Source organism: Methylocystis sp. JR02, assembly GCF_030063565.1.
Lineage (GTDB): Bacteria > Pseudomonadota > Alphaproteobacteria > Rhizobiales > Beijerinckiaceae > Methylocystis > Methylocystis iwaonis.
Genome location: NZ_JASIRC010000001.1, coordinates 626270 through 1075385, shown reverse-complemented (window position 1 = coordinate 1075385; position 449116 = coordinate 626270). Strand labels below are relative to the sequence as shown.

Annotated in this window: 437 protein-coding genes, 7 tRNA genes, 2 pseudogenes and 1 riboswitch (2 of these 447 cut by a window edge); of the genes and pseudogenes, 223 read left to right on the top strand and 223 right to left on the bottom strand. The window is 64.0% G+C overall.

Annotated features, from left to right (window positions below; genetic code table 11):
• Together proC and QNA11_RS05075 are read left to right on the top strand one after the other, a co-directional pair.
• Positions 1-236, top strand: the end of a protein-coding gene (gene proC, locus QNA11_RS05080; protein ID WP_283482191.1) for a pyrroline-5-carboxylate reductase. It extends 592 nt beyond the left edge of the window; 236 of the gene's 828 nt are visible here — the last part of the coding sequence; its start codon lies off the left edge, out of view; the stop codon is at positions 234-236.
• Between the two features lie 72 nt (positions 237-308).
• Positions 309-977 (top strand): helix-turn-helix domain-containing protein, encoded by a 669-nt coding sequence (locus QNA11_RS05075; RefSeq protein ID WP_202071711.1) that lies wholly within the window; start codon positions 309-311, stop codon positions 975-977.
• Here the strand turns inward: QNA11_RS05075 and QNA11_RS05070 are convergent.
• From QNA11_RS05070 to QNA11_RS05060, 3 genes are read right to left on the bottom strand one after another with little or no spacing between them, the layout of a single operon-like run.
• Complete coding sequence (locus tag QNA11_RS05070) at positions 974-2344, bottom strand: ATP-binding protein (RefSeq protein WP_283482190.1); 1371 nt, start codon at positions 2342-2344, stop codon at positions 974-976. The two genes, QNA11_RS05075 and QNA11_RS05070, sit on opposite strands and share 4 nt — an antisense overlap.
• Positions 2345-2352: 8 nt before the next feature.
• On the bottom strand, positions 2353-3129 hold the full coding sequence (locus tag QNA11_RS05065; protein WP_283482189.1) for a response regulator: 777 nt from the start codon (positions 3127-3129) through the stop codon (positions 2353-2355).
• A 6-nt stretch (positions 3130-3135) separates the two neighbouring features.
• Positions 3136-3699 carry a MarR family winged helix-turn-helix transcriptional regulator gene (locus tag QNA11_RS05060; RefSeq protein ID WP_502867517.1) on the bottom strand — a complete coding sequence of 188 codons (564 nt, stop codon included), beginning with the start codon at positions 3697-3699 and terminating at the stop codon, positions 3136-3138.
• A 202-nt stretch (positions 3700-3901) separates the two neighbouring features.
• Between QNA11_RS05060 and QNA11_RS05055 the strand changes: the two genes are divergently transcribed.
• A complete protein-coding gene (locus QNA11_RS05055) occupies positions 3902-4777 on the top strand; it encodes a branched-chain amino acid aminotransferase (RefSeq protein ID WP_202071716.1) in 876 nt (291 codons plus the stop codon).
• 102 nt (positions 4778-4879) lie between these two features.
• On the opposite strand, the gene QNA11_RS05050 is transcribed toward QNA11_RS05055, so the two are convergent.
• From QNA11_RS05050 to QNA11_RS05035, 4 genes are all read right to left on the bottom strand, one after another.
• The gene (locus QNA11_RS05050) at positions 4880-5359 is read right to left on the bottom strand and encodes a hypothetical protein (protein ID WP_202071717.1); all 480 of its coding nucleotides are present in this window, start codon (positions 5357-5359) and stop codon (positions 4880-4882) included.
• A gap of 47 nt (positions 5360-5406) precedes the next feature.
• Positions 5407-6003 (bottom strand): hypothetical protein, encoded by a 597-nt coding sequence (locus QNA11_RS05045; protein WP_283482188.1) that lies wholly within the window; start codon positions 6001-6003, stop codon positions 5407-5409.
• A gap of 148 nt (positions 6004-6151) precedes the next feature.
• Positions 6152-7609, bottom strand: a complete 1458-nt coding sequence (locus tag QNA11_RS05040) for an aspartate aminotransferase family protein (RefSeq protein ID WP_502867516.1) — start codon at positions 7607-7609, stop codon at positions 6152-6154.
• Complete coding sequence (locus QNA11_RS05035) at positions 7606-7746, bottom strand: hypothetical protein (RefSeq protein ID WP_281927609.1); 141 nt, start codon at positions 7744-7746, stop codon at positions 7606-7608. Before QNA11_RS05035 ends, QNA11_RS05040 begins: the two co-directional genes overlap by 4 nt.
• Before the next feature lie 299 nt (positions 7747-8045).
• On the opposite strand from QNA11_RS05035, the gene QNA11_RS05030 reads away from it, so the two are divergent.
• The 8 genes from QNA11_RS05030 (at position 8046) to QNA11_RS04995 (ending at position 11506) form a co-directional block, all read left to right on the top strand.
• A complete protein-coding gene (locus QNA11_RS05030) occupies positions 8046-8624 on the top strand; it encodes a cold-shock protein (protein ID WP_202071720.1) in 579 nt (192 codons plus the stop codon).
• A 59-nt stretch (positions 8625-8683) separates the two neighbouring features.
• Entirely contained in the window at positions 8684-9172 is a 489-nt protein-coding gene (locus tag QNA11_RS05025; protein ID WP_283482187.1) for a DUF192 domain-containing protein, read from the top strand.
• A 79-nt stretch (positions 9173-9251) separates the two neighbouring features.
• Positions 9252-9328: transfer RNA gene (locus QNA11_RS05020), tRNA-Pro, on the top strand.
• Positions 9329-9540: 212 nt separating this feature from the next.
• Complete coding sequence (locus QNA11_RS05015) at positions 9541-9852, top strand: ETC complex I subunit (protein ID WP_202071722.1); 312 nt, start codon at positions 9541-9543, stop codon at positions 9850-9852.
• Between the two features lie 13 nt (positions 9853-9865).
• Positions 9866-9942 (top strand) — tRNA-Arg (locus QNA11_RS05010).
• 98 nt (positions 9943-10040) lie between these two features.
• Positions 10041-10117: transfer RNA gene (locus QNA11_RS05005), tRNA-Arg, on the top strand.
• Between the two features lie 34 nt (positions 10118-10151).
• The gene (locus QNA11_RS05000; protein WP_281927613.1) at positions 10152-10892 is read left to right on the top strand and encodes a DUF2865 domain-containing protein; all 741 of its coding nucleotides are present in this window, start codon (positions 10152-10154) and stop codon (positions 10890-10892) included.
• A 140-nt stretch (positions 10893-11032) separates the two neighbouring features.
• Complete coding sequence (locus tag QNA11_RS04995) at positions 11033-11506, top strand: NUDIX hydrolase (protein ID WP_283482186.1); 474 nt, start codon at positions 11033-11035, stop codon at positions 11504-11506.
• A 97-nt stretch (positions 11507-11603) separates the two neighbouring features.
• Here QNA11_RS04995 and metC read toward each other — a convergent pair whose 3' ends face one another.
• Positions 11604-12794 (bottom strand): cystathionine beta-lyase, encoded by a 1191-nt coding sequence (metC, locus tag QNA11_RS04990; RefSeq protein ID WP_283484162.1) that lies wholly within the window; start codon positions 12792-12794, stop codon positions 11604-11606.
• Positions 12795-12878: 84 nt separating this feature from the next.
• Between metC and QNA11_RS04985 the strand changes: the two genes are divergently transcribed.
• Both QNA11_RS04985 and QNA11_RS04980 read left to right on the top strand, forming a co-directional pair.
• The gene (locus tag QNA11_RS04985) at positions 12879-13931 is read left to right on the top strand and encodes a transporter substrate-binding domain-containing protein (protein ID WP_283482185.1); all 1053 of its coding nucleotides are present in this window, start codon (positions 12879-12881) and stop codon (positions 13929-13931) included.
• Positions 13912-14871, top strand: a complete 960-nt coding sequence (locus tag QNA11_RS04980) for a DUF817 domain-containing protein (RefSeq protein WP_283482184.1) — start codon at positions 13912-13914, stop codon at positions 14869-14871. Before QNA11_RS04985 ends, QNA11_RS04980 begins: the two co-directional genes overlap by 20 nt.
• On the opposite strand, the gene QNA11_RS04975 is transcribed toward QNA11_RS04980, so the two are convergent.
• Entirely contained in the window at positions 14863-15390 is a 528-nt protein-coding gene (locus QNA11_RS04975) for a DUF2478 domain-containing protein (RefSeq protein WP_283482183.1), read from the bottom strand. The genes QNA11_RS04980 and QNA11_RS04975 overlap by 9 nt on opposite strands.
• Positions 15391-15624: 234 nt before the next feature.
• On the opposite strand from QNA11_RS04975, the gene QNA11_RS04970 reads away from it, so the two are divergent.
• Entirely contained in the window at positions 15625-16320 is a 696-nt protein-coding gene (locus QNA11_RS04970) for a VWA domain-containing protein (RefSeq protein WP_283484161.1), read from the top strand.
• A gap of 3 nt (positions 16321-16323) precedes the next feature.
• Positions 16324-17031 carry a DnaJ domain-containing protein gene (locus tag QNA11_RS04965; protein WP_283482182.1) on the top strand — a complete coding sequence of 236 codons (708 nt, stop codon included), beginning with the start codon at positions 16324-16326 and terminating at the stop codon, positions 17029-17031.
• Between the two features lie 63 nt (positions 17032-17094).
• Here the strand turns inward: QNA11_RS04965 and QNA11_RS04960 are convergent, their stop codons facing one another.
• Complete coding sequence (locus QNA11_RS04960) at positions 17095-18825, bottom strand: serine hydrolase (RefSeq protein WP_283482181.1); 1731 nt, start codon at positions 18823-18825, stop codon at positions 17095-17097.
• Positions 18826-19079: 254 nt separating this feature from the next.
• Between QNA11_RS04960 and QNA11_RS04955 the strand changes: the two genes are divergently transcribed.
• The 6 genes from QNA11_RS04955 (at position 19080) to QNA11_RS04930 (ending at position 27006) form a co-directional block, all read left to right on the top strand.
• Positions 19080-19436 (top strand): phasin family protein, encoded by a 357-nt coding sequence (locus QNA11_RS04955; RefSeq protein ID WP_502867515.1) that lies wholly within the window; start codon positions 19080-19082, stop codon positions 19434-19436.
• Positions 19437-19833: 397 nt separating this feature from the next.
• Positions 19834-23295: a DNA polymerase III subunit alpha gene (gene dnaE, locus QNA11_RS04950; RefSeq protein WP_283482180.1), complete on the top strand. Its 3462-nt coding sequence runs from the start codon at positions 19834-19836 to the stop codon at positions 23293-23295.
• A 399-nt stretch (positions 23296-23694) separates the two neighbouring features.
• Positions 23695-24024 carry a hypothetical protein gene (locus QNA11_RS04945; protein WP_283482179.1) on the top strand — a complete coding sequence of 110 codons (330 nt, stop codon included), beginning with the start codon at positions 23695-23697 and terminating at the stop codon, positions 24022-24024.
• Positions 24025-24046: 22 nt separating this feature from the next.
• Positions 24047-25021 (top strand): lipoyl synthase, encoded by a 975-nt coding sequence (gene lipA, locus QNA11_RS04940; protein ID WP_502867514.1) that lies wholly within the window; start codon positions 24047-24049, stop codon positions 25019-25021.
• A gap of 444 nt (positions 25022-25465) precedes the next feature.
• Positions 25466-26689 (top strand): cation:proton antiporter, encoded by a 1224-nt coding sequence (locus tag QNA11_RS04935; RefSeq protein ID WP_283482178.1) that lies wholly within the window; start codon positions 25466-25468, stop codon positions 26687-26689.
• Positions 26689-27006 carry a calcium:cation antiporter family protein gene (locus QNA11_RS04930; RefSeq protein WP_283482177.1) on the top strand — a complete coding sequence of 106 codons (318 nt, stop codon included), beginning with the start codon at positions 26689-26691 and terminating at the stop codon, positions 27004-27006. Before QNA11_RS04935 ends, QNA11_RS04930 begins: the two co-directional genes overlap by 1 nt.
• A 55-nt stretch (positions 27007-27061) precedes the next feature.
• Here QNA11_RS04930 and QNA11_RS04925 read toward each other — a convergent pair whose 3' ends face one another.
• Positions 27062-27556: a hypothetical protein gene (locus QNA11_RS04925; protein WP_283482176.1), complete on the bottom strand. Its 495-nt coding sequence runs from the start codon at positions 27554-27556 to the stop codon at positions 27062-27064.
• A gap of 109 nt (positions 27557-27665) precedes the next feature.
• Here QNA11_RS04925 and QNA11_RS04920 point away from each other — a divergent pair, with 109 nt between their 5' ends.
• Complete coding sequence (locus tag QNA11_RS04920) at positions 27666-28136, top strand: type II toxin-antitoxin system RatA family toxin (protein ID WP_202071735.1); 471 nt, start codon at positions 27666-27668, stop codon at positions 28134-28136.
• Between the two features lie 3 nt (positions 28137-28139).
• Here QNA11_RS04920 and QNA11_RS04915 read toward each other — a convergent pair whose 3' ends face one another.
• From QNA11_RS04915 to QNA11_RS04895, 4 genes and pseudogenes are all read right to left on the bottom strand, one after another.
• Positions 28140-28634 (bottom strand): CinA family protein, encoded by a 495-nt coding sequence (locus QNA11_RS04915; RefSeq protein WP_283482175.1) that lies wholly within the window; start codon positions 28632-28634, stop codon positions 28140-28142.
• A 3-nt stretch (positions 28635-28637) separates the two neighbouring features.
• Positions 28638-29060, bottom strand: a complete 423-nt coding sequence (arfB, locus tag QNA11_RS04910; protein ID WP_283482174.1) for an alternative ribosome rescue aminoacyl-tRNA hydrolase ArfB — start codon at positions 29058-29060, stop codon at positions 28638-28640.
• Positions 29061-29381: 321 nt separating this feature from the next.
• Positions 29382-30447: pseudogene (locus QNA11_RS20720) on the bottom strand (acyltransferase family protein).
• Positions 30448-30944: 497 nt separating this feature from the next.
• Entirely contained in the window at positions 30945-32189 is a 1245-nt protein-coding gene (locus tag QNA11_RS04895; RefSeq protein ID WP_283482173.1) for a bifunctional 2-C-methyl-D-erythritol 4-phosphate cytidylyltransferase/2-C-methyl-D-erythritol 2,4-cyclodiphosphate synthase, read from the bottom strand.
• Positions 32190-32383: 194 nt separating this feature from the next.
• On the opposite strand from QNA11_RS04895, the gene dusB reads away from it, so the two are divergent.
• The 3 genes from dusB to ntrC are packed head-to-tail and all read left to right on the top strand — an operon-like array spanning position 32384 to position 36004.
• Positions 32384-33334, top strand: coding sequence for a tRNA dihydrouridine synthase DusB (gene dusB, locus QNA11_RS04890; protein WP_283482172.1), 951 nt, complete (start codon positions 32384-32386; stop codon positions 33332-33334).
• On the top strand, positions 33331-34503 hold the full coding sequence (locus tag QNA11_RS04885; protein ID WP_283482171.1) for a two-component system sensor histidine kinase NtrB: 1173 nt from the start codon (positions 33331-33333) through the stop codon (positions 34501-34503). Before dusB ends, QNA11_RS04885 begins: the two co-directional genes overlap by 4 nt.
• A gap of 28 nt (positions 34504-34531) precedes the next feature.
• Positions 34532-36004, top strand: a complete 1473-nt coding sequence (ntrC, locus tag QNA11_RS04880; RefSeq protein WP_283482170.1) for a nitrogen regulation protein NR(I) — start codon at positions 34532-34534, stop codon at positions 36002-36004.
• A gap of 302 nt (positions 36005-36306) precedes the next feature.
• Here ntrC and QNA11_RS04875 read toward each other — a convergent pair whose 3' ends face one another.
• On the bottom strand, positions 36307-37323 hold the full coding sequence (locus QNA11_RS04875; protein ID WP_283482169.1) for a helix-turn-helix domain-containing protein: 1017 nt from the start codon (positions 37321-37323) through the stop codon (positions 36307-36309).
• 138 nt (positions 37324-37461) lie between these two features.
• Between QNA11_RS04875 and QNA11_RS04870 the strand changes: the two genes are divergently transcribed.
• Together QNA11_RS04870 and QNA11_RS04865 are read left to right on the top strand one after the other, a co-directional pair.
• Positions 37462-38493, top strand: coding sequence for a DUF3047 domain-containing protein (locus QNA11_RS04870; protein WP_283482168.1), 1032 nt, complete (start codon positions 37462-37464; stop codon positions 38491-38493).
• Positions 38471-38683: a DUF3047 domain-containing protein gene (locus QNA11_RS04865; RefSeq protein ID WP_283482167.1), complete on the top strand. Its 213-nt coding sequence runs from the start codon at positions 38471-38473 to the stop codon at positions 38681-38683. The genes QNA11_RS04870 and QNA11_RS04865 overlap by 23 nt, the downstream gene beginning before the upstream one ends.
• Before the next feature lie 118 nt (positions 38684-38801).
• Here the strand turns inward: QNA11_RS04865 and QNA11_RS04860 are convergent, their stop codons facing one another.
• Positions 38802-39287 carry a GNAT family N-acetyltransferase gene (locus QNA11_RS04860; protein WP_283482166.1) on the bottom strand — a complete coding sequence of 162 codons (486 nt, stop codon included), beginning with the start codon at positions 39285-39287 and terminating at the stop codon, positions 38802-38804.
• Between the two features lie 348 nt (positions 39288-39635).
• Complete coding sequence (locus tag QNA11_RS04855; protein ID WP_283482165.1) at positions 39636-41060, bottom strand: ApeA N-terminal domain 1-containing protein; 1425 nt, start codon at positions 41058-41060, stop codon at positions 39636-39638.
• A gap of 383 nt (positions 41061-41443) precedes the next feature.
• Between QNA11_RS04855 and QNA11_RS04850 the strand changes: the two genes are divergently transcribed.
• From QNA11_RS04850 to QNA11_RS04830, 5 genes are all read left to right on the top strand, one after another.
• Positions 41444-43702, top strand: a complete 2259-nt coding sequence (locus QNA11_RS04850; protein ID WP_283482164.1) for a sensor histidine kinase NtrY-like — start codon at positions 41444-41446, stop codon at positions 43700-43702.
• Positions 43702-45066, top strand: coding sequence for a nitrogen assimilation response regulator NtrX (gene ntrX / locus QNA11_RS04845; RefSeq protein ID WP_202071748.1), 1365 nt, complete (start codon positions 43702-43704; stop codon positions 45064-45066). Before QNA11_RS04850 ends, ntrX begins: the two co-directional genes overlap by 1 nt.
• 624 nt (positions 45067-45690) lie before the next feature.
• The gene (gene hfq / locus QNA11_RS04840; protein ID WP_202071749.1) at positions 45691-45951 is read left to right on the top strand and encodes an RNA chaperone Hfq; all 261 of its coding nucleotides are present in this window, start codon (positions 45691-45693) and stop codon (positions 45949-45951) included.
• 5 nt (positions 45952-45956) lie between these two features.
• On the top strand, positions 45957-47297 hold the full coding sequence (gene hflX / locus QNA11_RS04835) for a GTPase HflX (protein ID WP_283482163.1): 1341 nt from the start codon (positions 45957-45959) through the stop codon (positions 47295-47297).
• A 12-nt stretch (positions 47298-47309) separates the two neighbouring features.
• A complete protein-coding gene (locus QNA11_RS04830; protein ID WP_283482162.1) occupies positions 47310-47630 on the top strand; it encodes a DMT family transporter in 321 nt (106 codons plus the stop codon).
• 154 nt (positions 47631-47784) lie between these two features.
• On the opposite strand, the gene QNA11_RS04825 is transcribed toward QNA11_RS04830, so the two are convergent.
• The 14 genes from QNA11_RS04825 to QNA11_RS04760 form a co-directional block, all read right to left on the bottom strand.
• Positions 47785-48339 (bottom strand): cytochrome b, encoded by a 555-nt coding sequence (locus tag QNA11_RS04825; RefSeq protein WP_283482161.1) that lies wholly within the window; start codon positions 48337-48339, stop codon positions 47785-47787.
• 57 nt (positions 48340-48396) lie between these two features.
• A complete protein-coding gene (mazG, locus tag QNA11_RS04820; protein WP_283482160.1) occupies positions 48397-49236 on the bottom strand; it encodes a nucleoside triphosphate pyrophosphohydrolase in 840 nt (279 codons plus the stop codon).
• 80 nt (positions 49237-49316) lie between these two features.
• Complete coding sequence (locus QNA11_RS04815; protein WP_202071754.1) at positions 49317-49988, bottom strand: cold-shock protein; 672 nt, start codon at positions 49986-49988, stop codon at positions 49317-49319.
• A 603-nt stretch (positions 49989-50591) separates the two neighbouring features.
• On the bottom strand, positions 50592-51539 hold the full coding sequence (locus QNA11_RS04810; protein ID WP_283482159.1) for an alpha/beta fold hydrolase: 948 nt from the start codon (positions 51537-51539) through the stop codon (positions 50592-50594).
• 49 nt (positions 51540-51588) lie between these two features.
• On the bottom strand, positions 51589-52383 hold the full coding sequence (locus tag QNA11_RS04805; RefSeq protein WP_202071757.1) for an MBL fold metallo-hydrolase: 795 nt from the start codon (positions 52381-52383) through the stop codon (positions 51589-51591).
• Entirely contained in the window at positions 52380-53171 is a 792-nt protein-coding gene (locus QNA11_RS04800) for a TatD family hydrolase (protein ID WP_283482158.1), read from the bottom strand. The genes QNA11_RS04805 and QNA11_RS04800 overlap by 4 nt, the downstream gene beginning before the upstream one ends.
• Before the next feature lie 420 nt (positions 53172-53591).
• Positions 53592-53876, bottom strand: coding sequence for a type II toxin-antitoxin system RelE/ParE family toxin (locus QNA11_RS04795; protein WP_255537169.1), 285 nt, complete (start codon positions 53874-53876; stop codon positions 53592-53594).
• Positions 53873-54100, bottom strand: a complete 228-nt coding sequence (locus QNA11_RS04790) for a hypothetical protein (RefSeq protein WP_283482157.1) — start codon at positions 54098-54100, stop codon at positions 53873-53875. Before QNA11_RS04790 ends, QNA11_RS04795 begins: the two co-directional genes overlap by 4 nt.
• A 56-nt stretch (positions 54101-54156) precedes the next feature.
• Positions 54157-54645, bottom strand: a complete 489-nt coding sequence (locus QNA11_RS04785) for a hypothetical protein (RefSeq protein WP_283482156.1) — start codon at positions 54643-54645, stop codon at positions 54157-54159.
• Positions 54642-55448: a class I SAM-dependent methyltransferase gene (locus QNA11_RS04780; protein ID WP_283482155.1), complete on the bottom strand. Its 807-nt coding sequence runs from the start codon at positions 55446-55448 to the stop codon at positions 54642-54644. Before QNA11_RS04780 ends, QNA11_RS04785 begins: the two co-directional genes overlap by 4 nt.
• The gene (locus QNA11_RS04775; RefSeq protein ID WP_283482154.1) at positions 55379-55912 is read right to left on the bottom strand and encodes a PIN domain-containing protein; all 534 of its coding nucleotides are present in this window, start codon (positions 55910-55912) and stop codon (positions 55379-55381) included. The genes QNA11_RS04780 and QNA11_RS04775 overlap by 70 nt, the downstream gene beginning before the upstream one ends.
• Positions 55909-56151, bottom strand: coding sequence for a type II toxin-antitoxin system VapB family antitoxin (locus tag QNA11_RS04770; protein ID WP_202071762.1), 243 nt, complete (start codon positions 56149-56151; stop codon positions 55909-55911). The genes QNA11_RS04775 and QNA11_RS04770 overlap by 4 nt, the downstream gene beginning before the upstream one ends.
• A 41-nt stretch (positions 56152-56192) precedes the next feature.
• The gene (gene metG, locus QNA11_RS04765; protein ID WP_283482153.1) at positions 56193-57749 is read right to left on the bottom strand and encodes a methionine--tRNA ligase; all 1557 of its coding nucleotides are present in this window, start codon (positions 57747-57749) and stop codon (positions 56193-56195) included.
• Positions 57750-57800: 51 nt separating this feature from the next.
• Positions 57801-58247, bottom strand: a complete 447-nt coding sequence (locus QNA11_RS04760) for a hypothetical protein (protein WP_283482152.1) — start codon at positions 58245-58247, stop codon at positions 57801-57803.
• A gap of 122 nt (positions 58248-58369) precedes the next feature.
• Here QNA11_RS04760 and QNA11_RS04755 point away from each other — a divergent pair, with 122 nt between their 5' ends.
• On the top strand, positions 58370-58609 hold the full coding sequence (locus tag QNA11_RS04755; RefSeq protein WP_202071765.1) for a hypothetical protein: 240 nt from the start codon (positions 58370-58372) through the stop codon (positions 58607-58609).
• A gap of 23 nt (positions 58610-58632) precedes the next feature.
• Here QNA11_RS04755 and QNA11_RS04750 read toward each other — a convergent pair whose 3' ends face one another.
• A complete protein-coding gene (locus QNA11_RS04750; protein ID WP_283482151.1) occupies positions 58633-59835 on the bottom strand; it encodes an MFS transporter in 1203 nt (400 codons plus the stop codon).
• 204 nt (positions 59836-60039) lie between these two features.
• Between QNA11_RS04750 and QNA11_RS04745 the strand changes: the two genes are divergently transcribed.
• The 4 genes from QNA11_RS04745 (at position 60040) to QNA11_RS04730 (ending at position 64706) form a co-directional block, all read left to right on the top strand.
• A complete protein-coding gene (locus tag QNA11_RS04745; protein WP_283482150.1) occupies positions 60040-61128 on the top strand; it encodes a linear amide C-N hydrolase in 1089 nt (362 codons plus the stop codon).
• A gap of 1019 nt (positions 61129-62147) precedes the next feature.
• Positions 62148-63074 (top strand): hydroxymethylbilane synthase, encoded by a 927-nt coding sequence (gene hemC, locus QNA11_RS04740; RefSeq protein WP_283482149.1) that lies wholly within the window; start codon positions 62148-62150, stop codon positions 63072-63074.
• Positions 63071-63775, top strand: coding sequence for a uroporphyrinogen-III synthase (locus QNA11_RS04735; protein WP_283482148.1), 705 nt, complete (start codon positions 63071-63073; stop codon positions 63773-63775). The genes hemC and QNA11_RS04735 overlap by 4 nt, the downstream gene beginning before the upstream one ends.
• Before the next feature lie 148 nt (positions 63776-63923).
• The gene (locus QNA11_RS04730) at positions 63924-64706 is read left to right on the top strand and encodes a tetratricopeptide repeat protein (protein WP_202071770.1); all 783 of its coding nucleotides are present in this window, start codon (positions 63924-63926) and stop codon (positions 64704-64706) included.
• A 601-nt stretch (positions 64707-65307) separates the two neighbouring features.
• Here the strand turns inward: QNA11_RS04730 and cysG are convergent.
• From cysG to QNA11_RS04710, 4 genes are all read right to left on the bottom strand, one after another.
• The gene (gene cysG / locus QNA11_RS04725) at positions 65308-66717 is read right to left on the bottom strand and encodes a siroheme synthase CysG (RefSeq protein WP_283482147.1); all 1410 of its coding nucleotides are present in this window, start codon (positions 66715-66717) and stop codon (positions 65308-65310) included.
• 529 nt (positions 66718-67246) lie between these two features.
• Positions 67247-69634, bottom strand: a complete 2388-nt coding sequence (locus tag QNA11_RS04720) for a TonB-dependent receptor (protein WP_283482146.1) — start codon at positions 69632-69634, stop codon at positions 67247-67249.
• 279 nt (positions 69635-69913) lie between these two features.
• Positions 69914-70309 (bottom strand): cytochrome c-554, encoded by a 396-nt coding sequence (locus QNA11_RS04715; protein WP_202071773.1) that lies wholly within the window; start codon positions 70307-70309, stop codon positions 69914-69916.
• A 326-nt stretch (positions 70310-70635) separates the two neighbouring features.
• Entirely contained in the window at positions 70636-71265 is a 630-nt protein-coding gene (locus QNA11_RS04710) for an alpha-ketoglutarate-dependent dioxygenase AlkB family protein (RefSeq protein ID WP_283482145.1), read from the bottom strand.
• Positions 71266-71685: 420 nt separating this feature from the next.
• Here QNA11_RS04710 and QNA11_RS04705 point away from each other — a divergent pair, with 420 nt between their 5' ends.
• Both QNA11_RS04705 and QNA11_RS04700 read left to right on the top strand, forming a co-directional pair.
• A complete protein-coding gene (locus QNA11_RS04705) occupies positions 71686-72399 on the top strand; it encodes a hypothetical protein (RefSeq protein WP_283482144.1) in 714 nt (237 codons plus the stop codon).
• A gap of 48 nt (positions 72400-72447) precedes the next feature.
• Positions 72448-72777 (top strand): hypothetical protein, encoded by a 330-nt coding sequence (locus tag QNA11_RS04700; protein WP_283482143.1) that lies wholly within the window; start codon positions 72448-72450, stop codon positions 72775-72777.
• Positions 72778-73192: 415 nt separating this feature from the next.
• On the opposite strand, the gene QNA11_RS04695 is transcribed toward QNA11_RS04700, so the two are convergent.
• From QNA11_RS04695 to mog, 3 genes are all read right to left on the bottom strand, one after another.
• Complete coding sequence (locus QNA11_RS04695; RefSeq protein ID WP_202071777.1) at positions 73193-73822, bottom strand: 2,3-bisphosphoglycerate-dependent phosphoglycerate mutase; 630 nt, start codon at positions 73820-73822, stop codon at positions 73193-73195.
• 16 nt (positions 73823-73838) lie between these two features.
• Positions 73839-74654 (bottom strand): 4-hydroxy-tetrahydrodipicolinate reductase, encoded by an 816-nt coding sequence (gene dapB / locus QNA11_RS04690; RefSeq protein ID WP_283482142.1) that lies wholly within the window; start codon positions 74652-74654, stop codon positions 73839-73841.
• A gap of 149 nt (positions 74655-74803) precedes the next feature.
• Entirely contained in the window at positions 74804-75346 is a 543-nt protein-coding gene (gene mog / locus QNA11_RS04685) for a molybdopterin adenylyltransferase (RefSeq protein WP_283482141.1), read from the bottom strand.
• Between the two features lie 345 nt (positions 75347-75691).
• Between mog and QNA11_RS20600 the strand changes: the two genes are divergently transcribed.
• On the top strand, positions 75692-76192 hold the full coding sequence (locus QNA11_RS20600; protein WP_349362179.1) for a septal ring lytic transglycosylase RlpA family protein: 501 nt from the start codon (positions 75692-75694) through the stop codon (positions 76190-76192).
• Positions 76193-76378: 186 nt separating this feature from the next.
• Here the strand turns inward: QNA11_RS20600 and QNA11_RS20715 are convergent, their stop codons facing one another.
• Both QNA11_RS20715 and QNA11_RS04675 read right to left on the bottom strand, forming a co-directional pair.
• Entirely contained in the window at positions 76379-76696 is a 318-nt protein-coding gene (locus tag QNA11_RS20715) for an AAA family ATPase (protein WP_502867513.1), read from the bottom strand.
• A 318-nt stretch (positions 76697-77014) separates the two neighbouring features.
• A complete protein-coding gene (locus QNA11_RS04675; RefSeq protein WP_283482140.1) occupies positions 77015-78976 on the bottom strand; it encodes a putative bifunctional diguanylate cyclase/phosphodiesterase in 1962 nt (653 codons plus the stop codon).
• A gap of 301 nt (positions 78977-79277) precedes the next feature.
• Between QNA11_RS04675 and QNA11_RS04670 the strand changes: the two genes are divergently transcribed.
• Entirely contained in the window at positions 79278-80993 is a 1716-nt protein-coding gene (locus QNA11_RS04670; protein WP_283482139.1) for a fibronectin type III domain-containing protein, read from the top strand.
• 198 nt (positions 80994-81191) lie between these two features.
• Here QNA11_RS04670 and QNA11_RS04665 read toward each other — a convergent pair whose 3' ends face one another.
• Together QNA11_RS04665 and thiC are read right to left on the bottom strand one after the other, a co-directional pair.
• Positions 81192-82226, bottom strand: a complete 1035-nt coding sequence (locus tag QNA11_RS04665; protein ID WP_283482138.1) for a 3'-5' exonuclease — start codon at positions 82224-82226, stop codon at positions 81192-81194.
• A gap of 308 nt (positions 82227-82534) precedes the next feature.
• Positions 82535-84361: a phosphomethylpyrimidine synthase ThiC gene (gene thiC, locus QNA11_RS04660; protein WP_283482137.1), complete on the bottom strand. Its 1827-nt coding sequence runs from the start codon at positions 84359-84361 to the stop codon at positions 82535-82537.
• Between the two features lie 86 nt (positions 84362-84447).
• A riboswitch (TPP riboswitch) is annotated at positions 84448-84541 on the bottom strand.
• Positions 84542-84749: 208 nt separating this feature from the next.
• Between thiC and QNA11_RS04655 the strand changes: the two genes are divergently transcribed.
• From QNA11_RS04655 to QNA11_RS04635, 5 genes are all read left to right on the top strand, one after another.
• Positions 84750-85085 (top strand): hypothetical protein, encoded by a 336-nt coding sequence (locus QNA11_RS04655; RefSeq protein ID WP_283482136.1) that lies wholly within the window; start codon positions 84750-84752, stop codon positions 85083-85085.
• A gap of 847 nt (positions 85086-85932) precedes the next feature.
• Entirely contained in the window at positions 85933-88410 is a 2478-nt protein-coding gene (locus tag QNA11_RS04650; RefSeq protein ID WP_283482135.1) for a cation-translocating P-type ATPase, read from the top strand.
• Positions 88411-88657: 247 nt separating this feature from the next.
• The gene (dsrE2, locus tag QNA11_RS04645) at positions 88658-89158 is read left to right on the top strand and encodes a sulfur carrier protein DsrE2 (RefSeq protein ID WP_283482134.1); all 501 of its coding nucleotides are present in this window, start codon (positions 88658-88660) and stop codon (positions 89156-89158) included.
• A 9-nt stretch (positions 89159-89167) separates the two neighbouring features.
• Positions 89168-89395, top strand: coding sequence for a sulfurtransferase TusA family protein (locus QNA11_RS04640; protein WP_283482133.1), 228 nt, complete (start codon positions 89168-89170; stop codon positions 89393-89395).
• Between the two features lie 152 nt (positions 89396-89547).
• On the top strand, positions 89548-90882 hold the full coding sequence (locus QNA11_RS04635) for an OmpP1/FadL family transporter (RefSeq protein WP_283482132.1): 1335 nt from the start codon (positions 89548-89550) through the stop codon (positions 90880-90882).
• Positions 90883-91194: 312 nt separating this feature from the next.
• Here QNA11_RS04635 and QNA11_RS04630 read toward each other — a convergent pair whose 3' ends face one another.
• The 3 genes from QNA11_RS04630 to QNA11_RS04620 all read right to left on the bottom strand — a co-directional run bounded on the left by QNA11_RS04630 (position 91195) and on the right by QNA11_RS04620 (position 93543).
• Positions 91195-92313, bottom strand: a complete 1119-nt coding sequence (locus QNA11_RS04630) for an Mrp/NBP35 family ATP-binding protein (RefSeq protein WP_283482131.1) — start codon at positions 92311-92313, stop codon at positions 91195-91197.
• 76 nt (positions 92314-92389) lie between these two features.
• The gene (locus tag QNA11_RS04625) at positions 92390-92602 is read right to left on the bottom strand and encodes a GDCCVxC domain-containing (seleno)protein (RefSeq protein WP_283482130.1); all 213 of its coding nucleotides are present in this window, start codon (positions 92600-92602) and stop codon (positions 92390-92392) included.
• Entirely contained in the window at positions 92599-93543 is a 945-nt protein-coding gene (locus tag QNA11_RS04620; RefSeq protein WP_283482129.1) for a 2-oxo acid dehydrogenase subunit E2, read from the bottom strand. The genes QNA11_RS04625 and QNA11_RS04620 overlap by 4 nt, the downstream gene beginning before the upstream one ends.
• Positions 93544-93557: 14 nt before the next feature.
• Between QNA11_RS04620 and QNA11_RS20710 the strand changes: the two are divergent.
• A pseudogene (locus QNA11_RS20710) lies at positions 93558-94074 on the top strand (DUF29 domain-containing protein).
• A gap of 64 nt (positions 94075-94138) precedes the next feature.
• Here QNA11_RS20710 and QNA11_RS04605 read toward each other — a convergent pair.
• The 3 genes from QNA11_RS04605 to QNA11_RS04595 all read right to left on the bottom strand — a co-directional run bounded on the left by QNA11_RS04605 (position 94139) and on the right by QNA11_RS04595 (position 97637).
• Positions 94139-95563 (bottom strand): pyruvate dehydrogenase complex E1 component subunit beta, encoded by a 1425-nt coding sequence (locus QNA11_RS04605; RefSeq protein WP_283482126.1) that lies wholly within the window; start codon positions 95561-95563, stop codon positions 94139-94141.
• A 146-nt stretch (positions 95564-95709) separates the two neighbouring features.
• Positions 95710-96717 (bottom strand): pyruvate dehydrogenase (acetyl-transferring) E1 component subunit alpha, encoded by a 1008-nt coding sequence (pdhA, locus tag QNA11_RS04600; RefSeq protein ID WP_283482125.1) that lies wholly within the window; start codon positions 96715-96717, stop codon positions 95710-95712.
• Between the two features lie 143 nt (positions 96718-96860).
• Complete coding sequence (locus QNA11_RS04595; protein ID WP_283482124.1) at positions 96861-97637, bottom strand: DUF1499 domain-containing protein; 777 nt, start codon at positions 97635-97637, stop codon at positions 96861-96863.
• Between the two features lie 189 nt (positions 97638-97826).
• Here QNA11_RS04595 and QNA11_RS04590 point away from each other — a divergent pair, with 189 nt between their 5' ends.
• On the top strand, positions 97827-98018 hold the full coding sequence (locus QNA11_RS04590) for a hypothetical protein (RefSeq protein ID WP_283482123.1): 192 nt from the start codon (positions 97827-97829) through the stop codon (positions 98016-98018).
• Positions 98019-98168: 150 nt separating this feature from the next.
• On the opposite strand, the gene tuf is transcribed toward QNA11_RS04590, so the two are convergent.
• Entirely contained in the window at positions 98169-99359 is a 1191-nt protein-coding gene (gene tuf, locus QNA11_RS04585; protein WP_202071278.1) for an elongation factor Tu, read from the bottom strand.
• 523 nt (positions 99360-99882) lie between these two features.
• Here tuf and QNA11_RS04580 point away from each other — a divergent pair.
• Positions 99883-101028, top strand: a complete 1146-nt coding sequence (locus QNA11_RS04580) for a DUF3611 family protein (RefSeq protein WP_283484159.1) — start codon at positions 99883-99885, stop codon at positions 101026-101028.
• Between the two features lie 66 nt (positions 101029-101094).
• Entirely contained in the window at positions 101095-101322 is a 228-nt protein-coding gene (locus QNA11_RS04575; RefSeq protein WP_283482122.1) for a hypothetical protein, read from the top strand.
• 152 nt (positions 101323-101474) lie between these two features.
• Here QNA11_RS04575 and QNA11_RS04570 read toward each other — a convergent pair whose 3' ends face one another.
• From QNA11_RS04570 to QNA11_RS04500, 15 genes are all read right to left on the bottom strand, one after another.
• Complete coding sequence (locus tag QNA11_RS04570; RefSeq protein WP_283482121.1) at positions 101475-101735, bottom strand: hypothetical protein; 261 nt, start codon at positions 101733-101735, stop codon at positions 101475-101477.
• 84 nt (positions 101736-101819) lie between these two features.
• On the bottom strand, positions 101820-104555 hold the full coding sequence (gene gyrA, locus QNA11_RS04565) for a DNA gyrase subunit A (protein WP_283482120.1): 2736 nt from the start codon (positions 104553-104555) through the stop codon (positions 101820-101822).
• Positions 104556-104983: 428 nt separating this feature from the next.
• Positions 104984-107290, bottom strand: a complete 2307-nt coding sequence (locus tag QNA11_RS04560) for a DUF2167 domain-containing protein (RefSeq protein WP_283482119.1) — start codon at positions 107288-107290, stop codon at positions 104984-104986.
• A 128-nt stretch (positions 107291-107418) separates the two neighbouring features.
• Entirely contained in the window at positions 107419-107787 is a 369-nt protein-coding gene (locus tag QNA11_RS04555; protein ID WP_202071802.1) for a HesB/IscA family protein, read from the bottom strand.
• 10 nt (positions 107788-107797) lie between these two features.
• Positions 107798-108220, bottom strand: coding sequence for a VOC family protein (locus tag QNA11_RS04550; protein WP_202071803.1), 423 nt, complete (start codon positions 108218-108220; stop codon positions 107798-107800).
• A gap of 31 nt (positions 108221-108251) precedes the next feature.
• Positions 108252-108638 (bottom strand): SUF system Fe-S cluster assembly protein, encoded by a 387-nt coding sequence (locus tag QNA11_RS04545; protein WP_202071804.1) that lies wholly within the window; start codon positions 108636-108638, stop codon positions 108252-108254.
• 16 nt (positions 108639-108654) lie between these two features.
• Positions 108655-109896: a cysteine desulfurase gene (locus QNA11_RS04540; RefSeq protein WP_283482118.1), complete on the bottom strand. Its 1242-nt coding sequence runs from the start codon at positions 109894-109896 to the stop codon at positions 108655-108657.
• Positions 109893-111182: a Fe-S cluster assembly protein SufD gene (gene sufD, locus QNA11_RS04535; protein ID WP_283482117.1), complete on the bottom strand. Its 1290-nt coding sequence runs from the start codon at positions 111180-111182 to the stop codon at positions 109893-109895. Before sufD ends, QNA11_RS04540 begins: the two co-directional genes overlap by 4 nt.
• Before the next feature lie 3 nt (positions 111183-111185).
• Positions 111186-111938: a Fe-S cluster assembly ATPase SufC gene (gene sufC, locus QNA11_RS04530; protein ID WP_283482116.1), complete on the bottom strand. Its 753-nt coding sequence runs from the start codon at positions 111936-111938 to the stop codon at positions 111186-111188.
• Positions 111939-111978: 40 nt separating this feature from the next.
• Entirely contained in the window at positions 111979-112263 is a 285-nt protein-coding gene (locus tag QNA11_RS04525) for a type II toxin-antitoxin system RelE/ParE family toxin (RefSeq protein ID WP_283482115.1), read from the bottom strand.
• 6 nt (positions 112264-112269) lie between these two features.
• Positions 112270-112533, bottom strand: a complete 264-nt coding sequence (locus tag QNA11_RS04520; protein ID WP_283482114.1) for a ribbon-helix-helix domain-containing protein — start codon at positions 112531-112533, stop codon at positions 112270-112272.
• A complete protein-coding gene (locus QNA11_RS04515) occupies positions 112530-112811 on the bottom strand; it encodes a cytoplasmic protein (protein ID WP_283482113.1) in 282 nt (93 codons plus the stop codon). Before QNA11_RS04515 ends, QNA11_RS04520 begins: the two co-directional genes overlap by 4 nt.
• Positions 112808-114277, bottom strand: coding sequence for a Fe-S cluster assembly protein SufB (gene sufB, locus QNA11_RS04510; protein WP_283482112.1), 1470 nt, complete (start codon positions 114275-114277; stop codon positions 112808-112810). The genes QNA11_RS04515 and sufB overlap by 4 nt, the downstream gene beginning before the upstream one ends.
• Before the next feature lie 62 nt (positions 114278-114339).
• The gene (locus QNA11_RS04505; RefSeq protein WP_283482111.1) at positions 114340-115500 is read right to left on the bottom strand and encodes a cysteine desulfurase family protein; all 1161 of its coding nucleotides are present in this window, start codon (positions 115498-115500) and stop codon (positions 114340-114342) included.
• 101 nt (positions 115501-115601) lie between these two features.
• A complete protein-coding gene (locus QNA11_RS04500; RefSeq protein WP_283482110.1) occupies positions 115602-116669 on the bottom strand; it encodes a hypothetical protein in 1068 nt (355 codons plus the stop codon).
• 156 nt (positions 116670-116825) lie between these two features.
• On the opposite strand from QNA11_RS04500, the gene QNA11_RS04495 reads away from it, so the two are divergent.
• Positions 116826-117500, top strand: a complete 675-nt coding sequence (locus QNA11_RS04495; protein ID WP_202071811.1) for an alpha/beta hydrolase — start codon at positions 116826-116828, stop codon at positions 117498-117500.
• Between the two features lie 91 nt (positions 117501-117591).
• Here the strand turns inward: QNA11_RS04495 and QNA11_RS04490 are convergent, their stop codons facing one another.
• Entirely contained in the window at positions 117592-118194 is a 603-nt protein-coding gene (locus QNA11_RS04490) for a redoxin family protein (protein ID WP_283482109.1), read from the bottom strand.
• 300 nt (positions 118195-118494) lie between these two features.
• Positions 118495-119607, bottom strand: a complete 1113-nt coding sequence (locus QNA11_RS04485) for an anhydro-N-acetylmuramic acid kinase (RefSeq protein ID WP_283482108.1) — start codon at positions 119605-119607, stop codon at positions 118495-118497.
• A 296-nt stretch (positions 119608-119903) separates the two neighbouring features.
• On the opposite strand from QNA11_RS04485, the gene QNA11_RS04480 reads away from it, so the two are divergent.
• Entirely contained in the window at positions 119904-121136 is a 1233-nt protein-coding gene (locus QNA11_RS04480) for a S41 family peptidase (RefSeq protein WP_283482107.1), read from the top strand.
• A 68-nt stretch (positions 121137-121204) separates the two neighbouring features.
• On the opposite strand, the gene QNA11_RS04475 is transcribed toward QNA11_RS04480, so the two are convergent.
• From QNA11_RS04475 to QNA11_RS04455, 5 genes are all read right to left on the bottom strand, one after another.
• Entirely contained in the window at positions 121205-121420 is a 216-nt protein-coding gene (locus QNA11_RS04475) for a hypothetical protein (protein WP_283482106.1), read from the bottom strand.
• Between the two features lie 167 nt (positions 121421-121587).
• Complete coding sequence (locus tag QNA11_RS04470) at positions 121588-123666, bottom strand: hypothetical protein (protein ID WP_283482105.1); 2079 nt, start codon at positions 123664-123666, stop codon at positions 121588-121590.
• A 139-nt stretch (positions 123667-123805) separates the two neighbouring features.
• Positions 123806-126595 carry a DUF4159 domain-containing protein gene (locus QNA11_RS04465; protein WP_283482104.1) on the bottom strand — a complete coding sequence of 930 codons (2790 nt, stop codon included), beginning with the start codon at positions 126593-126595 and terminating at the stop codon, positions 123806-123808.
• A complete protein-coding gene (locus QNA11_RS04460; protein ID WP_283482103.1) occupies positions 126595-127515 on the bottom strand; it encodes a DUF58 domain-containing protein in 921 nt (306 codons plus the stop codon). Before QNA11_RS04460 ends, QNA11_RS04465 begins: the two co-directional genes overlap by 1 nt.
• A gap of 124 nt (positions 127516-127639) precedes the next feature.
• A complete protein-coding gene (locus QNA11_RS04455; protein WP_202071819.1) occupies positions 127640-128638 on the bottom strand; it encodes an AAA family ATPase in 999 nt (332 codons plus the stop codon).
• Between the two features lie 278 nt (positions 128639-128916).
• On the opposite strand from QNA11_RS04455, the gene QNA11_RS04450 reads away from it, so the two are divergent.
• The 3 genes from QNA11_RS04450 to QNA11_RS04440 all read left to right on the top strand — a co-directional run bounded on the left by QNA11_RS04450 (position 128917) and on the right by QNA11_RS04440 (position 130936).
• Positions 128917-129261, top strand: a complete 345-nt coding sequence (locus QNA11_RS04450) for a hypothetical protein (RefSeq protein WP_283482102.1) — start codon at positions 128917-128919, stop codon at positions 129259-129261.
• A 170-nt stretch (positions 129262-129431) separates the two neighbouring features.
• Positions 129432-129689: a DUF6111 family protein gene (locus QNA11_RS04445; RefSeq protein ID WP_202071821.1), complete on the top strand. Its 258-nt coding sequence runs from the start codon at positions 129432-129434 to the stop codon at positions 129687-129689.
• Positions 129686-130936, top strand: coding sequence for a CCA tRNA nucleotidyltransferase (locus QNA11_RS04440; RefSeq protein WP_283482101.1), 1251 nt, complete (start codon positions 129686-129688; stop codon positions 130934-130936). Before QNA11_RS04445 ends, QNA11_RS04440 begins: the two co-directional genes overlap by 4 nt.
• A 204-nt stretch (positions 130937-131140) precedes the next feature.
• On the opposite strand, the gene QNA11_RS04435 is transcribed toward QNA11_RS04440, so the two are convergent.
• From QNA11_RS04435 to recJ, 5 genes are all read right to left on the bottom strand, one after another.
• Positions 131141-132217 (bottom strand): DNA polymerase III subunit delta', encoded by a 1077-nt coding sequence (locus QNA11_RS04435; protein ID WP_283482100.1) that lies wholly within the window; start codon positions 132215-132217, stop codon positions 131141-131143.
• The gene (tmk, locus tag QNA11_RS04430) at positions 132214-132885 is read right to left on the bottom strand and encodes a dTMP kinase (RefSeq protein ID WP_202071824.1); all 672 of its coding nucleotides are present in this window, start codon (positions 132883-132885) and stop codon (positions 132214-132216) included. Before tmk ends, QNA11_RS04435 begins: the two co-directional genes overlap by 4 nt.
• Positions 132882-134057 carry a D-alanyl-D-alanine carboxypeptidase family protein gene (locus tag QNA11_RS04425; protein WP_283484158.1) on the bottom strand — a complete coding sequence of 392 codons (1176 nt, stop codon included), beginning with the start codon at positions 134055-134057 and terminating at the stop codon, positions 132882-132884. Before QNA11_RS04425 ends, tmk begins: the two co-directional genes overlap by 4 nt.
• Positions 134058-134171: 114 nt before the next feature.
• A complete protein-coding gene (locus QNA11_RS04420) occupies positions 134172-135245 on the bottom strand; it encodes a septal ring lytic transglycosylase RlpA family protein (RefSeq protein WP_283482099.1) in 1074 nt (357 codons plus the stop codon).
• 294 nt (positions 135246-135539) lie between these two features.
• Complete coding sequence (gene recJ / locus QNA11_RS04415) at positions 135540-137333, bottom strand: single-stranded-DNA-specific exonuclease RecJ (RefSeq protein WP_283482098.1); 1794 nt, start codon at positions 137331-137333, stop codon at positions 135540-135542.
• 365 nt (positions 137334-137698) lie between these two features.
• Here recJ and QNA11_RS04410 point away from each other — a divergent pair, with 365 nt between their 5' ends.
• From QNA11_RS04410 to QNA11_RS04395, 4 genes are all read left to right on the top strand, one after another.
• Positions 137699-139177, top strand: coding sequence for a methyl-accepting chemotaxis protein (locus QNA11_RS04410; protein WP_283482097.1), 1479 nt, complete (start codon positions 137699-137701; stop codon positions 139175-139177).
• 107 nt (positions 139178-139284) lie between these two features.
• Positions 139285-140166 (top strand): aldose 1-epimerase family protein, encoded by an 882-nt coding sequence (locus tag QNA11_RS04405; protein WP_283482096.1) that lies wholly within the window; start codon positions 139285-139287, stop codon positions 140164-140166.
• 36 nt (positions 140167-140202) lie between these two features.
• On the top strand, positions 140203-141234 hold the full coding sequence (locus QNA11_RS04400; protein ID WP_283482095.1) for a cysteine synthase A: 1032 nt from the start codon (positions 140203-140205) through the stop codon (positions 141232-141234).
• A 97-nt stretch (positions 141235-141331) separates the two neighbouring features.
• The gene (locus QNA11_RS04395; RefSeq protein WP_283482094.1) at positions 141332-141946 is read left to right on the top strand and encodes a LysE family translocator; all 615 of its coding nucleotides are present in this window, start codon (positions 141332-141334) and stop codon (positions 141944-141946) included.
• Between the two features lie 217 nt (positions 141947-142163).
• On the opposite strand, the gene QNA11_RS04390 is transcribed toward QNA11_RS04395, so the two are convergent.
• Together QNA11_RS04390 and mobA are read right to left on the bottom strand one after the other, a co-directional pair.
• Positions 142164-144491 carry a TonB-dependent receptor gene (locus QNA11_RS04390; protein ID WP_283482093.1) on the bottom strand — a complete coding sequence of 776 codons (2328 nt, stop codon included), beginning with the start codon at positions 144489-144491 and terminating at the stop codon, positions 142164-142166.
• Between the two features lie 432 nt (positions 144492-144923).
• Positions 144924-145541: a molybdenum cofactor guanylyltransferase MobA gene (gene mobA / locus QNA11_RS04385; RefSeq protein WP_283482092.1), complete on the bottom strand. Its 618-nt coding sequence runs from the start codon at positions 145539-145541 to the stop codon at positions 144924-144926.
• A 68-nt stretch (positions 145542-145609) separates the two neighbouring features.
• Here mobA and QNA11_RS04380 point away from each other — a divergent pair, with 68 nt between their 5' ends.
• The 5 genes from QNA11_RS04380 to sciP all read left to right on the top strand — a co-directional run bounded on the left by QNA11_RS04380 (position 145610) and on the right by sciP (position 148231).
• Positions 145610-145813: a YgaP family membrane protein gene (locus tag QNA11_RS04380; RefSeq protein WP_283482091.1), complete on the top strand. Its 204-nt coding sequence runs from the start codon at positions 145610-145612 to the stop codon at positions 145811-145813.
• 4 nt (positions 145814-145817) lie between these two features.
• Positions 145818-146354, top strand: a complete 537-nt coding sequence (locus tag QNA11_RS04375; protein WP_281927770.1) for an RNA polymerase sigma factor — start codon at positions 145818-145820, stop codon at positions 146352-146354.
• 16 nt (positions 146355-146370) lie between these two features.
• Positions 146371-146748 carry a thioredoxin family protein gene (locus tag QNA11_RS04370; RefSeq protein WP_370568492.1) on the top strand — a complete coding sequence of 126 codons (378 nt, stop codon included), beginning with the start codon at positions 146371-146373 and terminating at the stop codon, positions 146746-146748.
• Between the two features lies 1 nt (position 146749).
• Positions 146750-147475 carry a cytochrome c biogenesis CcdA family protein gene (locus QNA11_RS04365; protein WP_202071835.1) on the top strand — a complete coding sequence of 242 codons (726 nt, stop codon included), beginning with the start codon at positions 146750-146752 and terminating at the stop codon, positions 147473-147475.
• A 480-nt stretch (positions 147476-147955) separates the two neighbouring features.
• On the top strand, positions 147956-148231 hold the full coding sequence (gene sciP / locus QNA11_RS04360) for a CtrA inhibitor SciP (RefSeq protein ID WP_036281596.1): 276 nt from the start codon (positions 147956-147958) through the stop codon (positions 148229-148231).
• 167 nt (positions 148232-148398) lie between these two features.
• Here sciP and QNA11_RS04355 read toward each other — a convergent pair whose 3' ends face one another.
• Positions 148399-149391 (bottom strand): putative bifunctional lysylphosphatidylglycerol flippase/synthetase, encoded by a 993-nt coding sequence (locus QNA11_RS04355; protein ID WP_283482090.1) that lies wholly within the window; start codon positions 149389-149391, stop codon positions 148399-148401.
• A gap of 152 nt (positions 149392-149543) precedes the next feature.
• On the opposite strand from QNA11_RS04355, the gene QNA11_RS04350 reads away from it, so the two are divergent.
• Positions 149544-150110: a Yip1 family protein gene (locus tag QNA11_RS04350; RefSeq protein ID WP_283482089.1), complete on the top strand. Its 567-nt coding sequence runs from the start codon at positions 149544-149546 to the stop codon at positions 150108-150110.
• Here the strand turns inward: QNA11_RS04350 and QNA11_RS04345 are convergent.
• The 7 genes from QNA11_RS04345 to QNA11_RS04315 form a co-directional block, all read right to left on the bottom strand.
• Positions 150107-152155 (bottom strand): hybrid sensor histidine kinase/response regulator, encoded by a 2049-nt coding sequence (locus QNA11_RS04345; protein WP_283482088.1) that lies wholly within the window; start codon positions 152153-152155, stop codon positions 150107-150109. The two genes, QNA11_RS04350 and QNA11_RS04345, sit on opposite strands and share 4 nt — an antisense overlap.
• Before the next feature lie 178 nt (positions 152156-152333).
• Positions 152334-152792, bottom strand: coding sequence for a molybdenum cofactor biosynthesis protein MoaE (locus tag QNA11_RS04340; protein ID WP_502867554.1), 459 nt, complete (start codon positions 152790-152792; stop codon positions 152334-152336).
• Between the two features lie 11 nt (positions 152793-152803).
• Entirely contained in the window at positions 152804-153055 is a 252-nt protein-coding gene (gene moaD / locus QNA11_RS04335) for a molybdopterin converting factor subunit 1 (protein ID WP_202071839.1), read from the bottom strand.
• Positions 153052-153660 (bottom strand): CDP-diacylglycerol--glycerol-3-phosphate 3-phosphatidyltransferase, encoded by a 609-nt coding sequence (gene pgsA / locus QNA11_RS04330; protein ID WP_283482086.1) that lies wholly within the window; start codon positions 153658-153660, stop codon positions 153052-153054. The genes moaD and pgsA overlap by 4 nt, the downstream gene beginning before the upstream one ends.
• A 101-nt stretch (positions 153661-153761) precedes the next feature.
• The gene (locus tag QNA11_RS04325; RefSeq protein ID WP_283482085.1) at positions 153762-154151 is read right to left on the bottom strand and encodes a DoxX family protein; all 390 of its coding nucleotides are present in this window, start codon (positions 154149-154151) and stop codon (positions 153762-153764) included.
• A 7-nt stretch (positions 154152-154158) separates the two neighbouring features.
• Positions 154159-154755 carry a malonic semialdehyde reductase gene (locus QNA11_RS04320; RefSeq protein WP_283482084.1) on the bottom strand — a complete coding sequence of 199 codons (597 nt, stop codon included), beginning with the start codon at positions 154753-154755 and terminating at the stop codon, positions 154159-154161.
• Positions 154756-154820: 65 nt separating this feature from the next.
• On the bottom strand, positions 154821-155576 hold the full coding sequence (locus QNA11_RS04315) for a tetratricopeptide repeat protein (RefSeq protein WP_283482083.1): 756 nt from the start codon (positions 155574-155576) through the stop codon (positions 154821-154823).
• Positions 155577-155820: 244 nt separating this feature from the next.
• Here QNA11_RS04315 and QNA11_RS04310 point away from each other — a divergent pair, with 244 nt between their 5' ends.
• The 4 genes from QNA11_RS04310 to QNA11_RS04295 all read left to right on the top strand — a co-directional run bounded on the left by QNA11_RS04310 (position 155821) and on the right by QNA11_RS04295 (position 162610).
• Positions 155821-156081 carry an acyl carrier protein gene (locus tag QNA11_RS04310; protein WP_202072031.1) on the top strand — a complete coding sequence of 87 codons (261 nt, stop codon included), beginning with the start codon at positions 155821-155823 and terminating at the stop codon, positions 156079-156081.
• Between the two features lie 330 nt (positions 156082-156411).
• Positions 156412-158250, top strand: a complete 1839-nt coding sequence (gene ilvD, locus QNA11_RS04305; RefSeq protein WP_283482082.1) for a dihydroxy-acid dehydratase — start codon at positions 156412-156414, stop codon at positions 158248-158250.
• 119 nt (positions 158251-158369) lie between these two features.
• Positions 158370-160271 (top strand): CHASE3 domain-containing protein, encoded by a 1902-nt coding sequence (locus QNA11_RS04300; protein ID WP_283482081.1) that lies wholly within the window; start codon positions 158370-158372, stop codon positions 160269-160271.
• A gap of 524 nt (positions 160272-160795) precedes the next feature.
• Entirely contained in the window at positions 160796-162610 is a 1815-nt protein-coding gene (locus QNA11_RS04295; RefSeq protein WP_283482080.1) for a methyl-accepting chemotaxis protein, read from the top strand.
• Here the strand turns inward: QNA11_RS04295 and QNA11_RS04290 are convergent.
• The 9 genes from QNA11_RS04290 to QNA11_RS04250 all read right to left on the bottom strand — a co-directional run bounded on the left by QNA11_RS04290 (position 162582) and on the right by QNA11_RS04250 (position 169529).
• The gene (locus tag QNA11_RS04290; protein WP_283482079.1) at positions 162582-163571 is read right to left on the bottom strand and encodes an NAD(P)H-dependent glycerol-3-phosphate dehydrogenase; all 990 of its coding nucleotides are present in this window, start codon (positions 163569-163571) and stop codon (positions 162582-162584) included. The genes QNA11_RS04295 and QNA11_RS04290 overlap by 29 nt on opposite strands.
• Positions 163572-163686: 115 nt before the next feature.
• The gene (locus QNA11_RS04285) at positions 163687-163947 is read right to left on the bottom strand and encodes a hypothetical protein (RefSeq protein WP_202071848.1); all 261 of its coding nucleotides are present in this window, start codon (positions 163945-163947) and stop codon (positions 163687-163689) included.
• Positions 163948-164093: 146 nt separating this feature from the next.
• Positions 164094-164426 carry a hypothetical protein gene (locus QNA11_RS04280; protein WP_202071849.1) on the bottom strand — a complete coding sequence of 111 codons (333 nt, stop codon included), beginning with the start codon at positions 164424-164426 and terminating at the stop codon, positions 164094-164096.
• 502 nt (positions 164427-164928) lie between these two features.
• The gene (locus QNA11_RS04275; protein WP_202071850.1) at positions 164929-165255 is read right to left on the bottom strand and encodes a hypothetical protein; all 327 of its coding nucleotides are present in this window, start codon (positions 165253-165255) and stop codon (positions 164929-164931) included.
• 194 nt (positions 165256-165449) lie between these two features.
• A complete protein-coding gene (locus QNA11_RS04270) occupies positions 165450-165989 on the bottom strand; it encodes a phospholipase D-like domain-containing protein (RefSeq protein WP_283482078.1) in 540 nt (179 codons plus the stop codon).
• A gap of 4 nt (positions 165990-165993) precedes the next feature.
• On the bottom strand, positions 165994-167055 hold the full coding sequence (tsaD, locus tag QNA11_RS04265) for a tRNA (adenosine(37)-N6)-threonylcarbamoyltransferase complex transferase subunit TsaD (protein WP_283482077.1): 1062 nt from the start codon (positions 167053-167055) through the stop codon (positions 165994-165996).
• Positions 167056-167270: 215 nt separating this feature from the next.
• Complete coding sequence (locus QNA11_RS04260) at positions 167271-168044, bottom strand: SDR family oxidoreductase (protein ID WP_283482076.1); 774 nt, start codon at positions 168042-168044, stop codon at positions 167271-167273.
• A 111-nt stretch (positions 168045-168155) separates the two neighbouring features.
• Entirely contained in the window at positions 168156-168857 is a 702-nt protein-coding gene (locus tag QNA11_RS04255) for a TetR/AcrR family transcriptional regulator (protein WP_283482075.1), read from the bottom strand.
• A gap of 9 nt (positions 168858-168866) precedes the next feature.
• The gene (locus tag QNA11_RS04250) at positions 168867-169529 is read right to left on the bottom strand and encodes a hypothetical protein (RefSeq protein ID WP_283482074.1); all 663 of its coding nucleotides are present in this window, start codon (positions 169527-169529) and stop codon (positions 168867-168869) included.
• Positions 169530-169721: 192 nt separating this feature from the next.
• Between QNA11_RS04250 and QNA11_RS04245 the strand changes: the two genes are divergently transcribed.
• Positions 169722-170327, top strand: a complete 606-nt coding sequence (locus tag QNA11_RS04245; protein WP_283482073.1) for a CPBP family intramembrane glutamic endopeptidase — start codon at positions 169722-169724, stop codon at positions 170325-170327.
• Here QNA11_RS04245 and QNA11_RS04240 read toward each other — a convergent pair.
• Both QNA11_RS04240 and QNA11_RS04235 read right to left on the bottom strand, forming a co-directional pair.
• Complete coding sequence (locus tag QNA11_RS04240; protein ID WP_283482072.1) at positions 170280-170972, bottom strand: ceramidase domain-containing protein; 693 nt, start codon at positions 170970-170972, stop codon at positions 170280-170282. The genes QNA11_RS04245 and QNA11_RS04240 overlap by 48 nt on opposite strands.
• 102 nt (positions 170973-171074) lie before the next feature.
• Positions 171075-171455 carry a DUF2267 domain-containing protein gene (locus tag QNA11_RS04235; protein ID WP_283482071.1) on the bottom strand — a complete coding sequence of 127 codons (381 nt, stop codon included), beginning with the start codon at positions 171453-171455 and terminating at the stop codon, positions 171075-171077.
• A gap of 126 nt (positions 171456-171581) precedes the next feature.
• On the opposite strand from QNA11_RS04235, the gene QNA11_RS04230 reads away from it, so the two are divergent.
• Positions 171582-172565, top strand: coding sequence for a DUF4424 family protein (locus tag QNA11_RS04230; RefSeq protein ID WP_283482070.1), 984 nt, complete (start codon positions 171582-171584; stop codon positions 172563-172565).
• A gap of 31 nt (positions 172566-172596) precedes the next feature.
• Here QNA11_RS04230 and QNA11_RS04225 read toward each other — a convergent pair whose 3' ends face one another.
• Positions 172597-173049 carry a hypothetical protein gene (locus QNA11_RS04225; protein WP_283482069.1) on the bottom strand — a complete coding sequence of 151 codons (453 nt, stop codon included), beginning with the start codon at positions 173047-173049 and terminating at the stop codon, positions 172597-172599.
• Between the two features lie 280 nt (positions 173050-173329).
• Entirely contained in the window at positions 173330-174562 is a 1233-nt protein-coding gene (locus QNA11_RS04220) for an aspartate kinase (protein WP_202071861.1), read from the bottom strand.
• Positions 174563-174942: 380 nt separating this feature from the next.
• On the opposite strand from QNA11_RS04220, the gene ubiG reads away from it, so the two are divergent.
• The 5 genes from ubiG (at position 174943) to QNA11_RS04195 (ending at position 180351) form a co-directional block, all read left to right on the top strand.
• Positions 174943-175716, top strand: coding sequence for a bifunctional 2-polyprenyl-6-hydroxyphenol methylase/3-demethylubiquinol 3-O-methyltransferase UbiG (ubiG, locus tag QNA11_RS04215; RefSeq protein ID WP_283482068.1), 774 nt, complete (start codon positions 174943-174945; stop codon positions 175714-175716).
• Between the two features lie 50 nt (positions 175717-175766).
• On the top strand, positions 175767-176474 hold the full coding sequence (locus QNA11_RS04210; protein WP_283482067.1) for an invasion associated locus B family protein: 708 nt from the start codon (positions 175767-175769) through the stop codon (positions 176472-176474).
• Between the two features lie 336 nt (positions 176475-176810).
• Entirely contained in the window at positions 176811-177734 is a 924-nt protein-coding gene (ppk2, locus tag QNA11_RS04205; protein WP_202071863.1) for a polyphosphate kinase 2, read from the top strand.
• 151 nt (positions 177735-177885) lie between these two features.
• Positions 177886-179931, top strand: a complete 2046-nt coding sequence (locus QNA11_RS04200) for a M3 family metallopeptidase (RefSeq protein ID WP_283482066.1) — start codon at positions 177886-177888, stop codon at positions 179929-179931.
• A gap of 219 nt (positions 179932-180150) precedes the next feature.
• On the top strand, positions 180151-180351 hold the full coding sequence (locus tag QNA11_RS04195; RefSeq protein ID WP_202071865.1) for a hypothetical protein: 201 nt from the start codon (positions 180151-180153) through the stop codon (positions 180349-180351).
• 8 nt (positions 180352-180359) lie between these two features.
• On the opposite strand, the gene QNA11_RS04190 is transcribed toward QNA11_RS04195, so the two are convergent.
• Both QNA11_RS04190 and QNA11_RS04185 read right to left on the bottom strand, forming a co-directional pair.
• Positions 180360-180974 (bottom strand): PilZ domain-containing protein, encoded by a 615-nt coding sequence (locus QNA11_RS04190; RefSeq protein ID WP_202071866.1) that lies wholly within the window; start codon positions 180972-180974, stop codon positions 180360-180362.
• Positions 180975-181045: 71 nt separating this feature from the next.
• The gene (locus QNA11_RS04185) at positions 181046-181651 is read right to left on the bottom strand and encodes a PAS domain-containing protein (RefSeq protein ID WP_283482065.1); all 606 of its coding nucleotides are present in this window, start codon (positions 181649-181651) and stop codon (positions 181046-181048) included.
• Between the two features lie 384 nt (positions 181652-182035).
• On the opposite strand from QNA11_RS04185, the gene QNA11_RS04180 reads away from it, so the two are divergent.
• Together QNA11_RS04180 and QNA11_RS04175 are read left to right on the top strand one after the other, a co-directional pair.
• Positions 182036-182872, top strand: a complete 837-nt coding sequence (locus QNA11_RS04180; RefSeq protein ID WP_283482064.1) for a rhomboid family intramembrane serine protease — start codon at positions 182036-182038, stop codon at positions 182870-182872.
• Positions 182873-182957: 85 nt separating this feature from the next.
• A complete protein-coding gene (locus QNA11_RS04175; RefSeq protein ID WP_202071868.1) occupies positions 182958-183389 on the top strand; it encodes a CBS domain-containing protein in 432 nt (143 codons plus the stop codon).
• 309 nt (positions 183390-183698) lie between these two features.
• Here the strand turns inward: QNA11_RS04175 and QNA11_RS04170 are convergent, their stop codons facing one another.
• The 6 genes from QNA11_RS04170 to folE form a co-directional block, all read right to left on the bottom strand.
• Entirely contained in the window at positions 183699-184751 is a 1053-nt protein-coding gene (locus QNA11_RS04170; RefSeq protein WP_283482063.1) for a patatin-like phospholipase family protein, read from the bottom strand.
• 193 nt (positions 184752-184944) lie between these two features.
• Positions 184945-185280: a DUF2190 family protein gene (locus QNA11_RS04165; protein WP_283482062.1), complete on the bottom strand. Its 336-nt coding sequence runs from the start codon at positions 185278-185280 to the stop codon at positions 184945-184947.
• A gap of 37 nt (positions 185281-185317) precedes the next feature.
• A complete protein-coding gene (locus tag QNA11_RS04160; protein ID WP_283482061.1) occupies positions 185318-186106 on the bottom strand; it encodes a manganese efflux pump in 789 nt (262 codons plus the stop codon).
• A gap of 52 nt (positions 186107-186158) precedes the next feature.
• Positions 186159-186665, bottom strand: a complete 507-nt coding sequence (locus QNA11_RS04155; protein ID WP_283482060.1) for a hypothetical protein — start codon at positions 186663-186665, stop codon at positions 186159-186161.
• A 4-nt stretch (positions 186666-186669) separates the two neighbouring features.
• Positions 186670-187059: a phosphoribosyl-AMP cyclohydrolase gene (gene hisI, locus QNA11_RS04150; protein ID WP_283482059.1), complete on the bottom strand. Its 390-nt coding sequence runs from the start codon at positions 187057-187059 to the stop codon at positions 186670-186672.
• Positions 187059-187778 (bottom strand): GTP cyclohydrolase I FolE, encoded by a 720-nt coding sequence (gene folE, locus QNA11_RS04145; RefSeq protein WP_202071873.1) that lies wholly within the window; start codon positions 187776-187778, stop codon positions 187059-187061. Before folE ends, hisI begins: the two co-directional genes overlap by 1 nt.
• Positions 187779-188034: 256 nt before the next feature.
• Here folE and QNA11_RS04140 point away from each other — a divergent pair, with 256 nt between their 5' ends.
• From QNA11_RS04140 to ruvA, 5 genes are all read left to right on the top strand, one after another.
• Entirely contained in the window at positions 188035-188469 is a 435-nt protein-coding gene (locus QNA11_RS04140; protein WP_283484157.1) for an iron-sulfur cluster assembly scaffold protein, read from the top strand.
• Positions 188470-188754: 285 nt separating this feature from the next.
• Complete coding sequence (locus QNA11_RS04135; RefSeq protein ID WP_281927840.1) at positions 188755-188994, top strand: hypothetical protein; 240 nt, start codon at positions 188755-188757, stop codon at positions 188992-188994.
• Between the two features lie 62 nt (positions 188995-189056).
• Positions 189057-189566 carry a crossover junction endodeoxyribonuclease RuvC gene (ruvC, locus tag QNA11_RS04130; protein ID WP_281927842.1) on the top strand — a complete coding sequence of 170 codons (510 nt, stop codon included), beginning with the start codon at positions 189057-189059 and terminating at the stop codon, positions 189564-189566.
• Positions 189563-189940 carry a hypothetical protein gene (locus QNA11_RS04125; RefSeq protein WP_283482058.1) on the top strand — a complete coding sequence of 126 codons (378 nt, stop codon included), beginning with the start codon at positions 189563-189565 and terminating at the stop codon, positions 189938-189940. Before ruvC ends, QNA11_RS04125 begins: the two co-directional genes overlap by 4 nt.
• Positions 189941-189950: 10 nt before the next feature.
• Complete coding sequence (ruvA, locus tag QNA11_RS04120; protein WP_283482057.1) at positions 189951-190571, top strand: Holliday junction branch migration protein RuvA; 621 nt, start codon at positions 189951-189953, stop codon at positions 190569-190571.
• A 171-nt stretch (positions 190572-190742) separates the two neighbouring features.
• Here ruvA and QNA11_RS04115 read toward each other — a convergent pair whose 3' ends face one another.
• On the bottom strand, positions 190743-191177 hold the full coding sequence (locus tag QNA11_RS04115) for a hypothetical protein (RefSeq protein WP_283482056.1): 435 nt from the start codon (positions 191175-191177) through the stop codon (positions 190743-190745).
• A 107-nt stretch (positions 191178-191284) separates the two neighbouring features.
• Entirely contained in the window at positions 191285-191869 is a 585-nt protein-coding gene (locus QNA11_RS04110) for a Uma2 family endonuclease (protein WP_283482055.1), read from the bottom strand.
• 60 nt (positions 191870-191929) lie between these two features.
• On the opposite strand from QNA11_RS04110, the gene ruvB reads away from it, so the two are divergent.
• Entirely contained in the window at positions 191930-192970 is a 1041-nt protein-coding gene (gene ruvB, locus QNA11_RS04105; RefSeq protein ID WP_246744746.1) for a Holliday junction branch migration DNA helicase RuvB, read from the top strand.
• 286 nt (positions 192971-193256) lie between these two features.
• On the opposite strand, the gene QNA11_RS04100 is transcribed toward ruvB, so the two are convergent.
• Positions 193257-193823 (bottom strand): glyoxalase superfamily protein, encoded by a 567-nt coding sequence (locus QNA11_RS04100; protein WP_283484156.1) that lies wholly within the window; start codon positions 193821-193823, stop codon positions 193257-193259.
• A gap of 740 nt (positions 193824-194563) precedes the next feature.
• On the opposite strand from QNA11_RS04100, the gene QNA11_RS04095 reads away from it, so the two are divergent.
• From QNA11_RS04095 to ybgC, 5 genes are all read left to right on the top strand, one after another.
• On the top strand, positions 194564-194869 hold the full coding sequence (locus tag QNA11_RS04095) for a hypothetical protein (protein WP_281927853.1): 306 nt from the start codon (positions 194564-194566) through the stop codon (positions 194867-194869).
• A 264-nt stretch (positions 194870-195133) separates the two neighbouring features.
• The gene (locus QNA11_RS04090) at positions 195134-196642 is read left to right on the top strand and encodes a PepSY domain-containing protein (protein ID WP_283482054.1); all 1509 of its coding nucleotides are present in this window, start codon (positions 195134-195136) and stop codon (positions 196640-196642) included.
• A 75-nt stretch (positions 196643-196717) separates the two neighbouring features.
• Positions 196718-196939: a hypothetical protein gene (locus QNA11_RS04085; protein ID WP_281927856.1), complete on the top strand. Its 222-nt coding sequence runs from the start codon at positions 196718-196720 to the stop codon at positions 196937-196939.
• Positions 196936-197226 carry a type II toxin-antitoxin system RelE/ParE family toxin gene (locus tag QNA11_RS04080; RefSeq protein WP_281927857.1) on the top strand — a complete coding sequence of 97 codons (291 nt, stop codon included), beginning with the start codon at positions 196936-196938 and terminating at the stop codon, positions 197224-197226. Before QNA11_RS04085 ends, QNA11_RS04080 begins: the two co-directional genes overlap by 4 nt.
• Entirely contained in the window at positions 197223-197636 is a 414-nt protein-coding gene (gene ybgC / locus QNA11_RS04075) for a tol-pal system-associated acyl-CoA thioesterase (RefSeq protein WP_283482053.1), read from the top strand. The genes QNA11_RS04080 and ybgC overlap by 4 nt, the downstream gene beginning before the upstream one ends.
• A 223-nt stretch (positions 197637-197859) precedes the next feature.
• Here the strand turns inward: ybgC and QNA11_RS04070 are convergent, their stop codons facing one another.
• Positions 197860-198837 carry a PstS family phosphate ABC transporter substrate-binding protein gene (locus tag QNA11_RS04070; protein ID WP_281927861.1) on the bottom strand — a complete coding sequence of 326 codons (978 nt, stop codon included), beginning with the start codon at positions 198835-198837 and terminating at the stop codon, positions 197860-197862.
• Between the two features lie 256 nt (positions 198838-199093).
• On the opposite strand from QNA11_RS04070, the gene tolQ reads away from it, so the two are divergent.
• From tolQ to ung, 5 genes are all read left to right on the top strand, one after another.
• Positions 199094-199834, top strand: coding sequence for a protein TolQ (gene tolQ / locus QNA11_RS04065; RefSeq protein WP_202071886.1), 741 nt, complete (start codon positions 199094-199096; stop codon positions 199832-199834).
• 3 nt (positions 199835-199837) lie between these two features.
• Entirely contained in the window at positions 199838-200287 is a 450-nt protein-coding gene (locus QNA11_RS04060; protein WP_202071887.1) for an ExbD/TolR family protein, read from the top strand.
• A 7-nt stretch (positions 200288-200294) separates the two neighbouring features.
• Positions 200295-201491, top strand: a complete 1197-nt coding sequence (gene tolA, locus QNA11_RS04055) for a cell envelope integrity protein TolA (protein ID WP_283482052.1) — start codon at positions 200295-200297, stop codon at positions 201489-201491.
• Between the two features lie 174 nt (positions 201492-201665).
• Positions 201666-202967: a Tol-Pal system beta propeller repeat protein TolB gene (gene tolB / locus QNA11_RS04050; protein ID WP_202071889.1), complete on the top strand. Its 1302-nt coding sequence runs from the start codon at positions 201666-201668 to the stop codon at positions 202965-202967.
• 124 nt (positions 202968-203091) lie between these two features.
• Positions 203092-203760, top strand: a complete 669-nt coding sequence (gene ung / locus QNA11_RS04045) for a uracil-DNA glycosylase (protein ID WP_283482051.1) — start codon at positions 203092-203094, stop codon at positions 203758-203760.
• Between the two features lie 220 nt (positions 203761-203980).
• Here the strand turns inward: ung and QNA11_RS04040 are convergent, their stop codons facing one another.
• Both QNA11_RS04040 and QNA11_RS04035 read right to left on the bottom strand, forming a co-directional pair.
• Complete coding sequence (locus QNA11_RS04040; protein ID WP_283482050.1) at positions 203981-204622, bottom strand: glutathione S-transferase family protein; 642 nt, start codon at positions 204620-204622, stop codon at positions 203981-203983.
• Between the two features lie 11 nt (positions 204623-204633).
• Positions 204634-205743: a calcium:cation antiporter gene (locus QNA11_RS04035; protein WP_283482049.1), complete on the bottom strand. Its 1110-nt coding sequence runs from the start codon at positions 205741-205743 to the stop codon at positions 204634-204636.
• A gap of 1204 nt (positions 205744-206947) precedes the next feature.
• Between QNA11_RS04035 and uvrC the strand changes: the two genes are divergently transcribed.
• On the top strand, positions 206948-208933 hold the full coding sequence (gene uvrC / locus QNA11_RS04030) for an excinuclease ABC subunit UvrC (protein WP_283482048.1): 1986 nt from the start codon (positions 206948-206950) through the stop codon (positions 208931-208933).
• Between the two features lie 323 nt (positions 208934-209256).
• A complete protein-coding gene (locus QNA11_RS04025; RefSeq protein WP_283482047.1) occupies positions 209257-210627 on the top strand; it encodes a multicopper oxidase domain-containing protein in 1371 nt (456 codons plus the stop codon).
• Positions 210628-210799: 172 nt separating this feature from the next.
• On the opposite strand, the gene QNA11_RS04020 is transcribed toward QNA11_RS04025, so the two are convergent.
• Complete coding sequence (locus QNA11_RS04020; protein ID WP_283482046.1) at positions 210800-211564, bottom strand: class I SAM-dependent methyltransferase; 765 nt, start codon at positions 211562-211564, stop codon at positions 210800-210802.
• 86 nt (positions 211565-211650) lie between these two features.
• On the opposite strand from QNA11_RS04020, the gene QNA11_RS04015 reads away from it, so the two are divergent.
• The 7 genes from QNA11_RS04015 (at position 211651) to QNA11_RS03985 (ending at position 218821) form a co-directional block, all read left to right on the top strand.
• Positions 211651-212418 (top strand): helix-turn-helix transcriptional regulator, encoded by a 768-nt coding sequence (locus QNA11_RS04015; RefSeq protein WP_283482045.1) that lies wholly within the window; start codon positions 211651-211653, stop codon positions 212416-212418.
• Between the two features lie 92 nt (positions 212419-212510).
• Positions 212511-213968, top strand: coding sequence for a PAS domain S-box protein (locus QNA11_RS04010; RefSeq protein WP_283482044.1), 1458 nt, complete (start codon positions 212511-212513; stop codon positions 213966-213968).
• Between the two features lie 3 nt (positions 213969-213971).
• On the top strand, positions 213972-214346 hold the full coding sequence (locus tag QNA11_RS04005; protein ID WP_202071897.1) for a response regulator: 375 nt from the start codon (positions 213972-213974) through the stop codon (positions 214344-214346).
• A 246-nt stretch (positions 214347-214592) separates the two neighbouring features.
• Positions 214593-215471: a YihY/virulence factor BrkB family protein gene (locus tag QNA11_RS04000; protein ID WP_246744748.1), complete on the top strand. Its 879-nt coding sequence runs from the start codon at positions 214593-214595 to the stop codon at positions 215469-215471.
• An 84-nt stretch (positions 215472-215555) separates the two neighbouring features.
• A complete protein-coding gene (locus tag QNA11_RS03995) occupies positions 215556-218102 on the top strand; it encodes a DNA translocase FtsK (RefSeq protein WP_283482043.1) in 2547 nt (848 codons plus the stop codon).
• Positions 218103-218162: 60 nt separating this feature from the next.
• Positions 218163-218402 (top strand): hypothetical protein, encoded by a 240-nt coding sequence (locus QNA11_RS03990; RefSeq protein ID WP_202071901.1) that lies wholly within the window; start codon positions 218163-218165, stop codon positions 218400-218402.
• Positions 218399-218821 (top strand): PIN domain-containing protein, encoded by a 423-nt coding sequence (locus tag QNA11_RS03985; protein WP_283482042.1) that lies wholly within the window; start codon positions 218399-218401, stop codon positions 218819-218821. Before QNA11_RS03990 ends, QNA11_RS03985 begins: the two co-directional genes overlap by 4 nt.
• A gap of 16 nt (positions 218822-218837) precedes the next feature.
• Here QNA11_RS03985 and QNA11_RS03980 read toward each other — a convergent pair whose 3' ends face one another.
• Entirely contained in the window at positions 218838-219443 is a 606-nt protein-coding gene (locus QNA11_RS03980; protein WP_283482041.1) for a nucleoside deaminase, read from the bottom strand.
• A gap of 82 nt (positions 219444-219525) precedes the next feature.
• Positions 219526-219975 (bottom strand): SRPBCC family protein, encoded by a 450-nt coding sequence (locus QNA11_RS03975; protein WP_283482040.1) that lies wholly within the window; start codon positions 219973-219975, stop codon positions 219526-219528.
• A gap of 155 nt (positions 219976-220130) precedes the next feature.
• Between QNA11_RS03975 and QNA11_RS03970 the strand changes: the two genes are divergently transcribed.
• Both QNA11_RS03970 and QNA11_RS03965 read left to right on the top strand, forming a co-directional pair.
• Complete coding sequence (locus QNA11_RS03970; protein WP_283482039.1) at positions 220131-220664, top strand: TetR/AcrR family transcriptional regulator; 534 nt, start codon at positions 220131-220133, stop codon at positions 220662-220664.
• Positions 220665-220857: 193 nt separating this feature from the next.
• The gene (locus tag QNA11_RS03965) at positions 220858-221655 is read left to right on the top strand and encodes an outer-membrane lipoprotein carrier protein LolA (RefSeq protein WP_202071906.1); all 798 of its coding nucleotides are present in this window, start codon (positions 220858-220860) and stop codon (positions 221653-221655) included.
• Here the strand turns inward: QNA11_RS03965 and QNA11_RS03960 are convergent.
• The 10 genes from QNA11_RS03960 to QNA11_RS03915 all read right to left on the bottom strand — a co-directional run bounded on the left by QNA11_RS03960 (position 221577) and on the right by QNA11_RS03915 (position 230761).
• Positions 221577-222995 (bottom strand): HEPN domain-containing protein, encoded by a 1419-nt coding sequence (locus tag QNA11_RS03960; protein WP_283482038.1) that lies wholly within the window; start codon positions 222993-222995, stop codon positions 221577-221579. The genes QNA11_RS03965 and QNA11_RS03960 overlap by 79 nt on opposite strands.
• Before the next feature lie 15 nt (positions 222996-223010).
• Positions 223011-224045, bottom strand: coding sequence for an aspartate-semialdehyde dehydrogenase (locus tag QNA11_RS03955; protein ID WP_202071907.1), 1035 nt, complete (start codon positions 224043-224045; stop codon positions 223011-223013).
• Between the two features lie 141 nt (positions 224046-224186).
• Entirely contained in the window at positions 224187-224570 is a 384-nt protein-coding gene (locus QNA11_RS03950; protein ID WP_283482037.1) for a hypothetical protein, read from the bottom strand.
• 174 nt (positions 224571-224744) lie between these two features.
• Entirely contained in the window at positions 224745-225524 is a 780-nt protein-coding gene (locus QNA11_RS03945; protein ID WP_283482036.1) for a succinate dehydrogenase iron-sulfur subunit, read from the bottom strand.
• An 18-nt stretch (positions 225525-225542) separates the two neighbouring features.
• A complete protein-coding gene (locus QNA11_RS03940; RefSeq protein ID WP_283482035.1) occupies positions 225543-226397 on the bottom strand; it encodes a type II toxin-antitoxin system VapC family toxin in 855 nt (284 codons plus the stop codon).
• A complete protein-coding gene (locus QNA11_RS03935; protein WP_283482034.1) occupies positions 226394-226624 on the bottom strand; it encodes a hypothetical protein in 231 nt (76 codons plus the stop codon). The genes QNA11_RS03940 and QNA11_RS03935 overlap by 4 nt, the downstream gene beginning before the upstream one ends.
• A 27-nt stretch (positions 226625-226651) precedes the next feature.
• The gene (gene sdhA / locus QNA11_RS03930) at positions 226652-228484 is read right to left on the bottom strand and encodes a succinate dehydrogenase flavoprotein subunit (protein ID WP_283482033.1); all 1833 of its coding nucleotides are present in this window, start codon (positions 228482-228484) and stop codon (positions 226652-226654) included.
• Positions 228485-228536: 52 nt separating this feature from the next.
• The gene (gene sdhD, locus QNA11_RS03925) at positions 228537-228932 is read right to left on the bottom strand and encodes a succinate dehydrogenase, hydrophobic membrane anchor protein (RefSeq protein ID WP_283482032.1); all 396 of its coding nucleotides are present in this window, start codon (positions 228930-228932) and stop codon (positions 228537-228539) included.
• 12 nt (positions 228933-228944) lie between these two features.
• Positions 228945-229352 (bottom strand): succinate dehydrogenase, cytochrome b556 subunit, encoded by a 408-nt coding sequence (gene sdhC, locus QNA11_RS03920; RefSeq protein ID WP_202071914.1) that lies wholly within the window; start codon positions 229350-229352, stop codon positions 228945-228947.
• A gap of 197 nt (positions 229353-229549) precedes the next feature.
• Entirely contained in the window at positions 229550-230761 is a 1212-nt protein-coding gene (locus tag QNA11_RS03915) for an MFS transporter (RefSeq protein ID WP_283482031.1), read from the bottom strand.
• Between the two features lie 218 nt (positions 230762-230979).
• On the opposite strand from QNA11_RS03915, the gene QNA11_RS03910 reads away from it, so the two are divergent.
• The 3 genes from QNA11_RS03910 (at position 230980) to QNA11_RS03900 (ending at position 233336) form a co-directional block, all read left to right on the top strand.
• Positions 230980-231633, top strand: a complete 654-nt coding sequence (locus QNA11_RS03910; protein ID WP_281927905.1) for a tetratricopeptide repeat protein — start codon at positions 230980-230982, stop codon at positions 231631-231633.
• 138 nt (positions 231634-231771) lie between these two features.
• Positions 231772-232917 carry an alanine racemase gene (gene alr / locus QNA11_RS03905; RefSeq protein ID WP_283482030.1) on the top strand — a complete coding sequence of 382 codons (1146 nt, stop codon included), beginning with the start codon at positions 231772-231774 and terminating at the stop codon, positions 232915-232917.
• A gap of 68 nt (positions 232918-232985) precedes the next feature.
• Positions 232986-233336 (top strand): hypothetical protein, encoded by a 351-nt coding sequence (locus QNA11_RS03900; RefSeq protein ID WP_283482029.1) that lies wholly within the window; start codon positions 232986-232988, stop codon positions 233334-233336.
• A gap of 7 nt (positions 233337-233343) precedes the next feature.
• Here QNA11_RS03900 and QNA11_RS03895 read toward each other — a convergent pair whose 3' ends face one another.
• The 3 genes from QNA11_RS03895 to uvrB form a co-directional block, all read right to left on the bottom strand.
• Positions 233344-233982: a Maf-like protein gene (locus QNA11_RS03895; protein ID WP_283482028.1), complete on the bottom strand. Its 639-nt coding sequence runs from the start codon at positions 233980-233982 to the stop codon at positions 233344-233346.
• Positions 233983-234007: 25 nt separating this feature from the next.
• Positions 234008-234226, bottom strand: coding sequence for a translation initiation factor IF-1 (gene infA / locus QNA11_RS03890; RefSeq protein ID WP_016920926.1), 219 nt, complete (start codon positions 234224-234226; stop codon positions 234008-234010).
• A 358-nt stretch (positions 234227-234584) separates the two neighbouring features.
• Positions 234585-237158, bottom strand: coding sequence for an excinuclease ABC subunit UvrB (gene uvrB / locus QNA11_RS03885; protein ID WP_283482027.1), 2574 nt, complete (start codon positions 237156-237158; stop codon positions 234585-234587).
• 142 nt (positions 237159-237300) lie between these two features.
• On the opposite strand from uvrB, the gene QNA11_RS03880 reads away from it, so the two are divergent.
• From QNA11_RS03880 to QNA11_RS03870, 3 genes are all read left to right on the top strand, one after another.
• Positions 237301-237495: a type II toxin-antitoxin system VapB family antitoxin gene (locus QNA11_RS03880; protein WP_281927911.1), complete on the top strand. Its 195-nt coding sequence runs from the start codon at positions 237301-237303 to the stop codon at positions 237493-237495.
• Positions 237492-237887, top strand: coding sequence for a type II toxin-antitoxin system VapC family toxin (gene vapC / locus QNA11_RS03875; RefSeq protein ID WP_283482026.1), 396 nt, complete (start codon positions 237492-237494; stop codon positions 237885-237887). Before QNA11_RS03880 ends, vapC begins: the two co-directional genes overlap by 4 nt.
• 108 nt (positions 237888-237995) lie before the next feature.
• Positions 237996-238283 carry a hypothetical protein gene (locus QNA11_RS03870; RefSeq protein WP_283482025.1) on the top strand — a complete coding sequence of 96 codons (288 nt, stop codon included), beginning with the start codon at positions 237996-237998 and terminating at the stop codon, positions 238281-238283.
• Positions 238284-238608: 325 nt separating this feature from the next.
• Here the strand turns inward: QNA11_RS03870 and QNA11_RS03865 are convergent, their stop codons facing one another.
• Positions 238609-240498, bottom strand: a complete 1890-nt coding sequence (locus QNA11_RS03865) for an ABCB family ABC transporter ATP-binding protein/permease (RefSeq protein ID WP_283482024.1) — start codon at positions 240496-240498, stop codon at positions 238609-238611.
• A 126-nt stretch (positions 240499-240624) separates the two neighbouring features.
• Between QNA11_RS03865 and QNA11_RS03860 the strand changes: the two genes are divergently transcribed.
• The 4 genes from QNA11_RS03860 to QNA11_RS03845 all read left to right on the top strand — a co-directional run bounded on the left by QNA11_RS03860 (position 240625) and on the right by QNA11_RS03845 (position 243821).
• Positions 240625-241221, top strand: coding sequence for an LOG family protein (locus QNA11_RS03860; RefSeq protein ID WP_202071925.1), 597 nt, complete (start codon positions 240625-240627; stop codon positions 241219-241221).
• A 300-nt stretch (positions 241222-241521) separates the two neighbouring features.
• Positions 241522-242949, top strand: coding sequence for a protein adenylyltransferase SelO (locus QNA11_RS03855; protein ID WP_283482023.1), 1428 nt, complete (start codon positions 241522-241524; stop codon positions 242947-242949).
• 83 nt (positions 242950-243032) lie between these two features.
• Positions 243033-243251 (top strand): YdcH family protein, encoded by a 219-nt coding sequence (locus QNA11_RS03850; RefSeq protein WP_202071927.1) that lies wholly within the window; start codon positions 243033-243035, stop codon positions 243249-243251.
• A gap of 357 nt (positions 243252-243608) precedes the next feature.
• A complete protein-coding gene (locus QNA11_RS03845; protein ID WP_202071928.1) occupies positions 243609-243821 on the top strand; it encodes a hypothetical protein in 213 nt (70 codons plus the stop codon).
• A 67-nt stretch (positions 243822-243888) separates the two neighbouring features.
• Here the strand turns inward: QNA11_RS03845 and QNA11_RS03840 are convergent, their stop codons facing one another.
• From QNA11_RS03840 to QNA11_RS03830, 3 genes are all read right to left on the bottom strand, one after another.
• Positions 243889-244776 (bottom strand): RNA polymerase factor sigma-32, encoded by an 888-nt coding sequence (locus QNA11_RS03840; RefSeq protein ID WP_202071929.1) that lies wholly within the window; start codon positions 244774-244776, stop codon positions 243889-243891.
• A gap of 119 nt (positions 244777-244895) precedes the next feature.
• Positions 244896-246365, bottom strand: coding sequence for a M48 family metalloprotease (locus QNA11_RS03835; RefSeq protein WP_283482022.1), 1470 nt, complete (start codon positions 246363-246365; stop codon positions 244896-244898).
• Positions 246349-247218 (bottom strand): thermonuclease family protein, encoded by an 870-nt coding sequence (locus tag QNA11_RS03830; RefSeq protein ID WP_283482021.1) that lies wholly within the window; start codon positions 247216-247218, stop codon positions 246349-246351. Before QNA11_RS03830 ends, QNA11_RS03835 begins: the two co-directional genes overlap by 17 nt.
• 142 nt (positions 247219-247360) lie before the next feature.
• On the opposite strand from QNA11_RS03830, the gene ybgF reads away from it, so the two are divergent.
• From ybgF to ftsH, 3 genes are all read left to right on the top strand, one after another.
• Positions 247361-248377 carry a tol-pal system protein YbgF gene (gene ybgF, locus QNA11_RS03825; RefSeq protein WP_283482020.1) on the top strand — a complete coding sequence of 339 codons (1017 nt, stop codon included), beginning with the start codon at positions 247361-247363 and terminating at the stop codon, positions 248375-248377.
• 13 nt (positions 248378-248390) lie between these two features.
• On the top strand, positions 248391-249374 hold the full coding sequence (gene tilS, locus QNA11_RS03820) for a tRNA lysidine(34) synthetase TilS (protein WP_283482019.1): 984 nt from the start codon (positions 248391-248393) through the stop codon (positions 249372-249374).
• 142 nt (positions 249375-249516) lie between these two features.
• Positions 249517-251436 (top strand): ATP-dependent zinc metalloprotease FtsH, encoded by a 1920-nt coding sequence (gene ftsH / locus QNA11_RS03815; RefSeq protein WP_283482018.1) that lies wholly within the window; start codon positions 249517-249519, stop codon positions 251434-251436.
• Positions 251437-251951: 515 nt separating this feature from the next.
• Here the strand turns inward: ftsH and QNA11_RS03810 are convergent.
• Positions 251952-252227, bottom strand: coding sequence for a PilZ domain-containing protein (locus QNA11_RS03810; RefSeq protein ID WP_283482017.1), 276 nt, complete (start codon positions 252225-252227; stop codon positions 251952-251954).
• Between the two features lie 155 nt (positions 252228-252382).
• On the bottom strand, positions 252383-252733 hold the full coding sequence (arsC, locus tag QNA11_RS03805) for an arsenate reductase (glutaredoxin) (RefSeq protein WP_281927932.1): 351 nt from the start codon (positions 252731-252733) through the stop codon (positions 252383-252385).
• Positions 252734-252888: 155 nt separating this feature from the next.
• Between arsC and glmM the strand changes: the two genes are divergently transcribed.
• The 4 genes from glmM to xseA all read left to right on the top strand — a co-directional run bounded on the left by glmM (position 252889) and on the right by xseA (position 257579).
• On the top strand, positions 252889-254235 hold the full coding sequence (glmM, locus tag QNA11_RS03800) for a phosphoglucosamine mutase (RefSeq protein ID WP_202071935.1): 1347 nt from the start codon (positions 252889-252891) through the stop codon (positions 254233-254235).
• Between the two features lie 205 nt (positions 254236-254440).
• Positions 254441-255313 carry an outer membrane protein gene (locus QNA11_RS03795; RefSeq protein WP_283482016.1) on the top strand — a complete coding sequence of 291 codons (873 nt, stop codon included), beginning with the start codon at positions 254441-254443 and terminating at the stop codon, positions 255311-255313.
• Between the two features lie 206 nt (positions 255314-255519).
• Complete coding sequence (locus tag QNA11_RS03790; RefSeq protein WP_283482015.1) at positions 255520-255966, top strand: REP-associated tyrosine transposase; 447 nt, start codon at positions 255520-255522, stop codon at positions 255964-255966.
• 71 nt (positions 255967-256037) lie between these two features.
• Positions 256038-257579 carry an exodeoxyribonuclease VII large subunit gene (gene xseA, locus QNA11_RS03785; RefSeq protein ID WP_502867511.1) on the top strand — a complete coding sequence of 514 codons (1542 nt, stop codon included), beginning with the start codon at positions 256038-256040 and terminating at the stop codon, positions 257577-257579.
• A 269-nt stretch (positions 257580-257848) separates the two neighbouring features.
• On the opposite strand, the gene QNA11_RS03780 is transcribed toward xseA, so the two are convergent.
• Positions 257849-258298, bottom strand: coding sequence for a hypothetical protein (locus QNA11_RS03780; RefSeq protein ID WP_202071939.1), 450 nt, complete (start codon positions 258296-258298; stop codon positions 257849-257851).
• 329 nt (positions 258299-258627) lie between these two features.
• Here QNA11_RS03780 and pal point away from each other — a divergent pair, with 329 nt between their 5' ends.
• The 3 genes from pal (at position 258628) to QNA11_RS03765 (ending at position 259832) form a co-directional block, all read left to right on the top strand.
• The gene (gene pal, locus QNA11_RS03775; protein ID WP_281927938.1) at positions 258628-259158 is read left to right on the top strand and encodes a peptidoglycan-associated lipoprotein Pal; all 531 of its coding nucleotides are present in this window, start codon (positions 258628-258630) and stop codon (positions 259156-259158) included.
• A gap of 72 nt (positions 259159-259230) precedes the next feature.
• A tRNA-Trp gene (locus QNA11_RS03770) sits at positions 259231-259306 on the top strand.
• 256 nt (positions 259307-259562) lie between these two features.
• Positions 259563-259832, top strand: a complete 270-nt coding sequence (locus QNA11_RS03765; RefSeq protein ID WP_202071941.1) for a hypothetical protein — start codon at positions 259563-259565, stop codon at positions 259830-259832.
• 35 nt (positions 259833-259867) lie between these two features.
• Here the strand turns inward: QNA11_RS03765 and QNA11_RS03760 are convergent, their stop codons facing one another.
• The gene (locus tag QNA11_RS03760; RefSeq protein WP_283482013.1) at positions 259868-260785 is read right to left on the bottom strand and encodes a phytanoyl-CoA dioxygenase family protein; all 918 of its coding nucleotides are present in this window, start codon (positions 260783-260785) and stop codon (positions 259868-259870) included.
• 165 nt (positions 260786-260950) lie between these two features.
• On the opposite strand from QNA11_RS03760, the gene QNA11_RS03755 reads away from it, so the two are divergent.
• The 4 genes from QNA11_RS03755 (at position 260951) to QNA11_RS03740 (ending at position 264535) form a co-directional block, all read left to right on the top strand.
• The gene (locus QNA11_RS03755; protein ID WP_283482012.1) at positions 260951-261235 is read left to right on the top strand and encodes a hypothetical protein; all 285 of its coding nucleotides are present in this window, start codon (positions 260951-260953) and stop codon (positions 261233-261235) included.
• A 385-nt stretch (positions 261236-261620) separates the two neighbouring features.
• The gene (proB, locus tag QNA11_RS03750; RefSeq protein ID WP_202071943.1) at positions 261621-262751 is read left to right on the top strand and encodes a glutamate 5-kinase; all 1131 of its coding nucleotides are present in this window, start codon (positions 261621-261623) and stop codon (positions 262749-262751) included.
• 302 nt (positions 262752-263053) lie between these two features.
• On the top strand, positions 263054-263806 hold the full coding sequence (locus tag QNA11_RS03745; protein ID WP_283482011.1) for a DUF2076 domain-containing protein: 753 nt from the start codon (positions 263054-263056) through the stop codon (positions 263804-263806).
• A 375-nt stretch (positions 263807-264181) separates the two neighbouring features.
• Positions 264182-264535 carry a hypothetical protein gene (locus tag QNA11_RS03740; protein ID WP_202071945.1) on the top strand — a complete coding sequence of 118 codons (354 nt, stop codon included), beginning with the start codon at positions 264182-264184 and terminating at the stop codon, positions 264533-264535.
• Between the two features lie 7 nt (positions 264536-264542).
• On the opposite strand, the gene QNA11_RS03735 is transcribed toward QNA11_RS03740, so the two are convergent.
• Entirely contained in the window at positions 264543-265991 is a 1449-nt protein-coding gene (locus QNA11_RS03735; protein WP_283482010.1) for an NAD-dependent succinate-semialdehyde dehydrogenase, read from the bottom strand.
• 296 nt (positions 265992-266287) lie between these two features.
• On the opposite strand from QNA11_RS03735, the gene QNA11_RS03730 reads away from it, so the two are divergent.
• Both QNA11_RS03730 and QNA11_RS03725 read left to right on the top strand, forming a co-directional pair.
• Positions 266288-267397 carry a glycosyltransferase family 4 protein gene (locus tag QNA11_RS03730; RefSeq protein ID WP_283482009.1) on the top strand — a complete coding sequence of 370 codons (1110 nt, stop codon included), beginning with the start codon at positions 266288-266290 and terminating at the stop codon, positions 267395-267397.
• Entirely contained in the window at positions 267394-268920 is a 1527-nt protein-coding gene (locus QNA11_RS03725) for a glucosamine inositolphosphorylceramide transferase family protein (protein ID WP_283482008.1), read from the top strand. Before QNA11_RS03730 ends, QNA11_RS03725 begins: the two co-directional genes overlap by 4 nt.
• 311 nt (positions 268921-269231) lie before the next feature.
• Here the strand turns inward: QNA11_RS03725 and QNA11_RS03720 are convergent, their stop codons facing one another.
• On the bottom strand, positions 269232-270581 hold the full coding sequence (locus QNA11_RS03720; protein WP_283482007.1) for a lipopolysaccharide biosynthesis protein: 1350 nt from the start codon (positions 270579-270581) through the stop codon (positions 269232-269234).
• Positions 270582-270793: 212 nt separating this feature from the next.
• Between QNA11_RS03720 and QNA11_RS03715 the strand changes: the two genes are divergently transcribed.
• Positions 270794-272353 carry a hypothetical protein gene (locus tag QNA11_RS03715; RefSeq protein WP_283482006.1) on the top strand — a complete coding sequence of 520 codons (1560 nt, stop codon included), beginning with the start codon at positions 270794-270796 and terminating at the stop codon, positions 272351-272353.
• On the opposite strand, the gene QNA11_RS03710 is transcribed toward QNA11_RS03715, so the two are convergent.
• On the bottom strand, positions 272248-273435 hold the full coding sequence (locus QNA11_RS03710) for a glycoside hydrolase family 5 protein (RefSeq protein ID WP_283482005.1): 1188 nt from the start codon (positions 273433-273435) through the stop codon (positions 272248-272250). The two genes, QNA11_RS03715 and QNA11_RS03710, sit on opposite strands and share 106 nt — an antisense overlap.
• Positions 273436-273508: 73 nt before the next feature.
• Between QNA11_RS03710 and QNA11_RS03705 the strand changes: the two genes are divergently transcribed.
• From QNA11_RS03705 to QNA11_RS03670, 8 genes are all read left to right on the top strand, one after another.
• Positions 273509-275641, top strand: coding sequence for a GumC family protein (locus tag QNA11_RS03705; RefSeq protein WP_283482004.1), 2133 nt, complete (start codon positions 273509-273511; stop codon positions 275639-275641).
• A gap of 152 nt (positions 275642-275793) precedes the next feature.
• Positions 275794-277737: an extracellular solute-binding protein gene (locus QNA11_RS03700; RefSeq protein ID WP_283482003.1), complete on the top strand. Its 1944-nt coding sequence runs from the start codon at positions 275794-275796 to the stop codon at positions 277735-277737.
• Between the two features lie 432 nt (positions 277738-278169).
• Positions 278170-279282, top strand: coding sequence for a microcin C ABC transporter permease YejB (locus QNA11_RS03695; RefSeq protein ID WP_283482002.1), 1113 nt, complete (start codon positions 278170-278172; stop codon positions 279280-279282).
• A gap of 4 nt (positions 279283-279286) precedes the next feature.
• Positions 279287-280450, top strand: a complete 1164-nt coding sequence (locus tag QNA11_RS03690) for an ABC transporter permease (protein ID WP_283482001.1) — start codon at positions 279287-279289, stop codon at positions 280448-280450.
• A gap of 32 nt (positions 280451-280482) precedes the next feature.
• The gene (locus tag QNA11_RS03685) at positions 280483-280731 is read left to right on the top strand and encodes a hypothetical protein (RefSeq protein WP_283482000.1); all 249 of its coding nucleotides are present in this window, start codon (positions 280483-280485) and stop codon (positions 280729-280731) included.
• The gene (locus QNA11_RS03680; protein ID WP_283481999.1) at positions 280728-281174 is read left to right on the top strand and encodes a type II toxin-antitoxin system VapC family toxin; all 447 of its coding nucleotides are present in this window, start codon (positions 280728-280730) and stop codon (positions 281172-281174) included. The genes QNA11_RS03685 and QNA11_RS03680 overlap by 4 nt, the downstream gene beginning before the upstream one ends.
• A complete protein-coding gene (locus tag QNA11_RS03675) occupies positions 281171-282796 on the top strand; it encodes an ABC transporter ATP-binding protein (protein WP_283481998.1) in 1626 nt (541 codons plus the stop codon). The genes QNA11_RS03680 and QNA11_RS03675 overlap by 4 nt, the downstream gene beginning before the upstream one ends.
• 90 nt (positions 282797-282886) lie before the next feature.
• Positions 282887-283693 carry a phosphorylase family protein gene (locus QNA11_RS03670; protein ID WP_202071959.1) on the top strand — a complete coding sequence of 269 codons (807 nt, stop codon included), beginning with the start codon at positions 282887-282889 and terminating at the stop codon, positions 283691-283693.
• A gap of 168 nt (positions 283694-283861) precedes the next feature.
• On the opposite strand, the gene QNA11_RS03665 is transcribed toward QNA11_RS03670, so the two are convergent.
• From QNA11_RS03665 to QNA11_RS03655, 3 genes are read right to left on the bottom strand one after another with little or no spacing between them, the layout of a single operon-like run.
• Positions 283862-284320 carry a MaoC family dehydratase gene (locus QNA11_RS03665; RefSeq protein WP_283481997.1) on the bottom strand — a complete coding sequence of 153 codons (459 nt, stop codon included), beginning with the start codon at positions 284318-284320 and terminating at the stop codon, positions 283862-283864.
• A gap of 7 nt (positions 284321-284327) precedes the next feature.
• Positions 284328-285179, bottom strand: a complete 852-nt coding sequence (locus tag QNA11_RS03660; protein WP_283481996.1) for a C40 family peptidase — start codon at positions 285177-285179, stop codon at positions 284328-284330.
• Entirely contained in the window at positions 285176-286564 is a 1389-nt protein-coding gene (locus QNA11_RS03655; protein WP_283484155.1) for a leucyl aminopeptidase family protein, read from the bottom strand. The genes QNA11_RS03660 and QNA11_RS03655 overlap by 4 nt, the downstream gene beginning before the upstream one ends.
• Before the next feature lie 99 nt (positions 286565-286663).
• On the opposite strand from QNA11_RS03655, the gene QNA11_RS03650 reads away from it, so the two are divergent.
• Entirely contained in the window at positions 286664-287500 is an 837-nt protein-coding gene (locus tag QNA11_RS03650) for a tetratricopeptide repeat protein (protein WP_283481995.1), read from the top strand.
• A gap of 275 nt (positions 287501-287775) precedes the next feature.
• On the opposite strand, the gene QNA11_RS03645 is transcribed toward QNA11_RS03650, so the two are convergent.
• Positions 287776-288714 carry an outer membrane protein gene (locus QNA11_RS03645; protein ID WP_202071962.1) on the bottom strand — a complete coding sequence of 313 codons (939 nt, stop codon included), beginning with the start codon at positions 288712-288714 and terminating at the stop codon, positions 287776-287778.
• Between the two features lie 422 nt (positions 288715-289136).
• On the opposite strand from QNA11_RS03645, the gene QNA11_RS03640 reads away from it, so the two are divergent.
• Positions 289137-289226 (top strand) — tRNA-Ser (locus QNA11_RS03640).
• 45 nt (positions 289227-289271) lie between these two features.
• Here the strand turns inward: QNA11_RS03640 and QNA11_RS03635 are convergent.
• Positions 289272-290108: an SDR family oxidoreductase gene (locus QNA11_RS03635; RefSeq protein ID WP_283481994.1), complete on the bottom strand. Its 837-nt coding sequence runs from the start codon at positions 290106-290108 to the stop codon at positions 289272-289274.
• Between the two features lie 135 nt (positions 290109-290243).
• On the opposite strand from QNA11_RS03635, the gene QNA11_RS03630 reads away from it, so the two are divergent.
• Positions 290244-290621 (top strand): winged helix-turn-helix transcriptional regulator, encoded by a 378-nt coding sequence (locus tag QNA11_RS03630; protein ID WP_413661875.1) that lies wholly within the window; start codon positions 290244-290246, stop codon positions 290619-290621.
• A gap of 44 nt (positions 290622-290665) precedes the next feature.
• Here the strand turns inward: QNA11_RS03630 and QNA11_RS03625 are convergent, their stop codons facing one another.
• On the bottom strand, positions 290666-291061 hold the full coding sequence (locus tag QNA11_RS03625) for an ester cyclase (protein ID WP_283481993.1): 396 nt from the start codon (positions 291059-291061) through the stop codon (positions 290666-290668).
• A 79-nt stretch (positions 291062-291140) separates the two neighbouring features.
• Between QNA11_RS03625 and QNA11_RS03620 the strand changes: the two genes are divergently transcribed.
• Positions 291141-291584: a MarR family winged helix-turn-helix transcriptional regulator gene (locus QNA11_RS03620; RefSeq protein ID WP_283481992.1), complete on the top strand. Its 444-nt coding sequence runs from the start codon at positions 291141-291143 to the stop codon at positions 291582-291584.
• A gap of 152 nt (positions 291585-291736) precedes the next feature.
• Here the strand turns inward: QNA11_RS03620 and QNA11_RS03615 are convergent, their stop codons facing one another.
• Positions 291737-292120, bottom strand: coding sequence for a YidH family protein (locus QNA11_RS03615; protein ID WP_281927985.1), 384 nt, complete (start codon positions 292118-292120; stop codon positions 291737-291739).
• A 132-nt stretch (positions 292121-292252) separates the two neighbouring features.
• Here QNA11_RS03615 and hflK point away from each other — a divergent pair, with 132 nt between their 5' ends.
• The 3 genes from hflK to QNA11_RS03600 are packed head-to-tail and all read left to right on the top strand — an operon-like array spanning position 292253 to position 295844.
• Positions 292253-293395, top strand: a complete 1143-nt coding sequence (hflK, locus tag QNA11_RS03610; protein WP_283481991.1) for an FtsH protease activity modulator HflK — start codon at positions 292253-292255, stop codon at positions 293393-293395.
• Positions 293392-294303 (top strand): protease modulator HflC, encoded by a 912-nt coding sequence (hflC, locus tag QNA11_RS03605; RefSeq protein WP_202071968.1) that lies wholly within the window; start codon positions 293392-293394, stop codon positions 294301-294303. Before hflK ends, hflC begins: the two co-directional genes overlap by 4 nt.
• A gap of 59 nt (positions 294304-294362) precedes the next feature.
• On the top strand, positions 294363-295844 hold the full coding sequence (locus tag QNA11_RS03600) for a DegQ family serine endoprotease (protein WP_283481990.1): 1482 nt from the start codon (positions 294363-294365) through the stop codon (positions 295842-295844).
• 147 nt (positions 295845-295991) lie between these two features.
• Here the strand turns inward: QNA11_RS03600 and serB are convergent, their stop codons facing one another.
• Complete coding sequence (gene serB, locus QNA11_RS03595) at positions 295992-296918, bottom strand: phosphoserine phosphatase SerB (RefSeq protein ID WP_283481989.1); 927 nt, start codon at positions 296916-296918, stop codon at positions 295992-295994.
• 249 nt (positions 296919-297167) lie between these two features.
• On the opposite strand from serB, the gene miaA reads away from it, so the two are divergent.
• A complete protein-coding gene (gene miaA / locus QNA11_RS03590) occupies positions 297168-298082 on the top strand; it encodes a tRNA (adenosine(37)-N6)-dimethylallyltransferase MiaA (RefSeq protein WP_283481988.1) in 915 nt (304 codons plus the stop codon).
• Here miaA and QNA11_RS03585 read toward each other — a convergent pair.
• On the bottom strand, positions 298019-298900 hold the full coding sequence (locus tag QNA11_RS03585) for an RMD1 family protein (RefSeq protein ID WP_283481987.1): 882 nt from the start codon (positions 298898-298900) through the stop codon (positions 298019-298021). The two genes, miaA and QNA11_RS03585, sit on opposite strands and share 64 nt — an antisense overlap.
• Before the next feature lie 145 nt (positions 298901-299045).
• Between QNA11_RS03585 and fdxA the strand changes: the two genes are divergently transcribed.
• Positions 299046-299384 carry a ferredoxin FdxA gene (fdxA, locus tag QNA11_RS03580; RefSeq protein ID WP_202071973.1) on the top strand — a complete coding sequence of 113 codons (339 nt, stop codon included), beginning with the start codon at positions 299046-299048 and terminating at the stop codon, positions 299382-299384.
• Positions 299385-299873: 489 nt separating this feature from the next.
• On the opposite strand, the gene QNA11_RS03575 is transcribed toward fdxA, so the two are convergent.
• The gene (locus QNA11_RS03575) at positions 299874-300464 is read right to left on the bottom strand and encodes a hypothetical protein (RefSeq protein WP_283481986.1); all 591 of its coding nucleotides are present in this window, start codon (positions 300462-300464) and stop codon (positions 299874-299876) included.
• Positions 300465-300555: 91 nt separating this feature from the next.
• Here QNA11_RS03575 and QNA11_RS03570 point away from each other — a divergent pair, with 91 nt between their 5' ends.
• Positions 300556-301236: a CarD family transcriptional regulator gene (locus tag QNA11_RS03570; RefSeq protein ID WP_283481985.1), complete on the top strand. Its 681-nt coding sequence runs from the start codon at positions 300556-300558 to the stop codon at positions 301234-301236.
• Positions 301237-301628: 392 nt separating this feature from the next.
• Here the strand turns inward: QNA11_RS03570 and QNA11_RS03565 are convergent, their stop codons facing one another.
• Complete coding sequence (locus tag QNA11_RS03565) at positions 301629-302414, bottom strand: ABC transporter permease (protein WP_283481984.1); 786 nt, start codon at positions 302412-302414, stop codon at positions 301629-301631.
• Between the two features lie 269 nt (positions 302415-302683).
• On the opposite strand from QNA11_RS03565, the gene purE reads away from it, so the two are divergent.
• The 3 genes from purE (at position 302684) to QNA11_RS03550 (ending at position 304893) form a co-directional block, all read left to right on the top strand.
• Positions 302684-303148 carry a 5-(carboxyamino)imidazole ribonucleotide mutase gene (gene purE, locus QNA11_RS03560; RefSeq protein ID WP_202072045.1) on the top strand — a complete coding sequence of 155 codons (465 nt, stop codon included), beginning with the start codon at positions 302684-302686 and terminating at the stop codon, positions 303146-303148.
• Between the two features lie 2 nt (positions 303149-303150).
• On the top strand, positions 303151-304224 hold the full coding sequence (locus QNA11_RS03555) for a 5-(carboxyamino)imidazole ribonucleotide synthase (protein WP_283484153.1): 1074 nt from the start codon (positions 303151-303153) through the stop codon (positions 304222-304224).
• 210 nt (positions 304225-304434) lie between these two features.
• Positions 304435-304893, top strand: a complete 459-nt coding sequence (locus QNA11_RS03550; protein WP_283481983.1) for a Ros/MucR family transcriptional regulator — start codon at positions 304435-304437, stop codon at positions 304891-304893.
• Positions 304894-305337: 444 nt separating this feature from the next.
• Here the strand turns inward: QNA11_RS03550 and QNA11_RS03545 are convergent, their stop codons facing one another.
• The 4 genes from QNA11_RS03545 to QNA11_RS03530 all read right to left on the bottom strand — a co-directional run bounded on the left by QNA11_RS03545 (position 305338) and on the right by QNA11_RS03530 (position 310280).
• Positions 305338-307347, bottom strand: a complete 2010-nt coding sequence (locus tag QNA11_RS03545; RefSeq protein ID WP_283481982.1) for an acetyl-CoA carboxylase biotin carboxylase subunit — start codon at positions 307345-307347, stop codon at positions 305338-305340.
• 157 nt (positions 307348-307504) lie between these two features.
• Positions 307505-308140, bottom strand: a complete 636-nt coding sequence (clpP, locus tag QNA11_RS03540; protein ID WP_202071979.1) for an ATP-dependent Clp endopeptidase proteolytic subunit ClpP — start codon at positions 308138-308140, stop codon at positions 307505-307507.
• Positions 308141-308772: 632 nt separating this feature from the next.
• Positions 308773-310119, bottom strand: a complete 1347-nt coding sequence (tig, locus tag QNA11_RS03535) for a trigger factor (RefSeq protein ID WP_283481981.1) — start codon at positions 310117-310119, stop codon at positions 308773-308775.
• A 76-nt stretch (positions 310120-310195) separates the two neighbouring features.
• A tRNA-Leu gene (locus QNA11_RS03530) sits at positions 310196-310280 on the bottom strand.
• A gap of 177 nt (positions 310281-310457) precedes the next feature.
• Between QNA11_RS03530 and QNA11_RS03525 the strand changes: the two genes are divergently transcribed.
• The 4 genes from QNA11_RS03525 to QNA11_RS03510 all read left to right on the top strand — a co-directional run bounded on the left by QNA11_RS03525 (position 310458) and on the right by QNA11_RS03510 (position 315995).
• Positions 310458-311087, top strand: coding sequence for an MliC family protein (locus QNA11_RS03525; protein WP_283481980.1), 630 nt, complete (start codon positions 310458-310460; stop codon positions 311085-311087).
• Positions 311088-311135: 48 nt separating this feature from the next.
• Positions 311136-312476: a multicopper oxidase family protein gene (locus QNA11_RS03520; RefSeq protein WP_283481979.1), complete on the top strand. Its 1341-nt coding sequence runs from the start codon at positions 311136-311138 to the stop codon at positions 312474-312476.
• 274 nt (positions 312477-312750) lie between these two features.
• Positions 312751-313680: a crotonase/enoyl-CoA hydratase family protein gene (locus tag QNA11_RS03515; RefSeq protein ID WP_281928009.1), complete on the top strand. Its 930-nt coding sequence runs from the start codon at positions 312751-312753 to the stop codon at positions 313678-313680.
• Positions 313681-313697: 17 nt separating this feature from the next.
• Complete coding sequence (locus tag QNA11_RS03510; RefSeq protein WP_202071984.1) at positions 313698-315995, top strand: putative bifunctional diguanylate cyclase/phosphodiesterase; 2298 nt, start codon at positions 313698-313700, stop codon at positions 315993-315995.
• 268 nt (positions 315996-316263) lie between these two features.
• Here the strand turns inward: QNA11_RS03510 and QNA11_RS03505 are convergent, their stop codons facing one another.
• On the bottom strand, positions 316264-316950 hold the full coding sequence (locus QNA11_RS03505) for a Clp protease/crotonase-like domain-containing protein (RefSeq protein WP_283481978.1): 687 nt from the start codon (positions 316948-316950) through the stop codon (positions 316264-316266).
• Between the two features lie 362 nt (positions 316951-317312).
• On the opposite strand from QNA11_RS03505, the gene QNA11_RS03500 reads away from it, so the two are divergent.
• The gene (locus tag QNA11_RS03500; RefSeq protein ID WP_202071986.1) at positions 317313-317882 is read left to right on the top strand and encodes a hypothetical protein; all 570 of its coding nucleotides are present in this window, start codon (positions 317313-317315) and stop codon (positions 317880-317882) included.
• Positions 317883-318220: 338 nt separating this feature from the next.
• Here QNA11_RS03500 and QNA11_RS03495 read toward each other — a convergent pair whose 3' ends face one another.
• The 3 genes from QNA11_RS03495 to proS all read right to left on the bottom strand — a co-directional run bounded on the left by QNA11_RS03495 (position 318221) and on the right by proS (position 321645).
• Positions 318221-318904 (bottom strand): ABC transporter ATP-binding protein, encoded by a 684-nt coding sequence (locus tag QNA11_RS03495; protein ID WP_202071987.1) that lies wholly within the window; start codon positions 318902-318904, stop codon positions 318221-318223.
• A gap of 17 nt (positions 318905-318921) precedes the next feature.
• Entirely contained in the window at positions 318922-320223 is a 1302-nt protein-coding gene (locus tag QNA11_RS03490; protein WP_283481977.1) for a lipoprotein-releasing ABC transporter permease subunit, read from the bottom strand.
• A 78-nt stretch (positions 320224-320301) separates the two neighbouring features.
• Complete coding sequence (gene proS / locus QNA11_RS03485) at positions 320302-321645, bottom strand: proline--tRNA ligase (protein ID WP_283481976.1); 1344 nt, start codon at positions 321643-321645, stop codon at positions 320302-320304.
• Between the two features lie 154 nt (positions 321646-321799).
• Here proS and QNA11_RS03480 point away from each other — a divergent pair, with 154 nt between their 5' ends.
• Both QNA11_RS03480 and QNA11_RS03475 read left to right on the top strand, forming a co-directional pair.
• Entirely contained in the window at positions 321800-322096 is a 297-nt protein-coding gene (locus QNA11_RS03480) for a GNAT family N-acetyltransferase (RefSeq protein ID WP_283481975.1), read from the top strand.
• 131 nt (positions 322097-322227) lie between these two features.
• Positions 322228-322596 carry an endonuclease domain-containing protein gene (locus QNA11_RS03475; protein ID WP_283481974.1) on the top strand — a complete coding sequence of 123 codons (369 nt, stop codon included), beginning with the start codon at positions 322228-322230 and terminating at the stop codon, positions 322594-322596.
• A gap of 122 nt (positions 322597-322718) precedes the next feature.
• On the opposite strand, the gene QNA11_RS03470 is transcribed toward QNA11_RS03475, so the two are convergent.
• Complete coding sequence (locus QNA11_RS03470; protein ID WP_283481973.1) at positions 322719-324569, bottom strand: ABC-F family ATP-binding cassette domain-containing protein; 1851 nt, start codon at positions 324567-324569, stop codon at positions 322719-322721.
• A 154-nt stretch (positions 324570-324723) separates the two neighbouring features.
• On the opposite strand from QNA11_RS03470, the gene QNA11_RS03465 reads away from it, so the two are divergent.
• Entirely contained in the window at positions 324724-324846 is a 123-nt protein-coding gene (locus QNA11_RS03465) for a hypothetical protein (protein WP_255537207.1), read from the top strand.
• 105 nt (positions 324847-324951) lie between these two features.
• Positions 324952-325027: transfer RNA gene (locus QNA11_RS03460), tRNA-Glu, on the top strand.
• Positions 325028-325088: 61 nt separating this feature from the next.
• Here QNA11_RS03460 and QNA11_RS03455 read toward each other — a convergent pair.
• The 3 genes from QNA11_RS03455 to QNA11_RS03445 all read right to left on the bottom strand — a co-directional run bounded on the left by QNA11_RS03455 (position 325089) and on the right by QNA11_RS03445 (position 326175).
• Complete coding sequence (locus QNA11_RS03455; RefSeq protein ID WP_283481972.1) at positions 325089-325586, bottom strand: GNAT family N-acetyltransferase; 498 nt, start codon at positions 325584-325586, stop codon at positions 325089-325091.
• Positions 325559-325894: a type II toxin-antitoxin system TacA family antitoxin gene (locus QNA11_RS03450; protein ID WP_370568497.1), complete on the bottom strand. Its 336-nt coding sequence runs from the start codon at positions 325892-325894 to the stop codon at positions 325559-325561. The genes QNA11_RS03455 and QNA11_RS03450 overlap by 28 nt, the downstream gene beginning before the upstream one ends.
• Before the next feature lie 89 nt (positions 325895-325983).
• Positions 325984-326175 carry a hypothetical protein gene (locus QNA11_RS03445; RefSeq protein ID WP_283481971.1) on the bottom strand — a complete coding sequence of 64 codons (192 nt, stop codon included), beginning with the start codon at positions 326173-326175 and terminating at the stop codon, positions 325984-325986.
• A 414-nt stretch (positions 326176-326589) separates the two neighbouring features.
• Between QNA11_RS03445 and QNA11_RS03440 the strand changes: the two genes are divergently transcribed.
• The 3 genes from QNA11_RS03440 to QNA11_RS03430 all read left to right on the top strand — a co-directional run bounded on the left by QNA11_RS03440 (position 326590) and on the right by QNA11_RS03430 (position 328495).
• Positions 326590-326967 carry a hypothetical protein gene (locus tag QNA11_RS03440; RefSeq protein WP_283481970.1) on the top strand — a complete coding sequence of 126 codons (378 nt, stop codon included), beginning with the start codon at positions 326590-326592 and terminating at the stop codon, positions 326965-326967.
• A gap of 89 nt (positions 326968-327056) precedes the next feature.
• Positions 327057-327536 (top strand): type II secretion system major pseudopilin GspG, encoded by a 480-nt coding sequence (gene gspG, locus QNA11_RS03435; RefSeq protein ID WP_202071996.1) that lies wholly within the window; start codon positions 327057-327059, stop codon positions 327534-327536.
• A complete protein-coding gene (locus QNA11_RS03430; protein ID WP_283481969.1) occupies positions 327533-328495 on the top strand; it encodes a type II secretion system minor pseudopilin in 963 nt (320 codons plus the stop codon). Before gspG ends, QNA11_RS03430 begins: the two co-directional genes overlap by 4 nt.
• Here QNA11_RS03430 and gspD read toward each other — a convergent pair whose 3' ends face one another.
• Complete coding sequence (gene gspD / locus QNA11_RS03425; protein WP_283481968.1) at positions 328496-330907, bottom strand: type II secretion system secretin GspD; 2412 nt, start codon at positions 330905-330907, stop codon at positions 328496-328498. It lies immediately after the preceding gene.
• A gap of 270 nt (positions 330908-331177) precedes the next feature.
• Between gspD and QNA11_RS03420 the strand changes: the two genes are divergently transcribed.
• The gene (locus QNA11_RS03420; RefSeq protein ID WP_283481967.1) at positions 331178-331831 is read left to right on the top strand and encodes a prepilin peptidase; all 654 of its coding nucleotides are present in this window, start codon (positions 331178-331180) and stop codon (positions 331829-331831) included.
• Between the two features lie 8 nt (positions 331832-331839).
• On the opposite strand, the gene QNA11_RS03415 is transcribed toward QNA11_RS03420, so the two are convergent.
• From QNA11_RS03415 to QNA11_RS03395, 5 genes are read right to left on the bottom strand one after another with little or no spacing between them, the layout of a single operon-like run.
• The gene (locus tag QNA11_RS03415; protein ID WP_283481966.1) at positions 331840-332493 is read right to left on the bottom strand and encodes a prepilin-type N-terminal cleavage/methylation domain-containing protein; all 654 of its coding nucleotides are present in this window, start codon (positions 332491-332493) and stop codon (positions 331840-331842) included.
• On the bottom strand, positions 332490-332909 hold the full coding sequence (locus QNA11_RS03410; RefSeq protein ID WP_281928032.1) for a type II secretion system protein: 420 nt from the start codon (positions 332907-332909) through the stop codon (positions 332490-332492). The genes QNA11_RS03415 and QNA11_RS03410 overlap by 4 nt, the downstream gene beginning before the upstream one ends.
• The gene (locus QNA11_RS03405) at positions 332894-333358 is read right to left on the bottom strand and encodes a GspH/FimT family pseudopilin (protein ID WP_283481965.1); all 465 of its coding nucleotides are present in this window, start codon (positions 333356-333358) and stop codon (positions 332894-332896) included. Before QNA11_RS03405 ends, QNA11_RS03410 begins: the two co-directional genes overlap by 16 nt.
• Complete coding sequence (locus tag QNA11_RS03400) at positions 333355-334575, bottom strand: type II secretion system F family protein (protein WP_283481964.1); 1221 nt, start codon at positions 334573-334575, stop codon at positions 333355-333357. Before QNA11_RS03400 ends, QNA11_RS03405 begins: the two co-directional genes overlap by 4 nt.
• A 5-nt stretch (positions 334576-334580) precedes the next feature.
• The gene (locus tag QNA11_RS03395) at positions 334581-336332 is read right to left on the bottom strand and encodes a GspE/PulE family protein (RefSeq protein WP_283481963.1); all 1752 of its coding nucleotides are present in this window, start codon (positions 336330-336332) and stop codon (positions 334581-334583) included.
• 154 nt (positions 336333-336486) lie between these two features.
• On the opposite strand from QNA11_RS03395, the gene QNA11_RS03390 reads away from it, so the two are divergent.
• From QNA11_RS03390 to QNA11_RS03370, 5 genes are all read left to right on the top strand, one after another.
• Positions 336487-337191, top strand: coding sequence for a DUF1190 domain-containing protein (locus QNA11_RS03390; protein ID WP_283481962.1), 705 nt, complete (start codon positions 336487-336489; stop codon positions 337189-337191).
• A gap of 78 nt (positions 337192-337269) precedes the next feature.
• A complete protein-coding gene (locus QNA11_RS03385) occupies positions 337270-338397 on the top strand; it encodes a PilN domain-containing protein (RefSeq protein ID WP_283481961.1) in 1128 nt (375 codons plus the stop codon).
• Complete coding sequence (gene gspM, locus QNA11_RS03380) at positions 338394-338981, top strand: type II secretion system protein GspM (RefSeq protein WP_283481960.1); 588 nt, start codon at positions 338394-338396, stop codon at positions 338979-338981. The genes QNA11_RS03385 and gspM overlap by 4 nt, the downstream gene beginning before the upstream one ends.
• On the top strand, positions 338978-339598 hold the full coding sequence (locus QNA11_RS03375; protein WP_283481959.1) for a hypothetical protein: 621 nt from the start codon (positions 338978-338980) through the stop codon (positions 339596-339598). The genes gspM and QNA11_RS03375 overlap by 4 nt, the downstream gene beginning before the upstream one ends.
• Before the next feature lie 140 nt (positions 339599-339738).
• Complete coding sequence (locus QNA11_RS03370) at positions 339739-340467, top strand: putative bifunctional diguanylate cyclase/phosphodiesterase (protein ID WP_283481958.1); 729 nt, start codon at positions 339739-339741, stop codon at positions 340465-340467.
• A 97-nt stretch (positions 340468-340564) separates the two neighbouring features.
• Here QNA11_RS03370 and QNA11_RS03365 read toward each other — a convergent pair whose 3' ends face one another.
• The gene (locus QNA11_RS03365; RefSeq protein ID WP_202072008.1) at positions 340565-340987 is read right to left on the bottom strand and encodes a metallopeptidase family protein; all 423 of its coding nucleotides are present in this window, start codon (positions 340985-340987) and stop codon (positions 340565-340567) included.
• Positions 340988-341136: 149 nt separating this feature from the next.
• On the opposite strand from QNA11_RS03365, the gene QNA11_RS03360 reads away from it, so the two are divergent.
• Positions 341137-341886 carry a GGDEF domain-containing protein gene (locus tag QNA11_RS03360; protein ID WP_283481957.1) on the top strand — a complete coding sequence of 250 codons (750 nt, stop codon included), beginning with the start codon at positions 341137-341139 and terminating at the stop codon, positions 341884-341886.
• Positions 341887-342029: 143 nt separating this feature from the next.
• On the opposite strand, the gene leuC is transcribed toward QNA11_RS03360, so the two are convergent.
• Positions 342030-343445, bottom strand: coding sequence for a 3-isopropylmalate dehydratase large subunit (leuC, locus tag QNA11_RS03355; RefSeq protein WP_283481956.1), 1416 nt, complete (start codon positions 343443-343445; stop codon positions 342030-342032).
• 293 nt (positions 343446-343738) lie between these two features.
• Here leuC and QNA11_RS03350 point away from each other — a divergent pair, with 293 nt between their 5' ends.
• A complete protein-coding gene (locus QNA11_RS03350) occupies positions 343739-344725 on the top strand; it encodes a small ribosomal subunit Rsm22 family protein (protein WP_283481955.1) in 987 nt (328 codons plus the stop codon).
• Positions 344725-345132, top strand: coding sequence for a VOC family protein (locus QNA11_RS03345; RefSeq protein ID WP_281928049.1), 408 nt, complete (start codon positions 344725-344727; stop codon positions 345130-345132). The genes QNA11_RS03350 and QNA11_RS03345 overlap by 1 nt, the downstream gene beginning before the upstream one ends.
• Positions 345133-345378: 246 nt before the next feature.
• Here the strand turns inward: QNA11_RS03345 and rplS are convergent, their stop codons facing one another.
• Positions 345379-345762 carry a 50S ribosomal protein L19 gene (gene rplS, locus QNA11_RS03340; protein WP_202073344.1) on the bottom strand — a complete coding sequence of 128 codons (384 nt, stop codon included), beginning with the start codon at positions 345760-345762 and terminating at the stop codon, positions 345379-345381.
• A 236-nt stretch (positions 345763-345998) separates the two neighbouring features.
• Here rplS and QNA11_RS03335 point away from each other — a divergent pair, with 236 nt between their 5' ends.
• Positions 345999-346376 carry a hypothetical protein gene (locus QNA11_RS03335; protein ID WP_246744905.1) on the top strand — a complete coding sequence of 126 codons (378 nt, stop codon included), beginning with the start codon at positions 345999-346001 and terminating at the stop codon, positions 346374-346376.
• 339 nt (positions 346377-346715) lie between these two features.
• On the opposite strand, the gene QNA11_RS03330 is transcribed toward QNA11_RS03335, so the two are convergent.
• Positions 346716-346934 carry a dodecin gene (locus QNA11_RS03330; RefSeq protein ID WP_202073345.1) on the bottom strand — a complete coding sequence of 73 codons (219 nt, stop codon included), beginning with the start codon at positions 346932-346934 and terminating at the stop codon, positions 346716-346718.
• Positions 346935-347014: 80 nt separating this feature from the next.
• The gene (gene nifA, locus QNA11_RS03325) at positions 347015-348745 is read right to left on the bottom strand and encodes a nif-specific transcriptional activator NifA (protein ID WP_281928053.1); all 1731 of its coding nucleotides are present in this window, start codon (positions 348743-348745) and stop codon (positions 347015-347017) included.
• A gap of 511 nt (positions 348746-349256) precedes the next feature.
• Here nifA and nifB point away from each other — a divergent pair.
• From nifB to QNA11_RS03255, 14 genes are all read left to right on the top strand, one after another.
• Positions 349257-350759, top strand: a complete 1503-nt coding sequence (gene nifB, locus QNA11_RS03320; protein ID WP_246744915.1) for a nitrogenase cofactor biosynthesis protein NifB — start codon at positions 349257-349259, stop codon at positions 350757-350759.
• Positions 350760-350872: 113 nt separating this feature from the next.
• Entirely contained in the window at positions 350873-351097 is a 225-nt protein-coding gene (locus QNA11_RS03315; protein WP_281928054.1) for a 4Fe-4S dicluster domain-containing protein, read from the top strand.
• Positions 351097-351441, top strand: coding sequence for a HesB/IscA family protein (locus QNA11_RS03310; RefSeq protein ID WP_202073348.1), 345 nt, complete (start codon positions 351097-351099; stop codon positions 351439-351441). The genes QNA11_RS03315 and QNA11_RS03310 overlap by 1 nt, the downstream gene beginning before the upstream one ends.
• 9 nt (positions 351442-351450) lie before the next feature.
• The gene (locus tag QNA11_RS03305; RefSeq protein WP_283481954.1) at positions 351451-351984 is read left to right on the top strand and encodes a hypothetical protein; all 534 of its coding nucleotides are present in this window, start codon (positions 351451-351453) and stop codon (positions 351982-351984) included.
• Positions 351974-352774, top strand: a complete 801-nt coding sequence (locus QNA11_RS03300) for a 4Fe4S-binding leucine-rich repeat protein (RefSeq protein WP_283481953.1) — start codon at positions 351974-351976, stop codon at positions 352772-352774. The genes QNA11_RS03305 and QNA11_RS03300 overlap by 11 nt, the downstream gene beginning before the upstream one ends.
• Positions 352771-353064, top strand: a complete 294-nt coding sequence (locus QNA11_RS03295) for a nitrogen fixation protein NifZ (protein WP_202073351.1) — start codon at positions 352771-352773, stop codon at positions 353062-353064. Before QNA11_RS03300 ends, QNA11_RS03295 begins: the two co-directional genes overlap by 4 nt.
• Positions 353061-353288 (top strand): nitrogen fixation protein NifZ, encoded by a 228-nt coding sequence (locus QNA11_RS03290; protein WP_202073352.1) that lies wholly within the window; start codon positions 353061-353063, stop codon positions 353286-353288. The genes QNA11_RS03295 and QNA11_RS03290 overlap by 4 nt, the downstream gene beginning before the upstream one ends.
• Positions 353289-353336: 48 nt before the next feature.
• Positions 353337-353549 carry a putative nitrogen fixation protein NifT gene (gene nifT / locus QNA11_RS03285; protein WP_281928057.1) on the top strand — a complete coding sequence of 71 codons (213 nt, stop codon included), beginning with the start codon at positions 353337-353339 and terminating at the stop codon, positions 353547-353549.
• A 1-nt stretch (position 353550) separates the two neighbouring features.
• Positions 353551-353823 (top strand): DUF6129 family protein, encoded by a 273-nt coding sequence (locus QNA11_RS03280; protein WP_202073353.1) that lies wholly within the window; start codon positions 353551-353553, stop codon positions 353821-353823.
• The gene (locus QNA11_RS03275) at positions 353820-354971 is read left to right on the top strand and encodes a DegT/DnrJ/EryC1/StrS family aminotransferase (RefSeq protein ID WP_283481952.1); all 1152 of its coding nucleotides are present in this window, start codon (positions 353820-353822) and stop codon (positions 354969-354971) included. Before QNA11_RS03280 ends, QNA11_RS03275 begins: the two co-directional genes overlap by 4 nt.
• 39 nt (positions 354972-355010) lie before the next feature.
• Positions 355011-355316, top strand: a complete 306-nt coding sequence (locus QNA11_RS03270) for a 2Fe-2S iron-sulfur cluster-binding protein (RefSeq protein ID WP_281928059.1) — start codon at positions 355011-355013, stop codon at positions 355314-355316.
• A gap of 19 nt (positions 355317-355335) precedes the next feature.
• Positions 355336-355548, top strand: coding sequence for a hypothetical protein (locus tag QNA11_RS03265; protein WP_165049023.1), 213 nt, complete (start codon positions 355336-355338; stop codon positions 355546-355548).
• Positions 355549-355585: 37 nt separating this feature from the next.
• Positions 355586-356470 (top strand): SIR2 family NAD-dependent protein deacylase, encoded by an 885-nt coding sequence (locus QNA11_RS03260; protein ID WP_283481951.1) that lies wholly within the window; start codon positions 355586-355588, stop codon positions 356468-356470.
• A gap of 14 nt (positions 356471-356484) precedes the next feature.
• On the top strand, positions 356485-356817 hold the full coding sequence (locus QNA11_RS03255) for a (2Fe-2S) ferredoxin domain-containing protein (protein ID WP_281928063.1): 333 nt from the start codon (positions 356485-356487) through the stop codon (positions 356815-356817).
• A 417-nt stretch (positions 356818-357234) separates the two neighbouring features.
• Here QNA11_RS03255 and QNA11_RS03250 read toward each other — a convergent pair whose 3' ends face one another.
• Entirely contained in the window at positions 357235-357654 is a 420-nt protein-coding gene (locus QNA11_RS03250; RefSeq protein ID WP_283481950.1) for a group III truncated hemoglobin, read from the bottom strand.
• Between the two features lie 17 nt (positions 357655-357671).
• Positions 357672-358109 carry a response regulator gene (locus tag QNA11_RS03245; protein WP_202073358.1) on the bottom strand — a complete coding sequence of 146 codons (438 nt, stop codon included), beginning with the start codon at positions 358107-358109 and terminating at the stop codon, positions 357672-357674.
• Between the two features lie 359 nt (positions 358110-358468).
• Between QNA11_RS03245 and nifH the strand changes: the two genes are divergently transcribed.
• The 21 genes from nifH (at position 358469) to QNA11_RS03140 (ending at position 377019) form a co-directional block, all read left to right on the top strand.
• Positions 358469-359350: a nitrogenase iron protein gene (nifH, locus tag QNA11_RS03240; protein ID WP_202073359.1), complete on the top strand. Its 882-nt coding sequence runs from the start codon at positions 358469-358471 to the stop codon at positions 359348-359350.
• 63 nt (positions 359351-359413) lie between these two features.
• Complete coding sequence (nifD, locus tag QNA11_RS03235) at positions 359414-360880, top strand: nitrogenase molybdenum-iron protein alpha chain (RefSeq protein WP_202073360.1); 1467 nt, start codon at positions 359414-359416, stop codon at positions 360878-360880.
• Between the two features lie 71 nt (positions 360881-360951).
• Entirely contained in the window at positions 360952-362511 is a 1560-nt protein-coding gene (gene nifK / locus QNA11_RS03230; RefSeq protein WP_202073361.1) for a nitrogenase molybdenum-iron protein subunit beta, read from the top strand.
• A gap of 247 nt (positions 362512-362758) precedes the next feature.
• The gene (gene nifE, locus QNA11_RS03225; RefSeq protein ID WP_283481949.1) at positions 362759-364426 is read left to right on the top strand and encodes a nitrogenase iron-molybdenum cofactor biosynthesis protein NifE; all 1668 of its coding nucleotides are present in this window, start codon (positions 362759-362761) and stop codon (positions 364424-364426) included.
• Between the two features lie 9 nt (positions 364427-364435).
• On the top strand, positions 364436-365827 hold the full coding sequence (gene nifN, locus QNA11_RS03220) for a nitrogenase iron-molybdenum cofactor biosynthesis protein NifN (RefSeq protein WP_283481948.1): 1392 nt from the start codon (positions 364436-364438) through the stop codon (positions 365825-365827).
• A gap of 16 nt (positions 365828-365843) precedes the next feature.
• Complete coding sequence (nifX, locus tag QNA11_RS03215) at positions 365844-366254, top strand: nitrogen fixation protein NifX (protein WP_202073364.1); 411 nt, start codon at positions 365844-365846, stop codon at positions 366252-366254.
• Positions 366247-366717 (top strand): NifX-associated nitrogen fixation protein, encoded by a 471-nt coding sequence (locus QNA11_RS03210; RefSeq protein WP_202073365.1) that lies wholly within the window; start codon positions 366247-366249, stop codon positions 366715-366717. Before nifX ends, QNA11_RS03210 begins: the two co-directional genes overlap by 8 nt.
• 15 nt (positions 366718-366732) lie before the next feature.
• Positions 366733-366933: a CCE_0567 family metalloprotein gene (locus tag QNA11_RS03205; RefSeq protein ID WP_202073366.1), complete on the top strand. Its 201-nt coding sequence runs from the start codon at positions 366733-366735 to the stop codon at positions 366931-366933.
• Positions 366934-367251 carry a ferredoxin III, nif-specific gene (gene fdxB, locus QNA11_RS03200; RefSeq protein ID WP_202073367.1) on the top strand — a complete coding sequence of 106 codons (318 nt, stop codon included), beginning with the start codon at positions 366934-366936 and terminating at the stop codon, positions 367249-367251.
• 3 nt (positions 367252-367254) lie between these two features.
• Positions 367255-367914 carry a nitrogen fixation protein NifQ gene (locus tag QNA11_RS03195; protein ID WP_283481947.1) on the top strand — a complete coding sequence of 220 codons (660 nt, stop codon included), beginning with the start codon at positions 367255-367257 and terminating at the stop codon, positions 367912-367914.
• Positions 367915-368087: 173 nt separating this feature from the next.
• The gene (locus tag QNA11_RS03190; protein WP_202073369.1) at positions 368088-368408 is read left to right on the top strand and encodes a HesB/IscA family protein; all 321 of its coding nucleotides are present in this window, start codon (positions 368088-368090) and stop codon (positions 368406-368408) included.
• A gap of 56 nt (positions 368409-368464) precedes the next feature.
• Positions 368465-369460 carry a Fe-S cluster assembly protein NifU gene (nifU, locus tag QNA11_RS03185; RefSeq protein ID WP_283481946.1) on the top strand — a complete coding sequence of 332 codons (996 nt, stop codon included), beginning with the start codon at positions 368465-368467 and terminating at the stop codon, positions 369458-369460.
• Positions 369461-369471: 11 nt separating this feature from the next.
• Positions 369472-370674, top strand: coding sequence for a cysteine desulfurase NifS (gene nifS / locus QNA11_RS03180; RefSeq protein WP_202073371.1), 1203 nt, complete (start codon positions 369472-369474; stop codon positions 370672-370674).
• 9 nt (positions 370675-370683) lie between these two features.
• Positions 370684-371823, top strand: a complete 1140-nt coding sequence (gene nifV / locus QNA11_RS03175; RefSeq protein ID WP_283481945.1) for a homocitrate synthase — start codon at positions 370684-370686, stop codon at positions 371821-371823.
• Positions 371820-372563 (top strand): serine O-acetyltransferase, encoded by a 744-nt coding sequence (cysE, locus tag QNA11_RS03170; RefSeq protein WP_281928078.1) that lies wholly within the window; start codon positions 371820-371822, stop codon positions 372561-372563. The genes nifV and cysE overlap by 4 nt, the downstream gene beginning before the upstream one ends.
• Positions 372560-372895 (top strand): nitrogenase stabilizing/protective protein NifW, encoded by a 336-nt coding sequence (nifW, locus tag QNA11_RS03165; RefSeq protein WP_202073374.1) that lies wholly within the window; start codon positions 372560-372562, stop codon positions 372893-372895. Before cysE ends, nifW begins: the two co-directional genes overlap by 4 nt.
• Positions 372896-372910: 15 nt before the next feature.
• Positions 372911-373762, top strand: coding sequence for an electron transfer flavoprotein subunit beta/FixA family protein (locus tag QNA11_RS03160; RefSeq protein WP_283481943.1), 852 nt, complete (start codon positions 372911-372913; stop codon positions 373760-373762).
• A 72-nt stretch (positions 373763-373834) separates the two neighbouring features.
• Positions 373835-374929 carry an electron transfer flavoprotein subunit alpha/FixB family protein gene (locus tag QNA11_RS03155; RefSeq protein WP_283481942.1) on the top strand — a complete coding sequence of 365 codons (1095 nt, stop codon included), beginning with the start codon at positions 373835-373837 and terminating at the stop codon, positions 374927-374929.
• 55 nt (positions 374930-374984) lie between these two features.
• On the top strand, positions 374985-376292 hold the full coding sequence (locus tag QNA11_RS03150) for an FAD-dependent oxidoreductase (protein ID WP_283481941.1): 1308 nt from the start codon (positions 374985-374987) through the stop codon (positions 376290-376292).
• Positions 376293-376354: 62 nt separating this feature from the next.
• On the top strand, positions 376355-376645 hold the full coding sequence (locus QNA11_RS03145) for a ferredoxin family protein (protein ID WP_165049071.1): 291 nt from the start codon (positions 376355-376357) through the stop codon (positions 376643-376645).
• A gap of 38 nt (positions 376646-376683) precedes the next feature.
• Positions 376684-377019, top strand: coding sequence for a 2Fe-2S iron-sulfur cluster-binding protein (locus QNA11_RS03140; RefSeq protein ID WP_283481940.1), 336 nt, complete (start codon positions 376684-376686; stop codon positions 377017-377019).
• A 339-nt stretch (positions 377020-377358) separates the two neighbouring features.
• Here the strand turns inward: QNA11_RS03140 and QNA11_RS03135 are convergent, their stop codons facing one another.
• From QNA11_RS03135 to gltX, 3 genes are all read right to left on the bottom strand, one after another.
• Positions 377359-378840: a YcjX family GTP-binding protein gene (locus QNA11_RS03135; protein ID WP_283484152.1), complete on the bottom strand. Its 1482-nt coding sequence runs from the start codon at positions 378838-378840 to the stop codon at positions 377359-377361.
• 143 nt (positions 378841-378983) lie between these two features.
• Positions 378984-380270, bottom strand: a complete 1287-nt coding sequence (locus tag QNA11_RS03130) for a citrate synthase (protein ID WP_283481939.1) — start codon at positions 380268-380270, stop codon at positions 378984-378986.
• 266 nt (positions 380271-380536) lie between these two features.
• Entirely contained in the window at positions 380537-381955 is a 1419-nt protein-coding gene (gene gltX / locus QNA11_RS03125) for a glutamate--tRNA ligase (RefSeq protein ID WP_283481938.1), read from the bottom strand.
• Between the two features lie 391 nt (positions 381956-382346).
• On the opposite strand from gltX, the gene QNA11_RS03120 reads away from it, so the two are divergent.
• The gene (locus tag QNA11_RS03120; protein ID WP_283481937.1) at positions 382347-383657 is read left to right on the top strand and encodes a leucine-rich repeat-containing protein kinase family protein; all 1311 of its coding nucleotides are present in this window, start codon (positions 382347-382349) and stop codon (positions 383655-383657) included.
• A 163-nt stretch (positions 383658-383820) separates the two neighbouring features.
• Here the strand turns inward: QNA11_RS03120 and QNA11_RS03115 are convergent, their stop codons facing one another.
• The 3 genes from QNA11_RS03115 to QNA11_RS03105 all read right to left on the bottom strand — a co-directional run bounded on the left by QNA11_RS03115 (position 383821) and on the right by QNA11_RS03105 (position 389014).
• A complete protein-coding gene (locus tag QNA11_RS03115; RefSeq protein ID WP_283481936.1) occupies positions 383821-384945 on the bottom strand; it encodes an outer membrane protein in 1125 nt (374 codons plus the stop codon).
• A gap of 227 nt (positions 384946-385172) precedes the next feature.
• The gene (locus tag QNA11_RS03110; protein WP_283481935.1) at positions 385173-387878 is read right to left on the bottom strand and encodes a DUF3772 domain-containing protein; all 2706 of its coding nucleotides are present in this window, start codon (positions 387876-387878) and stop codon (positions 385173-385175) included.
• Between the two features lie 62 nt (positions 387879-387940).
• Entirely contained in the window at positions 387941-389014 is a 1074-nt protein-coding gene (locus QNA11_RS03105) for a lysine-2,3-aminomutase-like protein (RefSeq protein WP_283481934.1), read from the bottom strand.
• A gap of 190 nt (positions 389015-389204) precedes the next feature.
• Between QNA11_RS03105 and QNA11_RS03100 the strand changes: the two genes are divergently transcribed.
• On the top strand, positions 389205-390785 hold the full coding sequence (locus QNA11_RS03100; RefSeq protein ID WP_283481933.1) for a Y4lR C-terminal helical domain-containing protein: 1581 nt from the start codon (positions 389205-389207) through the stop codon (positions 390783-390785).
• Positions 390786-391036: 251 nt separating this feature from the next.
• Here the strand turns inward: QNA11_RS03100 and epmA are convergent, their stop codons facing one another.
• Complete coding sequence (gene epmA, locus QNA11_RS03095) at positions 391037-392077, bottom strand: EF-P lysine aminoacylase EpmA (protein ID WP_283481932.1); 1041 nt, start codon at positions 392075-392077, stop codon at positions 391037-391039.
• 143 nt (positions 392078-392220) lie between these two features.
• On the opposite strand from epmA, the gene efp reads away from it, so the two are divergent.
• On the top strand, positions 392221-392790 hold the full coding sequence (efp, locus tag QNA11_RS03090) for an elongation factor P (protein ID WP_202073551.1): 570 nt from the start codon (positions 392221-392223) through the stop codon (positions 392788-392790).
• A gap of 128 nt (positions 392791-392918) precedes the next feature.
• Here efp and QNA11_RS03085 read toward each other — a convergent pair whose 3' ends face one another.
• The 4 genes from QNA11_RS03085 to QNA11_RS03070 all read right to left on the bottom strand — a co-directional run bounded on the left by QNA11_RS03085 (position 392919) and on the right by QNA11_RS03070 (position 396085).
• Positions 392919-393236 carry a hypothetical protein gene (locus QNA11_RS03085; RefSeq protein WP_283481931.1) on the bottom strand — a complete coding sequence of 106 codons (318 nt, stop codon included), beginning with the start codon at positions 393234-393236 and terminating at the stop codon, positions 392919-392921.
• 120 nt (positions 393237-393356) lie between these two features.
• Positions 393357-393776 (bottom strand): very short patch repair endonuclease, encoded by a 420-nt coding sequence (locus QNA11_RS03080; RefSeq protein WP_283481930.1) that lies wholly within the window; start codon positions 393774-393776, stop codon positions 393357-393359.
• Positions 393777-393987: 211 nt separating this feature from the next.
• Entirely contained in the window at positions 393988-395229 is a 1242-nt protein-coding gene (locus QNA11_RS03075) for a DNA cytosine methyltransferase (RefSeq protein WP_283481929.1), read from the bottom strand.
• A 28-nt stretch (positions 395230-395257) separates the two neighbouring features.
• Positions 395258-396085: a carbohydrate kinase family protein gene (locus QNA11_RS03070; RefSeq protein ID WP_283481928.1), complete on the bottom strand. Its 828-nt coding sequence runs from the start codon at positions 396083-396085 to the stop codon at positions 395258-395260.
• Positions 396086-396272: 187 nt separating this feature from the next.
• Here QNA11_RS03070 and QNA11_RS03065 point away from each other — a divergent pair, with 187 nt between their 5' ends.
• A complete protein-coding gene (locus QNA11_RS03065; protein WP_283481927.1) occupies positions 396273-397370 on the top strand; it encodes a metallophosphoesterase family protein in 1098 nt (365 codons plus the stop codon).
• A 105-nt stretch (positions 397371-397475) separates the two neighbouring features.
• On the opposite strand, the gene QNA11_RS03060 is transcribed toward QNA11_RS03065, so the two are convergent.
• From QNA11_RS03060 to QNA11_RS02970, 19 genes are all read right to left on the bottom strand, one after another.
• A complete protein-coding gene (locus tag QNA11_RS03060; protein ID WP_283481926.1) occupies positions 397476-399149 on the bottom strand; it encodes a ribonuclease J in 1674 nt (557 codons plus the stop codon).
• On the bottom strand, positions 399146-399919 hold the full coding sequence (locus QNA11_RS03055) for a biotin--[acetyl-CoA-carboxylase] ligase (protein WP_283481925.1): 774 nt from the start codon (positions 399917-399919) through the stop codon (positions 399146-399148). The genes QNA11_RS03060 and QNA11_RS03055 overlap by 4 nt, the downstream gene beginning before the upstream one ends.
• 12 nt (positions 399920-399931) lie before the next feature.
• A complete protein-coding gene (nuoN, locus tag QNA11_RS03050) occupies positions 399932-401368 on the bottom strand; it encodes an NADH-quinone oxidoreductase subunit NuoN (RefSeq protein ID WP_283481924.1) in 1437 nt (478 codons plus the stop codon).
• 12 nt (positions 401369-401380) lie between these two features.
• Positions 401381-402889, bottom strand: coding sequence for an NADH-quinone oxidoreductase subunit M (locus QNA11_RS03045; RefSeq protein ID WP_283481923.1), 1509 nt, complete (start codon positions 402887-402889; stop codon positions 401381-401383).
• A complete protein-coding gene (gene nuoL, locus QNA11_RS03040; protein ID WP_283481922.1) occupies positions 402889-404952 on the bottom strand; it encodes an NADH-quinone oxidoreductase subunit L in 2064 nt (687 codons plus the stop codon). Before nuoL ends, QNA11_RS03045 begins: the two co-directional genes overlap by 1 nt.
• A 9-nt stretch (positions 404953-404961) precedes the next feature.
• Complete coding sequence (gene nuoK, locus QNA11_RS03035; protein WP_036287502.1) at positions 404962-405270, bottom strand: NADH-quinone oxidoreductase subunit NuoK; 309 nt, start codon at positions 405268-405270, stop codon at positions 404962-404964.
• A gap of 12 nt (positions 405271-405282) precedes the next feature.
• Positions 405283-405885 carry an NADH-quinone oxidoreductase subunit J gene (locus QNA11_RS03030; RefSeq protein ID WP_283481921.1) on the bottom strand — a complete coding sequence of 201 codons (603 nt, stop codon included), beginning with the start codon at positions 405883-405885 and terminating at the stop codon, positions 405283-405285.
• A gap of 48 nt (positions 405886-405933) precedes the next feature.
• Complete coding sequence (gene nuoI, locus QNA11_RS03025; RefSeq protein ID WP_165049116.1) at positions 405934-406422, bottom strand: NADH-quinone oxidoreductase subunit NuoI; 489 nt, start codon at positions 406420-406422, stop codon at positions 405934-405936.
• 3 nt (positions 406423-406425) lie between these two features.
• Positions 406426-407460 (bottom strand): NADH-quinone oxidoreductase subunit NuoH, encoded by a 1035-nt coding sequence (gene nuoH, locus QNA11_RS03020; RefSeq protein ID WP_202073553.1) that lies wholly within the window; start codon positions 407458-407460, stop codon positions 406426-406428.
• A 22-nt stretch (positions 407461-407482) separates the two neighbouring features.
• Positions 407483-409540 carry an NADH-quinone oxidoreductase subunit NuoG gene (nuoG, locus tag QNA11_RS03015; protein ID WP_283481920.1) on the bottom strand — a complete coding sequence of 686 codons (2058 nt, stop codon included), beginning with the start codon at positions 409538-409540 and terminating at the stop codon, positions 407483-407485.
• A 37-nt stretch (positions 409541-409577) separates the two neighbouring features.
• Complete coding sequence (nuoF, locus tag QNA11_RS03010) at positions 409578-410882, bottom strand: NADH-quinone oxidoreductase subunit NuoF (protein WP_202073400.1); 1305 nt, start codon at positions 410880-410882, stop codon at positions 409578-409580.
• Between the two features lie 9 nt (positions 410883-410891).
• Positions 410892-411146, bottom strand: a complete 255-nt coding sequence (locus QNA11_RS03005) for a hypothetical protein (protein ID WP_202073401.1) — start codon at positions 411144-411146, stop codon at positions 410892-410894.
• Between the two features lie 11 nt (positions 411147-411157).
• A complete protein-coding gene (gene nuoE / locus QNA11_RS03000) occupies positions 411158-411766 on the bottom strand; it encodes an NADH-quinone oxidoreductase subunit NuoE (protein WP_283481919.1) in 609 nt (202 codons plus the stop codon).
• Complete coding sequence (locus QNA11_RS02995; RefSeq protein ID WP_202073403.1) at positions 411766-412986, bottom strand: NADH-quinone oxidoreductase subunit D; 1221 nt, start codon at positions 412984-412986, stop codon at positions 411766-411768. Before QNA11_RS02995 ends, nuoE begins: the two co-directional genes overlap by 1 nt.
• An 11-nt stretch (positions 412987-412997) precedes the next feature.
• A complete protein-coding gene (locus tag QNA11_RS02990) occupies positions 412998-413600 on the bottom strand; it encodes an NADH-quinone oxidoreductase subunit C (protein ID WP_202073404.1) in 603 nt (200 codons plus the stop codon).
• A gap of 146 nt (positions 413601-413746) precedes the next feature.
• Positions 413747-414334 (bottom strand): NuoB/complex I 20 kDa subunit family protein, encoded by a 588-nt coding sequence (locus QNA11_RS02985; protein WP_165049128.1) that lies wholly within the window; start codon positions 414332-414334, stop codon positions 413747-413749.
• On the bottom strand, positions 414325-414690 hold the full coding sequence (locus QNA11_RS02980) for an NADH-quinone oxidoreductase subunit A (protein WP_202073406.1): 366 nt from the start codon (positions 414688-414690) through the stop codon (positions 414325-414327). Before QNA11_RS02980 ends, QNA11_RS02985 begins: the two co-directional genes overlap by 10 nt.
• A 174-nt stretch (positions 414691-414864) precedes the next feature.
• The gene (locus QNA11_RS02975; RefSeq protein ID WP_283481918.1) at positions 414865-415698 is read right to left on the bottom strand and encodes an ATP12 family chaperone protein; all 834 of its coding nucleotides are present in this window, start codon (positions 415696-415698) and stop codon (positions 414865-414867) included.
• A gap of 181 nt (positions 415699-415879) precedes the next feature.
• The gene (locus QNA11_RS02970) at positions 415880-416938 is read right to left on the bottom strand and encodes an RluA family pseudouridine synthase (RefSeq protein ID WP_283481917.1); all 1059 of its coding nucleotides are present in this window, start codon (positions 416936-416938) and stop codon (positions 415880-415882) included.
• 237 nt (positions 416939-417175) lie between these two features.
• Here QNA11_RS02970 and QNA11_RS02965 point away from each other — a divergent pair, with 237 nt between their 5' ends.
• From QNA11_RS02965 to QNA11_RS02955, 3 genes are all read left to right on the top strand, one after another.
• Positions 417176-418546, top strand: a complete 1371-nt coding sequence (locus QNA11_RS02965; protein WP_283481916.1) for a GGDEF domain-containing protein — start codon at positions 417176-417178, stop codon at positions 418544-418546.
• 79 nt (positions 418547-418625) lie between these two features.
• Positions 418626-419282: a pyridoxamine 5'-phosphate oxidase family protein gene (locus tag QNA11_RS02960; RefSeq protein ID WP_283481915.1), complete on the top strand. Its 657-nt coding sequence runs from the start codon at positions 418626-418628 to the stop codon at positions 419280-419282.
• A 275-nt stretch (positions 419283-419557) separates the two neighbouring features.
• Positions 419558-421333 (top strand): sodium:solute symporter, encoded by a 1776-nt coding sequence (locus tag QNA11_RS02955; RefSeq protein ID WP_283481914.1) that lies wholly within the window; start codon positions 419558-419560, stop codon positions 421331-421333.
• Here QNA11_RS02955 and QNA11_RS02950 read toward each other — a convergent pair whose 3' ends face one another.
• Entirely contained in the window at positions 421334-421978 is a 645-nt protein-coding gene (locus tag QNA11_RS02950; RefSeq protein ID WP_283481913.1) for a hypothetical protein, read from the bottom strand.
• A gap of 183 nt (positions 421979-422161) precedes the next feature.
• Between QNA11_RS02950 and rpsO the strand changes: the two genes are divergently transcribed.
• The 4 genes from rpsO to QNA11_RS02930 all read left to right on the top strand — a co-directional run bounded on the left by rpsO (position 422162) and on the right by QNA11_RS02930 (position 426733).
• A complete protein-coding gene (gene rpsO, locus QNA11_RS02945) occupies positions 422162-422431 on the top strand; it encodes a 30S ribosomal protein S15 (RefSeq protein WP_202073412.1) in 270 nt (89 codons plus the stop codon).
• Positions 422432-422677: 246 nt separating this feature from the next.
• Complete coding sequence (pnp, locus tag QNA11_RS02940; RefSeq protein WP_283481912.1) at positions 422678-424831, top strand: polyribonucleotide nucleotidyltransferase; 2154 nt, start codon at positions 422678-422680, stop codon at positions 424829-424831.
• Positions 424832-424900: 69 nt separating this feature from the next.
• Complete coding sequence (locus QNA11_RS02935; protein WP_283481911.1) at positions 424901-425464, top strand: hypothetical protein; 564 nt, start codon at positions 424901-424903, stop codon at positions 425462-425464.
• A gap of 195 nt (positions 425465-425659) precedes the next feature.
• Positions 425660-426733 (top strand): AI-2E family transporter, encoded by a 1074-nt coding sequence (locus tag QNA11_RS02930; protein WP_283481910.1) that lies wholly within the window; start codon positions 425660-425662, stop codon positions 426731-426733.
• Between the two features lie 262 nt (positions 426734-426995).
• Here QNA11_RS02930 and addA read toward each other — a convergent pair whose 3' ends face one another.
• The 9 genes from addA to QNA11_RS02885 all read right to left on the bottom strand — a co-directional run bounded on the left by addA (position 426996) and on the right by QNA11_RS02885 (position 443613).
• A complete protein-coding gene (addA, locus tag QNA11_RS02925; protein ID WP_283481909.1) occupies positions 426996-430433 on the bottom strand; it encodes a double-strand break repair helicase AddA in 3438 nt (1145 codons plus the stop codon).
• The gene (addB, locus tag QNA11_RS02920) at positions 430430-433531 is read right to left on the bottom strand and encodes a double-strand break repair protein AddB (RefSeq protein ID WP_283481908.1); all 3102 of its coding nucleotides are present in this window, start codon (positions 433529-433531) and stop codon (positions 430430-430432) included. The genes addA and addB overlap by 4 nt, the downstream gene beginning before the upstream one ends.
• Positions 433532-433533: 2 nt before the next feature.
• A complete protein-coding gene (locus tag QNA11_RS02915) occupies positions 433534-434226 on the bottom strand; it encodes a nucleotidyltransferase family protein (protein WP_283484151.1) in 693 nt (230 codons plus the stop codon).
• A 25-nt stretch (positions 434227-434251) separates the two neighbouring features.
• Entirely contained in the window at positions 434252-435790 is a 1539-nt protein-coding gene (gene tsaE / locus QNA11_RS02910; protein ID WP_283481907.1) for a tRNA (adenosine(37)-N6)-threonylcarbamoyltransferase complex ATPase subunit type 1 TsaE, read from the bottom strand.
• A complete protein-coding gene (locus QNA11_RS02905; RefSeq protein ID WP_283481906.1) occupies positions 435787-438303 on the bottom strand; it encodes a PAS domain-containing sensor histidine kinase in 2517 nt (838 codons plus the stop codon). Before QNA11_RS02905 ends, tsaE begins: the two co-directional genes overlap by 4 nt.
• A 384-nt stretch (positions 438304-438687) precedes the next feature.
• Entirely contained in the window at positions 438688-440094 is a 1407-nt protein-coding gene (gene ahcY, locus QNA11_RS02900; RefSeq protein WP_283481905.1) for an adenosylhomocysteinase, read from the bottom strand.
• A gap of 112 nt (positions 440095-440206) precedes the next feature.
• Positions 440207-440422, bottom strand: coding sequence for a hypothetical protein (locus tag QNA11_RS02895; protein ID WP_281928138.1), 216 nt, complete (start codon positions 440420-440422; stop codon positions 440207-440209).
• 96 nt (positions 440423-440518) lie between these two features.
• Positions 440519-441490 carry a DUF4118 domain-containing protein gene (locus tag QNA11_RS02890; protein ID WP_246744906.1) on the bottom strand — a complete coding sequence of 324 codons (972 nt, stop codon included), beginning with the start codon at positions 441488-441490 and terminating at the stop codon, positions 440519-440521.
• 224 nt (positions 441491-441714) lie between these two features.
• The gene (locus QNA11_RS02885) at positions 441715-443613 is read right to left on the bottom strand and encodes a methyl-accepting chemotaxis protein (protein ID WP_283481904.1); all 1899 of its coding nucleotides are present in this window, start codon (positions 443611-443613) and stop codon (positions 441715-441717) included.
• A 291-nt stretch (positions 443614-443904) separates the two neighbouring features.
• Between QNA11_RS02885 and QNA11_RS02880 the strand changes: the two genes are divergently transcribed.
• Both QNA11_RS02880 and QNA11_RS02875 read left to right on the top strand, forming a co-directional pair.
• Positions 443905-444405, top strand: a complete 501-nt coding sequence (locus QNA11_RS02880) for a tellurite resistance TerB family protein (protein ID WP_202073423.1) — start codon at positions 443905-443907, stop codon at positions 444403-444405.
• 6 nt (positions 444406-444411) lie between these two features.
• On the top strand, positions 444412-445215 hold the full coding sequence (locus QNA11_RS02875) for an SDR family NAD(P)-dependent oxidoreductase (protein ID WP_283481903.1): 804 nt from the start codon (positions 444412-444414) through the stop codon (positions 445213-445215).
• A gap of 27 nt (positions 445216-445242) precedes the next feature.
• Here QNA11_RS02875 and QNA11_RS02870 read toward each other — a convergent pair whose 3' ends face one another.
• The 5 genes from QNA11_RS02870 to QNA11_RS02850 all read right to left on the bottom strand — a co-directional run.
• Positions 445243-446598: a transposase gene (locus tag QNA11_RS02870; RefSeq protein WP_283481505.1), complete on the bottom strand. Its 1356-nt coding sequence runs from the start codon at positions 446596-446598 to the stop codon at positions 445243-445245.
• A gap of 244 nt (positions 446599-446842) precedes the next feature.
• Positions 446843-447031, bottom strand: coding sequence for a 50S ribosomal protein L32 (gene rpmF / locus QNA11_RS02865; protein ID WP_016919986.1), 189 nt, complete (start codon positions 447029-447031; stop codon positions 446843-446845).
• Positions 447032-447396: 365 nt separating this feature from the next.
• Complete coding sequence (locus QNA11_RS02860) at positions 447397-448443, bottom strand: glycoside hydrolase family 25 protein (RefSeq protein WP_283481902.1); 1047 nt, start codon at positions 448441-448443, stop codon at positions 447397-447399.
• Positions 448444-448575: 132 nt separating this feature from the next.
• Positions 448576-449094, bottom strand: coding sequence for a GNAT family N-acetyltransferase (locus tag QNA11_RS02855; protein ID WP_283481901.1), 519 nt, complete (start codon positions 449092-449094; stop codon positions 448576-448578).
• Positions 449091-449116: the end of a type II toxin-antitoxin system TacA family antitoxin gene (locus QNA11_RS02850; protein WP_283481900.1), read on the bottom strand. 250 nt of this gene lie beyond the right edge of the window; the window shows 26 of its 276 coding nt (coding positions 251-276); its start codon lies off the right edge, out of view; its stop codon occupies positions 449091-449093. The genes QNA11_RS02855 and QNA11_RS02850 overlap by 4 nt, the downstream gene beginning before the upstream one ends.

Sequence of the window (449116 nt, the reverse complement as noted above, 5' to 3'; positions counted from 1 at the left end):
CGGGCCTGCCGGCGGATCTCGCCGCCCGACTCGCCCGCGCCACCATAGAAGGCTCCGGCGAGCTCCTGCATCGGCAGGCGGATGTTTCCGCCGAGACCTTGCGGCAGCGCGTCACCTCGCCGGGCGGCACAACGGCCGCGGCGCTCTCCGTGCTGATGGCCGAGGAGGGCCTCGCGCCCTTGATGTCTCGCGCGGTCACGGCGGCGAAAAAGCGCGCCGGCGAGCTGTCCGGCTGAGCAATCCCGCTTGCCACTCGGCGGCGGAGCAATAAATTACGCCGCAAGACAATAGACAATCGGAGAACGAAGATGAGCGTCCGAAACAGGGTGATCGACGCCGCTTTGAGGCTGGCGGCGCGCCGCGACTTCGGCGACGTCAGCCTCACCGATATCGCCCATGAGGCAGGCATTTCGCTCGCGGATCTGCGCGATCAGTTCCCCTCGAAGGGAGCGATCATCGGCGGCTTCAACCGGCGGATCGACCGCGACGTGCTGGAGGCCGTCTCGGCCCAGGATTCACACGATCCGGCGCGCGATCGGCTTTACGAGGTGCTGCGCAAGCGGCTGGAGGTGCTGGAGCCCCATCGCGATGCGCTCGCCAGCATCTTCCGCTGGTCGACGCGCGACCCGCTGACCGGCGCCGCGCTCAATCGCGAAACCCTCAATTCCATGCGCTTCATGCTGGAGGCGGCCGACATCGATTGCGACGGCCCGGTCGGCTCGTTGAAGCTGCAAGGTCTGGCGATGGCCTGGGGCAGGGTGCTCGACGCCTGGTTCCAGGACGGGTTCTCCTTCGCGCTGGAGACGCTCGATCGCGAGATCGCCCGCGGCGAACGCTATGTCGAGCATGTCGAGGACGTCGCCCGCTTCGCGCGGCCCTTCGCCGATATGGCGAATCGGCTCTTCGAATTCGGCGGCGGAATGCGCCGTCGCCGCCATGGCCACGCGGAAGACGAATATCCGCACCATTCGGCCTAAATCGGCAGCGTCACCGTCGCCCGCAGCCCGCCCAGCGGACTGCGGTCGAGGGTGATGTCGCCGCCATGCGAGCGCGCAATGTCGCGCGCGATCGCCAGCCCAAGTCCCGAATTGCCGCTGTCCTGATTGCGCGATTCATCGAGCCTGTAGAAGGGGCGGAAGGCGTCTTCGCGCCGCTCGACCGGAATTCCCGGCCCGTCGTCGTCGATATGGACGATCATCGACTCGCCGTCATTTACAAGAGAAAACGCCAACGCCTTGCCGTAGCGCTGGGCGTTGCCGACGAGATTAGCGAGCAGACGCTTGATCGCGGCCGGTCGCGCGACGACGATCGGGTCGCCTTCGACGTGTAGCGTGGCCGCCTCGCCGCGCCGCTCCGTGTCCGCCTTCAGTTCTTCGAGAATGGCCTTGATATCCGTCGGCGTGGATGTCTCGCCGCCGTCGCCGCGCGCGAAGGCGAGATAGGCCTCGACCATGCGCTCCATCTCATCGACGTCCTTGCGCATCTCGCTCGTTTCGTTCGCCTCGCCCATCAAGGCGAGCGAGAGCTTGAATCGCGTGATGATGGTGCGCAAATCGTGCGAGACGCCGTTGAGCATGGTGGTTCGCTGCTCGATCGCGCGTTCGACACGGCGCTTCATCTCCACAAAGGCCGCTCCGGCCTGGCGAACCTCGCGCGCGCCGCGCGGGCTGAATTGCACGTCGCGACCCTTGCCGAACTCCTCCGCCGCATGCGCCAGCCGCAGGATGGGACGGATCTGATTGCGCAGGAACGACGTGGCGATCGCGAGGATGATGACCGACGCAATCGCCATCCACATAAAGAAAATATAGGAGTTCGACGCATAGGCGTGGGTGCGGAAGACGAGCATCCGCAGGGTCGCGTCATTCATGGCGACACGGATTTCCAAGCGATCGCTGGAAAAGCCGGTGTTGATCCAATAGGGCTGCAGCAGCTTGCGCGACAATTCGATCGACAGCGCTTTGTCGAGCAAGGAGAAGATCGGCTTTTTGGCGAGCGGTTCGGGCAGCGGCTCCTTAGGCAGGAGAGAGAGCTCCACGTTCAGGTCGAGCGCCGCGATGCGCCGAAGCTGACTATGGGCGGCGTCGTCGGGGAACGTCTGATAGACGTCGACGATTGTCGCCACTTGCCGCGCCACTGCGCCGGAGAGGCGGTAGGTCATGACCTCCCAATGCCGCTCCATATAGACATAGGCCACAGCCGACTGCAGCAGCACGACGGGGAGGATGACGATCAGCAGCGCGCGCGCGTAAAGGCCCTTCGGCATGCGCGCATGAAGCCAGTCCGCGAAACGGCGCCATGCCTGACGCGGCGCGGAAAGAACATCGGCAATCACGACGGACATGGGCGCCTCTAACTCTGCATTTTCCGCGCGCGCGGCGCGTCGACGACAAGCCGGTATCCCTGGCCGCGCACGGTTTGTAAATAACGCGGCGCACCGGGATCGAGCTCGATCTTGCGGCGCAAGCGGGCGATCTCGACGTCGACCGACCGCTCCGCAGCTTTGGGCTCCGACTCGCGACTGGCGAGAGTCTGGCGCGAAACGATGGCGCCGGCATGTTCGACCAGAATCTGCAGCATGTCCCGTTCGCGGGTCGTGAGCCGCACCGCCTCGCCGGCCTGCGTGGCAAGCTCGGCGCGCGCAGGATCATAGGCGAAGGGGCCGAAGCGCACGAGGGGGTCGACGCTCTCGGGCCGGCGCGCGCGTCGCAAAATGCTGGCGATGCGCAGGGACAATTCGCGCGGATCGAAGGGCTTGGCGAGATAGTCGTCGACGCCCGCCTCGAGTCCCTCGACGCGATTTCGTGTCTCGTGCAGCGCCGTGAGCATGAGGATCGGAGCCGATCGCAAGGGCTCGGGCCCCTCGCGCAGCCGCGCGGCGAATTGCGTCCCACTTTCGCCGGGCATCATGCAGTCGAGCACAATGAGATCGAAGGCGAAGTCTACCAGGAGCGCGCTCGCTTCGCGCGCGTCGGCGGCGGCGCTGACGAAATAGCCTTCGCGCATCAGATAGCGTGTCAGAAGCGCGCGGATTCGGCGATCGTCGTCCACGACGAGAATATGTGCGCCCTTCGCGCCGGCGCTTGGATTTTGCGAGGAGGCCGCGCGCAGCGGCGGCGAGGCGCGCATGGGCGCTCACCGTCCCTCGCGGCCGAGGTCCGGCCGGCCCAGAAGCGCGCGCACCCTCTCGCGTTCGTCCTTGTCGATCATGGCGAAAAGGAACTCCGCCGCAGCCTCGCGCGCCGGGGACGCCAGCTCCTCCATGACGCGGCGGAAGCGCTCCGATTGCAGCGCCGCCAGCTCGCGGGCAAGCTGCGCGCCGCGCGGCGTGGGGTAAAGCAGCCGCTGCCGCCGGTCGACGGCGCCGGCGCGCGCTTCCACGAAACCGGCGTCGAGGAGCTGCTTCAGAACGCGATTGAGGCTCTGCTTGGTGATTTTCAAAATATCGAGCAGCGCGGCGATGGTGAGCCCGGGCCGCCGGCTGACGAAATGCAGCACGCGATGATGCGCCCGCCCGAACCCATAGTTCTCCAACAGGCGGTCGGCGTCGCCGACAAAGTCGCGATAAGCAAAGAAGAAAAGCTCCACCAGATCGAGCGCCTCGGCGTCTTCTTCCAGACGGCGCGCCGGCCGGGCGCCGCCAGGCGGGACAAGGGCGTTGGCCGTTGGGGCGATCTTTCGCTCGAGAAGCTCGCTCAAGACGCGTTTCCTCGCCTGCCTTGTTGATTGGACCGCGAGCCTTCAGGCTCGCATCTCGGATCAGAGCGAGCCTGAAGGCTCGCGGTCCTCTCGAATTTACGTCAGCTATATTGACATATTTCTGGCCGATGGCTAGTGGTTCCGTCGCGCGCCCATGCGGCCAGCCGGGCCTTTGTCAAGGCGCCATTTCCCGGAGCTTGCCATGATTGTTCCGCCCTTCGATCAGCGCGACGGATTCATTTGGTATAACGGCGCGCTTGTCCCGTGGCGCGACGCGAAGCTGCATGTTCTCTCACACGGCCTCCATTACGGCTCTTGCGTCTTCGAGGGAGAACGCGCCTATAGCGGCAAAATCTTCAAGTCGGTCGAGCACTCCGAGCGCTTCAAGAATTCGGCGCAAATTCTCGACTTCGAGATTCCTTACAGCGTCGAAGAGCTGGTCGCGGCCAAAGACGCGACGCTGAAGGCGAATAATTTCACCGACTGTTATGTTCGCCCTGTCGCCTGGCGCGGCAGCGAGATGATGGCGGTCGCCGCGCAGAACTCGACTATCCATGTCGCCATTGCGATGTGGGATTGGCCGAGCATGTTCGACATCGCCACAAAGATGAAGGGCATCAAGCTCGACATCGCCGAATATTGCCGCCCGGACCCGCGCACGGCGCCGTCCTTGGCGAAGGCCGCCGGCCTCTACATGATCTGCACCATTTCGAAGCACCGCGCCGAGCGGCGCGGCTACGCCGATGCGCTGATGCTCGACTGGCAGGGCAGGGTGGCCGAATGCACCGGCGCCAATGTCTTCTTCGTGAAGGACGGCGCGCTGCATACGCCGATCGCCGACTGCTTCCTGGACGGCATTACGCGGCGCACGGTCATCGACCTCGCCAAGCGCCGCGGAATCGAGATCATCGAGCGCCGCATCATGCCGGAAGAGATGGCGTCGTTCGACGAATGCTTTATCTGCGGCACGGGCGCGGAAGTCACCCCGGTCTCCGAGATCGGCGGAAAATACAGCTTCACGCCGGGCGCCGTCTCGCGGGCGATGGTCGAGGACTACAATAAAGAGATCCACGCCTGAGTATTCGGACCGCGCGCCTTCAGGCGCGCAATAAAAAAGCGAGCCTGAAGGCTCGCGGTCTTAAGAATGTCGCGGCGGCCTTTTGGGCCGCCGCTTTGCTTTTTAGTAAATCGTTTCGCAGTGGCAGCGCTTGCGCACCACCCGGTACTGCGTGACCGGCCGATAGGAGACCGTATTGTACGTGCGGTAAGTCGTCACCGGCACGTAATGCGTGCGGACATAAGGCCGATAGACCGTCCGCGGCACGACATAGGCGCGCTCATAGGTCCGGCCGTAGGAATAGCCGGCGTTCCGATAGACGTCGGCGGCGCTGTAGGCTGCGCGACGATAGGCGCCGCCGCCATAGCCGCCGGCCGGATATTGGTAGCCGCCCTGATAATAGCCCTGGTCATAACCGACCGCGCCATCGTAACCGCCTTGGTAGCCGCCATTGTAACCGCTATAGGCGTAGCTCGGCCCCGGCGCATAGGCGCCGCCGAAGAAGGGCGTCGCAAAGTCCTGTGCGACGGCGTTGCTCGCGGCGAGACCGCCCGCGGCTGCGCCGGCCAGAGCAAGCGACCGGACAATCGAAATAAAACGCATGTTACTCACCCCCTGATACGACGCGCCATTCGCGTCATTGAAACTCATTACTCCGCTGCATGGCGAGCAGCTTTTCGGGCGCCGCGCGGATTGTTGTCCGGCAGGTAAAAGATGTGCTGAGAAGGACGGTAAACCGAATAGGGCGCATAGCCCGTCGGACCGTAGGTCGGCTCGCTGTAGTCCCCCGGCGGGCGGATCGAATAGAGGCGGCTATAGCCGTCGTCGCCATAGAAGACGCCGCCGCCGCCGTAAAAGCCGCCATCGCGCCGGCGGTAGTCGTTGTAGGTGTAATTGAAGACGTTGGCCGAGGGGCCGGGAACGATCGCGACGCCATCGCCGCCATAACCGCCGCCGTAGCCGCCGCCGAAATAGCCGAAGGGCCCTTTGGTGAAGCCGCGCCAATTGCCGCCGTTCCAGCCGGCCGCGCCCGTATTGCCCTGGCCGGGCGCATAGGCGTTCGCGCCATAGCCCGGCAGAGGACCGGGGCCGCCACGATGGCCGCCGAAACCGCCGGCGCCGAAACCGCCATGTCCGGCGCCAGAGCCCCCGCCGCCGAAGCCGCCAGCCTGGGCAAGCGGCGCGCCGGGGAGCAGCATGAGCGCTCCCGCAAGGGCGGCGGCCCGAAATCCTGAAATGAAACGCATGACAGGCGCCCTTTCGTGTCGGATCGGAGCGGTTGCGGGCTTTTGCGCCGCAACTGTCCGAAATTGGCGCGCCTCGGCGGCGCGCCTTCCACTCAGGGCAAATAGCGTTCCGGCCGCGAAGGTAAGCTCCCTGCGCGGCCGGCGAGGATCAGCGGCCGATGCCCGCCTTGATCGCGTGGCCGGCAAGCGTCTTGCCGAGCGACCAGACGGCGGAAGGCGCGTCATGGGCGTCCGCAATCACCGCGTCGAAGGCGCTTTCGATCCAGTCGCAATCGGCGTCGGTCAGCGTCAGCGGCGGCAGCAATTTGATCGTGTGGTTGCCGTGGCCGGCGACCTGCGTCAGCACCTTGTGGTCGCGGAACAGCGGGATGGAGATGAGCTGGCAGAAGAGGCCGGAGTTGACGGTCTCGAGCAGGTTCCACGCCGCTTTCAGCTTGAGGGATTTCGGTGGGCCGAATTCGACGCCGATCATCAGTCCTTTGCCGCGCGCGTCGCAGACGAGCTCATAGCCTTCCGCCATCTTGCGGAACGATGCGAGCAGGCGCTCGCCTTTCGCCGCGGCGTTTTCGACAATGCGCTCGTTCTTGATCACATCGAGCGTCGCGACGCCCGCCGCCATGGCGAGGTCGTTCTTGCTGAACGTCGAGCCATGCACGACGGCGCGGTCCATGCGATCGAAAACCTTGTCGAAGACCCATTTGCGCGTGAGCACGGCGCCGACCGGCACATGGCCGCCCGAAAGCGCCTTGGCGACGACGACCATGTCGGGCTCCACCCCCGCATAATGGTCGATCGCAAAGAATTTGCCGGTGCGGCCGATGCCGGTCTGTATTTCATCGGCGACGAACAGCGTTCCATATTTACGGCAAAGCGCCTGCGCGCCGATGAGGTAATCGTCGGCGGGAATGTTGACGCCCTTGCCCTGGATCGGCTCGACGAAGAACGCCGCGACATCGCGTCCGGCCAGCGCCTGCTCCAGCGCGGCGAGATCGTCGAAGGGGATTTCCCGCGCATTCGGCAACAGCGGTCCGAAGCCCTTCTTGAATATCTCGTCGCCATTCATCGACAACGAGCCGTAGGTCAGACCGTGGAAGGAATGCGCACAGTGGAGAATTCCAGGACGCCCCGTGGCGGCGCGCGCGAATTTGATGGCGGCTTCGATCGACTCCGCGCCCGAGTTGGCGAAGAAGACTTTCTCGAGATAAGGCGCGCGCTCGATGAGTTTCTCGGCGAGTATGCCGGCGAGCGTCGACACGTCGAGCTGGACGAGATTGGCGAACTCGCCGTCGATGACGCTGACGAGGGCGTCGCGCACGGCCGGATGGTTGCGGCCGATTGCAAACACGCCCCAGCCGCTCAGAAGATCGATATAGCGGTCGCCTTTGCGGTCCCACAGATAGGGACCGAGGCCGCGCGTGAAGCCGACGTCGTAGCCGATCGTCTTGAGCACCCGCACCCACATTTCATTGAGATACTTGGAGTGCAGCGAGAAGCGTTCGTCTTCGCGCGCGGCGACCATCGCCGCGAGATCATAAGGGGAGGCGTCGCGCGCGTGTGCGCCTTGCGCAGCAGAAACGCCCGAATGCGCAGTCGAAAGATCGGTCATGCGGCGGCTCCAAGATGGGTGAAGGGGGCGGGGATCGCCTTGTTCGACAAGTCCGCGCAGCTTTCGATTGCGCGCGACGGCGGATTTGTCAAATCCTCGTAAACGCGGCCGCCGGCGCGGGCGCGGCGGGGGCGCATGGCGACGCCTCGAAGCTGCTGCGCTGCAGCGGCCGGCTAGGACATCTACAGCAAAGAAGAAAATCAAATCAAATCGAATTGCGCGCGCCCGGCATTGAGCGCTGGCAAAGATCAAACAATTGCCCTCTTCGCGTGTATCCACAAGGTTTTGCGCTCTCGGTCAAATTCTTTGGTTGGACGCCACGTCGTCAATGCTATCTTTACCTCAGTGATTCATTTGGCACGCAGCGATTCGAGATTTTTATAGCTCGCAGACTGCGCCGGTCGAATGCTCTGGATCAGCACGGGGAGTTGGTCGCTTGGGAGCGAAGGTGACTTTTGCAGACGAGTTGGGCGCTGCGCCCGCCGCCGAGGGCGAAGAGGCTCTCGATCTTATCGAAGTTGCCGGGCGCATCAAATGGTTCGACGTCGCCAAGGGCTATGGCTTCGTTGTGCCGGACGACGGTTCGCCCGATATTCTTTTACACGTGACCATTCTGCGCCGCAGCGGCCATCAGACCGCTTTCGAGGGCGCGCGCGTGGTCTGCGAGGCGCAAAGACGCACGAAGGGCCTACAGGTCTTCCGCGTGATTGCGATGGACGAAACCACGGCCGTGCATCCGGCTCAGTCCCCCGCCGCCCGCACACATGTCCAGATCAAGGCCACGAGCGGTTATGAAATCGCCATCGTGAAGTGGTTCAACCGCGTGAAGGGATTCGGCTTCCTCACCCGCGGCGAAGGCACGGAGGACATTTTCCTCCATATGGAGACGGTGCGACGCTTCGGCATGACCGAACTCAAGCCCGGCGACAGCGTGCTGGTGCGTTACGGCGACGGCCCGAAGGGGCTGATGGCCGCCGAGGTGCGCCCGCTCGAAGCCAAGAATCCCTCCCACTGAAAAGCGGCGCATCGGCCGATAACCCCTCAGCCGAGCGCCCTGTCGATCGGAGTGCGCATATGGCGCGTGGATCTGCCGTGGTGAGATGTTTTGCTGTCCTGCCCATCTTCCGAGCGTTCTTTCCCGTAATCATCCTCTGCCTGGCGATGGTGGGCGCAAGAGCGGAGGCCGCGCTGGAGCGGCTGGAAATTATCACCGAGAGCGGCGCGCATGAATTTCAGGTCGAACTCGCCGACAAGCCGAGCGAGCGCTCCAAGGGCCTGATGTATCGCAAATCCATGCCCCAGAATCAGGGCATGCTTTTCGACTTCCATGTCGAAGGGCCGGTCATGATGTGGATGAAGAACACTTATATTCCGCTGGACATGATCTTCCTGTCGCGGCAGGGGGTGGTGACGCGGGTCGCGGCGAATACCGTTCCCATGTCGGAAGAGGTCATCTCATCGGACGGCCCCGCTTATGCCGTGATCGAGCTCAACGCCGGCGTCGCCGACAAGATCGGCCTGAAAGCCGGCGACCAGATTCGGCATCGGGCCTTCAAACGCTAACGGGCTTTCGACGCGCGACCCCCGCCTTGTGGGGGAGGGCGCCGCGTGATAGCGAAGGGAAGGCTTTTCGTCGGTTCGTCGGGGTATAGCGCAGCCTGGTAGCGCGGAAGTTTTGGGTACTTCAGGTCGCAGGTTCGAATCCTGCTGCCCCGACCAGCATTCAGCCTGGACCGCGAGCCTTCCGGCTCGCAGGATCAAAGCGCGAGCCGGAAGGCTCGCGGTCCTGGCCAAAAGGTCGCATAACTGAAAAGTTCGGGTTGCAAATTGTCTTCGGCCGATTACGAAGGAAGCGACGGCTTGCGCCTGAAACGCGGCAATTGAGACGAGGGCGGCGCCCGCCGCCGCTCCAAATGAAGCAAGAGGTTGAGATGACGGCTCGCATCTATCGCCAATCGCCGAGCGTGACGCAGTCGGGACCGGGCTCCGCCAAGCCCTGGCGTCTGGTTTTCGACCCCGAGCTGCCGCGCTCGATCGAGCCGCTCATGGGCTGGACCAGCTCCGCCGACATGAAGCAGCAAATTCGCCTGCGTTTCGAGACCAAGGAAGAAGCGATCGCTTACGCCGAGCGCGAGGGAATTCCCTATCGGGTAGAAGAGCCCAAGCCCGAGACGGCCTCGCGCCGCACCGTGACCTATTCGGATAATTTCAGAACCAATCGTATTGGTTTGTGGACGCATTGACCTCGAATTCCAAGGCCCCGTAGCTCAGCCGGATAGAGCAACTGCCTTCTAAGCAGTAGGTCGCAGGTTCGAATCCTGCCGGGGTCGCCAGATTCGACATATTTATGTAGCAGGTTGCCTGTCCAAGGGCGGCTTGACCTATTCAGAAAACCGTTTCGCCGCCGGCGGAGCGGCAAGCTTACACTGATGGCTCCGTAGCTCAGCCGGATAGAGCAACTGCCTTCGAAGCAGTGGGTCGCAGGTTCGAATCCTGCCGGGGTCGCCAATGTGGGCGCGACAAGGGAACGGGAACGGCGCAGATGCGGCTCCATCGACCAATTTTCGCTGTCTTCGCGGCGCTTCTCGCCACCGGGCTCTCCAGCCAGGCCGAGGCGGGGCTGCTGGATTTCCTTTTCGGCTCCGATCCCGAGCCCGTGCAGATGGCGCCGCAGCGCGCCCCGGATTCCGCGCGGCGGCGCGCCAAGGTGCAGGGCGACTTGCGTTTCGGCCAACCGAAGGAAGGGAGCGGCTTCGCGTCGACAAACGCCGGCGGTTTTTGCGTGCGCACCTGCGACGGTTATTTTTTCCCGCTGATCAAATCGACCCGCGCGTCGCGCCAGCAATCCTGCGAGCTCGCCTGCCCGTCGGCTCAGGTGGAGATATATGACGGCGGTTCGATCGAGACGGCGCGCAACTCCAAGGGCCAGCGCTATTCGGCCCTGCCTGCCGCCTTCGCTTTCCGGGACAAGGCGAACAGCAGTTGCGTCTGCAACGATCCGAGCACCTCGCAAGCGTTTTTCGAAAAGACCGCCCGGGAAGATCCGACCTTGCAGAGCGGCGACATATTGGTGGAGGAGACCGGCGCCTTCGTCTATCGCAGCGATAAGTTCGTACCGCTGCGCAACGCTTCTTTCATGTCCTCGGCCGTGCGCGATCGGCTGCGCGCCATGCTGCGGCGAACCGCCAGCATGAAAGCGGCCCCCGCCCAGGCCGAGACCAGTGGGCCGACCGGCGAGATCAGCTTCGGGAAGGACGACAGGACCGGCAGCACGACGCGGTAAATCAGCAAGACGGGCGTGTGTTCAATTCGCCGACGACAGCGTTTGTCCAAGACCGGAGAACAGGAAAACGGTATAGATCAGTCTTCGCCCTGGGCCAGCAGGGCTGGCCAGCCGCCTGCCCAACTAGAACGAAGCCCCGCATGAAGGCCCCGAAGAAATCATCCGCCGATAAGGCGAAGAAAAAGCCTCCCGGAGCGCCGCGCATGCAATATGGCGCGTTGCCTTGGCGTGTCGACGCAAAGAAGGGCGTCGAAATATTGCTTGCGACGTCGCGCGACACCAGGCGATGGATCATCCCCAAGGGCTGGCCGATGAAGGGGCGCAAGCCGCATATCGTCGCCGCCATCGAGGCGCAGCAGGAGGCCGGCCTGCACGGCAAGATCGAGAAGACCAAGCTCGGCGAATACCACTATCCGAAGCGGCTCAAGTCAGGCTCCGCCGTCGAATGCCTCGTCGAGGTGTTCCCGCTGCGAGTCGAATCGCAGCGCAAGAAATGGCCGGAAAAGTCTGAGCGCGCGACCTATTGGTTTCCTTACGCCCTCGCGGCCGAGCAGGTGGACGAACCGGAGCTGCGGGAGATCATACTGGCATTCGGAAAGTCGATCGTTTTTTGATGACTGACGCTAACGTCATTGCGAGGAGCGAAGCGACGAAGCAATCCAGGACAGCCGCCGCGGCCCTGGATTGCTTCGCTTCGCTCGCAATGACGGGCTACGAATTCAGGGCGGTCAATCGCACGAAGCCCGCGTCGAGATCCTCCTTGAGATCGGCGACATCCTCGAGCCCGATCGAAAAGCGCAGCGCTGGCCCTTCGACTTGCCATTTGGTCGCCGTGCGGTACGACGCGCAGTCGAAGGGCAGCACGAGGCTCTCAAAGCCGCCCCAGGAGTAGCCGATCCCGAAAAGCTCCAGCCCGTCGACGAAGGCTGCGACGGCCGCCTCGGACGCGGGCTTCAATATGATCGAGAAGACGCCCGAGGAGCCGGAAAAATCCCTTTTCCAGATGTCGTGGCCGGGATGGTCGGGCAAGGCGGGATGCAGCACCCGCGAAACCTCCGGCCGCGCCGCCAGCCAATTGGCGATGTCGAGCGCGGCGCGCTCCTGTTCGCGTAGACGCAGCGCCATGGTGCGCAGGCCGCGCAGCGCGAGCGCGGCGTCGTCGGGCCCGGAGCCGATCGCGAAGAGATTGAAGGTGTGGCGCAGCCGCTTGGCCCATTTTGCATTGGCCGAGACGAGGCCGAGCAGCAGGTCGGAGTGACCGGAGAGATATTTGGTGCCTGCTTCGATCGCGAGATCGCAGCCGCGTTCGTGTGGCGGAAAGTAAAGCGGCGTCGCCCAAGTATTATCGAGGATGACGCAGACGCCCTTTTCATGCGCCGCGGCGGCGATCGCCGGCACGTCCTGAATGTCCATGCTCTGCGATCCCGGTGATTCCAGCAGGATCGCCGTCGTCTCGGGCCGGATCAGCGCCGCTATGTCCGCGCCGATTGCAGGATCATAATATTCCGTCGTCACGCCGAATCGCGCCAGGAAGCCGTCGCAAAAGAAGCGCGTCGGCGCATAGGCGGAATCGGTCACCAGAAGATGCGCGCCCGCTTTGGTAGCGGTGAGCAGCGCCAGAGCGATCGCGGCGAGCCCCGAGGGGACCAGAACCGTGTCTTCGGCGCCGGCGATCTCGCTCCAGGCCTTTTCCAAAGCGCGCGTCGTCGGCGTGCCCTTCGTGCCATAGGTGTAGGGCTGGCTCGGGGCGCCCAGCTCCGCGACATTCGGGAAAAGCACGGTGGAGCCGCGATAGATCGGCGGATTGACGAAGCCGAAATGCTCGAAGGGTTCTCTCCCGGCTTGCGTCACAACCGTGGCAATACGCTTTTTTTGCCGCTTTTCGTGTTTATCGCTCTTCATCATGGTCCCTGGCTTGCCGAGCGCCCGCTTGCGCCTGCCTGGGTCGAACGTAATATAGCGACCGTCCAAATCCGAGCCTCTTACATGATCGCACGACGCTTGTTTTTCGCCGTCGCCACAGCGATCGTGCTTGCCGGCTTTTTGCCCATTCTGTCGGGGCAGGGCGCTTGGGCGCAGACCGAGGCCGGGCCGACGCTCGCGGGCGTCGTCAAACGCGGCTATCTCGCCTGCGGCGTCGTCGAGTCGCCGGGGTTTGCGCAGCCCTCGGGCGAGAACGGCGAGTGGCGCGGCTTCGACGTCGACTTTTGCCGCGCCGTCGCCGCCGCCATTTTCGACGATCCCACGAAAGTCCGTTTCCTCGGCCTCGGCGCAAAGGAGCGCGTTCCGTCGCTGCAAGCCGGCTGGGTCGATCTGCTGGCCAGCGCCGCGCCTTGGACGCAAACCCGCGACGGCGGCCAGCGGGTGATTTACGCGGGCGTCTCGCTTTATGACGGCCAGTCTTTTCTCGTGCGCCGCCAACGCAGTTTCGCCTCGGCGCAGGATCTCGCCGAGGTCGCCGTCTGCGTGCAGCAGGGCACGTCCTATGAATTGGAGCTCGCGGATTTTTTCCACAAACGCAAAACGTCCTATCAACCCAAGCTCTTTGCCACATTCGAGGAGGCTGCCGCGGGCTATGACAAGAGCGAGTGCGACGCGCTGACGGCGGACGCCGCGACGCTCTACGGGGCGCGAACGAAGCTGGCGGCGCCAGTGGAGCACGACGTCCTGCCCGATCTCCTCACCAAGGCGCCGCGCGGGCCCGTGGTGCGGCAGGGCGACGACCAATGGCTTTCCATCGTGCGATGGACGCTCTTCCTGATGATCGACGCGGAGGAGCAGCGGATTTCCAACGCGAATGTCGACGCCGCTCTGAAGTCCGAGGAGCCGCGCATCCGCCACCTCCTTGGCGTCGAAGGCGACCGCGGCGTCGGTCTCGCGCTGCCGGGCGACTGGCCTTATCGAATCATCAAGCATGTTGGCAATTACGCCGATGTGTTCGAGCGCAACCTCGGGCAGTCCTCGCCGCTCAATATGGAGCGTCGCTTGAACGCTTTGTGGAATAAGGGCGGGCTACTTTATGCCCCGGCAGTCAGATGAACGTGGATTGAGGGAAAAAAGCGCGGCGGAGCTTTGGCCGCCGCTCGCGCGCTTTGTCGAAGAAGAGGCGCGCCTCGGGCGATGGGCCTCGCAAAAGCCGGCGCGACGTTTTGTCTATGAGTTCGTCCGCTTTGGAATCAAACAAGCGTGGGCCTGCCTCTTCGGCGGCCTGATGGTCGCTCTCGTATTGGCGACGCGCTTCTTCTATCCCGCCCATGCGGCCCTTGCGCGTTATGATTTCCTGTTCCTCGCCGCGCTTGGCGTACAAGCGGCGCTGATCCTTCTGCGTTTCGAATCGCTCGAGGAAGCCGGCGTAATCTTTCTTTTCCATCTCGTCGGCACGGCGATGGAAATCTTCAAGACGGCGCATGGCTCATGGGTCTATCCGGAAGCCGCCTTCTTTCGCATCGGCGGCGTGCCGCTCTTTACCGGCTTCATGTACGCCTGTGTCGGCAGCTATATGATGCGCGCCTGGGCGCTCTTCGATTTTCGCTTTCACAAACATCCGCCGCTATGGCAGGTCGGCGCGCTCGCCCTGGCGATCTACCTTAACTTCTTCACGCATCACTATGTCGCCGACATGCGCCTCCTTCTGTTCGCCGCGAGCGGCGCGATTTTCTGGCCGACGACCATCTATTACCGCATCCACCATGGCTGGCGGACGATGCCGCTGCTGCTTGCGGCCTTCCTTGCGGCTTGCTTTATATGGCTCGCGGAAAATATCGCGACTTACAGCCATGTCTGGCTTTATCCGGATCAACTTGCGGCCTGGAAGCCGGTCGGCCTCGGCAAGCTCGGATCGTGGTTTTTGCTTCAGATTGTCAGCTATGCGCTGGTGGCGATCGCCTGCCGGCCCAAAGAGCCGGATGACGCGCCCATCGAGGAATCACGGACGCGCCATGCTGACAGGCTGACGTTCCGCTCGCGCGCCTCAGGCTGAAACCCGCGCGCGCGACCACCATTCGAGCAGCGCCTCGCGCGTCGGCGAAACATCCTCCGCGAGCGGCCCCGCGAAGCGGCGCCATTCCTCGCGGAAATGCGGCGACACTGCCGCGATCACGGGAACATGCGCGGCCATGGCGGCCCGGAAGGCGTCGCAAAGCCCGCCGCGTTCGGCTTCCTGCTTGGAGAATTTGCTGACGACGATGAGACCAGCGCCCGCGCGCGCCGCATGCTCGACGGACGCGCAGGCCATGGCGAGTCCGCTTGTGTCGAGGTTGCAGGCGACGGAGCCCGGCCCAAGGTCCTGCGAGATCACAAATTCCGCCTCCGAGGCGATATCGCGCAGGAAAATCCGCGAGCGGCCTGCCGAGTCGGCGCCGCGCATCTGCGTGACGCCCGCAACCCGCACGCCGCTTTCTGCAAGCTCGAGCGCAAAGCGGCGCATGAGCGCCTGAACATTCTCGCTGTCCTCAGCCGGCAAAGCGGCGATGGGCGTAGCAGGCGTTTCACGCTCCATAACGCCCTCCGCGCAGATGTCCTGGACCGCGAGCCTTCAGGCTCGCCCCTTGCAAGCGAGCCTGAAGGCTCGCGGTCCGATGATGCGCTTGCATATTGCCCCTCTCGCGCTTGCGTTCCGCGCCATCCGGCGTAGCTTCCAACTCTCGCTCGGGCCACTTGCTTTGTAGGCCGCTGGCACGATTTTATATATCGTTACGAACAAGCGACGTGAACAAAAGTGGGCGACGATCAGATGAAGGCGCCGGCGCCGCGCCCCGCACGTAATGGCGATGTCGACGCCTTTCTCGAAAAGGCGCGCGGGGTCGCCGAGCGGCGCGCGCGGGGGCGGCTGATTTTCGCCCTGGACGCCACAATGAGCCGCCAGCCGACATGGGATTTGGCGCAATCCATACAGGGCGAGATGTTCCGCACGACCGCCGCGCAGGGCGGGCTCGACGTTCAGCTTGTCTATTTCCGGGGTTTCCGCGAATGCCGCGCCTCCGGCTTCGTCTCGCAGGGCGAGGGGCTCGGCGCGCTGATGTCGCGGATTTCCTGTCAGGCCGGCCACACGCAAATCGGCCGCGTGTTGAGCCACGCCCTCGACGAGACGCGATCCGAGCGCGTGGGCGCGCTCGTCTATATCGGCGACGCGATGGAGGAGAAGATCGACCATCTGGCGGCTGCCGCTGGTCAGATGGGGCTTCTCGGGCTCAAGACTTTCATGTTCCAGGAGGGCCAGGACGCGAAAACGCGGACTGCTTTCCAGGAGATTGCGCGCCTCTCCGGCGGCGCATACGCCGCCTTCGATCTTTCGGCGCCGCGCCGTCTCGCGGAACTGTTTGGCGCCGCCGCTGCTTATGCCGTTGGCGGATTGCCGGAACTGGAAAAACGCGCGGGCGAAGGCGAGGGGGCTGCGCGTCTGCTCCTGTCGCAGATGGGGTCACGATAAGCCATGCCGGTCTTGATGGGATTTTTCGCGCTCGCGCTCACGCTCTTCGCGCTCAAGGCCTATACGAAGGCGTCGCCGGCCATTCTGGCGCGCATGATCAGGCGCGGGGGCGGATTTCTGCTGATGGCGCTCGGCGGCCTGCTGCTGGCGCGCGGGCGGATCGATTTCGGCCTCGCGCTCGGCGCGGCCGGCCTGTGGATCATGGGGCGCTCGGAGCGCACCGGATTGCGCAACGCCGGAGCGGGGGGCGCCGGAGTCTCCCGCGTGCGCTCGGCGATGATCGAGATGGAGCTCGACCATGCGACCGGCGCCATTCGGGGCATGATCCTCGCCGGCAGGAACGAGGGGAAGCGTCTCGACGCCCTGACCCGGCCGGCGCTTCTCGACCTCTACAATATGTGCCTGCGCGACGATCCCGACGGGGCGCGGCTACTTGAAGCGTATCTGGACCGCCGCTTTGCCGGATGGCGTGCGGCAAGCGATCCGAACCGCGACTCTGGGGGCGGCGAGACGCGCGCGCGCCGCGCGGGCACGATTACGGAGGATGAAGCCTACGAAATCCTCGGCCTGAAAAAGGGCGCGGCCGCCGCTGATATTGCGCGGGCTCATCGCGATCTGATGAAAAAGCTTCATCCAGATCTTGGCGGGACGACGGATCTGGCCGCCCGCGTGAATGAAGCTAAGGATGTCCTGATGCGGCGCCATCACTGAGGCGCGACGGGAGCCCTCGAGGCGGTCCCAGGTGGCGGACATGGCGGGGGCGTCTCTTCTTTTTTAGTTCTTGGTGGTGAAGCAGGCGAAGCCGGCGCGTTTCAGCGCCTTGCAGGCCGATTGGGCGCTATCTTCCTCGAGGCCGGCGAAGCGGGCGCGATAGAGGGTCTCGTTGCCCTTTTGCACCTTCTCCGTGAAGGATCTGGCGGTGGCGGGGAAGCCCTGAAGCTGGCTGCGGGCGCGCGAGAGCAGCTCATTGGCCTTGGCTGGATCCTCGGCGGCGCCGATCTGGATCATCCAGCCGGGCTTCGTCGGCCGCGCGGCGTCGGCCTTCGCCACATTGGTGGTCGAGCGAATGGCGGCGGGCGTTGTCGTGGCGACGGTGATGCCTTTGGTCGGCCGGCCGGAGGTCGAGCCGTCGGCGATGGGGGAGGAGGCGCTCTTCTTCTCGGCCGTCTTTCCGCGTCCCTTCTTCTCCGTGACGGCGGGCTCCTCGGCGACGCGCTTCTGCACGCCAGAGACAAAGGCCGGGCGCACTTGCGGGGCGGCGTCGGCCTGCGGCGCGCGCTCGACCTTCTCTTTCAGGACGGGAGCCGTTGCACGTCGCGGGATGGAGCCCACGGCCGTTTCGGAGTCGATCGCCGGCTCTTCCGCGGCGTAGGAGCTCCGTTCCGGCTGACGCTCGGCGACCGGCTCTGAGAAGGCAGGCACACGCTCGATCGCGGCGATGGCGGTCGGGGCGGCCGCAACTTCTTCGGCGGCGTTGTCTTCCGTTATGGCAGCGGCCGTGCGCGTGGAAGCGCCGCCGCCGATATATTGCTCGATGAGCTGCGCCATGATGCGATCGCGTGCGCCGGCGGTTGTTCCGCCCATCACGACGGCGACGATATGATGGCTGTGCCGACGGACCGAGGTCAGCAGGTTGAAGCCGGACGCGCGCGTATAGCCGGTCTTGATGCCGTCCATTCCCTCGACCCGGTCGAGGAGATGATTGTGATTGCGGTGCAGGGCGCCGTTGTAGGCGAAGCTGTGCGTCGAGAAATACCGGTAATAGCGCGGGAAACGGTCCTGTATCGCGCGGCCGAGGATCGCAAGGTCATAGGCCGTGGTGATCTGGCGCGGGTTCGGCAGGCCCGAGGCGTTCTCATAATGCGTGTTGCGCATGCCGAGCGCACGGGCCTTGCGCGTCATTATCTGCGCAAATCTGGCTTCGTCGCCGCCGATGTTCTCGGCGATGGCGCATGCGATGTCGTTCGCCGATTTCGTGACGACCGCCTTGATGGCGTTTTCGACGCTGATCGTCTCGCCAGGCTGCAGACCGAGCTTCGAGGGCGCCTGGGCCGCCGCATGGCCCGAAATCATGAGCGGCGAGTCGAGCCGGAGCTGGCCCTTCTCGAGCTGCTCGAACAGGAGATAAAGCGTCATCACCTTGGTGACGGAGGCCGGGTGACGCAGCTCGTGCTCATTGCGGGCGTAAATGGTTCTCCCGCTGTTGCCGTCCACGACGATGGCGGCGAAGCCATGATGCTCGCCGACCATCTCGCCGCCGCCGCCTTCGCTCGCGGTCGCCGCGTAGAAGCGATGACTGCGCGCATGACGTGCATAACGGGCGCCTCTGTGATGCGCGAAGGCATGATGGAAAACGTGCCGGCTATGGAAGGCGTGATGGCGATGGCCATGCCTGCGCGCTTCCGCCGGGATCGCCGTGATGGCGACAAACGCCATGACGACCGCGAAAATAGCTGCCAGGGAACGGGGTTGCGCCAGACGTTCTAGCTGACTGGTTTTCGACATTTGCCCTACGCCTCTTACGGAACTGGCGCTTGCGCGAGGCGACAACCGTGGATTGGCGTCGCATAAACGCTACAGTTATCAAGGGTAAGAGAACGCGGTTACTCGGGAGTTAAGCGAAAACAGGATTTTCTATGGCAATTTTGCAATGCAACATTTTAATTGACGCGTATTTGTGCAGCGCATATATCTATGCTGTCAGCAGGGCGCGTGGGTCGCGCCGCCAGGGGGCGGCGGCTGGCTGGTCGCGCCACATTATGAGGACGAAGCCAATGGTGGCCAATTTCGAAAGCGTACAGCAGCTCGGAAAAGAGCACTTCGAAGCCGTCTCCGCCGCCGCGGCGGCCGTCACGAAGGGCTGGCAGAACATCGCCGCCGAGACGACGGACTATTCCAAAAAGTCTTTCGAGAAGAGCCGTTTGCTCGCGGAAAAGCTCGTCACGGTGAAGAAGATCGACGAAGCCTTCGCGCTGCAGTCGGACTACGCCAAGAGCGCCTATGAGGATTTTGTCGCCGAGGCGACCAAGCTCGGCGAGTTGTACACCGCGATCGCCAAGGAAGCCTTCAAGCCGATCGAAACGGCCACGAAGAATTTCACGACGGCCGCCGAGTAAGACGCCGTTTCGCGGCCCCCTTTCGTCCGGGGCGGAGTATCAGACGCCCGGCGGGGAGCTTCCCCGGCCGGGCGTTGGTCGTTCGGGGGGAAGCTGGACCGCGCGCCTTCAGGCGCGCGCCCAGTTTGTTGGCGAAGTGGCGGTGACGCCCCTCGTGCTTCGAGACGCCTGCTTCGCAGGCTCCTCAGCATGAGGAGCTTCTGCAATTTGGTCAAACACTTAGGCCTCATCCTGAGGAGCGAGCGTAGCTCGCATCTCGAAGGACGAGGCCGCCTCGGAGGTTTGTCAACAAACGGCGCGCGCCTTCAAAGCGCGCCTGAAGGCGCGCGGTCCAGGCCACTGTGGACGGCCGCAAACATTGGTTTCAGGGCGCCTTCCCAAGCGCTAGAGTCCGGCCATGAGCGCCACTTCCGCCGGCTTCGTCCATCTCCATCTCCACACCGCCTTTTCGCTGCGCGAGGGCGCGCTCACGATCGGCAAGCTGATCGACTTCGCGGTGCGCGACGAGCAGCCGGCGCTCGCCGTCACCGACACCAACAACCTCTTCGCCGCGCTGGAATTCTCCGAAAAAGCGGCCAAGGCGGGCATTCAGCCGATTGCCGGCGTGCAGCTACGCGTCGATTTCGCCGACGCCAAGACGAGCGGCCCCTTGGGGCGGAACGAGGCGCTGGCCAATATCGTGCTCCTCGCCAAGACCGAAGCCGGCTATCTCAATCTCATGCGCGTCGCCTCGCGCGCCTATCTCGACACGGAGGAGGGGGATGAGCCGCATGTCTCGCTTGCGGCCCTCGCCGAGGACGCCGCCGAGCTGATCGCCCTGACCGGCGGGCCGGACGGACCGCTCGACCGCATGTTCGCCGCCGGCCGGCCGGAGTTTGCGCGCACGCGGCTCGACACTCTGCAGGAGCTTTTCCAGGACAGGCTCTATCTCGAAATCCAGCGGCACAAGCTTCAATCTGAAACAGAGGTCGAACCCCAACTCCTCGACCTCGCTTATCGCCGGGGCGTGCCGCTGGTCGCCACCAACGAGCCTTACTTTGCATCACGCGGCGATTTCGAGGCGCATGACGCGCTGCTCTGTATCGCCGAAGGCACGGTGACGAGCGTCGCCGAGCGGCGCCGCGTCACCCCCGAGCATTACTTCAAGACGCGCGCCGAAATGCTCGCGCTCTTCGCCGACCTGCCGGAGGCGACCGCCAATACGATCGAGATCGCCCGCCGGACGGCCTATAGGCCCAAGACCCGCAAGCCGATCATGCCGCGCTTCCTGCGCGACGCGCCCGACGACCGGCCGCTCACCGAGGTCGAAGCCGAGGAGCTGCGCCGCCAGGCGATCGAAGGGCTGGAAGCGCGGCTCGCCGCCCACGGACCGGCGCCGGGCCATGAGCGGGAGGAATATTTCAACCGCCTCGACTTCGAGCTCGGCACCATCGAGAAAATGGGCTTTCCCGGCTATTTTCTGATCGTCTCCGACTTCATCAAATACGCCAAGTCGCAGGGCATTCCTGTCGGGCCGGGCCGCGGCTCCGGCGCGGGCTCGCTTGTCGCTTATGCGCTGACCATCACCGACCTCGATCCGCTCCGCTTTGGCCTCTTCTTCGAGCGCTTCCTGAACCCCGAGCGCGTCTCGATGCCGGACTTCGACATCGACTTCTGCCAGACGCGGCGCGGCGAGGTGATCGACTATGTCCGCGATCGCTATGGCGCGGACCGGGTGGCGCAGATCATCACTTTCGGCTCCTTCCTGGCGCGCGGCGTTTTGCGCAGCGTCGGCCGCGTGCTGGAAATGCCGCTGGGGCAGGTCGACAAGCTTGCCAAGCTCGTGCCGCAGAACCCGGCCAAGCCCGTGAGCCTCGCCGAGGCGCTCGCCGGGGAGCAGAAGCTGCGCGAGGCGGTCGACGAGGACGAGCGCGTGGCCCGGCTCTTCAAGATCGCCAGCGCGCTCGAAGGGCTCTATTCCAACGCCTCGACCCATGCCGCCGGCGTCGTGATCGGCGACCGGCCGCTGCATGAGGTCGCGCCGCTCTACCGCGACCCGAAGTCCGACATGCCGGCGACCCAGTTCAATATGAAATGGGTCGAGCCTGCGGGTCTCATCAAATTCGACTTCCTCGGCCTCAAGACGCTGACCGTGCTCGCCATGGCGAGCCGGCTGGCGCGCCGCCGCGACCCCGATTTCGACCTCGCCAAAGTGCCGCTCGACGACACGGACACTTACGCCATGCTCGGCCGCGGCGAGACCGTGGGCGTGTTCCAGTTGGAAAGCGCGGGCATGCGCAAGGCCCTCGTCGAGATGCACGCCGACCGTTTCGAGGACATCATCGCCCTCGTCGCGCTCTACCGGCCGGGCCCGATGGCCAATATCCCGACCTATTGCGCCGTCAAGCTCGGCGACGAGGAGGCGAACTACTACCACCCCAAGATCGAGCCGATCCTGAAGGAGACCTTCGGCGTCATCATCTATCAGGAACAGGTGATGCAGATCGCCCAGGCGCTTTCCGGCTATACGCTCGGCGAAGCCGACATGCTGCGCCGCGCCATGGGCAAGAAGATCAAGGCGGAAATGGACGCCCAGCGCGAGCGCTTCGTGAAGGGCGCCGTCGAGCGGGAATTGGCGCCGGAACTCGCCAATATGATCTTCGACCTGCTGGCGAAATTCGCCGACTATGGGTTCAACAAGTCGCACGCCGCCGCCTATGCGCTGATCGCCTATCAGACGGCCTGGTTCAAGGCGCATTATCCGGCCGAGTTCCTTGCCGCCTCCATGACCTTCGATAAAAGCCAGACCGACAAGCTGGCTGAATTTCGCGATGAGGCGCGCCGGCTCGGCATTGCCGTGGAGCCGCCCTCGATCAAGCGCTCGGGCGTTGATTTCGACGTCGCGACCGCTCCCGACGGCAAGCAGGTGATCCGCTACGCGCTCTCGGCGATCAAAGGGGTGGGCGAGGGGCAGGCGGACTCGATCGTACGCTCGCGGGGCGAGCGGCCCTTCAAGAGCCTTTCCGACGTCGCCCGGCGGCTCAACCCGCGCGAGGTCAATAAGAAGGTGCTCGAGAATCTCGCTGCTTGCGGGACTTTCGACGAGCTGGAGCCGAACCGCGCGCGCGCTTTCGCGGCCATCGAAAGCGTGCTTGCCACCGCCAACCGCCACGCCGAGGACCGCAAGGCGGGCCAGAACGCGCTGTTCGGCGAGGCCGAGGCGGACGACCTGGTCCTGCCCAAGGTCCAGCCCTGGCCGGCGGGCGAGACGCTGCGGCGGGAGTATGAGGCGGCCGGCTTTTTCCTCTCCGGCCACCCGCTCGACGCCTATGCCGGCCTCCTACCCAAATTGAGGGTAACGAACTGGGTCAAATTCTCGGCGGCTGTGAAGCGCGGCGCCGAAGCCGACCGCCTCGCGGCAGTGGTTTTGGACCGCGCCGAGCGGCGCACCAAGTCCGGCTCGAAGATGGGCATCGTCCAATTGTCGGACCCGACTGGCCAGTATGAGGCCATTCTTTTTCAGGAGGCGCTGAACCAATATCGCGACGCGCTGGAGAAGGGCGCCGCCGTCTTGGTGCAGCTCACGGCGAGCGTCGATGGCGACGATGTGCGCGCCAGAATTGTCTCGGTCACGCCTCTGGCCGCCGCCGCGGCCCGCGCGCAGAAGGGCTTGCGGATCGTCGTCAGCGACCAAAGTCCGCTCGATAGGATTAAAGGCAGGCTTTCTGGCAGGGGAGAAGGCGAAGTGTCGCTGCTCGTCAAACGCGACGTTGCGCCCGAAGAGGTCGAAATTCGCCTGCCGGGCTCTTACCCCGTCAATGCCGACGTAGCGAGCGCGCTGCGGGACATCCCTGGGGTTTTGGAGGTCGAGTATCTGTAGAGGATTAGTTCATGTTTTAGTGTAAGATGAGCATGCAACATATTGTTTTGAAATACCATAATGAATGATCTTGAAGTTGAAATGTAAGTCCCTTGATGTGCGTCGGGAGGTGGAGACGATCGCCCGTCATTGCGAGCGAAGCGAAGCAATCCAGGGCCGCCGTGGCTGCTCTGGATTGCTTCGTCGCTTCGCTCCTCGCAACGACGAGACTAGTGTCAAACAAGAGCGCAAACGCTTTGCCCGCGCCCTCGCGAAAACGGCCTCTCCATAAACTTACGAACTTTTTCCTAGCCAAATTTTTTCATCTTCAACTGGAACATTCACGTCCTTTCGACGTTGATCTCTTGGCCGCAGGAGCGCCAGGCCACAGGGCTTGGCGGCGAGCCTTCGGGGTTGGCTATGTCGGCGATGTTCGACGAAGCGTTCAGCGCTTCCGCCCTTTTCCCTTGCGTTCAATTTGTCTCTTTCCTGGCGATCGGCGCCATGGTCGGCTGGCTGCTCGCGCGGCCCCGGAGGCGAGCGGGCTGGTCCAGCTCGCTCTCCATGATTGGCGTCTGTGGGGCGTGGATGGGGGCGGAATTCGCCCACCTGTTCAGGCAGGCTGAACATGGCAGCGCCGACGAGCTGGCGGCCGCCGCCATCGGGGCGTTGTGGCTCGCCTATGCCTGGCGCCGGCTCCATCCAGTTGAGGCTGGCGACGACATTGCTATTCACCAGTCCCATGCGTAGATAAGGGCGCAGGAGGCGCCCTGTGCCCACCATCGATTTGCTCAACGACGACCCTCGGCCCAACAGCGAGGCGCGGGAGCCGGCGGCTCTGCGCCACCCCGAAAAGGCCGCGCGGCCGGATCAGCCGGTCCTCAGAAAGCCGCCATGGATCCGGGTGAAGGCGCCTGGGTCCGCCGCCTGGGGCGAGACGAGCGCGCTATTGAAGGGCTCCGGCCTCGCGACCGTCTGCCAGGAGGCCGCCTGTCCCAATATCGGCGAGTGCTGGGAGAAAAAGCACGCCACTTTCATGATCATGGGCGAGGTCTGCACCCGCGCCTGCGCCTTCTGCAACGTCGCGACCGGCTTGCCAGCGCCGCTCGACCCGAGCGAGCCGGGCAGGGTGGCGGAGGCGACCAAAGCCCTGGGGCTCTCCCATATCGTCGTCACCTCGGTCGACCGTGACGATCTTCCCGACGGCGGCGCCGAGCACTTCGCCCGCACCATAGAAGCGATCCGTCAGGTCTGTCCGGGGACGACGATCGAGGTTCTGACGCCCGATTTTCTGCGCAAGGAGGCGGCGCTCGAGCGGGTTGTGGCGGCTGGCCCGGATGTGTTCAACCATAATCTCGAGACCGTGCCGTCGCTCTATGTCACGGTGCGGCCGGGCGCCCGCTACTTCCATTCCCTGCGTCTGCTCCAGCGCGTCAAGGAGCTCGACCCGAAGCTGTTCACCAAATCCGGCCTGATGCTGGGCCTCGGCGAAACCCGCAACGAGGTGATGCAGGTCATGGACGACATGCGAAGCGCCAATGTCGACTTTTTGACGCTTGGCCAATATCTCCAGCCGACCCGCAAGCATCATCCCATCGATCGCTTCGTTACCCCCGAGGAGTTCGACGCCTATAAAGCGATCGCGCTCGCCAAGGGCTTCGCCTATGTCGCCGCCTCGCCGCTGACCCGCTCGTCCCATCATGCGGGGGAGGATTTCGAAAGGCTGCGCAAGGCGTCTTCGCGTTAGCATTCCGCGGCCAAATCTGCAGTCCCGCCGCGCCCAGCCGCCTTCACTTTCTGAAGTTACCGTTTCCGTTCGAATAGAGCGCATGGGGACGCGTCATTCCCGGCGGGCTGAAAGCCGGACGGGGAATCCAGAGCCACAAGAGCGCTGGTTTTGCTCAGAGCCGTCATTGCGAGCGAAGCGAAGCAATCCAGGGCTCTTCGTCGGCTCCGCCTCCTCGCAATGACGGCGGTCCGATCGCTCGTTTTACGAGCGTCGGGAATGACCGCGAACCGATCAAGCCCATCTCGTGTGGTTGGAGCGCTCCACGAATGTCCGAAAACGCTGGACATTTCTCGGGAGACGGTGTGCCTATGATCGAGCTGCGCACACAACGATCCCGCCGCGCAAGCTCCCTGCCTTTCGCGTTATTCCCAGCAACGTAATTCATGTGAGAGAAGAGTTGAGATGGATGAGAGCATAGGACAGGTCGTCCTGTTGTTGGCCGTGGCGATGATCGTCGCGATCGGGGCGCGCCAAATCAAGCTACCCTATACTGTCGGTTTGGTTGTCGTCGGGGCGGCGCTGACGCTCTCACACACAGATTTTGGGCCGCATCTCACCCACGACTTGATCTACGACCTGATTTTGCCGCCGCTTCTCTTCGAGGCGGCCCTCAGCATTCCGTGGCGTGAACTTCGGCGCGACGGCCCGCCGATCCTGGCGCTTTCGACATTGGGAACGGCAGCAGCCGCCGCCGCCGTGGCCACCGGAATGACATGGCTGCTCGGGTGGCCGCTCGCGTCGGCGCTCGTCTATGGCTCCCTGATCGCCGCAACCGACCCCGTGGCGATCATCGCCATGTTCAAGGACAACAAAATTCATGGGCGGATGCGGCTGCTCGTCGAAGCGGAAAGCCTGATGAACGACGGGGCGGCGGCGGTCCTTTTTGCCGTGACGCTCGGATGGGCGCTGGCGGGAGGCGGCGAGCAGCTCGGCCTGGAGACGCTCGGCACGCTCGCGCGCATCGTCCTTGGGGGGATCGGCGTCGGGGCGGCGTGCGGCGCCGCCGCCATCGTTCTGGCCGGAAGAGCATCCGAGCACCTTGTCGAAGCCGCGCTGACCACGATTGCCGCTTTCAGCTCCTTTCTGCTCGCCGAGCATCTGCACGTCTCCGGCGTGCTCGCGACCGTGACAGCGGGGCTGATGATGGGGAACCTCGGGCTTCTGAGCGCCGAGGATAAGAGCTATCTCACCCGGAAAGGCCGGGAGTTTGTCGTCTCCTTTTGGGAATACGCGGCCTTTGTCGCCAATTCGGTCGTGTTTCTGCTGATCGGGATCGACGTCGCCGGCGCGCCTTTTGAGTCCTATGGCCCTAAACTCATTGCCGGGGCCATTCTCATTGGGCTGATCGGCCGCGCCTTGACTGTTTACCCGATCAGCTCGGCGTTCCTGCGCTCCCGCTGGGCGGTGACGTTCCCCGAGCAGCATATTCTTTGGTGGGGCGGTCTGCGGGGCGCACTGGGGCTCGCCCTCGCGCTTTCGCTGCCGCCAACCCTGCCGATGCGCGACGAGATCATGGTGGCCACATTCGCCGTGGTTGGCTTTTCCATCGTGATCCAGGGGCTCACGATGCCCTTGCTGCTACGGCGGCTCGGGTTTCTGGAGGAAGCAAATGGGGGCCATCACTGATGATGGAAGTCTGGGGCAAGTTCGTCGTTTGCGTCTCCCTGATTGCCGTCGCCGGGCCCTCACTCAGCCGATATGGAGACGTCATCGCCCAAAAGACGGGCTTGTCGCGGGGATGGATCGGCTTGTTGCTCCTGGCGACGGCGACCTCTCTTCCCGAGCTTTTCACGGGCGTGAGCGCGGTCGGGCAAATCATCCGGGAGACATATACCGCGTCTCCCTTGTTCGACGTGGTCTTCGTCGCCGTGAGCCTGAAGGGGCTTCACGCCGTTGCGGCGCTTATCGATCGTCGAAAGGCGGCGCAGTTCGCCGTGGCCTAGCGCGCTTTCATGCGAGTGACGCGATTCAACTCTGTCAACTCTTGCGGAACGCGCTCTAGGCGCCGAGCGCCGAAGCGATCTCGGCCAGCGTCGCGCGCTCGCTGGCGCTGACTTGCTCGCCCCCGAAACCGAGAAATCCGCCCTCGGCGCTGGCTTCAGCGACAAGTCGCGCAATATGGCTGAGCCAGTTCTTGAATGGCCGCGCCTCCAACGGCGTCGTGGCGTCGAGGATTTTGGCCGTGCTGCGCAGCTCCTCCAAGGCGCGGATCTTGATGTCGTCGAGCGCGGCGCCCTGGATGATCTTCCTGACCCCTTCGCGGGCGGAGGTGCGGCCTTCGGGGGTGAAAAGATCGTCCACCACGGATTGGATCAATTCATCCGCGCCGCCGTCCGTCTTTGCGGCGGAGAGGGCCTCGGCGCTGGCCATGCCTTCCTTCAGCGCGCCGATGAAGCCGTTCGGGTCGGCGGCGCTGATGGCGAAACCGGCCAGGAGAGGCGCCTGAATGATCCTGTCCCACTGCTCGGCCGTGAAGCTGGATTTGTTCGCCATGGATCCCCCCTGTGACAGGGAATAAGCTAGACCCTTTCCGTCGACCGTGCGAGAGGCGCTTGGTCGCGGCGTTCCAAACGGCGGGGAAATGGCTTAAAAGCCCAGCCTCATGAAAAGCTTTCGCACCCGCCGCCATGTGTCGCACAGCGCCGCCGATATGTTCGCGCTCGTCTGCGACGTCGACTCCTATCCGCAGTTCGTGCCGCTCTGCGAGGGGCTGAAGGTGCGTAAGCGTGCAGAGATCGCGCCCGGGGTCGTCGAGCTCGTCGCTGAAATGCAGGTTGGCTTCAAGGCTGTCTGCGAGCGCTACACGAGCCGGGTGACCTGCGATTCCAACAAGCTGGAGGTGAGGGTCACCTATATCGACGGCCCTTTCCGCAAGCTCGACAATCGCTGGTCCTTCCGCGACGAGGCGCCCGGGCCCGACGGGCGCCCGCGCTCCACCGTGGAATTTTTCATCGCCTATGAGTTCAAGAGCATGGCGCTTGGGCTGCTGATGGGCGCGATGTTCGACAAGGCTTTCCAGAAATATGCCGACGCTTTCGTGAGCCGGGCGGATGCGGTTTACCGGCGCAAATAGCCGCTAATCGCCGAGCGCCGCGATCAGGAGGTCGAGCGCCTGATCGACCGCCGCCTGACGGATATCGCGCCGGGGGAGGGGGCCGAAGCGCCGCTCTAAGGCCACGACCTCGCCGCCGCGCTTCGCGCAGGCGAAATGCACGAGGCCGACCGGCTTTTGTGGCGTGCCGCCGCCGGGCCCTGCGACGCCGGTAATGGCGACGGCGACGTCGGCGAGCGAATGCTCGAGCGCGCCCTGCGCCATGGCTTGCGCCGTCTCGGCGCTGACGGCGCCATAGGCGTCGATGACGGCCGCGCAGACGCCGAGCATGTCGATCTTGGCGGCGTTGGAATAAGTGACAAAACCGCGATCAAAGACGTCCGACGCGCCGGGGATGTCGGTTAGCGCCGCCGAAACCAGCCCGCCGGTGCAGGATTCCGCCGTAGCGACGCGAAAACCACGCGTTTTAGCTTTTACGATAAGCGTAATAGCTTTTACGTTAGCTGTATTTTCTTCCATCGCTCAATCCTGCGCTGGTTTCGCCCGCATCGCCTTCACATCGCCGCGCAGCTTCTTGCCTTCGAGCCGCCGCATCTTCGAGCCCAGCGTCGGCTTGGTCTTGCGCCTTGGCGGCGGGGGCGGCGCCGCGGCCTCGCGAATGAGGTCGATCAGCCGTTCCAGCGCATCGGCGCGGTTGCGCTCCTGCGTGCGATGGCGTTGCGCCTCGATGATGATTTCGCCCTCTTTGGTGAGCCTGGAGCCGGCGAGCCGCGCCAGCCGCAGTTTTACGCCGTCCGGAAGGTTCGGCGACCGCCAAATGTCGAAGCGAAGCCGCACGGCGCTCTCGACCTTCTGGACATTTTGCCCGCCGGGGCCGGACGCGCGCAGAAACTCCAGCGAAATCTCGGAGTCGTCCAAAGAAATGAAAGGGGTGACGCGGATCATCGGCGCGGCCTCGACACGCCGGGCTCGTTCCGGCCTCTCTTAACGCGACGGCGTTCGGCAATTGTCAAGGCGCGCGGCGACGGAGGGCAACCGCGTCATGCCCGCGCTTGTCGCGGGCATCCACGCCGGGACATTACGACACGCGGGGAGAAGAAGCGCGTTATTCCGGCTCATGCTCTCAGCTTTCCACGTTGGCGCGGCGTCATGGCCGCGACAAGCGCGGCCATGACGCCGCAACACGTCTGTTCGTTAACCCGAATTCGGAGCCCTGGCGACAGAGGGACGCACGCATGCGGCTCACAAGCATGCGGGTGAACGCACCTACTGCCGACGCGCCGCCGACAAGGCTTGCTGGCCGGTGTGAGCCGGCAGGCGTGCGGCGCCCGTTCTGAAAAAAAGTGGACGTTCGAACAGAAATTCGAACGGAGTCGCCAAGGTTGCTGTTCTAACAAATATATGAACATGGACTGCGAAGGCTGTGACAATCAGCGCGATCACGCCCCCATCCACAATGAGGCCCGTCTTTAAAAGCGCGATGCGCGTCGCCGCCATCGGCAGGAAGAAGGCGAGATAGACGACCATCGAGCGCGCGCCCAGCCAAGCCAATGAGGGCAGCACATGGGCCTCCGCCAGCAACGCGGAGAAGGCGACGACCGCCGCCGCGCCGGCGAAGCCGAGAAGAAGCGAGACTGCGGGGAGGCCCGAATAGCCGCACCGCACGGCAAGTTCGTTTGTCACGCCCCAAAGGATGAGGGCTGGAATTGTCCGTCGCAGATTCGCGCGCGCCGCTTCGGCGAAAGCGAAAATTCGCGGCGCAAAATGATAGCCTGCATAAAAGTAGACGTAGCGTGCCGCGAATTCGTCGATCACGGTCGAATGCGTGGCGATATGCGCCATCTGAAGCGCGCTGGCGGCGGCCAGCACAGCCCAGGGCGGGGCGCAGGAGCTTGGTGGTCACGAAGAAGATCGGCAGCAGATAGATGAACCACAGCGTGCCGAAGGGTTCGACCATTGCGAAAGCAAGACCGCCCAAGATCGACAAGGGATCGCCGCCCGCGAGCAGCAGCTTTGGCGCGCCCTGGATCAGCGTCCACAGGACGAAGAAATAGGCGAAGTGCAGCACCTTGCGATCGAGAAAGTCGGGCCAGGGCTTCTCGATCGTGCGCGCGAGAAAGAGGCCCGCGACCAGAAAGAAATCCGGCATGCGGAACGGCCGCGCCCAGTCGATAAAGCCATGAAGCCAGCTCTGCTGGCCGAGCGCCTCCTCGACGCCCAGTGTCGAATGCATCATCACGACGAGAATGATGCACCAACCCTTGGCGTAATCGACCCAATCGACGCGCATGGCGGGCAAGGCGGAGTGAGCGGCTTTGGCGCTTGCGCGCATGAAAAAATGCCCCCCATCGAAAGATGCGCGGTTTTTCTTCAAAGTGGCCCGAAACATTCATGCGCGCGCCGCGCTGAAATGTCCGCATTTTCTCAAAAACATGGTGAATATCACCCGGTCGCCGGCGCGTTGAGATGTACCGGCCGGGGAAGCGTCCGTCACTCTGATACGAGGTGCATTTGATTGGTTCGCTATCGTTCCCAATGCTCGCAAAATGAGCGATCGGAATTACCGCCGTCATTGCGAGGAGGCGGAGCCGACGAAGCAATCCAGCGCCGCATCGCTGCCCTGGATTGCTTCGCTTCGCTCGCAATGACGGGCTCTGGGCGCAAAACAAGCGCTCTTGTGGCTCTGGATTCCCGGTCGGGCTTTCAGCCCGCCGGGAATGACACGCCCCCGTGCGCGCTATTCAAACGGAAACGCTATGACTGGTTTCGTCGGCCGGAGAATTACGACAGTTGCGCCGGGCAGCGCGAAGGCGCCGGTGCAATGTCCCCTTACTCCGGCAGCCGCACCGTCGCGATCGCCAATGCCGCAATCCCCTCGCGGCGCCCGGTAAAGCCGAGCTTTTCGCTCGTCGTCGCTTTGATCGCCACCCGGCCGATGTCGAGGCCCATGATCTCGGCAAGACTCGCTCGGATGGCGTCGCGATGCGGGCCGACCTTGGGCGCCTCGCAGACCACCGTCGCGTCGATATGGGCAATCATGCCGCCGCGCGCGCGCACGAGCATGCAGGCGTGTTCGAGGAAGATTGTCGAGGCCGCGCCCTTCCACTGGGGATCGGAGGGCGGGAAATGCGCGCCGATGTCGCCTTCGGCGATGGCGCCCAGAACCGCGTCGGTAATCGCGTGCATCAGCACGTCGGCGTCGGAATGGCCGGCGAGGGAATGGCTGTGGGGGATCGACACGCCGCCGAGCCAGACCTGATCGCCCTCGGCGAAGGCATGGACGTCATAGCCCTGTCCTGTTCTAATGTCTGTTAAAACATTGGCCGTTCTAACGTCTGTTAAATTACCTGATCCGGAAGCGGCGGACGGGGCTTTGATCTGATCCATGGCGCGTGCGAAATCCTCTGGCGTCGTGAGCTTGAAATTGGCGAGATCGCCCGGAAAGACATGCACGGCGTGGCCGGCGGCTTCCGCGATCATGGCGTCGTCGGTGTATTCACGATCGGCCGCGGCGGCCGCGCGGTGCGCCGCCAGAATGAGCGGGAAGCGAAAAGACTGCGGCGTCTGCACGGCGCGCAGCCTCGCCCGGTCAGGCGTGGCGACCACAAAGCCCGCGGCGTCGATCTCCTTCACCGTGTCATTGAGCGGGACGCCCGGGACGGCGGCGCCATGGGCCCGCGCCGCCGCGATGGCGCGGGCGATGAGCGCCGGATCGGCGAAGGGCCGGGCGGCGTCGTGGATCAGCACAATCTGCGGCGCGCTCTCTCGGGCGACGGCTTCGAGCCCGTTGCGGACGCTCTCCTGCCGTGTGGCGCCGCCGAGCGCGGGCTCCGAGACGGCGGCGCGCGCCGCGTCGCTCAATTCGGCGACGCTTTGCGCATAAAGCGCACGGTCGTCCGGGTGGATGACAACCTTCAGGCGCGCGCCCGGCGCGCTGGCGCCCATCGCCTCCAGCGTGCGCGCGAGCACGGTCTTGCCAGCGAGCCGACGATACTGCTTGGGCAAGCCTTCGCCGGCGCGCGAACCGCGTCCCCCGGCGACGACGAGGATAGAGATTTCCGTTCCATCAACCATGCCGCTCCTGTGTCGCTTTTCATGCATCGCGTCAAATGTGCGAGAATGCGGCGAAATGCTATGTTGCAACTGCGAAGCTAGCTGCTTATGGTATAGGCAAGATGACTGCTGCTGAAAAATCGGGCTTTGAACCCGAGCGCGAGGCGCTGCGAATCGGGCCCGTCCGCCTTTCCGGGCGCGCTTTTCTAGCGCCTATGGCAGGCGTCACCGATCCGGCCATGCGCCGCATTGCCGAACGCTATGGCGCCAGCGCGACCGTGAGCGAGATGATCACGGCGGCGGGCGTCGCCCGGGGCGACCGCGAGACCACGCTGCGGCTCGCATCTTCCAGCAATACAAATACGGCGCCGCGCGTGATCCAGATCGCGGCGCGCGACCCGCAGGAAATCGCCGTCGCCGCGCGCCATGCCGAAGAAGCGGGCGCCGATTGGGTCGACGTCAATATGGGCTGCCCCTGCAAACGGGTGACCGGCGGTCTCGCCGGCGCGGCGCTGATGCGCGACCTCGACCAGGCCTCGGCCCTTATCGCGGCGGCGCGCGCGGCTATCCGCGTTCCGCTGAGCGTGAAGATGCGGCTCGGCTGGGACGACGCTTCGCGCAATGCGCCCGAGCTCGCGCGCCGCGCCGAGCAGGAGGGCGCCGCGCTGATCACCGTCCACGGACGCACGCGCCAGCAATTCTACAAAGGCCGCGCGGATTGGGCGGCGATTGCTCCGGTCAAGCAAGCCGTTTCGATCCCGGTTATCGCCAATGGCGATTGCGGCTCGGTCGACGACGCTGCGGAAATGCTGAGATTGTCGGGCGCCGATGCGGTCATGGTCGGCCGCGCCGCGCAGGGGCGACCCTGGCTCGTTGGCGATATTGCGCATTATCTTGGCGCCGGGCGGCGTCGCGCCGAGCCATCGCTTGCTGAGCGCAGCGCGCTCGCGCGCGAGCATCTCGATGGGCTTCTCACGCAAATGGGCGCGGAGGCGGGCCTGCGCCATGCGCGTAAACATCTCGCCGCTTATGTAGACGAGACTTTCGGCGCCGCTTGCGTCGAGGTCGCGGCGCTGCGCCACGCGCTCGTCACCACCGCTTGCGCGTCGGAGGCCTTCAGGCTGATCGACGCCATTTTTACAGAGGGACAAGAGGTCGCCGCATGAGCCTTTCGGATCGCCCCAGACGCGACGACCCCCGGCGCGGCGAGTTTACCCCGCTCAAGATCATCGACGAGCGCGGCCGTAGCTGCGTGCTCGAGGCGCTGCCGAGCGTCATTCTCACCGTCTCGCGCGAGGGGGTGATCGAGGACGCCAACGCCGCGGCCGAAAGCTTCTTCGAGCTGGGCAAGCCTTTGCTCATCGGCCAAAAGCTCGAGCGGCTGCTGCCCTTCGGTTCGCCGCTCATCACCCTCGTCCAGCATGTTCAGGACCGCGGCGCGGCGATCAACGAATATAAGGTCGATCTGGGCCGGCCGGGGCAGGAGGGCGACCGCCGCGTGGATGTCCATTGCGCGCCGCTTCCGGAGCAGGACGGGCTGGTTCTGGTTGTGCTGCAAGAACGAACAATTGCTGATAAAATAGACAGGCAACTCAGCCATCGCGGCGCCGTGCGCTCAGTTTCCGGGCTCGCGTCGATGCTGGCCCATGAAATCAAAAATCCTTTGTCCGGAATTCGCGGCGCCGCACAATTGCTGGAGAGCGGCCTGTCGGACCAGGATCGAGCGCTGACTCGGCTGATCTGCGAGGAGACCGACCGCATTGTGCGGCTGGTCGATCGCATGGAGGTTTTCTCCGACGCTCGGCCGTTGAAGCGCGAGCGCGTCAATATTCACTCGGTGCTCGATCACGTGAAGCAGGTGGCGCAGAGCGGCTTCGCCCGGCGCATCAGATTTGTCGAGAATTACGACCCGTCGCTGCCGCCGGTCTACGCCAATCGCGACCAGCTCGTGCAGGCCTTTCTCAATCTCGTGAAGAACGCCGCCGAGGCGATCGGGCTCGACGCGGTCGACGGCGAGATCGAACTTTCAACGGCGTTTCGGCCGGGTGTCAGCTTGCGCGCAATGGGCGCCCGCAGCCCCGTCGGCCTGCCGCTCGAATTCTGTGTGCGCGACAATGGCCCCGGCGTGCCCGACGACATCGCCGCGCATCTCTTCGACCCCTTTGTCACCACGAAGTCTTCCGGGACTGGCCTGGGTCTTGCTTTGGTGGCCAAAATCGTCAACGACCACGGCGGCGTTATTGAATGCGAATCCCTTCCCCGACGTACGACCTTCCGAATTCTGATGCCCATGTATCGCGCCAAAACGGAGAAGAGAGAGGCGACCCGTTCATGACGCTTCGCCAGCGGGGGAGACTGGTCTGATGACGAGAGGCGAAATTCTTGTCGCCGACGACGACGCCGCGATCCGCACTGTCGTCGCCCAGGCGCTCTCGCGCGCCGGTTACGAGGTGCGCACCACCGGCACGGCGGCGACCTTATGGCGCTGGGTGCAATCGGGCGAGGGCGATCTCGTTGTCACCGACGTGGTGATGCCGGACGAAAACGCTTTCGAGCTTCTGCCCCGCATCAAGAAGCTGCGGCCGGAACTGCCCATCATCGTGATGAGCGCGCAAAACACTTTCATGACGGCGATCCGCGCGTCTGAGCGGGGCGCCTATGATTATCTGCCGAAGCCCTTCGATCTGAAGGAGCTCGTCGGCATCGTCGGCCGCGCCATGGCCGAGCCGCGCAAGGGCGGCGAGGAGGCCGCGCCGGAAGAAATGGAGGGCATGCCGCTCGTCGGACGCTCTCCGGCGATGCAGGAGATCTATCGCTCGCTCGCGCGGCTGATGCAGACCGATCTGACCGTCATGATCAACGGCGAGTCCGGCACGGGCAAGGAGCTGGTCGCGCGCGCGCTGCATGATTACGGCAAGCGCAAGAAGGGTCCCTTCGTCGCGGTGAATATGGCGGCCATTCCGCGCGACTTGATCGAGAGCGAGCTGTTCGGCCATGAGAAGGGCGCCTTCACCGGCGCCAACCAGCGCTCGGCCGGCCGTTTCGAGCAGGCCGAGGGCGGCACGCTCTTTCTCGACGAAATCGGCGACATGCCGATGGAGGCGCAGACTCGTTTACTGCGCGTGCTGCAGCAGGGCGAATATACGACAGTCGGCGGCCGCACGCCGATCAAGACGAATGTCCGCATCATCGCCGCGACCAACAAGGATTTGCGCGGTCTGATCCAGCAGGGTCTCTTCCGCGAGGACCTATATTTCCGTCTCAACGTCGTGCCGCTGCGCCTGCCGCCGCTGCGCGAGCGCACCGAGGATATTCCTGATCTCGTCCACCACTTCTTCAAAGTGGCGGCGAGCGAAGGTCTGCCGCAGAAATATATCGAGCAGGCGGCGCTCGACCGGATGAAGAGATACCGCTGGCCCGGCAATATCCGCGAGCTGGAAAATCTCATCCGCCGCCTCGCCGCGCTGCATCCGCAGGAAGTGATCTCCGACCCGCTCGTCGAAGCGGAGCTGGACCACGAGTTGCGGCAAGCGACTGTGGATAAACAGTCTTTGCCCGGCGCCGCGCCGACGAAGGAGCTGGAGAACGGCCAGACGCTGTCGACCTCCGTCGAACAGCACCTCGCCAAGCTCTTTCGCGATTACGGCGACGGATTGCCGCCGCCCGGCCTTTATCACCGCGTCATCCGCGAGATCGAAATCCCGTTGATCTCGGCGGCGCTGGCGGCGACGCGCGGCAATCAGATCAAGGCGGCGGAGCTTCTGGGGTTGAACCGGAACACGCTGCGGAAGAAGGTGAATGATCTGGATATTCGGCTAATGCGATCGCCGAGGTGAGGGGCAAGAAGAGCACCGAGGCGGCGCTCGATTTTCGCACGTTACGACGGGACGATACAGATCAGCGCGATCGGTTCCATGTCTTTCCCGACGCTCGCGTAGCGAGCGATCGGGAATCCAGAGCCGAACCAGCGCTATTGCGGCTCTGGATTCCCGGTCGGGCTTTCAGCCCGCCGGGAATGACAAGGCCCCATGCGAGCTGTCCAAACGGAATGAGCGAGCCTGCTTTCGGAGAAGACGCGCTTCTACGCACAGGGCGCGATGAGTCGCTTAGTTTTAAGTTTCTCCTTGTTTGCCTGCCTTTATCCGCCAGATTTCGCCAATTTCCGCCATCGGCCGGGCGCTACGCCGCTCCAACTTTCGAAGGCGCGACTGAAATGCGCGGGGTCGCGGTAGCCGAGCATCATGGCGATCTCGGTGATCGACAGGTCGGGCTGGCACAGAAAGCTTATCGCCCGTCGCTGCCGCGTGTTTTTCAGAAGATCTGAGAAACTCAATCCGTGTTCCGCGAGGCGGCGTTGCAGCGTTCGTTTCGATAAGCCCATCCGACGAACGATGCGCGAAAGGTCAGGACGACCGTCGAGAAGCTCCAGATCAATCAGGGCCCCGACGTTGCCGGGCAGGTCGTCTGGAGCCGGTATGTCGAAAATGCGCGCGAGTTCGTCGGCGTCGAGGCCTCGATCCGCGCTGAGATGCGGGTTGACCGCCATGAGCAGCCGGTGATCGAAAACGATCGTTCCGGGCGCGTCGCGGATCATCGTATCGACGCCCATTTGCGCGTCGATGGAACGCCGCGCCGTTACGGGCAGGCCGCCGACCATGATTGGGCTCGGCAACCACCCCGCGCCGGCAAAATGGCGGATCATGACAATCATGTACCACAGCGCGAGCATCTCATTTTGAGGCCTTCCGTCTGTGGCGGGGTCGGCCAATTCATAGGACCAGTGGACCTCGTCGCCATATCGTCGGACGGCAAGCCGCGTCGCACTCTGCATCATATGCGGCAGACTTGTTCCCGAGCGGTGGATCGCTTCGAATAAGGTGGGCGCCTGTGTGACCCATTTGCCGTAGACCCCAAGGCCCGCGATCGAGGTTTGGCGACCAAGGCGGGCGGCGAAAGCCTCATCGCGCAGCTCACGAGACGCGGTCGCAAGCAGCCGAAAATGGTCGCGCAGCGGCAGAAGGGTGTCGGGCGACTCCAACAAACGGATGGGAAGCTCGGCGCGCTGAAAGACCCGCTCGATCGAGCCGCCGTTCTCCATGACGACGCCGGCGATCGGCCCGAGCGTGCTCGCGCGCGTATATCCGGTCCGTCGCATCGATTGCCCTCACGCGCCGTAACAAGCTTGATTTTGGCATGCACTGGCATGCCGATTTTCGGCGCGAGCATAACATTCGGCTTCCCGATCACGAACGCCTGACCGCAGAGCGCTTGCGCGTGATCAAGGAGGAAGCGTATGTGCCTTTATTGTCTCAATCTTTCCTATGGCGCCAACGCGCCCGGCGCTTTTTCGCGGCGCGACCTATTGTGGCGCGCCGCGGCGCTCGGCGTGGCCTTGCCCGTCACGGCCGCCTCGAACGCCATCTTCGCCTCTGAGCAGAGTGGCCTGGCGCCAGTGGATTTCAAAAAGGGCGTCGAAGACCTTATCGCCCGGGCGCAGTCGCCCGAGCTTGCGGGTTATCGACTCTTCCAAATCAAAGGTCCCGATCTGCCTTGGATCGATCTTGGCCTCGAGGCTGTCAAAGGTCAGCAGATCACCTTTCTCGTCACCGGGCGCTGGTGGCTGTCTCGGCAACACGACCTCTGGTTTCGTCCCGGTCTCGGGTTCCACGCCCGCACGCGCGGCAAACGGCCGATCTACAGCCCGGGCGCCGACACGGGCGCCATGACCGCTTTGCACGACGGTCCTATCGAGGTGGCTCGCCTGGCTTCGCTGCACGCCGATGAGGACGGCCGCCTAACCATTCCAGAAGACGTCTACGCCAAGGACGACCTGACAATTACCGGCGTCGCGCTGCTGTGGCGCGGAGAGGCCGCCGCGGGTCTTGCGAGTCTCGCGGCCCATGGGGACGTCGACAGTCTCTTGGCGGCGGAGCTGGCGCGCCTGCGGCATAACCGCAGGCTGCCGGAAGGCTGGTCCAATCTCTTCTTGTTCGGCGGCGGCGAGGAGAGCTTCATTCGGGACGGGAACGGCGAGATCGTCTGTGAGAGCGCGGGAAGCGCGTCGATTATCGAGCGGCCGTTGTCGCTTCCTCTCGCGTCGCGTCCAAAGCTCGGCTGGCGCTGGAAGATCGACCAACTGCCGTCCGCCGTCCCGGAGGATCAGGCTCCCGTTCACGACTATCTCTCGATTGGCGTGAAATTCGAGGATGGGCAGGACCTCACCTATATCTGGAGCGCCGCGCTGCCGACCGGCAAGGTCTTCCGCTGCCCGCTTCCCGGGTTGGAATGCGGTCGAGACCCACATGATCGTCGACTCGGGCGATAAGGGCCTCGGATCGTGGCAGGAGAGGGAGCGGGACGTCGCTTCCGACTACGCCGCCCATATCGGCGGGTCGGCGAAGGCGATCAGCCATATCTGGCTGTTGGCGATCACGCCTTTCCAGCGCCGCCGGGGCGCGTGCCGTTACGCCGACATCAGGGTCGAGACGGCTGACGGTGTGGCGCACACACTTTAGAAGCGGGGGTGTACAGGTTCGGGTCCGCTAGGGTAGCGAGCGGACCATCGAGCCTGGCTGCTTCGCGCCAAAACGGGTCTTGCGGAATCGTTCGATAACGATCGAGATGCGACTTTGTTTAACCAAGCGCCGCAAAGGCCGGTGCGTAATGGATTATGCCAGTCGCAACGGGCAAGGGCCTATCGAATGACAGAGCCATGAGGTGCGGCCCCGCATAGGGAGATGTGAAGCCACGCGCGAGGGCTGTGTCAAACCCAAACCTTTGATACAGGTCCGGATCGCCCAGCACGAAAATGCCCTGCCATCCTTCCTTTTCAGCCTCCTTCAAGGCTGAACGGACTAACGAACCGCCAATCCCTTTCCGCTGTCGATCAGGGGCGACGGCAAGCGGCGCAAGACCTAGCGCACGGAACGGGGCGTCCATTTTTGACAACATGACGTGTCCCACGACGATCCCGGATTCGACAGCGACCATTGAGATAACGGCGTCGCCATCCGACCGGAGCTGCTCGACCAACCGTGCTTCGGCGGGCGTGGGAAAAGCAGCTTCTACAATCTTTCGAATTTCAGGAACGTCAGCAGGCTCTTCGCAACGAATTATCATCTCATCATCTCTGTTTTCGAGCCGCTGCCTTGCAGCGATTACTAAGTGCAAAAGATAGGCTTGAAATTCCGGTATCGTCTCGGCCCGTTTGGCGGCCTCAGCGAATGGCCGCTTTGGGCCAAGCGCTGTCGCCGCCGATCGGAGAGCGGCGCTGGTTTGTCAGAAGACGCAGAGCAACCTGTGACGGGCGTCCCCAGGGCACCCGCACCCAGAGCGTTACGCATCTGCGACAGTCTCGCCTGCGGCCTATAACGGCCCAATGATCTATATCGGCGGGCCGGCGAAAGCGATCAGCCATATCTGGCTGTTGGCGATCAAGCCCTTCCTGCGCCGCCGGGGCGCGTGGCGCTAAGCCGACGGCTGACGGCGTGGCGTATCCGGGATAAACGTCCCATAGCGATGCGCTTGCGACAAGAATGCGGCTCTGATCTGATCCCCGGTGAAGCCGAGCACCTTCAGAACATGGTAGCGACCCAATGCCGCGAGGTAGTGAAGATGGATAACCATTTCCTGTAAAACGTCGCTGGACACTTCCAGTCCCCGTCCGTGGGGAAGAAAATTCCGTAAATCTCGGATACGCTTAAGGTCTGGATTTCCCCTGAACCCATCTTCGTTCCAAATCTTATGCAAGCGTTCGAGACGTTTAAGAAGAGAATATCCATTGGATGCTGTCCCGCTTATTCGTCTGAATAAGTTAATGTCCGCACTTGAGCCGTGTTTTTCGATCAGCGCATTCAGACGCTTCATATCCTGCTCAAAATTTTCATCCGCTCCCGATCCGAATGTGCGACGGTCAAAGTCTTCTAGGCAGCCAAGAATCTCACCGTATCCTTGAGTGATCGAGAGATCGTAGTCTTCAGCGCTCTGAATTTGGTTGGCGAGGAAGATGAGTTCGTTACTGCCTCCCGAGACGTGGTTTAGCAGCGCCTCCAACGGAACAGGGGACCGTTTCTCGAACGTCAAACGACGGCATGGGTCTGGTGGAGCGTCTCGGCGCTTCTTTCTGGGGATAGGTTGATACCAGTACTCGGCGACGACCTCGTGTTCCTCGCCATTCCACAGTCGCTTATGCGTTGTAGGGAGATAATAGATAGGCGCCTGCACCCGTGCGCCGATCAGAAATTCGAACAGAACGGAAACCCGCCCCGCTACACGAGTAACCGCGTCGAAATTGACCGGCTTGGGAAATTGCAGCTCGAGCAGGGTGTATTCCTCCAGCGTCGTGGCCTCGCCGCTGGGAACGCGGGTCGCGCTGGTAACCTTCGCCTGCGTTCCATCTGCCAAGGTGAAAGTGCGCTGCTGCGGCGGCTGAACATCGACAGAAAGGGAGGGGAGACCAGCGTCCTCGGGCCGCGACCAGTCTGGGTTGACAAGGCAAGGATTTACCCAAGCATGAAATGCCGGGTCTTCGACCGCGAGCCCCGTGAAGATGGGGGCGCTGATGTCCTCTAAGAAGACATTCCGTAGGAGGGCGTTAGCGACGAACCGCTGGGACTCCCGCATTACTGGGGTATCCATGCCGATGCTTAATCTACGGGTTCTCTGAACCCACGGCTGGATGAGTGTCGCCGGCCGCTGATAGTCCAGCCATCCTGTCAAGGTCTGGCTGCTGACGCGAAAGCCATCCTGGTTCTCGCGGCTCCCTGAAAACCGAATCGTATCGAGATATATTCCCTCATCCAAATCGAAGGTCAGGCGTCCGGGCAGGTGATCGGCTTCGTCGCTATGGTTCGGACGAACGGCGAACCATTCCTCGAAACTCTCAAGCCTCATCGGAATCTCTCATTCCGGTTCGAGGGTAACGGTTTAAGAGCGCATCGCTCACGCGGTCGGTTTCGGCGCAGATCGTGGGTGGCGCGTATTTCTCATGCCAGCCTTGTTGTCCTGGCCGACGTTGAGCCGAACGCGCTCGATTAACACCAAGCATGCGGCGGCTTTCCTAAACATCGCTACTCCGGAGCCAACCGACCGCTTCCGGCCGCATCCTCAACGTACCAACTACCCTAAGCTAGTAGTCAAGCGCGGTCGACGCCGATCGGAGAGCGGCGCTGGTTTGTCAGAAGTCGCAGAGCAACCCGTTACGGGCGTCCCCGGCGCGCCCCCACCCAAAGCGCTACGCATTTGCGACAGTCTCGCCCCCGGCCTATAACCGCCCAATGATCCAAACAGGCGAGCAAGCACTTTCCGACAGCGGCAAAAGCGCGGGCGGCCGCGCCTGGTTCGGGCCGGCGGTCGTCGTCGGCGCCGTGAGCTGTGCGCTCGCCACCTTCCTCGTCACGGCCGAGTTCGGCGTTATCTCGCCGACCGACAATCGGCTCATCCCGCTTTTCATCGCCAATGTGTTCTTCGTCGGCGTCCTTCTGGCCATGGTGGTCGCCAAGGCGATGCGGCTGTATCGCGTCTGGCGGCGCGGCGAGGCGGCGGCGCGGCTTCATGTCCGCATCGTTGGCTTCTTCTCGGTTATCGCGCTCATTCCCGCAGTGCTCCTCGCCGTCGCCGGGTCGCTGACGCTGGAGCGGGCGCTGAACCCCGCCTTCATGAATGGCGTGAAGGTCTTTGTGCACAACACCGCCCAGGCCGCCGAAGCCTTTCAATCGAGCCAGTGCCAGGCGTTGCTTCAGGAGGCGCAGCTCACCGCCTCCGACCTCGACCGGGCGCGCGTGCTCTTCATCACCGACCGAAATTATTTCCACCAGATTTTCGACTCGCGCGCCAAATTCCTCGGTTTTTCCGTCGCAGCCCTGGTGTCCTCTAACGGTCAGGTTATCGACCGGGTGGATGTGAGCCAGAACGCTTCGGCGATCGTCATCGCGCCCCCGCAGTCGGAATTCGACAATGCGCGCAAGGGCGAGCCGCTCTGCCTGATGATCGACGACGGCAAGAGCTTCGTTGCGCTCAGGGCGCTGCACGCCTTCGAGAACACCTTTCTTTACGTCACCCGCCCGATCGACCCCTTCGCCGTCGACTTCCCCAAGCAGGCGGAGAAGCTGATCAGCAATTACGACGCTTTCGACGCCTATCGCGTGGCCGTGCAGCGCGCTTTCGTGCTCATGTACGCTCTGCTGACCATGATCATGCTGCTGTCCTCGGTGTGGTTCGGCCTCGATTTCGCCGACCGGCTGGTGAGCCCGATCCGCACGCTTATCGCCGCGACTGATCAGGTTTCGGGCGGAAATCTCCAGGTGCAGGTGCAGGTCGATCGCGCCCATGGCGAGCTGGCGCGTCTCGGCGACGTCTTCAACAATATGACGACCGAGCTGAACCTTCAGCAGAGTCGGCTACTCGAGGCCAACCGGATCAACGACGAGCGGCGCGAATTCACCGAGGCCGTGCTCGCCGGCGTGCCGGCGGCGGTCATGGGCGTCGACGCGGACGGGATCGTGACCGTCCTCAACCGGTCTGCCGAGGAATTGTCGCTCAACGACGCCAAGGGACAGGCGACGGTCGGCGCCAACATCGCCGAGGTCATGCCCGAGATCGCGCCGCTTCTCACCGACGCGCTCGAGCTTTTCCCGCGCGCGGTGCAAAGTCAGGTCACGATGAAGCGCGGGACGGCCGAGCGGACCCTCAATATCCGCGTGACGTCGGCGCGCCGCGCCGAGGAAGGCGCGCCGAGCTTCGTCGTCACGCTCGACGACATTACCGACCTCGTCTCGGCCCAGCGCACCTCCGCCTGGGCCGATGTCGCGCGCCGCATCGCCCATGAAATCAAAAATCCGCTGACGCCGATCCAGCTCTCCGCCGAGCGCCTCAAGCGCAAATATGGCAAGCTGATTCAGGTGGACCGCGACGTCTTCGATCAATGTATCGACACGATTGTGCGGCAGGTAGACGACATCAAGCGCATGGTGGACGAGTTCTCCTCCTTCGCGCGCATGCCCAAAGCGCGGCCGGCGCGCGACGACATCAGCGAATGCGCCCGGCAGGTCGCCTTCCTGATGCGAGTCGGCAATTCCGACGTCGACATTGTCGAAACCCAGCTAGGGGGGCCTGTCTATGCGCAATTCGATCGGCGGCTCCTCTCGCAGGCGCTGACGAATATTGTGAAGAACGCCATAGAGGGGATCGCCGCCCGCGCGCCGCAGGACGCGGCCGAGAAGGGCAGGGTCGAAATCCGCCTGTCTGTGCGCGAGCGCATGGCGGAGATCGACGTCATCGACAATGGAAAGGGCTTCCCGGCGATCAACCGGCAACGGCTGCTCGAGCCTTACATGACGACGCGGTCGGACGGCACGGGGCTCGGTCTGCCCATTGTCGCCAAAATCATAGAAGATCACGGCGGCCGACTAGAGCTTCTCGACGCTCCCGTCGGGCGCGGGGCCTGCGTGCGGCTCGTCCTGCCGCTGGCGGACGTCGACAAGGACAACACAAACCAGCCGGAAACGGTAAACTCCTCTGAAACGAGCGGGGCCTAATGGCAAGCGACATTCTGATTGTCGATGATGAGGAAGACATCCGCGAGCTCGTCGCTGGCATTCTGAGCGACGAGGGCCATGGGACGCGCACGGCCAAGGACGCCGATGAGGCGCTGGCGGCGATCGCCGCGCGCCGGCCGCATCTCGTCTTCCTGGATATCTGGCTGCAGGGCTCGCGGCTCGACGGGCTGCAGGTGCTGGAACAGATCCAAAAGCAGCACAAGGGCCTGCCGGTGGTCATGATTTCCGGCCACGGCAATATCGAGACGGCCGTCAGCGCGATCAAGATCGGCGCCTATGACTTCATCGAGAAGCCCTTCAAGGCGGATCGTCTGGTTCTGGTCGCCGAGCGCGCGCTGGAGGCTTACCAGCTCAGGCGCGAAATCTCGGCGCTGCGCCAGAGGGCAGGGGCCTTCGACCGGATCGTCGGCTCGTCGCCGCCGGCGCATCAGCTTCAGCAGCTCATCGCGCGGGTCGCGCCTGTGAATTCTCGCGTGCTGATCATGGGCGCGCCGGGCGCCGGCAAGGAGCTCGCCGCCCGTTGCATCCATGAGGCGTCCCAGCGCGCGGATGGGCCTTTCGTGGTCATCAGCTCGGCGACCATCACGCCGGAGAATATGGAGATCGAGCTTTTCGGCCGCGAAGGGCCGGACGGCGAGCGCAAGATCGGCGCGTTGGAGGAGGCCCATGGCGGCACGCTCTTCCTCGACGAGATCGCCGACATGCCCAAGGACACCCAGGCGAAGATCCTGCGGGTGCTCGTCGACCAGACCTTCCAGCGCGTCGGCGGGTCGACCAAGGTCCAGGTGGACGTTCGCGTGATCTCGTCTTCGGCCCGCGATCTCGCCTCCGCGATCGAGGAAGGGACGCTGCGCGAGGATCTCTTCCATCGACTTGCGGTTGTGCCGGTCCGCGTGCCGTCGCTGGCCGAGCGCCGGGAGGATATTCCTGCCCTCATCGAATATTTCATGGAGAGCCTGTCGCTCGCGGCGGGCTTGCCGCGGCGCAAAATCGCCGAGGACGCCCTTGCCGTGCTCCAACTGCACGACTGGCCAGGGAACATCCGGCAACTCAAAAATAATGTTGAACGGCTGATGATCCTGACCGCCGGCGAGCCCGGCGCGGTGATCACCGCGGACATGCTGCCCGCCGATGTCGGGGAGCTGGTGCCGGCCACGCCCGCCGGAGTGAGGGGCGAAAAGCTGATGAGCCTCCCGCTGCGAGAGGCGCGCGAAGTGTTCGAACGGGAATATCTGGTGGCGCAGTTGAACCGCTTCTCCGGCAATATTTCGCGCACCGCGGAGTTCATCGGAATGGAGAGGTCGGCCCTCCACAGGAAGTTGAAGTCGCTCTCAATTGAGTAGTTATTTTAGGTAATTATGACTTAATGTTCATGCTTTACTTTAGGATTATCTGCGGCTTCCGAAGCGGGCTGGCCGACGGCCCGCATTCGATGGCTCTGACTGGGGGCCATTCCCGACGCTCGCCGTTTGGACACGCAGGGACTCTCCGCCTTCATTGCGAGGAGGCGGAGCCGACGAAGCAATCCAGGGCCGCATCGCCGCCCTGGATTGCTTCGCTTCGCTCGCAATGACGGGCTCAGTAAAACGAGCGCTCTTGTGGACGGTTGCGCTGCACAATTGCGCGTCCCTTAATTGCCCCGACGCGGCCCGAGCGCCCCTCTCGTCATTCGGGCCCTCGGTAACGCGGTCGGGTGGCGGACAGGGGGGGCTGCTTCGAGTTCATCCAGACCAAGCGAATGCTACACGCTTTGGTTGCGCAAACGCTTCGAAAGCCTTTACTGAAGCAGTCGCCCAAGCGCTAGCGTGGCCGATAGCGGTGGCTAACTTCGGCTCCATTCGACTTCCGCCTTGCGCGAAAACTTTCGAGGGGTTCTAATGGCGGCGCGGCGACCGAACTAAAAATCATAAACCGCGGGGGGCGGCGTCATACCGCTCGGCTCAACAAGATAAAGAACAGGACAGCCGATGTCGTCGGAGCGTTCGCAAAATCTACAGGATACATTTCTGAATTTCGTCCGAAAAAACAAGGTTCCGCTCACTATCTACCTCGTCAACGGCGTCAAGCTTCAGGGTATTGTCACCTGGTTCGACAATTTCTGCCTCCTGCTGCGTCGTGATGGCCACTCGCAATTGGTCTACAAGCACGCCATATCGACGATTATGCCCGGGCATCCGATCCAGATGTTCGAACCGGCGGAAGACGAGGGCGTGGAGAAGCAAAGATAAGCGGATTGATCGGCGAAGTATCAGTTGAAGAACGCGCGCTCGGTGAGGACCGTACGCGCGCGGTCGTCGTCGGGCCCTATCTCTCGCGCGGTCCGGCGGCGCTTTCTCGTGATCCCCAGGCCCGGCTCGCTGAGGCGGTCGGTCTCGCGCAGGCGATCGACCTCGATATTGTGGGCGAGCTTCCTGTGGCTTTGAACGAGGTTCGGCCAGCGACCTACCTCGGGAAGGGCAAGGTCGAGGAAATCGCCGAGACTGTAAAGGCTCAAGAAGCGGGCCTTGTGAGCATGGATTGCCAGCTCTCGCCCGTGCAGCAGCGTAACCTCGAAAAGGCCTGGGGTGCGAAAGTCATCGATCGCACCGGCCTCATTTTGGAGATATTCGGCCAGCGCGCCCGCACCAAGGAGGGCGCGCTCCAGGTCGAACTCGCGCATCTCGCTTATCAGAAATCCCGCCTGGTGCGGTCCTGGACCCACCTCGAGCGTCAGCGCGGCGGCTTCGGCTTCCTTGGCGGTCCCGGCGAGACACAGATCGAAACCGACCGCCGACTCATCGAAGAGCGCATGCGCCGCATCGAGCAGGACCTCGACAAGGTGAAGCGCACCCGCGGCCTGCACCGCAAGACGCGGCGGGAAGTGCCTTACCCCGTCGTCGCCCTCGTCGGCTACACAAACGCCGGAAAGTCCACGCTCTTCAATCGACTGACCAAGGCCGAAGTGCTCGCGCAGGATATGCTGTTTGCGACCCTCGACCCCACGCTGCGGCAAATTCGTTTGCCGCATGGCGCCCGCGTGCTGCTCTCCGACACGGTCGGTTTTATCTCGGATCTGCCGACCATGCTGGTCTCCGCCTTCCGCGCCACGCTGGAGGAAGTGACTCTTGCAGATGTGATCCTGCATGTTCGCGACGTCTCCCATGAGGACTCGGAAGCGCAGGCGCGCGATGTCGAGACGATCCTGGAGGAGCTGGGCCTCAAGGGCGAAGCCGAGGGGCGGATCGTCGAGGTCTGGAACAAGATCGATGGGCTCGATCCCGAGCGGCTGGAAGCCATGCGCCTCGCCGCGCGCGGCTTCGATCCGCGCCGCCGCCCGGCGCTGGTCTCGGCGCTGACAGGCGACGGACTTGGCGATCTCCTGGCGCGCATCGAGACCCTGCTTGCTGAGAGCCGCGTGACGCTCGCGCTGGAGATTTCTCCGGAAGACGGGCAGGGGTTCGCCTGGCTCCATGCCCACGCCGAGGTCCTCTCCCGCGAGACGAATGAGGACGGCGGCTCCCGCCTCACGGTGCGCGTTGCGCCGGAGCGCCTGGACGAGGTAAAACGGCGCTATTCATCAGCCTTGCGAACATAAGACCTTAGCGCCATGCACTGGTTCTACCTTGCGATTGCGATCCTCTCCGAGGTCGCGGCCTCCACGGCGTTGCCGGCGGCCCAAGGCTTCCGTAATCCGCTGCCGTCGCTTGCCGTCGTCGCCGGCTATGCGACGGCCTTCTATTTCCTGTCGTTGACGCTGGAAGACATCCCGCTTGGCGTGGCCTATGCGGTTTGGTCGGGCGTCGGCCTCGCGCTGGTTTCCGTGGCCGGCTGGGTCATTTATCGCCAGAGCCTGGGTTCGGTGGAGATCGCGGGCATCCTGTTGATAGGATTAGGAGTTATCGTTTTGAAATTTGGCGGCGGCCACTGAAGTCATAATCTGCTTCAAGTGTCATTCCCGACGCTCGCGAAGCGAGCGATCGGGAATCCAGAGCAAAAGCCGCAACGCTTTTTGTGGCTCTGGATTCCCGCTCGGGCTTGCCCGCCGGGAACGACAATCTCCGATGCGCGCTGTCAAATGGGCGTCATTCGAAAACCGCCGGCAACATGCGCTTCAATGTCCGGTCCTTCAGCACATGGTGATGCGCGATGGCCGCTGCGGCGTGCAGCGCCGCCACTATCATCAGCGTATGCGCCAGGAACTCGTGGATTTCCTTGTAAGAGTGCTTCAGCTCGCGATTTTTGACCCAGGGAGACGGAATCTCCGAGAGGCCGAAGAGCGGCAGCGCCTCGCCGCTATGGAAGAGCGTCAGCACGCCGACGACGGGAACGGCGAGCAGCAGCCCATAGATGGCGAGATGGCCGAGCTTCGTCGCCAGTTCACCGGCCGTTCCGAAGCGCGTGGGCTCGAGGGGCGACGCAGGGGCGATGAAGCGCCAGACGATCCTCAGGACGAGCAGCAGCACGACCAGCTCGCCCAGGATCACATGAACGAACTCGCCCATATGGCGGATCGAGCCCTTTGGCAGATCGTCGCCGACAACGCCGAGAATCCAGGCGCCTGCGACGCATAAAACGGTGAGCCAATGAAAGAGCTGCGACGGCGGGCTGTAACGTGATGGGTTCGAGGCAATGGACATGGTACAGATGGCCTCCATGGTAGTCAGCGTGACCTTAGCGCCGTCGAAGGCTCCAAATTAAGGCACATCCGCCGCCTTTGGCGCGGCGCCGGCCTTTGCCCCTTTTTCCAGTTGCTTCGCCTCACTCCAGAGCGCCTCCATTTCATCCAGCGACGCCGCCTCCGCGGACGAGCCCATCTCCGACAGGCGCCTTTCGATATGGTGGAATCGACGTTCGAATTTGGCGTTGGCGCCCCGTAGCGCCTGTTCTGGATCGACCTTGGCGTGACGCGCGAGATTGGTGACGACGAAAAGAAGATCGCCGATCTCCTCTTCCAGAGATTTGGGGTCGAGGTCCGGTCGGCGCAATTCCTCGGCGACTTCCTCGGTCTCCTCGCGGATCTTCCCCATGACATGCGCGGCGTCATTCCAGTCAAAGCCGACTTTGGACGCCTTCTGCTGCAGCTTCACCGCCCGCGTGAGCGCGGGCAGGGCGAGGGGGACGCCATCGAGCAGACTCGCGGGAGCAGGGGCTCCTTTCGCCGCCTTCTCCGCCGCCTTGATCTCGTTCCATTGCGCCGTCACGCCCTCGGGCGTCAGCGATTCGCCCGCTTCGAAGACATGCGGATGGCGGCGGATGAGCTTGTCGCAAATGGCGCCGACGACGTCGGGGAAGGCGAAAGCGTCCTGCTCCTGGGCGATGCGGGAATGAAAGACCACCTGGAGCAGCAGGTCTCCCAATTCATCTTTCAAGTCGCCAAGGTCGCCCGACTCGATGGCGTCGACGACCTCATAGGCCTCCTCGATCGTATAGGGAGCGATGGAGCGGAAATCCTGCTCGAGGTCCCAGGGGCAACCGGTCCCGGGGGTGCGGAGCGCCGCCATGATCTCGATAAGACGCGCAATGTCGCCGGACATCAGGGGGAGATCCTCTGGAGCAAAAGAAAACGCCGCGCGCCCGGAGGGGCGACGCGGCGTCTGATCAGATTGCCGGGACGTTAGTCCAGAGCAATGGAGAGGGCTTCACGACCCTTCGCGGTGTCGACGACCTGCATGGTCACCGGCTGGCCTTCGAGCAGGCGGTTCACGCCCGAGGGACCGAGGATCGAGATATGGACGAAGACGTCCTTGCCGCCGTCATTCGACTGGACGAAGCCGAAACCCTTGGTCTCGTCGAACCATTTGACCTTGCCGGAGACCGGCACGGCGCTCGACGGATCAGGCGCCTGGCGACGGGGAGGACGGGGGCTGTCGAAGCCGCCGCCGCCGCTGCGCGGGGGCGGAGGAGCGCGCTCGGCGGCGCCGGCGAGGTCGACGTCGAGAATGCGGGAGACCTGCTGGCCCTTGACCGAGCTGGTCACCACGACCTGCAGCTTCGCGCCGGGCGGAAGCGTCTCATAGCCAGCCGCCTGGACCGCGCCGATGTGGAGGAACGCGTCGCCCGTGCCATTGGCCAGCTCGACAAAGCCGAAGCCCTTGTCCGACTTGAACCATTTCACGACGGCGTCGACGGACGGCTCGTTCATCATCGGGGGCGCCGCATCCGGGAATCCGCCGCCGCCGAAGGGCGACCTCGGAGCGCGACTGGGCCGCGGCGCGTCATAGCCAAACGGACCATCGTCGTCGAACCCACGCTTACGGGGTCCCCGGAAATCTCTACCTTTGCTCATGTCTACCTGCTCGTCTCCGCCAAAAAAGGCAAGACTCTTATGCCAAACGCGTGCGCCCAAGCAGAACCGTTCGGACGCGCAAAATGCGTCCGCTCGGAAAGGATGGGATGTTGCCAGTTGAATGCCATATAGTCCCGCGCAACAGGGCTTTTAGCAGATTTCAGGCCGTTCTGGCCAGAGATTTTCGTGGCCCCATCGAAAAAACCAAAGAACTGCCGCGCTCGGGCTGGGGCAATAGGCCGTTTTTTCAGAGGTTTCATTCGCCCGCGCCATGGCCGCGGAAGCCGCCGCGTTTCTGAACCTTCGCCGCTACGGACGCAGAGCAGCGCTCGGCGGTTCGCGGCGGGCAGCAAATTGCCCGAAAATCGAACCGGCTGATTCTTCGAGGCGAGTCGGACTGGAAGGGCGTGGCGTTCAGGACTGACCGCAGCATCGATTCGCATAATCGATATTATGGAACTAAAACTCGCAAGTTGGCGGGCGTAGGACTTGGGACAACAAAGCCGACAAGAACCGTCGCGAAAATAACACGACGCCGCGGCATGGACGCCGGATTTTCGAAATATGGAAAATATGCCGCAAATCCCCGAACCGGCGGGGTTGTTATGCATGGAGGAACCGCTCGACCTGCATGCAGAAAAAGTCTGGAGCTTCTTCAGCGACGAAGTGTCCGCTGTCCTCGGCGATCACGGCTGTCAGTTGCGTTGCCCGCGGGCGCAGCGCTTCCGCGAGCTTTTCGCCGACGCCATAGCGTCCGGCGATCGCCAAAACCGGCGTCTCCAGCTTCCGATTTTCAAACGACGCGACCAGCGCCGCGTCGTCACGAAGGGCGCGATAATAGGCAAAGCCGGCCGTCATGCCGCCCGGGGACGCGTAACGCCGCGCGAACTCCGAGACAGCCGCTTCGGTTATCGCGTCCTTCTTGTGCGACCAGGCGCGAATTTGGGCGGCGATATACTCTCGCTCCCGCCCGCGCGTCAGCATCTCTGGAATCTCGGGAGCCATATGGAAGCCATAGTGCCAGGCCCCGCCGCGCCTTGCGTCCATGTTTTCCGTGCCAGGAACCAGGCAATCGACAAGGACGAGCTTTTCGACCTTTCCGGGCTGCAGATTGGCGAGAACGAAGGCTGCTTTGCCGCCCATATCATGCCCAACCACATGCGCGCGGCCGCCGGCGACATGGTCGATCAACGCGGCGACGTCGGCGGCGATTGTCTGCTTGTCGTAGCCGGCCGGCGTTTTCTCCGACAGCCCGAGACCTCTGAGGTCGAGCGCGACGCAATTGAACCGGGCGGAAAGCCGCTCCATGGTTCCGCGCCAGGCGAACCACGTCTGCGGCCAGCCATGGAGCAGGATCACGGTAGGACCCGATCCGACGCTGACATAGTGCAGCCTCACGCCATTGAGCTGTGCGAAATGGCTCATTCCGCCGCGCGGCAGCGGCGTCGCTGTCGGATCGTCTGTGGCAAGGGGCTGGGCGGCGGCGAGCGACGATCTGAATAAGATGGCGTGGGAGCTTCCGACGAGGAATGCGCGGCGTTCGGCTTTCATGCTAAATCCTTCTTCGAAAAATCAGATCAATGGCTTGAAAAATAATGAACTACACCTCGATCTGCAGCCCGTCATAGGCCGCCTCGACATTCGCCGGCAGCACGGCCGTCAGCGCATCATAATCGAGATCGACATGGAGGTCGGTCAGCACGGCGCGCTTCGGGCGAAAACGATCGATATAGGCCAGCGCCTGTTCGACTGAGAGATGAGTGCCATGACGCTGCCAGCGCAGCGCGTCGATGATCCAAAGATCGAGGCCTTCGAGGAAGCGCGCGCTCTCCGGCGGGATGGCGTTCAGGTCGGGCGTGTAGGCAAGATTGCCGAAACGAAAGCCAAGCGCATCCATGTCCCCGTGGTCGAGCCGGAACGGCGTCGCTTCAATTGGCCCGCCCGGCCCCTCGATCGTCACGGACCGGCCCGGATGCAGCCGATGCTCCGTCATGAGCGGCGGATACAGGCTTCCGGGCGGCGTGGTGAAGATATAGCCGAACTTCTCGCTGACATCGCGGGACGTGCGCTCGTCCATATAGGCCGGAATGCGCCTGCCGTTCAGAATGACGAGGCCGCGCACGTCGTCGATCCCATGCGTATGGTCAGCGTGCGGATGCGTATAGAGCACGGCGTCGAGACGCCTGACCTCCGCGTCGATGAGTTGCTCGCGCAAATCAGGACCGGTGTCGACGAGGAGTTGGGTTTTCGCCGCATCGTCGCCGCGGGCGACCAGGATCGAGCAGCGGCGGCGCCGGTTCTTGGGATTGTCCGGGTTGCATTTGCCCCAGCCCTGCCCGACGCGCGGCACGCCGCCCGACGAGGAGCAGCCCAGGATCGTGACCGTGAGCGTCAAGCGGCGGCCTCGAGCGGCGGCATTTTGGAGAAGAGCCGAAGCGCATTTTCCGTTGTCACGCGGGCGAGCTCTTCCTCTGAAACGCCCTTGATTTCCGCGAGCAGCCGCGCCGTGTCGACGACAAAGGCCGGCTCGTTACGCTTGCCCCGATGCGGCACGGGCGCAAGGAAGGGCGCATCGGTCTCGACCAGCATCCGCTCCAGCGGCACGACCTTCACCGTCTCGCGCAGCTCCGCCGAATTCTTGAAGGTCACGACGCCGGAAAATGAGATGTAAAGGCCGAGATCGACCGCTGTTTCCGCCAGCGCGCGGCTCGAGGTGAAGCAATGGAGGAGGGCGGTGAAAGCCCCCTTCCCCATTTCCTCTCGCAGGATCGCGGCGCAATCGTCGTCGGCGTCGCGCGTATGAATGACGAGCGGCAGGCCGGTTTCGCGCGCGGCGGCGACATGGGTGCGGAAGACCCGTTGCGAGAGCTCGCGCGGCGCTTGATCATGGAAATAGTCGAGCCCCGCCTCGCCGAGCCCGACGCATTTTGGATGCTGTGCGAGCGCCACAATCTCTTCGACCGTCGGCTCGGCTTCTTCGTGGGCGTGAAGCGGATGGGTGCCGACCGTGCAGAAGACGTCCGGATAGGCCTCGGCGATCGCTTTCACGCGGTCGAAGCGCGACAGATGCGTGGAAATAGTGATCATACGGCCGACGCCCCGCGCCTTGGCGCGCGCGACGACTTCCGCCTGCTCCGGCGCGAAATCGGGAAAATCGAGATGGCAATGGGTGTCGATGAGCATGTGACGTTCGGTTTCCTGCAGAGGCGGCGCGCCAGGCGCCCCGCGCATAGCATATTATTGGCCGACCAGTCGCCTGCTACCGACTGGCCGCTCATCGTGCCGCGAATGGCGGCGATGACGCTGCAAAACCTTCAGGCTGATCGACAGGCCCGCCATGCACAATCGCGACCAATTGCTTCCGCTCGACGGGGCAAACGAAGCTCGATGTCGTTGCGTCGATGATCCACCGGACGTCGAAAGGCCTCGACGGCGGCGTGGCGGCTTGGACGGAGCCGGCCAGCCTCCAGGCCAATGAGGACGAGGGAGCCCCAGAGGCGCTTAGGAACATAATCATACCGCTTTGTTTCGCGCCGCTGTGGTGCGGCTATTCCCCAAGAGATAGGACGAGTTTTCGACAAACCCGCATCGGCGTGGAGGCCTTCACGAGGCCGGCCACGGCGCACGTGCGGAATGGCGGATATGCACGACCTCAATAGCGTCCGTCCGAAACCGATAGAAAATTTTGTAGGGGCAGTCGGGCAGTATCTTTACGTAAAGCTCTGGGTGATCCGTGCGCAGCCCGCCCCTGGGATTTTCCGAGAGGAACGACAAGCCAGCTTCGATTGCGGCAGCGACACGCGCCGCTCCCTGCGGGGACTTTTCCGCCACAAAGGACAGAATTTCGAGCATGTCGGTTCTAGCACGCCGCGTAACGCGGATTTTCATCGCTTGAACCGTCGCCAGAGTGCGGCCATCTCCTCTTCGGTCGCGAAGTCCCCGCGATCGGCTTGCGCCAATCCTTCCGCAACGGCGCGCTCCTCATCCGGAGTCAGGGCGTAGAAGCCCGCCCGCGCCGCCGCAATTTCGCGCGCCGCGTCGGCGAGCGCTTGCTGATCTTCCTCCGGCCAGTTCTCGATCGCGGGGAGCATTTTTTTCAGGGTCGAAATCATCCCTCAAGAATATCACAAAGAGCTGCCGCCGCGAGCGCCGACTCTGCCGGGCCCATTCAGCGGCAGTTGCCCGTTCCATAGCCCTTCCCGCCGCGCAGCGAGCCTGCGACATGGGCGACGATTGGATCGAAAGCAGCCTTCTCGGCGGCCGGATAGTCGAGATAGACGCTGTTCCATACCGTCCCGCCGCAGGAGAGCAGCGACTTTCGGTAAAAAATCCGATCGCCCTTGCGGCCAGAAGCGACGATCCAGTCCCTGCCCTGGCGCTTGTAGTCGACGGTTTCCCCTGCGCCTGGCTTGGTCATGATCTCGACCTCCTGAAAGCGCGGCAGGACTGCATAGCTGCCAGACACCGTGACGCTGGCGCGTCCGTCGGGAGAGGTGAATACACGCCCGTCGTCATTCTCCGGCGCCTCACCCATGCGCCAACCGACCGGAATGTCGGCGGCCGCGCCGAAGCGATCGTTGCGATACGTCCGCCAATCGCCAGCGTGGGCGGCCATAAATGCGAAGATCAAAAAAGCGAGCGCCCCTAGGAATCTCATAAGCGCGACGCCTCGAATAGAATGGCTTGCATGGGCATTCTCGCCGGCGCGCCGAATTCCTGCCCGAGCCTCTCCGCCAAGGCCTCGGCGATCGCCTCGGGCGCGACCTCGCCCCGCGCGCGGATCTGGTTGAGGAGCGGGTGGCCGAAAACCAGGCCCGTGGCGAAAGCCTCGACGTCCGCGATCTCATGCACGCGCGGCAGGACGGAGATGACGATATTGGTGAAACCCGCCGCGATGAGCGCCTCCTTGGTCGGGTCGATCTCGGGGCACGAGAAAGGCGACACGAATTTGGGAGGATCGCCGGGAAAGAAGCGCTCGACCATTTCCTGGCCGAGGCGCGAGAACGGGTTGTAGTGCGGCGCGTCCCAGACGCTTGTCAGATAGCGGCCATGGGGCCTCAGCACGCGCGCCGCTTCACGATGGGCGGCGTCCTTGTCTGGGAAAAACATCAAGCCGAACTGGCAGATGACCGCGTCGAAGGCTCCGTCCGCGAAGGGCAGGACGAGCGCGTCCGCCACGTCGAAACTTACTTGTTCGTCGGGCCTAAACTTCTCCCGCGCGATCTCGAGCATAGGCGCGTTGAGGTCGGTCGCGGTGAGCCGGGCGTCCGTTGGCAAAGCATCGCGCAGCTTGCGGGTGACGATGCCCGTGCCGGCGGCAATCTCCAGCGCGTTTCGCGGTCCCCAAATCGCCGCCCGCCGCGCGGTCTCCTCGGCATAGGCCTCGAAGATCACGGGGCCGAGGCCGCGGTCGTAATGGCGGGGGATGTCGCCGATGAAGCGGGCCGGGTCGGAGGACAAGATCGCTGTTCCTTCGGCGTTTTGAGTGCAGATCGATCAGCCGCCCAAATCGGTCTTGGTGAAGTCGTCCCCTTTGTACAAGAGGGTCGCCCCCAGCGCCTTAGCGCAAGAATACGCGAAACAATCGCCGAAATTGAGGTCCGCAGGATGGCCGACAGCCTTTCCATATGTCGCGGCTGCGAGGATCGCGCCCTGGCCGATTTCGGGAGAGAGGATATCTCTCTAATGTCGTTCGCCCTGATGAACTCTCGCACCGAGGCGGTCGCTAGTCTGAGATTCTCTGCAGTCGAGCGGCGTGCGGGGGCTCCGATCCGAGCCCGGGCCAAGCCGAGAACTGACTCGAACGTCGAAATCGGCGAAATATTAAGCTGGCCACGAGCCTCTTCGATCGCCGTGATCAGGCGCTCTGAATCCGGCTCGCGGTTCAAAATCGCGATGACAGCCGAGGCGTCGAGGAAAATCACTCGCCCCACATCCGGTCCATAAACGCCTTGGCGTCGAAGTCCGGGTTGGGTGCGCCGATCTTATCCGCGAGAGCAAAAGCCTCGGCGTTTCGTTCTGCAAAGGACTGACGTGCGTTCACGCGCTCGAGTTCATGCAAAAGTGCGGCCCGCACGGCTTCCGCTTTCGTGCTTGCTCCAACAGCCGCCTGTAGCTTCTCCGCGAGCGCATCGACGTCTTTATCTTTGATGTAAAGCGCCATGAACGTCATCCTCTTAGATCAACATAGCAAAAACGGGATATTCAGGACAGTTCCTCCTCCACAAACCTCGGAAACACTGGCGCCGGCGGCGGCAGCGGGGCGCCTTCCTGCAGGGCGTTCCCCTCCCCGGCATGGGCGAAATCGCGCTCGTCGGGGCCAACGCCCAAGGAATCGAGGAACTTCCCCGCCGCCTCGGGAATAAAGGCCTGCAGCGGGATCACCAGCCGGCGCAACGTCTCCGCCGTCACATAGAGGATCGTTTCCATGCGCGCCGGGTCGGTCTTCTTCTTGGCCCAGGGCTCCTCGCCGGCAAAATAGCGGTTGGCCTCCGCCACCACGCGGAAGATCTCCGCAAGCGCATGATGCGGCTGATAGGCGTCCATCGCCGCCCGCGCCTTCTCCAGCGCGCCCGCGGCCTGGGCGAGAATGTCCCTGTCCGCGTCGGTGAATGCGCCCTTCTTCGGCACGGCGCCGTCGCAGTTCTTGGCGATCATGGAGAGCGAGCGCTGCGCCAGATTGCCGAGATCATTGGCGAGATCGGCGTTGATGCGCATGACGATCGCTTCATGCGAGTAATTCCCGTCATTGCCGAAGGGCACTTCGCGCAGGAAGAAATAGCGCAATTGGTCGACGCCATAGCGGTCGATCAGCTCCTGCGGGCCGACGACATTCCCGAGCGATTTCGACATCTTCTCGCCGCGCGAGAAGAGGAAGCCATGCACGACGATCTGCTTGGGCAGCGGCGCCTCCGCCGACATCAGAAAGGCCGGCCAATAGATGGCGTGAAAGCGCGTGATGTCCTTGCCGATGACATGGGCGTCGGCGGGCCAGTAGCGCGCCTTCTCGCCGCCGGTGAGCCAGCCGGTCGCCGTGATGTAATTCGTCAGCGCGTCGACCCAGACATACATCACATGGTTCGCCGTCGTCTGCGGGCTCGGCGGAATCTTGATGCCCCAGTCGAAGGTCGTGCGCGAGACGGAGAGATCCGAGAGCCCGCGCTTCACGAAGGCGACGATCTCGTTCTTGTAATGCTCCGGCGTGATGAAATCCGGATGCGCCTCGTAATGAGCGAGGAGCTTTTCGGCATAGGCGGAGAGCTTGAAGAACCAGCTCTCCTCCTCCACCCATTCGACCGGCGTGCCGGTCGGCGCGTATTTCTTGCCCTCGCGCTCGGTGAGCTCGCTCTCGTCGTAATAGGCTTCGTCGCGGACGGAATACCAGCCGGAATATTTCGAGAGATAGATGTCGCCCCTGGCCTCCATGCGCCGCCAGATGTCGAGCACGGCCTCCTTGTGGCGCTCCTGCGTCGTCCGCACGATGTCGTCGGCCCGCGCGTTCAGCGCTTCGCCCATGCGGGCGAATTGCGCGGCAATGCCGTCCACGAACTGCTGGGGCGTCACCCCCTCCTTCTCGGCGGTGCGCTGCACCTTCTGGCCGTGCTCGTCCATGCCGGTGACGAAGAGCACGTCGTAGCCGTCGAGCCGCTTGAAACGCGCGAAAGCGTCCGTGGCGATGCGCTCATAGGCGTGGCCGATGTGGGGCGCGCCATTCGCGTAGGGAATGGCGGTGGAGATCATATAGGTGGGGCGCTCAGACATGGCGCCCGAGATAGCGCGCTTTTGAGACGCGGGGAAGTCGGAGCCTGCGCGTCAGCCAAGCGAGCATGAGGCCCTGCCCCGCACCGTGACGGTCTTGCTCTCGGCGCCCTTACCCGGCAGGAAGCTGACCTTCAGTTCGTAGGCGCCCAGATATTGATTGGGATCGCTCGTCATTTTCGTCTCGACGACAAGCTCGAAACTGGCGAAGCGCTCGCCCTCGCGTTCCTTATAGGCATGGAGCTTCAGCTCTTTGCCGTGAACCCAGCTATGCGGCAGGTTGTCGCCAACAAGGCTGATTTTGCGGAAGTCGTCGGGAACGCCGTCAAGGAGAACGTCGAATTCGCCGTGAATCTGCAGGAGGCCCGGAAGCGAGCCCATCAGGGCGCCGATCGCGCCTTTGAGCCGCTTGTCCTCGATCGCGCAGTCGAGATTGGCCGTGGCGCGGGCGGGCGCGGCGGCAAGGATGGCGAACAAAATCGCGAGAGGCAAAATACGCATGTTCATCTCCCGGAAATAAAGCCGCGATTAAAGCCTGACCGACGCGGGCGGGGGGCGAATCGCAGACTCCCATTTCTGCCCCTGAAGCGCTATGTTTTGGCGCACTGTGCGGGAGCATCGGTATGAGCGTAACCAGGGCGCCGAAGGATATTGCGCGCAGGCTCAGCGAGAAGGGCCGCGCCAGGAGCGACGGCTGGCGGCGCGAGACCTTCACCTTGCCGCGCCTCGACGCCCGCGCCAAGGCGCGCGAATGGTTCGACCGTTATCCCAAAGCCGCCTATATGACCGAGATCGAATTCTGGCGCGAGCTCGAGGACGGCCGCATCGAATTCGTCATGCGGCGTCTGCCCAGCGCGGACTGAGCTATTTGCAAGCTTGGTTGCGCCTATAAACCTTCCTTTCGCCAGCTTCCCCACAGCGCCAGCGCCAACGCTGCGATCAAGGCGCTCCACCCCCAGGCATAAGTTCCGGTCGCGTCGCGCAAGGCGCCGAAGGCCGGCGGCGCGAGCACGACGCAGATCTGGTTGATCGCCATGGCGAGGCCGATCATGAAGCCGATCGCGCCTTTGGGCGCGGCTTCGCTGACCAGCGCGATCCAGGGCCCGTACCAGCCGAAGCCGAAGAAGCCGAGCCAGATCGCAAGCAAGGCGACCGCCCATAGAGGCGCGCCGGGGGCAAACAAATAGGCGGCGAGGCCCAGCAAGATCGCGCCCATGCTGACGGCGAGCGGGAAGAAACGGCCGCGCGCGCTTCTGTCGCTCCAGAGGGCGAGAATGATGCGCGCAAACGCCCCGGCGAATTGCGCCGCGAATAAGAGCTTCACGCCCGTTTCCACGGGAATGCCGAAGCGGTCGCGAAGGTCGAGCGGCAAATAGACGGTCATGCAGAATTGCACGCAGACGAGCGCCGCCCCCGGCAGGGCAATGCGTGGAAGACGCGGCGCGATTTCGTCGATGCGCTCCCGCCAAAGGTTCTCGCACCGCTTGCGCGCCGGCAAAGGGTCTGGCGGCGGGCGATACAGAAAGGCGAAAAGCAGCCCGCTCGTCAGCGCGGCGCCGGCGCCGAGTTCAAAAGCGGCGCGCCACCCCTGCTGCGCGGCAACGACCGGCAGGATCAGGGCCGCGAGCGCCGCGCCCAGCGGCAGGCCCGCCTGACGAATCCCCATGGCGAGGCCGCGCGTATCGGACGCAAACCACGCCGCCACCACCTTGCCGCCGCCCGGTTGCACGGTGCAATAGCCGATGCTCGCGACGACGAGCCAGGAGAGGATGTCGAGATAGCTCTCGGCTTGCGCGGCTGCGAAGAGCGCCGCCGCGACCATCGCCGCGCCGAGCCCGACGATCAGCCTTTCGCTGAAGCGATCGAGCAGCAGACCGGCGATCGGGAGCCCCACGATGGGCGTCGTCTGCGCGGCCGACATGGTGAGCCCCACCTGCGCCGCATCGAGGCCGAAAGCCGCCTGCAGCGCCGGCCCCAGAGCGCCGAGCCCCTGCACCAAAAAGCAGCCGCCGGTCTGAGCGAGGGTCGCGAGCGCCAGCACGAACCAGCGATAGGAAGACGGGCGTTTCGGGATCGCGGCTGTGAGCAAGGCTGGCTCTTTGTCGGAGGCGTCGAGGCGCTAGCTTTATCGCACCGCCGAAGCCTGGGGATAGAAAATCCGCGGCAAGGCGTCGCGCTCGAAACGGCGGCATTTGCGGGCCCTGCGCAACGGCTTGTTCATTCGACGCGCCCAAAGTGCGACGTGAGCCATTTTCCGGACTGCCATTTTCGCCGACGAAAGAGCAGGCAAGCCATGCAAAGACGCGCATTTCTGACCGGGCTCCTTTCCCTGCCTTTTGCGCTGACAACGGAGGAATTGCGGGCCTGCTCGCTGGCTTTCGTCAATGACCGCAAGCTGGCCAAGATCGTCGTTCGCTCGATGGACCTCCCTGTCGCTCTGCCGGAGCGGCCAAAATTCGTTGTTTTTCCACGCGGCCAGGCCCGCACGTCACAGGCGAGCGTGCTTCCCGGCGTGAAGGGCAAGATCGAAGGCGTCGGCCCGGATACGATTGGCTGGACCTCCAAATATGGCTGCGCTGCGATCGTCTCCTTCGAAGGCGCCGCCTCGGACGGCCTCAATGAAATGGGCCTTGCGGCGCATATGCTGGTGCTGGACGAAAGCCGTCTCGAAGCCCCGGACAAGCGCCCGGTTCTGCCCGATACGCATTGGGCGCAATATGTTCTCGACAATTTCGCGACGGTTAATGAGGTCGTCGACGCGCATAAGGAAGGCAAGTTCCGCGTCGCCGCCGCATGGGCGAGCGACCTCGGCCTGACGCAGCACCTGCCCACGCATCTTGCCGTGCAAGACCCCTCGGGCGACTCGGCGATCATCGAATATATCGACGGAAAGCTCGTCGTTCATCACGGCCCCGAATATCGCGTGATGACCAATGATCCGCCCTATGACCAGATGATCGAGCGCGTGAAGCAATATGCGCCCTTCGGCGGAACCAAGCCGCTGCCGGGCGACGAGACGGCGGAGGATCGTTTCGTCCGGCTCGCCGCCTATTCGAAATATCTGCCCGATCCGAAGACCTACCGGGAGGCGGTCGCCGGCGCGCTGTCGCTGCTGCGCATCGCGCAAGTTCCTTTCCGCGATCCCGGCCGTGCGCCGGACAAGGGTTTTTGGGGCGCCTGTCAAACCAATTGGGTCACGGCCGCCGACGTCACCAACAAGGTTTATTTCGTCAGCAGCGCGACGGCGCCGAGCCTGTTTTGGCTCGATTTCAAGAGCGCCAATTTCAAGCCAGGCGCGCCAGTGCTTTCTCTCGATCTGCACGATCCGGCGATCGGCGGCGACGCGCGACGCTTCCTGCGGCGGTGGAAAGCGGCTGCGTGAAGGGCTTTTGGCGCCGCTCGGCTAAGGATTTGTAATTGGGCGATATTCTCATCACTGAAACGACCCCCACCCTTGATCCCTCCCCGCAAGGGGAGGGAGGCGGCTCGCGCCCGGATTTGTCAGCGTTGCTTGCTAGTGATCCCTAGCGGCGCCGCTTCTCTCCCTCCCCCCACGGAGTGGCGGGGAGGGATCAAGGGTGGGGAGCGATTCAGCTTCCCAGACGCCTCCGCAGAACTGCCCAGCGCCAAATTCCCCGCCGCCGATTTCCGACGCGAGGCGATACAGGAAGCCGGGACGCCCCGGCCCCGTTCGGCCGGTAGCGTGAAAAATAAGCGCATCGGGGCCAAGGCGTCCCGGCTGCGGTCTTTATTCGCGCGCACCTTTCCGTCCGGGGTGGGGTCATCTTGTGACCTTGGCCCTTCGGGCGCAGCCGCCAGACGGCGCCTGCTTCTTTCCCGGGAGTTTTGACGCTCCCGAGCGCGTCGCAAGGGCCTCGACATGCGCCGCCTCCGGCCCGCCGGCCCTTTCCCTTTCGGTACTCCGGCCGCGTGTTGCGGGCGCGAAAACTATGCCCAGCCTTTGCGTGGGATTTCTCCCGCGCAATCTCCCCACGAAGGAGAGACCCGGCGGGCGGCGCCGGAGTCCCGCACGGAACGAGGGTCGCGTCCCGCGCTTAACCGACCCCGCCGACGCCGCCGACCCTGACGACGCCCCTGCAAGTTGGCGAGGCGGTGGAAGGATAAGGGAGGTTTGGAGGGTGGGGATAAATTAGGGGGCGAATTTCTCGATGAAGGCCGCGCTCTGCTCCTCTCCCCGCAAGCGGGGAGAGGAGCAGGCGGGCGGTCCAGCCCTGATAGAACGGTGACAGAACGGCCCGGAAAGAAGGGTGACAGTTTGAAGGCGGGGACAACTAAAGAATGACGCGATAGGGGGGGGCCGCAGAAGCCCAGAGGCGCCGCGGCTTGCCCTTCCCTTCCCGGCCCTTATAGTCCCGCGCAACTCTCACGCTGGGAAACCTCATGACGATCAAGAGCCTTCGCATCGGCACGCGCGGCAGCCCGCTGGCGCTTGCGCAGACCCATATGGTTCGCGCCCTCCTCGCCGAGGCGCATGGCGTGAGCGAGGACCATTTCCCCGTCGAGATCATCAAGACGACCGGGGACCAGATTCAAGACCGGTCTCTCGCCGACTCCGGCGGCAAGGGGCTCTTCACCAAGGAGCTCGATCTCGCGCTGATTGGGGGAGCCATCGACCTCGCCGTGCACAGCTCGAAGGACCTCCCCACGCATCTGCCGGCGGAGATCGTCATCGCCGGCTATCTGCCGCGCGAGGATGTGCGGGACGCCTGGATCGGCCGCGACGGCATGACGATCGACGCCCTGCCCCCGGGGGCTGTTGTCGGCACCGCCTCGCTGCGCCGCGCCGCGCAGGTGAAGCGCCGCCGCCCCGATCTGCAGACCACGCTGTTGCGCGGCAATGTTCATACGCGGCTCGGCAAGGTGGAGAGCGGCGAGATCGACGCCACGCTTCTGGCGCTCGCCGGGTTGAAGCGGCTCGGCCTCGCCGATCGCGCGACGGCGCTGTTGCCGCTCGCGGATTTTCCGCCCGCTGTCGGACAAGGCGCGATCGGCATAACGGCCCGCGCCGGCGACGCCGAGACGCGCTCTGCGCTCGCCCCGCTACTCGACGCGGCGACAGCCCTCGCGCTCGCCGCCGAGCGCGCCTTTCTCTCCGCGCTCGACGGCTCCTGCCGCACCCCGATCGCCGGCTATGCGACGGTCTCCGGGGACGAGCTCTCCTTCTATGGCGAGGTGTTGAAAGCGGATGGCAGCCAAGTGTGGATCACGCGCCGCAAGGGCCGCGCGATCGACGCGGCGATGATCGGCGCCGACGCAGGCAATGAGATCGTGCTGAAGCTGCCGCATGGCGTCGCGGGGCTGATGTGAGGCGCGCCCTCGTCTTACGTGGAGCGGAAGACGCCTTACGTACGGCGGAAAAACTAAAATCGTTACGATTTACGTCAGTCGTATCCCCTGTATTGGAGTTCGGCGCGACCGGGGCGCGCGTTCCGCCGGGCGCTTATGACGCCGTGCTGGCGTCGAGCGCCAAGGGGATCGACTGCGCCGGAACGGATACGGAACCTTATAAGGCCCTGCCTCTGCACGCCGTCGGCGCCAAGACCGCTAAGGGGGCAGTAGAGCGCGGCTGGCGGCCAGACATTGTCGCCGGAAAGGCCGAGGCCATCCTGCCGCTGTTGCTCGCCCGCTACCCTGCCCCGGTTCACTTCCTCTATCTTGCCGGGCGGGATCGGCAGGCGGCTTTGGAGGCCGGCCTGCGTGGCGCCGGCCATGCCGTCACGGCCGTCGACGTCTACGAAGCGCGGGCGGCCGAGGCCCTCTCCGACGAAGCGCGCGCGGCGTTGGCGGCCGGGGAGATTGACGTCGCGCTCCACTACTCCCGCCGCAGCGCAGAGATTTTTTTGCGGCTCGCCGCGTCTGCGGGGTTGGCGCCTCAGCTCGGGCGGGTCGTCCATGTCGCGCTTTCGAAAGACGTGGCCGCGCCGCTCGAAGCAGCCGGGCTCTCGGTCTCCTGCGCGCAAGCGCCTGACGAAGCACATTTGCTGAAAGCTGTGGCCGCCCTTTTGTGACGGCTTGCGGCCGGAGCGTCGGCCAGCTCTGCGCTTGGCGCCAGCTCTGAGCCTTGGCGCAATGCTCGCCTTTCGCGTCCGCCTGTGCTAACCCCTGCGTCTCCCCTTCGGGGACAAGAAAAATCGGAAACGCAAGGGTCGCGCGAGCATGTCGGATATTTTCCACGAGGTCGACGAAGACGTCCGCCGGGACAAGGCAGCCGAATTTTGGCGCCGCTATCAGACGCCGATTTTCGTCGGAGCTTTTCTGATCGTCGCCGCGACCGGCGCCTGGAGCTATTATCAGGATAAGCGCCTCAAGGCCGCCGAGGAGGCCAACGCCCGCTATGTCGCCGCCGTGGCGCTGGCCGACGAGGGCAAGAACGCCGAGGCCGCCGCCGCTTTCGACGCCATCGCCAAGGACGGTCCCAAGGGCTACGCCGCCCTCGCCCGCATCCGCGCCGCCGAAGCGCGTCCCGACAAGGCTCAGGCGCTCAGCGAATTGAGCGCGATCGGCGAAGACCCCAACGTCGACAAGCTGACGCAAGAAATCGCCATGCTGCGCGCGGCGCTGATCGTGCTCGAGGGCGACGACCGCGAGAAGCTCGAGCGCACGCTCGGCCCGCTGATGCTCTCGACCGGCGCCTTCCGCTTCTCCGCTCAGGAATGGAACGGCCTCGACGCGCTGTTCAATGACGACTACGACGAGGCCGAGCGCGTCTTCGAGCAGGTGCTCAACGACCGCGACGCCCCGCAATCCATGCGCCAGCGCGCCTCCGCCTATAAGGGCCTGCTGCACGCCAAGCGCGGCCCCAAGCCCGCGCCTGCGGCGGCGACCTCCGGCGGCGCGACGAGCGGCGGCAAGATCGACGTCGTTCCGGTGATCGAGCCGGAGTCCGGCGGCGCCATGCCGGCGGGGTCCGCACCGATCGAGACGGCGCCCGGGAAGTAACGACGGCTCCCTTGGTTCATCCCGCGTCGTCGCAAGTTGCTCGATGACGCGGGACCAAGTTTGTTTCTTTTCCGCAAAAACTGTTTTTCTTCGGCGTTGGTTGACGCCGGCCAGCATTCCCGACGGGCCGGCCGCTTTCTCCCCTTCAAGGGGGTGAATTCAGAGCCGGAACAGCGCCGGTTTTGCTCTGAATCCCCGATCGCTCGCTTGCGCGAGCGTCGAGGATGACGGCGGACCAATCTAGCGGTCTCGTATTACCCCGCCACCCGCAGCCGGCTGAAAGACGGGCGTCTTAGAAGATGCCCGATGGCTGGGCCACCCTAGCAGCCTGCGCACAATTTCCTGTCGCCGCCCTCGTCATGGCCGGGCTTGTCCCGGCCATCCACGCCGGGGGCATGATAGCAAATGCTGGGCAGTCATCGGGAACGTTTGTGGAACGCGGAGCATCGCAAGCCCTGCGCGGCCTTCGTCCATAGCGATCACGCTTCCGCGTAGGCTGTGCCCCTCGGCGTGGATGGCCGGGACAAGCCCGGCCATGACGGGCCCCTGTTCGAACATATGTTCTATTTTACAAATGTTCGAACACACTTCCCCGCCCGCCTCACTTCTCAACCAGCGCCCAGCCGATCAGGACCATCACCGGGCCGACGATCGCTTCACGCGCAACCTTCTCGGGAAGATCGCTGATCGTCCCTTTGATGATGCGCTCGTCAGGGGTCGAGGCGCGTTCGATGAGGAAGGCGGGCGTGTCATGCGCCATGCCCTCCTCGAGCAACCGGCGCGACAGTTCGGGCAAAGTGCGGTTGCCCATATAGACGGCCGTCGTCGCGCGGCGATCGGCGAGCGCGCCCCAGTCGAAGTCCTCGGGAAATTCCCCGTCCTTCGTATGGGCGGTGATGAATTGCACGCGCCGCACGGTCTCGCGGCTCGTCAGCGATGCGCCGAGCGCGGCGGCTCCGGCGAAGGCGGCCGTGACGCCGGGCACGATTTCGATCTCGAAGCCCGCCGCGCGCAGCGCCGCGATCTCCTCATTGGCGCGGCCGAAGATCAGCGGATCGCCGCCCTTGAGGCGCACGACATTCTTGCCGGCGCGCGCCAGCTCGACGAGGAGCGCGGTGATCTCCTCTTGTCGCACGGAAGGCTTGTAGCCGCGTTTCCCGACATTGATGCGCGTCGCCTCGCGGCGCGCGAAGTCGAGAATGCCGGCGGGCACGAGATCGTCGAAGAGGACGACATCGGCGCCGGCCAGCGCGCGCATGCCCTTGAGGGTGATGAGCTCCGGATCGCCCGGCCCCGCGCCCACGAGCGTCACCCGCCCATGCGCCGCGGCGTCGCCGGCTTCGCGCGCCTGCGCCAGCAGCGCGTCGCAATCGCGCGTCGTGGGCTGGCGCTCGACGTCGCGGAACGCCAGCCGCGTGAACCGGCGCCAGAAATCGCGCCGCGCCAGAAAGTCGAGGCCGGAAGAAAGGATTTGCGGCCGCCATTCCTGCGCCGCCTTGGCCCAGGCGGCAAAGCTCGACGGCACGAGGGCCTCGATGCGGCCGCGCATGGCTTGGGCGAAAACGGGGGAGGCGCCGCCAGTCGAGACGCCGATGACGAGCGGCGAGCGATTGACGATCGCGCCCATGATGAAGTCGCTCATCGCTGGCCGGTCCGCCAGATTGAGCGGCACATGAGCGGCGTCGGCGGATTTGCGGGCGGCGTCGGCCTCCGCATCGTCGAAGGTCGAGCCGAGCGCGAGCGCCGCGCCGTCGAAATCCGCTGGCGCGGCCGCGCGCTCGTGAAGCGTGACGTTTCCCCGGACGGCGACGATCTCCCGCAGCTTATCGGAGGGGTCGGCGGCGTAGACATCGACCCGCGCGCCGGACGCGGCGGCGAGATCGACCTTCCAGGCCGCGCCCTCCCCGCCCCCGATGACGACGACGCGCTTGCCGGCGAGCGGATAAAACACGGGCAGAGCTTCGAGAGGCTGCATGAGGTCGGAGGAGATTTCGTCGGGTTTGCGCGTCACGTCGGGCCTGTTCCGGGCGAGGAGAATCCGGCAGGCGAGCGTCGGTTAGAACGCCGCCTGCTCGGCCCGATGACGCATAGCCGATCCGCCCGTGCTGAGAAAGCGCTGCCGGGGCGAGCGGCCGGACAGTGGGACAGCTATGCGCGAAGTCTTTCATTGCGGGCCAGGGTTATCCCGCCGCGTGTCATTGCCGACGCTCGCGAAGCGAGTGATGCCGTTTCCGTTTGAACAGCTCGGATTGCCATTTGAATCCAGAGCCACAAGAGCGCTCGTTTTGCCCAGCGCCCGTCATTGCGAGCGAAGCGAAGCAATCCGGGGCGGCGATGCGGCCCTGGATTGCTTCGTCGGCTCCGCCTCCTCGCAATGACGGCGGTGATTGCATTGTGTATCCAAACGGCGCGAGCGTCGGAGACGGCGCCATCCCGCATGATCGGGAATCCAGAGCAACCTTCGCTATTTTGGCGCTGGATTCCCGATCGGGCCTTCGGCCCGTCGGGAATGACGGCGCCAACCGCTCAAACGTCGCCGGTCAGAACTTGGCGTTCACCGTCACGAAGGCCGAACGCGGCGCGCCGGGCATGATGTTGTTGTTGTTATGCGCCGAGGCGTAGTAGCTCGCGCCGAGAATGTTCTCGACATTCACCTGCGCGGAAATCTGCTCGCTGAGCTTCCAATAGACGGCCCCGTCCCAGCGGGCGTAACCGGGGATGACGACCGCATTGTCCAGCGCCGCGTAGAATTTGGCGTTGTAGATCACGCCCGTGCCGACGCCGAGCACGTCCGGCGCCAGGCCGATGAGCGACGAGACGTCATATTTGTTCCAGAAGGTGAAAGTGTTCTGCGGCACGGACGGCACGACCTTGCCCTTTTCGGTAAAGAGCGGCCCAGTGCCCGCGAGCGGCACGCGGTCGGAGCTCGTGATATAGGCGTGCTGATTGCCGTAGCCGAGCGACACCTGCCATTCCTTGGTCACCTGCCCAACGAGGCCGAGCTCGCCGCCGACCGTGCGGGTATTGGTGAGCACATTATAAAATGCGTTGATCGCGACCGGCTGGTTGCTGCGATTGAGGTTGTAGATGGCGCCGGTGAAGAGCAAGGTCGGCGTGATTTCAGCCTTGAACCCCGCCTCCACATTCTCGAATCCCTGCGGCTGCAAATTCTGCTGCGAGATCGACAACGTGTTGAACTGATCGCCCGCCGCCGGCAGGAATGTGCGCGAATAGGCGCCGTAGAGCGAGAGCTGCTCGAAGGGCTTGAACACGAGGCCGAAACGCGGCGACCATTTGCCCACGTTGTTGGTGATCGTCTGGCCCCAATAATTATCGATAGTCGGGGTCGGAGTCGGAAGCGTGTTGACGAATCTGAGCCTGTAGCTGTCGAAGCGCACGCCCGCGAGGATGTCGACGTATTTCGTCACGCTGATCTGATCCTGCACATAGCCCGCGGCAAGATCGAGATCGGTGTGGCGGCGGAAGCTCGGATTATTGAAGACGACCGGCAGGAAGGTCGTGGGAGAGCCGAAGAAAGTGTTGATGTTCGCCGAGCCGGTGAAGGGGTTCAGCCAGCGCGCGTTGTTACGGTTGGTGTCGGACTTCTGATTGCCGAACTCCATGCCGGCAAGCAGCGTGTGCTTGATCTGCGGCGTCATTTGCAGCGTATAGGTCAGGTCCGTCTGGTTGAAGATATTCTGGCGCGGCGTCTCGTTGTTGTAACCGGAGAGCTGCACGCAGGGCGGCAGCGCGCCCGCGCAGCCGGAGAAGGCGACGGCGTTGTTGGCGAAAGTGTTCTGATAGAACTTGGCGTAATTGGCGAAGACGGTCTGGTTCTTGATGTTGACGCCGAAGTCGGTCGTATGATCGATCATCAGAACCGCGCGATCGACGTCGGTCTTGGCGTAGTTGACCGTCGGATTGCCGAAGAATGTCGAGCGGTCGGTCGGCGACGGATAGCCGGGGTAGAGATCGGCGGCCCCGAGACGCTGCGCCGCCAGGATCGTCGGATTGGCGTTCCAGTTCACCGACGGTATGCCGCGGTCCATCGTGCGGTAGTCGAAGTAATGCTCATAGCTGAGCGTGACGAAGGTCTTCTCGAAAGGCTTCCAGGTGAAAGTCGGATTGATTCCCCACCGCTTCATATTGAAATAGTCGCGGTAGCTGTAAGACTGCTCGAAGAGCCCGTTGACGCGCACGGCGAGTTGATCGTTGATCGCCTGCCCGACATCGAAGGTCACGCGCTTGCGGCCGAAACTGCCCGTCGAGATCTGCACGGCGCGCAGCGTTTCGCCATCGGCCTTTTTCGTCACGCGATTGACGACGCCGCCGCCGCCGCCGCGGCCGAAGACGAGCGCGCTCGGGCCTTTCAACACCTCGACCGCCTGCATGTTGTAGAGATCGCGGTAATATTCAGCGTCGTCGCGCACCCCGTCCGTATAGAAATCCGCGGTTGTGGGCTGGCCGCGAATGGTGATCTGATCGCGCTGCCCCTCGCCCTGCGCCACCGTCACGCCCGGCACATAGGCGAGCGCCTGGCCGAGAGTCAGGCTGTTGCGGTCTTCGAGCTGCTGCTTGGTGAGGATGGTGATCGACTGCGGAATGTCGAGGATCGGCGTGTTGGTCTTGGTGGCGGTCGAGGTGCCGTGCGCGACATAGCCGACAACGCCGCTCGGGCCGCCGCCGAGCGTTTGGCCTTGCGGAATGAAAGGCGTGGGCGCAGGCGTCGCAGCCGTCACGACCGGGGAGACATGAACCGGCGCGCGCTGCGCCGGCGTGCGGACGACGGTCTTCTGCGCATGCCCGACATCGATTTTTGGCAGCGCATGCTGTGCAAGAGCGGGAATGGGAGCGGCAAGAACGGCGGCGATGGCGCAGAGGCTGACGCGAGGATGAATGTAGGGTTTTTGAGGCGCAGTGGGCGTCACCAGGAAAGTCTCCAAGCAGAAGTGGGGGATCGATTGCCGCTAGACTCGATCTCATGTTTCTGCTCGAGTATTGCTGCGTTAAGTCTTTGGTTGCAATGGCTTGAGAACAACCTTGGAAATCTTTCAAGTTTGTCGCTCTTCTTGGCGGAGTTCCGCCAGAACGATCGTTGGAAATGCGACATTCTGGACAACTATTAAATTTCTTGACTGTGATAATTTTGAAACGAAAAAGCGGCCCTGAATCAGGGCCGCTTTGAACTTAGGACGTGGGCGCTCGAATTACTTGCTGCCGTCCGCCTTGAACTGGGAGACATAGGCCCAGACATTGTCCTGATCGCCTTCCGAGGCGAGGCCCTGGAAGATCATCTTGGTGCCGGGCACCTTGGCCTTCGGGTTCTTGATGAACTCCTTGAAGGAGGCCTCGTCCCAGGTGATGCCCGAGCCCTTCATCGGCTCGGAATAGTTGTAGCCCTCGACCGAGCCGGCCTTGCGGCCGCTGAGGCCATTGAGCTCCGGCGCCACGGCGTTCTTGGCGCCCGGGCCGACCTGATGGCAGGCCTTGCACTTGGCGAAGACCTTTTCGCCCGCGGCGGCGTCGCCAGCGGCGAAGGCCTGGCCGGCGGAAGCGGCAAAAGCGACGCTCGCAGCGAACGTCAGCAGGGAAATCGTCTTCATCCTTGATCCTTTCCTCATCCTCGGCGTTCGCAGTCGCGTTCGCCAACATTCTTTAAAACGCGCGTGCCAATGGGTTCGGCGCTCGCGGCCGCTCTTTGAGACGCGGCGAAACTACAACGAAGGGGCGCTCTGACACAATACCGCCACTTGAGCAGTCTCGAGTTCGCACCTTGGCGCAGATGAGGTGAACCGGAGCTGAACCCCGTTTCGACGCGGCCGCGCGCGCCCTATCCCGCAGAACAATGTGAGCGATGAGAAAGCGCGCAGATTCAAAAAGCTGGGCGCATTCGTTTCGCAAAAGCCCCTCAGCTTTTGTGGAATGCGCGCTAAGTCACGCGTCGCAATGTCAGATTGACTCGCGCGCCCTGCCCGGCGAGCGGCGCCGGCAAGGGCGTGAGGATCGACGGCAAGATGCGGTCGACCCCATGAAAACATAGCCGCGCGGGCCCAGAGAGAATCAGCGCGTCGCCCGAGGAAAGCGTGAGGGCGGTCGTCTTGTCGGCGCGTTTGCGCCCGCCGAGGCGAAAGCGGCAATCGGCGCCGAGCGACAGAGAGAGGATCGGCGCCGCGACATCCGCTTCGTCGCGATCCTGATGCAAGCCCATCTTCGCATCCGCGGCGTAGACATTGACGAGGCAGGCTTCCGGCGACTTCGGATAGCCGGTCAGCTCATCCCAAATGTCGAGCAGCATCTGCGGGATGGGCGCCCAAGGCGCGCCGGTTTCGGGATGGCGCGGCTCATAGCGATAGCCCCTGTCCTTGTCGCTCATCCAGCCGAGCGGCCCGCAATTGGTCATACGCACCGACATGGGCAGGCCGGATTTCGGCATGCGCGAAATAAAGAGCGGCGCTGCCGAGATCGCATCGGCGATCTCCTGCGCCAAGCGCTCCTGCGCGGCGGCGTCGAGAAAGGCCGGATAGTGGAAAGCGCCGGGGGTGATTTGCTGTGCTTGCATCTCGCGTTACTCTACATGGCCGGCTGGCGCTTTTTCTTGTAGACGGCCGCGCTGTGATATGGGTTCCGCTCGACCGGTCCGTTGTCATTCCCGACGCTCGCGCAGCGCGCGATCGGGAATCCAGAGCAGAACCAACGCTCTTGTGGCTCTGGATTCCGGTCGGGCTATCAGCCTGCCGGGAATGACAAATTCCGATGCGCCGAACGAAATTGCCATCGCCTCGCGCGGCAGCTAGACTTTATCGACTAAACAAAGCGACCGTTTCAATTTTCGATCATTCCCGAGGTCCGCGTTATGATGGCTCGAAAGACTCTCGCCGGGCTTTTTTGTGCGCTCCTGACCGGATGCGGGACTTATGTTCCGGAGCTAGCGGACCCGCCAAGCAATCAAGCCGACGGCCAACTTCTCGTTCAAGCGATCGTGCGCAGCGTCAACTGCGAGATGCGCAACGCCGTCGCTTTCGTCATCGATCGAGACAAGGAACTTGCCGCGATAAATGGGCAACGAACCGCCGCCTGGTTCGAAAAATGGGGCGTGCAAGCCGCGCTGACTCTGACCATCGACGAAAAGACGTCCATAAATCCGACGGCGATCTGGACGCCCCCAAATCCGGCGACCGCCTTGTTTACGCTCGCCGGCGGCGTCTCGGCCTCCGCAGATGCGACGCGGATCGATACGCTCAACTTCTACCACACGGTCAAGGACCTCTATCGGCTCGGCCCCTGCCCGGCCGGCGACAACGCGGCCGCGCCGATGAAATCCTTGCTCATCCAGGGCGATCTGAAGCTGAGGCAGTGGCTGGTCAGTCACGTGCTGGCCGCTGGCACAGGCGAGATAACGGCGCCCACCGGGATCGACACGCCGCTGAAGCAGGATGCCTTGTCGCATGAGGTGAGGTTCCTCGTCGCGACAAGCGGCAATATCAATCCGGCCTGGACATTCGTTCACGTCAACGTCAACCCGGCCGGGCCGCTGCTCTCGACGAGCCGGGATCGCACTCACGACCTGCTTCTGACTTTCGGCCCGGTCGATCCGTCGAGCAAGCGATTGGCCAGCGTCGCCGCCGGCACGTTCCAGGCGTCGCAGATCGGCGTCTATATGAGGAGCGCGCCCATTACGCGCTTCGGGTTCTAAATACAGTCGACGCTCTCGTTTTGAATATGCATCAGAAGGAAAGGCGTTATGGCGAGGACCACCAAACCAACGAAAAAAACGGGCGCAATCAAAAAACGGACGCCCGCGAAGAAGACACGAAAAACCGCCACGAACAAGAGCGCGACGAAAGCGCGGGCTCTCGCCAACGCCCTCGTGGCGCATGCTTCCAAGCCGCTGACCTCCTTCAAGCGTCCGTCGACATGGTATTTCCCCTCGCCCAATGCCAACACTGTCATCGCCTGTGATTGGAACGCCGCCGAGAATCGATACAACCTCAACTGCCGTGAAATTCCGATCACCGACGTGCCGCGCCATGTGGCCGAGGCCATCGTCATCGAGGGGCACAGCTTCGGATAATGCTTGCTCGAGCAAACCGCCGCGACGCGGCGGCGCTCATGCCCCCCGTCATACTATTTCCGATTGAGCTGCTCGCATTGGGGAATGTCATTCCCGGCGGGCTGAAAGCCCGACCGGGAATCCAGAGCCGCAAAAGCGCTGATGCAGCTCTGGATTCCCGATCGCTCGCTGCGCGTGCGTCGGGAATGACACGAGATCCGCTTGATTGGTTCGGCGCCATTCCCGACGCTCGCGCCGTTTAGACACAGAGGAAATCACCGCCGTCATTGCGAGGAGGCGGAGCCGACGAAGCAATCCAGGGCCGCATCGCTGCCCTGGATTGCTTCGCTTCGCTCGCAATGACGGGCTCTGGGCAAAACCAGCGCTTGAGCGGATCTCGTATCAGCCTGACGTTTTATTGCCGGATTCGTGGCAACTATCGGTGCTCCAGCACCGTCTTCGACGCCACGGTCGAATCCGCGTTGAGCTTGTAGACGATCGGCACGCCGGTCGCGAGTTCCAGCGTCGTCACGCTTTCGGGCGTCATCTGCTCCAGCACCATGCAGAGCGCGCGCAGCGAATTGCCATGCGCCGCGACCAGAACGCGCTCGCCGCGCATCACCGGCGGCAAAATACGCTGAACGTAAAAGGGCACGACGCGGGCGACCGTATCCTTCAGACTCTCGCCGCCGGGCGGGGGCACGTCATAGGAACGCCGCCACAGGCGCACCTGCTCCTCGCCCCATTTCTCGCGCGCTTCATCCTTGTTGAGCCCGGAGAGATCGCCGTAATGGCGCTCGTTCAGCGCGCGATCTTTGACCGTCGGCACATTGGACTGACCCAGCTCCTCGAAGATGAGCTGCAGCGTATGTTGCGCGCGCAGCAGCGCCGAGGTGAAGCCGGCGCTGAACAGCAGATCGAGTTTCCTCAATTCACGCCCGGCGCGACGCGCCTCCTCGACGCCGAGCGGCGTGAGGTCGGGATTTTTCCAGCCGGTGAACAGATTTTTGGCGTTCCATTCGCTCTGACCGTGCCGGACGAGGACAAGCGTGCGGTTCATGCTCATGTCGGTCTCGCAAATCTCACGCGCCGGAAAGGCCCAGCACATCAGCCATGGAATAGAGCCCGGGCGCCTTCGCCCGCGTCCAGAGCGCCGCCGCGATTGCGCCGCGCGCGAAAATGCCGCGATCCTCGGCGCGGTGGGAGAGCTCGATGCGCTCGCCCATGCCCGCGAAGATCACCGTATGCTCGCCGACGACCGAGCCGCCGCGCAGCGCGGCGAAGCCGATGTCGCCGGCCTTGCGCGGCCCGGTGAGCCCGTCGCGGCCGCGCGCGCTATGCTCGGCGAGATCAATCCCCCTGCCCTTTGCGACAGCCTCGCCCAGCAGCAGCGCCGTGCCCGAGGGGGCGTCCACCTTCATCTTGTGATGCATCTCGACAATCTCGGCGTCCCAGCCGGGCCCCAGCGCCTTGGCCGCCTTTTCGACGAGGACAGCCAGCAGGTTGACGCCGAGGCTCATATTGCCGGAGCGCACGACAACCGTCTCGCGGGCGGCTTCGGCGATCGTCGCGAGTTCTTCCGGGGCAAGGCCGGTCGTGCCAATGACATGGGCGACGCGCTTTTTGGCGCAAGCCTTGGCGACCGCCACCGTGGCGGCGGGAGCTGAGAAGTCGATGACCGCATCGGCCTGCGAAAGCGCCGACTCTATGTCGCTCGTCACCGGCACGCCGTTGGGCGCCTGCCCGAAGGCGGCGCCGCTGTCGGCGCCGATTGCGGGCGACCCTTCGCGCTCCACAGCCGCGACGAGCCGCACGCCCAGCGTGTCGGGGATGGCCCGCGTCAGCATACAGCCCATACGGCCCGCCGGGCCTACCACGACCAGACGCAAATCGCTCATCTCTTCAAGCCCTCGCCTGCGGCATGCATCAAGACGCGCGAACCGGCGACTCGGGCCTTCTACGCGTATCTCCCTATACAGACCGGAGGGCCTCAAGAGAAGCCTTCCCATTGTCGCGGCGCCAGAGCGCTTACTGCCCGTACGGGTAGTTACTTCTTCGGCCGGAAGGCTTTCACCCGCGCCGGGTCCGTCTCGATATAGGCGGCGCCGATGAGGTCGAGGCAATAGGGCACGGCGGGCATAACCGCGTTCAGGCACAGCTCTATGGCCGCCGGTTTTCCGGGCAGGTTGACGACCAGGCATTTGCCGCGATGCGCCGCAAGCTGGCGCGAGAGAATGGCGGTCGGCGTCTGCGCGAGCGAGACCTGCCGCATCAGCTCGCCGAAACCCGGCAGCTCGCGCGGACAGGCGGCGAGCGTCGCCTCCGGCGTCAGATCGCGCGGGCTCGGGCCCGTGCCGCCGGTCGTGACCACGAGGTCGCAGCCGACGTTGTCGGCGAGGTCGATCAGCGTATCGCGCACGCTTTCGAACCCATCCGGGATCACCCGGCGCTCGATGCGGAAGGGCGTCGTCAGGACGGAGGTGAGATAGGCCTCGATCGCCGGCCCGCTCTCGTCCTTGTAGACGCCGGCGCTCGCGCGGTCGGAGGCGGTGACGACGCCGATAACGGCCGGGCGTTTGATGTCGGTCATGCGTTGAGTTCTCCCCCGAGCCTTTTGGCGCCTCGCCGCCCATTTGTCAGCCTGTCTTGATGGCAAGACATATGCGAGACGATATGGCTGGCCGCCGCCGAATACGCCAACATGAGCATCGTTTTATCGATAATCTAAAGACAGGCGTCGCGGCATGTTCTTAAATGAGGCGATTATGCGCCATGAATAGGCAGAAGTGTATCAGGACATTTTCGCCACATTCCGCCTCTAGACACCGCATCCTCACTTCCAACCATGCCTGATCGAAATGAGATGGGCGCATCTAATATGGATGCGCTCAAATCTTTATTTCGTGGAATGGCCTCACAAGGAGCTGAATACGGAATGAAGCGTGTTTCTGTTGTCGTAGCCGCGTTAGGTCTGATGAGTGTTCCCGCCGCCGCTCAGGATTTTGTTTCACAACTCTTCGGCGGTTCCGACGCTGCCTCGCAACAACAGCAGTCCATCCCATCGCGTCACCACGGCCGCCACGCCGCAAGCGACGACAACGTCTTCGGCTACGCCATGCCCGAGAACGCGCGCTCTTTCGTGGCCAACGCCTCCTATTATGGCGGCGGCCCGCGCAAATATGAGCCCAACAGCCACACGGCGAACGGCGAGCGCTTCAATCAATGGGGCCTGACCGCCGCCCATCGCACCCTTCCGCTTGGCACGCGGCTGCTCGTTTCGCATGGCGGCCGCTCGGTCGTCGTGCGGGTCAATGATCGCGGCCCGGCGGCCTGGACCGGCCGCAGCCTCGATCTCTCACGCGGCGCCGCCTCGCGGATCGGCCTCATTTCCGCCGGCACGGGCGCCGTGCATGTGCAGGTGCTCGGCCGCAGCTAAGACGCGTGAGCGGCGCCCGGCCTCGGAGGTCGGGCGCGGCTGCGGCGAGCCGCTCTTCTTCAGCGCGATTTTTTGCGTCATCGGGCCGTTCGGGTCGTGCGTCACGGCGGGCGTGGCAGACCGGTGAAAGGATATGGGTGATTTAAGCAACCAAATCGTCTGCCGTTTCAGCGCTCTAAGCTATGCTCAGTCAACCTCGCGACCGAACCGTCGCTGGTGAGACTGGATGCCGCCCCGCTGATCGATGCGATACATTTCTGAGAAACCCTCTTGAAACGTGGGCGCCTCAAGCAAGCCAAACACAGATTCGATTGCCTCGCGGGGGACGCGCTCATCTTCCTGTCGGCTCTCGTTTCTTGCCAGAGCAACGCTGAGGGGCGTGTCCACCCAGATTGCGATCACTGGAATGTTTCCACTCCTCGCGATTTGAATTGCACGCGCTCGGTGACGCGCCGCAGGCAGCGCCGCGTCGAATACGGCTGCCGGCTCTCGAATGATGCTCACTGAGGAAGCCTTGATCCAATTGGTTTTACCGCCTCCCTGAACACCAAATACGATGTAAAGGCTATCAATGGCCCTTTCGGACACTGCAGACGATAATGCCGAATAGCATTGCTCCCAGGCAGCCTTACTTCGCTCAGGAGTCCAGACTCGCGGCACGCCCAAAAAAGAGTCAGGATTTATATAGAGCACGTCTCATGTCCAACGCCGCCGATCAAAAGATTTGCTTTCATCTTCTCTGAAAGCCCGACAACGCAAGCAAAAATATTGAGTCAGCCGACTGTCTCGTGGGCGCCAAGTGTTTGATCCGGCTGCATCCGCTCAGGCGGCCACATCCCCTCTTCGTTCGGTCAGCCAATCTCTGATCGCGTCGATTGGTTTTGGTTCGCTGTACCGGAACCCTTGCAAGCACTGACAACCGGCCAGCCGCAACAAATCCGCTTGTTCTTCGGTCTCGACCCCCTCGGCCGTTACTGCCATGTCCAACCCATTCGCGATGTAGATCGCGCCGGCGACGAGCACGCCGGCTTTTTTGTCGGTCGCGACCCGACCGGCGAGGGACTTGTCGATCTTGATCCTGTCGAACCCATATCGTTGCAAATAGGCGATGCTCGTATAACCGACGCCGAAGTCGTCCAGAGCGATCGAAACGCCCATGCCTTTGAGCGACGCGATCACAGCCATCGCCCGCTCGGGATGATCGATCAGATAGCCCTCGGTCAGTTCGAACTCGAGGCGCTGCGCGGGAAACCCAGTCTCGGCGAGAACGGCGGCGATCTTCGCTTCGAAGTCCGGATCGCGGAATTGCGCCGGGGAAACATTGACGCTGAGATTTAGCCCCTTGGCCTCGAGAATATCCTGGCAGGCCCGCCGCAGAACGAAAAGCCCCAGCGGATTGATCAAGCCGCTCGCCTCGGCGACGCAGATGAATTGGTCGGGACCGATGGCGCCGGCCGGACGGCGCGGCCATCGCAACAGCGCCTCCACCGAGACGATGTCTTTCCCCTCGGCGTCGACGATCGGCTGATAGAAGACCTCGAATTGTCCGTCGATCAGTCCTTGCCGGATTTCTCCTTCGAGTTCCTGCTGTCTGTGACGTGCGGCGTCGAGCGCGGCGGAATAGACTCTTACGCCCGCTTTGCCATTTTCTTTGACGTCGTACATGGCCGCATCGGCCCGGCGAAATAATTCCCCGGCGTCACATGCGCCTTGCGCGGCGCAGGCGATGCCGACGCTGGCCCCGATTTGGATGGCGCGCTCTCTGATCCGGATCGGCTCAGTGAGATTCGCCACGACACGCGCTGCGAACATATCGGCCTGCGCCGCCGCGTCGCTCGCCGAAATCAGCGCCGCAAACTCGTCGCCGCCGAGGCGCGCCAGAACAGCGCCTTCAGGCAGCAAGCGCTGGAGTTCGCCTGCGACGATCTCGATCACCCTGTCGCCCGTTTCGTGGCCGTGGGCGTCGTTGACGTCTTTGAAGCCGTCCAGATCGACGAATATCACCGCAATCTGCGTATGCGCTTCCCCGCTCGCCCGATGCATCTCATCGAGTTGCGACATGAGCGCTCGGCGGTTCGGCAGCCCGCTCAACGCGTCGAGATTGGCCAGCCGAAGATTCTCTTCGCTGAGACGCTGTGTCTCTTCCTGCTTTTCGAGCAGGGAGCGGCGCGACGAGACCAGATTGGCGAAATCACGATTGTAGATCATCAGGATCACGATCATGCCAAGGGAAACGAGCGCAAGATTGATCGCCGCCGATCTGAACTGCCCTTCTTGGGCGAAGAAAAAATAGATGCTGAAGGGAGCGACGCCGAACAATGTGACGCTCAAAGCTGCGGACCGTAGATGCATCAGGCAGAAAGCGCCGCTGATCAGCGACAGGCCGAGGAAAAACACCAACTGGCCCTGGGCGTAAGCATCGCCATAAGGGAACAGCGCTATTCCCCACGCGATGAAGGCCAGAGCCGATATGAAAGCGAGCCTGTTGGTGCGTTGCATGTAGAGGACGACGACGTCGTCGGAGACGGGGGCGCGGCCGATGCGCCACCAAGCAACGCCGCGTCCGAGACCCGCCAGACACAAGGCAAGCGGCAAGTAAACGGAAATCCAGGGATGACCGAATTTGGCGAATGTAAACACGACAGCGGCCGTGTTGATCGACAGTATAATATAAAGCAGGGGGATTTGCTTGGCGAAAGCATGAAACTGCGCCCGCACAAGCTCCATATCATCGGTCGGCGCTTGAAAAAGCCGAACGAATTTGGCGGCAATTTCTCTTCCCAAGGCCTTCGATCCTTGTATCCAAGCCCGCGGGCCGGAGGCGCGCTGCGGCGCGAAAAGCCGAAGATTACGAAGAGCGCGTGCATAAGTCATTAACTGAAAAGGGTTTGAAGCTGCGCCGTTGGGGTCGGCGCGCGCCGCGAGCCGCCGCCTCGTTTATATTTACACCGTCGATTATTTCATAAAATTATTCGAATAATTTTATAGTATTTTTTCAGATATCTGGCACCAACGGATGTATACAAGCTAGGTCGTGGCGCTCGGAGAGCGTCAGATGTTCCTTCCTATTCCAATTGGTGCCAGAATGACCAACCAGCGTTTAAAGGCGCAACTGGTTACGACCGTCATCGGATGCTTGATCAGCCCGTCGACCTTCGCCGCCAATTCCTGTCCGGCTCCCTGGAGCGCGTCGACCACCTATGCCTCGCCGGGCAATCTCGTCAGCGAAAACGCGCTCGTCTATCGAAACAATTGGTGGACGCAAGGCGACGAGCCCGCCACCCATAACGGCGTCTATCCGGGCTCTGGCCAGCCGTGGACCAATGTCGGCGCCTGCGGCTCCTGCGTATCCGCGCCGCCGGCCCCCACTGGTCTGGCGGCCTCCGGGACGACGAGCGCCGCCACGACGCTGAGCTGGAGCGCCGTCACGGTCCCGTCCTGCGTCGTGACCGGCTACAAGGTTTACAAGAACGGGGCCCTGCTCGGGACCGTCACCGGCGCCAGCGTCGCCGTCTCCAATCTCTCGCCCGCTACGACATATAGCTTTGCGGTCGCGGCGGTGGACGCCGCCGGCGACTCGCCGCAATCGTCGCCGATCACTGTGACGACGCAAAGCGCCAGCAGCGGCGGCGGCGGCAGTACCGGCGGCTCCAGCCAAAGCTCGGGAACGATCAATTTCCATCTCTGGCTCGGCGTCGGCGCGGCGCAGGATTCCCTCACGCTGACGGGCGGCAATTTCGACGATCTGATCGCCTCGAACGTCATCGCCGGCGTGATGTATTCTCACCTCGTCAAGGAAGGCTTCCCCGGCGTTCAGTTCAACAACGACTATCTGATCGGCTCGATTTTCGCGCAGCTTTTGCAGGAGAATATCGAGACCCAGCTCTATACGTCGAGTTCCGATCTCATCGATCCGTCGCCGCTGCAACAGGCGGTGATGGGGGTCGGCCAAGGCGGGCCATATCAGATAAATAATTATGCAGCGGATATGGTCTCGGGCAGCTACAATCCGGACGGGCATTCGCTCATCAATTATGTCGCGATCCAGAAAAACATCGGCTTCACCATCGCCAACGCCGCGCAGCAGCACACGCTGTCGACGCCCGGATCCTTCAACAACAAATATTACGGGCCGATGTTGCCGGCCTTCTTCCACTACAACGACCTTGTCGCGCTGAACGTCACCGGAAAGGGCGCGGGCGGCTGGGTCACGCCGTGGGAGCCGGATTTCGACAATGCGCTGGTCAGATTCAAGACGCTGCCGAACAGCTTCCTCGAAGTGATCGCCAATGCGGCCTACAACCAGGGCTTTTACGGACCTTTGGTGTCCCGTTACAGCAAGCTCGGCGCGAGCGCGACGGCGGCCACGGTGGCCTCGGTCAATTCCTACGCCTCGGTCTGGGGCAGCACGGACACTTATGCGCAGTATCCGTATCAGGTGCATTATTACCTGGATCAGCTCTACGGGAACCCGATCCCCACGACGAGCCCCACCGCCGTCGTCACGCCGCAGAACCACGTCGTCATCAGCATGAGCGCGCTGGCGAATGTGTTTTCCAAGGTCGTCCAGACGCTCGACTATTCGAACGGAACGGCGCCCGCGCAAATGTTCACCGCCAATCAGGCCGCGGCGGCGTTCACGTCGAGCCTGACGAAGAACGCCGTATCGACGACAGCCTCGCTCGATTTGAGCAACGCCTCCTCGCGCGCGGTGATCTTCGCGGTGATCGACAATGCATTGTCGAATTTGGAGACGGCGGTCAGCATGAAGTTCAACGCCACGACCTTGTCGCAGCTTTGACTCGAACAGTTCGCGGAGGTTCTGTCATTCCCGGCGGGCGCAGCCCGACCGGGAATCGAGCCAAAATTGCAATGGTTGCTCTGGATTCCCGATCGCTCGCTTTGCGAGCGTCGGGAATGACAGTGTGGATCACGGCGGAGGCGAAAGGCGCAGGCGCACGCGTTTTGACCGTGCGCCTGAAATAAGATCAGCGGTTTCCTATGTTGCGACGAAGGCGACCGCAATCTGTCCGCCGAGATAATCCGCAATTTCTCTCAGACGCTCGATTTCTTCTTTGGCGATTTGCCCGTCCGCTCGAATACACCGCTCGATAGCGTCGCTTAGTCGCTGCCTCTTCGGTAGATCGGAGCGGATCGCGTCCAAAGCATTCCGGACGTCTCGCCATTCGCAGCCAAGGCGCGCAACGTCGAGGATCGCGATTTCAGGGAACTCGTCGATGACTTGGGCAGTATGGGCCGCCGACTCGGTTTCCATGAACGCGCGAGCCACCGACGCGATTTTCGCGTCCTCCAGGAAAGCGCTTCCGGCAATCCAGCGAAGCGCCAAAAGGCCCGGGTATACTTCCCGCCTCTGCAATGCCAGCAACTCAGCGAGCTTCTCGATCCGCGCGCGTTCAACATCTGGCGCGCGATCAGCTATCCCGTCCTTTGGTTTTCGAGGAACCTTTTTGAGATTGGAGGGCTTCTTGGTTGGAGACGCCAAGCCGTTCACGGACACGCCGTGTTGATGCAGAAAGACCTGCATGGCCCTGAATGCGTCGTCGAAAGCGGAGTGGCGGCGTCCCCTGCTCGGGACGCCGATCCGACCGCACACCGCATCGAGGCCCGCCGGACGCCCCCTGCGACGCTCAGCCTGCATCGTGCAATAGGTCTTTGCATCCGGCCACGTTTCTCTGGCGCTGGCCAGCTCCCGCGACAAGAATTTCAGGTCGAAGTCCGCGTTATGCGCGACCAACAGGTCGCAGCGAGAGATCATGGATTTGACGAGATGGGCATAAAGAGGAAACGGAGGCTGATGCCTCAAAGTCCAATCGTCATATCCGTGAACCTTGAGCGCCATCGGATGGCTTGGCACGCCAGGATCGAAAATCAGATGGGTCTCTTCGGTTTTCCAAGCTCCGCTCCCGAGGGTCGACGCATCGAGTGCGACTGCGCCGAAGGAAACGACCCTGTCATCATTGGAAAGACCTGTGGTTTCCACATCGACAAAAAGGATGTTCTTTGGAAGAGACAAAGGCGCCCCTCTGCAAAATTCAAAATAAGACGCATCCGTGGAAGTCGGACGCGGCCAAGGGCGAAATTATATCAAGTGAGCTGATGCGCCAACGCTATAGGCAAAGCGTCACGATCACAACAGGAACGCTTAGGAAATCTGCTTGATATGGTCCTTGTCATTCCCGACGCTCGCGAAGCGAGCGATCGTGAATCCAGAGCCGAAACAGTGCTCTTGCGGCTCTGGATTCCCGGTCGGGCCTTTGGCCCGCCGGGAATGACAAGTCCCGGCGCGCGCGGCTCGAGCGGAAACGACAGACCCCTGAGAACTCACCCCCGCACGTAAATCTGCGCGCCCTTCTCCATGAACTCCTCGGCCTTCTCAGCCAGTCCCTTCTCGCGCGCCTCGATCTCCTTCGCCTCCTCGCGCAGATCGCGCGTGATCTGCATGGAGCAGAATTTCGGGCCGCACATGGAGCAGAAATGCGCGAGCTTATGCGCCTCCTTGGGCATGGTTTCGTCGTGATATTGGCGCGCGGTGTCGGGATCGAGGCCGATCTCGAACTGGTCGTTCCAGCGGAAGTCGAAGCGGGCGCGGCTCATGGCGTCGTCGCGCTCGCGCGCCGCCGGATGGCCCTTGGCGAGGTCGGCGGCATGGGCGGCGATGCGGTAGGTTATAACGCCTGTCTTAACATCGTCGCGGTCCGGCAGGCCCAAATGCTCTTTAGGCGTTACGTAACACAGCATGGCCGTGCCGAACCAGCCGATCATCGCCGCGCCGATGCCGGACGTAATATGGTCGTAGCCAGGCGCGATGTCGGTGACGAGCGGCCCGAGCGTATAGAACGGCGCCTCGCCGCAGGCTTTTAGCTGCTTGTCCATATTGGCTTTGATCTTGTGCATCGGCACATGGCCGGGGCCCTCGATCATCACCTGACAGCCTTTGTCCCAGGCGATCTTGGTGAGCTCGCCGAGCGTCTCCAGCTCCGCGAATTGCGCGGCGTCATTGGCGTCGGCGTTGGAGCCGGGGCGCAATCCATCGCCGAGCGAGAAGGAGACGTCATATTTGCGCATGATGTCGCAAATCTCGTCGAAGCGCTCGTAGAGGAAGCTCTCCTTATGTTTGGAGAGGCACCAGCGCGCCATGATCGAGCCGCCGCGCGAAACGATGCCGGTGACGCGGTTCGCGGTCAACGGCACGAAAGCGAGACGCACGCCGGCGTGGATGGTGAAATAATCGACGCCCTGCTCGGCCTGCTCGATCAGCGTGTCCTTGAAGACCTCCCAATCGAGCTTCAGCGCGTCGCCGCCGACTTTCTCCAGCGCCTGATAGATCGGCACAGTGCCGATCGGCACGGAAGCGTTGCGGATGATCCAGTCGCGGATATTGTGGATGTTGCGGCCGGTGGAGAGGTCCATGACCGTGTCGGCGCCCCAGCGCGAGGCCCACACCATCTTCTCGACTTCCTCGGCGACCGAGGAGGTCACGGCGGAATTGCCGATATTGGCGTTGACCTTCACAAGGAAGTTGCGGCCGATGATAACCGGCTCCAGCTCCGGGTGATTGATGTTGGCCGGGATGATGGCGCGGCCGCGCGCGATTTCCGAGCGCACGAATTCGGGCGTGACGAATTCGGGAATGTCAGCGCCGAAGCTTTCGCCGTCGGCGATGCGTTCCCTGGCGGCGTCGAGCGCGCGTTCGCGGCAAAGGTTCTCGCGATGCGCGACATAGATCATCTCTTCCGTGACGATGCCGGCGCGGGCGAATTCGAGCTGGGTGACGGGCGCGACGCCGGCGGCGCGATAGAGCTTGCGCTCGGCGGGGCATGGCGGCACGAGGCGGTCGCCTTCGGCAAAGCCATTGTCCTCGGGCTTGACCGTGCGGCCCTCATAGGCCTCCAGCCCGGCGCGCGTCGCGAGCCAGGGCCGCGCCGCCGGGAGGCCAGCCGAAAGATCGGGCGTGAAATTCTCGCAGCCATAGGGGCCGGACGGATCATAGACCCGCAAGGGCGCCTCGCCGGACGATGGATCGAGCGCGATTTCGCGGTAGGGGACGCGAATGTCGGGGCGCCCTTCGGGCGAGGAATAGAGCTTGCGCGACTTGCCGATCGGGCCGGTGGTGACGCTGAGCGGCGTGCGTTTGTCGTGGATGTTCATCGTCGCGCTTCCTTCGATCGCGCTCCTTCAAAGGGAGCGGATGAGGGCCAGGCGGACGAAGAACGGAATCCGGATGAGGGGCGCGGCGCGCCCTGCCCTGGCATTCCCTCCGCCGGCATGACCCGGATCAGGTTCGACGGGTGCTTCTCAGCCGCGCAAGCGGCGCCCCTCGCCATCGGCGGAAAGCTAGCGCGTTGGAGTTTCGGGAGCAAGGCCGTCCGGCGCGTCGGCGCTTTCTCCATGCGTGGAACCGGCGTCCAAAACGCCTTTTCTCGGGGCGTGCGCCGGGCCTCTTATCTCGCCGCTGTCATAATTCCTTTTTCGAACTGTGCTTTGGACGGCCGAGCGACAAGCTCTAGAGTCCCACGCAAGAATGTCGAGCGCCCCCATGAAAAAGCTACAGCTACTGCTTCTCTTCACGCTTATTCCCGCCGTCGCTTACGCCAAGGACGACGCCGTCGAATGCTCCAAAAAGCACGATGGCTCCGTGAAATGTGAAGTCAAGAAGGACAAAGTGATCGTCGACGAGATCGTCGTGAACGGCGGCGGATGCACCATCCCGAATAACGATAAGGTCCTGCACCACCCCTATAAGGTTGGCGACAAGTTCACCGTGCCCGCGAAGAGCGACTCCCCCCTGCCCGGCTTCGACGATTGCAGCTACGTCCGCATTGTCACCATCAAGACTCACGACGGCAAGAAAAAGACCTTCGACGCGCTCTAAGCGCATTCGCGCGCTCCAGCTTTTGAATTTGCGCGCTTTCTCTGCGCTCGCACGATTCCGTGCGAGCGGAAAGCGCGCTAAGCGGCTTGCGAGGTCGTTTTCCCAGGGCGCTTGAAGACAAGCGCCGTGAGATGTGGCGGTAACGCCCCTCGTGCTTCGAGACGCCTGCTGCGCAGGCTCCTCAGCATGAGGGGCTTCTGCATCTGCGCCAAACACTTAGGCCTCATCCTGAGGAGCGAGCGACGCTCGCGTCTCGAAGGACGAGGCCGCCTCGGAAATTTGTCGACATACTGAGGGCGCTTGAAGACAAGCGCCCTTTTTCTTTGTTGGAGGCCGACCGCTTTTGCGGAACGCGCCTTAGTCGCCCTCTGGCGCCCCTGCTGTCGCGGCGCCTTCGAGGACTATGTTTCCGCTCGGATCATGCGGTTCCGCGTAAGGCAGCGCCGATCCCCATCTCGGCGCGATGACGACGTTAGGCGGAAACGGCGCGCAAAATCCGCTCACATATTGGCGATCACACCGGAAATGCGCGAAAGCTGAACCCGGGCTCCACAACGCGACAAGCAGAAACAAGGAAAGGATCGTCTTTAACATTTCCATCCTCCCAAAGGCGTCGCCCGCCTGACGAGCAGGCGCAGACATCATCGTTATAGTACTGTCATGAAAGGCTGGTAGGGGCAGATGGCGCTTTATCCATGAGGCCACCGCGGCGGCCGTTCGCGCGGCTTCGCGAATCTATGCGAGCGGAAAGCGCGCTAGGGTCTGGCCATCTTTTTCGGCCGGATGCTCTTCAATGGTAGCGCGATCCGGACTAGGTTGAGCCGGACCATCCTGCCCAGCCAGCGAAATGAAAACCCCTCTTTGTGGGCTCTCCTCACAGGACGCCGCGCAGCTCCTCGCCGAATACGGCCCCAATGCGCCGCCCGAGGCGCAGCCGGTCGGCATTCTGCAAATAGCGCTACGCACGCTGAAAGAGCCGATGTTCTTTCTGCTCGCGGCGGCGGCGACGCTTTATCTTTTCGTCGGCGATCTCGGCGAAGGGCTCTTTATGGTCGCGGGGGCGGGCGCGTCGATCATGCTCGTCGTTGTCCAGGAGCTGCGTAGCGAGCGCGCCCTTCAGGCCCTGCAGCGACTCGCAGAACCCACGGCGCATGTCATTCGCGACGGCGCGGAACGGCGAATCCCCGCGCGCGATCTCGTTCCCGGAGACATAATCCTCGTCGGCGAGGGACAGCGCGCGCCCGCCGACGCCATTGTCCTTGCCGGCGACGCGCTTGTCATCGACGAGTCGATCCTCACCGGCGAATCCGCGCCGGTCACGAAGACGCTTGCCGGCGACGGCGCGGCGCTCGCCTTCCCGGACCCCGGCGGCGATTACACGCCCTTCCTCTACGCCGGCTCGATGATCGTGCGCGGCTCCGGCGTCGCGCGGGTCGCGCGCACCGGCGCGCGCACGGCGGTCGGCGGCCTCGGGGCCTCGCTTGCGGCAATCAAAGGCGAGCCGAGCCCGTTGCAGAAACGCACCGGCGCGCTGGTGGCGCGGCTCGGCGCCTTCGCTTTGCTCTTCTGCGCGCTGGTGATCGTCGCTTACGGTCTCGTGCACGGCGACTGGTTCGAGGGGGCGATCGCCGGCATCACCCTCGCCATCGGCCTGCTGCCGGAAGAATTCCCCATGGTTCTGGCGATTTTTCTCGCCATCGGCGCCTTTCGGCTCGCCGGCCGCAATGTGCTCGTGCGCCGCTCATCCGTCACCGAAACCTTGGGCTCGACCTCGCTCCTTTGCGTCGACAAGACGGGCACCCTGACTGAAAACCGTATGGCTGTGGCGCGGCTCTATACCGGCGACGGCGTCGAGCCCGTTCCCGACGCGCCCGACGCCGAGCAGCACAGGCTGATCCAGGCGGCGCGGCGCGCGTCGAGCGTCAACCCGGTCGATCCGATGGATCGCGCCGTGCTCGCGATGGCCGACAGGCTGGAAATCCCCGCGGGCGGGACGGCGACCGAGAGCTTTCCGATTAAGCCGGAGCTGCTTGCTTTCATTCAATCCTGGCGAGTGGACGGCGGCGCTCTGAAAGCCGCCAAGGGCGCGCCCGAGGCGATCTTCCGGCTGGCCCGAACGAGCGAAGCGGAGCACGCGCGCTATGCGGCCGTCGTCGAGGAGATGGCGCGAGACGGATTGCGCGTGCTGGCGGTCGCCGAGACGCCGACCGTCGTCGACGGGCTCGAAGAAGCGCGTTACGCCGTGATCGGCCTCGTCGCGTTCGAAGACCCGATCCGCGACGACGTTCCCGAGGCGGTCGCCGCCGCGCGGCGCGCCGGCGTCTCGGTTGCGATGATCACCGGCGATTATCCGGCGACGGCGCTCGCCATCGCCAAAGCGGCGGGCATCGACATCAGCGGCGGCGTTCTCACCGGTGCGGAAATCGCGCAGATTCCGCCCGGGGACGTCGCTCAAAAAATCCGCGACGTGCGCGTCTTCGCCCGTGTGATGCCGGCCAATAAATTGGCGCTCGTCGAGGCGTTCAAGGCGGATGGCCATATTGTCGCGATGACCGGCGACGGCGTGAACGACGGGCCGGCGCTCGCGGCCGCGCATATCGGCATCGCCATGGGCCAACGCGGCTCGGACGTTGCGCGCGAAGCCGCCCATATCGTGCTGCTCGACGACCGCTTCGCCTCCATCGTCGCAGGCGTGGCGCTGGGGCGGCGCATTTCCGCCAATCTGCGCAAGGCGCTGACGTACGTCACCGCGATTCACATTCCGATCGCCGGCCTCGCGCTCGCGCCCATTTTGATGGGCCTGCCGCCCATGCTGCTTCCGGCGCATGTAGTGCTGATGGAATTGATCATCGATCCCACCTGCTCCCTCGCCTTCGAGGCCGAGCCCGCCGAAAGGGACGCCATGCTGAAGCCGCCGCGCCCGCAAAGCGAGCCGCTTTTCGGGACACGCGACCTGCTGCTCGGGGTCGCTCAGGGCCTGTCGGTGTTTCTCGCGGTGTTGAGCGTCTATATCTTCGCGAATGGGTTCGGGGTCGCCGAGCCCGAAGGCCGCGGGCTCGCCTTCGCGACGCTAATTATCGGCAATCTGACGCTGGCGCTTTCCGACGCCTTGCCCAAAGGCGTTTCGCCCTTTGCGCGCGAAAATCTGTTTTTCTGGGCGATCGCCGCAGCGGCGCTCTCGGTCGTCTCCGCCGGGCTCTACTTCCCGCCGCTCGCCGGGCTGTTGCGCTTCGACCCGCCCGACATGACGGCGCTCGGGCTCGCGGCGCTGCTCGCGATCAGCGCCGGCGGATGGTACGGCATGTGGCGCCGGCTGATTGGTTGATACGAGATCCGCTCGGTTGGTTCGGCGCCACTCCCGACGCTCGCGCCGTTTGGACACACAGGACTCACCGCCGTCATTGCGAGGAGGCGGAGCCGACGAAGCAATCCAGGGCCGCATCGCCGCCCTGGCTTGCTTCGCTCGCAAACGGGCGCCCGACATCCGCTGTTCGCGGGTGGTTTGCCTTTTTGTCCCGTCGGCTGGTATGGGCTTTGCCTCGCAGGCCGGGGGGCCAAGGAACGGACGCATCGTGACTCAAGAGACGGCCCAAAGCCGCAAATCGCTCACCATCATCGTCTCGAAAGGCACGCTGGACTGGGCCTATCCGCCCTTCATTCTCGCGACGACCGCGGCGGCGATGGACATGGACGTCACGCTCTTCTTCACCTTCTACGGCCTCGGCCTCCTCAAGAAGGAGCTCGATCTCGAAGTTTCCCCGCTCGGCAATCCGGCGATGAAAATGCCGGTCGCCGGCGCGCATCTCGGCATGCCAAATCTTCTTGCCGCGCTGCCGGGCGTCACCGCCGGCGCGACGGCGATGATGAAAAACATGATCGAGAAGAAGGGCGTCGCGAAAATAGACGAGCTGCGCGACATTGCGCTTGAGAGCGGCGTGAAGCTCGTCGCCTGCCAGATGACCATGGACCTCTTCGAGTTCAAGAAAGAGGACATGATCGAGGGCGTCTCCTTCGGCGGCGCAGCAACCTATCTCGAAGAGGCCGCCAAGGCCGACATCAACCTCTTTATCTGACGAATGACCATGACCGAGAAAACCGTAGACGCGCGTGGCCTGAACTGCCCCATGCCGATCCTGAAAACCAAGAAAGCCTTGGCCGAAATCCCGGTCGGCGGGCTCTTGGAAGTGCTCGCCACCGACTCCGGTTCGATGGCCGATTTCGAAGCCTTCGCGCGCCAGACTGGCGACGAGCTGGTGAGCGCGGAAAAGACCGCCGAGCATTATCGCTACGTCATCCGGCGGCGGCGCTGATCGCTATCTTGTTGCGCCTGCAAATTAATTCTGTGGCAAATACGTAACATTACCTAGTAATTTCATAACTGGAGCTCGAGCTGCCTGCCAGTAAATCCGCGACTCTGTTAGCTTGTTGCTGGATTGTTTCCGCCTAAGCTGGGCTCGCTCGCATGCACAAGACCGTCTCCCGCCTCGCCTTCGCCTTTTCCGCGCTTCTCCTCGCGGAGCCCGCCGCCTTCGCCGCCGACGGCTATTTCATGATCGGCTATGGCCCGCGCCAAAAGGCGCTCGCCGGCGCGGGAACCGCCGACCAGCGCGACGCCATGGCGATTTCCGCCAACCCCGCCGGCATCGTGGGTCTCGAGCGCCAGTTCCAGCTCGGCATGACGGTCATCAACGCCGAGCGCGGCTACTATACCGAAGGCGCGCCGCGCATCGTCGCTCCCGGCCGCGTCGAAAGCGGCCGACCCTGGTTCCCTGTGCCTAACGGCGGTTATGTGCAGCCGATCGACGCGGACTCGTCCTGGAGCATCGCGAGCTACGCGAACGGCGGCATTAATACGGCGTATAGCTCGGCCTATCGGCGCGCCCCGAACGGCGGCGTGTTCGGCGGCGGTTTCGCCGGCGTCGATCTGGAGCAGGCTTTCATGAGCGTCTCCTATGCGCGGCGCTTCCACACGCCGATCGGTCCGATCGCCATCGGCGTCGCGCCCACCGTGGCCGTGCAGATGCTCAATATTCAGGGCGCCAAGGTCTTTGCGCCCTATTCGTCGAACCCCTGGGAATTGTCGGACATGTCCTATGACTGGTCCTGGGGCGGGGGCCTGCGCGCAGGCCTGACCTGGGGGATCGCCGACAGGCTGCGTTTCGGCTTTGCCGCGTCGACGCCGATGTGGATGTCGCGCCTCGACAAATACTCCGGGCTTATCGGCGATCACGGACGTTTCGACGTTCCCGCCAGCATGCAGGCGGGCCTCGCCTATGATCTCTTGCCGAATTTGACGGTCATGGCGGACTGGCGCCACATCTTCTATTCGGCTGTCTCTTCGCTGGGGAATCCGTCATTCCCTATCACATTCCGGTCCATGGGCGATTCGAATGGGCCGGGCTTCTCCTGGAAGGATACCGACTCCGCGGCGGTCGGCGTGGAATGGCGCTATTCGCCGACGCTGACATTGCGGACCGGCTATCACTATAGCACGGGCGCCGTGCGCCCCCTCGCCGTGACGCTGAATGTGCTGGCGCCGATCCTCAACCGGCACCACGCCGCGGCCGGCGTCAATTACGCCCTCACCAAGAATTCATCCATCGATCTGGGCTTCGTCTACGCCTTCAAGAACTCGATCAGCGGGCCGGAGACGATCCCGCAGCTTCCGGGCATGCCTTTCGGCGCCGTCAATGCGGCGGCGAAGATCACGCCCTGGGTGCAGGCGTGGGAGTTGACGCTGGGCTACAACTATAAATGGGACGCGGGCGACAATTCGATTATCCCGACCCACTTCTGAAAAAGCCGGCAATACGAAAATCTGCATGATCTAACCGCCGTCATTGCGAGGAGGCGGAGCCGACAAAGCAATCCAGGGCCGCATCGCTGCCCTGGATTGCTTCGCTTCGCTCGCAATGACGGGCTCTGGGCAAAACCAGCGCTTTTGTGGCTCTGGATTCCCGGTCGGGCTTTCAGCCCGCCGCGAATGACAAACGCCAATCCGAGCGGTTCAAACAAGAATCCAGAGCCGGGTCGCGGCTCTGGATTGCTTCGCGCGCCTGCGAAGTCGGGTATACCCGACTTCGAAAACAAGCTCGCAATGACGGTGCGATCAGCCCACGACGATATTGGGCGCGGCGCGCTGCCTGGTGGTTTCGAGCAGCGTCTTCACCTTTGCGGCGAGGTTGAGATAGACGGCGGCCTGCGGGCTGTCGGGCTCGGCGCCGACCACCGGACGGCCGGCGTCCGACGTCTCGCGGATTTTCATGTCGAGCGGCGCCTCGCCCAGGAACGGCACGCCCATCTGCTCGGCGTCGTGGCGCGCGCCGCCATGTGAGAAGATTTCCGAGCGGCCGCCGCAATGCGGACAGAGGAAATAACTCATATTCTCGATGATCCCGAGGATCGGCGCCTCGACCTTCTGGAACATGGCCACCGCGCGGCGCGCATCGATCAGCGCCAGATCTTGCGGCGTCGAGACGATCACCGCGCCGGCGATCGGCGTCTGCTGCGCCATGGTGAGCTGCACGTCGCCGGTGCCCGGCGGCATGTCGACGACGAGCGCGTCGAGATCGCCCCAGGCCACCTCCCCCAGCAATTGCGACAGCGCCTGCGCCACCATCGGCCCGCGCCAGACCATGGGCGTGTTCTCCTCGACGAGGAAGCCCATCGACATGATCTTCACGCCATAGGCTTCGAGCGGCACGAGCTTGCCGTTCTCGACCTTGGGCTTGTCATGCAGGCCGAAGAGGCGCGGCGCCGAGGGGCCATAGATGTCGGCGTCGAGAAGGCCGACGCGCCAGCCCTGCGCCGCAAGACCGAGCGCGAGATTAGCCGAGGTCGTCGACTTGCCGACGCCGCCCTTGCCGGAGGCGACCACGACGACATAGCGGATTTTCTCCAAAGCCGGCGCGAGGCCTTTGCGCGCCTGCGGGGGCGGCGGCGCGGCGTGGGAGTGGTCGTGGTGATGGTCGTGGGCTTTCGCGGCGCCGGGGGCGCGCTCGGCGGTGAGCGTCACGACGGCCGCCTCGATGCCTGGCACCGCTTTGATCGCCTTCTCGGCGTTGGCGCGGGCGATCTCCCAGCCTTCGGGCTTTGCGGGATCGCCGGCGAGCGAGACAAAGGCTTTCGCGCCGGAAAGATTGATGCCGCTCACCGCCCGCGCCAGCGATATGCCGCCAGGCGCATAGAGGTTTTCCAGCGCTTCGAGAATATCCGCTTCCGTCGCCACGGGCCGCTCCTTGAGTGTTTAGAGAAAGTCTAAACAAGGATATGCCGATAAATGGCGCGCGCGTCCACGGCGATATTTAGCGCGAGCTGGAGCAGCAATGACGTTCCGCCTGAATTGGCGGGCAAGGAACGTCGCCATAGGAGCAAAAGACGCAGCAATCGCCCTCTTTCGGCGTGAGCCGGGCGCCGCAGGCGGCGCAATCATAGACGACGACACAGGCGTTTTCGGCCATAGTGAGCGTCTCAGCGTGTCCGCAGCGGGGACAGGTGAGCGTGGAGGCAAGCCTCACGCGAACAACCCCATCGGCTGCTCGATCAGCGTTTTGAAAGCCGCCAGCAGCTCCGCGCCCAGCGCCCCGTCCACTGCGCGATGGTCGCAGGAGAGCGTCACGCTCATGATGGTGGCGACCGTTGGCGCGCCATTCTTCACGACCATCCGCTGCTCGCCCTTGCCGACGGCCAGGATCGTCGATTGCGGCGGGTTGATCACCGCCGAGAAATTCTTGATCCCATACATGCCGAGGTTGGAGACGGCCGAGACCCCGCCCTCATATTCCTGCGGCTTCAATTTCCGCTCGCGGGCGCGGCCGGCGAGCTCGCGGACCTCGTCCGAAATCTCACGAACTGTTTTGGCCTGCGCGTTTCGGATGATCGGCGTGATGAGCCCGCCGGGAATGGCGACCGCAACGCCAATGTCGGAAGCCTTGTGCTTCAACATCGCCTCGGGCGTGAAGGTGACGTTCGCCTCGGGCACGCGCTGCAAAGCGAGCGCCAGCGCCTTCACAATATAGTCGTTGACCGAGGTCTTCCATTCCGGCGACCCATCGCCGCGCTTCGGCGCCGCCGCGTTGAACTCCTCGCGCAGGCGCAGGAGCGCGTCGATCTCGCAATCGACGTCGAGGTAGAAATGCGGGACGGTCTGGATCGACTCCGTAAGACGCCGGGCGATGGCCTTGCGCATGGAGTCATGGGGGACTTCCTCGTAGGAGTCGGCTGCATAGAACTTGCGGGTCGTCTCGAGCGAGGGCGCCTCGGAGAGGGAAATAGGTTCGGCCGCCGCCTTGCGCGCGCCGCCTGACAGCGCGCTTTTTACGTCGCGCTCGATGATGCGGCCATGCGGTCCGGAACCCGCTAGCGACGAGAGATCGAGTCCCGCTTCTTTCGCAAGACGGCGCGCCAGGGGCGAAGCGAAGATGCGAGGATGGGAGAGGTTCGGCGCCGCAATGTTCATGTCCGTCGATCCCCGTGGTGATTCCTTTGTGCAGACCATCTACGCTACTATGTTATATCCTTGAGCCGTTAACGTCACCGCGAGGAAAGAGGCGCGTGTCGAACGCCCAACTTCATGACGATGATTTCTACGCCTGGACCCACGAACAGGCGGAATTGCTACGCGCGGGCAAGTTTGCCGACGCCGATATCGAACATATTGCGCAAGAGATTGAAAGCATGGGCAAGACTGAAAAGCGCGAGCTCGTCAGCCGCCTCAGGGTGCTGATGCTTCATTTGCTGAAGTGGCGCTTCCAACCGATGAAGCGGACGGCAAGCTGGGAGGCGTCTATCAGGGTTCAGAATGGACCTGTCCGATCACCTCAGGGATAATCCGAGTCTCAAGCCGCTGGTCCCTGACGTGCTACAGAGAACCTTCAGAGGCGCGGTCATCGAGGCGGTTGCAGAAACTGGCCTGCCCCACGCGATGTTTCCGCACGAATGTCCCTGGACCTTTGACGAGATAATGGCCGAGGAGTTCTGGCCGGAGTAATTATTTGGCGAGCCTGAAGGCTCGCGGTCCGGGACCGAGCGCCTTCAGGCGCGCTTGATGTTTCCTACGCCCGGTAAAGAACGGCCTTCGCCGCCGCCACCACTTCCGCCACGCTCGGCAGCGCGAGCTTCTCCAAATTCCCCGCATAAGGCATGGGCACGTCCTTGCCGGTGACGCGCGCGATCGGCGCGTCGAGATAGTCGAAGGCTTCCTCTTGCAGACGCGCGGCGATTTCGGACGCCACGCCGCCTTGCGGCCAGCCTTCTTCGATCGCGACGCAGCGCCCCGTCTTCTTCACCGACTCCACGATCGTTTGCGTATCCATCGGCCGTAGCGTGCGCAGGTCGATGACCTCCGCCTCGATCCCGTCCTTGGCCAGCGCCTCGGCGGCGCCCAGCGCGTAAGTCATGCCGATGGAGAAGGAGACGAGCGTCACATCCGTTCCCGGCCGCGCAATGCACGCCTTGCCGATCGGCAGAACGAAATCCTCCAGCGCCGGCACTTCCGAGGTCTTGCCGTAGAGAATCTCATTCTCGAGAAAGATCACCGGATTGTCGTTACGGATGGCGGCCTTGAGCAGGCCCTTGGCGTCGCTGGCGTTGGAGGGCGAAATGACGATGAGCCCCGGCACCTGCGAATACCAGGCGGCGTAGTCCTGGCTATGCTGCGCGCCGACGCGCGCCGCGGCGCCATTGGGACCGCGAAAGACGATCGGGCAATGGAGCTGCCCGCCGGACATATAAAGCGTCTTCGCCGCCGAATTCACGATATGGTCGATGGCCTGCATCGAGAAATTGAAGGTCATGAACTCGACGATGGGGCGCAGGCCCGCGAAAGCGGCGCCGACGCCGATGCCCGCGAAGCCATATTCGGTGATCGGCGTATCGCGCACGCGCATGGGGCCGAATTCCTGTAGCAGGCCCTGCGTCACCTTATAGGCGCCCTGATATTCGGCAACCTCCTCGCCCATGATGAAGACGTTCGGGTCGCGCCGCATCTCTTCGGCCATGGCGTCGCGCAAGGCTTCGCGCATCGTCATGGGGATCATGGTCGTTCCCGCCGGCACTTCCGGCGCAGCGGAAACGGCCGGCGGCGCGGCGACGCTTACGGGCTTGGCTTGCGGCGCAGCAGCCTGCGCCGCGGCCTCCAGGCGCGCCTTATTGGCCTCGCCGGCTTCGTCCTGAGGCGCGGTGGGCGGCGGGGGCGCCTTGGCGGCGGGCGGCGCTTCGACCGCGGAAGCGTCCTCGCCTTCGCCGGCGATCACAGCGATCGGCGTATTGACGGCGACATTCTCCGTGCCGCCCGGCACGAGAATGCGCGCCAGCACGCCCTCGTCGACAGCCTCGACCTCCATGGTCGCTTTGTCGGTCTCGATCTCGGCGATGACGTCGCCCGCCTTGACTTCATCGCCTTCGTTTTTCAGCCATTTGGCGAGCTTGCCCTGCTCCATCGTGGGAGAGAGGGCGGGCATGAGGACGTTGATGGTCATTGCGCGAAGCCCCCTCCCCAACCCTCCCCCGCTTCGCGGGAGAGGGAGCAAATTGTCGCCTTCATCGAGGCTGCCGATCGTGAGCGTTCCCTCTCCCGCTTGCGGGGGAGGGACAGGGAGGGGGAAAACATCAAGCACATAAAACTTCAGGCTCCCGCCAGCACGTCCGTATAAAGCTCGGATGGATCCGGCTCCTTGTCGCTCGTGGCAAAATCCGCCGCATCGGCGACAATCTTGCGAACGCCCGCGTCGATCTTCTTGAGCTCGTCCTCGGCGACGCCGTCTGCCAGCAGGCGCAGGCGCACCTGCTCGATCGGATCATGCTCCTCGCGCATCTTCTGCACTTCTTCCTTGGAGCGGTATTTCGCGGGATCGGACATGGAGTGGCCGCGATAGCGATAGGTCTGGGCCTCGAGAAGATACGGCCCCTTCCCCGAACGGCACCATTCCAACGCCTCGGCGGTCGCGGCGCGCACGGCGCGAACGTCCATGCCGTCGAGCTGGTGGCCCGGGATGCCGAAGGCGGCGCCGCGCATGGCGAAGTCGGTCTGGGCGGCGGCGCGCTTGAGGGACGTGCCCATGGCGTAGCGATTGTTCTCGACGATGAACAGCGCCGGCAGCTTCCACAGCGCCGCCATGTTGAAGGCCTCATAGACCTGGCCCTGATTGGCCGCGCCTTCGCCGAAAAAGGTCAGCGACACTTTGCCGTCGCCGCGATAGGCGTTGGCGAGGGCGACGCCCGCGCCGATCGGCGCCGGCGCGCCGACGATGCCATGCCCGCCGAAGAAATTCTTCTCCTGCGAGAACATATGCATGGAGCCGCCCTTCCCCTTGGAATAGCCGCCCCTCTTGCCCGCGAGCTCCGCCATGACGCCCTTGGCGTCCATGCCGCTGGCGAGCATATGGCCGTGATCGCGATAGCTCGTGGTGAACTGATCGCCGTCGCGCGCCGCCATTTTGGCGCCGACGACCACCGCCTCCTGGCCGATATAGAGATGGCAGAAGCCGGCGATGACGCCCATGCCGTAGAGCTGGCCCGCCTTCTCCTCGAAGCGGCGAATCAGCAGCATCTCGCGAAGCGCGTGAAGCTCTTCCTCACGGGTGAAGTTGGGAACGCTGTGAACCGCGCTCGCGCCGTCGCCTTCATTGGCCATGGGCTGTTCTCGGCCTCCTACCCGTTAACTGGAGAACGAGCAGGACCATACCAGAGTCGTCGTTCAAAAACGAGTAAATCGGACCGCGCGCCTTCAGGCGCGCTTGTTGATAGGCGCGCCTGAAGGCGCGCGGTCCGATTGGACTATCGCGCGTCCAATTGCGTTTGCAGCTCTTCGGCGAATGCGACAATCCGCGCGGCGTTGGCGCCGAAATCGTGCCGGCCGTAGCGCGAGGCCGAGCGCAAATCGATGCGCGTCTGCCCCGGCAATGGCTTGAGCCTGATCGTGATGTCCTCGTCGAAGCCCATGATCGGCGTCTTGTCGAGGAAATCCGCGTGCCCTTCCCCGGTTCGCCCGCCCGGCGGGCGCTGGTCGACGACCTTCCAGCCGACGGCTTTCGCCGTTTTCAGCACCAGCGCAAAAGCCTCGTCGGCGTCGAGATCGACGACGATCGGCTCGACGTCCGGATAGGCGGGCCGCTGCGCCTCGCGCGCCTTCGCGGGCAAGCCTTTCGGCTGGAAACCCTTGCGCGCTTCATAGGCGGCGCGCGACAGCGAGAAATAGGGCGGATTGGCGGTGTCGGTGGAAATGTCGGACAGCACCGGCAGCCGCACCGCCTCGAAGGCGAGATAGGCGGGATAAGCGAGCGTGAGCAGCGCCAGCATCCCGCCGCCGACCGCCGACCCGACGCCGCGCCTTCCCGTCCGCCAGATGACAACGCTCGCGGCGCCGACCAGAAGCAGCGCCACCAAGGCCAGCGCCACAGCGGCGCCGAAGGCGGCGAGCGCCGAGGCCGGCGCGATAATGCTCAGCCGTGCAAGCAGCACCGCGAGCAGCGCCACCGTCGCCGCAAAGAGCGCGACGTCGCGACTCCATAAAGCGGCTTGCGACCACGGCTCGGGCGGGAGCGTTCGACGCATATTGGCAAATATTCTCGCATGAGTTTCGCCAGCGGGCGGGCGCCGCATTTTTCAACCAAAACATCGCCGAATGCAACGATTGCTCTTTTGTCGCGAAACGCTGGGCCTTTAGCGAGTCTTTAAATCAAAACAGCGACAGTCTCGGCGCTCGGTCCACCGTAAAAGCGTTCGCGTATAGAGGAAGTCGCCATGTCGGATACATCATCGGCCCAACCCGCCCCGTCCCAGTCCGGCGGGCATCCTCACGATCTTCTGGCGCGGCTCTACCGCGAAATCGGCATTTCGGCCGTCGCCGCGGCGCTGGAAATTTCTCAGAGCGACATCGAGGACGATGATTATCAGGCGCCGTGGGCCCCGCTGGGCGAAGACCTCGCCGCCTGATACACGGCGCCGCCGGTCCGATAAAAAAAGCCCCACGGCGCGCGCCGCGGGGCTTTCTTATTCTTGCAAACCCGGCTCTTGGACCGAGAGCCTTCAGGCTCGCTCGACCAAGACTGCGAGCCAGAAGGCTCGCGGTCCAGATCCGCTCAATTACTCGATGATCGAAGCGACGACGCCCGCGCCAACCGTGCGGCCGCCTTCGCGGATAGCGAAGCGCAGCTTCTCTTCCATGGCGACCGGAACGATCAGAGCCACTTCCATCGTGACGTTGTCGCCCGGCATCACCATCTCGACGCCCTCGGGGAGCGTCACAATGCCGGTCACGTCCGTCGTGCGGAAGTAGAACTGCGGACGATAGTTGGTGAAGAACGGCGTATGACGGCCGCCTTCTTCCTTGGTGAGGATATACGCCTCAGCCTTGAACTTCGTATGCGGCTTCACCGAACCCGGCTTGCACAGAACCTGGCCGCGCTCGACGTCCTCGCGCTTCGTGCCGCGCAGCAGGCAGCCGACGTTGTCGCCCGCCTCGCCCTGATCGAGCAGCTTGCGGAACATTTCGACGCCGGTCACCGTCGTCTTGGTCGTCGGACGGATGCCGACGATCTCGACTTCCTCGCCGACCTTCACAACGCCGCGCTCGATGCGGCCCGTCACCACCGTGCCGCGGCCCGAGATCGAGAACACGTCCTCGACCGGCATCAGGAAGGGCTGATCCTTCGGACGCTCCGGCTGCGGGATGTAGCGGTCGACTTCCTGCATCAGCTTAAGGATCGCGTCATGGCCGATCTCGGGATTCTTGTTCTCGAGAGCGCACAGAGCGGAGCCCTTGACGATCGGAATGTCGTCGCCGGGGAAGTCATACTTCGAGAGCAGCTCGCGGACTTCGAGCTCGACGAGCTCGAGCAGCTCCGGATCGTCGACCATATCGACCTTGTTGAGGAACACGACGAGCGCCGGCACGCCGACCTGACGGGCGAGCAGAATGTGCTCGCGGGTCTGCGGCATCGGGCCGTCGGCGGCGGAGCAGACGAGGATCGCGCCGTCCATCTGCGCCGCGCCGGTGATCATGTTCTTCACATAGTCGGCGTGGCCGGGGCAGTCGACGTGAGCGTAGTGGCGGTTCTGCGTCTCATATTCGACGTGCGCCGTCGAAATGGTGATGCCGCGCGCCTTCTCTTCCGGAGCCTTGTCGATCTGGTCGTAGGCCGTGAACGTCGCCCCGCCCGTCTCCGCCAGAACCTTGGTGATCGCCGCCGTCAAAGACGTCTTGCCGTGGTCGACGTGCCCGATCGTCCCGATGTTGCAGTGCGGCTTGGTGCGAGAGAATTTTTCCTTGGCCATTGTCCCGTTCCGATTGGGCGGGTCATCCGCCCGCGCGCGGCGGGCTTTTACGGGGTTACAAGGCCAAGAGCAAGGGGGCGCCGTCGGGATCAGGGCGCGCAATCCAGGTTAATAAACCCGACGCAGCCGCGTCATGCCCGCGCTTGTCGCGGGCATCCACGCCAGGACTTTGCGACGCGCGGGGAGAAGAAGCGGCGTTGCTCCCGCTCATGTTTTCAGCTTTTTCGCATTGGCGCGGCGCGGATGGCCGCGACAAGCGCGGCCATGACGCGGGAACACGCCGGCCCGTTAACCCGGATTGGAGCCCTGCCGCCGGGACGAAACGCCATCGCCGCCATCTACTTCGGCGCATGGATAATCGAGTTCGAATGAGCAGAGGGAGGCGCCGGCGCGGACCCTTTGGCGCAGGGACGCAAGGCGGCGCTTGGGCTATATTGCAGCGCGGAAGGCTGCGAACACGCGTCGCGAGCCCGCCGAATGGAGATGTCCGATGGGCTCCGATCCGAGGCGCAATTTTTTGCCAGTGTTGGTTTTTTGGGTTTTTCTCCTGATCGGCGCCGCAGCGCTCGGCGTCGGCGCGGTTCGCGAGCATGCGCAGTTAGAGGCCGCGACGCGCGCGTACCTTACAGAGTTGCACATATCGCTGGGGCTCACGGCGGCGCTTCTTCTCGTCGCTCAAATCCTGATCGGCGTCACCCTTTATCTGATGGTCGAGAGCGGCGGGCCGCGCAATGCGCGGCGCATGATCGGCTTCTGGCTGAGGCAGTCAATCTATCTTGCCTTCGTCGCGGCCGCCGTGGCCGGGGCGCTCGCGGCGATCTCTCGGGGCGAGCAGATTTTCTTTTGGGAATACCCACTGCCCTTCTGGGATACGGGCGCGCCCCAGGCGGCGGAGCATGCTCAACTCGCGCATATAATCGCCGCCTATGCCTTTGGCGCCCTCGCCGTCCTTTACGCGGCTTTCGCGCTTTTCGACCGGCTTTCGCCCGCCTCCGACAAGGCGCTCGAGCCGCCGGCGCCGGCGAGTATTGCAGCGATGATCGCAGACGGGCTCGCACAGAGCTTTCGCTTCTTCGGCGCCACGGCCTTTTGGGTGCAGCTCTTTCTCGGCGTCGTGTCGGCGCTGTTGCTGGCCTTCGCCTTTGCGGGCCATAGCGTGAGCCCCGGCGGCTCGAATTTCGGCGAAGCCATCTATTGGGCGTCGGCGGCTCTGGCGATCATGCTGCTGTCGATCCTGTTCGGCTATCGCGACATGAACGCCGCCGCCGCCATCCGCAGCCGTCCCGAACGCTATCTGGCGCATGAAAGGCGCATGGCCTTCTGGTTCGTCGGCGCGGGCGGCTTCGTCAATGTCGTAGGCGCGCTGCTTTCTTTCATCGGCGTCGGATTGAGCGTCGCGCTGCTCATCGGCAAGACGGTGTCGCAACCGCCGGGAATCGCCATCACCGATCCCAGCAAGATCATCCGCGCGCTCGACGTTTTCGTCCTGCTGGTGAATTTCAGCCTGCTCTTCGCCCATTGCATCGGCGTCGGCGTCGCGGCCTGGCTGAGCATCAGCGCGCTGAAGGCGCGGCATCAATATGTGGTGGCAAGGGAGATGGCGCGCGCCCAGGAGGAGAAGAGCGCCGCCGTGGTGGCTGCGCAGAGCGTCGCCGAACCGGCTGGTTGAACCGGCTCTCAAAGGGCGTACGGGGCGCTATATTAGCCGGCGTAACCTGGAGGTCGAGCGACAAGCATGACCAGACTTCTCGAAAAAGCGATCGACAAAGTCCGCGACCTCCCTGCCGCCGAGCAGAACGCAATGGCCATGCTCATCCTCGACGCCATTGAAGCGGGCGCCCATCCAGCGCCCTTGGACGCCGAAACGATTGCGGCGCTGGAAGAAGGCTTAGCTCAGGCGCGGCGTGGCGAGTTTGCGTCTGACGAGGAAGTCGCCGCCCTTTGGACGCGCCAACGCCTATGAAGGTGCCGTAAATTCGGCGTCGGCTTGAACGCATCTTTTGCTTAGTGAACGAAGTCCCCGCGGGCCGTAATGTCAAACTTGCACGCCAGTGGGCCAATCAAACAATAAGCCTTTTCGCTCGGCACCGAACCTCAGGCCGGAAAGATCGGCTCCTAGCTTGTTTTTTGAAGTGCGATGATCTCTGCGATTTCGGAGATCTCTTCTGTGGTGAAGAACTTGCCACTTTTTGTTTCTACTCGAAACCCATTCAACCGTTCTTCGAGTGACAACTCCATCACATATAGAACTGCGTCTCCGAATGTCGGCATCGGGATTTCGGGTTCCCCAAAGATAAGCTGGCCTCCCGAAAGTGCGGCCCTGCCACTTCCGAGAAAAACAGTCGCCTCCTCGGCCACATCAAAATCTTGCATCATCGTTACTCCGCCAGATGAGTCCGTCAGAGATTTTGAACAAAACAGGAACCTGAGCAAGGGGAAGCAGTGTGTCTATCCCGAGGATTACTCCTCCGCCCCCTCACCCCCGTCATCATCCTCACCCACATCCCCAATATGCTCCACCGACACCACACGCTCATCCGCAGCGGTGTTGAACACGATCACGCCCTGCGTGCCGCGCCCTGCGATGCGGATGCCTTCCACCGGGCAACGGATCAACTGGCCGCCATCGGTGACGAGCATGATCTCGTCGTCCTGCCCCACGGGGAATGAGGCGACGAGCTTGCCGTTCCGTGCATTCACCGCCATGGCGACGATGCCTTTGCCGCCGCGCCCGGTGATGCGGTACTCGTAGGAAGACGTGCGCTTGCCGTAGCCGTTTTCCGAGACCGTCAGAATGATCTGCTCGGCCGCCTGCATGGCGGCGAAGCGCTCGTCGGAGAGCTCGACGGCGCCCGCCGCCTCCTCCATGTCGGCGCCGGCGTCCGGCGCGACATCCTCGCCCATGCGGCGGCGCAGGGCGCTCGCCTTCTTGAGATAGGACGAGCGCTCGTCGGGCGTCGCCTCGAAGTGCTTCAGGATCGAGAGCGAGATCACGCGATCGCCCTGGGCGAGCGCCACGCCGCGCACGCCCATGGAGGTGCGGCCCTGGAAGACGCGCACTTCCGGCACGGCGAAGCGGATGCATTGGCCGTCGCGCGTGGTGAGCAGAATGTCGTCGGCTTCCGTCGCCGTGGCGACATCGACGATCGCCTCGCCCTCATCGAGCTTCATCGCGATCAGGCCGTTGCGGCGCACCTCGCAGAAGTCCGAGAGCTTGTTTCGGCGCACCGTGCCGCCGGTCGTCGCGAAGATGGCGTCGAGCGTCTCCCAGCTCGATTCATCCTCGGGCAGCGGCATGATGGTGGTGATGCGCTCGCCCGGCTCCAGCGGCAGCATATTGACGAGCGCCTTGCCGCGCGCCTGCGGGGCCGCCAGCGGCAGCCGCCAGACCTTTTCCTTATAGGCCTTGCCGCGCGAGGAGAAGAACAACACCGGCGTATGCGTATTGGCGACGAAGAGGCGGTGGACGAAATCCTCCTCCTTCATCTGCATGCCGGAGCGGCCCTTGCCGCCGCGCCTTTGCGCGCGATAGGTCGAGAGCGGCACGCGCTTGATGTAGCCGGCGTGCGAGACGGTGACGACCATATCCTCGCGGGCGATGAGGTCTTCGTCCTCAACGTCGCTGTCGGCGTCGACGATCTGCGTGCGGCGCGGGGTGGCGTAGGCCTCCTTCACCGCCAGCATCTCATCCTTGACGATGCCGAAGAGCTTTTCGCGCGAGCCGAGGATTTCGAGAAATTCCGCGATCTCGGCGGCGAGCTTGTTGAGCGCTTCCGCGATTTCCTCGCGGCCGAGCGCCGTGAGGCGCTGCAGGCGCAGATCGAGAATGGCGCGGGCCTGCGCTTCCGACAGGCGGATCGTGCCGTCATCCGCGAGCTTGTGGCGCGGGTCCGCGATGAGCGCGACGAGCGGCGCCATATCCTTCGCCGGCCAGTCGCGCGCCATCAAGGCTTCGCGCGCGGCGGCCGCGTCGGGCGAGGTGCGGATGAGGCGGATGACTTCGTCGATATTCGCCACAGCAATGGCGAGGCCGACCTGCAAATGGGCGTTGTCGCGCGCCTTGTTCAGGCGGAACTTGGTGCGGCGCGTGACGACCGTCTCGCGGAAATCCACGAAGGCGCGCAGCACGTCATGGAGCGTCAGCAGCTCCGGCCGGCCGCCGTTCAGCGCGATCATATTCACCGCGAAGCTCGACTGCAGCGCGGTGTGGCGCCAGAGCTGGTTCAGCACGACGTCGGCGACCGCCTCGCGCTTCAGCTCCACGACGATGCGCATGCCCTCGCGGTCGGACTCGTCGCGCAGATCCGAGATGCCCTCGATCTTCTTTTCCTTGACCAGCTCCGCAATGCGCTCGATCAGCGCCGCCTTGTTCACCTGATAGGGAATTTCGGTGAAGATGATCGCCTCGCGCTCCTTGCGCAGCGTCTCGATCTCCGCCTTGGCGCGCATGATGATGGAGCCGCGCCCCGTCGCATAGGCGTTGCGGATGCCGCCGCGCCCGAGGATCGTCGCGGCGGTCGGGAAGTCCGGGCCGGGCACGATCTCCATCAGCTCGGCGACCGTCATGTCCGGCCTGTCGATCAGCGCGATGCAGGCGTCGATGACCTCGCCGAGATTATGCGGCGGAATGTTCGTCGCCATGCCGACGGCGATGCCGCCGGCGCCGTTGACGAGAAGGTTCGGGAAGCGCGCCGGCAGGACCGTCGGCTCGTGCTCCTTGCCGTCGTAATTCGGCTGGAAGTCGACTGTGCCTTCGTCGATGTCCTCGAGCAGCGCGAGGGCGGGCTTGGCGAGACGCGACTCGGTGTAACGCATCGCCGCCGGCGGGTCGTTGTCGACCGAGCCGAAATTGCCCTGCCCGTCGATGAGCATGAGCCGCATCGAAAAGGGCTGCGCCATGCGCACCAGCGCGTCATAGATCGCGGCGTCGCCATGCGGGTGATATTTACCCATGACATCGCCGACGATGCGCGCCGACTTCACGTATGGCTTGTCCGGCGTATGGCCGTTCTCGTGCATCGAGAACATAATGCGACGATGCACGGGTTTCAGGCCGTCGCGAACGTCCGGCAGGGCGCGGCTCACGATCACGCTCATCGCGTAATCGAGATAGCTGCGCTTCATCTCGTCGGCGATGGAAACCGGCCTGATGTCGGACTTTTCGGAGTCGTCTTTTTTCGTGTCGTCGTCGGCCAAGGGCGCGCCAATCCCAAATTATAGGTACAGGCTACTCCTATAGGCGATTCGAGCCGCCCGCGCCAGCCGCGGCGGGCAGAAAACATCCTTCTAAACCAATATCTTATTAGATATCCCCCGCAAAATCCAGGCGGAAGACGCGTTTAGCTTGCGCAGGGAGAAGGGAATACTCTCAGAAAATTGAAACTGCGAGGCAATCAGGGCGGAAAGCCCCCAAGACCGAAAAGCCCGACCATAGGGGCAGCCGGGCCGAGAAAGCCTATTATGCGCGATCGCAAAATTGGTTGCTGTCATTCCCGACGCTCGCGCAGCGAGCGATCGGGAATCCAGAGCAGAACCAGCGCTTTTGCGGCTCTTCATTCCCGGTCGGGCTTTCAGCCCGCCGGGAATGACATGACCCTAAGCGAGCTATTCAAACGAAAAGAGTATTACTCTTCGGTAGCGAGACGCGCGCGCGCCGCCTCGATGGCCGCAGGTTCCGCGGCCCCGGGCTCCACAAGCCCAAAACCGCCGTCGTCGGCCGCAATCTGCGAAGCGGCCGGCGCGATTTCGGCGACGGCATGCTGCGGCTCGGCAATCTGCACGCCGTTCTGCCCCGGCTCGATCAGTTCGGGTTCCAGAAGGCCCTCCGCAGGCGCCTTTTCCGGCTCATGATCCACGATCAACGGCGCAACGAATTCTTCGGCGGCCACCGCAACCGCCGCGCCTCCCGACGTCCGGGGCGTCCTGACGATGCGCGCGACATTCACCGGCGGAGGCGGCGCCTCCTCGCTTGTGCGGCGCATCCGGGCGGCCAGCTTCTTGAGCGCCGATACGGGTTCTTCTTCCGGAACGCCACTTGATACGGCGTCAGCCCGCGGCGCGGCTTTCGATTTCTGAAGCTTTCTCGCCTCGAGAAGGCCTGCAAATCTGCTTTTGAGAGCGCTCAGGGTGGAATTCAGTCGCGAATCTCCAACAGGAGCCGACTCCAACGCTCTCTCGGTCTTCTTTGCAAAACGCGCATGAAGCGACGGCAAGAGACGCGCGAGAAGCGACGCGGGAGCCTGTTTTGCCGGTTCGCTCGTTTCCGGGTGAAGCGCTTCGGCGGGAGCGGACTCCGCTTCCTGTTGTTGCGCTTCTTCTTTGCCGGCCTCTTCGCGGCGGCGTTTCAGGTAAACATAGAGGCCGAGCGCGATTGCTCCGAAGAGCGCCGGATAGAGAAGGCCTGAAATGCGGTCGAGGATCGACGGGGCCGGAGCCCCCTCCTCCGCCGCCGCCAGGACGGGCTTGACCGTCTTCGCCGCGACGTCGCGCGTCAGGAGATCGGCCGCCGTATAGGGCGCGACGGGGTCGGTCGCGGCGTCGAATTCCTCATAGGTCGCGCCGTGATCGAAGACGATCGTCTCGGCCAGCGCGGCGGCTTCGTTCTTCAGGCGCTCGGCCATCTCGCCGCCATCGGCCAGGCCGACCTTGATCGCGCCATTGCGCCCGAGCGCCCAGGCCTCGCAATTGAAGAAGCCGTCCTGCCCGTTCTGACTATTCGGGGTGGAAATATTCGCGCAGGCGGACAAGCGGCCCTTGGCGTCAAGCGCCGGCGGCGTGAGCCAGCCGTCGAGCGTCACGGGCGGCTCGCCGGCCCGCGCGCGTTGGGCGTTGATCTCTGGGAGGCTCGCCTGGAAGGCCGCGAGCACCCCGTCAGCCTGCAACGACTCGGGCGCGCCGGTCTTGATGTAGCCGTCCTCCACGAGTTCTACCGGCGCCAGCCACTCCAATCCACCGCCAGTAGGCGCGATCATCCCTTGGATGCCGGCGCGCCATTCGAGCCCCGCTTCCTTGGCGAGCTTTTTGGCGGCTTCGGGCGGAAGGAAGATACGGCCTGCCGGCAGCCACAGTGTCGCCCGGTCGGCGAGGCGCACCTGCGCGGGGCCGACGACGCCCTCGGCAACGATGGCGCCGACGCGGGCTTCGAGATCGTCCTGCGGCGGCGTCTCGGCGCCCTGACCGGCGTTCTCTGCCTCCTCGGCAGGCGCGGCGGCCTCTGGAGTCTGGATCGCCACTCCGGCATCCGCGGTTTCCGGCGCGGGCGCTTGGGCGGCAAGCGGCGGCTCCTCGTGCACCGTTGGATCGAGGCTCGGGACAAGCGCGGGAGCCGCGGCGCCGCCTTGCAGGTCGATCGCCTTCTGGTCGAAGGCGGCGGGCGGCGCGCTCAAGGCGGCGATGCTCTTGCGCGGCGGGTTCAGGATCATGATCGGCGGGCCGATCGGCGCCGGCTCTACGATCGTCGGCGCTTGCGCGACCACCGGCTCGGGCGCGGCGGCTTCCTGGGCGGCCGGGGCCGGCTGCTCGCCGGCCGCCTGCGTGGGTTGCGGCGCGACAGCGTGCTCGGCCACGGACGGCGTTGCAGGCTTTGCCGCCTCTGCGACCGGAGCCTGGACAGGCTGGGCGGGCGCCGTTTGCACAGCGGCGGCCGGCGCCAGGGTCGGCTTCAGCTCCGGCTTCGCGGCGACGGCGGGGCTCGGCTGCACGGCAGGCTTCGGCGCTGGCTTGGACGCCTGCGCGGCGCCCTTGACCGGCTTCAAAGGCGCCATCTCGAAAATAATATCCTGCGTCGAATTCGGCGCCATCGGCGCCATTTCGTAAATCACGTCCTCGCCCACGCGCCGTCCGTCGCGCGCGAGCCCCTGCGATGGGATCAGGGACAGTGCGGCGAACAAGGCGACGCTCGACGCGACGACGGGTGGTTTGGAAACGGACATCGAGACGGCTCCGGGACGCATAAAACGCACTGCCGGAGCTTTGGCCGTCGATGTTGAAGAAAGCGCTATTTATCAGTCGCGCGAAAAAGCAAACGCATTGTCAGCGTTAATGAAGCGTGTAGCCGCCGTTACGCCGTTGGGGCGAGGCTGGAGGGGTCCGCCTCTTTCAACTCGACGCTCTCGCCACAGCCGCAGGCGGAGGTCTGATTGGGATTTTCGAAAACGAAAGACGACTCGAATTGCGTGGTCTTCACGTCCATCGTCGTCCCGAGCAGATAAAGCACGGCCTTCGAGTCGACGATGACGCGGCCGCCGTCGAAATCGATCACCTCATCGCCCGGCTCCGGCTCGGTCAGCGCCATTCGATAGGCGACGCCGGCGCAGCCGCTCTTCTCGAGCGAGACACGAAGCCCGACGCCTGGTTCGGATTTGGCCAATAGGCCGCGCACGCGCTCGGCGGCGGCGGGGCTAACATTCATCACGCTCGGTGCCGACATCTCTTTATCCTCAATAGTTCGCCCAGATACCGGGGCTCGCAAGCTCTACAAGGTGGTCGTCGGGATCGCGGAAATAAAGGCTGATCCCGCCGCGTGGCCATTGCATTCGCGCTTCAATCTCGACGCCATGCTCGGCGAGGCGGTTTTCCCATGCGGGAATTTCATCCGCTTCGACGGCAAAGGCCAAATGCGCCGGTCCCGATCCGTCATGCGGCGGAATGCGCCCGCCCGGCAAATCCACCGGCTCCAAGGTTGCGCCGCGCTTGAAGAGCAGCAGCACGCTTGCCGGACCGCAATCGAGCGCCCACATGCGGCTGTCTTGCGCCATGGGCGTGAGGCCGAGCGTTTCCTCATAGAAGCGCCCGGCCCGCGCGAGATCTTCGACGTAGACGGCTGTCTCCAGAACCTTTGGTTTCAACCGCGGCGTAAACATGACATCCCGCGCCCGCCTTGGCGCATTCCACTCAGAACATGTCGAGCGTGACGCGCGCCTCGTCCGACATGCGGCTCTGATCCCACGGGGGGTCGAACACGAGATTGACCTTGACGTCGCTGACGCCGGGCACTGTGTTCACCGCATTCTTGACCCATATGGGCATTTCGCCGGCGACGGGACAGCCCGGCGCCGTCAGCGTCATGTCGATTTCGACCACGCCTTCGTCGGAAATGTCGATCCGATAGACGAGTCCCAGCTCGTAAATGTCAGCCGGAATCTCAGGGTCGTAGACCGTCTTCAGCGCCTTGACGACTTCGTCCGCGAGGCTGTCGCCCGCTACCGCTTTCGTTGTGCGCTCATCCGCAGCCACAGGATCGACGCTTTCCGTTTCGCTTGTTTTAAGAGCTTCGCTCATCAGCACGAGAACCTCCTCACGCGAAAAGTTTTTGAGCTTTAAGCAAAGCGTCTGCCAAACGATCTACCTCGTCACGCGTATTATAGAGCGCGAAGGAGGCGCGGCAGGTCGAGGTGACGCCGAAATGCGACAGCAGCGGCATAGCGCAATGCGTGCCGGCGCGCACCGCGACGCCGGAGCGGTCGATGATCGTGGCGACGTCATGCGCATGGGCGGCCGCCATCTCGAAAGCGACGATCGGCCCCTTGTCGGGCGCATTGCCGAAGATGCGCAGTCCCTCGATCTCCGAGAGACGCTGCTGCGCGTAAGCGGTGAGCTGCGCCTCATGCGCGCGGATCGCGCCGCGGCCGATGCTCTCGATATAATCCAGCGCGGCGGCGAGGCCCACGGCCTGAGCGATCGGCGGCGTGCCGGCCTCGAAACGATGCGGCGGCGCATTATAGGTCACCGTATCGCGCGTGACGGTTTCGATCATCTCGCCACCGCCGGCGAAGGGCGGCAGGCTCTCGAGCCATTTCCTTTTGCCATAAACGGCGCCGATGCCCGTGGGCCCATAGAGCTTGTGGCCGGTGACGATATAGAAATCGACGTCGAGCGCCTGAACGTCCACATCGAGATGCACCGCGCCCTGTGAGCCGTCCACGCAGACCGGCACGCCATGGGCATGGGCGATGCGCGCGATTTCGGCGATCGGCGTCGGAGCCGCGACGACGTTCGACATATGGGTAATCGCAACGATCTTCGTGCGATCGGTGATCATCTTCTCGAAAGCGTCGAAATCGATGACGCCATTGTCGTCCGGCACGATCCATTTGATCACCGCGCCCTTGCGTTCCCGCAGGAAGTGCCAGGGCACGATATTGGAGTGGTGCTCCATCAGCGAGACGATGATCTCGTCGCCTTCGCCAATATGGGCGAGCCCATAGGAGGAGGCGACGAGATTGAGCGCTTCGGTCGCGCCGCGGGTGAAGATGATCTCTTCCGTCGAAGGCGCGTTGAGGAAGCGCCGCAAGGTCTCGCGGGCGCCCTCATAGCCTTCCGTCGCGGCGTTGGCGAGATAGTGCAGGCCGCGATGGACGTTGGCGTATTCATGCTCGTAGAAATGCGTCAGCCGCTCGATCACCGCGCGCGGCTTCTGCGCCGAAGCGGCGTTGTCGAGATAGGCGAGCGGCTTGCCATAGGGCCGCTCGGCCAGGATCGGGAAATCCGCGCGGACCGCCTCGACGTCATAAAGTTTCAAGGGCGCCTGCTCATTCATTTGGATCTCGCCGCTAGCCAGGAGGAGATGCGTTCGACGAGATAGCCGCGTAACGTCTCGTCTTCGAGCCCTGCGAAAGCCTCGTTGGCGAAGCCTTCGATGAGCAGCGATTCCGCCGCATAGCGCGGAATGCCGCGCGCCATGAGATAAAAAAGCTGCTCCTTGTCGAGCCGTCCGCATGTGGCGCCATGGCCGCATTGGACATCGTCGGCGAAGATCTCGAGCTCCGGCTTGTTGTTCATGGTCGCGCCGTCGGAAAGCAGGATCGCTTTCGACTGCATGACGCCGTCGGTCTTCTGCGCATGCGGCCGCACGACGATCTTGCCCTGGAAGACGCCGGTTCCCTGCTCGTCGATGATGTTTCGGAACGCTTCGCGGCTCTCGCCGTTGGGGAAGGCGTGATCGACGACGAGCGTCGTATCCGCATGCTGGCGCCCGCGCGCGAGCGTCGCGCCATTGAGCGCGACCTTCGCCCGCTCGCCGTCGAGCCGGGCGAAGATTTGCCGGCGCAACAGCCCCGCGCCTTCGATCAGCGCATAGGAGCTGAGGCTCGCGCCTTCGTCGAGATGCGCGAGCAGGCTCATGACGCGCACGAGCTTGTCGCCCTGCCCTGCAGCCAACGTGACCAGATCGAGCGTGGCGCCGGAGGCGAGCCTCACGATGAGCGTCTGATTATCCTGCGCGGGCGCCTCAGTGAGCGCGCCGGCCGTCTCGACGATCGTCGCCTTGGCGTCCTTGCCCAGGATAATGAGCGAACGGGTGAAGCTCGACTGCGCTTCCGGAGAGGAAACATAGCTTGCCAGTTCGATCTTCTGCGCCAGCGTCACGCCGGCGGCGATGCGCAGGATCACGCCGTCCTGCATCAACGCCGCGTTCATCGCGACCATGGGGTCTTGCGCTTGCACGTCGTCGCTCGCGACGAGCGCCATCACGCCCGGCGCGCCCTGCGCCAGCGCCTCGCGCAGCGGCTGCACCTTCACGCCTTCCGGCAGCGAGGCGAGATCCGACAGATCCGGCCGAAACACGCCGTCGAGCGTGACGAGCCGCACCGTCCCAGCCGCGGCCGGCAGCACCGCCGCGCCCGCCGGGGCGGGAGCGATCGGCGCGGGCTTGGCGAGCGCGGCCTTGAGGTCGGTGTAATGCCAGGCCTCGACGCGGCGGTTCGGCAGGCCCTTGGCGGCGAAGGCTTCCCAGGCCGCCTGACGCAGGCTGGCGGCGCCTTTGCTCTTCATCGTTTCGAAGAGCGCGGAGAAAGCGGTGTCGGCTTCTGTCGCGAGCTTGATCATGGCTTACGCCGCCTCTTCAGCCAGATATTCCTGATAGCCGCGGTCTTCGAGCTCGAGCGCCAGCTCCGGCCCGCCCGAGCGCTGGATGACGCCCTTGGCCATCACATGCACTGTGTCCGGCTTGATGTAATCGAGAAGGCGTTGATAGTGGGTGATGACCAGGAAGGAGCGCTGCGGCGAGCGCAGCGAATTGACGCCTTCCGAGACGACGCGCAGCGCGTCGATGTCGAGGCCGGAGTCGGTCTCGTCGAGAATGCCGAATTTCGGCTGAAGCAGCGCCATCTGCAGAATATCCATGCGCTTCTTCTCGCCGCCCGAGAAGCCGGAGTTCAGCGGCCGGCGCAGCATCTCCTGGCTGACGCCGAGCTTGGCGGACGCCTCCTTCACGGCCTTCATGAATTCCGGCGTCTCCAGCTCCGGCTCGCCGCGCAGGCGACGCTGGGCGTTCATCGCGGCCTTGAGGAAGGTCATGGTGGCGACGCCGGGGATTTCGACCGGATATTGAAAAGCCAGGAAAATGCCCTTGGCGGCGCGCTCATGCGGCTCGAGATCGAGGATGTTCTCGCCGTCGAGCAGCACTTCGCCTTCCGTGATGTCATAGCCCTCGCGGCCGGAGATCACATAAGAGAGCGTCGATTTGCCGGTGCCGTTCGGGCCCATGATGGCGGCGACCTCGCCGTCCTTCACGGTGAGGTTGAGGCCCTTGAGAATTTTCCGGTCGCCGACCGAAACGTGAAGGTTTTTGATCTCGAGCATTATGCGAGTCCTTGCCAATAGGGGGAGGGGCGCAGGCGCGCTACAGGGTTTCCGGCATGCGGCGACGCGTATGCAGGTAGCGAAGAATTTCGACGTGATCCGAATGCACGCGGTAGAAGACGGCCCAGGAGCCCGCCAATGTGCTGCGAATGTTGTCCCCAAGTTCCTGGCGCAGGCGCCCGATCGCGGGGTTGCGCGCGACGAGTTCCGATTTCGCGACCAGCAGATCGAAGATCCGGTCCGCAGCCGCCTCGTTGTCCTTGGCGATGAAGTTCCATATCTCGATCAAATCCTGTTCGGCTCGCGCGGAGCGGCGAAGTTGCATTTGCGCTTACGCGCCATGGAAACGACGTCGCGCCTCCGCGCGGATGTCTTCGAAAGTTTCGAAACGACCGGGACCGCTCTCGACGCCTTCCTGGATGAGACGCCGCAGTTCCTCGACGCCGATCGCATCAGCCTGTCTCTGAGCGCGCCATTCCTCGACCGCGCCGAGAACCGCGTCACTCTCGCTCGCATATTCGCCGCGCCCGACCGCGGCAGATATTTCGGCGGCCAGATCATCTGGGAGAGAGAGATAAACGACATGTCCGCTCATTGCCCGCTCCGTATCGTGACGGCCGCTTCAAACCAGCGCGCTTTCATTGCGGCCAGGAAATCGCTGTCGGCGATTGGAAAACCCGAGTTTTCGCCGACAACTGAATCAATGCCACATCGCGGGCAGAGCGCAGTTTCACCGTCATCAATCCAATCGGCGATTTCGGACGGAGAGAAAACTGCGAGACAATGATAGCAGCCGCATTTCGCGCTGTGGTGGAGTTCCGCCGCATGCCTGGACGAATGTACGTGCGCGGCGATGATGTCGGGGGGCGTCATCCCACGCTCCCTTCCAGCGAGATCGAGATCAGCTTCTGCGCCTCGACCGCGAATTCCATCGGAAGCTGCTGCAGCACGTCGCGTACGAAGCCGTTCACGATCAGCGCCGTCGCCTCTTCCGCCGATAACCCGCGCTGCTGAGCGTAGAAGAGCTGGTCCTCGGAGATCTTCGAGGTCGTCGCTTCATGCTCGAACTGCGCGCTCGGGTTCTTGGATTCGATATAGGGAACCGTATGCGCGCCGCAGTCGTGGCCGACCAGCAGGCTGTCGCATTGGGTGAAGTTGCGCGCGCCTTCCGCCTTGCGATGCGCGGACACCTGCCCGCGATAGGTGTTCTGCGACTTGCCGGCCGAAATGCCCTTGGAGACGATGCGGCTCTTGGTGTTGCGGCCCAAGTGGATCATCTTGGTGCCGCTGTCGACCTGCTGATGGCCGTTCGACACCGCGATCGAATAGAACTCGCCCTGGCTATCGTCGCCGCGAAGAATGCAGGACGGATATTTCCAGGTGATCGCCGAGCCCGTCTCCACCTGCGTCCAGCTAATATGCGAGTTGCGGCCGCGGCAGTCGCCGCGCTTGGTGACGAAGTTGTAAATGCCGCCCCTGCCCTCGCTGTCGCCGGGATACCAGTTCTGCACCGTCGAATATTTGATCTCGGCGTCGTCGAGCGCCACCAGCTCGACAACGGCCGCGTGAAGCTGGTTCTCGTCGCGCTTGGGCGCCGTGCAGCCTTCGAGATAGCTGACATAAGAGCCCGCGTCGGCGATGATCAGCGTGCGCTCGAACTGCCCCGTCTTCTGCTCATTGATGCGGAAGTAGGTGGAAAGCTCCATCGGACAGCGCACGCCCTTCGGCACATAGACGAAGGAGCCGTCCGAGAAGACCGCGCTGTTCAGCGTTGCGTAGAAATTGTCGGTCACCGGCACGACGGAGCCAAGATATTGGCGCACCAGCTCGGGATGCGTCTTCACGGCCTCGGAGATCGGGCAGAAGATCACGCCCGCCTTGCCGAGCTCCTCTTTGAAGGTGGTCGCCACCGACACCGAGTCGAAGACCGCGTCCACAGCGACCTTGCGCGTCTCGACGCCCGCGAGGATTTCCTGCTCCTTGAGCGGAATGCCGAGCTTCTCATAGGTGCGCAGCAGCTCCGGATCGACCTCGTCGAGCGTCTTGGGCCCGGGCGTCGACTTCGGCGCGGCGTAGTAGTAGAGGTCCTGATAGTCGATCGGCGGATAATGGACCCGGGCCCAGTTGGGCTCTTCCATGGTCAGCCAGCGGCGATACGCCTCCAGCCGCCATTCGGTGAGCCACTCGGGTTCGTTCTTCTTGGCGGAGATGAAGCGAACGATGTCTTCGCTCAGGCCCTTGGGGGCCTTCTCGGACTCGATCTCCGTCGTAAAGCCATACTTGTAGGCGTCGACGTCGATTTCCTCGACGCGCGCAACGGTCTCCTGACGAGCCGCCATCTTCTCTCTCTCCTCGCCACGACGGGTTCAAGGTCCGCCGGCCGATGCGGTTCCAGCCTTTTTCAGGCGCCGGAACGCCGCGACCTGATACGGTCCACGACCTCCGCAAGAACCATTCCAAACTGTTCTACATCCTCTTGGCGCGTAGACCAACCCAGGCTGGCGCGCAGCGCCTCTTTTTCGGGCGCCCTCATCGCCGCGAGGACGTGGGACTCGCGGACCTTGCCCGAAGAGCAGGCAGAGCCGCTGGAGACGGCGACGCCCGCAAGGTCCAGCGCCATCAACAGCGTATGCGCCGGAATGCCCGGAATCGCGAAGGCGCTGACGCTGCCGACGCGATGCGCGCCTCTGCCGAAAAAGCGAACATCCGCCACAATCCCCGCGATCCGGCTCTCCAGCGCATCGCGCAGGGCGCCAAGACGCGTATTTTCGCTCGAGACCCCTTGGAGCGCGGCCGTGAAAGCCGCCGAGAAACCAGCGATTGCAGGGACATTCTCGGTTCCGGCCCGGCGGCCGAACTCCTGCCCGCCGCCCTTCACCAGCGCATCCAATATGTGGAGGCCATCTTGCGCCGCGGCAAGCGCCCCCGCCCCCAATGGACCGCCGAGCTTATGTGAGGAAAAGAACAAAAAATCTGCGCCGGCGCTTTTGAAGGTTGTCTCTATTCTGCCAATCGCCTGGGTTGCGTCGCAAATGAGGAGGCCGCCCGCCGCATGGACCTGTTCAGCGGCCTCGTAAACCGGCTGAATCACGCCCGTTTCATTGTTTACCGCCTGAAGCGCGACGAGGACGCGCTTGCCGCGAGCGCGCGCCAGCGCCGCCTCCAGAGCGGCGAGCGACAGCGCCCCCTCCGGCGTCAGCGCGATCCGCTCGACGGCCTGAGCAGGAAAACGATGCCCCATCAAAACCGCGGGATGCTCCCCGGCGCCGACGAGCAGAACCTCGATCGGCGTCGTTTCGCTGCCGCGCTGCAACATGGGCGTGAGGGCGAGATTGGCGGCCTCGGTCGCGCCGCTCGTGAAGGCGACATTGCGGGGGGCCGTTCCGAGCCCCTTGGCGATCGCCGCCCGCGCCTGCTCCAGCACGGCCTTCGCCGCGCGACCCTCGGCGTGAACCGAGGAAGCGTTCCCCGGCCCCTCCATCGCCGCCAGCATCGCCGCCCGCGCGGCGGGGCGCAGGGGAGAGGTGGCGTTGTGGTCGAGATAGATGCGGTTTTTGGACATGAGGCTGATTTACGCTCTCTCGGCCGCGGACGGGAGGGGCCGGGGCGCGCAATCTCGCCACTCTCCATCGCTTACAGGTCGAGACGACCGTGAGATCGCAGTTAATTCCAAAGCAGTCGGCGCCGCCCGAGCCAGAACCCGAACCGCTGCGCTAGAACCCCCAGCCCCAGCAGGGAAGCCGCCACCCCCATGACGGCGTTTGCGGCAGTCACGGCGAGGCCGCCGAAGATCAGCGCCCCGCGACCAAGCGTCGCCAAAATCGCCCGCGTCGCGGAGCCCTCTACTTGCGCGAGCTTCGCCGCCTTGCCGAATTCTGCGGCGTCTTCGGCTACGGCGAGCGCGTCCTTCACCCCGCCTGCCCCAGCGCGGCGAAAGAGAGTCGCGGCGTCTTTGCCGAGCGCGCGGAAACCGGCGAGCGCACCGGGCCGGACAACCTTGGCGGCGGCGGCGCGCGCCAGGGCGAGATTGAGCTTCGCTCCGGCGGAGACGCCTGCGGCAAGCGCCTCGCGGTCAATGGCCTTCGCCGCTGCGGCGGTCAGCGCCTTGGCGAGAGGCGCGGACAGGCGCCCGGCCTTTTGCGCGCCTTTCACCATGGTCAGCCCATAGCGCGCCGGGAGCAAGGCGCCCACGCTCGACCAGGTGGCGGCGGAAAGCGCCAGGCCCGTTGCAGCGAGGCCGACGACAAGCGCATCCGGCTCCTCGTTCCGGTCCAGCTTTTTCGCCTCGTTCCAAAGATCGCGCAGATCGCCGTAGCCTGTGAGGTCGCCAGCCAGCGCCCCCGCGAAGCCGGCTCCATTGTCGCGCGCGCCGTGAAGGAAGCCTTCCGAGAAATCCTCGATTGCCCTCTCACTTGCCCGCGTGTGAAGCTCGGAAAGGCGCGCGCGCTGTTCCGGGGACGCAGCAAATCCGCGCCTTGCCCCAAGCTCCATGAAGCTCTCCGCTAACTCTTCATCCCGCGCGGTGAGCGCCGCGTCGAGGCCGGCGGCGAAGCGCATAGATGTGAGCGTCTGATCGAGCCGCGCCTCGGCGAGCGCGACAGGATCATCCTTGCTCGCGGCGAGGCGGAAGCTGTCGAGCGCGGGCGCAAAGTTCCCCGCCGCGAACCAAAGCAGCAGCGCCGCAATGGCAAAGAAAAGGGGCGCGCGGGCGCGCATGAGGTCGCAGTTCATGCACAAAGATTTAAGCGCTCGCCCACCGCGCCGCGAGCCCCTCTCCCGATCTGCGTTGAAATCAAGGCGAAGACGCCACGAGGCGCCGAATTCCCTTGCTTTTCACTCGGTCAAGCGTGTTAAGAACGCCCCAGCCAGTTTCCACAGGGAATTCAAATGCCCGAAGTCATCTTCGCCGGTCCCGCCGGCAGGCTCGAAGGCCGCTTCCATCAATCCGCCACGCGCGGCGCGCCGATCGCCATCATCCTGCACCCGCATCCGCAATTCGGCGGGACGATGAACAATCAGATCGTCTACCACCTCTATTACGCCTTCGCCGAGCGCGGCTTCTCCGTGCTGCGCTTCAACTTTCGCGGCGTCGGACGCTCGCAGGGCGCCTTCGACCATGGCTCGGGCGAACTCTCGGACGCGGCGGCCGCGCTCGATTGGGCGCAGGCGGTCAACCCCGAGGCGCGCGCCTGCTGGATCGCCGGCGTCTCCTTCGGCTCCTGGATCGGCATGCAGTTGCTCATGCGCCGTCCGGAGATCGAAGGCTTTATCTCCGTCGCGCCGCCGGCAAATCGGTTCGACTTCTCGTTCCTGGCCCCCTGCCCGTCCTCTGGCCTCTTCATTCACGGCGACCAAGACCGCGTCGCGCCGCTGAAGGAAGTCACGGGCCTAATCGAGAAGCTCAAGACGCAGAAGGGCATTCTCATCGAGCATGCCGTGGTCGAGGGCGCCAATCACTTCTTCGAGAACAAGGTCGAGCCGCTGATCGCGCATGTGGACGCCTATCTCGACCGGCGCCTCAACAATCCGCCGCGCATTCTGATCCCGGCCCGGGGCGATTAATTTCGTCATTGCGAGCGGAGCGAAGCAATCCAGTGCCGCGCTGCGGCCCTGGATTGCTTCGTCGCTTTGCTCCTCGCAATGACGCGGCGCGCTAAGGCGCTTTCGCCGTCAGCCGCGGCACGATTTCCTTTTCGATGATCTCGGGATCGAGACCCTCGTAAGTCGACCATTCGACCACGGGCCCCGGACCGACGATAAAGGTCGCAGGCACGCCCTTCGCCGCGAGCGCGCGTTGAAGATAGGTGTGCTCATCCGCGCCGACGGCGACGAAGGGATTGCCGTTTTTCGCCAGAAAATATTTCGCCCGCGCCGGCGGGTCCTTGACGTCCGCGCCGTAGATGGGCGCGAGATTGCGCTTCGCCAGAGCGACAAGATGCTTATGCTCCTCGCGGCAGGTCGGGCACCAGGAAGCCCAGATGACGAGGAGCGAGCGCTTGCCGGAAAGATCGGCGCTCGAAAATCCGGGAACCGGATGGCCCGCCGCGTCGACAAGGCCAGGCACCGGCGGCAGATCGAATTTGCCGATCGAAAAAGGATTGAAGAAGCGCGCGGTCAGATCCTTGCGCTTCCAGACATGCTCGACAACGGCGGCGCCGACGCCGAGCCCGATGGCGCCCATGCCCCCGAGAATGACGCTGCGTCTGCTCGCGAACCATTCGGCCTTTGTCGGCGGCGCGTCGGCTGGCGTGCTCATCCGCGTATTCCTCGCGCACAGAACTGTGCACCTTCTTATAGGGAAAATGGTGAAAAAAGCATGATCCTCTATGAGAAGAGTCAACTTATTGACAAACCTCCGAGGCGGCCTCGTCCTTCGAGACGCGAGCTTCGCTCGCTCCTCAGGATGAGGCCTAAGTGTCTGGCGCTGATGTAGAAGCCCCTCATGCTGAGGGGCCTGCGTAGCAGGCGTCTCGAAGCACGAGGGGCGTCACCCCACTTTGTCAGCAGTCCAGCTCCTCTGCGAGAAGAGTCTAATCCGCCATGTCCGGCGCGTGCATCAACGCCCGCCAACGCGCGCCAGGCGCCCGCCGCGCAACGCCTGCGGGACGCCGGTCGTCGTGGGGAAAGTAATCGGCAGTCCCTCCAAAACGCGCGCGGCGAGGTAGCCGAAGCCCTGCGCCTCCATGGAGTCGGCCGACCAGCCGACCGCGTCGGCGGTCGTCACCTTGCATGGCAGGCGCATCACCAATTCGCGCACCAGAATGGGATTGCGCGCGCCGCCGCCGCAGACGATGAGCAATTGCGGCTGATTTGGTAGATGCGGAAAGAGCCGCAGCACCGAGGCCGCCGTGAAGGCGGTAAGAGTCGCGGCGGCGTCTTCCGTCGAGAGTTTTACGATGGGCTCCAGCGCGAAGGCGTTGCGGTCGAGCGACTTTGGCGGCGGCTGGTCGAAGAAGGGATGGGCGAGCATGCGCAGCAGCGCGGCCTCGTTCACGCGCCCGCGCGCAGCCATATGGCCGTGGCGGTCGATCGGCGCGCCGGTGCGCTGGAGCATGAGATCGTCGATGAGCGCATTGCCGGGGCCCGTGTCGCAGGCGATGGGGTGCTCGCCGTCAGCGACATAAGTGACATTGGCCACCCCGCCGATATTGAGCAGGGCCACCTCGCCCTTCATGCCGCCCGCCGTCACGAGCGCGCGATGAAACACCGGCACGATCGGCGCACCCTCGCCGCCGGCGGCAATGTCGGCGGCGCGGAAGTCGTACGCCACATCTATGCCCAGCCGATCGGCGAGCGCCTGTCCGTCGCCGATCTGGATCGTGAGCTTTTGCTTGGGCCGATGCAGCACGGTCTGGCCGTGGAAGCCGACGATGTTCACGCTGGCCGCGTCAATGGCGTTGTCGCGCAGGAAGGTCTCGACCGCCTCGGCGTGTCGGTCCGTCACCATGCGCTCGGCGAAGGCGAGCACGCCCGGCCGCGCGTCGCGATCGTCCATCGTCGCAGCCTCGGCCAGCGCATTGCGCAGCAAGGCGCGGTCGGCGTCCGTATAGGCGTAGAAGCCCGTCGGCCCGAAGGAGACGCTCGCGTCGCCATCCGTCTCGATGAGCGCGACGTCGACGCCGTCCATGGAGGTGCCGGACATGAGGCCGATGGCGCGATAGAGGGGCAAGGGCGAATCTCCTGGGTGGGAATGGAAGGAGATTACGTGATTTGTCGCCGAGGCTGAAACGTGGCGGCGCAGAAGTTATTTCAGATAGGGGGCCGCCGTCATTGCGAGCGCAGCGAAGCAATCCAGGGCCGCAACGTGGCTCTGGATTGCTTCGTCGCTTCGCTCCTCGCAATGACGGCGGGTGGGGTTGCTCCGAACGCCCGGCTTGTCCAAGCGCCAAAATTATCGTTCATAGAAATCATTTTTCGCCAGAAGATCAGATAGCGCCCTCCCTTTATTTCTCAAAGAGGCATTGCATGCGCATCATCGTTACGTCGCTCGTCGCGGCTCTATCGCTTGCCCTGTCAGCCGCCGCCGCGCCAGCCAAGAAACCTCCGGCGCCGCGAGAAGGCGTCCCCTTCACCCTCGATGCGGGCCGCATTCTGCTCGACGTCGCCTCCACAACGCCGGACGGCCAAGAGCGCAAAGCCCTCGCCTGGTTCAACATGGGCATGGCGGCGCCCGTTCTAACCTCTGACCTTTACCGCGAGCTTGGTCTCGATCGCGGCGCGCCCTTACGCCTCCGGATTGGCGAGCGCGCCTTCGACGCGCGCGCGGATCAGGTCAAGGATGGCGACGGCGGCGTCGGCGTTCCGACTTTCGACCATCTCTTCGCGCCGCGGCGGGTCGAGGCGATGCTGCCGGCGCGGATGTTTACGGATTATGTCCTGCGCATCGATTACGGCCGGCGCCTCTTTGCGCTGGACGCGCCGGGCGCCAAGGGGCCGGAAGGCCCTCCCGTTCCGATCCAGCTCAATGCGGAAACGGGGCTCGCCGCCGTCGAGGCCCAAATCGACGGCGAGACGCGCGCGCTCGTGATCGACGCCGGCGGCGGCTATAGTTGGATGCGGGGCGACGTCGCGCGCAATCTGCTCGCCCGCCATCCCGATTGGCTGCGCGCCCATGGCGCCGTCGGCGCGGCGAACGCCAATATGGTCGACTTCGCCTTTGAGAAGGAGGGCGACGTGCTCCGCATCCCGAGCGTGCGCCTTGGCGACGGCGTGGAGCTGAGCGGATTAGGGTTTCTCGGCACGGCCCCGGTGTTGGGCGGCTTTGTCGAGAGCGCCTTCGGCGATCTCTTCTGGGACAATTGGCGCAAGGCGGCGCCCGCGCCCGTCATCGGCTGGCTGGGCGCCAACGCGCTACGCGATTTCGAGCTGACGATCGATTATCCGAACCGCATGAGCTACTGGCGCCGGCAAAAGGCGCCAGACGCGGCCGAGCTGGACCAACTGCCAGTGACGCTGGTGCGCCAGGGAGAACGCTACCTCGTTGGCGGCGTGGCGCAACCCGCGTCTCGACCGCAGGCGCCGCTGGGCGTCGAGATCGGCGATGAGCTACTGGCGGTCGACGGCGTTGCGGCGCGCGGCGCGAGCAAGGAGAATGTTCTCTCCGCGCTTCATGGCGCGCCGGGAGAGCGGAAAAGATTGACGCTGGAGCGTCGCGGGGCGCGAGTGGAGACGGATGTGGAGGTCGAAAGCTTCCGCTAAGAAGCCCCCGCCCCAAACCGCCAGAACCGCGCCCATTTGTTGGCGAAGCGCGACGAGGCGTCCTTCGCTTAGTAGGCGTGACGGCGTTCCACACGCCGCGCCGTGCGGCGCGTCGACCGATGCACGACGCCAGCGCGCGTCACCACCTGCACAACCGGACCATTGGAGACGCCGACAGCCGCGGCGATTCCGGGCGTGGCCGCCGGCATTGCTTCCGCGACGGGCTCGAAACCGATCGCCAGAGACGCGCCAATCAAGAGACCAAGGATATGCCTGCGCTTCATGTTTGATCCTCCTCTTCGGCGGAACGAACTTCAGCCCGCTCGAAATGTGAGCCCGGCGCCACTCTCGATCAATACGGCATTTAGAGATGTTGGTTTGAGCAGGCGCCCTCTTTGGCGCCTTGCCTCATCGCCCATCGACGGCCCCCAGTGGCCGTAGAAGGTAGAAATCAGCCCCGTTTGCCTTCCCATGCCCAAGCGGCCACAACCACGCCCAGCAGCCCCAGCATCGCCCAAAGCCCGAGCCCCAGCGGCGCCACTTCCACGCCAACGAGCGTCGACGCCCCCGTCTGCCGGACGCCGATCCAATCCGACCCGCCATAGCGGCTCGCGTCGCGCATCTCCACGAGGCGCGGCATGGTCACATCGTCGGAGGTCTTGCTCAGACGCCGCACCGTGCCGCCCGTCGCCTCGGCCAAAGGCGCGAGCTTCTCGGTCGTCGAGGCCACCTCGCGGAACTCGCGCGGGTTCGCCGGCCCGACATTCACGAGCGCGGTCAGACCGTCGCTCTCGAAGCGCCACAGGCCCATTTCCCTGGCGTCGAAGCGCGCGCGCCACAGGCCGGGCTCGCTTTGCTTCAGCGTGATCACCTCCTGCGCGCCCGAGGGCCCCGTCGCGGTCACGGGCGCGGCGGCGTCCTTCAAGGTCTGGCGCTCGACCGTGACCTCGCGGCCGCGCGCCTCGGCGCGCAGCGCCTCTTCTTCGAGGTCGGGCTCCTTCATCAGCCAATGGGCGAGGCGGCGCATCAAGTCGGCGTTGGGGCCGCCGCCCTCATAGCCGCGCGCCCAGAGCCAGATCTGGTCGCTGAGCAGCAGGGCCACGCGGCCCTTGCCCTCATGCGAAAGCACCAGTAGCGGCTTGTCGCGCGCGCCGGAGAGAATGGGCGTTCCCTTCAGCACATCGGCGTCGATCTGGCGGAACCATTCGCCCCATTGCGGCGGCTCGCTCCTGCCGCCGGGCAGGCCGCGCGTCACCGGATGCTTCTCGCCATCCTTGCTGATATGCGCCTTGAACGCCTCTTCGAACAAGGAGCCGTCCGGCCGCGCCGGCAGGATGGTCGAGACCGGCGAATAATAAAGCCCGCGAAGCGTGGCGTAATCCGGCCCCACCGCCGCAAGAAACGCCCCGCCGTTTTCGACGTAATGCGCGATATTCTCGAAATAGACCGAGGGCAGCAGCGTCTGGCTCGAATAGCGATCGAAGATGATGAGATCGAATTCGTTGATCTTGCGCCCGAAGAGGTCGGCCGTCGGAAAGGCGATCAGCGACAATTCGCTCGACGGCGTGACATCTAACTTTTCCGGCGGGCGCAGGATGGTGAAGTGGACAAGCTCCACATTGGCGTCGGCGCGCAGAAGATTGCGCCAGCTACGTTCGCCCGGATGCGGCTCGCCGGAGACGAGCAGCACTTTGACCCGGTCGCGCACGCCTTCGATGGAGACGACCGCCTTATTGTCGGCGAGCGTCAGCTCGCCCGGCGCGGGCGGAACTTCCAGCTCGACGATATTGGCGCCGCCATGCGCGATCTTCACCGGGATATTGACGATATCTCCCGGCACAGGGCTGTAGGTCGGCAGGCTCTCGCCGTCACGCCGCACGGTGATGGGCGCGCGCGCATTGTCGCCGCCCGTGTCGACCACGCGGGCGCGGATCGTCTGCTCCTTGCCGACGATGCCGAAGCGCGGCGCCTCGACGAGCTCGATGCGGCGGTCGCGCTCTTTCTCCTTGCCGGTGATCAGCGCATGGATCGGCGCACGGAAGCCGAGCGCCTCGGCCTTGGTGGGGATGTCGTGCACGACGCCGTCGGTGACGAGCAAGGCGCCGCCGACGCGCTCCGGGGGCACGTCTTTGAGCGCCTGCTCCAGCGCGCCGAAAAGCTTGGTGCCGTCATTGCCGCTGGCGTCGTTGGTGACGGTGACGAAGCGCGTCTCGACGTCGCCGAATTTCGCAAGCGCCGCGTCGAGCGCCTTGTGGGCTTCCTCGGTCTGCGCCGCGCGGGCGCCGAAATTCTGGCTCTCGCTCTTGTCGATGACGACCGCGACCACGGTCTTTTGCGGATCGCGCTTTTCGGTGACGAGTGACGGGTCGGTCAGCGCGGCGAGGACGAGCGCGAGCGCGAGCGCCCGCAGGGCGGTTCCGCGCTGGCCGGCCATGGCGCCGAGGGCGAGCGCGGCGACGCCGAGAAGCGCGAAGGCGGCGAGAAGCGACCAGGGGAGCAGCGGCGCGAAGGTGAGATTGAGGTCGCTCATGCGCCCCCTCCCCAACCCTCCCCCGCTTTGCGGGAGAGGGAGCAGATTGTCGCTTTCATCGAAGAAGCGTGAATGCTGGTTGTGAGCGTCCCCTCTCCCGCGAAGCGGGGGAGGGACAGGGAGGGGGCTAGAGCGTGCGTCACTGGCCTATTCTCTCCAGCAAATCCCTCACATGCACCTGGTCGGATTTATAATTTCCCGTCAGCGTATACATCACGAGATTGACTCCGCCCCGCAGCGCCAGCTCCCTTTGCCGCGCGCCGCCGGGCGTCAGCGGGAAGAGTGGCTGGCCGCGCTTGTCCTGCGCCCAAGCGCTCGCGAGATCGTTCGAGGTGATGACGATCGCCGAGACGCTGTCGGTGGCGCGAACCGGCCGCGCGGCGCCCTCTTTCGGATCGGGCGGCAACGCCTCGACCCATGTCTCGCCGCTGGCGTAGCGGCCGACGAAGCCGTCGAGGAGATAGAAGGTCTTGGTGATGACGTGATCGCTCGGAACCACTTCCAGCTCGGGGATATCGAGCCCCTTGGTGAAGTCCCGCAGCCATTGCGTCTCGGGCGTCGGCGCCTCGCCGGGACGCTGAGCGAGCGCGTCGCGCGTGTCGAAGACGACGGTGCCGCCCTGCCGCATATAGTTGGCGACCCTTGCGGTGGTCTTCGCCGCGGGCTGCGGCGCGCTCGCCACCACCGGCCAATAAAGCATGGGATAGAAGGCAAGTTCGTCCTTCGCCGGGTCGACGCCAATTGGATCGCCGGGCGAAAAGGAGGTGCGCGTGGCGAGCGTCCTCGAGAGGGCTTCGAGGCCGGAACGCGACACCTCGTCGATCTTCGTATCGCCCGAGACGACATAGGCGAGCCGCGTCGTCAGCGCCGCCTCCTTGTCGCGCTGCGAGACGACCGTCTTCGCGCCGTTCTCGGCGCGCGCGTCCCGTGTGTGCAGGGGGGCCAGAAGAATGACGATAGCGCCGGCCGCCGCCGTCAGCGGCCTCACGCGCAACTTGCCGGAGAGAACCAGAACGATCACGGCGTCGGCAATGAAGGCGAGCAGCGCAGCGGCGAGCAGCGGACCCCGAAAATCGATGGGCGCGCTGGAGGCAAGGACGCTTGTTGCGAGACCCGCCGCCGCGAAGTCGAAGCGAGAGATGTCGTCCTCCACCCGCAGCGTCTGCAGCGCCACGGAAGCGTCGCCGGCCCCGTAAAGGCCCGGCGGATGCTCTGCGCTCGCAGCCCCTGTGAAATCGGCCGTAATGGCCTGAGCATTCGGCCCCGGCGCGCCGAGCGTCCCGAAACCGTCGAGCGCCTTCATCGGCGCAAGTAGTCGCTGGTCGCTGACGGTCGCCGTCGTCTCGTCGCCGGGCAAGGGCGCGGACTCGCCGGACATGGCGCAGATGCGCTTGAGCATGTCCACGAAGAGCCCGGAAATCGGCAGGTTCGACCAGCTCGTATCGGCGTTGACATGGAAGAGCACGATCAGCCCCTTGCCGCGCCGTTCGGCGGTGACAAGCGGCGTGCCGTCGGAGAGCCGCGCCCAGCTCTTTTGCGCAAGGCCGGGATCGGGCTCCGCCAGCACCTGACGTTGGATGCTCACATCCTTCGAAGCCGGCAGGCCGAAGAAGGGGCTGGCCGCATCGAAGTCGGCTAGCGCCTTGGGCGTCTCCCAGGACAGCGCGCCCCCGAGAACGCGGCCATTGCGGCGCAGGCGCACGGGCAGCAGATCGTCGGCGGCGTTGGCGAGGCGCGGGCCGGCGAAGCGGATGAGCGTGCCGCCCTCCTCGACGAAGCGGCTCAAGGCCTCGTAGGTTTCGCCGGGCGCGAGACCGACGTCGGCGAGCGCCAGGACATTGGGTCGCTCGGCGAGCAGCGCCTGGATGGGGTCGGTTACGCCGGGCCGGGCTTCGCGGGTCTGTGCGAAAGGCGCGAGCGCCTTTTCGAGGTAATAGAGCGGCGAGAGCAAGGGCTGCGCCTCGTCGAGCCCGGCGCCGCCGGCAACCGCGACGCGGCGCACTTTCGAACGCGCGTCGAGCAGCGCAACGGCGCCGGCAGAATTTTCGCCCTCGATACGCAATAGGCTCACGTCGTTGCGCAGCTCGACCGGCAAATCGAGCGTCGCCTTCGCCCGCAGCGACCCGCCGAAATCGACGCCGGCGCGGCCGATGATCTGGCCTCGCGAGTCATAGGCCACGACCGTCGCGGCGGCGGGCCCGGAGGCGTCGGCGCGCAAGGCGTCGACGCCGAGCGTCGCGGCGTCATTCGTCGGCGCGGCGAGCGCCAGCGGCGCATGATCGTCGGTGAGAACCTCGACTCGGGCGCCCGCGTCGGAGGCGGCCTTCAGCGCTTTGGCGAAAGCGCCCGCCTCGCCTTGGGCAAGACCGTCGCTGATCCAGACGATCCGCGCCTTAGGATTTGCCTTGGCGAAAGCCGCCAGCGCGTCGGCCGCAGCGGCGCGGTTGGAAAAATAGGGCTTCGGCCGCTCGGAACGCAGCTTCTCCAATGCGCGCCCCGCCTCGGACAGGCTCGGCGCGGCGGTCTCGGAAAGCCTCATCACCGCGACCGGCGCGCCGCCGCGCGCGGCGCTCTCGATGATGGCCGCTCCGGCCGCAACGCGCTTCTCCCAGGAAGGGGCTGCAGCCCAGCTGTCGTCGAGCGCCACGAGGGTCGGCGTGGAGATGGCCGCGACGGTCCCGGACGGGCTCCAGACCGGCCCCGCCATGGCGAGGATCAGCGCCGCCGCGAGTCCGAGGCGCATGAGCAGAAGCCAAAGGGGCGTCTTCGACGGCGTCTCTTCATCGCGTCGCAGCTCGCGCAGAATTTTGGTTGGCGGAAAGACGATCTCGCGTGGGCGCGGCGGCGTGACGCGCAACAGCCAATAGATCAGCGGCAGGCTCGCGAGGCCGATCAGCGCCAGCGGCGCGGCGAAGGAGAAGCCGCCCATTATAGCGTCTCCTCCACGCCATGCAGACCCATGGCGAGCGCGAGCGCCGCCTCGGCGGCAGGCCGGTCGGTGTGATGCTGCAGAAAGAGAAAGCCGCTGGCGCGCGCCGCTTCGCGCACCGCCTCACGATGCGCGTCGAAACGCTTGGCGTAGGCCGCCCGCAGGCTGCGCGCGTCGCCCGCATGAAAGGCCGGGCCGCCGTCCGTGTCGAGGAACATGGTCTCGCCCGTGAAAGGAAAGCTCTCTTCGCTGGGGTCGGTGATCATCAGCAACGCGCCCGAGGCGCCGGCGCCCGCGAAGCCCCGCAGCCGCGCGGAAAGCGCGTCGAGGTCGCACAGAAAATCCGAGATGAGCACGACGCGCGCCCGCGGGCGCAAGGCGGCCTCGGGCGGGAGCTCGTCGCGGGAAATATCTGCGGCGCCGTCGTAGAGCGCGCGCAACAGGCGGTCGATCACGTCACGGGCGGAGATAGGCGCCGTGAGCCCCAAAGCGGCGACGCGCTCTCCACCCTTCACCAGCACATCCGCCAGCGCCAGGCCGAGCGTGACGCCGCGTGAAAGCTTATCGTCCTGGGCGAGCGAAGACACGAAAGCCATGGAGGGCGAGCAGTCCATCCAGAGGAAATAGTCGTGCGCCGCCTCCCACTCGCGCTCGCGCACATAGAGCTGGTCGCCGCGCGCCGAGCGGCGCCAGTCGATGCGATGCGCCGCCTCGCCATTGGTGAAGGGGCGATATTGCCAGAAGGTCTCGCCCTGCCCGGCGCGCTTGCGGCCGTGGACGCCATAGGCGACGCTCGCGGCAATCTCATGGGCGCGATTGACGAGGCGCGGCAGGCGCGCGGCGAGGTCGGCCGCGACGGCGCCGTCGATCTGCGTGCGGGCGGCGGGGTCGTAGGCGCGGGTCTCAATGGGGCGCAGCATTATGCCCCCGATCCGATGCGCCCGTCATTGCGAGCGAAGCGAAGCACTCCAGAGCGGCGATGGCGGCCCTGGATTGCTTCGTCGCGCCGCTCCTCGCAATGACGGCAGGACTGCAGAGAGGCCATCAGCCGATCCGCGACACGAGCTTATCGATCAGCTCCGCGACAGTCGTCTCGCGCCGCGCGGCGAAATTCAGCGCCATGCGGTGACGCAGCACCGGCGCCGCCAGGGCCGCGACGTCGTCGAGCGACGGCGCCAAGCGTCCCGTCGCGAGCGCGCGGGCGCGGGTTGCGAGCATCAGCGCCTGCGCGGCGCGCGGGCCCGGCCCCCAGGCGACATGCGGCGCGATCTCCGGATGACCCTCGCCCGGGCGCGCGGCGCGCACGAGATCGAGGATGGCGTCCACCACCTTGTCGCCGACGGGCAGACGCCGCACGAGGCGCTGCGTCGCCATCAGCTCCTCGGCGTCGAGCGCCTGAACAGCCTCGGCGGATTTGTCGCCAGTCGTCTCCAGCAGCACGCGGCGCTCGCTGGCGCGGTCCGGGTAATGCACGTCGATCTGCAGCAGGAAGCGGTCGAGCTGGGCTTCGGGCAGCGGATAGGTGCCTTCCTGCTCCAGCGGGTTTTGCGTGGCGAGCACATGGAAAGGCCGCGGCAGGTCATAGCGCTTGCCGGCGACGCTGACATGATGCTCCTGCATCGCCTGCAGCAGCGCCGATTGCGTGCGGGGCGAGGCGCGGTTGATCTCGTCCGCCATGAGAAGCTGCGCGAAGATCGGGCCCTTGATGAAGCGGAAGGAACGGGTGCGGTCGGCGCCCTCCTCCAGCACTTCGGAGCCGATGATGTCGGCGGGCAGAAGGTCCGGCGTGAACTGCACGCGCTGCTCGGCGAGGCCCAGCACCTTGCCGAGCGTCTCGACGAGCTTCGTCTTGGCGAGGCCCGGCACGCCGACGAGCAGGCCGTGGCCGCCGGCAAGAATGGTGACGAGCGCCTGCTCCACCACCTCGTCCTGTCCGAAAATGACGGCGCCGATGGCGGCGCGGGCGCGCCCGATATGATCCAGCGCCCGCTCAGCCGATTCGGCGACGGCGGTTTCGAGCGGCGCAACATTGATTGAGTTCATGGGCGCGAGGGGGTCCATCTGCCACGTTTGCCAAGAAGATAGGGATCGGCGCCCGCGAATGCATCAGTCCAGGGCGCAACAATCTTCGCGGGAGGCGTCCCTCTTCCGCGATTTTGGACGCTAGACAGTCTCGCCGTCAAACGCGCGCGAATTGTGGCGAAGCAGGCCGCCGCAGAAATAGCCGCGCTCGAGCGGCGCCGCCGCCGCCTTCACGCGCCTGCCGGGGTGCGCTAAAAGAGGAAAGCGACGGCAGCCAGCCAAGCGGCGCGGAGTGAGCATTGGCCGACGAACCCGAAAACCTGGTTTTGCAACTCCTGCGCGAGATGCGCGGCGAGATGGGGGATATGCGCTCGGAGATGCACGGTATCCGCGATGGCCTTCGCACGGAAATTCGTAGCGTCCGTGATGATCTCCATTCCGAGATCAACTCTCTGCGCGCGGACGTGGCGTCAGATTTTCTGACCATTGAAAAGCGGCTTAGCGACCAGATCGTGGGCCTCCGCCGCGCCGTTGTGGACTATCACTCTTCCGTCGTCGGCCACGGCGTCATCATCAGCGAACTCGAAGCGCGAATGCGGCGCGTGGAGCAGCACCTCGATCTGCCGCCGCTAGATAAGCACTGAACAGTAAGACCCACCTAAGCCCGCTATATCGTCATTGCGAGGAGCGTAGCGACGAAGCAATCCAGGAGCCACAGCCGCCGCGCTGGATTGCTTCGCTTCGCTCGCAATGACGGAAAGCGCGACCAAAATGCTAAGACACATCCGCAGTTTTCGATAAAGGCCCCTCGCCCATGTGGCGCATCGCGCTTCAGACCGCCCTGCTCTTTTTGACGCCCTTTGTGGCTTATGTGGGCTTTCATCTCCTGCAAAGGCGCTGGCCCTTCGTCGCCGAGCTTTGGCACGGGCGCGTCCTGTCGCTGCTGACGATCGCGGGGCTCATAACGGCCATCGCCGGGATGCTGACCCTGGGCCTCACCGGGCGTCAACAGGGCGCCTATGTCCCGGCCCATGTCGAAAACGGCAGGCTCGTCCCGGGCCAGTTCCAATGAAAGGGGTCGCGCGACTTCTCGACGATCCGCGCCTCGCGACGCTCTTCGCCGCGCTCGCCAAAACCGGGGCCGAGACGCGCGTCGTCGGCGGCGCCGTGCGCGACGCGCTCTTCGGCCTCCACCCCCATGAGGTCGACCTCGCCACGACGGCTTTGCCCGAAGCGGTGCTCAAAGCGGCGCGAGACGCCGGATTGAAAGGCGTGCCGACCGGCATAGAGCATGGCACGGTGACGATCATCGTCGCCGGAACGCCTTTCGAGGTGACGACGCTGCGCGAGGACGTCGAGACCGACGGCCGTTACGCCATCGTGCGCTTCGGCGGCGATTTCGAACAGGATGCGCGCCGCCGCGACTTCACGGTGAACGCGCTGTCGCTCACGCCCGACGGCAAGCTTCACGATTATACGGGGGGGCTCGCGGACATCGCCGCCAAGCGCATCCGCTTCATCGGCGACGCGGCGACGCGCATCCGCGAGGATTATCTGCGCGTTTTGCGTTTCTTCCGCTTCAACGCCTCGCATGGCGAAGGCGGCTTCGACCGGGCTGGCCTGCACGAGTCGATTATCGCCCGCGAAAATCTCGCGCGACTCTCGCGCGAGCGCATCCGCGCGGAGATCATCAAGCTTCTCCCGGCGCGGCGCGCGCCCGAGGTCATGGGCGCCATGTCCCATGCCGGGATCATCGAGGTGCTGCTCGGCATGGGCTATCCGGCGCGGCTCGCCCGGCTCGCCGCCTTCGAGGCGGCGCGCGGCAAGAAGCCCGACGCGGTGCTGCGCCTCGCCGCCTTTTCCGTGCTGACGGTGGAAGACGCCGACCGCCTGCGCGCGCGGCTGCGGCTCTCGAATGACGAACACGTCCGGCTGGTAGCCGCCGCCCGGACGCTTTCGGCCTTGCACGGGATCGACCGGCCGCCGCCGGTCTCGCATCTGCGCGAGATGCTCTTTCTGGCCGGCGGCCGGGCGGCGGGGGATGCGCTGGCGCTGGCTTTCACCGAGAGCCGCGCCGAGCCCGACGATGGAGATTGGCTAGAGGCGGCGAAATATCTCGACGAGACTCCCGCCCCCGTCTTTCCCATCGCGGGCGCCGACCTCATCGCCCGCGGCGTCGCCCCGGGGCGCGAGCTCGGCGCGACGTTGAAGGCTCTCCAGGCGGAGTGGATAAGGGCGGGATTTCCGCGCGATCCGGCCGTTGTGTTACGCCTGCTGGAGGAAGCCGGGGAGCCAAGCTCGACGCGAGGGCGAGAATGAGGGGGCTCAAGCCACGCCCGGACCGCGAGCCTTCAGGCTCGCTTGAATTTGCGCGCCTGAAGGCGCGCGGTCCTGAGCTCGCGCCGCACCGCCCTTAAGGCTCGGACTTCTCCCCCCACAAATGAACAGGCGGCAAGAGTTCTGCACCTGGCCGAAAAAATCTACCGTGCTCGCCCCGAGAGAAATCATATCCACGCCTAGCCGTCACCTCACCCCCTCCGCCGCCGCGAGCCGCTCGAAAATCCCCAGCACCATCGCCCGCTTGTCGAAGTTGAACACCTCAGTCTCGCGGGCGAGGTCCCTTATCTCGTCCCAGGCGCGGGCGTAGCCGATCAGCCGCGCGGCCGGCGCGCCGCTTTGAGAGAGCGCCCGCACGCGGGAATCGAGGTGGCGCTCCAAGGCGCGCATGAAAGTCTCGTAGGCGGCTTCATTGTCGCGGCCGGTGAGCTTGTCGGCGAGAAAATGCACGCCCAGCCAATCCACCTGCGGCAGGCGTTGCAGCAATCGCGCGACGCTCGTGTCGAAAACCATGGCGTCGCCGCCCAGAAGCCGTAGCGTCTCGCGCACCGACCCTTCCGCTCGGGCGGCGGCGGCCGCGATGTCGGCCTTGGGCGCATCGCTCCAGGGCGCGCCCAGCGCCTCCACCGCCGCGATAGTTTCTTCCTGCGTCAGCGCGGAGAGCATCAGTTTGCGGCAGCGCGAGCGGATCGTCGGCAGAATGCGGCCGGGCTGATGGGCCACCAACAAGAACAGCGAACGCTCCGGCGGCTCCTCGATGAGCTTCAGAAGCGCGTTGGCGGCGCTGCGGTTCAGATCATCGGCGCAGTCGATGATGGCGACGCGCCAGCCGCCCGTGCCCGAGCCCTGATGGAAGGACCGCGTGATGTCGCGGACGTCGTCGACGCGGATCTCGGTGAAATGCTTCTTGGTCTTTTCGTTCCACTCGCGGCGCAGCAGGAAGATGTCGGCGAGCGCCATGGTCGCCACGCGCCGCGCGGCCGGGTGATCGGCCGGCACGTCGAGGCTACGCGCGCCCTGCGCCTCAGCGGCCGCCGGGTCCGGATGGGCGAGCAGGAAGCGCGCAAAGCGCCAGGCGAGCGTCGCCTTTCCGACGCCCTCCGGGCCGCCGATGATCCAGGCTTGCGCGAGACGGTTGCTCCGATAGGCGTCGAGCAGCTCCTGCTCGGCGCGCGCATGGCCGAAGAGCGCCAGCGTCTCGCGCGGCTGCGGCGCGTCGTCGAAACGATCGCTTTCGGGCGGGCCCGCCGGCTCCTTGCTCATTGAGCGGCGTGGGCCTGCGCTTCGAGGAAGCGGGCGTCGACGAGCTGGCGTATGGCGCGCGCCACCTCATCGGCCGGCAAAGCGGCGTTGACGACGCAGCAGCGCTCGGGCTCGTCGGCGGCGATGTCCAGGAAAGCGCGGCGCAATCCCTCGTGAAACCCGTCGTCCTCCGCCTCGAAGCGGTCGACGCGCAGGCCCGCGGCCTCGCGCCTGATCGCCGCACGGGCGAGGCCTTCCTCCGGCGCCAGATCGAGAATGACGGTAAGGTCGGGTTTCAGCTCTCCCACCGCCGCCTTTTCCAACAAAGACAAAACCTGCCGCTCCACGCCGCCGCGCGCGCCCTGATAGGCGCGGGTCGAATCGGCGAAACGATCGCACAGCACCCAGGCTCCACGCGACAGCGCGGGCGCAATCAGCCTGTCGACATGGTCGATGCGCGCGGCGGCGAACAGCGCGGCCTCGGCCAGCGTCCCCAAGGGCGCGGCGCGTCCCGAGAGCAATATTTGTCGCAGGGTCTCGGCCTTGGGCGTGCCGCCGGGTTCGCGCGTGGTCACGGTTTCGATCCCGCAGCCGCGCAAATGCTCGGCGAGGCGCGTGAGCTGCGTCGATTTGCCGACGCCCTCCCCGCCTTCGAATGTAATGAACCGGCCTTTTTCGGCGCCCGTCATTTCCTGGCCGACAGCTTCTCGTGAATCTTGCCAGCAGCATACTCGTAAACCGCGTCGAATGCGCGGCCGGGCAGCGACCCTTGGTCGATCGCCTCCGCCGCCTCGAGCGGCTGCTCCAGAATCACGGTCGAGCCGCGCTTGATTTCCAGCTTGCCGATCCTTTGCCCGGCTTCGACAGGCGCGATCACCGGCCCCTCATAGACGATCTTGCCCGAAAGCTTTTCGCTGGAGCTGCGCGGCAGCAACACTTTCACGTCGGTCTTCGACACCAGCTCGATCGACCCCTTCGTGCCGCCATAGACCTGAGCCGAACCGACCGCCTCGCCGGCCTTGAACAGGTCTTTTGCCTCGAAGTTGCGAAAGCCCCATTGGAGAAGCTTGCGCGCTTCCTCGGCGCGCTCCTTGGCGGTTTTGGCGCCATAGACGGCGACGATGAGGCGGCGGCCGTCCTCGACGGCCGATCCAACCAGGCCGAAGTCGTTCTTCTCGATATTGCCCGTCTTCAGCCCGTCGGCGCCGATGCTCATCGTCAGCAGCGGATTGCGGTTCTGTTGGCGGATATTGTTCCAGGTGAACTCCTTCTCGCCGAAATATTTGTAGAAATCGGGGTAGGTCTTGATGACGTAGAGGGCGAGCTTGGCCATCTCGCGGGCGGTGACTTTCTGATCGTCGCTCGCCTTGCCCCAGGGATTGCCGAAACGGGATTTCACGAGGCCCAGCTCCGCCGCGCGCTTGTTCATGCGCATGACGAAAGCTTCCTCATTGCCCGCGACGCCTTCCGCCAGCACGAGCGCGGCGTCATTGCCCGAGTCGACGACGAGCCCACGGAGCAGATTCTCGACGCTCGCGCGGCTATTGACCTTCAAAAACATGGCCGAACCGCCGGCCGGCGCGCCGCCGTTGCGCCAGGCGTATTCGGAAACCTGCATTTCGTCGCCGAGCCTCAGGCGCCCTTCGGTCAGCTCGTGGAAAATCATCTCGGCGGTGAGGATTTTGACCGTCGAGGCGGGCGTCACATAGTCGTCAGCGCCCTTCTCGAACAGGACGGTGTTGGTGTCCGCGTCTATGAGGATCGCTTGCGGGGCGCTGGTTTGAAAAGGCTGCGCCCAGGCGGCCGAAACGGCGCCGGCCAATAGAAAAAAGATCGCGATCAGCAGTCTGAATGGGCGTATGAGCAACGCTCCCTCCGCTCATAAAAAATGTCGCAGCGGCTGCGCGACGCAAGGCGGAGAATGATCCTTCGATCTCTAAAAAGCAACGCGAGCAGCGTACTTAGCCATCGCGGCTCAGTTCAGGGCCTGGCGCATCGGCGGCACGGGAGCTAAGGCATGATCGCGGCTGAAGGAGGCCGGCCGCACGGGCGGCAGGGGCGCGGCCTGGAAGGCTTTCATCCTGTCCTCCGAGGGAGCCGCTGTTTTGACCCCATGAATGGAGGATACCGAACCGCCGTCCGTCAGATTCGGCGCGCCTTGGGCGTCGCTCGCAGATTGTTCGTATCGTGACGCCGTCTGTGTCTCGGGCAACGGCTCCGGACGGGCGTCCGGGGCATAAGCCATCATCTCCGCACTTTCCCCGGTCGCAGGAGAGACAGGGGCGTCATTGACGACCGGGCGGACTGGCTCCGGCTCGCGTTGAACGAGCGCCGCTGAACGAACCGGCTCCTGCTTCGAGGCGACCATGATCGGAGCGCCGCCATCGAGGGTGGCCGGCTGCCTGTCGTCGCGCAGCGTGGCGAGGAGCCGCGCGTCGTCGTCGCCGGCGAGATCGGCCTTGCCGACCCATTCCACCTTCACCCGCGCCGTGCCGACCGAGCGGAAATCGAGCGCCTCGGCGACGCGTTGCGAAACATCCATGACGCGGCCGCCGTGATAGGGACCGCGATCGTTCACGCGCACCACGATCGAGCGCATGTTCTTGAGATTGGTGACGCGGGCGTAGCTCGGCAGCGGCATGGTCGGATGGGCGGCCGAGATCGATTCGCGGTCGAAGACCTCGCCATTGGCCGTGCGGCGGCCGTGAAAGTCCGAGCCATACCAGGAGGCCGTGCCGACGGCGGCCAAGGGCCTTTCGCTCGGATAATAAGTCTGGCCGGCGATCTTATAGGGTTTGCCGACCATATAATTGCCGCCGCCTTTCGGAACCTCCTCGCCATCTGCAACGACTCGCGGGCTCGGCCGCACCCCATAGCGGGGATCGACGCCGCTCGAACCGACGCCGCCGGCGTAGCGCGGCGAGCTGGTGGAGGAGCAGCCAGCCAGGGCCGCGAATGAGAGCAGGAGAAGCGATCTGCGCAGGGAGCCGACTGTCGGCTGGAACTTCATCAACAAACGCCCATGCTCCCGAAACGCGGCAGATCGCATTGGAATGGTCCTTCCCGGGAGCGACGGCGGCAGCCGCGTCTCCCGACTGATCGCCCCTTCGACAGCGCCCGCAGGCGTTTCTCGAAACGGCGCGCATGACGTTGATTCGCCATACGTTGCGATCGTCGGGAGTTTCTCCCTTAAATTTGAACTTGCCGTTAACGACAAGATTGAGCGGCGGCGAGTTGGGGGCGGGATCGGGGCGAAAATGGGGCCATGCACACTTGCAGGCCCCTCCCTGTCTGTTTTGAGACAGCCTGTGGCGGCGAAGCCACACCTCGGCCGGACTCCCACTTATGCTCTGGCGACGTCGATTATTCGGGTTTCGACCCGTTCCACGCCCCGGAACTGATTGGGCGACAGCCGGCCGGCGACATGGAAAAGCTCCCCCCGCCCCCGCAGCACCGCGTCGCCCAGCGGCGAGCCGACGACCCGGAATGCGATGGCGTCGACCGCGACGCCGTCTCCCGAGCGCAGTCTGGCGCGAACATGGTTCTCCCCGACGATCGCGGCGTCGACCAGCCGCTGTTCGGCGAGGGCGAAAACAGGTTCTGGATTGCCCTGCCCGAATGGGCCGGCCCGCTCCACCCTGCGCAAGAGATCGAGGCTGACGCCCCGCCCCGCGATGACGCCGTCGATGACGAGAGCGTCGGCGCCGCGCGCCGAGTCAACGGCGTCGGCGAGAGCGTCGTTTAAAAAGGCGCGGAAATCGTCTAGTTTGTCTTTGAGAAGCGTGACCCCGGCCGCCATGGCGTGGCCGCCGCCTTTGACGGCGAGACCGAGATCGACGGCGCGGCGAACCGTCTTGCCGATGTCGACGCCATTTAAGCTTCTACCTGAGCCTGATCCCGTTTCGCCATTAAGAGCAAATGCGAATGAGGGGATGTTGAAGCGTTCTTTCAAGCGCGCGGCGACCAGGCCGACGACGCCCGGATGCCAGTCCGATCCCTCGACGACGAGACAGCTCAGTCGATTCGACTTATGGAATTGCAGCTCGGCCTGGGCGATGGCCTCCTCCAACGCCTGCTTTTCTATGCCCTGCCGCTCGGCGTTCAAGCGGTCCAGCTCGCGCGCAATATGCGCCGCCTCGATCGTGTCGGAGAGAGTCAAAAGCCGCGCGCCGAGCCCGGCGTCGCCGATGCGGCCGCCGGCGTTGATCCTCGGACCGAGCGCGAAGCCGAGGTGATAGGCGCGCGGCGGACCATCCATTCGAGCGGCGTCCATCAGCGCCGCGAGACCCGGGCGGGCGCGGTTGCGCATGACCTGAAGGCCCTTGGCGACAAAAGCCCTGTTCAAGCCCGAAAGCGGCGCGACGTCCGCCACGGTCGCCAGCGCGACGAGATCGAGCGCCGCGAGAAGATCGGGCGCGGGGCGCGCCGCGCCCCACCAGCCGCGCCCGCGCAGGAGCCGGGAGAGGCCGGCCAGGGCGAGAAACACCACGCCCGCCGCGCACAGCCCCCCTTGGCCGGAGAGATCGTCCTGACGGTTCGGGTTCACGACGATGGCTTGCGGCAAGTCCGGCGGCGCCTGATGGTGGTCGAGGACGATCACGTCGAGGCCAAGCGCGCGAGCGACCTGGAAGGGCTCATGCGAGACCGTGCCGCAATCGACGGTGACGAGCAGCGTCGCGCCACGTTCGGCGAGCGCGCGGATGGCCTCGGCGTTCGGCCCATAGCCCTCGAAGATGCGATCGGGGATGTGGAGGAAAGGCTCCGGCGCCCCGGCGGCCCGCCAATAGTCGATGAGCAAGGCCGAGGAACAGGCGCCGTCGACGTCGTAATCGCCAAAAATGGCGATCTGCTCGCCGGTCTCGATGGCGCGGGCCATGCGCTCGACGGCGGCGTCCATCTCGGTCAGCGTGGAGGGGTCCGGCATCAAATCCCGCAAGCTCGGGTCGAGATAGCGGGCCGCCTCCGACACGCCGACGCCGCGGCCGGCGAGAATGCGCGCGAGGAGGTTGTCGAGGCCCTCGGCCTGCGCCAGGGCCAACGCCATCGCCTCGCCCGCGGGATCGAGCCGCGCCCGCCACGGCCGGCCGAGAATCGAGCGCTCGACGCCGAGGAAGGCGGGCGCAAGTGTTTGGGACATATTGCCGTCTTGTTGAAATGAGTTCGACGCTTGCCTGTGCAAAGGCCAAGGCCAGTCTAACCTCATGGCGGCGCTTTTGCAGCTTTTGGCCAAAAAGCCAAGCTTTTGTTACGCTTTTGCCAGATGGCGCTTAGGGTTTTCTCAATCTTCCTGCTTCAAATTGTCGCAATTGCGAGTTGGAGCTCCGCCGCATTTTTACGCGGCGATGACCGACCTCCAAAGGCATGACGCCGCCTCGCAATAGCCCTGAATGACATCCGGGCCGAAAAAGCCCCGCGCGCCGATCGTCTCACAACGTCGTCGCGCTTCCCTGCGCTTGTTTGCGGCCGTTCCGCCGACGCAAACGTCCCTTTGCGAGCCAAAAAATGAAATCGTCGATCACTCGTACGATATTGTGGGCCGGATCAATTGTCGCTTCCGTGATTTCGGTTGCGACAGCCGTCGGCTTCTATCTCTTGCTGAAATTCGGCGCCGAAAGCGCGGCTGTCAGCAGCTACTGGTTGCTGGGCGCCGGCCTTTCACTGGTTGCGGTGAATATCGGCGCCGTCGCCGCGCTCTGCCTTTTTGCCGGCAAGCGGCTCGCCGAGCCCGTGGCCCGCCTTACCGCCTATATGGCGGCGATGGAAAAGGGCGAGACGGCGGAAGAGCCGCCCTATGCGGAGCGGCAGGACGAGATCGGCCAAATGAGCGCGTCGGTCGCCTATTTCAAATCCGTGGTCGACGGGATGCGGACCGCGGAAGCCGAAGCGCAGACCCAAAAGGCCAAAGCCGCCGAGCAGGCCAAGGACCGTGAGAACGGCGCGAAGTGGTATATCGAAAACCGGGACTTCTTCTTCAAAGAATATGCTGCCGGAATGACGAAGCTCTCCGAGGGCGACCTCCGGTACAGATTGGAGAAGGAGTTTATCAAGGACTATGAGGAGCTTCGACGCACATTCAACCTCGCCGTCGAGCGTCTCAACGCCACGATGGTCGGCGTGATCGAGACCGCCGACACGATGGACGCCAGCGCCCAGGAAATCCTGAGCGCGATCAACGACCTCTCCCGCCGCAACGAAACCCAGGCGGCGACGCTCGCTGAGACGGCCGCCAGCGTCGACCAGTTCACCCAGGCGGTCAGGGAAACGGCCGACGGCGCCGGCAATGCGCGCGAAGTGGTCCAGAGCGCCCGCGCCGTCGCCGAAAATGGCGAGAAGATCGTTCGCCAAGTCATCACCGCGATGGACGACATCAGTCACTCGTCTGAAAAGATCAGCCAGATCATCGGCATCATCGACGAAATCGCCTTCCAGACGAATCTCCTGGCGTTGAACGCCGGCGTCGAGGCCGCCCGCGCCGGCGAGGCCGGACGTGGTTTCGCCGTCGTCGCGACCGAAGTGCGCAGCCTGGCTCAGCGCGCGACGCAGGCCGCCAAGCAGATCAAAGAGCTGATCATGGAGTCCAACGCCAAGGTCTCGACCGGCAATACTTTGGCCAACAACTCCGGCGAATCCCTGCGCCAGATCGTCGATCAGGTGAAAAAAATCCTCGTCATCGTCGATGAAATCGCGGTCGGCGCCGAGGGGCAGTCGAATGTGCTGCGCGAGATCAACACCGCCGTGCACGACATCGACCGCGTGACCCAGCAGAACGCCGCCATGGCCGAGGAGGTCAATGCGACGAGCCAGAATCTGGCGCGTTTCAGCGGCAATCTGAAATCGCTGACCTCCCAGTTCAAAATCAACGGCGCGCGTGCGCCTCAGGCGCCCGCCAAGCCGCAAGTCCGCGCCGTCGCGAGCGCGCCGCGCAGCAACGGCAATCTGGCGCTGAAGGCTACGGCCGAGGAGGAGTGGGTAGAGTTCTAGTCGATCCGCGGCGCGCGAACCCGTCGCGCGCCTCGATTGTTCTTTGAGAAAAGCGCGCGCCGCCCGGCCCCGCCGTGGCGGCGCAAATCGTGTAAAGGTCCAAGACCATGAGCGACGCGATTCTTCTCGAAGCCGACGGCGATACGGCCGAAATCCTGCCCTTCGGGGCCGAGCTCTCCGCCTGGCGGGCGGAAGGGGTCGACATGATCTGGGCCAAAGACCCCAAAATCTGGGACCAGACCGCGCCCATCCTCTTTCCGGTCGTCGGCTGGACGCGAGACGGCAAAGTCACCGTCGAGGGCAAGACCTATCCGCTCGCCCTGCACGGCTTCGCCTGGAAGAAGCGCTTCGAGATCGCCGAGCGGCGCGCCGATTATCTGCGGCTCGTGCTGCTCGACGACGCCGAAACCCATGCGCTCTACCCCTTCGCCTTTCGCTTCGAGGTGGAGTTTCAACTGCGCAAGGGCGGGCTCGACAATCATCTGATCGTCACCAATACCGACGCCAAGCCCCTGCCCTATGCCTGCGGCCTGCATCCGGCCTTCCGCTGGCCGCTCGCCGGATCGACGGCCGAGCACGCCATCGTGTTCGAGAAGGATGAAGACCCGAATGTGCCGATCATCGGACCCGGCGGGCTCTTCTCGAAGCCGGTGCGGCGCACGCCGCTGGAAGGCAATCGCCTGCCGCTCGAGCCGCAGATGTTCGCCCGCGACGCGCTGTGTTTCCTGAATTTGAAGAGCCGCAGCCTCGCCTTCGACAATGGCGCGGGCGCGCGGCTGAAGGTGCGGCTCGACGACTGCCCCCATATCGGCTTCTGGACGTTGCCGCCGGCCCCTTACCTCTGCATCGAGCCCTGGACGGGATATGGCGATCCGGAGGATTTCCACGGCGATCTCTACCAAAAGCCGTCGATGCGCATCCTCCAGCCGGGCGAGACGGCGCGCCACGGCGCCAGTTTTGCCTTTGAGCGAAGCGCCGCTTCCGGTTAGGAACAGGCGTCACTCGTTCGACAGGAATCAGATTTCATGACTATCGCCCCCAGCGTCATCGAGGCCATCGGCCGCACGCCGCTCATCGAATTGCGCGCCGCCTCGAAAGCCACGGGTTGTCGCATCCTCGGCAAAGCGGAGTTCATGAACCCCGGCGGCTCGGTGAAAGACCGCGCCGCCCTCTCCATCGTGCAGGACGCCATCGCCAAGGGGGCGCTCAAACCCGGCGGCGTCATCGTCGAAGGCACGGCCGGCAATACGGGCATCGGCCTCGCTTTGGTGGCGAACGCGATGGGCTTCCGCACGGTCATCGTGATCCCGGAAACCCAGAGCCAGGAAAAGAAGGACATGCTGCGCCTGCAGGGCGCGCAGCTCGTCGAAGTGCCGGCCGTCCCCTACGCCAATCCCAATAATTACGTGAAGCTGTCCGGCCGCCTCGCCGAGCGGCTCGCTAAGGAAGACCCGGCCGGCGCGGTCTGGGCCAATCAGTTCGACAATGTCGCCAACCGCGAGGCCCATATCGCGACGACGGGCCCCGAGATTTACGAAGAGCTTGGCGGCAAGGTCGACGGCTTCGTCTGCGCCTGCGGCACGGGCGGCACGCTCGCCGGCATCGGCCTGGCGTTGAAGGCGCGCGATCCCAAGATCAAGATCGGCCTCGCCGATCCCTTCGGCGCGGCGCTCTATTCCTATTACACGACGGGCGTGCTGAAGGCCGAGGGCTCCTCCATCACGGAGGGCATCGGCCAGGGTCGCATCACCGCCAATCTCGAAGGCGCGCCGATCGATGTCGCCTATCAGATCCCGGACAGCGAGGCGCTCGACATCGTGTTTGCGCTGGCGGAGGAAGAAGGTCTGCTGCTCGGCGGCTCCTCGGGGATCAATGTCGCCGGCGCGATCCGCCTCGCCCGCGATCTCGGGCCGGGCCACACCATCGTGACCATCCTCGCCGACGGCGGCGCGCGCTACGCGTCGAAGCTCTTCAACGTCGACTTCTTGCGCGGGCTGAACCTGCCGACGCCGAAGTGGCTGGAGAAGCAGGTCGCGATCGACCCGGGGTATGTGTAACGGTTCGGGGTCATTCCCGACGCTGTTGCCTGACCGATTTCAAATTGAGACACTACTGAAACCTCCTTAGTTTTTGTCCTATGCAAGCGCATCTCCTATGTCCCTCTCTTCTCTCTTCCTTTTCGCCAGCGTCTATTTGGCCGCCGTCGCAACACCGGGACCTGGTATCGCGGCGCTGGTGGCGCGAGTGCTCGCGCACGGCTTGAAGGGCGTCGCGCCATTCATCGCCGGCTATGTCGTCGGCGATCTCGTCTGGATGGGCTTCGCGGCAACGGGGCTTTCGGTGATCGCGAATAAATTCGGAGCGCTGTTCATCGTGTTGAAATATGCGGGCGCCGCTTATCTTGTCTATGTCGCCTGGGGGTTGGCGCGAACGCCGGCTTCCACCGACATCGGCAACGCGCCCGTCGATGTCGACACCGGCTGGCGCGCGTTTTTCGGGTCTCTCTCGCTCACGCTCGGCAACCCGAAGGTTATTGTTTTTTTCCTGACGATCCTGCCGCTTGTTCTTGATATTGGTTCGCTCCCGCTAATGAGTTTTCTCGAAGTGGTCGTGACGGGAGCCTTCGTTCTGAGCGGAACACTTTGTGCGTACGCACTTGCCGCTGATCGCGCTCGTGGCTGGATGAGATCGTCTGGAGCAATGATGTATGTCCGACGTACCATGGCCGGTGTGATGGCGGGTGTGGCTGTGACGGTTGTCACACGCTAGATCGTGCGAATTTTTTGTCCTCAATCTTCGCGCCAGCGAAGCGATCGGGAATCCAGAGCCAAACCAGCGCTTTTGTGGCTCTGGATTCCCGGTCGGGCTTTTAGCCCGCCGGGAATGACAACGCCCCAATGCGAGCTGTTCAACCGGAAACGGATAAGGGAAACAAAAAGGGCGCCCTCGATGCGAGGGCGCCAAGTTGGGGTGTTTCAAAGGAAGATCAATACAAGGATATACGCAGCGTTCCTCCTATCGTTCGCGGGAAGCGGTAAAAGTTGAGAGTCGCCGGCGCCGTCGCGGTGCCGGGATCAATCGCCGTACCATTGTTCACCAGGGGCAATTGGTTGGTCAGGTTCTTGACCCAGAAATTGAGATTGTAGCGCTCGTCATCCGTGTGAAGGCCAAAGCCGAGATTGGTGATGGCGTAGGCCGGCTGCCAATATCGGTAGAAGGCGTAGGGGTCGGTGACGAGCGTCTTGTCCTGCCAGGCGACATTCGCATAGACGAAGCCGGTCACCGGCTGGTTCCACCATTCGCCGAAGCCTTCCAGCAGCCGCCCGAGCTTCCTCTCATAGTTGAAGCCCGCATTGAACGAATAGACCGGCACGGCGTTGAAGCGCGAGTTGCTTCGGCTGACTTGCGTGGGCGGTCGTATAAAGCCCGGCGGCGGATTATTGGGAACATTCCATATCCAGGAGGCGTCGATCGGCGCCTCATTGAAGTCGATCCAGCGCGCTTCGGTGATCGCGCCCGAAAAGTTGAACCAAAACCCTTCGAACGCGTTCCAGCGTCCGTCGAATTCGAGGCCGCGCAGGCGCGCGTGAGGGGCGACGCCGAGATAAGTCTGCCGTGTCGGCACGCCATTGGCGTCCACGACGGACGTGTCGACGAAATTCGTCTGGAAGTTATAGATGTCGTTCCAATAGAGATTGGCGTTGACGACGAGGCCGCCGTCGAACCAGACCGACTTTGCGCCGAGCTCGTAATCCCAGGACGTCTCGGGCTTGGTGATCACCGGCTGAAATTTCTGGAAGACCCCACCGACGAAGATGCCCTGCGCGCCGGTGTTGACGGCGCCGGCTTTCTCGCCTCGGCCGACAATCCCGTAGAGCATGATATTTTCGTTGTACTGATATTGCGGGTTGAAGATTCCCGTCAGCGCGTTGAGCGTGGCCTTCTGCCCGCCGGTATCGTAGAAGCGCTGCCCGCCCGCGGCGACGATCGCCGCCTGCTGGTCGAGGACCGAGCCATTCCCCGGCACAGCGGTGATCCAACTGAAGTTCGAGCCCGATCTCACCTCCCAGCTATCGCGAAGCCCGAAGGTCAGGGCGAGTTGTTCGTTGACGTGATAGGTGGCGTTTCCGTAAGCGGCGAACTGCAGATCGCGCGCCTTGCCGTCGCGATTGCTGGCCATCCCGCGCAGCAGGTAAGGCGTCGGCGTGACGACGCCATTGCTGACGGTCCCGTACCATCTGGCGGCGTCCCCGCCATAGATCGTATTGGCCCGGTTCCAGACATAGTCATAAAAGGCGAATAAGCCTGCTTGCCACTCGAGCGGCTCGTCGCGCGGCGAGGTGAGGCGGAATTCCTGCGAGAACTGGTCGACATAAGTGTCGGAGGCGCCTTTGCTGATCTCCGTCAGATTGTTGCCCATATCGTTGCGCGGCAGGAGGCGGAAATTTCCGTAGGCGCTTATCGAGGTGAAGACGTTTTCGCCGATGTTGTAGTTCAGCTCGTTCGACACCATGTGGAGGCGCTGGTCGAGCGTGCCATTGTCTGTGTTGAAAGGCTTGCGCGGGTCGATGGTGAGCAAAGGCAATCCGAGACGCAGCCGCAGATTTTGCGAATAGGTCCGTGTGGGCCGCGTGCCGTTCCAGAACACTTGAAACGTGTCCGCATATGGCCCGTCATTGTTGTTGTTGTATTCATGTGATTGGGAAATATTGAAGATGAACCTGTTGGTGAAATTATCGCCGACATAGAGCAACTGCCCCCGCGCGCCCCAACGGTTGTTGTTCAACAGCGAGGCGCCGGAAACCTGATCGCGGAACCACCCGTCGCCATGGTCGTAATAGGCCGCGATGCGGTAAGCGAACTTCTCGTCGATGATCGGCCCCGTGACGTTCACCCGCTGCATCACGTGAGAGTAGCTGCCGAACTGGGTTTCGAGCGTGGCCTTGCGTTCGAACGACGGCAATTGGGTGCGGACGACGAAGCTGCCAACAGTCGTGTTCTTGCCGCCGGCGGTGCCCTGGGGGCCGAGCGCCACTTCCGCCGATTCGATGTCGATGTAATCCGCCCATTGAAATCCAACGTGTCTGAAGAACACATTGTCGAGCATGAAACCCGTGTCGAACTCGGACCCATCCCCTGTGCCGGCTCCAGCGCTCACGCCACGAATAGCCGGGCGCGCCGTTCTGGGATTGCCCGAGCCTGGCCTATAATTCGGGATCTTCTGGGCGAAGTCCTCCAGCCTGTACAGTTGCTCCCGTTGTGCGGTCTTGGGATCGACGACGACAATTGGCCGCGCAATCTTTTCGACCTGCATTTTCCGTTTCGACAATTCGCCCGGCTTGTCCTTTCCACTGCCGCTGACCACGACGTCCGTAACTTGGGCGTCCTGACCGAGAGCTATTCCGGCCGCTCCGGCGACAACAGAGCCCAAAATGGTGCTTGAAAGCAGTCTGCATAAAAAACGCCACTTCGCCATTATATTGCGCCCCTCCATCATCGTACTTTCCTAGTATGAAAGTATGATTCAAGGAGGAATTCAAGCGCCTCGCTCCCGCGTTGGAAAAGTGCTCATCGTCGTTGCAGAAACGCAACATATGCAGAAAGATGATTGTGTCTATTTACAATACGCAAGGCGCGACAAGCTCATGTCTGAAAGCCGCGCGTCCGCGAAAGCCCGCGTTAACTCCAGCACATTAATAGGCTATTTGCTAAAGAGAAACAGCGCGCGGCGTCGCTGAAAAAGGAGTTAGGGGCGGCCTTGCGCGATTGCCCGAGCCATCTCCACCTCTTCAGGGCGATTGACGTTGAAAAACGGGTCGTAGGGTTTGTCCGGCCAAGCCACGTTCGCATTCGGGTAGCGCGCGATGAAGGCGGAAACCTTCCGCACGCCCTCCTCCGCCAGCGCCCGCCGCAGCTCCTCGCGCAACGCCACCGGCCAAAGCGCCACGGCGTGATGGACGCGGTCGCCCGACTCCGCCACGGCGATCTGCGCGCCAGCCGTCTCCCGCGCCGCGCGGAGCCGCGCAACGAGATCATCAGGCAGGAAAGGCGTATCCGCCGGGGCGCTAACGATATCCATCGCCTCGGGCCATTGTTCGGCGGCGTAATCCATTCCCGCCAGCACCCCCGCCAGCGGCCCGGCGAAACCCTCTACCGTATCGGCGACGACCGGCAGCCCGAAAGCGCCGAACCGCGCCGGATCGCCATTGGCGTTGATCACGAGCCCGTCGCATTGCGGGGCGAGGCGCGCGATTGCATGGGCGATGATCGGCTGTCCGCCAATCTCCAGCAGCGGCTTGTCGCCGCCGCCCATCCGCCGCGACAGGCCGCCGGCGAGCAAAACGCCGAAAATTTTTTCCCTCATGCGCATCCTTTCGGCCGCCCAGCCCCTCTTTGTCAGTGAGGGCCTTCCTCGCGAACACGGAGACCAACATGTTTTATGTCAAAAACCTGCCGAATTGGGAGCGTGCAATGCGCGTCGTCATGGGCCTCGTCCTCATTGCGATCGCTATCGTCTATCTTGGAAAGACGGCGATCGGTTTTGGCGCCGGGGCGATGGGCGTCATGGCCGCGATGAGCGGGATGATGGGTTTTTGCCCGGCCTGCGCGCTCGCCGGCCGCCGATTGAAGCAGTGAGCGAATGGCCGTAGAGCGCAGCCAATTGATCCAGGGCGTGAAGCGCGGCGACGCGCTCGCGCTCGACCAGCTTCTCGTCGACTGCCGCGCAGACGTCCGCCGCTATGCGCTTCGACATTGCGCGACGAGCGAGATCGACGACGCCGTGCAGGAGACCCTGCTCGTCGTCGCCCGGCACGTCACGTCCTTGCGGGCCGCGGCGTCTTTCGCGAGCTGGCTGTTTACCGTGGTGCGGCGCGAGTGCCAGCGCCTCTCGCGCAAGATGCTCGCCCACGAGAATATAGAAGACGAGAAGTTCGAGGCCTGGTTCGCCAGCGCCCCGACCGCCGAGCTGAGGGCCGAGCTTGCTTGCGCTTTGGAATCCTTGCCGGCGCATTATCTCGAGATCGTGCTGCTGCGCGATTTCGAGGAACTTACTATATCTGAGATTGTAGATCGATTAAATATACCTCTGGCGACGGCCAAGAGCAGGCTGCGCCGCGCCCGCGCCCTCGTACGGGATTATCTCATTGGCTCCGACGAGAATGAATTCACCCGCTAACGCACAAGGAATGACCATGTTACGCAACATTATCTTCGCTTTTCTGGCGCTCGCCGCTCTCGTCCAACCCGCCAGCGCCGAACAGGCCTATACGACGAGCGCCTTTTCAGCGGCGCAACAGGCCGGCAAAGGCATTATCGTCCATATTTACGCGCCCTGGTGCCCGACCTGCCGCGCCCAGGAGCCCATCCTGCACAAGCTCGAAGCCGACCCCAAATTTTCCGGCGTAGAGTCCTTCCGCGTCGATTTCGACGGGCAGAAAGACGCGGTGCGCGCCTTCAAGGCCACGAGCCAAAGCACCATCATCGTCTTCAAGGGCGCTCAGGAGGTCGGCCGCTCGGTCGGCGAGACGAGCCCCAAGGCGATCGGCGAGTTGCTCGACAAGGCCCTGTGACATGAGCGCCGGCGCCCTCGGTCTCGCCTTCCTTGCTGGCCTGCTGTCGGCGCTGTCGCCTTGCGTGCTGCCGCTGCTGCCGCTGGTGCTCGGCGCGGCGGCGGCCGAGCATAAATGGGCGCCGGCGCTTCTCGCCCTCGGCGTCGCCCTCTCCTTTGCGGCGATCGGCCTCTTCGTCGCCACCATCGGCTTCTCCATCGGCCTCGATGGCGACGCCTTCCGGGCCGGCGCCGCGGCGCTGATGATGGCGTTCGGCCTCGTCCTGCTCTTTCCGGCGCTTCAGGCGCGGGTGGCGGCGGCTGGCGGTCCGTTCAGCGACCGGCTCAATGCGGCCTTTGGCGGCGCTGGCGCGTCGGGAGGGCTATTCGGTCAATTTGGCGTGGGGCTCCTGCTCGGGGCCATTTGGAGCCCTTGCGTTGGTCCGACGCTCGGCGCCGCCTCCGTGCTCGCCTCGCGCGGTGAGGATTTGGGCGCTGTCGCAGCAACCATGGGCGTTTTCGGGCTCGGCGCGGCGGCGCCGCTTCTGGTCCTGGGCTTCCTGTCCAGAAAGGCCTTCGCGCGCTGGCGCGATCCGCTGCTCGCCGCTGGCAAAAGATTGAAACAGGCCATGGGCCTGCTCTTCCTGGCTTTGGGCCTGCTCATCCTCAGCGGGGCGGACAAGACGCTCGAAGCCGCGCTCGTCTCGGCGTCGCCGGAATGGTTGACCGGGCTGACCACCCGCTTCTGAGTGAGAGAGATCCGCTTAATTGGCTCGGCGCCATCCCCGACGCTCGCGCAGTTGGGACACCGCCGTCATTGCGAGGAGGCGAAGCCGACGAAGCAATCCAGGGGCCGCATCGCCGCCCTGGATTGCTTCGCTTCGCTCGCAATGACGGGCGCTGGGCAGAACTAGCGCTCTTGTGGCTCTGGATTCTCGGGCTTTCAGCCCGCCGGGAAACGGAAGTGGTATGAGACGCAAATAGAGACACAGCATTTCAGGAAGCATTAACGATAATCTGCGTGCATAGAACAGCACTAGATCGTCCCCCACGTGCGGTTACGGGACGAAAACTCTGGCGAAAACAAGGCGACGCCTGGGGCGCGCCGAAACTTCCTAAAATCTGGTTTAAACTTGATTATCTATGGACCTCGCGCGTTTAGGCAAATCTTAAAAGGCCAGGCGCTATAAGGCGGTTACTGTGTGGTCGTAGAGTATGCGAGTAAGATTATGACCGAGACGCACCGTCCGCGTGTCAAATATGTCATCGGCCCTGACGGCAGCCCGCTGACAATTGCGGATTTGCCGCCGCCTTCCACCAAGCGCTGGGTCATTCGCCGCAAGGCGGAAGTGGTCGCCGCGGTCCGGGGCGGTCTTCTTTCCCTCGACGAAGCCTGCAGCCGCTATACGCTGACGGTCGACGAGTTCCTGAGCTGGCAGATGTCGATCGACCAGCACGGCCTCGCCGGACTGCGCACGACGCGCCTGCAGCAATATCGGATGTAAGGCGCGCGCATCCTACGACCTGAATTAAAAAAGCCGGTCCCATTTTTGGGCCGGCTTTTTTGTTGTGCGTGCGTTAATGCGGCTCTGGATTCCCGGTCGGGCTTTCAGCCCGCCGGGAATGACAAGCCCCAACGCGAGCTGTTCAAACGGAATGGCGTCAAACCGCCTCAGACCTGCGGCGGTCCCTCCGCCGCGCGGGGCTCGCCCCGCAGCTTTTCCACGAGCTTCTTGCGCTCGAACAGCCCGACGACGACGAGCGCCGCGAGCAGCGGGACGATGAGGTAGAAGAGCCGCCACACCAGCAGCGCCGCCAGAACCTGCAGGCGCGGCACATCCGGCATCAGATTGATGAAGACCAGCTCGAAGACGCCGAGTCCGCCCGGCGCATGGGAGACGAGCGCCGCCGAGAAAGACAGGAGGAAGGCGGCGAGGACGACGATATAGCCCGGATTCCCCTGCTCCGGCAGCGCGAAATAGATGATGCCCGCCGCGCCGATGAGCTCCGCCGGCGCCGCGAAGAGCTGTTGGACCATCACGGCCGGACGCGGATAGGTGATCTCGAACTTGCCGAACCGGAACGGTCTGAAATGCATCAGCGAGCCGATGATGTAGACCGCGACGAAGCCCAAACATAGCAGCCCCACCGTGCGCGCCGTGTGCGGATGGGTGAAGACGTCTGGCAGGAAGCCCGCGAGACGCTGCATCATCGTGGGGTCGTAGGTGAGCAGAAGCCCCCCGAGCAGCACATTGCCGAAGGCGAAGGTGTAGGAGCAGAGCACCACCAGCGTCGCGACCTGCGTCGCCGTCAGCCCTTTCGACGAATAGGCGCGGTAGCGCACCATGGCGCCGGAGAAGACGCTCGCGCCGATATTGTGGGACAGCGCATAAGTGGTGAAGGAACAAACGGAGATGAAAATCCACGAAATATGCGTCACGCCCAGATGCAAGAGCGCGATCCGATCGTACCAGGCGAGCGCCGCATAGGCGAGCAAGGTCGACAGCGCCGCGAAGAAGTAATCCGACGCGGGAATGGCCGTAAGATAAGCCCAAACCTCTGTGCCGACGGATTCGCCCTGGAACTCGTGGTAGAGCAGGTAAAATGAGCCGATGACGGCGGCGAGCCCGATGACGGGCCAGAAATACTCTGCCAGTTTTTTCATGCAGCCTGTCGCGTTAGACGTTATTTGGGGCTTCGTCAGCGGTCGATGCTGGCCTGCGCATTCCCTCGCATGTAAGCAAGTCATGAGCAAGCCACAAGCGCCGGCCAAGCCGGTCCAAGGGAAGCGCCGAAGCCGGCCGGAAAGACGACGCCATGCAGGATATGATCTCCCGGGTCAAAGGCCTCATTTTGACGCCCCGGCAGGAGTGGGAGCGGATCGAGGCGGAAGACACATCCGTCCGCGACCTTTATCTGCGGTATATCGGCGTCCTTGCGGCCATACCGCCCTTCGCGAGCTTTTTGGGGTCGTGGCTGTTTGGCGCGCGTGGGCTGCACCCGACTTTTGCGGCAGGGCTGCTGCGCGCGGTCATGCAATATGCATTGAGCCTGCCCGCGCTCTTCCTGACCGCCTTCGTCATCTCCATGGCGGCGCCCTATTTCGACGGCCGCAGCGACGATCGGCGGGCGCTGGCGCTCGCCGCCTATTCCTATACGCCGGCCTGGCTCGCCTCGGCGTTCGGCCTCGTGCCGGGGCTACGCTTCCTCGACGTGCTGGGTCTCTACGGGATCTACGTCTTTTCGCTGGGCCTGACGCGCATGATGCGGGTGCCCAAGGACAATCTCGACGTCTTCACGCTGGTGGCGCTGTTCCTGACGGTGGCCATGGGCGCTTTGCACGCCTGGCTGGTGTCGGCGATCGCGCCTGCGCAGTTGCTCTAGCGTCGGAAATCCAGAACACGTTCGATGTCGCCCATGGAAGCCGGCTTGGCGATATGCAGATCGAAGCCGGCCTTTTTCACATGCTCCCGCGCGGTCTCGCCGCCCCAGCGCGTGAGGGCGACGATTATTGCGTCCCTGCCTTCCGGCAGGGCGCGGATGCGGCGCGCCGCCTCGTAACCGTCCATCCCCTCCAAACCAAGATCGATGAAAACGACCTGGGGATGGAAGCTCTGAACCGCCTCGACGCCTCTTTTTCCGTCATAAGCCGTCTGAACATTCGCGCCCTGGGCGCGCAGCAGCATGGACAAGCCATGGACCACGTCGTCATCGTCCTCGATGATGAGGACGCGGCGGACGGATCGGCCTCCCTCGCGTTGCGGCCCCCCCTGCGCAAAGGCTGACGCGAGCGGCAGACGCACCAGGAAGACGCTCCCCTTGCCGGGTCCGTCGCTGCGCGCCTCGACCTGCCCGCCATGCAGGCGCAACAGCTTGCGCACAAGGGCGAGGCCGATGCCGAGACCGCCCTGGGCGCGCCCCAATGTCCGATCGACCTGAGCGAAAAGGTCGAAGACATGCGGGAGCATGTCCGTCGGTATGCCGACGCCATTGTCGGCGACTGTCAATTCCGCCTGGCTCCCGACGCGCCGGGCCGCGATCTCCGCATGGCCGCCCGACGGCGTGTATTTGGCGGCGTTGCTGAGAAGATTGGCGATGACCTGCACGAGCCGCACCGGATCGCCGTCGATCATGAGCGGCTCCTCGGGCCGCACGACGGTCAGCGAGACGCCATTAGCGTCGAGGAATTGCTGACTGGCCTCGATGGCCTGATCCATGAGATCGCGCAGATCGAGCCGCTCCCGCTTGAGTTCGATCTTGCCGCTGCGGATGCGCGACACCTCCAGCAGATCGTCCACGAGGCGGACGATGTGATCGACCTGCCGCTCCATCATCTCCTGAACGCGAACGGCGTTGGGCCCCTGCGCGCCGGTTCGCTTGAGAACGAGGAGGCCGGTTCGGATCGGCGCCAAAGGATTGCGAAGCTCATGCGCCAGCGTTGCCAGGAACTCGTCCTTGCGGCGGTCGGCTTCTAGCAGCGCCTGCTCCATCCTCAGCCGCGCCATCGCCATGGAGACGAGCTGGCTCACCGCCTGCATGACCTCGATCTCGTCGTCGTTGAAGGCGAGCCGCGTCTTGGCCCCGAACGACAAAGTGCCCATCAGCCGGCCCTGCGCCATCAGCGGATGGCAGCAGTAAGCTTTGATCCCGCAGGAGGCGATGAGCCCCGTTCGCGGGTCCGCGCTGGCGCACACATTCTCGGCCACGATCCGCTCGCGGTCGCGGGCGACGGCGCCGCATATGGCGACGCCGTAATCGAGCCATTCGATTTCGCGCGCCCGATCCTCGGGTATGCCGGCGCAAGCATTGAGATGCAGGCGGCCGGACTCTTCGTCGACGAGGTAATTGAAGAAGGCCTGGCAATCGAGAAACTGCATGACGTCGGCGCAGAGTTCCTCCACGGCGCCCTGCACGTCGCTCGACTGCAGCAGCCGCGCCGCGATCCGCGTCAGCAGCTCGTTGCGACGCACGGTCCACTGCAGCGCAATTTCAGCGTGTTTCCGGTCGGTAATGTCCTGCGTGACGCCAAAACCGCCGAGCAACGCCCCCGCCGCGTCGAATTCCAGACAGGCCTTTTCGCGCACCCATTTCTCCTGGCCGTCGACCAGGACTCGATGCTCGAGGTCGTAAGGTTCGCCGCGTAGCGCGGCGATCCATTTCTCATGGACATAGGCGCGGTCGTCAGGATGGACCGCCGCCAGGAAGGTTTCATATGTCTGGGGCGCGCCGACGGGCTGGCCAAAAATGCGGTAGTTCTCGGCCGACCAGGTGAGGATGTTTCGAGTGGTGTCCATGCGCCACCAGCCGATCTGGCCCAGCTCCTGCGCCCGCGCGAAATTTTCCCACTGGCGCCAGCTCTCCACAGTCGTGGACTCGACGCTCTGGGATGACTCATCATGATTTTCGACGTCGCCAACGACCCTGCTCATGCGCCGAGAAGTGATATGGATCAGCGGGGCAAGCAAGCGGGGCAGTAAGGCGCGCGCCCAGATCGAAAATCGCATCGGAGCCAGCGCTAACTGTAGGATTTTTCAAATAAGATATTGGCGTCTGCGGGAGAATTTTCAGCCTTTGAACGGTTTGTGACCGACCGTAAGCTGGGGAAAGCTATCGCGCCCAGCGCGCCGCCGCAGCGTCGTCTTCGCTTTTGGCGGCGACCCAGCCCTCTTCGGCGCCGTCGACCCGGCGCTCCTTCTTCCAGAAGGGCGCGCGGGTCTTGAGGTAGTCCATCAGGAATTCAGCCGCCGCAAAGGCCTCGCCGCGATGGCGCGCGGCGGCGATCACCAGCACGATCCGCTCGCCGGGGCGAATGACGCCGTGGCGGTGGATGATCGTCAGGCCGACGAGCGGCCAGCGCAACAGCGCCTCCCCCGCGACGCGCCCGATTTCCTCCTCCGCCATGCCGGGATAATGCTCGAGCTCCAAAGCGTCGAGCGTTCCATCCTCGTCCCGGCACAGGCCCGTGAAGGCGACGACGGCGCCGACATCGCGGCGGCCTTCCGTCAGCAAGGCCTCCTCATGGGCGGCGTCAAAGTCTTCCGCCTGGACGCGAATGGTGGGCGTGATCTGCGCCACGCTCAGCCGCCGGTCATCGGGGGGAAAAAAGCAATCTCGCGCGCGCTTGCGATCGGCGCGTCGGGGGCGGCGTGGGTCTTGTCGATGGCGGTCCGAATCGTCTTGGGATTGGCGAAAGCGGCGGCGTAGCCCTCGCCCCGCGCCGCGAGCCATTCGACGAGCTGGCGCACCGTCTCCACCTCGCGCGGCGGCGCGATCTCTTCTTCCGAAACGCCGATCCGCTCGCGGACCCAAGCGAAATAGACCGCCTTCATGGCCCCTCGTCTTCCCCGAAATGGCCGATCGCCGCCTGTAGGTAATCGGCGCCCGTATAGAGCGTCAGAACAGCGGCGACCCAAAGAAGCGTCTCGCCGATTTTGAGCGAGCCGGGCAGAACGGCTTCCCCCGACGGGCCGACGATGAAGAAACCGAGCGCCACAAGCTGGAACGCTGTCTTCCATTTGGCGATGGTCGACACCGGCAGCCGCACTTTCAGCTCGGCGAGATATTCGCGCAGGCCCGAGACGAGGATCTCGCGGCACAGGATGATGATCGCCGCCCAGATCGTCCATCCGACCAGCGTCTGATTGGCGACGACCACGAGAAGCGTCGCGGCGACCAGGAGCTTATCGGCGATCGGGTCGAGCATGCGGCCGATCGGCGATTGCTGCTGCCAAGCGCGCGCGAGATAGCCGTCGAAAAAATCGGTCACGCCGGCGGCCGTATAGACGCCGAGCGCCGCCCAGCGGGTCCAGTTCTCGCTCGAGGCGAGCAGCAGCCCGGCCACCACGGGCACGGCGAGACACCGTCCGTAAGTCAGCAGGTTGGGCAACGCCCACGCATGAGAGCGTCGCTTGGTCGTGACGGCTGTCTCGGTCATGTCAGCAAGGGAATAGGTCGCGCGCCTCTCTTGTCAATAGATTTGGCATGGCCTTGGCCGCCAAGCACAATCTCTATCAACAGCCATGAGCGCGGCACGGTCTACTCCTTGTCGAGCGCGAACTTGCCCGGCCCGGCGACCGAGAAGAACAGGAACACGAAGCAGTAGAGCGCCGCAAGCTCCCCCTTGTTCAGGATCGGCCAGAACGCCTCGAAAGCATGGAAGCCGAAATAGGCCACCGCCATCTCGCCGGCGAGGATGAAGGCGGCCGGCCGCGTGAACAAGCCGATCAGCAGCAGGAAGCCGCCGACAAGCTCGATGACGCCAGCGGCGCCGAGCAGCGACAGCAGCGTCACCTTGTCGAACATGGCGACATGCGGGAAGCCGAAGAGCTTGGCGGTTCCGTGCTGCAAGAACAGCAAGGCGGTCACGATGCGCAGCAGCCCCTGGACGTGCGGCAGGTAGCGCGCGGGAATGATTCGGAGCGTCATGCAAACCTCAAAGAATTTGGGCCATGTCTTCAAAAGCGAAACGCGGCCCGCGCGGGTAGAGCTTGGCCGTATCGCCGTAGCCGACATTGATCAGAAAATTCGACTTTATCTTGGTGCCTGAAAAAAATTCGGCGTCGACCTTGGCGTTGTCGAAGCCGCTCATCGGGCCCGTGTCCAAACCGACCGCCCGTAAAGCGAGGATCAGATAGGCGCCCTGCAGCGAACCGTTGCGAAAGGCGGTGTCCCGGATCAGCGCGTCATTGCCGGCGAACCAGGCGCGCGCATCCGCCGCAGGGTAGAGGAACGGCAGATGGTCGGGAAAATCGAGGTCGTAGCCCACGATCGCCGTCGCGGGCGCCGCCATGGTCTTGTCGTGATTGCCGGGCGACAGGGCGGGCGCGAGCCGGGCCTTGGCCTCCGGCGAGCGCACGAAGACGACCCGCATGGGGGAGCAATTGGCGCTTGTCGGTCCCCATTTGGCGTAATCGACCGCGAGCTCCAGGAGAGAGTCTGGCACCTCCCTGTCGAGCCAGCCATTATGCGTGCGGGCGGCGGTAAAAAGCTGCGCCAAGACGTCGGGCGGGAGTTGTTTCGCGTCTGTCACCGGCAATACCCCTCTCTGGAAAGCGATCGAGAGAACGTCGGGTTTCCCTATGCCGCCCGCCGTCCTTAAATATCGCGCCCTTCGACCTCCAGCCGCAGCCGCTCCTCGTTTTTTCGAAGCGCGTCGTTGCGCGGCGCAATATCGAGCGCCTTACGATAGGCGGAGAGCGCGCGTTTCTTGTCGCCGGTCTTTTCCGCCAGCGAGCCGAGCGCCTCCAGCGCGTCGAAGCGCTTTGGCTCGAGGCGCGCCGCCGTTTCCAGATCGGCTAGCGCCGCCGCCGCGTCGCCCTCGGACGCCATGACGCGCGCCCGGCGCACGAAGCCCTCGGGCCAGCCAGGAGCCAAAGCGACGATATAATCGAGCAAGGCTTTCGAGAGCCCCGGCGCGCCGGCGACCTCTGCGGCGAGCGCCCGGGCGGCGAGGAGATCGATCGTATCCGAGCCCGATCGCGACCAGCGGGCGAGAATGGCGGCCGAAACGGCTTGCGCCTCGCGGTCGTCCTCGGCCGCGGCGAGACGGCCGAACAGGCGGCTCATCTCCTCGGCGCGCCGCTCTTCTGGCGATTTCGGCGGTTCGGGCCGAGGCTTGGCGAGCTTGCGGTCGGGCGCCCTCGGCGCGAGCCCCCCGAGAGGATCAGTTGGATCGCTTGGGCCAAATCCGCGCGAGCCCGGCGGCAAGGGGATTTTGCCGACGCCGGGGATGAACAGAAAGGTCCCCCCGTTCTCGTCGGTCCCGACGCTCGGCGGCTCGTCCTGCTGCGCGCGGGCGGCGCCCGCCGCGAGGCCGGTCAGAATCGTCAGGAGCGCGACAAGCCTTCTCATCGCCCCAACCATAAAGCAGCGCCGCGCGCGGCGCCAATATCGCGGCGGACACGATTACCATTCTTTAATCTTACCATATTGCGAATCCGGTCAAATTTTCCACCAATTCATATTCGGTTCAGGCTCGGCGCCCCATTTCTTTCCTCGATGTTCACGATTGCCTGAGACGATCGCAGCATCACTTCGAGCGACAGCCGCGAGCCCCGCGCATTTGCCTCGAGCGCGCGCTTTTGGAGTTGGAACGATGATCGAGACCATCCGCCGTCTGCTGCAAGAAAACGGCCGCCTGCACACGCCTATCGAGACCCTGTCCGACAATGCGGATCTTTATGAAGCGGGCCTGACTCCCTTCGCGGCCATCCGCACCATGCTCGCGATCGAGGAGGCCTTCGACGTCGAATTCCCGGTGGCCATGCTGCGTCGCCAGAGCTTTTCCTCCATCAACGCCATCGTCGCCTGCCTGAACGAGTTGAACCCCCACGCCGCCGCCCGCCAGGCCGCCTGACCGCCAGAGTGACCTTTGGGATTTTCTCAAAGCCCGAAAGCGCCGCGCTTTCGGGCTTGCGTTTTTTAAGAGCGCCTGCGCTAGGCCGCGCCGTAAAGCTCCTCGAGCGCGAATGACAGTCCCGGCGGATCGAGCGGCCATGATGGGATCATAGCGCCTTTTGCTCTCACCACATATGTAGACGGTGGCCCCCCGGACCGCGCGCCTTCAGGCGCGCATGTTTCGGGCGCGCCTGAAGGCGCGCCGTCCCGGAAGGCTCGCGGTCCTTGCGGGGGCGCGCCGGCTGGGCTATCGCCTCTCCAACCCGGTTGATGACAGGAAACTTCGCCCATGCCTCCCTATCGTTCCAGCACCACCACCCACGGCCGCAACATGGCGGGCGCGCGCGGCCTCTGGCGCGCGACGGGCGTGAAGGACGAGGATTTCGGCAAGCCGATCATCGCCGTCGTCAACAGCTTCACCCAGTTCGTTCCCGGCCATGTGCATCTGAAGGATTTGGGCCAGCTCGTCGCGCGCGAGATCGAGAAGGCGGGCGGCATCGCAAAAGAGTTCAACACGATCGCGGTCGATGACGGCATCGCCATGGGTCACGACGGCATGCTCTACTCCCTGCCCTCGCGCGAGATCATCGCCGACAGCGTGGAGTATATGGTCAACGCCCATTGCGCCGACGCCATGGTCTGCATTTCCAATTGCGACAAGATCACGCCCGGCATGCTGATGGCGGCGCTGCGGCTCAATATCCCGGCGGTGTTCGTCTCCGGCGGCCCGATGGAGGCCGGCAAGGTCGTGCTCGCGGGCAAGGAACATGCGCTCGACCTCGTCGACGCCATTATCGCTGGCGCGGACGATAAGGTCGCCGAAAGCGACGTGACGGCGATCGAACGCTCGGCCTGCCCGACCTGCGGCTCCTGCTCCGGCATGTTCACGGCGAACAGCATGAACTGCCTTACCGAAGCCCTGGGTCTCTCGCTGCCCGGCAATGGCACGCTCGTCGCCACCCACGCCGACCGCAAGCGTCTCTTCGTCGAGGCCGGCCATCTGATCGTCGATCTCGCGCGCCGCTATTACGAGCAGAACGACGAAAGCGTGCTGCCCCGCTCGATCGCGACTTTCGACGCTTTCGAGAACGCCATTGCGCTCGACATCGCCATGGGCGGCTCGACCAATACCGTGTTGCACCTCCTCGCCGCCGCGCACGAGGCCGAGGTCGATTTCACCATGACCGACATCGACCGCATGTCGCGCCGCGTGCCGGTGCTGTGCAAGGTCGCGCCCTCCGTGGCCGACGTGCATATGGAGGACGTGCATCGCGCCGGCGGCGTGATCGCCATTCTGGGCGAGCTGTTGCGCGCCGGCCTGCTGCATGGCGATCGGCCGACCGTCCACAGCGCCACATTGGCGGACGCCGTCTCCCAATGGGACATCGGCGTGACGACGAGCAATACGGCGAAGACCCTCTTCAGCGCCGCGCCCGGCGGCGTGCCGACGCAAGAGGCTTTCAGCCAGGAGCGCCGCTATGACGGGCTCGACAGCGACCGCGAAAAAGGCGCGATCCGCGACGCCGCTCACGCCTTCTCGAAGGACGGCGGCCTTGCCGTGCTGTTCGGCAATCTCGCGCAGGACGGCTGCATCGTGAAGACGGCGGGGGTCGACGAGTCGATTCTGAAATTCTCCGGCCCGGCGCGCGTCTTCGAGAGCCAGGACGCAGCGGTCTCCGGCATTCTGACGGGCGAGGTGACGGCCGGCGACGTGGTCGTCATCCGCTACGAGGGTCCGCGCGGCGGCCCCGGCATGCAGGAGATGCTCTATCCGACGAGCTATCTGAAATCGAAGGGGCTCGGCAAAGCCTGCGCGCTCATCACCGACGGGCGCTTCTCGGGCGGCACCTCGGGCCTTTCCATCGGCCATGTGTCGCCGGAGGCGGCCGAAGGCGGGATGATCGCGCTGGTGCAGGACGGCGATCCGATCGAGATCGACATCCCGAACAGAAAAATCACCCTGGCCGTAAGCGAGACGGAACTTTCCGCCCGCCGCGCGGTTCAAGCCGGCAAGGGCTTTGCGCCCGCTACCCCGCGCCCCCGCAAAATCTCTACGGCGTTGCGCGCCTACGCCGCCATGACGACCAGCGCGGCGCGCGGCGCGGTGCGCGAGGTTCCGAAAGCGTAAGAGTCCGGCGGCGATCAGGCGGCGCGGGCGCTTCCTTATTGAAGCGTCCGCGATCAGCCACGCTGGTTATGCGCCCAAGGTCGCATAAAATCGCCTGATCGGTCGCGTAATGGACTCGCATGGCCGTGGCGCGAAAGTTCCTCTCTGTCGAGACAATCAGCCTGATTGTCGCCTTTGCGATTCTGGCCTTCGCGGGCTTCGTCACCGCGCGGACGGAACAGCAGCGCCGCGAAAGCGGCGCATGGGTGCGCCACACGCTCATGGTCGAGAGCGCGCTATACCGGCTCGACGGCGCCATCCGCCGCGCCGAGAGCGAGGAACGCGGCTACATCATCACCCGCGACCCCGCCTATCTCCGGCCAAAAGAGGATATTTCCGCGCAGCTCGAGAAGGGGCTCGCGGAAATCGGCGCGCTGGTCGCGGATGATGAGGGGCAGAGCGATCGGCTCGCGCAGCTCCGCCCGCTGCTCACGGAGCGCCTCGACCAGCTTCAGCGCAAGATCGACCTCATGAGAGCCGGCCGCTTCGACGAGGCGGCGGAAATTGTGCGGACGGGCGAAGGCAAAGCGCTGACCGATCGGATCGACGCGCTGGTCGCGGAAATGATCGCGCAGGAGGATGCGATTCATCGCCGAAGAGACGAGCAGATGGCGCAAGCGACGGACACGCTGCAAACGGCGATCGGATCGTTGATCGTGCTCATCGCCGGCGTCGCCGTCTTTGCGGTTCTTCTGGCTGAAAAGCAACTGAACGCGCTTCGTAAATCGAGCGAAACCCTGAAGCACGCCTATAATGAGCTCATCTCGGAATCCACCAAGCGCGGATCGCTCGAGGCGCAGTTACGCCAATCGCAGAAGCTCGAGGCTCTCGGCCATCTCGCCGGGGGCATTGCGCACGACTTCAACAACATGCTCGGGGTCATCGTCTCCAGCCTCAATATTTTGCGGCGCAAGCTGCGTCGCAACGAAGGGGGGCTCGATCCGCTGATCGACTCGGCCATGGACGGCGCCGATCGCGCTGCGGGGCTGGTTCGCCGCCTGCTGGCTTTCTCCCGCATCCAGCCGCTCGATCCACAGCCGCTCGACGTCAACGCGCTCGTCAACGGCATGTCGGCGATTCTGCATCGGACATTGGGGGCGCATATTCATCTGGCGACTGTGCTTGCCCCAAATCTCTGGCCGACGAAAGTCGACGCCAATGAGCTCGAAAGCGCCATCCTCAACCTGGCGGTCAACGCCCGTGACGCCATGCCGACCGGCGGCCAGCTCACCATCGAGACAGCGAACACGACGCTCGACGAACTTTACGCCGACGAGCGTCCGCAGCTCAGACCCGGCCAATATGTCCTGATCGCCATCTCCGACACCGGCGTCGGCATGCCGCCGGATGTCGCCGCCAAAGCGTTCGATCCCTTCTTCACGACGAAACCCATCGGCAAAGGCACCGGTCTGGGTCTGTCGCAGGCGCATGGATTCGCGACCCAGTCCGGCGGGCATATCCAAATCTATTCGGAGGTCGATCGGGGAACCTGCCTCAAGCTCTATCTTCCCCGCTATATCGAAGCCCGCGAAGCTGAAGAAGCCGCCACGCAACCGCCGCCGACGGAGGAGGAATTCCCGCGCGGCAGGCCGGAGGAGATCGTGCTCATCGTCGAGGACGACGAATCAGCCAGGCGCGCCACGGCGCAAGGGGTGCGGGAGCTCGGCTATACGGTGCTCGAGGCGGAAAGCGGCAAGGCGGCGATCAATATCCTGCGCGCCCGCGCCGATATTGCCCTGATGATCACCGATGTCGTCATGCCGGAGATGGACGGCGCCCGGCTCGCGCGCGAGGCGGTGTTCCGCCGTCACGCTTTGCATGTGATGTTCATCACCGGCTATTCCCAGCACGCGATCGCGCGGGACGGCATGCTGGACCCCGACGTCAATCTGCTGACCAAGCCCTTCACTCTGGCGCAGCTCGCGCGCAAAATCCGCGCCGTCCTCGATGCGCACGGCAATCTGCCGAAAGGAAAGCCGTAAAATCGACTTATCGGCGCTGCGCCGGGCCACGACGCTGACCCGAAGGGCTCCGAAATTGGGCTTACGAGCAGACTGTGTTCCAGCGTCATGGCCGCGCTTGTCGCGGCCATCCACGCCGCGCCGACGCAGAAAAGCTTAAGAACATGAGCGGGAGCAACGCCGCTTCTTCTCCCCGAGTGTCGTAATGTCCTGGCGTGGATGCCCGCGACAAGCGCGGGCATGACGGGGCTGCGAAGGGATTGTTAACCTAGATTGAGCCCTGCGCTAACCCGCAATTAAACTGTCACGATCAAGTGTTACGGCGTTCCCGGGCCGGACTTTCAGACATCGGCGGCATGACGTCGCTTCCGCCCCGCGTTGCTCCAGCGCCTCCCGCCGATGACGGCGATCGCCTCCGATACGGCCCTGCCGGTTTCGGAGCGCTGACGCAACAAACAAGCTCGATCCAACGCGTTCAGGAACTCTCTTCGAGCGCTCTCGACGCAACGAAATATTTCGACCGCATTACCCAACTGGGGGCTTTCATGCGCTTTGGTTTAGGACAGAAACTCGGCGTCGTGATTGGCGCCCTTGCGCTGCTCTCCATTGGCTTATCCGCTTTTGCCTATTGGCAGGCGTCCCTGCAGAGGCGGCAGGAAGCGCAGATGGAGAAAACCTGGGAGCTCGCGCTGCAATCGCGCCATCTCGCGCAATCGATCGAACATGTCGCCGTCGTCGCCACCTCGCTTTTTGCGCGCGACGATCATGGAGAGATCCGGAAGGGCCTCGCGACGCTGCGTCAAGCATTGGCCGAGACGAAACAGGCCTCCGACTGGTTCTCGCGCCTGCCGGACGATCGCTTTCCGCAAAAGGAGCGAAAGCGCCTCGAGCTCCGAGTCGACGAGTTTTTGGCCTATCAAAACGAAACGATCGAGCTCGGCCTGAACGTCGCCCCCAAGGCCGCGCTGATCCAGGCCAATGACGAAGCGACGATCAAGGATCGTGACGCCATCGTCGCCGATATGGCCCGCCTCTCCAAACAGACTCTCGCGCAGCTCGAGCAAAGTCGCGCCGCAATCGACGAAGCGCACCGCCGCAACGCCATGCTCCTCGTCGTCATTCCCGCCGTCGCGATCGCCCTCGCCGTTGCTGGAACTTTCTGGTTTATCGGGATGCAAATCCGGCTCCCCCTCGCCCGCATCATCGACGCGATGACGCGCGTGAGCGAAGGCGCGCTCGATACGGACATCCCTTATCTTGGGCGCGGCGACGAGATTGGGCATATCGCCGAGGCGCTGAATAATTTCCGCAGCAACGCGCTACGCTTGCGCGAGGCGGAGGCGGAAGCCGAAAAAGAGCGCCGCATGAAGGAGGCCGCCGCCGCGCGCCACAATGCGGAAGCCGAGGCCCTCAACGCCGAACGCGAGCGCGCCCTGCGCGCCGTCGGCGCGGCGCTCTCCCGCCTCTCCGCCAAGGATCTCGGCTATCGGATGACGGACGACCTTCCCGAGACCTATCGGCAATTGAAGGCCGATCTCAACGCAACGGCGCAGCAGCTCGACGACGCCATCGCCGAAGTGACGAATTGCGTCGCGTTCATCGGCGCGAGCGTCGATCATATCTCCCAGGCCGCCGACGATCTGACGGCGCGGATGGGACAGCAGGCCTGCAGCCTCGAAGAGGCGTCGAGCGCGCTTCAAAGCAATTCCGCCGCCATCCGGCAGAACGCCAGCGGCGCCGAAAAAGCGAGCGCCATTGTCGGCGCGACGCGCGGCGAAGCCGAGAAGGGCGGCAAGATCGTCCGCGACGCGGTCGCCTCCATCGAGCGCATCGAAAAATCGTCGCAGAGCATCGGCCAGATCATCGGACTGATCGACGAGATCGCCTTCCAAACGAATTTGCTCGCTTTGAATGCGGGCGTCGAAGCGGCGCGCGCGGGCGAGGCGGGCAAAGGCTTTTCCGTGGTGGCGGCGGAGGTGCGCGCGCTCGCCCAGCGTTCCGCCGAGGCTGCAAAGCAAATCAAGACTCTCATTTCTGTCTCCTCGACGGAAGTCGACCGCGGCGTGACGCTTGTCGCCCAGACGGCGCAAGCGCTGGAAAACATCCTCGCCGAAATGATCAAGATCGACACGGTCGTCGCGGCGATCGCGAATGGCGCGAGCGACCTCGCCGCGAGCACGGCGGAAATCAACGTGGCTGTCGGACAGATCGACAAGAACACGCAGGAAAATGTCGCGGAGGTCGAAGAGACGCGAGACACGATGCGTCGTTTGGCCATGGAAGCCGGAAGGCTCTCCGATCTGATCGGCGGCTTCCAGATCTCCGGCGCCCTCAGATCTCCGCTTTCAGAGGCCGCATAAGCAGCGCCTCGATCGCCGCGTCGACGCTGAGACGCAAGGACAGGATGGCGTCGACCGCCTCGGCGATCGGCATCTCGACGCCTTCTTTCCGGGCCATCTCGATCAGCACTCGCGCCGTGAAGGCGCCTTCGGTGAGCTTGCCGCCGGAAGCGTCTTGGACCGCGGCCCCCTGCCCCAACGCCTGACCGAAAGCAAAGTTGCGCGACTGCGCCGAGCCGCAGGTCAGCACCAGATCGCCGAGCCCGGAAAGCCCCATCAGCGTCTCGCTTCTCGCGCCCAGCGCACGACCGAGCCGGGTCAGCTCGGCGAAGCTGCGCGCGATCAGCGCCGCCTGCGCGCTCGCGCCGAGCCGGCGCCCGGCGGCCATGCCGGCCGCTATGGCGAAGACATTCTTCGCCGCGCCGCCGATCTCGACGCCGCGAATGTCGGTCGAGCGATAGAGGCGGAACGTCTTGGTCGAGAGCGCTTCGCAAAGCCTCTGCGCCAGCGCCTCATCCGCGGCGGCGAGAGTCACCGCGGTCGGCAGGCCCTTGCAGACATCGGCCGCGAAGCTCGGGCCGGAAAGGACGGCCGGACGCGCTTGCGGCAACTCCTCCGCCACGACCTCGCTCATGAAATGCCGGCGGTCGCGCTCGATCCCCTTGGCGCAAATGACGAAGGCGGCGCCATCCGCAAGATAGGGACGCGCCGCCCGCGCCACGTCCCGCATGGCCTGCGCCGGCACGACGGCCAGCACGACGCGCGCGTCGGCGATGCTGGCGAGATCGCTCGTCGGCGCGACCGCCTGGGCGAGCGGCAGCCCGGGAAGATGCCGTCTGTTCTCTCGATCGCGCGCGAGCGTCTCGGCGTGGCCAGGGTCATGCGCCCATAAGGCGACGCGCCGCCGCCCTTGCGCGGCGACATTGGCGAGCGCCGCGCCCCAGGCCCCGGCGCCGAGAACTGCAATCGTGTCGCGCGTCATTCCATCCGATCCGCTGTATCCCTCGCGTCTCTATAACCGTCGGATCAGCGAACCGGTAGACGTCGCGCGCCACAGAACGGGCAGCGGCCCCTAGAAGAAGGGGGCCGCCCCGCCGCTAATTGCCGAAGACGAAGTTGGTGTTGATCCAGCCTTGGTTCGCCGCTGAAACGCCCTGGAAGTTGATCGTGGTCGCTTTGGCTGCGGCGTTCCCGTAGACGGAGACAGCCACCGCCGTCGCGGGACTGACATTGACCGGCACGGTCACCATGACCTGGTTCAAGATGTTTATGTTCGGCGAAGCATTCACGAAAATGCCTTCGGCGGAAGCGGACCCGGCGGTCATCACGACGACGGCGGCCATCAAAAACTGCCTCATGATCATGTCCTTTTCTGATCGGTGTTCCGTGGGTGCGGCGCAATTGCGTGAGCGCTGACGCAAGAAAGACCGACGAGAAAGTAGACTGCGGCGGCGTCAATGCGCCGCCACAGTCCTTCGCGCGGTCTCGGCGCCAGGCGGCCTGCTCAGTAGTTGAGGCTCTGCTGAAGATTGGTGTAGAACTGGATATAATTGGTGGGCGCAACATTCTGGGTGCTCACCGTCGAAGCGGCCGAAATGGCGGTCGCCGTTCCACCGGCGCCGGCGCCAGTGGCAGCCGTCGCCGCGCCGGTCCCCGCCCAGGCATTGTTGCTCACGGACGTGCTGAGGGTCTGGCTTGCGGCGTTGAACACGCCGCCGAAGGAAACCGCGCCGGGCGCAAAGGTCCCGCCGGGCCCGACCGTGATAGAGCCGCCGCCGGCAAAGGCCGAACCCGCAGTCAGAGCGACGAACGCGACCGAGACAAGAAACTTTTTCATGGTTTCGCTCCTAGTTCAACTCATAGCGAAGTCGGGTGTGCCGGCTTCGTGATTTGAAATAGAATTGAGCGAAGATTAATCAGCGCACACTTTTTTACACGTATGGATGTATATTTATCGGTTACCGTGACTGATGGCAGGCATTAGCCAAACAGGCTGTCAATTAACCATTTAAGACTATTTGCATAAGCGCAAGAAGTTCAAGCCGAGACCGAGCGGCCCCACATCCATCGCCCCTCTGCGCTCCCGAGGATTTGGAATAACCGGAAAATGAGCCAAGCCGGCGGCGCGCGCTTTTTTGCTGATATATAACCTCCCCGTCATTGCGAGGAGCGAAGCGACGAAGCAATCCAGAGCCACATCATGGCCCTGGATTGCTTCGCTTCGCTCGCAATGACGGCGGCGTAGTCGAAAACGTCGTCACTCGAAACTCGGGTGGACTGCGGCGGCGTTTGCGCGCCGCCACAGTCCTTAGCGAAATCTCGGCGCCAGGCCGCTTGTCTTAGTAGTTGAGGTGCTGCGCCAGGCTGGTCGAGAACGAGATATAGTTGGTGGGCGAAACGGTCTGGGTGTTCACCGTCGAGGCGGCCGAGAGGGCGGTCGCCGTTCCATTGTTGCCGGCTCCCGTGGCGGCGCTCGCGTTACCGGCGGAGGCCGGAGAGTTGTTGGTCACCGTCGTGGTCAGGCTCTGGGTGGCGGAGTTGCTGACGCTGCCGAAGCTGACGGGGCCAGGGGTGAAGATGCCATTGACCGTGATGGCGCCGCCTTGCGCAAAAGCCGACCCAGCCGTCATCGCGACAAACGCGATCGAGACAAGAATCTTTTTCATTTTCTCACTCCTATTTTCACACTGCGAAGTCGGCGTCGCCGGCTTCGAGGGCTGAAGATAGAAATTGTGAGAATGATTTCACTATGTCGTTTGTTACTATATTATTCATCATCCTGATCGACTGGCTACGTTAACAATTTTGACTGTCAACATAGCCCTATTGTCTAAAAATAAATTCTGAGCGCCGTTCACAGCTATTGTCTTTGATTATCTGGTCTCGCCCACAACCGCTCGAAGGCCTCCCGGAAATGGGCCACCGCGGTCGGGCTTTGGATAAGGATCAGGTCGTTGTCCTGATAGACCTCGCCGGAGACGGAAAAATTCGCCGAGCCCGAGCGCAGCGTGACGCCGTCGACCTGGTAGGATTTCAGATGCATGAGGTCGCGTGAACGGGCCTTGCGGCGCACCTCCAGGTTCGGCGCGCCGGCGACGTCCAGGATCGGAGAGCCGCGGCCGGCTTCCTCCCCATCGAGATAGATCCGCACCTTCACGCCGCGCATCGCGGCGCGGCCGAGCGCGGCGACAAGGGCGTGGTCGGTGAGCACATAAGCGGCCATGTCGATCGAATGGCGCGCGCCATTGATGAGCCTGGCGTCGATGCTCTCGAACCCGTCGCCGGGTCCATAAAAGACGCGCACGCCGGCGAACAGCGACTCCTGCGACAAGGGACCCGCGGCCTGCGGCTCAGGCGCCACCAACATGGCGGCGAGCGCCAAAGCGAATGGGCGACGCACCGCTTTAGGCCTTGCCGTGATGGGCTCCGCTGGCGACGGCGTCGAGCGGCCAACGCGGCCGCGGCGCGAAGCCCAGATCATCACGAAAGCCGCGCTTAAAGCGCTCCAGGCCGGCCCAGGCGATGATCGCGCCATTGTCGGAGCACAGAACCGGCGGAGGCGAGACGAAACGCAGGCCGCTCTCGGCGCAAAGCCGCGTCAGCGCGCGGCGAATGGCGCCATTGGCGGCGACGCCGCCGCCAATCACGAGGCCGCTCGGACGCCCCTCTCCTTCCGTGAACAGCTTTATGCCGCCGCGCACGCGATCCACGATCACATCGACAATCGCCGCCTGGAAGGAGGCGGCAATATCCTTCACGTCCTGATCGTTCGGCGTCCCGAGCTTGAGGACTTCCTGTCGCACGGCCGTCTTGAGACCGGAAAGCGAGAAATCCGCGCCGCCGCGTCCGAGCATCGGCCGCGGGAAATCGAATCGACGGGCGTCGCCCTCCTGCGCGAGCTTTTCGATCTGCGGGCCGCCGGGGTATGGCAGGCCCAGCATCTTCGCGACCTTGTCGAAGGCTTCGCCGGCCGCGTCGTCGATCGTCGACCCGAGACGGCGATAGTCGCCGACGTCGCGAATGGCGACGAGCTGCGTATGTCCGCCCGAAACCAGCAGCGCGACATAGGGAAAGTCGAGCGGGTCGGTGAGCCGCGCCGTGAGCGCATGGGCTTCGAGATGATTCACCGCGATAAAGGGCTTGCCGGTGGCGAGCGCCAGTCCCTTGGCGGCGGTGAGGCCGATCAGCACGCCGCCGATCAGCCCCGGTCCGGCCGCCGCGGCGATGGCGTCGATGTCCGACAAGTCGACTTTGGCGTTGGCCAGCGCGCGCACGATCAGCCGGTCGAGAACGTCGATATGGGCGCGCGCGGCGATCTCCGGCACGACGCCGCCATAGACCGCATGCTGGGCGATCTGGCTCAGGACTTCATTGGAGAGAATATCCCCGCCCTCGGCCCCGAGGCGGTCCGACACGACGGCCGCCGCCGTCTCGTCGCAAGTGGTTTCGATGCCAAGCACGCGCATTTACGCTCCCTGGACGCCGATGGCGCCTTTTTCATGCCCATGCGCAAATGCGCGCCCGAGGCGATGGGTGAACCTTGGACCGCGCGCCTTCAGGCGCGCTTTTTAAAAGGCGCGCCTCGGGCGTGCTTTCGAAAGGCGCGCCTGAAGGCGCGCGGTCCAGGGCATGACAATTGTTGCAGATTTAGCGAATTATGGTTTGCGAAGGGTTTACGCAATCATTCCGACGCGACGTCCGGCGTTCGCCACGCCAGATGCTGGCCGGCGTCGACTGCGATCATCTGCCCGGTGACGCTCTTGGCATTCGCGAGGAAGAGAACCGCGTCGACAACGCCCGAGACCTCCGCCGCATGGCCCAGCGGCACGCCGTGCGTCTCGATCTCGAAGTCGCGTTCGCCGAGCGCCTCATTGGGAAACACCGGCCCCGGCCCTACGGCGTTGACTCGGATGCGCGGCGCATAGGCCTGGGCCATGGTGCGCGTCGCCGTCCACAGCGCCGATTTCGAGAGCGTATAGCTGAAATAGCGCGGGGTGAGGCGCCAGACCCGTTGGTCGATGATGTTGACGATGGCGCCTTGCGCCCCTGCCGGCAAAGCGGCGGCGAAATCGCGCGCCAGCAGCAGCGGCGCGCGCAGATTGATCGCCATCTGGCGTTCGTAGCGCTCGAGCGCAAAATCCTCGGCTTCGTCCACTTCGAAAACCGAGGCGTTGTTGACGAGGAGCGTCAACGGACCGAAGGCGCGCGCGGCGAAGCCAACAAGCCCCTGGACCGCGTCGGGATCGGCGAGATCGGCGACGGCGACGGCGGCCTGACCGCCCTGATGTCTGATGGCCTCGGCGGCGAGTTCGGCCTCTTCGGCCGAACGCGGAGAAGCATGCAATATCACCGGGCGTCCTTCGCGTGACAGACGCCCGGCGATGGCGAGTCCAATTCGCCGCGCCGCGCCGGTCACCAGGGCCGGACCGCCCCTCGCGCCAGTGGCTTCAGTCATGCCGCACTGCTCCCTTGCAGTGGGGATTCCCATGCCGCGCGCGTGAGGTCAACGCCGGTAGTCTTGGGCCCGGGGCCGATCGATGCGACGGCCGACCTTGCCGGAAGCTGATCACTTCTGACCAAGGGCGCTCGCCGAGCGCCCTTGCGGCGCGGAAGACGCCGTCTGCGCGCCCGTCAGCCCTGCGAGACTCAAGGCGGCGAGGCGTTCGACGAGTCGCTCCACCCCCGCCTGATCGAAGGTCATCGCGAAAGGCGGCCGCGCGAGGCGCTCGGTCTCGCGCACGAAGAAGATCGGCTGCTGCGCCAGCCATAGGGTGCGAAGCATGATCTCGTCTCTCGGCGCGTCATCTGGCAGAAAACGTCGCGCGACCCGTTCGGCGAGCTGGAAGATGCGCAGCGGGCGCGTTTCGAAGAAATTGTTGAAGACCGCGCTCGGGCGGACGCCCTCCCAGGCGAAGAGCCGCAAATATTGGCTGACTCGGTCACGCTTGACGAGCGGCGACAGAAATTGACGCAGATAGAGACGCAAGGCGTCCGCCGGCGGGAGCTGATCCAGCTCCTCGGCGTCGAGGAAGCTCTCCTTCTCCAGCGCATCCGCGGCGGTTTCCAGCACCGCCCGATAGAGACCTTCCTTGCCGCCGAAATGATAGTTGATCGCCGCCTGATTGGCGCCGGCGCGCTGGGTGATCGCGCGCACCGAGCCGCCCTCGTAGCCATGCTCCGCAAAGACGGCTGTCGCCGCCGCGACGAGCGCCGCCCGCGTCGCCTCGGCGGCGCGCGTAACGCCGCGCGCCTTCTCTTGTATCTCCAACCCTAGCCCTCAGTAACCCAGCCAGCTCAAGCCGCCGGCCACCACGGAGCCGCCGAGCGATCGCGCCCCGCTCCACATCCTCTGCCCGACCGGCGCAAGCTTCGTCGAGACGCTCGATGGCGTCAACGCCGCAAATAATCCTTCCTCAACGGGCTCCGGCTTGGCGTTCGGCGCGGAAGCGTCCACCGCGGCGACGCGCACAGGCGGCGTCGGCGCCGCTTCGGCCGCTTTCTCCGGCGCCCTTTCAGCCTTTTTGACGCTCTGCGCCTCCTTCACGGGCTTCGACACGGCCGCCACTGTTTTTCTCGGCGCGTCCTCGATCGTCTCCGCTACTGCCGCTGGCAGCGCGGGCGCCGAGAGAAAGGCCGGCGGGGGCGGCGTCTTCCTGTCGTCCCACGACAAGGGCTGCAGGCCGCCGACCAGTATCCGGTCGATGAATTTGCCGCTCTCCGGATCGACATTCGCCACGACCGGCTTATCGGGCGCGAGATCGAGCAAATTGAGCGCCTGCGGCGCGAGCGAGCCGACCACGGCCGCCATGAAGCAAACAGCCGCGTCCAGAAATATGGCGCGAGATCTCGTCTCCGCCGGACGGCGCAGGGAGACGCGCACAATCGAGGGAGCGTCTTCAACCGGCCGCCGCTCCGCAGCGTTGTCGAAATTCTTCCGCATTTTCGAAACCCCAATCCAAACGAACGAGTGAATTCATACGCTCGTTTGAAGCGAAATTGTGGCGCTTCGAGCGGCTTTTTCCGCCCTCCAGGGAAACCTTCCAACGCGCCGGGGAGAGACGGGCCGCATCGCGCGGCAAATTGGCGCTGAATCGTCTTGGAACGCCCCAAGGCGCCTGTATATTACACTGCCATGACAGCGCTACGTCGAATCCATGACAGTTGGCCTCTGCTCGGTTTCGCCCTGCTTCTGCTGGCGCCGAGCCTGGCGATCCGTTGTGGCCTGCTGCCATTCGACATGCGCTTCGAGGCGCTTCTCGCCATCTCCTTGCTCTGTATCGGGCTGTGCTTTCTGGCCGGCTATTCGATCGCGGAACTCGGGCTTCATGCGCCCTGGGTGGCGCGCCATTGGCTGGGCTGCGGCGTCGCCACCCTCTGCATCGGCGCCGCGCTTTATTTCGAATCGCTCTACTTCCCCACTGACCGGCAGCAGCCCGATTGGATGCGATTCGCGCCCTTCTATGTGCTGATCTCCAGCCCCTGTCAGGAACTCGTCTGCCGCGCGATCCCCAAGCTCATCGCCGACAGGCTGCAAATCAGCGGCGCCAATTATGTGCTGTTTTCCGCCGCGACCTTCTCGCTGATGCACCTCGCCTATGGCGACGCGCTTCTGCTCGCCAATACTTTTTTCGTGGGCCTTGTCTGGGCCACGGCCTATCGGCTGACGCGCAACATCTGGCCGGTCGCCGCTTCACACGCGGCCGTCGGCTCGCTCGCCTTCTGGCTTGGAATCGCCTGAACTTCGCGCCGGCTCATGCTTGATCGCCGTGGTCAGCAGCAGCCACAGCACAAGGGCGTTCAGCATGTGCCAAACGAAATGCGTGCCGAGCGCAAAGACGCCGCAGACGTCGCGATCCAGGGTGCGAAAAACGAGAGATACGGCGAATGTCGTAGCGGCGAGGCCGAGCCCTTTGGATGTCTCGGGGTCGCGCGAACGCAGGAGAGCCGAAAATGAGATCAGCGCCGCAAGCGCCGGCAGATAGGCGATCGACCCATTCAAACCCGTGAATGACGCGTCGACCGTATAGCTCGCGGCGGCGAAGGCGAATGTCACGCCTGCAGCCGTCCATGCGCCCAGGCCGAAGAAGCGGCGCAGCGCCAGAAAGAAATAGCCGTAAATGAAGATAGCGATGGGGATGACGTCGAGCAGCATGGCGCCGCGCGTGGCGAGCGTGTGGAAGGCGAAGCTGCCGAGGCCGACAATCCCAGTCACGCCGATGAGCGCCAATGCGGGAAGGTCGCGCGCGCCGCGTCGCCGCAGAATCGCATAGGCGGAGACGGCCGAGATGAGAAAGGCGGCGTTGGAGACGGCGTTGAACGGCTCCGACCAAAATCGGTCATCGAGGCGTTCGCAATAATCGAGAATAGTTTCGCGCCAATTCATGAAAAAGCGCCGCCTTGAAGGTTCGAGACGGCGCATTTGTCGGCGGAGGCTTTGTCACAATCAATCGCGTCTGACGCGAGGGTCAGTCGCGATTCTCTCGGCTCAGAGAAACTGCGACAAGCCCGGCACGGAATTGGCGATCTCCCGCACCTTCTCCTTGCCCAGCACGCTTTCGGCATAGCCGAAGACTTCGTGGCCGAGCTTTTGGATCTGGCCCATGTCGAGACCGAGCGCATTGAGCTTGGTCGCAAGGCCCATCAGCCCGCCGCTGAGAAGCCCGCCGAGCAGACCGCCCGCGCTCTCGCCGCCCGCTGAGGCCTCGTCCGCCGCCTGATGCGCGCCCGCGATCTGGTTCATGAATTCGGCGACCGGGCCGTCGGGAAGCTCCTTGCGAAGGAAGGCGAGCACATGGCCGATCGCCGTTCTCGCTACGCCCGCATCCACGCCAATCGCAGCCGAAACGCGCGCAATCAATTCATCCATCAGACCCTCCTCACGCCTCAACAGGCGCGAGACTGTCGCCGGGCCTCCGGACAATTGCAAGCGGCGGCGCAGGGCGATTGAGGCCGCCCGTTCGGGGGCTTAAGCTAAGTCTGTAGAGGAGAAGCCATGTCTCGATTTTTTGCCGGCGCCGTGACGCTCGCTTTCACAGCCGCCTTTTCATTCCCGTCCCACGCAAATGACAGCCAGGCGGAGACCGCGCTCGGCGGGCTGACGCTGAAGCACTCCGATTCCATCAGGATGGACAGCGAGGATTTATACGTCTCTCGCGACCGCGTGCGGGTGACCTATCGCTTCACCAATACGAGCGACCAGCCGATCGAGACGCTTGTCGCCTTCCCCCTGCCCGACATTCCGCCCGACTATCTGGACAACAAGGTTTTCTGGAGCAGTCTTGACGACCTCAAGTTCAAAACGACAGTCGACGGCAAGCCGCTTGTGCACGAAATCGTCCAGCAAGCGTTTTTCAAGGGGAAGGACGTCACGGCCCGGCTTTCCGCCTTGAAAATCCCCCTCAACTACCGCGACCAGAACTTCGCCGACGCCGTCAAAAAGACGCCTAAGCCTGAGCGCGACAAGCTCATCGCCGAAGGCCTCCTGCGAGACGACTCGACGCAGGACGCGCAGTTTTACACAGCCCTATGGTCGCTGCGCACCAGCGTCACCCGCACGCAGACCTTCCCCGCCAATGCGAGTGTCGTGGTCGAACATGAATATGTTCCGCTCCTCGGCGGCAGCGTCGGGGGCGGGCTCTCCGCCAGCGCGCGCAAGAACGACTATTTCAAGAATGAGCAACGCAAATATTGCATCGACAATGAGTGGCTCGCGAGCTTCGACAAGCGCATGCAGAAGACCGGGAACAGAGACATCTATGGCGAAATCTGGCTCGGCTATGTGCTGACGACGGGCGCCAATTGGAAAGGGCCGATCGGCGATTTCCGTCTCGTCATCGACAAGGGCAAGCCGGATACGCTGGTGAGCTTCTGCGCCGAGGGCGTGAAGAAAATTTCGCCGACGCAGTTCGAGGTCCGGCACAAAGACTTCACGCCGAAGAAAGACCTCGACATTCTCATTGTCCAATGGCCGCAGTGACGCGGCGCGCGCCGCGTCACTGCAGTTTTCCTCAAGCGCGCGGGCGCGTCTCGCCCATTGCGCCCGGCTGTTGCGGCATGACGCCGGAACGCTCCGCCAATGCGGGCAGAATCGCCCGGATCTTGGCGACGCCCTCGTCGCCGATCAGCGCTCTGGCCCGGTCCACCATCTCCTCGATCAGCCGAGCGCTCTGCGCCTCCGTCAGGCCGAGATTGCCGAGCTTGCCAACCAGAATGTTGAGATCGGCGCGCCCATGACCCATGAAGCTGGTCAGGCCCTCGATCGCCTGCGTCACGCCGCCGTCGTCGGCGGCTTGTGCGGCGGCGACCGCCTCGCGGGCTCCCTGCATTTTGTCGATGAATTCGTCGACATGACTCCCCGGCGCCTTGTCACGCAGAAACAGCAGCACGTGGCCGATCGCCGCTTTGGCGATCGAAGGTTCGAGCGACGTCGAGTCGACGACGCGTCGGGTCAGGTCTTCCATGACTTCCTCCCTTCAGGGATACGCCGAAGGGAAATGTCGCGCTGACCCTGGCCGTCAAGCCAAGTTTGGCGAATAACTGAGTGACAAAAGATCTGGCTAGTTGAGCCTCTATACCTCCCCTTTACGGGGAGGTCGGCGGGCGCAGGCCGCCGGGTGGGGTTCTTGCCGCTACGGCAGTTGTTGGGGCTTTACCCCACCCGACCCCGCTACGCGGGGCCACCCTCCCCGTAAAGGGGAGGGATGAGCTCACGCCCGGCATTCGGCCGGTTAATCCGCCGCCTCAGGCGGCGTCCAACCCGTAGAGCGAATGCAGCGTGCGCACGGCAAGCTCGGTATAGGCTTCGTCGATCAGCACCGAGAATTTGATTTCCGAGGTCGTGATCGCGCGGATGTTCACGCCCTTTTCGGCGAGCGCGCGGAAGGCGCGCGCCGCGACGCCGGCGTGGCTTCTCATGCCGATGCCGATGGCGGAGATTTTCGCGACGTCCTTTTCGCCGGCCATGCTGGCGAAGCCGATCTCGGCCTTGATCTTATCGAGGATCGCAAAGGCGCGTTCGTAGTCTGCCGAGCCGACCGTGAAGGTCATGTCGGTCGTGCCCTTCTCGGAGACGACCTGGACGATCATGTCGACATTGATGCCGGCCTCGGAGAGCGGCATGAAGACCGCGGCGGCGACGCCCGGCTTGTCGGCGACGTTGCGCAGCGTGATCTGCGCCTCGTCGCGCGAGAAGGCGATGCCTGTGACGACCTGGGCTTCCACAATGTCCTCCTCGTTGCAGATGAGCGTCCCCTCGCCCGGATTGGCCGGATCGTCGAAGGAGGAGCGCACATAGGTCCGCACGCCATGCACCATGGCGACTTCGACCGAGCGGACCTGCAAAACCTTGGCGCCGAGCGACGCCATCTCCAGCATTTCCTCGAAAGCGACGCGGTCCATGCGGCGCGCTTTGGGCACGACGCGCGGGTCGGTCGTATAGACGCCGTCGACGTCGGTGTAGATATCGCAGCGGTCGGCGTGGATCGCCGCTGCGATCGCCACCGCGCTCGTATCCGAGCCGCCGCGGCCGAGCGTGGTGATGCGGCCGCTGTCCTTGTGGACGCCCTGGAAACCGGCGACGACGGCGACCTCGCCGCGTTTGAAGCCTTCAATGATCCCGGCACCCTCGATCGATTCGATGCGGGCGGAGCCATGGGTGTCGTTCGTATAGATCGGCGCCTGCCAGCCCAGCCAAGAGCGCGCCGGAACGCCGATCTCCTGCAGCGCGATGGCCAAAAGGCCCGCCGTGACCTGCTCGCCGGAGGCGACGACCGTGTCATATTCGCGCTGATCGTAGAGCGGCGCCGCCTCCTTGCACCAGGCGACGAGCTCATTGGTCTTGCCGGACATGGCGGAGACGACCACGGCGACCTCGCGGCCGGCGTCCACCTCGCGCTTCACATGGCGCGCGACATTGCGGATGCGCTCGACATTGGCGACCGAGGTGCCGCCGAATTTCATGACCAGGCGTGACATCAGGGAATATCGGTTTGGGCAGCGGGAAACGGGCGGCCGGCAGAAACGGCGGACTGCCAACCGCCTGCCGCCGTGCGAGACGCTCGCGTCCCGCAAAAAGCGCGCGTATATGTGACGGCGCCTGCCGCCCTGTCAACGCCGGGCGCGGCAACCGGGTTAAAGGCCGGGCGTGAGCTATCCCTCCCCTTTACGGGGAGGGTGGCCCCGCGTAAGCGGGGTCGGGTGGGGTAGCCCCAACCCGAGTCGTGGCGGCAAGAACCCCACCCGGCGGCCTGTGGCCGCCGACCTCCCCGTAAAGGGGAGGTATCTGGCGCCGACAACGCCAGATGGCTATTTGCCCGATGCCGAGCACATCCTCCGCCGAAGCGAAAGAGTTCGAAGTGAGCCAAGAGCATCCCGCCCCCCACTCCGCCAGCGTCAATCCCGAGGATGTCGCGCGCTTCAACCGCCTTGGCGATCTTTGGTGGGACAAGCAGGGCAAGATGGGCATCCTGCACGACATCAATCCCATCCGCGTCACCTATATCCGCGACCATATCCGCCGCTTTCTGCTCAACGACAAAACCGCGTTGAACGAATCGCCGGAACACCCGCTCGCGGGCGTGCGCATCGCCGACATCGGCTGCGGCGGCGGCATTTTGAGCGAATCGCTTGCCGAGCTGGGCGCGCAGGTGACGGGGATCGACCCCGCCCCCAATAATATCGCTGTGGCGAGCCGCCACGCCGAGAAAATGGGTCTCTCGATCGACTATCGGAACGTCACCGCCGAGGCGCTCGCCGAGACCGGCGAGCAGTTCGACGCGGTCGCGGCGCTCGAAGTCATCGAGCATGTCGAGGGGCCGAGCGAGTTCATCAAAAAGCTCGCCAGCCTGGTCAAGCCCGGCGGCCTTTTGTTTTTGGCCACCATCGACCGCACGATGAAGAGCTATGTCTTCGCGATCCTCGGAGCCGAATATGTGCTGGGCTGGGTGCCCAAGGGCACGCATGATCACGACAAATTCATCCGCCCCGACGAGCTTTCGGCCTGGGTGCGCCGCGCCGGCCTGCGGGAGATCGACCGCGCCGGCATGACGTTCCAGCCCTTCACGCGAAGCTGGCGCAAGAGCCACGACACCGACGTGAACTATCTGATGGCCGCCAAAAAGGAGGGCTGAACGCTGCAACCGTCTTGTTCGCGCTATGAGCGGAAAGTAGACTTTACGCGATGCTGAACGAATCGTCGCTCCCGTCTCCCTTCGCCAGGCGCGCGCTCCGGCTCGGCCTGTCGCTCGCCCTTGCGCTCTCCGCGGCCTATATGACCGCCCCCGCCCCGGCTCTCGCCAAGGAGAAGCCGGCGGCCGCGAAAGACGCGTCCAAAAAGGACGTCAAGGAGAAGCCCGCTGACGAGGCGGCGGCTCCTGAGGACTCCACCGACAAGAAGGGCAAGAAGAAGGGCAAGACCGATAAGGCCGACAAAAACGCCGGCTCCGGCAAGCCCGAGCAACTCGCAACCTTCGGCGACTGGGGCGCCTATCTGGCGCAGGGCGGCAAGGACAAAACCTGCTATGCGCTCGGCCAGCCCAAGCTCCGCGAGCCCAAGACGAAACTGAAGGACACCTCGGCCTATATTTTCATCTCGTCGCGGCCCGGCGAGGGCGTCCGCAACGAGGTGGCGATCAATCTCGGCTATGCGACCAAGGACGGCTCCGCCGCCAACGCCGCGATCGACGGCGACGACTGGGAGCTGATCACCAAGGGCACGAACGCCTGGGTGAAGGATCAGGCCAAGGAGAAGGAATTCGTCGGCGCGCTACGTGGCGGCGCCAAGCTCGTGGTGAAGGCCTCCTCGGCCAAAGGCACCTCGACCACCGACACTTATACGCTCAAGGGCCTCTCCGACGCGCTGGCGCGCGTGGCGCAGGAGTGCAAGTAAGCGACTCGGACCGCGGGCCTTCAGGCCCGCACAGTTTATCGCCCCCGATGCGACCTCGTCCTTCGAGATGCGAGCTTCGCTCGCTCCTCAGAATGAGGTCTGAGTATTTGGTGTAGAGGCCCTTCAGGCCCGCATGTCGAGCGCGCCTGAAGGCGCGCGGTCCGGCTTCCGCGCCCTCCTATTTTCGTCATTTAGCGAATGCCCTTTTCGACCCCATGCCGTCGCACGGCTGCAAACTTGGCAGTTTAGACTCCGAAGAAATCAGTCTTGGCTGCGACGCTTCCCTGCCGGCAGAAAACCTGGCCCGCGTTCCGGCTTCCCGGAGACCTGACCTTCATGAAGAATGAGACGCTCGACCTCCTCGCCCACGAAGACCGCATCCGCGCCGAATTGCTGGACAGTTTCGACGAGGAGCTTGAGGAGGAAATCGACGACCAGCGACTTGCGAAGCTTCTCGACAACGCCGCCGAGCAACCGGAAATTTCGGGCCTCGATCGGACCCTCTATTTCAAGGAGCTGTTCCGCCTCCAGCGCGAGTTGGTGAAGCTGCAGGACTGGATCGCGACGAACAAGAAAAAGGCTGTCGTGATCTTCGAGGGGCGCGATGCGGCAGGGAAAGGCGGCGTCATCAAGCGCGTCACGCAGAGGCTCAACCCCCGCGTCTGCCGCGTCGTGGCTCTGCCGGCGCCGAGCGAACGTGAGAAGTCCCAATGGTATTTCCAGCGTTACGCGCCGCATCTGCCGGCCGGCGGCGAGCTCGTTCTATTCGACCGCTCCTGGTACAATCGCGCCGGCGTCGAACGCGTCATGGGATTTTGCACGGAGGACGAGGTCGAGGAGTTTTTCCGCAGCGTCGCAGATTTCGAGCGCATGCTCGTGCGTTCGGGGATAACGCTGATCAAATATTGGTTCTCGATCTCCGACAGTGAACAGCATTTTCGCTTTCAGATGCGCATCCACGATCCGCTGAAACAATGGAAGCTCAGCCCGATGGATCTCCAGTCCCGCGTGCGCTGGGAGGCCTATACGAAGGCCAAGGAGTCCATGCTGGAGCGCACGCATATCGCCGAGGCGCCCTGGTGGGTCGTCGAGGCCGACGACAAGAAGCGCGCGCGGCTGAACTGCATCGCGCATCTCCTCAGCCAATTTCCCTATGAGGAAGTCCAGCGCCCGCTCGCGGAGCTTCCCCCGCGCGTGCACAACCCCGATTACATTCGCGAGCCGATCGCCGAGAGCATGTACGTGCCACGCAAATATTGAGCGCGCGCCACAAGGGACCCAGAGCCGGCGTTCATCGCCCCGGCGATGGCGTGGCGGCGTGAACGGATGGTCAGGATTTTTGTCCAGTCGCGCACGCAAAGACGTTATGCTGCCGGGCAGCGACGGAGCGCCGCTCCGCATGAGGAAGCTGATGTCGAACCCACTCCTGACTCCCTGGGCGACCCCTTACCGCCTGCCGCCCTTCGACCAAATTGACAGCGCGCATTTCCGGCCGGCGTTCGAGACGGCGCTGGCGCGCCATCGCGCCGAGATAGACGAGATCGCGAACAACCCGTCGGAGCCCGATTTCGCGAATACGATCGAGGCCCTCGAACGGGCCGGCGCGCTGCTGACCGACGTCGGCTCGGTTTTCTGGAACCTCGCTTCGACCGACACGGACCCGAAGCTGCAGGAGATCGAGCGTGACATGGCGAGCGCTCTGTCGAGGCACAGCAGCGAGATTTCCATGAACGCCGCGCTCTTCCGGCGCGTCGAGGCGCTTCATGAAAATCGGGACTCGCTCGACCTCACGCCGGAGCAGCGCCGCGTTTTGGAGCTGACCTATAAGAACTTCGTGCGCGCCGGCGCCAGGCTGAACGACGAAGACAAGGCGCGGCTCAAGTCGATCATGGAGCGGCTCGCGGAGCTCTCCACGCGCTTCTCGCAAAATGTGCTCGCGGATGAATCCTCCTGGCTGCTGCTCTTGGACGAAAGCGATCTCGACGGCCTCTCGGCGGATTTCCGCGCGGCGGCGGCGCAGATCGCCGCGGATCGCGGCGCGCCCGGCAAATATGCCGTGACACTGGCGCGCTCCAGCGCCGAGACCTTCCTGCAAACGTCCACACGCCGCGATCTGCGCGAGACAGTCTTTCGCGCCTGGGCAAGCCGGGGCGAAAATGGCGGCGAGACCGACAACCGGCAGCTCATCAAAGAGATCGTCGAATTACGCGCCCAGCGCGCCAAGCTCATGGGCTTCGAGAGCTTCGCGGATTTCAAGCTCGACGACACAATGGCGAAGACGCCGCGCGCCGTGCGCGAACTTCTCGATAATCTCTGGACGCCCGCGCTTGGGCGCGCCGCCGAGGAGCGCGCGCAGCTCCAGGCGCTCGCGGATCAGGAGGGCGCGACTTTCGCCGTCACGGGTCACGACTGGCGCTATTACGCCGAGCGCGTGAAGAAGGAGCGCTACGATCTCGATCAGGCGGCCCTGCGCCCCTATTTCCAGCTCGAGAAAATGACGGCGGCGGCCTTTCATGTCGCCGAGCGGCTCTTCGGCCTTCGCTTCGTCGAGCAGAAGAATTTGAAGCTCTATCATCCCGACGTGCGCGCCTTCGAGGTGCTGGACCGGGACGGCAAGCATGTCGCACTTTTCCTCGCCGACTATTTCGCGCGGCCGTCGAAGCGCAGCGGCGCCTGGATGTCGGATTTCCGCTCGCAGCATAAGCTCGATGGCGAGGTCAGGCCGATCATCGTCAATGTGATGAATTTCACCAAAGGGGCAGACGGCGCGGCCACGCTGCTCAGTCTCGACGACGCCCGCACGCTCTTCCACGAATTCGGCCACGGGCTGCATGGCATGTTGTCGGACGTCACTTTTCCGCTCGTCTCCGGAACCAGCGTTGCGCGCGATTTCGTCGAGCTGCCGTCGCAGCTCTATGAACATTGGCTGATGGAGCCGGAGGTTTTGAAGCAATTCGCCCTGCATGCGGAGACGGGCGCGCCGATCCCCGACGATCTGCTGCAACGCGTCGCGGACTCTCGGCACTTCAACCAAGGCTTCGCCGCGGTGGAGTTTTGCGCCTCGGCCTATGTCGATCTCCATATTCACGAGAACGGCGCGTCGCCCGACTTCGACGCGAGCGCATTCGAGCGGCAGAGCCTCGACAGCATCTCGATGCCGGAAGAGATCGTCATGCGCCATCGCCTCCCCCATTTCAGCCACGTCTTTTCGGGGGATGGCTATTCGGCCGGCTATTACAGCTATCTCTGGGCCGAGGTGCTCGACGCCGACGCTTTCGCGGCCTTCAAGGAGACGGGCGATCTCTTCGATCCGGACGTCGCGGAAAGGCTCCGGACGTTCATTTATGCGGCCGGCGGGCGCCAGGACGCCGCGGACGCCTATGTTGGGTTCCGCGGCAGAATGCCGACCGTCGAGGCGCTGTTGCGGCAGCGCGGCTTCGCGCCCGCAAACGCTTGATCCCATTTCCGTTTGAACAGCTCGCTTTGGAGCGTGTCATTCCCGGCGGGCTGAAAGCCCGACCGGGAATCCAGAGCCGCAAAAGCGCTGGTTTTGCTCTGGATTCCCGATCGCTCGCTTTGCGAGCGTCGGGAATGACATCGGACCAATCAAGCGGATCTCGTGGGAAACCGCAGAGCGCGCTATCTATGGTGGGCGACAACAACAATGGCGCCCGCCATGCAGCCCAAGCCTCCCTCCCGACAGCGTACCCCTGAAGATGATCCGGCGCCCGGCGCCCCTGGGACGGGCGAAGACGTCTGCCCCGAATGCCACGGCAGCGGAAAAAAGACCGACCCCGAGACCGGCGCGCAGTTGGACGAGATCTGCGCGCGCTGTGACGGAACGGGCCGGATCGTCGAGGGGATCGGCGGCGGCTAGCGTTAAGCCTAAAGGCGCGTCGCTTCGTCGATGTCGCCGGGATTGAAAGGCTTGTCGAACTCGGCGCCGATGCCGCCTTCGAAATGGCGCACGATTTTCGCAGGCGTCGAGCCGATAATGACGCTCGTGCCGAGCGGCGGGCGCGACTCGGTTTCGATGCCGACGCCCGAGAGCGAGATATCCTTGATCTTGGCGATGATTTCCTGACCGTCCGGCAGGCGCAGCAGCGTGCGCGGCATCAGCGGCACAATGCGGTCGTGGCGGCGGTCTTCCAGAAGGCTGATCGCGTGACGATTGGCGAACCAGGTCAATTGGTCCGCGAGCTTGTCCCGCTTCATCGGCGGCAGATTCATCGTCAGGACGAAACCGGAGTTGGTTTGCCGCGTCCCGACGCCGGCAAAACGGCCGATCTCATCGAGATAGACCACGACCTTCTCACCGATCTCCGCCTTGACGGGCGCGAACAAGGTCATGTCGCCGGGCGACATCTCGACGGTCTGGCACGGATATTCGCGCCGGGATTCGAGCATGTAGCGGCCGAACAAAGTGACGGGAACCCGCTGAAAGCGCCGGTTCTCCCGCAAATCATAAAGATAATTGAGTTCGGGTTGAATTGCGGCCATGTCTGCGCGTGCTTCCGCATTAAGTCACCACAGACTTACTGCCGCGTCAATTAAGGATTGCTTACGATCGATTAAAATCGAATATCAACATCGCGGTTCACGCCATCGTAAACCACGAGGCGCGGCCGCAGGCGCGCGTTTTCCATCGGCTCGGATCTGCGAAATGGGACGCCCGAGCGGACAGACGGCGCGCCGATCACGCGCATGGAGATCAATTCGAGCGGGCCCGCCGAAAGGTAACCGAGCCAGTCGGGCTGGTAGACCGGAGAAAGCGCGCCGAGCACGCGCGCGTGCGTTTTCCCGAAGTATCGCAGCGGCAGCAGGAGCAGCTCGAGCTCGAGGCGCTCATTGTTTTCCGCCCGCGTCTTCACGCCCGCCACCACGGGCGCCACGCCGTCGATCACCGTGGTAAGCGCCGCAGATACGCTTTGGCGGTCGTCGGCGCTCCACAGATCGAGAAAGGAGCCGCCCTTCTGTTCCCGAAGCCAGAGGGCGTTGACCCGCGTGCCCGAGAGACGCAGCGGAAAGGCGCGGTCCGCATCGACTTCTATGATGAAGGTGTCAGCCAGAATATGGCGGATCTTGCCCGGGTCGATGTCTGACCGGTCAGGCGCCGAACGCGCGCCTTTGAGTTCGCGCCAATAGGCGAATAAATCCTTGCTGACCTGATGTCTCATGCCGCGCCGCCCCGAATCCGGATTTCTGTGTCGTTTTGAAACGGGCGCCGTCGTCTTCGCCCGTCCACGCCATCCAAGAGCAGCCCCTGTGCCACCGACCAGCGCCGTTAACCTTTTCTCAATCCTTTCCTTGTCGCCCTGCGAAGGCTGTGGCACCTTATCCCCATGCCGAGGACTGATCGGGAGATGCTCCGCTCCCGAGGCAATCCGGGCGTAAGACCCTGAAATTTGATTTGTTTTTTGAAATACCCCAAGCGAAAAGACGGCACGAGGGGGGATGCATGCTCCGGCGTCCCCCCTCTCGCCAAACCGGGCCGCTCTCGCCCGCCTTCCCTTCCCTCTGCACGCCTCAAATAGGGCTCTTCGCGCGTCTTATGATAGGACGTGGATCTCTTGATTCCGATCAAGTCGAGCAGATGCGAGGATGATTTGGCGATCCCCAGCAACCGGATGATCAATCTGCCAGGCGTGATTACTGCGCTCCTGGGGACGATGGCGGCGATCGAATTTGTCGCGGCCGTCGCGCCAAGAGACGTTGTCTATTCTCTCTACGAGGCCTTCGCCTTCATCCCTCTGCGGTTGAGCTTCCTTCTGGCGCCCAAATCCGTGCTCGCTGCGCTGGGTCAGGGCGAAGCGCTCGATCCCGTTGTTCGGGAACAGATCGTGGCGGCGTTGAGCGGGGGGCCGACGGTCTATATCACCCCGCTCTCCTACGCTTTTCTCCACGGCGGCTGGACGCACCTTCTCATCAACGCTCTGACGCTCGCGGCCTTCGGCGCGCCGGTGGCCCGGCGGTTCGGGGCGGCGCTCTTTCTGTCGTTCTTCGCCGCCTGCGCTGTGGCCGGCGCGGCGATGCATTTCGCGCTGCATTCTATGGACGCTGCGCCTGTCGTCGGCGCCTCGGCCGCGATTTCTGGAACCATGGCGGCAGTCGTGCGTTTCGCTTTCGCCCCCGGCGCGCGGCTGGGAGAGGATGGCGACGGGAGAGAAGCGCGAACCGCATCATTGAGGCGGCTGGCGAGTAACAGACAGGCGATGGTTTTTCTCATCGTCTGGTTCGCAGCCAACGCCCTGCTTGGCGCCTTCCCACAGGCGGCGGGGTCCTCCGAACCCATCGCGTGGGAAGCGCACATGGGGGGCTTCCTGTTCGGGCTGTTGACCTTCGGAGCCTTCGATCATTGGGCGCGGCGCTTCGGAGCGAGGCCTCGGAGAGGCGGGTAGGATTTCCCTCCACGCCTCATCTGCGCCCTCTCAGGCCGCCGCCGCTAGCGCGCGCGGGAGGGGTTGCGCCGAGGAGGAGAAGCCTATGACCGTCGCCACGATACTTTCCGAAAAAGGCCGCCACGTCGTCACCTCCCCTCCCAGTCTGACGATGCGGGAGGTCGCGCAGGAGCTGATGCGCCACGGCATCGGCGCGCTGGTCATCGTCGACGGCGCCGGCGCGGTGATCGGTCTCATTTCGGAACGCGATCTCGTCTCGGCGATCGCAACCTTCGGCGCCGAGGCGCTGGAGGCGCCCGTCGAGCGCCATATGCAGTCCAATCCGGTGACGGCGCTCGAGAACGACACGGTCGACTCCACCATGCAGACCATGACGCTGGAGCGCCGGCGTCACCTGCCGGTGCTGCGTGAAGGCCTCCTGAGCGGCCTCGTCTCGATCGGCGACGTGGTGAAATACCGTATCCGGGTGATCGAGGAGGAGCACCGCTCCATGCGCGAATATATCGCGCAGGCGTGACCTCGGTTTAGTATCTTCGTTGAAGCAACTGGGTTCCCGGCGGGCTGAAAGCCACTCGATTGGTTCGGCGCCATTGCCACGCTTGCGCCGTTTGGACACAGAGGAAATCACGTCCGTCATTGCGAGGAGGCGGAGCCGACGAAGCAATCCAGGGCCGCATCGCTGCCCTGGATTGCTTCGCTTCGCTCGCAATGACGGGCTGGGAGCAAAACGAGCGCTCTTTTGGCTCTGGATTCCTGGACGGGCTTTCAGCCCGCCGGCAATGACACGCGCCCGATGCGAGCTGTTCAGACGGAAGCGCGCGACGCCTCAGGCGGTCGCGCCGGGGATCGGGATATGCGCGAAAATATTGGGCAGCGCGCGCTTGGCGGCGGAGCGGCCGACATTGATGAGCTGATCCGCCTTGTGGAAATCGAACATGCCGATGTCTTCCATCCGCGCCGTGATGGTCGCGTCCGGCGGGTCGCCCGCGAGGCGCGAGCGTAGAATGCGGTCCTGGATGATATTGAAGGCGTCGATCATCGCCGTCGCGACATTGGGCGCATCGCCGCGCTGGCGATCGAAATAACGCGGCAAAATCCGATCGACAAAGGAGAAGTCGGACTTCTCGCCGAAGGGCCCCTCCTCCGCCGCCTTTTTTGCCGACGCAGAATCGTGGATGACGCGGGCGCGATACATCGTGTCGGCCGTCACGTTCACGGCAATCACGAATTCCGCGCCGAGCGCGCGGCACACCGTCACCGGCACCGGATTGACCAAAGCGCCGTCGAAGAGCCATCGGTCGCCGACGCGCACCGGCTCGAATATGCCCGGTAGCGCGTAGGATGCGCGGATCGACTGAGCGAGCGCCCCATGCTGGAGCCAGACTTCGTGGCCCGTGCCGACTTCGGTCGCCACGGCGGCGAAGGGAATCGGCAGCTCCTCGATGGTGAAACTATCGAGCTCCTGCTCCAGCGCCGCCTTGAGCCTTTCGCCAGTGATCAGGCTGGCGCCAGAGAAAGAGAGGTCCATCAGCGTGAAGACCCGCCGGCGCGTCAACGAACGCGCGAAAGCTTCGATCGCGTCCAGCCTGCCGGCCGCGTAGCAGCCGCCAACGACGGCGCCGATCGAGGTGCCGGCGATGATATCCGGGTGAATGCCCTGCTCCGCGAGCTCCCGCAACACGCCGATATGCGACCACCCCCGCGCCGCGCCGGCGCCCAAGGCGAGGCCGATCAGCGGCTGTCCCCGCGGCCGGGCGCGCGATTGGTCAACGCCGTCGATGACGGCGGGCGTCGTCGTTCCGGGATCGGACTCTCCTGCGCTCATCGCGTCCCGCGCTTCGCTGGTGACGGTATCCGTGCGTCTCAGCAATGATAACATCGTAGTTTCCCGCTCAGTCGTCTCGCGATCAAGACCTTGATTTTCTATATGGGAGCGAGGCTGCGCCTGGAAAATGGCCAGAAGGTTAACCTTCAGCCGCGCCCCCAGCCATATTTGCTGCGGGCGGGCGGAAGCCGCCTTTCGCGAGGCGGCGACAGCGCTTTGGCGCGTCGCCTAAAATGTCGTCTGGACCCTAAGCGATAAACCCGTCCAGACGCACGCGCACGATCTCGGCCTCGGGAGGCGCGGCGCCGATTGCGACGCCGACGCGCGGGCCGCCTTGCGCCAAGGGCATCGCCTTCCTGGCGATCGCATCCCAATAGACGGCGGCCCCCAGAGCGATGGCTCCGCCGTCCTTCGGAAAGTCGAAACACCCCTCGACGAGGATTTCGACTTCCTGCCCCGGCTCCGCAGCATCCGTCGCGACGCCGCAGAGCTTACCGATGATGACAAGCTCGCCCCGCTTCACGCCGCCCTCGGGCGCCGGGACCATGATCATCTCCGACTCTGATGGAAAGATCTCTTCCAACTCAATTCCTTTCCCAGGCAGACGCCTTTCGCGCATATCAAAACAACTGCTTCACCCCGATCAAGATCAAGGCGACGCCGCCAATCGTCGCGGCTTTGTCGGATATGCGTTTTTGAATGAAGAAATCAGCGACATAGTTTCCAGCGAAAAGCGCGCAGAAGCTGACCGCCGCAGACAAAACGCCCACCAGCAACGGGTCGACGCCCAGCACGCCTGCGGTCAGGCCGCCGCCGATATTGTTGATCGACAAGGCGAAGCCCAGCACGGTCCCTTCCAGGAAGTCGATGTGCTTGGAATCGTCGATGTCCGCGTGATGCGGCTTCGCCAAAATTGCGACGTGCTTCGTCGCGGTCTTTTCCTCGTGAATTCGCTCGTGCCAGCTTTGCAGGCGCGCGTGGAGGATCATCCACAAACCAAGCGCGCTCAACATCGCCATTGCGATGATCGATGCGACTTTGTCTCCAACCAGCGTAATGATCGAGCGGCCGAAATAGGCCGCCGCGGCTGAGATGATCAGAGTGATAACGGAAATCCAGGCGTTGACGGCGCCGCTGACCTTCGTCCCTTGAACGCTATAGGCGAGTCTTGCGCCAAGATTGTCCACATTGTTGGCGAGCGCAATCACCACCGCCGAAAGCACATGATGCATCGTCCACTGATCATGCGCGGCGCTGGACATCAGCAAGGCGAGGAGCACGAGCGTCGCATCGCTGATAGATGCGCCGAAGGCGACCACGATGGTGACGAAAATTGCGGATGCAAAGCTCCCGACGCTGGCCTCTTCGCCCCGTTCCTCATTGAAGCCGGGATGTTTCGCGCTGGTCAATTGACCCAAGCGAATGCAACGGCGGGGATCGACGTCGACGGCTCGAGGACCGTCATTTCCCAAGCTTTCTCGACGTGAGCTTGAGGCTGTGCTTGCCGGTCTCGACGTCATATTCCAGCACAGCCCGCCGGGAGGGGCAGCAATGCGGATCGTCGGGAAGCCACCGGTTGCCGGACAGGACGACCTTGTTCCCGTCGACACGCATGATCTCCCCGAGGAAACTCATGTCGCCAATTTCCGTGTCCCTAACGAGATTGCTTTTGCCGCGGCGCGTGACAACGAGATATTGGCCGTGTCTGTTTCCGCCGCCGCACATGGCGCTGTCGATCAATGTGATGTCGGTAGAATCGCCGACAGGGGCAAGCTCCACCCGGGTGATGTATTCAGAAGCGTCGTCGACCGATTGGGGACAGGCGGACTGACGCGCGACCAGCCCGCCGCCCTCGTCGTTTTTCAAGGCGCGATCGACGGCCTCCCGCGCGCTTCGCAATTCATCGCCGCGCGCGACGCCGGATAGTAGCGGCAGCGCCATCGCAACGATGAAAAGCCGCTTTCCCACCGCCTCACTCCGTGAAAATCAGCCGGCGCGCGCCGCCCTCGCTCGACAGGCTGCGATAAAAGCACGACTTGCGGCCCGTGTGGCAGGCTTTGCCGTCGCCGCCCGCCTCGACCATCAACTGAATGGCGTCCTGATCGCAATCGACGGACAGCGAGACCACGTGCTGGACCTGCCCCGACGTGTCGCCCTTGCGCCAGAGCGCATTGCGCGAGCGCGACCAGTAATGGGCGATCCCCGTCTCGATCGTCTTATCGAGCGCGAGCTGATTCATATAGGCGACCATGAGGATTTCGCGCGTCGCCGCCTCGACCGTCACGCAGACGATGAGGCCGTTGGCGTCGAAGCGGGGAGCGAATGCGCTCCCCTCCTCCAGCGCTGCTTTATCGGCGCCCATCAGCGCGCGCCGCGCAGCAATGTGTAAAAATGCGCCTGCTGCGCGGGATCGTCCTGGAAGACGCCCGAGAACTGGACGGTGACGGTGGAGGAGCCCTGCTTCAGCACGCCGCGCATGGACATGCACATATGCTCGGCCTCGACCAGCACGGCGACGCCGCGCGGATCGAGATGCGTCTCGATGGCCTCGGCGATCTGCGCGGTCATGGCCTCCTGCGTCTGCAGGCGCTTGGCGAAGACGTCGACGAGACGGGCGAGCTTGGAAAGCCCCACGACGCCGCCGGTCGGATAATAGGCGATATGCGCCTTGCCGATGAAGGGCACCACATGATGCTCGCAATGCGAGGTGAAGGGAATGTCGCGCACCAGGACGAGGTCGTTATAGCCCTCCACTTCCTCGAAGACGCGGGAGAGCACCTCGTCCGGGCTCTCGGCGTAGCCCCGGAAGAACTCCTCGTAAGCTTTCACGACGCGGCGCGGCGTCTCGAGAAGGCCTTCACGGTCGGGATTGTCGCCAGCCCAGCGCAGGAGGGTCCGCACGGCGGCCTCGGCCTCCTCGCGGCTGGGGCGTTCGAGCGTGGTCTTTTCGGCGAGCGCGGTCTTTTCGGATGGCGGCGCGGCGGCGCGGTTCTTGGTCGAGGAGGTGGAATCGGTCACTTTACTGTTGCGGTCTTCTTCAAAGCTGGGGCGAACTGGAAAGGTCTTAACCACGTCGTCCATGTGGAGCCTCCTCGACAATCGCGTCGCAAAACCCGCAACGCTGTCCCCCTGCGCTCAAGACGCAAGGGAAATTAACCTCAAATCATCGCCCCTCACCCGAGAAACCGCGAGAATTCGAGACTTCGCCTGAGCCATGCAAAAATTGCGGCGCCTCGGCGTTACGCCGGGACTTATGCTTTCGCATCAGCCCTCGGGTGTTCTATATAGAGGTCAGCGGGAGCGAAGGTAAGCCCCGCCCGTGAAGCCCGCGCCCAATATGCTCGACAAGGTCTACAACGCCCGCATTCTGGAACTCGCCGGAAATATCCCGCGGCTCGGCCGCCTTGCGAATCCGGACGCCACCGCCAAAGGCTATTCGAAGCTCTGCGGCTCGACGATCACCGTCGACCTCACCCTGCAAGACGGCAAGGTGACCGATTATGCGCATGAGCTGAAAGCTTGCGCGCTCGGCCAGGCCTCCGCCTCGATCATGGCTCGCAATGTGATCGGCGCGACGCCCGACGAGTTGCGCGAGGCCCGCGAGGCGCTGCGGAAAATGCTGAAAGAAAATGGCCCGCCCCCGACCGGCAAATGGGCCGACCTCGCTCTGCTCGAGCCCGTGCGGGACTATAAGGCGCGGCATGGCTCGACCATGCTCGCTTTCGACGCCGTCGCCGATGCGGTGGCGCAGGCGGAAGAGAAGACGGAATAAAACGCCGCCGACGCCTCCGCCCTAGCGGAGTTAGGCGACCTCCGCCGCTTTGATCCATCTGGCGAAGGGCGCAGAGGCCGGGCCCGGAGCGGCGGCTGAGGGAGCGCGGCTCGGGGGGGCGGCGGCGGCGCGGGCCACGGGCGCCGCGGCGGCGGCTGAAGCACGGACCGCAGGAGCCGCGGCGGCCGAAGCGCGGACCACGGGAGCTGCAGAAACACGGGTCGCGGGAGCTGCGGCAGGGGCCCTCAGACGAATCGGCGGGGCCTTCTCTTCCGGATAGGCGTCGTGGACGACCGCGAACAAATGCTCGAAAGCTTTCAGCGCCTTCGGCCCGATCTCTTTCCTCTGCAAGCCTCTTTGAATGATGATCTGCTCATAGATGCTGAGCATCCGCTCGGTTCTTTCCAGCTCCAAACATTCGGGAGCCGCGGCGAACTCGATTTTGAGGCGGGAACGCAACTGTTTGATAAAGGGCAAGGCTTGCATCGCGAATCTCCGACGAACATTCACTTTTTAGAAACCTAAGCTCTCCCCAGGCTGGCGAGACCGCGCTCGTCACAACGGGCGCGTTTCGGTTACCCTCGCATATGCTTTCGCCTCCGATTCGCATTCTCGGCATCGACCCCGGCCTCAGAAACACCGGCTGGGGCGTGATCGAGTCGCAAGGTTCGCGGCTCTCCTTCGTCGCTTGCGGGCGCGTGAAATCGGACGCTGCGCTCGACATGGGTCATCGGCTTCGCCAGCTCCACGAGGGCCTGATGGGAGTCATCGCCGACTATGAGCCTGATGAAGCGGCGGTGGAGGAAACCTTCGTCAACCGCGACCCGCAGTCGACGCTCAAGCTGGGACAGGCGCGCGGGGTGGCGCTGATGGCGCCGGCGCTCGCCGGGCTCGTCATCGGCGAATATGCCGCCAATCTCGTGAAAAAGACCGTGGTCGGCGCCGGTCACGCCGAAAAGGCGCAAGTCCAAATGATGGTGCGCGTGCTGCTGCCGGCGAGCCAGGCCTCCTCCGCAGACGCCGCCGATGCGTTGGCGGTCGCCATATGCCACGCCCAGCACCGGGGCGCCCGCGCGCTAAGGAAAGCCATCGGATGAAAAATACGCTCCTCTCCGCGGCGCTCGCCGCCGCATTCGCCGGCCCTGCCCTGGCCGCCTCGGCCGGAAAGGACTCGCCGCTTGGGCGCTATGCGCTCGACGGCGCGGCTTGCAAGGCCAAGGACTATTTCGTCACCCTCACGGATGACGCCGTCACTTTGCCGACCCTCGGCTGCAAGGGCGTCTCCTATGACCAAACGGAGAACAAGGGCGGCCGCGCGGTCTATGCGGTGACGGCCCGCTCTTGTCTGGGCGAGGAGCCGGGCCAGCCCCGCAAGGAGAGCTTCACCCTCGTCCTCGACGCCGCCGGGCTGCAGATCCTCTGGGCCGACGGCGCCAAAAGCGCGGTCTTCATGCGCTGCGGCAAACTGTGATCGGCCCGTCATGATCGGCAAGCTCAAGGGCCTCATCGACAGCTATGGCGAAGATTACGTTATCCTTGACGTGAATGGCGTCGGCTATGTCGTGCATTGCTCGGGCCGCACGCTGCAGAAGCTGCCCCGTCCCGGCGAGGCGGCGGCGCTCTCGATCGAGACGCAAGTGCGCGAGGATGCGATCAGGCTCTTCGGCTTCGAGGCCGAGGCCGAACGCGAATGGTTCAAGCTGTTGCAGACGGTTCAGGGCGTCGGCTCGAAGGTCGCGCTCGGGATTCTTTCCATCCTCTCGGTGTCCGAGCTCGGCTCCGCCATCGCCACGCAGGACAAGGCCATGGTGGCGCGCGCTTCTGGCGTCGGGCCGAAGCTTGCCGCCCGTATCGTCGCGGAGCTGAAGGATAAGGCGCCGGCCTTCGCCTCTATCGACCCTGTGGTGGCGAAGCTCGCCGGCGTAGATGAAGACGCGGGCGCCCCCTCCGCCGTGCGCGACGCCATTTCGGCGCTGGTCAATCTCGGCTACGCCCGCCCCCAGGCCGCCGCCGCCGTCGCCGCGAGCGTGAAGGCTTTAGGCGACGGCGCGGAAACTGGCGCGCTGATCCGCCAGGGGCTCAAGGAGCTGGCGAAGGCGTGAGCGGGCGCGCCCTCATCCGACCCCTGCTGACGCAGGGGCCACCTTCTCCCGCAAGCGGGAGAAGGAATCGCGTCGAAGGGTAAGTGATCCACAATCTTGCAGCTTTTCCCCTTCTCCCGCGGGCGGGAGAAGGTGGCCCTCGCGTCAGCGAGGGTCGGATGAGGGCGCGCCCTACTCCACGTGAACATTCACCCGCTTCGTCCGCACTTCGCCATCCGAAAAACGCAGCGTGAAGACGAACGTATCATCGCCCGCAAAGCCACGCGCCGGGCGGTAGCGGATCATGGTCCCTGAAATCGGGCGGTCGTTGCAATAGGCATAGCGGTGTTCGTCGCCATAGGCGATCTCGCCACGCTTCTTGACCACAGCGGCCCTGCCATATCTGGGCGCCTCGATGATCCAGGCGGCCGAGTCCGACGTCTTCCGGCATCTCGCCGAGGTTGTGACGAACGGCCCAAGCAGCGCGCCGCCGTTGCGTTCGATATTCGCGTCGACCGTCTCGGAAGCCTCGCCGCTCAAAATCTCGCCCGTCCCGGCCAGGGCCGGTCCCACGGCCGCCAAGCTGACGCCGATCGCCAAAAACAGGCGCGAGATATTGCAACGCATATTTGCCCCCTAACCAAGTTCTCAACGAACCATCGAGAGGCACGGTAGCCGGACTGAGCCACCGATCACGTTTGCCAGCGCACAATGCGAGCGGGGATGTAATGCGCTCAGGCGGCGAGAACGTCGCGGTAAACCTCCTCGAGCGTTATGTCAAAGCTGATCGCCGGCAGCCGCAACATCTCCGAGGCGGCGGCGAGCCTGGGGCGCTCGAAGAAGCCGCCCTCGACCCGGTCGAAGACGTCGACCGCGAAATAGTCCCGCTCGACCAGCACATAATGCTGAAGCGAGGGTAATCGCCGGTAGAAGCCCCATTTCTCCCAGCGGTCGCGCTGGGCCGAGCCTTTGGAGACAACCTCGACAAGCACGACCGGATCGTCGATCGAGGTCGCGTCCGGCGGCAAGGGCCCGCAGCGCACCATGACGTCCGGGAAGCAGGCGAGATCGAGCTGCCGTTCCTTGAGCCAGAAGGTCTCCTGGAAGGGCCGGCAATCCGAGCCGCGGCGGCGAAAGTCGTTCAACATCGCCGTGGCGATGTTCTGGCAGATGCGGTTGTGCTGCCAGCGCGCGCCCACCATCATGCGCACGACCCGGCCACCGATCAGCTCCCACTTTTCATCGGCGGGCTTATCGGCCAAAAGTTCCTCGAAATCGTCGAGGGACATATACTCATAGAGCGAGGACGGGCGATTCACGGCGCGGCTCCGTTTGGCGAAGAATAGCATAGCGCGCGCGCCGGCGCATTGGAGCGATCCTTGACCACCCCTCCCCGGCGCTTAGTCTCCCCCGAACAGCGCGACGACGACACCGATTCCAGCCTGCGGCCGCTGACGCTCGCCGACTTCACCGGCCAGGAGGCGGCGCGCGCCAATCTCAAAATCTTCATCGAGGCCGCCAAGACGCGCGGCGACGCGCTCGACCATGTGCTGCTGGTCGGCCCGCCCGGACTCGGCAAAACGACGCTCGCGCAAATCGTGGCGCGCGAGATGGGGGTCAATTTCCGCTCGACCTCGGGCCCCGTCATCGCCAAGGCCGGCGATCTCGCGGCGCAGCTCACCAATCTCGAGCCGCGCGACGTGCTTTTCATCGACGAAATCCACAGGCTCAATCCGGCGGTGGAGGAAATCCTCTACCCCGCCATGGAGGATTTCCAGCTCGACCTCATCATCGGCGAGGGACCGGCGGCGCGCTCGGTGAAGATCGACCTCGCCAAATTCACGCTTGTCGGCGCAACGACCCGCGCCGGCCTGCTGACGACGCCGCTGCGCGATCGTTTCGGCATTCCGGTGCGGCTGAATTTCTATACGGCGGCGGAATTGGAGCTGATCATCAAGCGCGGCGCGCGGGTCATCGGCGTCGGCATGAGCGATGAAGGTGCAAGAGAGATCGCGCGCCGCTCGCGCGGCACGCCGCGCATTGCCGGGCGCCTGCTGCGCCGCGTGCGCGACTTCGCGGTTGTCGAAGACGCCGCCACGATCACCCGCGAGCTTGCCGACCGTTCGCTTTCCCTGCTCGAGGTCGACTCCATCGGCCTCGACATCATGGACCGGCGCTACCTCGACATGGTCGCGCTGAATTTCGGCGGCGGCCCGGTGGGGATCGAGACGATCGCCGCCGCTCTGTCCGAGCCGCGCGACGCGATCGAGGACATTATCGAACCCTATCTGCTGCAGCAGGGATTCCTGCAACGCACGCCGCGCGGAAGGCTGCTCACGCCGCACGCCTTCCGGCATTTGGGGTTGGCGGAGCCGGCACGGCCGGCTGGGCAGTTCGGGTTGTTCGGGGAAGAGGACTAGGGAGTGTGGACCAGCCTGATCCGTTCGCGGATCGTTGCGAGTTGCACGAAGCCGAGAAAGCTTGAAGCCAGCTTGTCATATCGGGTTGCGATGCAGCGAGAGTGCTTGAGACGGTTGAAGAAGCGCTCGATGCGATTGCGCAGCGCGTATTTGGCCTTGTCGACCGGCTTCTGGATCTTCCGGTTCGACTTGGTTGGAATGACCGGTCGGCCCCGCGCCGTTCGAGGTCTTTGCGGATGGCGTCACTGTCGTAAGCGGATCGCCAATGCAGCGGGAGGGGCCCAATTCACCCGAGACCGATGCTTTGTCGGTGCTTGAGCTCCGTGAACCGAATGCGGTTATTGAAGGGATCGATGACCTGTAGTTCTATCCGGTCGCCCTCATCCTGAAGTCCAGGCTTCATGTAGCGATAGTCCTGGGTCTGAAGTTCTTTGTGAAGGTTGCGGATGCCCGTCATGTAGACGCACATGTTGCCACCGGGGGTGGCATCTCCCGCATGTTCCGATAGGTGCAGCCTGAGCCCTGATCGCGAGATTTGCATGTAGAGCGGGAAGTTGTCGCCGTAGCAGTGTTCCCAATCGACGGTGAAACCGAGAAATCCGAGATAGAACTCGTTCGCCTTCTCGACATCGAAGATGCGGACGATGGGTACCGCCTGTTCGAGGGAAATCCCGTCGTCGGATCGCGCGGCCTCGTCATCATCGATTTTCGCCGACAGGACATTCCAGTTCGACAGCCCGAACTGGCGGGCGATGATTTCCAGCGCCTCGCTGTGAGTGATCGTCGCCCCACGCTCGGCAAGTGCTTCCCGCATGGCTTTTGCCATGGCCTTTGCATCGCGATAGTCGCGCATGTCCGTTTCCTTCGTCACGGCGAAGTCTTCGTCAGCGCCCGCATTACCAACGCCTTCGCCCGACGGTTGAACGGTCAGGAAGGATTGAACGGGAGGCATTCGCCATGCCCCCTTAGGGGCGCGGGCTGCTGGCCGCCTCCAGCCATAAAGCCAGCTTAGCGATGGGGTCCACCGTTGTCAGCAAAGAAGTTACACAACGGATTTGGATCAGGTTTGTCCACACGACCTAGACGGCAGAAACTGACATCGTGTTGCAAAAAGCCAGCTATCTTTGTCGCCAATCACTATTTCAGCTCCAATCTCTTGCCGCCGCCAAACAAGCCGCCAGCAATATACAAAGTCATCTTATACCATTTCCGGTTGAATAGCTCGCGGCGGGGCGTGTCATTCTCGGCGGGCTGAAAGCCCGACCGGGAATCCAGAGCCGCAAGGGTTTGGTTTTGCTCTGGATTCCCGATCGCTCGCTTTGCGAGCGCCGGGAATGACACCGAACCAATCGCGTTAAAGATGAATAGCTGCCGCCTTATCAAGCCACTTATACTTACAAAATAAATTCAATATACATTTTGTATTGGACATCTGTCGCTAATTACCAATACAGTTTCGATCGTAATTATTTCGCAATACTGTTCGCTATGCGACAAATCAGCCCTTGACGTCACCGAAACCCCGGCTAATTTCGCCGCGCTGCTCGACTGACGAGCAAATTTGGCGACGATTAAAAATTAGGCAGGACGGAAATGATCCAGGAATTCCAGTACAAGGGCGAAACCTTCCGCGTGAATGCGCATGGCGTCGCAGGGCATGAGGAAGTCTTCATCATACATCTCGTCGACGACGAGGAGATGGGCGAAATCTCCATCGACCGCATGACCGAGGAAAATGACACCTCCGCGCCGATCGAGGCGATCTGCGTGATGCTCTGCGACAAGCTCATCATCGAGCAGGAAATCGAGTGCGCCGATCCCGATGCCGGCTTCGCCTGGGTCGAGGGCAATCGCATCCGCAAGGTCCTGCCCAGCAACACGGGCGCGGCGGCGCATTGATTTTTACCCAGCGACGCGGCGCCGGAGAAGTTCGACGCCGCGCCAAGCATTCTTTGAAACAAAATGGATTTTCCCCGGAGGGGGCGCCTCTGCCGTGGCATTGACGGATTTCCTATTCATAAGGTAGATTATTAACCGGCCGATGGCGCGGCCTTGCTCCCGCCCTCGTCAAATCTTCAGAAAGCGTAAGGCCACCGCGATTGGCGGGGACGCCGTCGTCCGCGCTGGAGAGGGTTTATCTACCGAAAAGACAGGAATATTCCGATGCGGCTGCTCTTTTTCGTTCATCGCTGGGTGGGCGTCGCGCTCGCCCTCTTTATGCTGCTGTGGTTCTCCTCGGGCCTGATCATCGCCAATTCCGGCTCGATCGCCCTCTCCCGAAGCGCGCAACTGGGGCACGCCCAAAAGCTCGATCCCGCCGCCGGCTGGCTCTCGCTCGGCGAGGCGCTGCAACGAAGCGGATGGAAGGGCGCCGTCACTGAAGCGCGGCTGCTGCGTCTCGGCGAGGAGCCGGCCTGGCTCGTCGAGAGCGAGGACGGGAAGCGCGTTCCCCTATCTGCGCAGGATGGGAGCCGGATCGAGGTCACGACCCCGATCGCGCAGCGGATCGCCTATGACTGGCTCGCCGCGGAAGGCACCGCGCAGGGCGTCGCCTATCTCGATACGGTCGACATGGTGATCGGCCTGCGCAACGCCGAAGCGCTGAAACCCTTTCATCGCTTTTCGACCGACGACGGCGTGATTGTCGTCGTGTCGGCGAAAAGCGGCGAGGTGCTGCAGGCGGCGACCCGCGCGCAGCGCATCCTCTATTACGTCGGCGGCTGGGTTCATCTCTTCCGGCCGCTCGATCTCCTCGGCGCCGGAGAATGGCGCCGAAGCGCGCTGACCTATGCGGGCCTCTTCGCCTTCGTTGGGGCGCTGACCGGCGTCGTCATCGGCTGGCTGAAATGGAAACCCGGCTTCTTCGGCCGGCCCACCTATGCGCGCGGCCGCACCCAGCCCTATCGCGAGACCTGGTTCAAATATCACTTCTGGGCCGGGCTCATTGGCGGCGTCTTCGCGCTGTTGTGGGCCGGCAGCGGCTTTCTCTCGACCAATCCGGGCGACATCTTCTCTTCGGCGACGCCGAGCCGAGACGAGCTTGCGCGCTATCGCGGCGGCGACCTGCCGCACGTCGCGAAGGAGTGGGCTCCGTCGAAGGAAGCAGTCGGGGCGGACATCGTGGAACTGCGCTGGTCGCGTCTCGGCGACGACGCCGTGCTGCTTGGCTACGACCGCGACGGCGCCCGCCGCGCGCTGCCGATCCCGGGCGCGCAGACGAGCTTCGACGAGACGGCGCTCGTCTCCGCCGCGCAGCGCCTCGCCGGCGCGACGACGATCGCCGCGGCGGAGCGCATCGAGGAGTATGACAGCTATTATTTCGCTGGCCATGGCGCGGGCGCTTTCGACCGGCCGCTGCCGGCGCTGCGCGTCGATCTCGCCGACGCGCTGCATGGCGCGCTTTATCTCGACCCGCAGGACGGCCGCCTGCTGCTGAAGATCGACGACAAACGCCGCGCCTGGCGCTGGCTGTATTCCGCCGTGCATCACTGGGATTTCGGCTGGTTCGCCCATCACCCGCTGGCGCGTCGGGTGTGGATCGTGACCTGGGTTCTGTTCGGCCTGACGCTCGCGACGAGCGCAGTCGTCCTCGCCTGGCGGCGCCTGCGGCGCAGCCTCCCGCAGCGCGCCGCCGAGGAGCCGTCGCGAGAGGCGACCGTTCCCGCGGAATAAAATTCCGACAGGCCGCGCCAGCGTTGGCGCGGCCGCCTCCCTGCGCTTTTTGGTGAAGCGTGCTATATTGCCCGCATGACCCAGCTCGCCCAACGCGCCGCCGACGCCCTCGCCCGCATGCCGGAAGACATGCAGGAACGCGCCGTCGCTTTTCTCGAAGAGCAGGCGGAAAAGCTCGCCATTATGCGCGCCCTCGTCCAGGAGGCGCTGGACGATGTCGACGCGGGGCGAGTGTCCGAATGGAATCTCGATGAATTTTTGAAAGAGATGCATGAACAGCGGCGCGCCGCCGAATGAAGATCAGGAGGTCGGCCGCCGCCCGGGACGATCTCGAGCGCATTTACCGCTATTTTGCCGGCCTCAACCCATACGCGGCCAAGCGAATTATCATCGAGATAGATCAGAAATTCAGCATGCTTGCAGACAACCCGCGGTTGGGACGAGAGCGGCCAGAGTTCAGGATTGGCGCGCGGAGCTTCGTTTCCCGTAATTATGTCATCCTCTATCGTATCAGCGAAGCCGAGCTCATGATCTTGCGTGTGCTCGACGGCCGCATGGATATTGAGACGCAGCTCGATAAATGATGCCCCATACCCTCCCCGTCCGCGTCTATTGGGAAGACACCGACGCCTCCGGCCTCGTCTATCACGCCTCCTATATCCGCTTCATGGAGCGCGGGCGCACGGAGCTTTTGCGGTCGATCGGCATTGATCAACGCCCCCTGCTCGAAGGCGGCGCGGACGCCCCGACATTCTTCGTGGTGCGGGCGATGCAGCTCGAATTCCTGCGGCCGGCGGTGATGGACGACGCGCTGTCGGTCGAAACGCGCGTGCTCGAACTCGGCGGCGCCTCGCTGTCGCTGGAACAGCGCGTGCTTCGCGGCGTAGAAACGCTGGCGACGGCGGTCGTCAAAGTTGTCTGCGTCGAGAGCGGCCGCGCCAAACGCTTGCCGCCGGACGTAAGAGCGAAATTCGAAAACGTGCTCGCCCGCTGAGCTGCGCATTTTCCGTTTGAGCGGTTCGAATTGGGGCTTGAATCATTCCCGGCGAGCTGACCGGGGAATCCAGAGCCCACAAATACGCTGGGTTTGCCCAGAGCCCGTCATTGCGAGCGAAGCGAAGCAATCCAGGGCTGCGATGCGGCCCTGGATTGCTTCGTCGGCTCTGCCTCCTCGCAAATGACGGCGGGGACAGCGAACCAATCAAGCGGATCAGGTATCACTCCGCCGAAACGAGAAGGCCCAAACGCGTCAGCTCGTGTTCGCGAATATTGCGCGTTATCGGATAATAGCCCCCGCGCTTGGCCTGCGTCTGGCCGTCCTTCGAGAGAATATATTTGACGAATTCGCCAGAGAGCGTGTCCATCGGCGCCTTTGGGTCTTTCATCAAATAAACGTAGAGCCCACGCGCGAGCGGATATTTGCGCGTATAAGCGCTCTCGAAAGAGGTGTCGTAGCACTTCTTGCCCTGGCTTTGCGCCACGGGAACGGCGCGCACGCCGCTGGTCTTGTAGCCAATGCCCGAGTAGCCGATCGCCGCGGCGTCCGCCGACACGGCGCTCACGACCGCCTCGGAACCCGGCTCCATATGCACGGTGGTCTTGAAATCGGCGCCGCCGAGCGCTTGCTGCTTGAAGAGTTTATGCGTGCCCGAAAGAGAATTGCGGCTGTACATTGTGATGGGTTTGCGCGCCCATTCGCCGGTCAATCCCAGCTCTCCCCAGGTGTGAATGCTCTTCCCGTCGCCATTTTTGGGATCGGCGGAAAAAATGCGCTCGACCTCCTCCATGGCGAAGCATGTAATCGGATTATCCTTGTGCACATAGATCGCTAGGGCGTCGACGGCGACCAAAACGGCGGTGGGCTTGTATCCGAATTTCGCCTCGAAGGCGTCGATCTCGTCGACTGTCATTTGGCGCGACATGGGGCCAAGCTGCGCCTCGCCCGAGAGCAGCGCCGGCGGCGCAGTGTTCGAGCCTTTGCCGTCGATTTCGATTTGCACGCCCGGGTAAATGGTTTTGAACCCGTCGGCCCAGAGCTCCATCTCATGGAGCATTGTGTCGGAGCCGACCGACTTCAGCTTTCCCGAAAGCGACGGCAGACGCTTATAGGGCGAGAGCTCCAGATCGAGCGAAAAAGCGGCGCTGGCGGAAAGTGCGCAAGCGGCGACGATGGCGGAAAGGAAAGGGAGTTTCATGGCGATGCTTCGAAAGGTTAGAATTGGTCTGAAGAAACATTTCAGCAATGATGTGACACGCGCGTGACGAGGCGCGCGGAATCCACGAGCCGCCGAACCCATTTTTCAAGGTTCTTTAACCCTTACCGCTTGTTAATTCTTCCGCGATAAGTATCGTTGTGCGCCGCACCCGCGGCCCAGAAAAGGGCGGAATCGCGGGGAATAAGGGGCGCTGCTGATACTGCAAGCGCGCGCCATTCCGCTTCAAGGACAAATCATGAATCCAACCGACATCGCCGCGACAGCCGCAGGCGCCGCCCCCGCCGCCGACATCACCATCTGGAGCATGTTCTGGGGCGCGCATATCGTCGTGAAATTCGTGATGGTGGGCCTGCTCCTCGCCTCGGTCTGGTGCTGGGCGATCATTATCGACAAGACGCTGCTCTTTGCGCGCCTTCGCCGGGCGATGGATCGTTTCGAGGAGAGCTTCTGGTCCGGCAATTCGCTCGAGGAGCTCTACGGCAAGCTCTCCGAGCGCCCGACCACCGGCATGGCGACGCTCTTCGTCGCAGCGATGAAGGAATGGAAGCGCTCCTTCCAGACAGGCGCCAGCGCCAGCTTCATGGGCCTGCAGGCGCGCATCGAGAAAGTGCTCGACGTCTCCATCGCCCGCGAGGTCGAGAAGCTCGAATCCAATCTGCTCGTGCTCGCGACGGTCGCCTCGGCCGGCCCCTTCGTCGGCCTCTTCGGCACGGTCTGGGGCATCATGACCTCCTTCCGCTCGATCGCCGCCTCGAAGAACACCTCCCTCGCCGTCGTGGCGCCGGGCATTGCGGAAGCGCTGCTCGCCACCGCCATCGGCCTTTTCGCCGCCATTCCGGCGCTCATCGCCTACAATAAGATGCAGGGCGACGTCGCCAAGGCCCAGGCGCGCATGGAGAGCTTCGCCGACGAATTCTCGGCCATTCTCTCCCGCCAGATCGACCAGCACGCGGCCAACCGCGATCGGGCGGCCTGACCCATGGGCGCCTCGGTTTCCGCTCCCGGACGCAAGGGCGGCAGGCGCCGCCGCGGCGTGCCGCGCTATGGCGCCATGGCCGAAATCAACATGACGCCCTTCATCGACGTCATGCTGGTGCTGCTCATCATCTTCATGGTCGCGGCGCCCTTGCTCGCGACCGGCGTCGCCGTCGATCTGCCGCAGACCAAGGCGGGCCAGCTCAATATCGACCAGAAGCCTGTCTCGATCGCCATCGACGACAAGGGCCAGATCTTCCTGATGGATCAGCCGGTCGAGGTGGCACAGCTTCTCGACAAGCTCAAGGACGCGGCGAAACAGGGCTTCGACGAGCGCATCTATGTGCGCGGCTCCAAGGCGGTGAATTACGGCCGCGTGGCCGAGGTCATGTCGCTCGTCACCACGGCGGGCTACAAGAAAGTCGCTCTGGTGACGGAGCAGGAGAAGAAGTGAGGCTCGAATGAGAGTTTCGCGCTCCGAGCCAGGCGTCGTCATCTCCTCCGCGGCCCATGCGGGCCTGCTGGTGGCGGCGCTTGTCTTGTTCTCTGACGCGCGGAAATTCGAGGACGCCCCGGAGACGATCCCAGTCGAGGTCGTCACCGACGACGCGCTCACGCAAGTAACGAAGGGCGAGAAGACGGCGCGCGATCCAAAGCCCGCGCCGCGCGTCGACAAGGTCGCCAAGGAGAGCGAGACCAAGCCCCATCCGCCGCTCGCCGAAGCCAAGAAGGATGTGCCGACCCCTCCCCCGCCCTTGAAACGCCTGCCCGACCCCGGCGCAGACGACAGGCCCGAGCCGACGCCCCCGAAACGCGTCGCCGCTCTGCCGCCTGCGCCGGAACCGCCGGAACGTCCGGTCGAGAAAAAGCCCGAGCCGCCGAAGCCTGTCGAAAAGCCCGCCGAAGCGAAGCCGACGCCGCCCGTCAAGCCGAAGGCCGCCGCGCCCGAGGAGAAGGAGCGGGATGAGCCCAAGGACGCCCAGGTCGTGAAGCCAAAGCCCCCCGTGCGCCCCAAGCCCGAGAAGGAAGCCAAGGAAGAGCCGAAGCCCGCGCCCGAGAAGCCGAAAGAGACGCGGCTGAAGACGGACGAAGTAGCGAAACTGCTCCAAAGCAAAAAGGCCGAGGAAAAGCCGGCGAAGCCCCAGAACAATGCCGAAGGCGAAACGGCGGAGAAGAGCGCCAAGGGCGCGAAGCCAAAATCGGGCGACGAGAGCGCGCCCAAGTCGAAATTCGACGCCGCGAATATCGCCAATCTCCTGAGCAAGGAAGCGCCGCAGCGCCGGGAATCGACGGGCAAGGAGATCAAGACCGCGTCGCTCGGCGCGCCGGAGGGAGCGGCGGCGAAAATGTCGGCGTCGATGGAGGCGCGCATCGCCTCTTACATCCACGATCACTACCACCCCTGTTGGGCCTCGGGCCTCTCGCTGGGCGGCGCCACCTTCGCGCCTGTCGTGGAGTTTCACTTGTCGCGCGAGGGCGCGCTGGAAGGCCGCCCGCGCCTGGTGAACCCTTCCGCCAATCCGGTGGAACAGGCGCGCGGCGAGCAGGCGGTGCAGGCCGTGCGCCGCTGCAGCCCGATGCGGATTCCAGCGGAATTCATGCCTTATTACGAGGAAGCGCTGCATGAAGTGACCATCCGCTTCCAGGATGCGAATTGATGCGCGCGTCGCTGCTGATTATGCCCCCTCCCCAGCCCTCCCCCGCTTCGCGGGAGAGGGAGCAAATTGCCGCCTCCTTCAAGATTTCGGCGATTGCCGATCGTGAGCGTCCCCTCTCCCGCGAAGCGGGGGAGGGACAGGGAGGGGGCCTTTCCATCTCATGAGACCCTCTAAATGACCCGCCTCATCACTCGCCGCGCCGCCGCCGGACTCATCGCCAGCGCCGCTCTCGCGCCTTTCGCGCCCGCGCGCGCCGGCCGCATCATCGACCTCAAGGGCGGCGGCTTCCAGCCGACCAATATCGCCGTCGCGCCCTTCGTCGGCGACGAGGCCGCGCGCACGATCACTTCCGTCGCGACAAATAATTTCAAGCGCTCGGTCTTCCTGCGGCCGGTCGACGCCAATGTCGGCGAGGCGGGCTCGCCCGATCAGCCGGACCTGGCTGTCTATAAGACGGTCAACGCTCAGTTCGTTCTCACCGGCCGCTCGGTGCGCGCCGGCGACGGGCGCCTCAAGACAGAGTTTCGCCTCTTCGACGTCACCACCGGCGAGCAGGTCGCCGGCCAGCAATATGTGACGGAAGCCTCCAACCTGCGCCGCGTCGCGCATCTCCTCTCGGACGCAGTCTTCTCCCGCATCACCGGCGAGAAGGGCTTCTTCGACACGCGCATCGTCTTCGTCGACGAGAGCGGCCCCAAAGATAAGCGCCGCAAGCGCCTCGCCATGATGGATCAGGACGGCGCCAATGTGCGCTATCTGACCCGCGGCGACGAACTCGTCGTCACTCCGCGCTTCTCGCCCTCCTCGCTCGACGTCACCTATATGGCCTTCAACGACGAGGGCGAGCCGAAGGTTCTCTTGATGAATATCGAGAACAGCCAGCGTGAGGTCGTCGGCAATTTCCCCGGCATGACCTTCTCGCCGCGCTTCTCGCCCGACGGGCAGAAGATCATCATGTCGCTGTCGCAGGGCTCGTCCACCAATCTCTATACGATGGACCTGCGCTCGCGCACGACGACGCGGCTGACCGACACCAGCGCCATCGACACGGCGCCCTCCTATTCGCCGGACGGCGCGCGCATCTGTTTCGAGAGCGACCGCGGCGGCTCGCAGCAGATCTACGTCATGGGCGCGCATGGCGGCGAGGCCAAGCGCATCTCCTTCGGCGGCGGCCGCTATTCGACGCCCGTGTGGAGCCCCAAGGGCGACTACATCGCCTTCACCAAGCAGAACGGCGGCAATTTCTCCATCGGCGTGATGAAGACCGACGGCTCCGGCGAGCGCATCCTGACCGAGGGCTTCCACAATGAGGGGCCGACCTGGGCGCCGAATGGCCTGTTCCTGATGTTCTTCCGCGAAAGCGGCGGCGCGGGCGGGCCGAAGATTTACATGGTCGACGTCTTCGGCCGCTCGGAAGCGCTGGTGCCGACGCCGAACTACGCCAGCGATCCGGCGTGGGGGCCGTTGCAGGATTGAGATCGCATTCGTCATTGCGAGCGAAGCGAAGCAATCCAGAGCCACGCCCGCTGCCCTGGATTGCTTCGCTGCGCTCGCAATGACGAAGCTGACGGACACTTGGCCTCATGCTACACGCCGCTTCATGACCAAGCCTGTCCGCATCGATGAAAGCTGGAAGAGGCGTCTCGCCACCGAATTCGAGAAGGCCTATTTCGCCGACCTTCGAGAATTCGTGCGCGTGGAATACGCCTCCTGCGCGGTCTATCCGCCAGCGGCGCAAATTTTCCGCGCCTTCGACGAATGTCCTTTTGATCAAGTGAAGGTCGTCATCCTGGGCCAGGACCCCTACCACGGGCCCGGTCAGGCGAATGGGCTTTGCTTTGCGGTCGGCGCCGGCGTGGCGCCGCCGCCTTCCCTGCAGAATATCTTCAAGGAGATCGAGGCCGATCTCGGACATCCTGTGTCGCGCGATCCCGACCTTTCACGCTGGGCGAAACAAGGTGTTCTGCTTCTAAACGCGACGCTCACCGTGCGCGCTTCGCAGGCCGGATCGCATCAGAACAAGGGCTGGGAGCAATTCACCGACGCCGCCGTCCATGCGCTGTCGCGCGAGCGTGAGGGAATCGTCTTCATGCTCTGGGGCGCTTATGCGCGGCGCAAGGGCGCCGGCATCGACCGCAAGAAGCATCTTGTGCTCGAATGCGCCCACCCCTCCCCGCTTTCGGCGCATAATGGCTTCTTCGGTTGCAAGCATTTCTCCAAGGCGAACGACTATCTCGTCGCGCATGGCCTGACGCCGATCGAGTGGTGATACCGCTTTCCGTTTGAACGGCTCACGTTGAGGAATGTCATTCCCGGCGGGCTGAAAGCCCGACCGGGAATCCAGAGCCCTAGTAGCTTGTGTTGCTCTGGATTCCCGATCGCTCGCTGCGCGAGCGTCGGGAATGACAGCGAACCAACCGCGCGGATCTCATATGGCTCATTCCGGCTCTGGATTCCCGAGCTGGCCTTCGGCCCGTCGGGAATAATCCTCACCCCTTGGCCGCCGCAGCCGCTTCGTGAATCGCCAGAAGCTGCTTGTCCGTCTCTGTGACGCGCAAGACGGAAGGCCGCGATCCGATGCGCTCGATATAAGCGGAAACCTCGGGCGTCATCGGCACGAGGCCGAAGCTTGTGGTCCAGCGCAGCGCCGTCCCCCAGAGAATGTCGGCGGCCGAGAAACGCGCGCCGAGCAGATAGGGCCCCGCCGCGAGTTGCTTGTTGATCAGCGTCATCACGCTGTCGAAATCGCCATAAGGACAGGTGCGCTGCGGCGGCTCCGTCTTCATGAAGCGATCCATGATCGCCGGCTCGAAGGCAGAGCCGTAGAACACGAGCCAACGCAGATAAGACCCGCGCAGCGGATCGCCGATCTGCGGCGCGAGTTTCTTTTGCGGAAAGGCGTCTGCGAGATAGATGAAGCTCGCGCCGAGCTCGGTCACCAATGCGCCATTGTGCACGATGGCCGGAACCTTGCCCATCGGATTGACGGCGAGATACTCGGGCTCGCGCTGCGCGCCCACTTTGAAATTCAAATCCTTCAATGTGTAGGGCGCATCGAGCTCCTCGAGCAGAATGAGCACGCTGGACGAACGCGTATTGGGAGAATGATAGAAAATCAGATCGCCGCTCATCTCTTCCCCGCTCAGGGCGCGAATAGGAAAAAGGCATATGCCGCAAAGACGACGAGATGCACAAGGCCGGTCAGCACATTGGTGCGGCCGGCGCCGAAGCTGACGACGGACAGCATCAGCGTCAGCATCAGCATGGCGGAGTCGCGGTGATCGAGCCCGAAGACAATCTCGCGGCCAGAGGCGAGGCTCATCAGCGCCACGGCCGGCACGGTGAGACCGATCGTCGCCACGACCGAGCCGAGCGCCCCGTTCAGGCTCGTCTGCAAAGCGTTGCGGGCGGCCGCGCGGACCGAATTCATGCCTTCGGGCATGAGCACGAGGACGGCCACGGCGGCGCCGGTCACAGGGTTGACCTCCTCGACGCCCGCCCATTTCAGCGCTTCTTCGAGCCCCGGAATGACGTGCTCGGCCAGCAGCGACACGCCCGTTAGACTCGCGCCGAGACCGACGAGCGAGATCAAGGCCTGGTTCAGCGTCGGTTTCGCGCCCATGTGACCGATGGCCGCCAAGCGCGCATCGATGAAATAAGCGCGGTGGCGCACCGTCTGGATGAAGAGAAAAGCGCAATAGAGCAGGATCGAGAGCACGCTCACAAAGCCGAGCTGCGCGCGCGACAGCGTCGGGCCCGGCGTCGAGGTCGTGTAATTCGGCAAGATGAGCGTCAGCATCGACAGAGCGATGAGCACGGCGAGATAGGCGCTCGCGCCCATAGGATGAAGCTCCTGCTCGCCATGACGGAAGCCGCCGAGCAGCAGGCACAGGCCCACGAGCCCATTGCAGACGATCATGATCGCCGAGAACACCGCCTCGCGCGCCTCGGTCGGATTATCCGAGCCATGCGTCGTCATCGAGGACATGATGGCGACCTCGATGATCGTCACCGCGATGGTGAGGACGAGCGTGCCCAAGGGCTCGCCAACTCTCGCGCCGATCCGCCCGGCGTGCTGCAGCGTCGCGAAGACCGACCCGATGACGAGAATGGCCGCGACGAGCGACGGCGCCCAGGCGAGCGTCGGCGGCAAGGCGTCGAGCCAGCGCTCCCCTGCCGCGAATATCGCCACGAGGCCGAGCGCGAGCACGGGAAAAATAACGCCCCCGACCGTGATTTTACCGCCGCTCATAACGCCCTCGATAGCCGTCGAATTATGGCGGCGAGTTTTGACGTCGCTTTGGGCGCGGCGCAAGGGCGGGCGGGCGAATCTTGCGTTTGCCACTCGCGCCGTTTGAACACACAGGGACTCACCGCCGTCATTGCGAGGAGGCGAAGCCGACGAAGCAATCCAGCGCCGCATCGCCGCCCTGGATTGCTTCGCTTCGCTCGCAATGACGGGCTCTGGGCAAAACCAGCGCCTGTTGTGGCTCTGGATTCCCGGTCGGGCTTTCAGCCCGCCGGGAATGACACGCGCCCGATGCGAGCGGTTCAAACGGAAATGGTGTCATAGCTCTGTTCCATGTGCCTCTCGGAAAAGCCGCCCAGCCCCAAGCGCCCCGCCGCCGATTTCCGGCGCAGGATGATCCAGGAAGCCGGAACGCCCCGGCCCCGTTCGGCCGGTAGCGTGAAAGAATAAGCGCATCGGAACCAGAGCGTCCCGGCTGCGGTCTTTATTCGCGCGCACCTTTCCGGGCCGAAGTAGCGCCATCTAAGTGGCGGTTCCTCCGTCCGGCACGACCGCCAGACGGCGGCCGCTTCTTTCCCGGAGGCTTTAGGGCCTCCGAGCGCGTCGCAAGGGCCTCGACATGCGCCGCCTCCGTCCCGCCGGCGCTTTCCCTTTCGGTACTCGGGCCGCGTGTCGCGGGCGCGGAAACTATGCCCAGCCTTTGCGTGGATTGCGCCACGCAATCTCCCCACGAAGGAGAGACCCGGCGGGCGGCGCCGGATGCCCGCACGGAACGAGAGTCGCGTCCCGCGCTTAACCGACCCCGCCGGCGCCGCCGACCCTGACGACGCCCCTGCAAGTTGGCGAGGCGGGGCGAAGGATAAGGGAGGTTTTGGGGGGTGGGGATAAATTGGGGAGCAAATTTCTCGAAGAAGCCGCGCTCTGCCCCTCTCCCCGCGCGTGCGCGGGGAGAGGTTGGGTGAGGGGCTCGGGGATGAGTGGAAGCAATAAACGCCGGAGGGCGCCAGGGCTCGTAATGCACGCCCGGGCTCCGGCCCCGGCCCCTCACCCAGCCTCTCCCCACAAGCGGGGAGAGGAGCGAACGGCGATCCGGCCCTGATAGAAAGGTGACAGTTTCCCTGCGGCCGAGAGGGCAACCGAGCTTTGGCGAAGGCACGGGCTCGGAAACCCTTCCCATCGCCGCAAACGCGGCATAAATCCTTATAGGATGACCCCTCCCCCCTCACAGACGCGCGACCTTCCGCCCGAGGATGACGACGCCTTCGACGCGCCCGACGCCGTGCCGGAGACCAGCGAGACGCCCCCGGAAGACGACGCCCCGCAGACGCCCGAGAGCGTCAAGCGCGGCGTCGGCGTCATCAAATCCTATTGGAAGCATGCGCCGAACGGCCCCGGCGTCTATCGCATGATCGCCGAGAATGGCGAGGTGCTCTATGTCGGCAAGGCCAAGAATGTCCGGAAGCGCGTTGCGAGCTATACGCGCCTTGCCGGCCATGTGAACCGCATCGCCCGCATGATCTCGGCGACCGTCTCCATGGTCTTCATCTCGGTAGAGACCGAGACCGAGGCGCTGCTGCTCGAGGCCAATCTCATCAAGCAGTTGAAGCCGCGCTTCAACGTGCTGATGCGCGACGACAAGTCGTTTCCCTATATTTTCATCGCCCGCGACCATGCGGCGCCGCAGATCGCCAAGCATCGCGGCGCGCGCGTGCGCAAGGGCGATTATTACGGGCCCTTCGCCAGCGTCTGGGCGGTCAATCGCGCGCTCAATGCGCTGGAGCGCGCCTTTCTGCTGCGTTCCTGCGCGCAGAGCTTTTACGACAATCGCACGCGGCCCTGCCTGCTCTACCAGATCAAGCGCTGCGCTGGGCCCTGCACCGGCGAGATTTCGACTGAAGACTATGGCGTCCTCGTGCAGGAGGCGCGCGACTTTCTCTCCGGCAAAAGCCGCAGCGTGCGCGAACAGCTCGCCACCGAGATGACGGAAGCGGCCGAGCGGCTCGAATTCGAGCGGGCCGCGCGGCTGCGCGATCGTATTTCCGCCCTCTCGGCCATACAGGGCGCGCAGGGCATTAATCCCCGCACGGTCGAAGAGGCCGACGTCTTCGCCATCGCCAAGGATGCGGGGCGCTTCTGCATCGAGGCCTTTTTCTTCCGCGCCTATCAGAACTGGGGGAACCGCTCCTATTTCCCGCGCGCCGACGCGAGCCTGTCGGAGGCGGAAGTTCTCGACGCCTTTCTGGCGCAATTCTACGACGAGCATCCGTCTGCGCGCTGCGTGCTGCTGTCGCACCAAATCGAAGACAGCGCGCTGCTGGAGGACGCGCTTTCCGCGAAGCTGCGCCGGAACGTCGACGTCATTGCGCCCCAGCGCGGCGAAAAGCGCGAGCTTGTCGAACATGCGCTCAACAATGCGAAGCAGGCGCTCGGCCGCAAGCTTGCGGAGGACGCGAGCCAGTTGCGGCTGCTGGCGGCCTTGGGCGAGGTCTTCGGCCTGCCGCACGCCCCGCGCCGCGTCGAGGTCTACGACAATTCGCATACGGGCGGATCGCAGGCGATCGGCGCGATGGTTGTCGCCGGCCCGGCGGGTTTCATGAAGGCGCATTACCGCACCTTCAACATCAAGAGCACAGAGATCACGCCGGGCGACGATTATGGCATGATGCGCGAAGTGCTGACGCGCCGCTTCGCCCGCCTCGCCAAGGAGCCGGAGAAGGAGACCGATCCGGAGGCCTTTCCGGCAAAGCCCGATCTCGTGCTGATCGACGGCGGGCGCGGCCAGTTCGACGTGGCGCGTGAAGCCTTGCGCGAGAGCGGCGTCGAGGGCGTGGCGCTGGCCTCGATCGCCAAGGGCCGTGATCGCGACGCCGGACGCGAGCAATTCTTCATCGAGGGGCGCGAAGCCTTCCGTCTGCCGCCGCATGATCCGGCGCTGTATTTCGTGCAGAGGCTGCGCGACGAAGCGCATCGCTTCGCCATCGGCACGCATCGGGCGCGGCGCAAGAAGGAATTCACCAAGAACCCGCTCGATGAGATTGCCGGCATCGGGCCGTCGCGCAAGCGCGCGCTGCTTCTGGCCTTCGGCTCGGCGAAGGGCGTCTCGCGAGCGGCGCTGTCGGATCTGGAGAAGACGCCGGGCATCAACAAGGCGACGGCGCGGATGGTGTATGACCATTTTCAGCGCGGGGATTGAAGAGTCACAGATCCCGGGGGCCGTCATGGCCGGGCTCGTCCCGGCCACCCACGCCGTGGGGCACGGCCCGACAAGACGCGTTATCGCTATGGGTAAGGTCCATGCAGGGCTTTGGAGGCTGCAGAGACTTGCCCGGCATTAGCTGTGACTTGCTTGGCGTGGATGCCCGCGACAAGCGCGGGCATGACGAGGGTAGCGACGTGAAAGCCTGCGCAGCAGGCGTCTCGAAGCGCGAGGGGCGTCACCAGCGCTGCGCCTTTTCATTGCGGAGGGTTCGCCTAGTTAACTGCCGCACGCATCTCCATCCGCCAGAGGCTCGGCCGATGAAGCCAGACAGAGCCCTTCTGTTCTTCTGCGTGATTTTGGCCCTGCTCGCTTGGGCTCCTTTCGCCTTTTCGCAGGAAGACGCGGCGGCGCGAACTGTCGTCTATACGCTGCGGTCGGGGATTGCCGAGGGGCGGCTCGTCTTCCTGGGCGTCGGCGGCGCGATCGACGAGAAAGTTAATCCGGCGCTCGTCTTCCACGACGGCGAGCGCGCCCAGATCAATCTCGTCAACGGCGAGGGCGCGGAGCACGACATTGTCATCGAGTTTTACGGCGTGCGGTCGAACCGCGTCGTGGACAAAGGCGCGAGCAGCGCGGTCTCGTTCTTTGCCGACAAGACAGGCGAGTTTACCTATTACTGCTCGGTTCCCGGCCATCGCGACGCGGGCATGCAGGGCAAGATCAGGGTCGAGCCGGGGCCGCGCAGCAAGGCGAAGCTCGTCGCATCGGACATATCGCGCGATCCTTCCGACCTGCCCCGGCCGGTCGGCGCCCGCGGGCCGCGGACCTTGCGCGTCGATCTCACGACCATCGAGACCGATGGCCGGCTCGACGACAAGACGACCTATCAGTTCTGGACCTTCGGCGGCAAGGTTCCCGGCCCCTTCATCCGGGCGCGAGTCGGCGACACGCTGGAAGTGCATTTGAAGAACGACTCGAGCAGCGTGCTGGCGCATTCGGTGGATTTTCACGCCGCCATCGGCCCCGGCGGCGGCGCGCGCTTCACGCAAGCCGATCCCGGCGAGGAAAAGGTCTTCAGCTTCGAAGCGACGACGCCAGGCCTCTTCGTCTATCACTGCGCCACGCCGAGCATTGCGCAGCATGTCGCCAACGGCATGTATGGTCTCGTGCTGATCGAGCCCGAAGGCGGATTGCCGGAGGCGGACCGCGAATTCTACGTCATGCAGGGCGAGCTCTATACGACCAAGCCTTTCGGGACCCAGGGTCGACAGGAATTGGATTACGAGAAGCTGATGGCCGAGCAGCCGGAATATTTCCTGTTCAACGGCGCCGTCGGCGCGCTGACGGCGGAGCATCCGCTACGGGCGGAGCGCGGCGAGAATGTCCGTATCTTTTTCGGCGTGGGCGGGCCGAATTTTACGTCGGCGCTGCATTTGATCGGCGGCCTCTTCGACCGCGTCAGACGCACCGAGCCGCTGATTGTGCGCGAGAGAGGCGCACAAACGGTTTCAGTTGCCCCTGGGGACGCGGCGATTGTTGAATTCGACGTGCGGCGCGGCGGCCAATATGTTCTGATCGACCACGCGCTCTCCCGGATGGAGCGCGGGCTTGTCGGCGATCTGATCGTCGAGGGGCCGCGCGACGACGCTTTGATGCATGAGGGGCCGGAGAGGCGGCGAGATGACTGAGCGGCGGGATGAAATGAGCGCCCTCATCCGACCCCGCTTCGCGGGGCCACCTTCTCCCGTAAACGGGAGAAGGAATCGCGCTGAAACTTTGTTGTTCAAAAACCTTGGGGTTCTCCCTTCTCCCGCTTGCGGGAGAAGGTGGCCCCTGCGTCAGCAGGGGTCGGATGAGGGCTCACGCGCCCCTGGCTTCGATCATTATAGCGTCGATCGAAAACGAGCCGTCTGCTTCGATCGCGAAATGCTCCCGCGTCTCGCGCGACGCCGCCGCCTGCAATGCCCGGATGGCGCGCAAATTTTCCTGCGGCGTGCGCATGCGTCCCGCCCAGGCGGCAACATCCATCCGCAGCCGCCATGTCTGCAGGCGCTCGACGGCAAAGCCCGACGCGGCGAGCGCGGCGGCCCATTCCGCGATCGTATAGTTCCTCACATGAGAGGGATCGCGCAGAAGCTCGACGGCTTGCAGATGGGTGTCGAAGAGCGGCCGGGCGGGCGCATGGACGTCGATGAAGACCGCTGACCGCCCAGGCTTGAGCACCCGGGCCGCCTCACGCAGACCGCCATTGAAATCGCGCCAATGATGCGCCGAGTAGCGCGACGCCAGAAAATCGAACCAGCCTTCGGTGAACGGCAGGCGCTCGGCGGGCCCCTCCGCCGCTTCGATGTTGGCGAGCCCTTTCTCGCGCGCCGTCGCGGCGACCGCCTCGAGCATTTCCGCCGATAAATCGAGCGCCGTCACCAGACCTGCATGGCGCGCCATCACATAAGAGACATGGCCGCCGCCGGCGCCGATGTCGAGCGCGCGCTCGGGCGCGATCGCGGCGACGATGTTTTCGAGAGCCTCGAGATCGGCCCCCTGCGCATGCACGGCGCTTTGGACATAGGCCCGCGCCCGCGGCCCGAATTGCGCGGCGACAACTGTTTCATGCGTGCGTTCCATCGGCTTGCTCCTTCGTTCCGGAGATCAGGATTGCGCCGCGCTCAAACTGTTACAATTTAGATTGTTATCCTATTATAATACCCTCCATGCTGGACGCGGACCAAAGGCGGCTGCTGGGAGATTTCATTCGCGCCCATCGCGAGCGGGCGCGGCCCGACGTCGCGGGCGGCCGCAGGCGCACGCCGGGCTTGCGGCGCGAGGAGCTGGCGGCGCGCGCTGGCATCAGCGCCACATGGTGCGCCTGGATCGAACAGGGGCGGTCCGTGCAGGCCTCGCCCGAGGCGCTCGGCCGCATCGCTCTGGCGCTGTCGCTGACGCCCGCCGAGCGCGCCTATCTGTTCGAGCTTGCCGGCCGCATCGACCCGGACGCGCCGGCGCCGACGGAGATGGCGCCCGCCTCGCTGCAAGCCGCTATCGCCGCTTTCCGCCACCCGGCCTATGGCCTCGATTGCTGCTGGAACGCCTGCGCCTGGAACGAAGCGGCGGCGCGCCTGTTCTCGGGCTGGCTCGATGGCGTGCATCAGCGCAACCTCCTGCGTTTCGTCTTCCAGAACGCCGCGGCGCGCGATCTGCTGCCGGACTGGGAGACGCGGGCGCGCCGCCTGCTTTGCGAATTTCGCTCCGATTACGCGCATATGTTTCGCGACGCGCGTGTGCGTCGATTCATCGACGACTTGCGGCGCGAGAGCGCTTTCTTTGCGCAAGCCTGGGAGGCGCAAGACGTCTTGAGCCGCGAAGGCGGGTTGCGCGCCTTCGATCACCCGCAAGACGGCAGATTGCTGTTCGAGCAGCATTCCTTCACGCCCTCGGACGCGCCCTCTCACAAGCTCGTCTTGCTTCTTCCCGGGAATTGACGACGTCAAATGTCGGGATGATATTAGTCAAGCTTGCCACATTTCCCGCCTTGTCCTACCAAAAATTCCCGAAAATTGGATGGAGTAAGCGAATGTCCGACATGGAGTTGTCGAACCTCCATGCCGTCGTCGAGGAAAGATTCCCCTTCTACGCAAGGCTGCCTCTTCGCATTCTGGCCGACAAGGCAAAGCTTCCCCCGAAAGCGCACTACTTTCTTGCGCCCGCTCTCGGCGTAGCCCTGGCCGTGATCGCGATCCTTGCGCGCGCCGCTCTGATCGGAACGGCGACGACCAAGGTCGCCTACATCACCCTTTTTCCAATGGTTCCCGTGGGCGCCCTGGTCGGCGGATGGATCACCGGAACGACAGTCGCGCTGCTCGGCGCGGTCCTGTTGCACACCCTCATTCTTCCCCTCGAAGGCGCGGCCGACTGGCTTGCCTTGTTCGTCTTTTTCGGGAGCTGCGCGCTCATCATCGCCACCACCGAGCTGATGCATCGCGCCGAGGCGCGCGCCTTCAAGGCCGAAGCCATGGAAGCGCTGCAGAGCCAAATTCTGGAAGAGCGAAAACGAGGGGCCGACGCTCTGCGCGAGGCGCTGTCGCGTTTGGAGGCGACCTTCGCAAACGCCGCCGTCGGCATCGCCGAGGTGGCCCTCGACGGTCGATGGCTGCGAATGAATCAACGCCTGTGCGACATCCTCGGCTATCGCCGCGACGAGCTGATGCAAATGCGGGCCGGCGACATCACCCACGCGGCGGATCGCGAAGCCGACCGGGAAAATGTGCGCCGCCTCCTCGCAGGCGAGGCCCGAAGCTACTCGACGGAAAAGCGCTATATCCGGAAGGACGGCAAGGACGTTTGGGCGAATGTGACGGTGGGCATCGCACGCAGCGCCGCCGACCAGCCCGTCAATTTCGTGGCTGTTGTCGAAGACATAACGGCGCGCAAGGCCGCGGAGGCGCACAATCAGCTTCTGGTCGCGGAAATCAGCCATCGCGCCAATAATCTTCTCGCCGTCGTGCAAGCCATCGCCCAGCAGACCTCTTTCGAGGGCGACCCCAAAGCCTATGTCGCAAAGCTCGTCGAGCGAATTCAAAGCCTCGCGGCGAGCCAAACGCTGCTCGTGCGAAACGAATGGCAGGGGACGGATCTTTCCGAACTCGTGCGCGCGCAGCTCGCGCCCTATCGCGACCTGATCGGCGGGCGCATTGTCGCGAGTGGTCCGGCGATCCGCGTGAACGCCGCCGCCGCTCAGACGGTCGGCATGGCCCTCCACGAGCTGGCGACCAATGCCGCGAAATATGGCTCGTTGTCGTCCGAGGACGGAAAGGTGCGGATTGCGTGGCGCCTCGTCGACGATGAATTTATGCTGTCCTGGGAGGAAAGCGGCGGCCCGAAAGTGACGCCGCCGACCCGCAAGGGCTTCGGCAACACGGTTCTCGGCCGCATGGCGGAACTCTCGGTGGGCGGAAAAACACGGTTGACCTTCGCCGAAGAAGGAGCAAGCTGGATGTTGAAGGCGCCGGCGGACAGGATTTTCGTGAGATAGTCGATGCAGGACCCTGGCCAGAAAAGGCGCCGGATTCTTGTCGTCGAAGACGAGCCCATGGTCGCGATGTCGATCGAAATGCTCCTGGAGTTCTCGGGTTTCGAGAGCGCGGGGATCGCGGCCACGGTCGAGGAAGCGCTGAAGCTTGCCGCCCAAGGCGGCTACGACGCCGCCATATTGGACGCAAATCTCGCTGGCGTGTTCTCGGGCCCTGTCGCGGAAGCCCTGGGAGCGGCCGGGGCGCCGTTTCTCATATTGTCCGGCTATGATTCCGAGCAGCAGAGAGAGCGCTTTCCGCCGGGCACTGTCATTCTCCAAAAGCCTTGCCGGCCGGACGCGATCATCGAGGCGCTACGCGCTTTTCTGCCCGCAGACTGAGGGTGGATGGAGGGTTATTCCGCACCATTCTGCTTTTTACCGCCGTCATTGCGAGGAGGCGGAGCCGACGAAGCAATCCAGGGCCGCATCGCCGCCCTGGATTGCTTCGCTTCGCGCGCAATGACGGGCTTTGAGTAAAACCAGCGCTCTTGTGGCTCTGGATTCCGGTCGGGCTTTCAGCCCGCCGGGAATGACACGCGCCCGAGGATAATCGTGGGGGCGTGCGCTGTGGGGATAAGCCCGGTCATGACGATCCCCGAAATATGTGACACCCTTTGCCCTATGACCCTGCTCCGCGCGCTTTACGCCGCCTATCTCAAATTCAACGACGACGACGGCTGGGCGATTGCGAGCCATATCGCGCTCTCGATCCTCACCTCGCTTTTTCCTTTTCTCATTTTCGTCACGGCGCTCGCCGGCTTCTTCGGTCTGAAGAGCGAGGCTGACGCCGCCACCACTCTTATCTTCGAGAACTGGCCGCCGAATATCGCCGAGCCCATCGCCGCCGAAATCCGCAATGTCGTCACCCGGCCGCGCGGCGGGCTGCTCACCGTCGGCGCGCTTCTTGCCATTTTCTTCTCGTCGAGCGGCGTCGAGTCGCTGCGCATCGCGCTGAACCGCGCCTATAATCAGCGCGACCAGCGGCCCTGGTGGCTGTTGCGCCTTGAATCGATTCTCTACGTCTTTCTCGGCGCCGCCTCGCTGCTCGCCATCGCCTTTCTCATGGTGCTGGCGCCGCTTGCCCGCGCGCTCGCCGAAAAACACGCCCCCGGCCTGATGCGGGAGCTCGAGCCGCTCTATGGGCCGGTGCGCTATGGCGTCACATCCTCGGTCGTCGGCGTCGGCGTGCTGGGCGCGCATATTTTGCTGCCGGCGGGGCGCCCGCGGCTTCTCGACCTCGCGCCCGGCTTCGCGCTGACGCTGCTCGCCTCCCTCGCTTTCGGCGCGGGCTTTGGGGCCTATCTCGCGAGATTTGCGATCAATTACGTTTCAACCTATGCGGGTCTCGCCTCGATCATGATGGCGATCGTCTTCCTGCAGACCCTGGCGGTGATCTTCATTTACGGGGCCGAGCTGAACCAGGCGACCGCAAGATCGGGCGAACGGATGCAACCTGAGGGTTAAGCGCCTCTTAACCCAGCTTTTTTACCCTCGCCGAGAGTCGGCGCGCCGCAATGGCCGCGCCGCGCCACGCGGGCTTCTGGTGACATGCGCAGCCATAGATTTGGTCTCTTCCCCGAACAGCTCCGCGAGTTCACCGCCCATCGCCTTGCCGAGGCGGCCGGGGCCTTGATGCTGGCCTGCGCCGGCGCCGCGACTGTGGCGCTGGTGAGCTGGTCGGCGCGCGATCCCTCGCTCAACCATGCGACCGGCGGCCATGTCCGCAATCTTCTCGGACATCCCGGCGCGATCGTCGCCGATCTGCTCATGCAGCTTTTGGGCCTCGGCGCGGTCGCCGTGATCCTGCCGCTCGCGGCGCAGGGGCTGCGCATCATCAAGCGCCGCCGCATCGAGCGCGCGCCGCTGCGGCTCGGCCTGTGGATCGCCGGCATTTTCGCAACCGCCGCCACGGCGTCGTTCCTGCCGCCGACCGACCGCTGGCCCCTGCCGACCGGCCTCGGCGGCGTCGCCGGCGACGCCATTCTCGCCGTGCCGCGCGCCATTTCGGCGGGGTCCGGTTCCGTCATGGCGATTTTCGGCGTCGCCGCCGCTTTCGTCGCCATTCTCTCGGTGAGCGGCGCGGCGGGCCTCGGCTTCGAGAGCCAAAACGACATCCGCGAAGAAGCTTTCGACGAGCAAGCGCCCGCCGCCTACGCCGAGGACGACGAAGACCGGGCCGGCGAGCCGGGCTTTGCGCTGATCTCGCTCGGCGCGCTGATCCATACCGGACTGACGCTGAAATGCTGGGCGGCGCGGCTCTTTGCAAAGCTGCGCGCCCGCGCGGCCGCGCCCGCAAAGGAAAAACCCGAGCCTGCGCATCCGCGCGTCGAGCCGACCTTCGACGACGTCGAGACCTATCCGACCTTCTCGCGCCGCGCGCGCCCGCTCGACGAAGACGACGAGGATGCGCGCCCTGTCGCCGCGGCCCGCGCGCCCGCGCCTGCCCCACGCCAGCAGGCCGGCGCCCGTCAGGCGGAAGCCCCCGCCGCCCCCGCCCCGAAGCGCGTCAGCCGCGAGCCCACGCGGGCGCCCACCCGCGCCGCGCCCGAAGCCTACGAATATCCGGAGCTCCAGCTCCTCGCCGAGCCCAAGAACAAGGGCGGGGCCGTCACTGTTTCCGAGGACATCCTCGAATCCAACGCCCGCGTGCTCGAAGGGGTGCTGGAGGACTTCTCGGTGCGCGGCGAGATCATCAATGTCCGCCCCGGCCCGGTGGTCACGCTTTACGAGTTGGAGCCCGCGCCCGGCATCAAATCCTCGCGCGTGATCGGCCTCGCCGACGACATCGCCCGCTCCATGTCGGCGGTCTCGGCCCGCGTCGCCGTGGTGCCGGGCCGCAACGCCATCGGCATCGAGCTTCCCAACCAGCGCCGCGAGACGGTCTTTCTGCGCGAGATTGTCGCCAGCGACGATTTCCTGCACTCCAAGCACAAGCTCGCCATTGCGCTCGGCAAGACGATCGGCGGCGAGCCGGTGATCGTCGATCTGGCCCGCATGCCGCATCTGCTCGTCGCCGGCACCACCGGCTCGGGCAAGTCGGTCGCGATCAACACCATGATCCTGTCGCTACTCTATCGGCTGAAGCCCGAGGAGTGCCGGCTCATCATGGTCGATCCCAAGATGCTGGAACTCTCGGTCTACGACAACATCCCGCATCTGCTCACGCCCGTCGTCACCGACCCCAAGAAAGCGGTGGTCGCGCTCAAATGGGCGGTGCGCGAGATGGAGGACCGCTACAAGAAGATGTCGAAGGTCGGCGTGCGCAATATCGACGGCTTCAACGCCCGCGTCGCCGAAGCGCAGGCCAAGGGCGAGATCATCACCCGCACCGTGCAGACGGGCTTCGACCGCGAGACCGGCGAAGCGATCTTCGAGCATGAGGAGATGGACCTCTCCGCCCTGCCCTATATCGTCGTCATCGTCGACGAAATGGCCGATCTGATGCTCGTCGCCGGCAAGGACATCGAAGGCGCGATCCAGCGTCTGGCGCAAATGGCCCGCGCCGCCGGCATCCATCTCATCATGGCGACGCAGCGCCCCTCGGTCGACGTCATCACCGGCACGATCAAGGCGAACTTTCCGACGCGCATCTCCTTCCAGGTGACGTCGAAGATCGACAGCCGCACCATTCTCGGCGAGCAAGGCGCCGAGCAGCTCCTGGGCCAGGGCGACATGCTTTACATGGCCGGCGGCGGCCGCATCTCGCGCGTGCACGGGCCGTTTGTGTCCGACGCCGAGGTCGAGCATGTGGTGGCGCATCTGAAAGCCCAGGGCGCGCCGCAATATCTCGACAACATCACCTCGGAGGACGACGAAGGCGGCGAGGACGGCGAGGCGCCGGCGCCCGGCTCCATGGACGCCGAGGAAGGCGGCGACCTCTACGACCGCGCGGTCAATATCGTGCTGCGCGACAAGAAATGCTCGACCAGCTACATCCAGCGGCGTCTGTCGGTCGGCTACAACAAGGCCGCCTCGCTCGTGGAGCGCATGGAGAAGGAAGGCGTTGTGTCCGCGCCGAACCATGCGGGCAAGCGCGAGATTTTGGTGGGCGGCGGCGTGGATCGCGGGGCGTTCGATATAGAGGCGGCGGAGTGAGAGCGTGGGCTCGGCCTTCCTGTCGTTGATAAAGGCAGCGACCGGGATTACTGTGAGCCCATGAAAAACATCACAGTAACCGTGGACGATGACACCTATCGCCGCGCCCGCATCAAAGCTGCTGCGGAAGACACGTCGGTTTCCGCCGTTGTCCGGCGGTTCCTGATTGACTTCGCCGCGTCCGAAACCGAATTCGAACAACTAAAGCGCGAGGAGAAAGAGCTTCGCGCCCAGATTTCGACCTTCCGCGCGGCCGACCGCCTCTCACGCGACGACATCCATGCGAGACGCGGCAAGTGACAGATAGCGTCGCCGGCTTTCTCGACACCAATATCCTGCTCTACTCGATCAGCCGTGACCCAGCCGAAAACGCCAAGCGCGAGCGAGCAATAGCGTTGCTCGATCGGGATGACTGGCGCTTGTCCGTCCAAGTGCTGCAAGAATTTTACGTCCAAGCCACACGCCCCTCCCGTGCAGATCCGCTCCCGCACCACATTGCAGCGGGCCTGGTGCGCACATGGATGCGCTTTCGCGTGCAAGACGTTACGTCCGAGATATTGATTGCCGCTCTCAGCATCAAGGCGCGCTACAGCTTTTCTTACTGGGACGCGGCGATCATTGCCGCCGCGATCGCCCAAGGATGCGGCGAGCTTTATTCCGAAGATATGTCGCACGGACAAGTCGTAGAAGGCGTGCGGATCATCGATCCATTTAGGTAGGAGAAGCGACAGCCGATCAGCTCCGCTCCACCTCACTACCGGCTTCCTTGCATTTCCGAACTGCGGCAACCCCTTTCCAGTCTTCGAGATCGAGATCGGGGCGCTCTCGCCGGTGTTTCGCGTAAAGCGCAACGGCCATTGAATCTTCCAGAATATCGACCCTCACGCCTTTCGCGCGGAGCAGCTCCTCGTTTCCCTTGGCGTTCGTAACGTCGCCGACGACCACGCGATCGAACTGCCGCATGTGGAGAAGCGCAGCGCAGACGTCGCAAGGGCTGAGCGATGTGTAGATGGTCGTCTGGCTGAAATCTCGGCGGCCGGCGTCTCTGATGGCGGCGGTTTCCCCATGGTTGTAAGGGTCGTTCCCTTGCACGAGCGTATTATGGCCCTTGCCGAGTATCTGGCGCGTCGCATTGTCGATGATGAGCGCGCCGATCGGACAGCCGCCCTCGTCAAAGCTCTTTTGCGCAAGCCAGGCAGCGATGCGCATGAAATCGCGGTCGCCGAGCTTCTCGAAGAAACCTTGCGCGACGATCGCCAACAGGCTGCGCGTCGGTATGTGGGCGATGGCTTTGAGCACTGCGTCCGAGACAGTCGCGTCTTCCTCGATCAAAAGGCTCATGGGCCGCTCCTTGCAACGCTTTGCGCGCGTTCCGATCGCATGGAATCATGCGGGCGATAGGAAATCGCGCAACCCATCTCCTTCAGGTTTGGAGGGATTTATGCGCGAGTCCCTTGAGCACTTTATGCATCAACCCTGTCATTTTCCGACGCAGCAGCAGGGCGTCGAGAATTCGACCGATCAGTCCGAACTTCGGCGTATAGACGATCTGCATCGTGGCGCGCGATCCCGCCCCGTTTGGAAATACCGCAAGCGTCGTCTGAACATCTTTGATCGGCATCGTGCCCGCGTAAATCTCGACCGTGTAGCTTTCCCCGGGACGCCAATCGATAACGCGTTCCTCGATCCAATTGCGCCCGTCCGCGAGATCGCAGCGCCGTTCGGCGCCAACCCCTTCGAGGGGCGTGCCGCCAATGTGCGACGAGCGCGACAAATTGGGATTGAAGGCGTCGATGTGCTGGAAATCCTTTAGCAACGCCCAGATTGCGCCAGCGTCAGCCGCAATGTCGCGCTCGATTTTCAAGGTTTTCAAAATTGCGCTCCCTCATCATAAGAGACGTGATAGTCTCTTATTGCGACGGATAAGAGAATACGCATTCTCTGTCAATGAGCTTGGCGCGCAATTGGGAAGCGAGGACGATGGGAAGGCCGAGAGGGTTCGACCCTGACGCAGCAGTGCGAACCGCGATGACTCTTTTCTGGCGGCACGGTTACGACGCCGTGTCGTTGGATATGCTCGTCAGCGAGATCAGCGCGAGCCGCAAGGGGCTTTACGCGCTTTGGCCAGATAAGCAGGCGCTCTTCGTCGCTGCGCTGAAGAGCTACGGCCAGATGGTCAGCATCCAGCTTCTGCAAGACCTCGAGAGAGAGGATGCTGGTCTGGCTGAACTTTCGGGGTTTTGGAGCAGGTTCGAAAATGCCGCCCGGCAGCCTGGTTGGTCTGGTTGCCTCGTCGTGCGAACCTCTGCTCACCGGATCGCGGACGAGCCCGACATAGCAGTGGAGATAAGAGCATTCTTTGACCGCCTTTCCAGCGCTTTTGAGAATGCCCTGTGCGGCGCTTTGGCGCGCGGAGAGATTGCGCCTGATCCCGCGCCGCAAATCCGCGCGCGTCAGGCGTTTTCTGTCGCGGTTGCCTGCTCGGCAATTGGCGCGTTCGAGGGCTTCACGCCTCGCATTGCTAATCTGATCGCCACCGGCCGGGCGACCTGCGGCTGTTAGGATAAATCGGGACGAATTCCCGGGGGGCCTACGAGGCTAACCTTCCTCCTAGTCGATCGAGAATTGTCGCGCCGGATGTTCTTTCCGAGCCGCTGTTACCGCGGCTGAAGTTTGACAGCGGCGCGCCGCCCCCAATTCCGCCAACTTATGTTACCAAGACGCCGGGATCGCCCCTTCGAATTGGATTCGCGCCGTGAAGCACCTCCCCCTCGCCGCTTTCGCCCTTATACTGGCGCTCGTCGCGCCGGCTCACGCCGAGGACGCCAAGAAGGCGCATGCGAACGCCGCCGCCAAACATGCGGAAGCCAAGCCTGCAGACGCAAAGCCGGCAGATGCAAAGCCGGCGGACGCCAAACCCGCCGCCAAGGACAAGAAGACCCCGGCCAAGCCGCCGGCCGCCGAGGCCGCCAAGCCCAGCGAGCCCGTGCAGCTCACCAACCCCGCCGCCCCGGCCGAGCCGCCGAAGCCGCTCAGCCGCGAGGAGGCGATCAAACGCGCCGACGCCTTTTTCAATGCCTCGCCAGTGATGACCGCCGACTTCGTCCAGATCGGCGCCGACGGCAAGCGCTCAGAGGGCAAGCTGCATGTCCAGCGCGCCGGCCGCGTGCGCTTCGAATACGCCCAGCCGGCGACGATGGAAGTCGTCGCCGACGGCGCCCAGGTCGCCGTGCGCGATCGCAAGCTCAATACGCAGGACCTCTACTTCATCAATCAGACGCCGCTCAAATTCCTGATGAAGGAGAAGATCGACCTGGAGAAGGACGTCACCGTGCAAGACGTCCAGACCGACGACTCAGGGGTGACGATCTTCATCGAGGACAAGGCGACCTTCGGGGGCACCTCGCATCTCAAGCTCATCTTCGACCCCAAGACCTTCAAGCTGAAGCAATGGCAGGTGAAGGACCCGCAGGGCTACGAGACGCTGATCACCCTTTTCAACATCGACCAGACCAAGACGCCGGACGCGGCGCTGTTCAAGATCAACAAATAACCGGCCTTTGCGGGGCTTGCGCGGCGGGAGGCTCCGCGCCGATCTCGTGGCCGGGCTGGCGCGCGCCGCCATCGCCATCCCCGAGCAGATGGCGACATCCCGGGCTGGATCGCCTGTCTCCGGTGCGTACCCGTACTTACAGGCATTGCCTCCGTGGGCGGTCCCGCCGTTGATTCGCGCGCCTTTGCCGGGCGCGGCGTCAATCCGGATATAGACAGGCTACCGCGCCAGGAAAATCGACTTCGCCGTTGCCCGGCTCGAGTCGGCGCGCGCATCGCAGCTTGCGCCAGGCTCGGCGCGTCTGTTCCACAGCGTCGAGGTTGAGACAAAGGCGCTCGTGTCGTGATGCAGATGCGCAGTAGCAAATCACCCGGAGGCAGGCGCCCCCTCTCGTTTTCAATCAATCCACTCTGAGCCAACATAAGAGAGAGCTGGCGCGGCTTGAGCCCAACTTGGTAGATAACTATATCCCATAAGTAAAGCTGTAGTAACCTCTCATGATATACAGGCATAGATTTAAATATGCCGTAATGAACTAGATCGTTGCGAACCTGCGAGATTTCTCGAAACAGCAACGTCTGGTCGGCAAAGGCCATATCCTTCTGGTGATACGCTTCACACAGCTTTGCTCGAATTGCTCCGCTTTTCCCAATCAAAATCTCGAGTGCAATCCAATAGGCGGTGAACCGGAATTGCTCGTCTCTTTGATTTAACGCCAAGTTAAAAAAATTGCATGCAGTCTGAAACTTCTGACGGAATTCCGGTAATTGATGCGCAAGCCTCCGAGAAACCTCCGTTAGAAGGTCTTTGTTCAAGATTTTGAAGAAATCAGCGTGAACCGGTAATCTAACTGTCTCGCTGGGTAAATGTACCCGACCCTCCAAGTCAAAATCGAAATCTGCGACCCACCGATAGGAAGCTAGACTACCAAACGCCAAAGAAAGAATACTTCGCAAAACACTAATCGATCCAAATGTATCCACATAACAAAAACAAGTCTTAGTGACACCTACAGGCGATATTAACGCAAGGTAGTTGATGTCTGGCAAGTTGGCATCCCGAGTCACAAACACAACCTTCAATTGGTTGTCCGCAACCCCCAAGATCGCCTCTGTCTGAAATGGGACTAACGGCGACAACTTCCCGAGAACAATTGTAGCAGGATTGCGATTGGGAAAAGTCTCTCTCGCCAAATGCAAATTTGAGACAATTTCCTGAAATTGCGCTAAGTCAGGCACAACAAAACTAAATAGTTTTGAGTGGAAATATTTATAGTCTTTATCAAGGCGGGCGAAGTTAGCGGCTATATCCGCTAACTTGATCTCAAGACTGCATGTCATTGCAGCGCTCGCGCGTTACGCCGCCGCCTTCTTCGGCGTCAGGAGCTTGCGGTTCATCAGCACTTCCGCGATCTGCACGGCGTTCAGCGCCGCGCCTTTGCGCAGATTGTCGCTGACGCACCAGAGCACCAGGCCGTTGTCCACGGTCGGGTCCTCGCGGATGCGCGAGATATAAGTCGCATCCTCGCCCGCCGCCTCATGCGGCGTGATGTAGCCGCCGGGCTCGCGCTTGTCGATCACGAGCACGCCCGGCGCCTCGCGCAGGATATCGCGCGCCTCGTCGGCCGAGATCGGGTTCTCGAATTCGATATTTACCGCTTCCGAGTGAGAGATGAAGACCGGCACGCGCACGCAGGTGGCGACGAGCTTGATCTTGGGGTCGAGGATTTTCTTCGTCTCCGCGACCATCTTCCACTCTTCCTTGGTGAAGCCGTCCTCCATGAAGGAGTCGATCTGCGGAATGAGGTTGAAGGCGATGCGCTTGGGAAACTTCTTCGCTTCGACCGGGTCCGAGACGAAGACGGAGCGCGTCTGGGCGAAAAGCTCGTCCATCGCATCCTTGCCGGCGCCGGAGACCGACTGATAGGTCGACACCACGACGCGCGTGATCTTGGCCTTGTCGTGCAGCGGCTTCAACGCCACGACGAGCTGCGCGGTGGAGCAGTTCGGATTGGCGATGATGTTCTTCTTCCTGAAGCCCGCCGCCGCGTCGGCGTTCACTTCCGGCACGATCAACGGCACGTCCGGGTCCATGCGCCAGGCGGAGGAATTGTCGATGACCACGCAGCCCTGCGCGCCGATCTTGGGCGACCATTGCGTCGACACGCTGCCGCCGGCGGACATCAGGCAGATGTCGGTGTCGGAGAAATCATAGGTGTCGAGATGGCGGCATTTGAGCGTCTTGTCGCCGAAGGAGACCTCCACGCCGATCGAGCGCGAAGAGGCGAGCGGCACAACTTCCGACACAGGGAAGCGGCGCTCGGCCAAAATATCCAGCATCTCGCGGCCCACATTGCCTGTGGCGCCGACGATAGCGACCTTATAAGCCATGAACTTTCTCCAGCCGGCATAGCCGGCGTCTCGTACCGTTTCCGTTTGAACCGCTCGCTTTGGAGCTCGTCATTCCAATTCCCGATCGCTTCGCTGGCGCGGGAATGACGCCAAACCAATCAAGCGGATCTCGAAAGCGCGCTAGAAGGTGAAGCCTGTTCCCATGTTTCCGCTGGGGCTCACGGAGACTGGCGGTTTTGATCCCGATGGGGCGCTGTCGTCCTTGTCTTTGGGTTTGGGCGGGGCCTTCCCGGGAGACCAGCCTTCCAGCTCGCCGAACTGGCGGTTCGGACCATTCGGCGTCGCCTGCGGCTTGCCGGGCGTCGTCTGCTGGGCGTTGGCGTCCCCGCCTTTCCTGCCCTTGGCGCGCTTGGTCTGCACCGAAGAGGCGCCGCTGGTGTCGAGCGCCTTAGGATCGAACGCCTTGGGATCGAGCTGCAGCTCCTGGGCGGCGGCCGCGCCGGCGCCGATCACAAAGGCCGCGACAAGGAGAGAACCGCTGAAACGACGCGCGCAAAGACGCATGGCACTGTCTCCGAAATTGAACGGGACGTCCTAGCGCCGCACGGCGGCGGGATCAAGGCGCCCCGCTGGACCGCGCGCCTTCAGGCGCGCAGCTCCCAAGCGAGCCTTCGGGCGCGCCGCGACAAAGCGAGCCTGAAGGCTCGCGGTCCGTGACAGTCGCTCCCGGGAGCGGCGTCACGCCTCCTGCCGGGCGATCGCCAGATTCTTCAGCTCCGCGATCGCCTTGGCGGGCGAGAGGCCCTTCGGGCAGACCTTGGTGCAGTTCATGATCGTATGGCAGCGGTAAAGGCGGAAGGTGTCGTCGACATAGCCGAGACGCTCTTCCGTCGCCTCGTCGCGCGAATCCTGAACCCAGCGATGCGCCTGCAGCAGCGCGGCGGGGCCAAGGAAACGGTCCGAGTTCCACCAATAGCTCGGACAGGCGGTCGAGCAGCAGGCGCAGAGGATGCACTCGTACAGACCATCCAGCTTGGCGCGATCCTGCGGTGACTGCAGCCGCTCTTTCTCGGGGTTGGCGCCGGCGTGGAGCCAGGGCTCGATGGCGGCGTGCTGCTCGTAGAAAATGGTGAGGTCGGGCACGAGGTCCTTCACCACGCCCATATGCGGCAGCGGGTAGAGTTTGATCGGCCCCTCGATCTCGTCCATGCCCTTGGTGCAGGCGAGCGTATTGACCCCGTCGATGTTCATCGAGCAGGAGCCGCAAATGCCCTCGCGGCAGGAGCGGCGGAAGGTCAGCGTCGGATCGACCTTGTTCTTGATCCAGATGATGCCGTCCAGCACCATCGGCCCGCAATCGCCCGTATCGACGAAGAAGGTGTCGATGCGCGGATTGGCGTCGGCGTCCGGGTTGTAGCGGTAGATCCGGTATTCGCGCAGATTGGCGGCGCCTTCCGGCTTCGGCCAGACCTTGCCCTCGGCGACGACGGAGTTCTTGGGAAGGGTGAATTCGACCATTTGGCTGTCCGCTTTCTTTTAGTCTGTTTGGTGATCGCCGGATGCGGCCGGCCCGTCCCTGTTTCCCTGGAGCATCAACAACCCGATCTCAATATGCTGAAGCTGCATCGCCACATACGGAATTTCAGTCGACGTATCAGCACCCACGATCGCCAGTGCATGGCGGTATCCTTGCGCCAAATCAGGATTCGTTCCCCGGCCATACCATGCGATAGCCAAAAGGGCCGCGAGATTTTCCCGGGGAAGACCCTGCAACACGGAGACTAAACGTCGCCGAGGGACAGAATTGGTATAAATCTCCCAGGGAAGAGCATGATCAGTCAGATTGCCTCCGGCAGGGCTTACCCCTAGCCGCCCGCAGATGCCATTCCACGTGTCCTGCGCTATTTGAAATAGGCTTAAGAGCTCTTGTGTGAAAGGGAGCACCGAGTCTTGTATTGCTTCGCTCAGAGCATTGCTGTGGTCTTTCAGTAATACAACCGCGTCAGCCCTGCCGTTTCCGGCACACCGCTTAAAAAACTTCTCGTCGTCAGTGACCAAACGACCATTGACCATCTCCGCACATGCCAAATACGTGCAGTCATAAATCGGGTGCTTTAGCGCTAGAGACATTTCGAGCGCTGCGGGAAGCAGCGTCGAAAAAGGGACCAGCTCTGAAAAGCAATCGTTTAGGGTTGAAACCGCCTCTTTGACTTGCGCTCTATCCATCTGTCCAGACGACGCCTTCTTCTGAAAGGCATTCGAGGTTTCGATGAGCACTATATCAGGAGCGACCAACGCTGCGCCGCTCTTGAATAAATCGCGCGCGAGATCATGACGCGGCTCCTCGACGAACCATTTCACGACAACGCTAGCGTCGACAACAAAAATCACCGATCGCGATCCTCGCGGATGAGGAGGGTGCTGTCGGTCTGAGGAACTCCTTTCGGAGTCATTGCCGCGATAGCATCTATCCGTTCGAGCAAAGCCTTGCGGCGATCGGCGAGCGAGTCGTTTAAGATCGACAATATGAGGTCCTCCACGGACCTATTCTTTGCCTTCGCCTTTACGACGATTTCCTCGAAAAGGCGCTGATCGAGCTCCAACTTGACTGTAGTCATGGCCGTCTCTCTCAGAAAGTGGGCCCCTCAGTACACCCGCGCCTTCGGCTCGATATAAGCCACCTCGTCCGTCATCGTGTAACTATGCACCGGGCGATAGTCGATCGAGACCGTCTTCTTCTCACGGTCGATCGACGCCAGCGTGTGCTTCATCCAATTCGCGTCATCGCGATTCGGGAAGTCCTCACGCGCATGGGCGCCGCGCGATTCCTTGCGGTTGGCGGCGGATTCGATCGTCACCGCGGCCTGCGCGATGAGATTGTCGAACTCGAGCGTCTCGACGAGATCGGAGTTCCAGATCAGCGAGCGGTCGGAGACCTTCGCCTCGGCGGCTTCCCGCCAGACTTCCTGCACGCCCGCGACGCCCTCGGCCAGCACCTCGCCGGTGCGATAGACGGCGCAATGCGACTGCATGGTCCGTTGCATCTTGTCGCGCAGATCGGCCGTCGAGATCGCGCCATTGGCGTTGCGGAAGAAATCGAGGCGCGAGAGCGGCAGCTCCGCCGAACCGGCGGGCAGCTCTGGCTGCGACTGACCGGGCTTGACCACCTCGGCGGCGCGCAGGCCCGCCGCGCGGCCGAAGACCACCAGGTCGATCAGCGAATTGGAGCCCAAGCGATTGGCGCCGTGCACGGAGACGCAGGCCGCCTCGCCGATCGCCATCAGGCCCGGCACCACGGAGTCGGGGTTGCCGTCCAGCTTGCGCAGCACTTCGCCGTGATAATTCGTCGGGATGCCGCCCATGTTGTAATGCGCGGTGGGGATGATCGGGATCGGCTGGCGCGTCACGTCGACGCCGGCGAAAATCTTCGAGCTTTCGGAAATGCCCGGCAGGCGCTCATGCAGGATCGCCGGATCGAGATGCTCGAGATGGAGGTAAGCGTGGTCCTTGTGCTTGCCGACGCCCCTGCCCTCGCGCACCTCCATCGTGATCGCGCGCGAAACCATGTCGCGTGGCGCAAGGTCTTTGACCGAAGGCGCATAGCGCTCCATGAAGCGCTCGCCTTCGCTATTGGTCAGATAGCCGCCCTCGCCGCGCGCGCCCTCGGTGATGAGGCAGCCCGCGCCATAGATGCCGGTCGGGTGGAACTGCACGAATTCCATATCCTGCAGCGGCAGGCCGGCGCGCAACACCATGCCATTGCCGTCGCCCGTGCAGGTATGGGCCGAGGTGGCGGAAAGATAGACGCGCCCATAGCCGCCGGTGGCGAGCACGGTCAGCGCCGAGCGGAACCGGTGAATCGTGCCGTCGTCGAGCTTGAGGCACACGATGCCGCGGCAGGCGCCTTGCTGATCCATGATCAGGTCGATGGCGAAATATTCGACGAAGAACTGCGTCTCATGCTTCAGCGCCTGCCCATACATCGTATGGAGCATGGCGTGACCGGTGCGGTCGGCGGCGGCGCAGGTGCGCTGGGCGGGCGGCCCCCTGCCGTAATCGGTCGTCATGCCGCCGAAGGGGCGCTGATAAATCGTGCCCTCGGCCGTGCGCGAGAAGGGCACGCCCCAATGCTCGAGCTCATAGACCGCCTGCGGGGCGTTGCGGCACAGATATTCGATCGCGTCCTGGTCTCCGAGCCAGTCGGAGCCCTTGACGGTGTCATACATGTGCCATTTCCAGTCGTCCGGCCCCATATTGCCGAGCGCGGCGGCGACGCCGCCCTGGGCCGCGACCGTATGCGAACGGGTCGGGAAGACCTTCGTCACGCAGGCGACATTGAGCCCCGCCTTGGCGCAGCCGACGACAGCGCGCAGCCCGGCGCCGCCGGCGCCGACGACCACCACGTCGAAAGTGTGGTCGACGATCGGATAGGCACGTCCGCCGACCGTTACGGATGAAGCAGCGCCATTCGCAACCATTATCGAAGCCTTTGTTGAATGTCTTTCCAGCGGCTTTTCTTGCGCGCTACTCTTATCTCGGCGCGGCGATCAGCATGATCCCGAGGGTCCAGACGCCGGCGATCGCCATCGATGCGATCCGGTTCCAGTAGAGCGCCTGCTCTTTCAGCGCCGGGTCGTGGACATAATCCTCGATGATCTCAGCGGCGCCCTGGCGGGCGTGGATCATGCCGATGACCCCGAAGAGAATCAGCACGATCGCCGGGAAGGGATGGCCGATCTCGGCGCGCACGCCCTCGGGCGTCTCGCCGACAAGGCCGGCCAACCACCAGGCCGAAAGCACGCCCAGCGGCGCCAGCGCATAAGCCGAAAGGCGCATGAAGCGGGCGTGCGTCGAGCCCTCGTGATCCGAGACATAAGCGGCGCCCTGGCCGCTCCGCCCGCTCGTGAAGTGAGTCGGAACCGACATTCGAGGCCTCCGTTAGCCGGCGAGAGACTTGATGATCCAGAGCAGCACGGTCAGGCCGACGCCGCCATAGAGGGAGGCCTGCGCCAAAAGCTCGCGGCCCTGCGGGTCCATGTAAAGACCACGATCCCAAAGCGCGTGACGGACGCCGCCGAGCAGATGGTGGAAAATCGCCCAGGTGATGAGGAAGACGATCGGCCCGCCGATGAAGCCCGAGGCAAGCCAGCCGGTGAGCGCATGAAGCCAGCCGCCAAAGCCCGCGCCGAGCAGAAAGAGCGCCATCAGCGCCATGCCGACATAAAGCCCCGCTCCGGTGATGCGATGGGCGATCGACATCGCCATTGTGAGCCAGGGCTTGAAGACCGTCAGATGCGGCGACAACGGGCGCGTTGCGGCGCGCTCGTCCGTTGAGGCGTTTGCCATGCGTATCCCTCTCGCGCGTCAGTTCGAAATGGTTCCGAAGACGCTTATGGATGGATAATTCAATTGGTGCGGCGCCGCAACCGGCTCAATGGCGCAAAGACGCCGGATTGTGTCGCAATAAAGACACGAGCCTGTATCCACAGGAGCTTTTGTCGCGGCGCCGGCTGCGCTCTCGCGCATTGGCTCGTTTCGGGTCGCTATTCAGCCGGAGTCGAAAGCGATCTGGACGCAATCAGAAGAACGCCGAGCGACAGCAGCGCGCTCCCGCCGCCGGCCGCAAAGGCGGCCCAGGGCCCGTAAACGTCCCAGAGCCAGCCGGCGAGAAGGCTCGCGACAAGAAGCGCCAGACCGCCGGTGAGATTGAAGACGCCGAAGGCCGTGCCCCGGAGCGTTGCAGGAGCCGTATCGGCCACCAGAGCCGCAAAAAGCCCCTGAGTCAGGCCCATATGCAAGCCCCAGAGGACGACGCCGACCCAGACGAGCGGGAGATGCTCGGCGTAAGCCAAAGCGGCGTCGGCGCCGATCAGCGTGACGAGACCCGCAGCAAGCGGCGTGATCCGGTCGCCGCGATCGGAAAAGGCGCCGACGGGATAGGACGCGCCGGCATAGACGACATTCATTGCAACCAGCACCAGCGGGGCCAAAGCCTCCGGCAGGCCGACCGCCTGCGCCTTGAGAATCAGAAAGGCTTCCGAAAAGCGCGCCAGACTGAAGATGAAGGCAATCGCGACCACCAGCCAGAAACGTCCGCTCAAGTCCAGAATCTCGCTCCAATGAAGCGGAAAGCGCGCCGGGCGCTGGGGACGAGTCTCGGCTGGTTCGGTGACCCCGAAGGCGAGGACAGCCACGGCGAGAATGGCGGGAATGCAGGCCACCCAGAAGACGGCGCGGATGTCGTCGAGCGTCGCCCACATGACCAATACCGCGACGGCGGGCCCCAGAAAGGCGCCGACCGTGTCGAGCGACTGGCGCAGGCCGAAGGCCGCGCCGCGCAGCTCCGCCGGCGTGACGTCGGCGACGAGCGCGTCGCGCGGCGCGCCGCGAATCCCCTTCCCCACGCGATCGATGAAACGCGCCGCCATCACCCAGTCGACATTGGGAGCCAGCGGAAACAGCGGCTTTGTCGCCGCCGCGAGACCATAGCCCAGAATGGCGAGCAGCTTGCGGCTCGCGAACCAGTCGGACACGGCGCCCGAAAAAATCTTGACAACCGAGGCCGTCGCTTCGGCCACCCCCTCGATAGCGCCGACCTGGGCCATCGTGGCGCCCATGGTCCCCACCAGATAGATCGGCAGAAGCGCATGGATCATCTCGGACGAGAAATCCATGAGCAAAGAGACGACTCCCAACGCCCAGACGCTCGACGGAATAAGACGCAGCCGGCCGAATGGTATGGCGCTGTCGCTCATGAGTTAGCCTCGCACATCGCTATTTGGAGAAGAACGCCGGCGCGTTCGCGCGAGCTTAGCCTGCTTTCAACTGGCGTGGAATCGGGCGGGCGAGCTTAGGCCGATTGGTCCACATTTTCACGCAGCAAGGAAGAATACGCGGCAGATGTAGAAAAAACTGGAAAATTGCGGCAATCGCTCAAGGCGATCCCCCATAACCGAGAGCTGGGAGAAAATCGATGCGTCATTTGATTTCTGTTGTGGCGATCAGTCTGTCCGCGTGGCTGACTTCCATGGCGCATGCCACCGATCGCGACGAGGAGCTCTGCAAACGCTCGAAAGACGAGAGGCAAGGCATTGCAGCCTGCTCGCGTCTCATCGACCGCGGCAGAGGGAGCGCTTCGATCTATAAGACCCGTGGCACCTGTTATAGTCTCATAGGAGTTTATGACAGGGCCATCGCCGACCATAATGAGGCGATCCGGCTTGATCCCAAAGATATTTCAAACTACACGATGCGCGGCCTGACGTTTAACCGGACAGGCGATTATCGCCGGGCGATTGCCGATTACACGACGGCCATTCGCCTAGCCGAAGACGAATATAAAGATAACAAAAATCGAAATCGGTACCTTTCCGCACTTTATTGGTTTCACGGCGGCTTCTACGAAAGCGTTGGCGACCTTAGGGAGGCTGTAGCCGACTACACGAGAGCGATTCGGCTGGCGCGTGAGCATTATGAAAAGATAGATCAATCCAAAATGTTCCGGGAACACGTCGCGCGCATGTATGAAAAGCGCAGCAAGACATACAAGGCCCTGGGCGACCAGCCACGCGCCGCGGCGGACCATGAGGAAGCGAGCCGCCTCGATCCGAATGTTGGTAAAGATTAATGGCGCCGTGGCTCACGTCAATTAGGAGTTGATTTCGTTCTCACGGCCTAGGCTCGCGGGCGCCAACGCCGTTAATTCCGCGCCGCCGCGTCTGTGCGCCATGCCAACGCCCTCTTTCCTGAGATAGACTAGCCCTCCATGGGAATCATTTCGCCCACCGAACGCCTGCTGGCCTGCGCCGATCCGTCGGAGCCGGTGGAAAGCGGGGTTTTGACCGTCGATCTTTCGGCCTTGGTCGCGAACTGGCGCAAGCTCGCTTCAATGGCGGGAGCCTCCGAATGCGGGGCCGTCATCAAGGCGGACGGCTATGGCCTCGGCCAGGCGGCGGCGCTACGCGCGCTCGCCGGCGCCGGGTGCCGGACCTTTTTCGTCGCCAATCTGATCGAAGGCGAGGCGGCGCGGGCGCTGGCGCCCAACGCGACCATCTATGTGCTCGACGGCGTCGCGCCGGGTTGCGCGCCGCGCCTCGCCGCGGCAGGGCTGCGGCCGGCGATCGGTTCTTTTGCGCAGCTCGAGGAATGGGCGGCGGCCGGCGTCACCCTCGGCCGCAAGCTGGAGGCGGCGCTTCATTTCGACACCGGCATGAACCGGCTGGGCTTCGCGCCGCAAGACGCCGGCGTGATAGCGCTGCGCGGCCAAGCGATCGCGCCGACGCTGGTGATGAGCCATTTCGTCAGCGCGCAGCTCCCGGCTTCGCCAATCAACGACCGGCAGATCGGCGATTTCCTCGCCGTCCGTGCGCATTTCCCCGGCGTTCCGGCCTCGCTCGCCAATACGTCCGGCGTCTTCCTGCCACAGCGGCCGCATTTCGATCTGGTGCGGCCCGGCTATGGGCTCTATGGCGGCAATCCGACGCCCGGCGCGGAGAACCCGATGGGGCCTGTGGCGCGGCTTTGCGGACGCATCATCTCGGTGCGCGACCTCGCCGTGGGCGAGACCGTCGGCTATGACGGCATATGGGCGGCCCCCCGCCCCTCCCGCGTTGCGACCGTCGGCGTCGGATATGCGGACGGGCTGCCCGTCGCGGCCACGGCCACGCCCGGGAAGCCGGCAGGCGAGGCGATCGTCGGCGGCGCGCGCTGCCCCTTCGTCGGCCGCGTCTCCATGGATTACGTCGTGCTCGATGTGACCGATGCGCCCGAGGAGGCCGCGCGGCGCGGCGAATGGGTCGAGCTGCTGGGCGAGACGATCAAGGTCGAGGAGCTGGCCGCTCGGGCCGGAACGATCGGCTATGAGGTGCTGACGCGCCTGGGACGGCGCTTCGCCCGGCGGTATGTCGGATAGCGGAATGACAGCCGCCCATGGCCGCGCTAGGATCGGCGCTCGTCGAGGCCATTCCAGCAGGAAATCAAATGAGCGGCGAACCGGAAAATCTCGTATTGCAGTTGCTGCGCGAGATGCGCGGCGAGATGTCGTCGATGCGGGGCGACATCTCTGGCATCGAAGCCAAAATGGCGACCAAAGGGCAAATCGCCGAACTCCGCGCCGAGCTTAAAAGCGACATGCACTCGCTGCGCGCCGATGTCGCTTCCGATCTGATGACGCTGGAAAAGAAACTCAGCGAGCAAATCACCGGCTTGCGTCGCTCGGTGATCGAATATCATTCCTCCATGATCGGCCACGGCGTGCTGATCACGGAGCTCGAAGAGCGCGTGCGCCGCCTCGAACAGCATTTGAAGCTGCCCCCGCACGACGCGCATTGAGGCTGGTTTACGCCTTGGCGAACCAGGGCTGCAGCACCGGATAACCCTCGCCCGCGAGCAGCGACACGGTCTCGTAAAGCGGCAGGCCGACGACCGCCGTATAAGAGCCGACGAGCTTCACCACGAAAGTCCCGGCAAGGCCCTGTATCGCGTAGCCGCCCGCCTTGCCGCGCCATTCCCCGGAGGCGAGATAGCCGTCTATCTCCATCGAGGACAGCCGCTTGAAACGCAGTCGCGCCTCGACCAGCCGCTTGCGCTCGAAGCCGCGCGGGGTGATCAGGCTCACCGCCGTATAGACGCGGTGCTGGCGGCCGGAGAGAAGCTGCAGGCACTCCTCCGCCTCCTCGGCCGTCTCGGGCTTGGGCAGGGTGCGGCGCCCCACGGACACGACCGTATCGGCGGCGATGAGATAGGATTGCTTCAGTTCGTCATGCGCCGCCCGAACTTTCGCCGAGGCGGCCGCCTTCTCGCTCGCGAGGCGGATCGCGAGAGCGCGGGGCGATTCGCCCTTGAGCGGCGTCTCGTCGATATCGGCCGGCAGAAGCGCATCGGCTTCCAGCCCCGCCTGCTGCAGGAGCGCAAGACGGCGCGGCGACGCCGAAGCGAGAATGAGCTTCGACTTGGGAGCGGCGGGTTCGGCTGTCATTTGAAGCGGCTCCGCCGGAAAGGGATTAGCGGAAACGATAGGTGATTCGGCCCTTGGTGAGGTCGTAGGGCGTCATTTCGACGAGCACCTTGTCGCCCTCGAGCACGCGAATGCGATTCTTGCGCATCTTGCCGGCGGTGTGGGCGATAATCTCGTGGTCGTTTTCAAGCTTCACCCGAAACATTGCGCTGGGCAGCAGTTCGGTGACGATTCCTGGGAATTCGAGCAGTTCTTCCTTGGCCATGTGGTTCCTTGAGTGGCGCCTCCCGACTGGAGAAGACAGTTAGCGCGGCAAAGCAAAAATGCCGCAGCGCCCGGGACGGACGGCGGATTGGCGCGGACCCTAATCGAGAAAGACGAATTTGTGAACCGGAGAGTTGCGGCGACGAATCCTTCTCCCGTGCACGGGAGAAGGTGGCCCGGCGAAGCCGGGTCGGATGAGAGCCATCCCGGCCCTGCCGCGTCGTTGGCTATGCCTGCAGCCTGACTCTTGCATTTTCTCAGTGGAAATATCGCCCAGGCGCGCGCCGCGCCGCCCTCATCCGACCCCGCTTTGCGGGGCCACCTTCTCCCGCAAGCGGGAGAAGGGATTGCGCCCCGGCCTACTTCGGCTTTCCCTTCAACGTCCGCGTCCCGGGCTTTCCGCCGCTCGACCGCCCGGCGGGACGCGCCGGCGGCATGCGGCCCACTGGCCGCGCTTCGCCGCCGCCGAAATTGTGGGGGCCCATGTCTGCGTCGGTCGGTTTGCGCGCGCGGGTCGCAAGTCCCTCGCCATCACGCGGCGCCCCTGCCCGCGCCTGACGCGAGAGCGAGATTCGCAGCATCGGACTCGCCTCGGCGAGCAGCTCGGCCTTTTGCAGCCGCTGGATCTCGTCGCGCAGCCGCGCAGCCTCCTCGAAGGCGAGATCGGCGGCCGCCTCCTTCATGCGCTTTTCGAGATCGGCGATCGTCGCCGCGAGATTATGGCCGGGCGCAATGTCATAACCCGTATCGACAGTGACGTGATCCTGCTCGGCCACGCTGCCGAGAATGTCGGCGATGCCGCGTTTGATCGACGCCGGCGTGATGTTGTTTTCGAGATTGTAGGCCACCTGCTTGGCGCGGCGCCGATCGGTCTCGTCCATCGCGCGCTTCATCGAGCCGGTGATGTGATCGGCATAGAGAATGACGCGGCCATCGACATTGCGCGCGGCGCGGCCGATGGTCTGCACCAGCGACGTCTCGCTGCGCAGGAAACCCTCCTTGTCGGCGTCGAGAATGGCGACCAGGCCGCATTCGGGAATGTCGAGCCCCTCGCGCAGCAGGTTGATGCCGACCAGCACGTCGAAGGCGCCGAGGCGCAGGTCGCGGATGATCTCGATGCGCTCCAGCGTATCGATGTCGCTGTGCATGTATCGCACGCGAACGCCGCTCTCGTGCAGATATTCGGTCAGGTCCTCGGCCATGCGCTTGGTCAACACGGTGACGAGCGTGCGGTAGCCGATGTCGCTGGTGGCGCGCACCTCGTCCAGAAGATCGTCGACCTGCGACCGCGCCGAACGTATCTCCACCGGCGGATCGATGAGCCCGGTCGGGCGAATGACCTGCTCGACGAAGACGCCGCCGGTCTGCTCCAGCTCCCAATTGCCGGGCGTCGCCGAAACGCTCACCGTCTGCGGCCGCATCGCGTCCCATTCCTCGAAGCGCAGCGGGCGATTGTCCATGCAGGAGGGCAGACGGAAGCCATATTCGGCGAGCGTCGCCTTGCGGCGGAAGTCGCCTTTGTACATCGCGCCGATCTGCGGCACGCTGACGTGACTTTCGTCGGCGAACACCAGCGCATTGTCCGGCAGATATTCGAACAGCGTCGGCGGCGGCTCGCCGGGCTTGCGGCCGGTGAGATAGCGCGAATAATTCTCGATGCCCGCGCAGGCGCCCGTCGCCTCCATCATTTCGAGGTCGAAGCGCGTGCGCTGCTCCAGCCTTTGCGCCTCCAGCAAACGGCCCGAACGATTCAGCTCGTCGAGACGGTGCTTCAGCTCGTCCTTGATCGCCTTAATCGATTGCAGCAGCGTCGGGCGCGGCGTGACATAGTGCGAATTGGCGTAAACCTTCACGAATTCGAGATCGACCGTCTTCTTGCCGGTGAGCGGATCGAATTCGGAGATCGACTCCACCTCGTCGCCGAAGAAGGAAATGCGCCAGGCGCGATCCTCATAGTGGGCCGGGAAAATATCGATCGTGTCGCCGCGCACGCGAAATGTGCCGCGCGTGAAATCCGCCTGCACGCGGCGGTAATGCAGCGCGACCAGATCCGTCACCAATTGCTTCGGCTCCAGCTTCTCGCCGAGCTGCACCGAGAAGGTCATGGCCGTATAGGTCTCGACGGAGCCGATGCCGTAAATGCAGGAGACCGAAGCGACGATGATGACGTCGTCGCGCTCCAACAGCGCGCGCGTCGCGGCGTGGCGCATGCGGTCGATCTGCTCGTTCACGCTCGACTCTTTCTCGATGTAAGTGTCGGAGCGCGGCACATAGGCCTCGGGCTGGTAGTAGTCGTAATAAGAGACGAAATATTCGACGGCGTTATTGGGGAAGAAGCTCTTGAACTCGCCGTAGAGCTGCGCCGCCAGCGTCTTGTTGGGCGCGAGGATCAGCGCCGGGCGCTGCGTCGCGGAGATGACGCTCGCCATGGTGAAGGTCTTGCCCGAGCCGGTGACGCCGAGCAGCACCTGATCGCGCTCATTGGCTTGAATGCCTTTCACCAGCTCGTCGATGGCCGCCGGCTGGTCGCCCTTGGGCGTATATTCGGAGACGAGCTCGAATTTGACGCCGCCCTCGGATTTCGCCGGCCGCTCGGGGCGGTGCGGAACCCAGGGCTTGGCTCCGCGCAAATTGGGGTCGCCGAGGCGCAGCAGCTCGGCGAGCGAGTCCGAGGTGGCCTGCACGCCTCCGCCGGACGGCGGCTGCGGCCCCAGAAACCACTTCTGGACCTCCTCGTCGTCGACCGGCGCGCCATCCGCGTCATAGGCCGCCTGCCCCATATCGCTGAAGCCGGGCGCCAGCGCCGGATTGAGCAATTGCGCCAGATGCGGCGCAAGCGGCGCCAGCTCGGGCTTCGACGCCTTGGCGCGGGTGGGGCGCGCGGGGTCTTTCTTGGGGGCGGTTTTCTTGGGTTTCTCGGGAGACGTCGCCATGGCGGCAATATGGGGGGTGTGGCGGCGGGATGGAAGCGGGGTTTTGGCCTATCGCGCCGGCGTCTTGCGCCGTCGTGTGAGGCCGCTCTTGCAGGTCCGAGAGGGCCTGCTAAGATGTGTATTATAAGAGCGGATTATACACATGCGAACCAACATCGTCATCGACGACGCCCTGATGAAGGAAACGCTCGAGGCCACTGGCCTGAAGACCAAGCGCGAGGCGGTCGATCTGGCCTTACGCACGCTGCTCCGGCTCGAACGCCAGAAGGAGATTAAGCGCTTTCGCGGCAAGCTTGATTGGCGCGGCGATCTTGACGCGATGCGGACCGACAAATGATCCTCGTCGATTCCAGCGTGTGGATCGATTATTTCCGCGGCGCCGAGACCCCGCAGGCCCAGCGTCTCGACTGGCTTCTCGGCGAGGAGCCAATCGCCACCGGCGATCTCATCCTGACGGAAGTCCTCCAGGGCTTCGATAAGGAGCGCGATTTCGCCCAGGCGCAAAAGCTCCTCACGTCTTTGACGATCGTCGGGCTCGGCGGGCGTGAGATCGCTATTCGCGCTGCGCAGAACTACCGGAAGCTGCGCGCCATGGGCGTGACCACGCGCAAGACAATCGACACGATTATCGCCACGCGCTGCATCGAGAGCGACTTGCCCCTGCTTTACAGCGACCGCGACTTCGATCCCTTCGTCGAGAGGCTGGGCCTGCGCTCCGCCATGCGGTGACCCTCCCGCGCCGCACCAACGATAGTTTGATCTACATCACGGCGGGGGCTTTACAATTCCGTCGCAAATGCCGCAAACTCGGCCTTTAATCGCCGGAGACTCAAGCGGATGACCGACAAATCGAGCCTCGCCACGCTTTTCGCCGACACGCTCGCTTTGAGCGTCGCCGCGAATGCGGTCATCGCGGTCAGGCTGACGAAAATGGCGTTCGGCGCGGTCGATCCCAAGCATGAGAGCAGTCTGATGGTCTCCGAGAAGATCGACGCCGCCGCTGAGGCGACTTTCGCGGCGGCGCGGGCGGTGGCTATGGGCCAGGCCCATCACGCGGCCGGCCGCGCCGTAGCGGTCTACAAGCGCAAGGTGGACCGCAATTTGCGTCGGCTGACGGGCGGCTGATTTTGGGCGCGCCGCAAGGCGCGCGATCCCGGGGGCGACGGGGTCGCGCCGCTCCTCTCTTTTAACCGGAGAGGGGCGGCGCGTAATCGTTTTGGCTGCGCCCTCGTCATGGCCGGGCTTGTCCCGGCCATCCACGCCGCGCAAACGCGGCTATGCTGGGTAGTCTGCGTCGGCGAGAGGAACGGGACTTCGGAGTGCGCGTCTTGTTAGGCTGTGCCCCTCGGCGTGGGTGGCCGGGACGAGCCCGGCCATGACGGCCCCGAGATTTGTGCTACCCTGCCTTAAATCGGCGCCAAGCAACCGCGCCACTCGCGCGCGGCCCCCCCTACTCCGCCTCGGCCTCTTCCCGCTCCGTCTCCAGCAGCTTGGCGCGCGCCTCGGCGGCCTCGCGCTGGCGGTTCCACATGGCGGCGTATTGGCCGCCACGCTCCAGCAGCTCCGCGTGCCGGCCGCGCTCGACGATGCGGCCGTGGTCGAGGAAAAGGATTTCATCGGCCTCCACCACCGTCGACAGGCGATGCGCGATCACCAGCGTGGTGCGGCCCTTGGCGACGCGGCGCAGCGCCTCCTGGATTTCGTGCTCGGTGAAGCTGTCGAGCGCCGAGGTCGCCTCGTCCAGGATGAGGATCGGCGGCCCTTTCAGGATCGTGCGGGCGATGGCGACGCGCTGCTTCTCGCCGCCGGAGAGCTTCAAGCCGCGCTCGCCCACCTGCGCCTCATAGCCGCCCGGCACGCTGCGGATGAAATCGTCGATCTGCGCCAGACTCGCGGCCTCGCGCACCTCTTCGTCGCTCGCGTCCCAGCGGCCATAGCGGATGTTGTAGCCGATCGTGTCGTTGAACAGCACCGTATCCTGCGGCACCATGCCGATCGCCGCGCGCAGGCTCGCTTGCGTGACGTCGAGAATATTCTGCCCGTCGATGGTGATGCGCCCGCCCTGCGGCTCGTAGAAGCGAAACATCAGCCGCGAGATGGTCGATTTGCCGGCGCCTGAAGGCCCGACGATCGCGATGGTCTGACCGGGCGCGGCCTCGAAGCTCACGCCCTTCAGGATCGGCCGGTCGGGATCGTAATGAAAGCGCACGTCGTCGAAGACGACGCGGCCTTCACGCACCACGAGCGGCTGGGCGTCGGGCTTGTCCGAAATCTCCGGATGCTGCGAGAGGATCGAGAACATGGTCTCGATGTCGATGATCGCCTGACGCACCTCGCGATAAAAAGTGCCCATGAAGTGCAGGGGCTGCGAGAGTTGTATCATCATCGCGTTGATCAGCACGAAATCGCCGACCGTGTTGCGCCCCTCGCGAATGCCATAGACGCACATCACCATCATCACGGTGAGGCCGACAATGTAGATCCCCGTCTGCCCGGCGTTGAGAACGGCGAGCGAGACATAGGAATGCGTCGACGCCTTTTCGTAATGGATCATGGATTTGTCGTAGCGCGCCGCCTCGCGCGCCTCCGCCGAGAAATATTTGACCGTCTCGTAATTGAGCAGGCTGTCGATCGCCTTTTGGTTGGCGTCCGTGTCGCTCTCGTTCATCTGGCGGCGGATGGCGATGCGCCAATTGGTGGCGAGCGTCGTGTAAGCGAAATAGGCGGCGAGGGTGACAATGAGCACGCCGCCATAGCGCCAGTCGAACTGATAGAGAAACACGCCGAGCACTAGCGCCATTTCGAGCGCCGTCGGCGCGCCGGTCGACATGACGAGGCGCGAGAGCGTTTCGATCGCGTTGCGGCCGCGCTCCAGCACGCGCGTGAGGCCGCCGGTTTTGCGGCCGATGTGAAAGCGCAACGACAATTCGTGCATGTGTACGAAAAGGTCGGTTGCGAGACGTCGCACGGCGTGCATGGCGACCGCCGCGAAAACGCCATCGCGCGTCTGCATGAGAATGACCGAGACAATGCGGATAGCGCCCATCAGCAGGGTAAAGCCCACAGCCCCCGCGCCCAGCGCAGGAAGCGCATCTGCTCCGCTTTCCGCCAGCGCGTCCGTGGCCCATTTGAAGGCATAGGGGGTGAGCGCGTTGAACAGCTTGCTGACGACAAGCAGCAGAAACACCAAAGCGACGCGCCGCTCCAGATCGCGCCTTCCGCGCGGCCAGATATAGGGCCACAGGCGGCGGATGGTGGCGAAAAGCGAGGCTTCGGAAAGGGAAGCGTCTTGCGGATCGGGCGGCTGAGCGCCCGAGACGCGCTGACCAATTCTGAGCATTCGAGGTCCGGTGATGGATGAAAGGGCGCCTCGGCGGCGAGGCCTGGGCGTCATATAAGACCTTTAGCCTCTTCGCGCACCCCGCTTGACGGGCGAGGCGAAGGCGCCAGTTGACGGAAGAGAGTTATGCAGAAAATCAAAAACATATGCGTCTACTGCGGCTCTGCTGAGGGGGACGACCCGCGCTACGCCGTCGCTGCGGAAACTTTCGGGCGCACGCTCGCCAGAGCCGGCATTGGGCTCGTCTTCGGCGGCGGCTCCTGCGGCCTGATGGGCGTGGTGGCGCGCTCGACGCTGAACGCCGGCGGCCGCGTGACCGGCATCATCCCGGGCTTCCTCGACGAACGCGAGATCGCCCTGCAGGGCATGACGGAGCTGATCGTCGTCGACGACATGCATACGCGAAAGCGGCTGATGTTCGAAAAGTCCGACGCCTTCGTGGCGTTGCCCGGCGGCGTCGGGACGCTCGAGGAGCTCACCGAGCAGCTCACCTGGATTCAGCTCGGGCGCCACACCAAGCCGCTCGTGATCGCCGACATCGCGGGTTTCTGGCGGCCGCTGCTGACGCTCTTCGCCCATATGCACAATGCGGGATTCATCCGCGAAGGATATGACGTGCGCTACGCTGTGGCCGAGCGTGTGGAGGACATTCTGCCGATGATTGCGTCGACGGCGCGCCGCACGCCGCAGATCGAAGAGACGGCGGTGACGGAGAGGATGTGACGCCGTAATCCGGACTTGGACCGCGCGCCTTCAGGCGCGCATCAAAGCGCCCGCAGATATTGACAAACCTCCGAAGCGGCCTCGTCCTTCGAGACGCGAGCGTCGCTCGCTCCTCAGGATGAGGCCTAAGTGTTTGGCGAAGTTGCAGAAGCTCCTCATGCCGAGGAGCCTGCGCGGCAGGCGTCTCGAAGCATGTGGGGCGTTACCGGCGCTTTGTCAGAGCGCGCCTGAAGGCGCGCGGTCCGTGTTATGGCGCAAGCCTTGCTCGCTGAGCGCACGCGCCCCAGAAGAGACCCACAAATGCCCGTCACAGCCGCCTACCGCCCCGAAGCCCTGCACGAGAGCCTGGGCGATCCCTTTTTCGACCGCGTCGACGCCGCCAACTTCCCGCAGACGATCCTGCGCTTCCGTAATCAGCGCTGGGCCGCGCGCGTCGGCCTCGACGGGCTGACCGACGACGAATGGATCGGGCATTTCGGCCGTTTCGAGCCCCTGCCCGGCAGCTTGGCGCAGCCGCTCGCGCTGCGCTACCACGGTCATCAATTCCGCGTTTACAACACCGAGCTCGGCGACGGACGCGGCTTCCTCTTCGCGCAGTTGCGCGACGTTGCGGACCGGCGCCTGCTCGATCTTGGCACCAAGGGCAGCGGCCAGACTCCCTGGTCGCGGCGCGGCGACGGGCGCCTCACGCTCAAGGGCGGCGTGCGCGAAATTCTGGCGACCGAAATGCTCGAAGCGCTCGGCGTCGACACCTCCAAAACCTTCAGCCTCATCGAAACGGGTGAGGCGCTCCAGCGCGGCGACGAGCCCTCGCCGACCCGTTCGAGCGTGCTCGTGCGGCTCTCGCATTCGCACATCCGCATCGGCACTTTCCAGCGGCTCGCCTATCATGATGACAAAGGCGCGATCGATCGGCTGCTGGATTACGTCTGCGCCCATTACTTCCCGGCGCTCGCCGACCTTTCCGGCCAGGCCAAGGCGCGCGCCTTTTTCGAGACCGTTGTCGCGCGCGTCGCGAAGCTCGGCGCCGGTTATATGTCGGCGGGTTTCGTCCATGGCGTGCTCAATTCCGACAATATCAACGTCACCGGCGAGAGCTTCGACTACGGACCCTGGCGCTTCGCCCCGAGTTACGATCCGCAATTCACCGCCGCTTATTTCGACGAAAGCGGCCTCTATTCCTTCGGCCGGCAGCCCTCGGCGCTGAGCTGGAATCTTGCGCGCCTCGCCGAATGCCTGCTGCATCTGACCAGGCTGGAGTTCGCCCAACGCACGCTCGATAGTTTCGCGGGCGCTATCCAGAAGGAGTTTCGCGCCATCCTGCTACGCCGCCTGGCGCTCGCTCCCGCGGGAGAAGACGCCGACGCCCGGCTGGCGAAGGCCTTCACCGATTTTCTGATGGCGTCCCGCGCGCCATTCGAGCAAACATTCTTCGATTGGCGCGGCGGTCTCGCGAGCAGCGAGCGCGCCAAGGCGAGCCCCTCCGCCGCCTTCTATGACGCGCCGGAATTCTCGCCCGTCCGCGCGGCTTTCGTCGAACATGAGGCGACGGCCGACGCGCGCCTCGACCATCCTTATTTCCGCCGCGCGGCCCCCTGCGCCATGCTCATCGACGAGGTCGAGTCGATCTGGGCGGCGATCGCCGAGCGCGACGACTGGTCGTTGCTGCGCGCCAAAATCGCGCAGATCGGCGAGATGCGCGAGGCCTATGGCTTTGCCTCGGCCTAGAGCGTTTTCTTCTTGAACGCCCCTTGTGTGCGGCGCGATAATCCGCACGATTCTAGACGCTTTGCGGGGCGAGTGTTGCGGCGATGAATGACAATGCCAGCAAGGCGGAGCAGGACGCGATCCGCGCCGAAATCGAGCGCCTGCGCCTCGAACACCATGACCTCGAGGCGGCAATCGACGCGCTGATCGCCGTAGGCCCGCCCGACCAGTTGCAAATTCAGCGGCTCAAGAAGCGCAAGCTGGTTCTGCGCGACCGCATCGCCTTCCTCGAGGACCAGCTCACCCCCGATATCATCGCCTGACGCCACTTCCGTTTGAGTAGCTCGCTTGGGGACGTGTCATTCCCGGCGGGCTGAAAGCCCGACCGGGAACCCAGAGCCATAAGAGCGCTGGTTTTGCTCAGAGCCGTCATTGCGAGCGAAGCGAAGCAATCCAGAGCAGCGATGCGGCGCTGGATTGCTTCGTCGGCTCCGCCTCCTCGCAATGACGGCGGTAATTCCGATGGCTCGCTTTGCGGGCGTCGGGAATGACAAGGAACCAATCAAAGCGGGTCCCATATGAGACGGCACACGGCTTGAAGCCCAGCCATCAGCGGCGCTCCCTTGTCTCTTTTCGAGACGGAAGCGAGCCGCTCTTGGTCAAACCTGGGAAATTAAGCCATGTCTCGTTTCAGTCTTTCGATTAATGATTCCTACCGGCGCCCAGTAGCAGCCGATCGCTATGGTCGGAGCATCCGGCGTGTGGAAGGCGTCCACGTCATCGGCGAAAGCCAGCTCCTTCCGCTCCTGGTCAAAGTCGCCCTGGCGCTCGCCCTTCTCGCCGCGGCGACCACGTCCATCGCCGTCTGGCGCCTCTTCGCCTTCCCGCATTGACGCGCAAACAACCATCCCCGGCTGGGCGAAAGCCCAACCGGGGATGGGATTTCTCATCGCTCGCGCGCTAGGCCATCGGCGAGGCCGCATCCTCCGGCGCATCGTCGTCCTTCAGCCGCGAGAGCGCGCGGCGCAGCTTCGTCAGGGCGCGGCTTTCGATCTGGCGCACGCGCTCCTTCGAAATGCCCAGCTTGTCGCCGAGCGTTTCGAGGGTCACGAGATTTTCGGTCAGACGGCGCTCCTGCACGATCCGCAGCTCACGCTCCGAGAGGATCGCGAGCGCATCGCGCAGCCAGCGGGCGCGGCGGTCCGAGTCGAGCGTCTGCTCCACCACCTCGTCGGGGAGCGGCGCGTCGTCGACGAGGAAATCCATGCGTTGAGCGGAGCCCGCCGACTCGTCGTCGACGAGCTGCGCATTGAGCGACACGTCGGAGCCGGAGAGACGCGAGTCCATCATCTCGACATCGGCGACCGACACGCCCAGCGTCTCGGCGATGCTCTCATAGGCGTCGCCCGCCGTGGCGGCTCCCGGCTCCCGCGACAAGCGAGCGCGCAGGCGGCGCAGGTTGAAGAAGAGCGCCTTCTGCGTCGAGCTCGTGCCGCCGCGCACGATCGACCAGTTGCGCAGGACATAGTCCTGGATCGAGGCGCGGATCCACCATGTGGCGTAGGTCGAGAAGCGCACGTCGCGCTCCGGCGCGAAACGGGCGGCCGCTTCGAGAAGCCCGACATGGCCTTCCTGCACCAGATCGGCGATCGGCAGGCCGTAATGGCGGAATTTCGCCGAAATGGCGATAACCAGCCGCATATGGGCGGCTGTGAGCTTGTGCAGCGCCACGGGGTCCCCATGGTCGCGCCAGGCGACCGCGAGCCCCCTCTCCTCTTCCCTTTCGAGGAATGGGGCGTCCGCCGCCGCCTTCATAAGTTCTCTGCCAAGACCGGGAAGATACGCCATGGTCAAATCTCCACAGCGCGCTATCTCTCGGGCATCATTTCGCGAGATATCCGCGCATTTTGAACAACTCTAGGCGTTCAACACGCGGCGCCCCGGTCCTGTTCCCCCAGGAGCGGCGATCACTCCGTTACGATTTTGTAACGTTCTCCGGCCACAACCGGCTCGCTTTCGTCCAAACCATTGAGCAATCTGAAATATTCGAGCGGGCGGTTGGGCGTCGTCATCCGCGCCGCAAGGCTTTCCGCCGTATCCGCGGTCCCGGCCGTGACGATGGAGAGCTTGAGCCCATGCGCCTCGCGCGCCTCCTCCGGCGTGATCCGCCGGAAAGTCGCAATCGAGTCCATGAATTCCTTCTCCGCCTGATCAGTGAGAGCCCTGGCGGCGAATATCAGGCGGTAGAGGTAATCGCCGGATTGGATCACGGCGAGGCGGAAGTTCCATTCCCCGGCGCGCGCCACGGCGGTGACCGCCGGCAGGCCGTTGACGTCGATCTTCCGCACGCTGGACGGCAGCAGACCATCCACCCAGCCGGACGCCACATAGGCTTCGAGACTTTCTGACGGCGGATTTCTGACCGTGTCGAGCCGCAGCGCCTCATTATCGGCCTGCCGAACGCCAAAGACCGCCTCGCTGGAATTCTCCAGCAGGAAGCCCTCGGGCGCCGCAAAGGCGAAGCGCAGGCGCGGATGGGTGAATTTCCGGTCGCGGACGAAGCCCTCCATCGGATCGTCGCCGAAAGCCACGCCGTTGATCGCCGCGAGATAGCCGGCCCGGTCGCGGTTCCCGATGCCCGGCGCGCCGATCTGTCGGGCGACTGTAATGGCGCGCGTCACGCGCTCGGGGGTGGAAGGGTGGGTCGAAGTGATGTCGAAGCCGGAATCTTTCCGCTTCCCGTAAAGCGCCGCGCGCAGCTCGGACGAGCGGCCGAGCGCCGTCAGGAAGCGCGCCGCGCCGTAAGGGTCGAAGCCCGCCCGGGCGATCACCCTGACGCCGGTTTCGTCGGCGTCGATCTCCTGCTGGCGGGAGAAGCTCGCCACCGACAGGCGCTGCTTCGAGCGCTCTTCCTCGCCCTTTTGCCGGCTCTGGATCACGGTCGCCGCCTGTGAGATCAGCGCCGCCTCGCGCTCCTTTTCGGCGCGCAGCGCGCTGTGGCGCAGCGTGACATGGCCGATTTCATGCGCCATGACCGCCGCCGCCTCGGAAGCGTCGCCGGCAAGGGCCAGGAGCCCGCGCGTGACATAGAGATTGCCCGAGGGCAGCGCGAAGGCGTTGACGACCGGCGTGTTGAGGATCGTCACCTTATAGGCGGTCTGACCGGGCGTTTCGCTGGCCTGGGCGAGCTTGACGAGAATATCGTTGAGATAATGTTCGGCGGCGACGGCCTGATATTCGCCGCCAAATTGCGCGAGCAACTCCTTGTGCTGGACCGAGGAGCGGTTATCCGTCTTGGAGAGCGCCGGCCGCGTGGGCGGGGTCGGCGTGGGCCCGAAGAGCTGGCCCTGTCGCTCGAGCTCGGCGCAATTGGCGAGCGCGACCGCGCAAGCGACGGCCAGGGCCGCCCGCCTCAGGAGGTCACGGCGTCGCGTCAAGGATTTCGATCTCGGCGGGCGTTGAAATCGCCATACGCGGCCCAAAGCCTGTCTCAATAAGTCCTCGCACGCGCGCCCGCCGCCCGATCAGCTTTGGGGGTTCGATTCCCGATGCGGCAAGAATAGCCAAATCGCGCCGCGAAATCACGACCGAGAAATCGTCGAACCGTTTTTTACTGAAATTCAAATAGATAGCGCCAGCGCTTTGGCCGACGCCGTGGATTTTGCCCTCGACGATCGCCATTCCCTTGCGGTGCAGCAACGCCGCGCCGCTCTCTTTGGCGCCGGCGTCGATCGGGCGCATCTCCGGATCGGCCCAAAGACCCCGCGATGCGTCGCGCGCCGGGGCCTCGGCCGTAAGATAAGCCTGGGCGCAGGGCGCGGCGGGCGGATCGGGCCGGAAACGCGCGAGGCCCTCCTCCAGCAGCGCCGCCCCGACCGAGACGAGCGGCGCCTCGGCCCCTGCCCCGCTCGCGGCGAAGACCCGGGCTGGAAAGCGGCCCCAGCGATCCGCCGCGCCGGCGAAGGCGCCGAGAAAGATGTCTTTGCCGGTGAGCCATTCTGATAGCCGCTTATGCGCCGCGGCGCGACGCGCGCGGACGTCCTTGGCGGGCGGCCCCGGGAATTCGAGGCCCGCGAGCGCGGCGCGGCGGCCGTCGTCGAGGAGAAGGTCGAAGTCCTCGTCGACCAAAGCGACGGTTGCGGGCGTCGCGTTTTCGAGCGAGCAGGCCCCGGATTCTGGGGCAGGCGAGAGCGCCCAGGCGCGCGGCACAAGAAAAACGACGCAGAACGCCGCCGCCGCGCATGGCGGAGAAAAGGCGAAGCGGCGACGGCCGCCGACGTTCTGTTTCATAAGCCTCATGGCGCCAGATTAGCTTACGCTCGAACAACGGCAACGCCCGCCGCAATTACGCCCAAAGAGGGTCTATGATGCGGCGCCAGAAAGCCAGCTCCGCCGGCTTTCAGCGCGGCCGTTTCACCCCCATATCTCGCCCATGATCTCTCGCATCGCCCTTTTCGCCGTCCTCTTTCTCAGCGCGGGCGCCGCGCGCGCCTATGATCCCTATGGGCCGGCGCGGCCGGAGTCCGATCTGACCCTTGCGCAGGGCTACAACCGCCCGCCCGCCGACATCGACCTGCCGCCCGGCGAGATCGACAATGGCGCCGCCGAGCCAGGCGCGCTGGTGACGCGCGTCGATCGGCTCGAACGCGACATTCGCCGCCTGACCGGCCAGAACGAAGAGCTGCAGCACAAGGTGCAATTGCTGGAGGAGCAACTACGCGCCGCCAAGGAGGCCGCGCCGCGTCCCGCCGACCCGGCCGCGGCGCATCCCGCCGCCGCGCTCCCGCCCGTCGCGGGGGCCCCTAGCCCGGCGACGACAGGCATGCGCCGCGGCGACGCTTTCGATCCGGCCGTCGAGCCTACCGCGCCCGGCGCGCCCAAGCCGCTCGGGACGACCACGCCTTCCGCGCCCCTCGCCAATCCGCCAAAGACCGTGGCGGGCTCGGTCAGCGCCGCGCCGCCGGTGCGTGAAGCCGGGCAGCCGCTCGACATCGCCCATGGCCGCCTTGTCGGCGACCAGCCCTCTACCTTGCCCGAAATCGCGCCCGCTCCCCCGGCCGCCCCACCCGGCCCCAAGGAGGAATATGAAGAGGCTGTGGCGACGCTGAAGGCGGGCAAGTTCGAGGCGGCTGAGAAATCGCTGGAATCTTTTCTCTCCAAAAACCCCAAGAGCAAATTCGCCCCTGCGGCGACCTTCAATCTCGGGGAGAGCTTCTTCCTGCGCGGGCGCCATCGTGAGGCGGCCGAGAAATATCTCGAGATTTCACAGAAATACGGGCAATCGGCGCAGGCGCCGGACGCCCTGCTGCGGCTCGGCCAATCGCTCGGCGCCATGGGCGCGAAGGAACAGGCTTGCGCCTCCTTCGGCGAGATCGGCATGAAATATCCGGGCTCGGCGCCGCGCATTCGAGACGCGGCGCAGCGGGAAAGCAAGAAGCTGCAATGCTGACGCGCGGCCGCCCTTGACCTTGGATAAAGCTGCCGGCGCCTTCGCGCTGCTGGCGCCCTATGAGAGGCTGCTGCTCGCCGTTTCCGGAGGGCCGGATTCCATCGCGCTGATGCTGCTTTGCGCGCAATGGCCGGAGCGCGCGTCCCATGAGATTGCGGTGGCGACAGTCGACCACGGCCTGCGCGCCGACGCCCGCGCGGAAGCTCAACAGGTTGGCGAATGGGCCCGGACTCTCGGCTTTGCGCATCATCTCTTGAGCTGGGAGGGCGAAAAGCCCCAGACCCGCATTCAGGAGCGCGCCAGAGCCGCGCGCTACGCCCTGCTCGCCGATTGCGCCAAGACCGTCAGCGCCGGCGCCATTGTGACGGCGCATCACGCCGACGACCAGGCGGAAACGATTTTGTTTCGCCTGACGCGCGGCTCGGGCGTCTCGGGACTGGCGGGGATGGCGCCGCAATCGAGCGCGCATGGCGCCCCGCTTCTGCGTCCGCTTCTGGGCTTCACCAAGTCCGAGCTGGTCGAGATCTGCCAAAACGCGGGCCATCGCTTCTTCTCCGATCCCTCGAACGCCAACGACGCCTACGCCCGCGCCCGGCTGCGCAAGCTCATGCCGCTGCTTGCGGAACAGGGGCTCGATCGAGAGGCGCTTCTGCGCCTGGGCGAACGCGCCGCCCGCGCCGAGGCCGCGCTCGCCTCCTGCGCCGCCGCCGCTTATGAGCGTGCGCTGACGGAAACCGCCCCGATTTCTGGCCGTTTCGACGCGGCCGTGCTGGCGGAGCTGCCGCTCGACATCCTGCAACGCCTCCTGGCGCGCGAGATCGCAAGGCTTGCGCCGCAGGCGCAACTCCGCCTCGACAGGCTGGAGCGGGCGGCCGATCGGCTCTCCCGGGCGCTTCGCGAAAAGGCGCCACTTCGGCTCACCATCGCCGATCTTCTGATCGAATCGGACGGTAACAACGTCACCTTGCGGCCGGCGCCGCCCAGGCGTTCCGCCTAGGCCGGAACCGTAAAGACGCTCGACCTTTACGGGGCCTCCCTTGGCAAGAAACATGGGCGCGCCTAGATTAATTCGAACTTGGGAAGCGCGTCCCTCTCGGGGGAATCCACCCGCGCGAGGCGCTCCCGTCACGGATAACCAAATGAACGCAAACTTCAGGAACCTCGCCTTGTGGGCCATCATCGGCCTGCTGGTGGTGGCGCTCGTCATGCTGTTTCAGCAGCCCGGCCAGCGCACGCCGGTCCGGGACATCTCCTTCAGCGAGCTGCTGACGCAGATCGATCAGGGCCGCGTTCATGACGTGACCATCGCCGGGAACGAGGTCGCGGGCCATTTCAACGACAATCGGCCCTTCACGACCTATATCCCGAACGAAGCCAACATCATTCCGCGCCTTCAGCAGCATAATGTCTCGATCAGCGCCAAGCCGCTATCCGATGGCTCGAGCTGGTTGATGACGCTGCTGTTGAACGCGCTGCCGCTGGTCGCCTTCCTGGGCGTGTGGATATTCCTCTCCCGCCAGATGCAAGGCGGCGCCGGCCGGGCCATGGGCTTCGGCAAGTCGAAGGCGAAGCTCCTCACCGAGTCTCAGGGCCGCGTCACCTTCGAGGACGTCGCGGGCGTCGACGAGGCCAAGGAAGATTTGCAGGAAATCGTCGAGTTTCTGCGCGATCCGGGCAAGTTCCAGCGGCTCGGCGGGCGTATTCCGCGCGGCGTGCTGCTCGTCGGCCCGCCCGGCACCGGTAAGACGCTGCTCGCCCGCGCCATCGCCGGCGAGGCGGGCGTGCCGTTCTTCTCGATCTCGGGCTCCGACTTCGTCGAAATGTTCGTCGGCGTCGGCGCGAGCCGCGTGCGCGACATGTTCGAGCAGGCCAAGAAAAACGCGCCCTGCATCATCTTTGTCGACGAAATCGACGCGGTCGGCCGCCATCGCGGCGCCGGTCTTGGCGGCGGCAATGACGAACGCGAGCAGACCTTGAACCAGTTGCTCGTCGAGATGGACGGGTTCGAGGCCAATGAGGGCATCATCCTCATCGCCGCGACCAACCGCCCGGACGTTCTCGACCCGGCGCTGATGCGTCCCGGCCGCTTCGACCGCCAGATCCAGGTGCCGAACCCGGACTTCATCGGCCGCGAGAAGATCCTCAAGGTCCACGCCCGCAAGGTGCCGCTGGCGCCGGACGTCGACCTCAAGGTCGTGGCGCGCGGCACGCCGGGCTTCTCGGGCGCCGATCTCATGAACCTCGTCAACGAGGCGGCGCTGCTTGCGGCGCGGCGCTCGAAGCGCATCGTCACGAACCAGGAGTTCGAGGACGCGCGCGACAAGATCATGATGGGCGCGGAACGCCGCACGCTCTCCATGACCGAGGAGGAGAAGAAGCTCACGGCCTATCACGAGGGCGGCCATGCGCTGGTGCAGCTCACGGTTCCCGGCGCGATGCCGATCCACAAGGCCACGATCATTCCCCGCGGCCGTGCCCTCGGCATGGTGCAGGGCCTCCCCGAGCGCGACCAGGTCTCGCAGACCTTCGAGCAGCTCACAGCGATGCTGGCTATCGCCATGGGCGGCCGCGTGGCGGAGGAGCTGGTGTTCGGCCACGGCAAGGTGACGTCGGGCGCGGCCTCGGACATTCAGCAGTGCACGCGAGTGGCGCGCGCCATGATCACCCAGCTCGGCTTCTCCGATAAGCTCGGCACGGTGGCTTACGCCGAGCCGCAGCAGGAGCAGTTCCTGGGCTATTCGCTCGGGCGCCAGCAGAGCCTGTCGGAGCAGACGCAGCAGACGATCGACGCGGAAGTGCGGCGTCTGGTGCAGGAGGCGTATGACAAGGCGACGCAGATCATGACCGAGAAGCGCGCGCAGCTCGACATGCTGGCCAATGGCCTCTTGGAGTTCGAGACGCTGACGGGCGAGGAGATGAAGGGTCTGCTCACCGGCAAGCGCCCGGTGCGCGAGGACACGAGCGCCCCGACGCCGCAGCCCCCGCGCGGCTCCGCTGTGCCCACGACCGGGCAGAAGCCGGAGCCGGATGTCGGCGGGCTCTCGCCCAACCCGGTCTAAAATAAAAAGGCCCGGCGAGATTCTCGCCGGGCCTCAGAGTTCTGAGAAAGTGGCGGTGACGCCCCTCGCGCTTCGAGACGCCTGCTGCGCAGGCTCCTCAGCATGAGGGGCTTCTGCTTCTACCCCAAACACTTAGGCCTCATCCTGAGGAGCGAGCGAAGCTCGCGTCTCGAAGGACGGGGCCGCCTCGGAGGTTTGTCAACAAACTGAGGCCCGGCGAGACGTCGCCGGGCCTTTTCCTTTGAGCGCCGAAGCGCTCATACGAGATCCGCTCGATTAGTTCGGCGTCATCGCCGGACGCGCTGCAGTTTGGACACATAGGAAGGAAATCACCGCCGTCATTGCGAGGAGGCGGAGCCGACGAAGCAATCCAGGGCCGCATCGCCGCCCTGGATTGCTTCGCTTCGCTCGCAATGACGGGTTCCCCAGCGCTTTTGCGGCTCTGGATTCCCGGTCGGGCTTTTGCCCCCCGGGAATGACAAGCGCCAGTGCGAGCTGTTCAAACGGAAATGGCGTCAAACCCTTCCCGGCCGCAATGTCACGACATTGGCGAAGAAGCGCAGGCCGATATCGCGCTCCTGCCGCCATACGGCGCGCGCCGTGCGCCGCTCTTCGGACTTGTCGATCACAAGATCGAAGACATCCGGGAGCGCAATCTGTTGGTCGCACTGCACGCGCGCGCCCCCCTCGCTGAGGTTGCGGACGACGCAGTCGAATGTCGATCGCTCGAAAAACTCGATCCGCCCTCCCAGCAAAGTGCGCCGTCGCAAAGATGTCCGCCGCTCTTCCATCAATTCATCCTCTCAAATCACGAGTGGCCCAAAGTGAAACGAAAGGCGGCCTCGTCGGAATCTGACGAAAAGACGCCTACGTCACCTTAGCGGCTCCTCGGGAGGGAGAGAGCGAAAGACTTTCTTAACCCTAACGGCCCTTAACGATCCTTGGCTTACCCGATCAGCTCCTGCACCGTCTCCGCCGGACGGCAGAGCGCCGCCTTCTCGCCGAAGAGGACAATCGGCCGCTCGATGAGGATCGGATTTTTCTCGATCGCGGCAAAAATCTCGTCCTCCGACACGGCAGGATTATCGAGGCCAAGCTCCTCATAAGGCGTTCCGCGCTTGCGGAGAATATCGCGCACGCTCTTGCCCATGCGTTTCAGCAGCCCTTGCAAGGTCTTTCGATCCGGCGGCGTCTTGAGATATTCGACGACCTCGGGCTCGTGCCCGGCCTCGCGCAGCGCGGCGAGGACTTTGCGCGACGTGCCGCAGGAAGGGTTGTGGTAAATAACGACCCGCATTCAAGCATCCTTCTCGAAGTCAAGAGCGACCTAAATTTACCTGATGGTCCAAATTGTGGAATACCGTTGAATACGGTATCGGGCAGAATGTTTTGGCCACATCGAAGCCCAACTTTGCGTGACCTTGTGCGCTTATCCCACGAAAAGGAATACAGATGGCGCGTCATTATTTCGGAACGGACGGCATTCGCGGCCTCGCCAACGTCAAGATAACGCCCGAACTGGCGCTCAAGGTCGGACAAGCGGCCGGCCTCATTTTCCAGCGCGGCGAGGGCCGCCATCGGGTGGTCATCGGCAAGGACACAAGGCTCTCCGGCTATATGATCGAATATGCGCTCGTCGCCGGCTTCGCCTCGGTCGGCATGGACACGCTGCTGCTCGGCCCGATGCCGACGCCCGCCGTCGCCATGCTCACCCGCTCCATGCGCGCCGATGTCGGCGTGATGATCTCCGCCTCGCACAATTCCTTCGAGGACAATGGCATCAAGCTCTTCGGGCCGGACGGGCACAAGCTCTCCGACGAGATCGAAAGCGAGATCGAAACGCTCCTCGACAGCGATCTCGGCCGCAAGCTCGCGGCCTCCACCCAGCTCGGCCGCGCCCGCCGCATCGACGACGCCCGGGCGCGCTATATCGAATTCGCCAAACATACGCTGCCGCGCAATCTGAGCCTCGAAGGCCTGCGCGTCGTGGTCGATTGCGCCAATGGCGCCGCTTATAAGGTCGCGCCGGAAGCGCTTTGGGAGCTGGGCGCCGAAGTGATCTCGATCGGCGTGGAGCCGGACGGCTTTAATATCAACCGCGACGTCGGCTCCACCTCGCCGCAGGCGCTGCGCGAGAAGGTGCGCGAATTGCGCGCCGACGTCGGGATTGCGCTCGACGGCGACGCCGACCGCGTGATCCTCGTCGACGAAACCGGCGCCGTGATCGACGGCGATCAGGTGATGGCGGTCGTCGCGCGAAGCTGGCGCGACCAGGGGCTGCTCGCAAAGCCCGGCATCGTCGCGACGATCATGTCCAATCTGGGCCTCGAGCGCCATCTCGGCGCCATGGGCCTGACCTTGGAGCGCACCGCCGTCGGCGACCGCTATGTGATCGAACGCATGCGCAAGGAGGGCTACAATGTCGGCGGCGAACAGTCGGGGCATGTCATCCTCTCCGATTATTCGACGACCGGCGACGGACTTGTGACCGCCATGCAGGTGCTCGCCGAGGTCAAGCGCAAGAACCGGCGCGTGAGCGAAATCTGCCATTGTTTCGAGCCCTTGCCGCAGGTGCTGAAGAATGTCCGCGCGCAGAAGGTGATGCTCGAGAAGAAGTCGGTCGTCGTGGCGATCGACTCGGCGCGCGCGCGGCTCGGCAACGCCGGGCGCCTGATCGTGCGCCCCTCCGGCACGGAGCCGGTGATCCGGGTCATGGCCGAGGGCGATGATCGCGATCTCGTCGAGACGCTGGTCGCGCAGGTCTGCGACGCGCTGAAGGAGCCCGCGGAAGCGGCCTGAGAGAAAAAGCGGGCGCGGGATGTGGGAGACGCCCCGCGCCGCCTTTTAAAAGCCGTTATGCTTTACAGAATTAGCCAAACCGCCGGTATTTTGGGTTAAGTGGTAAGGTTAACTCGCCTTTAAGCGGTTTCGGTCATGTTTACGCCCGATGGCTACGCGCCACGGGTCCGCTTCGCGGCCCTCTTTACGTAAAGGGGAAGTAATCATGGGCCGTATATTCGCCCTCCTTTTTGCGGCCGCAGTTCTCGCCGGCGCGACCGCTGGCGCAAACGCCGCCGATCTGCTGCCGCCGCCACCGCCGATCGAACCGCCGCCGCCCGTCGATCTCGGAGGCTGGTACCTGCGCGGCGATGTGGGCGTCGGCGCGACGCAGATTTCCGATTGGAACTATTCGCTACGCCCGGGCATCGACGGCGCCGGAAATGTGGTGATCCCCGCCGGTCCGGTCTGGAACACTCACCGAAGCATCGGGGACACGGCGTTCGCGGGCGCAGGCGTCGGCTACCAGTTCAACAGTTGGGTTCGCTTCGATCTGACCGGCGAATACCGCATCCAATCCGCCTATCGCGCCACGAATTTCTTCGCCTTCCCGGGCTGCGGCTCGGCGTGTAGCGGCTTCGACAATTACAACGCCAATCTGGGCACCGCCCTGTTCCTGGCGAACGCCTATGTCGATCTCGGCACCTGGTATGGGCTGACGCCTTTCATCGGCGGCGGCGTCGGCGCGGCCTTCCACAATTTCTCCGGCCTCACGGATGTCGGCTTCGGCGTCGCCAATGGCGGCTATGGCGTCGCCGCCGATACGAATGCGACGAATTTCGCCTGGCAGGTGACAGGCGGCCTCGCCTTCGCGGTGACGCCGAACCTGCGGCTCGAAGTGGCGTATCGCTACCTCGACATGGGCAAGATCACGAGCGGTCCGATCTCCTGCAACGCTTTGCCCTGCTTCGGCGAGCGCCACTCCTTCAACGTCGCCTCCAACGACGTGCGGGTCGGCTTCCGCTACATCATTCCCTCACTCACGCCAGTGCCGATGATGGCGCCGCCGCCGATGCCGCCACTGGTGCGGAAATACTGATCCTCCTCAAACGGCGCGGGCGCTCCCCGCGCCGTTTTTTGTTGTGCGCGCCAATTTGGACCGCGCGCCTTCAGGCGCGCTGCAAAAAGCTATTGTCATGACCGGCGATCACAAAGGCTGGCATTCGCGCGGCTATCTTCCGCATTTCGATTCCCCCGAAAGTTCAGCACATCGTCTTCAGAACGCTGGGCAGCCTCCCGAAAGCCGTGGTCGACGCCCTCCCCGCCAGCGTGGATCGTAGGCGTGAGACAATCGACGCCGCGCTCGACCGCTGTCGTGGCCCCCTGCCGCTCGCTGATCCACAAGCGGCGATAATCGTTCAAGGCGCGATTCTTCATTTCGACCAGGTCCGCTACCGCCTGCTCGCTTGGTGCGTCATGCCCAATCATGTCCATGTCGTCGTGGAAGCCTTTGCAGGCTTCCCGCTCGGCGGCCTCGTTCGCAGTTGGAAGGCGTTCAGCGCAGCACAAATCAACCGCGCCAATGGAAGGCGTGGGGCGGTTTGGGCGCCTGACTATTTCGACCGTTACATTAGGGATGAAAGCGATCTCGGGGCCACGATCAGCTATGTGGAGAATAATCCAGTCGTCGCGGGGTTGGCTTCGACTCCCGGTGATTGGCCCTGGTCTTCTGCGAGCGTGATGCGCGCCTGAAGGCGCGCGGTCCGGGCGCCCATTGGACCGCGCGCCTTCAGGCGCGCTGCATATCCAGCTATATTGCAAAGATGCCCTTGTCCGACCCCGACATCCCCGCCTCCGACGGCCCCCTCACCAACGCCCCGGAAATCAGCGTCACGGAACTCGCCAATGCGCTCAAACGCACGGTCGAGGACCGGTTCGGCCGGGTGCGGGTGCGCGGCGAAATCTCGAATTATCGCGGGCCGCACGCCTCCGGCCACGCCTATTTCTGCCTGAAAGATCAGGGCGCGCGGCTCGACGCCGTGATCTGGAAGGGGACCTTCATGCGCCTGCGGACCCGGCCGCAGGAAGGTCTGGAAGTCGTCGCCACCGGGCGCATCACCACCTTCCCCGGCAAATCCTCCTATCAGATCGTCATCGAATCGCTGGAGCCGGCGGGCGTCGGGGCGCTGATGGCGCTGCTCGACGAGAGGCGCAAGAAGCTCGCGGCCGAGGGGCTGTTCGACGAATCGCGCAAGCGCCCCCTACCCTTTCTGCCCAAGGTCGTCGGCGTCGTGACTTCGCCGACCGGCGCCGTCATACGCGACATTCTGCACCGGCTGAACGACCGCTTCCCGCGCCATGTGCTGGTCTGGCCGGTGCGGGTGCAAGGCGAGACCTCGGCGGCCGAAATGGCGGCGGCGATCGACGGCTTCAACGCCTTGCCGGTCGACGGCCCTGTGCCGCGCCCGGACGTTCTCATCGTCGCGCGCGGCGGCGGCTCGCTCGAGGATTTGTGGAGCTTCAACGAGGAGATCGTCGTGCGCGCGGCCGCCGCCAGCGCCATTCCCCTGATCTCCGCCATTGGCCATGAGACCGACACCACGCTGATCGACTTCGTCGCCGATCTGCGCGCGCCGACGCCCACGGGCGCGGCCGAGAAAGCCGTGCCGGTGCGCGCCGAGCTGGCCGAGCATCTCGCGGCGCGGGCGCGACGACTTGCGATGGCGAAGACGCGGGCCGTCGAGCAACGCCGCCTGCAGCTCGCGACCTTCGCGCGCCTGCTGCCAGCGCCCGAGCAATTGCTGCAGACGCCGCGCCAGCGGCTCGACCGCGCCTCGGAGCGCCTGCGCGCGACGCTGCGGGCGCGTCAGGACGGCCGGCGCCTCCAGCTCGCGCGGCTCGCGCACGTGCTGTCGCGCCATTCGCCGCAGGCGGAGCTGGCCGGCCAGAAAGAGAAACTCCGGGGCCTGGGCGCGCGGCTGAAGGCCGGCCTCGACGCCCGCGTGGCGCTGGCGCATCACGAGAACAAGGGGGCAAGGCGGCGCATGGAAAGCGCCGCCGCAAGGCTCCCGCAGGCGATCGCGGCGCTGATCGCGCGCAAGAATGAGCGCCTGGAGCGGCTTGCGCGCCTGCAGGATTCGCTCAGTCACAAAGCCGTGCTGGCCCGAGGCTTCGCGCTGGTGCGCGACGAGAGCGACGCGCTTGTCCGCAGCGTCGCGCAGGCCCCGGCGGGCGCCGCGCTGACCATCGAATTCGCTGACGGCCGCATCGCCGCGCGGGCCGGAGAAGCCGACGCGCCGACAACGCCGTCCGTACGGAAGAAACCCCGCAAGACGCCGGGTGGCGATCAGGGCTCGCTCTTTTGAGCTAAGCCCGTCATTGCGAGCGAAGCGAAGCAATCCAGGGCGGCGATGCGGCCCTGGATTGCTTCGTCGGCTCCGCCTCCTCGCAATGACGGCGGTGGTTTCCTGCGTGTCCAAACGGCGAGCGTCGGGGGATGGCGCCGAACCAATCGAGCGGATCTCGCGTCATTCCCGACGCTCGCGAAGCGAGCGGGAATCCAGAGCAGAATCAGCGCTCTTGCGGCTCTGGATTCCCGGTCGGGCTTTCAGCCCGCCGGGAATGACCGACGCTGCTATTCGAAGCGCATCTGGAAAGCGACGATCTCGCGCTGCATGGCCGACCGCGGCAAATAGCAAAAGACATTGGTGGAGACCTTGGCCTCCTGGCAATGCTCGTGGACGTCGGTCCAGTCGTAGCCGAGAGTATCCATGCAGGCTCTGATCTTTTGGTGGATCAACCGGGGATTGTCGCGCCGTTCCAATGGATTATCGCGCTCGACCTGGAACTCGCAGTCCGTGACGTCGATCTTCTGACCTTCGAAATAGCGCCCGCTGATGTCGCTCGTGACGAACATCGCTTCCGTGGCGAGAATAAAGACGAGGCCGAAAACAAGAGCGAGCCTTTCCTGTGTCTTGGACTTCAGGAAATGGACATCGAAGAGCGAGAAAACGCCGATGACGAGCAGGCCGCCGCCCAGGATCAGGGTGAGCGGCGTGAAGAACGGCGCTATTCCCTCATTCATCTTGTCCTCCCGACTCGCCGCCGATGGATAATGATAGTCAGACCGGGGCCGCCGGCAAGAACGATGGCGGGTTCTAGGCAGGGACACTGGGGCTTTTTGACAAAAGTCACCGTGACTTTGTCGCGCGCCGAGGGCCGGGCGATGGCCGCGGCGAGCCCGAGCGCGGCCGTTCATATTTCGTTAACCATTTAACTTTTTAGTAAGGATGAGGCGAATTCGATCGAATGCCACGGGATTTCCACACCTTCGATTAAGGTTGCCGGAACCTTCGCTTAACCATGCGGGACTAGCACTATCCGCAGTTGGTTTACCGTAACAGGAGTTCCTCGATGATCCTTTCTGCTGGCGCCCGCTGCGCCAAATTCGCTGTCGCCATGACGGCGGCCCTGGCCATGACGGCCTGCGCGAAAAATGCGGCGGACGAGGCCGGCGCCGACCTCGCGGGGGGCGCGGGCGGCCGCGGCGGGATTGCCCGCAACGGCGTCGCGACCCCGGGCAGCGCGCAGGACTTTGCGACCAACGTCGGCGATCGCGTTTTCTTCGAGACGGACTCGACCGATTTGACCGCAACCGCCCAATCCACGCTCGACCGTCAGGCGGAGTGGCTCAATCGCTACGGCCGCTACAGCTTCGCCGTCGAAGGCCACGCCGACGAACGCGGCACGCGCGAATATAATTTCGCGCTGGGCGCCCGCCGCGCCGAGGTCGCCAAGAACTATCTGATCTCGCGCGGCGTCTCCGCTTCGCGCATCCGCACGGTGAGCTACGGCAAGGAGCGCCCGGTCGCGGTGTGCGACGATATTTCCTGCTGGTCGCAGAACCGCCGGGCCGTCACTTTGCTCGCAGGCGGAAATTCCTGATCATAAGATCAAAACACGCTTGCGTCGGCGGCGCTGTTGCGGCATGAGAGGCGCGCGCCGACTGGCGCACGCAGGAGTGTAGCTCAACTGGTAGAGCACCGGTCTCCAAAACCGGGGGTTGGGGGTTCGAGCCCCTCCACTCCTGCCATTAAATCAAATATGCGCGCGGCGGCCCAACAGTAGCGGCACCCAATGCGTCCTCGGGGTAATGCCCCGCCCTCGCCTCCCCATCCAGACCGACACTGCGCCCGGCCCTCGCATGGGGCTGGCAATCTCTCTGCCTCAACTTACATCCGGCTGCGCCCGGCCAGGCGGCGCGTGTTGGCGAAGCAGGGCGCATGCATATTGCGCCCCGCGCGCGGAGCGCCAGATTTCTTGCAGGCGGCAAGACGAAAGGCGTCCCCATGGCCCAAGGCATCCACTTCACAGGCGCCTATGCGCCGATCGCATTGCCGGGCCTCGTTCCGGGGGGATGGTATCTCGGCTTCGCCTGCAAGCGCTGCCGGCAGCATTTCGCCGTCCTCAATGACCCGTCGGATGGGGCGCCGCTCGAACTATCGGGCTCGGCGTCCTTCACGACGGCCTGCCCGAACTGCGACGTGCAAAGCGAATATTCGACGGCCGATCTCGTCCAGTTTCAGGCTGCCCAGGGCGGCCCATCCTCCACGGCTTGAATGGCCGCGCGTGGTATCGTTTGGGGCTTCTTCTTCTAATCCTTCGGATTTCGCCTATTCGCGAATGCCGACATGATCTGTTGCGCGAGCGAGCTTCCGTCGACGCGCACGCCGGAGAGCCCGCTCTCCTTTCGCACATCTTTCACCCGCCGCCTGATGGTTTTTCCGACCATTGCGTCGTTTTTCAGCGGCGTCGTATAGCGGCAGCCCTCGAAGAAATAATGCGTGACCTGGCTCCAGCGCGATCGGGCGGCGTCAACGCGCGGCGCGCCGCCGTGCAGGAGGTTCGAGGCCCAGATCAGCGCCTGTCCCTTGCGCGCGAGAAAGGTCTGCCGCTCGACGCCCAGAGCTTTCGGCAGCGCGTCATGCAGATGGACGAACTTCCGCACGGCGGCGTCGGGCGGGTCATTCGCGAGCGACACGCCGATGTGCTCATTGCCGTAGCTCGGCCAGACATGCGAGCCGGGATAATAGTAAAGCGGCCCCGCATCCGCACCCACGTCCTCGAGGGCGACCCAGACCCCGCACATGAAGCGCTCAGGGATGGCGCTGAAGTGAATATGGTCGCTATGCGCGGGCTGCTGCGTGCCGATCGGGAAATTCAGCGTTTGAAAGGGAAACGCCCTCTTTCCGTAGAGGGCGGAAAGAAGATCGAGAATGGCGTCGTTGCAGGCGATGTCGCGCACGTCCTGGTCGAACTCCCAGGCGTCCTGGATGCGCGCGCTCATCGGGCAGGCGGCGGGGTCTGACCATCCGAAACGCGCCGCCAGACGGTTTTTGATCGCCTCGGCTTTTTCGTCGAATCGAGCGTCGGGAAAGTCGACGACCGCGAAACCATGGTCGTGCAATTGCTGCGCGATGAGCTGATAGCTTTCCGGCAGCGACGAAATGTCCCGGGCGAAAAAGGGGCTCTCGATCAACGGCACGCCCGGCAATAAGTCCTTCGTCAACATCGCTGATCTCGTCGCCTTTATGAAACTGCGCCATCCTAGCAGGGCGGCGCCCTCCCGCCCAACCCTCCCCCGCCACCCGGGCGCGGGCTTGCTCCAGGAAGGGGCGATCCTATCTTCGGGAAGCGTTATCCGGCGCAAGAGCTACGAAATTTTGGGAGGTTGCCTATGAAGAAATTCGTATTGGCCACGACCTGCGCCCTCGGCGCTGCCTTGCTGGCGCCGCTCGCTCTCGCCCAGGAAGCCGCGCCAGCGGCGCCCGATTGCCCGGCGCAGGCTTCCGCCAAGAAACTGGCTGGCGCGGCGCTCAACAGCTTCCTGAAGAAGTGCGAACGCGACGCAGCGACCGCCTCCTGCAACACGGCGGCCGCGGAGAAGAAGCTCGCCGGCGCCGCCAAGACGAGCTTCACGAAGAAATGCGTGAAAGACGCCACCGAGAAAAAGCCGCAGTGACCTGAGTCGCTCGCGGAACCAAGATTTGGAACGTACGGCGGCGGCAAGCCGCCGTCCTCGTTTTGGGTGCGCGCCGCCCGCCGCGGCGCTCGGAATCGGGGTTAACAAACTGCGCAACCGCGTCATGCCCGCGCTTGTCGCGGGCATCCACGCCAGGACATTGCGACACGCGGGGAGAAGAAGACGCGGCGTTATTCCGGCTCATGCTCTCAGCTTTCCGGGTCGGCGCGGCGTGGATGGCCGCGGCAAGCGCGGCCATGACGGCGGAGCGGAGCATCTCTGCTGGTTAACCCCAATTCGGAGCGCTGCCCCGTCGCGCCCATTTGCAGCCACCCGCCCCTTGAGCTAACTCTCGCGCTTCCCGCGGCATCGTTCCCCTGAGCCTATGACCTATCGCGCGCCCGACATCGCCTCCTTCCGCCGCATCGTCGTCAAGGTCGGCTCGTCCCTCCTCGTCGATCCCAAGGAAGCGGCGGCGAAGCGGCGCTGGCTGACTCGGCTCGCGGACGACATTGCGACCCTGCACCGGGGCGGCGCCGACGTTCTGGTCGTTTCCTCCGGCGCCGTGGCGCTGGGGCGCAGCGTGCTCGGCTTTCCGAACGGCGCGCTGCCGCTGGAAGACAGCCAGGCGGCGGCCGCCATCGGGCAGATCGCCCTCGCCCGCCTCTGGGCCGAGGCGCTGCACGAGCGCGGCCTGATCGCCGGACAGGTGCTCGTCACCTTCGGCGATACGGAAGAGCGCCGCCGTTATCTCTATGCGCGCGAATGCCTCAACCGGCTCATGTCGCTGCGCGCCGTGCCGGTGATCAACGAAAACGACACGGTCGCGACGGCCGAAATCCGATATGGCGACAATGATCGGCTCGCCGCCCGCGTCGCCACCATGGCGAGCGCCGATCTTCTCGTGCTGCTCTCCGACGTCGACGGTCTCTACACCGCCCCGCCCGCCTCCGACCCCAGCGCCCGGCATATTCCGGTCGTGCCGCGCGTGACGGCGGAAATCGAGGCCATGGCCGGCGGCGCCGCCTCGCAATATTCGCGCGGCGGCATGCGCACCAAGATCGAAGCGGCGAAGATCGCCACCACCGGCGGCGCGCATATGGTCATCGCGGACGGGCGCGCCGAGGCGCCGATCGAGCGCATCGCCAAGGGCGAACGCTGCACCTGGTTCCTCACGCCGTCGAACCCGGTGACGGCCCGCAAGAAATGGATCGCCGGCTCGCTCGAGCCCAAGGGCGCGGCGCATATCGACGAGGGCGCGGCCAGGGCGCTTCTTGCCGGCGCGAGCCTGCTGCCGGCGGGCGTCACGCGCCTCGAAGGCGGCTTCGCGCGCGGCGATTGCATTGTGATCCGCGATCATCGCGGCGGGGAGATCGGACGGGGCCTCGTGACCTATGACGCCCTCGACGCGGCGAAAATCATCGGCCGCTCGACCAGGGACATCGAGTCGATCCTGGGCTTCAAGGGCCCGGACGAGATCATCCACCGGGACGATATGGCGCTTGCGGGCGAGTGATATTCGCGACGCTCGCGCCGTTTGGACACACAGGAAACCACCGCCGTCATTGCGAGGAGGCGGAGCCGACGAAGCAATCCAGGGCCGCATCGTCGCCCTGGATTGCTTCGCTTTGTTCGCACTGACGGGCTCTGGGCGAAACCAGCGCTTTTGTGGCTCTGGCTTCCCGGTCGGACTTTCAGCCCCGCCATCTTGCAAAACTTTAACACGGCGGCGCTGGCGGCCGCACTTGGCGGGCGCGCCGCCTTCCCCCATATTCAACTCGCCGCGCCTTTCGGGCCGGTTCCTATGTGGAGAGACTGATGTCACCGGAAGAACGTCAACTGCTCGTCGGGCTGTTCGAGCGCACGAAGAGCGCCGCCAACGGTCCACGCGACCAGGAGGCGGAAACTTTCATCAGCGAGCAGGTCAAGCAGCAGCCGGCCGCGCCTTATCTTCTGGCGCAGACGGTGATTGTGCAGGACCAGGCCCTGCAGGGCGCCAATGCGCGCATCCAGGCGCTCGAAGCACAGGTGAAGGAATTGCAGTCGAAGCCCGCCGGCGGTTTTCTCGGCGGCCTCTTCGGCGGCGGTCAGCAGCGGCAGGCTCCGCCGCCGCCTCAGGCCGCGCCGAGCGGACCGTGGGGCGCGCCGCCTCAGGGCGGCCGTAATCCCGTTGCGGGCGGCTACGCCCCGCAGGGATGGGGCCAGCAGCAACCGCAGGCGCCGGCCGGCGGCGGCAACAGCTTCCTGCACGGGGCGCTGGGGACAGCGGCGGGCGTCGCAGGGGGCGTGCTGCTCGCGGACGGCATCCGGAGCCTGTTCAGCCATGGCTCGGGCGTCGGCGGGATGGCCAATCTCGGCATCGGCTCGGGCTTCACGCCCACCGGCGAGACGACCATCGTCAACAACTATTACGGCGACGAGCCCGGAGCCCCCGGAGCCTATGACGCCGGCTACGACCCGGGCTACGACGACTCGGGCAATGTCAGCGACGCGGGCTATAGCTCGGACCCCGGCTATGACGACGGGGGCGGCTTCGACGACGACGGCGGCGACGGCGGCTTCGACGTCTGAGCCACGCCGACGGGAACCCAGGGCCTGAGGCGGACCTTTACTGGCTCTGGATTCCTGGTCGGGCCCTGCGGCCCTCGCAAATACGGACCCGCCGGGCGACCGGCGGGTCTTTTTGTTTACAAACCTCCGAGGCGGCCTCGTCCTTCGAGACGCGAGCGTCGCTCGCTCCTGAGGATGATGCCTAAGTGTTTGGCGCAGATACAAAAAGCCCCTCCTGCTGAGGAGCCTGCGCAGCAGGCGTCTCGAAGCACGAGGGGCGTCACCAGCCTGATCCGCCGGGCGACCGGCTAAAAGCCCTGTGCGCCATCGCACGAACTTTCCGCTCCAGAGCCCCTAAACCTCATTCATCGAATGAGAGACAGAAGGGGCCTGGACATGAACCGCACCGAAACCACCCGCGAGATGCTTTCCCGCAAATTCGCCTCGCGCCCGATGCGGGCCGCCGTCGCGGTGAAGATCGCTTTCTTGATCCTCGGCGCCGATGTGAGCTTCGCGGCGGCCAAGGCCTATTTTCACGCGCCCGCCGCCCCGGCTGTCGGCGCCAGCGTCTCGGCGGTCGCGCCCTTCATCCTCCCGGTCGAGGAAAAGGCGGAGGTCCGCCCGGAAGCCGCCCCGCAGCCCGTGGCCGTCGCCAGCGCCGCGAGCTGCCACGAGGTGCTGACCCAGACCGACGACGGCTATGGCGTGCGCGGCTCGGTCACCCGCATCGTTTGCCGCAAGGCGCTGTAAGGGCGGCTTACATGCCGCCGATACAGACGTATTTCATCTCTAGATAATCGTCGATGCCATAGCGCGAGCCCTCGCGGCCCATGCCCGAATGCTTGATCCCGCCGAAAGGCGCGGCTTCCGAGGTGAGGATGCTTTCGTTCACCCCCACCATGCCGAATTCGAGCTTCTCGGCGACGCGGAAAATGCGCGCAACGTCGTTGCTGTAGAAATAAGACGAGAGGCCGTAGGGCGTGGCGTTGGCCAGCCGGATCGCCTCCTCCTCCGTCTCGAAGGCGATCACCGGCGCGACCGGGCCGAAGGTCTCCTCGCGGAAGATCAGCGCCTCGGCAGGCACGTCGCCGAGCACCGTCGGCTGGAAGAACAGGCCGCCGAGCGCATGTCGTGCGCCGCCGGTCAGCACTTTGGCGCCATGCGCCACGGCGTCGGCGATATGGCGCTCCACCTTCTCGACCGCCGCCTCCTCGATCAACGGGCCGACATCGACGCCCTCCAGCACGCCCGCGCCCACCTCCAGGGCGCTCGCCGCCTCGGCGAGCTTTTGCGAGAAGGCGTCGGCGACGCTCTTCTGCACGAGGAAGCGGTTGGCCGACACGCAGGTCTGCCCGCAGTTCCTGTATTTGGTGGCGATGGCGCCCTTCACGGCGCGATCGAGATCGGCGTCCTCGAAGACGATGAGCGGCGCATTGCCGCCGAGCTCCATCGAGCATTTCTGCACATTGTCCGCGGCCTGGCGGAGGAGAATCTTGCCGACCTCCGTCGAGCCCGTGAAGGTGAGCTTGCGCACGATCGGATTGCGCGTCAGCTCCTGCCCGACGGGAACAGGGTCTTTCGCCGTCACCACATTGATGACGCCCGCCGGCACGCCCGCGCGCTCAGCGAGCTCCGCCAGCGCGAGCGAGGAAAAGGGCGTCAGCTCCGCCGGCTTCACAACCATCGTGCAGCCGGCCCCGAGCGCCGCCGAAACCTTGCGCGCCAGCATCCCCGAGGGAAAATTCCATGGCGTGATGGCCGCCGTGACGCCGATCGCCTGCTTCAGGACAAGGAGGCGCCTGTCCATCCCGCCCGGCACGATGTCGCCATAGACGCGGCGGCCTTCTTCGGCGAACCAGTCGATATAGGAGGCGCCATAGGCGATCTCGCCGCGCGCCTCGAAGAGCGGCTTGCCCTGCTCCGCCGTGATGATGTGCGCGAGGCGCTCCTGCTCGGCCATGACCAGATCGAACCAGCGGCGCATGATCTGCGCCCGCTCCTTCGCGGGACGATCGCGCCAGACCGGCAGCGCCCTGGAAGCCGCCTCGATCGCCTGCCGCGTCTCGGCGGCGCCCATATCGGGCACGGTCCCGAGCGTCTCGCCCGTGGCGGGATTGGTCACCGCCAAAACCGCGCCGTTATTGGCTGCGACCCATTCGCCGCCGATAAAAGCGCGCTGTTTCAAAGAGAGCTCGTCGACCTTCATACGCCGCAACCTTCGTCCTCGCGCCAGATGGCGCATATGCAGCCAGTCGTTGCCTCGCCATACGAAGGGCTGGTCAGATTCGTCGATCTAGCAGGAATTTCCCTGAAAATGCGGAAGGCGCTTTTCCGTGAGCCTGCTCAGCGCCTCTGATACAGGAAAGAAGGGGGCCGTTTTCAAGAAAAAATACATCTTCGTGAATTAGCAATTTTTCCAAGATTTCTCACCCCCGCCCGCAAGAGGCGTCCATCCCTGGCAGATTGCGCCCGAGCGCGCGCGATGCAACCGAGCGAAATTTCTTGAGCCCCACCCGAGAGAAGACCGTCGCCATCGTCCAGACACAGGCGGAGAACGCCGGCGCACAGGAGATCGCCCGCCAGCTTGCCAATGGCTTTGCGGCGCGCGGCTGGCGGGTGCGGCAGATTTTCTTCTTTCGACGCACCGAGAGCTTCGACGCCGACCCCAATGTCTTCTTCTGCGCCAAAGAACGGCCGTCGACCGCCTTTGGCGTCCTGAAGCTGATCGGCGCGCTTTACAGCGAGTTTCGCCGCGAGAAGCCGGACGCCGTCGTGACCCTTCAGCACTATGGGAATCTGATCGGCGCGCCGATCGCGCGTCTTGCCGGCAAGTCCGTCGTTATCGCCAATCAGTTGACCTCGGCGCAGCTCGTCCCCGGCCCTGTGGCGCTCGCCGACAAATTCATGGGCGCGCTCGGCTTCTACGATCATATCGTCGTCAATTCGGCGCAGACCGAGGCGGAGTATCGTGACTATCCCGCGCCCTATGCGAAGCTGCTGACGCGCGTCGATCATGGGTTCTTCGACAAGTCCTCGCCGCTTGCCAAATCCCAAGCGCGCGCGCGGCTCGGTTTGCCGCAGGAGGTCCCCTTGCTCGGCTGCGCGGCGCGCCTGCATCATTTGAAGCAGCTCGATCTCGCGATACGCACGCTCGTTGAAAACCCGGATCAGCATCTCGCGCTCGCCGGCCAGGGACAGGAGCGCGACAATCTGGAAGCGCTCGCCGCCGCGCTCGGCGTCGCCGATCGCGTGCATTTCCTCGGCGAGCTCGGGACCGCGCAAATGGGCGCGTTTCTCGCGTCGCTCGACTGTTTTGTCTTCCCGAGCGCCGCCGAGACATTCGGCCTCGCCCCGGTAGAGGCGGCCCAGGCCGGCGTCCCGGTCGTCGTCAATGACATCGAAGTTTTGCGCGAGGTGCTCGCAGTAGACGGCGAGCCTTGCGCCATCTTTGTCGACGCGCGCGACACGAAGGCTTTTGCGGCAGCGACGCGGCGTCTTCTCTCCGACGCGGAACTCTCCGCAAAGCTCACCGCCGTCGGGCGGCGCCTGACCGAGCGCTACCCCCTCGACGCCATGATCGAGGATTACGTGCGCCTCGCAGCTTCTGCATGACCTATCGCCGCATTCTCATCGTCGTCGCCGCCTCGCGCTTCATGCGCTGGCACGAGCGCCTGCAGCAGTCGCTGGCCCGGCGCTGGCCACAAGCGGAAGTCGCCTTCCATTTCGACCCTCGGGCGGACGATCGTCCCGCCTCGCAGACGCAGCTCCTCGCGCTCGAGCGCATGCTGCTGCGCCGTAACAAAGAGACGCTCTGCGACCTTCTGCACGTAATGCCGCAGAACGCGCCTCCGGAGTCCGGGCCCGATATTGCGATCGATCTCATCGGCGACGCTTCTTTGACCTGCGCCGCGCGCGTTCTGCGCCCGCTTTACGACGGACAGAAAACGGACCAAGGCGCCGTCGCCGCCATACTCTCGGGCGCCGCGCCGACCCTCGCCGTCGAGGACGCCGCGACGGGGGCTGTACTCGTTGAGGGCCTTCCGTCTTTCGAAGCCGCCGACGGTCTCATCGGCGGCCTGGAAGCCGTTTACTCACGCATCTGCGTGCTGATCGAAAAAGCGCTGGCGACGCCGGACAGCGCCGTCGCGACTTCCGCCAGCCACAGCAAGAGACGCCCGCGCGCGCTCGCGGCCTTCGCCGCATGCAACCTCGCCCATGAATGCGCGCGCTGGCTCTACCATCTTTGCTGCCACTCGCCGCATTGGCGAATCGGCTGGCGCTTTGTCGACGGTCCTGGCGTCATCGAAACCGGCGATCTCTCCGGGAGCAAATGGCGAACCCTGCCGGATGAGACGACGAGCTTCGCCGCCGATCCCTTCCCGATCGACTGGCGCGGCCAAAGGGGCGTGTTCTACGAGCGTCTCGATTACCGCCGGGGCGTTGGAGACATATGCTTCCAGCCCTTCGACGATACCGGCCCTGCTGGCGCGCCCGTCGAGGCCCTGAGCGAATCCTGGCACCTCTCCTATCCCTTCCTCATCGAGGAGGATGGCGCGCTTTATATGGTCCCGGAGGCTTCGGCCTCGGGCGCGATCACGCTCTACCGCTGCGTGGAATTTCCGGCGAAATGGGAGCCGGTGGCGACGCTTGTCGAAGGCGTCGAGGCTGCCGACGCCACGATTTTCCGCCACGGCGGCCGGTATTGGATGACCTCCGTTGTGCGCGACGGTTATGGAGGCTACTCCGACACGCTCGCCATCCATCATGCGCCGAGCCTCTTTGGGCCATGGGAGGCCCATGAGCTGTCGCCCGTGCTGGTCGATTCGCGCGTCGCGCGGCCCGCCGGGGCGGTCGTTTCACATAATGGCGCGCTGTTGCGGCCCGTGCAGGACTGCGCGCGCGGCTACGGCAAAGAGATGGCGATCATGCGCATCGACGCGCTCGACCCGCGCACCTTCCGGCAAACGCTTGTCGCCCATCTCGGGCCGGGCGGAGATTGGCCGGGAAACCGCCTGCATACGCTGAACCGTTGCGGCCGCCTGGAAGTGATCGACGGCGCGATCCTCACGCCGAAATACATGCCGTTACGGCGCGCGCTGCATCGGGCGATCGACGGTCGCGGCTTGGATGCGTGAGACGCGCGCGTTGCGAGCGCGACGCCTGATATCATTTCCGTTTGAATAGCTCGCATTGGCGCTTGTCATACGAGCTCCGCTTGATTGGTTTGGTGTTGATCCCGATGCTCGCAAAACGAGCGATCGGAATTACCGCCGTCATTGCGAGGAGCAAAGCGACGAAGCAATCCAGCGCCGCATCGCTGCCCTGGATTGCTTCGCTTCGCTCGCAATGACGGGGTCTGAGCGCAGCGCTCCTATGGCTCTCTATTCTCGATCGCTCGCGGCGCGAGCGTCGGGAACGACACCAAACCAATCAAGCGGAACCCGCATTACGCCGAATAGGCGCCGCGCGCGATGCGCGCCCGCAGATAGGGGAAGACGCTCATCACGCTGGTGTCGGCGCCGACCGCGCGCTTGCAGATGATGGACAGCGCCATGAACAATGGCGCATTGACGAGCGCGAAGGCCCATGCGGCGCCGAGGCTTCCAAAGAGAAACGACAGCATCGCCGTCAGTGTGAATCGCAACAGCGTCGCAGCGGTGATGATGCGCGAATAAATCTTTTCATGCCCAGTGGTCAGCAGGATCACCGACGCCGATCCGCTCGACGACATGACGAAGCAAGCGGTCGATAACACGACCAGCGTCGGATAAACGGCCGAAAAACGCTCGCCGAAGATCATGAGGATCTCGTGCCCGAAGACGTAGATCAGCAGCAGCAGCGGCGCGAGCATCGCCGTTGAAACCAGCACGAGCGAGCGCAGAATGTCCTGCAGCTTCTGCGTCTGTCCGGAGAAGTGCAGGCTGGCGCTTTGCGACATCGAATAGGTGTTCAAGCCCGTCAGCACCATGATGAACACATTGGCGATGCGCGCGGCGACGAAATAATCGCCCGCCGCCTCGGGCGAGGCGAGATAGCCGATGATCATAACGTCGAAATTGGCGCTGCCCGCCTCGACCACCGCCGATTGCCACATCGCAAGGCCGCGCGGCAGCCACTGGCGCCGATCGGCCTGGTTCGTGCGCTCAACGGGATGCGCTTTATAGGCGGCGCGCACGTAGCGCAGCGCCGCCGCGAAAGACAAAATCTGCCCAATCCCCGCCGCGGTGAAGAATTCCGCCGGGGTGAGCCCCTGATGCAGCACCGACCAGATGACGACGATGAGGAGCACGACGCGCCAGACGAGTTCCCGCGTCACTTCGGACACGACGAAGTTCACGATCACGCGCGTGGAGTGAGAGGAATAATGAAGCAGCGTCTGGGCGACGAGGAAAAACGCGCCCGCGAGCAGCGCCGTTCGCGCAAGGCTGGGAAAGAAGAAGGGGGCCAGAACCAGCATGCCGCAAGCAAACACGAGCGCCGAAGCGACGATCATGAACCAGCCGTAGCGATAGGCGCTCCAGGCCTGCGCATAATCGCCCTTGCCGGCATATTCGCCGAAGGACCGGGCGATCAGCGTATCCTGCCCGAAGCAGGCGGCGACGGCGAGGAAGCTCAGGGCGTTGAACCAGATGGCGAGGCGGCCGAAGTCGTCCGACGTCATGCCCCTGGCGGCCATGGTGAAGACCGCCACCGTCAGCAGCGCGCCAGAAGCTTTGATCGCCATGGCGGCGACGGCCGACACGGCGGTCTTGCGCGCCAGAAACCGCGCCGCCAGAGACCGGAGAGAAAGAGCCATCAACGACGCACCTCGAGGGCGATAGGTCCAGTAAGCGGCGCGTCCGTTTCAAAGCCTCCGCCCAGGCGTTTCAGGCGAGCGCCCGAGTGACGGGTAAGCTATACCCGTGAACAGACCGTTTGCATTTTCAAACGACTGTAGCGCCAGAGGCCGTTTACGCGATATTAGTCGACGCTGGGAAAAGATGGCCGGCCTGGATCGGGGGATGTTCGATGCGCGCGTCCAGCCCCGCGATGACTGTCTCCGCTAAACGCCGCCACAATCCGCTGCGCGCCGGCCGCCCAGTCGCCGCGCGGGCTCCCTGGGAGGATGTGCTTCGCGGTTTTGCGATCGCCTTCCTGCTGACGGGCGCGCCGATTGCGCTCCACATCGCCTCGCAACCCGTCGCGCTTGTTTTCTGTATCGTGGCTTCGATCCTCGCTGCGCGGGTCTTCGAGCAGGACGTGCCGATCATCGTCCTGGTCGCGAATATTTTTCAAAACGTCTTCATTTCTCTGGCTTCGGTGAACTATTCGAGCTTTTCCGACATCGAGCTTCTGAAAAGCTATAACTTCGTCACGACGATCGTCTGCTATGCGGTGGTCGCCTATGGCTATCTGCGCGAGGCTGGCGCGTTCTCGCCCTTTGTGACGCGCATGATCCTGGCGTCGGCCGGCGTTCTTGCGATCGTCGGCGTCTATTTCATTCTCGGCCTGGCGATCAACCCGCGCAGCGCCGTCATTTATCTGCGTAACATCAGCCTGCCGCTCTTCATCTTCCAGAGCTTCCTGATCGTCGGCGTCCGGCACCGCATTCCCCTGCCGCAGACATTGTTCGTGCTGCTGTGGCTAATCATGGCCTGCTGCTATGTCGAGCTGCTCGCAAATGACGCGTGGCTCACATTGACCAACGGGTTTCACTATCTCGATCTCTTCACCGAGAAGCGCATGCTCAATGTCGATGAGATCAGAACCGCGGCCCAACAGGGCATGGTCATCACGAGCCCGCTCGACTATGGCCGCACAAATCTTTTCAACACGTCGCTGACCGCCGATCTCGGCATTCAGGTGCAGCGATTGAACGGGCCGAACTTCAACACGATCAGCCTTGCCTATCTTCTCTCGATCCTCATCGCCTTCCTCGCCGTGAATGGCTTTCCGCTCTCGGCCGCGCTCGCCATGCCGCTGCTGCTCGCGACAAGCGCCAAAGGACCGCTCATTCTTGCGGTCGGATGCATCGGCTTTGTCGCCGCCGCCAAGCGCGCGCGCTCCAACGCGCCGATCCTCGCATTGGGAGCGGCGCTCGCCGTTTACGCGATCCTCGTCTTCATCACCGGCTATGGGAGCGGCGATTACCACGTCATCGGCTTGCTGGGCGGGCTCAACGGCTTCCTCAAGCTGCCGATCGGCCACACCCTTGGCGAGGGCGGCAATCTGTCGATCGAGGATTTTTCCAAGCTCGATTGGAGCGCCTTCCAAAGCGCGGGCGCGTCGGAAGTCGCGGTCGAAAGCGCTTTCGGCGTGCTGCTGTTTCAGATGGGCGTTTGCATCGTCTTCGTGATTGGCTTTTATCTTTGGATCGCCCGCTGTAGCTGGCGGCTCTTTCTTGTCGCGCGCGCGCCTGCGCTGGCTTTCGCGGCGGGCGGACTACTGATCTGCCTGGTCAACGGCCTCTATCAGGAAGAGGCCTATTTCGTCCCGTTGTCGCTGCCCGTCATCATGGGGCTCGTCGCGCTGACGCTCGGCGCCGCGGATCGCGCTTTGTCGCCGAGCAGCGCAAGGATGACGCCCTGATCGATCTCGCCCGAGTCGTCGAGCAGGCCGAAGGACGTGTCATAGTCCCAATGCGCCCAGCCGAAGCCCTGGGCCTCGACGGCGGCCCGCGTCGCCGCGAGCCAAGCCAAGCGGTCGGCGCGTTTCGCCTTGTCTTTCAGAACGCCGAATTCATTGACGATCACCGGCGCCGAATGCTGCGCGCTCCAGCGCCCGAGCGCGGCGAATTGCGTCGAGATAGCGTTAGCGTTCCACGCTTGCGCGGCCATGTTGCGCAGCTCATTGGCGAGGCCGGCGTCACCCTTTTTCTCCGCCGCGCGCGCGAGGGCCAATAGCGTCGGATCGCCCGCGGCGCTGGGAAAGGGAACGCCCCCTCCGCGCCCCCATGGCGCGTCTTGCTCCCAAGTCGCGCCTTGGTGCGTGAACATCATCGGATCGTAGAAATGACAGACATATACGATCCGGTCGTCGGCGAATGGGCGCCAGCCCGCGAGCGCTTCGATCCGGTGAAAAGGCGCGGGGCCGGCGAGAATATATGTTTTCGGCAGGATGGCCCGCACCGCCTTCGCGAGCTGCTCGACGAACGGCCGCCAAATGTCGTCCGTTGTCGCGGGCTCGTTCAGCAGCTCGGCGAAAATTCTTTCCTGCGGCCATCTTGCGATACGCTTCGCCAGCATCGGCCAGCCTTCCAGCAACGCCTGATGGGCGCTCTGCGGATCGCGCCGATGCAAGGCGTTGAAATCCGATCCCGGATGCAGATCGACGCTCACCGAATAGCCGATCCCGAATAGACGCTCGATCGACCGATCGAGATCGTCGAGAGCGCTCGCGATCGTGGCGGGCCCCGAGAAGCGCGCCAGCGCGTATTCTGCGACGATGGGGAGCCTGACATGGCTCATGCCGAGCGCGCGCAATCGCCGCAGAGTCGCTTCGTTGGGCGATCGGCCAGCGCGCGCGGGCGCCTGATCGGGCAGATTGAAGCCTTTGGCCAGATTGGGCGGAAGCGCGCCGGCGCGCTTGCCGGTCTCGGCGCTTACCGCCGTGGAAAGGCCCGCCGCCAGCGGGAGAAGCAGGGCCCCGCGCCTCGACAATCGCGTCTTCACAATCGCTTCCGTAACTCATGGTTAATGAGTTGCATATTCTATTGGCCCCGCGTCTCTGGGTGAACTGGTTTAGATGACGAATTCGCGCGCGACAAAAAACAGCCAATCTACGGGTCGCGCGGGCGCCGCCGCCGACGGCGTTTTGGATCTTTGGCGCGAACCCTCGCGGCGCGCCTATGCGATCATCGACCCCGGCGCCGTCTGGCTCTTCCTGCGTCGCAATGCGCTTCGCATCCTGACGACGTCGGCAATCGCCTCCGCGGCGCTGTTCGGCGCGTCTATTTTTATCTTCAAAAAATATACGGCGACCGCAATTGTCATGGTCGACCCGCGCAGCGCGCGCGTCACGAAATCGGGCGGCGTCATTTCCAACATCGGCGGCGACGCCATCGCGATCGAAAGCCTCGTGCAGGTCGCCAAGGGCGAAGGTTTTCTCGCCGAGCTGGTCGATGCGCTGGACTTGACCAAGGACCCTTATTTCGGCGGAAGAGGCGACGAACCCGAGGCGAAGCGTCTTTCGACGGTCGAGAAACTGGCCTCGAAACTCGCCATCGCGCGCCGTGGCACGACCTATGTGATCGACGTCACCGCCGTGACGAATTCGGCCGAGGCGAGCGCCCGGCTCGCCAACGCCGCCGCAAAGCAGCTCGTCGTCGATCAGAACGAATTACGCACCGGCGCAAGCTCCAAGACCGCGCAGGAAATCGAAGCGCGGCTGACCGAGCTTCGCGGTCGCGTCAACCGCGCCGAAGAAGCCGCGGCGGAGCTGAAGGCGCGTCTGAAAGTCACCGATGCGGGCCAAGGATATACGCTTCTCGAACGCCGCATCGCCGAACTGAACCAGCAGCTCGTCCTCGCCGGCGCCGGCGCGGCCGAAGCGCGGGCGCGGTTCGAAACGCTGAAAAAACTGGGGCCGAACGCCGGCGAAAGCCTGCCGCAATCCCTCCAATCCCCCGTGCTCGCCACGCTGCGCGGCGATTACGCCCGGCTCTCCAGCCAATCGGCGGATCAAGCGACCGTGCTCGGACCGCGCCACCCGGAAGTCCTGAGACTGAACGCGCAGATGGCCGATCTGCGGCGGCAGATCAGCGCCGAATTCACCCGGATGATCGCCTCCGCGAAAACGGCTTTCCTCGAAGCCCAGGAGCGCGAGGCCGACCTTTCGCGCCAGTTGAAGGCCGCGCAGACGGAAAGCGGCGAGCTTGGTCCGCAAATGGTCAAGCTCGGTGAATTGGAGCGCGAAGCCAAGGCCGAACGCGATGTCTATGAAGAGCTTCTAAACCGCCAGCGCGAGCTTGCTCAGGTCAAGGGGCTGGAGCCCAGCGACATCCGCATCGTGTCGCCCGCGACGCCGCCGACGAAGACGTCGCCGAGCCGCATCTTGCTCGCCATCGGCAGCACCGTCCTCGGCCTGATTGCGGGGCTCGCGTATGCGATCGCACGCGAATGGCGACAGACGACGCTGCGCACCGCCTCGCAAGCCGAACGGCTCGGTGGCGCGGGCGTTCTCGGCTTCCTGCCGCTCATGGGCGCGGCGCAGGCCAAGGAGCCAAGCGACGACACTCTTCCAAATCTCACCCCCTGGCTCGCCGAAATCTGCGCGGACTTAGCGCCCGACGCTGGCGGCGAGAGCGTCACCCTGCTGATTTCGTCGACGCGGCGGGGCGAAGGGCGCTCCACCGTCGCCGCGAATATCGCGGTCTATCTCGCGCAGGGCGGCGACCGCGTTCTGCTCATCGAGGCGGACAAATCCGACCATGTGCGCAAGCCGGGCTTCGGCCTTCTGGACATTCTGGATTCCGGCGAAAACTTGAGAAGCGCGCTCGTCGATCAGGCGTCCGCCGGATATACTTTTCTTCCCTATGGCGGCCGCACGGTGGCGCGCGAAAGCTCGATCGGGGGGCTCATGAGCGGCTTGACGCTGCGCGCGACCCTCAATCTCGCCCGTCTCTGGTTCGACGTCATCGTGATCGACGGCCCGCCGGCGCTGGAGGGGCCGCATGCGCGCTTTCTGGCGGCGCAGGCGGATCAAACCGTGTTCCTCGTCGAATGGGACAAAACGAGCGCCGCGGAGGTCGACGCCGCGCTGGAGCGGCTGGATCTGAACGAGGTCGCCGTCGTCTATAACAAGGTCGACGCGAAACGGCTGCGCCTATACGACCCCGAACAGTCGCAGCAGATGACCGATCTCGCCGCCGCGGCATAGCGCCGAAGGGTCAGAGCGGACCGCGAGCCTTCAGGCTCGCATTCCACGGCGAGCCTGAAGGCTCGCGGTCCAAAGCCCCCTCCCCTCTCTATCGGTCGAATGGCATAAAGTCTGGCGGCCCCGCCAAAAACCGACATAATTCAGGGAGAATCATGAAGCGCGCGCCAGCGGCGCCCGTCCCCCTGCCCGAGGTCAATTTGGCTGATCGTCCCTTCGCCTATCCGCTCTCCCGCCGCGGTCTGATCCGATCCGGCGCGCTCGGCGCCGCCGCCCTCTTCGCCCCTGCGGGCTTCGCCAAAGGCGCGAACCAGGCTTCTGCCGCGCCGGCGCTGGCGCCGGGCGAGACCGAGAGCCACGGGCTCTCGACCTTCGGCGATCTCGCCTTGCCCACCGACTTCAAGCAATTCGGCTATGTGAAGGCGGATGCGCCAAAAGGCGGGCAGCTCACGCTCACCACCCAGGCGTCGACCTATGACTCGCTCAACGGCTTTATTCTGCGCGGCACGCCGGCGCAGGGCGTCTCGCTCATTTTCGACAGCCTGCTGACGTCGAGCCTCGATGAGCGCGACGCCTATTACGGCCTTGTCGCGCGCGCCGTGCGCATCTCGCCGGATAAGCTCACCTATCGGTTCCTGCTGCGCAAGGAGGCGCGCTTCCACGACGGCTCGCCGCTCACGGCCGAGGACTGCGCCTTCTCGCTCAATATCCTCAAGAGCAAGGGCCATCCGATCATTTCGCAGATGCTGCGCGATCTGGTCTCGGCCGAGCCCGAGGCGGACGACGTTCTCGTCGTCAAGCTGGCGCCGGGCCGCACGCGCGATCTGCCGCTCGTCATCGCTGGGCAACCGATCTTCTCGAAGGCCTATTACGCCAACCGCGCCTTCGACGAGACCACGCTCGAACCGCCGCTCGGCTCGGGCGCCTATAAGATCGGCGCTTTCGAACAGGGCCGCTTCAACGGCTTCGACCGCGTCGCCGATTATTGGGGCAAGGACCTGCCCGTGAACGTCGGTCAGAACAATTTCGACCACATCAAGTTCGAATATTTCGGCGACAGCAATGTCGCCTTCGAAGGCTTCAAGGCCGGAACCTATACGCTGCGGGTGGAAGACACGGCGCGCATCTGGGCGACGGGCTACGACTTCCCGGCCGTGCGCGAGAAGCGGGTCCTCAAGGAGACCTTCCAGAATAACCGCATCCCCGGCATCCAGGGCTGGTGCTTCAACACTCGGCGCCCCATGTTCAAGGACGCCCGCATCCGCGAGGCGCTCGGCTACGCCTTCGACTTCCAATGGGCGAGCCACAATCTGATGTATGACGCCTATAAGCGCGTCACCTCCTATTTCGAGAACTCGGACTTGGCGGCGACCGGCGAACCCGACGCCGCAGAGCTCGCTCTGCTGGAGCCGTTCCGCGCCGAGCTCTCGCCGCAAGTCTTCGGCCCCGCGCCTTTGCCGCCGGTTTCGGACGGCTCCGGCCAGGACCGCAACCTCCTGCGCAAGGCCAATGAGCTGCTGCTCGCGGCGGGCTGCGTGCGCAAGGGCGACAGGCTGCTTCTGCCCGACGGCAATCCGCTCGAGTTCCAGTTCCTCGACCGCTATAATCTCTTCGAGCGCCTCACCCTGCCGTTCATCAAAAATCTGAAGCTGCTCGGCGTGACCGCCACCTTCCGGGTGATCGACAGCGCGCAATATAAGCAACGGATGGAGACGTTCGACTTCGACGTCACGGTCGACAACATGCTGATGAGCCACTCGCCGGGCGAGGAGCTGCGCAATTATTTCGGCTCCGAGGCGGCGACCTTCAACGGCTCGCGCAATCTTGCCGGCGTTTCGAGCAAGGCGATCGACGCGCTGATCGACAAGGCGCTCAAGGTGGAAACGCGCGCCGAGCTCGTCACCGTCTGCCGCGCGCTCGACCGCGTGCTGCGCGCCGGGCATTATACGCTCTTCCATTATTATACGCCGGTCGACCGCATCGCCCATTGGGACGTCTTCGGAAGACCCGACCAGCCGCCGAAATATGAGGTGGGCTATACCTCCACCTGGTGGTGGGACGAAGAGAAGGCCAAGAAAATCAACTTCGCGGGACGGTGATGGTGGTTCGCCGATCGATCGGGAATCTAAGGCAGGACCGACCAAGCTTGCCACCGCCCAATATCTTCCCTTTACGGGGAGGTCGGCGGCCAAAGGCCGCCGGGTGGGGTTCTCGCCGCCAAGACTCGGGCCGGGGCGGACCCCACCCGACGCCGCTTCGCGGCGCCACCCTCCCCGTAAAGGGGAGGGAGACGCTCACGCCCAGCCTTCGCCTGATTGCCCCAGGCTTTCGGCCCGCTGGAATGGTTTCGTTTGAACAGCTCGCATTGGGGCTTGTCATTCCCGGCGGGCTGAAAGCCCGACCGGGAATCCAGAGCCACAAAAGCGCTGTTTCTGCTCTGGATTCCCGATCGCTCGCTGCGCGAGCGTCGGGAATGACACTGATCCAATCAAGCGGATCTCGCATGACATCCGAACGGGAAATATAGACAAATGGGCGCCTATATCGCGCGACGCGTGCTGCTGATGATCCCGACCATTCTCGGAATCATGCTCATTTCCTTCGCCATCGTGCAGTTCGCGCCGGGCGGGCCGGTCGAGCGGATCATTGCGCAGCTGCAGGGATTCGACGTCGGCGCGACTTCGCGTTTCTCGGGAGGCGGCGGCGACGTCGGCCATTCGGGCGGCGCGCAGGCGACCGGCGGCGCGGCGGACACCTCGTCCAAATATCGCGGCGCGCAGGGCCTCGATCCGAAATTCATCGCGGAACTGGAAAAACAGTTCGGCTTCGACAAGCCGGCCTGGGAACGCTTCCTGCTGATGGTGAAAAACTACGCCATGTTCGATTTCGGGCGTAGTTATTTCCGCGACGAAAGCGTCATCAAGCTCATCGGCGAGAAGCTTCCCGTCTCCATGTCGCTCGGCCTATGGATGACGCTGCTCTCTTATTCGATCTCCATTCCGCTCGGCATCGCCAAGGCGGTGCGCGATGGAACAAGGTTCGACGCCTGGACCTCCAACGTCATCATCATCGGCTACGCCATTCCGAGCTTCCTCTTCGCCATGCTGCTGATCGTGCTCTTCGCGGGCGGCTCTTTCTGGCAGATTTTCCCGCTGCGCGGCCTCACATCCGATGATTTCGGGCAGCTCTCTCTCTTGGATAAGGCGAAGGATTATCTCTGGCATATTGTGCTGCCGGTGAGCGCCATGACGCTCGGCGCCTTTGCGACGCAGACCTTCCTGACCAAGAACTCCTTCCTCGACGAAATCCGCAAGCAATATGTCCAGACCGCGCGCATGAAGGGCCTGACCGAGAACCGCGTTCTCTATGGCCATGTCTTCCGCAACGCGATGCTGATCGTCATCGCCGGCTTTCCTGGCGCCTTCGTGCACGCCTTTCTGACCGGCTCCGTGCTGATCGAGACGATCTTTTCGCTCGACGGGCTCGGCTATCTCTCCTTTGAGAGCATCGTGAACCGCGATTATCCAGTGGTCTTCGCCAATCTTTATATCTTCGCCTTGCTCGGCCTGGTCGTGAATCTGATCTCCGACCTCACCTACACATGGATCGATCCAAGGATCGATTTCGAGACGCGCGAGGTTTGAGCCGATGAGCGTGATCGACTCCGATATCAAGCTTGCCCCGCCCATCGCCCGCAACGGGCTGCTGCGGCTCTCGCCGCTTGACCAGCGCCGGCTCGCCAGTTTCAGGGCCAATAAACGGGGCTATTGGTCCTTCTGGATCTTCATGACGCTCTTCGTCATGTCGCTCCTCTCCAACATCCTCGCCAACGACCGGCCGATCGTCGCCTGGTACAAGGGCGAGCTTCTATTTCCCGCATTCGTCTCCTATCCGGAGGAGAAGTTCGGCGGCTTCCTCGCCCGCACGGATTATCGCGATCCGGTGATCGCCAATGAGATCGAGGCGCATGGCTGGATGCTGTGGCCGCCGATCCACTACTCCTACGACACGCATAATCTCGAGCTGCCGGTGCCGGCGCCGTCGCCGCCGACCTGGATGCTGACGCAGAAGCAATGCGAAGCCGCCGTCGCCAAGGGCCTGCACCCGGGCGAAGCCAACCGCGGCTGCGCGGCGCTGGAATATAACTGGCTCGGCACGGACGATCAGGGACGCGACGTGGTGGCGCGGCTCCTTTACGGCTTCCGTATCTCGGTGCTGTTCGGGCTTATCCTCGCGACGATCTCCTCCGTCGTCGGCGTCGCGGCGGGGGCGATACAGGGCTATTTCGGCGGGCGCGTGGATCTCGTGTTCCAGCGCTTCATCGAGGTCTGGTCGTCGCTGCCGCAGCTTTATCTGCTCATCATCATCTCGTCCTTCCTGACGCCGGGCTTTTTCGTGCTGCTGGGAATCCTGCTGCTGTTTTCCTGGGTGTCGCTCGTTCACGTGGTGCGCGCCGAGTTCCTGCGCGCGCGAAACTTCGAATATGTGAACGCCGCTCGGGCGCTGGGGCTGTCGAACTTCCGCATCATCGTGAAGCATCTCCTGCCCAACGCCACGGTGGCGACGCTGACCTTCCTGCCCTTCATCCTCAATTCGTCGATCACGACGCTGACGGCGCTGGACTTCTTGGGCTTCGGCCTGCCGCCGGGCTCGCCCTCGCTCGGCGAATTGCTGCTGCAAGGCAAATCCAACCTCCAGGCGCCCTGGCTGGGCCTTACCGGCTTCGCCATCATCGCGCTCATGCTGTCGCTGCTCGTCTTCATCGGCGAGGCCGTGCGCGACGCCTTCGATCCGAGGAAGAACTTCCAATGATCCGTGGTAGGATGCCACAGGAGGCCAAGGCCATGAACAAGATTGTGCGACGGCACTTCCCGGCAGAAAGGCTACCCAAGGACTTGAGGGACGAGATCGGTGACGGAAGGCACGTCACAATTACGATCGAGATCGAAGAAGAACTCGGGCCGCAGAAAACCGCTGAAAAGGATTGGTTCTCTCGATACGAGCGGCTTCGTCGCAGCACTTTTCACTCACTCGAAGAGGTCAACGAGCATGTGCGCGCCATGCGCGACGAATGGGATGATCGCGAGCGATGACCATTCGCATTTATCTCGACTCTAATGTTTTCATAGACGCTTTTGAAAATGACGATGTCCCAGTCACCAGAGGACGGCGCGTGCTGGATCATGTGAGAAACGGCGGCGCAATCGGAGTGATCAGCGAGCTGGTCGTCGCCGAGCTGTTGACGAAACCGTTGGAGAACGATGACGCCGAGATGTACGAGGCTTATGTGAGCTTGTTCGACTCATCGCGGACAATCGAGACACACCCAATCGATCAGCGCGTGTTGGTGCGCGCCGCGCGCCTGAGGGCGACAGTCAAATCTCTCAAAATGCCCGACGCAATCCATGCCGCGACCGCGCAAATTCAAGGTTGCGCGGGATTTGTAACTGCTGACAGACGGCTCTTGTCAGCGCTCGGCATCAACGCTGTTCCTCTCGACTCTTCGACAGTCGACAACATACGCGCCCTCGCATGACCGACTCCCCTCTCCTCGACGTCCGCGACCTCTCGGTGGCCTTCCTGCAAGGCGGGCGCGAAACCATCGCCGTGGACCGCGTCTCCTTCTCGCTCGAACGCGGCAAGACGCTGGCGCTCGTCGGCGAGTCGGGCTCGGGCAAATCCATCAGCGCCCTCTCCATCGTGCGGCTGCTGCCGCCCGGCGCCATGGCGACCGGCGAGGCGCTCTTCGGCGGCCAGGACATGCTGAAAGTCAGCGACGGCGCGCTTCGGGCCGTCCGCGGGGCGCGGATCACCATGGTCTTTCAAGAGCCCATGACCTCGCTCAATCCGCTGCAGACCATCGAGCAGCAGATCGCCGAAATTCTGGAGCTGCACGGCATGCGCGGGGGCGAGGCCCTGCGCAAGCGCGTCGTCGAGCTGCTGACCGAGGTTGGCATCCCCGATCCCGAGGCGCGGCTCGGCGCCTATCCGCACCAGCTTTCTGGCGGCCAGCGGCAGCGCGTCATGATCGCCATGGCGCTCGCCAATAAGCCCGACCTCCTCATCGCCGACGAGCCGACGACGGCGCTCGACGTCACCGTGCAGGCGCAGATCATCGCGCTGCTCGAACGTCTGCAGCAGACCTATGGCATGGCGATCCTGTTCATCACGCACGACCTCAATCTCGTGCGGCGCTTCGCCGACACAGTCTGCGTCATGCAGAAGGGCCGGATCGTCGAAAGCGGCGACGTGCCGAAGGTCTTCGAGACGCCGAGCCATCCCTATACGAAAGCGCTGCTCACAGCCGAGCCAAAGGGCGATCCCATCGTCGAGGACGAGAAGGCGCCGATCGTGGTCTCGGCCGATAATCTGCGCGTCTGGTTCCCGATCAAACGCGGCTTCATGCGTCGCACCGTTGATCACGTAAAGGCCGTCGACGGCGTCAGCGTCACGGTGCGCGAAGGCGGCACGGTCGGCGTCGTGGGCGAGTCCGGCTCCGGCAAGACCACGCTGGCGCTCGCCATGCTCCGCCTCATCCGCTCGGAGGGGCCGATCGTTTTTCTCGGCGCGCGCATCGACGGCAAGAGCGTCTCAGAAATGCGCCCGCTGCGACGCGACATGCAGGTGGTCTTCCAGGACCCCTATGGCTCGCTGTCTCCGCGCATGTCGGTCGCCGATATCGTCGCGGAAGGGCTCACCGTGCAGCGGCCGGAGCTGACGCTCGACGAACGCCGTGAAATCGTCGCGCGCGCCTTGACGGAAACCGGCCTCGATCCCGCGACCATGGACCGTTATCCGCATGAGTTCTCTGGCGGCCAGCGTCAGCGCATCGCCATCGCCCGCGCCATCGTTCTGGAGCCCAAATTCGTCGTGCTCGACGAGCCGACCTCCGCTCTCGACATGACCGTGCAGGCGCAGATCATCGACCTGCTGCGCGATCTGCAAAGGCGGCGCGGCCTCGCCTATCTCTTCATCAGCCACGATCTGCGCGTCGTGAAGGCGCTCGCCGGCGAGCTGATCGTCATGCGGCACGGGAAGGTCGTCGAATCCGGCCCGGCCGCGAAGCTCTTCGCTGAGCCGGAAAGCGACTATACGCGCGCGCTCTTTGCGGCGGCCTTCCGCGAAACACCGGCGCTCTCCGATCGAGAGCTCCCTTGATCTCCGCTGTCGCCATGCTTGATCGCCGCCGCGGGCGCTGCGACAATCCCAGGCAGAGTTCGAAGCGATTCTTGGACAATAGAGGTTCCTATGAGCGCCCCTGCTGAAGAAGCTGCGGCAATTATCAGATCGCGTTGCGACATCGGCGCCGTCGACAGCGCGATCATTTTGAGCCGTTTGTTTTTCAGCTCGGCGGATATTGGCGAGCGCGTCGCCACCTTCGCCTATGCCGAGCTGCCGGGCTTTCCTGTCGCTCCTGGCCTCGAGGACGGCGAGCTGATCGTCTCCATGGTCGACGGCGCCCCGGCGGTGCTGCTGAAGGGAACCTCGACCTTCCACGAAACCGGCGATCCGAGCCTCATGGCCGGACCGATGGAGACCCTCGCGCTTCTGGGCGTGCGCAGCGTGCTCTGCACGGGGCTCGTGCAATCGGTGCAGGCCGACCTCGTGCCGAGCAGCATCGTGCTCGTGACCGACCATATCAATTTCACCGGCCTCAACCCGCTGATCGGCGCGCCGGCCGACGGCAAGGCCGTCATCAATATGAACGACGCCTATGACAAGCGCCTGCTGCGCCGCGTGAAGGCCGCTGCGGGGAGCGCGGGCGTTTCGCTGCACGAAGGTATTTTGATGTGGTTCTCCGGCCCGAGCTTCGAGACGCCGGCCGAAGCAAAAGTCGCGCGCCAGCTCGGCGCCGATCTCATCGGGTGGAACATCGTTCCCGAAGCTATCCTCGCGCGACGCTACGGGATGCTCTTCTCGGGGGTCACGGTCGTCACGGATTTCGGGGCGGGCTTCTCCAACGGCAACCCCTCGCCCGACCTCACGCGCGGCCCCGCGGTCGCCGGCGTCGTCGCCTGCAAAAGACTGCTGCGCAATTTCTGCAAAATCCGCTGAGGGGCTACGAAATCTGCTCGATTGGGTCATTGTCATTCCCGACGCTTGCGCAGCGAGCGATCGGGAATCCAGGGCAATGTTAGCTACTATTGCTCTGGATTCCCGGTCGGGCTTTCAGCCCGCCGGGAATGACACAGCCCAATGCAAGCTGTTCAAACGGAAATGGTATTACTTCTCATCAGACCTGCGTAAGGCGAGCATCGTCGCCTCGATCGTCTGCACCGCCACGCCATCCTGATTATAGGTCGAGGCCTCGAAAGTGACGTAGCCCCTGCCCGTTTGCGAGCGGGACGGCCGCAGTTTTGTAATCTCGCCCTCGATATGCAAGCGATCGCCGGGCCGCACCGGCCGCTTCCACGAAATCCGCGTATCCGTCCCGATGACGCCGCCGGCGAAAGCCAGTCCGCAGAAGTCGAGCAACAGGCGCAAGGTCAAAGCGCCCGTCTGCCAGCCGCTGGCGATCAGGCCGCCGAAAAGACTCTCTTTCGCCGCCTCCGGATCGACGTGGAAATATTGCGGATCATTGTCGCGCGCGAAGCGGATGATCTGCTCCTGCGTCACCTCGACGGCCTCGGAGCGCAAAGGCTGGCCGACGTAAAGATCGTCGAAGAAAACTACTTTTGTCATCGTCGCGCTATCTCGTCAGACGCTTCACGCTGGTTATGTCGCCGGCCCCCGCCTCGAGATTGCGCGCCCGCACGAGATCCAGTGGCTCGCTGGAAACAAGCATATGCGCGCCATTGGCGTGCAGCAGCGTCGTCGCGTCGCGCATGATCCCGACATGGCCCTTCCAGAAGATCAGATCGCCGCGCATGAGCGGCGCGCCGATGTCCACGGGCGCGCCAAGTTGCGCCTCCTGCATGTCGCTGTCGCGCGGCGCCGCTTTGCCCGCGGCGGCGAGCGAAATCTGCACAAGGCCGGAGCAGTCGACGCCAATCGACGATTTGCCGCCCCAAAGATAGGGCGCGCCGATCAGCGTCTCCGCGACCGCGACGAAGTCTGGCGCGGTCGCGTCGAGCGGCGCGAGATGCGGGCGCCAGATGAAGCCCAGATCGCGCGTGACGAAAAAATTATCGCGCGCGTCGACGATCTCGACTTCGGCGGAAAGGGGCAAGGCCAGAAGCGGCGGCTGCTTGATGCTCGCCGCCGGATAGACGAAGGTGCGCGGCACGCAGACGCTATGGGTGGGCTCGCGCAAGGCGCTCCACAGCGTGTTGGCGGCGATCCAGCCGACATAGCCGTCGCGCGCGAGCTGCGCCCAGGCCCAGCCCTCCTCCTCGTCATAGACGGTGACGCGCTCGCCATAGAGCGCCTGCGTGTCGATCGGGCAATCGGGGCGCGGTTCGCGGCGCAGGTCGACAACGCCCTCTTTCACTTCCATTACGGCGCCTTCGACGAAGCGCTCGGCCGTGACGCGGCCCTTGAGATGCGCCGCGGCAATGTCGGGACGCGCGGGGGTGAGCCGCCGATCGAATGTCTCGCTCACGCCGTCGCCTTCTTCTTCGCACGCGTCTCGATGAGGTCGTACAGCAGACGCGCGGCCTGCGCCTCGCCCCCCTCGGGGCGTCCGGGTTTGGTTGAGGGATTCCAGCAATAGACGTCGAAATGCGCCCAGCGGGTGGGATCGCTGACGAAGCGCCGCAAGAACAGCGCCGCGACGATGGAGCCCGAGAAGCCGCCGCTCGTGACGCTCACGAGATCGGAAATCTTGCCGTCGAGCCCGCCGTCGTAATTCTCCCAGAGCGGCAAGCGCCAGACGGGATCATTGGCGCTGCGCCCGCAAGCGGCGATCTCGTCCGCCAGCGTATCATCTCCCGTATAGAAAGGCGGCAACTCCGGCCCCAGCGCAACGCGCGCCGCGCCGGTCAGTGTCGCGAAGTCGAACAAGAGATCGGGCTGATCTTCGCTCGCGTAAGCCAGCGCGTCGGCGAGAATGAGACGCCCCTCCGCATCCGTATTGCCGACTTCGACAGTGAGCCCCTTGCGGCTGCGATAAATATCGCCCGTGCGGAAGGCGTTCGCGGAAATCGAGTTCTCAACGATCGGCAGCAGCACCCGCAGTCGAATCGGAAGGCCGGCGTCAATCAGCATAGCGGCCAGAGCCAGCGCCACGGCGGCGCCGCCCATGTCCTTTTTCATCAGCGCCATCGCTGAGGAAGGTTTGATGTCGAGGCCGCCAGTGTCATAGCAGACGCCCTTGCCGACGAGCGTCACCCTCAGCCCGTCTTCGGGCCCATGGGTGAATTCCACGAGGCGCGGCGCCTGGGCAGAAGCGCGGCCCACCGCGTGAATCAGCGGAAAATTCTCGACGAGCAGCGCATCGCCGACGATGGCGCGCGACGGTGCGCCAAATTTGGCGGCAAGCGCGAGCGCCGATTCGGCCAGAGCCTCCGGCCCCATGTCATTTGCCGGCGTGTTCACGAGGTCGCGGCCGAGCGCGACTGCGCTCGCAATACGCTCGACGCGGGCGCGATCGATGCCCTGCGGCGCACAGAGGCGCGGCTTTTCGCCTTTCGGCGCGACATAGCGCGAGAAGGAATAGCTTGCGAGCAGAAAGGCGAGCGCGGCGGTCTGCGGGTCGGCGACGCTCTCGCCAAGACGATAGAGCCCGGCGGGCAGAGACGCGGCGAGCTTGCCGGCGAGGAAGGGATCGCGCTTTTTGGCGTCCGGCGCTTCTACGCCGAAGAAGACGCGCGCCGGGGCGCCGTCGAGCGCGGGCGCAATCAGCAGGCTTCCCGGCTTCGCCTCGAATGCATTTGCGGCGGCAAGCGCAGCAACCGTCGCGGGCAAGGCCTCCTTCGCCTGCGGCCACCGGCTCATATCCACGAAGTCGATCGCGATCGCCTCGGTCGACCAATCCTCGAGCTTCATCGTCATCGGCGCGTATAGCCTCCGTTAAGCATCCATTAGGGTTAACGCTTTATTGCTCGCGTCTGAAGCTCTCTCACAAGACAACGGACCAGATTCGCCGTGCATAAGGCGCTCTCCCCTACCGCGAAACCGCTCCGTCTCTGCGCCGTCGCCATTGCCGCGCTCATCGGCCTCTCCGGCTGCAACAAGACCTCTCTCGGCGACATCACCGGCTCCATCGGCCGTCCCTCGACCACGCTGCCGACGGACGAAGGACAGCTTCGCCGATTCGCCGAGGAATGGGGACAGCGCTACGACCGGAGCCCGAAAGATAAGGTGACGGCCATGACCTACGCCAGAGCCTTGCACGCGCTGGACCAGAATGCGCAGGCGGTCGCCGTGCTGCGCGGGCTCGCCATCGTCTATCCCGAGGATATGAAGGTGCTCGGCGCCTATGGCAAGGCGCTTGCCGACGCCGGCAACGTCAAAGAGGCGGCGGAAGTCCTACAGAAGGCCCATACGCCCGAGCGGCCCGACTGGTCCGTTCTCTCGACGCAAGGCTCGCTCGCCGATCAGCTCGGCGACCACGAGGCGGCGCGCGGCTATTACGAAGCGGCGCTGAAGATTCGCCCGAACGAGCCGACGGTTCTTTCCAACCTCGGCCTTTCCTATGCGCTGGCGAAAAACCTGCCGCGCGCCGAAGAGACGCTGCGCCTCGCCGCGAATCAGCCCGGAGCCGATATGCGGGTGCGTCAGAACCTCGCCCTGGTGCTGGCGCTGCAGGGGAAATTCTCCGAGGCCGAGGAATTGTCGCGCCGCGATCTCTCGCCGATCGACGCCGCGCAGAACGTCGCCTCCATCCGCCAGATGATCTCGCAGTCAGACACCTGGCGCGACATCCAAACCGGCGGCGCCGGTCGTGGAAACGCGGGAACGAAGCGCGCCGCTGCGCGCTGAAGACACAGCCTCCAAAAGCGAAAAGGCCCGGCTTTTCAGCCGGGCCTCAGTTTGTTGACAAACCTCCGAGGCGGCCTCGTCCTTCGAGACGCGAGCGTCGCTCGCTCCTCAGGATGAGGCCTAAGTGTTTGACCCAGATGCAGAAGCTCCTCATGCTGAGGAGCCTGCGCGGCAGGGCGTCTCGAAGCACGAGGGGCGTCAATCCATCACGTCGCCAGAAAGCCGAAAGGCCCGGCCTTTCGGCCGGGCCTCTCGTTTCGATCTAACTGAATAGATCAGTATTTCGCGACGATCGGAGCCGGAGCGCCCCAATTGAAGTGATAGTTCAGGCCCGCGCGAACGATGTTGCCGTTGAAGCGAGTCGTGACTTGCGGGAAGGCGGAGCTGTAAGTGCCGCCGGGAACGGCCGACGCCGGGCCGGCGACATTGACCAGCGGGCTAGCGGCCACAGTGACGCTGCCCAGATCATAGTAGAGATACTCGACCTTGGCGGACCAGTTCGGCCAGAACATCCATTCGACGCCGCCGCCAGCCGTCCAGCCAACGCGCGTGTCCGAGAACGCCGCACCGGAGAAATAGCTGTTCGGAAGACCGGCATCCCGGAGTTCCGTGCCGACGGAGCCGTAGTTCAGGCTGACGCCGCCGTAAGCGAGACCGCCCGTGCCATAGACCAACAGAGTCGGCGTGGCCAGCCAGCCAAGACGACCGCGCACCGTTCCGATGTAATCGAGAGAGCGCGACACGGAGGTCGTCTGAACGAGCAGATTGGTGAAGCGCGGGTTCTGGAGCGCGGCCGCGGAGGTCGCGTTGCTGCGGGACGAGGCGATACCCTGAATGTCCGCCTCGACGCCGACGACGAAGCGGTTGTAGAACTGCCAGTTGTAGCCAATCTGGCCACCGCCGATGAAGCCACCCTGGTTTCCATTGCTGATATTGCCGGACGAAACCGCGGCCAGAAGCTGGCTGGAGCTCGGAACAGCGGCGCAGCCAGGGAACGCGGCATTACATCCGCCCGGGAAAGACGAATAAGTGATATTGTTGCTGTTGGACCACGTTCCGCCAGCGTTCAAGCCGACGTAGAAGCCGGTCCACAGCGGAGCCGGCGGGGGCGGCGGGGGGAGGACCGGCGGGCCCTTGCGCGACGGAAGGTCGGCCGCGAGCGCGGAGCCGGCGGTCAGCGCCAGAGCGGCGACCGAAAGAGCGACTTTTTTCATTCCAGCCTCATATTTCAAAAACAAAGGTCGGAGACGCGCCAAAGGCATGTCCTCGAGGAAGCGCCAGGCTGGGCGGAGGAAGCAATCCCTCCACGCCAAAGCCTTCGCCACTAATCAGCAGGCGCCCATGCTTATTGTCAACGAACTCCATGCCCCAAACCGCCCCCGCGCGCCATTTAGTCCCGGACCGTTGCACGGGAGACACTATGCCGCCTGTCAATGAGGCAGGAAATCGCGGGCGCCGACCTCCAACGGCTCGATCCTCACGAATCGGGGCGCAGCAACACGGCGCGCGTGAGAAATCCACAGGCCGCCCCGGTTTCCTCAAAAACGAGCAGATTGGGACGCCGGGGGCCGCCACTCTGCTTGCCAAGACGGGGCGCTTTGGCATATGTCCCATTCACGCGCGACGCAGCGCGAGCGGAGACGTGGCCGAGAGGCTGAAGGCGACGGTTTGCTAAATCGTTATAGGGGAAACCCTATCGTGGGTTCGAATCCCACCGTCTCCGCCAGTTGCCGCCCATCGTCCTCTCCGGCCAGTTAATCCTGCAAGATCGCTACGCGGACAGCTCGCGCGCATGATCCTGCGCGTAGGTTCGTAGCGAACGCGGCGGGGCGCCGGTCAGCGTCTCCACGTCGGCGGTGACGGCAGCGGTCCATCCCTCGCGCACGGGGTAGAAAATCGACGCCAGGAACGCCGCATAATCGGGCGGCGCGCCCGCGCCGGTCAGCATGCCGACAAAGGCTTCGTCGTCCACGGGTCGGTAAGCGATCGGCTTGCCCACGACCTGCGAGAGAATCTCCGCGGCTTGCGCATAAGAAAGCGCTTCCGGGCCCGTCAGATTGAAGGCCCTGCCGTCGAAATCGCCTGATGTCAGCGCGGCGGCGGCGCATGCCGCAATATCCCGGGCGTCGATGAAGCTCGATTTGCCGTCGCCGGCAGGGAGGGCGATCTGACCCTGGTCGATTCCCGCCTTCCAAAAAGTGTGGAAGTTGTCGGCGAACCAATTGGGGCGCAGGATGACATAGCGCGCGCCCGACGCCGCCAGCGCGATTTCGACCTGGCGGTAGGGGATGGAATCGTCGGCGTCGACGCCGAAAGCGCTCTGGAAGACGATTTTCACCTTGCGGGCCGCAGCTGCTTCGATCACCGGCAGCAGCAGCTCTGTCGCGTTCACATAGCCGGACGGCAGCAGCACAAAAGCGCGGTCGACTCCCTCGAAAGCAGCGTCGAAAGTTTCCGGCCTGCCATATTCGAAGACGACGCCTTCCGCGCCTTCCACGGAATGGCCGCCGCGGGAGGCTGCCTTCACCGCCTCGCCTTTCGCCAATAACGCTTTCACGAGCGGGCGTCCCACTGTGCCGCTGGCGCCAAGAACAAGAACCTTTGCCATGCTATCCTCATTGGTTTCTGATTGAAACTAGCTATCAATATGATAGGTAGCATGGGGTCAGACACCTAAGAAGAGAGCACTTTCAGCTCACCTGGTTTCCACCTGGAAACCTGACGAAAACGCAGCGCCAGATCCATGACCTCGATGCTAAACGCCTACAATGTCTATGAAGACCGCTGTCCGACGCGGCTGTTGCTGGATCGGCTGGCCGATAAATGGGCGTTGCTGATCCTCGACCGGCTTCAGGAAGGGCCTGTCCGGTTCAATCGCCTGCGCCGCGACATCAAGGGCATTTCACAAAAGGTTCTGTCGCAGACGCTGAAGAAGCTGGAGCGCGATGGTCTCGTCTCTCGCGCAGTGTTCGCGACTGTTCCGGTGACGGTCGAATACAGCCTGACGCCGCTCGGCCAGACGCTCAACGAGACGGTTTCGGCGTTTGCGCATTGGGCGGAGCGCAATATGGATGCAGTGCTCGCGGCGCAGCGCGCCTATGACGAGGCCGGAGCCGCCTGATAGTTTCGTTCGAGAAACCATGCCCCTCGCCCCGCCCTTCTGCGTCAGAGCGCCAGCGCCCCGATCTGCTGCAAGACGCCCAGGCGATCGACCTGAAGCCACGCACGCGTGAGCTTGCCGTCGCTTGCCTGGTAGATGGCGATCCCCTGCTGAACCGCGACCTTGCCTGTTGGGGCGACGCCGGCCAGCGGCCCGAGATGCGCCGCTTCGAAGCGCCAGCGCAGGCATACTTTATCGCCTGCCGCGAACAGGTCCTCGAGTTCGAATCGCAGATCAGGAAAGGCCGTCACCATCCGTTCGACGGTTTGCCGGAAACCTTGCGGTCCCCGCTCGCCACTCGCGCCGGCGAAATCGTCAGAGAGATAATCCGTCAGCCGATCCAGCCGACGCGGGTTGAGACAGTCCTCATAGAGACCTTTGACAAGTTCGGACGGGGTCATGGTATACCTCTGACTGACAACATGCTGTCAATTTGACAATATGCTGTCAATGTAGCCGCTGGCAATTCGGGAAATCATCATGCGCACGCCCCAGGGCGAAGAAATGAGCCGTCTCGTCTGGGAAATCCTGCAGACCGCCAACCGCCTGACGGATTCCGGCAACAGGCTGAGCGCGCCCTTCGGTTTGACCGCCGCACGTTGGCAGGTCATGGGCGCGATCGCTCACCAAGCTTTAACCATTGCGGAAGTTGCTCGCCGGCTATCTCAGACGCGACAGGGCGTCCAGCGTTTGGCCGACGAACTGGTGCGTGACGAGCTTGCTGCTTACAGCCCGAATCCGGGCCACCGCCGCGCCAAACTGCTCGCCCCGACGACTCGGGGCGCTACGTCGTACCGGGAGCTGATGGAGGCGCAAGCAAAGTGGATGAATGCTCTCTGCGCCGACTTGCGGCTCGACGACATCGCAGCCGCGCGGGGAGTGCTGGCGAAACTCGCTTCCGCCCTGGAGAATAGCCGATCATAGATTGCGACAGAACCGAAGCATCGGCATAGTTCTGATCTGGGTCTCGCGGAGGTCTGACCATGAACGAATTCGGCAACGGCTTTCTCGTCAACGCGCTGATCGGCTTCGGCCTCGCGCTGCTGATCTCTTTCGCCTTCGTCTGGTATCGCTGATTAGAACACCACCAGATAGGCGCTGAAAATCGCCACCCCCAGCACCAGCGCCGAAAGCGCCCAAAGGGTCCAATGCGTCGCGCTCGGCCTGTGGGTCTCTTCGTCCTCGAGCAGACGTGCGGTCTGCAGCAGCCTGATTGTGGCGATGACGATCATTGTCACGCCGGAGGCGATCAAGGCGGCGCCGCCATAGCGCGCGGTGTGACTTGGCAGCCGGTGAAGGGCAAGGAGACCGGCGTTGTTGCCCGCCCCTGCCGCCAGCGCGAGCAGGAAGAGATTGAAGCGCTCGATGACGAAGCCGAGCGCAATAACCGCGATCCCTGTGCGGACCCAGGCGAGAAACGTCCGCTCATTGGCCGCGATATTGGCGTAATCCCGTATCATGGGGATGCTCTCTCCTGTCTCTGCCGCGCAGGGAATCGTCCGCGATTGCCGCCACGCCGCCAAATGCCTATAACATCCCGGGCGACGCGAAGCCGCGCCCGAGGCCACTTCCACATTTAATCGCGAGACGAGATGCCCTGGAGCGATCAAGGCGGCCCGCGCAATCAGAACAATAGCCCTTGGGGACAACAGGGCGGGCCCTGGGGCCAGGGCTCGGGCGGCGGCGCGCAACCGCCGGATCTCGAAGAGCTCTTGCGCCGCAGCCAGGAAGGTCTCAAGCAATTTATGCCGGCCGGCTTCGGCGGCGGCGGCATGCTGATCCTCGTTCTCCTGACCCTGCTCGCCTGGCTGCTGTCCGGCTTCTACACGGTCGGGCCCAATGAGATCGGACTCAATCTCATCTTCGGCAAATATCGCGGCAAGACGCAGGCGGGCCTCAATTACAACCTCCCCGCCCCTGTCGGCTCGGTGATCAAGCTCGCGGTGACGGACCGCAACATCACCGACGTGGGCTTTCGCGAGGAGGCGGCGGCGCCAGAGGGGCGCCGGCGCGGCGGGCAGGTCACGCGTCTCGGCCCGGAGGCGCCGGAAGAAAGCCTGATGCTGACCGGCGACGAAAACATCGCCGACATCAAATTCCGCGTCATCTGGCAGATCGACCCCTCCAAGCCCGAGGATTACGCCTTCAATCTCGCCAATCCGCACACGACGGTGAAGGCGGTCGCCGAGAGCGCCATGCGCGAGATCGTCGGCCAGTCGCAGATTCAAAAAATCCTCACAGCCGACCGCAAAGTGATCGAGCCCGCCTCTCAGGCGCTGATGCAGAAGCTGCTCGACGACTATCACAGCGGGGTCATGGTGCTGCAGGTGCTGCTGCTTTCGGTCGACCCGCCGCAGCAGGTCATCGCCGCCTTCCGCGACGTGACCGCAGCGCAGCAGGATTTGCAGCGGCTCGGCAATGAGGCGGAGGCCTATGCGAATCGCGTCGTGCCAGAGGCGCGCGGCGCCGCCGCACGCATCCTGCAGGAGGCCGAGGCCTATCGCGAGCAGACGGTCGCCGAAGCGCGCGGCCAGGCCGGGCGTTTCGAGAAGATTTACGAGCAATATAAGAACGCTCCGGCGCTCACCCGCCAGCGGCTCTACATCGAGACCATGGAGCGCGTCCTCGGCGGCGCGGAGAAGGTGATTCTCGACGATCCCGCCAAGGGCGGCGCCTCGGTCGCGCCCTTCATGCCCCTGCCCTCCTTTGCCCCCTTTCAGGGAGGACAGAAGTGAAAAACGGCCTCCTCTTCGCCCTCGCCATTCTGGCCCTGATCGGCGTCGCCGCCGTGGGCGGCGCGCTGTTCACCGTTGAACAAACCGAGCAGGCGCTGGTGCTGCGATTCGGCGAGCCCGTCGCGGGGCGCGGCCTCATCACCGAGCCGGGACTGCATTTCAAGATTCCGCTCATCGAGAATGTGGTCACCTTCGACAATCGCATCCTCGACGTCGAAAGCCCCAATCTCGAAGTGCTCGCAGCCGACAATCAGCGTCTCGAAGTCGACAGCTTCATTCGCTACCGCATCGTCGACGCGCTGAAATTCTATCAGTCGGTCAATAGCGTGCAGGGCGCCAATAACCAGCTCGGCTCGGTGCTGAACTCCGCCGTGCGCCGCGTGCTGTCGGAAGCCAATCAACGGCAGATCGTGCGCGACGAACGCTCGGCGCTGATGGCGAAAATCAAGCAGCAGGCCGACTTGGAGGCGCGCCGCTTCGGCGTCGAGGTTGTCGACGCCCGCATTCGCCGCGTTGACCTGCCCCAGCAGATTTCAGAAAAAGTTTACGGCCGCATGCAGACCGAGCGTCAGCGCGAGGCCGCCGAATATCGCGCACAGGGCGCCGAGCAGGCGCAGAAAATTACCGCAAAGGCGGATCGCGATGTGATTGTCCTGAAGGCCGAAGCGCAGCAGAAGGCCGATCAGACGAAAGGCGAAGGCGACGCCGAGCGCAACCGTATTTTCGCCGAAGCTTTCGGCAAGGATCCGGACTTCTTCGCCTTCTATCGCTCGATGCAGGCGTATGAAGCCGCGTTCAAGCCGGGCGAGACGCGCTTTCTCGTCAGTCCGCGTTCCGCGTTTTTCCGTTTTTTCTCCGCCCCCGAGGGAAGCGCGAGCGCCCCGCCGGAGCCGGCGCAAAAGCGATAAACCAAGGGCGCCGGCGGCGGCGCGCCAACAAGAACAATGTCCCTCGAGGAGCAAAACGCATGATCCCCGCATTTCGTCGCGCCGCTCTGGCGCTCGCGACGGCCTCTTCCCTATGGCTCGCCGGCCCGGCGCACGCCAAAGGCCCCGACTCCCTCGCCGATCTCTCGGCCCAGGTTTCCGACGCGGTCGTCAATATTTCGGCGACGCAGACGCTCGAGACCAAGCGCGGTAAGGGCGGCGATGCGCCCGGGCTGCCGCCGGGCATGGGGCCTGGCGCGCCTTTCGACGATCTCTTTGAGGAGTTTTTCAAGCGCCGCGGCCAGGGCATGCCCGACCTGCCGCGCCAGCGCAAATCATCCTCGCTCGGTTCCGGCTTCGTCATCGACGCCGCCGGCATCGTCATCACCAATAATCACGTCATCGCCGACGCCAGCGAGGTGACGGTGATCTTCAACGACGGCCAGAAACTCAAGGCTGAGATTTTGGGCAAGGATCAGAAGGTCGACGTCGCGGTTCTGAAGGTGAAGCCGGAGAAGCCGCTGAAGGCGGTGAAATTCGGCGACAGCGACAAGGCGCGCGTCGGCGACTGGGTGCTCGCGGTCGGCAATCCGTTCGGCCTCGGCGGCTCGGTGACGGCGGGCATCGTCTCGGCCCGCAACCGCAACATCGATAGCGGCCCCTACGACAACTACATTCAGACCGACGCCTCCATCAACAAGGGCAATTCCGGCGGCCCGTTGTTCAACATGGACGGCGAGGTAATCGGCATCAACACCGCGATTCTCTCGCCCTCGGGCGGCTCGGTCGGCATCGGTTTCGCGACCCCCGCGAACACCGTGCAGCCTGTGATCGAGCAGCTCCAGCAATATGGCGAGACGCGCCGCGGCTGGCTCGGCGTACGCATCCAGAACGTCGACGACGCCATTGCAGAGACGCTCAACCTCGGCGCGCTACGCGGCGCGCTGGTCGCTGGCGTCGATGACAAGGGCCCGTCGAAGCCCGCTGGCATCAAGGCCGGCGACGTGATCGTGAAATTCGACGGCAAGCCGATCAAGGAATCGCGCGACCTGCCCAAGCTCGTCGCCGCGACGCCCGTCGGCAAAGACGTCGACCTCGTGATCGTCCGCTCCGGCAAGGAGGAGACCAAGAAGGTCAGGCTCGGTCGCCTGGAGGACGGCGAGAAGGTCGCCTCGCGCGACGGCGGCGACAAGGAAAAGCCGGAAACGAATAGCCCGGCCTCCCAGAGCGCGCTGGGGCTGGAGCTTTCGCGCCTCACCGACGATCTGCGCGCGCGCTTCCAGATCAAGGACACGGTGAAGAACGGCGTGCTGATCACCTCCGTCGACCCGTCGTCCAACGCGGCGGAGAAGCGGTTGCAGCCGGGCGAAATCCTTCTGGAGGTCAATCAGGAGCCGGTGAACGAGCCCTCCGACGCCGTGAAGAAGATCAAGGCGCTGAAGGAAGCGGGCAAGAAGACGGCGCTGCTGATCGTGGCCAATGGCCAGGGCGACGCGCATTTCGTGGCGCTGCCGGTAGACTAAGCCCTCATCCGACCCTCGCTGACGCGAGGGCCACCTTCTCCCGCGAGCGGGAGAAGGAGAGAACCCGGAGGTTTCGGAACGCGACTCCTTCTCCCGCTCGCGGGAGAAGGTGGCCCCGCAAAGCGGGGTCGGATGAGGGCCGTCCCCTCACTCCCTAAAGTCGTTCTTCCGATACCCTTGCGCATACAGCAGCGCCGTCAGATCCGCGTGGTCGATCCGCGCCGCCGCGACGTCGGCCACCTTCGGCTTGGCGTGATAAGCGACGCCGAGCCCCGCTTCCCGCAACATATCGAGATCATTGGCGCCGTCGCCGATTGCGAGCGTCGCCACGGGGGCCAGTCCGAGCCTCTCGCGCAAGCCGACAAGCGCGGCGCGCTTGCCTTCCCTGCCCTGCACCGGCTCGATCACCGCGCCCGTCAAGGCGCGCTCCACGATCTCCAGCCGATTGGCGAAAGTCTCGTCGAAGCCGATGCGCGCGGCGACCGGCGCGGTGAATTGCGTAAAGCCGCCGGTCACGAGCGCCGTATGCGCTCCATGCGCACGCATGGTCTGCACGAGGACGCGGGCGCCCGGCGTGAGCGTGATGCGGGCGACGATCGTCTCGATCTGATCGAGCGTCACGCCGGCCAGCAGCGCGACGCGCTCCTTCAACGCCGCCTGAAAATTCAGCTCGCCCGCCATTGCGCGCTCGGTGATGGCGGCGATACGGTCGCGGATGCCGATCAGCCCAGCAAGCTCGTCGATGCATTCCTGCTCGATCATGGTCGAGTCCATGTCAGCGACGAGGAGACGCTTGCGGCGGCCTTCGGCCGGCTGAACGACAATATCGATGGCCTCCCCTGCGAGCGCAGCCTGCAATCGCGCGCGCGCGACGTCCAGGTCTGGCGCGTCGAGGAAAACGTCGGCGGCGATGTCTGGCGCGAGCCAATCCAGCTTCGGATCGCCGAGCCCGGCTTCGCCCAACGCGCGCCGGACGACCGCCGCGGTTAGCGCGACGCTATGTCCGGCAACAAAGGTTGCGACGAGTCCCGCGCTCGACTCGCCTCCCGCTTGGTGGCCTTGTGAGTCACTCATTTCGGAACCGTCATGGCCGGGCTTGTCCCGGCCACCCACGGCTCACCGAGGGACAGGGCCGGCTCTGTGCCAGAGACCGGTCCGGACGATGCGGGTGGTTTTCCGAGGTCGAAGTGGGCCCGCCCCACAAGAGCGACCATTGCGCGGCGTGGATAGCCGGGACGGGCCCGGCCATGACGACGCGGCAAAGTGACTAAGTGTCGGTTGATCGCCTTTGACATCCAGCCCATTTCCGCCGCAATAGCCGCCATGTCCCCGCGCGCCATTCTCATCGCAGGTCCCACAGCCTCGGGCAAGTCGGCGCTGGCGCTCGCCATCGCCGAGCGCGTCGGCGGCGCAGTGGTCAACGCCGACTCCATGCAGGTCTACCGTGACCTGCGCATCATCACCGCGCGGCCGACGCTAGAAGAAGAGACGCAGGCGCCGCATCTCCTCTTCGGCCATATCGATGCAGCGGTGAATTACTCCGTCGGCCGCTATCTCGCCGATCTCGCGCAGACGCTGGCCGACCTCGACGCGCGCGGCGTGACGCCGGTCATTGCCGGCGGCACAGGCATGTATTTCAAAGCCGCGCTTTACGGCCTTTCGGACATTCCCGCCGTGCCCGAGGAGGTGCGCGCGCAGGTGCGCGCGGCGGCCGAAGGCGCGAGCCCGCAGGAGCTTTACGCCGAGCTTTTGTCGAAAGACCCGGAGACCGCGGCGCGGCTGCGCCCGACAGACCCGCAGCGCATTCTGCGCGCCCTCGAGGTTTTCGCCGCGACGGGCAAGCCGCTCGCTTCCTTCCAGGGGCCGCGTTCGGCGCCGCTGATCGACGCGGCGCAATGCCCGGCCTTCTTTCTCGCGCCCGAGCGCGAGACGCTCTATGCGCGCATCGACGCGCGTTTCGATAAAATGATGGAGATGGGCGCGCTCGACGAAGTGGCCCGCCTAGGCGAGCGCAAGCTCGATCCCGCTCTCCCGGCCATGCGCGCGCATGGGGTTCCGCATCTCATCGCTTATCTCGACGGGCGCATGTCGTTAGAGGAGGCGATCATGCGCGGCAAGATCGACACACGTCACTACGCGAAGCGGCAGTTCACCTTCGCGCGGCACCAATTGCCTCACTTCACATGGCTGTCCATGGACGATCCGCGGGTTGCGGTCGAGGCCGCCTGTATCTGGTGAAGATAATGCTGTCCGGAGAACATCTGGAACAGCGACAGGCCGATCTCCATCGCGATCAGCACGATGATGATCCATTCGAGTCGCACCGAACGGTCGGCGTCGATGAGATCGGTGAGCGCCCGCGCGGTCTCGCCGATCACGTCGATCTTGGCGTTGAGCGTGCGTCCGCGCGCCTCCAGCTCATATTCGTCTTCGAGACGCGCATAGAGGCGTTCGAGATCGGGCCGATCCCAAAGAACGTCGGGCTTGTCCTCGACGGCGACGCGGCCGGAGACGCGATGACGCACGAGCAGCGTCTGGCCGATGAGCTCCAGCATGGATTTGCGCCGCCATGGCGGGCGGCCCCTGCTGGCAAGCTCCGCCGCGAAAGGCTCGATCGTGTCGAAGACCGCATTGACGCGGCGCTCGTCGCGCGCCAGCGCCACGCTTTTCGCCAAGGCGTCGGCGATGACGAGCAGCCGCGCCTCGGAAAGATCCTTCACTGCAAGGCGGCCGTTCGGCAGCGGCTTGTCCTCGCCGTCATGCGTGATTTCGATGACGAGCGTCTCGTCGTCGCCCCGCGAGGCGCCGGCGACCCGCGCGCCGATCTTGGTGACGATCTCGTCCTCTTCGAGCGGCGAGAGTCCGAAGAGGACCGCGACGCCGAAGCGGTAAAGCACGGCGAAGCCCGCCTGCCCGGCATGGAAGGCGAGCGGCGCGGTCGACACCAGATCCGCCCGCTCCAACCCGACGGTGTCGATGCGTTCGCCGAGCAGCAAGGCGCGCGCCGTCATGGTTTGCGCAACGGCGTGTGTCGCTCTGAGTTCAACGTCGGTCATAATCGTCCCGCTTGAATCCTATTGTAGCCATATCGCGGCGGCGCCAAAATCACCATGGCCATGCCTTGCATGACGGCGGCAAAAACGCTAGCTAGCGCGGCAATCGACGCGAGACGCTCACAAATCGTCGAAAGAGACAATTCACATGACTTATGTCGTCACGGAAAACTGCATCAAGTGCAAGTATATGGATTGCGTGGAAGTTTGCCCCGTCGACTGCTTCTACGAGGGCGAGAACATGCTCGTCATCCATCCGGACGAATGTATCGACTGCGGCGTCTGCGAGCCTGAATGCCCCGCCGAGGCGATCAAGCCCGACACCGAGGAAGGCCTCGAGAAGTGGCTGCAACTGAACGCCGAAATGGCGCAGAACTGGCCGAACATCACCATCAAGCGCGACCCGCCCGCGGACGCCAAGGAATGGGACGGCAAGCCCGGCAAGTTCGAAGCCCAGTTCTCTTCCGAGCCCGGACAGGGCGACTGAGATCACCTCAAGCCGCCCGTCGCGAGCCGATTCGTTTCGGCCGCCAAATGTGCGCCGGGCGGCGGCCCAATCTTTCCACACCCTTAACTTTGCTTGATAGCAGAGCGAATTTCGTAACTTACTGACGAGTTTCCCACCCTCCTGGCAAAAACCGGGCAAGGGTTTTTTTGATTTTGGCGCCGCGGCGTGATATAGAGAATGGTAATAAACGCCGCTCGGCCATCACGGGCCGACGACGGCTTGCCTCACAGCATGAGAAAGCGCGCGCCTTAGAGCGTCCGAATTCCCTATCTCGCCCGCGCCTCTGGCTTAAGGTGTCAGTTCAGAAACTTGCCTGCCAAGACGCTTTGTTCGTCTCGCGGCAAGAGGACAGCAGGATCATCCCGTCTCCACAGCGAGATGCAAAAGGAGTGCCCCGCGTATGCCGTCCGCCAAGAAGAACGATATAACAAAGAAAGGGGTCGGCGCTACAGCTACCTCCGCGCGTTCTCAGGGATCGGCGTCGAAAAGCGGTAAAGCCGCACGCCCCGGCGCCGCGACGTCCGATGGCGCCAAAACGAGCAAATCCGCTGCAAAGAGCGCCAAGACAGCGGCAAAGACGCGCGTTGAGGCGCCTGTGACGACCGCAGCGAAGGCGACGACAAAGACCAGCGGCAAAAGCGGCGCGGACGCTGCCGCCCGCAGCGCCGCGGCGTCCGACGCGCGCGCGTCCGCATTGGCCAAGAACGTCGCTGCGCGCGGGGCTGTCGCCGCAGCCCCGGGCAAAGCCGGCGCAAAGACTGTCAGGTCCGCGGCGAAGACCGCCGCAACCGCCGTCGTGAAGTCAGACGAAAAAATCACGCCCGCCAAGGCGCACAAGACGGCGGCGTCCATCGAGAAACCGAAACCAGTGGCGAAGCCTGCCGCGGCGCCGGCCTCGGCCAACGCCGCCGCAACGTCCAAGGCCGCCCCGGAGAAGGCTGCGCTCGCCACAGCTCCCGCCCGCAAAGCCGAGGCGACGAGAACCTCTGAACCCGTTACGTCCGCCGCGGCGCACAAGCCCGCAACGGCGACTGCTGTTGCGCCAGCCCGCGACGCCAAGCCCCCCTTCCCCGCCAAACCGGCCGCCCCCGCGGCCGCCGCGGCGGCTGGCAAGATTTCATCAACCACGACAGCCGGCGAAGATAAAAAATTGGCAAAAAGAAACGAGCCCCCCGTTGAAACGGCGACGCCCGTCGCTGCCGAGAAGACCGTAACCGATTCAAAGGCCGTGGTGAAACCCGCGCCCGCGAAAACGAAACCGGCCGCGCAGAAGCACGGTTTCAAGCTCAACGAGTTCATCGTCTATCCGGCTCACGGCGTCGGCCAAATCATTGGCGTCGAAACACAGGAAGTCGCGGGCTTCAGCCTCGAGCTCTTTGTCGTCAGCTTCATCAAGGACAAGATGATCCTGAAGGTTCCGACGAGCAAGATCGCCAATGTCGGCATGCGTAAGCTCGCCGAGACCGGCGTGGTCGACAAGGCGCTCACGACGCTTTCCGGACGCGCGCGCATCAAGCGCACAATGTGGTCGCGTCGCGCCCAGGAATATGAGGCCAAGATCAACTCCGGCGATCTTGTCACGATCGCCGAGGTGGTGCGCGACCTCTACCGTTCCGACACGCAGCCGGAGCAATCCTATTCCGAGCGCCAGCTTTACGAGGCGGCGCTCGACCGCATGGCGCGGGAAGTCGCGGCCGTGCGCAAGCTGATCGACTCGGAGGCGCTGAAGCTGATCGAGTCCTTCCTGCAGAAGGGCCCGCGGCGCGGAGCGAAGACCGACGCCGAAGCGGCAGACGACGGCGACGAAGAGGACGTCGATCGCGCCGCGTAAGGGTCGCGCGCCGATCGACAAAGAAATGCCGAGAGCGGGGATTTCCTGCTCTCGGTGAGTTCGCTTCCAGCCTTCGGGCGGCAGGGAGCCAGTCGCATGCAGCAGAAGCGGCGTGGTTATCCCCTGCGCGCGAACGTCGCGGCAGGGGTCGCCTCCCGTATCGGGACGCTCTGCAACAGCGAGAGAGAGCGCCAGGCCCACGGCGCCGCGCAAACCAGCCCATCAAAGCTCATGCTGCTCGCGCGAAGCCGCTGGGCCAGCGCGTCGGCCGGCCAGATAGCTGCGCCTCTCCTCGCACGGCCGATTTTGCCCATAGAACGACATGGCTCGACGATTCACCGCCCTCGCTCTCTCACGCGACCACAGACCTATTTCCTCCAAAGGCAGCGATCTCAGGAGAAAAATTTTCCGCGAAGAAAGCGCTCCCCGAGCAGGCCAAGGGCAAGCGAGATCGAAGCAAATTCCACGACGTAGGCTTTGTTGACCATATATGGATCGTAGTTGGTGTAATATGCGGAGCGTAGCCACTCCACGATTTGGAAGAGGGGATTGTAGGAATAGTACTCGCGCACTTCCTCTGAAAAAGCGTAAGACGGCTCATATACCCCAGATAGAATGTATAAAACAACAGCGACCAACGTAAATGCAACGATAAAGAACATGCCAAATATTGCACAAGCGACCGTATTTAGCACTCCCAACCCTATTCCAAGATAAACAGCCGCAAGAACAGCCTGAGCCGCCACAATATAGTCTGCCGGCAAAAAATCTATGTCTAACGAATACATAAGCAATAAATATAGCCCTAAAACAATGAAAGCGTTAAGCACTTCTAATATCCATCTCGCGGTAATCAAATGCCCGGGCTTGAGAATCGGCATATTCAACAGCGTCCGCCCTTGGATTATAGCCATACCCAGCATTCTCGCGGGATAGAGACAGAGAATGTAGGGCACAACCCCTGTCGCCACGAACACGGCCGGACTCTCGCCGACAGGCGCGACATAGGTCCTAAGTAAATAGGCGCCCGAAATGATGATGAGATGGCTGAGCGGCCATGCGATCGCGATAAGATAGCCGAAATAGCTGGAGCCGAACCGCGTTCTCATATCCATCAGCAGAATGACTGAGATAACCCGGCCGAATTCCCTGATCTTGGCTAGAAGATTTGCCGACACGATTCCCTCTGACTGAAAATCCGATAAGGCCGCACTATAGCTGAATAGCGGCGGAACGGAGGACATGCGCCCCGACCATGCGCCTCTCATGCCCTCACCCCGCTGCCCGGCTTGCGTCCCCAAGACAAGCCCGCGAGCGCCTCCCATAACGCGACAGCCCGCCCGGCGCCTTGCGTCCCGCCTCCCCATCGTCTATGCGGCATGGCTTCCCACGCTCGAGTAATGGATCACTTAAAGTGGCGAAGCCGAAGACGCCTGTCGCGATCATTATGGGGTCCCAGTCCGACTGGGCGACCATGCGCCACGCCGTGGAGACCCTGAAAATCCTCGACGTCGGCTGCGACGCGCGGATCGTCTCGGCCCATCGCACGCCTGAGCGGCTTTTCACTTTCGCCAAGGGGGCCGAGGCGTCTGGCTTCGAGGTGATCATCGCGGGCGCCGGCGGCGCCGCGCATCTGCCGGGCATGACGGCCTCCATGACCAATCTCCCGGTTCTCGGCGTGCCGATCGAGTCCCAGGCGCTCAAGGGCATGGACTCCCTACTCTCGATTGTTCAAATGCCCGGCGGCGTTCCGGTGGGAACGCTTGCCATCGGCAAGGCGGGCGCGATCAACGCCGCGATCCTCGCCGCCTCAATTCTCGCGCTGAGCGACAAGGCGCTCGCCGCGCGGCTCGCAGATTTCCGCGCAAAACAGACGGCGAGCGTCGCCGAGACGCCGAAGGAGGAGGCGTGACAATGCTGAAACCCGGCGCGACCATCGGCATTCTCGGCGGCGGCCAGCTCGCGCGCATGCTGGCGACAGCCGGCGCCCGCCTTGGCCTGAAGTCGCATATTTATTCGCCCGTCGCCGATGATCCGGCCTTCGACGTCTGCGCCGCGCGCACTTGCGCCGATTTCCTCGATGAAGCGGCACTGGCGGCCTTCGCGGAATCTGTCGATGTCGTCACCTATGAATTCGAAAATGTTCCGGCGCGAACGGCGGAAGTGCTCGAAGCGCATCGGCCGGTGCGGCCGAACCCGAAGGTCCTCGCGCTGACGCAGGACCGGCTGATCGAAAAGCAGTTCGTGCGCGGGCTCGGCGTCGCCACGGCCGATTTCGCCGACGTCTCCGATCTCGATGCGCTGACGCGCGCCGTCGCGCAGCTCGGGCGTCCATCGATCCTGAAGACTCGCCGTTTCGGCTATGACGGCAAGGGCCAGACCCGAATTGTCGACGGCGTCGATCTCGACGACGCTTTCAAAGCGGTAGGCGGCGCGCCCTCGATTCTCGAAGGTTTCGTGCCCTTCGCCAAAGAGGTTTCCGTTGTCGCGGCGCGCGGGCTCGACGGCGCCTTCCGCGCCTATGACATCTGCGAAAACATACACGAACATCATATTCTCGCGACGACAACGGCTCCCGCCGCGATCAGCGATGCTACCGCGCGGGCGGCGGTCGAGATGACTCGGCGCATCGCCGAGGCGGCGGATTACGTCGGCGTGATCGCCGTGGAAATGTTCGTTGTTTCGGACGCTGAAGGCGAGCGGCTCCTCGTCAATGAAATCGCGCCGCGCGTGCACAACTCCGGGCATTGGACGCTCGATGGCGCCGTAACCTCGCAATTCGAGCAGCACATGCGCGCCATTGCGGGCCTGCCGCTCGGCTCGACGCGCCGCCATGGGCGCCAAATCGTCATGCGCAATCTCATTGGCGCCGACGCCGACAAATGGGCGCAGATACTGGCTCAAGACGGCGCCTGTCTGCATCTCTACGGTAAAAAGGAAAGCCGTCCAGGCCGTAAGATGGGGCACGTAACTGAGATTTTAACTTGAGCTGCAAGCCAAGTCGCACTCAGGAAAGAAAAAATCGAGATTTTGGCGGCTCGACTCTTCTTTGACCGATAGCAAACAAAGCGCGTCCGGGGCGTTAGCCGCTATTTCCGTCGGCCGGATACACTATTTTGGAAAGAATTTGACCGTTAAGCTCGACGCAAGCAGAATGCGGTATTAGTAATATCGTCAATTCGCGCGGAGGATTCGCCCTTGCAGACGCCAGATTCAGAAGACGCCAGTTCAATCGAATTGGCTGCCAGCATTGTCGCGGCTTTCGTTTCTCATAACTCGCTTCCGGTCGCGGAGCTTCCGGGGTTGATCGCCTCCGTGGACGCGACGCTGCGACGCCTGGCGACGGGCGCGGCCGCAGCTCCTGCGGTCGAAGAGAAGCCTGAGCCCGCCGTCTCGATCCGCAAGTCGATCACGCCCGACTATCTTGTCTGCCTGGACGACGGGAAGAAGTTCAAATCGCTGCGGCGACACTTGGCCACGCTGGGAATGACGCCGGATCAATATCGGGCGAAATGGGGATTGGCTCCCGATTATCCGATGGTGGCGCCGAACTATGCGGCGCAGCGCTCGAATCTCGCAAAGCAGATGGGTCTCGGCCAGGCGCGCAAGAAGGCCGCTCCGGCGCGCTCGGCGCGCAAAGCGAAGGCGAGCGCCTGATCTTGTGAAACGCACAGGCGGCGGCGGTTTCGCGCCGCGCGCCTGAGCGCTTGCAGATGAATTTGGCAAGCGCCGAATTCATTGGATTAATCGTAATTGCCGTAAGCGGCAGAGTCTTCTTGGCGATCGCGTCGAAACGCCGCCAAGCGATGAAATCACCTTCTGACGGGCGACCCAAAGCCACAAGAGCCGTCATTGCGAGCGAAGCGAAGCAATCCAGTGCAGCGATGCGGCCCTGGATTGCTTCGTCGCTTTGCTCCTCGCAATGACGGCGGTGATTTCCTGTGTGTTCAAACGGCGCTTGCGTCGGGGATGGCGCCGAACCAATCGAGCGGAACCCGTATGATCCAAGCGGAAGGTTTGGTCGCTTGGCGCGCCTGAAGGCGCGCAAACAAAAACGCGGCCCGGAGGGCCGCGTTTCTAAAAAGTCTATAGTTCGTGCGCTTACGCGAATTCCATGATCACCGCGTCGACCGCGAGGCTGTCGCCGGGCTTCGCGAGGATCTTCTTGATGGTCACGTCGCGCTCGGCGCGCAGGACGTTCTCCATCTTCATGGCCTCGACCATGCAGAGCGCCTCGCCCGCCTTTACTTCCTGCCCTTCCTTGACGTCGATGGTCTTCACCAGACCCGGCATCGGACACAGCAGATGCTTGGAGGCGCCGGTGTCCTTCTTCTTGGGCATCAGGGCAGCCAGTTCGGCCTCGCGCTGCGTATAGACGCGCGCCTGCACGCTCACGCCCTGATGGGCCAGCTCGTAACCATTGAGGATCGGCCGCGTCTGCACATAGACCGTATGGCCGTCGACATCGCCCTTGAAGACCGCGTCGCCCGGCCGCCACTGCGAGGATACGCGATGGGCGCGGTTATCGGCGCCGGAGAACTGCACGACGAGCGCCTCGCCCTGCTCCTCGAGCGCGACGTCATAGCGCGTATCGCCGAGCATGCAGACGCGGTCGCGCGCGAATTCGACCGGGCGGCCGCTCATGAGCTGGCCGCTGATCATGCGTTTGCGGGCGTTGCCGATGTGGTCAATCAGCGTCGCGACGGCGGCGAGCGTCAAAGCGAGATCGCCGGCCGGCTCCGGAGCCGAAAAGCCCTCGGGGAACTCTTCCGCGATGAACCCCGTCGAAAGCGTGCCCGACCGCCAACGCTCCATCTGCATCAGCGTCGAGAGGAAGGGAATGTTGTGGCGAATGCCGTCGATGAGGAAACGATCGAGCGCGTCGGCCTGGGCCTGGATGGCGGTCAAGCGGTCGGAGGCGTGCGTGACGAGCTTCGCGATCATCGGATCGTAATGGATCGAAATCTCGCGGCCCTCGGTGACGCCCGTGTCGTTACGGACGGTGACGCCGTCTTCCTTCTTCTCCTCGGGCGGGCGATATTTCACCAGACGGCCGATGGAGGGCAGGAAGCTGCGGGTCGGATCTTCGGCATAGATGCGGCTTTCCACCGCCCAGCCGTTGATCTTCACATTCTCCTGCTTGAGCTGCAGGGGCTCGCCGGCGGCGACGCGGATCATCTGCTCGACGAGATCGATGCCGGTGATGAGCTCGGTGACCGGATGCTCCACCTGCAGGCGGGTGTTCATCTCGAGGAAGTAGAAGCTCTTGTCCTGCCCCGCGACGAATTCCACCGTGCCGGCCGAATCGTAGTCGACAGCCTTGGCGAGCGCGACGGCCTGGGCGCCCATTTCGGCGCGGGTGGCGGCGTCGAGCAGCGGCGACGGCGCTTCCTCGATCACCTTCTGGTTACGACGCTGGATCGAACATTCACGCTCGTTGAGGTGAATGACATTGCCATGCTTGTCGCCCAGCACCTGAATTTCGATGTGGCGCGGGTTCTGGATGAACTTCTCGACGAAGACGCGATCATCGCCGAAGGAGGACGCCGCCTCCGAACGGGCGCGGGTGAAGCCCTCGATCACCTCGGCGTCGTTGAAGGCGATGCGCATGCCCTTGCCGCCGCCGCCGGCCGAGGCCTTCAGCATCACCGGATAGCCGATGTCCTTGGCGATCTTTACCGCCTCTTCCGGCGATTCGATCACGCCGAGATAGCCCGGCACCACGCTGACCTTGGCGGCCGAGGCGAATTTCTTCGATTCGATCTTGTCGCCCATCGCTTCGATGGCGCGCTGGTTGGGACCGATGAAGACGATGCCGGCGTCCTTCAGCGCCGTGGCGAAAGCCGCGCGCTCGGAGAGGAAGCCATAGCCGGGATGCACGGCTTCGGCGCCGGTCTGCTTGCAGGCCGCGATGATCTTGTCGATGAGCAGATAGGACTGCGCGGCGGGCGGCGGGCCAAGGTGGATCGCCTCATCCGCCATCTCCACATGCAGGGCGTCGGCGTCGGCGTCCGAATAGACGGCGACCGTGGCGATGCCCATCTTCTTTGCCGTCTTGATGATGCGGCAGGCGATTTCGCCACGGTTGGCGATCAAAATCTTGCGAAACATGCGCGCCCTTATAGCCCCGTTTCTCTCACCCAAAGGTCCGCTCTTTTTCCCCGAAGGAACGGCGGACGCAATTTATTTTTTGGCGCCGCACGCTTGGCGCGGCGGGCTCTCTCCCGCACAGGGCGCCCTATCGGCCCCATGCGGGAGAGGAACCATTTCAGCTCTTGGCTTCTGACTCGTCGTCGGGGCGCTTCTCCTGCACGCTGTCGACGATGCCGAACGCCTTCGCCTCTTCCGCCGACATGAAGTGATCGCGGTCGAGCGTGCGCTCGATCGTGTCGTAATCCTTGCCGGAGTGGCGGACATAAATGTCGTTCAGGCGCTTCTTGACCTTCAGTATGTCCTCGGCGTGGCGCTGAATGTCCGACGCCTGGCCCTGGAAGCCGCCTGAGGGCTGATGCAGCATGACGCGGGCGTTGGGGAGCGCATAGCGCATGCCGGCCTCGCCGGCGCAGAGCAGCAGCGAGCCCATCGACGCCGCCTGGCCGACGCAGAGCGTCGAGACTTTCGGCTTGATGAACTGCATCGTGTCGTAGATGGCGAGGCCCGCCGTCACCACGCCGCCCGGCGAGTTGATGTAGAGGGAGATTTCCTTCTTCGGATTTTCCGATTCGAGGAAAAGGAGCTGGGCGATGATGACCGAGGCCATGTGGTCCTCGACCGGCCCCGTGAGGAAGATGATCCGCTCGCGCAACAGGCGCGAATAGATGTCGAAGCCGCGTTCGCCGCGCGACGTATTTTCGATCACCTGCGGAATGAGATATTGGCTATAGACCTCGATCGGATCACGCATCGCATCGCCTTCCCTGCGCCTCTCCTCGCAGGAGAGCGCGCGCATTAGACCGACCGCGAAGCATTTACCCGAACCTGCCGCACGGCCGTCTCATATGGTCTTGCCGGCGCAGGGGCCCTCCGCCGGGAATTCTTGTCCCGTCATATGCCGGAGCGCGCCGGGACGCAAACGAAGCTTCCGCTTCTCGGGCGAAGAGCGATCTGGCAAGCGCGGCGCCAAAGGGATCAACAGGGCTTTGCGGATGAGCGACCATCCCGCGTCGTTGGCCCATACTTCCCCTTTACGGCTACCGCACGCACACACCCGTCGCAGCCCTCGTCATGGCCGGGCTTGTCCCGGCCATCCACGCCGAGCAAAGTCTTAGCTAATGCTGGCATGATCGCCATCAGAACATTGCATGGGCGCGCGGAACAGGACTTCGGAGCTGGGCTGTGCCCCTTGGCGTGGGTGGCCGGGACAAGCCCGGCCATGACGGCCCCGAAATATGTGGCTCCCTTAGCCTCTACGCGGAGGCCGCCGGGTGGGGTCCGCGCCGCAACGAGAGTGGTGGGGCCTTACCCCACCCGACCCCGCCTCAAGGCGGGGCCTCCCTCCCCGTAAAGGGGAGGGATGGCTCACGCCCGGCGTTTCTCTTACGCCTCTTCTTCCTTGAACAGCTCTTCCTTGGTCACGGTCTTGTCCGTGATCTTGATGAGCTTGGAGATATGGTCGACGACGCGCTCTTCGTAGATCGGCGCGCGCAACTGGGCGAGCGCCTGCTCATTGTTGCGATAGAAGTCCCAGACCTGCTTTTCCTGGCCCGGGAACATGCGGACGCGCTCGACGAGGGCCTCGGTCAGATCCTTGTCCTCGACCTTCACGCCGGCGTTCTGGCCGATCTCTGCGAGAACCAGCCCGAGGCGCACGCGGCGCTCGGCGATCTTGCGGAACTCCGCGCGGGTTTCGTCCTCGGTCTTGCCTTCTTCGGCGACCGGCTGATTCGCGCGGCGGCTCTCGGCCTCGTGCTGCCCCCAGATGTTGTTGAATTCCTGCTCGACGAGCGTCTCGGGCAGCTCGAAGGAATAGCGACTGTCGAGGGCGTCGAGCAGCGCGCGCTTCAGCTTGTCGCGCGAGACCTTGTGGAAGTCGGCCTCGAGATTGCCCTTCACCGCTTCCTTCATGGCGTCGAAACTCTCGAAGCCATATTTGGTGGCCAGCTCGTCGCCGATCTCGAGCGACTTCGGCGCGGCGACAGCCTTCACCGTCACGTCGAACTCGGCGTCCTTGCCGGCCAGATGCTGAGCCGAATAATCCTCGGGGAACTTGACCTTCACGACGCGCTGCTCGCCCACGCCCGCGCCTTCGAGCTGCTCCTCGAAGCCGGGAATGAAGGTGTTGGAGCCCAGCACCAGGTCGATATCGCCGCCCGTGCCGCCCTCGAAGGCGACGCCGTCGAGCTTGCCGGTGAAGTCGATCGTGAGCTTGTCGCCCTTCTCGGCCTTGGCGCCTTCCGCGCGCGGCTCGAATTCCTGGGCGCGATCCGCCAGATTCTGCAACGCCGTGTCGATGTCCGCGTCGGCGATCTCGGCGACCGGGCGCTCGATAGAAATGTCGTCGAACGAGCCGATCTCGAACTTCGGCAGCGTCTCGAAGGTCACGGTGAAGGCGAGATCGCCCTCGGCCTCGAGCGCGCGCTCGAGCTCTTCCTGCCCGCCGGGGAAATCGAGCTTCGGCTCGACGGCGATTCGCAGCTCATGCTCCTCGACGATCTTGCGGTTCGCCTCGTTGACGGACTCCTGCAGGACGTCGCCCATGATGCTCTTGCCATAGAGCTTCTTGAGATGGGCGATCGGAGCCTTGCCGGGGCGGAAGCCTTTGATCTGGGCCTTGGCCTGCATTTCGGCGAGCTGCGCGCCGAGCTTGGCGGCGAGATCGGCCGCCGGCAGCACGACCTTGAATTCCTGCTTCAAACCCTGGGAGGAGGTTTGCGTAACTTGCATGTCGATCGCCTTCTACAACTTTAGAGCCGGCCGTGCGCGCGGCGGCTTGGCATAATTTCCGCGAAACTGCGGCATTTGGTGCGGGCGGAGGGAGTCGAACCCCCACGACTTTCGTCACCGGAACCTAAATCCGGCGCGTCTACCAGTTCCGCCACGCCCGCGTGAGCGGCCCCATTCCGGACCCGCCGCGAAACCTGAAGCCCGCGAGCGCGGGCGCCGCTCTATAGCATGGTCGGCGCGGGATGCTTCAAAAAAATACGTATGTCCGGAAGCGACGTTTTGGCTTGCGACCGCTAGAATGTATCGCCTTTCTCGGTCCTCTTTTCGGAGCACGCCTCATGATCCGCGCGGCCGCCATAGCGCTCCTCTCCTTCCTCTCGATCGGATTCGCCGCTGCGACGCCGATGGAATGCGCGAAGACGTCGGGGGCCCCGGTCAAATTCATTTGCGAGGATGCAACCCTCGAAGGGCTGGATAAAGAAGAGTCCCCTCTTGCCGATTTGGCCACGGCCGCGCCGCTGACGGCGGCTCGGAAGAAGGACTTGACCGAGAGCCAGGCGAGCTTCCGCAAGACGCTTTCGGCCTGCAAGGACGCCAAACCCTGCCTGCAGCGCACGCTCATCGAGCGCATCTACCGCCTGCGGCAAGGCTATGCCGATGTGCGCTCGAAGGACGCCGAGGGAACGAGCCTTGGCCCTTTCATCGCCTCCTGCCCCGGGCTCGACGGGCTGCTGGATGTGACCTTCGTGAATGTCGCGCCCGCCCTCGCCTTCCTCTCCTGGCGCGACAAATCCGTCGTTCTGCAACAGGTGCTGGCGGCGTCGGGCGCGCGTTACACGGGCGCTTTCGGGGCTGGGGAAGCCCAGTTCTGGAACAAGGGCAATGAGGCGACGCTGGACTTGCCGGGACGACCGCGGCTGAACTGCACAATACAGGACGTTGGCGCCCCCGCCTCGGCGCCGCGCTGACGCGAGCGTCGCCGTCAACTCGTTACACTCTCGCAAGGACGCAAGCCCATGCCCTCGCTCAACCGCCGCGCCTTTCTGACCGGGGTCGCCGCCAGCGTCGTCGCCCTCCCCGCACGAGGGGCGCCGCAAATGGGCCCGCGCGTCATCGAGGCGCGCGCCGGCAAAGCAAAGCTCAGCCAGGCTGAAACGGACATCCTCGGCTTCGACGGCGTCGCGCCGGGGCCTGTGCTGCGCTACAAGCAAGGCCAGGAGCTGGACGTCCGCCTCGTCAACAAGCTCGACCTTCCGGCGACGATCCATTGGCATGGCATGCGCGGCGAGAACGCCATGGACGGCGTCGCGCCGCTAACGCAGGCGGCCGTCGCGCCGGGAGGCGCATTCGACTACCGCCGCAAGCTGTCGGAGCCCGGCCTCTTCTGCTATCGGCCGAGCGTCTATGGTAAGACGCCGGAGCTGATCGGCCGCGGCCTCAAAGGCCTTTTGGTCGTGGACGAGCCCGACCCCCTGCCCACCGATCACGACCTGCTCCTCGTCCTCGACGATTGGCGCCTCGACGCGCAGGGCAAGATCGAGGGGGCCTTCGGCGACGCCAGCGAGGCGCGCGCCGCCGGGCGCATCGGCCCGACGCTCGCCGTCAACGGCAAGGCGGCGCCGGCCACCGCCGAGTTTCAGGCAAATTCGCGCGTGCGTCTGCGGCTCGCCAATCTCGCCAACGCCAGAATCATGATCCTGACCTTCGACGGCGTGCAGCCCTTCGTCGTCGCGATCGACAGCCAGCCTTGCGAGGCTTTCGAGCCGGTGCGGCGCAGCATCCCCGTCGCGCCCGGCGCGCGATTCGAGCTCATCTTCGACATGCCGGCGACGGAAGGTGCCAAAGCGCGGGTCGTCCTGCGCGGCCCTAACAATAGCGAAAGCGAGATTTTCGTCGCCACGGCGAAAGGAGCGCGCGCAGAGAAGCGGGGCCTTATCTACTCTCTGCCCTCAAACCCTGCGCTGCCCGCAGAGATCAAGCTCAACAACGCCAAGAAGATCGACCTCGTGATCGAGCCCGGCCCGGCGGGCGGCGCCGGCTGGGTCATCAACGGCGCCGCGACAAACGGCTACGACGGCCCGCCACTGTTCAGCGTGAAGCGCGGGACGCCGGTCACGCTCGGCTATGTGAACAAATCAATGGTTCCGCTCGCGATGCATGTTCACGGTCACGCCATGCGGCTCTTGCATGATCTCGACGACGGCTGGGAGCCCTATTGGCGAAACGGCGTCATCGTTCCCGCCGCCAAGACGAAGCATGTTTCCTTTATTGCCGACGCGCCCGGCAAATGGGCGATTCATGACGATATTCTGGAACATGAGGCAGCCGGGCTGGCGACCTGGTTCGCGACTGTGTGACGGTTATATCTGACTGTATTCCAAGGGCAAACACCGCCCGATTGAAATAAATCAAGGATTTTACCTTTTCTTTCAGAATTTCACCGGAGACTAGCAGCTATGATAATATACAACTTCAGGCCGTATATCTCTAAAGACTAGCTGGTTTGCATCTCTTCCTCGCGGGCCAACAGATGCGCGTTAATCTTGGCCGTCAGTCCTGCTGAGCCGAAGGCGGATCGAAACCGGGAGCAAGCCAACCAGTCGCCGCCACAGATGGCGCAGGAGCATGTCCATGACGGGAATCGTCTTTCGCGGCCCGAAGGATCCGAGCGAATTTCCCAATTGGCGTTTTGAAACGCTGGAAATCGACTATGATCGTGAAACGGCGTCCGTCTGGATGAATTATCGCGTCGACGCGCCGCAATGCTACACGCCGACCATGCTCGCCGAGCTGCTGCAATTGCGCGATTCCCTCAGGGTCTTGGGCATGTCCGGCCGGATTGAGCAATTTCCTTTCAGATATTTGGTGATGACGGCCAAGCGGCCCGGCGTCTTTTCCCTCGGAGGGGATCTGGCGACATTCGCCGCGGCGATCCGGCGCCAGGATCTTGCAACCTTGGTCACCTATGCGCACGCCTGCGTCGATCTCGTTTACGGTTACTCCCAGAGCCTCGATTTGCCGATCGTCACGCTCTGCGCCGTGCAGGGACAGTGCCTTGGCGGCGCGCTCGAGGCGGCGCTCGCCTTCGATTTCATTCTCGCCGAAGAAAATGCGATGTTCGGCCTTCCCGAGGTCGCCTTCAATACTTTCCCGGGGATGGGCGCAGTCACCATGTTGACCCGCCGCGTCGGCTCCGCCCTTACTCAGCAAATCATCATGAGCGGCCAGACCTATACGGGCCGTCAAATGTTCGAGCTGGAAGTCATCGATCAAGTCACCTCGCCCGGAACCATCCGCGCGGCAGCGGTCGAATGGATGCGCGACGCCGGCGGCAAAAAATGGCGGCGCCGGCGCGCCATCGCCGAAGCCCGGCGTCGCAGCCATCCCGTCACCCACGACGAGCTCATCCGGATCACCGAGCTTTGGGCGGAATGCTCGGCGCGCATCGAAGAGCGCGACCTGCGCCATATGGAGAGACTGGTGCGCGCTCAGAAGCGTTTGATCGGGTCAAGACAAAACGCTCCGGAAGGCGAGCAGCTTCTGGTATCTAGCTCGTCGTGACGACAAGGGAACGTGGCATGCAGGCCAAAGCCTCGACCAATCCCAGATCCGCCGCCGAAGCGGAAATTTACGCCGATCTCGTCGAGACGCTGTTCGACACGACGCACTCGCTCGTCACCGGCATTCTGTCGGGCGTGCTCGTCCCCGCCATTGCCTGGATTTCGACGAGAGAAACCTCGTATCTCTGGCTCGCGGGCCTGATGTCGCTGATCGGGGTCTATCGCGTTCATGTCCTGCTTTCCCATGATCGCGCGCCGATCGAGGCGCGTCGCCGGGATGCAGAGATTTGGGAACGGCGCTACGCGGTCGGCGCGATTAGCTTTATGGTCACGCTCGGCGTCGCCACCGCAATATTGTTCAATTATCACGAAAACGAAATCGCGGCCTATTACGGCGTGATCATCATGACCGGCGTCACGGGGAATCTCGCGGCCCGCAACGCTGCGCGTCCGAACATCGTGTTCTGGCAAATGATGGGCACCTGCATGCCCCTCGCCTTCACGATCATTTTCAACTTTTCTCCCTGGTACTGGGGCATCTCGGCGTTTCTCGGGTTTGGCGCGCTGGCGGTCTTCAAGACCACGAAGTTCCTCAAGAACATTCTCGTCTCCGCGCTGCGTAACGGCCGCGACGCCATGCGGCAGCGCCAGAAGTTCAGCATCGCCCTGAACTCCATGACCCATGGCCTCTGCATGGGCGACTCTTCGCTAACCATCTCGGTGATGAATCGGCGCATCGTCGAGTTTTTCGGAATCGTCGCCGCTGCAACGCCCATCAAGCTCGACGCGCTGGCTCACGCCATTGGCCGCACCGCCAATATGTCGCCGGCGGAAATCGAGGAGTTCAAGGAACTCTGGATGCGGCACGCCGCTATGCCGCAAGCGACCGTCTTCATGCGGCGGATCGGCGAACGCTACTTCAACTTCCACTGTGAGCGCGCCGAAGGCGGGGCTTTCGTCACGGTCATCGAGGACGTGACCACCCAGCAACGAGCGCTGCGCGAAATCGAGCGCATCGCTCATTTCGACGAGCTGACCGGCCTTCCCAATCGCTATCACTTCCAGGACGCGCTCGGCGCGGACATGCTCCGCCTCGGCGTGACCGAGGGGAACGCCGTCCTGATCACCGTCGATCTCGATCGCTTCAAGGAAGTCAACGACACGCTTGGCCATATGGTCGGCGACAAGCTGCTCGCCCATGTCGGCGCGCGGCTCAGCGCCTGCGCCCCGACGCCGAATCTGGTCGCCCGGCTCGGCGGCGACGAATTCTGCATCTTGATGCGCGCGCCGCATGAGGCGTCGCAGATCGATGCGATGAGCGCCGTTATCCTGAAGGAATTGAGCCGCCCCTTCCGGATCGACGGGCATCGCATCACGGTTGGCGCGACGATAGGCCTTGCGATCGCGCCGCAAGACGCCGATACTCCCATCGGCCTGCTCAAATGCGCCGATCTGGCGCTTTACGAAGCAAAATTGGGGGCTCGCGGGACAGCGGTCCGATACAGCCCCAAGATGCAGGACGCCTTGCTCGAGAAGCGCGCCATCGAGGAAGAGCTCCGCGAAGCGTTAGTCAAAGACGAGCTGGCGCTATTCTACCAGCCGATCGTCGACTCCCGTCGCGGCGCGATCGTCGCGATGGAGGCGCTGGTTCGCTGGCGCCATCCCGAGCGCGGCATCATCTCCCCCGGCGTCTTCATTCCGGTCGCCGAACAGACTGGCTTGATCGTCGAAATCGGCGCATGGGTTCTGCGGCGGGCCTGCGAGGACGCGGTCGCCTGGCCGCGACATGTCCGGGTCGCCGTCAATCTTGCGCCGAAACAGTTCCATCAGGCCGACCTCATCGACACGATCGCGACGGCGCTCGACGACAGTGGTCTCGACCCCGACAGGCTGGAGCTCGAAATCACCGAGTCGACCCTGATCAGCAACACCGATGACATCCAGGCGAAGCTTGCGAAAATCGACGCTCTGGGCGCGCGGCTGTCTCTCGACGATTTCGGGACCGGCTACAGCAGCCTGAGCTATCTGAACCGCTTCCCCGTGAAGAAGGTGAAGATCGATCAAGCCTTCTCGCGACAGGCGATCGAGTCCCCCAAAACGCAGGCGATCATCAGCGCCATTTCGGCGCTGGCGAAAGACCTCAATCTCGACCTTGTCGCCGAGGGCGTGGAAACCCAGGCCCAGCTCGGCTTCATGGCGAGCAAGAATATTTTCTTGATCCAGGGCTATCTCTACAGCAAGCCGCGTCCGATCGAGGAGCTTGCGCCGCTCCTCGAATGCTGGAGCGACGCGCCGCGGCTCGAAAGCGCCGCCTGATAACCCAAGGCTCCGAATCCAGGCTCAAACCCCACGCAGCCGCGTCATGCCCGCGCTTGTCGCGGGCATCCACGCCAGGACATTTGCGACACGCGGGAAGAAGAAGCGGGCGTTGCTCGCTAATGTTTACCGCTTTCCGCATCGGCGCGGCGTGGATGGCCGCGACAAGCGCGGCCATGACGCTGGAACACGTCTGCTCGTTAACCCGAATTCTGTCAGCCCACTTGGGAAAGCCCCAATGCGAGCTGTTCGAGTGGAAACAGCCTGACTATCGATGCACGATGTCGATGACCGGCCGCCGATCGATCGGCGGTTCGGCCATGCGCTGCGCGCGGAAGATTGCGTGGGACGCGTTATAGTGCCGGTCGAATTGCGTCAGATAGGTCGAGATGCCGGAAAAGTCGGGCTGAGCCGGCACGACATCCCTGACCAGCATCAGATCGCGCGCCTCGGCGGCCGAAAGGGTTTGCTCGCTTTCGATCAGCCGCTCCGTTCTGGAAAAGCCGATCCGGCGACCGACCGCGGCATAGAGGCCGAAAAGGTCGAAGGGCTCGCCGGCAAAGGAAAAACACGCTTCCCTTTCAGCCACGATCGCAGCGCAATTCATGGCAAAATCGAAATCCAGACCGGCAAGGAGCGAACGCGCCCATGCGATTGTGATGACGGGGGTGTCGATAATCAGCTCCGCAGTGGCCGCCACCATTTCCGCGAAACCGTCCGGCGCGACCGCAGCGCCGGCGCCTTCGGCGAAGTCGAACACCAGAAATCTCAGTTGCGGCTGCTCGCCGCCGGCGATCTCACGCAGGACGCCGGAGATCTTGTGAGCGCTGGCGCGATCGAACCCCGGCCGGGTTTTGGAGAGAACCAGCGCTTCGCGCTGCCGGAGCCAATGCGTTCGTACGCCAGTTGAAGTATTTGTAAACGCAGACCAATCTTTACTCGAAACAACTCTCATGACCGCCTCTACGCAAGAGTTAATAAAAGTTTAACGCAAAATTCGAAAAATCGCTAAGGTGAATTAATCCTTGGAGGCGACTCAACTTGGACATGGTTAACGGGAAGACGATCGCCGGACTGGCGGAAGCTATCCCGCCTTGCGGCGCGTAAAGCGCCTGGCAGTCTGTGTGGCCGAAGGTCGCAAGACAGGCGCCTCGAACTTGATATATGCTAACCGCGGGATGCCGGTTGCGCCCTTCGCTCTTTGGCGCAAGGTCGCGGCCGCCTCATCGCCGGGGGCCGCCCCCCGGTCGACGCGCCGGTGAGATAAAGCCGCTCGGCAAAGAAGCGGCGCAAGGTTTGTTCAAAGGGAGGAACAGAATGAAAATGCGCTTTCTCGTCGCCATGACGTTGGCGACGGTCGGTTGGGTCGCCCAGGCGCACGCGCATGGCGACGTCGGCTCCAACCAGGGCCAGTGCCTCATGAAGATCGGCCCCGACACGATGAGCTTCACGGGCTATCAGCCGCTGAAATCGCGCGAGCAATTTTGCGACGACATTCCCGACGCCGGCCCGACCATCATCACGCTCGACGCCCAGCAGGACGAGCTGCGCGACATGAACCTCGAGATGCGCGTGCTGCGCGATGTCGGCCAGAAGGACGACAACGAGAATCTCGAGGCGAACACCGAGTATTTCTCGCCGCCGAAGAAGTATAAAACCGGCACGCTGACCTTCGACCACAACTTCCAGAAGGAAGGCAAATATATCGGCCTCGTGAAGGCCAGGAGCGACGACGGCACGAAGGAATATGTCGCCCGCTTCCCCTTCTCGGTCGGCCTGACCGCCACCAAGGACATCACCATCGCCGTCTTCTTCGCGGCTTTGGCCGCGGTCGGCTTCGGCCTCTGGTACAAGGCCCAGTTCGTGGACAAGAAGAAGGCGTCCTGATCGGGCGCGGGCGCTGACGCCCCTCGAGTTTCGAGACGCCTGCTACGCAGGCTCCTCAGCGTGAGGGGCTTCTAATATGGTTTCCAGTTGAACAGCTCGCCTTGGTGCTTGTCATCCCCGGCAGGCTGAAAGCCCGACCGGGAATCCAGCGCCTCCCGTCATTGCGAGCGAAGCGAAGCAATCCAGGGCAGCGATGTGACCCTGGATTGCTTCGTCGCTTACGCTCCTCGCAATGACGCCGGACCAAGGTAGCGCTGGTTTTGCTCTGGATTCCCGATCGCTCGCGCGTCGGGAATGACGCCGACCCGAAGGCGGCCCGATCGGCCGCCTTCGCCTTTTTACGGCAGCTCCTCGACGCGGCCGTCGCGTAGCGTGACGCGGCGGTCCATTTGTTCTGCGAGGTCCAGATTATGCGTCGCGATGAGCGCGGCGAGGCCCGAGTGGCGGGCGAGCGTCAGCAAGGTCGCGAAGACATGCTCCGCCGTCCGTGGGTCGAGATTGCCGGTCGGCTCGTCCGCGAGAAGCAAATGCGGCGCATTGGCGACCGCCCGCGCGATGGCGACGCGCTGCTGCTCGCCCCCCGACAATTCCGACGGCCGATGCGACGCGCGCGTCCCGAGCCGCAGATACTCCAATAATTGCTGCGCGCGGCCCTCGGCGTCCTTACGGCCGAGGCCGTTGATCATCTGCGGCAGGACGACGTTCTCCAGCGCCGAGAACTCCGGCAGCAGATGGTGGAACTGATAAACGAAGCCGATCGCGGAGCGACGCAGGCTGGTGCGCTCCCGGTCGTTCATCTTCGAGGTCGGCGCCGAATTGATCAGCGTCTCCCCGCCGTCGGCGCGCTCCAGAAGCCCGGCGATGTGCAACAGCGTGGATTTGCCGGCGCCAGAGGGGGCGACCAGCGCGACCGTCTCGCCCGGATAGATCGCGAGATCGACGTCGACGAGAATATCGAGGCGCGCATCGCCTTCGCGGTAGTGCCGCGCGATATTGCGCAGTTCGAGAACGGCTTCGCTCATGCCCTCATCTCTCGCGCTTATTCATGCCGCAGCGCTTCGATCGGATCGAGCGAAGCCGCTTTCCAGGCTGGGAAGATCGAGGCGAGAACGGCGAGAACGAGCGTCATGACGACGATCATCGTCACTTCGCGCGGATCGACGATCGCCGGCAGCCGCGACAGAAAGTAGAACTCGGCCGGGAAAAGATTGGCGTCGAAGGCCTTGTTCAGGAAGCTGCGGATCGTCTCCAGATTCGACGCGATCAGCAATCCGAGCAGGAAACCGGCGATCGTGCCGACGACGCCGATCGACGCGCCGATGAGCAGAAAGATGCGCAGCACCGAGCCGCGCGACGCTCCCATGGTCCGCAGGATCGCGATGTCGCGCGTCTTGTCCTTCACCAGCATGGTGAGGCCGGAAATGATATTGAAGGCCGCGACGATGACGATCAGCGTCAGGATGATGAAAAGGATGTTCTTCTCCACCTGCAGCGTGTCGAAGAAGGTCTTGTTGCGCTGGCGCCAGTCGGTGATCATCATCGGCCGCCCGACCGCCTTGTCGAGCTGCGCCCGCAACAGGTCCATCTGCTCGGGGTTGTCGACAAAGACCTCGATGACCGTTGCCTCTTTGTCGCGATTGAAGAAGACCTGCGCCTCGGCGAGCGGCATATAGACGAAGACATTATCGAATTCCGACATGCCGATCGAAAAGATCGCCGCCACCGTATAGGCCTTGATGCGTGGCGCGACGCCGAAGGGCGTCTGTGCGCCTTTGGCGATCAACAGGCTCACCTTGTCGCCGACGGTGACGCCGAGCGTCTCCGCCAGCCGCTGGCCGATAGCGACGCCTTCGCCTTTGTCGAAGCCCTCCAGCGCCCCGATTTTTACATTTCCGGCGATGCCCGGCAGGCGCACGAGGTCCTTCTCGCGAATACCGCGCACGAGCACGCCCGACTGCCCAAATTGCGTGGAAATGCCGGCGGCGCCCTCGACCATGGGAATGGCGAGCTTCACCCCCGGGACAGCCGACGCCTTGGAAGAAACGTCTTCCCAGTCGGTAAGCGGCGTCTCCACGGCTTGCAGAAAGGCATGGCCGTTGACGCCCATGATCTTGTCCATCAGCTCGCGGTGGAAGCCGTTCATGACGGAGGTCACGACGATCAGCGTGGCGACGCCGAGCATGATGCCGAGGAAAGAGAAGCCGGCGATGACCGAGACGAAGCCATCGGCGCGGCGCGCGCGCAGATAGCGCAGCGCCACCATCCATTCGAAGGACGCAAAGGCCCTTGTCCGGGAGACGGGCTGCGCGCCCTCGAAAGCTTCCGCGGTTGCTTCGCTCATATAGCCATCCTTCAATGGCGAGGTGTTACTGGCGAGCCGGAAGGCTCGCGGTCCATATCGCCCCTCGTCCGTGCGCCCTCACACACCCGCCTGCTTGATCGCCGCGACGATGCGCGCCACGGCGTCCGCCGGCGCCAGCATTTCACGCTCGCCGGTCTTGCGGCGCTTCACCTCGACATGGCCCTCGGCGAGCCCCTTCGGGCCCACGAGGATCTGCCAGGGCAGGCCGATCAGATCGAGCGTGGCGAATTTGGCGCCCGGACGTTCGTCGCGATCGTCGTGCAGCACGTCGAGCCCTGCGTTTTCGAGCTGCTGGACAAGCTCGCCGCAAACCTTGCCGGTCCCCGCGTCGCCGACCTTGAGATCGGCCACGCCGACATGGAAGGGCGCGACCGTCTCCGGCCACACGATGCCGGCGTCGTCATGGCCGGCCTCGATGATGGCGGCGACGAGACGCGACGGGCCGATGCCATAGGAACCCATTTGCACGACGACCTCCTTGCCGTCGGGGCCGTTCACCACAGCCTTCATGGGTTCCGAATATTTGGTCCCGAAGTAGAAAATATGGCCGACTTCGATTCCGCGCGCGGAAAGTTTCGCGTCGTCGGGCACCGCGGCAAAAGCGTCCGCATCGTGCATCTCGCTGGTCGCGGCGTAGCGGCTGGTCCAGTCGTCCACGATCCCCTGCAGCGCCGCCGCGTCGTCGAAATCGACATTGGCGGACGGCGGCGCGTAGGAGAGGAAGTCCTTGTGGCAGAATACCTCGCTCTCGCCGGTCTCGGCGAGGATGATGAACTCGTGAGAGAGATTGCCGCCGATCGGGCCGGTCTCCGCCTTCATCGGAATCGCGGTGAGCCCCATGCGCGCGAAGGTGCGCAGATACGCCACGAACATTTTATTGTAGGAGTGGCGCGCGCCCTCGGCGGTGAGATCGAAGGAATAGGCGTCCTTCATCAAGAATTCACGCGAGCGCATGACGCCGAAGCGCGGACGCACCTCATCGCGGAACTTCCATTGGATATGATAGAGATTGAGCGGGAGATCCTTGTAGGAGCGCACATAGGCGCGGAAGATCTCCGTAACCATCTCCTCATTGGTCGGGCCGAAGAGCATCTCACGATCATGGCGGTCGTTGATGCGCAGCATCTCCTTGCCATAGGCGTCGTAGCGGCCGGATTCGCGCCAGAGGTCCGCCGATTGGATCGTCGGCATGAGCAGCTCGACGGCGCCGGCGCGATTCTGCTCCTCGCGGATGATGCGGGTGATGTTGTTCAGCACTTTGAGACCCAGCGGCAGCCAGGCGTAGATGCCGGCGGATTCCTGCCGGATCATGCCCGCCCGCAGCATCAGCCGGTGCGAGACGATCTCGGCTTCTTTCGGAGTCTCGCGCAGGATGGGCAGGAAATAACGGGACAGGCGCATGGTGGCTTCCACTGAGACGATTCGAGGAGAGAGAGCATAGCGACGGCTCCCGGGCGGTTGAAGCGCGGGCGGACGGAAAAGGCAAGCTTTCCCGCGCCGGTCTTTCCTTTCCCGCGCCGCGGCGCCATGTCGGGAGCATGAAGGGGAGGAAGGAATGGGAGAGAGCTTTGCCGTGCGCGATAACCCTGCCCAGAGCCGCTTCGAGCTCGATCTCGACGGGTCGATGGCGCTCGCGGAATATACGCTCGACGACGGGGTGATGACCTTCACCCACACGGAAACGCCCCCTGCCCGGCAGGGCCGCGGCGCGGCGTCGAAGCTGATCCACGGGGCGCTATTGGCGGCGCGGGCGCGCGGACTGAAGGTGCGGGCGACGTGTTCTTTCGTTGTGGCTTATTTGGCGCGGCATCCGGAGTTTGCGGATTTGACGCCCTCATCCGACCCTCGCTGACGCGAGGGCCACCTTCTCCCGCAAGCGGGAGAAGGAGAGAAAACCGAGGTTTCAGGCCACGCGACTCCTTCTCCCGCGTGCGGGAGAAGGTGGCCCCTGCGTCAGCAGGGGTCGGATGAGGGCCCAGCCACATGCGCGACCACACGCCGAAAGCCCGCTTCACGCAAGCCCGCAGCCTGCGTCGCAATATGACGGTCGCCGAGGACATGCTCTGGCGCTGCTTACGTGGCCGAGGCTTCGAGGGGCTGAAGTTCCGTCGGCAGGTCCCGATTGGTCCTTACATTGCTGACTTCGCCTGCCTCGAACGCCGGCTCATCATCGAGCTGGACGGCCGGCCGCATGAGGAGCCCGAGCAGCAGGCGCATGACCGTCGGCGGGATGCTTGGTTTTTCGCGAACGGGTGGCGGGTGCTGCGGTTGGACAATGAGCGGGTAATTGGGGGCGCGGCGCTGAACGATATTGCTTTGTGGATGCGGCCGCCCTCATCCGACCCTCGCTGACGCGAGGGCCACCTTCTCCCGCAAGCGGGAGAAGGAGTCGCCGCGCCAACCTCGGTGTTCTCTCCTTCTCCCGCTTGCGGGAGAAGGTGGCCCCGCAAAGCGGGGTCGGATGAGGGCCCGCCTCACCCCTCCGCCTCGGCCGCCAGCTCCAGCCACTGCTCCTCCGCCAAAGCCAGCGCCTTCGCCAGCTCCTCGCGCTGCGCCGCGAGCTTCGCCGCCTCCTGCGGATTGCGCGAAAACGCGTCGGGCGCGGCGAGCATCTCGTCGACACGCCCGAGAAGCTGGGTGAATTTCTCGACCTTCGCCTCCGCCTCCGCCAGCTTGCGGCGATAGAACCCCGCGTCGCGCCGCTTCGGCGCCATCTCGGCCGCCGCCGCCGGAGCCGCCTCGCGTTTGGGCTCCTCCGCCTTGGTCTTGGACAACACCAGCCTGGCGTAGTCGTCCATATCGCCGTCGAAGGGCTTCACCGTCCCATCGGCCACGAGCCATAGCCGGTCGGCGCAGGCCTCGAGCAGATAGCGGTCGTGCGAGACCAGCACCACCGCACCCTCATAGTCGTTGATCGCCTCGATCAGCGCGGCGCGGCTGTCGATGTCGAGATGGTTCGTCGGCTCGTCGAGAATAAGGAGATGCGGCGCGTTGAACGCCGTGACGCCCGTGAGCAGCCGCGCCTTCTCGCCGCCCGAGAGATGCGCGACCTTCGTGTCGGCGCGCGCGCCCGAAAAACCCGTCTGCGCCGCCCGCGCCCGCACCCGCGCCTCCGGGGCGTCGGGCATCAGCCGCGAGAAGACGAGATAAGGCGTATCGTTCTCGTTGAGATCGTCGACCTGATGCTGGGCGAAGAAGCCCGCTTCCAACTTCGCCGCGCGCACCATATTGCCGGCCATGGGCGACAGCCGCCCGCCGAGCAGCTTGGCGAAGGTCGATTTGCCGTTGCCATTCGCGCCCAAAAGGCCGATGCGGTCGTCGTTGGAGATGGAGAGCGACAGACGCGAGAGCACCACGCGCTCGCCATAGCCGATGGAAACCCGCTCCAGCGCGATGATCGGCGGCGACAAGGGCTTCTCGGGCGACGGGAGATAGATCGGCAGCACGCTGTCGTCGACGATCGCCGCGACCGGCTCCATCCGCTCCAGCATTTTGAGGCGCGATTGCGCCTGGCGCGCCTTGGTGGCCTTGGCGCGGAAGCGGTCGACAAATTCCTGCAGATGCTTGCGCTGCTCTTCCTGTTTCTTGGCGCCTTTGGCGGCCAGCAGCGCCGCCTCGCGCCGTTGTTTCTCGAAGGATGAGTAATTGCCCTTGTAGAGCGTCAGCCTGCCGCGTTCGAGATGCAGAATATGCGTCGCCACGTCGTCGAGCAGGTCGCGGTCGTGGCTGATGACCAGCACGCTCGCCGGATAGCGCGCGAGATAATCGACGAGCCACAGCGTTCCTTCGAGGTCGAGATAATTGGTCGGCTCGTCGAGCAGCAGAAGGTCGGGCGCGGAGAAGAGCACCGCCGCGAGCGCCACGCGCATGCGCCAGCCGCCGGAGAACTCCGACAGCGGCCGTTGCTGGGCTTCGGCGTCGAAGCCGAGGCCGTGGAGAATCGCCGCCGCGCGCGCCGGCGCGGAATGGGCGTCGATGTCGGCGAGGCGGGTCTGGATCTCTGCGATGTCATGCCCGTCATGGGCGGTCTCGGCGCGGGAGAGCAGCTCGGCGCGTTCGACGTCGGCCGCCAGCACGAAGTCGATGAGCCGGGTCGGCCCGCCCGGAGCCTCCTGCTCGACGCGGCCCAGCCGCGTGCGGGCCGGAAGAGCGATATTGCCCGATTCGGCGGCAATCTCCCCGGCGATGAGGCGGAAAAGCGTCGTCTTGCCGGCGCCGTTGCGGCCGACGAAGCCGGCGCGCGCGCGGCCGGGCAGAAAGGCGCCCGCCTTGTCGAAGAGCAGCCGGTCGCCGAGGCGGTAGGTGAGATCATTGATGGTGAGCATGGCCGTGAGCCCAGTAACAGGCTCGGACGGGCGCGCCTAGAGGATTTAAAACCCGGCGCCGACGCCATCCGGCACGGTGATTGCTACTCGATTCTTGCAAGAAGAAGACAAGGGGGCCCAAGGCGCATCAAGCTGAGATGAAAGGCGTTCGCTCATGCACCCGGACATGGAAGCCTATCTTTGGATCACGGTGAAAGCCTTCGGCTTCGCGCTCGTCGGAATATATGCCTCGCGCATCGCCCTTCATGCCTATGACATTCTGAGATGGGGAATTTGAGCCACTTATCCCCTGTCGGAGGCAGATCGCGCATCATCAAGACTTGTCTTGCGCGCCGCGCCCCTCTATACAGCCCTCGCTGCGCCGCCTGAGCGGCGCAAGCCCGCGCCCATCGTCTAGAGGCCTAGGACGTCGCCCTTTCACGGCGAAAACAGGGGTTCGAATCCCCTTGGGCGCGCCATTTCACCACCATAAAGAATTCGAACGCCCTTGCGACAGGTCCGAGGTTGTCGTCCTGGCAGCTAGCGAAGCGATGCTGCAATATCTGCGATCGATCTGAAGAGTACGTGAGGATCGTCTTTCGAGGGAAAGAAACCGCGCCGCGCCCAGAACGCAGCCGCTTCGCCGTCGACCGCTTTAACAACCAGGGCCCGACCTCCAATGAGGCTCGCAGCCGCGACACACCGCTGCAAAGCGTGCTTGAGCAGGCCCGTGCCAATTCCCTTGCCGATCCAGCTCCGATCGGTCGCGAGCTGTCCCAGTAGCAGGCATGGAACAGGGTCGGGCGGTTGCCCGGTCCGAATGGACCTGGGCAGCAGTGCCGGCACGATCGCCGTTGGCGCAAGCCCGTAGTAGCCGATGACACGATTCATCTCGTGAACGACCATGACCGCCGTGAAGCCTTTTTCTTGGTTCGAAAGCGCCCGCGTTTTGAGCCAGCGGTCGAGAGATGACTTTCCGCAGGAGAACTCGTCTAGAATGTGAGTCGCCGTCAGCGGTTCGGGGCGGGAGATCGCCAAGCCTCAGCCCTCTCGGCATCCGAATCACCGGTCTCCCACGGCGCCGCACGTTGGGAAAGCTCGACGATCTCCGGCGCCGAGGTGGCTGGTCCTGACAATGCCGCCACGAACGCTTCGAACCCGGCGGCAGTCATCCGGATGGGCGCCGTCTCCATCAGCACGTCTTCGGCCGCGCGTACGGCTGCGTCGCGCACGAAGTCGGTGCGCGAGCGACCGCGTAGCGCGGCCGCCCGATCGATGATGGCGAGATCGGCTTCCGGCAACCGCATCGAAAGCGGATGCTCTTTGCGCACGACGGCTCGGGACACGAGGAACCCTCCATTTGCGTCCATCCATATCCATCTGTAGCGCATTTTACAATACACAATTTTGAATGAGCCGACCCCGCGCCATCGATTCAGTTCAACGTCCGCCGGCTACCGCGGACGACGATAGTCGCCCCCGACCCGCTTTTCTCGGCCATCTCCGCCGCCTCGTCAGCGTCGGCGATCGCCATTGCGACGGCGGCGTCGTCGGGCGGGCGGTTGAGATCGGAACTGTTGGGTTCCGCGAGGAAATCGAAACGCGTGATGTAGATGAGTTCGAGCATTTTTCCCTCCATCCGGCGAGGGCCTGTTTCAAACCCGAAAATCGTGCGCTCCGAGACTTTCGACATTATTAAGAGGTCGGACCAATGCGACGCAGTCTTGAAGGGAACCGGGACAGAGGCGCCAAAGACCCTGCGCAATCTCACAATTAGCTGCGCATGAGCGGTAGCGCCGCCGCGCGCAGAGCTCCAGATTGCGCCTATCTCGCGCTTCTGCCCAGCGTGAGATACAGGCCCGGCGCATCCTCGCTATGACTGCGCCGGGCCAAATCATTTTTGGATACGCCCCGCCGACGTCATCCGCCCGGCAAACGAAGCCCTCCCCTGCCCGCTTCAAAAAGCGATCCAACATTGCTCCGGCCTTGAATCGACCTTACACACGATTCAATTTCCTTCGCCCAGTCGCTGGAGCTGCATATGGCGTCCCGCTTCGCATTCATAATCCGACTGCTGCTCGGCGGCGCCTTGCTGTTGCCTGCCCCTTCGGCCTCGGGGCAGATCAGCATGAAGCCCGAGTCGCTCACCCATTACTCTTACTGCGTCAGCAATGCGAAGGATCGCAGCAGCGTCTTCTTGCTGGATCGCGGCACGCTTTATCGCTGCGGCGACGATATTGCAGTGTCATATTTCAATTATCTTGGCCGGCAAAAAGCACCGGAGAAGCGCGCCGTCGAGGCTGAGGGCGTCTTCGTCTACCGGATGATCGCCGGCGTCGGAAAATGCTGGAACAAGATCGAGGACGCTTACGGCAATCCGATGTCGGTATATGGCTGCGACATTTACGTCGAGCTCTGAGCGTTAATGGCGTTCGACGCTCACGATCGTCATTGGGGCAGGAAGCCGGCTTGCCGTGCAGGCAATCGGCGAAAAACGGGAAATAAGAAATGCAAAAGGGATTTGAACGATCGTCGAAAGCGCGGACGGCGCGCCGTAATCGCTTCCTGCGCGTTCGCGGCCGTCGAGCCGGCTTCACGCTTGTCGAAATGCTGGTCGTGCTCGCGATCATCGGCTCGATCGTCGGTCTCGTCGGGCCGCGCGTGCTGAACTATCTGTCGGAATCCAAGGTTAAGACGGCGCAGATTCAAATGGAGAATCTTTCCAGCGCGCTCGACCTCTTCTACCTCGACGCGGGTCGTTACCCCTCGACAGAGGAAGGATTGAACGCGCTGGTGCAGCGGCCTGCCGGCGTCTCCTCCTGGAGCGGCCCCTATCTGAAAGCGGCCGGCGTTCCCAAGGACCCCTGGGGCCATGCCTATCTCTACCGCGCGCCGGGCCAGAGCGGGCCTTACGACGTCGGCTCGCTCGGGCCGGAAGGGCGCGAAGGCGGCGCCGGCGCGTTATCCCGCAGCGCCCCGTCGAAATGACGCGATTTAAGTTTGCTTCCGCGCGCCGCAAGAGGCGCGCGGGTTTTGCCCTGCTCGCGGTGATTTGGGGCACGGGCCTGATTGCAATGATGGTCGTCGCCTTCATGACGTCCGGGCGTTTGAGGCTGCAGACCGCGCATAATATCGCCGGCGCCACGCAGGCGAGTTTCATCGCCGAAAGCGCCATCAATCTCGCCACGCTGACCCTGCTCTCGAAACGCGACGCGGCGGTCGGGGGGCCAAACGCCGAACCAATCGTCTATGACGGCGCGCCGAGCTTCTGCGTCCTCGACGGCGCGGCAATCGCGCTGGCGATAGAGGAGGAAGGCGGCAAAATCGACCTCAACGCCGCGACGCCGGAATTGCTGCAACTGGCGCTGGCCGGAATCGGGCTCGACCAACGCGCCGCGAAAGCCGTCGCCAATGCGATCGTCTCTTTCCGCACGGCCGCGGCGCCGGGTCAGATCGCCCCGACGCCGGCGTCGGATAAGCCCATCGAGCCGAAGCATGGTTTGTTCGAGACGGTTCTGGAGCTCGATCAGGTTTCGGGCGTCGATCCGGCGCTGTTTCGCGCTCTGGTCCCGCTCGTCACCGTCCATTCCCGTAGCCCGGGAATAGATCCTCAGACGAGCCCTCCAGCGCTATTCGCGGCGCTCAGCAGCTTTCCGGTGGAGCAGGTCGGGCTACTCGCGGCGACTCCTTATCCCAACCAGCTCAACCGCAAAGACTCGCGTTTTCCGATGAATTTCGTTCAGCTCGCCGACCACGGCGCCTATCTGATTCACGCCGAAGCGCTGCTCGCCTCGGGTCAGACCAGCGCCAAGGACGCAATTGTCGATATGCGGCCGTCGAGCGGCAAGCCGTTCGCGCTCAAAGAAATGCGCCGCGGCTCCTCCAGATATGCGCAAAGGCTTCGCGAGGTGATCGCGAGCAATGGAGCCGGCGTTCCCGACTGCTGATCAGCGCGTCTCGCGGTCGGTGCGCCAAGGGCTCTTCGACCAGGGGTCGAGGAAGGTGCGCCGCGCCGACTGCTCGATGTCGTGCGGGCGGCCGATCGCGCGCGTCGAGATATTGAGCAGCTTGCGCTTATATTCCTCGGTGATCTCGCGGCCTTCGCTGAGCGAGCGCACCACATGCGGCGTGATCATGATCACCAGCTCGCTCTTGAGGATCGTATTGCCCTTGTCCTTGAACAGATTGCCCACCAGCGGCACGTCGCCGGCGACCGGCACCTGGGCGCTGCCGTTGCCATTTTGATCTTTGACGAGTCCCCCGAGCATCAAGGACTCGCCATCATTGACGACAACCTGCGTCTTCACCCGGCGCTGCTGAATGGTCGGCGTCGTGCTGCCCGCCGCGGTATTGGGGTCGACATTGGAGACCTCCTGCTCGAGCTCCAGCATCACGCGACCGCTCTCGCTGATATGCGGCGTGATTTTCAAAATGACGCCCGTATTGGTGTAGTTGACCGAGTTGAACGTATTGCCGATCGCCGAGACGCTGGTCAGCGTCTGAACGGGAATCTGATCGCCGACCTGCAGCATCGCCTCGCGATTGTCGAGAACCGTCAGCGACGGCGTCGAGATGATGTTGACGTCGGTGATCGTGTTCAGCGCATTGAAAGTTACCTGCTGATTGAGAGCGCGGAAGGCGTAAGCAAAACCGGGGAACACGGCTCCAACCGGCGCGCCTAGGAGATTCGATCCGAGCAGATCATTGGGAGCCGGCGCTTTACCCGCGCCGCTCGAAAAGCCGAAAAGGTTCGAATGGCTCTGCATGAACCAGCGAACGCCGAAACGCAGCGTGTCGTTGAGGCTGACCTCCGCGATCGTGGCTTCCAGGAAGACCTGGTTCGGCAGCACGTCGAGCGTCTCGATCACCTGCCGGATGCGACGATAGTCCTCCGGAGTCGCCATGACGATCAGGGCGTTCTTGGCGTCGTCGACGCCGATCTTGTAGCGGTCGTTGTCCATGCTGACGGCGGGCGTGGGCCCAGGCGCCGCGCCGTTCTGCGAGCCGCCCGGAACGCTGAAGCCGCTGATGCTGCTGGGACTGCCGACGCCGCCGCTCAAGCCGCCGCCGCCGCCGAGGCCGCCGCCCATCCCGCCGCCGCCGCCCAGGCCGCCGTTCGAAGCAACGCCGCCGCCGCTGACGCCGGACGTCGGTCCCGACGCCGATAGCGCGCCGAGCGGGCTCGTCGCCCCCTGCCCGCCGCCCAAGCCGCCGCCAAAGCCATTGCCCGATGACAGCGACGACTGGCCGAAACGCGGCGAGACGCTGGAATCCCCCTGGCCCTTGGCGCCGAAGATCGAGGTCAGAACCGTCATCAGCTCTTTGGCCGGGCGGTTCTGGACGCGATAGGTGAAGAACTGTTTCTCGGCGTGCTCGGCGCGGGCGTCGAGCTTCTCGATCCAGGTGCGGGCGCGGGCGAGATATTGCGGCTGCGACGAAATGACGAGGATCGACGAGAGCCGCTTATTGCCGATGAAGCGGATCATCCCGCCCATCGGCCCCTCCTTTTCGGAGCCGAAGACATTTTTGAGATCGTCGGCGAGCAAGTCGGCGTCGCCGCTGCGCACCGGCACCAACGCGAAAGACATGCCTTTCATCGTGTCGATGTCGAACATGTCGATGGCGTCTTGCAGGGTCGCAAGGTCCTGGGGCGCGCCGGTGAGCGTCAATGTGTTGCGGGCGTCGTCGGCGCGAACAATGGCCCCGCGCGCCGCGATCGGCTCCAGCACGCGCTTCATCTCGGCGGCGGACACATAGCGCAACTGCACGACGCGCGCGCCCTCGCCGAATTGGGCGGCGTCGAGAGGCGTGGAGTCGCTGGTGATCACTTCGCCGGAAATGGCGGCCTGATCGCTCGGAACGATCTTGTAGATAGTGCCGGATTTGACGACCGACGCGCCGGAGACCCGCAGCGCGGACTGAAACAGATCGAGCGCCGCGCTCTTGCGAACCGGATTGGCGGTATGGATCGTCACCTTGCCGTCGAGCTTGGGATCGACGACGAAATCCGCGCCCAATATATCGCCGACGACGATCTTGGCCGCCTGCGGGATCGGGAGATTGGCTAGATTGAGGGTTACGCCCTCTTCGTTAACCGGATCGGATGGGCCGGACCGCCCTCTGCTCGAGCCGATAAACCTGCCTGTGCCCTCGGCGACAAGGGCCCGCCCATTGGCGGTTCTGGGCCGCAGCAGCCCCTCTGAACGCCTTCCGCCGCCGTCGCTCCGCTCCGAACGGGAGATCGGCTCGACGTTCCACTCGGCGATCGGGGGGCCCCCGCCAGCCCCGGTCGTCGACCCGCACCCAGCGACGCTCGCGACAGCCAAAGCCAGAAGAGAGGCTTTAATTTCAACACGCAAATCCGAAACCCGTGATTTGGCCGCCACGCCTACTCGAACGCGACGAGGCTTAACACGTTTGCGCAAGCGTCGCCACGAGAACAGGGCTCGGATAAGCCGCTCGAGCTGAACTATTATGAAACGTCGCGGCATGTTAGGGAGATTCTGCGGCGACAGGGCAACCCACGCCTACTGTAGGAGAGCCGCGAAGACGGCCAGACAGGGGCGGCCCGCGCGAAGCCTGTGGATGGCCGCCATTTCGTCTCATTTCAGCAGAGCCGTGAGGCGTCCTTGAACCGTATATTCCTCCCCCGCGTCTCTCTTACGGCCTCGCTGGCGAGATGCCGACGCCGACGGCGCGCACTGGCGCCGGTTGCGCGCGACATCTTCCTGTGGCGAGGCGACGGGCGCGCCCTCGCCCCTGCGGCCTGGGCGGCCGCCTGCGCCCTCCTCGCGCTTCTGGGACAATGGGCCGATATAGGATTCTTTCTGGTCCCGAGCTTCATGCTCCTGCCCGCCCTCGGCCTGATCGCGCTCTACGACGCCAGGTACTTCGTCATCCCCGACGGGCCGGTTCTGTTTCTGGGGCTCTGCGGGTTTGGGACTTTCCTCGTCGGCGCGCCGCAAGAGGCGGCGACCCGGCTCGCCGCCGGCGCAGCCGGTTATGCGTCCATGCGCCTTGTCGCTTTCGCTTATGAAGCCTTACGGGGCGCCCCCGGGGTTGGCGAGGGCGACGCCAAGCTCTATGCGCTCGCCGGAATCTGGCTGGGTTTTGCGGGCCTGCCGTCTTCCCTGATTTACGCCGTGTTCTCCGCCCTGATTTCGGCGGTCGTGGCGCTGCGGCAGGGCGCGCTCGAAAATGCGCGCCAGCCTATCCCCTTCGGCCCGCATCTGGCGCTCGGCCTCTGGCTCGTCTGGGTCTTCGGACCGCTGGAAGCCGGCTAGCTACCGTTTCACTGCTGGCGGAGCGCGACGGTGGCGTCGGCCGCTAGGGTATGCCCCATTCTGTTCGCGGCGATCTTTACGGAAACGAGAATCGGCATGCCTGTCTGGCTTTTCCAGATCTGGCTCCAGGCGGGGGGCGGCCCCTGCTGCGGCAACCCCATCGGCGCCTGCTGCTGGCTGCCGAAGAAGGAAAATTGCAGGTCGGCGAGATTACTCAGGATCACCGTCTTCCGCATCCCGGCGCGCGCTGGCGCGATCCCGTCCGTGGGACGATAAGGCTTGGTCCAGACGGCGAGCTCCGGCCCATCCGGGCCGTTGTCGACGCCGATTTCCGTGACGATGAGCCCGCCCCACTGCCCGCCGCCCTCGCTCAAAGCGATGAAACGACAAGCGTCCGGCGCGCCGCGAAAGGAGCCTGAGGTCCCCGGCTGAGTCGTTTGCATCGCCGGCTCGGTCTGAACCAGATAGCTCCTGGAGATCAATCCGGTCGTTGCCCTCACCGCGGATTCGACTTCATCCAGCGCGTCGCCGGCGCGGCTTGCTTCCCATGTTCGCCGCCCGAGATGGATGCCGCCCAGGATCGAGCCGGTGATCAGCGAGAGGATGCTGATCGCCAGCAGAAGCTCCAGCAGGGTGAAGCCATCGGGCGCGCGTCGCTTCATAGCGGCGACGACGCCTGACGGGGGTCCACGGCTTTCATCTTCACCGTCGTGAGCGTGAAGGTCTCGCCGAAACCGGAAGGCTTCTTGATCGTCAGACGCGCATGGAAGCTTGTGGCCACGGGAGCGCCGCCCGGCCCAGCGACGGTCCGGCCCGGCGCGACCGACAGAAACCAATAGAGACCGTCGGGATAGCGGCCGCTCGTCTCGCCAAGCGGAACCGACCCGTCCGCCCCCAGCGCGTCCAGTTGCGACGCCCCCTGGCGCGCTGCGCGCAACAGGAAATCGGCGCGCGTCTCATTGCGGACCCCGCCGCTGACGCCGTTGAGAAGCTGCGACAACGTCATGGCGAGGATGGCGAAGGCCGCAAGCGACTCGATGAGGGAAAATCCTTGCCTGGATTTCAGCCGAGCGCGCATTTGGCCTCGCCTGTCAGCCAATTGATCGAGATCGTCGCGCGCGCCTCGGGCGTCTGCAAGACCATGTCGCCGCCGGTCGAGCCGCCATCTGGAAAGAATGTGATAGCGCCGGTTCTCTCGGACAGGCGCTGCGTATTGGCGATGTCGAGCGCGATCTGGGCGTCGGCCGGCAGCTTGCCGACGCCGCCGACCGGAGACGCATAAGTCTTGGCGAAGAGGTCGATAATGACGGCCGCCTCGCCATTGGTCGCGATGGCGCGCGAGCGGGTGGCGCGCAGCGTCGCGCAAAAGCCGCGCGTCGCCGCCTCGAGCCGCATGCGGGCGGAAGGCGGACGCAGCAGTTGCGAGGCCATGCCGGCGAGGAGCGCGATCAGCGCCAGCACGACGAGCGACTCCAGCATTGTGAAGCCGGCGCGCCGGCGCGGCGGAAGGCGTCGGCGCCGCATCATTTGACCGCAAGATCATTGATGCTGAGCACAGCGTCCATCACCGTCATGATCAGGCCGCCGACGACGGTGGCGATGAAGATGGTGAGCATCGGCGTCAGCAGGCCCATCGCTCTTTCGATGGAGCGCTGGGTCTCGCGTTCGAACATGGCGGCGACGCGCAGCAGCATGTCGCCAAGTTGCGCCGTCTCTTCGCCGATCGTGACCATCTGCAACGCGACGGGCGGCAAATAAGGCACATTGGCGAGGGAGCCGCTGAGATGCGCGCCGCCGCGCACCGCCTCGATCACGCCGGCAAGCTCATTATTGAGAAATTGGTTCGAGACCGCCGTGCGCGCGCTTTCCAACCCCTGAAGCAGCGGGACGCCCGCTTTCAGCATCGAGCCCAGCGTGCGCGCGAAACGCGCCGTCGCAAATTGTGCGAGCAGCGATCCGACGACTGGAATGCGCAGATAGAAGCGATGGAGGGCGATGAGCCACGCCGGACGCGACTGCGCCATCTTGTACAAGGCCGCAATTGCGCCGCCGACGGCCGCGAGAACGAGCGCAATGTTTCCGAGATTGGCCTCGACATTGAGGATGAATTGCAGGCCCGCCGGCATGTCCTTGCCATTGTCGGCGAAGATCGGCGCGATGCTCGGCACCAGCGTGCCGAGAACGACGCCGGTCGCCACAATGGCGAGCGTGATGAGCAAAGCCGGATAAATCAGCGCGCTCTGCACCCGCGCCTTCAACTCCAGCCGGCGCTCCAGCATTTCGGCGAGGTCCGAAAGCGCGGGGCCGACCTTGCCGACGGTCTCGCCCTCTCGCACGACATTCACATATTCCTGGCCGAAAATGTCGGGGCGCCGCGACAAGGCGTCGGAGAGCGAGGCGCCGTCGACGATGCGCGCCAGAATCTCCTGCGCCAGTTCACGTAGCGCCGGCGTCGGGCTTTGCGCCGAGAGGATGCGCAGACTCTGATCCAGCGGCACGTCCGCCTGCTCCAGAGTGGCAAATTCGCGCGTGAAGGAGGCGATCTGCGCCGCGTTCGGTCCGCGCTTGCCGAAGGAGATTTGCGTCAGCCGCGCCGCGCCTTCTGTCTTGGCGGCGCGCGTCTCAAAAGGCGTGACGCCGCGCTGAAACAGCGCGTCCTCGGCTTCCGCGACCGTGCGCGCTTCGATCTCGCCTTCGAGCAAATCACCCGAGCCGCTATAGGCGCGATATTTGAACATCGGCATGAGCGTCAATCCATTCGCGTGACGCGTGCGACTTCCTCGATCGTCGTCTCGCCGCGCCAGGCTTTGGTCATGCCGCACTGATACATGGTGGTCATGCCGGCTTCGCGCGCCGCCGCTTCGAGCTGCGCGTCGGGCGCGCTCTCACAAACGAGCCGCTGCATACGGTCATTCATGATGAGAAGCTCCGCGATGGTGGAGCGACCCGTGTAGCCGAGGTTGCGGCAATTCGGGCAGCCCCTGGGCGATGAGAGTCTGTCGGGCCCTTTGGCGAAAGGCTCTCCAGCGAATTGCGCGCGGACCTGCGCGCGAGTCTCTAAGGGGCCCGCGCATTGGCAGAGGCGGCGCACGAGACGCTGGGCCAGCACCGCCTTCACGGTCGAGGCGATGAGGTAATTCTCGACCCCCATGTCGATGAGACGCGTGATCGAGGCCGCCGCGCTGTTGGTGTGCAGAGTCGAGAAGACGAGATGGCCGGTGAGCGACGCCTGAATGGCGATCTTCGCGGTCTCGGCGTCGCGAATCTCGCCGATCATGATCACGTCGGGGTCCTGGCGCAGAATGGCGCGCAGCGTATTGGGAAAGTCGAGTCCGATCCCAGGCTGCACCTGCACCTGATTGACGCCGGCAAGCTGATATTCGATCGGGTCCTCGACGGTGAAAACCTTCACGTCGGGCGTCGTCAGCTCCTTGAGCGCCGTGTAGAGCGTCGTCGTTTTGCCGCTGCCGGTCGGGCCGGTGACGAGCACGATGCCGTTGGGATTGCGCATCACCTTGCGCAATTGCTCGGTCGTCTGCGGCTCGAAGCCGAGCTTGTCGAAATCGAGCGCGATCTGGCTGCGGTCGAGAATGCGCAGCACGATGCTTTCGCCATGCGCCGTCGGCAGGGTGGAGACGCGAAAATCGATGTCGACGCCGCGAATAGCGAGCTTGATACGCCCGTCCTGCGGCAGGCGGCGCTCGGCAATGTCGAGCCGCGCCATGATTTTTATGCGCGAGGCGATGGCAGCCTTGAGGCCCGGGGGCAGAGTCTCGGCCGTCCGCAAGGCGCCGTCGATACGATAGCGCACTTGCACGGCTTCGAGCGACGGCTCGATGTGGATATCCGACGCGCGCGCTTCGATGGCGTCGCCGATGATCTGATTGACGCGGCGCACGACGGGCGCCTCATTGGCGATGTCGCGCAGACGCTGAAGGTCGAATTCGCTCGCGTCATTTGCGCGGGCGTCATTATCAACGAGCGAGACGCCATCCTGCTTTGCGCCATAGAGAGACGACCACGCTTTGTCGAATTGCGCCGGGGTCGCGAGTCTCAGCTCGATCTCATAGCCTGTGGAATAGGACAGCGCCTGAACCGGCTCGAGATCGAGCGGATCGGTCACCGCGAGCCGCAGACGCCGCCCATCGACCGCGAGCGGCAACAGCCGGTTGGCGTGGATGAATTTTTCCGGGATCTCCGCGCGCAGCGGCGGCTCCATCGGAATCTCGCTGGGCTCCAGTTGCGGAATGCCGAGGAATTTCCCCAAATGCCCGCACAGATCGACTTCCGAAACGAGGCCGAGCTTCGTCAGCACATGATCGAATCGTTCGCCGCTTTGCAAAGCCGCGCGCTGCGAGCGCTGCAGAGCAAGTTCGTCGATCGCCTTTTCACGCAGGATGAAGGCGCCGAAGGCCTCGGCGAATTCGGGGCTGTTCGCGTCCGGCCAGGCATTGGGCCCGGAATGCGCGGCCTGCCCCGGAAATTCGGTCTGCGCCGCCATCGACGACCCTTCGCTGGATCAACACCGGACCAAGCACTAGCGATAGATGGCGATCTTCGCAATAAGGACGAATTCGAGAGCTTTCGACGCCGGAATGTCCTATTCTGGGTTAAATTGCGCCTTTAGCCTGAGCCTAGGTCGAACGATCCCACCGATGTCCAGCGCTCGAACGTCGATCGCCGCGAATCCCCGCCAGACATGGCGAACCTATGGATTCAAAGGCGCTTGCGTCGCGCTTCTGGCGCTTTCTGCGCCGACCGCCGAAGCGGCGACAATTGGCAAGACCTACTTTTTCGCCACGCGCGAGGCTTGCGCCGCTTCGGGCGCCTTCACCGATCGGGAATGCGCCGGCGCATTCGCCAATGCGCAATTGCAGCTCCGCGCGCTCGCGCCGCGCTTCGATTCGAGCGCAGACTGCCGGATGCGTTTCCGCCTGTGCACGGCGAGCCGAACAGACCCCCAAGCGGGCGACGCGCTCGGCTATGCGACGCAAGACCAAGCCGTCGTCTTCACGCCGATGGCGCTCGGAGTCGAGATGGTGGCCTCGGCAAAGGGCGCCGGGGCAGCCCCCACTCTTGCCGTCGATACGCCCGCCCGGCTTTTCCCCTATGCCCCGGTATCCCGGCCTTACGAGCCTTTGCGGCCGGGCTTCGACCCGCCCGGCGGGCTTCCGGAAAACGCCGCGATCCTCGCCGCAGACCATTTCGAGCCTTTCTCGAAACGCAAACCCTTCGGCGGCCCCATGACCTTCACGGCGTCGGCGCTGGGCGCGATCGTCGGGGCGACGCATAACGCCGCGTCCGCCGAGACGCGAGAGCAGCGTCGCGCGCGGTTGAAGACCGCGCCTTTTGTGGAGTAGAGCTTTCGTTGCAAGCTCGGACCCAGGCGGTCATGGCCGCACCGGGTTATCGTCACTCTGCTCCGGAGTCTCCTGTCCTTGCCAAGCGAGTTCTGGACGCGAGATGTCGTCGAAGGCGCGCTCAAGCCGGCGGCCGACCGCTTTTTCGCTTGGTACCGACGCGAGTTTTTCGCCTTCTTTCCGCCCGAGACGCTCGCCTGGCTGACCGACCGGGGCGATCGTCAGCTCGTTCTCAGGGCTGGGGAGCGAAACCTCTGGCTCCTCGACGCCCGCGGCGCGCCGCTTTGGAGCCTCTCCGCCGACGAAATCGCGGCGTCGTCATTGGACGAAGCGCTGGCGCGCCGCGGCGTCGCCCGTCAGGCCGCGCGGATCAGGCTGGAGATCGACGGTTCTGCCTTCTTCGTGCGCCGCTTCGACATCCCTGCCGTCGCTCAGGCCAATCTCCCGAGGCTGCTGATCGCCGATATAGAGCGGAAGACGCCGTTCCGGCTCGCCGACGTCGTCTACGGCCACACGATCGCCGCGCATCCGGCGTCGGCGGACAAGCTGCGGGTGAGCCTGTGGATCTTGCGCCGCGACTTCATCGACGGCGCGATTGCGGCCGCCGGCCTCGCGCCAGGCGATATATCCGTCATCAAGCCGGTCGGGTTGCGCGACGCCACGGCCGAAGCGCCGTCGATCGTCATCGGCGGCAAGACAGAAGTCTCCCACTCCTTTCGCAATATCGCGATCGGCCTATCCGCGGCGACCGCCCTCCTCCTCTCCGCGGGCTTCGGCGCGACGCTGTGGCGGCAGTCCGCACTCAATGACGAGCTCGACGCAAAGATTCAGGAGATGTCCGCGCGCGCGGCGAAAGTGCGACAGGTTGTCGATCGCGCCTCGGCGGAGAGCCGCCTCCTTGCGGTGTTGCGCAAGGCGCGGCGCGACGAACCGCTATTCGCCGATCTCTGGGAAGAAGTGGCGCGCGTTATGCCGGACGGAGCCTACGCCACCGATTTTCGCTTCAGCGAGACGAAGCCGAATGACAAAACCATCGACCTTGTCGGCTTCGCCGATTCGGCCGTCGGCCTGCCGGCGCTCTTCAACAAATCGCCCCTCTTCGCGGATGCTGGTTTGACGGCCCCCATCACCCCCGACCCGCGTGAAAAGCGCGAGGGCTTTTCGCTTCAGGTGAAGTTCGAGAAAAAGCCGGGGTCCACGAAATGAGCTGGCGGGATTTACTTCGCAGCCCTAGAGGGGGACGCGCTTTATTCGTCGGCGTCAATCTGCTGGCCCTTGCGCTCTTCTACCTCCTCTTCATCGAGCCGGCGCGCCGCATGATCGCCGATGGCGCCGAAGCGATTGCCGAGCGCCGCCAGACGCTCGCGCGTTACGAAGCGGTCGCGCTGCACGAGGGGCAGATTCAAGATTACGCGCGGCAGGTGGCCGACACCAATGGCCGCGGCGAGCTTTTCGACGGAGAGAGCGAAGGCGTCATCAACGCCAATTTGCAGGCGCGCCTCAAATCGATCGCCGAGAGCGCGCAAGTCACCGTCAGGTCGATCCAGATGCTGCCGGAGAAACCGTTCCAGGGCGTCACGCTCGTCGGCGCGCGCCTCGACGTCGTCGGCAGCTATGAGAATCTGCATGCGCTGGCGCGCGCGCTCGAAGGCGAGCCGCCTTTGATGATCATCGCCGCCGCGACGCTGCGCAACCAGGCGATGATGTGGGGCGCGCCGCAACAGGGCGAAACGGAGATCGAGGCTCAGTTCGACGTGTTCGGCGGCGCGCCGCAGAAGGGCCGCCAATGAGACCCGACCAACTCGCGCAAAGCCTTAAGGAGTTCGTCGGCCGCTCGAGCCTGTTCGTCGCGCCGATTCAGAAAGCCCGCCTCTCGCCCTTGTCGGCGATCATGCTGGCGGTCCTCGCGGCGGCTACTCTCCTCGCGGCGCTGTTTGCCGCATTCGCATTCCTCGGGCCGATCGGTTCGGAGGCAACCGTCTCCGCCCCCGACTGGACGCCGCCGACCCTTTCTGTCGCCGAGCTCGCGCCGCCCAAGCCGGCAAGCGCCGACACGGAGACACTATCGCGGCCGATTTTCTCGAAGAACCGCAAGCCCGCGCCGAAGAGCGCGAAGGCGGCGGCGCCGATGGCGGCTGAAATGGCCGCGGCGCCCCCCGGATTGACGGTCAGCGCGATCGTCAAGAATAAGAATGAGACGCAGGCTTTTGTCACCTCGCCCGAGTCGCCCGACGGCTTCTGGAAGAAGATCGGCGAAACGATCGACTCCTGGACCGTCTCCGCGATCGAGAGCGATGGCGTCGTTCTCACCAACGGAGCCCAGACGGCGAGAATAAAGCTGTATCCTGACCCAGCCCCATCTGCGGCCGATGGGATGTTCGCTGCGCCGACGCGCGGTCAATTTTAAATCCGCCTCGCCATTCACGCCGCGCAAATGGTAGATCGCGTCAATTGGCGGATGATTTGCGCTGCGTTACCTTGGACGGGCTTCTCATGTTTGGTTTCCTACGCCGGAAGACGCGTGATCACGGACGGATGGCGAGGGACATGCGCCGCTCTCTGAAAGACGGCGATTTCCGACTCCTCTATCAGCCGATCATCGACTCGAAGGGCGAAACAATGGTCGGCGTCGAGGCGCTCTGTCGCTGGCGCCACCCTGTTCGCGGCGAGACGCCGCCGTCAGACTTCATCGCGATCGCGGAGGAAACCGGGCTGATCAATCAGCTTGGTCTTTTCGTGCTGCGGCAAGCCTGTCTCGACGCCCGCAATTGGCCGGGCGTCATCGTGTCGGTCAATGTTTCGCCACGCCAATTCAAAGAAGAGCGATTTCCCGAGGCCGTCCTGAAAATTCTGGCTGAAACGGGCTTGGAGCCGTCACGGCTGGAGCTCGAACTCACGGAGACTTTGGCGGTCGTCGACCTCGATCTGGCGCGGGCGAAAATGCTCGTTCTCCAAAATCACGGCGTGCGCATCGCGCTCGACGACTTCGGCTCCGGCCACTCCGGTCTCAGTTATTTATTGTCGCTTCCCTTCGACAAGTTGAAGGTCGACAGGATGTTTGTCTCGCATATCGAATCGGGCTCGGCGAGCGCCGTCATCATCCACGCCATCGTGAACATCGGGCGTGCGCTTGGCATGCATATCACCGCGGAAGGCGTCGAAACCGCCGAGCAGCAGCAATTTCTCCACGGGGCGGGCGTCCACTTCTTCCAGGGATTCCGTTTTAGCCGGCCGGTCGACGCGAGCGAGATTCTCTCCCGGCTACAAGCGCAATAGGCGCTGGCCGAGTTCCTCCCCGCGACGCCGCCATCCGTGAAGCCGACGCTCGACGCGTTCGGCCTCTCCTGACACGCTTTTGACTGCGCCGGAGAATCTACAGAACCGCGCCGCGCTCGATTTCTTCCATATCCGCGTCGGAAAGGCCAAAATGGTGGCCAATCTCATGCACGAGCACATGGGTGATGATGTCGCCGAGCGTGTCCTCGCTCTCCGCCCAAAAATCCAGGATCGGCCGACGGTACAGCCAGACCATGTTGGGCTCGGCGCCGGTCTCGGCGAGATGCGCGCCATCCGGCAGGCCCTTTCCGCGGAAGAGCCCGAGAAGATCGAATTCTGTCTCGCACTCCATCTCGTCGAGCGTCTCCTCGTCGGGGAAGTCTTCGACGTGGAACACAACGCCTTCGCAGAGGCGGGTGAATTTCTCGGGCAACGCCGCAAAGGCCGCGTCAGCGAGCGCTTCGATTTCAGCAAGCGTCGGCGCGCTTAATTGCGCCCATTCAAGTGATGCATCAGCCATGATTCGAACTATGCCATTTTCTCCCGTGACGAAACAACTCCTCAGTTTTCGCAACAATTTAATGAAGCACTTTCGAGACGATTAAGGATTCTCTCGCCAGAGTAACGCGCTCTATCCGGGAAAATTTCCCAGTGTTTGCGGAGTTCAGCATGCTCAAAGGCGCAAGACGTCTCTTCGAGCCGCGCACCAAGAAAGAATCGATACGCCTGGTCTGCGCTTTCACGGCGATCGCCATCACGGTTGCAATCGCCGTCGTCGTGGTCAGCAGCCTTTGGGCGGGCACGCCAATGGGCCCATCGCTCATTCGGGCGGTCGTCATCCCGCTGATGCTCGCGCCCTGGATGGTTTGGACGATTGCGCGTTTTTCCATGCGCCTCGAAGAAATGCGCCTCGAGCTTGAGAAGCTGGTGCGCACGGACCCGCTGAGCGGCGCGCTCAACCGGCGCGGGGTTACGGAATTTGCCGACAAGGCTTTCGCAGAACGCAGAGAGAAAGATAAATTCTGCGCGATCGTCATCGACATCGATCGCTTCAAGGCGATCAACGACAATCACGGACATGCCGCCGGCGACGCCGTCATCGCGCAAGTGGTCGAGATTGCGCGCCAGACCGCTGGCTCCGTGAATTGCGCCATCGGCCGGCTCGGCGGCGACGAGCTGGTTGTTCTGATCGTCGAGCAGACGCTCGAAGAGTCGTTGGTTATGGCGGAACGTCTGCGCAACGCCATCGAACTCGCGGTTTTCCTGCACGAAGGGAACCGCCTCACGGTGACGACGAGCATCGGCGTCGCCGCGTCGGACCCTGCCGACAAGAACGCCGAGGCCGTCCTCAGACGCGCCGATCATTCGCTTTATGCTGCGAAATCCGCGGGCCGCAACCGCGTGCGCGCGGCCGCCTAAGTCATTCCCGACGCTCGCAAAGCGAGCGATCGGGAATCCAGAGCCGAACCAGCGCTCTTGTGGTTCTGGATTCCCGGTCGGGCTTTCAGCCCGCCGGGAATGACCAAGCCCCTCGCGAGCTGTTCAAACGGAGATGGCGCCGCTTATCCCCAGTTACGCACGTCGACGAACCGCCCGGCGATCGCCGCCGCCGCCGCCATGGCGGGGGAGACGAGATGGGTGCGGCCCTTGAAGCCCTGACGGCCTTCGAAATTGCGGTTCGAAGTCGAGGCGCAGCGCTCGCCCGGCGCCAGGCGGTCCGGATTCATGGCGAGGCACATGGAGCAGCCCGGCTCGCGCCATTCGAAGCCGGCGGCCAGGAAGATCTTATCGAGCCCCTCGGCCTCCGCCTGTTCCTTCACGAGCCCAGAGCCCGGCACGACCATGGCGTTGACGCGCTCGGCGACCTTCTTGCCCTCGACCATCTTCGCGGCGGCGCGAAGGTCCTCGATGCGGCCGTTGGTGCAGGAGCCGATGAAGACGCGGTCGATCTCGATGTCGGTCATCTTCTCCCCGCCCGCGAGGCCCATATAGGCGAGCGCGCGCTCGATCGCGGCGCGCTTTTGCGGGCTCTTCGCTGAATCGGGGGTCGGCACGCGGCCGTCGATGCGGGCGACATCCTCGGGGCTCGTGCCCCAGGTGACGATCGGCGGCAGATTGGCGGCGTCGAGCTTCACGATCTTGTCGAAATGGGCGCCCGCGTCGGTGTAGAGGGTCTCCCAATATTTGCGCGCCATGTCGAAGGCCTCGCCCTTGGGTCCCTTCGGGCGATCCTTGAGATAGGCGAAGGTCTTCTCGTCCGGCGCAATGAGGCCGGCGCGGGCGCCGCCCTCGATCGTCATGTTGCAGACAGTCATGCGGCCTTCCATCGAAAGGTCGCGGATGGCTTCGCCGGCGAATTCGATGACATGGCCGGTGCCGCCGGCCGTGCCGATCTCGCCGATGATTGCGAGAATGATGTCCTTGGCTGTGGCGCCGTCGGCGAGCTTGCCGTCGACCTGCACCAGCATGTTCGCGGCCTTCTTCTGGATCAGCGTCTGGGTCGCGAGCACATGCTCGACCTCGGAGGTGCCGATGCCATGCGCCAGCGCGCCAAAGGCGCCATGCGTCGAGGTGTGGCTGTCGCCGCAGACGATGGTCATGCCCGGCAGGGTGAAACCCTGCTCCGGCCCGACGATATGGACGACGCCCTGACGATGGTCGTGCTCATTGTAATATTCGACGCCGAATTCCTTGGCGTTGACCGCGAGCTGCTCGACCTGCGCCTTGCTCTCCGGGTCTTCGATCGGGAGCGAACGGTCGGTGGTCGGCACATTGTGGTCGACCACGGCCAGCGTCTTCTGCGGCGCGCGGACCTTACGGCCCGACATGCGCAGGCCTTCGAACGCCTGAGGGCTCGTCACCTCATGGATGAGGTGGCGGTCGATATAGAGCAGGCAGGCGCCGTCATCCTGGCGGTCGACGACATGGTCGTCCCAGATCTTGTCGTAAAGCGTGCGCGGCCCGGTCGAATTGGACATGGTCTTTCCTTAACGCCGCTCTTGCGGCCCCACTTGAATTGAGGGTCTTCTAACCGTAACGCAAGCGCCATGGAAGAGCGTTCGCATCCCCTCCCGATTGGGCAAATGGCAGTCTGGCGAGGAGGGACCCCATACCTCCCCTTTACGGGGAGGTCGGCGGCCGCAGGCCGCCGGGTGGGGCCAAAGCCGCAACGGCTGCGGCTGGGACCGAACCCCACCAGCCGCGCTTCGCGCGCCAGCCTCCCCGTGAAGGCGAGGGATTCGCTCACGCCCGGGATTCCCGGGGTTGACTCGTGACCTCCCCCGCTTTGCCCGCCGGACTCGCCGCGGCGCTTGCGGCGCAATTGGAGCGCCGGCCGCGCAAGGCGCTGGCCGAGAGCGCCGAGCGTCTTTCCGCGAGCTATCGCGCCCATAAGCCCACGAATGCGGCGATCCGCGACGAGACCGATGCGCTCGCCTATGCGCTCACGAGAATGCCCGCGACTTACGCCGCGGCCGTCACGGCGTTGGATCGGCTTGCCGAGGAGCAACCCGGCTTTTCGCCGAAGAGCCTGCTCGACGTCGGCTGCGGGCTGGGCGCGGCAAGCTACGCCGCCAGCGCGGTGTGGCCGGCGCTCGATCGCATCGAGATGGTCGACAGCAGCCGCGCCTTTCTGGCGATGGTGGAGAGCCTCGCCGCCGAGGCCGGGTTGCTGACCGCGGCCAAGGCTGTCGCCGGCGACATGACGCGCCTGCCGAACCTCGAAGACAAGTTCGACCTCGTTACCGTCGGTTATGCGCTGACCGAACTCGGCGACGCCGATTTGCCCGGCGTCACCGACAGGCTTTGGGCGCGGACCGGCGGCGCGCTATTTATCCTTGAGCCGGGGACGCCGCGCGATCACCAAAGGCTGATGGGCGTGCGCGCGCGGCTGATCGCGCAAGGCGCGACCATCCTCGCGCCTTGCGCCCATACGCGCCCCTGCCCGCTCGCGGCTCCGGACTGGTGCCACTTCGCGGTGCGGCTGCCGCGCTCCAGAGAACATAAATTGCTGAAAGGCGCAGCGGCGCCGTTCGAAGACGAGAAATACAGCTACCTCATAGCGGCGCGCCAGGGCGAAAGCGCCAAGGCGCGCATCCTCGCGCCCCCGCGCCACAACAAGGCTGGCGTTACTGTAAAGCTCTGCGACGCGAATGGATCGACGGAAATTTTCCTGCCAAAGCGCGATAAGGCTCGCTATGAAAGCATTCGCAGGAAAGAATGGGGCGACGCGCTCGACGTCCCGCCGGAGGAAGCCTGATGAACAGACCGAGGGTTGCGCCTTACCTTACCGTCAGCCCGGCGGCCGCGGCCATCGCCTTCTATACAGGCGCCTTCGACGCCAAGCAGCGCGCGCTGATGCCCTCGGTCGACGGCATGCGCATCGCCCATTGTGAATTGCTGATCAACGGCGCCTCGGTGATGCTCGCGGATTTCTTTCCCGAACTCGGCCAGACGCGCGTCCCCATGCCCGGCGACAGCGCCACCGTCTCGATCAGCCTGGAATATGACACGGGCAAGCAAGTCGACGACACCTGCTCCCGCGCCGCCAAGCTCGGCGCGAAGATCGAAACGCAGCCGACGAATTCCTTTTGGGGCACGCGTTACGCGACGCTGCGCGATCCGTTTGGGCATCGTTGGATTTTGAACGGGCCGTTGGACAAATAGGCGGCGGCAGCCGCGCCGCATTCTCATCACTGAGACGACCCCCACCCTTGATCCCTCCCCGCAAGGGGGAGGGAGGCGGCTCGCGCCCAGCCTTGTCGTAGTTCCGGTTTGCCCCTCAACGCCGCATGACGGCCACGCTCTGCTCCTCTCCCCGCAAGCGGGGAGAGGGACCGCATCGCCCAAAACAAAACCGCCCGGAGCCTCTCGGCGCCGGGCGGCGGAAAATAGTCTCGTAATCCGTAAGGATTACTCGCTCGCGGCCTTGGGCTTGGTCTCGACGCGCTCGGCGATGCGGGCCGACTTGCCGCGACGATCGCGCAGATAATAGAGCTTGGCGCGGCGGACCTTGCCGCGGCGGACCACCTTGATCGAATCGATCAGGGGCGCATGGACCGGGAAGACGCGCTCGACGCCCTCGCCGTAGGAAATCTTGCGGACGGTGAAGCTCTCATTGAGGCCGCCGCCGTTGCGGGCGATCACGACGCCCTCATAGGCCTGCACGCGGCTGCGGTCGCCTTCCTTCACCTTCACGTTCACGATGACCGTGTCGCCAGGACGAAAGTCGGGGATCGCCTTCCCTTCGATGAGCTTGGCGGCCTGTTCGGCCTCGAGCTGCTCGATGATGTTCATAAAAAACTCCTGCCGTTTCGTCTGTAGCCTTTCGGCCGACGAGCGTTTCGGAACGCTGTTTTAGTTGAGGCTGCTCCCCTTACAGCAGGGGGCGGCGTTTGTCGAGTGCGCATGCGCGAAAGAACCCTCCCGCGCCGCAAAAGAAAGTGGCGCGCCGGGGAGGCTCCTTATGGCGCCCGACCTATATAGCCTTGCCGGGGCGGCTGGCCATGAAAACTCGAGAACGGGAGCGCAAAATGACCCAGCAAGAGGAGCGCCGGGGAGAACGCGGCGGCGCCACGAGGGCGGCTTCGGACATTATGAGCGAGGGACGGCAACGGATCGAGGATTTTACCGACGCCCAGACTCAGTTCTGGGACCGCATTCAGGACTCCAACCGCAAATGGCTCGACCGGATGCAGAGCGAGGCTTCCATTGCGGCCGATTTCGCCAATAAGCTGACCGCGGCCAAATCTTTCACGGAAACCGCCAACATTTTCCAGAATTGGACGGTCAAACATATGGAAATGGCCACCGAAGACGCACGCCGCATGCTCTCCGACACGCAGGAAATCATTGCCGCGGGCACGCGCTTTTGGACGAATATCGGCAATGGTAAGAGCCGCGGGCATTAACGCGGCGTTTTGCGACATTCATACCATTTTCGTTTGAACGCTCTCATGGAGCTTGGTCATTCCCGGCGGGCCGAAGGCCCGACCGGGAATCCAGAGCCATCGTAGCTCGTGTTGCTCTGGATTCCCGATCGCTCGCTGCGCGAGCGTCGGGAATGACACTGAACCAATCAAGCGGATCGCCACGAAGGCCGGCACGCCCAGAGCCCGTCATTGCGAGCGAAGCGAAGCAATCCAGGGAGGCCCTCGATTGTTTCGTCGGCTTCGCCTCCTCGCAATGACGGCGGTGATTTTCCTGTGTGTCCAAACGGCGCGAGCGTCGGGGATGGCGCCGAACCAATATTATTCGGTCTCGCGGTCGTGCGTGAAGCCGACCTTTATCGTCACCTGATATGTCTCCACATTGCCCTTGTCGATGCGGCCGCGGATCTGCACGACCTCGAACCACTGAAGGTTGCGCAAGGTCAATCCGGCGCGCTGTATCGCCGTGCCAATCGCCCCTTCGACGCTGTCTGGCGAGGTGCCGACGAGTTCGACAATTTTGTAGACCGAACTTTCCATGAAACGCCCCTGCCGCTCGAACTGAACGTGAATGTAGAGCGGAGCGGCGTTAGGTCATCGGCCGCGGTTGTGACGACGCGCTAGAACTTCTTGACCTCTATTCCATGCTTCTGCAGCGCATAGCCTATCTGGCGCGGCGTGAGGCCGAGAAGACGCGCCGCCTTCGCCTTCACCCAGCCGGCGCGCTCCATCGCGTCCACGAGCTTCTCGTAATCGGTGCGCGGGTCTTTCTCGATGACCGTGCAGTTCTCAGCGCCAGGGCAGGTGTCGCCAGGAGCCGGCGCGCAAACGCTCGGCGCCTCGGCGGGCGGCGGCGGCGCGGGCGGTCGCACCGGCTGCGGCGCGACGATCGGCAGCGGCGTCACCCCCGTCGGCCATTTCGACGACGATCCGCTCCAGAGGATGGAGGAAAGACAGCCGTCCTTGCGGCAGGAGAAATCCTTGTCGATGATGATGTCGCCATGGGCGAGCGTCGCCGTGCGATAGATGCAGTTCTCCAGCTCGCGAATATTGCCGGGGAAGCCGCATTCGTTGAGCACGCTCATCGCGGATTCGGAGAGCTTCAGCTTGCCGCCCTGCTCCGTGTTGAAGCGGCGCAGGAACTCATTGGCCAAAAGATCGAGGTCGCCCTTTCGATCGCGCAGCGGCGGCAGAAAGATCGGCACGACGCTGATGCGATAGTAGAGGTCGGCGCGGAATTCGCCGCGCTGCACTGCTTCTTCGAGATTGCGGTTGGTCGCGCAAACGAGACGAACGTCGACTTTCAACGTGCGCGCGCCGCCGACGCGCTCGAATTCGCCCTCCTGCAGCACGCGCAGAAGCTTTGCCTGGAAGGCCGGCGTGATCTCGCCGATCTCATCGAGAAACAGCGTGCCGCCGTCGGCCAGTTCGAAGCGGCCCTTGCGCATATTGGCCGCGCCGGTGAAGGCGCCGCGCTCATGGCCGAAAAGCTCGGATTCCAGCACGCTCTCGGGCAAGGCCGCGCAATTGAGCTTGACGAAGGGCTTGTTGCGCCGTGGCGATTGATCGTGGATCGCCGCGGCGAACAACTCCTTGCCGGTGCCGGATTCGCCGCGCAGCAGAACCGTCGATTTGGCCTTGGCGACGATGCGAATTTTCTCGACCACCGCGCGTACTGCGGGACTGTCGCCGACGATGCCCTTGAGCCCTTCGGCCTTCACTTCGGGCGGAATGGCGGATTTTTCGCGCCAGGCGCTTTCGATCATCAGCCTTTCGCGATCGCGCGCGATGAGCTTGTGAAGTCGCAGCGTCTGACCGACCAGATTGGCGATCATGGTGAGAAAGCGCACGTCGTGATCGAAGAGCACCGACGAGCGCGTGTTGCGCGCCCGATCGACGGTCAGCGTGCCGACAACGGCGTCGCCATCCTTGATCGGCACGCCGATCATCGAAAAGGACTGGCCGTCTTCGTTTCCCCAGTCGGCGAGGTCCATCCCTTCGAAGAGCGGCGACGTCGCGACGTCGTCGACGACGACCGGCATTTTCGTTGCAACGATCTGCCCGACGGCGCGTTCGGGCAGCCGATCGAAAAACACTTTCGCCGCGCCCTCGCTCCACCCCGAGCCGACGACAACCTCGGGCGCGCCTTTTGAATCGAGCAGCGCGATCAGCCCATGCCGCATGTCGAGAAAGCTGGAGAGAAGCGTCAAGACGCCCGCGAGCACATTCTCCAACCGGTTCGGCGACGCGAGCAGTTTCGAGATTTCGTAGATACCGACCAGCGCGGTTTCGCCGGAAACCATCGTGCGCGGGGGAGGGGCGCCAATGGAGCCGCCGAGTTCAAGACCCATGGGAGCCTCATGACAGGCGTTGTTGTGCATCACGTCATATATGCAAGCAACGCGCCAACGCCGAAATCCTCGATAAAACTTGGAAGATCAAGCTATTGCAGAACGCTGCCTAGTCATTGGAACGATTATAAAAACAAAGAAGGCGCCGCGAAATTGTCCCCGGCGCCGCTTCCGTTGGCGCCCATTTCGAGTGCAGGTGACGCGCTCGAATGAATGTCGCCTTGCGAACATTTCTCCGAAGGCTTTGCGACAACTCGCCGCGCCTTTCCGAGGCGGCGAGCCAAACCTTCTACGACCGTATTTCCAATTAGTTACTGCAGATATTTACCCATGGCACGCTTGTTGCGGTCAAACCGCCAACGCCAACGGCCGACATTGGAATTGTTCCAGACGCCCCCTTCAGGGGGGACCACAACAAAATGCTTGAGAGGATTACGCAATGGACGACTCTCGCTCTTTCGAAACCTATGAAGCCGAACCCACTTCCGCGCCCGCGCAACTCGACGACATCATGCAGAAGATGGCCGAGCACAAAGGCTGCGGCACGTCGGGCGGCAGCGGCAAAGCTAGCTGCGGCACCGGCGCGGGCGAAAACGACATGCCCACCGAAATCTGGGAGAAAGTCAAGAACCACCCCTGCTACAGCGAAGAAGCCCACCACCACTATGCGCGCATGCACGTCGCCGTCGCGCCGGCCTGCAACATTCAGTGCAACTATTGTAACCGCAAATATGACTGCGCCAATGAATCGCGTCCCGGCGTCGTCTCCGAGAAGCTGAGCCCCGAGCAAGCCGCCAAGAAAGTGCTCGCGGTCGCCTCCGCCATTCCGCAGATGACGGTGCTCGGCATCGCCGGCCCCGGCGACCCGCTCGCCAATCCCGGCAAGACGTTCAAGACCTTCGAGCTGATCTCGGAAGCCGCTCCGGACATCAAGCTCTGCCTCTCGACCAATGGCCTCTCGCTGCCCGACCATGTCGAGACGATCAAGAAGTTCAACGTCGATCACGTCACGATCACGATCAACATGACGGACCCGGACATCGGCGCTGAGATCTACCCCTGGGTGTTCTGGAAGCATAAGCGCGTCACCGGCAAGGAAGCTGCAAAGATCCTCACCGATCGTCAGTTGAAGGGCCTCGAGATGCTGACGGCCAACGGCATCCTCTGCAAGGTCAACTCGGTGATGATCCCGGGCATCAACGACGACCACCTCGTGACGGTGAACAGAGAGGTGAAATCGCGCGGCGCCTTCCTGCACAACATCATGCCGCTCATCTCGTCGCCCGAGCATGGCACGGTCTTCGGCCTCAACGGCCAGCGCGGCCCGTCCGCGCAGGAGCTGAAGGCGCTGCAGGATAGCTGCGAAGGCGAGATGAACATGATGCGCCATTGCCGCCAGTGCCGCGCCGACGCGGTGGGCCTGCTCGGCGAAGACCGCAGCGCGGAATTCACGACCGACAAGATCATGGAGATGGATGTCAATTACGACCTCTCCGCGCGTCAGGCCTATCAGGAGAAGGTCGAGGAAGAGCGCCAGGCGAAAGTCGCCGCGCGCAACGCCGAGCTGGAAACGCTCGCCGGCGAAAATGCGGATCTCAAAATCCTCGTCGCCGTCGCGACCAAGGGCTCGGGCCGCATCAACGAGCATTTCGGCCACGCCGACGAGTTCCAGATTTACGAACTCTCCAGCAATGGGGCGAAATTCGTCGGCCATCGTCGCGTCGACCTCTACTGCCAGGGCGGCTATGGCGAGGAAGAGGCGCTCGAAACGGTCATCCGCGCGATCAACGACTGCACCGCGGTCTTCGTCGCCAAGATCGGCCACTGCCCGAAGGAAGATCTGCTGAAGGCCGGCATCGAACCCGTGGATCAATACGCCTACGAGTTCATCGAGCAGTCGGCGATCGCCTACTTCAAAGACTACCTCGCCAAGATCAAGAGCGGCGAGATCACCCATGTCACACGCGGCGACGCCACGATCCGTCAGGGCGCCTTCGTCTCCGTGGACGCGTAGCGCGCTTCCGATCGGGCGGAAACGCCCGATCGAACAACAAATCGCGCTTTATCGAGATGTCGGAGCAAGCTCTCGAAGAGCTTGCTCCGAAGCCAAGCAAAGGAGCTCAGGTCATGACTTACAAGATTGTCGCTTCTCAATGCACGTCGTGCTCGGCTTGCGAGGCGGAATGCCCGAACGTCGCCATCTCCGAGAAGAACGGCACTTTCGTGATCAATCCCAAGAAATGCACGGAATGCATCGGCTATTTCGACGTACCGCAATGCGTCGCCGTCTGCCCGGTGGACGACACCTGCGTCATCGACAACTCCCTCCCCCGCTACCAGCCGAGCGCCTAATGAATATCGCCTTCACCCCCGCCGCTGAAAAATTCATCCGCCGTCTCGTCATGTTCGACGGCGGGCCGGGCTATGGCCTTCGTCTCCTCGTGTCGCCGGGCGGCTGCTCGGGCATGTCGGCGGAATTCTCCGTCGAGCCCGCGCCGAAAGAAGGCGAGCAGGTTTTCCAGCATGCGCAGTTCAAGATGTTCTTGCCTGCGCAAAGCCGCCTGCTGCTCGACGGCGTGACGATCGACTTCAAGGAAACGGCGACCTCCACGGGCTTCGCCTTCATCGATCCCAAGGCGAAGAGCTGCGGTTGCTCATCCAAGACCGAAGCTCCCGCCTTCGAGGAAACGGCGTGAGAGTGTGACATGACGCGTGACGCGGCAGTGCAAACAGGCGCAGCGGAGCAGGACTTTCTTGCTTCCATCGTCCTCGGAGAGGGGCTCCCGGAAGAGGTCGAACGCCTTTTGCACGCCGCGGCCTTGTCTTACGACCAGGATGACGTTGCGCATAAATATCTGATGGAGGCGCGCGCGCTCGCGCCGACCCATCCGGCCACGCTGATCGGCCTCTACCGCTTCTACTTCTACAAGGGCCGCCTCAGGGAGTGTCTCGGCGTCGCCGAATCCTGCCTGACGCGCGCAGCGATCGACAATTCGCTGCCGCTCGACTGGCAGCAAGTCACGGCGCAAGACGCCGCCTTCGGCGACTACGACGCCATCGCCCCGCGCTTCTTCATGTTCTCGCTGAAAGGCTACGCCTATCTCAGCATGCGCCTCGGCGATTTCGAGGAAAGCGCCGCGGCGATCGACAAGCTTCTGGAGCTCGACCCGGCGGACAAGATCGGCGCGAAAGTGCTGCTCGGCGTCCTCGAACGCAGAGGGCTGGAAGATGTCGACTGACGATATCGACGAAGCAATCGACTGGCAGGGAAACGCCGTCGATTGCGCGGACTGTGACCATCAAGATCGCCTGAACGCCGAGCGCTGCAAGCCGCTGCGCGCCTGCGTGCACGATCGCTACGCCCGGCGCATCGACCGTTTCTTCGACTGGAATCCCGATCTCGCGCGCAATTATCTCACCCACGGCTATTTCGAGGTGCGGGCCTGCGCGTCGAAGGCGGCGGAGATCTTTCTACTGCCCGCGATGCTCGACGATCCTGAGGAGGCCGTTCGCTGGAGCGCCGCGCGCCGCCTCCCCAACCGCTACATTCTGCGCCTGCGCAACGATCCGCACCGCGAGGTGCGCATCCGCATCGCGCTCCGCCTCGAGGGCACCGACCTGCTGCCGATGATCAACGACGAAGATTATGCGGTGCGACAGGCCGTCGCGAAAAAGCTGCCGCCGGACCTTCTCGTTCTGATGATCAATGATGAAGACGCGGGCGTTCGGCGAGTCATCGCAAGCCGCATCGCACAAGAGGCGCTCATGCGCCTGACGAGAGACCACGATCCGGTCGTGCGTCTCGAAGCCGCCAAACGCCTCGAAGCGGATGACCTCGAAACGCTGATCAAAGACGGCGATTGGCGCATTCGTTACGAAGTGGCGCAAAGAGCCGACGTCAACTTTATCGGCGCGCTGGTCGATGACGACGATCCGCTCGTGCGCGAATGCGCAAGGGATCGGCGCAAGGCGGCCGGATTGGAAACACCCCCCAATGTCATCATGACGCAGAAGCGGAGTGATCAATGACAAATATCAGCAGAGACAGCGATCACGTCGAGGTCGATGGCCCGCCCTATTTCGACTATGGCGACAAGGTGCGCGCGAAACGCACGATCCGTAACGACGGCACTTTCCCCGGAAAGGACATTGGCGAAGTTCTCGCGAAGAAGGGCGAGATTGGCTACATCGTCAATATCGGCACCTTTCTGCAGCAGTTCTACATCTATGGCGTAGAATTTGAATCTACCGGCAATCGCGTGGGTATGAAACGCAAAGAGCTGGAAATGGTCGAGATCGACAGAGAGGATGACCGATGAGCGCGAGATATGACTGGGGCCAGCGTGTGCGCGCCGCCACCGACCTCGTCAATGATGGCTCGTACCCCGATCGCGCCCTGGACGAGCTGCTGGTCAAGAATGGCGACTTGGGTGAGATCGTGAATATCGGAACCCATGTCGATACGGAGATGGTCATCTATCTCGTCGAATTTTCGCCGCAGCTCGTCATCGGTTGCCTGGAGGACGAAATCGAGCCTGCCTGAGCCAGCCTGATTAATCTCTTTGCAACCCGCCAACAAAAGAGGCGCAACGTGAAAGTCATGATCCGCAGAGACGCAGAAGGCAGCCTCTCGGCCTATGTTCCAAAGAAGGATCTCGAGGAACCGATCGTCGAAGTCGAGAGGCCCGAACTGTGGGGCGGCTCTGTCACGCTTGCGAATGGCTGGGTGCTCAAACTTCCGGAAATGGCGGCCGGCACCTCTCTCCCGATCACCGTCGAAGCGAAAAAGATCGGAGGAGAATAAGATGACTCTCGCCCCTGCGCAGGTTGCACAAATTGACGCGGCGCTCGTGAAGGCCAGCGCCGACTCGCAGACGCTCGCGTCCATTCGCCAGCTTGCGCCGGGGCTGATGGTCACGCGCTGCGACGCGCTCGACATGCGCGAGGAGACTCCCTTCCGCATCTACGAGAACTGCTCGCTCTATCTCGTCGACGGGCGCGATCACTGCTGGAAAATCACCCAGGATCCCGGCTGCGCGACGGGCATCGCCCTCGCCCCCAATGGAGGCGCCGCATGAAGACTACTCTTCTGCCGTTGAACGATCCGGATCTTGCGCAAACCGATCTCGAGGCGGTTCTCGGCGTTCTTCAATCCGCCCGCGTCTCGCAGGGCGGCGTCGTCGATCAATTCGAGGAAGAGTTCGCCCGCTACATCGGCCGCAAACATGCTGTCTGCGTTTCCAGCGGCACGATCGGCCTGCTGCTGATCCTGCGCGCGATCGGCGTCGGCGCCGGCGACGAGGTGATCGCTTCCTCCTACTCCTTCCGCGAGACCGCGCATGCGATCACGCTCTGCGGCGCCCGTCCGGTCTTCGCCGACATCGACTATTGGGCGGGCACGCTCGATCCGGAAAAGGCGCGCAAAGCGATCACGGAAAAGACCCGCGCCATTGTCGCCGGCAACACCAACGGCCATCCGGCTCCCTGGGGTCCGCTGCGTGAGATCGCGACCGCGCATAATCTCGCGCTGATCGAGGATTCGACCGAGGCGATCGGATCGATCTACCAAGGCAAGATTGTCGGTTCCTTCGGCGATTGTTCGTTGTTCGACTTCTCACAACCCGGCGGACTGATCTCCGGCGAAGGCGCGATGATCGTCACGGACAATGATGATACCGCCACCATGCTGCGCCGGCTGCGCAATCGCAAGATCGAGGAGCGCTCCTCGGTCGTGCTCGGCGCCTGGCCGCCCTTGCAGGCTGGTCTGTCGGACATTGCCGCCGCGCTCGGCCTCGCGCAACTGCGCCGCATCGAGCTTCTGCTGGCGCGCCGCAAGCGCGTCGAGCGCTACTTCCTCGAATATGTGCGTTCCTTCGAGGGCATCAAGGATCCCTATATTGCGCCCGAGGTCGATCAGGTTCACTGGTTCCTTTACGTCGTGCATCTCGGGACGCGCTTCTCGCGCTCCAGCCGCGATTCGATCATCGACGATTTGCGTCAGGAAAATGTCGAGGCGGCCGCCTTTTCGAGCCCGTTGCATCTGCAACGTCACTACTTCGATCTCGGCTATCGGCGCGGCGATTTGTTCGTGACCGAAAAAGTCGCGGACCGCGCCGTCGCCCTGCCCTTCCACGCCCACCTCTCCGAAGACCAGGTCGCTTTCATCGTGGGCACGATGAAGGACGCGTCGATCAATGTCGGCGCCGGAACCGCCATTTACCTTTAACGGCCTCAATGGGCCCCAACACGCAAGGAGCGTAACAATATGCCTACCGTGACTATTCTCCCTTCGGGCAAGACCGTTGAAGCCGCGACCGGCAGCCGTCTGCTCGACGCCATTCTCGCGGCAGGCGAACCGATCGTCAGCAAATGCGGCGGCGAAGCGAAATGCGGCGCGTGCCATCTCTTCGTGCAGGAAGGCAGGAAGAGCCTGTCGAAAACCACCCGCGCGGAAAATGAAAAGCTCGACTCCATTGTCGGCGTCGGTTCGAAGTCACGTCTCGCCTGTCAGGCCACGCTCGGCGCCGAAAATGTAACCGTGGAGTTGCTGGGCTTCGGCTCCGGCTTTTAGTCCGACAAAGGAGACAAAAATGACAGACACAGTCCTGATCCACGTCCGTTTCAACAATGACGGCAGCGTGCTCGAGATCCAGGATCGGCCGACGAGCCTCACGCCCGAGCAATGGTTCACGAAGCTCTCGGAGAAAGCCGCGAACAGCTTCCAGGCGCTCACCGGCGGTCGCGGCGTGTTCCGCGTTTCGTCCGACGACGTCACGGCGCTGAAGGCGGCTGTCCTGCAGTAAGGCTCAACGTCGATCGCTTGGCGAGAGGATTTGAAACATGCTCAGTGAAATCGTAACGGCCTTTCGTCGAGGCGACGTGATTCCTTATCTGGGGCCGGGCGTAACCGGCCTCCCCGGGGAGGCGGCGCCACCGTCGCTTCCCGAAATTCTCGTGCAGCAACTCGTCGCTGGCGCGACGGTGCCGCATAAAATCCGCAACAATCTCACGGCGGCTTCGCAATATATCGAGAATTTCAAACATCGCAAGACGCTGACCTGCCTGATGGCCAAGGCCTTTGCAGTCGAGTGTGAGCCGAGCGCCTTTCACAAATGGCTCGCGACGCAAGAGCAACTGCCGTTGATCGTGCACGCCTGGTACGACGATCTCGTCGTCAAATCCATGGCGGCGCGGAGCGATTGGGGGCTTGTGCAGGGCGTGACGCAAAGCGAACATTTCGGCGACTGGGTGAATTGGTTCCGCGCCGACCTCTCCGCCGTGCCGACGAAGGAATTCGTCCGCGACGGCTCCGGCGCCAAGGCCCCGGCGGAGGCGCCGGACGAGACGCTCAAATGGCGCACGCTCGTCTATGAACCGCTTGGCGCCGTGACGCCTGCGTCGAATTTCATCGTGTCCGACTCCGACTATGTCGAAGTGCTGACAGAGATCGACATCCAAACGCCGATCCCGGACTCGGTGCAGACCATCCGCAAGGGACGCAACTTCCTCTTCCTCGGTTGTCGCTTCACCAACCAGTTGGAGCGCAGCTTCGCGCGCCAGATCATGAAGCGCTCCTCGGACACGCATTGGGCTTTGATCGAGGGCGAGCTGACGCGCAACGAGGAGAAATTCCTGCGCGAGCAAAATATCCAGCGCATCGACGCCAAGCTTGCGGATTTTGCCGCCGAGCTGGCCCAATCCAATCTCGCCGCCGTCGCCGCTTGAGTGAAAGAGAGAGAATGATCGAGGATCTTCCGCAAGTCTTCAAATACCACGTCTTCACTTGCTTTCAGCAGCGCCCGCCGGGACATCCGCGCGGCAGTTGCATGACCTCCGGCGGAAAGCCCTTGTGGGACCGCCTGCAGGCAAAGCTCAATGTGCAGCCCAACCCCGATATTTCCGTGACGGCGACCGGTTGCCTCGGCTTTTGCCGCGCGGGCCCGCTGATGGTCGTTTACCCGGAGGGCGTTTGGTATACGCCGCGCACGGAAGCCGACATCGACGAAATCTTCCAATCGCATTTCACCGAGGGCAAGCCGGTCGAGCGGTTGATTATCGTGCCGCAGCTTTGAGATTGAGCGTCGCATAAGAAAAGAAGCCGCCGGCAAACCGGCGGCTTTTTTCATTGTCGTAGAGCCGTCATTGCGAGGAGCAGAGCGACGAAGCAATCCAGGACCGTTGTAGCTGCTCTGGATTGCTTCGCTTCGCTCGCAATGACGATGTAAGCGCTGGACCCCAACCCGGCACAGCGCGGACAAACTCAGAGCCGTCATCGCGAGGATCGGAGCGACGAGAGCAATCCAGAGCCGCTGTAGCTGCTCTGGATTGCTTCGCTTCGCTCGCAATGACGAGGTTACCGCTGGACCCGAAACCGACACGGCGCGGACAAATTCAGAACCGTCATTGCGAGGAGCGAAGCGACGAAGCAATCCAGGGCCGTCGTAGCTGCGCTGGATTGCTTCGCTCCGCTCGCAATGACGGAAATTCGCTTACACCGGATCCTTCGACGGGTTCCCCTCCGCATCCTTGAACGGAAACAACCCCGACTGGAAACATTGCGTCATATGTTCCGCCCGTGCGATCGCGGCCGAGGCCAGCTCCTCGGGCATCGTCTCTTTCGCAGCCTCGGTGAAAAGCGACAACCAGCGGGGAAAATGTTCGACTTCGATCGGCAGCTTCACATGAACGCCGAAGGGCGTGCCCTGATAGCGCGTCGTTCCCAGAAGCGCATGCGACCAGAAATTCGAGACGATCTCCAGATGCGGCTCCAGCTCGGGGATCGTCTTTTCGAAGACGGGACCAAGCAAGGGATCGGCGCCGCCTTTCTCGTAGAAGCGCGTGACGCAGGCGCGGATGGCCGCTTCCGCGCTGGCATTGTCCGCTTTGGCCTCCTCAACCGCCGTTTCCATTGTCGCCTCCTCGTCGCTCACCGCACATTGAGCACAGTCAGCGGAATTGTCACGCCGCCCGTGCCGCGGCCAAGCATCGCGTCCACCTTCTGACGAACAAACTCCACCTTGAGCGGCTTGGCGATGAAGCCATGGGCGCCGGCCGCGACGCATTCCTTACCGAATGCATTGTTGTTCGGCTCGACCACGATCAGAATTTTCGCCTGAGGCTGCTCCTGCCGAAATTTGCCCAGAAGCGCCAATCCCTCGGCCTGCGGCAAAGTTTCCGCGAGCAGAATGAGATCCGGCGGCTGCGTCTTACCCTTTTCGAAAGCGATCGCCGTGCTCGCCACTTCATGCGCCTCGAATTCGTCGTGCAACATGAACTGAAGCGCTGCGCGAAAGATCTCATTGTCGTCGACAATGAACACCCGCTTGTTCTCCAGCGCCTTCGACATTTCCACGCCGATCTGCATTTCCCTTACCTCGTACACGTTGCGATTGCCCGTTTTTCAAGCAAGCGACATGCCGAGGCGCTTGTGGGAAGCTGAGCTTTGGCGTTTGTCAGTTCGCTTGCGAACATCACTGTCGGCTTTGACACACGTGTCAGAGCGCCCTCCGAGCCGACCCTAACTCAAGCAAATCCAATATCTTAAGCATTTGTTACCGAGCTGGCACGCCCTTTGCGCAATAGACCTCGCAAGGCTTTTGGCTGCCGGTTCAAATAGTCAATTGGGAAACGCCGGTCGCCCGCGCCTCGTCGCAGAGTGAGTGAATTTCGGCATGCGTGTGGCGCGCGCCGATCATGATGTTAGGTCCAAACAAGGAGAATGCAATGTCGCTTCGACAGATCGCTTTCTACGGAAAGGGTGGCATCGGTAAGTCGACCACCTCTCAGAACACCCTCGCGGCGCTCGCCGAGATGGGCAAGAAGATCCTCATCGTTGGCTGCGACCCCAAGGCCGACTCGACCCGTCTGATCCTTCACGCCAAGGCGCAGGACACCATCCTGTCGCTCGCCGCTGAGGCCGGTTCGGTCGAGGACCTCGAGCTCGAAGACGTGATGAAGGTCGGCTACCAGGACATCCGCTGCGTCGAGTCCGGCGGTCCGGAGCCGGGCGTTGGCTGCGCGGGTCGCGGCGTTATCACCTCGATCAACTTCCTCGAAGAGAACGGCGCTTACGAAGGCGTCGACTACGTCTCCTATGACGTGCTCGGCGACGTGGTGTGCGGCGGCTTCGCGATGCCGATCCGTGAGAACAAGGCGCAGGAAATTTACATCGTCATGTCCGGCGAGATGATGGCCATGTATGCGGCCAACAACATCTCCAAGGGCATTTTGAAGTACGCCAACTCCGGCGGCGTGCGCCTGGGCGGGCTGGTCTGCAACGAGCGTCAGACGGACAAGGAGCTCGAGCTTGCCGAGTCCCTCGCCAAGAAGCTCGGCTCCAAGCTCATCTACTTCGTGCCGCGCGACAATATCGTTCAGCACGCCGAGCTGCGCCGCATGACGGTCATCGAGTATGCGCCCGAGTCCCAGCAGGCCGCCCATTACCGCAACCTCGCCCAGCGCGTGGACGGCAATGCGGGCAACGGCACGATCCCGACGCCCATCACCATGGACGAGCTCGAGGATCTGCTCATGGAGCACGGCATCATGAAGGCCGTCGACGAGTCCCAGGTCGGCAAGACCGCCGCGGAACTGTCGGTCGCCTAAATTTCGCCAACTGCCCGGCTCTTTCGAGAGCCGGGCCTACCATCCTCTAGAAAGGCCTCCGTCATGAGTGTGGCGCAAGCTGAATCCATCGAAGACATCAAGGCCCGCAATAAGGAACTCATTCAGGAAGTCCTGAAGGTTTATCCGGAAAAGACCGCCAAGCGTCGCGCCAAGCACCTCGGCACGTTCGAAGACGGTAAGCCGGATTGCGGCGTCAAGTCGAACATCAAATCCATTCCGGGCGTCATGACCATTCGTGGCTGCGCCTACGCCGGTTCGAAGGGCGTGGTGTGGGGTCCGATCAAGGACATGATCCACATTTCGCACGGCCCGGTCGGCTGCGGCCAATATTCCTGGGCGTCGCGCCGCAATTATTACATCGGCACGACCGGCATCGACACTTTCGGCACGATGCAGTTCACCTCCGACTTCCAGGAGAAGGACATCGTGTTCGGCGGCGACAAGAAGCTCGCCCAGATCATGGACGAAATTCAGGTCCTCTTCCCGCTGAACAAGGGCATCACCGTTCAGTCCGAATGCCCGATCGGCCTCATCGGCGACGATATCGAAGCCGTCTCGAAGGCCAAGTCGAAGGAATATGAAGGCAAGACGATCGTCCCGGTCCGCTGCGAAGGTTTCCGCGGCGTGTCGCAGTCGCTCGGCCACCATATCGCCAACGACGCGGTTCGCGATTGGGTGTTCGACAAGATGGACGGCAAGCCCGCTCGCTTCGAGGCTACGCCTTATGACGTCGCGATCATCGGCGACTACAACATCGGCGGCGACGCCTGGTCTTCGCGCATTCTGCTCGAAGAAATGGGCCTGCGCGTCGTTGCGCAGTGGTCCGGCGACGGCACCATCGCTGAGCTCGAAGCGACGCCGAAGGCGAAGCTGAATGTTCTGCACTGCTACCGTTCGATGAACTACATCTCCCGCCACATGGAAGAGAAATACGGTATTCCGTGGTGCGAGTACAACTTCTTTGGCCCGTCCAAGATCGAAGAGTCGCTGCGCAAGATCGCGTCGCACTTCGACGACAAGATCAAGGAAGGCGCGGAGCGCGTCATCGCGAAATATCGTCCGCTGATGGACGCCGTCATCGCGAAGTATCGTCCGCGCCTCGAAGGCAAGAAGGTCATGCTGTTCGTCGGCGGCCTGCGTCCGCGCCACGTCATCGGCGCTTACGAAGACCTCGGCATGGAAGTCGTGGGCACGGGCTATGAGTTCGGCCACAACGACGACTATCAGCGCACGTCCCACTATGTGAAAGACGGCACGCTGATCTACGACGACGTCACGGGCTTCGAGTTCGAGAAGTTCGTCGAGAAGATCCAGCCGGATCTCGTCGGCTCGGGCATCAAGGAGAAGTACGTCTTCCAGAAGATGGGCGTGCCCTTCCGTCAGATGCATAGCTGGGACTACTCGGGCCCCTACCACGGCTACGACGGCTTCGCGATCTTCGCGCGCGACATGGACATGGCGATCAACTCGCCGGTCTGGAAGATGGCCAAGGCTCCCTGGGCCGCCTGATCTCCGTAACAAAAAGGTCTCGCCTCTCCCCTGGGGGCGAGACCGGCTAGCGGAAACGAGAGGAACTCCGAATGCCACAGAATGCTGACAACGTTCTCGACCACTTTAATTTGTTCCGCCAGCCGGAATACAAGGAGATGTTCGAGAACAAGAAGAAGAACTTCGAAAACCCCGTGGCGGACGCCGAGCTCGAGCGCGTTCGCGAGTGGACCAAGACCGAAGAATATAAGGAAAAGAACTTCGCCCGCGAAGCGCTGACCGTCAATCCGGCCAAGGCCTGCCAGCCGCTCGGCGCGGTCTTCGCGGCCGTCGGCTTCGAGAGCACCCTGCCCTTCGTCCATGGCTCGCAGGGCTGCGTCGCCTACTATCGTTCGCACTTCTCGCGTCACTTCAAGGAGCCGACCTCCTGCGTCTCCTCCTCCATGACGGAAGACGCGGCGGTGTTCGGCGGCCTCAACAATATGATCGACGGCTTGGCGAACGCCTACAATATGTATAAGCCGAAGATGATCTCCGTCTCCACCACCTGCATGGCGGAAGTCATCGGCGACGACCTCAACGCCTTCATCAAGACCTCGAAGGAAAAGGGCTCGGTTCCGCAGGAGTTCGACGTTCCCTTCGCGCATACCCCGGCTTTCGTCGGCAGCCACATCACCGGCTACGACAATGTCATCAAGGGCGTGCTCGAGCATTTCTGGGACGGCAAGGCCGGCACGGCCCCGGCTCTGGAGCGCAAGCCGAACAACAGCATCAACTTCCTCGGCGGCTTCGACGGCTACACGGTCGGCAATATGCGCGAAGTGAAGCGCATCTTCGAGTCGATGGGCGTCGAATACACGCTGCTCGGCGACAACAGCGACGTGTGGGACACGCCGACCGACGGCGAATTCCGCATGTATGACGGCGGCACCAAGCTTGAGGACGTCGCCAACGCGCTGCACGCCAAGGCGACCATCTCGATGCAGGAGTTCTGCACCGAAAAGACCCTGCCCTATATCGCCACCAAGGGCCAGGAAGTCGTGGCTCTGAACCATCCGGTTGGCGTCGCCGCGACCGACAAATTCCTCATGGAGATCTCCCGTATCACGGGCAAGCCGATCTCCGCGGAGCTGACCAAGGAGCGCGGCCGTCTCGTCGACGCCATCGCCGACTCTTCCGCCCACATCCACGGCAAGAAGTTTGCGATCTACGGCGATCCGGACCTGTGCTACGGCCTCGCGGCCTTCCTGCTGGAGCTCGGCGGCGAGCCGGTTCACGTCCTCGCCACAAATGGCGGCAAGGCCTGGGCGGAGAAGGTGCAGGCGCTGTTCGACTCCTCGCCCTTCGGCAAGAACTGCCACGTGTATCCGAACAAGGATCTGTGGCACATGCGCTCGCTGCTCTTCACGGAGCCGGTCGACTTCCTCATCGGCAACACCTACGGCAAGTATCTCGACCGTGATACGGGCACGCCGCTCATCCGCATCGGCTTCCCGATCTTCGATCGCCACCACAAGCACCGTTATCCGGTGTGGGGCTATCAGGGCTCGATGAACGTCCTGGTGTGGATCCTCGACGCGATCTTCGAGGACATCGACCGCAACACCAATGTCGTGGCGAAGTCGGACTACTCCTTCGACATCATTCGCTAACAACACCGCGTCGCCGGGCCAATTGGCCCGGCGAATGCTTCTCTAAGCGTAAGTTCAGTTAGTTCGCTGTCACTCCCGCGCTCGGAAAGAGCGATCCGGCATCCAGAGCAAAGCTGGCGCGATTTTGGCTCTGGATTCCCGAACGATCATTCAGCGCCTCGGGGATGAGCAACCCACCCTGAAGCGTTCGAGCGGAACGGCATCAAGGCGCGACGAACGCGCGACGCAGTCAGCAGGAGGCATTTGAATGGCGAGTCTGTCGGAAAAAATCCAGGACGTCTTCAACGAGCCGGGCTGCGATAAAAACCAAGGCAAATCCGAGAAAGAGCGCAAAAAGGGCTGCACCAAGCAGCTCGCGCCCGGCGCCGCCGCCGGCGGCTGCGCCTTCGATGGCGCGAAGATCGCCCTGCAACCCATTACCGACGTCGCCCATCTGGTGCACGGCCCCATCGCCTGCGAAGGCAATAGCTGGGACAATCGCGGCGCCAAGACCTCCGGCTCCTCGCTCTATCGCACCGGCTTCACGACCGACATCGCCGAAAATGACGTCGTCTTCGGCGGCGAGAAACGGCTCTATCGGTCGATCAAGGAAATCATCGACAAATATGATCCTCCGGCGGTCTTCGTCTATCAGACCTGCGTGCCGGCGATGACCGGCGACGACATCGAAGCGGTGTGCAAGGCGGCTGCGGCGAAGTTCAACAAGCCGGTGATCCCGGTGATCTCGCCCGGTTTCGTCGGCCCGAAAAATTTGGGCAATAAGCTCGCGGGCGAGGCAATCCTCGACCATGTGATCGGCACGCAAGAGCCCGAATACACCACCCCCTACGACATCAACATCATTGGCGAATATAATCTTGCGGGCGAATTGTGGCAGGTGAAGCCGCTGCTCGACGAGCTGGGCATCCGCATTCTCGCCTGCATCTCGGGCGACGCGAAATATCACGAGGTCGCTTCGTCGCATCGCGCCCGCGCGGCGATGATGGTCTGCTCCAAGGCGATGATCAATGTCGCGCGCAAGATGGAGGAGCGCTACGACATTCCCTTCTTCGAGGGCTCCTTCTACGGCATCGGCGATATGAGCGACAGCTTGCGCGAGATCGCGCGGCTCTTGATCGAGCGCGGCGCGCCCGCGGAGCTGATGGATCGCACGGAAGCGGTCATCGCCCGTGAAGAGGCGAAGGCCTGGGCGCGCATCGCGCCTTATCGTAAACGCCTCGAGGGCAAGCGCGTGCTGCTCATCACCGGCGGCGTGAAGAGCTGGTCGGTTGTCGCGGCGTTGCAGGAAGCCGGTCTCGAACTCGTCGGCACAAGCGTCAAGAAGTCGACGAAGGAAGACAAGGAGCGCATCAAGGAGCTGATGGGCCAGGACGCCCATATGATCGACGACATGACGCCGCGCGAGATGTACAAAATGCTCCGCGAGGCGCGCGCCGAAATCATGCTCTCCGGCGGCCGCTCGCAGTTCATCGCGCTGAAGGCGAAAATGCCCTGGCTGGACATCAACCAGGAGCGCCATCACGCCTATGCCGGTTATGAGGGCATGGTCGAGCTCGTCCACGAGATCGACAAAGCGCTTTACAACCCGGTGTGGGAGCAGGTGCGTCGTCCGGCGCCTTGGGAAGAAAAGAGCTGGGAACAGCGCGCCGACGAAGCCATCGCCGCGGAAGCTGCGGCGCTCGCCGCCGATCCCGTCGCGGCGGAAGCCGCACGCCGTGACAAGCAGGTTTGCTCCTGCAATCTCATCTCGGTTGGCGCGATCGAAGACGCGATCCGTGACGGCGCCAATGACGTCGCCGCTGTCGGAAAAGCGACGGCCGCCGGGACAGGCTGCGGCGGTTGTCAGGAACGCATCGCCGAGATGCTCGAAGCAGCGTCCAGCGCGCAGGCGATCGCCGCGCCGCAAGCAGCGTGAGGTGCTGAAATGGCGCGCGTCACCGTCTCCAAGAAATCCTGCGCGGTCAATCCGCTGAAAATGAGCCAGCCGATCGGCGGCGCCCTCGCCTTCATGGGCGTCTCCGGCTGCATGCCCGTGCTGCACGGCTCGCAAGGCTGCACCTCCTTCGGCCTTGTGCTCTTCGTTCGCCACTTCAAGGAAGCGATCCCGCTGCAAACCACTGCGATGAATGAGGTCGCCACGGTTTTGGGCGGCCTGGAAAACATCGAACAAGCCATTCTTAATATCGTCAAACGCGCCAAGCCGCAGGTCATCGGCATCTGTTCGACCGGCGTGACGGAAACGAAGGGCGACGACGTCGACGGCTATCTGCAGTTGGTGCGCAAACGCCACCCGGAACTCGACGACATCGGAATGGTCTATGTCTCGACACCCGATTTCAAGGATGCGTTCCAGGACGGGTTCGGCAAGACCGTCACCAAGCTGATCGAAACCTTTGTGCCCGACGAAATCCCCTCGCGGCGTGCGCCGCAGCGCGTGAATGTGCTTGCCGGCTGCCATCTCACGCCCGGCGACATCGACGAACTGCGCGACATCATCGAAGCCTTTGGATTGGAGCCGACCTTCCTGCCGGATCTCTCCGGTTCGCTCGACGGGCATATTCCGGACGACTTCACGCCCACGACGCTGGGCGGCGTCACCAAGGAAGACATCGCTGCAATGGGCAGCGCGGCCTGGACGATCGCGGTGGGCGAGCAGATGCGCGCCGCCGCGGAATTGCTGCAAAAGCGCGCCGGCGTGCGCTACGAGCTGTTCGATCGGCTCACTGGCCTCGCGCCCAATGACGAACTCATCGGCCTGCTGTCACGGATCAGCGGTCGTCCTGTCCCGATCAAATTCAGGCGCCAAAGGGGTCAGCTTGTCGACGCCATGCTGGACGGGCACTTCCACTTCGGCGGAAAGCGCATCGCCATCGGCGCCGAGCCCGATCTTTTGTTCGCGATCAGCCAATGGCTGACGGAAATGGGCGCGGAAGTAACGGCGGCCGTGACGACGACGCATTCGCCGGTGCTCGAAAAGATCATGACCGAAGAGGTCCTGATCGGCGACCTCGAGGATTTGGAAAACCGCCTCGCCGGCTGCGATCTGATGATCACCCATTCGCACGGCCGCCAGGCGTCCGAACGCAGCGGCGTGCCGCTCTATCGCATGGGCCTGCCCATGTTCGATCGCATCGGCGCGGCGCATGAGCTGTCTGTCGGCTACCGCGGCACCCGCGATCTCATCTTCAAGCTCGGCAATTTGTTCATCGATCAGGTTCCCGAGCCCACCACCGAGACGTGGCGCGGAGAAAGCGCGGAACACGACGGCACGGCGCTTGCGTCGGAGAATGACATCGCGCCGATCAGCGCTCACTGACGACATAGGAGGCGTCATGAAAGTCGCATTCGCCACCCAAGACCTCGAAAGGGTCGACGCCCATTTCGGCTGGGCCAAGAACATCGCGATCTACGATCTCTCGCCCGACTCCTACACTTTCGTCGAGGCCGTCGCTTTTTCCGGCGACCTTCAGGAAGACGGCAACGAGGATAAGCTGCAGCCGAAGCTCGAAGCGATCAAGGATTGCGCGATCCTCTATGTGGCCGCGATCGGCGGCTCGGGCGCCGCGCGCGTCGTTGCATCGAACATTCACCCGATGAAGGTCAAAGAGCCCGAAAAGATCACCGATCTGATCGAGAAGCTCCAGGTCGTGCTGCGCGGAAATCCGCCCCCATGGCTGCGTAAGGTTTTGTCGAAGAGCGGCGACCGCAACTTCGATTTCGAGGAGGAGACCGAAAATGTCTGAAGCCGCCGCCGTAGAAGCCGCATCGAAGCCCGAGGACAGCATCTTCCTCAAGGAGCTGATCAAGGTCTGGCGCGCGCAGGACACGCATGGAACCTGGGAGAAGAAGACCGATCTCAGCCTCCTCGATCCCTATATCGTCACCAAGGAGCAGCGCAAGGAAATCCCGATCATCGGCGATCCGGACCCTGAGATGCTCTGGCGTCTCGAGCTGTTTTACAATGCTGTCGGCCTCGCCATCGAGCGCCGCACGGGCTGCATGGTGCAGCCGATGATGAAGATGAGCCATGAGGGCTTCGGCCGCATGATCCTGACCACCGGCCGTCTCATCGTCGTGAACAAGCAGTTGCGCGACGTGCACCGTTTCGGCTTCGAGTCGTTCGAGAAGCTTGCGTCGGAAGGCGAGAAGTTCGTCGACGCCGGCGTCGAGATGATCGAGAAATTCCCCGAAGTGGCCAAGTTCTGATCGGAGGCGCGGAGAATGAGCAGCGTCGATGAATTGAAGGCGGAGATCAAAAAGCTCTCGGCCAAAGCGATGAACATGAAAATGAACCTGCACGACCTCTCGGAGGAGCTGCCGGTCAATTGGACTACCATCATGTCGATTGCGCAGGAGACTCATGACGCCTATGCGGCGTTGGAGGCGGCGCGCAAAAAACTCAAGGAACTCGAGGCTGCCTAAATGAGCGAGTTCAAGACGCGAGACGGCTCGCCTTATACGCCGCTCTATCTCACCGACATCAACGCCGAGACGTGCATCGGCTGCGGACGTTGCTTCAAAGTCTGCCCGCAAAGCGTGATGGCGCTTTACGGCGTCAATGACGAGGGTGAAATCCTCGGCATTGTCACCGAGGATGACGACGATGATTTCGACGGCGATCTCAACCGCAAGATCATGAAGGTGGAGCACGCCGGCGCCTGCATCGGCTGCAACGCCTGCTCGAGGGTCTGTCCGAAAAACTGCCAGACCCATCTGCCCGCGGAAGAGATCGCGGCCTGACCGATGAATATGCTCGCGCCCCCCCATCGACAAATGGCGGGCGCGCGCCCTTTACCGACGGCCGAGCAGATTTACTGCGCCATCCGCGCAGACGCCACCAATCTCGCCGCAGCCGATCCTTTTACCGCGCATGTCCTCGGCTGCGCGCTGACCATCGGCCTTTCCGAGGCTTTGGAGCGTGGAGATACGCTCTCTTCCGGCCTCGGGCTCGACCGCGCCAGCCTCGAAGCTTTGACAACGCAATGGGCTCCGGGCGCGCGGCAATTTTTCGACCTCCGAGCCGAACCCGAAAAACTCGATCTCGACGAAGAAGAGACTCAGCTTCACGAGCTGCTCGCCCGCTTCAAATCGGACACGACGCCGCTCTGCGCCTGGATGATCTCGATCGTCGCGCGTCGCGCCATGTCGCCGCGCCACCTTTGGCAAGATCTCGGCCTGATCGAGCGCGGCGAGCTCACCAAGCTGATGGCGCAGTGGTTTCCGGCGCTTGCGGCGGCCAATGTCGACAATATGAAATGGAAGAAATTTTTCTACCGCAAGCTTTGTGAACTCGAGGGCTTTTCGCTCTGCGCGGCGCCAACCTGCCGCGAATGCGGCGATTTCGACAATTGTTTCGGCGCGGAAGATGGCGCGAGCGTGCTCGCGCGTCTGTCACAGCGCTGATCCTCCCCCGACGCATTCCACCGAGCGCCTGAAACAGCTTTGTCAGTTCTCTGACAATGTCTGCATTACAGACAAGCAAGGTCATAAAGACCCTTTGGATTTCCATAAGATTCAGCGCTGGCACATCGGTTGCTTTTCCCTTGTCAGACAATCTTAACGAGGGAGCTGTCGCGATGATCGAGCTGACGGATAGCGCGGTGACGGCGGTAAGGTCGGCTATTGCCGGCGCCGGCCAGGAAGTTGAAGGCCTGCGTATCATGGTGGAAGCCGGCGGCTGTGCGGGCCTGAAATACTCAATGGGTCTCGTCAATGAAGCGGACCCCAACGACCATATCTTCGAGAATGACGGCGTGAAGGTCTATGTCGAGGAAGGTTCGCTCGTCTATCTCGACGGCACCAAGATCGACTTCGTCATCGGCCTCGAAGGCTCTGGTTTCACCTTCGACAATCCGCAAGCCAAATCGAGCTGCTCCTGCGGCAAGTCTTTCGGCTGAACCCGCGACATCTCGACGGATCAGACGCGACGCGGGAAGCGCCCAGGAGGCTGGCGATGTGGGATTATTCTGACAAGGTCAAGGACTACTTCTTCAATCCGAAGAACGCCGGCGTTCTGGGCGAGGCCAATGCTGTCGGCGAAGTCGGCGCAATCTCTTGCGGCGACGCGCTGAAGCTGATGCTGAAAGTGGACCCGGAAACGGAAACCATTCAGGACGCGAAGTTCCAGACCTTCGGATGTGGTTCCGCCATCGCCTCCTCCTCTGCGCTTACCGAGCTTATCATCGGCAAGACTCTGGAAGAGGCCGTCTCCATCACCAACCAGGACATTGCGGATTTTTTGGGCGGCCTGCCGCCGGAAAAGATGCATTGCTCGGTGATGGGCTATGAGGCGCTGCAGGCGGCGATCGCCAATTTCCGCGGCGAGGAATGGCACGAAGACCATGAGGAAGGCGCCCTCGTCTGCAAATGCTTCGGCGTCGACGAAGGCGTCATCGAACGCGCGATCCGCATGAACAAGCTGACCTCGATCGAGCAGGTCACGGATTACACCAAGGCCGGCGGCGGCTGCCTCACCTGCTTCGACAAGCTCGAAGAGCTTCTCGCCAAGGTGAATGGCGAACTCGTCGCGGAGGGTCTTCTTGCCGAACATGCGGCCTATCGCATCGGCGGCTCCGACGCGGCCGAACTCAAGGCCAAGGCGAAAGCGAAGAAAGAGGCTGAAAAGGCGCCGGTGCGAGAAGTCGCCGCAGCGGCGACTTCTCCGATCGCGCCCTCTTCTCCCCTGCCGCCGCCTTCCGCCGGCATGACCAATCTCAAGAAGATCCGTCTGATCGAAGAAGCGATCGAGGAGCTTCGGCCGTATCTGAAAAAGGACGGCGGCGACTGCGAGCTGATCGACGTCGACGGCAATAATGTGATGGTCAATCTCAAGGGCGCCTGCATGGGCTGCCAGATGGCGAGCGTCACCATCTCCGGCATTCAGGAACGCCTGATCGCCAAGCTCGGCATACCGATCCGCATCATTCCCGTGAAGAACAACGCTCATTGAGGGGGAAGACCATGCGTCCAGTCTATCTCGACAATAATGCGACGACGCGGGTCGACCCGGTCGTGGTCGACGCGATGCTCCCTTTCTTCACGGAGCAATTCGGCAATCCGTCCTCGATCCACTCTTTCGGCGCCAGCGTCGGCGTGTCTGTGAAGAAGGCGCGGCAGCAATTGCAGCAATTGCTCGGCGCCGAGCACGATCACGAGATCATCTATACGGCGAGCGGCACGGAAGCCGACAATACCGCCATATTGTCGGCGCTGGAGGCGATGCCCGGCCGTGACGAGATCGTCACCAGCGCAGTGGAGCACCCGGCCGTTCTTGCGCTGTGCCAGCACCTTGAAAAGATCGGCCGCGCCAAGGTTCATTATATCGGCGTCGACTCGCTCGGGCGGCTCGACATCGAAGCCTATCGCAACGCGCTTTCCGACAAGGTCGCTCTCGTCACGCTGATGTGGGCGAACAATGAAACCGGCACGCTCTTCCCGGTCGAAGGACTTGCGGAGCTCGCCAAGGAGCATGGCGCTCTGTTCCATACCGACGCCGTGCAGGCCGTCGGCAAAGTGCCGATCGTCCTGAAAGGCAGCGCGATCGACATGCTGTCGCTTTCCGGCCACAAGCTGCATGCGCCCAAGGGCATTGGCGCGCTTTACGTCAAGCGGGGCACGCGCTTCAAGCCATTGCTGCGCGGCGGGCATCAGGAGCGCGGACGCCGCGCCGGCACAGAGAATGCGCCGGGCATCATCGGACTCGGCAAGGCGGCGGAACTGGCGATCGAGCATATGGTCGACGAACAGACCCGCGTGAAGGAGCTGCGCGACCGTCTCGAAAAGGCGATCTTGCAGCGCATTCCCAACTGCTTCGTCAATGGCGACCCGCGCGAACGCCTGCCGAATACGAGCAATATCGCCTTCGAATATGTGGAAGGCGAAGCGATCCTGCTGCATCTGACCCGCCAGGGCATCGCCGCCTCGTCGGGCTCCGCCTGCACTTCGGGGTCGCTCGAGCCGTCGCATGTGATGAAGGCGATGAATGTGCCCTTCACGGCGGCGCATGGCTCCATTCGCTTCTCGCTCTCGCGCGACAATGTGCCGGAGGATGTCGATCAGGTGATCGAGGCGCTGCCGAAGATCCTCGAAAAGCTGCGCGAACTCTCGCCCTTCTGGGATGGCGCGAACAAGGACCCCAAAGATTTCAAACCCGTCTATGCGTGAGTAGAAGCCGTGAACGTCGACCACCCCCGCGTCTTTATCAATGACACGACGCTCCGCGACGGTGAGCAGGCGCCGCGCGTCGCCTTCACGGCGCGCGACAAGGTTGCGATCGCGAAAGCGCTCGCCGCCGCGGGGGTGGATGAAATCGAAGCCGGCACGCCGGCAATGGGACGCGATGAAATCGACGCCATCGGCGGCGTGGTGGCCGAAGGTCTTTCCTGCCGCGTGATGGCCTGGTGCCGGTTGAATAAGAGTGACGTCGATGCTGCTTTGTCGGCCGGCGTCGCGCATGTGAACATCTCCGCACCCATGTCGCGACTGCAGATCGGCGTCAAGCTCGGCGTCGACGTCCCGGCTGTGGCCGAGCGCGTCCGCTCGATCGTTTCCTACGCTTGTGAGCGGGGTCTCACAGTGGCGCTCGGCGGCGAGGATTCATCCCGCGCCGATCCGCGCGACGTCGGCGTCATTCTCCGCGCCGCGCAGCAAGCCGGCGCCTGGCGCTATCGCTTCGCCGACACGCTCGGCCTGCTCGAGCCGTTCTCCGCCTTCGAGGCGATTTCCAATGTCCGCGCCGAGACGGATTTGCCCATCGAATTCCACGGCCATGACGACGTTGGCCTTGCGACCGCCAATACGCTCGCGGCGATCCGCGCCGGCGCGACGCATGCCTCCGTCACCGTGCTCGGCCTCGGCGAACGCGCCGGCAACGCCGCTCTGGAAGAGATCGCCGTCGCGCTCGGCCATGTCGCGCGAGGCCGCACCAATATCGCCGCCGATCAGCTCCCTGGCCTTTCCAAGCTCGTCGCCCGCGCCGCCCGCAGGCGCATCGGCCGCTCGAAGGCGATCGTCGGCGCCGACGTCTTTACCCATGAGTCGGGCATTCATGTCGCTGCGCTCTTAAAAGACGCGCGCACCTATCAGGGGATCGACCCTGCCCTGCTCGGCCGGCGCAACACTGTCGTGCTGGCCAAGCACTCGGGCGTCGCGGCGCTGAAAAGCAAGGGCGCGGAACTGGGTTTCGACATCGACCGCGACCTGGCGAATGCGCTCCTCGCGCAAATCCGCCAGCGCGCGAACGAGAAGGCGGCGCCAATGACGAAGCGTGAGTTGAAGAACCTCTTCAAGAGCGCATGTGGAGGCGCGCCATGAGTCTCGCCGCCTCAGCGCCGCTGACAACCGCCACAACACCGACGCTTTTCGTCAAATTGCGCGGCGACGTCTCCTGCGTTCTGAGCAGAGATCCCGCGGCGCGCAATTCGCTCGAAGTCGCCCTGCTCTATCCGGGCGTTCATGCGATCCTGTTTTATCGCATCGCCAACAGCCTTTGGCGCCGCGGCGTCAAATTCCCGGCGCGCTTTCTCTCCTGGTTCGCACGGCTGATCACCAATATCGACATCCATCCCGGGGCGACGATCGGCGAGCGTCTCTTCATCGATCACGGCGCTGGCGTGGTGATCGGCGAGACGGCGGTCATCGGCGACGATGTGACGCTCTATCACGGCGTCACCCTCGGCGGCACGTCATGGGCGCCGGGCAAGCGCCACCCAACGATCGAAAGCGGCGTGCTCGTCGGCGCCGGCGCGAAAATCCTCGGGCCCATTACGGTCGGCGCCCGCTCCCGCATCGGCGCCAATTCGGTCGTCATCGAAGACATTCCGCCCGAGATGACGGTCGTCGGCATTCCCGGCCGTATCGTCAAAGTGGAGCGGCGCCGCTCGGGTCCGGACGGCCGCATCGACCTCGAACATCATCTCATTCCCGATCCGGTCGGCGACGCCATTTCGGTGCTGATCGACCGGCTCGACTTCCTCGAAACGCGCCTCGCGCATCTGCAGGCGCGCAAGAACGAAACCCTTTCGAAGACCAGTGAAAAGGAGACGACGCCATGAGCGTGTTCGACGAATTGCGGAAGCTTCACTCCGCCGAAGACTTCTTCGAAGCGCTCGGCGTCGACTACGACCCGGCGGTGGTGCGCGTCGCGCGCCTCCATATTCTGCGCCGCATGGCGGAATATCTCTCCAAGAACGACTTCGACGGCGTCCCCGACGAAGAAACGCGGGCCGCCTGCAAAGAGACGCTCACCAAAGCCTATGAGGATTTCGCGGCCTCTTCGCCCATCGCGGAACGCGTCTTCAAGGTCCACAAGGACGCCGTGAAGCCGAAGGAGGAGCCGGCGAAGCCGTTCGTTCCCTTGACCACGCTGACCGTCGCCCGGAGCTGAGCCAGGAAAAGAAACATGAAAATCCTCGTCTGCATCAAGCAGGTTCCGGATAGCGCGCAGATCCGCGTTCATCCCGTGACCAATACGATCATGCGGCAGGGCGTGCCGACGATCATCAATCCTTACGATCTCTTCTCGCTGGAAGAGGCGCTGCGCCTGCGCGACAAATTCGGCGGCGAAGTGACCGTGCTGACCATGGGCCCGCCCATGGCCTCGGAGTCGCTGCGCAAGGCTTTGGCGATCGGCGCCGACCGCGCCGTGCTGCTCACCGACCGCTTTTTTGCAGGCTCCGACACGCTGGCGACGACCTATGCGCTGGCGCAGGCGATCCGCAAGATCGAGCAGACCTTCGGCAAGCAGGACATCGTCTTCACCGGCAAGCAGACGATCGACGGCGATACGGCGCAGGTCGGCCCCGGCATCGCCAAACGCCTGAACCTGTTGCAGCTCACCTATATCTCGAAGCTCGTCGACTGCGATCCCGAGAAGGGCGAAGTCGTCGTCGAGCGCCGCGCCGAGGGCGGCGTGCAGGTTCTCAAGACCGCCATGCCCTGCCTCATCACCATGATCGAGGGCTCCAATGAAGTGCGCCGCGGCGCCTTCAACGACGCGCTTCGCGCCGCCCGCGCCGAGATCGTCACCTGGAGCGCCAAGGACGCGGAGATCGAGGATCTCACCAAATGCGGTCTCAAGGGCTCGCCGACCATCGTGAAGAAGGTCTTCGCGCCGGCGCCGCGTTCGGAAAAGGCCGCTTTTGTCGAGCCCGGCAAGACGGCGGGCGATTCCGCCGATGCGCTGATCGCCTCCATCTTCGGACGCCATCCGGCGCTCGAAGCCGACATGACCAAACTCGCTTCCGGACTCTAGAGCGCGTGGCGAAAAAGTGGAAACCGGTTTTTTGCGCGAAGCGCGCTCGAAAATTCGAAACAGGAGCTGACGATGTCCCCCACGCCGCCGCCCGCCACTCGCGCTAGCGCAAAAAAAGAGCTGCCGGAGCATTTCCGCGGTTACAAGCATGTTTGGGTCTGCGTTGAACAGGAGCGCGGTGACGTTCACCCCGTCTCCTGGGAGCTTCTCGGCGAAGGCCGCAAGCTTGCCGACAAGCTCGGCGTCGAGCTCGGCGCGGTCGTGCTCGGCGGCCCCGGAGAAGGCACCAAGGAAGCCGCCGCCGAGGCCTTCCGCTTCGGCGCGGATGTCGCCTATCTCGTCGAGCATCCGGTGCTGACGGACTATCGCAACGAGTCTTACGCCAAGGCGGTGACTCAGCTCGTCAACGCCTATAAGCCGGAAATCCTCCTGCTCGGCGCGACGAATCTGGGCCGCGACCTTGCGGGCTCCGTGGCGACGACGCTGCTCACGGGCCTCACCGCCGACTGCACCGAGCTTGCGGTGGACGCCGACGGCTCGCTCGCCGCAACGCGCCCGACCTTCGGCGGCTCGCTGCTCTGCACGATCTACACGCTGAATTATCGCCCGCAGATGGCGACTGTGCGTCCGCGCGTGATGCCGATGCCGGAGCGCGTCGCCGATCGCGTCGGCCGCATCGTGCCCTTCACGCCCGAGCTCGACGAAGACTCGATCATCACCAAGCTGCTGCGCTTCATTCCCGACCGCGACTCCAACAAGAGCAATCTCGCCTTCGCGGATGTGGTCGTCGCCGGCGGCATGGGCCTGCAGAGCGCCGAGAACTTCCAGCTCGTGAAGAACCTCGCTGCCGTGCTCGGGGCCGAATATGGCTGCTCGCGTCCGGTCGTGCAGAAAGGCTGGCTCCCGGCCGAGCGCCAGATTGGTCAGACCGGCAAGACGATCCGGCCGAAGCTTTATATCGCCGCCGGCATCTCTGGCGCGATTCAGCATCGCGTCGGCGTCGAAGGCGCGGATTGCATCGTTGCGATCAACACGGACAGGAACGCGGCGATCTTCGATTTCGCGCATATCGGCATCGCCACGGACGCCATCCGCCTGCTGCCGGCGCTCACCGAAGCTTTCCGCGCGAGACTATCGCCCCATCAGCGTGATCGGCTCGCCGGCTAATGAACACTTCGAAATTGTCCGGCCTGGCGCCGGTTGCATGTGAATGGAGACTGCCATGATCGAAGAAAGATTCGACGCGATCGTGATCGGCGCCGGAATGGCCGGCAACGCCGCGGCGCACACCATGGCGTCCCGCGGCCTCAAGGTGCTGCAGCTCGAGCGCGGCGAGTATCCGGGCTCGAAGAACGTCCAGGGCGCGATCCTCTACGCCGATATGGTCGAGAAGATCATCCCGAACTTCCGCGAGGAGGCGCCGCTCGAGCGCCATCTCGTCGAACAGCGTTTCTGGATGATGGGCGATCGCTCCCATACCGCCATCCAATATCGCAACGACGACTTCAACGAAGACAAGCCGAACCGCTACACGATTGTTCGTTCGCAGTTCGACCGCTGGTTCTCGAAAGAAGTGCAGGCGCAGGGCGCGATCGTCATCTGCGAAACGACGGTGATGGAGCTGGTGAGCGACGCTTACGGCAAGGTCATCGGCGTGCGCACCGACCGTCGCGGCGGCACCATCTTCGCCGATGTCGTCGTGCTGTGCGAAGGCGTCAACGGCCTGCTCGGCACGCGCGCCGGTCTGCGTCCGTCGCCAAAGCCCGAGCATGTCGCGCTGGCTGTGAAGGAAATGCACTTCCTGCCGCGCGAAACGATCGAAGCGCGCTTCAATCTCCATGGCGACGAAGGCGTCGTCGTCGAGGCGGCCGGCGTCATCTCCAAAGGCATGACGGGCATGGGCTTCGTCTATACCAACAAGGAGAGCATTTCGGTCGGCATGGGTTGTCTGGTTTCGGACTTTGCTGAAAATAAAGATACGCCCTACGGCCTGTTGGAGGCGTTCAAAAACCATCCCTCGATCAAACCGCTGCTCGAAGGCTCGGAAGTGAAGGAATATGCCGCCCATCTCATCCCCGAGGGCGGATACAACACAATTCCGGAGCTTTTCGGCGATGGTTGGGTGGTTTGCGGCGACGCGGCGCAACTCAACAACGCCATTCACCGCGAAGGCTCCAATCTCGCGCTGACCTCGGGGCGCCTCGCGGGCGAAGCGATCTTCCAGATCAAATCCCGCAAGGACGCGATGACGAAGCAAAATCTGGCGCTTTACAAAAAGCTCCTCGACGACAGCTTCGTCATGAAGGACCTCAAGAAATACAAGGATATGCCGGCGCTTCTGCACGCCAATTCGCAAAATTACTTCCTGGCCTATCCGCAGCTCGTTTCGAAGGCCATGGAGAATTTCCTGCGCGTCGACGGCACCCCTAAGTTGGACAAGGAAAAGGCCACCATCGGCGCCTTTTTGAAGGAGCGCAAATTGTCTGGCCTGTTCGGCGACGCATGGAAGCTTGCGCGCGCCTGGCGCTGACGCATCGAGTTGGCGTTGTTCTTGCGTAATCGAGGAAAGAACATTCCGAGAGGAGAAATCCCATGTCCCTCGCCGCCCGAGTTGAGGAAAAACTCTACCAAAATCGCTATCTCGTGGACGCAGGCAAGCCGCATATCGCCATTCGTCCGCACGAAAAACCCTCTGAAAATCTCCTGGCGATGACTCACATCTGCCCGGCGGGCTGCTATTCTGAAACCAGTTCGGGACAGGTTGAAATCACGCCGGACGGCTGTCTCGAATGCGGCACCTGTCGGGTGTTGTGCGAAGCGTCCGGCGACATCACCTGGAACTACCCGCGCGGCGGTTTCGGCGTGCTGTTCAAGTTCGGATAGGAAACGCCATCCCCAATGTCACTTTCCAGTCGCCCTTGTTGCATAAGAATGTCACTGTTTATGCGATCGCGGGCGATACGTCGACGATCCTCTCCGTCGCCGATGCGAACAAGATTGCAATCCCGCATGATTGTCGCGACGGCGAATGCGGCTCCTGCCTGATCGAGGTGGTCACGCTTTCGGGAAAGACCATGGGCTCGCTTCTGACCGAGAAGGAAAAGGCCCAGCTCAAATCCCTCGGCAAAATCACCGCCGAGGAAATCCGCTTGGCCGAAGTGGAAGATGTGGCGCCAAAATACCGCCTTGCGTGTCAGTATATTGTCCGTGATCAAGATATTCTGGTGAAGTTCAGCGGCGAGCCGGGCGGCGCCTGACGCCCGAACCCCTGCGACGCTTCACGAGCCGGCGGTCACGCGACCGCCGGTTTATTGTTGGTGAACGCGCGTCGGGCAAAAGCATATAAACGGAGCCCGCCACCGTCATTGCGAGGAGCGCAGCGACGAAGCAATCCAGAGCCGCTGTAGCTGCCCTGGATTGCTTCGCTGCGCTCGCAATGACGGAGTTGTTTTTTATCGGGTTGGGTCGGCGTCATTCCCGACGCTCGCATAGCGAGCGATCGGGAATCCAGAGCAACCCGCGCTTTTGTGGCTCTGGATTCGACGCGAGCTGTTCAAAAGGAGGTATCAAACGGCCCCGCGCAAACTCCCGCAGCTTCAAACCAGCTTGTCGCCCACCAGGAACTCCATCGCGCGATCGAGCCTGATATGCGGAAGCGGCAAAGGCTCGCGGTCTTTTGCGACCTTGGCGACCGGCGGGCGAAATTTGAGGAAGCGAAACTCGGCTTCCTCCTCGTCGAGCGCCAAAGCGTCTCCGCGAAACACCGCTTTCGGATCGTCAGGTAATTCGCCGGGAAAGATTGCGCCTTCCGCGACTCCGTCGAAGACGTCGTCGCCGATGCGTTCGCCTTTGAGCGGCGTGCCAACGATCGCCGACAGCTTCTCACCTTCGTGGCGCACGACGGCTTCGCGCGTCGCCCGCACCGCGGCCATGGCGATCACGTCGATCTCCGCGCCGACCCCTTCCGCCCGCGCAATGGCGCGGCCGGTGAGATGGCGCAGGATCGCCTCCAGCCGGTCGTGGCTCGTATGGTGCAGATGGTCGGCCTTCGTCGCCGCAAACAGGATGCGGTCGATCTTCGGCCGGAAAATCGTCGAGAGCAGATTGGAGCGGCCGGTGCGGAAAGCGTTCAGCACGTCGGTGAGCGCGTTTTCGAGGTCGCGCACCGCCGCTGGGCCCGAGTTCAACGCCGCGAGCGCGTCGACCAAGACGATCTGCCGGTCGAGACGGGCGAAATGGTCGCGAAAGAAGGGCTTTACCACGTGAGTCTTATAGGCTTCGTAGCGGCGCTCCATCTCCCGCCCGAGGCTACGATAGGGCAGCTCCTCCCCCTCCTCCACCGGCAGCGGCGCGAAAGTCAGCGCGGGCGAACCTTCGAGATCGCCGGGCATCAGAAAGCGTCCCGGCGGCAGGGTCGAGAGCGCGAAACGCTCGGTCTTGGCGAGACGCAGATATTCGGTAAAGAGCCGCGCCAGCTTCTGGGCGGACTGCTCCGAGTAGCGCCCCTTGGGATCGACGCCGACGGTCGCGCCGCGCCATTCGGCGGCGATCGGGGCGCGCGCGGCCGCGCTCGCCGCCTTCAGCGTCTCATGCGACCATTGCGCATAGGATTTGCCGAGCAAGGGCAGATCGAGCAGCCATTCTCCCGGATAATCGACGATGTCGATGTCGAGATGCGCCGTCTCCTGGCCGATATGGCGCAGCGACCAGGCGTTGGATTTGAATTCGATGGCGACGCGCAGCTCCGAGATGCGGCGCGTCGATTGCGGCCAATGGCGCTCATCGCCGCTCGTCAGCGCTTCGAGATGCTCCTCATAGGCGAAGCGCGGCACGTTGAAATCCGGCTGCGGATCGAGATGGGCCGAAACGATGCGGCCTTCCGCCAGCGCGCGAAAAACCGGCAGATGCGCCTTGCGCCCGGCCGCCAGCGCGCGCGTCAGATGATGCACGAGAGAGGTGATGAAGACCGTCTTGCCTGAGCGTGACAGGCCGGTGACGCCGAGCCGCAGACGGGCGCCCGAGACGAAATCGGCGAGGCTCTCGGCGGCGACCCGGGTCTCGAACCAAAGATCGGACATTTGCGAGGAAGGCACGGCGGCTCCGGGAAGAGACGAGACGGAACCTCATCTAATCCAAGAGCCGCCAATTTGGGAGAGCGGACCGCGAGCCTTTAGGCTCGCATAGTCAAGAGCGAGCCTGAAGGCTCGCGGTCCATAAGCTCCTACCGCTTCGACATCGGCACATAATCGCGCCGCTTCTCGCCCGTGTAGAGCTGGCGCGGGCGGCCGATCTTGGAGCCGGAGTCCTCGATCATCTCCTTCCACTGGGCGATCCAGCCGACTGTGCGCGCCACGGCGAAGAGCACGGTGAACATGGCGACCGGGAAGTTCATCGCCTTCAGCGTGATGCCCGAATAGAAATCGATGTTCGGATAGAGCTTCTTCTCGATGAAATAGTCGTCGGAGAGCGCGATGCGCTCGAGCTCCAGCGCGACGTCGAGGAGCACGTCCTTCACGCCCAGCTCGTTCAACACCTCGCGCGTCGTGCGCTGCATGATCTTTGCGCGCGGATCGTAGTTCTTATAGACGCGGTGGCCGAAGCCCATCAGCCGGAAGGGATCGTTCTTGTCCTTGGCGCGGGCGATGAACTGCGGAATGCGATCCGGCGTGCCGATCTCGGAGAGCATCTTCAGCACGGCCTCATTGGCGCCGCCATGCGCCGGGCCCCACAGCGAGGCGATGCCCGCCGCGATGCAGGCGAAGGGATTGGCGCCCGAGGAGCCCGAGAGACGCACCGTCGAGGTCGACGCGTTCTGCTCGTGATCGGCGTGCAGGATGAAGATGCGGTCGAGCGCGCGGGAGAGGACCGGATTGACCTTATATTCCTCGCACGGCACGGCGAAGCACATGCGCAGGAAGTTCGACGTATAGTCGAGGTCGTTCTTGGGATAAACGAAGGGCTGGCCGATCGAATATTTATAGGCCATGGCCGCCAGCGTGGGGATCTTGGCGATCATGCGCGTCGACGCGACCATGCGCTCGACCGGATCGGCGATATTGGTCGAGTCGTGATAGAAGGCCGAGAGCGCGCCGACCGAGGCCACCATCACCGCCATCGGATGCGCGTCGCGGCGGAAGCCCTGGAAGAAGCGGGCCATCTGCTCATGCACCATCGTATGGCGCGTGATGCGATAGTCGAAATCGGCCTTTTGCGCGCCCGTCGGCAATTCGCCGTAGAGCAGCAGATAGCAAGTCTCGAGAAAGTCGCCGTGCTCGGCGAGCTGCTCGATCGGATAACCGCGATAGAGCAGCACGCCCTCGTCGCCGTCGATGAAAGTGATCTTCGACTCGCAAGAGGCGGTGGAGGTGAAGCCGGGATCAAAGGTGAACATCTCGGTCTCGGCGTAGAGACTGCGGATGTCCATAACGGACGGTCCCATCGTGCCTTCCATGACGGGAAGGTCGATGCTTTTGCCGCCCACTGAGAAAGAAGCCTTGTTGTCGGCCATTGCGCACCCTCGTTAGTCGGCCCGGACGCGCGGCGGCGCCGTGCCCCAGCCGCCGCGACGTTCTCTTATAAATACGTCGCGATGCCGGCAGGCCTTTGGTTTTTTGCACATCTAGGGCGGGGACGACCTCTTGTGCAGCGCAAAAAGGTTACCGCTACCGCGAAGACTGTCAAGCTTTGAAGCTCTTTGGGACAGGACCGCGGGCCTTCAGGCCCGCATTTCGAGCGCGCCTGAAGGCGCGCGGTCCATACCGTCAGTCCCTGCCGTCACGCACTCTGATCAGCGATGCGCGCCAGGCTCTCGTCGCGCCCGAGAATCTCGAGCACGTCGAAAATGCCGGGCGAGGTCGCGCGGCCGGTGAGCGCGGCGCGCAAGGGCTGCGCGAGGTCGCCGAGCTTCACGCCGAGTTCGACCGAAAGATCGCGCACCACGCCTTCCGTCGCCGCGGCGCTCCATTCGGTCAGCGCGGCGAGGTTCGGCCCCAGCGCGGCAAGGCGCCCCTTCGCTTCCGGCGAGAGGAGCTTTTGCGCCTTCTCGTCCATCGGCAGCGGGCGTTGCACGAAGAGGAAGCCGGCGCCGTCGACGAGCTCGTTGAGGGTCTTGGCGCGCGCTTTCAGACCCGGAAGCGCCGCGCGCAACTGGGCGCGCTTATGATCATCGAGGGCCGCCAGCACCGCCGCGCCGCCCTGGAGATAAGGCAGCGTGTCGACCAAAATCTGGAACAGCTCGTCGTCGGGCGTATCGCGCAGATAATGCCCGTTCATATTTTCGAGCTTCACGAAGTCGAAGCGCGCCGGCGAGCGATGCACCTGGGAGAGATCGAACGCCTCGATCATCTCCTCTTGCGTGAAGAACTCCTTGTCGCCCTGGCTCCAGCCCAGACGCACGAGATAGTTGCGCAGCGCTGCCGGCACATAGCCCATGGCGCGATAGGCGTCGACGCCGAGCGCGCCATGGCGCTTGGAGAGCTTGGCGCCGTCCGGCCCGTGGATGAGCGGAATATGCGCGAAGGCCGGCGTCTGCCAGCCCATCGCCTCATAGATGTGCTTCTGCCGCGCGGCGTTGGTGAGGTGGTCGTCGCCACGGATGATTTGCGTGACGCCCATATCGTGGTCGTCGACGACGACGGCGAGCATATAGGTCGGCGTGCCGTCGGAGCGCAGCAGGATGAAATCGTCGAGGTCCTTGTTGGGGAAGACCACCCTGCCCTGCACAGCGTCCTCGATCACCGTCTCGCCCGCCTCGGGCGCCTTGATGCGCAAGACGAAGGGCGCGCCGGCGGGCGCCTCGGCCGGATCGCGATCGCGCCAGCGGCCGTCGTAGCGCGGCGGGCGCTTTTCGGCGCGCGCCTTCTCGCGCATTTCCTCGAGCTCCTGCGGCGTCGCATAGCAACGATAGGCCAGGCCTTTCGCCAGCAGCTCATGCGCCACCTCGGCGTGGCGCGCCGCGCGCGAAAACTGGTAGATGGCGTCGCCGTCCCAATCGAGGCCAAGCCACTTCATGCCGTCGAGAATGGCTTCGATCGCCGCCTCGGTCGAGCGCTCGCGGTCGGTGTCCTCGATGCGCAGCAGCATCCGCCCGCCATGGCGCCTGGCGTAGAGCCAATTGAATAAAGCCGTGCGCGCGCTGCCGATATGCAGGAAGCCGGTGGGCGACGGGGCGAAGCGGGTAACGACCTCGGACATGGGGCGGCGATGATCCAGCGGAGCGAGCGCCCGTCATTGCGAGGAGCGAAGCGACGAAGCAATCCAGAGCGGCCATCACGGCCCTGGATTGCTTCGCTCCGCTCGCAATGACGGCGGGTCGCGAATTTCGAGAGCGCCCCTCTAGCACGCGCGTTCCTGCAATGCGAGCCTGAAGGCTCGCGGTCCAAAGCGCCCCGGACCGCGGGCCTTCAGGCCCGCACAGGCTGCTGACAAATTGGCGTCTTTGCTGACCCGAGATTAATTTTCTCTAGTGGGAAAAATCAGACGGAAGATCCTCCCGAATGTTGCCGGCGCCGGCGCGCTTCCATCGCTGCCGAGGAGACCGTAGGAAGGTAGGCGCCGTGGGGGAAAGTCGCCGCTAGAGGAAGTCGTGTCAGAATTTCAAAAGTCGGACCTGCAAAGTCTTCGTCGCGGCGATCTCGCCGGCATACGCGAGCTTCGTTTGCCGGGGCTGACCGAATTCCCGCGGGAGATCTTTGGCTTGGCTGATACGCTTGAGGTCTTGGACCTCAGCGGTGGCCGGCTTACTGAACTCCCCAATGACATGAGCCGCCTTCATCGGCTGCGCGTATTATTTTGCTCAGGCAATAACTTCGAGCGACTTCCCTCGGCGCTTGGGGATTGCCGCTCCTTGAGCCAGATCGGTTTCCGGGCGTCCGGGCTACGAGAAGTTCCCGAAGAAGCTCTGCCGCCAAAATTGCGCTGGCTGATCCTCACTGAAAACCGCATTGAGCAGCTCCCCGAAGCTCTTGGCGAGCGACCGCATTTACAGAAGTTGATGCTGGCGGGGAATCGGCTCCGCATTCTTCCGAGCAGTCTGGCCGATGCGTCGTCTCTGGAGCTGGTGCGGCTGAGCTCCAACCGCTTTGATGCGCTTCCACCGTGGCTTGTGCAGCTTCCCAGCCTCGCCTGGATTTCCTGGAACGGAAATCCTCTGCAGCGCGATTTGCCGCCCGCAGTCGCTGCGCCCGTTTTTTGGGCGGATCTCGACATCGGAGCGCGTCTGGGCCGAGGCGCCTCCGGAGAAGTGCATCACGGGCTTTGGCGAGCAGAGAAAGCCGGCGAGCCGATCTCTGTGGCGGTGAAACTTTTCCGGGGCGCCATGACGAGCGACGGTTCCCCTCTAAGTGAAATAACGACATGCTTGGCTGCGGGGGAACATCCTAACCTTACGGCGGCTTTGGGTCGTTTGGTGGATCACCCCGAGGGGAGAGATGGGCTATTGATGCCGCTGCTACCGGCTCATTGGCGCCCGCTCGCGGCCCCTCCAAACCTCACGACCTGTAGCCGTGATGTGTATTCCTCCGAATTGCGTCTAACACCGACGGCTGCCCTTCAGCTAGCGCGTGGCGTCGCGTCGGCCACTGCTCATCTGCATTCTAGGGGGTTACTGCATGGCGATCTTTACGCTCATAATGTTCTTTGGGACGGGCAAGACGGCGACGCGGCGCTTAGCGATTTCGGCGCGGCGTGTGTGCTTCCGGTCGGTGAAGAAGGGAGTCTTTGGCAACGAACCGAAGTCCGTGCCTGGGGTCTGCTTCTTGGCGAATTGCTAGAGCGGTGTACTGCTGCTTATGCAGAGCTGCTTAAACTGCAAGAGCTGGTCCACGCTTGCGTGCAACCACACACAGCGAGCCGCCCATCAATGGCGGATGTTGCTGAGTTCCTGAACGACATGTGACGCGATGGAAATGTTCAGCACCACCGACGGATGCGCCAATAGCGAACATTCGCCAAGCGTCTGATAGACTGCCGCATAGTAGAGCCAAGAGCGCAAACGAAAATGCCCAGCGCGAGGCCGGGCATTCGTCTTTTCCACACGGTAGGCCCCAAGCCAAGACCCATCAATACTTGGCGAGAACCGGAGCCGGCGGAGCGAACCAATTGAAATGATAGTTCACGCCCGCGCGGGCGATGACGCCATCGTATTTGATGCGAGTCACAGGCGCGTTAGCAGTCAGCAATTGGCCGGCTGAAACATTGACGCCGCCAAGGTTGATCGTAAATGGTGACACGAGGCTCACTGGGGTAGAGTAGATTGCCGCGCTGCCAAGATTATAATAAAGCGCCTCAACTTTCAGACTCCAATTGGGCATGAACATCCATTCCACGCCGCCGCCGGCTATCCATCCGACCCGCGTATTGGAGTAACTGGCTGCTCCCGGTATGTTTGGGATAGTATACGTGCCATTAAATTGCGAATAATTAAATGGCACTGGAAAAGCAGAGGCATTCAGCCCTGTCAGGACGGCCTGCGTTACACCGCCGTGAGTCGACGACCCATGAACGCCGCCAAAGGCGAGACCGCCCGTTCCATAAATTAGCATGGTGGGCGTGACGAGATAACCAAGACGACCACGAACGGTGCCCATCCAGTCCACGCCAGCGGTGACTTGTCCGAAGCCCAGAGCGCTGCGGGTAAGGTTGCAGCCAGCCCAGCAGGGCCCAGCGTTCGTAAGAGGGACCCCGCCGACAACAACAATGGGAGGGATACCAATTGGGTCCCGCCAAGCTATGTGGTCCTGCGACGCGCCGGTGTATGACCCGCTCCCTCGGATGGTGGATCCTTGAATATCGGCTTCAAGGCCGGCGACAAAGTTCTGGCCCCACTGGTAGTTGTAACCGATTTGGCCGCCGCCGATGAAGCCGCTCTGATTTACGTTGGCGACGCCGCTGTTCGCTAGCGCAGTGCTCCCATTAATGAGGCCGGTCCCTGGAAGCTGGTTCTTGGGGTCAAGATTATTAGCGGCGAAAGCCACAGCATCAAGCAGCGGCGCGCTAACAGTGGGCGCATTATTCGTGGCGCCCCAGCCTCCGCCAGCATTCAAGCCAGCATAGAACCCCGTCCAAAGAGCGGGGGGTGGCGACGGGGATAAGGGCGGAGCCTTTGCGCTGGGGAGGTCGGCGGCGAAGCTTGAAGTGGCGACTGCGAAGCTGAGGGCGGTCGCCGAAATCAGTGGTTTTGCCATCGGATTATCCTTTAAGCGGATGAGCTAAGAACGCATCCCCTAAACAAAGACGTCTTCCGACCGGGACAGTCCAGGCAAAAACTATGCTAAGTTAAAGCCGCAGCGGCCGTTTCTAGCGCAGTGTGACAAACCCGCCACGCTCTATTTTGCTCGATACAACCCAGGCGATTTGGTCAGTTGGCCGATTTAGGGTCATAAGCGGAAATTCGGCCCGACTAACTAACCCATTAAGCGTCGACCTTGTCGCTCTCCCGCTCCTCCGCCGGCGCCTGATCCACCGAGGAATCGTCCGGAGAAGAGAGCTGCACGATCCCCGCCTCGATCGCGAGCGCGCTTGCCGCGGCGGCGGCGGCGAGCTTGTCGAGCTCGGGAAGCTGCAGGATCGTCTTGGGCGGCGGCGCCGGCTCGGCGGCGATCTTTATTCCCGCCTCGCTGAGCCGGCGATAGAGGTCGAAATGCAGATCGCTGCGCACGCGCGAGGATTTCTCGACGTCCTCGACATAGCACCATAGCTCGAATTTGAAGGCGGTCGTCTCCATGCCGAGGAACATCACCTGCGGCGCGGGGATGCGCAGCACGCCCTCCTGCGCGCGTGCGGCGGCGATCATGATGTCGCGCATCTGCTCGGGATCGACGCCCGGATGCGGAGAAAGCGCCACCTTGATGCGCCCCACCCGATCGCCGCGCAGCCAGTTTTTCACGACGCCGGTGACGAGGTTGGAGTTCGGCACCACCATCGTCGCGCGGTCGAAGGTCTCGATCTCTGTCGAGCGCACATTGATCCGACGCACATAGCCCTGCTCGTCGCCGACCACGACCCAGTCGCCGACGCGAATGGCGCGCTCCCAGAGCAGGATCAGCCCGGAGACGAAATTATTGACGATGGACTGCAGGCCGAAGCCGATGCCGACCGACAGCGCGCCCGCGACGATGGCGAGCTTCTCGACGCCGATGCCGATGCTCGACAAGGAGGTCATCACCGCCGCAATGACGCCGGCATAGCCGAGCGTGGCGCTGATCGAGCTGCGCAGGCCGGTGTCGAGCCGGGTCAGCGGCAGAAGGCGCGTATCGAGCCAGCGCCGCAACCCCTGCGCCGCCGCCAGCACCAGCAGGAACAGCGCAACCGCGGTCAGCGCCGCCGACGGCGAAATGGTGACGTCGCCGATCTTGAAGGAGACGAATGAGCTCCAAAGATTGGCGAGAATGTCGTTCGACGAATAGCCGAAAGGCGCGATGGCGAGCAGCGCGGCGGCGCCCCAGGCGACGAGCGTCACAATGCCGGCGAGCAGCACGCCGACCGGCGCGAGCTGCTCCCGCTTGAGGCCCAACGCCTCGATCATGCCGCGGCCGAGCAGCCCCTCGGCGGAGAAAGCGTGCTCCACCCCGCCGGCCGACAGGACGACTGAGACATAGAGAACGAAGGCGACCGCCGCGATCCAACTGGCGTGAAGGATCATGAAATTGGCGAAGGTCACATAGCCGGCGACGCAGGCGCCGAGGATCAGAACGAGCATCAAGGCGCCCGACAGGCGCAAGGCGACGAGCCAGTCGCGCGTCTTTCCAGCGCCCGCCGAGGCTTCCCCTTCTCGCGGCGCGAGCGCCACGAGCCCCCAGAGCAGCAGGCCCGCGTGGATCATGACGCTCGTCCCAAGCGTCACGATGACGACGGGCATGCTCGCCTGCACGGTCTCCTCGATCTGCTCGAGGATCCGCGTAACGGAAAGGACGGCCGCCCCCAAGACGAAGAGACGAACGAACAATCTGGCGAGGCGGTCGCCGAGATCGATCACGCGCCAATCGGGATGCCCTGGCGCGAAAACGGCGCGGGCGACGCCATAGACGAAGGCGATGCGCGCGACCCCCTCAAAGAGCCGCTCGGCCAGGGGCTCGAGAGTCGAGTCGAGCAGATCATAGGCTTCGAGGACCGAACCCAAAGCCGCCGCGGCGGCGATCGGCGCGGCGGCGGCGACGAGGGCTGTCCAGCCGGCCGCCGCGGCGCGCCGCATCGGCGTCACTTTCACGCCGTCGTGATTGCGCCTCAGCACCCGGCGCGCGAGCAGGAGCGCAGGCGGCAGGGCCAGCAGGATCGCCAGAACGAAGGCGATCAGCGGCAGGCGACGCCCTTCCGTCCGGGCGACGAAATTGGCGGAGCGGTCGCGCAGAAAGGCTTCCGCCGCGCCGAAGACGCCGGGCGCGTCCCGGACGGCCTCCCGCCACAAATCCACCGAGAAGAGGCTCTTCGTGCGCAGGAAAACCGTCTTGGCGAAAAGCGCGCGCTGCCGCGCGACGATGGCGACCGTGAGCTGACGGGTTTCGAGCAGCAAAGCGCGGGCGCGCTTCAACGTCGCGTCCGTGGCGTCGTGGAGCTTGCGCTGCTCGTCGAGCTCGGCGTTCGCGCTCGCTTCCGCCGAAGCGGCCGGCTCCTCGGGCGCGGTCACAACGGGCGGCGGCTGCGATTTCACGGCGTCGGGCTTGGGCTGTTGGTTCGGCGCGCCAGACCGCGTGGCGGGCGCCGCCGCCGGCGCCTTCGTTTGCGCCGCCGGGGGCGGAGCAGCTTGCGGCGGCGCAGCCTGCATCTGGGCAGGCTGAATTTGAGGCTGCGCCTTGGCTGGCGCCGGCGACTCGGCCGCCTTGGTTTCCGCCGGCGCCAGCTCCTTGAGCCGCGCGTCAATGGCGGCGAGACGCGGCGTGAGCGCCTCGATAATATCCTCGAACTCCTGGCGCAGCGGCTCCGTCCGGTCGCGCAACTGGCGCAGGGCCCGGTCGTTCAGCGCCGGATCTTCCATGCTCTTTTGCGCGCTCTCCAAACTGGCGTGAGCGCGGTCGAGCCGGGCGTTGTGATGCTCGATGGTCGTCGCGGATTCATCGGCGCGCGCCATCGCCAAAGCGAGGGCGCTGAAACACAGCACAAGAATAAGCGTCAGTCTGCGCAACGCATCTCTCCAGAAGGCGAAACCGCGACAAAGCGCCGAATCGCGACAATCTTGAGGCGATCTTAGAGATCGTCGCGATAGAGATGCAGGCGCCCCGCCCGATCGAGGACGCGCCAGCTCCCCGCCCCGTCCGGCTCCAACGCCGAGACGGGAATTTTCCCGAAGCCGCCAGGAATATCGAGCACGTAGGAAGGCAGGCCTATCCCGGTGATGCGGCGCGCCAGCTCGGCGTGAAGGACCTTGCCGGCCGCAATGCTCGTGCGGAAGTGGCCCGTTCCGGGCGCGAGGTCGGGATGATGCAGGTAATAGGGCTTCACGCCCTGGGCGAGAAGCGCGCGCATGAGCTGCTCGAGGATCGCGGCGTCGTCGTTGACGCCGGCGAGCAACACGGTCTGCGACAGGAGCGTCGCGCCCGCCGCGCGCAAGCGCGCGATGGCCGTGCAGGCGCCCGCCGAAAGCTCCCGCGCATGATTGACATGCAAAGCGACATAAAGCGCCTTGCCGCTCTCCCGCAGCGCCGCGAGCCGCTCCGGCGTCACGAGATCGGGCGCGGCGGTCGGCGCGCGCGTGTGAACCCTCAGCACGGCGACATGCGGGATCGCCGCGAGTCGCCGCGCGACTTGCGCCAAACGACGGGCGGAAAGCATCAGCGGATCGCCGCCCGTGAGAATGACCTCGAAGATTTGCGGGTTGGCGGCGATGTAATCCAGCGCCGCCTCGACCTCGGCCTCGCCGAGCAGATCGCCCTTGCCCCGCCCGACGCTCTCGCGGCGAAAGCAAAAGCGGCAATAGACCGGGCAGACCGTGAGCAGCTTGAGCAGCACGCGATCGGGGTAGCGGTGCACGATTCCCGGCACGGGACTGCGCGCTGTGTCGCCGATGGGGTCGGTGAGTTCCTGCGGCAGGGTCACGATTTCGCGCGCGTCGGGCAGGAATTGCCGCGCGATCGGGTCGGCAGGATCGGAGGGGTCGATCAGCCCGGCGATTTCCGGCGTGACGGCGACGCTGTAGCGGGCTTCGACCTCGGCAAGCGCCGCGGCGCGCTTTGCGGGGATAAGCCCGGCGGACGCGAGATCGGCGACGGACGCCAATGTCCTTGCGGGCAGCGCCGGCCGCGGATCGTGTTGTAACGCCATAGCGGCCGGATTAAGCGCCGCGACGCCGTTCCGCAATAGTCGCTGGACCGCGCGCCTTCGGGCGCGCTCAAAAATGCGGGCCTGAAGGCCCGCGGTCCGCGAGGCGCCTCTACTTCGATGGGGAAAAGCCATCCGCAAAGTTGCGGGGCCTTTCTGCCGGCGTGACATTGGGCTTCCACGGAGAAAGCCGATGAGCCGCACGAAGAAAGCCGCTGGCGCGCCCAAGAACAAGGAAAGCGCGCCAGACAAGTCCGCGCAGTTGCAGGAACTGCTGAACAGCGTCAACCCGGAGGACCTCGCGGCTTTCCTCGAGGCGGCTGGCGGCGCTACCCGTGGCCCCGAGGACGCAGCCGATCTTTTCGACGAGTTCATCTCCGCCTGCGTCGAAGGGGACATGGACGACGCCGAAAGGGAGGATTTCTCGCATTCGCTCATCGACGCCCTCGTCGATGTGCGCATCCAGGCAAATGGCGGAGACCGCGCCGCCCGCCGCGAATTGCTGGAGATCTGCGAACTTGTCGAGGGCGCCGTTGAGGTGGAGGATCTGGCGGTCGACGACCTGATGCTCCTCGGGCGCGTCATGATCGAGGCGGAGCTGGAGGCGCCTGAGGCGCTGAAGCAGGCGGTCGTCGCGAAATTGCAGGACCAGCCGGCAGTCGGCGCAGTCACGGCCCTGGGAGCCGGCCTCGCCGAGCTGGTGGAGAAATCCGGTCTCGATCTTTTCGGCGCGCATGAGCAGTTGCGCAAGACTTTCGCGCTTTTCCCCTCGGAGGACGCCCTGCGCTGCCTGAGCGAAATTGCGTCTATCGGCCTACCGGTCATGGGAGGCGCAATCGCGGGCTTCGCCCTCCACAAGGACGCCGCACTCGCGCAAGCGGCGCTCGGCAATCTTGCCAGACGGGCGCAAGACAAGAGCCGGGACCGGCTGCTCGCGCGCATGCGCCCTTGGCTCCCGCCGCAGCGGCAGGAGTGGGTCGATGCGGCGATGAAGACCGCGCCCGAGATCGGCGGCGCCGCCAAGACCAATGTGAAGCTGCACAAATGCTACGCCTCGGTCTGCGACGCGACAGGCGCGCGCACGCTGGTCGCGGCGAAGAAGGAAGGCGCCAAATTTCAGGCGGCGCTCTTCATGCTGAGCGAAAAGGGCGTGGCCAACGTCATCGTGTCGGACCCCATGAGCAAGCACGAGCTGGATTTGCTGCTTCACGGCGCGTCGCTCGCGGCGCATCTGTCGGAAGTAAAACTCCCGCTGCTGCTGCTGATTCTATCGCTGGCGCTGGCGGAAAATCTCGCGGCGGGAACCCTGCCGCCTTTCGAGCTGGCCCATGCGGCCGAGACTTTCGATTTCCCGCCGCTGGCGCCGGAGTCGAGCACGCCGGCCGAGATCGTCGATCGCCTGCTTTCGGAGTTTCCAGCAACCGGCGCCGGGCAGGACGCCCTGGCCGCGGCGGACGCCCTCGCAGCGGCCTCTGACTACACGCAAGACTGGTTCGAGGCCGGGCCTGACATCGACGACATCTTCGCGAAGGTGAAAGGCAAGAAGCGCCGCGCCGAGGCCGTTCTGAAATCCTATCTGCCGGGCCGGCGCGATTTTTGGGCGCGCCAATGCGCGCTCACCGCTCTGTCGCTGCATGCGGAGAATCCGGTCGATCCGGTCTGGCGCGCGCTGGCGGTCGTGGGCCGGGACCTTGCCGCCGGCGCGCCGCTCGACGAAATCCCGCTGATGCGGATCATCGCGGAGCAAACGGTCGAAAATTACGTGGCCTCTTGAGAAAAACCGGACCGCGCGCCTTCAGGCGCGCAGACTTCTGACAAAGGGGCGTTGACGCCCCTGCTGCTGCGCAGGCTCCTCAGCATGAGGGGCTTTTGCATCTGCGTAAAACACTTAGGCCTCATCCTGAGGAGCGAGCGACGCTCGCGTCTCGAAGGACGAGGCCGCCTCGGAGGTTTATCGACAAACGCGCGCGCCTTCCGGCGCGCTTAAAAGTGCGGGCCTGAAGGCCCGCGGTCCGTAGGAGGGCGTCACGCCGTTCCCTGCGCCGCCACAGGCGTCCACAGCACCTGCTCTATTCTCTCCGCACCCGTTGCAAGCATCACGAGGCGATCGAAGCCGAGCGCCACGCCCGAGGCCGGCGGCATCTGGCCGAGCGCGGCCAGGAAATCCTCGTCGATCGGATAGCGCTCGCCGTAGATCCGCGCCTTCTCCGCCATCTGCGCTTCGAAACGGGCCCGCTGCTCGGCCGCATCGGTCAGCTCGGCGAAGCCATTCGCAAGCTCCACCCCGCACACATAAAGCTCGAAACGGTCGGCGAAGCGCGGGTCGTCCACGCGCGTGCAAGCGAGCGCGGCCTCGCTGGCGGGATAGTCGGTCAGAATCGTCGGTCGCTCGCTCCCGAGCTTCTCCTCGATCTTCTCGGACAAAATCTTGCTGAAGAGGTCCGACCATGTGTCGTCCTCCGCTACCCGGATACCGTCCCGCGCGGCGGCCTTCGCCAATCCCTCGCGATCGCCCAGGAGCTTTTCCAGATCGATGCTGGCATGGGTCGCAAAGGCCTCGCAGGCCGTGACGATCTCCGGCTCGGCGAAGGGGTCGCAAACCCGGCCGCGCCAGGAGAAATCGCGCGTCCCGGCCGCTCGCGCCGCGGCCGCCATCAGCCCGGCGCAGTCTTCATAAATACGCAAGGTCGGCTCGCCGGCGCGATACCATTCGAGCATGGTGAACTCGGGATGATGCAGCGCCGAGCGCTCGCGATTGCGGAACACCCGCGCAAGAGTGAAAATCCGCTCCTCACCCGCGGCCAGCAGCTTCTTGCAGGCGAATTCGGGAGAGGTATGGAGATAGAGCTGCGAACGCGCGCCGTCCTGCCCGATCATTTCCGTGGCGAAAGCGGTCAGATGGGTCTCATTGCCGCCCGAAACCTGCAGCGCGGCGGTTTCGACCTCGGCGAAGCCCTCCCCTTCAAAAAAACGCCGCGTCGCGGCCGTTATTGCGCCGCGCGCCTTGAGAAATGGCTTGCGATCGGCGTAAACATCCCGAGCCCACCAGGGCGAAACGCGCGTCATGAGGGCTCCGTTCGAAGGGGACCACGCGATCCGGCGGATTTGCCGACGCGCGCGAAATATGGTCTTACCCCGTTCATAGACCAGCCCGGCCGAGGCCGGCAATGAACGCGAGCCGGCGCGCCGGCAATGAAGGAACCGAACCTGTGAAAGTCATCGCCAGCTCGATTCGCAAGGGCAATATCATTGAGCGTGAAGACGGCAATCTCTATGTCGTGCTGACCGCCGAAAGCTTTTTCCCCGGCAAGGGCACGCCCACGACGCAGATCGACATGCGCCGCCTCTCCGATGGCGTGAAGGTTTCCGACCGTTACAAGACCACCGAGCAGGTCGAGCGCGCTTTCGTCGAGGATCAGGACTTCAGCTTCCTGTACAATGATGACGACGGCTATCACTTCATGAATCAGGAGAGCTATGAGCAGATCGCCGTGCCGGGCGACGTGATTGGCGATCAGGCGCAGTGGCTGCAGGAAGGCATGCAGTGCATCCTCTCCATGTTCAACGGCCTGTGCGTCGCGATCCAGTTGCCGCAGCGCGTGACGCTCGAGATCGTCGAAACCGAGCCGGCGATGAAGGGCCAGACGGCGTCCTCCTCCTATAAGCCCGCCAAGCTCTCCAACGGCGCCCGCGTGATGGTGCCGCCGCACATCCAGTCCGGCACGCGCGTCGTCATCCAGACGGAAGACGGCACCTACGTCGAGCGCGCGAAGGACTGATAACTGTCATTCCCGACGCTCGCGAAGCGAGCGATCGGGAATCCAGAGCCGAGCCGGCTATTTTTGTCCTGGATTCCCGATCGGGCCTTCGGCCCGTCGGGAATGACAAGCGTTCGAGAGCGCGGCTTTTACGGCCGCTCGGCGCTCTTCGCCAGCAGCGCCGAGGTCATCGCCGCCATGATCTCCGCCTTGGCGGCGTTTGCGCTCTGCCGCTCCGCCGTCACGGGTGCTGGAGCGGCCTGCGCCAAAGCGTCGACGAACACGGCCTTCCCCGAATTCATGGCTGAAATCGCCTCGCCGGCGCTTGCCGCCGCGACCTCGTAAATCTGCGAGCGGTCCGTGGGCGCGCCTTTGGCGACGGCGGCGCGCGCGATGGCGGCCGAGAACTGCGCATAGGCCGTCGGGATCTGGCTGATGCCGAACCGCGTCGAGGAAACGATGAACATGGCGTCTGCCTGCGCTTGGTTTTCCCAAAGAGTATACTGGCAATCCGGCATTTTCCGAGGGGGTCGTGAAGATGCACACAATAAATTCGCTAGAGTTCGAGCATTCGCGGGTGAAGGCGGTCATGTCTCGGCGCCGAAGAGAAAAGCCCGCAGCTTTTGCTCCAACGCGGCTTTGTCCTTGAGCTCGCATTCCCACACAATGAGCGCCCGCCAGCCCTGCGCCGTCAGACGCGCCTGATGCGCCGCGTCGCGCGCGACATTGCGCGCGATTTTCGCGCGCCAGTAATCGGCGTTGGCCTTGGGCATACGGGCGCCGCGCGCGCAATCATGTCCGTGCCAGAAACAGCCATTAACGAAGATTGCCTGCTTGCGGCCGATATAGGCGATGTCGGGATTGCCGGGGATGTCCTTGCGATGCAGGCGGTAGCCCGGCGCGAAGCCTCGCAGCAAGGCGCGGACTTTGAGCTCGGGAGTCGTGTCGCGCGATTTGACCGCGCGCATGATGGCGGAGCGTTGGGCGGGGGATTCGGGTTTGCTCACATACTATCCCGCTTGTCATCGCGCTTAGGCAGGATAAGCGGCTTATAGGTCGTTGACAAACTTCCAAGGCGGCCTCGTCCTTCGAGACGCGAGCTTCGCTCGCTCCTCAGGATGAGGCCTAAGTGTTTGGCGCAGATGCTGAAGCCCCTCATGCTGAGGAGCCTGCGCAGCAGGCGTCTCGAAGCACGAGGGGCGTCGACATAGCGGTCTACTAAGCCGCTTCCCGCAAAACGCCCGCATTCAGCAACGGCTCGATGAGATGCGCCGCAATGTGTCTGACCACCGGCGCGACCACGCCATCGCCCGTCAAGTGATAGGCCTCATTATACTTCTGCGGCAGCACATAATCATCCGGCAGGCCCATCAGCCGCGCCGTCTCCCGCGCCGACATCAGCCGCGAGCGCACCAAGCCCTTCTCGACGACCAACACGAATTGACGGCTGGAGCCGCCGGCCGGCGTGCGCAGACAGCCGGCGAGATCATCGAAACGCGCTTCGGCCCGCTGGATTTTTACGCCCTTCTCATAGCGCGTGCGGCGGTAGAGCGTGCCGACCATCCTGCGGCCGGCGCGTCTCGCTTCCTCGACTTTCGCAAGATTGGCGTCGCTCATCATGTCGATCAGACGCCGCGTCTCTTCCTCGCTGCGCCACGCCACATCGGGCGGCGCGTCCTCGACAATCTGAGACAATGTGGCGTTGCGCGTCAGTGGTTCAGGCAGCCGCCACCAGAGCCATTTGGCCTGCAGAGCAAGCGGCAGGCGCTCGAAGGCGGCGATCAATGTGCGCGTGAAAAACGGCGGCTCCCCCGTCATTGCGAGCGAAGCGAAGCAATCCAGGGCCGCGCCGGGGTTGCTGGATTGCTTCGTCGGCTTCGCTTCCTCGCAATGACGGGCAGCGAGGGCGCTGGAAACCGCTACATCCTCCCGCACGGCGACGATGAACAACCGCGGTCGCGATTGCGGCAGAAACAGCGCCGCGTCGATCACCAGCGCGCCGAAGCGATAACCCTCGCCCGCGAGCGCCTTGCAGATCGACTCGAAATCCTTGCCGCCATGCGAGGTCAGCGCGCCGCAGACATTTTCGAGAACGATCGTCGCCGGGGCCCGGCCCTCGGCGCGCAGGGCTTTCATCAGCGACCAGAAGGACCAGAAGGTTCCCGAACGCTTTCCCTCGAGCCCCGCGCCGGCGCCCGCGAGCGACAAATCCTGGCAGGGAAAGGAGGCCCAGACGAGATCGGCGCGGCCCGGCAGTTGCGCGGTCGTCACTTTCGCCACGTCGCCGACAAAGAGTTCCTCGCCGCCCCAATTGCGCCGGTAGCTTTCGGCTTTCTTGGCGTCGAAATCATTAGCGAAGAGGCAGGTCCAGCCCGCGCCCAGCCCCGCGCGCGCCATGCCGCCGCCGGCGAAGAATTCATAGTAGCTCGGCTTGCTGCTTGTGCCCGACTCGCGCGTCATATGAGCAGCTTACCTTGTCCGTCCGAGGCTAGCGAGCGCCGAGGCGGCTGATGGCCTGGGCGGCGAGCCTCAGCCCCGCCGCCGCAGCCGATTTCGGATCGGCGCCCGACAGCAGCACGGCGATAGCGCCGGCGTTGAACGCGTCGCCGCCGCCGGTGCGGTCGATGGCCTCGACCGGCGTCGCCGTCACCGTCTCGACCTCTCCCGCGCCGATGACGGTCACGCCTTCCTCGCCGCGCGTGATGAACCAGATTGCCGGGCCTGTGCCATGCCGCTCGGTGAGGAAGCCGATCGGATCGCTCGTCTCGAGGACACGGGCCAGCTCGTCGCAATTGGTGAAGAGATAATCCGCCACGAAAGCAAAAGCTGGATCGTAACGCCCGTCCAATTCGAGCGAGATCGTAGGCCTTCCTCCGGCGCGTCTGGCTTGCCGCAGAAAGGCGGCGTCGCAGACGGTCGTATGCAGCCAGTCGACGTCCTGGCCGAGTTCGCCAATGTCATAGGGCGTCCATGGCGCATTGATGATCGGGCCCGTGATGATCCGCTTGTCCTGTGGCGTCGCCAGGCAAATGGCGAGCGGCGACGGCGCGGCGAGCGCTTTGACGCCTTGCGTGTCGACGCCATTGAGTTGGAGTTCGCGCAGCGCGAGCGCGCCGAGCGGATCGTCTCCCACCCAGCCGAGCATGCGCACGCTCATCCCCTGCCGTGCGATCCAGACTGCCGTGTTGGCGGCCGAGCCGCCGCCGCTGACGGCGGTCTCTTTGGCCATGATCTTCTCATGCTCATCGGGAAGACGATCGAGCCGCAGGGTGACGTCGACATTGATGCTCCCCAGACAACAAACGCATCCCCGCATCTTCCGCCTCTTTAAAATCTCGTCGAGGGAGATACAGCCCCCAAGCAGCCAACGCCACCCGATGTCTCGCTGGCGTCGTCTTTGGGCCGCATCTTCCGGTGGTCGCCTTGGCGTGGAGATTCGGCTCGTGGAAGCAAAGGGTAAGGGCTCAGCTTTCGCAAAACCGGCGCCCGAGATCGGGCATCCTGTGACGAATTTTCCCGACGACCCTCGCTTCCACCCTCTGCCGCCTGTGCCCGAAGCTGATTTCAGCCTATCATTGGAGGCGATCCTTCCCGGCGTGACCGAAGCGGCGGAACAGGCGGGCGCGCTCGCCTTTCACGCGCTGGGCGATACCGGCGGCATCCATGGCGCCGAAACGCAGAACGCCGTCGCGGCGGCGATGCAGGAGCAGATCGCCAAATCGCAAGGAGGGGAGCGGCCGCGATTTCTGTTCCACCTCGGCGACGTCGTCTATCTGAGCGGCGAAAGCAGCCAATATGTCGCGCAGTTCTACGAGCCCTACCAATATTACGACGCCCCCATTTTCGCGATCCCCGGAAACCACGATGGCGAGACGGTGGCGGAGACGCGCTGCGGGCTGGAGGGCGAAACTGCGCTGCTCGGTTTTATGCAGAATTTTTGCAGCGCGTCGCCGAGGCGGCTTTTCAAGCACCGCTCGACGATGACGCAGCCCTATTGCTATTGGCGGCTCGCCGCGCCTTTCGTGCATGTGATCGGGCTCTATTCGAACATCGACGGGCAATTGGACCGACGCGGCGAGAGCCGGCAGCAGGAATGGTTCATCGAGCAATTGCGATCGGCGCCCGACGATAAATGGCTCATCGTCGCGGCGCACCACCCGTGTTTCTCCCTCGACGAAACGCATGGCGGCTATGTGGAGATCATGTCGGCGATGGACGCGGCCTTTCGCGACAGCGGCCGCACGCCCGATCTCATTCTCTCGGGGCATGTCCATTCCTATCAGCGGTTCTCCCGCGACTTTGCCGGGAAGGCGCTGCCCTATGTCGTCGCCGGCAATGGCGGCTTTGCGAATTCCTCCCGCTCGCTCCACAAGATGCAGAGGGGCCTTGTTATCGAGCGGCTACCGTTCCAAACGGCGCTGCCGACGGTTCGGCTCGAAAGCTACGACGTGATGAACGCTGGCTTTGTGCGTGTGACGGCGGGATCGGACTGCCTCACTGTGGATTACTTCTCGGTGTCTTTCGACGATCCGCCGGCGGTTTCGAGAGAGCCGCGGGACTCGGTGACTGTTCGAAGCGCCGGGATGAAGACGGCCCGCTGACGCCTAGCGCGTCATTGCGAGCGAAGCGAAGCAATCCAGAGCCGCCGCGGGGCTCTGGATTGCTTCGTCGCTTTGCTCCTCGCAATGACGGGGGCGGTCATAAGCCTAAGCCGACACCACCATCACATGCACGATGGGCTTCTTGCCCCAGACCGAATAGATGGCCCCGCGCAGCGAGCGTTCGATGGCCGTGGACACCGTATCGGGATCGCGACGGCGGGCGCGCGGCAGGCCGTCAAAGGTCGCAAACAGCGCCTCGTCGATGACTTCGCCCATGTCTTCGCCGAACTTGCCCTTCTTCGGCACGCCCGCGAAGACGACGTCGGGATCGCCGACAAGGTCGCCTTTCTTGTCGACAGCGAGGGCCACAGACACGACGCCCGCGAAAGCGAGCTTATTGCGCTCGCGCACGGTCCCGTCCTCCTCGCTGAGAACCACGTCGCCGTCTTTCAGCAGACGGCCGTGCGGCAGGCGGTTGACGATGGTCGGCGGCCCGGGAAGCAATTGAACCATGTCGCCGTCGCGCGCGGAAAGCGCATGTTCGACGCCACGCGACTTGGCGAAGGCCACATGCTGCGTGAGATGATGCGCCTCGCCATGCACGGGAACGGCGCTCTTCGGCCGCACCCACTCATACATTTGCGCAACCTCGCCGCGCCGCGGATGGCCGGAGCAATGCACGAGATGATCATGATCCGTGATCACCTCCACCCCGAGATTGCAGAGATTGTTGATGACCCGATGCACCTCGCGCGCATTGCCCGGAATGGCGCGGGAGGAAAAGATGACGCGATCGCCGGGACCGAGCTTGATCGAGGGATGATCGTTCTGCGAGGCGCGCATCATTGCCGCGCGGGGTTCGCCCTGGCTGCCGGTGGCGATGACCACGGTCTTGTCGCGCTGCAAATTGGGCAGCATCTCCGGGGAATGGAAACCCGGAAGCCCGTCAAGATAGCCACAGTCGCGCGCAACCTGAACCACCCGATCCATTGCGCGTCCGGCGACGACGACCGTGCGGCCGCAGGCCTGCGCCGCCTCAGCAATGGCGCGCAGCCGCGCTACATTGGAGGCGAAGGTCGTCACCACCACGCGTCCGCTCGCCTCGGCGATGAGCGGCTGCAGCACGCGCGCGACGTCGCTCTCGGAGAAACTGTCGCCCTCGCGCAGAATGTTCGTAGAGTCGCAGATGAGGACGTCGACGCCCTCCTCGCCAAGCGCGCGCAGCCGGGCTTCGTCGATACGATTGCCGACGCCGGGCTCGGGATCGATCTTCCAATCGCCCGTATGCACCACCCTGCCGAGCGGCGTCGTGATGGCGAGCGCATTGGCTTCTGGGATCGAATGGGCGACGGCGACATATTCGACCGTGAAGGGATCGAGATCGAGCACCGCGCCCGCGTGCACGGGCCGAATGTCGATGCTCGGCGCGCCGGGCTCGTTGAGGCGCTTGACTTCCAGCAGCCCGGCCGCGAAGGGCGTCGCATAGACCCTGCATTTAAGCTTCGGCCAGAGCGTCACCAACGCGCCGATGTGATCCTCATGCGCATGGGTGATGCAGATCGCGACGACGTCCTTGGCAATCTTCTCCACGAAGGCGATGTCGGGATAGACGACGTCGATGCCAGGAAGCTCCGAGCCGGGAAAGCCCAGGCCGCAATCGACCATCAGCCATTTGCGCGCGCGGGGAGGACCATAGCCGTAAAGCGCGAGATTCATACCGATCTCGCCGACGCCGCCGAAGGGGACGAAAACGAGATCTGTATTCGGCGTGCTTGTCATGCCAGCGCCCCTCCGGTTGCGCGCGGGCCAATGAGCACGTCGCCTGCTTCAATGGTGCGTCGGCCGTCCGTCGTTTCGAGAACCAGCCGCCCGTTAGCGTCGATGGTCTCGAAACGCCCGTCGAGCTTTTCGTAGCTCAGCACGACGGTTATGTCCTGTCCAAGCCCGGCGGCGGAAGCCAGCCATTCCTGCCGGATCTGCGCAAAGCCTTCGCCGCTGTTCCAGAGTTCGAGCGCCTCCGCCATAGCGTCTGAAAAATGCGCAAAGAACGCTTCCCGCGAGGGGGCTGGGAGTACCTCGGAGAGCGCGCGCGCCGGATAGGGCGTATCTCTGGGCGCATCTACGAGATTGACGCCGACGCCGATGATTGCGACCGGCGCCATCGAGGCGTTCACACATTCGAGGAGGATGCCGCCGAGCTTCGCCCCTTCGAGCAGCAGATCATTCGGCCATTTGAGCTGGAAAGCGCCATGCTCCGCTAGCGCGCGCAAGGCGCGCATCGCCGCCACCCCGGTAACGAAACCGAGCTCAGGAGCAACGCGCACTTCAGAAAACTCGCCAAAAACGAAGCTCGCGTAGAAATTACCGGGCCGAGAAATCCACTCCCGCCCGAGACGCCCGCGCCCCTTCGTCTGGCGAGCGGCCACGATCCACAGCGGGCCGCGTTCGCCTGTCTCGATCAACCGCCGCGCCTCGTCATTGGTCGAGTCGATCTCTTCCAGTGAGAGGAGGCGGACGCCTCTTGCGCGCGCAATCGATCCTAATTGCACGCGCAACACCTCTTAGAAGAGCGATTTTGCGGCGGCGGTCGCCGCATCCATGATCGGCGCCGGATAGACCCAGAAGCCGAGCACCGCGACCGTCGACAGCGCGAGCACCGCACGGACGGCGAGCGGCGAGCGATCGAAGCCGGGGGCCGGCTCGTCGAAATACATGACCTTGACGACGCGCAGATAGTAGAAGGCCGCAACCGCGGAGGTCAGCACGCCGGTGACGGCGAGCGGATAGAGACCCGCATCGACTGCCGCGAGGAACACGTAATATTTCGCGAAGAAGCCGGCGAGCGGCGGGATGCCCGCGAGCGAGAACATCAGCATCGCGAAGAAGAAGGCCATAAGGCCGTTGGTGCGCGAAAGCCCCGCGAGATCCGAGATGTTCTCGACGTTCCGGCCGTTGATCCGCATCGCGAGGATCGCGGCGAAGGAGCCGAGCGTCATCACGAGATAGACCGCGAGATAAACGATCACGCCCTTGACGCCCGCCTCACTGCCCGCCGCAAGGCCGATCAGAGCGAAGCCCATATGGCCGATCGACGAATAGGCCATCAGACGCTTGATGTTGTTCTGGCCGATCGCGGCGAAGGAGCCGAGCAGCGTCGAGGCGATGGCGAGGAAGATGATGATCTGACGCCACTGGGACGTGATCGCGGGGAAGGCCGTTATCACAAAGCGGGCGGTGATGGCGAAGGCCGCCATTTTAGCCGAAGACGCGAAGAAGGTCGTGACCGGCGTCGGCGCGCCCTCATAGACGTCCGGCGTCCACATATGGAAAGGCGCGGCCGAAATCTTGAAGGCGAGGCCAGCCAGGACGAAGACGAGGCCGAAAATCACGCCGACCGGCGGCTGTTCGGTGACGGCCTGGGCGATGCCGGCGAAAGACACCGTGCCCGAGAAACCATAGAGCAGCGACGAGCCGTAAAGCATCATGCCGGACGACAAAGCGCCAAGCACGAAATATTTCAGGCCCGCTTCCGACGCCCGACCGTCGTCGCGCGCGAAGGCCGCCATGACGTAGAGGGCCAGCGACATCAGCTCGAGCCCGAGATAGAGCGCGATCAGATTATCGGCCGAGATCAGCAGCATCATGCCCAGCGTCGAGAGCATGACGAGCACGGGATATTCGAACTTCTCGAGCCCGTTGCGCTGCAGCCAGTCGACCGACAGCAGGATCGACGTCATGGCGCCGACGAGCGTCAAAACCTTCAGGAAGCGCGAGAAGGCGTCGTCGATGAAGGCGCCGTCGAAGACGGTCACGTCCACCTGCTTGCTCGACAATAGGATGACGACAACGGCGAGGCCGAGGATGCCGACAGCCATCTCGTCGACGAGGCTGAAACCCTTCTCGCCGCGAAAGGCGCCGATCAGGATCAACAGCATCACGCCGATGGCCAGGATGACCTCGGGAAGGAAGTGATGCGTGAGTTCTGCGAAGAAGGGCATATGAACAGTCCGTCAGTGGCCGGCGGCGGCGAGCTTCACCGCGTCGAGCAGCGCCGTATGGGATTGGATGAGATGATCGACCGAGGCCTGCGTCGAGGCGAGGATCTGCCCCGGCAGCACGCCGTAATAGATCGTCAGAACGACTAGCGGCGCAAAGATCAGCATCTCGCGCGGCGACAGATCGACGAGATCCTTGAGGCTTGCCTTCTCCAGCGCGCCGAAGACGACCCGGCGATAGAGATAAAGCGCATAGGCCGCCGAGAAGATCACGCCGGTCGCCGCGAAGAGCGCCACCCAGCTATTGGCCTTGAAGGCGCCAGCGAGCGTCAGGAATTCGCCGATGAAGCCCGTCGTGCCCGGCAGGCCGACATTGGCCATGGTGAAGAGCATGAACACGAAGGCGTAAACCGGCATGCGGTTCACAATGCCGCCATAGGCCGCGATTTCGCGGGTATGCATGCGATCGTAGATGACGCCGACGCAGAGGAAGAGCGCGCCTGCGACGAGGCCGTGCGAGATCATCTGGAACATCGCGCCCTGCACGCCCTGCGGGTTCAGCGTGAAGAGGCCCATCGTCACATAGCCCATGTGGGCGACGGAGGAATAAGCAATGAGCTTTTTGATGTCCTCCTGCACCAGCGCGACGAGAGAGGTGTAGATGATGGCGATGATCGACATCGCATAGATGAGCGGCGCGAAATAGACCGAAGCGTCGGGGAACATCGGCAGCGAGAAGCGGATGAAGCCGTAGCCGCCCATCTTCAGGAGGATCGCCGCCAGAATGACCGAACCCGCCGTCGGCGCCTCGACGTGGGCGTCGGGCAGCCAGGTATGAACCGGCCACATCGGCATCTTCACCGCAAAGGAGGCGAAGAATGCCAGCCACAGCCAGGTCTGCATGTTCTTCGGGAAATCGGTCTTCAGCAGAACCGTGATGTCGGTCGTATGCGCGTGATTATACATCGCGAGGATCGCGACCAGCATCAGCAGCGAACCGGCGAGCGTGTAGAGGAAGAATTTGAAGCTCGCGTAGACGCGCCGCTTGCCGCCCCAAATGCCGATGATCAGGAACATCGGAATGAGGCCGCCCTCGAAGAAGAGATAGAAGAGGACGAGGTCCAGCGCGCAGAAGACGCCGATCATGAGCGTCTCGAGCACGAGGAAGGCGAGCATATATTCCCGCACCCGCTTCGTGACCGACTCGAAGGAAGCCAGGATCGAGAAGGGCATGATGAAGGTGGTGAGCAGGACGAGCGGCATCGAAATGCCGTCGACGCCGAGCTTGTAGATCAGGCCCGAGCCGAACCAGTTCTTCTCCTCGACGAACTGAAAGCCAGGGTTCGACGTATCGAAGCCCGCCCAGACGTAGAGCGACAGAGCAAAGGTGACGAGCGTCGTCAGCAGCGTCGCCCAGCGGATGTTGCGCAGGCTCGCCTCGTCGTCGCCCTTTTGCGTCAGCAGAAAGGCTGCGCCAACCAGCGGTAGAAACGTAAGGCCGGTAAGAATGCCGAACCCGAACATCAGCGCAGCCCTCCGGCGACGAAATAAGTGACGATAGCGGCGACGCCGATGAGCATGGCGAAGGCGTAGTTGTAGATGAAGCCGGTCTGCAGACGGACGGCGATCTTGGCGCCGTCGGCGACGCGCGCGGCCACGCCATCCGGGCCGAGCCCGTCGATGATGGCGCCGTCGCCGCCCTTCCAGAACAGACGGCCGATCACAAAGGCCGGCTTCACGAAGATGGCGTCATAGAGCTCGTCGAAATACCACTTGTTGAGCAGGAACTGGTAGAGGCGCGGGAAGGCGCCCGCCAGTTGCTGCGCGGTGCCGGGCTTCAGCACATAGACATAGAGCGCCACGAGGAAGCCCAGCACCATCATTGCCGTGGGCGAATAGCCGGCCCAGGCGGGGATGTTGTGCATCTCGTGCAGCACCTCATTGTGCTCGCTCGTGAACAGCGCGCCCTTCCAGAATTCGCCGTAGGCGTGACCGGCGAAATAGGGCTCGAAGATGAAGCCTGCGCCAATGGCCCCGACGGCGAGAACCGCAAGCGGGATCAGCATGACGATCGGCGACTCATGCGGCGCATGATGCCCATGCCCGTGATCGTCGTGACCATGCGCGTGATCGTCGTGGGCATGCGCATGACCGTGATCGTTGAGCGCGGCGGCGTGCGCGAGATCGGCGGCGGTCGGCTCATCATGCGTGTGATTATGCGGCGCCTCATGCCCCGCGCGATGACCGAAGAAGGTCATGAACACCAGGCGCCAGGAGTAGAAGGAGGTCAGACCCGCCGCAACCACCGTCGAGACAAAGCCGAGCATCGCCGCCGTGCTGTGGCCGCTCGCCGCGAAGGCCGCCTCTATGATGCCGTCCTTGGAGAAGTAGCCCGCGGTCAAGGGGAAGCCCGTCAGCGCCAACGTGCCGATGGTCATCATGGCGAAGGTGAAGGGAATGTCCTTCCGCAGCCCGCCCATGTTGCGCATGTCCTGCTCGTGATGCATCGCATGGATGACCGAGCCGGCGCCCAAGAAGAGCAGCGCCTTGAAGAAGGCGTGCGTGAACAGGTGGAACACGCCGAGCGAATAGGCGCCGACGCCCTCGGCGACGAACATATAGCCGAGCTGCGAACAGGTCGAATAAGCAATGACGCGCTTGATGTCGTTCTGAACGAGACCGACCGTCGCGGCGAAGAAGGCCGTGATGGCGCCGATGACCGTCACGAATGCGAGGGCGGCCGGCGCATGTTCGAAGATCGGCGACAGACGCGCGACCATGAAGACGCCGGCGGTGACCATGGTGGCGGCGTGGATGAGCGCGGAAACCGGGGTCGGGCCTTCCATGGCGTCCGGCAGCCAGGTGTGCAGGAAGAACTGCGCCGACTTGCCCATCGCGCCGATGAAGAGAAGGAAAGCGGCGATCGTCAGCGCGTCGACGTCGAGGCCGAACACATGGATCGGCTTGCCGGCGAGGCCCGGCACAGCGGCGAAGACCTCGTTGAAGGTCAACGACTGGGTGAGCTGGAAGATAAGGAAGATGCCGAGCGCAAAGCCGAAGTCGCCGACGCGGTTGACCACGAAGGCCTTGATGGCGGCGGCGCAGGCGGACGGCTTCTCGTACCAGAAGCCGATCAGCAGATAGGAGGCGAGACCGACGCCCTCCCAGCCGAAGAACATCTGCACGAGATTGTCGGCCGTCACCAGCGTCAGCATGGCGAAGGTGAAGAGCGACAGATAGGCGAAGAAGCGCGGACGCGACGGGTCCTCGTGCATATAGCCGATCGAATAGAGGTGCACGAGGCTCGACACGGTCGTCACGACGACGAGCATCACCGCCGTCAGCGTATCGACGCGCAGCGCCCAATCGACCTTCAGCGCCCCGACCGTCATCCAGTTCGCGAGCACCGGCGTGAAGCCGTGGTTATGGCCGAGCGCGACGTCGACGAAGGTGATCCACGACATGGCCGCGGAAGCGAACAGCAAGCCCGTCGTGACGAGCTCCGAAGGGCGCGGCCCGATCTTGCGCCCGAAGACGCCGGCGATCAGGAAGCCGAGCAGCGGCAGGAAGACGATTGCTTGGATCATCGCTCTAGATCAGCCCTTCAAGGAATTGATGTCTTCGACCGCGATGGTGCCGCGGTTGCGATAGAAGGCGACGAGGATCGCGAGGCCGATCGCGGCCTCCGCCGCCGCCACGGTGAGCACGAAGAGCGCGAACACCTGGCCGACGAGGTCGCCGAGCGACTGCGAGAAGGCCACGAAATTCAGATTCACCGACAAGAGGATCAGCTCCACCGACATGAGAATGACGATGATGTTCTTGCGGTTGAGAATGATGCCCGCGACGCCGAGCGTGAACAGGATCGCGGCGACGACGAGGTAATGTGTCAGGCCGATGGTCATGGTCTTTCCTCGTTAGACGCCCGTCCGGAACGGAACCTTCTTGACTTCTATGACATTCTTGGCGTTGCGCGCGTTCTGCGCGGCGATGTTCTGCCGCTTGACGTTCGGCTTGTGATGCAGCGTGAGCACGATCGCGCCGATCATGGCCGTGAGCAGCACCAGCGCCGACGCCTGGAAGAAGATCACATATTTCGTGTAGAGCACCTGCCCCAGCGCGGCGGTGTTCGAGACATTGGCGGCGATCGGCGTCTCGAGGAGATTTTTCGAGGCGCCCGACGGCTGCCAGCCCACGGCGACCATGCCGAGCTCGGCGAGCACGACGACGCCGACGGCGGCGCCGACCGGCAGATATTTCGAAAAGCCCTGCTTCAACTCCGCGAAGTCGACATCGAGCATCATGACGACGAAGAGGAAGAGCACCGCCACCGCGCCGACATAGACCACGATCAGCAGCATCGCGAGGAATTCGGCGCCCGCCAGCAGGAAGAGTCCCGCGCCGTTGCAGAAGGCGAGGATCAAGAACAGCACCGAAATCACCGGATTGCGGGCGAAGATCACCACGCAGGCCGACGCGATCATGATCGTCGCGAAGAGGTAGAAAAATACAGCCGCCACGGCCTCATCCTCTCATCATGAGCCGCGCGCGGCGGCTCGTATCGTTCCTTACCGGTAGGGCGCGTCCAGCGCGATGTTGCGCGCGAGCTCGCGTTCCCAACGGGCGCCGTTCTCGAGCAGGCGCTCCTTGGTGTAGTAGAGCTCCTCGCGCGTCTCGGTCGCGAATTCCTGGTTCGGCCCCTCGACGATGGCGTCGACCGGGCAGGCTTCCTGGCAGAAGCCGCAATAGATGCACTTCACCATGTCGATGTCGTAGCGCGTCGTGCGGCGGGTGCCGTCGTTGCGGCGCGGGCCGGCTTCGATGGTGATGGCCTGAGCGGGGCAGATCGCCTCGCAGAGCTTGCAGGCGATGCAGCGCTCTTCGCCATTGGGATAACGGCGCAGCGCGTGCTCGCCGCGGAAGCGCGGCGAAATCGGGTTGCGTTCGTGCGGATAGTTGATGGTCGCCTTCGGCTTGAAGAAGTAGCGCATCGACAGCAGGAAGGCGCCGACGAACTCGGAGAGGAAGAGCGACTTTGCGGCTGTGTCCAGTCTCATGACTTAGCTCGCGATCAGGCCGGGGCCGAATTGAAGGGCCGCAGCGACGACGATGACCATGACGAGCGAGATCGGCAGGAACACTTTCCAACCGAGACGCATGAGCTGATCGTACCGGTAGCGCGGCACGAAAGCCTTCACCATGGCGAAGAAGAAGAAGAAGAAGCTGACCTTCAGGATGAACCAGATCACGCCCGGCACGAGGGTGAAAGGCGCGATGTTCACCGGCGGCAGCCAGCCACCGAAGAAGAGGATCGTCAGCAGCGCGCACATGGTCACGATCGCCACATATTCGGCGAGCATGAACAGCACGTAGGGCGTCGCCGAATATTCGATCATGAAGCCCGCGACGAGCTCCGACTCGGCTTCGACGAGATCGAAGGGCGGGCGGTTCGTTTCAGCCAGTGCCGAGACGAAGAAGATGATGAACATCGGGAAGAGGCGCAGCCAATACCAGCCGGCCATGCCGTAGGACGTGTCCTGCGCGCGGACGATGTCGGTGAGGTTCAGCGAGCCGGCGCAGAGCAACACGGTGATGATGACGAAGCCGATCGAGACTTCGTAGGACACCATCTGCGCGGCGGAGCGCAGCGCCGACAGGAAGGGATATTTCGAGTTCGACGCCCAGCCGCCCATGATCACGCCATAGACGCCCAGCGACGACAGCGCGAAGATGTAGAGGATGCCGACATTGATGTCGCCGACGACCCAGCCGCCGTCCGACACGGGGATCACCGCCCAGGCGGCGATGGACAGCGTCGCCATGATAAAGGGCGCGAACAGGAACACGCCCTTGTTCGCCGTGTCCGGGATCACCGGCTCCTTGAGCGCGAATTTGATGAAATCCGCGAAGCTCTGCAGCAGGCCCCAGGGACCGACGACGTTCGGGCCGCGACGCAACTGCACCGCCGCCCAGATCTTGCGGTCGGCGAGAATGACATAGGCGACATAGATCAAGAGCACGACGGCGATGAGCACGCTCTTGATGAGCGCGAGCAGAACCGGGCTCTCGGCGAGATAGGCAGTGATGGCGTTCATCCAATCGCTCACGTCTTCGCTCCTATTCCGCCGCTTGGGCCTGCCGGCCCCGCGCGAGAGCCGAACAATCCGCCATGACCGCCGAGGCGCGCGCGATCGGATTGGTGAGGTAGAAATCGCCGATCGCCGGGACGAAGGCGTCCTTCATCGCGACGGCCGCATGGCCGGCAAGCTTGACGACATCGCCCGGATTGCTGGCCTCAATCTGATCGATGCGGGCGAAATGCGGATGCGCCTCGACGAGCTTCTTGCGTAGCTGCGCGAGCGAGTCGAAGGGCAGCGCATGCCCGACCACCGCCGAGAGTGCGCGAAGGACCGCCCAATCCTCACGGGCCTCGCCCGGCGGGAAGACGACGCGCGAGGCAAGCTGCACGCGGCCCTCGGTGTTTACGTAAAGGCCGGATTTTTCCGTATAGGCGGCGCCAGGCAGGATCACGTCGGCGCGATGCGCGCCACGGTCGCCATGCGTGCCGATATAGACGACGAAGGCGCCTGGATCGACCGCGATTTCATCCGCCCCGAGCAGGAACAGCAGGTCCATCGCGCCGGCCTTGGCCATTGCCTGCGCATCGAGGCCGCCCTGAGCCGGCGTGAAGCCGAGATCGAGCGCGCCAACGCGTGAGGCTGCCGTATGCAGCACCGAGAAACCGTTCCAGCCTTCCGCGTTGCTGAGCTTCTGAGCCGCCTGAGCCGAGAGCGCGAGGATGGCGTCGCCGTCGGGCCGCGACAGAGCGCCCTGCCCCACGATCACCAGAAGCTTGCCGACCGGCTTCGCCTCCTGGATGAAGCGCAGCAGCGAATCCGGGCCGGCGCCGATATAGTCGTAGTCGTAGGTGAGATCGGCCTTCTCGCCGACCACCGAGATCTTGAGATCGCCCTTCAGCCAGCGCTTGCGGATGCGGGCGTTGAGGACCGGCGATTCCTTGCGCGGGTTCGAGCCCACGATGAGCAGCGCGTCCGCCTGATCGATGCCGGCGATCGTCCCATTGAAGATGTAGGAGCCGCGGCCGAATTTCGGATCGAGCTTGGCGCCGTCCTGCCGGCAGTCGAAATTCGGCGAGCCAAGCTGCTGCATCAGCAGTTTCAGCGCGAAAATCTCTTCGGCGGCGGCAAGGTCGCCCACGATTGCGCCAGTGCGGCCCGGCGCGCTCGCCTTGCGCTTGGCGGAAATCAGCTCGAAGGCTTCCTTCCAGCTCGCAGGGCGCAGTCGGCCGTTCTCGCGCACATAGGGGCGATCGAGGCGCTGCGTCTTGAGGCCGTCGACGATCTGGCGGGTCTTGTCGGAGATCCACTCCTCGTTCACCGCGTCGTTGACGCGCGGGAGGATGCGGATGACTTCGCGGCCGCGCGAGTCGACGCGGATCGCTGAACCCAGCGCATCCATGACGTCGATCGTCTCGGTCTTCTGATATTCCCACGGACGGGCGCGGAAGCTTTGGGGCTTCGGCAGCAGCGCGCCGACCGGGCAGAGGTCGGCGACATTACCCTGCAGCTCCGAGGTCATCGCGCCTTCGAGATAGGTGGTGATCTCCATATCCTCGCCGCGGCCGATGGCGCCCATGTCGCCCGTGCCCGCGACTTCCGCCGTGAAGCGGACGCAGCGCGTGCAGTGGATGCAGCGATTCATCTCGGTCTTGACGAGGACGCCGATATATTTGTCCTCAACCGCGCGCTTGTTCTCGTGATACCGCGAACTGTCGCCGCCGAAGGCGAGCGCCTGGTCCTGCAGGTCGCATTCGCCGCCCTGATCGCAGATCGGGCAGTCGAGCGGATGGTTCACGAGCAGGAACTCCATCACGCCTTCGCGCGCCTTCTTCACCATCGGAGATTTGGTGAAGACTTCCGGCGGCGCGCCATTCGGGCCGGGACGGAGATCCTTGACCGACATGGCGCAGGACGCCTGCGGCTTGGGCGGACCGCCCTTCACCTCGACGAGGCACATGCGGCAATTGCCGGCGATCGACAGGCGCTCGTGATAACAGAAGCGCGGCACCTCGGCGCCCGCCTCCTCGCACGCCTGGAGAAGCGTGAACTCTCCCGGAACGTCCACCTCGACGCCATCGACGAGAATCTTTGTCACTTCGCTCTCTCCGAAGTCGTAACGCGCTTGTTCATGATCACTCCGCCGCCTCGCGAATGGGCTCGGGGTGCGGATTGGCCGAGTATTGGTCGATGCGCTCTTCGATCGTCTCGCGGAAATGCGTGATGAGGCCCTGGATCGGCCAGGCCGCCGCATCGCCGAGCGCGCAAATGGTGTGGCCTTCGATCTGCTTCGACACGTCGAACAGCATATCGATCTCGCGCTTATGCGCGCGGCCTTCGACCATGCGCTGCACGACGCGATACATCCACCCCGTACCCTCACGGCAGGGCGTGCACTGGCCACAGCTCTCGTGCTTGTAGAAATAAGCGAGGCGCGCGATGGCGCGGATGATGTCGGTGGACTTGTCCATGACGATCACCGCCGCCGTGCCGAGGCCGGAGCCGAGCTTGACGAGGCTGTCGAAGTCCATCGGGCAGTCGATGATCTGATGCGCGGGAACGCAGCGCACCGACGAGCCGCCGGGAATGACGGCGAGCAGATTGTCCCAGCCGCCGCGAATGCCGCCGCAATGCGCATCGATCAGTTCACGGAAGGAGATGGACATCGCCTCTTCGACATTGCACGGCCGGTTGACGTGGCCGGAGATCGAAAAGAGCTTGGTGCCCGTGTTATTGGGCTTGCCGATGCCGGCGAACCAGGCTGGGCCGCGACGCAGAATGGTCGGAACGACGGCGATGGATTCGACGTTATTGACCGTGGTCGGGCAGCCATAGAGGCCGACATTTGCCGGGAACGGCGGCTTCAGGCGCGGCATGCCCTTCTTGCCTTCGAGGCTCTCGATCAGCGCCGTCTCTTCGCCGCAGATATAGGCGCCGGCGCCGTGATGGACGTAGAGGTCGAAGGGATAGCCGTGGACATTGTTCTTGCCGATGAGGTTGGCCTCATAGGCTTCGTCGACGGCCTTCTGCAGAGCGATGCGCTCGGCGATGAATTCGCCGCGCACATAGATGTAGCAGGCATGCGCGCCCATCGCGAAAGACGCGACCAAAGCGCCCTCGACCAGCGTATGCGGGTCGTTGCGCATGATCTCGCGGTCTTTACAGGTGCCGGGCTCGGATTCGTCGGCGTTGATGACGAGGTAATGCGGCCGCTTGGGGTCGACTTCCTTCGGCATGAACGACCATTTGAGGCCCGTCGAGAAGCCCGCGCCGCCGCGGCCACGAAGGCCGGAAGCCTTCACTTCCTCGATGATCTTGTCGCGGCCCCTGGCGAGCAGCGCCTTGGTGCCGTCCCACTGGCCGCGCGCGCGGGCGCCGGCGAGCGAACGGTCGCCGAGGCCGTAGAGGTTCGTGAATATGCGGTCTGCGTCGGAAAGCATGATCCGTCCTTACGCGTGCGGCGTGTCGATGATTTCGAGGCGGCGCTCGATGCGGGACATGCGCCCCTCCATCGCGCCGGACGCCTCGTAAATATTCGCCAGATCCATATGAAAAGCGCCCATGCGATTGTCGATTGCAGCAATGGCCGACCGAAGCGCCCTGACCTCGCCACGCGATTCACGCATGGATTCCTCGAGATTGCCGAGGCGCGCCTGTATCGCCTTCAGCACTTCGTAGATCAGTTCGTTCGTGACTTCGGCCATGGCGCGCTCCGTCACTTCTGTCCGTAGAGCGAGGCAAGGCTCGTAAGCCCTCCCTCGGGCTCGGAGGACTCGCGGCCCTTCTGCGACCCGATCTTCACCGGACGGCCAGCGGCGAGATCGTCGAGCAGCTTCTCGAAATTCTCGGCCGTGAGGTCTTCGTAGTAATCGTCGTTGATCTGCACCATGGGCGCGTTGCAGCAGGCGCCGAGGCACTCGACTTCGAGCCAGGAGAACAGGCCGTCAGCCGTCACCTTGCGCTGCGGACCGACGCGGCGCTCGAGCACCTTGATGAGATCGTCCGAGCCGCACAGCATGCAGGGCGTCGTGCCACAGAGCTGGATGTAGAATTTGCCAACCGGCTCGAGGTTGAACATCGTGTAGAAGGTCGCGACCTCCAGCACGCGGATCTTCGGCATGCCGAGCGTCTCGGCGACCTTCTCGATCGCCTTCTGCGGCAGCCAATAGTTATTCTGCTTCTGCGCCTGCCACAGAGCGGGCACGACGGCCGAGGCCTGACGGCCGTCGGGATATTTGGCGATCTGCTTTTCGAGCCACGCCAGATTCTCCTGCGTGAACTCGAAGCTCTCAGGCTGCTGGTCGGCGAGACGACGGACGGACATTAGCGATCGACCTCCCCGAAGACGATATCGAGCGAGCCCAGGATCGCCGAGACGTCGGCGAGCATATGGCCCTTACACATGAAATCCATGGACGACAGATGGGCGAAGCCCGGCGCGCGGATCTTGCAGCGATAGGGTTTGTCGCCGCCGTCCGACACGAGATAGACGCCGAACTCGCCCTTGGGCGCCTCGACCGCCGCGTAAACCTCACCGGCCGGGACGTGGAAGCCCTCGGTGAACAGCTTGAAGTGGTGGATGAGCGCTTCCATCGAGCGCTTCATGTCGCCGCGCGAGGGCTGGGTGATCTTGTGGTTCGGCGTCAGCACCGGGCCGCGGCCGTCGGCGCGCAGCAGCTTCTCGACGCACTGCTTCATGATGTAGGTCGACTGCCGCATCTCCTCCATGCGGATCACCGCGCGGTCGTAGCAGTCGCCGTTCTTGCCGACGGGAATGTCGAACTCCATCTCCTCGTAGCACTCATAGGGCTGCGCCTTGCGCAGATCCCAGGCCGCGCCGGAGCCGCGCACCATCACGCCCGAATAGCCCCATTTCCAGGCGTCCTCGAGCGAGATCACGCCGATGTCGACGTTGCGCTGCTTGAAGATGCGATTCTCGATGAAGAGATCCGCGAGATCGTCGCAGAGCTTCAAGAAGGGATCGCAGAAGGCGCCGATGTCTTCGACGAGCTGGTCCGGCAGATCGCGCGCGACGCCGCCCGGACGGAAATAATTGGCGTGCATGCGCGCGCCGGAAGCGCGCTCATAAAACACCATGAGCTTCTCGCGCTCTTCATAGCCCCACAGCGGCGGGGTCAGCGCGCCGACGTCCATCGCCTGCGAGGTGACGTTCAAGAGGTGCGACAGCAGACGGCCGATCTCGGCGTAGAGAACGCGGATGAGCTGGCCGCGGCGCGGCACCTGCACGTCGAGCAGGCGCTCGATCGCGAGGCAGAAAGCGTGCTCCTGATTCATCGGCGCGCAATAGTCGAGCCGATCGAAGTAGGGCACGTTCTGCAGATAGGTGCGCGACTCCATCAGCTTCTCGGTGCCGCGATGGAGGAAGCCGACATGCGGATCGACGCGCTCGACGACTTCGCCGTCGAGCTCCAGGATCAGGCGGAGCACGCCATGCGCCGCCGGATGCTGCGGGCCGAAGTTGATGTTGAAGTTACGCAGGCCCTGAGATTCGGGCTTCGTGGGGGCGATAGCTTGATCGTTCATCTGCGCCGCGCTCACTTGCTCGCCTTCTCATCGCCGGGAAGGTCGTATTTCACGGCCTCCCAAGGCGAGAGGAAATCGAAATTGCGGTATTCCTGCTGGAGCCGCACGGGCTCGTAGACGACGCGCTTGCGCTCGTCGTCGTAACGCACCTCGACGAAGCCGGTCATGGGGAAGTCCTTGCGCAGCGGATGGCCGTCGAAGCCATAGTCGGTCATGATGCGGCGCAGGTCGGGATGGCCCGCGAAGATCACGCCGAAGAGATCATAGGTCTCGCGCTCGTACCAATCCGCGCCGGGAAACAGCGGAACGATCGAGGCGATGGGCGTGTCTTCGGCGACCGACGCCTTGATGCGGATGCGGCGATTGTGCTTGGGCGACTGGAAATGCGCCACGACCTCGAAACGCTCCTCGCGCTCCGGATAATCCGCGGCGGTGACGTCGATGAAGTTGACGAAGAGGCACTCGGGATCGTCGCGCAGATAGGTCGCCGCGTCGATCCAGCGGTCGCGCGCGATGGTGAGCGTGAGCTCGCCAAAAGCGACCTTCACCTCGGTCACCGCGCCGGGAAGAGCGCCGCTGACCCGCGCGCCGAGAGCTTCCAATTCAGCCGACATCCGTCAACCCCATTCAAGGACGCGAGCGCGTCCGTCACATTCCGTCGTTGCGAGCGGAGCGAAGCAACCCAGAACCACATCGGGCCCGCTGGATTGCTTCGTCGTTTCGCTCCTCGCAATGACGGCAGGCGCCATTGCCAATTTGCTTACCGCTCGATCGTGCCCGTGCGGCGAATCTTCTTCTGCAGCAGCAGCATGCCGTAGACCAGCGCTTCCGCCGACGGCGGGCAGCCCGGCACATAGACGTCGACCGGAATGATGCGGTCGCAGCCGCGCACCACCGAGTAGGAATAGTGGTAGTAGCCACCGCCATTGGCGCAGGAGCCCATGGAGATGACGTAGCGCGGCTCCGGCATCTGGTCATAGACCTTGCGCAGCGCCGGCGCCATCTTGTTCGTCAGCGTGCCGGCGATGATGATGCAGTCCGACTGGCGCGGCGAGGCGCGCGGCGCAAAGCCGAAGCGCTCGAGATCGTAGCGCGGCATGGCCGCCTGAATCATCTCCACCGCGCAGCAGGCGAGACCGAAGGTCATCCACATGAGCGAGCCGGTGCGCGCCCAATTGATGACGTCGTCGGTCGCCGTGACGAAGAAGCCCTTGTCGGCCAGCTCTTCGTTGATCTGCAGGAAGAAGGGGTCGTCCGAGCCGACCGGCTTGCCGGTGCGCGGATCGATGAGTCCCTTGGCCTGCGGCGCCACCAGCGTCTGATGGCCCTGGTTCGTGATCAATCCCATTCCAGCGCTCCCTTGCGCCACTCATAGACGAAGCCGACGGTCAGCACGCCGAGGAAAACCATCATCGACCAGAAACCGAAGACCCCGGCGTCCTTGAAGGCGACCGCCCAGGGGAAAAGAAACGCCACTTCGAGATCGAACACGATGAAGAGCAGCGACACGAGATAGAAGCGCACGTCGAATTTCATGCGCGAGTCGTTGAACGGATTGAAGCCGCACTCGTAAGCGGAGAGCTTCTCCGGATCCGGCGCCTTGAAGGCGAAGAGGAAGGGCGCGACGAGCAGCGCGCCGGAGATGATCGCGGAGAGCGCGATGAAGATCGCCAGCGGCATATATTGTTCGAGCAGCATCGGCATGAGTCGTGTCCGGTCGGTCCGACAGTGCGGCGGGGCGAAGGCCGCTTTCTCGGGAGCTCTAAGTTGGAAAAGCTCCAGGCCGCGGGTTCCGTAACGCAGCGCCTTGTGCAAAGCAAGAGACAAGGACGGCCACGGCGAAGTTATGAGGGGAAAGCTTTTGGGAGAGACGCCTTTTCAGGCGTCCTGCCCATTTGCCAGCCCTTCCGTCGCGCATTCTGAGAGAAACGCCGCCGCCGCCATTTCCTTGAATCGCGCCTCGCGGCGCGCCAGCGCCTCGGCGTCCGCGCCCCAGGCCCGCATCTGGAAGTCCTCGTCGATATGGGCGGCGGCCCAAGCCTGCGCAAGGTCGATATGATTCAGAGACTTGGCAAGCGCGAGAATCAGTGAGCCGGTCAGCGTCGTCATGACATGCAGGGCCGCGAGCCGCAGCGGCGCGCCCGCCCCCTCGCCGACGTGCCGACGCACGGCCCCGGCGAGCGCCGCGAGGGACTCATCCGGCTGAGCGGCGAACATCACGCCCTCGGCGAGCGTCAGCCGCACGCCGAACCGATCGCGCGCGAAGGCCAGCAGCGGATCCCACGCCTCCCTTTGCGCCGCAGCGAGACTTTCGGGCTCTCCGGCGCGGTAGCAGATCATGTCGGAGCCGGCGTATTTGACCAGCTCCGCCTCCACCTCCGCCATCTGCGCGGCGACGCCGTCGAGCGCAGTGTTGACGAGCTTGGTCAGCGGCATTGTCGCGGGGTCGATATAATCGCCCTGCCCCGCCCATTCCGCCGCCATCGCCTCGGCGAGCTTGCGCGACGGAATGACGACCCGGCGTCTCGCGGGGGTGTTGACCGTGCGCCCGTCCAGCAGGATCGAAAAGCCGTCTTCCGTCTCGCCGACCGTGGCCTCCTTGTAGAAGCGCTTAGGCAACGGACGCGCGGGGTCGCGCGCGGCTTTCACGGGGTCACGCTCGGCGGCGGGCACGAAGAAGTCGGCGTCGAAGCCGGTGGGTTCGTTAGACATTCTCTCAGCTCCCTGGAAGCTGGGGTTTATTCGAGAGTCGCCCCCCGGTCGTCATGCCCGCGCTCGTCGCGGGCATCGACGCGGTCGGGCTTCGGCGATCACGCCAACCATTGGCAAAGCGTCTCGGCGTGGATGGCCGGGACAAGCCCGGCCATGACGGCCGGTAAGCTATGAACGGGCGCTACGCGTCCGGCGCATCCTCGATGGGGTCATATTGCTTCACATCGAAGCCGAAGAGCTCCCAGCTCTTCCTCATATGGTCGGGCAGCGGCGCGGTGACATCGAGCACGCCGCCTTTGGGATGCGGCAACACCAAGCGCCGGGCCAAGAGATGCAGCTTGCGCTCCAGCCCGTCCGGCATGGCCCGCAGCGGATCGCGGCGGCGCACCTCGTCCTCGGGGCGATGACCATATTTGGGATCGCCGAAGATCGGATGGCCGATCGCCTCGGCGTGGGCGCGCAATTGGTGGGTGCGGCCGGTCAGCGGCTTCATCGACAGCCAGGCGCAGCGCGGCGCCACCTTGTCGACAATGGCGTAATAGGTGAGCGAGTGTTGCGCGTCGGCCTCGCCATGTTTGGCGACCCGCATTTTTTCGAGATCGCGCCCGGCGCCGCGCGTCTTCTCCATCCCTGCGCCCTTGGCGAGATAGAGCGAGACCCGCCCCTGCGCGGGCTTGGGCACGCCCTCGACCAGCGCCCAATAGATTTTCTTGGCCTGCCGCGAGCGGAAGATTTCGCCGAGGTCGGCCGCCATGCGCCGGTTCTTGGCGACGAGCAGCACGCCGCAGGTGTCGCGGTCGAGGCGGTGCACCAGCACGGGCCGGGAATCGCCCTTGGCCAGCGATTCGAGCATGCCGTCGATATGGCGCTTCTGGCCCGAGCCGCCCTGGGTCGCGAGACCGAAGGGCTTGTTGAGGACCATCAAATCCTTGTCCTCGAAGAGGGTCATCTCGCCGAGCGCCCGCGCGTCCTCGGGATTGGCGCGCTTCACCGCGGGGCTCGCGGGCTCCTCGATCTTGAGCGGCGGCACGCGGACCTTTTGCCCCTCCTCCAGCCGCGTCGAGGTCTCGACCCGCTTGCCGTCGACGCGCACCTCGCCCTTGCGGCAGATTTTGGCGAGATGGGAGAGCGCGAGCGACGGGTAGCGCCGCTTGAACCAGCGGTCCACGCGCATCCCGGCTTCGTCCTCGGTGACCATGGTCGTGGTCACGCCGGCGGCTTTGGCTTCCGGCGCGCTCATCGGGCGGCTCCCGGTCGCATATGTTTCGAAACTGCATGCATCGCCGCCTTATCGGACAAACCGCGCCGCCTGTCGATGGCGCTCGGCGCGTCGAAAAGCAGCGGGTCCGACGACCGTCGTCGCCGTAAGCTCGCGTTTTTGCCCTCGCCTTAGGCAGGAATTAATATTCGAGCCGCATGCAAGGGTTGCGGCAACCGCCTTCTTCCGAAGGCGCGTCCAAGGCCGCCTGGGCGGGCCATGAAAACCGAAAGCCTGATTGAAGCGAGATGGGCCGAGTTGATGCAAGAGGCTTCGCCAGCGGCGAAGCAATTGCTGGTGGCGCTCTGCGAAGGTCATGCGCACGAATTCGCGACAGCCTTCTACACGGCAATGCTGCAGGACCCCGATGCGCACGGATTTCTCTCCGGCGAGGGGATGGTCGAGCGTCTGAGCGAAACCATGCGGCGCTGGATCGACGATATTCTGATGAATTGGGAGCCGTCGGCTCTCCCCCAACTGGTGGCCGCCCAGCGTCAGCTCGGCGCCGTTCACGCGCGCATCGGGATCCCGCTCGAACTGGTCATGCGCGGGATGCGTCTCCTCAAGCAGACGATCATCAACGCGCTGCTCGGCAACGCGATCAACCCCGACCATCTCGAAGCCGTGAAGATCTCCGTCGAGCGGATAGACATGGCCCTCGAAATCGCGGCGCATCAATATTACGCATCGAGCGAGACCGAGGCGCGCAAGGACGAGGCGTATCGGAATTACGCCGCCAGCGCGAATATGTCGGTCGAGCGGGAGCGTCAGCGCGCAGCCCTGTTCAGTTGGGAAAATGAGCTGTTGCACGCTTTGGTTGTTGGCTCGGGCAAGAAGGCGCTCACGCCGATCTCGCAATCGGGCTTCGGCCTTTGGCTGAGGCACAAGGCCAACTCGATCTTCCCGGCCGACGGAGAGTTTCTCGAGATCGTCGAGGCGACCGAACGGATCGACCGCGATCTGGCGCTTTTGCAATCGCCCGATGCGCCGCGCGCCTCCCAGGAAGAGGTCAAGCGCGTCATCGATCTCGTGTCGAAAGAGACCCGGCTTATCCGGGAAATTATCGAAACGCTCTTCGAGCGGCAGATCAATCTGGAATCCGGCCGCGACGCGCTGACGCATTTGCTGAGCCGGCGGTTCGAATCGACGGTTCTTGCCCGTGAAATCGAGATCAGCCGGAACACCGGTAAGCCCTTCGCGGCGCTCCTGCTCGACGTCGACCACTTCAAGAGCGTGAACGATACCTATGGTCATGAGGCAGGCGATCACGTCCTGCAGCATGTGGCGGGCGTCTTCATCGAAAATGTGAGAAGCGGGGATTTCGTTTTCCGCCATGGCGGCGAGGAGTTCCTGATCGTCTGCGTGGAGCTGACCTCCCAGGAGGCTCTCTGCGTCGCCAACAAGGTCCGCGTCGCCATCCAGGCGGAGCCCATCGCGATCTCGGACACGACCAAGCTTTCGCTTACGGTCAGCATCGGCGTTGCGGCCTATGACGGGCATCCGGATTATCAGCGCCTCATCGCGCGGGCGGACAGAGCGCTCTACGCAGCCAAGAACGGCGGCCGCAACAAATGCGTGCTCGCGGTCTGAATGGCGCGACGCGCAGCGGTTTGACGATTTCTCGCGCGCCCCGTTACTCTCTTCGAAATCATTGAAGAGAGAAATCAAAATGTCCAATTTTTACGGCCCTGCCCATCGCGAGCTCCAGGACGCGTTCGATTCGCGCCGTTTGGCCGATCTGATGGAAGGCGGCGTGATGCACGGAGAATTCGCGCCCCATGAAATCGGCTTCATCGAATCGCGCGACATGTTCTTTCTCGCCAGCATCGACCCCGCCGGCCGGCCGACCGTCTCCTACAAGGGCGGCGCAACGGGCTTCGTGCGCGTCACGGGGCCGAAGTCGCTTGTTTTTCCGTGGTTCGACGGCAACGGCATGTTCTATTCGGCCGGCAACATCGCCGAAAACAGCAAGGTCGGGCTGCTCTTCATCGACTTCGTGACCCCCAACCGACTGCGCGTGCAAGGCGAGGCCAAATTGCTGCGGGACGCGGAGGCGGCTGCCGCTTTCCCCGGCGCGCAATTCGTCGTCGAGGTCGCGGTCGAGTCGATCTGGGTGAACTGCCCCCGCTATATCCATCCGCACCAGAAGGTCGCCGACTCGAAATATCTGCCCGACGCGGCGGGAGAGTCGCCGCTGCCCGGCTGGAAGCGGCTGGATGTGGCGCAAGAGGCCCTGCGCCCCGATGACCGGGAGAAAGTCGCCGCCGCCGGCGGGGTCTTGGATTTCGATGCCTATGGGGCGTTGATTCAGCGCGGCGAGGGGTGACGGATTTCCAGGCGAAACGCCGGGCGTGATCCCATCCCTCCCCTTTCCGGGGAGGGTGGCCCCGCGTGAGCGGGGTCGGGTGGGGTAAAGCCCCAATGACGGTCGAGCGGCGTGAGCCCCACCCGGCGGCCTTTGGCCGCCGACCTCCCCGTAAAGGGGAGGTATGGGGATCACGACGCCAGATCGCTATCTGCCCGTTTCAACGCGGCATTCGTCCTTCCCCCCTCACCCGGGCTCCGCTACTCTCCCCTCGCCCCAAGAGCGAGAGACCAAAAATGAGAGAGCGCCCAGGCGAAGCCATTTTGTTCGACCGCGCCAATCTCGATTCGCGAATCGCCTTCGTCTCCGCCGGCTTCCTCCTGGCCTATGGCTTTGCGGCCCTGCTCGACCGCGTCGGCGCGCCGGAGCGTTTTGTGGCGGCGGCGCCGCCCTGGTTCACGGTCCTGGCGCTCGCGGCGCTCGGCTTCCTGCTCCATTCGATGCGGGTCTCCTTCTATTACGCAGGCGGCCGCGCGGTTCCGGCGAATTATGCCGGCTTCGCCAACGCCGCCATCGCCGTCGCGCTGCTGCTGCCCTTCGCGACCCGGCTCGCCGGTCGTTCCTGGAGCGTGGGCGTCGTCGCCGGCGCCTTTCTCGGGCTCGCCGGCGCGGCGTTGTTTTTGGGGCCACTGCTGCGCAAAACCGGCGTGTTCTCCGTCTCCGGGCTTCTCGCCGCGCGCTTTCCTTCCGCCGCCCCGCGTTTCGGGTTGATCGCGGCGGTCGCGCTGTCCTCGGGCCTGCTCGCCGTCGCGGGCGGGCAGATGGCGGTCGACGCCCTCGTCGATCTGAGCGGCGCCAGCCGCGCCTTCGCCGCCTTCACCATCGCCGGCGCAGGACTTTTCATCGCGGGCCCGGGGGGATTGGGCGGCGCCATCTGGGCGGCCGCCGCCGCGGCGGGCGTCGCCTTGCTCGGCCTCGGCTGGCCCATCGCTGCTCTGGGCTTTCGCGGCGAATTGCCGGTCGACCTCTTGGGCGGCGGCGGCTGGCCGGAGGCGGCCAGCCTCCTGTCGGAATGGCGGATCATGCCGGCGCCCGCCGGGCTTGGCGTCGAGCTCGGCGCGACTATCGCAATCGCCATGGGCGTTGTGGCGCTGGCGCCGGTTCTCGCACCCGCCGTGACGACGCAGGACAACGAGTCGGCGCGCGCTTCGGGCGTGGCGACCCTCGCCTGGAGCCTGATCTTCGCGCTGCTTGTCGCCACCGCTGTCGCCGCCTCGGCGGTGAGCCTCGCTGCGAGCGTATCTGGCCAGACGGTCGAGCGCCTGCCGGAGCCGATCTACGCCGCGAGTGGGCGCGGGCTGGTCGAGATCTGCGGGACCAAGGTCCGCACGCCGTCCCAAGCCCAGCGCGCCTGCGCGGCGGAGAAGATTCCGCCCGGAACGCCGCTACGTCCCGTGGATGTGCGGCCGCTCGACGGCGACTTTCTCCTGGGCGCGTTTCCCGGCGCGGCCGGACTCGGCGCCGCGGCGTCGGGCCTTCTCGCCTCGGCGATCGTCGGCCTCGGCCTCGCGCTGGCCGCCGTCGGGCTCCAGGCCTGCGGCGCCGCCGTCGGCCATGATGCGCTCTACCGGCTGCGCGGCGAGGTCGATCTCACCAGCCGCCGCCTCGCCATCACGCGGCTGGCCCTCATCTTGGTCGCCACCGGCAGCTATGTCGCGAGCGCGACGCAGATGGTGACGCCCGGCGGGCTGATCGGCCTGGCGCTGGGGATTTCCGCCGCTTGCGTCGCGCCTTCCCTCGCGCTCGCCTTTTGGAATCGCGCCGGCGATCGCGAGGCTTTGGCGGCGCTGCTCGGCGGCGCCGCCGGGTTGGCGGCCACCCTGCTGCTCGAGGGACCGGCCCGAAAAATCGAGGCCTATGCGCTCGCCGCGCTGGCCGGCGCCACGCTGGGACTTGCAGCCGGCGTCCTCTCCGGCCTCGCCTCGCGCGAAGAGAAGCCGGCGGCCGTCGCCTTCGTGCGGCGCGTGCTGCGCGGCGACGGGCAGATCGTCACGCCCGACAAGGGCGCTTGATTATTTGAATTCGGCGCCCGCCTTGCCGAGGACAACCGGCTTGTCCGTGCCGCAGACGAAATCCCGCGCGTGTTTATCGGCGATCTCACGGGCGAGCGCATTGGCGTCGGCGTTCGCGCGCGCATCGACATAGCCCACATGGCAGACGGGCCCCGGCGGCAGGCGCGTGATCACCAGCGCGCGGCCGCTTGTCGTCCGCTTGTCGGCTTCCGCCGGCGCCTTGTAATTCCAGCGCATGATCGTCGCGAAGGGCCTGCCACCCGCAAGGCGCCATTCGATCGTCCCCTCGTAGAAGTCATTGAAGGGCGCCAGCGTCTGGCCCGCCGCCGGCTCGTCTTTCGCCTTGGCCCCGAAACTCACGTACATGCGCTGGTCCCCAGCGCCGAGCCAGATCGGGACGCCTGCATAGCCCATGCAGCGCCAGTCGCCGTAATCCTCGGGCGCGACGCCACGGCGATGCTTGCAATCTTGTTCGATGTCGATCTTTGTGTAGGCCGACGTCACGTCCTGCGCGCTGGCGGATGCCACCGAGAGAATAAGGAAGATCAACGCCGCCGTTCGCTCGGTAGGCTCCATAAATCCTCTCCCGTCAAAATCCTGCGGCAGGATACGCCCCTCGGCGAAGCTTTCCATGCGCTCGCGCACGGTCGGGGCGCTCGATCTCGCTGGCCCGCTTCTTGCCACCCTCTATCATTTCCATTCATTTCTGTTATAAGGCGCACGCACGCCCGGCCTCGCCGGGCGGCGCCGTTTGGGATCGACCTCGCTGGACGACATCCCGGCCAAGGCCTCTCCCTGCGGGATACTTCCAACAAAAAGGAAAGACGGATGTCGATCACTGCCGAGCGCAAGCAGGCGCTCATCAAGGAATACGCCACCAAGGCGGACGACACGGGCTCGCCCGAGGTTCAGGTCGCGATCCTCACGGAGCGCATCGTCAACCTCACCGAGCACTTCAAGACGCATGTGAAGGACAATCACTCGCGTCGCGGCCTGCTGAAGCTCGTCTCCCAGCGCCGCCAGCTCCTCGATTACGTCAAGAAGCGGGATGAACCCCGCTACAAGAGCCTCATCGAGCGGCTCGGCATTCGCCGCTGATTTAAGCCTCGCGAAGGCGGCGCGCCCGCGCCGCTTTCGCATTTTTGGACCGCGAGCCTTCAGGCTCGCTGAAATTTGCGAGCCTGAAGGCTCGCCGTCCATCGGGCGCCGGCATGGGGCCGTCGCCAACAAACCGGCGCAAACCCGTCATGGCAGGATCGCCGGACGCTGCGTGGCGTTGAAACCCGCAGCCTCTCGCCGTCTTGCTCATGACGAAGCGCCGGCTTCGTCAGAGAAAGATCACACATGTTCCAAGTCCACCGCGAAGAACTCGACTGGGCCGGCCGCAAGCTCGTCCTCGAGACCGGCAAGATCGCCCGCCAGGCCGACGGCGCCGTTCTGGCGAGCTGGGGCGAGACCTCCGTGCTCGCGACCATCGTCGCCGCCAAGGCCCCCAAGCCGGGCCAGGACTTCTTCCCGCTGACCGTCAATTACCAGGAGAAGGCCTTCGCCGCCGGCCGCATCCCGGGCGGCTATTTCAAGCGCGAGGGACGTCCCTCGGAGCGTGAGACGCTGATCTCTCGCCTCATCGACCGCCCGATCCGTCCGCTCTTCCCCGACGCGTTCCGCTGTGACACCCAGGTCATCGTGACCGTGCTGTCGCATGACCTCGAAAACGATCCCGACGTCCTCGCCATGGTCGCGGCCTCCGCCGCGCTGACGCTCTCGGGCGTGCCCTTCATGGGCCCCGTCGGCGGCGCGCGCGTCGGCTATATCAACGGCCAGCTCAAGCTCAATCCGACGATCGAGGAGATGAAGCTCTCCGAGCTCGATCTCGTCGTCGCCGGCACGCAGGACGCCGTGCTGATGGTCGAATCGGAAGCCAAGGAGCTTTCCGAGGAGCTGATGCTCGAGGCGGTGATGACCGGCCACCGTGGCTTCCAGCCGGTGATCGACGCGATCATCCGCCTCGCCGAGCGCGCCGCCAAGGACCCGCGCGACCTGGTCGTTCCCGATCGTTCGGAAGTCGCCGCTTTCGTCTCGCGGATCGCCGAGGCCGAGCTGCGCGCCGCCTATAAGCTCACCGTGAAGCAGGAGCGCTACGCCGCCGTCGACGCGGTGAAGGCGAAGGTCATGGCCGAGCTCCTCCCCGAGGGCGAAGCGACGAACTTCACCAAGGAGGAAGTCGGCGAGGTCTTCAAGGAGCTGCAGGCCAAGGTCGTCCGCTGGAACATCCTCGACACCGGCATCCGCATCGACGGCCGCGACGTGAAGACCGTGCGCCCGATCGTCGCCGAAGTCGGCGTGCTGCCGCGCACCCATGGCTCGGCGCTCTTCACCCGCGGCGAGACGCAGGCGCTGGTCGTCGCCACGCTCGGCACGGCGGAGGACGAGCAGTTCGTCGATTCGCTCGAGGGCACCTATAAGGAGCGCTTCCTGCTCCATTATAACTTCCCCCCCTACTCCGTCGGCGAAACCGGCCGCATGGGTTCGCCCGGCCGCCGCGAGATCGGCCACGGCAAGCTCGCCTGGCGCGCGATGCACCCGATGCTGCCGGCCGCGGCCGAGTTCCCCTACACGCTGCGCGTTGTTTCGGAGATCACCGAGTCCAACGGTTCGTCGTCCATGGCGACGGTCTGCGGCACCTCGCTCGCGCTGATGGACGCCGGCGTGCCGATCAAATCGCCGACGGCGGGCATCGCCATGGGCCTGATTCTGGAAGGTGAGCGCTTCGCCGTGCTCTCCGACATTCTCGGCGACGAGGATCACCTCGGCGACATGGACTTCAAGGTGGCGGGCACGTCGAATGGCGTGACCTCGCTGCAGATGGACATCAAGATCGCCGGCATCACCGAAGAGATCATGCGCGTCGCCCTCGGCCAGGCCAAGGAAGGCCGCTTGCACATCCTCGGCGAGATGGCCAAGGCCATCACCACCTCGCGCGCGGAGCTCGGCGAATTCGCGCCGCGCATCGAGACCTTGAAGATCGCGACCGACAAGATCCGCGACGTCATCGGCTCGGGCGGCAAGGTGATCCGCGAGATCTGCGAGAAGACCGGCGCCAAGATCAACATCGAGGACGACGGCACGGTGAAGGTCGCCTCCAGCGACGGCAACTCCATCAAGGCGGCGATCAACTGGATCAAATCCATCGCCTCCGATCCGGAAGTCGGCGCGATCTATGAAGGCACGGTCGTGAAGACCGCGGACTTCGGCGCCTTCGTGAACTTCTTCGGCGCCAAGGACGGCCTCGTCCATATCTCGCAGCTCTCCAAGCAGCGCGTGGCGAAGACGACGGACGTGGTGAAGGAAGGCGACCGCGTGAAGGTGAAGCTCCTCGGCTTCGACGATCGCGGCAAGGTGCGCCTCTCCATGCGCGTCGTCGATCAGGAGACGGGCGAAGACCTCGAGGCCAAGGAAAAGGCCGAGAAGGAAGCCGCCGCCGCCAATGGCGAGTGAGCGCTAACGCACAGTTTTGAACATCGAGCCGCCCGATAACTCGGGCGGCTTTTCTTTGAGGGGGCAATAATGCGCAGACTGGTTATGATAGCGGCGACGGTATGCCTTGCGGGAGCGGCGCAGGCCGAACCCGATTTCTCCACCGTTCTCGATTCCAAAACGCTGTCCTTCACGGACGGCAATACGGACCGCGCCGTTCTGGTCGAGAACGGCGACTCCGCGGCCGATCTTTACCTCTATCTCAATCTCGAACCGGCGCGGGACATCGCGAAGCCGCTCAAGCCGGCGCTCGTGAAGAAGAGCGTGGCCTGGAGCGGCGGCATGTGGGGCACGCGCCCCTCGCTGGAGACGACCGCCAGGGGCTCGTTGCTGATCAAGTCGGAAAACACCGGCGTCGGCAGGGACCGCTGGACCCAGACGCTCACGGTCGTCTATCGCAACAAGGACTTCGTCGTCGCCGGCCTCACGCGCGAATCCTACGACACGCTCGACCCCAACGCCGCCCATAGCTGCGATCTCAACTTCCTCAGCGGCAAAGGCAAGCGCGACGGCAAGGCGATCGAAGTCAAAACGCCCGCGAAGAAACTCGAGAGCTGGTCCGAGGACGCGCTTCCGAAGGAATGCGTGTTCTGAAAATGAATGCGCGCACCGGATGCCGCCGGCGCGCGCCTCCCATTACACGCGCAGCCGCAGCAGTAGAGTTTTAGCCACGTTTTCCGAGCTTCGACGAAGCTCGCCTTCGCCGCAGGCGCAGATCGCAGGCAATATGCGCGTTTGCCCACGCCCGAGACGCCTTATCTAAAAGGGCCCGACACTGCGGAGAGGCCGATGGCGGATCGAATAAAAGTGGAAGAGGCGCAGCTCGTGGAGCTCACCACCGGCGGCGAGCCGATCGACGTCTATCTTCTCGTCCGGCTGGGCTTCACCGCCCTCTTCGTGATTGTCACGGCGCTGATCGTCGAGCCTTACTTTGCGAGCCTCACCTGGGCGCTCGTGCTGGCTGTGCTCTTCGTGCGCCCGCATCGCTGGTTCGAATCTCGTGTCGGCCCCAATACCGCGGCGGCGTTGTCCGTAACGAGCGTCGCGCTCATCATCGTCGCGCCCTTGCTGTTCATCTCGCAACGCCTCATCGCCGAGGCGCTGGCCGGCGTGACTTACATCCAGAAGGCCGTTTCCGAGGGAAACTGGGGCGCGTTTCTCGACGCGCATCCTTGGCTGAAATGGCTGGGCGAGCGCGTCGATGCGCCGACCATCGCCGCCCGGATCGGCGAATTCCTCACCAACATCGGCGCGTCGCTGCTCAAGCAGTCGACCGGCCAGGCGATCACCCTCGTTCTCGCCTTCTATCTGCTCTTCTTCTTTTTGCGCGACCGGCGCGCGGGTCTCGACGCCCTCGTGCGTCTATCGCCCTTCTCGAATGTAGAGACGGGCAAGCTCATCATACGCGTGCGCGACACCATTCATGCGACGATCTTCGGCACGCTCGCCGTCGCGGCCCTGCAAGGCGCGCTCGGCGGCTTCATGTTCTGGTGGCTCGGCTTCCCCTCGCCCGCGCTCTGGGCTGTCGTGATGGGCGTCATCTCCATCATCCCCGTGCTCGGCTCTTTCGTCATCTGGATACCGGCGACGATCTATCTCTTTCTTGAGGATCGCTGGGCCGACGCCATCACGCTTGCGCTTTGGGGCGGCGTGGTCATCTCGACCGCGGACAATGTCGTGCGTCCCTTGCTCGTCGGCGAAACCCTGCGGCTGCATACGGCGCCCGCTTTCGTCGCCATGCTCGGCGGCCTTCAACTCTTCGGCGCCCACGGTTTGATCCTGGGCCCCATCGCCTTCACGATGACGACGCTCATGCTGGAATTCTGGCGCCGTCGCAGCGACCCGGAGCTTCAGGAGAAGTGATATACAGTCTTCTCTGTTTGAACAGCTCGCATTGGCGCCTGTCATTCCCGGCGGGCTGAAAGCCCGACCGGGAATCCGGCCCCCATCGTCATTGCGAGGAGCGAAGCGACGAAGCAATCCAGGGCCGAGGCGGGGCTCTGGATTGCTTCGCTTCGCTCGCAATGACGGCGCTGGTTTTGCTCTGGATTCACGATCGCTCGCTACGCGAGCGTCGGGAATGACAGGCGCCAAAACGAAAACGGGACGCGTCGTTTGCCGCAGCTCAACCGTTCTTCAGGGCCAGCGCCAACGCCGCATCGAGCGCCGCGTCATCCGCTTCCACGACAGACGCAGTCTCGGTCCAAACAATAAAGCAGCGCGCCTTCTTTTGCGGATAAAGCGGCGCGAGCGCCGCCCTGTAGAGCGCGAGCTGACGAAGCTGAGTTGCGTCGAGCGCCTCGCGCGGGCGGCTCGTCTTGAAATCGGCGATCAGCAATTCATCGTCCGTCTCGGCAAGCCGGTCGATGCGGCCCGATACGACATGCCCTTCCGCAAGCGCGGAGACGATGTCGACCTCGGCGGCCGAGCGCGGCCCGAAGAGCTGCGCGAGCCGCGGATCTGAAACCACTGCCATCGAAGCCTCGACGATCTGTGCGCGCGTGGCGTCGTCGAGCGTTGCGCCGCGCAGGTCGACGAAGCGCTTGGCGGCCTCTTCGCGACGCGGCGGCGGACACTCGGGAAGATGCTGCAGCAAAGCATGCGTCAGACGCCCGATCAAAATGCGCGCGGCGTCGCTCTTCCTGGGCGCCGCGCCATGGAGATCGCCAAGCGCATCGGCGCCTGCCAATGCGCTCGACGGCCGCAAAGGCGGCATGGGCGCGCTCTCACGCGGCGCGGGCGCGCGCGCAAAGGATGGAATTTCGACGCTGCTGGAGACCGCGTCGCCGCACGCAAGATCGTGGCGCAACGGAACGTCGCCACGACTCAGAATGTATCCATCGGGCGCGTCGGGATCGTCGCGTTCTTTGCAGCTTTCCTTCAAGGCGTCGACGATCATCTTGTGCCAGCAGCCATCGGCGGGCCCCTTCTCGCCGTGGTATCCCGCAATATAGAGCCGCTCCTCGGCGCGCGTCATGGCGACGTAAAGCAAGCGCCGATGCTCCGCGCGTTCGGCCTCGCGATGCGCCTCGCGCGCGGCGGTAATGGCGGCAGGGTCGCTGTCCTTGCCGCGCGACCAGACGAGCGAGAGCGCGTCTTCGTCGCCGAGCGTGAAGAGTTTGGGATCGTGTTTTCCCGATGGGGCGCCGCAGGTGTCGGGCAGAAACACGATCTTTGCTTCGAGCCCCTTCGCCGCATGGGCGGTCATCACGCGCACGGCGGCGCCTGCCGCCTCCATGTCGCGCTTGATGGAGAGATCGAGCCTCTCCACCATCGCCAGAAAGCCGACGAGCGAGGGCGACTCTTCACGCTCGAATGACAGCGCGAGCCGCAGAAATTCGTCGATCGCGTCATTAGCTTCGGGCCCCAGACGCGCGACGACACGGCGCCGCCCCTCGCCCGGCCCGAGTATCTTCGCGTAAAATTCAAACGGCGCCAGCGCGAAGGCGTCACGCCGCCAGCTCTCTATCAAGCGCGCGGCGGCGCGATAGCGTTCGTCTTCGGCTTGCGCAAGCGCATCAAAGAGCGAAGCGGGCCTGGGCGGCGCGAGCTTGATGAGATCGTCGTCATCAAAGCCGAAGATCGGCGACTTCAAAAGCGTCGCGAGCGTGAGATCGTCCTGCGGGAGCAGCACGACGCGCCCCAAAGCGACGAGGTCGTTCACGGCGATATGGGCGCCGAGATCCAGCCTGTCGGCGCCGGCGACAGGAACATTCTCCGACTTCAGCGCACGGATCAGCGCTTCGAAGAAAGCGCCGCGCTTGCGCACGACGATGAGAATATCGCGCGGCTCGACGCGCCGCGCCGTCTTGTTCTCGTGCACGCACTCGCCGCTCTCGGGCGCCAAAAGAGCGCGAATTTTTTTCGCGATTCTGCGCGCGAGACGTTCGGGCGGATCGCTCGATGTGGCGTAATCGAGCGGCAGGCGCCAGTCCTCGGGCTCCTCCTTGCCGGATGGGCCGATCGGCTTCCAAATCTCGACAAGCGCCGGAAGGTGGCTTTTCGCCGCCTCATGTTTAAGTGGCGGCTTGTTCGGATCGGAGTCGCAAGTTAAGCCGACGTCATTATCCGCAAAGTTGAACACGTCGTCGACGGCGGCGAGGACGCCTGGCGCCGAGCGGAAGGATTCAACGAGCCGCACATATTCGAAACGCTGTTCGACAGCGAGAAAGCCACGCTCGAAGCTGCGCCGCATGGCGTCGAATTTCTCCGGCGCCGCGCCCTGGAAGGAGAAGATCGACTGCTTGTCGTCGCCGACGGCGAAGAAGCTTCGGGCCAAGCGCCTCGCGCCGACGCCCGCGCAAAATTCCTTGGCGATCGCGGTGAGAATGTCCCATTGCCGCGCGCTCGTATCCTGCGCCTCGTCGAGCAGGATGTGATCGATTTGCGAGTCGAGCTTGTAGAGCACCCATGACGGATTGGAGCGATTGAGCAGGCGGCGCGCCCTTTCGATGAGATCGTCGTAATCGAGGAGATTGCGGTAGCGCTTCGAGCGCTCATATTCGGCGATGATCGCGTCGCCGAGGAGCGCGAGCGCCAGGGAGCGCTCGACCACAGCCGCCGCTTTGCGTTTCTCGATGAGCGGCCCCAGCCGGTCGCGCTCCTCCTCCAATCGTTCCAGCAGGCCCGGCGCGCGTTTTTGCAATCCGCTCGTGATGATCTTTGTTTTTTCGCCGCCGCGCGGCGTTCCCTTGTCGGTGTAGAAGACAGAGACGTAACTATCGGCGCGCTCGGCTAGCGGCGCTGGCGCCATCGCTCGCTTGAGATGTTCGGCGAGCTTCTTGTCGTTGGCCGAACCGAGTTGCAGCAACGCCAATAGCTCGGGCCATGTCTCAAAGCCCTCGACCATCTCCGCTTCGATTTGCGCAAGCGTCTCGTCCTCTTTGAGACCGAGGCGGCTCCGCAAGCGACGCGCATAGTCTTCTCGATCGAAAGCCTGCGCCAGCGCGTCGCGCTTGGTGAGCAGCTCGTTGCAGAGATCGTCGAAGCCATTCTCCGTCGTCTCCTGCGCGACGAGCGTCAACGCGTCGTGCAACTCGCCCGCACTCCGCATCGCTTCTTGGATCGCGCGCAGCTTCGAGGTCTGCAAGAGTTCAGCGCGCGCCATGTCGTCGAGCACGCTGAAGCCCGCCGGGGCATTCGCCTCTAGTGGAAAAATATGCAGCAGCTTTTCGCAGAAAGCGTGGATCGTCTGGATTTTCAGGCCACCCGGCGTCTCCACCGCGCGCGCGAACAGGCGGCGCGCGAAATCGAGCTGCGCGCGCGTCGGCGCGCCCGCGCCCATCTCCTCGATTTCCCTGGCGAGCGCATCGTCGTCCAGCAAGGCCCATTGCGCCAGCCTGTCGAAAATACGCGTCGACATATTGGCGGCAGCGGCCTTGGTGAAGGTCAGGCACAGGATCTGCGAAGGGCGCACGCCTTCGAGCAGCAAACGCAACACGCGTTGCGTGAGCACATAGGTCTTGCCGGAGCCCGCATGCGCCGACACCCATGCCGACACGCGCGGATCGGAGGCCTTATGCTGGGCGCGAACAGTCATCGAGACGAAGATGCGGTCGCTCATGCGCCCTCTCCGCCGCCGCGCGACCATTCCTTCACGCGCGCGAGATGATCATAATCGCCTTCATGCGCAACGAGCGCCACAAAGGGGCGCGACGGATAGGGCGTCTCGGGGTTGCGATATTGCGAGAGCATCTTCACGAGTTCTTGCGCGTGCTTCGCTACCACCTCTTCGAATGAGGCGCCGTCGAATTTCAAAAACTGCGTCTTACCACCGTCCTTCAACCCCACATAAGCGGCGCCAGAGACGACATGCGCGCCAATCTCCTTGAACGCGCCCGCCTCAACCATCGCCGCTTCGAGGGTGAGCTGCGGCGCGAAACCCGCCTGCACCTGCTTCATGCTCGGCGGCTTGCCAGTCTTGTAGTCAAAGACGCAGGCTCTCTTATCGGGCCCGATCTCGATGCGGTCCGCCTTCGCCGTCAGCGTGAAACTCGAGCCGTCGATCAGCGGAATCGCCCAAGACGCCGATTTCTCTATGAAGATGACGCCACCTTCCTCGCGCCTTTGCGTTTCGAAGTCGAGGGCGTGATCGAGCCCGGCCATGAGCCTCGGCCAGACAAAGGTCTCGAAGGCCGGATCGGAAAGGAATTCCTTCAAACACGCGCGTGCGATCTCCTGAAGCTCCTCGCGCGCCGTCGGCGGCAGAGGACCGCTCGGGTGACTCTTCACGAAGGTTTCGAGCGAGTCATGAACCGCCGTGCCGATCTCGCGCGGGCCGAGTTCGACGCCTAGCGGATCGAGCGGCTTCAACTTCAGAATATGCTCGGCGAAGATTGCGTAAGGGTCGCGCCGCAAGACTTCGATGCGCGTGACGCTGAGGCTCTCTGGACGCAAGTCGATGGGCGGGCATGGCGCCGGCCGCGACAGCGTCGTTGTTTCATCGGCGCCTGGCTGATCGAGCGCGGTTGCGATGGCGAGCATTTTTGCGCCGCGCTCGCGGCAAGCGTCGATGGCTTCCCCGGCGAGCGCTTCGAGGCGTGTGAGAAAGCGAGATGCGACCGTCGGCGAGCCATCGCGTTTGGCGGCGCGGCTGAGCACGACGCGTTTCGCGCCGAGTCCCATCATGAAGTCATGCGCGCTCTGTCCGATACGTCGTTCGGGCGGCGAGAGCCCGAGCTGCGCGCGCATCGAACGATTCAGAAAGGCGCCCGTTTCCGTCTGCGGCGGCCAAATGCTTTCGTCCAGTCCCGCGAGCAGCATGAGGTCCGCCTCGATGAGGCGCGCTTCGAGAGGACCGAGAATTTTCAGGCGCGGATGCGCGCGCCGCGGCCCTCGCAAAGTTGTTTCGAACACAATGCGATCGAAGAGCGCCGCATAGGCCGATGCGGTGAAGCCCGATGGCGCATCGGCGCGCGCGAGTCGCTCGAAAAGATCGAAGAGCGCTACCGCGCCTTCGTCATCGGTCTCTTCAGCCCCTTGGGCGATCGCCTCGAAGGCCGCGCGATGCGCGCGCGCGAAAGCCCGCAAATCCTGTGCGTCGCGCAAGGAGAGAAGCGGCGCCAAGGCTGCTTCCATATCTCGCAAAAGCGACTCGATCTGCCCCCATTGTGCGGCGTCGATGCGGCGCGCCGCAGGATGCGCGCGCCAATCGCCCGCCGCCCGCTGCGCTTCCGCCGCCCGTTGCGCATAACCAGCCGCGCTTGCCGGCAAACCCCGCAGCGCGCCGATCTCGACGAGCGGCGCCAGCGCCGCAATCTCTTCCCGCGTGTGACCAAGACGCGTGAGCGGATGCGCAAGCAGCGACGCGATGGCGATGGCGTCGAGCCCCGTCGCGCCGATCCCGGCCAGCTCCCGCGCCAGCGCGCCCGCTTGCGTCGAGGCGAGCGACGCGCCGCCGGAATCGTCGATCTCGATCTCGAAGCGCCGCAACTCGGCGGCGACGCGCCGCGCGATTGTGCGGTCGGGCGTAACGAGGGCGGCGGTTTGGCCGGGCGTCTCCAGCGCCTCGCGCAGGAACAACGCAAGCGCGAGCGCCTCGGCCTGCTCGTCGGGCGCTTCCAGCAGGGCGACGCCGTCGAGCGCGGCATCGAAACTCGCGCTGTGAGCGCTTCGGAAATCGCGCCACACGGCCGTCGCATCCGCCGGCAACATCGCTTGCGAGACGAGCCGGCGCCGCTCGGCGCGCATATCGGATGTCGATAGCTCGCGCACGTCTTCGCGCGTCAATTGCATCACGCCGAGCAGGCGCTTCAGCATGGTCTGCGGATGGGTGAACGCAGGCTCGCCGTCGCCCTCCCCCACTTGCGCCCAGGCGGCGTCGCTCATGTCGAGACCGAGGCCCGGCAACACCACGGCGCCATTGTCGCGCGCGGCGATGGCGGAGAGCAGTCGCGCCGTCGTCGGCTGCGCGCCGGTCGAACCGATGGCGATCACCGGCGCGTGATCCTGGCTTTCCGAGAGCTTCGCGATCTGCGCTTCGATCAGGCGCTTCTGACGCGCCGAGGCGTCGATGCGGCCCATCTCCTGCAGCATCTGCGGCCATTGCTGCAAGGCGATGCGCAGGAAGGTCGTGGTGATCGACCAATAGGGATCGAAGGCGCTGTCGTCGATTGCTCGATCTATGGCGTCAGCAGGAATGTCCTCGATGATGAATTCGTCGATCAGCGCGCTGAGGTCCGCTGCAAGCGCATAGGCGCCGGCGGGCGAGGAGGCGACGAGGAAAGGCTCGCTTTCGTCGTAGATGAAGTCGCCCTGCCCATCCGCTGAAACGATGGCGGCGCCGACCGCCTCGGACCATTTCACGATGAGCTGCGCCAGCAGAAGACGCCGCTCCAGCTCCTCGATTTGCGGCAGCGCGGCGGCGTCGAAATCATCCGAGAAATCGCCAAAGAGCGCGGTTGTCTCGCGCTCCTCCAATCCGCCGAGCGGCAAGATGCGCGGCAAGAGCGTTGCGCCTTTGTCGAAGGCGCGGGCGAATTGCGTGCGAAGGGCACGCGCCGCGCGTTGCGTCGGCACATAGATCGTCGTTCGCGCCATGGCGAGCGGCGGCGTCTCGCGCGAAAGCCCGGAGACGATCTCGCCTGCAAGAAAGGCCTCGACGAAGGTTTCGAGAAACGGCGCGCCCGGCGCAATGGTGAAGACGTTGCGCCTGACGCCCAAACTTATCTCCCTTGCGCGTGGATCGCTTTCTCAGCCTCGGCGATCGCCGCGACCGTGCCGACGTGAAGCCAGAGTCCCGTGGAGACGACGCCGAAAAGGCGCCCTCTTTCGGCCGCCGAAAAAAAGAACGGCGCAAGCTTGAAGACGTCGCTGGACTCTTGCGCGAAAAGCTGCGGCTTGATCAGGCCAACGCCGGAATAGACATAGGGCTTGGGCCCGGCGCGGCGGATGATGCGGCCTTCGTGAGAAAGATCGAAGTCGCCATCCCAATCGACGCCGACGCTGCCCTGCGTCGGCGCAAGCAGCAGCGCGGCGTCCATTTCATCGGCGTTCCACGCTTGCGCGAGCGCGAGGAGATTGGATTGCGGCGCGCCGAACCAGAAAGCGTCGGTGTTGCAGATGAAGAAGGGGTCGTCGCCGATGAGCGGCAGAACCTTCTTGATGCCGCCGCCCTGATCGAGCAGCACAGCGCGTTCGTCGGAGATCACGATGCGCGGCTCGCGGCGATCGGCGAGATGCGTTTCGATCTGATCGGCGAGATGATGCACATTCACGATCGCCGTCTCGACGCCTGCGCGCGCGAAATCATCCAGCGCGCGGTCGATCAGCGTGCGGCCGGCGACCGTCACCAGCGGTTTGGGCGTCTTATCGGTGAGAGGCCGCATGCGCGTGCCGAGTCCCGCCGCGAAGACCATGGCGGTCTTCGGCATGGCGAGGCGCTCAGCCGTCACTGAAGAGTCCTGGCAGATTGGCTTCATACCAGGCGTTTATCTCAGCCAGAGCCGGGTGTCGCAAGCTCTTCTTCAGATAGGCTTCCACCCGCGGCATATGCGCCAGATATTGCGGCTTGCCGTCGCGCTGGTTGAGGCGCGCGAAGATGCCGAGCACTTTGGTCGCGCGCTGCGCGGCGAGCGTCATATAGGCCTTGGCGAAGGCCGCCATGTCGAAGCTCTCATCCGCATCGCGCCGCAGTTTGGCGTAATGGGCGAGGAGCTTCACCTCGAGCTGGTCCGGCACAGTCACGCGCGCGTCCTGGCCAAGGGAGGCCATATCGTAAGCAGGGTGGCCGAGCACGCAATCCTGGAAGTCGATGACGCCGACGCGCTTGATCCCCTCGCGGCCCTCGAGCCAGATGAGATTGGGCGAATGATAATCGCGCAGCGTCCATGTCGGCTGGGCGCTGGCGATTTCCAGCAGCGCCTGACGCCAGAGATTAGCGAAGATGGCGCGCGCGCCGGAGGCGACGCTCGCTTTTTTACGCGCGACATACCATTCGAGCAGCAGATCGACCTCGACCAGCAGCGCATCCATGTCATAGGGCGGAATGTGATAATTGCCCGCGCCATCGACCGGCAGCGTATCCGGCAGCTTCTGCGAATGAAGATGGGCGAGCGCGCCGGCCGCTTCGAGATAGCGTTCGTGGATCGGCCCGTTCTCGTCGACGACGCCTTCGCGGCCGAGGTCTTCGACGATGAGCAGACCGGCGGCGATGTCCTGGCCAAAGATTTCCGGCGCCGAGAGGCCATGCGCGCGAAGCCCATTCGCAATGGCCACGAATGGCTTCACATTCTCGGCGAGCCGCGCGATGGCGCTGTAGGATTTGCCGTAGCGGATCGGCGGGCCGTCGGGGCGCGGCGGCGAGATCATCAGGATCGCCCGCTGGCCGTCCGGCCTTTCCAAAGTCTCATAGGCGCGCGTCGAGGCGTCGCCCATCAGGAAGCTGCGTTTGGCGTCGCTCCACCCCTCGCGGCGCAGAAACTCGCGCAGCGCCTTGAAGGAGCCAAGCCGTTGCGCGAAGGCGCCATGGCCGGAGATGGTGACGCGCCGCGCGTCGCGATTATCGATGTCAGCGAAGCTCAGGCGCACGTCGAGGCGGTCCGGCGGAAGAACCTCCGGCGCACGCTCGGCCCATTCCACGAGGACGATGGCGTCCTCCACCGCTTCTTCCCAGCCCAGGCCGGAAAGCTCGGACGACGAGTCGATGCGGTAGAAATCGGCGTGAACGATGCGAATCTCGTCGCTCTCGTAGACCTGCATGAGCGTGAAGGTCGGGCTTGGCGCCTCGACCGCCGGATCGTCCATCAGCTTGCGGATGAGCGCGCGGGCGAAGGTCGTCTTGCCGGCGCCGAGGTCGCCGGCGAGCGTTACCGTATCGCCGTTTTCGAGCAGCGAGGCGAGATCCTGCGCGAGGGCGGCCGTCGCCGCCTCGTCTCTGACTTCCACGCGCCAGACGGTTTTCCCTACGGCTTCGTCCGTCACTCGGCGCCTCCTTCATGCGCGATCAACCGCGCTTCTTCTTCGGCCGCAAGGGCCGGAAAGACGCAAGTGACGGTCGTCCCCTCGCCCGGCGCCGTGTCGATGAACACTTTCCCGCCGTGAAGCTCCACGAAAGCGCGCACGATGGAGAGGCCGAGACCGACGCCGCGGTGGCGCGAGCCGGCGGTATGCGACTCGAAACGCTCGAAGACGCGCTCCAGAACCTCCGCCGGAATGCCGCGGCCGTGGTCGGTCACCTTGAACACGACCTCATCGCCGCGGCGCAGGGCGGCGAGCGTCACGGTCTGGCCAGGGCGAGAGAAGCCGATGGCGTTGGACAGCAGATTGAAGAGCACCTGCCGCACGCGCTTGGCGTCGCCGCGGAACGTCCCGATGTCGTCCATGGCGATGATTTGCACGTCGATCGAGTTCTCGGCAAGGCGATCCTGAACGCCTTCGATGGCGGCGCCCATCGTCGCGCGCACATCGACGTCGGAGAGCTCCAGCTCCATCGCGTCTTCGTCGATGGTGGCGAGATCGAGAATATCGTCGATGATCGCGAGCAGCGCCGCCGACGATTTGCTGACATAGCCCAGATATTCCATCTGGCGCGGATTGAGCGGTCCGGTCGACTCTTCGCCGAGAAGATGCACGAATCCGTTGATGTTGTTGAGCGGCGACCGCAACTCATAGCTGACGTGGTGGATGAAGTCGTTGCGCAGCTTCTCGGCCGCGATCAGCGCAGCGTTGCGGTCGGTGAGCGCGCGCTCGACGTTCACATCGGCCGTCACATCGACGAAGGTCAAGAGCGCCGCGCCTTCGAGCAGAGATTGCGCCGTGCAATCCAGCACCATGCCGTCGCTGCGCTCGATGCGCCGCGTGAAGCCTTCGCGCATATCGTTGAAGCTCGTCACAAAGCCCTTCAGCGCCGCCCAGGTGTCGTCATTATCGTGCAGCGTCTTGCACTGCGTCACGATCGCCTCGAAGCGTGGCTTTTTGGCGAGCACGTCGGGATCGAGCCGCCAGAGTTCCGCGAAGGCCGGGTTGCAGAAGCTCAGCCGTCCATCGGCGCCGAACACCGCGACTCCCTCGTGCAGCGTCTCCAGCGTCTCGCTTTGCGTGCGATTGAGCGCGTTGAAACGCGTTTCGAGATCATAGGCTTTGGTTGTGTCGTCGTAGAGGTAAGTGACGCCGCCCTGCGTGTTGGGATGGGCGACAACCTCGAGGATGCGCCCGTCCGGCAGATGCCAGGTGTGGCGAACGGGCTCCGGAGAACGATAGGCTTCGAACAGCCGCTCCTTCCAGGCCTTATAGTCGGATTCGACCGGCATGCGCTCGCCGGCGCGCAGGCGATCGAGAATTTCGCCGTCGGTCGGCTTGTGGTCGAGGAAGCGCGGTTCGAGCTGCCAGAGCTTGGCGTAGGCGTCATTGTGATAGACGAGCCGCCGCCCGCGATCGAAGATCGCGACCGCCGTCGGCAATTGATCGAGCGTGCGCACATGCGATTGCATCTGCTGCTGGAGATCGGCGCGCACCGTCTCCACCTCGTGCTGGTCTATGGCGATCGACGCCGCCATGGGCCCCGCCGCCTGCGTCACATCGAGCATATGACGGGCGCCCGCAACGACCGCCGGCACGCGCGCGCGCCACGCCACGCCCTTGGCGATCGCCTTCGCGGCTTCCGATCGGGCCGACTGATCCAAAAGCTCCAGGCCGCGCGCAATGGCGTCGGCGGGATCTTTCGCCTCGACGGCGGATGCGTAAGCGCTGTTGACGAAAGCGAGCCGGCCGTCGGCGTCGCGCGCCCAGACGGGGGTCGGCGAGGCTTCCAACAGCGCATGCAGGCCGGAAAGCTCCTTTTGCGTTTCGGCGTAGCGCTCGCGCAGGCCGATGAGCTCCAGCCGGTCGCCCGAGACTTCGCGAATGCGCAATACGGCGCTGCCGCCGACCGCGCGGCCGTCTGCATCGAAATGCCGGCCGACCGCGCCCGCGAGCTGCAGACGGAAGGACTCGCCGCTGTTGCGGAGGCGCTCGACGGCGGCTTCGAGGTCTTGCGCGCCCTTCGGAGCCAGCCAGCTCCCGAAGGCGAGGATGCGCCGCGGCGAAATCGCCGCATCGGATGGGAGCAGCGTCGACGCGCTGACGTCGGGCTCGCTGTCCGGGGTCGTCCAGGCGATGAAGACCTGCGGCTCGCTCGCCATGAAGGTCTTTATGCGATCGAGCCGCGCGCGCGCGTCTTCGAGCTCCTCCAGCAGCTCGGTCTCGCGCCGGCGCCAGCCGTTACGCTCGCCGATATGGGCGATGGCCACCACGGCGGAAAACAGGGCGAGCCCGCCGCTGAGGGCGAAACTGACGACATTCGAGTCGAAAGGAATATCCGCAACGAGCGCCTGCGCGAGCGCCGGCGTCGCGAAAAGCGCGGCGAGCGCCGTTGCGCCATTCGCAACAGCGCAACGCAAACCACCTGCCCCGGCATATTGAAGCTTCTGAGAATTCGTTTGGCGGCGCCGCGTCATGAAGGACAGGATTCCTTTCGCGCGCAAACCAGCTCTGGCGTCATGAGACCAAGCTCCAAGAGATCATCGGGGTGCTCATCACATCAACGCCGCGGGACCGCACAGATTGCGCAATTTCCCGCCAGGACGCGCGCGCGGACTCCCATCGCCCCCGGGGTGAGGGCGGCAACACATTCGGCCCGGCTGTTACACTGCGCCGACGACGCTCGATACGAATCGCCTCAATCTAAAACGCGATGGGCCAAAACGGAATCCGATTTCTATTAGAAATTGACTAAAAAATGCGGCCCCGCTCCATGGAGGGGGCCGCAAGGCATGGGAAACCGAAAGCTGACGGCGGGCCGGGAGGGGTTTCTGGCCAAACCCCGCCCGTAAACGCCGGGCTCAGTAGCGGTAGTGATCCGGCTTGAACGGGCCGTTCACCGGCAGGTTGAGATAGGTCGCCTGCTGATCGGTCATCTTGGTGAGCTTCACGCCGATCTTGTCGAGGTGGAGGGCCGCGACCTTCTCGTCGAGATGCTTGGGCAGCGTGTAGACGCCCGTCGGATACTGACCCTGCTTCGTGTAGAGCTCGATCTGCGCCAGCGTCTGGTTGGTGAAGGACGCGGACATCACGAAGGACGGATGGCCCGTCGCGTTGCCGAGGTTCACGAGGCGGCCTTCCGACAGCAGGATGATGCGCTTGCCGTCCTGGAACTCGATCTCATCGACCTGCGGCTTCACATTGTGCCACTTGAGATTGCGCAGGCCGGCGACCTGGATCTCGGAGTCGAAGTGGCCGATGTTGCAGACGATGGCGCGGTCCTTCATGGCGCGCATGTGCTCGATGGTGATGACGTCGACATTGCCCGTCGCCGTGCAGAAGAGGTCGGCGCGCGGCGCCGCGTCTTCCATCGTCGTGACCTCATAGCCTTCCATCGCCGCCTGCAGGGCGCAGATCGGATCGATTTCGGTCACGAGCACGCGGCAACCGGCGTTGCGCAGCGAAGCCGCCGAGCCCTTGCCCACATCGCCGAAGCCCGCGACGCAAGCGACTTTGCCGGCCATCATCACGTCGGTGCCGCGGCGGATGCCGTCGACGAGCGACTCGCGGCAGCCGTAGAGATTGTCGAACTTCGACTTGGTGACGGAGTCGTTGACGTTGATCGCCGGCCAGAGGAGCTTGCCCTCCTTGTGCATGACATAGAGGCGATGCACGCCCGTGGTCGTCTCTTCGGTGACGCCCTTGATCGTCTCGGCGTTGCGCTTGTACCAGCCCGGATTGGCCTTCAGGCGCTTCTTGATGGCGGCGAAGAGGACTTCCTCTTCTTCATTGGTCGCCTTGTCGAGGAAAGCCGTGTCGCCGCCCTCGGCGCGCAGGCCGAGATGGATGAGGAGCGTGGCGTCGCCGCCGTCGTCCAGGATCATGTTCGGGCAGCCGCCGTCGGCCCATTCGAAGATCTTGTGGGTGTAGTCCCAATAGTCTTCGAGGCTCTCGCCCTTGCGCGCGAAGACCGGCGTGCCGGTGGCGGCGATGGCGGCGGCGGCGTGGTCCTGCGTCGAATAAATGTTGCAGGAGGCCCAGCGCACGTCGGCGCCGAGCGCCTTCAGCGTCTCGATCAGCACGGCCGTCTGAATGGTCATATGCAGCGAGCCGGCGATGCGGGCGCCCTTCAGCGGCTGCGACGCGCCATATTCGGCGCGCGTCGCCATCAGGCCCGGCATTTCGGTCTCGGCGATGTTGATTTCCTTGCGGCCCCAATCGGCCAGCGAAATGTCGGTGACGGCGTAGTCATTGAAATGAGCGGTCATGCGAATCCTCTACTCGCGAAGGCCGGCGCCCCGGCGTTGAGCGCCTATAGCAAAGGCGGAAGGTGAAGGCAATAAAGATATAAAGATTTGTTTATGTGATGACCGTCACTCCCTATTCAATGCCCTCACGCCGCTGGAGCGCGCGCTCATCCCCGCCCGAGTTTCGTAAGAACTCCTTCAAGGCCAATTGCATCAACAGCCGAACGATCGCCACGGACAGCGGCTCATTCGCCACAGCCGCCAGGGACAGACGCATCGCCTTAGCGAGTTCCTGCTGGATCATAAGCTCGTCTTGCGCCTGATCGGAATTGTCATTGTCGGGCAGCATTTTAGGAGACTCCCTGAGCCTCCCGAACGCACGGAAATTTAGGTAGTTCCCACTAGGAAAAATTACGGCAGAGGCCCGAAGATTTACGCGGCGCGATCACTCATGCGCGAATTCGACGCTCAACGCCGTGCCCGCGCCGGGGGCGACTTCAAGCGAGCCGCCGAGCTGGGTCGCGAAAGCCTCCATAATGCCCATCCCGAGGGAGCTCGACTCCGTCTCTTGGGCGCCAGCCATTCCCGGCCCATCGTCTTTGATGACGAGATGGAGGTGTCCCTTCTCGTTCTTCGACAGGGCGACGTCGAAGCGCGTTCCCAATCCTTTGGAGAACACATGCTTTGCGGCGTTGAGCGCCGCCTCGTTCACAAGGAGCGTCATAGCGGTCATCTGATCAATCGAGAGGTCGGCGGCGCCGCTGACATCCACCGTGACTTTGACGGGCAAATCGTGGAAGGCATGGCCAAGCATTTCCCTTAGCAACGGCTCGAGCCCATTCACATAAGCTAATCCGTCATGAAGGCGGCGGTGCAACTCGGACATTGCAAGGATGCGCGACTCGGCGTCGCTGAGGGTCTCCGCCGCGACCACAGGGTTCCGCAAATTGCGCTGGGCGTTGCGCAGCAGCGCCACGACGAGCTGCAAATTATTGGCGACGCGGTGCTGCAGCTCGCGGAAAAGCGTCTCCTGAACCGCCTTCGCCAATTCCACGCGCCTGATCGTCTCCCGCAGGGCCGCCACCAGAACGATATTGAAGCCGCCGACGAGCAGGAAGGCGACAAGCGCGCCGACGCTGGGGCTGTCCGTCAATTGGAAAGAACTCGCCGGCTCCAGAAACAAATACCAGGCGGCGAGAGCCGAGAGGGAAAGGACGAAGACTCCCTGGAGCCAGCCGCAGAGAAGCGTCGCGGCGACGATAGCCGGATGAAAGGTCAGAAATTTCATCCCTGCCAGAACCGGCTCGAGGAGAATCCGCGCCGCAAGACTCGCCGCAAACAACAGCAAGGCGACCGCCCAGGGCAAAAGACCCCGGCGCTTGATGGAGGCGGTGTGGATTTTATGGACCCAGGGCATGCGCGCCTCTGCTCGATAATCGACCGAGCTTGGACTGAGATGCTTGTTAACGAGCTGGACCGGCGTCTGGTTCCATAGGGCGCAGAGCGCACGCGGCGCGTGGGAGGCGCCGAACAGCGATCAAAGAAACGGACGATCCGGCGCCTAGGGAAAGGCGCCGCGCCATCGCGACGACGGAGTGTCGGCAGTAGAGGCGGCTTGGCGCCGCCCCTTTAACCCGGCAATTAAAACTCGTCCCAATCGTCCTGTTGCGGCGCGAGGGCCGCGCCGCCCCTGCCGACGGATTTCATGGCGACGACGGGAGCCGCCGCCGGCTTGGCCACCGCCCGGACGGACGCCAGCGCATCCTGCGTCAGCCGGAAATCCCTCACAGTGAGGGCGAGATTGCTCGTCTCCTCCTGAAGCGCACGGGAGGCGACAGTCATCTCCTCCGCCATTTGCGCGTTCTTTTGCGTGTTCCGGTCGATCTGCGAGACGACGGAATTCACATCCGTGAGGCCCGCGGCCTGCTCGCGGGCGCTGGAGGCGATATCCGCGACGGCCCGTTCCAGATTGAACACATTCGTGACGATTTTCCCCAGCGCAGTGCCGGCGAGGCCCACGAGCTCCACGCCCTGCGCAACCTCCGTGGAAGAAGCGGAAATCAGGGTCTTGATCTCCTTCGCGGCCTCGGCCGAGCGCTGCGCCAAAGCGCGCACCTCCGACGCGACCACGGCGAAGCCGCGGCCCGCCTCGCCCGCGCGCGCCGCCTCCACCCCGGCGTTCAGCGCGAGGAGATTGGTCTGGAAAGCGATCTCGTCGACGACCGCAATGATCTGCCCGATGCTCTGCGAGGATTTCTCGATGAGATTGATCGCCTCCACGGCGCGGCGGACCACGGCGCCGCTTTCCTCCGCCTCCGTCCGCGTCGCGCCGACGATCTTGTTCGCCTCCCCGGCGCCAACGGCGATGTGCCGCGCGCTCTCGGTGATCTCATGCAAGGCCGAGGAGGCGCGCTCCAGGCCCTCGGCTTGCTGCTGGGCCTGCCCGGAGAGTTCCTCGGCGGCCGAGGCGATCGATTCCGCGCCGGGCGTAATCGCGCCGACGCCGGATTTCACGACAGCGACGGCGTTTTCGAGCTGCTCGATGGCGGCGTTGAAGTCGAGCTGCAGCCGGGCGTAGGCCTCCGGCAAATCGCGATCCATACGATAGTCGAGGTTCTTGGCGGACAACTCCGAAAGACCGGCGCCGATGGAGGCGGAAACCAGCTCCCGCTCGGCTAGGATCGCCCGTTCCTCGGCCAGGCGGCGCTCTTCGCGATGGCGATGCTCGTCTTCCGCCGCGCGCAACCGGCTTTGTTCGCGCTCGATCAAGGTCTCACGGAACAGATCGACCGCGCGGGCGACCCCGCCGATCTCGTCTGAATTGTTCGTGTAAGGCACGCTTTCGCCGTAGCGTCCCTCGGTCAATTGCTCGAGATAGGCGGCGAGCGCGCCGAGCGGCTCGCATGATCTGCGCCGCAGATAGCGGATGACCGCCCACATGCTCACGAAGACGAGCGCGGCCAGACCGAACATCAGCGAGAGGAAGAGTTTCGCCTCAAAGGCGGCATTGGCCTCGGCCTGCGACGAGAACTCGTTGGCCTTCACCACCATTTCATCGACGACGGCGCGGTGCGCGTTATAGGCGCTGGTGAGCTCCGCCATGGCGCGGGAAATCTGCGTCGAATCGCCGGATTTCAGCGCGGCGGGCAAAGACGTCTCGATCGTGCGCCAGAATTTCTGAACGTCGTCGTCCGAGCGCGCGACAAGCGCCTTCAGCTCTGCGGGGAGCACCTCGGACCTTCGCCAGAATTCGCGCCGCGCGGAATAGTCGGACTTCAATTGCTGAACGCGCTCGAGATGCGCCTGCATTTCCTTGGGCTCGCGCAAGGCAAGATGCGCTTCGAGATAAGATTCGATCACATAAGCGGGCGGCGGCAGAATATCCGCCACGAGATCCTTGCCGGCGACGATCTTTTCATAAGCGGGCCCGCCGATCTCCAGGCGATGAAGCGCGACGCTGCTGGCGAGCAATGAGACCGCGAAGCCCGCAAGTATCAGACATGCGCTCAACGAAAACAGCTTGGATATCGTTAAACGCATATGGCCTCCTGGAGAGCGTACGTGATTGCGCTCGCGCGTGGGCGCGAGTGAACCATGGAAAAACGGGGGTGAAGGGAACAAGCGCGCCGGCGTCATGCCCGCGAAAGCCGGCTCCGCCGACGTCAAGATATTCTGAGACCAAAGCCTAAAATGTCGTAAATAGTTCGAGATATATTTCGGAGTCCGATCAAGGGGCGCGGGCGCCTCACGCTCGCCCAACACGCTTGCCCTACCCTTGCGCGCGCCCCTGCTCTATAGCAACGCAACCCCATCCTTTCGGCTTGGCTCACCATGTTAGACGCGCTCAGATCCTTCATCACCGAACTCACCGGCGACGCCAACGCGCCCAAACCCGTCGAGGCGGCCGATTACCAGCTCGCGGCCGCCGCCCTGCTCGTCAATATCGCCTCGATCGACGGCGACTTCGACGACAACGAGAAGGCGCGCATCCAGCTCCTCGTCGAGACGCGCTTCGGGCTTCCGCCGGACGAGGCCCGCGCCCTCATCCAGCAGGCTTGCCAGAACGAGCGCGAGGCCGTCGATCTTTATCATTTCACCAGCGTGCTCAAGCGGCGGCTCGACGAAGACGGCCGCAAGCAGGTGATCGGCATGATGTGGGACATGGCCCATGCCGACGGCACGGTGCATGAATTCGAGGAAAACGTGGTCTGGCGCGTCGCCGAGCTTCTCGGCGTCTCGACGCGGGAGCGCGTCGAGCTGCGTCGTGAGGCGCGCGAGGCGCTGGAGAACCCGCCGCCGCTGGACGGCCCCTGGTCCCGCCCCAAGGAGTGACGTTTCATGACGCAATTTTCGAATGCCCGTCCGGCGGCCGTCGTCACCGGCGCGTCGGAGGGAATCGGCGCCGAGCTTGCCCGCGTCTTCGCCGCAAAAGGCCATGAGGTGGCGATTGTCGCCCGGCGCGGCGACCGGCTGGCGGCGCTGGCCGACGACATCGCCGCCAAGGGCCACAAGCGCCCGATCGTGGTCGAGCTGGACCTCCTCGCCGAAGGCGCCGCGCAGACGCTCGCCGCGCGGCTCACTGAGGCCGGGCTCGCGCCGCAATATCTCGTCAACAACGCCGGCTTTGGCCTTATCGGCGCCATCGCCGATCTCGATCAGGCCGAGCAGCTCGCCATGATCGACCTCAATATCCGCGCGCTGACCGCTCTGACGCTGCGCTTCCTGCCCTCGCTGACGCAGACCAAGGGCGGCGTCATGAATGTCGCCTCGGTCGCCTCCTTCATGCCGGGGCCGGGCTTTGCTGTCTATTACGCCACCAAGGCCTTCGTGCGCTCTTTCAGCGAGGCGATCTCATACGAGCTGAAGCCGGCCGGCGTGAAAGTGTCCTGCCTCTGCCCCGGCCCGGTGCTGACCGGCTTCCAGGCCCGCGCCGGCATGAGCTACGACGGGCTGATGAGCGCGATGAAGCCGGCGCTGGTGCCGGCGGAGGAAGTCGCGCGCCAGGGCTATGAGGGGCTGATGGCCGGAAGGCGCGTCGTCGTCCCGGGGACCATGAACAAGTTCATGGTCTGGAGCGCCCGCCTCTCGCCGCGCGCGATTCTGCTGCCGCTGCTCGGGACAGCGCAGATGAAACGGGTTTAACAGCGCGGTGACGAAGTCGCAGCTTGATTAATCGGGTTCCGGAGCGGCGATGACGGCGAGCAAGGCCGGCGCGCCGCCGATGTCGGCGATGATGACGATGCCCGTGGCGCTATCTGTCCGAATAACGAACAAAAAGGCGTTTCTGGCCGCCTCGGCGCGTTCTCTTGGCGTCCCGCAGCCGACGAGGGCGCGCATCAGGACGCCAAGATTGAAGCCTGCGACGTGGATCAGATAGCGCTTGGCGATGTTCTCGCGACCGCGAAGCCAAGCCCGGCGCATGCCGCCGCCATCCAGCACATGGGCGAAGCTGCGTTCGACCAGCTCACCGCGCTTGCGCATGGCGGCGCGTCCAACGCCCGATTTCAGCCGTGCGCGGTTGGCGTAAACGGCGTCGCGCGCTTCTTCGTCTCCATGCCAGCGCAAATAGCCCTTCGCCGGCAAAGGCTCGCTGATCCGGCTCTTCCACTCGCCGTCGTCAAGGCCTTTCAAAACCTCGCGCGAATGATAGCCTTTGTCCGCGATGATTTCGCAAGGATCGTCCGGCGTCGGCGCGAGGCCGACAGCCGAGAGATTGGCCTTCGCCGTCTCCAGCGTGTCGCCAAGCGTCGTCGTATCGCCCTTGTCCGCCTCGTGGATCGGCGCGGCGACGATCACGCCTGTGTCGAGGTCGACCGCATGTTCCGGCTTGTAGGCGAGATGCGTCGTTCCGTCCTTCATCCGCGCGATCTTCGCCTCGGCGTCCGTGGCGCTCGTCCAATCGTCGTTCGAGAGCTTCTTGCCTTTGCGCTTACGGTCGAAACGCGCCAAATCCTCGGCGTTCGGCGTCGCGATCCCGCTTTCCTTCGCCATGCCCTCGAGCATTGCGCGATAGGTCTCGCCATTGTCGCGCCGCACGATGCTGCGCAGCGCCGCGTTCGCCTCCATGGTCGAGCCGTCGACGCCGATGCGCTCGCCCTTCACGAGGCCGCGCTCGGCGACGAGCTTCAAGATGAAACCGAATACCTTCTCGTGAACCTCATGCGGCAGACGCGAGCGCGTCTTCGACAGCCATGAATGATCCGGGACTTTCTCGCGCGTCGATAGCCGCAAGAAATCCCGCAACGAAAAGGAATCCGCGCAGCGCCATACGATGCCGCGTTCGCTGTCGAGCCCTTCGAAGTAGCCCACCATGTGCATGCGGAAATAGCGCCCTGGTGGCAACGAGGGCGCGCCCATCTTCGCCGCGTAGTAGGGCTTGCAGGCGTTCTCGACGAAAACGTCGAAGCCCGCGTCCAGTAGAACCTTCTGAAGCTCGTCGTAAAATGCGTGCCCCGGAGAGCGCGGCAGATCCGCCCAGCCGACAACCAGATCTTCCTGCGTCCCCGTCTCACGCCGCATCGCCATCGAACCAACCTCGGCCGAATCTCACTTGGAAACGGAATCAGTCAGACGCGACTTCGTCAACGGGCTGTTAACTGACGGGAATCCGCCCTCGCCCTTCGAGACGCGCCCTGCGGGCGCTCCTCAGGGGGTGAGGGCTGATAGGAGCCAGAAACGAAAAACCCCTCATGCTGAGGAGCCTGCAAAGCAGGCGTCTCGAAGCACGAGGGGTTTTTCGTTTTAAGGACAAGAGGGCCCGAAAGCCCGCTTATTCCTCGGCCGACTTGACCTTGAGCACCTGACGGCCGCGATACATGCCGGTCTTCAGATCGATATGGTGCGGACGGCGCAGCTCGCCCGAATCCTTGTCCTCGACATAGGTCGGAGCCTTCAGCGCATCGGCGGAACGGCGGAAGCCCCGCTTCATCGGGGAGGTTTTTCTCTTCGGAACGGCCATTTTCTTGTCTCTCTAAACAGCGAAGGCCGCGGGCGTTGCGCGCCGCGCGGCGGAAACTGGTGCCGGGCGTATACTCGAAAACATGCCCCGTGGCTACCCCCATCAGCCCCGAAAGGCCTCAGCAGCAGCCTTCTCGGGTCACCCCCAGGGCTCCGCATCCGGGTTAACAAACCCTACGCAGCCGCGTCATGCCCGCGCTTGTCGCGGGCATCCACGCCGGGACATTACGACACGCGGGGAGAAGAAGCGCGTTGGTCCGATCATGTTCTCAGCTTTCCGGGTCGGCGCGGCGTGGATGGCCGCGACAAGCGCGGCCATGACGCGGGGACACATCTGCTCGTCAACCCGAATTCGGAGCCCTGGAATCACCCCTTGTCGGGCTGACCCTCAATCCCGGCGGGCGGAATCGGCGCGCCCTGCGCCGGCGCGTCTTTCTCATAGGCGCCCTTCTCGACGCCCTTGAGCATCGCCGGATCGTCCTCGATGAGCTTATTGGCGGCGCGCTCGTCCACGATCGGCTTAGGCGCCGCCGCCGCTACGGGCGCGGCCTTTATGCCGGTCGTCGAGGAGAGCCAGCCGCGCCAATGCTCATGGGAGCCGTTGAAGGTGTTCTGGTCCACGGCGCCGACGATTCCGGGCACGCGGCCGTCCGAGCGATATTGCCAGAAGGTCCATTTGCGGTCGCCGTAGCGCACCTTGGGGTGGTATTTCGTCGAGCGCACCCAGATCGGATATTCCGACAGCGCGTCGGGCTGGAGAATCGCCTGGTAGAAGTCGACCGAGGAATAGATGATCGGCTTCTTGCCGTAGTGGCGCTCCATCGCCTCCAGCATGACCCGCATGTCGCGGATCGCCTCCTCGCGATAAAGGGTGCGCTTGCAGCTCTTGGACTCCGGCGTCGGCTCGACGTCGAGCACGGGCGGCAGCGCGTCAGGGTCGTTAGGCACGACCGAGGCGAAATTAGCGATTTCCTCATGCGGCGGGCGGCACCAATAGACGAAGTGATAAGCCCCGCGCGGCACGCCGGCGGCCTTGGCGGCCGCCCAATTATATTGGAACTTCGAATCGGCCTTGTCGCCGCCCTCGGTCGCCTTGATGAAGGCGAATGCGACCCCCGACTCCTTCACCTGCTCCCAGTCGATGTCGCCCTGATATTTGGACACGTCGATTCCATGGACGGCGAATTCGGCGCTGCGCGTCGCGGGGAAGAGGTGAAGGTCCGATTCCGGCACCGCATAGGCGAGGAAGGTCGGGTCCCGCTTGGCGTTCAGGAGGGGGGCGCTGGTCGCAAAACGCGGCCGCTTTGCATGGCCGGGATCATAGCTGCTGCCACAGCCGGCGAGAGTCGCCGCGCCGGCCGCAACGCAAGCAAGCGCGGTGATACGCAATACGGAACTATTCAACGAGCACATTTCGTCAAATTATCCCAGGAGGGGGCAACGAAGCGTTAACGCGCCGCGCCGCGAATGCATGCCGATCGGGGATTTTTGTGATTCTTTGCAGCCGAAATATGTTTTTGAAGCGATCCCGACGGCCGCACCGGCCTAATCGCCGAACAAACGCTTGATCTGCTTCATCAGAAGGAAGAGATATCGTGGCTCGTTCGGGGACTCCTCGAAGTTGAAGTGCTGATAGAACTGCTTTGCCCGCTCGTCCTTCGCATGGACGATCAGCGCCCGAATCCCAGCAATTTCCGCGGCCTGAGCGGTACGCCTGAGAGCGTCTCGTAGAAGGGCTGGGCCGAGCCCCTTGCCCTGCCATCCTGTGTCGACCGCCAGCCGCGCGAGGATCATGACCGGAACCGGATGCCGCGCAAGCCCTTTTGCCAGCCGCTCATGCGCGTCGGCGTATTCGACCTGCCCGACCGTAAGGCTGAAATAGCCCGCCACGGCGTCGCCAACCTCGGCGACATAGGTCTGCGCTCCCCCGGACGTCTGGCTGGCCAAGGCGTAGCGTTTCAAGAAGATGTCGAGCGGCTCGGACCCACAATCGAAGGACTCTACGGCGTGCGTGCGGCGCAGCTTGGCGGTTTGCGGCTTCGGCGTGGGGGCGCCGGCGCTCAATCGAGAATGGTTTTTTGGCTAA

Coding starts and splice junctions, on each gene's coding strand:
- QNA11_RS05075 (WP_202071711.1), top strand. CDS start 309: ATGAGCGTCCGAAACAGGGTGATCGACGCCGCTTTGAGGCTGGCGGCG.
- QNA11_RS05070 (WP_283482190.1), bottom strand. CDS start 2,344: ATGTCCGTCGTGATTGCCGATGTTCTTTCCGCGCCGCGTCAGGCATGG.
- QNA11_RS05065 (WP_283482189.1), bottom strand. CDS start 3,129: ATGCGCGCCTCGCCGCCGCTGCGCGCGGCCTCCTCGCAAAATCCAAGC.
- QNA11_RS05055 (WP_202071716.1), top strand. CDS start 3,902: ATGATTGTTCCGCCCTTCGATCAGCGCGACGGATTCATTTGGTATAAC.
- QNA11_RS05050 (WP_202071717.1), bottom strand. CDS start 5,359: ATGCGTTTTATTTCGATTGTCCGGTCGCTTGCTCTGGCCGGCGCAGCC.
- QNA11_RS05045 (WP_283482188.1), bottom strand. CDS start 6,003: ATGCGTTTCATTTCAGGATTTCGGGCCGCCGCCCTTGCGGGAGCGCTC.
- QNA11_RS05040 (WP_502867516.1), bottom strand. CDS start 7,609: ATGACCGATCTTTCGACTGCGCATTCGGGCGTTTCTGCTGCGCAAGGC.
- QNA11_RS05035 (WP_281927609.1), bottom strand. CDS start 7,746: ATGCGCCCCCGCCGCGCCCGCGCCGGCGGCCGCGTTTACGAGGATTTG.
- QNA11_RS05025 (WP_283482187.1), top strand. CDS start 8,684: ATGGCGCGTGGATCTGCCGTGGTGAGATGTTTTGCTGTCCTGCCCATC.
- QNA11_RS05015 (WP_202071722.1), top strand. CDS start 9,541: ATGACGGCTCGCATCTATCGCCAATCGCCGAGCGTGACGCAGTCGGGA.
- QNA11_RS05000 (WP_281927613.1), top strand. CDS start 10,152: ATGCGGCTCCATCGACCAATTTTCGCTGTCTTCGCGGCGCTTCTCGCC.
- QNA11_RS04995 (WP_283482186.1), top strand. CDS start 11,033: ATGAAGGCCCCGAAGAAATCATCCGCCGATAAGGCGAAGAAAAAGCCT.
- metC (WP_283484162.1), bottom strand. CDS start 12,794: ATGAAGAGCGATAAACACGAAAAGCGGCAAAAAAAGCGTATTGCCACG.
- QNA11_RS04985 (WP_283482185.1), top strand. CDS start 12,879: ATGATCGCACGACGCTTGTTTTTCGCCGTCGCCACAGCGATCGTGCTT.
- QNA11_RS04980 (WP_283482184.1), top strand. CDS start 13,912: ATGCCCCGGCAGTCAGATGAACGTGGATTGAGGGAAAAAAGCGCGGCG.
- QNA11_RS04975 (WP_283482183.1), bottom strand. CDS start 15,390: ATGGAGCGTGAAACGCCTGCTACGCCCATCGCCGCTTTGCCGGCTGAG.
- QNA11_RS04970 (WP_283484161.1), top strand. CDS start 15,625: ATGAAGGCGCCGGCGCCGCGCCCCGCACGTAATGGCGATGTCGACGCC.
- QNA11_RS04965 (WP_283482182.1), top strand. CDS start 16,324: ATGCCGGTCTTGATGGGATTTTTCGCGCTCGCGCTCACGCTCTTCGCG.
- QNA11_RS04960 (WP_283482181.1), bottom strand. CDS start 18,825: ATGTCGAAAACCAGTCAGCTAGAACGTCTGGCGCAACCCCGTTCCCTG.
- QNA11_RS04955 (WP_502867515.1), top strand. CDS start 19,080: ATGAGGACGAAGCCAATGGTGGCCAATTTCGAAAGCGTACAGCAGCTC.
- dnaE (WP_283482180.1), top strand. CDS start 19,834: ATGAGCGCCACTTCCGCCGGCTTCGTCCATCTCCATCTCCACACCGCC.
- QNA11_RS04945 (WP_283482179.1), top strand. CDS start 23,695: ATGTCGGCGATGTTCGACGAAGCGTTCAGCGCTTCCGCCCTTTTCCCT.
- QNA11_RS04935 (WP_283482178.1), top strand. CDS start 25,466: ATGGATGAGAGCATAGGACAGGTCGTCCTGTTGTTGGCCGTGGCGATG.
- QNA11_RS04930 (WP_283482177.1), top strand. CDS start 26,689: ATGATGGAAGTCTGGGGCAAGTTCGTCGTTTGCGTCTCCCTGATTGCC.
- QNA11_RS04925 (WP_283482176.1), bottom strand. CDS start 27,556: ATGGCGAACAAATCCAGCTTCACGGCCGAGCAGTGGGACAGGATCATT.
- QNA11_RS04920 (WP_202071735.1), top strand. CDS start 27,666: ATGAAAAGCTTTCGCACCCGCCGCCATGTGTCGCACAGCGCCGCCGAT.
- QNA11_RS04915 (WP_283482175.1), bottom strand. CDS start 28,634: ATGGAAGAAAATACAGCTAACGTAAAAGCTATTACGCTTATCGTAAAA.
- arfB (WP_283482174.1), bottom strand. CDS start 29,060: ATGATCCGCGTCACCCCTTTCATTTCTTTGGACGACTCCGAGATTTCG.
- QNA11_RS04895 (WP_283482173.1), bottom strand. CDS start 32,189: ATGGTTGATGGAACGGAAATCTCTATCCTCGTCGTCGCCGGGGGACGC.
- dusB (WP_283482172.1), top strand. CDS start 32,384: ATGGCAGGCGTCACCGATCCGGCCATGCGCCGCATTGCCGAACGCTAT.
- QNA11_RS04885 (WP_283482171.1), top strand. CDS start 33,331: ATGAGCCTTTCGGATCGCCCCAGACGCGACGACCCCCGGCGCGGCGAG.
- ntrC (WP_283482170.1), top strand. CDS start 34,532: ATGACGAGAGGCGAAATTCTTGTCGCCGACGACGACGCCGCGATCCGC.
- QNA11_RS04875 (WP_283482169.1), bottom strand. CDS start 37,323: ATGCGACGGACCGGATATACGCGCGCGAGCACGCTCGGGCCGATCGCC.
- QNA11_RS04870 (WP_283482168.1), top strand. CDS start 37,462: ATGTGCCTTTATTGTCTCAATCTTTCCTATGGCGCCAACGCGCCCGGC.
- QNA11_RS04865 (WP_283482167.1), top strand. CDS start 38,471: ATGATCGTCGACTCGGGCGATAAGGGCCTCGGATCGTGGCAGGAGAGG.
- QNA11_RS04860 (WP_283482166.1), bottom strand. CDS start 39,287: ATGATAATTCGTTGCGAAGAGCCTGCTGACGTTCCTGAAATTCGAAAG.
- QNA11_RS04855 (WP_283482165.1), bottom strand. CDS start 41,060: ATGAGGCTTGAGAGTTTCGAGGAATGGTTCGCCGTTCGTCCGAACCAT.
- QNA11_RS04850 (WP_283482164.1), top strand. CDS start 41,444: ATGATCCAAACAGGCGAGCAAGCACTTTCCGACAGCGGCAAAAGCGCG.
- ntrX (WP_202071748.1), top strand. CDS start 43,702: ATGGCAAGCGACATTCTGATTGTCGATGATGAGGAAGACATCCGCGAG.
- hfq (WP_202071749.1), top strand. CDS start 45,691: ATGTCGTCGGAGCGTTCGCAAAATCTACAGGATACATTTCTGAATTTC.
- QNA11_RS04830 (WP_283482162.1), top strand. CDS start 47,310: ATGCACTGGTTCTACCTTGCGATTGCGATCCTCTCCGAGGTCGCGGCC.
- QNA11_RS04825 (WP_283482161.1), bottom strand. CDS start 48,339: ATGTCCATTGCCTCGAACCCATCACGTTACAGCCCGCCGTCGCAGCTC.
- mazG (WP_283482160.1), bottom strand. CDS start 49,236: ATGTCCGGCGACATTGCGCGTCTTATCGAGATCATGGCGGCGCTCCGC.
- QNA11_RS04815 (WP_202071754.1), bottom strand. CDS start 49,988: ATGAGCAAAGGTAGAGATTTCCGGGGACCCCGTAAGCGTGGGTTCGAC.
- QNA11_RS04810 (WP_283482159.1), bottom strand. CDS start 51,539: ATGAAAGCCGAACGCCGCGCATTCCTCGTCGGAAGCTCCCACGCCATC.
- QNA11_RS04800 (WP_283482158.1), bottom strand. CDS start 53,171: ATGCTCATCGACACCCATTGCCATCTCGATTTTCCCGATTTCGCGCCG.
- QNA11_RS04795 (WP_255537169.1), bottom strand. CDS start 53,876: ATGAAAATCCGCGTTACGCGGCGTGCTAGAACCGACATGCTCGAAATT.
- QNA11_RS04790 (WP_283482157.1), bottom strand. CDS start 54,100: ATGATTTCGACCCTGAAAAAAATGCTCCCCGCGATCGAGAACTGGCCG.
- QNA11_RS04785 (WP_283482156.1), bottom strand. CDS start 54,645: ATGAGATTCCTAGGGGCGCTCGCTTTTTTGATCTTCGCATTTATGGCC.
- QNA11_RS04770 (WP_202071762.1), bottom strand. CDS start 56,151: ATGGCGCTTTACATCAAAGATAAAGACGTCGATGCGCTCGCGGAGAAG.
- metG (WP_283482153.1), bottom strand. CDS start 57,749: ATGTCTGAGCGCCCCACCTATATGATCTCCACCGCCATTCCCTACGCG.
- QNA11_RS04760 (WP_283482152.1), bottom strand. CDS start 58,247: ATGCGTATTTTGCCTCTCGCGATTTTGTTCGCCATCCTTGCCGCCGCG.
- QNA11_RS04755 (WP_202071765.1), top strand. CDS start 58,370: ATGAGCGTAACCAGGGCGCCGAAGGATATTGCGCGCAGGCTCAGCGAG.
- QNA11_RS04745 (WP_283482150.1), top strand. CDS start 60,040: ATGCAAAGACGCGCATTTCTGACCGGGCTCCTTTCCCTGCCTTTTGCG.
- hemC (WP_283482149.1), top strand. CDS start 62,148: ATGACGATCAAGAGCCTTCGCATCGGCACGCGCGGCAGCCCGCTGGCG.
- QNA11_RS04730 (WP_202071770.1), top strand. CDS start 63,924: ATGTCGGATATTTTCCACGAGGTCGACGAAGACGTCCGCCGGGACAAG.
- QNA11_RS04715 (WP_202071773.1), bottom strand. CDS start 70,309: ATGAAGACGATTTCCCTGCTGACGTTCGCTGCGAGCGTCGCTTTTGCC.
- QNA11_RS04710 (WP_283482145.1), bottom strand. CDS start 71,265: ATGCAAGCACAGCAAATCACCCCCGGCGCTTTCCACTATCCGGCCTTT.
- QNA11_RS04700 (WP_283482143.1), top strand. CDS start 72,448: ATGGCGAGGACCACCAAACCAACGAAAAAAACGGGCGCAATCAAAAAA.
- QNA11_RS04695 (WP_202071777.1), bottom strand. CDS start 73,822: ATGAGCATGAACCGCACGCTTGTCCTCGTCCGGCACGGTCAGAGCGAA.
- dapB (WP_283482142.1), bottom strand. CDS start 74,654: ATGAGCGATTTGCGTCTGGTCGTGGTAGGCCCGGCGGGCCGTATGGGC.
- mog (WP_283482141.1), bottom strand. CDS start 75,346: ATGACCGACATCAAACGCCCGGCCGTTATCGGCGTCGTCACCGCCTCC.
- QNA11_RS20600 (WP_349362179.1), top strand. CDS start 75,692: ATGAAGCGTGTTTCTGTTGTCGTAGCCGCGTTAGGTCTGATGAGTGTT.
- QNA11_RS04670 (WP_283482139.1), top strand. CDS start 79,278: ATGACCAACCAGCGTTTAAAGGCGCAACTGGTTACGACCGTCATCGGA.
- thiC (WP_283482137.1), bottom strand. CDS start 84,361: ATGAACATCCACGACAAACGCACGCCGCTCAGCGTCACCACCGGCCCG.
- QNA11_RS04655 (WP_283482136.1), top strand. CDS start 84,750: ATGAAAAAGCTACAGCTACTGCTTCTCTTCACGCTTATTCCCGCCGTC.
- QNA11_RS04650 (WP_283482135.1), top strand. CDS start 85,933: ATGAAAACCCCTCTTTGTGGGCTCTCCTCACAGGACGCCGCGCAGCTC.
- QNA11_RS04640 (WP_283482133.1), top strand. CDS start 89,168: ATGACCGAGAAAACCGTAGACGCGCGTGGCCTGAACTGCCCCATGCCG.
- QNA11_RS04635 (WP_283482132.1), top strand. CDS start 89,548: ATGCACAAGACCGTCTCCCGCCTCGCCTTCGCCTTTTCCGCGCTTCTC.
- QNA11_RS04620 (WP_283482129.1), bottom strand. CDS start 93,543: ATGAACATTGCGGCGCCGAACCTCTCCCATCCTCGCATCTTCGCTTCG.
- QNA11_RS04605 (WP_283482126.1), bottom strand. CDS start 95,563: ATGACCATCAACGTCCTCATGCCCGCCCTCTCTCCCACGATGGAGCAG.
- pdhA (WP_283482125.1), bottom strand. CDS start 96,717: ATGGCCAATGAAGGCGACGGCGCGAGCGCGGTTCACAGCGTTCCCAAC.
- QNA11_RS04595 (WP_283482124.1), bottom strand. CDS start 97,637: ATGCGTCGAACGCTCCCGCCCGAGCCGTGGTCGCAAGCCGCTTTATGG.
- QNA11_RS04590 (WP_283482123.1), top strand. CDS start 97,827: ATGTCGGATACATCATCGGCCCAACCCGCCCCGTCCCAGTCCGGCGGG.
- tuf (WP_202071278.1), bottom strand. CDS start 99,359: ATGGCCAAGGAAAAATTCTCTCGCACCAAGCCGCACTGCAACATCGGG.
- QNA11_RS04575 (WP_283482122.1), top strand. CDS start 101,095: ATGACCAGACTTCTCGAAAAAGCGATCGACAAAGTCCGCGACCTCCCT.
- QNA11_RS04570 (WP_283482121.1), bottom strand. CDS start 101,735: ATGATGCAAGATTTTGATGTGGCCGAGGAGGCGACTGTTTTTCTCGGA.
- QNA11_RS04560 (WP_283482119.1), bottom strand. CDS start 107,290: ATGTCCGTTTCCAAACCACCCGTCGTCGCGTCGAGCGTCGCCTTGTTC.
- QNA11_RS04555 (WP_202071802.1), bottom strand. CDS start 107,787: ATGTCGGCACCGAGCGTGATGAATGTTAGCCCCGCCGCCGCCGAGCGC.
- QNA11_RS04550 (WP_202071803.1), bottom strand. CDS start 108,220: ATGTTTACGCCGCGGTTGAAACCAAAGGTTCTGGAGACAGCCGTCTAC.
- QNA11_RS04545 (WP_202071804.1), bottom strand. CDS start 108,638: ATGAGCGAAGCTCTTAAAACAAGCGAAACGGAAAGCGTCGATCCTGTG.
- QNA11_RS04540 (WP_283482118.1), bottom strand. CDS start 109,896: ATGAATGAGCAGGCGCCCTTGAAACTTTATGACGTCGAGGCGGTCCGC.
- sufD (WP_283482117.1), bottom strand. CDS start 111,182: ATGATCAAGCTCGCGACAGAAGCCGACACCGCTTTCTCCGCGCTCTTC.
- sufC (WP_283482116.1), bottom strand. CDS start 111,938: ATGCTCGAGATCAAAAACCTTCACGTTTCGGTCGGCGACCGGAAAATT.
- QNA11_RS04525 (WP_283482115.1), bottom strand. CDS start 112,263: ATGCAACTTCGCCGCTCCGCGCGAGCCGAACAGGATTTGATCGAGATA.
- QNA11_RS04520 (WP_283482114.1), bottom strand. CDS start 112,533: ATGAGCGGACATGTCGTTTATCTCTCTCTCCCAGATGATCTGGCCGCC.
- QNA11_RS04515 (WP_283482113.1), bottom strand. CDS start 112,811: ATGACGCCCCCCGACATCATCGCCGCGCACGTACATTCGTCCAGGCAT.
- sufB (WP_283482112.1), bottom strand. CDS start 114,277: ATGGCGGCTCGTCAGGAGACCGTTGCGCGCGTCGAGGAAATCGACGTC.
- QNA11_RS04505 (WP_283482111.1), bottom strand. CDS start 115,500: ATGTCCAAAAACCGCATCTATCTCGACCACAACGCCACCTCTCCCCTG.
- QNA11_RS04500 (WP_283482110.1), bottom strand. CDS start 116,669: ATGAACTGCGACCTCATGCGCGCCCGCGCGCCCCTTTTCTTTGCCATT.
- QNA11_RS04495 (WP_202071811.1), top strand. CDS start 116,826: ATGCCCGAAGTCATCTTCGCCGGTCCCGCCGGCAGGCTCGAAGGCCGC.
- QNA11_RS04490 (WP_283482109.1), bottom strand. CDS start 118,194: ATGAGCACGCCAGCCGACGCGCCGCCGACAAAGGCCGAATGGTTCGCG.
- QNA11_RS04480 (WP_283482107.1), top strand. CDS start 119,904: ATGCGCATCATCGTTACGTCGCTCGTCGCGGCTCTATCGCTTGCCCTG.
- QNA11_RS04475 (WP_283482106.1), bottom strand. CDS start 121,420: ATGAAGCGCAGGCATATCCTTGGTCTCTTGATTGGCGCGTCTCTGGCG.
- QNA11_RS04470 (WP_283482105.1), bottom strand. CDS start 123,666: ATGAGCGACCTCAATCTCACCTTCGCGCCGCTGCTCCCCTGGTCGCTT.
- QNA11_RS04465 (WP_283482104.1), bottom strand. CDS start 126,595: ATGGGCGGCTTCTCCTTCGCCGCGCCGCTGGCGCTGATCGGCCTCGCG.
- QNA11_RS04460 (WP_283482103.1), bottom strand. CDS start 127,515: ATGCTGCGCCCCATTGAGACCCGCGCCTACGACCCCGCCGCCCGCACG.
- QNA11_RS04455 (WP_202071819.1), bottom strand. CDS start 128,638: ATGAACTCAATCAATGTTGCGCCGCTCGAAACCGCCGTCGCCGAATCG.
- QNA11_RS04445 (WP_202071821.1), top strand. CDS start 129,432: ATGTGGCGCATCGCGCTTCAGACCGCCCTGCTCTTTTTGACGCCCTTT.
- QNA11_RS04440 (WP_283482101.1), top strand. CDS start 129,686: ATGAAAGGGGTCGCGCGACTTCTCGACGATCCGCGCCTCGCGACGCTC.
- QNA11_RS04435 (WP_283482100.1), bottom strand. CDS start 132,217: ATGAGCAAGGAGCCGGCGGGCCCGCCCGAAAGCGATCGTTTCGACGAC.
- tmk (WP_202071824.1), bottom strand. CDS start 132,885: ATGACGGGCGCCGAAAAAGGCCGGTTCATTACATTCGAAGGCGGGGAG.
- QNA11_RS04420 (WP_283482099.1), bottom strand. CDS start 135,245: ATGCGATCTGCCGCGTTTCGGGAGCATGGGCGTTTGTTGATGAAGTTC.
- recJ (WP_283482098.1), bottom strand. CDS start 137,333: ATGTCCCAAACACTTGCGCCCGCCTTCCTCGGCGTCGAGCGCTCGATT.
- QNA11_RS04410 (WP_283482097.1), top strand. CDS start 137,699: ATGAAATCGTCGATCACTCGTACGATATTGTGGGCCGGATCAATTGTC.
- QNA11_RS04405 (WP_283482096.1), top strand. CDS start 139,285: ATGAGCGACGCGATTCTTCTCGAAGCCGACGGCGATACGGCCGAAATC.
- QNA11_RS04400 (WP_283482095.1), top strand. CDS start 140,203: ATGACTATCGCCCCCAGCGTCATCGAGGCCATCGGCCGCACGCCGCTC.
- QNA11_RS04395 (WP_283482094.1), top strand. CDS start 141,332: ATGTCCCTCTCTTCTCTCTTCCTTTTCGCCAGCGTCTATTTGGCCGCC.
- QNA11_RS04390 (WP_283482093.1), bottom strand. CDS start 144,491: ATGCAGGTCGAAAAGATTGCGCGGCCAATTGTCGTCGTCGATCCCAAG.
- mobA (WP_283482092.1), bottom strand. CDS start 145,541: ATGAGGGAAAAAATTTTCGGCGTTTTGCTCGCCGGCGGCCTGTCGCGG.
- QNA11_RS04380 (WP_283482091.1), top strand. CDS start 145,610: ATGTTTTATGTCAAAAACCTGCCGAATTGGGAGCGTGCAATGCGCGTC.
- QNA11_RS04375 (WP_281927770.1), top strand. CDS start 145,818: ATGGCCGTAGAGCGCAGCCAATTGATCCAGGGCGTGAAGCGCGGCGAC.
- QNA11_RS04370 (WP_370568492.1), top strand. CDS start 146,371: ATGTTACGCAACATTATCTTCGCTTTTCTGGCGCTCGCCGCTCTCGTC.
- QNA11_RS04365 (WP_202071835.1), top strand. CDS start 146,750: ATGAGCGCCGGCGCCCTCGGTCTCGCCTTCCTTGCTGGCCTGCTGTCG.
- sciP (WP_036281596.1), top strand. CDS start 147,956: ATGACCGAGACGCACCGTCCGCGTGTCAAATATGTCATCGGCCCTGAC.
- QNA11_RS04355 (WP_283482090.1), bottom strand. CDS start 149,391: ATGAAAAAACTGGCAGAGTATTTCTGGCCCGTCATCGGGCTCGCCGCC.
- QNA11_RS04350 (WP_283482089.1), top strand. CDS start 149,544: ATGCAGGATATGATCTCCCGGGTCAAAGGCCTCATTTTGACGCCCCGG.
- QNA11_RS04345 (WP_283482088.1), bottom strand. CDS start 152,155: ATGAGCAGGGTCGTTGGCGACGTCGAAAATCATGATGAGTCATCCCAG.
- moaD (WP_202071839.1), bottom strand. CDS start 153,055: ATGAAGGCGGTCTATTTCGCTTGGGTCCGCGAGCGGATCGGCGTTTCG.
- pgsA (WP_283482086.1), bottom strand. CDS start 153,660: ATGACCGAGACAGCCGTCACGACCAAGCGACGCTCTCATGCGTGGGCG.
- QNA11_RS04325 (WP_283482085.1), bottom strand. CDS start 154,151: ATGACGCTCCGAATCATTCCCGCGCGCTACCTGCCGCACGTCCAGGGG.
- QNA11_RS04315 (WP_283482083.1), bottom strand. CDS start 155,576: ATGAGAAGGCTTGTCGCGCTCCTGACGATTCTGACCGGCCTCGCGGCG.
- QNA11_RS04310 (WP_202072031.1), top strand. CDS start 155,821: ATGATCGAGACCATCCGCCGTCTGCTGCAAGAAAACGGCCGCCTGCAC.
- ilvD (WP_283482082.1), top strand. CDS start 156,412: ATGCCTCCCTATCGTTCCAGCACCACCACCCACGGCCGCAACATGGCG.
- QNA11_RS04300 (WP_283482081.1), top strand. CDS start 158,370: ATGGCCGTGGCGCGAAAGTTCCTCTCTGTCGAGACAATCAGCCTGATT.
- QNA11_RS04295 (WP_283482080.1), top strand. CDS start 160,796: ATGCGCTTTGGTTTAGGACAGAAACTCGGCGTCGTGATTGGCGCCCTT.
- QNA11_RS04290 (WP_283482079.1), bottom strand. CDS start 163,571: ATGACGCGCGACACGATTGCAGTTCTCGGCGCCGGGGCCTGGGGCGCG.
- QNA11_RS04285 (WP_202071848.1), bottom strand. CDS start 163,947: ATGAGGCAGTTTTTGATGGCCGCCGTCGTCGTGATGACCGCCGGGTCC.
- QNA11_RS04280 (WP_202071849.1), bottom strand. CDS start 164,426: ATGAAAAAGTTTCTTGTCTCGGTCGCGTTCGTCGCTCTGACTGCGGGT.
- QNA11_RS04275 (WP_202071850.1), bottom strand. CDS start 165,255: ATGAAAAAGATTCTTGTCTCGATCGCGTTTGTCGCGATGACGGCTGGG.
- tsaD (WP_283482077.1), bottom strand. CDS start 167,055: ATGCGCGTGCTTGGCATCGAAACCACTTGCGACGAGACGGCGGCGGCC.
- QNA11_RS04260 (WP_283482076.1), bottom strand. CDS start 168,044: ATGACTGAAGCCACTGGCGCGAGGGGCGGTCCGGCCCTGGTGACCGGC.
- QNA11_RS04250 (WP_283482074.1), bottom strand. CDS start 169,529: ATGCGGAAGAATTTCGACAACGCTGCGGAGCGGCGGCCGGTTGAAGAC.
- QNA11_RS04245 (WP_283482073.1), top strand. CDS start 169,722: ATGACAGCGCTACGTCGAATCCATGACAGTTGGCCTCTGCTCGGTTTC.
- QNA11_RS04240 (WP_283482072.1), bottom strand. CDS start 170,972: ATGAATTGGCGCGAAACTATTCTCGATTATTGCGAACGCCTCGATGAC.
- QNA11_RS04235 (WP_283482071.1), bottom strand. CDS start 171,455: ATGGATGAATTGATTGCGCGCGTTTCGGCTGCGATTGGCGTGGATGCG.
- QNA11_RS04230 (WP_283482070.1), top strand. CDS start 171,582: ATGTCTCGATTTTTTGCCGGCGCCGTGACGCTCGCTTTCACAGCCGCC.
- QNA11_RS04225 (WP_283482069.1), bottom strand. CDS start 173,049: ATGGAAGACCTGACCCGACGCGTCGTCGACTCGACGTCGCTCGAACCT.
- QNA11_RS04220 (WP_202071861.1), bottom strand. CDS start 174,562: ATGTCACGCCTGGTCATGAAATTCGGCGGCACCTCGGTCGCCAATGTC.
- QNA11_RS04210 (WP_283482067.1), top strand. CDS start 175,767: ATGCTGAACGAATCGTCGCTCCCGTCTCCCTTCGCCAGGCGCGCGCTC.
- ppk2 (WP_202071863.1), top strand. CDS start 176,811: ATGAAGAATGAGACGCTCGACCTCCTCGCCCACGAAGACCGCATCCGC.
- QNA11_RS04200 (WP_283482066.1), top strand. CDS start 177,886: ATGTCGAACCCACTCCTGACTCCCTGGGCGACCCCTTACCGCCTGCCG.
- QNA11_RS04195 (WP_202071865.1), top strand. CDS start 180,151: ATGCAGCCCAAGCCTCCCTCCCGACAGCGTACCCCTGAAGATGATCCG.
- QNA11_RS04190 (WP_202071866.1), bottom strand. CDS start 180,974: ATGGCCGCAATTCAACCCGAACTCAATTATCTTTATGATTTGCGGGAG.
- QNA11_RS04185 (WP_283482065.1), bottom strand. CDS start 181,651: ATGAGACATCAGGTCAGCAAGGATTTATTCGCCTATTGGCGCGAACTC.
- QNA11_RS04175 (WP_202071868.1), top strand. CDS start 182,958: ATGACCGTCGCCACGATACTTTCCGAAAAAGGCCGCCACGTCGTCACC.
- QNA11_RS04170 (WP_283482063.1), bottom strand. CDS start 184,751: ATGTTATCATTGCTGAGACGCACGGATACCGTCACCAGCGAAGCGCGG.
- hisI (WP_283482059.1), bottom strand. CDS start 187,059: ATGGGCGCCGATAAAGCAGCGCTGGAGGAGGGGAGCGCATTCGCTCCC.
- folE (WP_202071873.1), bottom strand. CDS start 187,778: ATGGACGACGTGGTTAAGACCTTTCCAGTTCGCCCCAGCTTTGAAGAA.
- QNA11_RS04140 (WP_283484157.1), top strand. CDS start 188,035: ATGCTCGACAAGGTCTACAACGCCCGCATTCTGGAACTCGCCGGAAAT.
- ruvC (WP_281927842.1), top strand. CDS start 189,057: ATGCTTTCGCCTCCGATTCGCATTCTCGGCATCGACCCCGGCCTCAGA.
- QNA11_RS04125 (WP_283482058.1), top strand. CDS start 189,563: ATGAAAAATACGCTCCTCTCCGCGGCGCTCGCCGCCGCATTCGCCGGC.
- ruvA (WP_283482057.1), top strand. CDS start 189,951: ATGATCGGCAAGCTCAAGGGCCTCATCGACAGCTATGGCGAAGATTAC.
- QNA11_RS04115 (WP_283482056.1), bottom strand. CDS start 191,177: ATGCGTTGCAATATCTCGCGCCTGTTTTTGGCGATCGGCGTCAGCTTG.
- QNA11_RS04100 (WP_283484156.1), bottom strand. CDS start 193,823: ATGCGCGACTATCGCGATGCAAAGGCCATGGCAAAAGCCATGCGGGAA.
- QNA11_RS04095 (WP_281927853.1), top strand. CDS start 194,564: ATGATCCAGGAATTCCAGTACAAGGGCGAAACCTTCCGCGTGAATGCG.
- QNA11_RS04090 (WP_283482054.1), top strand. CDS start 195,134: ATGCGGCTGCTCTTTTTCGTTCATCGCTGGGTGGGCGTCGCGCTCGCC.
- QNA11_RS04085 (WP_281927856.1), top strand. CDS start 196,718: ATGACCCAGCTCGCCCAACGCGCCGCCGACGCCCTCGCCCGCATGCCG.
- QNA11_RS04080 (WP_281927857.1), top strand. CDS start 196,936: ATGAAGATCAGGAGGTCGGCCGCCGCCCGGGACGATCTCGAGCGCATT.
- ybgC (WP_283482053.1), top strand. CDS start 197,223: ATGATGCCCCATACCCTCCCCGTCCGCGTCTATTGGGAAGACACCGAC.
- QNA11_RS04070 (WP_281927861.1), bottom strand. CDS start 198,837: ATGAAACTCCCTTTCCTTTCCGCCATCGTCGCCGCTTGCGCACTTTCC.
- tolQ (WP_202071886.1), top strand. CDS start 199,094: ATGAATCCAACCGACATCGCCGCGACAGCCGCAGGCGCCGCCCCCGCC.
- QNA11_RS04060 (WP_202071887.1), top strand. CDS start 199,838: ATGGGCGCCTCGGTTTCCGCTCCCGGACGCAAGGGCGGCAGGCGCCGC.
- tolA (WP_283482052.1), top strand. CDS start 200,295: ATGAGAGTTTCGCGCTCCGAGCCAGGCGTCGTCATCTCCTCCGCGGCC.
- tolB (WP_202071889.1), top strand. CDS start 201,666: ATGACCCGCCTCATCACTCGCCGCGCCGCCGCCGGACTCATCGCCAGC.
- ung (WP_283482051.1), top strand. CDS start 203,092: ATGACCAAGCCTGTCCGCATCGATGAAAGCTGGAAGAGGCGTCTCGCC.
- QNA11_RS04040 (WP_283482050.1), bottom strand. CDS start 204,622: ATGAGCGGCGATCTGATTTTCTATCATTCTCCCAATACGCGTTCGTCC.
- QNA11_RS04035 (WP_283482049.1), bottom strand. CDS start 205,743: ATGAGCGGCGGTAAAATCACGGTCGGGGGCGTTATTTTTCCCGTGCTC.
- uvrC (WP_283482048.1), top strand. CDS start 206,948: ATGACCCCTCCCCCCTCACAGACGCGCGACCTTCCGCCCGAGGATGAC.
- QNA11_RS04025 (WP_283482047.1), top strand. CDS start 209,257: ATGAAGCCAGACAGAGCCCTTCTGTTCTTCTGCGTGATTTTGGCCCTG.
- QNA11_RS04020 (WP_283482046.1), bottom strand. CDS start 211,564: ATGGAACGCACGCATGAAACAGTTGTCGCCGCGCAATTCGGGCCGCGG.
- QNA11_RS04015 (WP_283482045.1), top strand. CDS start 211,651: ATGCTGGACGCGGACCAAAGGCGGCTGCTGGGAGATTTCATTCGCGCC.
- QNA11_RS04010 (WP_283482044.1), top strand. CDS start 212,511: ATGTCCGACATGGAGTTGTCGAACCTCCATGCCGTCGTCGAGGAAAGA.
- QNA11_RS04005 (WP_202071897.1), top strand. CDS start 213,972: ATGCAGGACCCTGGCCAGAAAAGGCGCCGGATTCTTGTCGTCGAAGAC.
- QNA11_RS04000 (WP_246744748.1), top strand. CDS start 214,593: ATGACGATCCCCGAAATATGTGACACCCTTTGCCCTATGACCCTGCTC.
- QNA11_RS03995 (WP_283482043.1), top strand. CDS start 215,556: ATGCGCAGCCATAGATTTGGTCTCTTCCCCGAACAGCTCCGCGAGTTC.
- QNA11_RS03990 (WP_202071901.1), top strand. CDS start 218,163: ATGAAAAACATCACAGTAACCGTGGACGATGACACCTATCGCCGCGCC.
- QNA11_RS03980 (WP_283482041.1), bottom strand. CDS start 219,443: ATGAGCCTTTTGATCGAGGAAGACGCGACTGTCTCGGACGCAGTGCTC.
- QNA11_RS03970 (WP_283482039.1), top strand. CDS start 220,131: ATGACTCTTTTCTGGCGGCACGGTTACGACGCCGTGTCGTTGGATATG.
- QNA11_RS03960 (WP_283482038.1), bottom strand. CDS start 222,995: ATGACATGCAGTCTTGAGATCAAGTTAGCGGATATAGCCGCTAACTTC.
- QNA11_RS03955 (WP_202071907.1), bottom strand. CDS start 224,045: ATGGCTTATAAGGTCGCTATCGTCGGCGCCACAGGCAATGTGGGCCGC.
- QNA11_RS03950 (WP_283482037.1), bottom strand. CDS start 224,570: ATGCGTCTTTGCGCGCGTCGTTTCAGCGGTTCTCTCCTTGTCGCGGCC.
- QNA11_RS03945 (WP_283482036.1), bottom strand. CDS start 225,524: ATGGTCGAATTCACCCTTCCCAAGAACTCCGTCGTCGCCGAGGGCAAG.
- QNA11_RS03935 (WP_283482034.1), bottom strand. CDS start 226,624: ATGACTACAGTCAAGTTGGAGCTCGATCAGCGCCTTTTCGAGGAAATC.
- sdhA (WP_283482033.1), bottom strand. CDS start 228,484: ATGGTTGCGAATGGCGCTGCTTCATCCGTAACGGTCGGCGGACGTGCC.
- sdhD (WP_283482032.1), bottom strand. CDS start 228,932: ATGTCGGTTCCGACTCACTTCACGAGCGGGCGGAGCGGCCAGGGCGCC.
- sdhC (WP_202071914.1), bottom strand. CDS start 229,352: ATGGCAAACGCCTCAACGGACGAGCGCGCCGCAACGCGCCCGTTGTCG.
- QNA11_RS03915 (WP_283482031.1), bottom strand. CDS start 230,761: ATGAGCGACAGCGCCATACCATTCGGCCGGCTGCGTCTTATTCCGTCG.
- QNA11_RS03910 (WP_281927905.1), top strand. CDS start 230,980: ATGCGTCATTTGATTTCTGTTGTGGCGATCAGTCTGTCCGCGTGGCTG.
- alr (WP_283482030.1), top strand. CDS start 231,772: ATGGGAATCATTTCGCCCACCGAACGCCTGCTGGCCTGCGCCGATCCG.
- QNA11_RS03900 (WP_283482029.1), top strand. CDS start 232,986: ATGAGCGGCGAACCGGAAAATCTCGTATTGCAGTTGCTGCGCGAGATG.
- QNA11_RS03895 (WP_283482028.1), bottom strand. CDS start 233,982: ATGACAGCCGAACCCGCCGCTCCCAAGTCGAAGCTCATTCTCGCTTCG.
- infA (WP_016920926.1), bottom strand. CDS start 234,226: ATGGCCAAGGAAGAACTGCTCGAATTCCCAGGAATCGTCACCGAACTG.
- uvrB (WP_283482027.1), bottom strand. CDS start 237,158: ATGGCGACGTCTCCCGAGAAACCCAAGAAAACCGCCCCCAAGAAAGAC.
- QNA11_RS03880 (WP_281927911.1), top strand. CDS start 237,301: ATGCGAACCAACATCGTCATCGACGACGCCCTGATGAAGGAAACGCTC.
- vapC (WP_283482026.1), top strand. CDS start 237,492: ATGATCCTCGTCGATTCCAGCGTGTGGATCGATTATTTCCGCGGCGCC.
- QNA11_RS03870 (WP_283482025.1), top strand. CDS start 237,996: ATGACCGACAAATCGAGCCTCGCCACGCTTTTCGCCGACACGCTCGCT.
- QNA11_RS03865 (WP_283482024.1), bottom strand. CDS start 240,498: ATGCTCAGAATTGGTCAGCGCGTCTCGGGCGCTCAGCCGCCCGATCCG.
- QNA11_RS03860 (WP_202071925.1), top strand. CDS start 240,625: ATGCAGAAAATCAAAAACATATGCGTCTACTGCGGCTCTGCTGAGGGG.
- QNA11_RS03855 (WP_283482023.1), top strand. CDS start 241,522: ATGCCCGTCACAGCCGCCTACCGCCCCGAAGCCCTGCACGAGAGCCTG.
- QNA11_RS03850 (WP_202071927.1), top strand. CDS start 243,033: ATGAATGACAATGCCAGCAAGGCGGAGCAGGACGCGATCCGCGCCGAA.
- QNA11_RS03845 (WP_202071928.1), top strand. CDS start 243,609: ATGTCTCGTTTCAGTCTTTCGATTAATGATTCCTACCGGCGCCCAGTA.
- QNA11_RS03840 (WP_202071929.1), bottom strand. CDS start 244,776: ATGGCGTATCTTCCCGGTCTTGGCAGAGAACTTATGAAGGCGGCGGCG.
- QNA11_RS03830 (WP_283482021.1), bottom strand. CDS start 247,218: ATGAAACAGAACGTCGGCGGCCGTCGCCGCTTCGCCTTTTCTCCGCCA.
- ybgF (WP_283482020.1), top strand. CDS start 247,361: ATGATCTCTCGCATCGCCCTTTTCGCCGTCCTCTTTCTCAGCGCGGGC.
- ftsH (WP_283482018.1), top strand. CDS start 249,517: ATGAACGCAAACTTCAGGAACCTCGCCTTGTGGGCCATCATCGGCCTG.
- QNA11_RS03810 (WP_283482017.1), bottom strand. CDS start 252,227: ATGGAAGAGCGGCGGACATCTTTGCGACGGCGCACTTTGCTGGGAGGG.
- arsC (WP_281927932.1), bottom strand. CDS start 252,733: ATGCGGGTCGTTATTTACCACAACCCTTCCTGCGGCACGTCGCGCAAA.
- glmM (WP_202071935.1), top strand. CDS start 252,889: ATGGCGCGTCATTATTTCGGAACGGACGGCATTCGCGGCCTCGCCAAC.
- QNA11_RS03795 (WP_283482016.1), top strand. CDS start 254,441: ATGGGCCGTATATTCGCCCTCCTTTTTGCGGCCGCAGTTCTCGCCGGC.
- xseA (WP_502867511.1), top strand. CDS start 256,038: ATGCCCTTGTCCGACCCCGACATCCCCGCCTCCGACGGCCCCCTCACC.
- QNA11_RS03780 (WP_202071939.1), bottom strand. CDS start 258,298: ATGAATGAGGGAATAGCGCCGTTCTTCACGCCGCTCACCCTGATCCTG.
- pal (WP_281927938.1), top strand. CDS start 258,628: ATGATCCTTTCTGCTGGCGCCCGCTGCGCCAAATTCGCTGTCGCCATG.
- QNA11_RS03765 (WP_202071941.1), top strand. CDS start 259,563: ATGGCCCAAGGCATCCACTTCACAGGCGCCTATGCGCCGATCGCATTG.
- QNA11_RS03760 (WP_283482013.1), bottom strand. CDS start 260,785: ATGTTGACGAAGGACTTATTGCCGGGCGTGCCGTTGATCGAGAGCCCC.
- QNA11_RS03755 (WP_283482012.1), top strand. CDS start 260,951: ATGAAGAAATTCGTATTGGCCACGACCTGCGCCCTCGGCGCTGCCTTG.
- proB (WP_202071943.1), top strand. CDS start 261,621: ATGACCTATCGCGCGCCCGACATCGCCTCCTTCCGCCGCATCGTCGTC.
- QNA11_RS03745 (WP_283482011.1), top strand. CDS start 263,054: ATGTCACCGGAAGAACGTCAACTGCTCGTCGGGCTGTTCGAGCGCACG.
- QNA11_RS03740 (WP_202071945.1), top strand. CDS start 264,182: ATGAACCGCACCGAAACCACCCGCGAGATGCTTTCCCGCAAATTCGCC.
- QNA11_RS03735 (WP_283482010.1), bottom strand. CDS start 265,991: ATGAAGGTCGACGAGCTCTCTTTGAAACAGCGCGCTTTTATCGGCGGC.
- QNA11_RS03725 (WP_283482008.1), top strand. CDS start 267,394: ATGACCTATCGCCGCATTCTCATCGTCGTCGCCGCCTCGCGCTTCATG.
- QNA11_RS03720 (WP_283482007.1), bottom strand. CDS start 270,581: ATGGCTCTTTCTCTCCGGTCTCTGGCGGCGCGGTTTCTGGCGCGCAAG.
- QNA11_RS03715 (WP_283482006.1), top strand. CDS start 270,794: ATGCGCGCGTCCAGCCCCGCGATGACTGTCTCCGCTAAACGCCGCCAC.
- QNA11_RS03705 (WP_283482004.1), top strand. CDS start 273,509: ATGACGAATTCGCGCGCGACAAAAAACAGCCAATCTACGGGTCGCGCG.
- QNA11_RS03700 (WP_283482003.1), top strand. CDS start 275,794: ATGAAGCGCGCGCCAGCGGCGCCCGTCCCCCTGCCCGAGGTCAATTTG.
- QNA11_RS03695 (WP_283482002.1), top strand. CDS start 278,170: ATGGGCGCCTATATCGCGCGACGCGTGCTGCTGATGATCCCGACCATT.
- QNA11_RS03690 (WP_283482001.1), top strand. CDS start 279,287: ATGAGCGTGATCGACTCCGATATCAAGCTTGCCCCGCCCATCGCCCGC.
- QNA11_RS03685 (WP_283482000.1), top strand. CDS start 280,483: ATGAACAAGATTGTGCGACGGCACTTCCCGGCAGAAAGGCTACCCAAG.
- QNA11_RS03680 (WP_283481999.1), top strand. CDS start 280,728: ATGACCATTCGCATTTATCTCGACTCTAATGTTTTCATAGACGCTTTT.
- QNA11_RS03675 (WP_283481998.1), top strand. CDS start 281,171: ATGACCGACTCCCCTCTCCTCGACGTCCGCGACCTCTCGGTGGCCTTC.
- QNA11_RS03670 (WP_202071959.1), top strand. CDS start 282,887: ATGAGCGCCCCTGCTGAAGAAGCTGCGGCAATTATCAGATCGCGTTGC.
- QNA11_RS03665 (WP_283481997.1), bottom strand. CDS start 284,320: ATGACAAAAGTAGTTTTCTTCGACGATCTTTACGTCGGCCAGCCTTTG.
- QNA11_RS03655 (WP_283484155.1), bottom strand. CDS start 286,564: ATGAAGCTCGAGGATTGGTCGACCGAGGCGATCGCGATCGACTTCGTG.
- QNA11_RS03645 (WP_202071962.1), bottom strand. CDS start 288,714: ATGAAAAAAGTCGCTCTTTCGGTCGCCGCTCTGGCGCTGACCGCCGGC.
- QNA11_RS03635 (WP_283481994.1), bottom strand. CDS start 290,108: ATGGCAAAGGTTCTTGTTCTTGGCGCCAGCGGCACAGTGGGACGCCCG.
- QNA11_RS03630 (WP_413661875.1), top strand. CDS start 290,244: ATGACCTCGATGCTAAACGCCTACAATGTCTATGAAGACCGCTGTCCG.
- QNA11_RS03625 (WP_283481993.1), bottom strand. CDS start 291,061: ATGACCCCGTCCGAACTTGTCAAAGGTCTCTATGAGGACTGTCTCAAC.
- QNA11_RS03620 (WP_283481992.1), top strand. CDS start 291,141: ATGCGCACGCCCCAGGGCGAAGAAATGAGCCGTCTCGTCTGGGAAATC.
- QNA11_RS03615 (WP_281927985.1), bottom strand. CDS start 292,120: ATGATACGGGATTACGCCAATATCGCGGCCAATGAGCGGACGTTTCTC.
- hflK (WP_283481991.1), top strand. CDS start 292,253: ATGCCCTGGAGCGATCAAGGCGGCCCGCGCAATCAGAACAATAGCCCT.
- QNA11_RS03600 (WP_283481990.1), top strand. CDS start 294,363: ATGATCCCCGCATTTCGTCGCGCCGCTCTGGCGCTCGCGACGGCCTCT.
- serB (WP_283481989.1), bottom strand. CDS start 296,918: ATGAGTGACTCACAAGGCCACCAAGCGGGAGGCGAGTCGAGCGCGGGA.
- miaA (WP_283481988.1), top strand. CDS start 297,168: ATGTCCCCGCGCGCCATTCTCATCGCAGGTCCCACAGCCTCGGGCAAG.
- QNA11_RS03585 (WP_283481987.1), bottom strand. CDS start 298,900: ATGACCGACGTTGAACTCAGAGCGACACACGCCGTTGCGCAAACCATG.
- fdxA (WP_202071973.1), top strand. CDS start 299,046: ATGACTTATGTCGTCACGGAAAACTGCATCAAGTGCAAGTATATGGAT.
- purE (WP_202072045.1), top strand. CDS start 302,684: ATGGGGTCCCAGTCCGACTGGGCGACCATGCGCCACGCCGTGGAGACC.
- QNA11_RS03555 (WP_283484153.1), top strand. CDS start 303,151: ATGCTGAAACCCGGCGCGACCATCGGCATTCTCGGCGGCGGCCAGCTC.
- QNA11_RS03545 (WP_283481982.1), bottom strand. CDS start 307,347: ATGTTTCGCAAGATTTTGATCGCCAACCGTGGCGAAATCGCCTGCCGC.
- clpP (WP_202071979.1), bottom strand. CDS start 308,140: ATGCGTGATCCGATCGAGGTCTATAGCCAATATCTCATTCCGCAGGTG.
- tig (WP_283481981.1), bottom strand. CDS start 310,119: ATGCAAGTTACGCAAACCTCCTCCCAGGGTTTGAAGCAGGAATTCAAG.
- QNA11_RS03525 (WP_283481980.1), top strand. CDS start 310,458: ATGATCCGCGCGGCCGCCATAGCGCTCCTCTCCTTCCTCTCGATCGGA.
- QNA11_RS03520 (WP_283481979.1), top strand. CDS start 311,136: ATGCCCTCGCTCAACCGCCGCGCCTTTCTGACCGGGGTCGCCGCCAGC.
- QNA11_RS03515 (WP_281928009.1), top strand. CDS start 312,751: ATGACGGGAATCGTCTTTCGCGGCCCGAAGGATCCGAGCGAATTTCCC.
- QNA11_RS03510 (WP_202071984.1), top strand. CDS start 313,698: ATGCAGGCCAAAGCCTCGACCAATCCCAGATCCGCCGCCGAAGCGGAA.
- QNA11_RS03505 (WP_283481978.1), bottom strand. CDS start 316,950: ATGAGAGTTGTTTCGAGTAAAGATTGGTCTGCGTTTACAAATACTTCA.
- QNA11_RS03500 (WP_202071986.1), top strand. CDS start 317,313: ATGAAAATGCGCTTTCTCGTCGCCATGACGTTGGCGACGGTCGGTTGG.
- QNA11_RS03495 (WP_202071987.1), bottom strand. CDS start 318,904: ATGAGCGAAGCCGTTCTCGAACTGCGCAATATCGCGCGGCACTACCGC.
- QNA11_RS03490 (WP_283481977.1), bottom strand. CDS start 320,223: ATGAGCGAAGCAACCGCGGAAGCTTTCGAGGGCGCGCAGCCCGTCTCC.
- proS (WP_283481976.1), bottom strand. CDS start 321,645: ATGCGCCTGTCCCGTTATTTCCTGCCCATCCTGCGCGAGACTCCGAAA.
- QNA11_RS03480 (WP_283481975.1), top strand. CDS start 321,800: ATGGGAGAGAGCTTTGCCGTGCGCGATAACCCTGCCCAGAGCCGCTTC.
- QNA11_RS03475 (WP_283481974.1), top strand. CDS start 322,228: ATGCGCGACCACACGCCGAAAGCCCGCTTCACGCAAGCCCGCAGCCTG.
- QNA11_RS03470 (WP_283481973.1), bottom strand. CDS start 324,569: ATGCTCACCATCAATGATCTCACCTACCGCCTCGGCGACCGGCTGCTC.
- QNA11_RS03465 (WP_255537207.1), top strand. CDS start 324,724: ATGCACCCGGACATGGAAGCCTATCTTTGGATCACGGTGAAAGCCTTC.
- QNA11_RS03445 (WP_283481971.1), bottom strand. CDS start 326,175: ATGCTCGAACTCATCTACATCACGCGTTTCGATTTCCTCGCGGAACCC.
- QNA11_RS03440 (WP_283481970.1), top strand. CDS start 326,590: ATGGCGTCCCGCTTCGCATTCATAATCCGACTGCTGCTCGGCGGCGCC.
- gspG (WP_202071996.1), top strand. CDS start 327,057: ATGCAAAAGGGATTTGAACGATCGTCGAAAGCGCGGACGGCGCGCCGT.
- QNA11_RS03430 (WP_283481969.1), top strand. CDS start 327,533: ATGACGCGATTTAAGTTTGCTTCCGCGCGCCGCAAGAGGCGCGCGGGT.
- QNA11_RS03415 (WP_283481966.1), bottom strand. CDS start 332,493: ATGAAGCGACGCGCGCCCGATGGCTTCACCCTGCTGGAGCTTCTGCTG.
- QNA11_RS03410 (WP_281928032.1), bottom strand. CDS start 332,909: ATGCGCGCTCGGCTGAAATCCAGGCAAGGATTTTCCCTCATCGAGTCG.
- QNA11_RS03405 (WP_283481965.1), bottom strand. CDS start 333,358: ATGATGCGGCGCCGACGCCTTCCGCCGCGCCGGCGCGCCGGCTTCACA.
- QNA11_RS03400 (WP_283481964.1), bottom strand. CDS start 334,575: ATGCCGATGTTCAAATATCGCGCCTATAGCGGCTCGGGTGATTTGCTC.
- QNA11_RS03395 (WP_283481963.1), bottom strand. CDS start 336,332: ATGGCGGCGCAGACCGAATTTCCGGGGCAGGCCGCGCATTCCGGGCCC.
- QNA11_RS03390 (WP_283481962.1), top strand. CDS start 336,487: ATGTCCAGCGCTCGAACGTCGATCGCCGCGAATCCCCGCCAGACATGG.
- gspM (WP_283481960.1), top strand. CDS start 338,394: ATGAGCTGGCGGGATTTACTTCGCAGCCCTAGAGGGGGACGCGCTTTA.
- QNA11_RS03375 (WP_283481959.1), top strand. CDS start 338,978: ATGAGACCCGACCAACTCGCGCAAAGCCTTAAGGAGTTCGTCGGCCGC.
- QNA11_RS03370 (WP_283481958.1), top strand. CDS start 339,739: ATGCGCCGCTCTCTGAAAGACGGCGATTTCCGACTCCTCTATCAGCCG.
- QNA11_RS03365 (WP_202072008.1), bottom strand. CDS start 340,987: ATGGCTGATGCATCACTTGAATGGGCGCAATTAAGCGCGCCGACGCTT.
- QNA11_RS03360 (WP_283481957.1), top strand. CDS start 341,137: ATGCTCAAAGGCGCAAGACGTCTCTTCGAGCCGCGCACCAAGAAAGAA.
- leuC (WP_283481956.1), bottom strand. CDS start 343,445: ATGTCCAATTCGACCGGGCCGCGCACGCTTTACGACAAGATCTGGGAC.
- QNA11_RS03345 (WP_281928049.1), top strand. CDS start 344,725: ATGAACAGACCGAGGGTTGCGCCTTACCTTACCGTCAGCCCGGCGGCC.
- rplS (WP_202073344.1), bottom strand. CDS start 345,762: ATGAACATCATCGAGCAGCTCGAGGCCGAACAGGCCGCCAAGCTCATC.
- QNA11_RS03335 (WP_246744905.1), top strand. CDS start 345,999: ATGACCCAGCAAGAGGAGCGCCGGGGAGAACGCGGCGGCGCCACGAGG.
- QNA11_RS03330 (WP_202073345.1), bottom strand. CDS start 346,934: ATGGAAAGTTCGGTCTACAAAATTGTCGAACTCGTCGGCACCTCGCCA.
- nifA (WP_281928053.1), bottom strand. CDS start 348,745: ATGGGTCTTGAACTCGGCGGCTCCATTGGCGCCCCTCCCCCGCGCACG.
- nifB (WP_246744915.1), top strand. CDS start 349,257: ATGCAGAAGATGGCCGAGCACAAAGGCTGCGGCACGTCGGGCGGCAGC.
- QNA11_RS03315 (WP_281928054.1), top strand. CDS start 350,873: ATGACTTACAAGATTGTCGCTTCTCAATGCACGTCGTGCTCGGCTTGC.
- QNA11_RS03310 (WP_202073348.1), top strand. CDS start 351,097: ATGAATATCGCCTTCACCCCCGCCGCTGAAAAATTCATCCGCCGTCTC.
- QNA11_RS03305 (WP_283481954.1), top strand. CDS start 351,451: ATGACGCGTGACGCGGCAGTGCAAACAGGCGCAGCGGAGCAGGACTTT.
- QNA11_RS03300 (WP_283481953.1), top strand. CDS start 351,974: ATGTCGACTGACGATATCGACGAAGCAATCGACTGGCAGGGAAACGCC.
- QNA11_RS03295 (WP_202073351.1), top strand. CDS start 352,771: ATGACAAATATCAGCAGAGACAGCGATCACGTCGAGGTCGATGGCCCG.
- QNA11_RS03290 (WP_202073352.1), top strand. CDS start 353,061: ATGAGCGCGAGATATGACTGGGGCCAGCGTGTGCGCGCCGCCACCGAC.
- QNA11_RS03280 (WP_202073353.1), top strand. CDS start 353,551: ATGACTCTCGCCCCTGCGCAGGTTGCACAAATTGACGCGGCGCTCGTG.
- QNA11_RS03275 (WP_283481952.1), top strand. CDS start 353,820: ATGAAGACTACTCTTCTGCCGTTGAACGATCCGGATCTTGCGCAAACC.
- QNA11_RS03270 (WP_281928059.1), top strand. CDS start 355,011: ATGCCTACCGTGACTATTCTCCCTTCGGGCAAGACCGTTGAAGCCGCG.
- QNA11_RS03265 (WP_165049023.1), top strand. CDS start 355,336: ATGACAGACACAGTCCTGATCCACGTCCGTTTCAACAATGACGGCAGC.
- QNA11_RS03260 (WP_283481951.1), top strand. CDS start 355,586: ATGCTCAGTGAAATCGTAACGGCCTTTCGTCGAGGCGACGTGATTCCT.
- QNA11_RS03255 (WP_281928063.1), top strand. CDS start 356,485: ATGATCGAGGATCTTCCGCAAGTCTTCAAATACCACGTCTTCACTTGC.
- QNA11_RS03250 (WP_283481950.1), bottom strand. CDS start 357,654: ATGGAAACGGCGGTTGAGGAGGCCAAAGCGGACAATGCCAGCGCGGAA.
- QNA11_RS03245 (WP_202073358.1), bottom strand. CDS start 358,109: ATGCAGATCGGCGTGGAAATGTCGAAGGCGCTGGAGAACAAGCGGGTG.
- nifH (WP_202073359.1), top strand. CDS start 358,469: ATGTCGCTTCGACAGATCGCTTTCTACGGAAAGGGTGGCATCGGTAAG.
- nifD (WP_202073360.1), top strand. CDS start 359,414: ATGAGTGTGGCGCAAGCTGAATCCATCGAAGACATCAAGGCCCGCAAT.
- nifK (WP_202073361.1), top strand. CDS start 360,952: ATGCCACAGAATGCTGACAACGTTCTCGACCACTTTAATTTGTTCCGC.
- nifE (WP_283481949.1), top strand. CDS start 362,759: ATGGCGAGTCTGTCGGAAAAAATCCAGGACGTCTTCAACGAGCCGGGC.
- nifN (WP_283481948.1), top strand. CDS start 364,436: ATGGCGCGCGTCACCGTCTCCAAGAAATCCTGCGCGGTCAATCCGCTG.
- nifX (WP_202073364.1), top strand. CDS start 365,844: ATGAAAGTCGCATTCGCCACCCAAGACCTCGAAAGGGTCGACGCCCAT.
- QNA11_RS03210 (WP_202073365.1), top strand. CDS start 366,247: ATGTCTGAAGCCGCCGCCGTAGAAGCCGCATCGAAGCCCGAGGACAGC.
- QNA11_RS03205 (WP_202073366.1), top strand. CDS start 366,733: ATGAGCAGCGTCGATGAATTGAAGGCGGAGATCAAAAAGCTCTCGGCC.
- fdxB (WP_202073367.1), top strand. CDS start 366,934: ATGAGCGAGTTCAAGACGCGAGACGGCTCGCCTTATACGCCGCTCTAT.
- QNA11_RS03195 (WP_283481947.1), top strand. CDS start 367,255: ATGAATATGCTCGCGCCCCCCCATCGACAAATGGCGGGCGCGCGCCCT.
- QNA11_RS03190 (WP_202073369.1), top strand. CDS start 368,088: ATGATCGAGCTGACGGATAGCGCGGTGACGGCGGTAAGGTCGGCTATT.
- nifU (WP_283481946.1), top strand. CDS start 368,465: ATGTGGGATTATTCTGACAAGGTCAAGGACTACTTCTTCAATCCGAAG.
- nifS (WP_202073371.1), top strand. CDS start 369,472: ATGCGTCCAGTCTATCTCGACAATAATGCGACGACGCGGGTCGACCCG.
- cysE (WP_281928078.1), top strand. CDS start 371,820: ATGAGTCTCGCCGCCTCAGCGCCGCTGACAACCGCCACAACACCGACG.
- nifW (WP_202073374.1), top strand. CDS start 372,560: ATGAGCGTGTTCGACGAATTGCGGAAGCTTCACTCCGCCGAAGACTTC.
- QNA11_RS03160 (WP_283481943.1), top strand. CDS start 372,911: ATGAAAATCCTCGTCTGCATCAAGCAGGTTCCGGATAGCGCGCAGATC.
- QNA11_RS03155 (WP_283481942.1), top strand. CDS start 373,835: ATGTCCCCCACGCCGCCGCCCGCCACTCGCGCTAGCGCAAAAAAAGAG.
- QNA11_RS03150 (WP_283481941.1), top strand. CDS start 374,985: ATGATCGAAGAAAGATTCGACGCGATCGTGATCGGCGCCGGAATGGCC.
- QNA11_RS03145 (WP_165049071.1), top strand. CDS start 376,355: ATGTCCCTCGCCGCCCGAGTTGAGGAAAAACTCTACCAAAATCGCTAT.
- QNA11_RS03135 (WP_283484152.1), bottom strand. CDS start 378,840: ATGTCCGATCTTTGGTTCGAGACCCGGGTCGCCGCCGAGAGCCTCGCC.
- QNA11_RS03130 (WP_283481939.1), bottom strand. CDS start 380,270: ATGGCCGACAACAAGGCTTCTTTCTCAGTGGGCGGCAAAAGCATCGAC.
- gltX (WP_283481938.1), bottom strand. CDS start 381,955: ATGTCCGAGGTCGTTACCCGCTTCGCCCCGTCGCCCACCGGCTTCCTG.
- QNA11_RS03115 (WP_283481936.1), bottom strand. CDS start 384,945: ATGGCAAAACCACTGATTTCGGCGACCGCCCTCAGCTTCGCAGTCGCC.
- QNA11_RS03105 (WP_283481934.1), bottom strand. CDS start 389,014: ATGGCGTTACAACACGATCCGCGGCCGGCGCTGCCCGCAAGGACATTG.
- QNA11_RS03100 (WP_283481933.1), top strand. CDS start 389,205: ATGAGCCGCACGAAGAAAGCCGCTGGCGCGCCCAAGAACAAGGAAAGC.
- epmA (WP_283481932.1), bottom strand. CDS start 392,077: ATGACGCGCGTTTCGCCCTGGTGGGCTCGGGATGTTTACGCCGATCGC.
- QNA11_RS03085 (WP_283481931.1), bottom strand. CDS start 393,236: ATGTTCATCGTTTCCTCGACGCGGTTCGGCATCAGCCAGATCCCGACG.
- QNA11_RS03075 (WP_283481929.1), bottom strand. CDS start 395,229: ATGACGCGCGAGTCGGGCACAAGCAGCAAGCCGAGCTACTATGAATTC.
- QNA11_RS03070 (WP_283481928.1), bottom strand. CDS start 396,085: ATGCGGGGATGCGTTTGTTGTCTGGGGAGCATCAATGTCGACGTCACC.
- QNA11_RS03060 (WP_283481926.1), bottom strand. CDS start 399,149: ATGACAAGCACGCCGAATACAGATCTCGTTTTCGTCCCCTTCGGCGGC.
- nuoN (WP_283481924.1), bottom strand. CDS start 401,368: ATGCCCTTCTTCGCAGAACTCACGCATCACTTCCTTCCCGAGGTCATC.
- QNA11_RS03045 (WP_283481923.1), bottom strand. CDS start 402,889: ATGTTCGGGTTCGGCATTCTTACCGGCCTTACGTTTCTACCGCTGGTT.
- nuoL (WP_283481922.1), bottom strand. CDS start 404,952: ATGATCCAAGCAATCGTCTTCCTGCCGCTGCTCGGCTTCCTGATCGCC.
- nuoK (WP_036287502.1), bottom strand. CDS start 405,270: ATGACCATCGGCCTGACACATTACCTCGTCGTCGCCGCGATCCTGTTC.
- nuoI (WP_165049116.1), bottom strand. CDS start 406,422: ATGAGACTGGACACAGCCGCAAAGTCGCTCTTCCTCTCCGAGTTCGTC.
- nuoH (WP_202073553.1), bottom strand. CDS start 407,460: ATGAACGCCATCACTGCCTATCTCGCCGAGAGCCCGGTTCTGCTCGCG.
- nuoF (WP_202073400.1), bottom strand. CDS start 410,882: ATGCTTTCCGACGCAGACCGCATATTCACGAACCTCTACGGCCTCGGC.
- QNA11_RS03005 (WP_202073401.1), bottom strand. CDS start 411,146: ATGGCCGAAGTCACGAACGAACTGATCTACGAAGTGCTGAAGGCGATA.
- nuoE (WP_283481919.1), bottom strand. CDS start 411,766: ATGTCCGTCCGTCGTCTCGCCGACCAGCAGCCTGAGAGCTTCGAGTTC.
- QNA11_RS02995 (WP_202073403.1), bottom strand. CDS start 412,986: ATGAACGATCAAGCTATCGCCCCCACGAAGCCCGAATCTCAGGGCCTG.
- QNA11_RS02990 (WP_202073404.1), bottom strand. CDS start 413,600: ATGTCGGCTGAATTGGAAGCTCTCGGCGCGCGGGTCAGCGGCGCTCTT.
- QNA11_RS02985 (WP_165049128.1), bottom strand. CDS start 414,334: ATGGGATTGATCACGAACCAGGGCCATCAGACGCTGGTGGCGCCGCAG.
- QNA11_RS02980 (WP_202073406.1), bottom strand. CDS start 414,690: ATGCCGATGCTGCTCGAACAATATATGCCGCTGGCGATCTTCATCGCG.
- QNA11_RS02975 (WP_283481918.1), bottom strand. CDS start 415,698: ATGTCTAACGAACCCACCGGCTTCGACGCCGACTTCTTCGTGCCCGCC.
- QNA11_RS02970 (WP_283481917.1), bottom strand. CDS start 416,938: ATGAGCGCGCCGGAAGCCAAAGCCGCCGGCGTGACCACGACCATGGTC.
- QNA11_RS02965 (WP_283481916.1), top strand. CDS start 417,176: ATGAAAACCGAAAGCCTGATTGAAGCGAGATGGGCCGAGTTGATGCAA.
- QNA11_RS02960 (WP_283481915.1), top strand. CDS start 418,626: ATGTCCAATTTTTACGGCCCTGCCCATCGCGAGCTCCAGGACGCGTTC.
- QNA11_RS02955 (WP_283481914.1), top strand. CDS start 419,558: ATGAGAGAGCGCCCAGGCGAAGCCATTTTGTTCGACCGCGCCAATCTC.
- rpsO (WP_202073412.1), top strand. CDS start 422,162: ATGTCGATCACTGCCGAGCGCAAGCAGGCGCTCATCAAGGAATACGCC.
- pnp (WP_283481912.1), top strand. CDS start 422,678: ATGTTCCAAGTCCACCGCGAAGAACTCGACTGGGCCGGCCGCAAGCTC.
- QNA11_RS02935 (WP_283481911.1), top strand. CDS start 424,901: ATGCGCAGACTGGTTATGATAGCGGCGACGGTATGCCTTGCGGGAGCG.
- QNA11_RS02930 (WP_283481910.1), top strand. CDS start 425,660: ATGGCGGATCGAATAAAAGTGGAAGAGGCGCAGCTCGTGGAGCTCACC.
- addA (WP_283481909.1), bottom strand. CDS start 430,433: ATGAGCGACCGCATCTTCGTCTCGATGACTGTTCGCGCCCAGCATAAG.
- QNA11_RS02915 (WP_283484151.1), bottom strand. CDS start 434,226: ATGGTCTTCGCGGCGGGACTCGGCACGCGCATGCGGCCTCTCACCGAT.
- QNA11_RS02905 (WP_283481906.1), bottom strand. CDS start 438,303: ATGACGCGGCGCCGCCAAACGAATTCTCAGAAGCTTCAATATGCCGGG.
- ahcY (WP_283481905.1), bottom strand. CDS start 440,094: ATGACCGCTCATTTCAATGACTACGCCGTCACCGACATTTCGCTGGCC.
- QNA11_RS02895 (WP_281928138.1), bottom strand. CDS start 440,422: ATGCTGCCCGACAATGACAATTCCGATCAGGCGCAAGACGAGCTTATG.
- QNA11_RS02890 (WP_246744906.1), bottom strand. CDS start 441,490: ATGCCCTGGGTCCATAAAATCCACACCGCCTCCATCAAGCGCCGGGGT.
- QNA11_RS02885 (WP_283481904.1), bottom strand. CDS start 443,613: ATGCGTTTAACGATATCCAAGCTGTTTTCGTTGAGCGCATGTCTGATA.
- QNA11_RS02880 (WP_202073423.1), top strand. CDS start 443,905: ATGTTAGACGCGCTCAGATCCTTCATCACCGAACTCACCGGCGACGCC.
- QNA11_RS02875 (WP_283481903.1), top strand. CDS start 444,412: ATGACGCAATTTTCGAATGCCCGTCCGGCGGCCGTCGTCACCGGCGCG.
- QNA11_RS02870 (WP_283481505.1), bottom strand. CDS start 446,598: ATGGCGATGCGGCGTGAGACGGGGACGCAGGAAGATCTGGTTGTCGGC.
- rpmF (WP_016919986.1), bottom strand. CDS start 447,031: ATGGCCGTTCCGAAGAGAAAAACCTCCCCGATGAAGCGGGGCTTCCGC.
- QNA11_RS02860 (WP_283481902.1), bottom strand. CDS start 448,443: ATGTGCTCGTTGAATAGTTCCGTATTGCGTATCACCGCGCTTGCTTGC.